This is a genomic window from Mesorhizobium sp. BH1-1-4, from assembly GCF_020165665.1.
Classification (GTDB): domain Bacteria; phylum Pseudomonadota; class Alphaproteobacteria; order Rhizobiales; family Rhizobiaceae; genus Mesorhizobium.
Window position 1 is genome coordinate 112,442 of sequence record NZ_JAIUIN010000002.1, and the last position, 450,060, is coordinate 562,501.

The window sequence follows — 450,060 nt, forward strand, 5'->3', positions numbered from 1 at the left end:
ACGGCACCGACTTCAACGCCACGGTCAATGCATTCGATTCCGGTGAGATCGACCTCAACTTTGAGAGCCCCGCCGACTTCATCGACATTCTCGACAAGATGGGGCTGCAGAAATCGGAAGTCGCGACCGCAACCACGCTGGTTGCCCGCACCAACATCACCCACAAGCCTTATGACGACCAGCGCGTTCGCAATGCCTTGCAAATGGCCGTCGACAACAATGCCGTCTTGCAGCTCGGTTACAATGGGCGCGGCACCGTCGGTGAGAACCACCATGTCAGCCCGATCCATCCTGAATATTATCCGTTGCCCAAGAAGGAGCGCGATGCCGCCGGCGCCAAGAAGCTGATGGCGGACGCCGGCCAGGCCGACTTCGAGCACGAGCTGATCACCATCGAGGACGACTGGCAGAAGAACACTGGCGACGCGATCGCCGGCCAGTTGCGTGACGCCGGCATCAAGGTCAAGCGCACGGTGCTGCCGGGCTCGACCTTCTGGAACGACTGGACGAAATATCCCTATTCGATGACCATCTGGTACATGCGCCCCCTCGGCGTCCAGGTGCTGGCGCTGGGCTACCGCACCGGCGAGGCCTGGAATGAATCGGCCTATTCCAATCCCGATTTCGACGCCAAGCTCAAGCAGGCGCTGTCGCTGATCGACGTCGCCGAGCGCAAGGAGGTGATGAAGGATGTCGAGCAGATCCTGCAGGACTCCGGCGTCATCATCCAGCCGTTCTGGCAAAAGCTCTACAGCCACACCAACAAGAAGGTGAAGAACTACGGCGTTCACCAGACCTTCGAAATGGATCTCCAGAACGTCTGGCTGGACGCCTGACACCCGAAGTCCAGCCACACAGCGCCGGCGCCCGTACGCCGGCGCAATGCCGCCGATGAGGGAGGGAATTCGCATGTCCGGCCGGGTCTTCAAGCGTCTGTTCGAACCGGCCACCTTGCGCGGCAAAACATTGCGCAACAGGATCGTGTTTGGAGCCCATACCGCCAATATGGCCGAGGACGGCCTGCCGACCGAACGCCATGTCGGCTACTACGCCGAACGCGCGATAGGCGGCGCGGCCATGGTCGTGGTCGAGCCGATGCCGGTGCATCAGGCCGCGGTACTGACGCGCGGCAACTTTCGGCCTTCCGACGACAGCGTCATCCCGCATTTTCGCAAGGTGACCGAGGCCATCCGCGGCAACGGCGCCGTCGCCATCCAGCAGCTCTACCATGTCGGCCAGCACGCCGACGCCGACAATTCGTTCCATGCCGGTTGGTCACCTTCCGGCCTGCCGAGCTACCACGACTCCGACGGTTCGCATCGGATGTCCGAGCGCCAGATCGAAGAAACGATCGAGGGCTTTGTCCAGGCGGCGCGCCGCTGCCGTGAGGCAGGCTTCGACGGCGTCGAGGTCTGGGCGGCCTACCATTCGATGCTGGACCAGTTCTGGACGCCCTGGTCGAACCGCCGGGACGACCGATGGGGCGGCAGCCTTGAAAACCGCACCCGGATGAGCCGCGAGGTGATGACCCGGATTCGCCGGGAATGCGGCGACGATTTCATCGTCGGTCTTGCGATCAACGACGAGCCGGAAGTCGAAGTGGCGCTCAAGCGCGAAGCACTGGCCGAGATAGTCGACCTCCACGACCGCGATGCCTTGATGGACTATGTCACCTGCGGAACGGGTTCCTACTTCGATTTCTACAAGATCATCCCGACCTTTGTTTATCCCGAGAAGCTCGGTGCCGACCTGGCGGCCGTCCTCAAATCCACCGTGCGTCACGCGTTGATCACTGCCGAAAGCCATATCCGCACCCCCGAGAACGCCGAGAGCGTGCTGAGCGAAGGCCGCGCCGATCTCGTTTCCATCGTGCGCGGCCAGATCGCCGATCCGCATTTGGCGGCAAAGGCCGCCGACGGGCGGCCGCAAGACATTCGCGGCTGTCTGTCCTGCAACCAGATGTGCTGGGGCCGGCGCAGCCGCGACTACTGGATCAGCTGCGTCATCAATCCCTCCGCGGGGCGGGAATGGGAGTGGGGCGGCGATCGCTTTGCTCCGGCCGCCCAGCCGAAGCGCGTGCTGGTCGTCGGTGGCGGCCCGGCCGGTCTCGAAGCGGCGCGCGCCGCGGCCGAGCGTGGACACCGCGTCACGCTGGCCGAGGCTTCCGACCGGCTCGGCGGGCAGTTCCGTCTCGCCGGCTTGCAGCCGCGCCGCGCCCAGATCCTGGATCTGATCGACTGGTACCAGCGTCAGCTCGGCCAGCTTCAGGTCGACATCCGCTACGGGCAGTATGTCGAAGCCGACGATGTCGAGCGCGAGGGCGTCGATCACGTCATCGTCGCGACCGGCTCGATGCCGCCAGACGGCGCTTTCCAACGGGCCTTGCCGCAGTGGGAAACGATTCCAGGCGGCGGCCCGGTTTTCTCCGCCGAAGCGGTGATGGCAAGGGAAGCGAGGCCGGGCAAACGTGTGCTTGTGCTGGATGACGGCGGCAATTGGAAAGGCTGCGGCACCGCCTGGAAACTCGCCGAGGACGGGCACAATGTGACGCTTGTGACCCCGGACGCCCTGGTTGGCAAAGAGTTGCAGCGAATGGCCGTCGACGCGCCGCTGCGTCGGGCGCTTGCCAAGCTCAAGGTGCGGTTCGTCACCGAGAGCGCCGTCGTTCATTGGGATGGCAGGGCGGCCAGGGTCGCTTCCCTGCTCGATGGAACCGAGCAGGAGATCGAAGCCGATACGCTGGTCTTCGCCACGACGAATATGGCTGCCGACATGCTTTCCATCGAACTCGAAAGGCGCGGCATCGCACACACTTCGATCGGTGATTGCACCGCTTCCAGACAGGCGGCTTTCGCCATCCACGACGGACGCAAGGCAGCCCTTGGTCTTTGATTGCGAGGCCTTTCCCGGGCGTCCCGTCGAGACGTCACGCATTAGCCGTGACGCGCTCGCGGGCTTCATGAACCGCAAAAAAGCCGATATGCAGGATGCGTGGTACTGGTTGCCTCAAGCCATGAAAAAGCCGGAGATTCTGCATGCGACTGACAGTGCTCCTTGCCGCCCTTTCGATAGCTTTGCCCGCGGCGGCCTGGGCCGGCCCGGCGTCCGATGCCGTGAAGTTTTTCTACGTTCCGCAGGTCAAGTTCGAGGCCGACGCGCAATACCGCGATCGCTTCACCGAGCCGGTGACGAAACTGTTCGACCTCAACGACCAGGCAACCAAGAAGAACCCGGACCAGGTCGCCTGTATCGACTTCGATCCTGGCCTCGACGCGCAGGATTTCGACCAGAAGACCATTTCCAAGACCTTGAAACTGTCCGAGACGGTGGATGGCGACACGGCGCAGGTAGTGGCGAATTTCAGTCTTTTTCCGGAAGGCGACGATGCGCAGCGCGAAATGCACTGGTCGCTGAAGAAGGTCGACGGCAAGTGGAAGATATCGGACATCGCCTCGAAGACCAGCGACTGGACGCTGAGCAAGCTCGAATGCGTGGCCGGCCAGGATCCGGAGTAAGGCGATGGCCGGCCGCGCGTTCCTGCTCTTGTCGGCCATCTGCCTGCTGGCCGCGGGCTTGAACGGCGCGGCCGCCCAGGGGCTGTTGGGTCCACCGCCGGCGAATGCTCCGGCCGAGGCAGCACCTGCCGAGAGCGGGACGCCGCCGGCAACAGCACCCGGCGGCGCCGCCGAACCGGCAACGCCACCTGTCGCATGGCCGCCAAGCGAACCAGCCGCCCCCATTCAGCCGGGATCGCCGACGGCGGTCGTGCGGCCGTTTTACGATCAGGTCAACCTGGAGATCGATCCGTCGCAACGCAGCCATTTCGTCGATCCGGCAAAAACCGTGCTCGACAAGAGCGATGCCTTGCGCAAGTCCGGGCAAGGCGAATGCCTGGACCCCAACATGGCGCTCGACAATGCGGACTACGACAAGGCCGAGATCGACAAGAGCCTGAAGACGCTCGAGGCGATCAATGGCGACCAGGCCAAGGTCATCGTCGCCTTCGTCGTCGCCGGCAACCCGCATCGCCTCGAATGGAAGTTCAAGAAGGTTGGCGGCGAGTGGAAGATATCGGACCTGTTGTCGGTGACCGGCGAATGGGCGCTCAGCCAGTACCAGTGCGAATGATCGTCGAGTTATCCCCGCCCGCGATAGGGAGCCACGCCGGTATCCGGCAGCCAGGCGCCTTCGGGCGGCGCGCCGGTCTGCCAGAAGACATCGATCGGAATGCCGCCGCGCGGATACCAATAGCCGCCGATACGCAACCAGAGCGGCTTGGTCGCGGCGACAATGCGACGGCCGATCATCACCGTGCAGTCTTCATGGAAAGCGCCATGGTTGCGAAACGAGGTCATGAACAGCTTGAGCGACTTCGATTCCACCAGGGCCGCATCGGGTGCGTAGTCGATGACGATATGGGCGAAATCCGGCTGTCCGGTCACCGGACAGAGCGAGGTGAATTCCGGAACGGTGAAACGCACGATCGCCGGCGATCCGTCACCGCGCTGAAACGGCACGGTTTCCAGGACCGCGACTTCGGGGCTCTGTGGCGTCTCGACGTGGGTGCCGAGCTGGGTAAGGTTTTTGGTATCGATCATGAGCGGTTTCCTTGGATTTGCCGCTCATTAGCACAAATTAAAACGGCAGGAAGACGATGACCAGCAACGACCCGCTTCTCCAACCCTACCAGCTCAAGCATCTGACGCTGAAGAACCGGGTCATGTCGACCAGCCACGAGCCGGCCTATTCGGAGGACGGCATGCCGAAGGAACGCTATCGGCTCTACCATGCAGAAAAGGCCAGGGGCGGTATGGCGCTGACCATGACCGCCGGCTCGGCCATCGTGTCGCGCGACAGCCCGGCCGCTTTCGGCAATCTCCATGTCTATGACGACCGCATCGTGCCGTGGCTGGCTGAACTGGCGGATTCCTGCCACGAACACGACTGCAAGGTGATGATCCAGATCACCCATCTCGGCCGCCGCACCGGCTGGAACAAGGCTGACTGGCTGCCGGTGCTTTCAGCCTCGCCGGTGCGCGAGCCGGCGCACCGTGCCTTCCCCAAGACCATCGAGGAGTGGGACATCGAGCGCATCGTCGCCGACTATGCTTCGGCCGCGCAGCGCTGCCAGGCGGCCGGGCTGGATGGCATCGAGTTCGAATCCTACGGCCATCTGATGGACGGCTTCTGGTCGCCCGCCACCAATCATCGCGACGACGAGTATGGCGGTTCGCTCGACAACCGGCTGCGTTTCACCAACATGGTGCTCGATGCGGTGCGGTCGGCGGTTGGCGAGAAATTCGTCGTCGGCATCCGCATGGTCGCCGACGAGGATTTCGACAAAGGCCTGTCGAAGGAGGAAGGCGTCGAGATCGCCAGGCGGCTCGCGTCGTCCGGCAAGGTCGATTTCCTCAACATCATCCGTGGTTCCATCGAAAGCGACGCGGCACTGACCAAGGTCATCCCGGTGGCCGGCATGCGCTCTTCGCCGCATCTCGATTTTGCCGGCGAGGTGAGGGCGGCAACAAAATTTCCGACCTTCCACGCGGCGCGCATTTCCGACGTCGCCACCGCGCGCCATGCGATCGCCACCGGCAAGCTCGACATGGTCGGCATGACGCGTGCTCACATCGCCGATCCGCACATCATCAAGAAGGTGATGGAGGGCCGCGAGCACGAGATCCGTCCCTGCGTCGGCGCCACCTATTGCCTCGACCGCATCTACGAAGGCGGCGAGGCGCTGTGCGTCCACAATGCGGCGACCGGCCGCGAGGCCGATATTCCGCATATCATCGTCAAGGCCGAAGGGCCCAAGCGGAAGGTCGTCATCGTCGGCGCCGGGGCAGGCGGACTGGAGGCTGCGCGGGTCGCTGCCGAGCGCGGCCATCAGGTGACGGTACTGGAGGCGTCGAGCCAGGCCGGGGGTCAGGTCCGGCTGGCGACCCAGAACCCGCGCCGCAAGGAATTGATCGGCATCATCGACTGGCGCCTGGCCGAACTCGACCGGCTCGGTGTCGAGATCCGCTACGACACCTGGGCGGAGCAGGAGGATGTTCTGGCCCTGGTGCCCGACGTGGTGGTCGTCGCAACCGGCGGCCTGCCGCGGAACCCGCCGCTGGTGTCCGGCGACAATCTCGTCACGTCGAGCTGGGACATCATGGCAGGCAGCGTCAAGCCGGCCGAGAATGTCCTGCTCTATGACGACAATGGCGGCCATCAGGGCATGGGGGCGGCCGAGTTGATCGCCAACAGCGGCTCGAGACTGGAACTGGTTTCGCCGGAGCGGTTCTTCGCTCCCGAAATGGGCGGCATGAACCACGTGCCCTATGTCAGGGCCTTCCATGAGAAGGGCGTGACCGTCACCATCAACACGCGCCTGCGCTCGGTGCGGCGCGAGGGCAATCAACTGGTCGCTGAACTCGCTTCGGATTTTGCCGATGGCTGGCGCGGCGAACGACGTGTCGACCAGGTGGTGGTCGAGCACGGCACGGCGCCGCTCGACGATCTTTATCTCTCGCTGAAACCCTTGTCGAAGAACGGTGGCGCGGTCGACTACGAACGTCTGGTCAAAGGGGGCGACATTTTCCCGGCGCGCAATCCCCAAGGATCTTTTGTGCTGTTGCGGATCGGCGATGCTGTCGCCTCGCGCAACATTCATGCCGCCATCTATGACGGGATAAGGTTCGGCCTGCGAATCTGAACCCATCAAGAAAATGGTGGCGCGCGGTCGGACCTGCCTACGAGAGCCCTTGTATGCCGGCCTGGCCGCGCGCCCGCACGTTTGGCTTGTCGCCTGACAACGTGCGATCTTGTGGGTTGGTGCTCAAACCATCCTGGCGACCGCCATGCACAGCACGGTGATCGCCAGCAGCCTTGCGGCAATGCGTTCGCCCATGGCCATCCTGGCGCGCAGTTGGGTTTCGATATCCGCACTGGCGCCGGCAAGCCGCCGGCTGGGCGCCCTGACCATGGCGCCGAGCACGCCGGCGGCGGCGAATGCGGTCAGGATGCCGAGCGCCAGCACCATTTCCATCGAGCCGAAATAGGCGCCGTGAAAGAAATACCACAGCAGCGCTCCGGTCAGGAAAACCATGCCGGCCGCGCCCAATTGCGGCCGGATGAAGCGTTCCGCCTTGATCTCGGGATCGCGGGCAAGCGTGACGGTGGTGCCGGCCCAGAACACTCCGGCCAGGACGTGAAGGCCGATCACGACGATGTAGACATACTGCATGCCGGCTATCCTCTCTCGCTCGTCATATGCAATAATTAGATATCTAATCATTAGATGTCAATGTACAAAGCGAAGCTTGTTCCATCCTGCGAAAACACCGTCTAGTGTCCGGCGATGACGCCTTTTGAACGCCCGCCGGTCGGCATGAATCTCGGCCGCACCGCAAAGCTTGTCGCTCAGGCTTTCGACGCCGCCTTGGTCGAGGCAGGCGGCACATTGCCGGTCTGGCTCACGCTGCTGTCGGTCAAGTCGAGCGAGCTTGCCAATCAACGCGAACTTGCCGGCATGATCGGCATCCAGGGTGCGACGCTGACCCATCATCTCAATGCGATGGAGGCGCAGGGCCTGCTGACGCGGCGGCGCGATCCCGTCAACCGCCGGGTTCACCTGGTCGAGTTGACGGAGGCTGGAGAAGCGCTGTTCGAGAGATTGCGGCAAGCGGCACTTGTCTTCGACAAGCGGCTTCGCACAGGACTGCCCGACGAGCGTCTGGCGGAGTTTGCGCAGGTGCTGGCCGTATTGCGGGAGAATGTGGAGAGCTAGGAATGCCGCCCTGATGGCTCAGTCATCATAGCTTGGGATTTTTCCAAAGGCGTAATGGCGCAGCTTCAGCGCGGTGATCAGCTTGGTCAGTTGCGTCTTGCCGTCGAAGCCGTCCTGGAACATCTCGTCGTGCATGAGCAGGATCAACTTGCCGGGTTTGGCGAAATGGCCATAGCCGAACAGATGATCGATCTCGCTGACCAGATGGTCGACGCTCTGCACCGGCTCACCGCTGTCCTTGTGCACCCATTCGTGATCCCAGCCGTAGAGGTAGAAGCCGGAAGCCGCGACGAACTCATAGTCGGGATCCTCACGCCCGGCTTGCGCCTGCCCAAGCGAATTGTCGTTTTTTGACATCGACGGCAGCCGGAACACATCGCGCCCCGGCAGGCGGGCATGCACTTCCGGCTTCAGGCCCAGTACGGAGTTGGCCCTGAGCATGTCGGCCACCACGCCTTCGGTATCGCCATAGAAATGCCGGTAGTGATTGTAGGCGTGACTGTAGCTGTGGTTGCCGATCGTCACCAACGGCATCGCCTTGGCGCGCCCCACCAGGTTTCCGTTGGACGCACTGGCCTGCGCATGCATGCCGACCATGAACAGCGTTGCGGGTACCTGCTCCGCCTCCAGCACGTCGAGGATATTGCTTGTGCCGTTCAGCGGTCCGTCGTCGAAGGTGAGATAGATGGTGCGATCCGCCCCGTAGGCTGGCAGCGCGGACATCAAAATGGCCGCCAGGGCAAATCGAAAGAATGTCATGGGCCGCACCCCCTGCGATCGGCCGCCATTTCCCCGGCTGCTTGTCAAGGCTGGTCCGGTTTACGCGAGGCTGCCCTGCAGGACTGTCAGCCTGGCCTTCTTCGGCATACGGGCCGTCAGCCATTCGAGCGCCTTGTCATGCGGCATCGGGAAGGCGATAGAATAGCCTTGCACCTGGTCGCAGCCGATCGCCATCAGCGAGTCGAGCTCCGCCTCGGTTTCGGCGCCCTCGGCGACGATGGAGATGCCCAACCCCCGGGCAAGCTCCGTGATGGCGCGCACGATCTTGGAGTTGTCGCCATTCTCATGAATGTTCTGGACGAAGCGGCGGTCGATCTTGAGCCGGTCGATCTCGTTCGGGTTGACGTGGCTCAGCGAAGCATAGCCGGTGCCGAAGTCGTCAAGCTCCAGATGGACGCCGGCTGCCCTGATCTGACGCAGCTTCGCCGCGATCCCTGTCTTCTCGTCGTCGAGAATGACGGATTCGACGATTTCGAGCGACAGTTTCTGCGGCGGCAGCCCGGCTTTCTCCAGCGTTCCGAACAGAAACGCATCGAAATCGTGCTCGCGCAACTCGGTGCCCGAGACATTGACGGCAAGCCGTCCGAAAGCAATCCCGGCACGGTTCCATTCGGCGGCCTCGTTGATCGCCTTGCTGATCACGATGCGGCCGATCTCAGGCATGAAACCGCATTTCTCGGCAACCGGGATGAATTCACCCGGCGAGATCATGCCGCGTTCGGGATGGTTCCAGCGCACCAGCGCCTCGATGCCGCTGATGGTGCCGTTGGTCAGCGAAACCTGCGGCTGGAAATAGACCTGGAACGCCTTTTCGGAAATGGCGACCTTGATGTCGTGTTCGAGCTGCTTGCGGTAGTCGAGTTCCCTGCGCAATTCCTCGGAGAAGAACGAGAAGTTGCCACCGCCCATCTTCTTGGCCGAGTAAAGCGCCAGATCGGCATGGACCAGCAGGTCCTGGGCATTGTCGGCGTCGATCGGATAGACCGCGATACCGCCGCTGGCGCCCGGAAGAATGGTGGTGCCCTGGAACACGATCGGCTCGTTGATATGCGCCAGGATCCGGCGTGCCAGCATGTTGATGTCCTCGGTGCTGCCGGCTCCGTTGAGGATCATCACGAATTCGTCGCCACCGAGCCGCGCGCAGAGATCCGACGCCCGGCAGGAATCGCGCATGCGCTGCGCCGTCACCACCAGCACATAGTCGCCGGCGGCATGGCCGAGCGTATCGTTGATCTGCTTGAACCGGTCGAGGTCGAGCTGCACGACGGCCAGGCGTTCGCGCCGCCGGTGCGCGCCCTTGATCAGCGTCTCGAAATGGTCGGTCAGGAAAGTGCGATTGTGCAGGCCCGTCAGTCCGTCATGAACGGCGATGAAGGCCATCGAATTGCGCGCCTCGACCAGTTCACGGGTCTTGCGCAGGATCGCGTTGGACATCGGCCTGAAGATGAACAGCGCCACCAGCAGGATAACGCCGAGGGTGGCGTAGAACAGCGTGCGGTGGAGGGTGAGCAGCTTTTCGGAACGCTCGTCGGCGTCGGCGCTGATGCGCTGGCCGAGCGCGGCATAGCCGGACAGTGTGGCATTGGCGACCGAGGCATCGAGGTTGACGCGTTCGGCGCCGCCCTTGTAGCCCCCATTGTCGCCAAGGTTGAGCTGCGATTCCAGCGCCGAGATCAGACGGTCGCCATTGGCGATCAGGCCGACCGAGAAATAGTCGAGATGGAAGGGTTTGGCGAAAAGCACGCTCTCGATCGACTTCGCATCGCGCTTGGCCGGCGATTCCGGATCCGCGCCTGTCTGCTTGAGCAGCAGATCGTAGTTCGTCTCGAACTCCGCCGTAGCTTGCTTCAGCGCGCTGACCAGCGCCGGCTGCTTGTCGCGCGAGGCGACGCCCGTTGCGCTGGCAAGGAAGACGATGCGCTGCGACAACGTCTTTTGCGTGCCGACGATGTCGAGCAAGGTGTGGTTGTGCTGCTGCGTGGCCATCGTCTGCTGCAGCAGGACGAAGGAGGCCGCCACCATGGCGGCAATGATCAGCAGCGCCAGCCAGTAGCCAGCCTTGATCAGCAGTATGAGCTTGCCTGAAACGGTTTGCACCGGCTGCTGAGACATGTTCGGGGGCGGCCCTCTAGCCAACGGATTTCTGTATGAGCACCATTGAACTGCAAACGTTAACAGGACCGGAAGTCGACGGCTGGCCGGCAAGGGGGAGGAGCGGAAAGATCGCGAAATGGTTATCGGGTTCTTTCGTGGCCGGCCCGCATTTGAGCATTCGTCAATCCATGCGCGCCGGGCGATCACTTGGGCAATGTCCATTGCGTCCTCGCTGATACTGCCCGGCCACCCCTTGCGGTCGCTTTTGCGATGGATTTTTTGCGCGGGCGGGACGACAGTCTGCCACGTCAAAACGAGGCCTGAATCATGACCGCCGCATTTCTCTCCCACATCGACAGCGAACTTGCAGGGCTGAAATCCGCCGGCCTCTACAAGTCCGAGCGGGTGATTTCCTCGACGCAGTCGGCCGAAATCGAGGTCGGCGGCGAGAAGGTGCTGAATTTCTGCGCCAACAACTATCTCGGCCTCGCCGACAGCGCGGACCTGCGCGCGGCGGCAACGCAGGCGCTCGACCGCTACGGCTACGGCATGGCCTCGGTGCGCTTCATCTGCGGGACGCAGGAGGAGCACAAGCAGCTCGAGGCGACGATTTCATCCTTCCTCGGCATGGACGACACCATCCTTTACGGCTCCTGCTTCGACGCCAATGGCGGCCTGTTCGAAACGCTGCTGGGCGAGGAGGACGCGATCATTTCCGACGCGCTCAACCACGCCTCGATCATCGATGGTGTCCGGCTGTCGAAGGCCAAACGCTTCCGCTACGCCAACAACGACATGGCCGATCTGGAAGCGCGGTTGAAGGAAGCCAGGGATTGCCGCTTCCGGCTGATCGCCACCGACGGCGTGTTTTCCATGGACGGCATCATCGCCAATTTGAAGGGCGTCTGCGATCTCGCCGAAAAGTACGATGCCATGGTCATGGTCGATGACAGCCATGCGGTCGGCTTCGTCGGCAAGAATGGTCGTGGGTCGGCGGAACATTGCGGCGTCGAGGGCAGGGTGGACATCATCACCGGCACGCTCGGCAAGGCGCTCGGCGGCGCCTCTGGAGGCTATACGTCCGGCAAGAAACAGGTGGTCGACTGGCTGCGCCAGCGCTCGCGGCCCTATCTCTTTTCCAACACGCTGATGCCGGCGATTGCCGGTGCCTCGATCAAGGTCTTCGACCTGATCCGCAATGGCGATGCCTTGCGCGAGCGCCTATATGCCAATGCGGCACGGTTCAGGTCCGAGATGGGCAAGCTCGGCTTCACGCTGGCAGGCGCGGATCATCCGATCATACCGGTGATGCTGGGCGATGCGACGCTGGCGCAGGAGATGGCGGCGCGCATGCTGAAGCGCGGCATCTATGTCATCGGCTTCTCGTTCCCGGTGGTACCAAAGGGCCAGGCGCGCATCCGCACCCAGATGTCGGCGGCGCATTCGACTGCCGACATTGACCGCGCGGTGGAGGCCTTCGGTGCGGTCGGCAGGGAATTGGGCGTGATTTCCTGAGCGTCGAAAAGCTGCTCCGGATCAAGAGATTCAAGGGACAAAAGAATGTCGAACATGATGAAGGCGCTGGTGAAGGCCAAGGCCGAGCCAGGCATCTGGATGGAAGACGTGCCGGTGCCGGAGATCGGCCCCAACGATGTGCTGATCAAGGTCAAAAAGACCGCGATCTGCGGCACCGACGTGCATATCTACAATTGGGACCAGTGGGCGCAGAAGACGGTGCCGGTGCCGATGGTCACCGGCCATGAATTCGTCGGCACCGTCGCCGATTTCGGCGCCGCGGTCACCGAATACAAGGTCGGCCAGCGCGTCTCGGGTGAAGGGCACATCGTCTGCGGCCATTGCCGCAACTGCCGTGCCGGGCGAGGGCATCTGTGCCGCAACACGCTCGGCGTCGGCGTTAACCGTCCCGGTGCCTTCGGCGAATACCTGGCCATTCCCCAGCACAATGTCGTGCCGATCCCCGACGACGTGCCGGATGAGATCGCGGCGATCTTCGATCCCCTTGGCAATGCCGTCCACACCGCCTTGTCCTTCGATCTGGTTGGCGAGGATGTGCTGGTCACCGGCGCCGGGCCGATCGGCATCATGGGCGCGCTGGTGGCGCAATGCGTCGGTGCGCGAAAGGTGGTCATCACCGACATCAACCCGGTGCGGCTGGCGCTGGCCAAAAAGCTCGGCGTCCAGCACGTCGTCGATGCCTCGCAGGAAAAGCTGCGCGATGTCATGCCGGCGCTTGGCATGACCGAGGGGTTCGACGTCGGCCTCGAAATGTCGGGCGCCGCGCCCGCCTTCCGCGACATGATCGACACGATGAACAACGGCGGCAAGATCGCCATCCTGGGCATCGCCCCGACCGGCTTCGAGATCGACTGGAACAAGGTCATCTTCAAGATGCTGCATCTGAAGGGCATCTATGGCCGCGAAATGTTCGAGACCTGGTACAAGATGATCGCCCTGGTGCAGGGGCCGCTGGATGTGAGCGGACTGATCACGCATCGGATTGGCATCGACGATTATCAGGCCGGGTTCGACGCGATGCGCAGCGGCAGTTCGGGCAAGGTAGTGATGGATTGGTGAGCGACTTATCTTTCCGACACCTGAACCTGGACTGGAACGCAGAACCTAACGCTCCCGACGTAGAGCTAACAGTTGAGGGCGACACGGTTCAGCTTATCTTTCTGTTGAATCCATGGGCTTATGACGCCGGCATGGGAGAGAAAGGGACTCTTCGTTTCGTCGGTTGCAGTCGCTGGCGATGGGATTCCACAAACGACCATGCTTGGTTCGCCGGGGAGGGCCTTTACAGCAAGCACGCTCCGGAATGGGGTGAGTTCTACGAGGTGATCGGCGACAGCCGTCCTGTCGGCGACGATGATTGGGAGGTTCTGTCGCCAGATGGACCTAAATCGCGACAATTCCTGTTCTATTTTCGGGACGACACGATCGAACTCTTTGCTGAAGACTGGGTGTTTAGTCGTTCGAGGGGGTAGTTTCGAATCCATTTCGGCTTATTCCGGTCGCCCCTCCAGGGCAGCCAAAGCGGTCTCTATTGCCACCTGTTCACCGTTGCTTAGTTTCGCCAGCAACTCTCTCTCAAACGCCTTTGCCAGCGGCACCATCTCGCGATAGGCGGCAAGCCCCGCTTTGGTCAGCGTCAAATGCTCGACGCGGCGGTCGTTCTCGTCAGGCGTCCGCAACAGCCAGCGCCGCCGTTCCAACTCGGACACGGCCCGGGACACCTTGGTCTTGTGCATGGCCGATTGCTCGCCGAGCGCCGTCGCGGTCATCGTGCCGCGCTGTCCAAGCCCGGAAAGCGTGCGCCATTCCGGCCGTGTCAGGCCGTAATGGTCCTTGTAGACTTTCGAGAATTCGCGGCTGACCGCGTCGGTCAGCCGGTAGAGCCGGTAGGGCAGGAAGCTTTCAAGTTCGAGGATGTCCATTGTCCGCATCCGGGAAAAACGGAAGATTGATAGTTACATTCTCGATGGTTACAAATGAAACCAATCTGGTCAATCCGGGAGGACGCGATGGCCTTTTCCTATATGCCGGGCTTCGGCAATGATTTTGAGACCGAGACATTGCCGGGTTCCTTGCCGCAGGGGCGCAACTCGCCGCAGCGGCCGGCCTACGGCCTCTATGCCGAGCAGCTTTCCGGTTCGCCCTTCACCGCGCCGCGTGGCACCAACGAGCGATCCTGGCTCTACCGCATCCGGCCGAGCGTAAAACACACTGGCCGCTTCAAGGCCGCGAACTATCCCTTGTGGAAAACCGCGCCGAATGTCGGCGACCACGAACTGGCGCTGGGCCAATACCGCTGGAACCCGGTGCCGATGCCGAAAGAGCCGACCGATTTTATCGCCGGCATGCGCACGATCACCACGGCCGGCGACGTGCTCGGGCAGAGCGGCATGGCTGCCCATGTCTATGTCGCCAACCGCTCCATGGTCGACGACCATTTTTTCAATGCCGACGGTGAACTGCTTGTTGTGCCGCAGGTGGGCAGCTTGCGCCTTGTCACCGAGATGGGGGTCATCGAGCTTCGCCCCGGCGAGATCGCCGTGCTGCCGCGCGGCCTCGTCTTCAAGGTCGAACTGGTCGACACCGAAGTGCGCGGCTATGTCTGCGAGAACTACGGCGCCAAGCTGACCTTGCCTGATCGCGGCCCCATCGGTGCCAATTGCCTGGCCAATCCGCGCGACTTCAAGACGCCCTGCGCCTGGTTCGAGGAGAAGGAAACGCCGTGCCGGCTGATCGTCAAATGGTGCGGCAATTTCCATGTCACCGAGATCGGCCATTCGCCACTCGACGTCGTCGCCTGGCACGGCAACTACGCCCCTTACAAATATGATCTGGCGACGTTTTCTCCGGTCGGCGCACTGCTGTTCGACCACCCCGATCCATCGATCTTCACGGTTCTCACCGCGCCGAGCGGCGAGGAAGGCACCGCCAATATCGACTTCGTCATCTTCCCGCCGCGCTGGCTGGTTGCGGAAGATACGTTCCGGCCGCCCTGGTATCACCGCAACATCATGAGCGAGTTCATGGGTCTGATCCACGGCCAGTACGACGCCAAGGAGGAAGGTTTTGTTCCCGGCGGCATCAGCCTGCACAATCTGATGCTGGCCCATGGCCCGGATGCGCCTGGCTTCGAAAAGGCCTCGCGCGCGGAGCTGAAACCGGTCAAGCTCGACAACACCATGGCGTTCATGTTCGAGACGCGTTTTCCGCAGATGCTGACCCGCTACGGCGCCGAACTCGAAACCCGGCAGGACAACTACATCGATTGCTGGGCCGACCTGAAGAAGCGCTTCAATGGCACGCCCGAGGGCGACTGGTCTTGAGCGGCAAGCCAATGCCGGAGCGGCTGGTGCTGCTGGGTTCGAAAGGCGGCCCCGCGCTGCGGCCGGTCGGGCCGTGGCCGAGTTCGTCGCTGCTCGAGATCGGCGGACGAACCATCGTCGTCGATTGCGGGCTTGGCGTAACGCGCGGTCTGGTCGATGCCGGTGTCAACCTGAAGGCGCTCGATCTGATCTTCATCACCCACCTGCATTCCGACCATGTGCTGGAACTCGGACCGCTGATCCACACCGCCTGGACGGCAGGTCTGGCAACGCCTGTCGGCGTGTTTGGTCCGCCCGGCACGGGCCATTACTGGCGGCGCTTTTGCCAGGCGATGGAATTCGACATCGAAATCCGCATCGTCGACGAGGGCCGGCCCGACATTCGCGAGTTGGTTTCTGTCGAAGAATTCGGCGAAGGCCATGTGGTCGAGCAGCGCGGCCTGAAGGTCACGGCGCTGCGCGTCGACCATCCGCCGGTGACCGACTGTTTTGCCCTGCGCTTCGAGCATGGCGCAAAAAGCGTGGTGTTCTCGGCCGATACAGCCTTCTTTCCGCCGCTGGCCGATTTCGCCGAAGGCGCTGATGTCCTCGTCCATGAAGCCATGCTGGAAGAAGGCATCGAGCGGCTGGTTGCCAGGACCGGCAATGGCGCGCGGCTCAAGGAGCATCTGCTTGCAAGCCACAGCTTTGCCGAGGAGGCTGGGCGCATCGCCGACACAGCCGGCGTGAAGCGGCTGGTGCTCAATCACCTCATTCCGGCCGACGACTCCCAGATTTGCGAGACAGAGTGGACTGCCGCCGTCAGGAAAACATGGGCCGGCGACTTGACGATCGCGCGCGACGGCCTTGTTGTGGAGCTAAGCAGCGGGAAAGCTGCAAAAGGAGAGGGAACAGCATGAAGCTTGCCACGCTGAAGGATGGGACGCGCGACGGGAAACTCGTCGTCGTTTCGCGCGACCTGACACAATACACCGACGCCTCGTTTCTGGCGCGCACGCTGCAGGCGGCACTCGACGACTGGCGCAGGATCTCGCCGCATCTGGCGACAATCGCCGAATCGCTGGAGAACAATGCGATGCCGGCAGCTCGCTTCCACGAGCACGACGCGCATTCGCCGCTGCCGCGCGCCTATCAATGGGCTGACGGATCCGCTTATGTGAACCATGTCGAACTGGTGCGCAAAGCGCGCGGCGTCGAGATGCCGGCAAGCTTCTGGACCGACCCGCTGATCTACCAGGGCGGCTCGGACTCCTTCGTGGCACCACGCGATCCGATCCAGACAGTCGACGAGGCCTTCGGCATCGATATGGAAGCCGAGGTCGCGGTCATCGTTGACGATGTGCCGATGGGCGCCAGCCTCGATGAGGCGCGCGCCGCCATCCGGCTGGTCATGCTGGTCAACGATGTCACGTTGCGCGCACTCACCGGGCCGGAACTGGCCAAGGGGTTCGGCTTCTTTCAGTCGAAACCGTCCTCGGCCTTCTCGCCCGTGGCGGTGACGCCGGACGAACTGGGCGATGCCTGGGACGGCGGCAAGGTCAGCCTGCCGCTGCTCGCCGACATCAACGGCAAGCCGTTCGGCCGCGCCAATGCCGGCGTCGACATGACCTTCGATTTCCCGGCACTGATCGCTCACGCCGCCCGGACAAGGCCGCTGGTCTCAGGCACCATCATCGGCTCGGGTACGGTCTCCAACAAGCTCGACGGCGGCCCGGGCAAGCCGGTCGCGGCGGGCGGCGCCGGCTATTCCTGCATCGCCGAACTGCGCATGATCGAGACGATCGAGTCAGGTGAACCAAAGACGCCGTTCCTGCGCATCGGCGACACGGTGCGCATAGAGATGAAGGACAAGGCAGGCCATTCGATCTTCGGCGCCATCGAGCAGAAGGTTGAGAAATACGAGGGATAGAGGCTAGGGCAGATTTTCAGCGATGAATCTTCTGGATCATTTGCGCCGCATGGCTGGGAATAATATCTGGTCGAACGACCGGCTCTATCGCGCTGTTCTGCAGCTCAAGCCCGGAGAATTCGAAGCCGAACGCACCAGCTTTTTCCCGTCGATCAAGGCGACGCTCAACCACGTCCTTGCCGTCGATTATCTCTATCTCGATTTTCTCGAAGAGGGCGGCGTCGGCGCCGCCGCCCATGATGATTTCGTGCCTTTCGAGGAAAGTGAGCCGCTCTTTGCCGCACAGCGAGTGGCCGACCGACGGCTGATCGCCTTCTGCGATGGCCTGTCGGAGGTCGATCTCGATCGCCGCGTCATGACCGACCGGCGCGAGGACGGCATGATCCCGGAAAAGATCGGCGATATCCTGGCGCACGTCTTCCTGCACGACATCCACCACCGCGGCCAGGTCCACGCCATGCTGTCGGGCACGTCAGTCGCGCCGCCGCAACTGGATGAGTTTTTGCTCGACTATGATTTGAAGCTGAGGAAGGAAGAGGTCGAGTGGCTGGGGTTGGGTCGTCAGACCAGCGCGACGTCGTAAGTCGAAAATTCGGGACCGAGTTCGTCAAAATCGTCCGCTATCCGGATCTGGCCCTTTAAGGCTCCGAGCAGGCCTTTGCTTCCGCCTGGCCGAGCGGGAGCGTTCAAGGTTGCAACAACCTCGCCGTGCCGCGTCAGATTGATTTCTTCGCCAGCTTGGGCACGCTTTACCAACTCCGACAGCTGAGCCTTCGCCTTAGCCATTGGAATGTTCATGGACAACCTCCTGTGACCAAAATTTAGGTCATAAGAAGTTGTCCTGCAAGTAAGCTAAGCCGCCTTGCCGTCCACCTTGATCACGCCGCGCTTGATCTGGTCCTGCTCGATCGATTCGAACAAAGCGCGGAAATTGCCCTCGCCAAAGCCTTCGTCGCCCTTGCGCTGGATGAACTCGAAGAAGATCGGCCCGATCACGGTCTTCGAAAAAATCTGCAGCAGGATCTTGGTCATGCCGCCATCGACCACCCCTTCGCCGTCGATCAGGATACCATGCTTCTTCATCCGCTCGATCGGCTCGTCATGGCCGTTCACGCGGTCATACGACATGTCGTAATAGGTCTCCGGCGGGCCGGGCATGAACTTCAGCCCGTTGTCGGCGAGCTTGTCGGTGGCCGCGTAGATCTCATCGGTACCGACCGCGATGTGCTGGATGCCTTCGCCATTGTACTTCTTCAGGTATTCGGCGATCTGGCTGGTCTCGTCCTTGGATTCGTTGAGCGGAATGCGGATCTTGCCGCAGGGCGAGGTGATGGCGCGGCTGACCAGACCGGTGATCTTGCCGTCGATGTCGAAGAAATGGATCTGCTTGAAGCCGAACAGATTGCGATAAAAGTCCCACCACTTGTCCATCTGTCCGCGATAGACATTGTGGGTCAGGTGGTCGAGGAAATAGAAACCGACGCCTTGCGGCCGGGGGTCGCGCGCGCCAAGCCACTCGAATTCGGCGTCATAGGCCGAGCCCTTCTTGCCGTAGCTGTCGATGAAATAAAGCAACGAGCCGCCGATGCCGACAATCGCCGGCACATCGAGCGCCTTGTCGTCGCCTTCATAGGGGATGGCTCCCTTCGAGACGGCGTGGTCGAAAGCGTGGTTGGCATCGACCACGCGCCAGGCCATCGAAGCGGCGCAAGGGCCGTGCTTGTCGACGAACTTCATCGCATGAGAGCCGGGCTCGGCATTGACGACATAGTTGATGTCGCCCTGGCGCCAGACGGTGATGTTCTTGCTGCGATGCCTGGCCACCGCCACATAGCCCATGCGGGTGAACAGTTCGGCCAGCTTCGTCGGTTCGGGATGCGCGAACTCGACGAACTCGAACCCGTCGGTACCGGCGGGGTTGTCCTTGCTGATCGTGGCGGGCGGGGCGTCGTGCGGGAAGGGACCCATGGCATTCCTCCGAAATGTCGTTTGGCCGAAAATGACCATTCGACGCATGATAACGCGGAGCCGGCGCATAGTGCTTGCATTCAAGCGCTTGAAATGATGATGTCATGCGTGAAACATGCATGAAGAGAGAAAAAACCGTGGATGAGGCGCGCATTGATCAATTTGACCGCAAGATAATGGCGCTCCTGCAAGGTGACGCGCGGCTCACCAACAACGATCTGTCAGAGCGGGTGAACCTGTCGGCATCGCAATGCTCGCGCCGCCGCCAGCGTCTGGAGGAGGATGGTTTTATCAAAGGCTACCGGGCGGTGCTCGACCGTGATCGTCTCGGCTTCTCGCTGGTCAACGTCATCTCGGTAACCTTGGCCACCCACAACCGTGACAATGCCCGGCGCTTCGGCGAATTGGTGGCGCGGCTGCCCGAGGTGCAGGAAGCCCACGCGCTGACCGGCGAGATGGATTATATCCTGAAAGTCGTGACGCCCGATCTCAAATCACTGTCGGAGTTCGTCAACGGCGTGCTCCTGCCGCACGAATCGGTGCAGCATGTGAAGACGGCGATCGTGCTGGAGACACTGAAAGAGACCGGCGCGCTGCCGATTTAAGCCTTCGACTGCTGGATCAGCCCATACAGATTGGTGCAGCGGGCGCCGGAGCGGCAATAGGCGAAGACCGGCCCTTCGAGCTCGTCGAGTGCTTCGGCCTGGTCGTCGACATTATCCTGCGTGATCTGGCCGCTGATGACCGGGATATAGCGGAAGGCGAGACCAGCGGCTTCGACTGCTGTCTTGAGCGTTTCCGCCGAAGGCTGGCCGGGCTGTTCGTCGTCCGGCCGGTTGCAGATCACGCTCTTGAAGCCGGCTTCTTTGATGGCGGCGACGTCTTCGGGCTGGATCTGGCCTGAAACCGAATAGTCTTCGCTGATCTGGCGGTATTCCATTGTGTCGTCCTCGCGATCTCGTTGACGGCAGTCTTGCCACTCCCGGAGGGGGGCGGCAATCCGCATCGAAGGAATTCTCTGCCAAATAGACATCGCAGGCCAGAAAATCCAACCGGGCCGATAGGGCCCGGCTGGGTGCGGATCAATTTCAGCTGCCGAGAATGGCGCCTTTGATCTGACGGATGTTGTTGTGCATCATGTCGATATAGGTCGAGCCCGGGCCATCGGGCTGCGACAGCGCATCGGAGTAGAGCGTGCCGCCGACCTTGATGCCGGTCTCGCTGGCGATCTGCTCGATCAGGCGCGGGTTGGTGATGTTCTCGACGAAGATGGCCGCGGCCTTGTCCTGCTTGACCTGCTCGACCAGCTTGGCGACATCGGCGGCCGACGGTTCGGAATCGGTCGAGATGCCTTGCGGGGCGAGGAAAGTCAGGCCGTATTCGTGCTCGAAATAGCCGAAGGCGTCATGCGAGGTGATGACGACGCGCTTTGCCTCGGGGATCGACTGGATCGCCGCCTTCACTTCGCCTTCCAGCGCATCGAGCTTCTTGGTATAGGCGGCGGCATTGGTCTGGTAGCTGACGCAGCCTTCGCTATCGGCCGCGCAGAACGCTTCGGCGATGTTCTTCACATAGATCCTGGCATTGGCGATCGACTGGAACGCGTGCGGATCGGTCACCGTCTTGCCGCCGCCGGTGCCGGCACCCTCCGCTGCGTCGGCGTCGGCGAATTCAGGCTTGAAGTCGATCGGCGTCACGCCTTTGGTCAAGGTGATGATCGAGGCCTTGGTGGCGCTGGCATCGACCAGCCGCTGCAGGAAGCCCTCGAAATGCAGGCCGTTGACCAGCACGATATCGGCCTTGGCCATGGCCACCGCGTCGGCGGGGCTCGGCTCATAGACATGGGCATCGCCGTCCGGCCCGACAATGGTGGTGATCGCGACCCGGTCGCCGCCGACGTTTTTGGCGAAGTCCGCGATGACGGTGAAGCTGGCGACCACTTTCAGCGGCGCGGCGAATGCCGACGATGCTCCAAAGACGGTTAATGTTATAACGCTCATCGCCAGAGCGGCACGGATCGATTTCAGCATAAGCGGGGTCTCCTTTTAGGGGCGGGGATCAGGCCGTTCTGTGACGGTGATGGATGATGCGCGCGCGCAGAATGCCGCGCGTGCCAAACAGGATCGAGGCGAAATAGACGACGCCGGCCGACAGGATGATGGCCGGGCCGGACGGCAGCGAGGCATGATAGGAGAGGAGCAGTCCGGCAATGCAGGAGGCAAAGCCGATCAGCACGGCCAGCACGCACATAGGCTCGACGCGCGCCGTCCAGAACCGAGCGGCAGCCGCCGGCAGCATCATCAATCCAACGGACAGCAAGGTACCGAGCGCCTGGAAGCCGCCGACGAGGTTAAGCACGACGAGGCCGAGGAAGATGAAATGCACCGGGCTGCCCATGCGGCTGACCGAACGCAGGAACAGCGGGTCGAGGCATTCGGCGACCAGCGCCCGCCAGAAGATGGCGAGACAGACCAGCGTCACCGCGACGATGCCGCCGATCAGCGTCAAGGCCTCGTTGTTGAGCGCCAGAACCGTGCCGAACAGCACATGCATGAGATCGACGCTGGAGCCGCGGATCGACACCATCAGCACGCCGATGGCGAGCGAAATCAGGTAGAAAGCTGCCATCGAGGCGTCCTCACGCTGGATGGTGAAGCGCGAAACGGCGCCGGCGCCGAGCGCCACGATGACGCCGGCGATCAGGCCGCCAATGGTCATCGGCAGGATTTCAAGGCCATAGAACAGGAAGCCGGCGGCCGCCCCCGGCAGGATGGCATGCGCCATCGCGTCACCCGACAGGCTCATGCGCCGCAGCATCAGGAAGACGCCGATCGGGCAGGCGCCGAGCGACAGCATCAGCGAGCCGATCAGCGCCCGCTGCATGAAGCCGAAATCGGCGAAGGGCGCGATGAAAAGACCGTAGAGCGCGTCCATCAGGCAGCCCTCGGTCCGGCGCCATGGTGATGGTCGTGATCGTGGCCATGATGATCGTGATCATGGCCGTGAGCGTGCTCGTCAGGCTCGCACCAGGGCGCGTTGTCTTCCCAGGCTTCGTGAAAGCGGCGCGCCCGCAACAGGTTCTCCGGCTTCAGCGTTTCCCGGGTTTCGCCCCAGGCAACCGGCTGGCGGGCAAGCAGCAGTGTTTCGGGAAAATTCTGGCGCACCAGATCGAGATCATGCACCACCACCATGACGGTGCGCTCCTCCCCGTGCCAGCGTTTGATCAGCGCAATCAGGTCGCCGACCGTCTTGGCGTCGACTGCGTTGAAGGGCTCGTCGAGCAGGATCAGGTCGGCATCCTGCAACAGCACCCGGGCAAACAGCGTCCGCTGCAATTGACCACCCGACAGCGTGTCGATCGGCCGCTTCTCGAAGCCGCCGAGACCGACGGCCATCAAAGCCTTGCTGACGGATTCGCGATCTTCCTTGGTGTAGCGGCCAAGCATGCCGCGCTTCGGCCACAGGCCCAGTGAAACCAGATCGACGACACGGGCGGGAAAAGAGCGATCGAGTTCCGATTGCTGCGGCAGATAGGCCGCCCGCACACCGGGCGCGCGGACAACTTCGCCGGCCATTGGCTTCAGCACCCCGACGATACCCTTCATCAGCGTCGACTTGCCGGAGCCGTTGGCACCGACTACCGCCGTCAACGAACCCTTGCGGATCGCGCCATCGAGATGATGGATCGCTGGATGGCTGTTATAACCAAGCGTCAGGTCACGGAATGTCAGGCAGGTCTGGGTCATATCGCTCCGTCGCCAAACGCGGCCGCAGGCAGGGGTTGTTGGATATGTGATGTTATTACATTAGTCAACAAGTCCATCCGGCGGAATTGCGACGCCATGGTCAACTCCCCGTGTGCGCGGCTGGCCTTAAGTGGCGCAATTGGCTCAAACGGTTTCGGTCAGGCGGCCTTGCCCGAAGCGGACGGCGACTCTAAAGAGGCCCGACCACAACGGAAGGAACCTCTCGAATGAGCATTCGTCGCATCGATGTCGGCCCGCGCATGAGCCAGATCGTCATCCACGGCAACACCGTCTATCTGGCCGGCCAGGTCGGCGATCCCGGCGGCAACGTCGCCTCGCAGACCCGCGATGTTCTGGCGGCCATCGACGAATTGCTGGCCAAGGCCGGCACCGACAAGACCAAGATCGTCCAGGCGATCATCTGGCTGGCCGACATGAGCACCTTCGCCGAAATGAATTCCGAATGGGACAAGTGGGTGCCGCAGGGCCACACGCCCGCCCGCGCCACTGGCGAAGCCAAGCTCGCCGGCCCGGAATATCTGGTCGAGATTATTGTGACGGCCGCGCTGTAAAGCGCGACGTGGAAGCTGTCGATCTCCCCCCTCGTGGGGGAGATGCCCGGCAGGGCGGAGGGGGGCGCTGTCCCGCAGGGAGATCAGCTACCCCTGCGACGGCGTGAACCTTGCCACCAGCGTGTGGCTTTCCGCCGGATAGATGAAGCGTACATGGGTGACCGGGTGCTCGGCGCTCCAGGTGCGGCGTTCGACCACCAGGCAGGGCGCGCCGGGATCGATGTCGAGCGCATCGGCGATAGTCCCGTCGGCAGCCATGGCGCGGATGCGGTGCTCGGCTTCGCTCCAGGGCACGCGGCCTATCAGCCACGGGCCTGCCGCGATTTCGAGGAAGGCCTCGTCTCCTGCCTCGGCCACGGCCGACAGATTGATCAGTCTCTGCTCGAAGGCGAACGGCCGTTCGCCAGCAAAATGCAAGCCTTCAAGTCGCAAGACCGAGCCCGCCGTGGAGAGTCCGAGCAGCGCCCGGTCGCCGGCATTGCTGCGCCGCTGCAGGCGTTCCAGCCGCTCATAGCGATAGGGCAGGGCGAGTGCCTCGACCTCGATCCTGATATCGTGCAGTTCAAGCACCGCCGCTTGCGATTGCGGCCGGCGGACAAAGCTGCCCGAACGCCGTCGCCGCTCGATCAATCCGGCCTTGGCGAGCTGCGACAGCGCCTTGTTCACGGTCATGCGCGAGCATTTGTATTCCGCCGTCAGCTCATGTTCGAACGGAATACGGTGGCCAGGCGCCCAAGTGCCGGACAGGATCTTTTCGCGGATATCGGAAAGGATGCGCTGATGCAGCGAAACGGTCTCGCTGTCCTCCATGTCAGTTGGTTCGACCATGCTCATCCAGGATCAGCTTTCGGAAAGCGCGGTCATTACCTCGCGAAACCGCTCGGCAATCTCCTCGCGTCTCGCATGCCTGCCGCCGCTGACCTGCTTTTGCCCGTGCACCCAGACACAATCGACCTTGCTGCCATTGGCGAAGATCCAGGCATCAAGGATCGCATCGCCCATCTTGCCCGCCAGCGAGGGATTGCCGGCGTCGAGCGAGACGAGATCAGCGGCAGCGCCGACGGCTATCCGCGCGGCGCCGGCGCCGAGCGCGACGCTGCCGCCGTCAAGTGCGGCGTCGAACAGCGCACCCCCGGTCGAGCCGCCTGCCACCGCAAGCACATTGCGGGCGCGGTGCGCGAGGCGCTGCGAATATTCGAGCTGGCGCAATTCGTCGGGCAGGCCGATCAGCACGTTGGAATCGGAGCCGACACCGAAGCGGCCGCCATGCTCTCTGAACAAGGGTGCGGCAAAAGTGCCGTCGCCGAGATTGGCCTCGGTAATCGGGCAGAGGCCGGCGATGGCGCCGCTCTTCGCCATGTCGATGGTCTCGGTTTCCGTCATGTGGGTGGCATGGATCAGGCACCAGCGCTGGTCGACAGCGGCATGGCCAAGCAGAAACTCGACCGGACGCGCGCCGGACCAGGCAAGGCAGTCCTCGACCTCCTTCACCTGCTCGGCGACGTGGATATGGATCGGCCCGTCCGGCGCGATCGCCGCAACCGCCCTGAGTTCCTCCGGCGTCGCGGCCCGTAAACTGTGCGGGGCGACGCCGACAATTGCTTGATTCAAAGAGCGAACAGATTCGCGGGACTTCTCAACAAGCCGGGCGAACCCGCCAACATCGTTGATGAATCGCCTCTGGCCGTCGTTTGGCGCGGCACCACCGAAAGAGGAGTGCGCGTAAAACACCGGCAGCAGCGTCAGGCCGATACCGGTTTCGCCGGCCGCCGCGGCGATGCGCTCGGCCATTTCGGCAGGGTTGGCGTAAGGGTTTCCGTCGCGGTCATGATGGAGATAGTGAAATTCGCCGACGCGCGAAAAGCCGGCCTCCAGCATTTCGACATAGAGCTGCGCCGCCACCGCCTCGACCTGATCGGGAGTCATCGACAGCGCGAAACGGTACATCGCCTCGCGCCAACTCCAGAAACTGTCGGCGGAGGGGCCTCGCAACTCGGCAAGCCCGGCCATGCCGCGCTGGAAAGCGTGGCTGTGCAGATTGGGCATGCCGGGCAGCAGGATGGCATGGCGTTCGTCGCCTGGTCGCGGGGAGGTCCCGGCCTCGATCGCCGAGATTCGCCCTTGGTCGATGGCGATCCGCACATTGCCTTGCCAACCATCCGGCAGGAGCGCCTGTTCCGCAAAGATCGCCGTCACGTCCGTCTCCGAATCCTGCCCTGGGGATGACAATAGCACTTGCAGTGCGTTTCAATATGTATATACATAATCGCCATCCTTTCAATTGGAAAAGATGATGGCTGGAGAGAGCAAGAGCCAAGCGGGGGGGCTTCGCCTTTGGCGCAATGCGCATCTGGCGACCATGGCCGAAAATTCCGCCGGACTTGGCATCGTCGAACACGGCGCGGTCGCGGTGCGCGACGGCCGCATTGTCTATGCCGGTTCCGAATCCGAGATGCCCTCGGCGTTTGCCCTGGGCGAGACCGTCGATTGCGAAGGCCGCTGGATCACGCCCGGCCTGATCGACTGCCACACCCACCTGATCCACGCCGGCAACCGCGCCAACGAGTTCGAGATGCGGTTGGCCGGCGCCACCTATGAAGAGGTCGCCAGGGCCGGCGGCGGCATTGTCTCTTCGGTCAAGGCGCTGCGCGTCGCCAGCGAGAGCGACCTGGTCGCCCAGACGCTGCCGCGCCTTGACGCGCTGATGGCGGAAGGCGTCACCACGGTCGAGATCAAGTCCGGTTATGGCCTCGATCTCGACAATGAAAAGAAGTCGCTGCGCGCCGCGCGACAGCTGGGGAATGAACGCCCGGTAACGGTCCGCACCACATGCCTGGCAGCCCATGCGCTGCCTCCCGAAGCCAAGGGCGACAAGGACGCCTTCGTCGATCTCGTCGCCAACACAATCCTTCCCGGCGTCGCCGCCGAAGGCTTGGCCGATGCCGTCGACGGGTTCTGTGAAGGCATCGCATTTTCGCCCGAGCAGATGGCGCGCGTGTTCGACAAGGCCAGGGCGCTCGGCTTGCCCGTAAAACTCCACGCCGACCAGCTATCCAACCTGCACGGCGCCGAACTTGCCGCCCGCTATGGCGCGTTGTCGGCGGATCATCTCGAATACACCGATGAAGCAGGCGCCGTGGCGATGGCCAGGGCGGGGACCGTCGCGACGATTCTGCCTGGCGCCTACTACTTCATCCGCGAGACTAAGAAGCCGCCGATCGGCCTGTTTCGCCAGCATGGCGTGAAAATGGCTGTCGCCACCGACAACAATCCCGGCACATCGCCGCTGACCTCGCTGCTTCTGACCATGAACATGGCGGCGACGCTGTTCGGCATGACGGTCGACGAGTGTCTTGCCGGCGTCACCCGCGAGGCCGCGCGTGCGCTGGGCCTGCTCGGCGAGATCGGGACGCTGGTATCAGGCAAATCCGCCGACCTGGCGATCTGGGAGATCGAGCGTCCCGCCGAACTCGTCTACCGCATGGGCTTCAACCCGCTGCATGCCCGCATCTGGAGAGGACAATGACCGAACTGACCCTGAAGCCTGGCAACGCCACGCTGGCCGATTGGCGCGCCATTTATCGGGGCGCCGTGCCGAAACTGGATGATGGCTGCCGCCCAAAAATCAAGGCAAGCGCCGAGGCTGTCGCGCGCATCGTTGCCAAGGGCGAGCCGGTCTATGGCATCAACACCGGCTTCGGCAAGCTGGCCAGCGTGCGCATCCCGGCCGAAGATCTGGAGACCCTGCAGCGCAACATCGTTCTGTCGCATGCCGCCGGCGTTGGCGAGCCGATGCCCGTCGCCATTACCCGGCTGATGATGGCGCTGAAGCTTGCGAGCCTGGCGCAGGGCGCCTCCGGCGTGCGCTCGCACACCATCGAATTGCTGGAAGCGATGCTCGCCAACGACGTCATCCCGGTGGTGCCGGCGCAAGGTTCGGTCGGCGCCTCCGGAGACCTTGCCCCGCTGTCGCACATGACGGCGGTGATGATCGGCGTCGGCGAATGCTTCACCCCGCATGGCCGCTTTCCGGCCAAGGTCGCGTTCGTCTCGCACGGGCTGGAGCCGGTGACATTGGGCGCCAAGGAAGGTCTGGCGCTGCTCAACGGCACGCAGTTTTCGACGGCCTACGCACTGGCCGCGCTGTTCGAGGCAGAAGTGCTCTACCAATCGGCGCTGGTCGCCGGCGCACTCTCGACCGACGCCGCCAAGGGGTCGGACGCGCCCTTCGACCCGCGCATCCATCTGTTGAGAAAACATCGGGGCCAGATCGAGACGGCGGACGCGCTGCGCAATCTGATGGCCGGCAGCGCTATCCGTGAATCGCATCGTGTCGGCGACGAGCGTGTCCAGGATCCCTATTGCCTGCGTTGCCAGCCACAGGTGATGGGCGCGGCCCTCGATGTGTTGCGCAAGGCGGCCGATACGCTCGGCACCGAGGCCAATGGCGTCACCGACAATCCGCTGATCTTCGCCGAGGACGACACCGCGCTCTCCGGTGGCAATTTCCACGCCGAGCCGGTGGCTTTCGCCGCCGACATGATCGCGCTGGCCGTCTGCGAGATCGGTTCGCTCTCGGAGCGCCGCATCGCCATGCTGGTCGACCCGGCCCTGTCGGGCATGCCCGCCTTCCTGACGCCCAAGCCCGGCCTCAACTCCGGCTTCATGATCCCGCAGGTGACGGCGGCGGCACTCGTTTCGGAAAACAAGCAGAAGGCCTATCCGGCATCGGTCGATTCCATCCCGACCTCGGCCAACCAGGAGGATCACGTCTCGATGGCCGCGCATGGCGCACGCCGCCTGATCGGCATGGTCGAGAATGCGACGGCGGTGATCGGCATCGAATTGCTGGCCGCCGCGCAAGGCTGCGATTTCCATCAGCCGCTCGCCTCCAGCGCCGCGCTCGAAGCCGTGCGCAAGCTCGTCCGGGCCGAAGTGCCGCATCTCGACAACGACCGCCATTTCCACCCCGACATGGAAAAGGCCATCGCCATGGTGCGCGGTGGCGCGACAGTGAAGGCGGCAAGCGCGGTGACGCTGCCGGGGATTGCCTGATGACACCTGCTTGGCTCACCATTACTCAGGGCACGGCACCGCTGCTGGTGTCGATCCCGCACACCGGCATCGACCTTGCCGGCCTCGAAAGCCGGCTGGTGTCGCCATGGCTGGGTCGGCGCGATTGCGACTGGTGGATCGACAATCTCTATGATTTCGCCACTGACCTTGGCGCGACCGTCGTGCACACGGCGATCTCGCGCACCGTCATCGACGTCAACCGCGATCCATCCGGTGCCTCGCTCTATCCAGGCCAGGCGACCACCGGCCTGTGCCCCACCGAAACCTTCGATGGCGATCCGATCTACCGCCAGGGCGAAGAGCCGGGCCCGTCCGAGATCGACGAGCGCCGCGAGAAGTTCTTCACACCCTACCACGCCGCCTTGCAGGCCGAGATCGACAGGCTGCGCAGCCTGCACGGCAAGATTGTCCTCTACGACTGCCATTCGATCCGCTCGGTGCTGCCACGCCTGTTCGAAGGCACGCTGCCGGTATTCAATCTCGGCACGAACGACGGCAAAAGCGCTGATCCGACGCTGCAGGCCACGGTCAACCAGATCATGGCTGAAACCGGTGAAACCTTTGTCGTCAACGGACGCTTCAAGGGCGGGTGGATCACGCGCCATTTCGGCCTGCCGCTTCAGGGCGTGCATGCGCTGCAGATGGAACTCTCCAATCGCGGCTATATGCGCGAACCCGAAGGGAAGGGCACGCCGGACAATTGGCCGGTGCCCTACGATGCCGCCTTCGCCGCGCCGATCCGCGCCACGCTGAGAAAGATTCTCCAAACCGCCATTGACTGGGCCGGCCGCTGACGCGCCGCCTCATCCGAAAGGGACAATGATGACCGACCCTCGCCACAACATCCGCGAAGTGCGCGCGCCCCGCGGCGACAAGCTCAACGCCCGCTATTGGACGACCGAAGCGCCGCTGCGCATGCTGATGAACAACCTCGACCCCGAGGTCGCCGAGAACCCCAACGAGCTGGTCGTCTATGGCGGCATCGGCAGGGCGGCCCGCACATGGAACGATTTCGACCGCATCGTCGCCTCGCTGAAGACCCTTGGCGAGGACGAGACGCTGCTGGTGCAGTCCGGCAAGCCGGTCGGCGTGTTCCGCACCCACCCGGACGCGCCGCGCGTCCTGATCGCCAATTCCAACCTGGTGCCGCACTGGGCGACCTGGGAGAAATTCAACGAACTCGATAAGAAGGGCCTGATGATGTACGGCCAGATGACGGCCGGCTCCTGGATCTATATCGGCACGCAAGGCATCGTGCAGGGCACCTACGAAACCTTCGTCGAGGCCGGCCGCCAGCACTATGGCGGCAATCTGAAGGGAAGATGGATCCTGACCGGTGGTCTCGGCGGCATGGGCGGCGCCCAGCCATTGGCCGCGGTCATGGCCGGCGCCTGCTGTCTGGCGATCGAATGCAATCCCGATTCGATCGATTTCCGCCTGCGCACCCGGTATGTCGACGAGAAGGCCGAGACGCTGGACGAGGCCATGGAGATGATCGAGCGCTGGACCAAGGCCGGCGAGGCGAAGTCCGTGGGCCTGCTCGGCAATGCGGCCGAGATCGTGCCCGAAATGTTCAGGCGCGGCATCCGCCCCGATATGGTCACCGACCAGACCTCGGCGCATGATCCCATCAATGGCTATCTGCCGAAGGGCTGGACGATGGCCGAGTGGCGCGAAAAGCGTGTCAGCGACCCCAAGGCGGTCGAGAAGGCGGCCCGCGCCTCCATGCGCGAGCATGTCGAGGCGATGGTGGCGTTCTGGAACGCTGGCGTGCCGACGCTCGACTACGGCAACAACATCCGTCAGGTCGCCAAGGACGAAGGCTTTGAAAATGCCTTCGCCTTCCCGGGCTTCGTGCCGGCTTATATCAGGCCGCTGTTCTGCCGAGGTATCGGCCCGTTCCGTTGGGCCGCACTCTCCGGCGATCCGGAGGATATCTACAAGACCGACGCCAAGGTGCGCGAACTCACCCCCGGCAACACCCATCTGCACAACTGGCTCGACATGGCGCGCGAGCGCATCTCGTTCCAGGGCCTGCCGGCGCGCATCTGCTGGGTCGGTCTCGGCGATCGGCACAGGCTTGGTCTCGCCTTCAACGAGATGGTGGCCAAGGGCGAGCTCAAGGCGCCGGTGGTCATCGGCCGCGATCACCTCGATTCCGGCTCGGTCGCTTCGCCGAACCGCGAGACGGAAGCGATGAAGGACGGCACCGACGCGGTCTCCGACTGGCCGTTGCTCAACGCGCTGCTCAACACAGCGTCGGGCGCCACCTGGGTGTCGCTGCACCATGGCGGCGGCGTCGGCATGGGCTTTTCCCAGCATGCCGGCATGGTCATCGTCGCCGACGGCACGCCGGATGCTGCAAGGCGCCTGGAACGGGTGTTGTGGAACGATCCGGCGACCGGCGTGATGCGCCACGCCGACGCCGGCTACGACATCGCCATCGAATGCGCCAAGGAGCACCAGCTCAACCTGCCCGGCATTCTCGGGTAACGGCTGACGCCATGCGCATCCTTCGTGCCGCCGATTACCGCGTCATGCCGTGGAAGAACGGCGGCGGCACGACGACCGAGATCGCCGTCTCGCCCGATGGCGCCGGGCTCGACGATTTCGACTGGCGCGTCTCGATGGCCCGGGTCGAGACGAGCGGGCCATTCTCCAGCTTTTCCGGCGTCGACCGCACGCTGTCGGTGCTGGAAGGCGAGGGGATCGTGCTTGACGTCGCGGGCCGACCGCCGGAGCGGATGACGGCGGCCTCCCGGCCATTTTCCTTTCCGGCCGACCAGCCGACGAGCGCCGCGCTGATCGCCGGCCCGATCACCGATCTCAACGTCATGACGCGTCGCGGCCGCATGTTGCATCAGGTCGAGCGTCTGGCGATTTCAACGCCTGTGGAAATCCGGACCGACGCAGGTTCCACTTTCATCCTTTGTCATGCAGGCCATGCCATTTTCCCCGGCACCGCGCCCATTCGTCTCGGGCCGCTCGACACCTTGCTGCTCGGACCTGATGCCGCTGTCTTGCGGGTTCAGCCCGAGCCGGATGCGATCCTCTTCGTGATCCGGATAATCGGTGCCGCCTGACGCGTTTGTTGCCAACGGTTACCGCCTGTTTCCAAACATGATCGCGATGCCGGCGAAATATAGCGTAAGCTGGCGTCGGCATCACGAAAAAGCCCGAATCCTCTCCGTCGATCGGTCTTGACGGGAGCGAGGGGCGCTCGTCTTTGGGTTGGTCGAAAGATGACGCCCTGTCGTGGTGCGGAAACAAACTTTCGGCATAGGGGTTGATGCAACCAATTGCATTTGAACCGGTTTTAGGGCCATTGCCGTAGCGGTGACGCCGCTGAGTGCCCGCTTACGGAATTTTCAATGAATATTCAGACAAATCCAGCCCAGATCGAGAAGACAAGCGCGAGCTTTCCTGCCATCACGGAAGAGCCGATAAGATCGACATTCCTGCCGGAAGAACGGCTCCGGCTGCTCGGCGAAAGTCTGGCCAAGGGCGATCTGGCGGATCTGTTCGGCCTGATCCCGTTCGACTTCCAGGCTCGGATCCGCGACAGCGCCAAGAAGATCCTCGAAGTCTACCGGTCGACCAATGCCGCGCAGGCGAGGGGCGAAACCATCACGCCCGCCGCGCAATGGCTGCTCGACAACAACTATCTGATCGAGGAAACCATTTTCCAGGTCAAACGCGACCTGCCGCGCCGCTTCTACCGGCAATTGCCGACGCTGAAACTGCCCGATGGCGGCACCGTGCCGCGCGCATTGGCGCTGGCCTGGACCTATGTCGCCCATTCCGACAGTTCCGTCTCGGCGACCATGTTCAAGTCCATCGTCCAGGGCTTTCAGTCGGTCGAACCGCTGAAGATCGGCGAACTCTGGGCGCTGCCATCCCTTCTGCGCTTCGTGCTGATCGAGAACCTCCGCCGCCTGGCGGTCAGGGTCAACCGCACCCGCCAGATGCGCCAGATCGCCAACGACGTGGCCGACAAGGTGCTGGCGACCGACGACAATCCGGACCGGCAGGCGATCCTCGCCAATTTCAGCGCGCACGCGCAGGACACCACCTTCGCCACTCAGCTTCTCTATCGCCTGCGTGACGGGTCGCAGAACGCCGGCAAGGCGCTGGAGTGGCTGGAAGGCGAGCTCGAAAAAACCGGCTCGGACGCCGAGGAAATCATCATTTCCGAGCACCAGACGCTGTCCAGCGGCAATGTCACCACCGGCAACATCGTGCGTGGTCTGCGCCTCATCAACGACGTCGACTGGACGGTGTGGTTCGAAGGCGTCAGCCGTATCGATACCGTGTTGCGCGAGCGCACCGATTTCGCCGCGCTCGACTTCTTCTCGCGCGATCAATATCGCACCGCGATCGAGGAACTGGCACGCCGCTCGAACCTGTCGGAGTACCGTGTCGCCGAAAAAGCCATCGAGTTGGCCGGCCACGCCGCCGGCGGAACGGTCCCGCAGGGGGCTGAAGAGGTTGATACCCAGGCTGGATCCGGCCATACCGATGTCGGTTTCTATCTCGTCGGCCCGCGCCGGCTGGAGCTGGAAAAGGCGATCGGTTACCGGCCCACGATCAGCCAGACGGTCAAGCGGACCTTTGCCAAGACCGGCTGGCTCGGCATCGTGCTCCCCGTCTTCGCGCTGACGGTCTTGCTGCTTGTCCTGACAGGCAATGCGTTGGGCAATCTTGGCCTGTCGGTGCCGTCGATCGTGCTGATGCTGGCGCTGTTTGCCGTGCCGGCCAGCGAAGGCGCGCTCGCCTTCTTCAACACCGTGGTTTCGCTGTTCCTCAAGCCAACGCGCCTGATTGGCTACGACTACAGGCATGGGGTGCCGCCCGAGGCGCGCACCCTGGTGGTCGTGCCGTCGCTGATCGGCTCGCGCGACGATGTCGAGGAGAACATCCGCAACATCGAAGTGCACTACCTCGCCAATCTGGCGGACGAGATCCATTTCGCCCTGCTGTCGGATTGGCCCGACAGCAAGATCGAGGTCGATGCGGCGGACACCGAGATCCTGGATTTCGCCCGTGCCGAAATCGCCCGTCTCAACGCGCGCTATCCCTCGCAAGGCGCACCGCGCTTCTACATCCTGCACCGCCGCCGGCTCTACAATGCCGCGCAAGGGTGCTGGATGGGCTGGGAGCGCAAGCGCGGCAAGCTGCACGAGCTCGATCTCTTGCTGCGCGGCGACAGCGATACCACCTTCCTGCCGCTCGAGGTGCCGCTGCCGGAAAAGGTCGTCCATGTGATGACGCTCGATGCCGATACCCGCACCACCCGCGATGCGGTATCGAGCCTTGTCGGCAAGCTTTGCCATCCGCTCAACCGGCCGCATTTCGACGCCACCAGGCGCGTCGTAACCGCCGGTTACACCATCCTGCAGCCGCGCATCACCGCTTCGCTGACCAGCGGCGACGAAGCCTCGTTCTTCCAGCGCGTGTTCTCGGCCAATCGCGGCCTCGACCCTTATGTCTTCGCTGTTTCGGACCTCTATCAGGACGTCTTCAGCGACGGCTCCTTCACCGGCAAGGGCCTCTATCATGTCGATGCCTTCGAGGCCGCCTTGCAGGGCCGCATCGAGGAAAACACCATCCTCAGCCACGATCTGCTCGAAGGCGCGCTGGCGCGCGCCGCACTGGTCACCGACGTCGAACTGGTCGAAGATTACCCGACCCGCTACTCGGTCGACGCCTCGCGCCACCATCGCTGGGCGCGCGGCGACTGGCAGCTCTTGGGCTACATCTTCAACCCGCGCTCCGGCGTCCCAGCCCTGTCGCGCTGGAAGATGGTCGACAATCTGCGCCGCTCGCTGACGCCGATCTTCTGGGTCTTGGCGGCCATCGCCGGCTGGACCCTGCTGCCCTTCACGCAGGCCGCGCAGTGGCAGGCCTTGCTGATCCTCAGCCTGTTCATGGCGCCGACCTTCGACGTCGTCAACGCCATCCTGCCCAAGAGCGGCGACCAGACGCCGCGCGGCCATTTCTCGGCGCTGGCGCGCGACGTCGCCTTCGGCACCGCCATGGTGGCGCTGAAGATCGTGCTGATGGCGCACAATGCCTGGATGATGGGCGACGCCATCGTGCGCACGCTCTACCGGCTGTTCGTCAGCCGGCAGAACCTTCTGGAATGGCGCACCGCCTCGCAGGCGCACAAGGCCGGCGACAATGATGTCGGCTCCTATTACGGCATGATGTATGGCGCCGTGATCATCGGCTTTGTCGGCCTAGCCATTCCGGTGCTGGCCGATTCCACCGGTGCCTTCGTCGCCTTCTTCTTTGCCGTGTTCTGGATCGGCTCGCCGGCGATCGCGAGCTGGATCAGCCGCTCCGCCGAAACCGAGGACCGGCTGCGCATATCCCAGGCCGACATCCACACGCTGCGCACCGTGGCGCGCCGCACCTGGCACTATTTCGAAAGCTTCGTGACGGCGGAGCATCACAATCTGCCGCCGGACAATTTCCAGGAGAGCCCGGCGCCCGTGGTGGCGCCGCGTACCTCGCCGACCAATATCGGCGTCTATCTGCTCTCGGTCGTCTCGGCGCGCGATTTCGGCTGGATCAGCCTGTCCGATGCCATCACCCGCATCGACGCCACCATGACCACCATCGAGAGCATGCCGCGTCATCGTGGCCATCTCTTCAACTGGTACGACACCACGACGCTGAAGCCGCTCTACCCGCTCTATATCTCGGCGGTGGACAGCGGCAATCTCGCCGGTCACCTGGTGGCGGTGGCGGCGGCCTGCGCGGAATGGGCGGAAGCGCCTTCCGTCCACCTGCAGGGCGATTTCGAGGGTATTCTCGATACCGTCACCATTCTCAGCGAAAGCCTCGATGAACTGCCTGACGACCGCCGTCAGTTGCGGCCACTGCGCCAACGCCTCGTCGATCGCCTCGACGGCATGCGGCGTGCCGTCGAGACGATCAAGGCGCAGCCGGAAATGGCCTCGATCCGCACCATCAACCTTGCGGTCCTGGCTGGCGAAATCCGCAAGCTCGCCACCGCCATTCACACCGAGGCCGCATCGCCGCAGAGCGACGTCATCGTCGACTGGGCGGCAAGGCTCGAGGCCACCTGCGAGGCGCACGTCCACGACGCCCACAGCGACGAAAACGCTGTCGAGGCCCTGCGTGCCAAGCTGCTCACCTTGCGCGAGCGCACCCGCCGTTTCGCCTTCGAGATGGAATTCGCCTTCCTGATGCGCCCGGAGCGCAAGCTCTTGTCGATCGGCTACCGGGTCGAGGAACATCAGCTCGACGAAAGCTGCTACGACCTTATGGCCTCCGAGGCGCGGCTGACCAGCCTGTTCGCCATCGCCAAGGGCGACCTGCCGACCGAACACTGGTTCAGGCTTGGCCGCCCGATCGTCGAGATCGGTTTCCAGGGCGCGCTGATGTCCTGGTCCGGCTCGATGTTCGAGTATCTGATGCCGCCACTGGTGATGAAGGAGCCGCAAGGCTCCATCCTCAACCAGACCAGCAAGCTGATCATCAAGCGCCAGATCCAATACGGCCGCCAGAAGAACGTGCCGTGGGGTATCTCGGAAGCGGCCTACAACGCTCGCGATCGGGAACTGACCTATCAGTATACTAATTTCGGCGTGCCGGGGCTTGGGCTGAAGCGTGGCCTCGGCCAGAACACGGTGATCGCGCCTTACGCGACTATCCTGGCGGCCCAGTTCAACCCGCGCGAAGCCGTGCAGAACCTGGCCCGGCTGCGCGAGATCGGCGCGCTTGGCCCTCATGGCTATTATGATGCGGTCGACTTCACGCCGCAGCGCGTGCCGGAAGGCACCAACCATGCGGTCGTGCTGAATTACTATGCCCACCATTCGGGCATGTCGATCGCCGCTGTCGCCGACGCCATCTTCGAAGGTCGCCTTCGCGATCGCTTCCACAGTGATCCGGTGATCGAATCGGCCGAACTGTTGTTGCAGGAGAGGGCGCCGCGCGACATTCCGACCGCCACCGTCCGCACCGAGGCCGACGAGCGCTCCAAGGACGAAACCGAGACCGAGAGCCCCGATACCCGCATCGTGCTCGATCCCTTGCGGGCGCTGCGTTCGACCAATGTGATGTCGAACGGCCGCTATTCGGTGATGGTGACCGCGACCGGCTCCGGTTACAGCCGCTGGGGCGATCTTTCCGTCACCCGCTGGCAGCCCGATCCGGTCGAGGATCGGCTTGGCTCCTATATCTTCCTGCGCGATGCCGCCACTGGCGACTGGTGGTCGGCGACTTCGGAGCCCAAGCACGCGGCCGAGGAAAAGACGCAAACCCTGTTTTCCGATGACAAGGCGAGCTTCGTGAAATCGGTCGGCACGCTGCGCTCCGAGGTCGAATGCATCGTCATTTCCGAAGGCAATGGCGAGGGCCGCCGGATCACGCTCTACAATGAAAGCACATCCGACCGTCACATCGAAGTGACGTCCTTTGCCGAACTGGTGCTGGGTTCGGAGGCTTCCGACAACGCGCATCCGGCTTTCTCGAAGATGTTCGTGGAAACCGAGATCGCTCCCAACAATGGCGCGATCTTCGCCACGCGCCGCAAGCGCGAAACCAGCGAACCCGATGTCACGCTGGTGCATTTCGTCACCGATCCGTCGGGACCCTCTCGTGATGCCGAGGCCGAGACCGACCGGCGCGCCTTCATCGGCCGTGGCCGCGCCATCGGCGATGCCGCGGCCTTCGATCCAGGCGCCCGGCTTCGTGGCCATTCCGGCTTCACCCTCGATCCCATCGCCTCGCTGCGCCGTCAGGTGCGCGTGCCGGCCAACAAGAAGATATCGCTGACCTTCTGGACCGTCGTCGGGGCCAACCGCGCCGAGTTGGAAGAGGCCATCAACCGGCTCGACCACCAGGAGAGCTTTGCCCGCCAGGCCATGCTCGCCTGGACGCGCAGCCAGGTGCAGACCCGTCATTTGGGCCTCAGCCTGACCGATGCCGCCAATGTGCAGAAACTGGCGCGCTATCTGATCTATCCCGACCCGTTCCTGCGGCTGCCCGCAGAGTCCATCGCTTCCGGCCTGGGCAAGCAATCGAGCCTGTGGCCGACCAGCATTTCGGGCGATTACCCGATCTTCCTGGTCAGGATCGGCGATGTCGCCGATCTGGAAATCGTTGCCCAGGCGTTGCGCTTCCAGGAATATATGCGCACCCGCGGCATGATGATCGACTTCGTCGTCGTCAATGAGCAGGCCTCCTCCTATGTTCAGGATCTGCAGCGCGCGGTCGAGACGTTGTGCGAAAACAGCCGCTTGCGCGGCAAGGAACTTGGACCCCGCCAGCACATTTTCGCGGTGCGCCGCGACCTGATGGAGGAGACGACCTACAAGACGCTGCTCGCCGTCGCCCGCGTCGTGCTGCATACGCGCAACGGCACCATCTTCGACCAGATCGAACGGGCCGAGGCGGCTGCCCTGCAGGCGCGCGATGGCCTGCAGCCGGCTGGATTGCCGGCCTCGCGCGAAATTCCGGCGCCCGCACCGCAGATGCATGCATTTGCCTCGGCGGTGGCCGATGTCAGCGCAGATGGCTCCGGCCTCAGCCAGTGGAACGGTTTCGGCGGCTTCGACGGCGACGGGCGGCACTATGTGGTGCGCCTGACTGGCCGGCGCACCACGCCGCAGCCCTGGATCAACGTCGTCTCCAACGCCTCGTTCGGCTTCCACACCTCGGCCGAGGGGGCTGCCTTCACCTGGAGCCGCAACAGCCGTGACTATCAGATAACGCCGTGGTCGAACGATCCGGTTTCGAACCGGCCGGGCGAGGGCATCTATATTTACGACCAGGCCAGCGGCAGGGCGTTCTCCCCGATCGCCGCGGTGGTGCGCGATCCCTCGATGACCTACGAGGCCTGGCATGGCCAGGGCTTCTCGACCTTCCGCTCGAAGCGGGGGCCTTTGTCGATGGACCTGACCCATGTCGTCGATCCCGTCGATCCGGTGAAGATTACGCGGCTGCGCATCCAGAATTCCGGCTCGGTGCCGGCGCGGTTGCGCGTATATGCCTACGCCGAGTGGGTGCTTGGCGGGCACCGGTCGCGCACGGCGGCAACCATAGTGCCGTCCCGTGATGGCGCCACCGGCGCGTTGCTGGCGCAAAACCCCTATGGGCTGGATTTCAGCGAGCGCGTGGCCTTCCTCGCCGCCGACACCGGCATCCACTCGGTGACGACGGACCGGGCCGAGTTCCTCGGCCGGCACGGGTCCAGCGAGTTGCCGCAGGCGGTGCTGAGCGGTTCGGCCCTGTCTGGCCGCGTCGAGGCCGGAGACGATCCGTGCGCGGCGATCGCTCGTGACATCGAGATTCCGGCTGGCGGCGACGTCACGCTGATCTGGCTGCTCGGCGATGCCGAGTCCTCGGCGCAGGCGAGCGCGCTGGTGCAGAAGCACCGGGGCGGGGACTTCGACCAGCGCCTGGCCGACAACGAGCGCGAATGGCGTGCCTTCCTCGACACCATCCAGGTCGAGACGCCGGACAAGGGCCTCGATGCCATGGTCAATCACTGGCTGCCCTATCAGAGCCTTGCCTGCCGCATCCGCGCCCGCTCGGCTTTCTATCAGGCAAGCGGCGCCTTCGGGTTCCGCGACCAGCTGCAGGACACACTGGCCTTGCTGGCGCATGATCCGACGCTGGCGCGCGACCAGATCCTCAACGCCGCGCGGCGGCAGTTCCCGGAGGGCGACGTGCAGCATTGGTGGCTGCCGCGTACCGGCGCCGGCGTGCGCACGCTGATCTCCGACGACGTGGTGTGGCTCGCTCACGCCACGGCGCGCTATCTCACGGTGACCGGCGACGCCACCATCCTGAAGGAGCAACTGCCGTTCCTCGACGGCCAGGTGCTAGGCGAAGGCGAGCATGACGCCTTCTTCACCCCGGAAATCTCGAAGAAGACAGTGTCGCTCTACGATCACTGCGCGCGTGCGCTGGACCTTGCCATCAAGCGCAGCAGTCCAGCCGGACTGCCGCTGATCCTTGGCGGCGACTGGAACGACGGCATGAACCGTGTCGGCGAGCACGGCAAGGGCGAGAGCGTGTGGCTGGGCTGGTTCCTCTTGAAGACGCTTGGCGACTTCGCCGCGGTCGCCAGGAGCGAGGGCGACACCAAGCGCGCACAAGCCTGGGCAAAGCATGCCGAAGCGCTGAAGCGGGCGCTCGAAAGCACGGCATGGGACGGCGAATGGTACCGGCGCGGCAGTTTCGATGACGGCACGCCTTTGGGGTCGCGTTCATCGCAGGAGTGCAAGATCGACTCCATCGCCCAGTCCTGGAGCGTGCTTTCGGGCGAGGGCGACCCGGCGCGGTCGACGACGGCGATGCAGCAGGCGACGAAGTTGCTCGTCGACGATCACCTCAAGATCGTGAAGCTTTTCACGCCCCCCTTCTCGAAGACGGACAAGGATCCCGGCTACATCAAGAGCTATCCGCCTGGCGTGCGCGAGAATGGCGGCCAGTACACCCATGCGGCGACGTGGTTCGTCATCGCGCTGGCGGAGATGGGGCAGACCGACGAGGCCTACCGCTGCTTCTCGATGCTGAACCCGGTCAATCACGCGTTCGACGAGGCCTCGACCGAGCACTACCGCGTCGAGCCCTATGTGGTGGCGGCCGATATCTATGCCGGGGACGACAAGGGCGGACGCGGCGGCTGGACCTGGTACACCGGCTCCGCGGGCTGGCTATACCGGGCCGCGGTCGAAGGCATCCTGGGTATCGAACGGCGCGGCAAGCAGATCACGTTCCGGCCGAAGCTGCCCAGTCATTGGGACGGCTATCAGGCGTCCCTTAAGATGCTGGGCGCCGAGATCAAGGTGCAGGTCATTCGCGACAAAAAGACCAAGACGATCTCGCTCGAAGTCGATGGTTCGAAGACAAAATCGGCGTCCTTCGAGCCAAAGGCCGGTGGTCAGACCGAAGTCGTGGTCAAGATACCGGCGTAAAATCAACAGGTTGGGTCACCGGATAGCGCGTCTTTCGGGACGCGCGAAGCTGCGTCCCGTTACTTGCGCGGGATCCAGGGCGGCGTCGGCCGCGCGCCTTGGAACCGACCTCTCCAGCTTGCGGTGATTAAAAATGTGGCAACGCTAGGCCGCTGCCATGATTTTGCCGCAACGCTGGCATTTCACCTTTTATCTCAATCCGTTAGGTGATCACGCCAGATTTCGTATCGTCGTCATGTTTTGTTCGCTAAATGGGAACGGAAGCGATAGACGGGCATTGTTTTGCGACGCATCAACCGTTACGTGTCAGGAATGGTGCAGTGCACAATATTGGTATTGGGCACAATAGAATGTTGGCGGAGTAGCTGAAGTGTCACTTCTGCAGATCTATTGGAGAGCGCTGGGGTATCTGGCTGCCGACAAGAAGCGCGTCGCGCTGATCTGTGCGGCCAACGTCGCTCTCGCAGCCATCGCGATCCTCGAGCCGATCATGTTTGGCCGGGTCATCGACGCAATTTCCACCAAGGGTTCGGTCTTCTCCACGCTTGCGGTCTGGGCCGGCATCGGCGCCTTCAATGTTCTCGCTTTCGTGCTGGTGGCGCGCGGTGCCGACCGGTTCGCGCACGCCCGGCGCAGCGAAGTGCTGTGCCAGTCCTTCGAGCGCGTCATCACCATGCCGCTCGCCTGGCATCACCAGCGCGGCACCTCCAACGCCCTCCATACGCTGTTGCGCGCCGTCGAGACGCTGTTCAGCCTTTGGCTCGAATTCATGCGCCAGCATTTGTCCACGGCTGTTGCACTCGTCCTGCTGGTTCCGACCGCGCTCAGCATGGATGTGCGTATGTCGATGGTCCTGCTCGTCCTCGGCGTTCTCTATGTCGGCATCGGCCGCCTGGTGATGAAGCGCACCAAGGAAGGCCAGGCCGCCGTCGAGCGCCACTATCACAAGGTGTTCGCGCATGTGACGGACTCGGTGAGCAACGTCGCCGTGCTGCAGAGCTACAACCGTCTCGGTCATGAGGCGGAGACGCTGCGCGGCTACGTCAAGAACCTGCTCGACGCGCAGAACCCGGTGCTCGACTGGTGGGCTATCGCCAATGCGCTCAATCGCCTGTCGTCGACGATCTCGATGATGGTGGTGCTTCTGATCGGCGCCTATCTGGTCACCCACGGCCAGCTGCGCATCGGCGACGTCATCGCCTTCACCGGCTTCGCCACGCTGCTGATCTCGCGGCTCGACCAGATGTCGGCTTTCGCGAACCAGATTTCGGAAGCTCGCGCCAAGCTCGAGGATTTCTACAAGCTTGAGGATTCTGCCGCCGATACCGCCGAGCCGGACGGCCTGCGCGATCTTGCCAATGTCACCGGCCATGTCCGTTTCGAGGATATCAGCTTCGAGTTCGCCAATTCGGGGCAGGGCGTCAGCGATGTCTCCTTCGAGGTCCAGGCTGGCCAGACCGTCGCCATCGTCGGGCCGACGGGTGCGGGCAAGACCACGCTCATCAACTTGCTGCAGCGCGTCTTCTCGCCCTCCAGCGGCCGTATCCTGATCGACGGCATCGATACCCGCACCGTGACCCGCAAGTCGCTGCGCAATTCGATCGCCACCGTGTTCCAGGATGCCGGATTGCTGAACCGCTCGATCGAGGACAATATCCGTGTCGGCCGCGCCGATGCGACCAATGACGAGATCCATGCCGCCGCCACCGCGGCCGCGGCGCAGGATTTCATCCTGTCCAAGAGCAATGGCTATGACACGGTGGTCGGCGAACGTGGCGGCCAGCTGTCGGGCGGCGAGCGCCAGCGCATCGCCATTGCCCGTGCCGTGCTGAAGGATGCTCCGATCCTGGTGCTCGACGAGGCGACCAGCGCGCTCGACGTCGAGACCGAGGATCGCGTCAAGGAAGCCATCGACGAATTGCGCCGCGACCGCACCACCTTCATCATTGCCCACCGCCTGACCACCGTCCGCGACGCCGATCTGGTCGTGTTCATGGACAAGGGCAGGGTGATCGAGATGGGTGGCTTCGCCGAACTGTCGCTGCGCAACGGCCGTTTCGCCAGCCTGCTGCGCGCCGGCGGCCTGCTCAACGACGAGGAAGTCCGCCGCCTCAGCCGCTCCGTACACGAGGCGGCCTGAGCGATGACAGTTCTCCCTTCTCCCCTTTGTGAGAGAAGGTAAGAGCTGCCGCGACACCACCGCTCGATTGCTCCAATCGCATCGGCGGTCTATGTAAAGTCGCATGAGTGACACGACTTCACGCCTGAGCGGCTGGACCGATCTTGCCAATCCGACCCGGTTCGTTGGGCTGGCGGACAGGCTTGTGCCGTGGCTGGCGGCGTTCGCCGCGCTCGTTCTCGCCGCTGGCCTCTATATGAGCTTCACCGCGCCCGAGGATTTCCAGCAAGGCATCACGGTGCGCATCATGTACATCCACGTGCCTTTCGCCTGGCTCGCCATGATGTGCTACACGCTGATGGCCGTCTCCGCGCTTGGCACGCTGGTCTGGCGGCATCCGCTGGCCGACGTCGCGCTCAAATCGGCGGCCCCCATCGGTGCGGTCTTCACCGCGCTGGCGCTGATCACCGGTTCGATCTGGGGCAAGCCGATGTGGGGCACCTGGTGGGTCTGGGACGCCCGCCTGACCTCGGTCTTCGTGCTGTTCCTGATGTATCTCGGCATCATCGCGCTGACCCGCGCGCTTGATGACGCCAGCCGCGCCGCCTGGGCCGCCGCCATCATCACGCTGGTCGGCTTCATCAACATCCCGATCATCAAATTTTCCGTCGACTGGTGGAACACGCTGCACCAGCCGGCCTCGGTGTTCCGGCTCGGCGGCCCGACCATCGATCCCAGCCTGCTCTGGCCGCTGCTGGTGATGGCCGTCGGCTTCACGGTGCTGTTCTTCACGCTGCACCTGATGGCCATGCGCACGGAGATCCGCCGTCGCCGGGTCATCGCGATGCGGCGTGTGGCGGCACGGCAGGCGGAGCGGACTTAAGCTTCTCTCACAAGGGAAGCTACGGAATTTCCAAGCAGCTGGTCTTCGGCCATGGCGTGCATGGCAGCTTGGCGAATTCATTTTCTTATGCCGCCTTGGTCGACCCCCACTCCGTCGAGCTTCGCTCGACACCTCTCCCCCGATCGACGGGGTAGAGGAAAGGCACCAGGCTTTTTGCCGTCAACGCTCGTCCAGAAAAGAAAGCTCCCTTCCTTTCCCTCCGGAGGGGGGGAAGGTGGCGCTGCGAAGCAGCGACGGATTGGGGGAACCACGTGGCAATCAAGCCCCGCGCCGATCAGTCACGCCAGTCACATAAGATCTGTGGCTAGCTTAGCAGGTGGAAAAGGAAGGCCGCTCACCCCATCAGTCCGCGCGCTGCCACCGGCAGCGTTTCCAGCACCTTTTCACCGTCGATCAGGTTGACGTCGTTGAACAGATTGGTGACGACGCAGCAATGGTCGGGCACCACGCGAACCCGCTCGCCAATGCGCAGCTTGCCGTCGCCCGAAAGCGTGACCGTGCCGTGCTCCTCGCTCAGGCCCGTCACCAGCGCCCCCGGCACGCCCATCAACTCTCCAAAATCCTTTAGCCCAAGCGTATCGCTGGACAGCGCCTTGCTGCCGCTATCGAGAATGGCGCGCGTTGCTGTCGGATGGCTGACCACGGTCGCGAGCACTGTCAGCGCGCAGTCGTCGAGGCTGCCGACACCTTTGGCGACCTGGTAGCGGTCGAGATAGATGTAGGTGCCGGGCCGGTATTCGGTGACGACCGAGGCATCGGCGGAGCGCCACATATCAGGCGTGCCGCCGCTGGAGATGCGCTCACAGGCGAGCCCTGAAGTGGACAGCGCCTGTTTGGCTTCGGCAAGCCAGGCTTCGGCTTCAGCCGCGCGGCCGGCGGCCGGATAGGTCATCAGCCCGCCAAAGGCGAGACCGCCACCCTGGTCGATCACCCTCGCCAGCGCAACCGCCTCATCGGCCGTCTGCACGCCGCAGCGCCCCATGCCGGTGTCGCATTCGACCAGGACCCATAGCGGATGCCGGGTATCGGTGAAGGTGGCGGCGAGCCCCTCCAGCGTCTGCACGCTGTCGGCCGTCACCGACAGCGTGACGCGGCCGTGCAGCGCCTGCAGCCGTTCGAGCTTGGCGCGGCCAAGGATGTTGTAGGGGAGAAAGATATCCGTCAGCCCGGCATCGGCCATCACCTCGGCCTCGCCGATCTTCTGGCAAGTGATGCCGACGGCACCCGCCGCCACTTGCTTCTTTGCCCAATAAGGCAGCTTGTGCGTCTTGATGTGCGGCCTGAGCTTCAGTCCGTTCTTGTCGGCATGGGCCTGTGCGCGCGCTATGTTGGCTTCGGCGCGCGCGACGTCGACGAGGATCGACGGCGTATCGAGATCATGGATGGTCGGCATCGGCTATATCCCGTGGAGTCCGCAGGCGTTATGGGCCTGAAAGCCGGCGATGTCACGCGGCCAGCAGGCTGGATCGGTGGGCCATGCGCGGGACGCGCAAGGCTCGAATGGGCAAGGCTCGAACAGGCAAGATGGATCGACACCGCAGCGGCGTTCGGCTATGCGATTGACGGAAAAATCGACACGAAGGGTCACGATCATGAAACGCTCCGCCATCAACGAAATCATCCGCGAAGCCGACGCTTTCATCCGCTCGTTCGGCTACGTCATGCCGCCCTTCGCCTACTGGTCGCCGGAAGAAATGAAGGCGCGCCAGGTCGACTCCTCGGCCATCCACACCTCGCGGATGGGCTGGGATATCACCGATTACGGCCAGGAGAAGTTCCACGAACTCGGCCTGTTCCTGTTCACCACCCGCAATGGCCGCTACGAGGACATGAAGAAGGGCATGGGCATGCTCTACGCCGAGAAGATCATGATCTCGCGCAAGGACCAGCTGTCGCCGATGCACCGCCACAACGTCAAGGCCGAGGACATCATCAACCGTGGTGGCGGCAAGCTGGTGCTGGAACTGTTCATGCATGACCGCGACGGCGGCATCGACCCCAGGGCCGAGGTTTCGGTGCCTGTCGACGGCACCATCCACAGGCTGCCGGCGGGCGGGCTCCTGAAGCTCGATCCGGGTCAGAGCGTCACGCTGATGCCTGGCGTCTGGCATGCCTTCTGGGCCGAGGGCAAGGACGTGCTGATCGGCGAGGTCTCGACCGTCAACGACGATCTCACCGACAATGTCTTCCGCGAGCCCATCGGCCGCTTCTCCAACATCGAAGAGGACGTCGCTCCCCTCCACCTTCTGGTGGCCGACTATGAGAAGTGGCTGGCCTGATTCCGACGCTGGTAGAGGCGCCGACCCTGCCAATGGTGGGTCGGTGCCCTCAATGACAGCAGCTTGCCCCTGATTGCACGCTCGTCCGGCACAGGCAGGACGAAGTGATCGGCACATCGGCCCTAGCCAGCGCCGTGGCAAGCCTTGACTGCATCGCCGGCAATTCTTCAGCCTCGCCGCGCCGGCTCAAACATTCTACCAGCCCGTGCAGCGCCCAGACATTGTCCGGGTGCTGGGCGCAGCGCTGCACCTTGCCGCTCAGACCCAGATCGTCGCGATAGACCTGCTCGGCTTCCGCTGCATGACCCTGGTCGAGAAGCAGTGCCGCCAGCGCATGGCGCGGCGGGTGCATCCAGGCCCACGGCTCGGTGTAGGACAGATTGTCGTCCAGCTCGACCGCGCGCCTGAGATGGCCATAGGCCTCCTCGTGCCGGCCCTGATGATAGGCATGCTCACCGTCGAGCAAGGCGGCACCGACGGCAAGCGAGGCGCGGGCCGGGTTGCTGAGAAAACGGCGCTCGGCTGGGATGCCTTCGAGATGCAGGTGGAACCGTTCTCGCTCCCGCTCGGCTTCGGCGAACTGTCTCAGCGTCGCATGCGCGACGCCCTTGGCGTAGTGCTGCATGGCAGCGGTCAGCACATAGAGACCCGGCTCCGCTGCCATCGGCTCGTCGATGATCTCCCGCCAGCGGCCGAAGCGCACCTCAACATGCGATTTCATCGCGTGATAGCCTTCGACCGTCTGGGTGAGCTTTGGCCGGTCGGGCATGCTGACCACATCGCGCGTCACCAGGCGGCGCACCTCGTTCGCGGCCCACCGTGCCGGGCGGTATTGGCCTGACAACATGGAGGTGAACATCATCAGGTGCAGATCGTGGCAGCAGCCGAGCAGGTAGTAGGTCGGCTCATCCGCATAGGCGAGATAAAGGTCGTTGGCGCGCACCGCCTTCTCGCTGGCAAGCCTGGCCTTCTCATAATCTCCGCACAGCACATAGATATGCCCCGGCATGTGGTTCATGTGCCCGGCATCGGGGCACATCTCGCCGAGCAGGTCGGCCGAGCGGATACCGCGTTCGGGCATAGTGGACATTTCCAGGTGATGGATGTGCAAATGGACGATCGCCGGATGCTGGGCGATGCCGGCCTCGTCGGCGAGCCGGATCGAGCACTCGCAGACGTCCAGCGCCTCGACGACATCGGAATTAGGCGCCGGTTCACCGGTCTTGAGGTCCCACAGGCGCCGCACGGTCCGCATCATCATCGCCTCGACGAAAAGCGCCATCACGTCATGATCGTCGGGAAAGTTCTGATAGACCCGCCGCATCGCGGCGGCATAGGCATCATCCCACAGCTCGAATTCCCGCGGGCTCACCCGGTGCGGCTTCTGGAAGCGGCAAGCCAGCGCTTCGATCAGTTGCCTTTCGACGTCGCCAGCGGCGGCCACGCTGGCACGCGCCAACTGGACGTGCTCGAAGCAGCGCCTGGTCGCACTCTCGGCCTCGGCTTCGCCATGCTCCTTCCAGGTGAGATTGTAGAAAGGCCCGGCCGCGTAGGAGATGCCCCAGTGGACCATCGGGCAATCCGGATCGGTCTCCAGCGCCTTCTCAAAGCACTTGATGCCTTCCTCGTGGTTGAAGCCGTAGCACCAGTTGAGCCCGATATCGAACCAGCGCTGGGTCTCGGCGGAGCGGGTGGAGATCGAGCGTCGGTAGGTGCCAAGGTCAAAGCGGTCCATGAATTCTCGTTCCAACTGTTGTCGATTGCAATCCAGACCAGATTCCTTTCTGGCCCGCCGCCCTTATTTTGTCCCTCCGGGCGCCGGTTCGTTTCGCCAGCCAGCCAGGTTCGGCAGGTCGTCAAGCCAGCTTTTCTCGGTCATCACTTCATCGCCGGGCTGCGGAGCAGCCTCCGCCGCGTTTTGAATCAGCCAGTCCATCCACTTCCGATAGGCAGCCGCGTCCAACCGCGGCGGCAGCACCTTGGCCTTGAGCAGCATCCTCTTGCGGAAACTGGTTTGCCGGCGGAGTTTGGTCGTCGTGAACTTGATTGCCTTGCCTTGGTAGTCAACAGTCCAGCGGTCGCCGCCATGGCTGACAAGCCCGTCTACGGCGAAACCGGCATCGACCGGCCTATCCCGCCAGGGAAGTTCGACGGCATTCTTTCGCAGGTCGATAGCCCATCGCCTGTAGCTGGCCCCGGCACGCTGCGGCGGCAGGACACCGGCCTGTTCGAGCACCTTCCTTCGGAAGGTAGGTTGCTTCTTGAGCTGGCCGGTCGTGAACTCAATGCGATGCCCACGAAACTCGACGTGCCACCGCACCCTCCCGTTGCCGACATATTTCACCAGCCTGTCGATGGAGAACTCGTCATCGGCAAGCATCACGCAGCCCTGGCTGATGCTTTCGCGGATGAACTCGGTGTCAGTGACCATCGGGCGGGCTCGTGCGGGAATCTTCAAGAAGCTTAGCCGTGAACGCGCGAGCCGCCATCACATATACCGAGGATCGGAGTGATGAGTGCTATCGAATTTTGGCTGGGGTTCCTGGAAGCTTTTCGAACTTTCTGCGTCGCGCCTCAGCCCGAAATGCGGTTGCTTATGGACAAAGTGGGATACTAGATTCGGTTTTTGAATAGCTTTGAAGGCATCGACTTCTGGCAAGTGCGCCATGGCGCGTCAGCACGACTCCAAGTGTGCTACGTTTTGAACGGAAGCTTTGCGCCTCACATATTCGTTCAGGGCAGCAAAGCACTGATCCCAAAACCGGTCATCGATGAGCGAGCGCGAACTGCAACGCATTGAGTGTTGTCGAGGGTTATAGAGCTACGGATGACCGCGTTACAACCGTTTCGTGCGACCCGATTCTTCTCTGTAACCATCATGCAGCAGCGCGGCTGAAGCGGTTGATCATGAAATCGTCGAGCGGCGTTTCGCAACGGTCGGTCGCGATGAGCTCGGCCATGGCGTCGCCCACGCCCGGACCAAGCTGGAAGCCATGTCCGCTGAAGCCGAAGGCGTGGAACAGGCCTGGCGTCGTTGCCGAGCGGCCCATGACCGGCAGCATGTCCCTGATATAGCCCTCGCAGCCGGACCATGTACGGATGACCGCGACCCGCGCGATTGCCGGCAACAACCGCGCGACGGCGCGCAATTGCAGGGGAAGGCGCATGGGATCGGCGGCCGCATGGCCGGGATCGAGGTTCACCGACACCCTTTCGGCGGCGCCGCCGAAAACGATGTTGCCCCGCTCGACCTGACGCAAATAGGCGCCATGGTCCTTGTCGCGCGTCCAGATGCCGACCACCGGCAGAATCCGATGCGGCAGCGGCTCGGTCACACCCATCTGCGGACCGCGGGCGTCGAGCGGGACCTCTTCGCCAAACTGTGCGGCAATGCGCGCGCCCCAGGCTCCGGCGGTGTTGAGCAGGCACTCGGCGGCGAATGCACCCTTCGAACTGGTGACAAGGAAACCAGAACCCGTGTGGGTGATCTTCTCGACCTCAGCTCCCTCGATGATTTGCGCCCCCAGTTTGCGGGCCGCCTCGGCAAAGGCGGGTGCGATCAGCCGTGGATTGCCGCTGCCATCTTGCGGAGAGAACGACGCTCCGATCGAGTCAGGGCCGAGGCCGGGAAACCGGGAACGGATCTCACGCGGGCCGAGTTCTTCCAGCTCAAGCCCCCACGGCCGCGCGGCTTGGGCATAGGCCCGCATATCGGCAAGGCTTCCTTCATCGAAGATCAGCCGGATATGGCCGGTGGCGCGGAACTCGACGTCGCGGCCAAGCATCTTTTCAGCCTCGCCCCACAGCCTGAGCGAGCGGTGGGCCAGCGGAAGCTGGGACAGATGGCGCCCCGTGCGCCGGATGTTGCCGAAGGAGGCGACGGTCGCCCCGGTGCCGATCCGCTTGCGCTCGACCAGCGTCACGCGCGCGCCGCGCCTCGCGAGGAAATAGGCCGAAGCCGTCCCCATCAGTCCACCGCCCAGCACGATCACGTCCATGGTTATTCCTTGTGCGGAGCGGATACTCCCTGAAGACGCCGATCTTGTCGGCACCGCTTCATTGCGTCAAAGATGAGTTTGGACAACAGCCATAAGCCGAACCTATGGAGTGGCAATGCGGGCCCGTCAGCTCGAAGTGTTCATCGCCGTCATGCGCGCGGGCACCGTGACCGCCGCGGCGCGGATGCTGAACATTTCCCAACCCGCTTTGAGCCAGATCGTGATCCACACCGAGGACGAACTCGGCTTCACGCTGTTCGAGCGCGTCAAGGGCCGGCTGCGGCCGACCCCGGAGGCGCTGGAGATCTTCGCCGATGCCGAGCGGCTGTCGGCGGGGCTGGAGGGCTTGCGCCGCAAGACCACCGACCTTCGGCTGGGCCGGACGGGGCTGGTGCGGGTCGCGGCCTCGCCGCCGCCGTCCATGGCGATCTTGCCGCGCGCCTTCACCAGCTTCCGGGCGCAGCATCCCGACATTTTGCTACGGTCCCACATGGCGCCGATCGCCGCGATCATCGACATGCTGCGCGCCGGCGATGCCAGCCTCGGCGTCGCCATGGACGACCGCCTGCCTCCCGATATCGACGCGGAAGTGATCGGCAGCGTCGGCTTCTCATGCCTGCTGCCCACGGGGCATGCGTTGGCCGGGAAGACCGAGCTGACGCTCGCCGATCTCGCCGGCGAAGAGTTGATATCCTATCGCGCAAACACCCGTCCCGCCGACGAACTGGCCCACGCTGCCCGCGCGCAGGGTGTGGTGCTTTCGCCGTCGCTCGAGATCGACGTCTCCATCTCGGCCGTCGGCTTCGTCCAGGCCGGCCTGGGTGTCGCGCTCGTCGACTCGCTGCTGCCATGGCACCAGTTTGCCGGGCTTGCCGTCAGGCCGCTCGCGGCGGGGCCGGAATTTCCGATCGCGCTGCTGACCTCGCGCACCCGGGCGCTTTCGCGGGCCGATGAGATGATGCGCGAGCAAGTCCGCGCGGCCTGTTCCGCCGTGCTGGGCGGTGACAGAGCAAGGGCATAAGCAAGACTTATAGTCCCGCTCGTCATACGTCTTGGACCCTGGCCATCCTGTCGTGTCAGCTTTGGTTGGCAGACAGGAAGGGACGCATCATGGATGGTGCCATCGTGGCGGACGAGGCGAGCAACGAAGCCGACTGGAAGGTCGGCGTCGATATCGGTGGCACATTCATCGATTTCTGCGCGCTCGAAGCAAATTCGGGGCGCGTCGCCTCGCTGAAAGTGCTGACGACGCCGGAAGATCCGGGTGCCGAACTGATGACGGGCCTCACGCTTCTGGCCGAGCGTGAAGGCTTTGATCCTGCCCGCATGACGCGCTTCGTGCACGGTACGACCGTTGGCATCAACACCATCATCCAGCGCAAGGGCGCACCGCTGGCGCTGTTCACCAATGCCGGCTTCGAGGACGTCATCGAACTGGCGCGGCTGCGCATGCCGGACATGTATTCGCTGTTCTGCTCGCGGCCGGACCCGCTGATATCGCGCGACATGGTTTTCGGCATTCCGGCCCGCATGCGTGCCGATGGCAGCGAGTCCCGGGCGCCGGACATGGCGGCGGTGGAAAGGGCGGTGGCGGTGGCGAAAGCGAACGGAGCGCAAGGCATCATCGTGTCCTTCCTCCATTCCTGGCGCAATGCCGCTCAGGAAGCTTCGGTGAAGGCGAGGATCACGCGTCTTGCGCCCGACCTGTTCGTCTTCTCCTCGGCCGAGGTCTGGCCGGTCATCCGTGAATATGAGCGCAGCTCGACCGCCATCCTCAACGGCTATGTCCATCCGCGCGTCTCCGGCTATCTGACGGCGTTGGAAGAGCGGCTGAAGGACCACGGTGTACCCGCCCGCCCCATGCTGACCAAATCGAATGGCGGGCTGATGAACGCTGCCGAAGGCAAGCGCGCCTGCGTGAACATGCTTTTGTCGGGGACAGCCTCCGGTGTCATGGGCGCCTCGTGGCTGGCGCGCCAGGCCGGAGAGGACAGGATCCTGACCCTCGACATTGGCGGGACCTCGGCCGATTTCGCGCTCATTATCGATGGCGAGCCGCAATTCGGCACCGGCGAACTGATCGGCGAATTTCCGCTCCATATCCCCTCCGTGTCGGTAAGCTCGATCGGTGTCGGCGGCGGCTCGATCGCCAGTGTCGATGCACAAGGGGTGCTGCGGGTCGGACCGGAATCGGCCGGTTCGACGCCAGGACCGGCGTGCTATGGTCGTGGCGGCGAGAGGCCGACGGTGACGGACGCCATGGTGGTGTGCGGATGGCTCGGTCACAGCGAGATGGCCTATGGCCAGTTGCGGATCGACACCGGCCTGGCGCATCGCGCGGTCGGCGAGCTTGCCGCCCGGCTCGACCGCCCCATCGAGCAGACCGCGCAGGCGATCCTCGACATCGCGGTGTCGGAGATGTTCGTCGAGGTCGAGAAGCTTGCCTCGCGCGCCGGCGTGGACTTGCGCGATTTCACGCTGATGCCCTTCGGCGGCGGCGGGCCGATGCTGGGCGCATTCCTTGCCCGCGAACTCGGCATGAAGCGCGTCATGGCGCCCCGCCGGCCCGGTGTGGTGTCGGCGCTGGGCGGACTGGTGGCGGATTTGCGCGGGGACTTCATTCGCACCATCTTCAGCCCGCTGTCTGGCGTGGCGCTTGCCGGAATTCGCGAAGCCTTCGAGGCGTTGGCGCGCGAGGGCCGCGACTGGCTCGCGGCGCAGGGGCACGATGCGGCGGCGGAGCTCAGTCTCACCTGCGACATGCGCTATGTCGGGCAGAGTTATGAGATCGAGGTCGTCATTCAGCCGGAATGGCTGGCGGAGGGCAATGTGGCCGCCATCGCGCAGGCCTTCCACCTCACCCATGAGCGGCTCTACGATTTCCACGACCCGGAGGGCGGGATCGAACTTGTGAATGTCCGGCTATCGGCCATAGGCGCAGGGCCGAAACTCTCCTTCCCGGAAATCGACGAGGTCGATGCTCCGGCCATTCCGGCGCGCCGGCTCTCCGTCTACACGGGAGCGAGCGTCGAGACTGTCGACCTCCACGACCGGCAAGCCCTCGTGCCGGGCAGCATGTTTCACGGGCCTGCCGTGGTCGTTCAGGAAGACACCACCTTTGCCATTCCCGCGGGAGCGCAGGCAAGGGTCGACCGCCATCTCAACCTTTTGCTGACCTTCCCGGAGTGATGCCTTGTTTGACCGGACAAACCTTCAGGTTCTGGCGAACCATGCCCGCGCGGCCGCAGAGAACATGGCGCACACGCTGCACCGCACCGCGCACTCCGCCTTCGTCAAGGAGACGCAGGACTTTACCGTGATGCTGATGGACCGTTCAGGCGCGACCTTCGCCGTGCCGATGGAGCTCGGCGCCACCTGGTATCCGGGGCTTTCGTATCACCGCGCGATCGCGATGGTCGATGACTACCGGCCGGGAGATATTGCCTTCACCAACGATCCCTATTCCGGACACGTCGCCACGCACGCGCCCGACACGCATCTTTGGAAGCCGGTCTTCGTCGATGGCGAGATCGTCGCCTGGACCGGCGGGCATATCCACAACACCGATATGGGTGGCGCCGTGCCGGCTTCGCTCAGCCGGGCGCTGACCGAAATCCATCAGGAAGGCATCCGCTTTCCCCCGATGAAGCTGGTGAGAGAGGGCGTCTTCGACGAGACGATCCTGCGGATCATGAGCACCAATGTGCGCAAGCCCGACCTCAACATCGGCGACATCAAGGCGCTGGTCGGCGCGCTCAACACCGGCGAGCGCAAGATCCAGGCAATGGTGAGGAAGTTCGGCAAGGCAGGCTTCATCGAAGGCGTTTCCGCTCTTCTCGACCAGGCGGAAGCGCAGGCGCGCGACGTGCTGCGCTCCATGCCCGACGGCACATGGGATTTCTGCGACTATGCCGATGAGGATTCCGTCGAGGCCAATCCGTGCCGGCTGAAGCTGACGCTGACGATCAAGGGCGACGAGGCGGTGCTCGACTTCACCGGCTCCGATCCGCAGCTCGGCTCCTCGCTCAACGTGCCTTCGGGCGGTGACCCGCGACACACCATGCTGCTGGTTGGCGTCTACTACGTGCTCTACACGCTCAACCCGAAGATCCTGCTCAACACCGGCCTTACCCGGCCGTTTACCTGCATCACGCCCCGGGGCTCCGTGCTGAACCCGGTACACCCCGCCGCCGTGGGCATGCGCTCGCTCACCTGCGCCCGGCTGCGGTCGGTCATCTTCGGCGCCTTCTCGCAAACGGTGCCGGAGCGCCTGCCAGCAGCTCCGGCCGGCAACAACTGCATCGTCAATGTCATGACCACGGACGAGCGCACTTACCGGACCGTCATCACGGCGGTGAATCCCGTGGTCGGCGGCGGCGGGGCGATGCCGCATCGCGACGGAACCAATGGATCGGGCGCGGATGCCGCCTATCTCAAGAACACGCCGATCGAGATCACCGAGACCGAGACCCCGGTCGAATTCGTGAAATACGGGCTCGCCAGGGATAGCGGCGGGGCGGGGCGTTGGCGCGGCGGGTTGGCGACCGAAATGGCCTTCCGTGTCTTTGCCCCCGATTCCAGGATCACGGCGCGCAACCGCGACCGCAGCTTCTTTCGTCCCTGGGGCGTGCTGGGCGGCAAGGCGGCCGGCCTGTCGGACATGATCGTCAATCCAGGGACCGAGCATGAGCGGCGGCTGGGCAACATCGACACCACTGTGCTGCAGCCCGGCGACGTGCTTGAGATACGCTCCGCCGGAGGCGGCGGGCGCGGCGATCCGCATCAACGCGAACCCTGGCGGGTCGCGCAGGATGTGCGGCGCGGCTATGTCTCGCCGGCTGCGGCCGAGCACGGCTATGGCGTCGTCATCCGCGGCGGCGAGATCGACGAGCAGGCAACGGGGCAATTGCGCGCGCGGCCGGCGCCGGCCGCCGGCCATTTCCATTTCGGTCCGGAGCGCGACGGCTACGAAGCGCAGTGGACGCCGGCCGCCTATGACCGGCTCACGGCCATACTGGGAGATTTGCCGATCCACTGGCGGTTCTTCACCAAGACGGAGATCTTCCGCCGCATGAAGGGGCGTTCGGGGCCGGAAGGCGTCCAGCAGGCGTTCGACGCTGTTTGCGAACGGTTCCCGGAACTGCCTCGTCCTGGCCCGGTGCGAGAGGCGGCGGAATGATCACCGCCGGCCGCATCGTCCGGCTGGCCGAATTCGGGCGGGCGCAGCTGCATTTCTTTCTCGACGGACAGATGTGTAGCGCATTGGCGGGCGACACCGTGCTGACCGCGATGCTGGCATCAGGACACGCGCTGCGAAAATCCGAGCTCGGACCCGAGTGGCGCGCCGGGTTCTGCCTGATGGGAGCCTGCCAGGATTGCTGGATATGGCAGGACGAGGGACCGCGCATCCGCGCGTGCTCGGCCCCGATCACCGAAGGCATGCGGTTGCGCACAACGGAGCCGGAGAGCTGGCCGTGAGCGAGACCTCGCCGCGGATCGTGATCGTCGGCGCCGGTCCCGCCGGCATAAGGGCCGCGGCCATGCTGGTCGAGGCCGGGCTCCACCCGGTGGTGATCGATGAAGGGCAGCGCGCGGGCGGGCAGATCTACCGCCGCCCACCTGCCGGGTTCGTCCGCACGCCGGAGCAGCTCTACGGGTCGGAGGCGGCGAAAGCGGTCGCATTGCATGCCCTCTTCGACCGGCTAGCCGAAGAGGGGCACCTCACCCATTGCGCGGCAAGCTCGGTCATCGCCTTGCAGGAGGGGCGGCTGCACGTGTTGGGGGAGGGCGGCGTACAGCTGGTCAGCTATGACCGCCTGATCCTTGCGACGGGCGCATCCGACCGTGTCGCTCCGGTCCCGGGCTGGCAGAGTGCCGGCGTCTACAGCCTTGGCGCGGCGCAGATCGCGCTCAAGGCGCAGGGCGTGGCGCTGGGGCAGCGCATCGTCCTGATCGGATCGGGGCCTTTGCTGACGCTGGTTGGCGCCCAACTCGTCAAGGCTGGAGCGGATGTGGTGGCGGTGCTCGACACCTCTTCCCGGCGCCAGCAGATGCGGGGACTCTGGGACCTTGCCGCCCGGCCGCTGGTCGCGCTGCGCGGTCTCGCCCTGCGGGCGAGGCTCGGCGGCCGCTATCATGCCGGCGTGACGCTCGAACGGATCGAGGCCGACGGCAAAGGTGTCACCGCGATCCGCTGGCACGACGCCGGCGGCAGGGAACATCTCACGCTATGCGACACGATAGGCATGGGCTGGCACTTGCGGGCCGAGACGCATCTCGCCGACCTGGCGGGATGTGCCTTCATTTATCACGAGCAGTGGCGGCAATGGCTGCCAAAGACCGATGAGATGGGCCGCGCCGGCAACGGAGTCTATCTTGCGGGCGATGGAGTTCGTCTTCTGGGAGCAGACGGCGCGGAGATCGCGGGGCGTCTTGCCGCGGTGGCGTGCCTTGCCGATCTCGGATTTCCAGCGCCCTCCACCGCGTCCGATTTGCGCAAACTCGCACGGCTCGAACGCTTTGCCCGCGGCCTGGCTCGCGCCTTTCCCTGGTCGACGGCGATGGCGCGGGCACTCCCCGACGACGCGGTCGTCTGCCGCTGCGAGAACGTGACCGCCGCGGCCCTACGCCAGAGCACTGATTTCGGCGGTAGCGAAGCCAACAGGGTGAAATCGCTGTCGCGCGTCGGCATGGGGCGATGCCAGGGGCGCTATTGTCAGCTGGCCGCCGTCGAACTCATCGCGGCGCAGACCGGCTGCACGCCTGGCGCTGTTGGTCGGTTCCGCGGGCAAGCGCCTGTCCGCCCGGCGCCTATCGGCGCCTTTCTGCGGGACGGCTGATGCGATTCTGGGCCGACCTGGTATGTCTGCCTGTATCACGTCTAGAAGTCGGCGACCTTCCCCCAAGACGAAGCGTCGAAGCGCCTGGGATCATAGGATTGCGGATCGACAATCGGTTTGGAGCCGGTCATCAGATCGGCGACGAGATGCCCGGCGCCGGGTCCGATGCCGAAGCCATGCCCCGAGAACCCGGCAGCCAAAAAGAAACCCGGAACGATATGGATCTCGCCAATGGCAGGCACACCGTCGGGCGTGCTGTCGATGTAGCCGGCCCAGGTCGCGCTGATCCTGGTCTGGCGCAGTGCCGGCAGCAGCTCGAGCGCCCGGGCGTGGGCCAGGCGGATGGTCGCCTGGTCCGGAACCGGGTCGAGGATGCGCATCCGCTCCATCGGTGTCGGCTGGTCGAGCCGCCAGTGTCGGAGCGTTTCGTGACCCGAGCGCATGCCCTGCAGGCCGCCAGGCGCGAGGCTGCGCCACCGCTTCAGGAACATCGGCAGGAACTGCGAGGAGAAGCGCAACTGCTGCGGCGTAACGTCCACGCGCCCGCGTCCGCTTATGGCGAGCGTGTAGCCGCCGTCGCCGCGACGCGTGACCGAGATCCCTTTCGTGTGCAGCGCATCCGGCAGACCTTCCGCGCCTGGCGAGACGGACAGAATGGACGAGCGGATCGACGCCTGCGGAAAACGGAAACCGAACTGCCGGCAAAAGGAGGAGGCCCAGGCACCGCCGGCCAGCACAGCCATCTTGGTCCGGATCGTTCCGCTTTCGGTGACCACGCCGCTCAGGCGGCCGCCTTCGGTCTCGATACCGCGCGCGGCGCAATTCTGGTGCACGGAGCCGCCAAGCTTGAGGATGGCGCGGGCGACCGCGGGTGCTGCCCGCGACGGATCGGCGGTGCCGTCGGTGGGCGAGAAGACGCCGCCCTTCCATGTCCGGCCGGTGGCGCGGCCCCGCTCGCAGGCCTCGGCGCCGTCGAGCATATGCGTCGTGACGCCAGCCGTTTTGGCGAAGTCACGCCAGCGCACCCAGCCGGCCAGTTCCGCATCGTCGTTGCTGAGATAGAGCAGGCCGCAGCGGCGAAAGCCGGTTTCTTCGCCAGTCTCTGCCGCAAGGCTGCCCCACAGGTCGATGCTTCTTGTCGCCATCGGCAACTCGCGCGCGTCGCGGTTCTGCTGGCGGCACCATCCCCAGTTCCTGGAAGACTGCTCGGCGCCGATGCGTCCCTTTTCGACGAGCGCCACCTTCATGCCGCGCCGTGCCAGGTAGTAGGCCGCGAAGATACCGACGATGCCGCCGCCGATCACCACCGCGTCCGCGATCCGTGGCAGGTCTCCGGATGTCTCGATTTTCTGTAGGGGTGCGCGCATGGTCTCTCTGCCTTGACGCGCCAATTTAACGCGTTGCGCAGGCAGCCGCTGCCGCAGTTGCGGCCGAAGCAGAATTTTATTCCGGCAACGCAGTCAAAATCGGGAGCCGCTGCGTTTCAAAGCGCTCTCCGCTTGGATGGACAGGCCAACGGGCCGTGGTAGTGTCAATGTCTATGAGCAAGGCAGCATTTTGTGCTGCGGCATGTTCTGCGGAGACGACAGTGAAACTGGATCGGATCGATATCAAGATTCTGTACGAGTTGCAGAAGAATGGCCGCATCACCAACGTGGAACTGGCTGATCTGGTGCACCTGTCGCCAAGCCCGTGCCTGATGCGGGTCAAGAGACTGCAATCGGAGGGCTACATCGAGGGCTATTCCGCGCAGATCAATATCGGCAAGCTCGGCCAGACGCTGACCGTGTTTACCGAAATCACCTTGAAGAACCATCGCCAGGTGGATTTCGCCCGCTTTCTCGCCGTGGTTGAGAAGATCGACCAGGTCATCGAATGCCACCTCGTGTCGGGTGGCTACGACTATCTGATGAAGTTCGTGACCGCCGGCATCGCCGAGTACCAGACCATCATGGAGCGGCTGACCGACATGGATATCGGCATCGACAAGTATTTCAGCTTCGTGGTGCTGAAGTCGCCGATCGTCAAGGCGCACATGCCGCTGCCCAGCCTGTTTCCGAGGTAGTCCGCGGCGACCGCGCCGCGCTTGTCGCCTGCGGCCCGCTACAAGGCGTCCGGCCGCAATATCGGGTGCAGTGCCTTCAATTCGGCTTGCATCTCGGCGATCATCCAGGCGCGGATATCGGAGACGACAGGCCGTACCGGCCTTGAGCGCGGCGCTATCAGCTGATGGATCCGACCCGTCTTGATCTGCCTGTCCGAGGCCGGGACAAGGGTTCCCTGAAGCAATGCCCTTGAAACGTTGCTGAGCCAGCCGAGCGCCACGCCTTCCCCGTTCATCGCGGCTTGAAGCACGACCGCGTAGTCCGAGAATTCGAGCCACTTTGCCCTGCTGGTCTTGCGGTCCGCCACACTGCCCCAGGCGTCCAGCCACTGCTCCTTGGCGTCGGTCAGGTGAAGCAAGGCATGACCTTCCCCGGTTCCGGCATGGATCAGCCGGCCGTGGGCCGACAAATAGGATGGGCTGCACACCGGAACGATGATCTCCGGCGAGAATGCCCAATGGTGATAGTGGGTGTCGTCATCAGCCAGGATTCTCGTGGCAAGGTCGACAGTCTCGGCGGGTCCTCGCAGAACGCCCGCGATCAGTTCGAACCTCAGGTCGACGTCAGGAAACCTGGTGTTGAATGCCCCTAACCTCGGAACGAACCAATAGGTTGCCAGAGAACTCGAAAGGGAAAGAGTCACCACCGGCTTTGCAGCGCTGTTCTGCTTGATCCTGCGGATCGCCTCCGCAATGCCGTCAAATCCCTCCCGCACCGCCGAATAGAGGGCACGTCCGTCCGGGGTCGGGGTCAACCCCGCAGGACCCCGCGTGAAAAGAGCAACACCAAAATCGGCCTCGAGCTGGGCAATGCTGCGGCTGATCGATGGTTGCGTGACGTTGAACTCGCGCGCCGCTGCCGTGAAGCTACCCGACCGGACAGCAGCTTCGAAGACGAGCAGTCCGCGCGCGGAAGGAACGAGTTTTGCGAAACCAGCCATACGCCCAGCGTATAGCCACCCCAACAATTTACAAGCTTTCTACGATCTCGGAAATGGCGAAGTATAACCCTGATGAATGGGGGAGCAGGACGTGAAGGCAGCGGCATCTCAAGCGGGCAGCACATCCAGCGATCCTCTGCTTCAGCCGTTTCGGCTCAAGGGTCTGACGCTGCGCAACCGCGTCGTCAGCACCAGCCATGCCTCGATGCTGGACGATGGCGGCCTGCCGCTCGAGCGCTACCAACGCTACCACGAGGAGAAAGCGCGCGGCGGCCTGGCGATGACCATGGTGGGCGGCTCGGCCATGACGTCGCCCGACTCGAGCTGGGGCGGCGGTCAGCTGGACCTCTCGACCGACCGCATCGTGCCTCATCTCCAGTCGCTGTCGCAGCGGGTGCATCGCCATGGCGCTGCCATCATGTGCCAGGTCTCACACCTTGGCCGGCGCGCTACCGCCTATGCCGGAAACTGGCTGCCGCCGGTGGCGCCGTCACGCGTTCGCGAGACGCGGAACCGGAATTTTCCAAAGGAGATGGACGCCGCCGACATCGACAGGATCATCAAGGATTACGCCAGTGCCGCTAGGCGCTGCGTGGACGGCGGTCTGGACGGCGTCGAAACCGTCACCGGCGGCCATCTGATCGGGCAATTCCTCTCGCTCAGAACCAACAGGCGCACGGATGGCTTCGGCGGCTCGCTGGAAAACCGCGCACGCTTCGGCCTGATGGTTCACGAGGCGATCCGCCGCGCGGTGGGCGACGACTTCGCTGTCGGCATCCGGTTCGTGATCGACGAGGCGGTCGAGGATGGCTCGGATTTCGAGGAATGCCTTGCCTTCGCCAGGCTGTTCGAGCGGGAAGGCCATATCGACTTCTTCAACTGCATCTTTGGCCGCATGGACACCGATCTGTCGCTGGCTGAGCAGAACATGCCCGGCATGTTCAGCCAGAGCGCGCCGTTCTTGCCGCTGGTCGGACAGTTCAAACGGGAAACCAGGCTGCCCGTGATCCATGCCGCAGGCATTCGGGACATAGCGACGGCCCGCCATGCCATCCGCGAGAACCTTGTCGACCTGGTCGGCATGACCCGAGCGCATATTGCCGACCCCCATATCGTCAACAAGGTGATGCGCGGCGAAGAAGAACGCATTCGCCCGTGTGTCGGCGCGTCCTACTGCCTCTACAAGAAGGTGCAGTGCATTCACAACCCGGCCAGCGGCCATGAAACGATCATCAGCCATACCATCATGCGGGCTGAAACGCCGAAACGGGTGGTCGTGATCGGCGGTGGCCCGAGCGGGATGGAAGCGGCAAGGGTCGCCGCCGAGCGCGGCCACAGAGTGAGCCTGCTCGAAGCTGGGGCGCGGCTTGGTGGGCAAGTGCTCATCGCGGCCTCGGCGTCCGATCGCAAGGATCTCATCGGCATAGTCGACTGGCGCGTAGACGAACTCGCGCGGCTTGGAGTGGAAGTCCGTCTCAACACCTATGCGGAGGCAGAAATCGTCATTGCTGCGGAACCGGACGCGGTCATCGTCGCCACCGGCGGCGTTCCGGATATGGAACGGCTGGAGGGTGCTGAACATTGCGACAGCGTATGGGACGTCCTGACCGGGGTCGTGCCGGCGAAGGACGATGTGCTGATCTACGACGAGACCGGACGCCAGGCCGCAATTTCCTGCGCCCTGCATCTCGCCCAACACGGGCGCGTGGTCAGCCTGGCCATAGCGGACGACACGCTGGCGATCGAGACGCCCTATCCGGACCGGGTGAGTTTCCGCAAACGCGCCTCGGAACGCGGCATCCGCGTCGTCAGCGATATGCGTCTGGTCAAGGCAGCGCGCCAGGGCAACGGCATCGCCGCCACGTTCCGGCATGAACTCACCGGTGCGGAAACAGAAATGACCGCGGCCCAACTCATTGTCGAGCGCGGCACCGTGCCCATGGAGGATACCTACCAGGAACTGCGTGCGCGCTCCGCCAACAACGGCGTCACCGACATAGCGCTGATGACGGGAACGGCAACGAAGCGGGACAATGGTCCGCAAGCTGCCGGATCGTTCGTCTTGCACCGCATTGGAGACGCAGTGGCCAGCCGGGACATCTACTCGTCGATCTACGAGGCCTACCGGCTCTGCTCGCAATTGTAGATGGGGCCATGAAACTCGATCGGATCGACATCAAGATTCTGTACGAGCTGCAGAAGAACGGCCGCATCACAAATGTGGAGTTGGCCGAACGGGTCAATCTCTCTCCCAGCCCCTGCCTGATGCGGGTAAAGAAGCTGCATGCCGAAGGCTATATCGTGCGCTATTCGGCGCAGATCGACATCGCAAAGCTGGGGCGGACGCTCACCGTCTTCACGGAAATCACGCTCAAGAACCATCGACAGATCGACTTCGCGCGTTTCCTTGCCGCCGTCGACAAGGTTGATGCGGCCGTCGAATGCCACCGCGTTTCCGCCCGCTACGACTATTTGATGAAATTCGTGGCCGCCGGCATCGGCGAGTATCAGGAGATCATGGAGCGGCTGAGCGACATGGATATCGGCATCGACAAGTATTTCAGCTTCGTGGTGCTGAAATCTCCCATCGTCAAGGCGCACATGCCGTTGCCCAGCCTGTTCCCGATGTAGTCAGAGCGGCTCACCGTTTCCGTAAAATGCTGAGCGGCTCTAGCGATGGCCGTATTGGCTGACGAGCTCGGGATCGCGGACGAGGCCATCGAGCCACGTCGGATCGAGCTTCGGCACGGAGGAGAACAGAAGCTTGGAATAGGGGTGGGTGGGCGCCTGCAACTTGTCGGGCGTGATCTGCTCCACCCGCTGCCCATTATACATGACCATGATTTCGTCGCAGATCGCTTCGACGACGGAGAGGTCGTGGCTGATGAAAATATAGGAAAGGCCCAACTCGCGCTGCAACTCCTTGAGCAGTTGGATCACGGCGGCCGCGACCACCGTGTCGAGCGCCGAGGTGATTTCGTCGCAGATGATGAGCTTGGGGTCGGCCGCCAGAGCGCGCGCGAAGTTCACGCGTTGCTTCTGGCCGCCCGAGAGCTCCGACGGACGGCGATAGCGCAGGCCCCTCGGCAGGCGAACCATGTCGAGCAGTTCGTCGACGCGCTTCGAGCGCGCCTGTCTGTCGAGCCCGTGATAGAAGGCCAGCGGGCGGGAGATGATGTCCTCCACCGGCTTGGCTGGATTGAGCGCGGTGTCGGCATACTGGAACACGATCTGCATCTCGCGCAGCTGGTCCTGGCTGCGTTTCCCCGCAGTGCGCTCCAATTCCTTGCCGTCGAAGACGATGTCGCCGGCCGCCGCCGGATGGATGCCGGCGATGACGCGCGCCAGCGTCGATTTTCCGCAGCCGGATTCGCCGATGACGCCGAGATTGCGTCCCTTCTCGACGACTAGGGTGACGGAATCGACCGCGCGGATAATCGGCAGTCCGTCACCCCGCACCGCGCCGTAGCCGGCGGTCACATTGTCGATACGCAGCAGCTCTTTCGTCCCGGCATCCGCGTCCGCATGCGCTTGCCGCGGTTTCGGCTCGAAGGCAGCCAGCAGTTCGCGCGTATAGGGGTGCTGGGCAGCCGAAAGTATCTGAGCCGTGGTGCCTGTCTCCTGCACTTCGCCGCCCTTCAGCACGACGATGTGGTCGGCGATCTGGGCGACGACGGCGAGGTCGTGGGAAACGTAGACCCCCGCTATTCCGCCCGCCCGAATGACCGACTTGAATGCCTTCAGCACGTCGATCTGCGTCGTCACGTCGAGTGCCGTCGTCGGCTCGTCGAAGATCATCAGCTTGGGATCGCCGATGAGCGCCATGGCCGCCGACAGCCGCTGCAATTGCCCGCCCGAAACCTGGTGCGGGTAGCGCGCGCCGATCCCTTCCGGATCCGGCAACGACAAGGCCCGGAACAGCTCGACCGCGCGCTTGCGCGCCTGCTCGGGCGACATCAGCCCGTGGATGCGCGTAACCTCGATCACCTGCTCCATGATGGTGGACGAGGGGTTGAAGGAGGCGGCGGCACTTTGCGGAACATAGGCAATGTCGGTGCCGCGCAACCTGGCGCGCTGCTTTTCGGAAAGTGCCGCCATGTTCTTGCCGTTGACATTGATTTCGCCGCCGGTAATCCGGCAGCCAGGCCGCGCATAGCCCATCAGCGAGAGCGCGATCGTCGTCTTGCCGGAACCGCTCTCACCGATCAGGGCGACGATCTCGCCATCGGCGATGTCGAGGCTGACGCCCTTGATGATTTCGACGACACGACCGGCGTCGGTCGTCGCCTCGATCCTTAGGTTCCTGACCTCGACGAGATTGGTCATGCGTCCCTGTCCCTGATCTTCTGCGGCAGGTTGTCGATCAGCAGGTTGACGCTGATGGTGAGGCTGGCGATCGCCAGCGACGGAATGATGACCGCGGGCGCCGCGAAGGGCAGGCCGCCGATGTTCTCGCGCACCAGCGCGCCCCAGTCGGCGAGCGGCGGCTGCAGGCCGAGCCCGAGGAAGGACAGGCCTGAGAGCAAGAGCACGATGAAGACGAAGCGCAGGCCGAAGTCGGCCAGAACCGGGCGCATGATATTGGGTAGGATCTCGGACCCGATGAGATAGGCGGTGCTTTCGCCGCGGACGCGAGCGACGGTCATGAAGTCCATGCTGTTGATGTTGACCGCGAGCGCCCGCGCGAAACGGTAGGCGCCGGGAATATAGATGACGGCGAGCGTCAGGATCAGCGCCGGGATCGACGAGCCGACAGCGGCGACGACCACAAGGCCGAACAGCTTGCTGGGGATGGAGTTCATGGCATCGAGGAAGCGGCTAAGGCAGCTGTCGAGCCAGCCGCCGGTGACGGCAGCGATCATCCCCAGCACGACGCCCGAGAAGCAGGCGATGGCGACGGCTGCGAGCGATATGCCGACGGTGTAGCGCGCGCCCATCAGCACCCGCGAGAGCATGTCGCGGCCCAGATAGTCCGAGCCGAGCCATAGGCCCTGACGCATCGGGCCGAAATAATCGTCGTCGACGATATCGCCGATCGAATGGGGAATGATGTAAGGCGCGAAGATGGCGATCAGCGTCCACGCCAGGATGACCAGCGCGGCCACGACGCCCACGAGATTGTAGCTGTGGCCAAGGAATGACCGTCGGGAAGCTGCCACGCGCGCCATCGTCACCTGAGCCTCGGGTTGGACATGATGGCGATGATGTCGGCGACGGTGATGAGCAAGAGATAGCCAAGGCAAAAGATCATCGCGCAGCTCTGGATCAGCGGCAGGTCGCGGGTCGCGACGGCATCGACCATCAGCTTGGCGATGCCGGGATAGTTGAAGATCGTCTCCACGATGATGACGCCGCCGACCAGATAGGACAGCGACAGCGCAACCGCGTTGACGATTGGCCCGAGCGCATTGGGGAGTGCGTGCTTGAGCACCATGCGGCCGCGTGAGGCGCCTTTGAGAAGCGCCATCTCGACATAAGGCGTGGAGAGCGTTTCGATCACCGCGGCGCGGGTCATGCGGATCATCTGGGCGGAGATGACGAAGGTGAGCGTGATCACCGGCATTGCATAGATGCGCACGAGGTCGGTCAGCGTATGCGCCTCATTGACCGAGGAAAGCGCTGGCAGCCATTTGAGATAAACGGCGAAAAGCAGGACCGCCAGCGTGGCGACCATGAATTCCGGCACCGAGATGACGCCGATCGAAAGAATGGTGACGGTGCGGTCGTAGAGCGAGCCGCGCAGCATGGCGGCGGTGATGCCCAGCGTCAGCGCCAGGGGGACCGAGAGCAGCGTGGTGATGCCGGCGAGCTCCATGGTGTTGATGAAGCGCCCGCCGATCAGTGCCGCGACCGGCATCTCATTGGCATAGGAGGTGCCGAGATCGCCGTGGAGCAGGCCGAGAAGCCAGCGCAGGAAGCGCAGGATTGCCGGATCGTTGAGATGCATGGCCTCGCGCAGGCCGGCGACGGCTTCGGGTGTCGCCGCCTGGCCGAGCAGGATCGACGCGGTGTCGCCGGGCAGCATGCTGGTGGCGAAAAAAACGGCGAACAGGACGATCAGAAGCGTGATGACCGCGATTGCCAGCCGCTTCAACACGAGGTTTAGAACCCCAGACGTCATGGAAGCGCTCCTGCGGTTGCGTTCGGCCAAGCCATGTTGCGCAATAAGTGCCAGGGACCGGCTGTCCGGTCCCTGGCAGGCGCCTCTCAGGCTTCGAGCCAGAGATATTCCGCCATTGCGTAGCCCATCATGCCACCGAGCGGGTTCGCCTCCAAACCCTTCACCTTGCTGGAGAGGGCATCGACGTTGGAAATGTAGGCTGGGATGATGGTGCCGGCCTCCTCGGAGACCATGGTCTGCATCTGGCCGTAGATTTCCTTGCGCTTGGCCTGGTCGAGCGAGCCGCGCGCCTCGATCATCAGCTTGTCGAACTTCTCCGACTTGTACTGGCTTTCGTTCCAGGGCGCGTTGGAGGCGTAGAGCAGCGAGAACAGGATGTCCGGCGTCGGGCGTGGATTGATGTTGCCGAAATGGACCGGCGCCTTGAGCCAGTAATTGTCCCAGTAGCCGTCGGACGGGACGCGCTGGACATCGAGCTTCATGCCGATATCGGCACCGGCGGCTTGGATGATCACCGCCATGTCGATCGACGAGGTCGCGGCATCGGAGGCGACCACGGGGATGGACTGACCGAGCAGGCCCGACTTCTGGAAGTGGAATTTGGCCTTGTCCGGGTCGAAGGCCTTCGGCTTGAGGTCGGCATTGTGGAAGATGTTCGCCGGTGAGACGGGCTGGTCGTTGCCGACTTCGCCAAGGCCGCGCAATGCCGATTTGACGATCTGCTCGCGGTTGACGAGGTATTTCATGCCGGTCACGAAGTCGGCCTTGTTGCCGGGATCCATGTCGAGCCGAATGTTGAGGTCGGTGTAGTTGCCCGAGGTCGTCTTCGACAATTCGAAGCCCTGCTGGCCGCCGATGAGCTTCATCGCGCGCGGATTGATCGAGGCGGCGAAGTTGATGTCACCGGAAAGCAGGGCGTTCACGCGGGCGCTGTCATCGCTGATGGCGATGAATTCGAACGAGTCGAGGTAGGGCTTGCCGGATTTCCAGTAGTTCTTGTTCTTGGTGACGACCGACCGCACGCCTGGTTCGAACGTTTGCAGCACAAAGGCGCCGGTGCCGTTGCCTTTGGAGAAGTCGGTGGTGCCATCGGCGATGATCATGAAGTGATGCAGCGCCAGGATGGTCGGAAGGTCGGCATTCGGATCGGCGAGCGTGATTTCGACCGTGGACTTGTCGACGGCCTTGAAACCGGTCATCTGCGCGGCGATCTTGGCGACCTTGGAACCGATCGCCGGATCGAGATGGCGCTTCATCGAGAAGACGACGTCGTCGGCGGTGAGGGCCTTGCCGTCGTGGAAGGTGACGCCCTTACGCAGCTTCACCGTCCAGGTCTTGGCGTCCTTGCTGTCGAAGCTTTCGGCCAACTCCATCTGCGTGACGCCATCCTTGTCGAGGAAAGTCAGGCGGTTGTAGAGCGAGCAGCAGCGGACATAGTCGGTCGACAGCGACGCCTTTGCCGGATCGAGCGTGTCGGCGGTCGAGGACGACCAGCCGGCGGCCTTGAAGCTGCCGCCGGAAACCGGCGTGGCGGCGACGGCATTGGTGGCGCGGCCAAGCACCATGCTGCCCGCGGCAACCGCGGCGCCGCCGGCCAACAGCATCTTGAGGAGTTCGCGGCGGCTCGCGCCCCGCCGAATGGCATTTTCGACCATGGCATCGTCTGCGCTGGTCCAGTTCGTGATCTTGTCGGTCATATCATTCCCCTTTCTGTTTGTTTTCCGGCTTGCTCGTCTTGACGCGGCTTTCCGGGCTTGGGCTCAGGTTCGTTGCTTCAGGCTTTCCCGTACGGCCGACGCCAACGCGGCCATTGAGGTGAAGTGGTAGTCCGGCACGGTGAAGCGCTCGGGCTCGATCGTGCCGCCATAGCCCTTCTGGGCATGCCGGCGCTCGATCCAGCAGTTGGTCAAGCCAAGTGCCCGGGATATGCCGATATCGTGATACTGGCTTTGCGCGACGTGCAGGATGTCATCCTTGCTGTCGCCCCTTGAGGCGACGAAATTGAAGACCTTCTGGAAAAAGGCCGGGTCCGGTTTTTCCGTGCCGGTATCGTCGGCCGTGAAGGTGGCGAAGAAGGGCGATCCGAGTTGCTTCTCGAAATGATCGAGCGCCCAGCGCCGGGCATTGGTCATGGCGATCAGCCTGTGCGATTTCGCAAGCTCGGCCAATGCCGCCGCGCTGTCAGGAAAGCCTTGCCAGACGCTGGCGGAGTCCCGCAGGCGGATGCCGTATTTCTCCTCGGCCGGCAGGCCGAGCCGTGGCGCGATGACCATGTAGACACGTAGGAGATCGTCGGGAAACAGGCTCGCATCGGGCATGTAGCGGGCCTGCCGGTAAAGGCTCAGCGCTTCCTCACCATCGAGCGAAACGCCGGCCTCGGCGGCGATTCCGGCCAGGCAGGTCGTTATCCCGCCTTCGAAGTCGATCAGCGTGCCGACGACATCGAAGGTCATGTATTTGAATTCGCTAAAGCCCCTGGCCAAGACTGGGTCTCCTCTGCGTACGGCCGAATTGCATGTGTTGAACAGAACAAAATTCCGTGCTGTCCGGGGCGTCGGCCTTTTTCGAAGGCCCGGAAATCCAAGCTTTCTGGCCTTGTCTTATAAGCAGTCTGGCACTTCCCCCGCGCTGGATTCGCCGAAAAGGCGCGAGGGGGCGGCACAAAATTGCGAAATCGTCTGCCCCGGCGCTATTTCGAAACACGGGGTATTGGTCTGCCGTCATGCCAGGGCCTGGCGGATGTCGGGATCGTCCAGTGTCTGGTCGAGCGTCCGGCGCGTGCGCTCGATGATCGCATCGATGTCGCCGTCGGTGCAGCAGAGCGGCGGTGCATAGCCGATAACCCCATGCGCAAAGGCACGGATGATCAGGCCATTGTCCCATGCCCTGTCGAAGACGCGCCGCGCCGGCATGGCCGACGCCGGAAGCGGTGTCTTCTTCTGCTTGTCGACCACCAGTTCGATCGCGGCAAGCATGCCGCGGCCGCGCACATCGCCGACGAGCGGGTGGTCCCTCAGGCCCTCCAAGCCCGCCATCAGGCGAGCGCCGGCCTTGATGCCATTCTCCAGAAGGCCGTCTTCATAGAGCTTCAACACTTCGAGCGCGACGGCGGCGCTGACGGGATGAGCGGAATAGGTGTAGCCGTGACCGACCGCCGAGGAGCCCGCGCCATCGGCGATGACGTCGTAGACATGATCGGCCATGAACACGGCGCCCATGGGAACATAGCCCGAGGTCAGCCCCTTCGCGGTCGTCATGAAATCGGGAACGATGTCCTCATCGGTACAGGCGAACAAGGGTCCCGTGCGGCCGAAGCCGGTGATCACCTCGTCGGCGATGAACAGGATGCCGTACTCCCGGCAGAGCTCGCGCATCGCCTTGATCCAGCCTTTCGGTGGAACAATGACGCCGCCTGAGCCCTGGATCGGCTCGGCATAGAAGGCAGCGACCCGCTCCGGCCCGATCTCCTCGATCTTGGCCTTCAGCGCGGCGAGTGATGCGGCGATGATCGCGTTCCCGTCCTCGCCCACCGGGTTGCGATAGGGATAGGGGGAAGGGATCTTGTGCTGCCATTCGAAGGGAATGCCGAAACCGGCGTGAAAGGCGGGCAGGGCGGTCAGGCCCGCGCCGACCACCGACGAGCCGTGATAGCCCTGCTCGATGGAAATGAACTGGTCGCGCTTTGGCTCGCCCCTGGCATTCCAGTAGTAGCGGACGAAACGGATCGTGCTATCGACCGCGTCCGACCCGCCAAGTGTGAAGAAGACGTGATTGAGATCTCCGGGCGCGCGCTCGGCCAGTTCCGAAGCGAGCCGGATGGCCGGCTCAGAGCCGAGGTCGAAATAGGCGGTGGCGTAGGGAAGCTCGCGCATCTGCCGGGCAGCCGCCTCGACGATGCTGTCGTGGCCGTAGCCGGCATTGACGCACCACAGTCCCGCGAAACCGTCGAGAAGTTGCCGGCCGGACGCATCGGTCACGGTCGCCCCCTTCGCCGATTTCAAGACGCGCACGCCTTGCGCCTCATGACCACGGTATGAAGAGACCGGGTGGATGAGATGGGCGCGGTCGAGTTCGATCAGGGAATTGGCGAGCATTCTATCCTCCGGACTAGCCCAGCGCCTGGTTGGCGAGGGCGTAAACTCTTGGCCATGCCTGTTCCATGTTCGTCTTGGGTGGACGGTCCATGGCCACGCCACCGCCGACATGGGCGAGGCCGATGTCCTCCAGCCAGCCGGCGATGCCGGTCCCGCTGCCGGTATCGACGCGCAGGAAGGCGCCGGGACGTGGCGCGGCAAAGAAGCCGATCAGGGCCTTAGCCTCGTCGGTGCTTCCCGCGATGACCGGACCGATCACCTCGCCGCGTCCGAACGGGCGGATGGCGGCATAGGCCTCGATGGCGCCGTTGCGGCGGATGACGGCGAATTGGCCGCGCTCCGCCAGCGCATCGATGAGAGCTTCACGGTCGGCGCCGTAGGCGTCGCGGTCCAGCGCCTTGATTTCCGGGAGATCGGCGGTGTCCGCAGCTTCCACGCCGTCGGGCGCACCAAGCTTGGCAACGCTGCCCTGATGTTGCCGGATCGTACCGGACGGCACGAAGCCGAGCTTTTCATAGAGAGGAATGCCGTCCGCTGTCGCGACGAGCCGCAACGGACGGTCGCCGGCAAGGGCGAAGGCCTGATCCATCAGCCGGCGACCAAGCCCCTTGCCCCGCACAGTCCTGTCGACGATCACCATGTTGATCATGGCGCAATCCATGCCATAGGGCGTTACCAGGATGGTTCCGGTGACGCGGCCCTGGTCGTCGAGCGCGACCGCACCGTTCGAGAGCTGCAGCGCCATCTGCCAGTCCTGCGGGCGATGCGGCCAATTCTCCTGGCGAGAAAGCGCTACGGCGCCCTCGATATGGTCCGGCCCGAAGGTCTGGAGTTCGATCTCGCCCTGCTGCATGAGGCATCCTTCCGTTTAGTGCCCAAGTCTCGGCCATCGGCGCGCCGCAGATCATCTGAAGGCATCGGCTTCGGCGGTATCTTTCGCCGTAGCGCAAGCGGTGCACCGCATCTTGTGCTGGCACTGGCCGCGGCGGATGCGTTTCACGCCGATCGCGGCGCCGCGATCGGCACGCCAGATGCTACAGCGTGCCAAACCAGCGGGTGGATACGGAACTTTCTGCTTTCGGGAGGGCGATTTCGGTCAGGTGGGTCGCCACCGGCGGCCCTATGATGAAATACATCCCAGCGCGGATGTGCTTCCACCGGAGATCGACGGACATGGCTTCCTTCAGGCCCAAATACATCACCTTCGACTGCTACGGCACGTTGACCTTTTTCCAGATGGCGGAAGCGGCGCGCGATCTCTATGGCAGCCGGCTCGATGAGCCGCGCATGCAGGAGTTCATCAAGAATTTCGCGGCGTATCGGCTCGACGAGATCATGGGCGACTGGAAGCCCTATGCCGATGTCGTCCACAATGCGCTCGAGCGCGCCTGCAAGCGCAACGGCGTTGCCTTCAGCGCCGACGATGCCAGAGTGATCTATGAGCGCGTCCCGACCTGGGGGCCGCACGCCGACGTTCCGGCCGGCCTGGCGAAGGTCGCCAAGGAAATTCCGTTGGTCATCCTGTCCAACGCCATGAACGCGCAGATCATGTCCAATGTCGAAAAGCTTGGTGCGCCGTTCCATGCCGTCTACACGGCTGAGGAGGCGCAGGCCTACAAGCCTCGTTTTCAAGCCTTCGAGTATATGTTCGACAGGCTGGGCTGCGGCCCCGAGGACGTTCTTCACTGCTCGTCCTCTTTCCGCTACGACCTGATGTCGGCACACGACCTCGGCATCAAGAACAAGGTCTGGGTCAATCGCGGCCACGAACCAGCCAACCCGTATTACGGCTATGTCGAAATATCGGACATTTCGGGTCTTGCAGGCGTGGTCGGTCTCTGAAACAGGCGGATTCCCGATGAAGTTCGTATCCTACTGGCACGACACCGCCCCTGCCTTTTCCGGAGGGGCGCAAGGCCCGGTCGAGGGGCACTACGATGCCGCCGTCATCGGCGGTGGCTTCACCAGTCTCGCCGCCGCGCGCCAATTGGCGAAGGCCGGCGCCAAGGTGGTCGTGCTGGAGGCGGAGCGGGTGGGCTGGGGCGCATCGGGCCGCAATGGCGGGCACCTCAACAACGGCCTTGCCCACGGCTATCTCTCCGCCAAGGCGGAGCTCGGCAAGGACCGCGCAATCGCGCTCTACCGGGCGCTGGACGACTCCGTCGACACCATAGAGGCGCTAGTCGCGGAGGAAGGCATCGACTGCAATTTCCGCCGCGCCGGCAAGCTGAAGCTCGCCTCCAAGCCGCAGCATTTTGCATTAATCGCCCGCAATTTCGAAGCCCTTCACGCCGAGGTGGATCCGGACACGGCGCTGCTGTCGGCGGCGGATCTCAAGTCCGAGATCGGTTCACCCTTCCACGGCGCGATGCTGTCGAAGAAGAGCGCCATGATGCATATGGGCCGCTATGTCGCGGGTCTCGCCACTTCAGCCGCCCGCCACGGCGCCGTGATCCACGAGAACGCGGCGGTGACGGGCCGCAAGCAGGCCGGCGGCAGGCATGAGCTGACCACCTCGCGTGGCCGGATCAGCGCCGACAATGTGCTGGTGGCGACCGGCGCCTACACGACGCCTGATTTCGGCTATTTCCGCCGCCGGATCATCTCCGTCGGCAGCTTCATCATCGCCACGCGGCCGTTGAGCGACGCCGAGATCGCCGCCACCATGCCCGGCAACCGGACATGCGTGACCTCGATGAACATCGGCAACTACTTCCGGCTTTCGCCCGACAGGCGCCTGATCTTCGGCGGCCGCGCGCGCTTTTCGGCGACATCGGACCAGCGCTCCGACGCCAGGAGCGGAGAGATCTTGCGGGCAGGCCTCGCGGCGATCTTTCCGCAGCTGGCCAAGGTCGAGATCGATTATTGCTGGGGCGGGCTGGTCGACATGACCAAGGACCGCTTCCCGCGCGCCGGCTACCATGACGGTGTCTGGTTCGCGATGGGCTATTCCGGCCACGGTGCGCAGCTTTCCACCCATCTCGGCATGATCCTGGCCGATGCCATGCTCGGCCGCGAGGACCGCAATCCGATGAAGGGGCTCGAATGGCCGTCCATTCCCGGTTACTCCGGCAAGCCCTGGTTCCTGCCGATGGTCGGCCTCTACTACAAGGCGCTCGACCGGATTCAGTGATCGCCGGTCTGGCCCGGCTTGGGCAAAAAATTGCCTCAGCTGAGCCCGCCGATGTGAAAGCTCTTCATCTCGAGATACTCCTCGATGCCGGCCTGCGCGCCCTCTCGCCCGAGGCCGGACAGCTTGACGCCGCCGAAAGGGGCGACCTCGATCGAAACCGAGCCGGTGTTCAACCCCACCATGCCGAACTCCAACGCCTCGCCGACGCGCCAGGCGCGTTTCAGGTTTTCGGTGTAGAAGTAGGAAGCAAGCCCGTAGGGCGTGCCGTTGGCCAGCGCGATCGCCTCCTCTTCCGTCTCGAACCGGAAAAGCGGCGCGACCGGGCCGAACGTTTCCTCACCGGCAAGCTGCATCTCTTTCGTGGCGCCGGTCAGCACCAGCGGCGCGACATATTGAGGACCGTCGGGCAATGCCGGCTTCTCGGTGATGATCGCAGCACCCTTGGCGAGCGCGTCCTCGACGTGGCGGTTTATCTTCTCGACCGCTGCCATGTTGATCATCGGCCCGATGGCGACGCCGGGCTGCGTGCCCGGTCCGACCGTCATGGCGTTGACGCGGGCGGATAGCTTGGCGGCGAAGGCTTCATAGACGCCGGACTGGACGAGGATGCGGTTGGCGCAGACGCAGGTTTGGCCGCCGTTTCTGAACTTCGAGACGAGTGCACCCTCGATCGCGAGATCGAGATCGGCGTCGTCGAAGACGATGAAGGGCGCGTTGCCGCCGAGTTCGAGGCTGAGCCGCTTCACGCTGTCGGCGGCCCCGCGCATCAGCAGCGAGCCGACCCGCGTCGAGCCGGTGAAGGAGATCTTGCGGACGGCCTCGTTCGCCATGATTTCGTTGCCGATCTCCGTGGGCATGCCGGTGACGATGTTGATGACGCCGGCGGGGATGCCGGCGCGTTCGGCAAGCACGCCGAGCGCCAGCGCCGAATAGGGCGTGAACTCGGATGGCTTGATCACCACCGTGCAGCCGGCGGCCAGTGCCGGCGCGACCTTGCGGGTGATCATCGCATTGGGGAAGTTCCACGGCGTAATGATGCCGCAAACGCCAACCGGTTCTTTCAGCACGATGATGCGGCGGTCGGAGGTGGGTGAGGGGATGGTGTGGCCATTGATGCGGCGCGCTTCCTCCGCGAACCATTTGACGAAGGCCGCACCGTAACGGATCTCGCCTTTGGCTTCGTCCAGCGGTTTGCCCTGTTCCGTCGTCAGGATCAGCGCGAGATCGTCCAGATGCGCAAGCATCAGGCCATGCCATGCCTCCAGCAGCGTAGCACGCTCGGCGTTGGTTTTCTTCTTCCAGTCCCCATAGGCGGCAGCCGCGGCCTCTATGGCCGCACGCGTTTCCGGACCGGCCATGTCGGGCACCGTGCCGATCGCCACCTGGGTTGCCGGATCGATGACGTCGACCGTCCTGCCGGAGCCGGCAGCAACCCATTCGCCGCCGATCAGGCCGGCTTCGCGGAAGAGGCTTTTGTCTCTGAGGTTTTTCATCGGATACGACCTTGCAATCACGTGAGCGCGGCGACGACGGCGGCCGTGATGGCCTCCGTCCGGTCCTTGCCGGGAATGGTGCCTATGCCTCTGGCGGTTGCAGCCTCGACCCCCTTGATGACGCGGTCGGCCGCTGCCTTTTCACCGAGATGATCGAGCATCATGGCGCCGGACCAGATGGCGGCGATCGGATTGGCGATGCCGAGATGGGCAATGTCGGGCGCCGAGCCGTGCACCGGCTCGAACATGGATGGTGCCGAGCGGCCGGGATTGATGTTGGCGGAGGCGGCATAGCCGAGCCCGCCCTGGATTGCCGCGCCGATGTCGGTGAGGATATCGCCGAACAGGTTGGAGGCAACGACCACGTCGAGACTCTCCGGCGCCATGATCATGCGCGCGGCAAGCGCGTCGACATGATAGCTGGTGACTTCGATATCAGGATAGTCCGCGGCCAGCTTTCGCGTGATCTCGTCCCAGAACACCATCGAGTATTTCTGCGCGTTGGACTTGGTGACGGAGGCAAGTTTGCCTCGCCTTGCCCGCGCCTGCTCGAAGCCGAAGCGCAGAATGCGCTCGACGCCGGCGCGGGTGAAGATCGAGGTCTCCACGGCGACCTCGTCCAGCGTGCCTTGATGCACGCGCCCGCCGGCACCAGAATATTCACCTTCGGTATTCTCGCGGATGCACAATATGTCGAAGTTCTCCGCCCGCAGCGGTCCCGTGACGCCCGGCAGCAGGCGATGCGGCCGGATGTTGGCGTACTGCACGAACGCCTTGCGGATCGGCAGCAGCAGGCCGTGTAGCGAGACGGAATCCGGCACTTCCGCCGGCCAGCCGACCGCGCCGAGCAGGATGGCGTCGAAGCCGCGCAAGGTCTCGATGCCGTCCTGCGGCATCATGCGGCCGGTATCCTTGAAGAATTTGCAGGACCAGGGGAACTCGGTTCCGGTCAGCGCAAAGCCGAAGTTTCCGGCCACCGTTTCCAGCACCGTCCAGGCGGCGGCGGTCACATCGCTGCCGATGCCGTCACCGGGGATCAGGGCAATCGAATAGGACTTCATCGGCATCTCTCTAGAGGCTGATCAGGACGCTCTTGGTCCTGCGGTTGGCGAGATAGGCCTCGCGGCCGAGATCCTTGCCGATGCCGGAGCGCTTGTAGCCTCCGGTCGGCAGGATATGGTCGCGCGAGCGGCTGTAGCGATTGACCCAGACGGTGCCCGCCTCAAGCTTGCGCGCGAAGCGGATGGTGCGGGACAGGTCGGAAGTGAACAGGCCGGAAGCCAGCCCGTAGGTTGGATGGCTGGACAGCGCCAGCGCCTCTTCCTCGGTCTCGAAGGTCTGAATGGTCAGGACCGGGCCGAAGATTTCCTCGACAATCGCCGGATTGGCCTGGTCGACATCGGCGATCAGCGTCGGCTGGTAGAAATAGCCGGGGCTGTCCATGACGCCGCCACCGGTCAGGCATTCGCCGCCGGCGTCGATCGCGGCCCGCACGATGCAGTCGACACGCGCCCGCTGCCGCTCCGAGATAACAGGCGAATATTGCGTTGCCTCGTCCCAGGTCGGGCCGGGGCGCACAGCCTTCATCCTCTCCAGGATCGCGGCCGTCAGCCTGTCGGCCACGCTCCTCTCGACGATCAGGCGTGTGCCGGCGACGCAGGCCTGGCCGGCATTGAAAGTGACGCTGCCGGCGACGGCCGTTGCCGCCTTGTCCAGATCGGCATCGGCAAAGACGATCTGCGGGCTCTTGCCGCCGAGTTCCAGCGTCATCGGCTTGACGCCGGTGCGGGCCACGTTCTCCATGATTGCCGATCCGGCGCGGGTCGAGCCGGTGAAGCTGATCTTGGCGATATCGAGATGGCCGGTCAGCGCCGTGCCGGTCGTCGGACCGTCTCCCAGCACCACGTTTATGAGCCCTGCCGGCAGGCCCGCTTTGACGGCGAGTTGCGCCATGTAGACTGCCGAAAAGGGCGTCATTTCCGATGGCTTCAGCACGACCGCATTGCCCGCGGCCAATGCCGGACCGAGCTTCCATCCGGCCATCGAGATGGGAAAATTCCAGGGCGTGATCGCGCCGACCACGCCATAGGGCTCGCTCATGATCATGCCGAGAGTGGCGTCGTCGGTCGGCACGAGCTCGCTGCCTTCCTTGTCGGCGAATTCGGCAAAGAAACGGATCTGCTCGGCGGTTATCGCGATGTCGCCGGCAACGAGCTGGCCGACAGGCCGGGTGGAGCACAGCGCCTCGATCCTGGCCAGCGTTTCGGCTTCCGCTTCGATCAGGTCGGCCCAGGCCTGGAGTGCCTTCGTCCGTTCGCGCGGCCGAACGCCGCCCCAGTTGCTGGACTTCAGCGCCGCGTTGGCGCTTTCAACGGCACGGTCGACCATGTCGACGCCGGCCACCGGGCAAGCGGCATATGCCTTGCCGTCCGACGGTCGGTGCATCTCGATCGCACCCTCGGCCGCGATCAACTCGCCGCCAATGAAATGGCCGACGGGAAGGGAGACGGTATCCGGGTCGAAGCTCAGGCCCATGGCACCCACTCTGGAATATTCTGCAGGAGCCTAGCGCGGGCTCTGGCGCAGCATGCACCGTTCGACGATCGGTCGCGGATGATTGTTGTGTGCCGGCGATGACAGACGGCAAAATCTGTTGCGGAGGCCGGCGCCTTCGCGCTCCCGCTACCCCACGGTTACGTAGATCTTGCGGACCGTTTCGATGGTCTTCCAAATCCCGGTGAAGCCAGGTTTCATCACGAAGCTGTCGCCGGCGCGGTAGGTCACCGTTTTGCCGCCGTTGGGCGTGATTTCGATCACGCCGGAGAGGATGTGGCAGAACTCGAAAGTCTCGCCCTTGATCGAGCGCGTTTCGCCAGGCGTCGCCTCCCAGACGCCGGTATGGACGAGGTCGCCCTTGGCGACATCCTGAGCCCAGGTCTTGAAGGCGGGGTTGCCGGAAATCAGCCGTTCGGGCAGCGCCCCGGATTCGCGCGGCTGGAAGGCAGGGCTGGTATCGACGGTCTTGAGCAGGGACAAGGGATAGCCTTTCATGTTGAAATTCAATAGCCGCGCGACCGGTCGACGAGCCCGATGGGGTCAAGACCGGCGCGGTAACGCTTGATGTTTTCGACAACGGCCTGTGCGGCGCTGGCGGGCTGGGTGACGCTGGCGACATGCGGGGTCAGAATGATCTTCGGATGCGACCAGAACGGATGGCCCGCCGGCAGCGGTTCGGGATCGGTGACGTCGATCATCGCCGCCGAAATGTGGCCGCTGTCGAGTGCGGCGACAAGGGCTTCCTGGTCGAGCTGCGGCCCCCGGCCGGTGTGGACGAGCGCCGCGCCCTCGGGCAGTTTCGCAAACAGGCCGGCATCGAGGAAACCCCGCGTCTCCTCGGTCAGCGGCAGCAGGCAGATCAAAATGTCGCTGGCCGCAAGCATCTCGTTCAATCCGGGCTCGCCATGATGACAGGTCACGCCCTCGATCCGCCGCGGCGAGCGGCTCCATCCTGCAAGCGGGAAGCCGAAGGGCTTCAGGCGATCGAGGACGGCTTGGCCAAGCTGCCCGAGGCCGAGCACGCCAACCCGACGCGACCCGGCCTGCGGCTGCGCGATATCGGCCCATTCGCGGGCGCGCTGCTGCGCCAGATATCCAGGCAGGTTGCGGTGGAGCCCGAGCACGGCAAGCGTCACATATTCCTGCATCATGCGCACGATGCCTTGCTCGATCATGCGCACGATCTTCACCTTCGCAGGCACCGCATCGAGGCGAAACTGGTCGACGCCGGCGCCGATGGAGAACAGGATTTCCAGGTTCCTGTAGCGGGCGAGATTATCCGGCACGGTCCAACTGATCAGGTAACGCACGGTGTCGGGATTGACCGTTGCGGCATTCATCGTCAAGGGGACGTCCGGCAGGTCTCTCGCGAAGGCATCGGCGAAGACCGCCCCGCGGCGCGCATCGGAATTGAACAGGAATGTCATTCCAGTTCCCTTTCAAGCCGCGCAGCGGGCGCCCAGCGCTTCGATCAATCGCTGGCAGGCGGCAAGTTCGCTGGCAAGGATGTATTCGTCCGGCTTGTGGGCGCGGTCGATGTCGCCGGGGCCGCAGATGATCGCATCGAGCCCGGCGGCCTGGTAAAGTCCGGCCTCCGTACCGTAGCTGACGGCGGCAAGCGGCACCTCGCCGGTCAAGGCGTGCAGCAGTCCAGCGAGTGGCGCGTCCGGCGGCAGCGACATCGCCGGATAGGCGCTCATCGGACTCCACTCGATGCGAAAGCCATCCGCCGCGAGAGCCTCTGCGCGTGCCCTCACAGGCGCCAGCAGGCTCGCCGGGTCGACGCCAGGTATGGCGCGTGCCTCCAGGTCCAGCGTGCAGGTGTCGGGGATGATGTTGACCTGATGTCCGCCCGCGACGACGCCAGCTTGCAGCGAGGAGTAGGATGGCTCGAAGGCAGGGTCGACTGGACCGTGCGTCAGCCGTTCGGCCTCGTTCACGGCCGCGCCCAGCACAGCGGCCATGGCATGGATGGCGTTGAGGCCGAGATCGGGTCTTGAGGAATGCCCCGCACGTCCCTTGATGGATACGCGGGCGGCTGCCTTGCCCTTGTGGCCGCGCACGGCGCGCATGCCGCTCGGCTCGCCGACGATGACGCCGAGCGGCTTGGCGCAAAGTTCGGGAAGGCGGGCGATCAAATGCGGCACGCCGCGACATCCCACTTCCTCGTCATAGGAGAAGGCGAGGTGGATGGGCCTGGCAAGGCGCAGTCCCGCAAGCCTGGGAGCGGCCGCGAGTGCTGCGGCAAGAAACCCCTTCATGTCCGTGGTGCCTCGTCCGTAGAGCCGTTCGCCCTCCTTGCGCAGCGCGAAAGGGCTCGAGCTCCATTGCGGCTCGCTGGCGGGAACAACGTCCATATGGCCGGACAGTATGTAGCCCGGGCCATCGGCAGGGCCGATCGTCGCGAAAAGATTGGAACGATCGCCTTCCGGCCCTGGAAGCACGGTGACCTGGATTCCCTGTTCCGCGAGATAGGCCTCGATCCAGCCGGCGACGTCGCCGTTCGGCCTGCCGGCGACCGATGGAAAGGCGACGAGACGATCGAGGATGTCGAAGACGTCCATTCCAGCCCTCAAAGCGTTTCGGATTGGCCGGGATCGGTGCCGTCGACCATATGCTGCCAGATTTCCAAAGAGGATGCCTGCGTTCTTTCGCGATTGCGTGCCGAAAGCTGAAATGTTTCAGTTGAATCTTGCGTTGCTGCGCGGCTTTCGAGCAAATCGTATCGGTCTGCTCGTTTAGCGTTGGCGGCAGAGGGTGGCCATCGGTGCGTGGCGCTCTGGTTGCGGAAATCTTGCAGGGGCATGGAATTGAAGCCGTCCGGAAGCTTGAAAATCGATACCTTCTCGATGCGGATTGGCGACATCGAAGACGTCGAACTGGACCGTTTGCACGCGCTCTCGCTCTCCGTGGGATGGCCGCATCGCGCCGAGGATTGGCAATTCGTGCGTGAATCGGGGCAGGGGTTGGTGGCGCTCGATGAGATCGGCCGGGTTCTCGGCTCGGCCATGTGGTTCGCGCATGGTACCGATTTCGCCACCGTGGGCATGGTCATCACCTCACCGCGACTCCAGACGCTGGGGGCGGGGCAATGGTTGATGAAGCGGGTCTTCGACAAGGTCGTCGGCCGCGACTTGCGCCTCAACGCAACGCGCGCGGCAAGGCGGCTCTATCTCTCGCTCGACTTCCAGCCGGAGAAGACCGTTTATCAATGCCAGGGCATCGTCCGTGCGCAGACGACAGTTGGGCAGGAAAATACCCGCGGCGAAGTCCGGAGTTTAGTCGAAAATGATATTCCCGCCGTGATCGCGCTCGACGCGGCAGGGTTTGGCGTGAGGCGGGCGGCGCTCATCGAGAAGCTTTTGGCACACTCGGCCGGCTATGGTCTTTTCAAGGGCGATAAGCTGAACGCATTCGCGCTCTGCCGGCCGTTCGGACGAGGCCATGTCGTGGGGCCGGTCGTGGCGGAAAGCGACGCCGACGCCGTGGCGATCGTCCGGCCGCACGTGGCCGACCGTGCGGGGTCTTTCCTGCGTATCGACACCCACATGGACAATGGCGAGTTCGCTGCCTTTCTGTCGCACAGCGGAATGCCAGTTTTCGACACGGTGCTCACCATGTCGCTGGGCAAACACCTCTCCGATTTTGGCATCGACGGCGCAGTTGCACCGGTGACCTATGCCCTCGCCAGTCAAACTCTTGGGTAATTCAGTCTCCCCCGAACCGTGCACTTAGGGACTCGTGTCCAGCGAACGGCGAGTGCTACAGGGAGCCACTCATCGCATAAACCGAGCCAAAGGCGAGCGGTCACTGACGAGTTTGGAAAGGGCGGGCAGGAGCTAATGCACCAAGCCGGTTGATACCGCCGGATCAGGAAAACCGACTGGGGCCGTGCACCTCGAGTGCGAGCTTACGATTGGGCCTGAGCCGCGCGAACGGCATTGTGGCAGCGACACATGAATGGCCGCACCTACAGGTCGGATATATGGCCGCACGAATCAGGAACTGCAAAAGCCGAACGAACCCCTAGCCAACGGAGAGCCGTACGTCAGACGGTTCTACAATTGGCCATCGACTGGGGTGCCTAGAAGCTTTTCGAACTTTCTGTCTTGCGGCTGCCGTCGAGATGCGCGCGCTTCTGAAGGAGGTCGGGGTGTCTGGATCCGCTGTGGTGCAACCTTGATCCAAGCATCTATGGGGGTTCGAGTCGGTAGGGCGTTACCGTCTTTCCCCCCATCCTGGAACACTGCGATCTTTCTACGATGTTGGGCATGATGGACCTGTCTTGGTGCTGGGAAGAGCGCTGGAGAAAGGAAACTTGACCCGAAGCCTGACTTACGTCTGCCGCGACGTGAATGGCTGCTCTGCGCCAATGTCGGACCCCAAACTTGCTACTTCCCGTTAGCCGACATTCCATGCGACCCCGTTATACTCGTGGTTGAGCCGATGGGACATCGAATGCTGAGGGTTTAGCTTCGGGCGACATACGTCTGAGGGCGCCGGGCGGAGGGCGATACCCATCTGGTAGAGGAAAGCGTCGATGTGCGGAGAGCAACCCTGCCGTTGCTGCATTAAAGACGACGACGTCGGCGTCAGGCGCTCAAAAATCTGACAAGAGGCGGACGAGCCGTCCAGGCGCGACGTGCCGTATTGCTGCGCCAGTGGTGAGCACTTGGATTTCCATTGCGAAGAAGACTATTCCGGCCGCCAAGTGCGCCACGCCTGCCGATGTCGCCTCAATCAACCGGATCGGATTGATTGCGACTTCCTGGCCGTCGAAGACATGAAAGTGGGTGGTCTCGATGGTCAGGATGGCAATCATAGTGTCGCCACGCAGACGAGGATATGGGCCCTCAATCCGGTCGGTCGGTCCCGCCACTCGCGCGCAATGCCGACGACCAAGCCTTGGGAACCGGCGTCTGCCGGCCCCGGCTACCCGCCAAGCTCTACCTGATCAGACTGAGAAGGATGGGACTGCACCTAATCCAGAAAATACGGAAGTGGTGTTGCCGCTAACGGACCAAAAGCCAAAAAAGGCCTGCCCAGAAGGCAGCATTCGACGCGATCAAGAACGTCCAGGCTTGGGCGCGGTGTGTCATCATATGACGATGAAACGAATTCATTAATTTATGGTGAACCGCTGTCCAACATGGCGAAGGGCACTCGGGTACGACTATTTCACGGCAGGACTACACCCTACGGTGTAGATACGTCGTGTGGGCGCACATGCTAGTGTGCGAGTACGAAATTTGGGTACCGCCCCGCCGAGGTTGAGGAGTAGCAAGATGGACTGCAGGGCCGTGATTTGTGCTGGTGCGATTGTGCTGTGCACCTCTGCCCCTAGCTTTGCTCTGGCATCATGGTTTCCAGAGAAGGGGGGAAATGACGGAGGCTCCCCAGTCACGCACTCCGCGCCGGGTCCGGTGATCGGCCTCGGACTGCCGGCGTTGGTTTTGGGGGGGTATGTCTGGTACCGCCGCAAGCAGAAGCAAAATAAGCGCTAGCTTCTGCGGTCTCGATTATGTCCGAGCGAGCTCATGCGTCGAAATTATATCGCGTGACTCTGGGACAGCCAATGCGACCTATCTCAAAACCGGCGGATCGGACCGACGCTGGCATACTCCAAAGGCATGTCTGGCCATGTCGGGCGCTGAGTTTCGAGATGCCCGCCAGCATCTACACCTCCAGAACCCTTGTCTACGGCGGCCTGGCGATCGTCGGTTTCTCGAACGGCGCCAGTGAACGCATTGCCGCGGAGCTAGACCAGAAGGGAGTGCTGGCAGCTTTTTACAACACCTTCGGCGTCAGCACTGTCGTATGGGCTGCTCTTTTGGTCGGTGTGTGTTTTTTGTTGCGCAGCAATCCGCAACCAATGCGTCGGATTGATATTGCAATTGCCACGTCGGCTGCGGTCGCCTTCCTGTTGCCGCTCCCGGCCTTGAGTTGGCTCGCGATTAGTCTGATCGCAGCGCACCTGGCATTTTCATCTCGATCCACGGATTTGGAGCGCAGGGCCGCGGCCGTCCTTGGTGCCGCGACCGTTCCCATGCTCTGGGCAAGGGTTCTTTTTGCCAGTATGAGCAACTCGATCCTCGTCGTTGATGCCAAGCTGGTCGGATGGCTGGTTGGAACGAACAGCCACGGAAACGTGATTCCGTTCGCCGACGGTTCTGGCATGCTGTTCCTAGAACCGGCATGTTCGTCATTGACCAACGTATCCCTCGCGTATCTATGCGGCATCTTGTTTCTGAAAATATACGATCAATATTGGTCGCTTTCGGCGATTAGGACTATTGTGGTAGCATGCATTTCGACAATCTCTCTTAATGTAATCCGCATAAGTGCAATCTGCCTCTTGCCAAGATATTACGACGAAATTCATGGGCCTATTGGCGCGACATTGGCTGGTTGGGCAACAATGGGCACTGTCTTGGCAATTTACATTCGAGGTATCAAGCCCAATGCGACCGCTGATGCTTAGCGCTGCTTTCGCCACATTGCTGGCGACAAGCTTGGCAGTGAAGACTGTTTTTGGTGCCGCAGCCAGCCAGGGCGTATCCTATCCGAGCGACGACGACATCGTAGCCCTTATGGCAAAGCATCGGTTCAAGATCGAGCGCGCGGCCCCAAACACCGATCCGACCTGGATTTATGGAACTCGAGACCAGTGCCAGATCCAGATCGCCAACGTTTCAGTCCAAGGCTGGCATCGAGCCATAGTTGAATGGCAAGGGGTGGGGAAAACATTGATTTTTTCTGCCGAGGGACGACTCTATCAGCACCAGCCCATTCTGCAGCCGCTCGTCGTCCACTATGTGCGTCGATTGGAAAGACAGGTTGGGATAGCGGCACCTCCGGTGGTTGTACGAGCAATCGTCATTTCACCTGCCTGTCCATCCGGCCTTTTAGATCTGGCCGATCTTGCCGCCCTATCGTAGCGTCTTGCGTGGTCTAGCGGGCGGTGATGGCGACCGCTCGCCGGCGGGCCGGCGCCATTCGTCGCTCACGCATTCGCCGCTGATCAGTGCAACGTGGCTCAGGTGCGCGCAATGCGCGCAGCGAGTCGACATTCCGGGGCCATGCACGTGGTGGGCTGGATCTGGTTGTCAATGAGGTTCGGCGCCCCGCAGCTGTTTAAATGGCGCTCTCCTCAGGATAAATGCCGGGATTTCGGTGCGCCCCTTGATCTGAGCGCCTAGTCGGCTCAACCGGACGGCCCCAAGCGACGGCAGTCTATCGGATAAATGGAACCGTGGATATTGCCGCTGGTCTGGGCCTGCGCAAAGCCGCCACGTCATCTCTCAAAGACGAGCTGACCCACGGGATCATGGTTCTTGCCTCTGTCGAACCGTCACGGTCGCCCGAGCTTTGCCCGGCCGAGGAAGCTTCAACTGGTTTCGAAGAGAATGCCGGCCTCTCTGGCGGCACGCACAAAGGCCTTTCGAGCTATCTTTGAGGGGATGGCACCTTCGTTTGCCAGGACGCAGGCATGCCGGGCATGCCGATACATTGTGCCATCTCGTGTCGGCCACCGGCCTTGCAAGCGTTCCAGCGCCTGGGAGGATGACGTTACCGCCACCGGACTCTCGCAGCTATCTGAGACGACCTGCACAGGTGCATCAAATGCACCTCGGATATTCTGTTGTGACATCTTCCACCCCCCTGTTGCCGGGCGTCAGAACGTCGATGGGCTAATTCCACGCACGCCCCCCTCAATCGCCGACACCCGTCCCCAAAATGAGACTGATGTAAATTGTAATATAATGCAACCTGAGAAATTCATCAGAACCAAATAATTGGATTTAATATTAAAATGTGGACACGTATAACAGTTAAAATTTGATCGAATTAATATCAATCCCTGGGAATAGGCGCAGATTATTGGTCTATTCTCCCACAACGTAATCTGCCTGCGGAGAGTTTCAAATCTCCTGTTCGGCCGCGTTGGCAACCCCTTCGCCTGGCACAGTCCAATTTGGTTTTAGCGTCATATGATGTGATGGCGCCGCCTCTCGCTCAAGGAAACGGGCGGCCGCATCTGTTCGATTACGCGCCCCCAATTTCGTGATAATATTGTGCATATGAACCTTGACCGTATGCTCCGAGAGATTGAATTCCGCGGCGATGGCCTTGTTTTGCAGGCCACGTGAGACTCTTTCCAGGATCTGTATTTCGCGAGCCGTCAGGTCAGTCAGCCTAGAACCGGCGGCCGCCGCCAGGGATGGTCCCAAACGGGGCGTCACGGCTTCGAAATTGTCGCGCATTCTTTGCTTGTAGGAATGGAACATGCCGGCAGGGAAATATTCGCCTCCCCGCAACATGAGACGTATGACGGACAGCCAGACATCCAGCTTCAAATTCATCGGAAGCACGCCTCGGACCAGGCGAGAGCCCAACATTTCGGGAAAGGAGCAGGTCGGATTGTGATCGTCGAACTCGATGGCTGCGGTAAATGCTTGTGGGTGATTGAGCAAAATATCGGCTGAAACGGCCTCGGCAGCCTTCAACAGGGCCGCGTCGATCAGTATCAGCCCAAGCGGAAGTTCAAACTTGCCGCAGGCAGCATTCGCATTTTCTGCTTGTTCGATAATCGCCCAAGGGAACTCGCGCTCGAGGGCGTAGATCAAATTGTCCGAAATGGCGCCGCGGGTGGCAATTAAGAGAATGATCCGACGCGGCTCGAACCAACCATCGATCCGCCCGGCGCTGCTATCGGGTGCATTCCTGGAGTGCATGCTACCAATTCGATCCGTTTCCAACGCAATCTGTCGCCTGATCCTGCCGCCCAATCGATTGCCAAGATACGATAGAGTGATCACGCGGTCGCCGCGACCGCGCAAAAGGGCTGATTGGAAGGCCTTCCGTCGGAGTGAGTTACCCGCCTTGGCAGTTGCCATCATCCAAATGGACTAGGCCGATCCCATGGTGCTGATCGATTTACCAAGAACACAAGCTTTAAGGAAACTGATATCAGAAATTGAAAATCGCAGGGCCAATGGGAGTTTCAATGAGCGTTTCCCGCCAAGTTTCAAGAGGCGCAACAGGCTGGATGCTGCTCATGTGTTTGGCAGCACTTATTACCTGCGGATTCCCGGCCTTAGCGCAGGCAGCCGGGGCCAATTTGGTACCCCAGACCAAATTGCGCGTGACCGTTGTGCAGTGGGTGCCGGTAAAGGGCGAGTTCGAGCAGTGGTCCGCGCTGGGCGGCGATTTTGTGGTGTCGGAAACTGGGACGCTGGTTCTGCCGGTCATTGGGGCTGTGTCATTAGGAGAGATGGACAGCACGGCTCTAGCGGGCGAAATCGCCAAGCGACTTCAAACGCAGATGGGTTTGGTCAAACGGCCGGACACGACGGTCGAAATTATCGATTATCCGCCCGTCTACGTCGTCGGCGCCGTGACCACACCGGGTGAATACAAATATCGCGTGGGAATGACCGTTCTGCAGGCGCTAGCCTTGAGTGGCGGCGAAGCTCGGTCTAATGCGTCCGATGCTTCCAAGCTCGAGATCCAGCTTGTCGGCGATGCTCAGGTTTTTGATGCTCAGATCTTGTTGTCCAAGGCAAGGATCGCACGATTGCAGGCAGAAATGTCTGGCGAGAGCGAAATACGGTTTCCCACACCTGTGGCGGGAGGGCTCGACACTGCCGCGGCCAACGAAATCTTTGGCCAGGAAAGTATTATTTTCTCCGCGCGGGCGGATGAACTCGATCGGCAAACGAAATCGCTCACCGAGCTGTGCGCGCTGTTGGATTCAGAGATCGGATCGCTCAACGAGAAGATCAAGATGTCCGATGCGAGCATAAAATCTGCTGAAATCGATTTGGCAAATGTCACGATGCTGGTCGAAAAGGGCATAGCAATCGCTTCGCGCAAATCGGAACTAGAGCGTGTCGTTTCGTCGTACAAGGCCGATCGTCTTGATCAAGTGACGGCCGTCATGCGAGCACAACAGGCCAAAGCGGCGGCCACGCGCGAACGAAACGGTTTGCGCGACAAATTCCATACTGAGACCGCCATCGAGCTGCAAACAGAGCAGGCCAACCTCATGCAGCTTGCGGTGAAAGATCAGGTCGCTCAACAGCTCCTTGTCAATACACTAGCCTCCGCCTCCAAGAACAGGAGCAATGGCACAGACCAGCCGCTCAACTTCACGATCCTGAGAAAAGTGAACGGAGAAGTAAGTGAGATCCCAGCGGTTGATTCCACCACCCTGGTTCCCGGAGACGTGATCAAGGTGGCTTTCCCGGCGAGTCCGGTTTCTGAAACCGTCGGCGCGATGACGCTTCCTCCAGCTAGTGGAAAAACTGCAATGACCGTTGAGGCCGGCCAGTGAGCGTGTCGCAAGAGGCGATCGGCCCGATTGCCTCCAGCCCTGGCCATTCATACAGGGAGATCTTGAAGTCCACTGCCATGATTGGCGGGTCGTCGATCGTCAACATTGCCTTCGCAATAATCCGCAACAAGGCAATGGCATTACTGCTTGGCCCGCAAGGCGTCGGACTTATGGGCCTTTATAGCTCCATAGCCGATCTCGCACAAAACCTGGCTGGGCTCGGTGTTCAAGCCAGCGGTGTGCGGCAGATTGCGGAAGCCGTCGGGTCTGGCGATGAGCACAAGATTGCGATGACGGCGATCGTCCTGCGACGCATTTCGGCCGTCCTCGGGATCGTGGCCGCACTCTTGCTGTGCGTGTTCGCACTGCCGATTGCCAGCTTCACCTTCGCCGATCAGACCCACGCTGCCAGCGTGGCACTTCTTGCGGTCGCCGTGTTTTTTCGCCTGATCTCGGGCGGGCAAACCGCTTTGGTTCAAGGCACACGGCGCATTTCCGATCTCGCTCGCCTCAATATGCTTGGAGCGTTGTTCAGCACGCTCATCGGCATCCCTTTGATTTTTCTCTTCGGCGAAAAAGGAATCGTGCCGGCACTGGTGGCGATGGCCGCTGTTTCGGTCCTCACGTCTTGGTCGTACAGCCGCAGGATAAAGATCGCATCGCTTTCGCCGTCAGCAAAGCAAGTGCGACAGGAGTCGGCTGAACTTTTGAAACTTGGCGTGGTGTTTATGGCTTCGGGGTTCCTGACCGTAGGAGCTGCCTATGCGGTTCGCATCATCGTATTGAGAGAAAGCGGTGTCGAAGCGGCGGGGCTGTATCAAGCAGCCTGGGCGTTAGGCGGGCTCTATGCGAGCTTCATCCTACAGGCAATGGGCACCGACTTCTACCCACGCTTGACCGCCATCGCACGCGACGATGACCAGTGCAACCGCCTCGTTAATGACCAGATCCAAATCAGCGTATTGCTCGCCGGACCCGGGCTGCTTGCGACGTTGACGCTCGCACCGTTGGTGATCAACCTGTTTTACTCGTCGGAATTCCACGCCGCGATCAATCTGCTACGCTGGATTTGTCTCGGCGTGATGCTGCAAATTGTCTCGTGGCCCATGGGGTTCATCATACTTGCCAAGGCAGCGCGCAAGGTCTTCTTCTGGACGGAAGTCACTGCAACCCTGTTTCACGTCGGCCTTGCCTGGCTGCTGGTCAACAGGTTCGGCCTCATAGGCTCGGGGGCGGCATTCCTTGGCCTTTATGTCTGGCACACCGCTTTCGTCTACGTTCTTGTGCGAAGGCTAAGCGGTTTCCGCTGGTCCGTTTTCAATGTCAGGCTGGTGTCATTCTTCCTGGCTGCCACGATATTGGCCTTCGTACTATTGTGGGCGTTGCCGTTCTGGCCAGCAACGCTGGCGTGCGCCTTCATCACCTGCGCAAGCGGATTGTTTTCTTTGCGGATGCTTTTCCAGCTGTTGCCGGAGGAGTGGTTTCCCGCGAGGATCCGTCCATGGTTGCCAAACGCCGCGACCCGGTCTTGACGGGTCATAAACGGATGCGAGCCAGGCCTCAGGCCTGCGCCCGTTGCGCTGGCTGACCCACTACGTCTGCCAGTGTGTCGACGACAAGCGACACCTCGGCCGCCGTCATCTGGGCGAACAGCGGCAGGATGATCGTGCCGCTTTGCGCGCTCGTGCTGAGTTGCAAATCCCCCGACAGGCGGCAGCTGCCTGGGGCTGAGTATGCCTTCTCCAGGTGACTGTTCATGATGCCGCGGCGGGTGGAAATTCCTCGGTCGAGTAGTGCTTGCATCGTAGCGCGTTGATCTGCCCACGGCGGCAGTTGCACGCCGTAACTTTGCCAGTTGCTGCGCGCCCACTGCGGCTCGACAGGGAGCGTGATACCGTCAACATACTGCAATTGTTCACCATACTGATCGGCGATCCGCCGCCGCGATGCGATAATATCGGGCAGCCGGCGCAGCTGCTCTCGCCCGATCGCTGCTTGCAGGTCGGTCAACCGATAATTGTAGCCGATCAGATCGTAGTTTTCGTAGATGACCGACTTGGAGCCATGCCTGACGGCATCGGTGACGCTCATGCCATGCTGGCGCCAAAGACGAAACTGGCGATCATGGTCGGCGTTGACAGTCGTGAGCATGCCGCCATCGCCGGTGGTGATGACCTTGCGTGGATGAAAGGAAAAACAGGCGATGTCACCGCGCGGTGCGCCAATTTTTTCCCACTGCCCGTTCCACAATATCTCACTGCCAATGGCGCAGGCCGCGTCCTCTATGACCGGTATGGAACGCTGCTTGCCAATCTCGACGATCCGACTGAGGTCGCACGGCATCCCGAGTTGATGAACGCACACTATAGCTTTTGTGCGTGGTGTAATCGCAGCCTCGATCAGGTTCGGATCGATATTGAACCCCTGAGGCTCGATATCGATGAAAACCGGAGTTGCGCCGCAATACCGTATCGCATTGGCGGTTGCGATGAACGAATGGCTGACGGTGGTCACTTCGTCGCCCTGACCGACACCGACAGCCATCAGCGCAAGATGCAGGGCGGTCGTGCAGTTTGATACTGCGCATGCAAACGGAGCGCCAACAAGCTCGGCGAATTCGCGTTCAAAAGCCGCTACTTCGGGTCCCTGCGTCACCCATCCAGACAAGACGACCCGCTGTGCCGCCAAAGCCTCCTTCTCATCGAGGACCGGTCTGGCTACGGGTATTTGATGAAACGCTCGGGTCATTCGGCAGCGATCGCTGCGGCGGCGCAACGTTCCTGGCGCCACCAGGCCACGAGGTCGCGAAGCCCTTCGTCGAGGGTAAGCTTAGCCTCAAAGCCCAGGATCTGCTTGGCTCTTTGCGTGTCGGCCAGCCTGCGCGAGACCGCATTGACCTTGCGCGCCGGCGCATGTTGCGGCGCGATCGAGGAACCCATGATGCGCGACAAGGCTTGCGCAAGGTCGAGAAGGCTCGTTTCCGTCCCACTGGCGACATTGAACACGTCGTCCTCCACCGCGGATTTTGCCGCGAGTATATTGGCCCGTGCAATGTCGTGGACGTGTACGAAATCCATCGTCTGAGAGCCGTCGCCGTGGATTAGCGGCGGCTGCCCGACCGCGAGACGCTCCATCCAGCGGATCAGAACCTCCGTATAGGCTCCATGAACGTCCATGCGCGGCCCATAGACGTTGAAGTAGCGCAGTGCGACGTAACGCAGGCCATACATATCGTTGAAAGACCGCAAGAGCCCTTCATTGAACGCCTTCGCCGCGCCATAGATCGTCCGGTTATTGTAAGAATGATGCGCTTCAGTGGTTGGAAAGCTTTGGGCAAGTCCAAGCACCGAGGCCGACGATGCGGCAACAACCTTCGACACGCCGGCGCTAACAGCGGCTTCAAGGACATCAAAAGTGCCACCCGCCAGCACATCGAAAGCCAGGCGTGGTTCTTCGGCACACTGGGTTATGCGGATGGCCGCTTGATGAAAGACGATATCAATGCCCTCGAAGAGCTCGGCCAATAGCGCGCGGTCCCGAATATCACCTTCGACAATCGTCAGGTTCGATTGGGCGGCTGCGCCTTGAAGGTTTTCGCGCCGCCCGCGGACGAAATTGTCAAGGATTACAATTTCGCGAGGGTGCTCCAGCGCGACAAGATCAGTGATGTGAGAGCCGATCAGGCCAGCACCACCGGTAATGAGAATGCGCTTGTCTTTCACTGCATTGTTCCGTTCTTTTGTTCGGCGGCGCGGACGAGCTCGGAATCTGTGCGCCAGCGCAGGAATTTCGCCGGCACACCCGCGACAATGGAGAAGGGTTCGACGTTCTGTGTCACCACGGCGCCGGCGCCAACGATCGCTCCCTTGCCGACAGTCACGCCCGGCAGGATGGTCGCGTTGGTTCCGATATCAGCCCAGGCTTCGATCACAACCGGCTCGATGACGAGGTCCGTGCGCACGATCGGCACATCGGCTGGAACGCCGCTATGTGTCGATCCAAGAATTTTCGCGCCTGGGCCCCAGCCGACGAAGTCGCCCATGACTAGATTTCTTGCGTCGAGGAAGGCTTGCGGGCCTATCCAGACTTTTTCGCCGAGGATGCACATGCCGTCGTGCCGGCCCTGGATGCAGGCCTGCGCGCCGATGAACACGCCATCGCCGAACTCGAACGTCTCCGGATGCCTGAAAACGGCGCCATTTCCGACCTGCAAGCCGGCCCCGCATCGACGCGCGAGGCTGCGCCAGATTAACCGGCGCATCATAGTATCTATCGGACCGTCGCCGGCCGAAAACCGGCCGTAGAGTTCAATCAGCCCCGTACGGCCGTAGTGAGCCAAAACAGCATCGGCGAGCCCTTTTTCGAATTCCGGATCGGAGACGTCTTGGCGTCCGTGGACCGAGGCAACAATCCGGGCCGCTCCCTTGATGTCAATCGACATGAGCCATCTGCTCCACAGCGGCAGCGACATGTTCGATCTGGTCCGATGTCATTTCCGGATAGATCGGCAGCGACAGAACCTCGCGCGCGGCACGTTCCGACACCGGAAAATCACCGATCGTGTAGCCCAGATCGGCATGTGCTTTTTGCAGATGTACTGGGATGGGATAGTGTAGACCGGATTGCACCCCTTCCTGCTGCAAATCCTGCTGCAGGCGATCGCGATCGGCCGTCCTGACGGCGTAGATGTGGTAGACATGGCGACGTCCAGCCGCTTCCACCGGCGTCTCTACTCGCCGCGACCCTGAAAGAAGCTTTGTGTATTGGCGCGCGCGGCTTCTGCGCGCGGCCGTCCATGCGTCGAGGTATCGAAGTTTGACGCGCAAGATAGCGCCCTGGATGCCATCCATGCGATAGTTGAAACCCTTGAGGGCGTGATGATATCGCCGGTCTTGGCCCCAGTCGCGCAGCATGCGGATGGTCTTCATGTGTTCGTCGTCGTTGGTGACGACGATTCCACCCTCGCCACAGGCGCCAAGATTTTTGCCTGGATAGAAGCTGAAGCATCCCGAAACGCCGATGCTCCCCGCCCGGCGCTCGTGGTACTCGGCGCCGTGCGCCTGGCATGCATCCTCGAGTACGGCGATGCCATGACGATTGGCTATTTGCATGATGGACGTCATGTCGGCCATCTGGCCATAAAGATGAACGGGAATGATCGCCTTGGTTTTTGGCGTAATCGCGGCCTCGAGCTTGGCAGGGTCCATGGTCAGCGTCGTTGGCACGACGTCCACGAGCACCGGCAGCGCGCCAGCGTAGCAGATGGCCGAAACCGTTGCGACGAAGGTGAATGGAACGGTTATAACTTCGTCGCCCGGCCCCACGCCGGCAGCCAGCAAGGCCAAGTGGAGACCACTCGTGCCGGTATTGACCGCTACCGCGTGTTTGGTGCCGCAAAACGCTGCGAACTCTTGCTCGAACTTCGCGACCTCGTCTCCCAGAACATACTGCGTCGATGCGAGTACGCCCAGAACGGCTGCGTCGATCTCATTCTTGATGCTTGCGTACTGAGCCTTCAAGTCCAGAAACGGAATCATGCCACGCGTCTCATCTGTTCGAGGTCGACCACGCGGCCGCGCTGTGCCAAGGACTGGGTTGCGGCCTCCAGAATGCGAACCACCCGGACGCCGGCGTGTCCGTCCGCAAGCGGTGTGCCGTTGTTTTCGACGCAGGAAACGAATTCGCGAAGCTCGATGCCGAGGGCTTCGGTCATGTCGATCTGCGGGGCCCACATATCGCCGGTGCGATAGCCAACCAGCGCCTGATATCGGGTCTCACCCTTGGCGTTGGGGTTGCCGTTCACCGTGATGCCTTTGTCGTAGACCTTGATCTTCTCGCTCGGTTCCAGATCGTCGTAGACGATCATCTTGCGGCTTCCGCCGATCAGAGTCCGCCGCACCTTCACCGGCGCCAGCCAATTGACATGGATATGGGCGATCAGATTGCTTTCGAAGAACAGGTTGAGATAGGCGATATTTTCCGGCTCGCCGGGAACATGGCTAATTCCGGTGGCCGAGACCGCGACTGGCCGTTCGGGCAGGACGTAGTCGAGGATGGACAGGTCATGGACCGCGAGATCCCAGATCACGCTCACATCATGCTGGAAAAGTCCCAGATTCACCCGCACGGAGTCGTAGTAATACATTTCGCCCAAGCCCGTCTGGACGAGTTCGTGCATCTTTCGGACCGCTCCGGTGTGAATGAATGTGTGGTCGACCGCCAGCACCAGCCGACGGCGCGCCGCTTCATCGACAAGCCGTTGCGCCTCTTCGGCGGTTGATGCGATGGGCTTTTCAACGAACACGTGTTTGCCAGCCATCAAGGCGCTCAGCGCCAGGCGGAAATGTGATGAAACCGGCGTCGCTATGGCAACGGCATCGACCCGAGGATCGCGCAGTACGGCCTCGAAATCGTCGGTAAGTGAAACGGTCGGATATCGGCTGTGCAGTGGTGCGAGCCGCTCCTTCCTGAGATCGCAAACTGCAATCAGATTTACTCCCGGCGTTTCGGCCAGATTTCGGACGAGATTTGGCCCCCAATAGCCGTAACCCACCACAGCAACGCCGATCATTTGACTCTCCGGACGGCTGCAGTGGGCTCACATTTTGGTGGCGCGTCCTTTGTCCTGCCGATGATTTTAGCCGGCACACCGGCCACGATGGCGAAGTCAGGGACGTCGTGCGTGACCACGGCACCGGCGCCGACCATCGCGCCTTCTCCAATAGTGATGCCTGCCAGGATCGTTGCGTTGCTGCCGATCGATGCGTTGCGGCGCACAAGGGTCGGAACGACGCTCCAGTCACTGTCGGTTTGCAATTCCCCGTCATGGGTCAGTGCGCGCGGGTGCGGATCGTTGGTGAACATCACGCCGTGACCGACGAAGACGCCATCGTCAAGCGTGACGCCTTCGCACACGAAGCTGTGGCTGGAGATCTTGCAGTTCCTGCCCACGACCGCGTTCTTCTGGATTTCTACGAATGTGCCAATGCGCGATCCGGCTCCGATGGTGCAGCCGTAGAGATTGACCAATTGAGGATGGTGAATGACCACGCCCTCGTCCAACACAACACTTGAGGAAATCATTACGCGTGCCCCAATCTATCAACCATTTAGCGTCCCCACTCTTCGTCACCGCAACAGCGACCGTCTCGTTCACGTCTTGGGAAAATCGAAAACGCAAAGGCCATCTCGTCATCTCTGCCAAAGTCGAACACGGGAGCCGAAGCCTTCCCGATAGAGATGGCTTTTGCGGTCGAACGTAAACGTGAGAAAACGGGGTACGCACCTGCCGTAAAGTGGTAGCAGCGTAATCAGATTGGCAGTCGGTGCCGGCTGGCATTTCAATACAAAAGGCACCGCAAAGCCGGTGACTTGCGTCGGAACGTTCATCTCAAGACGAAGCGCAGATCGAGCCGCTGGCTACGATACTGGTGATCCCGCTTCAACTGAAAGATCGGGCATTCGACGTCGCTTCACAGCCTCTGCCGATCACCAAAGGCCGTAAAAGGCCTCAGCTGCGGCCAAGACGCTGATGACTGCTTGTCGGATGAGCGTCCAGGATAGCAGAAATATAGCCGCGGAGCGCGAGGGCACCGACCATGCCGGCAACAAACCCAAGGCAGAAGATCACGATCGTAGCCACATAGGCAATCCATCTTCACCGCATCCAAGAACTTGTCAACGAAACGCGCCAGGCGTGGGATGCAAAAAGGGATGCCTCAATGTGGTGAAGTATGCATGGTTGGCGTCCATAGGGTCGTGAATACTTCTATCGGACGATACCCCCCTTTTTTGGAGGATAACAATCGGGTGCTATCAGCACTTGGCGGAGTACCACTTTGGGGGATCAACGACGCAGGTCGTCTCGAAGCCTGAAGGCCTGCAATGCACTCAGCGACCATGAACGAGCTTTGCCTATGCAGCCCTGCGTCGAGCAGCCGTCCGCGCTGTATCGTCCTTGGCAATCGGTGGCTCGCGAGCTTGCGACGGTCCAGCCGGGTCGCCTTTGGCCTACCGTCACTTGTCGTTCCGAATGCAGGCCGGCGCCATCTGGACGCCTCGTCGGCAAGATGCATGGGCCAGACATCCTGGTCTGGACAAGAATCCAAACTGTCGCGCCCCGAGCGGATGGTCCGCACGGGGCGCTATCTGCTCATGAAATGACGAATGACGATGCCGTAAGCGGAAGATGCGCGGAAAGGGTCGCGAACTGGATCTGATGCGCGCCGCCGCTTCCATCACTGTCAAAATAGAGGGCGCCGGTCGAACTGTTGTAGATGATGCGGTCGGTGCTGTCATGCGCGCTTGCACCGGCATAGAAAGCCTGGCCCGACAGAGCGCCTGGCTGAAGGCCCGCAAACACGTTGTGATCGAGGAGAATCTTATCTTGCGAGACCGAGAAGTCGGTGATCTTGTCAACATTTCCAGCCCCAAGAGCGGCCTTGAAAACGAAGACGTCCTTGCCGCCGTTTCCAGTCAAGACATCAGCGCCGCCGCCGCCATTTATGACATTGGCGCCGGCATTGCCTTTAATGGTCTGGGAAAATTCATTACCGGCCAGATTGATCGCTCCACGACCAGACTGGTTTGTGGTGGCCAGATGTTCGATCTCCGAGCCAGCCGACAGCGCGTAGCTCACCGAGGCGCGCACCGAGTCCTCGCCGCCACCCACCTTCTCGATCACCTTGTCGCCGATGTTGTCGACGATATAGGTATCGTTACCACCATAACCGGTCATCGTATCGGCGCCGCCGCGCCCGTCGATGGTGTTGGCGCCGGCGTTGCCGTCAATGGTTTGGGCGAACTCATTGCCGGTCAGGTTGATCGCCGTTGTGCCGGCCGCGTTCGTGGTGGCGAGATGCTCGACCTCCGAGCCAGCCGAAAGCGCGAAGCTTACCGACGCGCGTACTGAGTCCTCGCCGCCACCAACCTTTTCGATCACCTTGTCGCCGACGTTGTCCACGATATAGGTATCGTTGCCGCCATAACCGGTCATCGTGTCGGCGCCGCCGCGTCCGTCGATTGTGTTGGCACCGGCGTTGCCGTCAATCGTCTGGGCGAACTCATTGCCTGTCAGGTCGATCGGCGTTGTGCCGGCCGGGTTCGTCGTGGCGAGATGCTCGACCTGTGAGCCAGCCGAAAGCGCATAGCTCACGGAAGCGAGGACCGTGTCATTGCCACCGTTCTTTGCCTCCACGACCTTGTCGCCGGCATTGTCGGCATAATAGGTGTCGTTACCGAGCCCGCCGGTCATCGTATCGATCCCGGTGGTCCCATGGAATACGTCATTGCCCGAAGTGCCAAAGAAGGTGTGTTTCTCCGGCGGTGGAGTTGGCACTGGGGCTGGATCGGGGTCCGGAGTTGGAGTTGGTGTCGCTCCTGGCAAAACCTCGGTGTTACCTGAAATCGCAGGCGAGGCTTCGGAAGTCGAGTAATAGCCGTAAAAGCCCTTTACAATATAATTGTTTGTAATGGACACGCCCGTCGTCGGTCCAGTATCGAAGCGGCCCTCTACGTAAATATTATACCCAACATCGCCGGCTAGGTAGTTGTGATTTATCGTGACGTTGGTGATTGGTCCAAAGGTGTTCTGCAAGAAGATATCGGAGGTGTCCTTACCGATAACTGTATTATCTTCAATCAAAACATTGTTTTGCCCGCCTTTGAGCGAAATGCCGCCGATGTGCGGATCGGCCAAGGCGCTGCCGCCATCGTGAAGGTAATTCCCTTTCACCACGCTGGCGCCGTCGGTCAAGACGATGCCGTGCTCTCCTCCGGAAATGTTATTGCCTATGAAATTTCCGCTTCCCAGGATAACGCCGGTGCTTGTGCCCTGATTGCCTGGACCGGTGATGGTGCTGTTTTGAACGGTGACGTTCTTTGCACCGTCTGCGTCCACGCCCCACCAATCGTTATAGGTGATGACACAGTTTTTGATGACCACGTTCGAGGCTGTGATCCGAAGCGACCCATCAATGATCTTGCCGTCGATCACTGTCCCGTCGGTCGTAATCGTCATGGGGCCTGTGTAGGCTGTTAACGTTGTCCCTGCCGGGACACCAGTGTTGGTGGAATCGGGGAATCCTGAGGGGATAGTACTTGCCACGGCTCGTCGCCTTTCATGCCCCCGGCCCGCACCGGTTCGATTGATGCAACTCTGGTAAGTCCGAATCGTATAAGCATTAGCTTAAAAAGAGGTAACCGCCGTTAACCATAAGCTGCAAGTCACAAGACGTAACGAATTGCTACATAAACCCACCGCTGACAGCTCGAAGCGCTTCATGCCCATGCGAGAAGAAAACAGCCGCTGCCCCTCATTCTTGTAGTCCGCCAGGTTGCGAATGGAGCGAGCGCTCGTTAGGTTCGTTATTTATGGCCTCGTGCCGACCGATCCATCGGCCGGCCCGCCTCAGGGCAAGGCGCGAACCGGGCCACGCAAGGCTGCTTAGTACTGAGACATATCCCGGTTATCCCCCGAATTTGGTAGGTGCAATCCCCGGTTTCTCATGGCTGCGTCACGATTTTGCTATATTTTCATTAACCAAAAGTACATGCGTTAGCGCAACCTAAAGTTCGCAAACCAGGTGACGGATAGGACCGGGCTGATCATGAAGCTGAGGGAAGGCGGCGCCTTGGATTTGCGGTCGGCTATGGTCGGCTGTACGCCTGCCCTGATTGGCGTTGGTCTGTTTTCAGCAGTCATCAACGTTCTGGGCCTGACCGGCTCGGTCTACATGCTGCAAGTCTACGATCGCGTGCTGCCTTCGCAGAGCGTACCGACGCTTGTGGGATTTACGATTGGGATGTTGGGCCTGTATGCGGTCTACGGTCTTCTCGATTTCGTTCGGCTGAGGGTGCTCGTGCGTATAGGCAACCGCCTCCACAGAAATCTCCAACAAAAAGTGTTTTCGCTATCGCTCTCCCTGCCACTCGTTGCCGGCGCCGAGGCGGTTCGAATGCAGCCGCTTCGAGATTTGGACCAGTTGCGCGGTTTTCTTTCTGGCCCAGGTCCCACTGTCGTCTTTGATGCTCCGTGGATACCGTTCTATCTAATTGTCATTTATCTGCTGCACCCCGCGCTGGGTGTGCTTGCGACAGTTGGTGCGACCGGCGTCGTTCTGTTGACGGTGGTGGCAGAATTCCTTGCACGCCTGCCGGCGGCGCGTGCATCGGATGCTCTGTTAGAGCAGCGCACCATTGCTGAATCTGGGCGCCGCAATGCAGAGGTTGTTCATGCAATGGGCCTTTCCGTGCGAATAGGTCAGCGCTGGAACGAGATCATCCACACATATCTCATCCACCAGGAACGGCTTTCTGACATCGTAGGTGCCGCAGGTTCGTTGTCGAAGGCACTTCGGATGGCCTTGCAGTCTTCTGTCCTAGGGCTCGGTGCATATCTGGTGATCGGAGGCGAAGCCTCTCCCGGGGTGATCATCGCGTCTTCCATACTGCTTGGACGCTCGCTGGCGCCGGTTGATGCGGCGATCGCTAACTGGAGAGGATTTCTGGCGACCCGGCAGAGCTATTCGCAACTGTCAGCAGCACTGCGTACTTATGGTGGCAAGGACAAACTCATGGAATTGCCGCCGCCCCACGCGGTGCTTGCGGTTGAGGAGTTGACGGTTGCCCCGCCGGGCGACATGCAAAAACCAACGGTCCTAAATGTCAGCTTCCAGCTGTCGAGAGGCGCTGGAATGGCCATTCTCGGCCCGAGCGGGTCCGGGAAAACGACGCTCGTCAGGGCGCTGGTCGGGGTCTGGCAGCCGCTTCGTGGAACCGTTCGGTTAGATGGAGCATCGCTCGATCAATGGGATTCGGAGCAGCTCGGCATACATATCGGCTACCTGCCACAGGACGTCGAACTGTTCGATGGCACGGTTGCCGACAACATCTCGAGGTTTGGTGGCAGGGATGACCCCAAAGGCGTTCTGGCAGCGGCCCGAGCTGCTGGCATTGACAAAATGATCATGCGTATGCCGAGAGGTTTCCAAACGCGCGTGGGTGAAGGAGGAATGGCTCTGGCGGGCGGGCAGAGGCAGCTTATCGGGCTAGCGAGGGCACTCTATGGCGATCCGTTTCTCGTTGTCCTGGATGAGCCAAACTCAAATCTGGACGTGGACGGCGATGTGGCCCTGGCGGGAGCCATATTGGCGGTACGTCAGCGTGGAGGCATCGTCATCATTGTTGCCCATCGTCCTTCGGCCTTGACCAATATCGACCAGGTGCTGGTCATGTCGAAAGGAGCGCTGCATTCCTTTGGCTCGCGCGAAGACGTTCTCGCCAACGTGGTTCGGCCGTTCCCGCCTGCCGCGGAACGGCCGGCTTCAGTCGTGCCGCTGCAGAAGGCCGTAAGCGCGCGTGAGGTTCATAACTAACGTGATCATGTCCACATATGTGCCTGCCGATAGTGGAGGCAGATTGGCCCGAATGGACCCATTCGAAATGGCGGATGGCATCCACGCCAATCTGGTCCTGGGCATGGCTACCTGCTTCCTGCTTGTCGCTGGTGGGGGGCTCTGGCTCGGATTGACCAAGATCTCGGGCGCGGTGATTGCGCCGGCAACCGTGGTGGTGGAGAGCAACACAAAGAAAATTCAACATCAGACCGGCGGCACAGTAGGAGGCATATTCGTCCAGGACGGGGACCATGTCAGAGCAGGGGATGTTCTTGTCAGGCTTGACGATACTTTGACGCGGGCAAATCTGCGCATCGTCAGCCAGGATCTCGATCGCGCCACCGTTCGGCTGGCGCGACTTGAGGCGGAGCGACAAGGTCTCCCGGAAATGCAGCTCCCACCGAACGTTCGGGCTCGGATAGGGGATTTGCAGGTGACGGCACTTGTCAATGGCGAGCGTGCGGTGTTCAAAAGCCGTGCCGCAGCGCTCGCGGGCCAGAAGGCACAGCTGGAAAGCCGCTCAAAGCAGCTCGAGCGCCAGGTCGAAGGCCTTCAGGCCCAGCAGACGGCCATAGATGAGTCGGTGGTACTGCTCGACCGCGATCTCGATGATGTCGAGAAGCTCTACGCGAAGAGATTGGTCTCCAAGGAACGCCTGAGCGGAGTCCGGTTGGAGGCGACCCGGAACCACGGCGAATCGGGGCGCCTCGCAGCCGCTGTCGCCGAAGCGCAGGCTCGTATCAGCGAAACCGCGCTCCAGATACTCCAGCTTGACGAGCAACAGAGCAGCGAGGTCGCCGGGGACCTTCGCGACACGGAAGCAAAGCAGACCGAACTCAGCGAGCGCATGGTCGTGGCGGAAGACGAGCTTGCAAGGACGGATATCCGCGCGCCGCAGTCGGGCATGATACAGGAATCCTCCGTCCACACAGTCGGTGGCGTCATCGGCCCAGGGGAAGTGCTCATGATGATCATACCAGATACCGACAATCTGGTGGTGGATGCGCTCATTCCCCCATCGCGCATTGACGACGTGCGGCCCGGGCAGCGAGTTTCAATTCGTTTCCCGGCTTTCGACGCAGGCACAACGCCGGTTTGCCAAGGCTCGGTTCAACGGATCTCCGCAGATCTGATCAAAGATCAGCAACGTCAACTCTCCTACTTCTCGGCACGTGTCAAAGTTGAAAACAGTTCGATTTGCCTCACAGACGCCAAGGTCCTCAAACCGGGTATGCCTGCCGAGATTCACATACGCACGGACGAACGGAGCGTCTGGTCCTATCTGCTGAAGCCCCTTACCGATCAGATGTCGAGAGCTTTTCGCTAGCACCGCCATCGGTGACAGAGTGGAGGCTCTCATGTGAAGCGCCGGCAACGCCCAAGAATGTCGTCAGGACTTCTGGAATTTCACGCGGCACGACTGCGCACGTCACTTGTCCGTCGACACATGGACGCTGGTCAATATCCAGCGCAATGCCAACGCCGACGCCGCCAAGCATCACGCAATCCTCTAGCAACACGTTCGAGAAAGAAAACCGGATGGCGTGCAGCCGGTCCCGGACCAATCGCGGCCCGTCTGTCCAGCCCGCGCCAGCCCGGAATTTTTTCAACGTCGGGGACCAATTCACGCGCAAAGTTTCGCAAGGCCGCCACCAGTTCGCGATCCACCTCGACATGGTCATAGAGGCGCTTGGCCACTTCTATCGAATGAGAAGCCAGCGCTCTTGTCGCTGCAGAACGCAGATCGGTTGCTTCCGAAAGTGCGCCCGCTGGTCCAACGAAAAGCGTTTCAAAGGCCGCGCGCCGCTCAAGAAGATCGCGAAAACCATCGACTTCGCGAGCCGACAAGCTTTGGCTATGTTCCCTATGCCAGGCTTGATCGGCACCGTTGACGTAAGCAACATCCGAGAAGGCTGACATACGAAGCCACATTTCCATGTCGTGTGTATGGGCAAGTGGCATTTGCCCTCCGACCTGGTCAACAACGCAGCGCCTCATCAACACCTCAGGCGACGTGATTACATTGAACCCAGTCTTGCAGCGATCCGCCAGCCATTTGCGGCCTGGCCAGACTGTCCATGCTGTCGGTCTGCCGCGATGGGCAGGCAAATCTTCACCACTGAAATGCAAAGGATGCCCATATACCAAACCTACGGAAGGGAATTGCCGCATGACCGCCACCGAACGTTCAAGTGAGGCGGGCGTGAGCAAGTCATCGGCATCGAGGCGCACAAGAAACTCGCCCCGTGCAATTCGAAGGCCGTCATTAAAGGTCTCTACCGGACCGGCGTTTCGCACATGCGACACAATGGTGATCCGCGCGTCACCGGCCGCTAGCTGGCGAGCGGTCTCAAGACTATTGTCTGTCGAAGCGTCGTCAACTATCACTACGTCGACAATCACCCCGGGTTGCGAAAGCGCACTGCCGACAGCATCGGGCAAGTAGCGCGCGTAATTGTAGCAGGGAATGACAACGGTAACCGTGGCGGGGGCGCCGCGATCGATCGTCGGCTTCAACAGGGTTCTGCGGCTAATCGGTTTCATTTGTTGCTTACGGCCAGTCCGGAGATATGTATGGCTTGCGTCCAGGTGATCATTCCTTGCTACAACTACGGAAGGTACCTGCACCTATGTGCCCTTAGCGCACTATCGCAAACAGGCGTGGACGTTAAAGTCCTCATTATTGATGATAAGTCATCCGACAACACGCCCGAAATCTGCGATAAGCTGTCATCTGAGGATGCAAGGGTATCCGTCATACGGCATGAGGTTAACAGGGGTCATATTGCAACTTACAATGAAGGTATAGGCCTGACCACAAGCGATTATCTTGTTCTTCTATCGGCCGACGACCTGCTGATTCCGGGCGCACTCGCGCGAGCAGCCGCGCTTATGAACCATAACCCGTCAGTCGGCCTCGTATATGGGAATCCTATATCTCTCTACGGTTCGCTCCTCCCCCGTCCAAGGCAAGACGACACCGGCTGGACGATTTGGAGCGGCAGGGACTGGGTTGAACGTATGTGCCTGACCGGCAAAAACTTCATTGTCAATCCGGAAGTCATGATGAGAACCAGTGTCCAGCACCGGCTGAAGGGCTACAAATCGTCCTTGCCGCATTCCGCCGACATGGAGCTTTGGCTACGCGCAGCAGCAATATCGGATGTTGGGCATCTGAACGGAGCCGACCAGGCCTATTACCGTATCCATGAAGCGAGCATGCAGCGAACCGTACATGCCGGCTATCTTTATGATCTCAAGGCCAGGCGTGACGCATTCCGATCTGCCCTCGAAGATCCAGTCTGTGAATTGAGCAATATCGAGACGCTTCTTGAAAATGCAAATCGCGCGCTCGCGCTAACCGCGCTTCGCCACGTGTTCAGTATCTTGGATGCTGGCCGCGCCGAGAGCGAACCTGTAGGCGAACTCCTCGACTTCGCTCTGGATCTGTATCCTGAGATTAAAGCCACGCGACTTTGGCATCGCGTTCAGTCCGCATTGCGAGCCAAGTCCGGACCAATTCCTCTGTCTCTCGCAAAGCTCCGCACAGTGATGCGCAAGCTGGACGATCGCAAGCAATGGCGGCATTGGTACCGGACGGGCGTCTACTGACCGACATTCACCGATTGCGCTGTCGACGCGACAACGCGCTCGGGGCTCACGTCCAGTTCACGGCATCTATCAGTTTATTCGGCTGCTTGCCTTGCCGGGAGCACTGAAGCCAGGAATTCACGGTAAAACGTCGCGACGTCATCACGCTCCCTTTGGGGCGAATACGTTTCAAGAATGAAAGCTGAGGCTGCTTGACCTCGGTCACGACACCATCCGACATTGCTCTCGTCGTTATAAATTGCCTCTTCAGCCGCCCGTACCAGCGCCATGATGTCGCCGGGTTCTACGACTGCGCTAAATTCGGGGAGGAAAAACTCCTTGCCACCAAACCCGTGATTGCCGATCACATAGTTTCCGCACGCCATCGCCTCTGCCGCCGGCAGTCCGAAGCCCTCCTGATAAGTGAGGGCCAGAAAGATGCGCGTCGTACGCAATTTGTCCGCCACCTCTGAATGAGCCAGGCCATCCAGTGCGACGACCTCCCAGCCCTCAAGAACGCCGCGTGCGCGGAGCATTTCGACTATTTGTTGGGCGTCGTCACGACCCCGCCTCGGCATATATGCAATGCGCCGGGGCCGTGCGCCCGATCCGGGGTGAAACAACGTCGGATCGATACTTAGATGCACACGCTCTATTGGACTTGCGGGGAATGCGTAACGGAGCATCTCCCGATTGTGGTCGGATACTGTCACCACCCCTGTCAGATCGGGATTGGCGCCATACAGCCTGGCGGCAAGCGCGCCGCCACGTCTCCACGTGAGATGGCTATTCTGATTGAAGATGAGGTACTTGATGCCAGAGGGGATCCGCGACAGAAGGTCGATGTCGAGTTCTGAGACAACCAAGATGTCGCTCCGTGTCACCTTGGCTTTCTGAACATCTGTGACCTCCGTCTGATTGTGGAACCAATTGCACCGGAAACCCGGACGCTGATGGAGGACAAAGGCCTGAACTCCAATAGAATTCAGAATGTCGACATGACGATAGATCACCCGAATGCCACCGGATGCGCCGTGGTGATCCGGTGTCAAAAAATAGATAGTCGGTGTAGCCCCGTGATCGCCGCTGGTTGGAACCATCAACCGCTTGCGCTGCCTCACATGCGAAACATCGGCGAGCTTTTGATAAAGCAGCCGCACAAGATCGCCCACTTTTTGCTCAACGATTGCCATCAACCTTACCTTGCGCCAGCATACACAATTTGAGACACTTTTCTGATCGCGCGACGTGGGTTCGAAAAGACATCGCGGACGAATTTGAGCTTATCGCGCATGTCTCCATATCTATTTATCGGTATTGCAAGAACGTCTGGCCACTTGATTCCGATTTCTTTTAGCAATATCTCCCTTTCTCGCCTCATCCTCGAAGGAACGGAAAGCATATTCACGTAATTTGCCCGCGATATCATCGGGTTGATTTCTTTTTGCTTGGGTTTCACGTAAGAATCGGCGAAACCCCAGGCGCTCATGCGCAATTCTAGATAGGCCAGGTCCAGTATAAAGAGGCTGTCGTAATTCAAAAGCGGGAACAGCCACGCATCAACCGCTTCCAGCACAGCGGGATGCTGGGGAAGTTTAAGGCGAGCTACAATGTTGGCAGCATCGATGGCCGTGTCACTTTCAGCCTTCAACCAGAGAAAGCCACGTCCAATTTCTCCACCGAGCCCGCCAACGAAATACTTGCCTTCCAGAGGCGAAACGCTTGGATGCATTTTCATATTGGCCCCGCCGACGCAGTGCCCAGCCCGAAACTGCCATCGCTCCTGCTCCACAGCGCTCGCCAGCCGAAAGGGCAGCACCTTATGGCGCAATCCAAATCTGGTGGCCAAGTTTCTTGCACATGCGACGTCAAGTTCGGCTCCGGGCGCGTCCACAGTAACGAATGAAACGTCGTTCACGAGATCGCGGCAGCACGCCAGGAGGAATCTGGAATCATTGCCTGCGGTCAGTGCGACGCAGGCATTGCCTGACTTGGCCAGCGCGCGGATGGCGCGAGTCACCTGATCGCTGATTTGTCTGTACGCCATCGACGCATCCGGTCCATCGGCTATCTGTTGCCTTGGCCAGTGGCGAACCGCTACCCACGTTTCCAAATCAAGGTAGTGGTTGCAAAGCAGCCGATGGAGACCGCGATGGGCGGTCAGGCCGGCGGTGAACCAGCCGGCATTGTCGACATCGAGCGCATTGTAAAGATCCGTTCGAAAGCGACCCCGATAGGTTTCGGCATCAAACAATGGGGCCGCGCTCGAGCCGGCGATTTCAGCCTCAGGATCATAGACCAGCGACATGGTCGCGTCGGCATCGAGATAGATGCGACGCATCCCCCTGACATCAAGAACAAAGAGGAAACTGCCCGCAAGCCTGTAGATGTTTTTCTCGAGGAAGGGTTCGACGTCTTGGCTGGTCGAGAGCGTGCCTTCCAGGCGCAGCTGGCCCGTGACGATCGATTCATTGTCGAGGTCGATTGCCGTGCCCAGCAAAGCACCAATGGTGCGACCTCCGCCGTCAATGACGGGGATCAGATCAACACCCGGAAATATATCGACCGCCAACGATGCCAGCTTATGGCGGTGCGAACCCCCTGCAGGGCTCACCCCGCCCAGGCTAACAACAAACTGGCCTTCAAGGTCGTCCGAATTCATCGACATGGTGGCAGTCACGCTTCCCCCAGCTCTACAACGGCATAGTTCAAGCCTGACCTGGAATCATCACATTGCGTGCCGGTATGAAAAGCCCACAATTCGGATAGTGGCTACCTACCAAAAATCTTATGTCGTGCCTGCCTTTCCGCGGGCCCGCCAATCCCGGGAATTCAAGCTGCAACGCTCCACCCTACCAAGCTAAAAGGTGTACGTGACTTCTCCCATCGATTTATGACGCCTGGGGTCTTTGCCGTGTATGGTTTCGAGGGCGCCGAAAGCATGCGATCTCCCGCGAAAGCTTACTCTGTGCCGAAGACGAATTGCGAAGAGCGGTGAATGACTTCGAGCGTCAATTCTGATGCATTGACGACCGCGCAACGATACTCCCCACGTCGTGCGCGCGCATCGGCGAACAGAGGAACCGATTTTCGTGAGGCAAACGCGAAGTTGCCTTTGCCGGTATCTTTGTTCCTTGTCAGCCTCATCATCCCATGGATGATCCCCCTGGGGCCGGTCATCATGCCTATTTATCGGTTGGTCCTGTCGATCGTGCTGCTGCCTTGCGCGTTTATGTGGCTTAACGGCAAAGCGGGTCGGATCAGGGCTCCTGACATGGGTCTGGGCCTGTTTTGCCTTTGGGCTGCCCTCAGCCTCGTCTCCGCCCATGGTGTGGCGGGGGCGATACAGCCGGCCGGCGTTCTCCTCGTCGAAACTCTCGGCGCCTATCTGCTGGCACGTTGCTATATTCGCGACGCGGCCAGCTTTCAAAGCCTGATCCGGCTCATGGCCAAACTTGTCGTCTTGATGGCGCCATTTGCGGTCTACGAATGGATGACAGGCAGCAAGCCTATCCTGGCCGCGTTCAGCATGGTTTTCCCCACGGTGGACGTCACGCGGATGGTTCCACGTCTGGGGTTTTGGCGCGTGCAAGGCCCGTTCAGCCATTCGATCCTGTTTGGTGTGTTTTGCGGCAGTATCGTTGCGATGACGCACCTTGTGCTGGGCTATGGCAAAAGCTCGTTCTCGCGCTGGCTGTTGACGACTACGATCGCCGGCATTGCATTTCTGTCCATGTCATCAGCACCTATCGCCGGCATCATGGTCCAGATCGCTCTGACCGGTTGGGCGTTGGTGCTCAAGGCCTATCCACGCAAATGGGCCGTTCTGGCTAGCTTGGCCGTCGCTGCGTTTCTTGTCGTCGAATTCGGGTCGAACCAGACGCCGATCCAGTTCTACATCTCCCACTTCACCTTCGATCAACAGACAGGGTGGTATCGAATCTGGATCTGGAATTATGGGTCGGCCTCGGTGCTAAATCATCCGTGGTTGGGAATCGGGTTCGCAGACTGGGTTCGCCCATCCTGGATGGGCTCCGATAGCATCGACAATTTCTGGCTGATCACCGCCATGCGGCACGGCTTGCCTGCCTTCATACTCACCTTGGCGTCATGTCTGTGGATAGTCGCGACCATCGGCTTGAAAAAGGGTCTAAGCCAGGTGGTGTCCATTTACCGCACGGCCTATCTCATCAGCGTGGTCGCGTATTTCATAGTGGGCACGACGGTTCACTTCTGGGGGCCGACATATGCCTGGTTCACTTTCCTCCTGGGCAGCGGCACCTGGATCCTGGACATCAAGTCCGATGAACAAGAGACGGCCACGCAGCCCAACGCGACCGATCGAGCAACTAGGCGCCACTCGCCGCAGCCATCAGGCTCCAATGGCAATAGACGAGTTCGCACAAACCGAAAAACAGTGATCTGACCATCGACGATCACGCACTGAGGCCGATGCTGCCGTGCGTTGGCAGATCACCGAACGGGCACACGCCCTACCGTCGAGCCGGTCACATCAAATCCATCGCTTCACCGCCATAGCGGCATTGCGGCGCAACAGTTGCGTGGGCTGCAATTGGCCCGAAAGGATGTTATCCAACGCTGTGTCCGACATATCCTGTCGAATTGAGGTTCGCGGCCTCGGGTAGGAGAGCGTATCCACACAACCCCCGTCGCTGGAGTAGACGGCATCGTAACCAGCCCGGCGCAGTGCCCTGAGAACGGCACTATTGTAGCGTCCGAAAGGAATAGCGGCCGAGTGGATGGGGACACCGCATATCTCCTCAAGCCGGGCCTTTGACGCGACCAGTTCGGCGTCCAACTGCTTCGACGTCAATTTAGTCCAGTCGCTGTGGGCATAGCCATGATTGCCGATCCTCATTCCCAGCCGAAGCAAGTGGGCGATGTCGTCAACCGATAATGATCCGCGTTGGCCGAGCCGGCCGGTGAGGACGAATATTTCGGCATCGAGACCGCGACCCACGAGCTCGGGCGCAGCAGTTGCGAGGTCAGATATATTGCCATCGTCGAAGGTGATCGACACCAGTGCGCGGTCAGGATGGCACACGATGCGATCAAGTATATCGCGAAAGCGATGCAAGCTGACCCAGTAACTGGCCTCGCCTGGCTCGAGTTCCCGTGCGGGAACGCCAATTCCGTGAAAATTGACGATCCGCGGATTTCGCCTAGCGAATGTCAGCATCGCCGCGGTTGTTCCACTCGAAAATCAAAAGCCGGCCGCACCGGCGTGAGAACACTGCAAAGGGCGGCCCTGTGTGTGGCGCCGCGCCAAAACCGGAGCGCCTCTCCAATGGCAATACCCAACCTGAACATGCAGGTGGCAACAGTGCCGTGGTAGCGGCGGTAGTAGCGTACTCGATTCATAGTCAAAAGAGCGAACAGCCTGGTGTTGGAACGGTAGTCGCCGCCGGCATGGACAGCCAGCGATTGAGGCACATAGGAGACGCACAGCCCGGCGGCCCGGACCCGCCTCTGGTAGTCTACCTCTTCGCTGTAGAGAAAGTACGACTCATCCCAAATGCCGACAATACGTCGTGCTCGCGCTGCGACCAGCAGCACCGAGCCCGTTGCCCATTCCACTGGCCCATCGCGATCATAGCGTGCTATTTGGCAGACAATTTCGCCGAGCCCCAGCCGGCCGGCAAGCTTCCCGCCGAGAAGCGAGTCGGCCCATGCGGTCGTGATCGACGGCTCGTGACGCAGCGTCGGGTCAGTCGTGCCGTCTTCCCTCAAGTTGCGTGGCACAGCGATCCCGACGGACGCGTCTTTGGCACGCTCGACAAGCCGCCGCACCGCACCGGGGCAAAGTCGCAGATCGGGATTGAGAATCAAAAGGTCCGCGTCCGGGTGCACGGTCGCCGCTGCCTTGTTGATGGCGGCGGCATAGCCGGCATTGCTTCCGGTTTTTACCACCCGGGCTCCGATAGGATGGGCGAGCGCGACTTCGACCGAATCATCACGAGAATCGTTGTCGACAACGATGACTTCGAAACTCTCGACGCCCTCAAGGCCGGGAGCCAGAGAGTCGAGCAGGCCAGGCAGGGGAACCGCACTGTTGTAGGTGACGACAATGACCGCCAGGGCCGGCGATTCATGATTTGTGTTGTTCCTCATTAGCATGCTTAAGCCCCTTGTCCGTGCTGACGACGCTTGACATACCTTGGCCGCAGAACCGGCCGAGGGCCTATGACACGGCCTCGATCTGCCGGTGCGAGCATTTTTGATCGACGAAATCAGCAAGTGAGCCGAGCGTTTCAAAAACATCGGCCGAAAACTCACTGTCATCGATCTGGAATGCAAAACGGGTCTCCAATGCCATTGCCAATGTCAGCACCCCGTAGGAGTCGAGTTCCGGCAAGCTACCGAACAAAGCAGTCTGCGCATCGAGAAGCCGCCGCTTGTCCTGAATGCCCAGTGTATCAACGACGACGTCCCTGACGGCTTCCAGCGTTTCCAAATTCGTGCTCATAGTGTCCCATCCAAGGTTCGTTGTAGATTTACACCAACATTTCCACTGGCATCGGATGCCCGAGAAACGCCGTCGGGCTGGCTGTCAGCCCATAAGCTCCCGCGTGAAAGAAAACGATTGTGTCTCCGACATCGGCGCGGGGAAGGCTGACATTGTCTGCGAGCGTATCTAGCGGTGTGCAGAGGCAACCGACGACCGTTACAGGCTCAAGGTCCGTGTCAGTCATCTTGTTGGCGACAGCCACAGGATAGTTGCGGCGAATGACCTGGCCAAAATTACCTGAGGCTGCCAATTGATGGTGCAGCCCACCATCCACCACGAGGTAGGTTCGTCCGCGAGAGACCTTGCGGTCAACAACCCGTGTGGCATAGATTCCGGCTTCTCCGACGAGATATCGGCCAAACTCCATAACCACGCGACTGTGCGGCAAACGGGGGCGGATCACCGTGTCGATCAGCCTGGCAATGTTCTCGCCCAACGGCGCGAGATCGAGGGAGCGATCCTTGTCGAAATACGGAATTCCGAACCCGCCTCCGAGATTGAGATAGCTTACCGGCAATGGCGAGCGCTCCGCCAGCTCAAGCATGAGTTCGACAGTCTTGTTTTGGGCCTCGCACAAAATATCGGCGTGCAGGTTTTGCGAGCCCGCGAAAATATGGAAACCCTGGAAGTCCAAGTCAGCCGCCACGAGCTGCTTCAGAACAGCTGGTACCTCTTCGGCGTCGACACCGAATTGCTGAGAACCGCCGCCCATGCGCATCCCGGAGCCCTTGACCTGAAAATCGGGATTGACGCGCAAGGCCACCCGCGGCCGCAGGCCGAGCCTGTTGCCGATCTCGGCAACGCGTCGGGCTTCGCTTCCCGATTCCATCTCGATCGTCACGCCAGCGGCGATCGCTTGCGCTAGCTCACCGCGGGTTTTTCCAGGGCCTGCGAAACTTACCCGCTCGGCAGGTGTCGGAGTATCGAGCACGACCTTCATTTCTATCGCCGACGCCACGTCACAGCCGTCCACAAGGCGTGCCATGTGGTCGACTACGGCCGGCATGGGATTGGCCTTGATCGCGTAATGCAAATGGACTTCGGTGGGCAGGGCGGAACGAAGATAGCCGACACGATCGGTCATCAACTGTCTGTCATAGGCAAAGAAGGGTGTCGAGCCCGCCCTCTCAGCGAGCCGATCGATCGGCACCCCGCCCACGACGAGGCTGTTTCTTTCCGTTGCGAAGGCCGCAATGGTCGGATGAACGCTCATGAGGACAATCTCGCCCGCAATGAAACGCGGTCGAATTTGCCGTTAGGCGTCGTTGGGATGGCTGACATCTCAAAGACCGACGCCGGCACCATATATTGCGGCAATTGCTGCCTGATCGCAGACAAAAGGCCTGTCTGATCGAGCGGAAGGTCTCCAGCTGGGCTGGCGATCAGGACTATTCGTTGCCCAAGGGTTGGATCCTCGACGCCGAGAGCGACGGCATCGCGGACCAGTCCGGTGCCATAGGCTACCTCTTCGACCTCGGTGGGACTGACCCGGTAGCCGGATGTCTTGATCATCTCGTCTCTGCGCCCGACGAAGAAAAGGAACCCCTCTTCGTCCGCCACGACCGTATCGCCGGAAAACACGGCGAGTTCGGGCGCTCGCCAGCCCGCTTCCTGTGCGAACACGGGCCGGAAGCGTTCCGCGGTGCGCTTCGGATCGTTCCAGTAGCCCAACGCGACCAGCGGGCCGCGATGGACGAGTTCACCCTCTTCGCCCGGCGCGCAGCGCGAACCGTCCGGACGCAAGACCAGGATTTCGGCGTTGGGGATGGCCTTGCCGATCGAATCGGGGCGACGATCGATTTGAGCGGGATCAAGATAGGTCGAGCGAAATGCTTCGGTCAGGCCGTACATCAGATAGGGCAGGGCCTTGGGGAAGCGCTGGCGTAATTTGTCGAGCGTCGCCTTCGGCATGCGCCCCCCGGTGTTGGCGAAGTAACGCAGCCTGGCCGCCGTTTCGGCGGGCCAAGTCTGGTCCGCCAACTGGATCCAGAGCGGCGGCACGCCCGTTATGCCGGTTATCGAGTGCCTAGTGCACAATCGCACGACGTCAGCCGGAAGGAGATAGTTCACCAAAACGACGTGGGCGCCAACATTAAATGCGGTCGTCAGCTGGCTGAGCCCAGCGTCAAAACTCAAGGGCAGCACGGACAGGATAGTGTCACTTGAGGTATTTTCCAGATATTGGCTCACGCTTTCGCCACCGACGATGAGATTACGGTGACTTAACACGACGCCCTTAGGCTTGCCGGTGCTTCCCGATGTATAAAGGATTGCCGCCATGTCCATGTCGATAGTGGCCGGCAGCGGTGCGACGTCGGACGCTGGCAACGACGCCCAGTCGTGTGTGGCAAAGCTGTTGGCGACAGCTTCATTGGCCTCGGCTGGTTCGGCGCCGACCAGGATGACGTGAGCAACGCCGGCGCAGGCATCCGGGTGCTTGGCCAGTTCAGCCAACCGTTCAGGCGTCGTCACCAGGACGCTGACGTTGCAATCGGCCAGAATATAGGCGACCTGCTGGGGCCTGAGCAGCGTGTTGATGGGCACGAAAACGCCACCCGCAGCCGCGGTGCCGAAGATCGCCACGACGGTCTCGATACGTTTTTCCAGCAGTATTGCCACCCGCTCGTCACGCGCCAGACCGATGGCCGCCAAGCCAGATGCGAAACTGCAAACGCGAAGGAAAAGCTCGTCATAGCCGCAGGTCGTGTTCTTGTATGTCAGCGCTGCCGCGCTGCCGCGCATGTGCGCAGCCTGTTCGAGCAGGTGGCACAGGTTTGATCTCATCAATCGTTTCATGTCCGTCCTGCTTCCATCACCACGGCACACAAACAAGCTCGCTATACAGGTAGTCAATTTCCTCTGGCCGCAATCGATCGCTCCGATACATTTTTGGACGCGGCGAACGAAGCATGAAGGACAGGCTTGGGTGGTGTCGAACGATACGGGTCTCGGCGAGCGTAGCCAGGATCCCGAAACGGGTGAGGAGATGGCTGTAGACATTGCGGGCGGCAACCCGAAACAGATCGTGGTTGCTGACGTGGAGGATCGAGGCGAAGAACGGGAGGCCCTTTCGCCGGTCCCGTCGAAACATCACGTAGCAAAGCTGATCGCCTCTGACGACGACGAGGTGACCTGCAGCCGCCACTTGGGCATGATCCCTGTAGATTTCGAGGTCGCGCCCTTGAAGGACGGCCTCGATCGACGCTCGAGCCGATACAATTCGAATGCCCGACCATCTCGGCCACGGCAGGTTCGCAATCAGCGCCGTGCCTGTATCCAAAAACTGAAACTTCAAGCGCGCATTCAGTTGAACCACGTTCCCACTCGGTGAGAGGTCGGTGAAGGTGTAGCCTTCCTGCCCCAGCATGGCTCTTACCAATCGCAGGGCATGCGACCTGAACTCTTCAAGAACGCACCAAGCGGCCATGTTGCATATTTTTTCGATCCGCCCCGCGATGCACGACTGGGAATAGAACGCCAGGTACACGCCAACGATCTGCCCATCACCCACGAGCATGAACCCGTGATTTGGAGAAGCCGTCTGCCAAGTGGGAATTATGGCTGACGCCCATGCCGCTGGCGTAATCCGGTTGTTCAAGTTCTCATGGAGGAATTTCGCGACGGGTCCGACGTCGACGCGCGCGATGGGACGCAGATCGACACCCTTGTCAGTCTTTATGACACCTGCCTGAGACACTCACAGCCTTGCTGCACAAGAATTCACTCGCCCACACAATTGGCCAAGGTTCTACGGCAAAGATACCTGAACAAAAGGCGCAAGCGCCTTACCCCGTTTGCTGACTGGCTGCCCGGCTGACTAAAAGTATCTACTACCGCCTGTCGCAACGTCTGAGCAGACAATCTCAAGCGACCACGTGACGGAGTGAGTGGATCTGGCCGGGACCGACCTGCCTCACCCCAAATCTTCGGAAGTGACCGGAAATAATGCGGGAGTTTGCCATGTCAAACGGCCATCACATTCTCATCCTCGTTGAAAATCTTCCTGTGCCCTTCGATCGCAGGGTCTGGCAAGAAGCGCTGGCCCTTAAGGAAGCCGGATACGCGGTTTCGATCATTTGTCCCAAGGGTAAGGGCTACGACAAGTCATACGAGGTCATTGCCGACGTCAACATCTACCGTCACCCCTTGCGCGAAGCACGTTCGACCAAAGGCTTTCTGAGGGAATATTGCGTTGCACTGTCCTACCAGCTTTATCTTTCATTCCGCATCCGGCGCCAGCGCCGCATACATGTCATCCAGGCCTGCAATCCCCCTGACCTGATGTTCCTCGTGGCGCTTGTCCACAAATGGCTGTTCAGCACCCGGTTTGTGTTCGATCACCACGATCTAAGTCCCGAACTCTACGTGGCGAAATTCGGCCGAAAAGACCTCTTCTACAAAGCGTTGAGCCTGTGCGAGCGGCTTACCTTTCGGGCCGCCGATGCCAGCATTGCCACCAATGAGGTATTCCGCGACATCGCGGTGGCGCGTGGCGGAATGCACCCCGAAAATGTGACAGTCGTCAAAAGCTACCCGGAACGAACCAAGTTCCAGCGAACAAGCGCCGATCCGACGCTGATGTCCCTCAAGAAGAATCTCATTGGATATATCGGCATCATGGGGGCGCAAGACGGAGTAGAGACCCTGGTCAGGGCCATGGCTGAAATTCGACACGTTCAAAAGCGCCACGATGTTGCCTGTGTCATTATCGGCGACGGTCCTGAGCTCTCTCGGTTGAAGGACTTGGCCGTGGCGCTCGATGTTGACCAGTCAGTGCATTTTACGGGCTATTTGACCGGTCCATCGCTCATGGCTCATCTGTCGGCAATCGAGGTCGGTGTAATCCCGGACCCGCCGAACGATTTCAACGACAAACTGTCGATGAACAAAGTGTTCGAGTACATGATGTTGGGTTTACCCTTCGTTCAGTTCAACCTTGGGCAGGCGGCACGGGAAGCAGGAGAAGCAGCGTTGGTGCTGCCCGAACACTCGCCAGAAGCGCTTGCGGAAGGTGTACTGGCATTGGTGGATGACCCTGAGCGGCGCAGACGAATGGGACAGGCCGGGCGCGCGATTGCCGATCGTGAATTTCATTGGCAGGTCGAAGCACGTCAGTATCTCGCCGTTTACCGAAATCTCCTGAGCGAAGGACGAGACTTCAATGATCAGCGTGATTATTCCGCACCTCGACCAGCCGCAAGCCCTGAGCAGGTGCCTGGAATCGCTTTGTACCCAAGAAAGACCAGCTCAGCAAAACCTCGCCGAGCCGGTTGAATTCATCGTTGTCGACAACGGTTCAAAAGTCATGCCGGTCGATGTCTGCGCTGGCTTTTCCGGCGTTACCCTGTTGCGTCAACACACGCCTGGGCCGGGGCCTGCGCGCAACCTCGGGGTCCTGCACGCGACCGGCGATATCCTGGCTTTCATAGATGCCGATTGCATTGCCGACCAAGGTTGGCTTTCGCACATCGAGCAGCTTTTTCGACGCCGCGCCGACGTTGCCATACTCGGTGGTGATGTGCGCATCGCGTGCGACGTTCCCGCCCGGCCGACCCTGCTGGAGGCCTATGAGAGCGTATTTGCCTATCGAATGAAAGAATACATTGCCAAGCAAGGGTTTACGGGCACCGGCAACCTTGCGGTCAGAGCCCAAACCTTTGCCTTAATCGGGCCTTTTGGCGGCATTGAAATCGCCGAAGACCGCGATTGGGGACAGCGCGCGCTGCGCAAGGGCTACACCACGCACTACAGCCCTGACATGATCGTCTATCATCCGGCACGTAGAAATTTTGACGAGCTTGCACGGAAATGGGAGCGGCATGTCGCGCATGATTTTGCGCAGGCGCGAACAAAGCCAGGCTGGTGGCCGCGCTGGATGCTGCGCAGTGTGGCAGTCGCTCTTTCGCCCGTCGCAGAGGTTGTGCGAATTGGTTCATCCAGCCGGATCCAGGGATGGCGTGCCCGATGGCTTGCCCTGATGGGGGTCATCATGATCCGCCTCTGCAGATCGGCGATCATGCTAAGGGTCGGGTTCGGCGCCAACGCCTCCCTGCTGTCCGGGCGCTGGAATCGCGCCTGATTAAAAAGCCTCTGCTGCGTCAGCGGCCGCGCGTGTGCCGATCAGGTGACAGATGTAAGCGCCGCATTCACGGGCTGGATTTTCTGATCGGTGACGACTATGCGAACCAACTCATCGTCGACTGTCGTGCGCTGCTCGGCGAAGGCGTAGACCAGTGCGTAGTCGCAGATCTGGTTGATGATGCGTGGCAGGCCGCGGCTTGCGATGAAGATCTGATCGCAGGCCGATGGAGTGAAAATTTGCCGATCGGTACCAGCCACCATCAGTCGGTGGGTAATGTATTTCGCGATTGCATCCGCCGGCATCCCACCCAGATGAAAATGGGCGGACACACGCTGGGCGAACTGCAGCATCTCTGGACGCCCGATAATGCCCCTGAGCTCCGGCTGTCCGACCAGGATTATCTGCAGCAGCTCTTCCACCTCGCAATTCAAGTTGGAAAAACACCTGAGCTCCTCAAGCATTTTCGCGGACAGATTTTGCGCCTCGTCGAGAATAACGACGGTGTGACGTCCTGCGGCGTGCTCCTGGCGCAGGAACGCTTCGAACTGAGCGAAGCGTTTCACGTAAGAAACACGCTCTTCGATGTCCTGTCCAAGCGATGACAGAACCCAGTGCAACAGCTGCCCGCGCGAACCATGGGCATTGGAGATAAGGCCAATGCGCAGATTAGGCGCCGCTCCACGCAACAGATGGCGGATAAGCGTCGTCTTGCCTGCGCCTACCTCGCCTGTAATGACGGTGATAGGGGCAAAAGTCGCAAGCCCGTACTCGAGCATCGCGTAGGCGCGGCTGTGGTTATCGGACCAAAACAGAAAATTCGGATCTGGGATGAGGCTGAAGGGCCGTTCGCGCAGTCCGAAGGTCTGCGAGTAAATCAGGAATCTGCTCGATGGCAGGCGAACGCCACCATCTTCAGTTTTCGCGCAGCCAAATGCCTCCGTCTGTTCGAGGGCCGCGCTGGTCAGATTGGACAACTTCCGCCTCCGTCAGTAGCCGTATTTTTCAGGGCTGTAGCGGCACTTGTTCAAAACCACGCCGAGCACCTTTGATTTTTGAGAGAGCTCCAGTTCGCACAAGTCGATTTCGGAGCGCGTGGTCGCTTCAGCCGCGGCAACCAGGATCACGCAATCCACACTCGGCAAGACAGCCATGACGTCGTCGGTTGACAACATGGGCGGCAGATCGAGAATGATAATGTCGGGCTCGAGCTTCTGCTTCAGCCCCTTCAGGGCCTTGGCGGCTTCCGCACTCTGCAGGAGCTCGGCCGCCAGGCGAACGCTCAAACTGTTTGGCGCGATGGCGACATTTTCACCATGGCGCAGGAAAACGTCCTCAATCTCGCTCTGGCCCTTGAGGAAATTCTCCAGTCGCGGCGGATTGTGAATGCCCAGCGTCTTGGCTATCTGAGGTTTTCGCAAATCGAGATCGACGAGCAGCGTGCGACAGTCTCGTTGATTGGCCAGACTGAAGGTCAAGTTCAACGAAACCGTGGTTTTCCCGCATCCGGCGGTTGGCGACGTAATTGCCACCGTCGTCCAGTTGTTGGCGCGCATCAGTTGTAGGACCCTCGTGCGCATCATGTCGAATGCAACATGGGAATTGTCCGAACGACTGAGCGATACCAGCCTGCCTCTTTCGAGGGCATCGGCGTTGGAACGCAGCAACGACAGCCTGTCCCAAAGTGCGGGTTTCACCACCTCGAGGCGCGGCTTTGGCTGCTCCACCACCGGCGCCAAGCCTTGTTGCTGTTTTGCCATCTGCAAGGCAATCTGAATGTGTTCCATAGTCTTTCTCTGCCGCTTCAGCCAATTCGAGTTTTTCGAAGCCCGCCAACGTCAGCCCAGCAGCCTTCCAGGATTAAGCAAAGCGAGCGTCTTGCCGGCGGCCGCAAGCAGTCCGTGAGCGGGCATCCACATTGCGCACAACGCCGCTGCCGATTGAGCAAATCCAACGCGCCTCGACCGCTTTTCTGAGGCCAGTGCAATGTAGGGAATGGTCGCGAGCGGCTGAATGTCCAAGATCTCAACCAGCTCCGACGGCCGACGTATGGTCTTGTTCATCAACTCAAGCAGTACGACGAAACCAATACCGAGACCGATTCCGGCCACGAGGCCCAGGGCAGCGATGCGCAGCCGATTGGGGCTGACGGGTTTTTCGGGCGCTACGGCGGGCTCAACGAGCGAGAACCGTCCACCACCTTTCGACGCCGATTCGATCTGCTCGCCGGTCGAGGCCTGGGCCAGCATTGCGGTTGCATTGTTATACTGGGCTTGAATGTTGGTCCGGTTTCGCTCCAGTGAGTTCAATGCACTTTCGTTGGCGGGCGTGGCATCTATCGATTTTGCCAGATCCACCAGATTCTTGGCGATCGACTGCCGTTCTTGCGTGATGAAGGACAGCCGCTCGTCGATGTCCGACATTTGCAACTCGTATTCCGAAGGGGCCGCTTTGCCACTGCTGTCGGTTGGCTTATTGTCCTGTATTCTGCGCTGGACCGAAGAAATTTGCGCCCGCAGTGCCAGAACAGTTGGACTTGTCTCGGAAAAGGTTGCGAGTTGCTCAACCAAGGCGCGGTTGAGGTCCTGGAGCATCTGCTGATCAGGTGTCAGCGGCCCGGTATTCGCGGCCTGACCCGTCGTCGAATAGATTTGGACAAGATTGTTGCGCCGGCTGCGCAGCCCGGCTTCTTCCCGCTCGATTTGCGCCAGTCGCTCCTGCTGAGCGTTTTGCTGGTTGCGCCTGAAGTCGAGGCTGTCGGGAAGCGCCTCCTGGTTGTTGTTCTTGAACTTTAGAATTTCTGCATCCAGCGTGGTCAGCTCCGAGCCCAGTCGCGCAACCTCCTTTTCAAAGAATTGCAGCGTGTCGCCGGCTCGGTCCGTACGCAATCGCCGGTTCTTGCCGAGGATGTAGGTAACCAGATCGTTGACGACGTCGGCGGCCAGCTGCGGCTTTCTCGCATCGAAGGAGACGCGAAAAACCGTGGCTCCCGAACCTGGAGATGCTCCATCCAGCTCCACTTGCTCGAGACGAATGCGCGAACGCATGTCATCGGCGATTTCAGCGCTTGATAGCCGTACTTCGCTGTCTGCATACACGTTCAGCCGCGCGGCAAGCTGCGTGAGATAGTCCTGCGTCGTAACCTCTTGCCCGATGATCTGGAATTGCGCGAATGCGATCGTAGGAACGGTCGAGCGGGCCATCTCAGTTGGAATCTGTGGATCCTCGACGAGAATCTTTGCATCCGCGCGATAGAGCGGGGGCAAGATGTAGGCCAGCGCGATGCCGGCCAGGGTCGCTGTGATGGAAATGGCCAGAATGTATGGCAATCGCCGCAGCAGAAGCGAAAGGTAAAAGCGGATGTCAATGTCGTTCATCAGATCGGCGCCAACCCCATATGTCTCCGGCAATACGCCAGGTTCGTCATTTTCGGGCTTCGCGGCTCCTGATGATAGTCCGCACATTGAAGTGTCGTGCCTGTCGGGGCCGTCGCCTCGGTCATCACAAGAGGTATGGCTATTCACCCTCCGACTTAGGTCGTTTGATGTAGGTTACTGCCGGACAAGCGCTTGCGGCCACGTTAAAACACGGAGCAAATCGTGGCTTTCGTAAACGTCGAGTTCCTTTTCCTTGGGCTCTCGATGAAGATCGGTTGATGCTTCGACATCGCACTCCGCTACGCATCGCCTGGCCCCGAAAACGTCCGCCCATTTTTCGCTGCTCCTCCAAGGCCATTTTACCTGCCTCGTGCGTTGGTGAAGTCGTTTTGAACTCGCGCTACAGCCACGCTAGCGCCCCGGCGATGCGCAACCGGCACCGGGTCAGCGCAGTATTTGATCATCGACGGTTCGAGCGTTCGAGGAAAGGACTTCTTGCCCGATCCCTTCCGCTTTGGGATGCGGCCAGCGTCCGAAACGAGGAGGCATATGCTTCTGCGCCTTCGAACTAATCCCTTCGTACCGCCACCCATCTCCCAATGACGTAGCATATTGTCTCCGGACCCCGGGCGGGCGCATTTCATTGCGCTATCGCCGGGTATCTCAGTCGGGTTGAATGCATCCGAAAGGACGCATTGGGTGACCACCTTCTCTTACAACCAGGGGGGTGGCATCCAATTAACACCGCCTCCGGCCCGGAGCGCAAAAGTCTACATCATTTAAGCTAGATCAAATCGGGTATTTTCAGACGATCGCGACTAAGGATAACTGAGACTAGTTCACGGCAAATTGGGCCGTAATTCTCTTTCCTGATGAGGGGGAAAGTCTCTCGGCAATCGCGATATCTTCGCGATTGTTCCCGATCAAAAAAATAATATTTCACAGTTTCAAATTTGTGGAGAGTCGCATGCTGGACGTCGCTTCCGGAGTGCTGGGCAATGACCTACTCTTGCCTCATCAGTCGAAAGAAGATCTCAAGAAGGCGGCGCGGGCGTACCCCCGCTTCAAGCGCTGCTTCGACATCCTCGCGACGCTGGCGTTGGCGCCCATGGCAATGGCCATCGTTGGCGTCCTGGTCATTCTTGTGCGGCGCGACGGCGGGCCTGCGTTCTACTGTCAGCCACGCGTCGGGAGGAACGGAAAAGTCTTCAGGCTGTGGAAGCTGAGGACGATGGTCATAGATGCCGATAAAGTCTTGCGGTTGCATCTGGACCAAGACCCCTGTGCGCGCGCCGAATGGGACATATCCCAGAAGCTGCGCATCGATCCACGCATCACGTCGATGGGTCGTTACCTGCGCAAATATTCCGCCGACGAGCTGCCGCAGCTCTGGAATGTCTTTGCCGGCCAGATGAGTTTGGTTGGTCCACGTCCAATGTGCCCCGAACAGCAGGCACAGTACCCGGGGATCGCCTATTTTCAGATGAGGCCCGGCCTCACGGGACTATGGCAAGTCAGCGCGCGTAATGCGTGTTCGTTCGCCGAGCGCGCCAGCTACGATACCGAGTACGCCGATGTCATGTCGTTCAGCAAGGACTTCCGTATCTTGTTGCAGACACCTTTCGTGGTCCTTCGCGGCACGGGCTTGTGAGTAGAGGTCAGCTCAAACTGTTGCTGTGCTAGGGTCGAACGCCAGCGCGCGCCCGCTTGCGGACGGAATTACCGCAAGGGAAGCGCGCGCCTCGTCAGAGCCTATGGTTGTCAGCAGGTCACCGTCCGGCGCCAGCCCCGTATTCTGGCTTACCGCGGCCGGCGGGGAACAGATCGTTTATCTTGAACGCCACTTCTGTCCTGTTGGTCGCCTTGAGCTTCTTCATGATGTTTCGAATGTGCACCTTGACCGTGCTTTCGCGGAGGCGAAGCTCGAACGCGATTATCTTGTTCGCCTTGCCACGTCGAAGGGCCTCGACCACTTCGGCCTGCCGCGCAGTGAACATTCCATCCATGGGCCGGGCCACCGCGGCTCCTGACTCAAGCATTTGGTGCATGGCAAATACGCTGCTGGCTGGCACAAATACACCACCTGCGAGCGCCAGGCCGATTGCTTCGATGCAGACCTCGATGCCTACCGACGAAGGAATGTACCCCTTGGCGCCGCATTCCAGCGCTGCCAATATCTCATTGAGGTCATCCGAATCTGCCAGCACGATCACAGGTGCGTCGAACTCTCCCGATAACTGCCGGATATTGTCCGCCACGGCTGTATCCGCAATCGTCTTGCCCCCGACGTTGAGCAAGATCGCCGAAAGCGGCGCATATTTGTCCTGCTTCTTCTTCCATTCCTCGACCGATCCGAGAGCCAGAATGTCCATTCCGATCTCACGAGCCTTCATGCTCTGCGCAAAACACTCCCTGTCGAGCGCCCTTGTGTCGACGATCAACAGCAAACGGCCGTGGCCGTCGTATTTCTCCGTGTTGTCCAAGCCATTCAAGTTCTGTGGAGGAACCAGGCTTATTGGCACATAGCTCCCGTTTGTACTAGCGATTGAACCCATAACGAAATCCCCAACGTTGAACTAACCCTGCCTATAGGGAGAAGCCGGTGTGTCCCGAAACCAGCCTCGCCCCAACACTCGTGATGAATGCTAGTTTGTGCTTCCAACCCGGATGGCACGACGCCATCTCCGCGCCTCAACCACCTGTTGCACAGCAACCAAAATACACGAGATTTTTGCCGAAAAGATGATCTAGGTTAAGAACCTGTTACGTGTTGCTTAAAAAAGCGATCTCGTCTAAAGTAAATTTTGTTTAATCGAAGTTGAGTATTATTAGAACGGCGTCAAATATATTTAAATAAATGACGATGTTTTTGATCATTTCAATCAAATTAGCTGTGTCTAATGTAATATAGGCGAAAATTAGTACTTTAGCGAAATTGCATGAAGGGTCCTTGGGCTAGGCGAAGATTGCAAGGCGAGTGCCAAAAATTGCACAGATAAGTCAGTCATGCCAGTTGCTTAGGCGAAGTTGCTTTCCGCGACGCCCGACGCTTTCGACCTGGCGAATGGAGGATTTAATCAAAGATTTTGCAACCACATCGTTTGGGCTAGCCGGGAGGTGCAAGACCAATGTCCCGTGAGGCGCAAGACCAACGTCCCGTGAGACGCAAGGCCAACGTCGTCACCATTGCGCATTGGCTAAAGCTGCATACGACACGGTCCGTTACAGTGTAGGCCAAGACGGACCCATCCTCCTAGCCCTTGCCGCGGTGCTGCTAATCTCCCGATCTCGATCAGCCTTTATGCGCATTATGGCTGCATCTAACGGTATTCCCCAGGACGTCGACCTTCCCCGAGGCCTGCCCACTGGGAAGTGCGTCAGGTCAAATTCTTGCATTCAGTCCACTCTCTTTCGGCCCGCGCCAGTAATCGATGAAACCGTTCGGCCTACTCGCGCGTTTGTCATCTTAACTTTGCCGTTTCGTTGTCACGTTTTTGGGATTGGTCAGCCAAATATTCATTCTTGGATGGCATGCTCCGTGAAAGCCGGAGCTCATCCGGCTGGGCGAAAGTAATGCATGACTTCAGATAGCGATGCCCTTGCCCGCAGACTCTCTGGTTTTTTTGCCCTGAGTGCGGAGGAGTCAATGGTGCTGCAGCGGCTGCAAGGGCCCCGCATTTTTGTCGAAAGTGGCAAGGAATTGGTGCATGAGGGCCAGCATCAACATTCGGCATATGTCCTGTGCAGCGGATGGGCTTATTCGTACAAAGGATTGCGCGACGGCCAGCGCCAGATCATCGATATTCAGATGGCTGGGGATCTGCTTGGAATTCGCAGCCTCCTCCTAACAACCTCGGATCAAAGCATCGTCCCCCTAACGGACGTGGAAGTAAGGAAAATCAATACCGAGCGCTTGTCTGAGGTCTTTCGATCAGCCCCGCGTGTTGCACTGGCGCTTCTATGGGCGATATCAAGGGACGAAGCGATGATGGTCGAGCATCTGGTCAGTCTCGGCAAACGTGACGCTGCAACGGGCACCGTTCATATGCTGCTTGAGCTCGGCGCACGAGCAGAACTTGTTGGCTTGGGAACGCAAGAAGGTTTTGGTTGCCCGATTTCTCAAAATATCCTCGCAGATTCACTGGGTATAACGCCAATCCATTTGAACCGCGTCCTGAGGCAACTGCGCGAGTCGAAACTCCTTGTGTTTAAAGACGGTCTTGTAACGTTCTTAGATCGGAAGAGATTGATCGAATTCTTCGAGATGGATTTTGCCTATCTCAATCAGGATATAGCCGTAAAGCGCCGTTGACTGCAGAAGCACGCACCCGAGCCTAACGGGAGGCGCCAGCATTGCGCTCGGCGGCCGTATCAAAGATCGTAATGGCGCAATCGATTTTTGCTTCCATCACCGGTTGATGGTTCTCGTCACTAATCTGCACCGCCAAGTGATTTGCCCCGCCGTCAGGCCATTCATCACGGGCAATCGCCACCAGCATTCGAATGGCGTCGACCTGCGCTTCATGGACACCGGTGTACTCCGTGCCCTCGGTGTCCGAGGAGTGAGAGCGACCATCCTTGATATTGAAATAATACAGCGGCATCGAGACATCCAAGGGCCGGAAATGCCGGTGCGATGAGGGCAGTCATCAGCAGCGCAATTCGTTACACAGACTCAGCACCCGGCGGAGGGACAATACCGACGCCGGCTCGAACCACAAGCAAGCGAGAGGACGGACCTGTGCACAACTCGGTCCTCCCGGTCACAACGTGTAAATTAATGTTAATGGCCCGTTACTCAGCAAGCCTCACGCGGTCTCCTGGCTGCAGTCCGTCAAATATCCCAGCCTTTCGCCGGCATAGCGCTGTTCGCGGATCGGCCCCCACCACCATTTGTTGTCGAGGAACCAGTCGACGGTCCTGGCAAGGCCGCTGTCGAAATTCTCCCGGGGCGTCCAGCCGAGTTCGCGGCCTATCTTGGAAGCATCGATAGCGTAGCGGCGGTCGTGGCCGGGACGGTCGGTGACGAAGGAGATCAGCTCGCGATAGCGCCTGCCGCCGGCGCGCGGACGCCTGGTGTCGAGCAGGTCGCAGATCGTCTCGACGACGGCAAGGTTGGTGCGTTCCGAATTGCCGCCGACATTATAACTCTCACCCGGATGCCCCTTGGTGGCGACCAGTTCCAGGGCGCGCGCGTGATCCTCCACGAACAGCCAGTCGCGCACATTGGCGCCGGCGCCATAGACCGGCAGCGGCTTTTCGTCGAGCGCGTTGAGGATGACGAGCGGGATCAGCTTTTCGGGGAAATGATAGGGGCCGTAATTGTTCGAACAGTTGGAGAGCACGACCGGCAGGCCGTAGGTTTCGTGCCAGGCGCGCACCAGATGGTCCGAGGCCGCCTTCGAGGCGGAATAGGGCGAGGACGGCGCGTAGGGTGTCTCCTCGACGAACATGCCGCCGTCGAAAGGCAGGTCCCCGAACACCTCGTCGGTGGAGACGTGATGGAAGCGGAAGCGGCTCTTCCTGTCATCGGACAGGCCGCGCCAGTATTCCAGCGCGGCATTGAGCATCTTGTAGGTGCCGACGATGTTGGTCTCGATGAAGGCGCCCGGTCCATCGATCGAACGGTCGACATGGCTCTCGGCGGCAAGGTTCATGACGATGTCGATGTCGTGGCGGCGCAGGATATCGAGCACCGCCCTGTCGTCGCAGATATCGGCCTGGGCGAAGCTGTAATTATGGGCATTCTCGATCGGCCGCAGCGAGGCCAGGTTGCCCGCATAGGTCAGCTTGTCCAGATTGGTCACCCGGTAGGCCGGATTGGCGCACAGATGCCGGCACACCGCCGAGCCGATGAAGCCGGCACCGCCTGTCACCAGAAAATTCATGCCCCTGCCCCCATCAGGCAAACACCTCGGCGTCGGCAAGCATCGGCGCCTTGAGGCCCCTTGTCCGAAAGCTGGAATCCGCCAGCGATGGCGACTTAACATCCGACCATAGCTATTGTCCCGGGCACTCTTCGTCGTGGCGGATCATACCTATGGTTTAAGGCAGGGCAGGGGTGTCGAACCTCCGGCAGCTCCGCCCATGCGAACGAGGTACGCGCTAGCTGAAATTGGCCACCGTTTCTATCCATAAAAATTTCGACAAATGGCAAAGCCATTTGCCTGGCCGGTCGCTGTCGCTTCACACAGGAGAGCTGCGACAAAGGCATCAGCGGGGTGATGGCTGCCTGAACCGACGTATTGGCATTGCCAGACCTGAAATTTTTGAGTGTGCAACAAACAGCTACCGAAAGTGACCACGACGACGCTGAAAAAATTCCGCCCGCCTCGATCGTGAGGGTAAGCTGAAATGGCTCTGCCGATCAGCTTTGCTGTCGCGGTTACGGGAAACTAAACGGCTTGCCTGTTTATGCAGATGTCGTCGCGAGCACCGATGCTAATCTTGATCGTTCTTGCCTGCCCGCCCCGATTGCAAGAGACCAAACACGATAGGTACAATCAGGCGGCTGGTTGCGATCTGCCAGAAACCGCCCCCAACATGCTCCTTGACAAAGGCCATCTGCGTGAGACGTTTTGGCAAGAGGTGGCCGGCACCAGAAGTGGGGTAATGGGCGGGTTGGCGCCGGCCGGGCGGGTTGGGGGCCGCCAGGCACCAAAATAAGGGGCATTGTTGACGGTGCGTATGGTGTGATCGCGCAGTTGCTAAAGTTCTCGATGTCTAAATTAAGGCTCCTCTCATATTTCTAAAGCGCATATTTGTGCGGCTTACTTCTAGAGTGTCCTCTCAAGTCTTACCCACCTTGCCAGCTTTGTCGCCGGCCACCTTCGCGTGTCTGAATTGTGGCATTTTCCTCGGTCGCAAGCTTCGGCGACCACACTTTCATCGCGCGCAAGGCTCAGCCGAGAAACTCGAAGGGAATCTCAGCGAGCCGGTTGCCCGGCATGAGGGACAAACAAAGCGGCTGCTTCTATACGATCCCGATACCCACAAAGTTGCCTTTGACTGCAATTCAGGTGGGATCGTAATTCCGCCTTCGAATGCGGCGTCCCCCGTGCGGCTGAGGAAAGGCATCTTAGGTGCAGCTATTAAGCGAGCGGCCGCCAGCCCCTAAGCATATTCGCTGAGGCTTAAAGCAAAACGTATGCGACGCTGCCGATTGCATCCAAATGAGCGCGCGCTCATTCTCACGTCAGCCAGCCATGACCAAACCCAACTGGTCAGGCCCAGCGGCGGCCGCTGCTAGTCCCAACGACCCAAGCCGCTGGGCCGCCGATGGCGACGGCGGCGGTTCGCGCAGAAAGATCTGACCCTGCCAGGGCGGCCTCCATTGATCCACCATAGTACCCGCTGGCCGCCAGTTACTTTATTCATCAGCGGCGCGCTGGTTTCTAATTCGTCCGGCCAGATGCAGGCGCGCCACGATCGATGGAGCCATACGAACCTACTCCAGAACCTACGCCGAACAGTATGCAGGAGACCCTTTTGGCGAAGTGTTTTTATGCAGTCCCCGGTGATTATCATTCACACACCCGGACGGGTTCCCCAGCCTCAGCCGGTCAGGCCCGACAGTGCCCCCCCAGTACTGTCGGGCCGCCCTGCCTATAATGCTGCGCTTGATGATACAGAAAATGATCTGCGTCCGCTTTGGTGCACTCGGCAAAAGCCGGACCTGCATCTGCACGAGACCTTGTCTGTGACTCTATCCGAGTTGAGCGATGAGTGAGAGTATACGAAACCTGAAGGCGGCAGCATCATTGGTTAACTCGAAGATTGATTTATTCGGCACCCACAATGGAAGTAAGTCAACGTCAAAATTCACCATGCCGGCTGGCTGACCTTCCGCCTAAGATTGTGATGTTTCAACGACATGTTTAAAGACGTCAATTTATCGACCATTGCTGCATGCGTCGGCGATCAATGGTCACCTCAGATTGGTGACCCGACTGTCGCTGGCTGGGTGACGGTCGTGGCATATGGCGTTTGCGTGGTGCTAAGTTTTTTGACCTTGATGCGCGTACAGGACAGCCGCGAACGGATTTTCTGGGGATTGGTGGTGCTCGCAATGCTGTTCCTTGGGGTGAACAAGCAGCTCGATCTGCAATCCATGCTGACCGCAGCCGGACGCTGCTTGTCCCAAATTCAGGGCTGGTATGAAAAACGCCGGGTGTTCCAACTGGATTTCATCATCGGATTGCTGGTCTTGGCTGTCTTGCTCTTCACGCTGGCTGTCTGGCTGATGCGTGGGAGCCTGCGGCGGAACGGTGTGGCGGTGCTCGGTCTGGCATTCGTCGCCGCCTTTGTATCCGTTAGGGCTGTTGGATTTCATCATGTCGATATCCTAATCGGCAGTCGATTTCTCGACATCCGCTACAATGTTCTGTTTGAGCTTTCCGGCCTTGTTCTCATCGGCGCCAACGCAATCACGTTGGTTGCGGTTGCTTGATCTCTCGAAAGAGAGTCCTCTCTCATTTGAAGACGGGTCACCTTGCGAGAGTGCAGCGATCTTGCCTCCACCAAGCGTTAGGTGTGCAAGGCTACCTACGCCGCGCGGCCATGACGCCCAAGGCAGGCATTCGGATCCCGGGCTTCGATGATCCAGCCCAGGCCCGAGGAACGTTCGGGGTGTGAGGCCCGGCCGCTTGTGCTCCAGCGTGGAAAACAGGACGATCGCCTGCGTCTGAAGGCGTGCCCCGCGTTGATCATAGGCCGCTTCAAGGTTGGATCTGCGCGCCCGATCGTTGACCAGGGGTTTGAGGCTCCGCAAGCAGCGCAATTACGCAACTGCATTGCCGTGCTGGAGGAGAACCGGGACAAAAGTTGCAAGTTCAGCCAACATACCCATGGCGTTGCAAATGGCCAAGGAATTGAGGTGGCCCGTTTCAACTAACCCTCCTCGAGGGAATGCGTCGCCGATCCTTCGACCGATCGGTGACCTCCTCCCTCCCAGGCGTTCCAGGCGAGAATCGCCATCGACCGACGATAAGGAACGCTATCGTCCTTCCCACGGTCATCAATACAGGTCGGTCTAACGCGGACGAAGCCCCAAGACTTCGCGCAGGTGAAGCGGGAGGTGCTTTGAGACCTGCAACTCAGCGCAGCTCTGCGTCCATCGTTGAAAGTATTCACCAAGCGGGATTCCGCTGCGGCCAGGCCAGCGGTTCAGCGCGCCAAGCGCCTCAACACAATCTGGAACCCGATCGTATTCCGCGAGTATTGTCAGGCTCATTGCCCGCGCGTAGGGATTGAGGCCGGGACATTCGATCTCGCTGCGGTGGTCAGCGAACCAAGCACTTGGGTCGCGGGTGAGGCCCTGGCTATCTGCCAGGGCCGAATAGCCGCCAACAATGTTCTGGCAATATTGGGCGATGGCGTCACCGAAGGCGTTATCGCCGACGAACGGCGGATTGTCTTTCCAGTCAGTGGCCAGGCGTCCAAGTCCGCGCAGCGAGAATGCTTCGACCATCGCTTCTTCAAGCCATTGGCAAGGTACTGCAGGCTTGGCGTCGGCTTTCCAGCTGTTGGCAAACACATGGCCGAGTTCGTGGCCGAACTGATAGGCGAGCTTTGACCAGTCCCGCTCGCCTATGTCCACAATGATCCATGCCATGCTGCTTCCGTCCGGGTGCAGCCAGATGGCGGGCTGCCCCGTGCTATGCTCGTCGACGCGTAGGCGCGTTGGCTGGCGGTCGGAGACAAGACGGACGCCGTGGAGGCTGGCAACCCGCATGCGCTCGACTACAAGCTCGACCGACCGGGGAAGCATGTGGCCCCAGTCGCCGGCGAGTTCGACCGGAGCAGAGAGGAGGTTAATCGGTAACGCGCGATTTGTTGATGGTTTTGGCATGATGGTCTGACTCCCGTCGAGACCAACCCAACGCGCAGGACCGGCAAAGGTTGGGGCTGCGGCAGTCAGGAACAAAAGATTCGCTATAAACTCTCGTCGCTCCACGTCGATCCCTGCTGCCAAGGCCACAAGCTCGCGATGGTGTCGTCTACATCAGAAACCACGAATCCGGCGGCCGGGCGATTTCAGTCATCTGCTCGTTGCCTCCATCGCATTCCGCAAATCCCGCAGTATCGGCACCCTCTTCTGCACACGACTCTTTTGGAACGGCGTCAGCACGGGTGATCAAGCAGGATCTGTTCGTCGCGTGGAGCGCCCCCAGCCACACTGTCGGTCAAACTTTCGATGAGCCGTGTCCACTCCTTGGCGCGCACATTCCAGTCGAAAAACAGGTCGCAGTAGTTCTGCTGTTTTGAAGACATTTCCGGAGTGCCTAGCCATGGACTCTCGACCTCACTGGCGATGGCTGAGGCAAACAATGCGGCGTGCTCGAGGGTATCGTCGCTCCACGGATAGACGTGAGCGAATCCGGAAGTCGTCTCAGGCAAGGCCCCGAGGGCAGGCACTATCACACGACATCCCGCAGCCATTGCGTCAACGACCGCAAGACAGGACGTTTCTTCGAACGTACTGGGATAGGCGAGGAAATGGATGTCACGAAGTGCGGATTTCAGTTCCGAGTTGGGAGCAATTCCATGATAGATGACACCCTTCAGTGCTTGAGCACGAGCGTACAGTGGTTGATATTTCATATCGTCTTGATGGTAGAGCCTCATCGACGACCAGATATGGAGCTCAGCGTCGCGTAGGTTCAGTTGCTCCCACGCGTCAAGCAGGACGGAAAGTCCTCGAAACGGCGTACTGGTATATGCAAACCGCAAGGGATCCGTTTTCGTCCAGATCCGCTGCTGCTTCGTGACTGCCGTTGCGTTGCGCAGAACCACGCATTTACTGGGTAAAATGCCAAACTCGGACTGGTACCGCTCACGCTGCCAGTGTGACACAAACACGAAACATCGTACGCGGTCGACAAGCTCGCGGTTTCTGCACCATTGGACCGCGTTCTGATTTACATCGTGATGCATCCACATCACCAGCGGCTGGATCCTGGATGGGTTGTCAGGGAACATGTTAACCTGAAGCTGAATTCGTGCGAGCGAATCCGGGACGCGATCCTCCAGACCCTGGATCATCAACTCGGTGCCCGCTGCGGCGCCGGAAGGTGTCCATGAGGACAATGGCTGCACAGCTGTTGCCTTCGACACGCTATCGTGCTCGTTCCGGCCGCCCGTTGCAACGTCCTGGGCCGCCACCCTGAATTGCTCGAGCGGTTTCTGGGAGCCAGGTTCTGCCAATGTCGTTGGCTGTTGGGCGTGCAGCTTGTCTGCCGCGAAACGCGCGTTGGTTTGCACTCGCTTCAGTATGTCTTCGGGCAATTTGGTGGCGAGCAATTTGGTGCAGGCGTCGAGGGACTCCTGGTATGCGCCTGTCCAATAGGCGTTGACCGAAAACTCGTCGAGCAGTCCGTAGTCATAGACCCAGGGCTGAATGAAAAGCCCCGTAGGCTTGTCGATGCCCAGACTGCGAAGCGCATACTCCTGCCCTTTCTGGAAGCGGCCGCGCTCGCGGCAATACCGGCTCGCCGCATGTAGGGCCTCCGCGCGCGCGGGCACTGATCGGGTGGCGCGTTCCCAGACGGCTAGGACCTCCTCGAAAGGACGCTCCAGCGCGGCCATCAGGTTCCCGGCCTGAAATAGTGCTACATAAACCTCTTCGATCCAGTACCCCTGTTCGGCACGCTTCAGATAGTGGTGCAGCGCTTTTTCACGCTCGCCGCAGTCCTTGTAGCTCTGGGCGAGATAGAACGTGTAACGCGATACCAGGAACGGATCGGTTTCGGTCGCCAGCGCATTCTCCAGCACTGCTGCATCGTTGTGGTACTTTCGCGGATTTTGACTGCGCGCTCCTTCGCGTCCTGATGCTATATGGAAACCCCGCGCAGTCTGGCGTGCGATGGAGGCGGAAGGGAACTCAAGGTATTCATGCAGGATACCTTTGTAGCGGAAAGGCAGTGAGTTCCGGCAAAGTTGCGGGCAGTAATAGGAAATGCCACCGTTTGTGAGCTCAATGTCATATAGATCTTGATCTATCTGCAGCTTGAACGCGGCTGTATCGAACTCATGGTTTTGGATCAGGACGTCGTCGGCGTCGATCATCATCGCATAGTCGACCCACCCCCTCTCGCGCAGCCGCTCCAGCGCAAAGGTGCGGTTATATGCAAAATTCAGCCATGGCTCGTCGATGACCTCACCCTTGAGGTTGTGATCGGCAAGGAAGCCACGAATGAGATCCTGCGTGCCGTCGTCAGAACCGGTGTCGACGACAAGCACATAATCGGCAAGGGAAGATGCGCTAGCCAGGCATCTCAGGATGACCTTCGCCTCGTTCTTAACGATCATGCACAGGCCGATTGTGCTCATACTGATCCCTTGTCGCAGCGGCGTTCATTGTGAGCATGTCCAGGCTTGCGGTAGGCCCGCCGGTGCGGCTCGTGCAGTACTGCGCGCACTCCGGGACAGGATCGGGCAAAGTTCCGGCCGCCGTCGATCGAGTCGGCATCGCCAGTGACCTGGCTCTTGAATTGAGTAGCCACCGAACCGTGACATCCTTCGAGATCGGCCATCTCATTCCTGACGATCATATCGAGGCAGTCCCCTTCCACGAAGTGTCCGTTATCCCCCAGCTGGACCAAGGACTGCAGCTGTCGAATGCGCACAGCGATCGGTCCAAGGATACGGACGGACTTGGCATTATGCACCAAACAAGACCGGGCGCCTCACCATCATTGCATGCACGGCCCACCGGGTGTTCAGGGGTGGGATACTCCCTTTGGAGGAACCTGCCATCACCTGCTGGCGCGCGGCTTCTGACATGACGTCGCTTGCGAGGTCAGAACGCGAGTTGTCTAAACCACAGATATCCATTGGCTTTTTCTGAGGGATGCACCCCTTCAGCAACTGGTCGAGGGGCCAATCATCAGCCGCAATTTACAATCTCGCACTTCATAAATCGGAAGGACTAATCCATTTACAGTTTGATTGCTTTCCAATTTACATAATTGCGGAGGGTATATCTGGGTTTTGCGAAGTTCGCCGAATCTGGAGATCTGCAAGAGCGGAGAGTACTGGGAGCAAAAATGGTCGCTCTGTGCTTCGAAAGCGCGGACGGTCAATAGTATTTTGTTTGCCTGATATTTCCTAGAAAGCAGTCAAAGCCCTCGCTAAAGCGTCGTCGAAATGATCGAGGGACGTGTGACGGGGGTTGTCAGGGTGATAGCACACAGGAAACAAAGCGGCAGCGATATCGGCCTGCGCTTCGGCGCCATCGAGCATCATGCGCACCGGTTCGACAGGACGGATTGCCGGCCGGTTGATTTGCAAGGGTCCATCGCCACGTTCCGCGGACGACCGGGTGTTTCCTGGCGCATCGAGAATTCATGTCGCGACGACGACCACGGCAGCGCTCGGCAGGGCAGCCGCAGAGTAATGCTGTCTGGCCTCACTTTACGGTTTCGTCGTGTTCCGCGTAACCGACCGGCCCGCCACAAATGTCCACCCAGTGCCGCCGCCCCGCACCTTCAGTTTGAACCCAACTAGAACCAACAGGATCTCGCCATGAACAGCCCATCCGGACTGCACTTTGCCCCTTCATCAGCATCCAACGCGGGCTTGTTGGCCTGCAACCACATCATCGTTTCATGGCTGCCATACGCCAGACCTAACAAGTATCAGATTGTCGCCAACGTCGGCGGCACCCAGAAAACGATCGGCGAGTTTGTTGTTCCCAATAGTCCGTATGCAGGCCGGCTCCCTGTTGTGGTCACGGCGTCGGGACCATTCACCGTCGCTGGCAGCAGTGCGGCGATGACGAGACCCGGAAGTATTTCACTTTTCTCCACCCGCGCGGGCGCGGCTGCGGCTTACGACGCCGAGACCATGGAAATGTTGGGCGCCGCCGGCACCACCGTGTCGGTCGAGGCAGAGTTCGGCGCGGGAGCATGATCATGGCCGCGAAGCACACGACGTCAGTTCCATCCATCCATGTCCTGGAGGACACTCTCATGGCAGCGACAAGGGAAATCGTCTTCATCGATCCCGCGGTCTCCGATATTCCCGTGCTCGTCGCCGGCCTGCGGCCTGGTGTACAGCCAGTTCTCCTCGTCGGCACCATGCCCGCTGCGCAAGAGATCGCGCACGCCTTGCTCGGCCGCGAGGGCCTTGATGCGATCCATATCGTCGTTCACGGTTGCCCGGGCGAACTCGGCTTCAGCGCCGGCTCGCTGTCGCTGGCAAATCTCGACAAGCACGAGGGCGATCTCGCGGCGATCGGAAATTCACTGGTACCTGGCGGCGATCTCCTGCTGTGGAGCTGCCAGACGGGTGAAGGCGCCCGTGGGCGCGCCTTTGTGGAGGGGCTGTCGCGCACGACGGGCGCGCCGGTCGCAGCGGCAACGGGCCTGGTCGGTGCCGCGGCGAAAGGCGGACGCTGGGAGTTGGAGAACGTCTCCGGCTCGCGCGGCACGCATGCACCGCTGACGCCGGTTGGAGTCGCCGGCTATCCGGCGACATTGCCTTATATCAACGTTGATTGGTCTGTAGCCGAAAATCCGACTGACGACCGCACTTATTATATCGTCCAGAATACGGGAACGACTGCCGCGCCTGTCCTGGTGATTGTCGGTTCTTTTCAGATTCCTGACGGAGGAGCGTCCAATAATTTCGCGGGCTCGCTGCAGGTCCTGGTCAGCATTTCTGGAACGTTCACCGTTGATGGGGACGGGAATGGAATTCTAAACGGCGGGCAAATCCTGCTCTTCAGCGCGGACGATAGCAATGGGAGCATAACACTCGCTTCGTCTACCAATTCATCGATACTGCTTGGTAGTTCCATCACCACAAATAGTAGTGTTGGTGCCACGGGTGCGACCGGTGCAACCGGCGCCACGGGAGCGACTGGTGCGACAGGAGCAACTGGCTCTGCTGGCGCAACGGGTGCGACCGGCGCAAGTGGTGCGGCGGGTGCAACTGGCGCCACGGGTGCGACTGGGTCAACGGGTGCGACTGGCGCCACGGGAGCCACCGGGGCAAGTGGTGCGACGGGTGCAGCTGGCGGCACGGGTGCGACTGGGTCAACGGGTGCGACTGGCGCCACGGGTGCGACCGGCGCCACGGGGGCAAGTGGGGCCACGGGCGCCATGGGTGAAACTGGAGCGACCGGCGCCACTGGCGAAACCGGCGCAACGGGTGCGACTGGCGAGACCGGTGCCACCGGCGAAACCGGCGCAACCGGAGCGACGGGTGACACCGGTGCAACTGGCGAAACGGGCGCAACAGGTGCGACTGGTGACACCGGAGCGACCGGCGCCACTGGCGAAACCGGAGCGACCGGCGCCACTGGCGAAACCGGGGCGACCGGCGCCACTGGCGAAACCGGCGCAACCGGAGCGACGGGTGACACCGGTGCTACGGGTGCCACTGGCGAACCCGGCGCAACCGGAGCGACGGGTGACACCGGAGCGACCGGAGCCACTGGCGAAACCGGAGCGACCGGCGCCACTGGCGAGACCGGAGCAACGGGTGCGACTGGCGAGACCGGCGCCACTGGCGAAACCGGCGCAACCGGGGCGACTGGTGACACCGGAGCGACCGGCGCCACTGGCGAGACCGGCGCAACAGGTGCGACTGGTGAAACCGGAGCGACCGGCGCCACTGGCGAGACCGGCGCAACCGGAGCGACCGGCGCCACTGGCGAGACCGGCGCAACCGGAGCGACGGGTGACACCGGAGCTACCGGCGCCACTGGCGAAACCGGCGCAACAGGGGCCACTGGTGACACCGGAGCGACCGGCGCCACTGGCGAAACCGGCGCAACAGGTGCGACTGGTGAAACCGGGGCGAGCGGTGCAACGGGAGCGACGGGTGACACAGGTGCGACTGGAGCGACAGGTACGACTGGAGCCACAGGTGCAACTGGCGCCACGGGTGCCACAGGTGCAACTGGCCAAACGGGTGCAACCGGAGCGACTGGTGCAACCGGGCACACAGGCGCCACCGGGCCTACCGGAGCTACCGGGCACACTGGTCCGACTGGGGCTACTGGCGATGGTAACCATGACCATGACCACAACGGCAACCACCATCACGACGATCACCATGGTCACAATGGCAATCACAACCACGATCGCCACGATGGCAATGGGAACCACAATGACCGTGACCGCGGCGGCGACAATGGCCGCGGCAACCATGGCAATGATCGTGGCGGGCATGGCAACAATGACAACGCGTCGACCAGCAGCCAGGCCGGCAGCATCTCGACCGATACGCTTGGACTGAAAGACATCAAGCAGTTCATTCAGTCAGGCGGCCTCACTGACAGCCCAGACTTGTTCAGGCAGCTCATCAGCCTCGTTGTTGTTTCGATTGCGGCTGACCTCCTGCACATGCTCGCTTCGGTAACAGGCTTTGGCCAAGCTCAGAACAACCCGTCCGGTTCGACCATTGAACTCACGTCTGACAAGCAGAGCACTGGGTATGCTCAGACCGACGACTCGTTGAAGAAGGCTCTCAACAATATCCTGAAGCCGCATGACTGAGCGTCGGTTTAAAACAACGCGCGCGGACCTGGCTGAAAAGCCGGGCCCGCGCGCACGGGTTTCTCGCAGCGGCAGCGGGCTCCCGCCGCAGTCCTCTTCGGTCCGTGGCCGGCATTGCCGGAAATCCCGGTTGCAACAACGTGCAGGGGTCTACCTCGGACGCCCGCCCATGGTTCGCAGGAGCTATGCCAGGTGACCGCACATTCCAGCTCAGGGCCAAAGCCGGACCCAAACCATACCGATACTCCCGGCAAGCCTGCGACTGAGGATAAAGTGCGACAGGTTCCGGCGGATCCCGACGAAACGGGTCGGGTCGTCGCTACGCGACTCCGTGCTATGATCAAGGTCGCCCGTTATCACGGTGTCGAACTCGACCCCAACGAATTCAGGGCCGCGAACCCAGGTAGCATCCCAACTGCGGCCGATCTCTCTCAATGGGCAAAAAACAGCGGGATGTGGTCGCGCGCGGTTCGCGTCCGGTGGTCGCACCTGCTGCGCCTGGAGCAAAACGGACCCGTGGTATTGCTGTTCAGCGACGGTCGCGCTGGCCTGCTAACCGGCGCCAGCGCCGAACGCAATCTCGTGTTGCTGAAGAGCGTCGATGCGCCCGATGACGCCGCGGCGATTGCGATCGACGAATTGAGGCTGTCGCGGGTCTGGTCGGGTGAGGTGGTGTTGCTGCGTCCTGAGCGATCCTTCATCGCCGCCGACGCGCCTTTCACATTCCGCTGGCTCGTAGATCTTGTGCGGCTCGAGAGCAGGCCGCTACGCGATATTGGCATTGCTTCGTTCACTCTCAGCATCCTGACCATTCTGCCACCTCTCATCGTCATGACGGTGGTCAACAAGGTGCTGCAGTACAACAGCATCTCGACGTTGGCTTTGCTGAGTGCAGTGATTGTCGTGGTATTCGCGTATGAAACGCTGCTGGGTCACGCGCGACGGCTGATCATCAATGTGGTCGGCACCCGCCTCGACACCAAGCTGAACCTGCACGTCTTCAGCCGGCTCCTGCGTCTGCCTCTTGACTACTTCGAGCGTCATCCAGCTGGCGAGACATTGTACCACCTGGCACAGGTCTATCGTATCCGCGAGTTTCTCACCGGTAAGCTTCTCAGCACATTTCTGGATCTGATCACGCTTTGCGTGCTGGTTCCCGTAATGTTCTACATAAATCCGACGCTCGCCTGGATGGTGCTTGGTTGCGCGGTTATGATCATGTTGATCATCTTTGCATTCCTTGCGCCGCTAAGGCGCAGATACCAGCACGTGGTTGACGCCGAGACCTGGAAGTCGGCGGCGCTTGGCGAAACCGTCGTCGGCATAAAGACGGTAAAGGCGCTTGGTCTGGAACCACAACGCAAGGCGCTGTGGGACGAGCGAGTGGCGGACGCAGGCAAGGCACGCCTCGCATTCGGACAACTCGCGAACTGGCCACAGACTCTCGTCACGCCTGTCGAGCGGACGATGGTGCTCGGCACAATGCTGATCGGGGCTTATCTCGCCATGAACGACACCACCGGCTACATGGTCGGCAGCCTGTTCGCCTTCATGATGATCGCCCAGCGCGTGGCGCAACCGCTTGTAGGCCTCGCAAAGCTGGTCGAGGATTACGAAGAGGTCGGCGCCGCCATAGGCGAGGCGGCTTCAGTGCTCAACCGCCCATTGGAGAGCAGTTCCAACTCCACCGGCCTGAGACCAAAACTTGTCGGCGAAATCAAGTTCAGCGAGTTGACCTTCAGTTACATCGGCACAAAGACGCCGGCGCTTGACCGGGTCAGCTTCGATATCGCCGCTGGCAGCATGTTCGGCATAGTCGGGCGCAGCGGCTCGGGAAAATCGACCATTGCACGGCTGTTGCAGGGCATTAACCGGGACTACAGCGGATTTCTCAAGCTCGATGGGGTCGACCTCAAGGAAATCAACTTGCGTCACCTTCGTCAGGGCCTGGGCGTCGTGCTTCAAGACAACTTCCTTTTCCGCGGCTCCATAAGGGACAATATCATTGCTGGACGCCAGGGATTGACGCTGTCCGATGCCATGCGCGCTGCCCACCTTGCCGGTGCCGCCGAGTTCATCGAACGCATGCCGAATGGCTACGATACATATATCGAGGAAGGCTCGCCTAACCTGTCGGGCGGACAGAAGCAGCGTCTGGCGATTGCCCGCGCGCTCATTCACGACCCGACCATCCTTATACTGGATGAAGCGACGAGCGCCCTCGATCCGGAAAGTGAAGCGGTGGTCAGCGCTAACCTCATGCGCATCGCAAGCGGTCGCACGATGATCATTGTTTCGCACCGGCTGGCATCACTTACAGAATGCGACCAGATTCTCGTTGTGGATCAGGGCAAGGTTCTCGATGTCGCGCCACATTCGGTCCTGCTGGAACGATGCGGGGTTTATCGCCAGCTTTGGTCGCAGCAGAATCGCCATCTTGAGGGCCGATATGGCCGGCTGGCGGCTGTGCCGCCCGGACTTACGTGAGCTGCCGACCATGAGCGTCACCGCCCATTCCCCCATGGTTACCCGTCGGCGCCGAGAGGAGCGCAGTGATCCGACCGCGCCTGCCATTCTCGAGTTCCAGTTGCCGTCGACGACGGTCGCCAACGCACCCATTCCGCGAGTGGCGCGTAGCATCATCTGGATCATATCAAGCCTGGTCGTTGCGTTGATAACACTGGCTGCGGTCATTCCGGTTGACCAGGTCGTCATAACCAGAGGCATGGTGGTCTCGCAATCACCCAACATCGTTGTTCAGCCGCTGGAGACAGCCATTGTTCGTTCGATCGAGGTGCGAGAAGGACAGCTTGTAAAAGCCGGCCAGTTGCTGGCTCGTCTCGACTCTACCTTCGCGTCTGCCGATCAGACCGCGTTGACCGCTCAAGTCTCGACCCTCGAGGCCCAGATGGCCCGACTACAGGCGGAGGCCGATGGAAAGCCATTCAATTATAACGGGCTTGACCCGAGCTGGACTTTGCAGGGCTCGATCTATGATCGTCGCAAAGCCGTCTACGATGCCAAGATGAACAGCTTCGATCAACAGAATGACGAACTCAGCTCCGTCATCTTGCGCTCCCAGTCCGACGCCGCCGGCTATAGTCAACGTTTGGCTGTTGCTGCATCCGTCGAGAAAATGCGCAAGCAGCTCGAAGCAAGACAAGTCGGGAGCCGCCTCAACACGCTACTTGCTGAGGACAACACGGCGGAGATGCAGCGCGCTCTCGCCAATGCCGAACAGACATCCGAAGCTGCCAAGCGCCAGCAGGCGGGCGTTGCGGCAGAGCGTGACGGTTACATTCAGACCTGGCATGCGGATATCTCGCAGAGCTTGTCGGACACCAGCTCGCGCATATCCGACGCCCGTGAGCTCCTGAACAAGGCTATGCTGCGCAAAAAGTTGGTGGAACTCAGAAGCGAGGCCGACGCTACCGTTCAATCCATCGCCAAAGTCTCCGTGGGCTCGGTCCTGCAGTCTGGAGAGCGGCTGTTCACGCTCGTCCCTGCCGATGCGGTGCTCGAAGTCGAGACAAATATTGTCGGCCGCAGCAGCGGCTTCGTCCACACGGGCGACCCCGTGGCCATCAAATTCGATACCTTTCCCTATTCGCAATACGGCCTAGCTCATGGCACCGTTCGGCGGGTGAGTCCGGACTCGTTTTCGGCCAGGGACCAAGCGCGCGATCCAAACAGCTCTTTGGCAATCCTGCCCTCGGACGCGGACCTGTTCTACCGTACGCAGATTTCAATCGACGACGTCGCTCTCCACGGCGTGCCCGCCGGCTTCTCGATAGTACCTGGCATGCCGGTCACTGCGGACGTCAAAGTCGGCCGTCGTACGGTTCTCAAATACATTCTCGGCACGGTGTTGCCGATCGGCCAAGAAGCGATGCGGGAGCCGTGAAATGGCGATGATGGACCGGTTGGCCGGGCGCATCCACCCGCCGTTGGCGCTGCGTAGAGCAATTCGACTGGCTGAAGCTGGAAAGCCTGCCGAAGCCTTTCGTCTGATGGCGACCGCCGCGCGTGCCGGCATTCCAGAGGCACAGTACCGCGTCGCGCGATGTTATCTCGAGGGCTCGGGTGTGCCCCCCAGCAGATTGGAAGGTGCACGTTGGCTGCGCCGCGCTGCGGACGGCGGGAACGCCGATGCGCAGGCGCTCCTTGCGGCGCTTTACACGACCGGCCTGGCTGAAAACGAGGACACCGCGGCCCCCGTCAGCTCGGAAAGCATGTTCAATTCGCAACCGTCACAAAAGCCCGATTTCGAGACCGCGCTTCCGCTCGCTCAAAAGGCCGCGGAGGCAGGGTCGGCAACTGGTCAGGCCATACTCGGCTACATTCTGAGCAAAGGCCCAAAGACCATACGCGACCTCGATACCGCGCATTTCTGGTATGAGAAATCCGCAGCCGCCGGCTGTCCGGAAGGGTGCCTTGGTCTGGCTGTCTCACTTATCCGCCGCAAGCAGCCTGAACACAGGACAAGAATTGCCGAGGCGCTTCGGCGCGCGGCCGACGCCGGGCTACCGACGGCGATCTATCTTCTTGCCGCCCTGACCGAACGCGGAATGGGCGTACCCGTCGATCTTGAGTCAGCTGCCGAACTGTATCAGCTTGCCGCTGAAAAGGGTCTTGCCTCCGCCCAATTCAGGCTGGGCCTTTCCCTTATTGAGGGGACCTTGTCTCGCCAGGATCCCGCAGCTGGCGAAGCGTGGTTGCGCCGCGCCGCGTTGGCCGGAAATCGCGACGCCTGCTATCAGCTAGCCGAATTGTACATGAAGCGTCCCCAGCCGGACTATGTGGAATCCGCAGCCTGGTATCGACGTGCCGCGGAAGCGGGCCATCAGGTCGCTGCACGTTCGCTGGCTTCTCTTTATCTTTCCGGCAATGGCGTGGCCCTGGACGTCGATGAGGGCAAGCGCTGGCTGCGCGTTGCCGCAAATGGCGGCAATCGCGAATCCCAGGTTGACCTTGCAAATCTTGTCCTGGAAGGCGGCGGCGATCGCACAGATGATGTGGATGCCGCAGAGTGGTTCGGTGCAAATGCATCGTCAGGAGACGCCATCGCAGCCTTCAATCTTGGACTGTGCTTTTCTGAGGGGATTGGCGTTCGCAAGGACCAGGAACAGGCGGCGATGTGGATGAGGCGCGCAGCCGAAGGCATGGCTCAGGCGCAGTATATGTATGCGCGCATGCTTCAGGATGGGCGCGGCATGGTCGCTGATCAGAAGCAGGCCCGGGTCTGGTTTGAGCGCGCGGCCAAAACTGGCATGGCGGACGCGCAGGTGGCTCTTGGCGAGATGCTCTACAACGGGCGTGGCGGAGAATGCTCGCCCGTTGCCGCGGCTCGCCTGTTCAAGCAGGCCGCCGCGGCAGGACATGTTGGCGCGATGTATGCAATCGGAGCGCTATACGAGAGCGGGCAGGGCCTGTCTCTCGATCGCAAGGCCGCACAGAAATGGTTCGCAGCCGCCGCCGAACGAGGGCATGGACACGCCCAACTCATGCTTGGTCGCTATCTCTGCAAAGGTATTGCCGGCGAGCACGATCCAGTTGCCGGCCGTATGTGGCTCAAGCGAGCCGCTGCTCAGGGTCTTGATGAAGCCGCCAATGAAGTTGGAGATTTCGAGCGAGGTTGAAAAAGGGAATACGGTCTCCATCCTCCGATCGCGGCGCGGCGCGACGCGTTTCGCATTTGCAGAAGCACCGAGCGTCGAGAGGTGCGGTTGCGGCAACGATCCATTGAATATCGCCCTCAGGCTCCGCTATCGGGCTTTCTTTCGCCTGGTATCGGCGATCTGTTAGGGAAGCGTTTGGGACAGTTCGCGCTTCAAGTCATCGGCGCTGAGGGCGCCAGTCTCAAACAGATGCATTACCCTTCGGCCGAGCTGTTCTCTGCCGGGGTCGCCGTTCGCCGGGCCCAACTCACGTCATCGATCGTCAAGACCTCTGGCTAGCGCGGCTAGATATTCAGGAGACTGCATCTCCCCAAAGCAAGCGAAAGTATCTCGGCGCCTTTCGTTGATCAACATATCTAGTGCCCCTGTTTTCCGTGGCCAACGTTCGAAACGTACCAAGAAAGCAAGTCATGAACGCATCGAGATTTCTGCGAGACTCATGCTCTCGGCTCAGAGCATGATGAGGGGAAGGAGAAGCTTGATGCGCAAACTGCCCAAGAGCATTGATGCAGACGTAGTCATCGAAATCAGCAGGTACCTTGAGGATCTGCGGCCTAGCATGAGCTTGCATATTTAAGGGATCTCTAATACGTTTTTCCCGAATGGGGGAACGATGACCAACGAAGTCGAACTTCGCGCAACGGCGCTTGCAGAACTAACCGCTGATGTTGTCGCTGCGTATGTCAGCAACAATCCCGTGCCAGTCGGCGAGTTACCTGGCTTGATTGCGTCAATTCATCAGTCAATGTCGGGTCTCAGCCAGCCCATGGCCGCGCCAGCAGCGGAGCTTGTGCCTGCGGTAAATCCGAAGCGGTCCGTACAGCCTGACTTCATTGTCTGCCTCGAAGACGGCAAGAAGTTCAAATCGCTGAAACGACACCTCGCTCAGCTCGGAATGACGCCAGATCAGTATCGCATCAAGTGGAATCTGGCTGGCGACTACCCAATGGTGGCGCCAAACTATGCCGCCCGGCGCTCTGCTTTGGCTAAGTCGATCGGGCTAGGGCGGAGAGCTGCGCCAGTCGCCCCAGCCGAGAAGGAGCCCGCTAAGCGCAAGGCCAAAGCATAGTCCTTGACCGCATGACGTGAAAGCAAGACTCAGCTATGTTCGGAGAGCGGCGGACCTAATGGACCGTCTGGCCGGCGTCATTAGGCAATCTCCCAGCGAGGGCGCCGGCCTTTCTACCAATGCGTCTTCAGCTTCCACGTGAACTTCTCTACCCGCACCTTAGCTCCATCCTGCCACCATCGCCTGCTCGAGCGCCAAGGCGTCGCTCTTGTCCTCCTGTCGTCACAATGGTGCGCCAGTGGTGCATAAGTTGTCGAGCTCACCGAGCCGTTTCTCACAAAACGATCCCGATCCTAACTAGGGCGCCGGGCCGTCGCAGAGTTAGTCAACTCGCCAGGCGAAGACCCCAACCACCTCAAACCCGGCGCGCCTACTACCTGATCAGCTACGCGATCAGGGCCGGAACTTACCCGGTACCCATCCGATGCAAGAGCGATGCCAGCACCCCCTTCCCGAAATGGCATAATACGGGGGAAAACGGGACCGGCTGGGTGTTGTTGCAGGTTTTCTAATATTACGATCACGCTAGCCGTCTTGCCCGAGTCGGCTAGGCCCGGCGGTCAGCCAGACCCCAACGACGGACTGTCGGGCCGCTTCGTCAATTCCCTGTGACCTGAGAACCTGAAGCTCCTCCATTTGACCTGAGACCCTTTGTTCCCATTGAGGTGCACCCCGATTTTGGACCGCCCGGCTGGAGGATTTTCCGGGCTTAGGCTCGCGGCGGATGGGATGCGCCGGAGCCGTCCACGAGCGATATCGGCACCTTGTTGCCGATGGCGCTGTGAGGACGAACCTCGTTGTAGTCTCGACGCCAATGCTCCATCTTCCGACGGGCGTCGTCAAGCGTCAGGAACCAGTGGGCGTTCAGGCATTCCGCCCGGAACTTGCCGTTGAACGACTCGATGAACGAGTTGTCGGTCGGCTTGCCTGGCCGGGAGAAGTCGAGCACGGCCTCCTTCTGGTAAGCCCACAGGTCGAGGTCGCGGGAGACGAACTCCGAGCCCTGGTCCACGCGGATCGATTGCGGGTATCCATGCTCGCGGCATACCCGTTCGAGCGTGGCGAGGGCGTTCACATCGATGCCCTTGGCGGTCATTTGTTAATCAGGAGGCGCCCCAGCCCCATCACTGGAACCAAATCCGCACCTCAATGGCTTGACTAGGCGTTGGCCCCGAAAGGCTGCGACAACACGTCTTTGATTCAAAGTCGATAAATTCTTCGGCGTCTTAACAACTGAATATTCGCTGTTCTGATGTATCGCCCATCGGCATGCATGGCGGAGAATGTGATGGTGAACTGGCTTAGATCCGATCCCTTTTTGAAGGGGGCGCTGCTGATGATAGCGCTGGCGCTTTGGTCTATGTGGATGGCCATCGCCTCGCTTGATCCGAACTGGCACGTTTACTCATGGCCAGCGCGTCTGGTGGCGCTAATGCCGCCAACGGAAAGATTTGCTCTTCACGCAACGCTGGCCTTTTTCTGTGGACTTGTTGGAATTGGGCTCGGCCGGATTAGGCTTAATATCGACCACGTCGAAATCAGAATGGACGGGATTCGCGCGAAGAGCGTGCTAGGTTGGCAAGAGGCACGTTGGGCTGACATTGACCAAATCCTCTATCGCGCAACGAACGCGTTTCCGGGAATCGCGGTAGTGCGAAAGAACCCTACGGTGATGGACCGTTTATTGCTGAGGAGCAGATTCGGGGTGTTACTTAGCCCAGATGTTTACGACCACATCGTGCGGCAAGTCCCTCCGCAATATAAGAAGTTGCTGCGCGCATACTGGTGACATAGATGGCTGGGCCCGATGGCCGCTGTTACCGTGGCGCTGCGTAGAGATATGCCTGCCTAATCCGCCATTGAAATCGTGAGCGCGTAGCCCGTGATTTGGCGTCTGGCCCTGATACGACCACTGCCGCGGGCGAGACCATCGGGTGGCAGCGGATGGGTAGTTGTTTAGGCTTTTGCCGCGGTTGAGGTCAGCGTCGACCGCCGCACAACCCCGTTCGAGAGCGGCAAGGTGCGGTTGCGCGCGATCGAGGCAGGCGGCGCTACGCAGCCTTGCAATCAATGGGATCCATGTCGTATCCGTCGTGCTGCCACGGTCCGCGTTGCGAATGACATTGCCAAGCTGCAAGCGATCAAGACATCACCCTTGTTGAGGCGACAGACAGCCGCGTGCAATCTTCTCTCGGCAACACATTCACCAGTTCAGTCAACGGGTCACAGCCGATTTTTCCCGGCCTCTCGGTGGAACTCGCGAGCCTTCTTGGTGGCTAGTTGCCGAAACTGGAGGCGCTGCCCGGCCGCGTAGTTGCTCGCGAGGATCTCGGTGTCGAAATTCCGTGACTTTATTTGCCCGTTTTCCAGAACTTGAACGACCCAGACGTCCTGTACTTTCCGGATTGCAATGGGGTTTGCCGCTGACGTCATCCAGTTGGCTTTCGCTATCCATCAGCAATGCTTATAGAGCTGTTTCTAAAACGTCAGATTGCTCAAATCTGTAAAACTCGACCTTTCAAAGCGCCCTTTGCCCCGGCTTCAGCGCTCACCTTGCTACGCGCTCGAAACGCTTTTGCTCGATCCGGAGAGGAACCCAGGGGTAAGGCCGCGACTTTGGACCGGGGGAAGTAAAGCGCTGATTCATTCGCTCGCCCACTCGGTACGCCACTTCAGGTCGACACCTTGGACTAAAACTTCGGCATCGAAGCCATTGGACGCTGCACCGCTTGCGGCCTTAACCGCAGCCGTCACAGCATCGACTTTGGATTCATAAGGGTATTCTTTCCCGTCATATCGGACTTTCCATCGATCGATCTCGTTGAAGACGTAGTATTTCGCAGTCGCCATATTTGGCGGCCCTCCCCAGTGCCTAACCCAAATGGAGAATGAGCAATGTCTACAAGATGCGCAACCTTCATCCCAAATGATGACGGCCAGGAGGTCGACACGAACATTGCCCAGATCGAGCGCGTTGCGAGGGCGGCTCCGGGTGTTCAACACCCATCTCGACCGGTTCGAGGGATTCTCCGCCTGTAGCCTCGCGTGCAGCACTCAAGAGATGGCAGAGCAGCCCGCTGCCGCACGAGCGGTGGCTGCTGTGCTGGCATCAACCAGAATTAGCAATCCGACATCGAGATCCGGATAAACACCGAAAAGCGACGATGACCGCTTCCTCCTCGACCGACAGCACTGTCGACCTCGGTTCTCTGGGGCCGGTCGGAAGATCGGCGGACGACGTCCGGTTCCTCCACTTCCTGATCGTCTTCTGATTGATGCTGAAGCGCTTCGCCAGCGCCCTCAGGCTCTCTTGACTATGCTGTATCGCTCGACGGACCGCCTCTGTCGTCGTGGCGCTCCCATGAAGAATCTGGCCCATAGCGCATCCTTTGATTCGGACGACATAATGTGCCATCAAAGCCTGGGATCAAACCGCTAGTCCCTTTGCGCCGGCCAAAAGGGCGGGCCAATCCGGAAGCAAACAACTCCGACGAAGCCCAGTACGAAAGTGTGGGTCCTGATGCTTTCGAGCAATTTTAGTGTGGCCCGTATTGGATCACATTTCGCTGGCACGGAAATTGCGTCCTCAGCGACGTTGAGGGGGGTGAGATCCGCCACTTGATAGCGAAGCAACTGTGGTGGAGTAGAAAATGCGAATGCAGGTTGGCCCAGCCAGGCGTGAAGGAAGTTCTCGAACAATATTTCATCGGCCGTTGATCCCTGGAGATATTGAATCCAGAGCAAGCGGTACGGCGACTTTGTCGATCGATGCAGAAGGTATCTATGCCGATGGTTCGACATATCGATACTCAATCGAGTTCACGCTTGACGAACTGGAGGCACTGATCGCTTTTCATGCCGATGATCGACCTTCGCGGTCGGACTAACCGTCAGCCAAAACATCGGACCGCATATTATAGGCTGTCATCCACTCGTCTGCCGCGCGTGCAATCGCGAGCTCGATTGCGTCCGGCGCGAGAATTCCGTGGGCCAGGGCAAAGGCTTCAAAGGCAATGCGAGCCGCCTCAACGTCTTCCTTGCGCGCAAGTGCGGACTTGCAAAGCGCAACTGTCGCCATGTATTTCGAGCTGTGCCGACCCGTCCATTCATCAAGGACTTGACGGGCTTCCTGCACAGACGACACCGCATGGGGAAAGCCAAGTCCCACGAACACGTGAACAGGGCTGCTGAAGCGGTGAGCGGACATGGTTAGCGGCTCCGTTGGGTGGCCCGACTGCCAAGTCTAGCCGTTTCCAGCGCGCATCTTGGCAGTCGGACCGGGACCATTGCTGGCACTCGAATAGTCTCGTGCTCTCACCAACAAGGCAAGTAAGTCTTACGGGCAACACCCACCCTCCGAATGTAGAATAGCCGCGACGATCGGCGCGCCAGGCGCTGTTCGTAAGCTCACCAACGTTGCGGCGGGTTCGGCGGACACCGACGGTGTCAACGTCTCGCAGCTTCGCGGCCTGGAGCAAAACGTCGTCAGCCAGATTGAGGGAACCTCGGTGGTCAATGCTGACGGTTCGATCACCGGTCCGACGTACAATATCCAGGGCAGCAACTACACGACCATCTATGACAGCTTCGAGGCGGTGGACAACGCGCTGACCAACATCAACAACGGCGGCGGCATCAAATATTTCCATGCCAATTCGACCCTCGCCGACTCCGTCGCAGGCGGGACCAACAGCGTCGCGATGGGCCCAGAAAGTGTGGCCAGCGGAACCGACAGCGTGGCTGCCGGCCACGGTGCCATGGCTGGTGCTCAAGGCGCGGTTGCGCTCGGGCAGGGTGCCCAGGCAAACAACGCCAATGACGTGGCGCTCGGTTCCGGCTCGGTGACGCAGGCTGCCGTCGGCACGTCCAGCACTACGATAAATGGCAACACCTATAATTTCGCAGGCACCGCCCCGGTCGGTACTGTCAGCGTGGGCGATGCCGGCGCCGAAAGGACGTTGACCAACGTAGCGGCCGGACGCGTCTCTGCCGATAGCACTGATGCGGTGAACGGATCGCAGCTCCACGCCACCAACACGGCGATCGAGGATCTGACAGATCAGATCGGCGACATCGGGGATATTGCCGATAACGCGGTGCAGTACGACACCGTCACCAACCCTGACGGAACCAAGACCAGGCTCAACAAGATTACCTTGACGGGCGGCGACATGTACTCTCCTGTCGTGATCTCCCATGTAGGCGCCGGTATTGCCGATGATGATGCGGCCAACGTGGGCCAACTCCATCAGACGCTGACTGAGAGCAAATCCTATACGGATAACAGGGTGTCCTACGCGATCGACACATCCAAGTCATATACGGACAGCGTGGCGACGACGACATTGCAGCAAGCCAACAACTACACCGACCAGAAACTTGGCCAGCTCAACCAGGACGTCGCCGGAATTAGGGACGAAGCGAGGCAAGCGGCGGCCATTGGACTTGCCGCAGGCTCTCTTCGATATGACGACCGGCCTGGCAAGCTGAGCGTCGCTGCCGGTGGCGGCTTCTGGCGCGATGCAGGCGCCTTCGCGTTCGGCGCCGGTTACACTAGCGAAGACGGTAACATCCGCGCGAATGTGTCCGGCACGGCCGCCGGTGGAAGTGTCGGCGTTGGTGCCGGCCTGAGCTTCACGTTGAACTGATGTCGAGGATGCGCGGTCTTGCCACCACAGCACTGGCTTGCCTGCTCCTGCCCGGATCCCTCTTGGCGGCAGTCGGGCAGGAGCAGGCTCATTCGTCTCGGATCAGGCCGCCGGAAATCCCTTTGCCTCCCGATGCAACCCTGGGTGACTTCCAGCGCATCATCCGCCCCTTCGAGAACTGGACCTTGATCTGCGACCAGACCATCAGGGCCCACAAGAAAGTCTGCAACGTCCTCCAGATCGTCGATGATGCGTCGGGCAAAATGGCCTTCAGCTGGTCGCTCGCGGGCACCGAGGACGGCAAGCCCTACATGATTTTGCGCACGGCTCCGAACGCAAAGGCCGACGGTCTAATATCGTTCAAGTTTCAAGGGCGGGACCAGCCGGTCGACGTTCACCTCGACGGCTGCAACGAAGCCGTCTGTGTCGGGATGATGCCTGTCGGGCCGCTCATGCGCCGGCAAATATCGCAGAGCGCCAGCCTCACGGTTTCTTATCCAACCAGGGATGGGAAAACAACCGCAGTCACCGCAACGCTCAAAGGGTTGTCAGCAGCCTTTTCGTCAATCAATTGATCGGGATAAGAAATGAGCCAGCAAGACCAGTTTGTATCGGCGCCTCGCCGCGGTCCGAGCATCGAGGCACAACCGCCACGGTTCGTCGCGCCGAGGCGCAGGTGGCGGCGCGTCCTCGAGGTCGCATTCGTTGCGGTTGTTATGATGAGCGTTGGGTACGCGGCAGCGAACTACGCCGCGATTACCGGTATGTTCGCCGGCCCCACGGCGGCTCAGGCTGAGACGGCGGCGGTGCCGGCGCTTCCGGACTCGCCGTTTGTCCAGCATGTCAAGCAAGCAGGCGCGCAAGCCTGTTCCACCGTCTTTCCGGTGCTCGGGCAGGTTTTGACCACCGGCACGAAATACGCCGTCAAATCTTCGTGGAGCGACAAGGATGCGGACAAGCATACACTCGAAGCCTTGGTCGGCATGGATTATGCAACGCAGGAGTATAGTGGCCCGGCCGCCGGTGTGGTCCTTGCATCGCCTACCGGTTCTGGCTGTGAGGGGGCAATGGTCCGTGTAGCACCGTTCGCGAGCTCCTGCGCAAATATGCCGTCCATTCTTCCGAAAGGCAGCAAAATCACGGACCATCTCGGGCAGGTCGAGGTTTACGAATTACCTGGAAATGGCGGCCAGGCTCTTCTGCTGCCGGCGGGCAATAGCTGCGTGGTGATCTCCGTTGCATCGGCCGCCAAAGGAACATGAGCTGCTGAGATCGCCGGGAGGATTGCGGATGATGAGAGCTAGAACTGCGGCTGCGGCTTTAGGCATTCTGTTGCTCTTGGGAAGACAGGTCAGCTCGGCCGACCTATCGGCCGGGCCGTCCGAGTCGCCAGCACCACCGCCGAAGGATGAAAAAGGCATCTGGGCGGCGATCGCCTATTCCAGCGCCGACGCCAAACACGGCTTCTTCTGGGGGGCCGACGAGCGGCAAGAGGCTATGGATATCGCGGTCAAGCATTGTCAGAATGCTGGCGGCCACGCCTGCACCGTCGTAACCGTATCCCGCAATCATCGCCATCGGGATGACGACGACCAGACCGGCTTCCCCTACAACCACTGTGGGGCCCTTGCGGTAGCCAAGAGGGCGCATGACCGGCTCACCCGGTGGGGTGCAAAATCGGCCGAAACCCGGAGCGAGGCGGAAGACCTTGCCCTCCAGGCCTGCGAAGCGGCCGGCGAAAAATGCACGATCCGTGAATGGGTCTGTACGTAGCCGACTTGGCTAGAGCCTAGAACGTATTGCGAGCACCGTGCGGCGAAACTCGAATACCATTAGCTCGTCTCGGTTATTCGGGTGACGAAATTCGATCACCTTCGCCTGGGCCTCTGGCTCCAGCGGCTCGTGACCAGACACTTCGTGCCAGAACGTTTGACGAAAATAGCGTTGATCGACCGGCTGGCAGTATTCGGGACAACTGTGGAAATGGTCCTGCTGATTTGCAACTTCAGGTCCATGCACCTTGCCAGGGATCGGCGGACCGAAATCAGTGAGTTCATTCCAGTCCAAGATGTCTTGGCGCTCGTCAAGTCCGATCAGGCTATCGTGGCTTCTGCGACGCCGAACGCCTGCGCAAGCTCTACCGGAAGAACAGCTAACGTTCCTTCCAGACTTCACGGATGACGTGCCCGAAATGCGGGCGATTGATGTCCTCAACAGCGATGACGATGAGGACGTGGCCTAGTCGGAATTTTTCCATCGCGCGGACGCGAGGCGAGCGGTGAAAATATCAGAGGATGAGGAGGCGGCCGACGCAGGGCCTGAGTCTCCCGCGCCGGCCAGTGCGGCACGCAGGTCCGCGCGCCGATAAGACAGAACGGCGGTTACACGGTCAACATGCGCGGAACCTAACATCCCCAAGCAACTTGTGTCGGCACCAAACGCTCCGCCGTTGCAGCCAACGGCACTGATCGCAACGACCGCCTCCTATTTCTGGACCCGCAATCCAAACGCAGGTGATTACCCGCGAGGAGCACTATTTCGAAGCGAAGTTCGACGACGACTACCATCGCTACAAGGCCGAGGTTTCTACGCTGGCTTAGATTTAGGGGTAGCTTTTGAATTGGCCTACCGCGCTTTGGTCAATGTGGGAGGAAAAACACCGCTTACTTATAAGTCACGCACGCGCGAGTACGTCATGCTTCGTCCTCATTCACGGCGTGGCGTCTACGACACGCCGTTGCTCAGGAAGTGGTTTGATCTACAGCCCAGCCCGTTGGCTTGTGCTCGCCTGTATCTGGCACGGCCTGTTCTTCTGTTGCCTTCAGTTGGGCCGAATTGTCCAACTCGTCGGGCACTCCAGTCCAAGCCGCTCCTACGGCAATCGGCTAAGTGAGATCATATTGAAGTTCACCGCCAGCATGACTGCGAACGATGGACTGGCTGGAGCTTGGCTCATAACAACGGAGAATCAACATGTCTTTCAAGCAACAGATCGCTCTTGCAGCGGCCGCTTGGCTTGCCGCAACAAGTCTTCCGGCGAACGCCGCTCTGACCTCGAATGCGCTGACGTCGAACGCGTTGACCTCAAATTCCCTCACATCCAATGCGTTGACCTCCAACGCACTGACTTCGAACGGCCAGCAGGGGAATTCGCTGACCTCCGCCAAGAACCCAGGGGCCGACAAGTCCGCAATCGGCACCCTAAATGGCGTGTTGATCGAGGGCGTGAAACTCCATTGAACACATCGCACCTGAAGTCACAGTTTTCCGTAGCAAAAGGATTATTGCTCGTCGTTGCGCTCCTCGCCACCACCCTGACTGCATATTCTCAACCATCGATCCGCAGTGTCAGTGTCGATGGAACGCAGTTTCGAGTGATGACGAGTGACAGCAAAATCCTGCCGCAGGGTACCTTGCCCGGAACGGTCATATCGTTCGGCGATGGGCAGGGCCATCGGCGCAGCCTCCGGATCGATGCGGTCGAGCGCGACGCTCGCGATCGGTCCGGAGAAACTATTCTCTACACCTTCTCCGAACAGGACGCGGCTGGCGCGGGATGGCACAACATCTGCGATGCCGATCCCGATGGTCGGCGCCTGGGTTTCCCCTTGGGCGGCAGTTTTTCTTCCGATATGCGCTATACGGCGTCTGCGGATCGTGTCGCGATCGTCTGCACCGCCGGCGCCGAGGGCAAGTGCATCCGGTTCGGCTACAAGCCATGGGCGCGCGCGCCAGACGGTTCTTCACTCGCACCCTACTATCAGACCTGCTTGCGCCTTGTTCGCGCCGACTATCTGGGAAATGGGGTTGGCCACACGCAAAACGGCGTGCCCATCGATATCTTCGATCGGATTGGCGTGCAGAAGGATGAAGTCGCTCCCGGCATGACACTTGAGGCGGCTTGGGGGCCGGATGGCGCCCTTTGCGTCAGGCATACGCGCCTAGCGAACGATCCTCCGCTCGAAGATCTGGCGCGCCAATCCTCTCATCTTTTCGATCTGGTCGGTCGGGCATGCGACGACGCACACGCAGGACTGCTCTTCGACCGCTCATTCGAACCATGAGCGGCCTTGGGGCATTCGGCCATTGGCTTGTTCAATACGGACCAGACGGCACTGCCGATTGGCCCCTGCGGTATAGAGCGCCCAATGGCTCTGATCTACAGTCACGGACGACGTTGGGATTCCGCCAAGCGGGGAAAGGGCTTCTGTGAACTTGTCGGCGGATGAATTCACGCCTGTGCGATTCTCCACTGAGGGAATTGCCGGGCCCAGAACATTGGCCTCATGGCGCGAGATTTTCGGGCACGAGGTGATGAAACTGGACATGGAACCTTTGGGCGATATGCCATTTCATTGCTCCGCCAGCTTGCGCACGCTTCCCGGCCTTATCATTGCCTCGATCGCAGGCTCACCCAATCGCCTGATGCCGGCTCGAACAAAGGAAGACAGCGAAAATTTTCTAGTCGTGGTCCCGACTAGCGGTACCACCACGGTCTCGGCGCACGGCCGCGACGTGAGCCTGGGGCCCGGCGACGCAACCGTCATCTCGACCGCCGATCTGGATTTGATTGTCACGCCGTCACCGGCAAGTTTCCTGGCGCTGGCCATCCCGGCAATGATACTCGGCCCGGTGATCGCCAATCTGGGTGAGGTGCTGACCACCCTCATCCCCTCTTCAACGGATGCTCTTCAACTTCTTCTGGGCTACGTCGCTGCACTGCACGACGACATGACACTCGCGGCACCGGGCACCCGCCATCAAGTCGTCACCCACATCCATGATCTGGTGGCGATGGCTCTTGGCGCCGGGAGCGCTGTTACCGCCATGGCGCAGGGGCACGGGTTGCGGGCAGCGAGGCTGCGGGCGATCAAGTCGGATATCATGGGGAGACTGGACCAGCATGATCTCTCGGTCGAGGTGCTGGCGGCGCGGCACCGCGTCTCCGCGAGGTACATCAGCAGGCTGTTTAAAAGCGAAGGGAGGACATTCACCGATTTCGTGCTGACCCAACGCCTGAAGCGCGCGCATGACATGCTGCAAGATGGGCGTTTTGCCGATCGCTCTGTCGGCACCATCGCGTTCGATACCGGCTTTAGCGACCTGTCGTATTTCAATCGGACTTTCCGGCGCGCCCACGGCACCACGCCGTCGGATGTTCGCAAGGCCCAAGAACAGTCCGTCGACCGGATCGAGCGAGCGTAACAGCAAGGTGAGTGACGACAATCATTCCCGAGCGGCGAAGACACAAGACAGTCGCACTACCAGCGGATTCTTCGCTCGTTTCAGGACCGAAGACCTTCCTGAACAAGAACGCGTTGCGGCCGTGCGCAATGTCTTGCTGCACAAGCCTGTTGCATTCGACGTCGGCGCCTTGCGGGATGGCTCCTTCCGTGCCGACATGCAAGTCCGCGAGCTTCCGGGACTGGAAATTACGGTTGGACACATCACGTCGCACACGACGCGGACCAAACCGATCATGGGCGATGGCAGCGATGATCTCCTGTTGTCGATCTGCGTCGAAGGCCGGCTCGAGATCGAACATCGCGGCAAGCTGATAAATGTTCCACCGGGCAACGCGCATCTGGGATCGTGCGCCGATCCGATCGCGTATCACACCGACGTCCAGCGCGGCATCTCTCTGCGGGTTCCGCGACATGCGGTTTCCGCCTTCGTGCCCGATATCGACGGCCGGATCGGGATGCCCGTTCCGCACGTCGCCGAGAGCTTGCGGCTGATAGACGTCTATGTGCGTGCGCTGGAGCGCGACACGTTTTACGCAACCCCCGGCATGAGCCGCATGGCGGTGAACCATGTCCAGGATCTTGTCGCGCTGGCGCTTGAAAGCACCGGCGATGCCGGCGTCTACCTGGCCGATCGCGGACTTCGGGCGGCCCGGTTGATAGCCGTCAAGAAGGATATCGTTGACACGCTCGGGCAAGACGATGTTAGCGCCGAAAGCCTCGCTATGCGCCACGGCATCTCATCCCGCTACATCCGCAAGCTGTTCGAGTTCGAAGGCGCGACATTGTCGGCTTTCGTGCTGGAGGAAAGACTTCGCAGAGCCGACAGGCTGTTGTCCTCGCCGCTGCATCACCACCGCCAGATCGGCAGCATTGCCTATGACGTGGGTTTTCGTGACCTGTCCTATTTCAACCGGACGTTCCGTCGCAGGTTCGGCATGAGCCCATCAGAGGCTCGCCACAGGGACCGATAGCTGCGCAAAAGCTCAAGCCTGAGGTCCTTAAGGCGTGCTGGTTCCATCCAGGCATGGTCATGGGTCCGCTTTCTCCAAGCCAGGCCCCCGCCACGGCTGATAACGTCTTGTCGGGCGCGCTTGCGCGGGAGCGCTATGCGGTGACGATCCCGATGATCGAACCGCGAGAGCAGTGGACAACGCAGGATTGGCGAGCGAGACTTCCTGCCGTCCGGAATTTGTCATAGCACTTGCGCCGCCCGTCCAACTCGCCCTGATGGGAGTGATGCCCCTTGAACCCGACGCCGCCGCGCGGCTCACCCATTCGATTCTCGACGGATGATTTTCCGCAGCGAGATCGTGTCGAGGCATGGCGCGAAACCTATGGCCGCGCAGTGCTTAGGGTTGATGTCCAGCCGCGTTCGGGCGAGCCATACCGCAGTGAAATGAATATGCGAGGGCTGCCTAACCTCGGCGTTGGCCTGGGCTTCAGCACCGCCGCGACCTATAGGCGAACGCATGCCTTCACCGATGGCGACGAATGCCTGTTTCTCGTGCATCTGAACGGCAACGGGGCGGCCGGGCAACGCAACCGCGAAGTGTTGCTCGCGGATGGCGATGCGACCCTGCTTTCCGGTGCGGAAACCGGCGCGACGGTGTTTCCTGTGCCTACGCGTTGGCTGTCCATTGTCATGCCGTACGAGCTTGTGGCTCCCGTGGTTCCAGATCTCAGCGCTGTGCTGGCCCGGCGCATCCCAGCCGACACGGAGGCGTTGCGCCTGCTAGTAGGATATCTCAAGACGGTCCTGCTGGCCGATACGGCGCTCTCGCCGCAAGTCGGCGAACTGGTTTCCACCCATGTCTATGACCTGGTGGCCATGGCTCTCGGCGCCACGCACGACGCCCATGAGACAGCGAGGCGTCGCGGTGTGCGGGCGGCCCGGCTCCGCTCCATCAAGGACGACATCGCTGCCAACCTCGCTTCTCGCGACCTCAGCGTCGACATGCTTGCCGTGCGTCATCAGATATCGCAGCGCTACATCCGCGCCTTGTTCGAAAGCGAAGGCACCAACTTCACCGACTTTGTCCTGGCGGCGCGTCTGGCGCGTGCGCATCGCCTGCTGGTGGCGGATCGTTTCGCCTTGCGCGCGATCGGCGCCATCGCCTTCGAGGCCGGCTTCGCCGACCTGTCGCATTTCAACCACAGTTTTCGCCGCCGCTATGGCGCGACGCCGTCCGACGTCAGGGCAATGCAGCTTGGGCGAAAACGAACAGGCTGACTGACCGGGTTTCAAAGCGAAGCCAAGCTGGACCGATGACCAATCTGGCCGCATGCGTAAGAGCAAGGATCAAGGGCGCTTAGGTGGCTGCCTCAGGCGCGAAGCGAACTTTTTTATCACACCTCCAGAGAAAATCGGCCTGTTCCGTTTCAGCCAAGCCGTTGTCCGCAGAGGCCAAGTTTCCGCGAAAGCCATCCGCTAGCGTGAATCCAAGCCGCCAGTCGCGGCGCCGGTTGATTCCGAGGGGCATGTCGATGGCAAACAATCCTAGCACTGAGCAATCAGTGGATCCGGCGTCAGCCTGACCTCACGCTCCTGACCGAACGCGTCTCATAGTGGCTCCTTGCCCCGGCGCGCCACCTCATCATAATCACTGAAAGCGCTCCTGATGTTCGCTACGACACCTGACGCCAACGCGTCCAAGAAGATATACTCCGCGTCACGCTTTCTCGTTGTGATGCTCGGTTCAACGGCGCTGGTCGGCGTTGGCCTGTCCGCTCCCGCCGTGGCAGGATCGCCGGCATGGACCGGGTCGGCTTCCACCGATTGGTTCAACGACGGCAACTGGACGCCGGGCAGCGCGCCGACGACCGGCGACATGGTGACGATCGACGCCGTTTCTCCAAACCCCACGGTCGTGGATGGCGGCTCGACCGCCGATCTTGGCGGATTGGATGTGGGCGGCGCGGCAACAGGCGCGCTGCGCGTACAACTGGGTGGTGTGGTCAACGTTTCGGGCAACGCGCGCGTCGGTGTTGCAGTGGGCAGCAACGGAAACATGACGATCAACGGCATCACCGCGCGCATGACGGTCGGGGACTTCACGTTGGGCGTCAGCGGTGTGGGAACACTGAACATATTCAATGGTGGCCTGTTGACCTCCAGCGATGCCATGCTGGGCGCGTTCGACGGGGGAGCGGCGAACGTCGCCACGGTCTTCGGTGCCGGTTCGAAGTGGAATCTCGGCGCACACAATCTGGTTGTGGGCAACGATGGCGTTGCCGAGGTGGATGCATTGCAGGGCGGCGCCGTGGTAGTCGGCAGCGTCTCCATCGGCGAAGCCGCGGCCGGTTCCGGCACCGCCAAGGTCGATGGCGGCGCCTCGGCGATATCCAGCAGCGGCACGCTGTCAATCGGGGATTACGGCAAAGGCTTGCTCGTCCTCTCGAATGACGGCTCCGCGACGGCGGCGCAAGGGACGTATATCGCCGCATTCGCCGGCTCTACTGGCACGCTCAATATTGGTGGAGATGCCGCCAGCGCGGCTGCCGCGCCGGGCGCCCTGGAAACGCCAACCGTCACATTCGGCGCGGGAACCGGCACCATCAACTTCAATCATACGAGTTCCGACTATACATTCGCCGCCGGCATGACGGGCTACGGCAAGCTCAATCAATATGCCGGCACAACACATTTGATGGGCGATTCCAGCGGCTTCACCGGTCCGACCAACATCTATGGCGGCACACTGCTGATCGACGGCACGTTCGGAAGCAACGTCAGCACGTTACCAAATGGCGGGCTTGGCGGCAAAGGTGTGATCGCGGGCGCAGTGACGATCGCCAATGCCGGAGCATTGATCGGTGTTCAGGGCCAGACCTTGACGATGGACTCCCTGTCTCTGAGCGGAAACTCGATCATCAGCGCCACGCTGGGGGCTCCAGACAGCGACCCTTTGTTTTCCGTTGCCCATGACCTTACGCTCGATGGCAGGCTCTTCATCGAAGCGGCCCCAGGGTTCGGGAATGGCGTCTACCGGCTTGCCAATTATGGCGGCATGCTGACCGATAACGGCGTCACGATCGTCGCCACCCCGTCCGGCACCACGGCCGCGGATTTCGCGATACAGACGGCTGTATCGGGCCAGGTCAATCTGATCAACGACAATGTTCCAGCCGGCTCGTTCAGTTTCTGGGATGGCGCGGGCCACGCCAACAACAGCGCCATTGACGGCGGCGACGGGATATGGAGCGCGACGGTACCCAACTGGACCGATGCAACGGGCGCCACCGACAGCGCCATGCTGCCACAGCCGGGTCTTGCCATTTTCGAAGCCGCGCCGGGGACCGTCACCGTTGACGATGGCGCCGGCAACGTCACCGTCACCGGTATGCAATTCGCGAGCGACGGCTATCATGTCGTCGGCGGCGCAATCACACTTGCAGATCCCGACACGGCAGTTCGTGTTGGCGACGGGACGCTGGCCGGAGCCGCCTATGTCGCGACGATCGATGCGCCGCTGGCCGGTACCGGCGGCCTCGAAAAGACTGACCTCGGTAAGGCAGTTCTGGGTGGCATCAACACCTATACGGGCGCAACGACGATCACCAACGGCACGCTGGCCCTCTCGGGCGATGGCAGCATAGCGGCCTCGAGCGGGGTGAAGGACAACGCCACATTCGACATTTCGGCGACCAGTGCCGGCACCTCAATCAGGTCGTTGTCGGGAGACGGCTCGGTCCAGCTCGGCTCGAGGACTCTGACACTGACCGCCGCCCAAGACAATTTCGGTGGCGTCATTTCCGGCATTGGTGGTTTGGCGGTCACCGGAGGTTTCGAAATCCTGAACGGCGCAAATATCTACACCGGCGGCACGACGATCAGCACCAATGCCGGCGTGATCATCGGCAATACCTCCACCACCCAAGGCTCGATCAAAGGCGACGTGGCGGATAATGGGGTGTTGGGCTTTGACCAATCGGACGCTTTGACTTTCGGCGGCGTCATTTCCGGCTCGGGTGCGGTGGAGGAGAATGGCAGCGGGTCCGTCACACTGAGCGCGGTGAACACCTATATCGGAGGCACGTATATAGGTTCCGGCACGATGATCGGCTCGGCGTCGAGTTTCGGCTCCGGCGCAATCACCGCCAATGGCGCGCTGGTTATTGATCAGACCTCAAGTGCCATACTCGCCAACGTCATCAACGGGACTGGAACCTTCGCCAAACGCGGCACGGGTTCGCTCGATTTGAGCGGCACCGGTAGCTTCAGCGGCATTACCACGATCGAAGCCGGTGAACTGGCCGTCAACGGCTCGTTCGTCAACTCCGCGGTCGTGGCGGAAAGTGGCACGAGGCTGAGCGGCACCGGCACGGTCGGCGCCTTGGTCGCTCAGACGGGATCGATCGTTGCGCCCGGCAACAATTCGATCGGCACGTTGAATGACCACGCCTATGCGAGTTTCGATCATGGTTCGGTCTATCAGGTCGAGGTCAATGCCGCGGGCCAGTCCGACAAGATCATTGCCGGCGCCGCGTTCATCGCCGGCGGCACCATCCAGGTGCTGGCCGGAACCGGCAATTATGCGCCCTCGACCCAGTACACAATCCTGACAGCCACCTACAGCGGGGTTTCCGGGGTCTTCGACGACGTCACCAGCAACCTCGCTTTCCTGTCGCCTGAACTGTCCTACGATGCCGACAACGTCTACCTGAAGTTGACCCGCAACGGCATGACGTTCCAGAATGTCGGCCAGACGCGCAACCAGATCGCCGCGGGCGGCGGCGTCGAATCACTTGGCGACGCCAGCCCGATTTACGACGCCGTGCTGCAGCTCGACGCGCCATCCTCGCGCGCGGCCTTCGATGGCTTGTCCGGAGAAATCCACGCTTCAGTCAAGACGCCGATGATCGAGGACAGCCATTTCGTTCGCGATGCCGCCACCAACCGCATCCGCGCAGCGTTTGGCGGGGTCGGCGCCCAAACCAACCTCGACAACCAGTCCATCGTGGCCAGCATCCCGGGCGATACGCGGGCGCGAACCATCAACCCGGACCGCGGCGCATTGTGGAGCCAAGCTTTCGGATCTTGGGGGTTGACCGACAGTGACGGCAACGCCGCCAACCTCAACCGCTCGATCGGTGGCGTCTTCGTCGGCGGCGACGTGCCTGTCTTCGACGATTGGCGCATCGGCGCCATCGCCGGTTACAGCCATTCGAGCTTCGACGCCAAGGGGCGCGGCAGCGCCGGCTCCAGCGATAATTACGATTTCGGCCTTTATGGCGGCACGCAGTGGGGTGCGTTCGGCTTGCGGGTCGGCGCCGCCTATACGTGGCACGCCGTCGACACCGGCCGGTCTGTCGCGTTTCCGGGCTTTGCCGACAGCCTGTCCGGCAAGTACGATGCCGGCACCGCGCAGGTGTTCGGCGATCTCGGCTACCGCATCGACGCCGGCAGCTTTTCCTTCGAGCCCTTCGCCGGACTTGCCTATGTCAATTTGCGGACCGATGACTTCAGCGAAGAGGGTGGTGCCGCCGCGCTTAGCGCCGGAAACCAAAGCACGGCCGTCACCTTTTCCACGCTAGGCCTTCGCGCTTCGGAGAAGATCGATCTCGGTGGCGTGACGCTGACGGCGCGCGGCACGCTTGGCTGGCGCCACGCCGGCCAGGCCACGCCGGTCTCAACCCTGACCATGGCCGGCGGCAACCCCTTCACCGTCGCGGGCGTGCCGATCGCGCGCGACTGCCTGCTCATCGACGCCGGCCTCGACATGGCCTTGTCGCGGACCATCACTCTTGGCCTTTCATACTCCGGCCAGATCGCTTCCCATGCTCGTGATCATGGCTTCAACGCAAACTTGAACTGGAAGTTCTGATGAAATGTGCCGGTGCGGTTTGGTCGGGATCACTACGACGGTCCACGTGGGATATTCTTGGTTTTTTTTTGAGAGTTCGGTTTCCAATCGTCGTGGCCTCTCTCTTCATTGCATCGGCGTCGGTGGCCGCCGATGCTCTTCAACCACTGGCAGACGAGCCGGTTGCACAGCACATTTCGGGCTACGGCGAGATCTACGTCGGTGGCCTTCGGATTGAAGAGGGCGCGCCCGATGGGACAACTGATACCGGCGCCGCCGCTGCTCGCGTAAACATTCCCTTTGCGAACCTCTGGAACCTGCAAGGCGATCTGAGTTACGAACGCATTTGGCAAGACAGCTATAATTTTAACGGCAGAGGCGCAGCTCTGCACGCCTATTATCGTGATGCCACGTTCGCCGCCGGTGCCTTTGCCATCTACAAGAGCACTGCCTACGACGGCGAGAACGAGGGCCACCAGTATCTGATCGGCCCCGAGGCTCAAGTCTATCTTGGCAACCTGACGCTTTATGGTCAGGCTTGGTTCGGGCGGTTTGAAAACGATTTTGCTCACGAAAAGCAATGGGGTGGTCGAGCGGTGGCAAGATACTTTATTCAGAAGAATTTGCGCGTTGATGGTGAATTCAGCTTTGAAGCCACTGATATTGGGGTTCCTTACGATGTCCTCGCGGCCTCGGTTGAAGCAATGTACTGTTTTGAAGACACACCGTGGTCGATATTTGGACGTTACCAGTTCGAACATTACAAGATCGATTCTTTCGATGCCGGAAACGGCAGCAAATTCGTTGTCGGTCTGCACGCAAGTTTTGGCAGCAACTCTCTGTTTGACGAGGATCGTGCCGGCGCGACGATGGATACGCACCAGGCAAATTCGATCCTGAGTTTCACAGCCGTCCAGTAAAACCTCCCGGTCGGTCGGTAATCTGGTGCGAGATGCGAGGGCGACGCTTGTTGCAACGTGTGCGCGTGTGCCGAGACGCCAGTTTTGGCTTCGGTCGCCGCACACTCACCCGGCTTCGACATTCGGGGGCCGGGCTCCTTCATGGGTTTTGGACCCACTGAGCAAGCTTGCCGCGCGGGAGGAGACCATGCTGTGGCAGCGAAAAAGCCGAATGTTCTCGCCGCAAGCCGCAACGACCCGGAATTGCATTCGGCCGCCATAGGCGATCCCGCGCTTCTGCTGATGAGCGATTGGCAAATAGCTCGGTAAATCTCCATGCTGTTATGCCGCGTGCAGCAGCGCTCGGAGAGCCGAATGCTGGTCAATCCGGGAATTCAGGTATAGGCCGCAGATTCACCGAAGCGAGTTCAAATCAAACGGCGCGCAGTCTCGGTGGTGCACAGGAGTATGCGGTTGCGCGGGAGGCCGAGGTCTTTGCGATGACCGAGGCTCTTAAGATTCAAGATTCGATCCCCGAAGTCGCGGCTACATCACTCATCGGCGTCATCTCCAAGTTAGAAATGATCGTCGGCGCTGATCGAGACATTGGTGATCCTACCGACTTCCCGCTGGCCGCAAATTGCGTCTGTACTGCATGACTTAAAGGCGATCGCGGGAGATTTGCCGGTTGATCGCCGGAGCCGGGAAAAGACGCGGAGCGATGTCGCCAGGCATTGGGAGTCCGCAGTCAAGCTGGTCGCGGCGCTGAAAGAGGAAGGCGCGGCCGAATACCGTGGCGATGTAACTGTCTTTGACACGCCCGCTTCACCAATTGTCGCCTGCAGCCGGCATTGACGAGTGAGACGAAACCGCAGGGCGCCAGTCATTGCACGCTGTGGCGCTATGACATGAACTTCGTACTTCCCTTCGCCGTACGGAACCACTGATGGCGGGTCGATCCACCATTGGGAGACCGCTGGCTCCCGGCCGGCGGGTTTTTTGGTTGGAACCGATGTGCATCGCCGAAGTTCTCAATGTGCTCGGATGTCCCCTCAACCGGGTAGACAAGCAAGCCCGTCACTGCTTCCTCAGCGGCGGGCTTTTTTTTCCAACGTTATGTCAGTACGGCAAGTCGGCGTACTCAAAGGCGAACACTCTCCCGCTAGTCTCGTTTGTCACCTCAAGGAAGTGGTATCCCCACCGGTGAAGTATCACAGGTCGCTTGGTTGCCCGCTCGGCGGCCTGATGGGATGTGGATGCGTCAGCGCGGTATTCAGCGATTACTCGCCCCGCCAAAAACTCCTTGATATGATAAGCCACTGCCGGCCCCCACCGTCTCGAATCATCCGTCAGGCAAACTAACTCCACGACTGTGCCCGCTGCCGAAAGGTGGCGGGCTCTTTTAGCATCTGCTTGACTACTGAAGCCGTCGCAGTGATTCTGCGCGCGGTTTCGGATTCGCCGGTAGAAGCTTGTGACTTACGTTAAGAAACGACTGACGGAAATTCGAGCAAACCCCGCCCTAGGGCGGCGCCCTAAACGAGCCAGCTTCCGAAAACGGGTCTCCCTCGCGGCACAATTTCTCACCGCCTTGGGGAACGATAAACGCCTGTTGACCGTCATGCATGTAATCCACGGCGAGCGAACGGTTTCCGACCTGCTTTCCATAGCGGGCGGAAGTCAGCACTCCCTTTCGCAGCATCTGGCGCTCCTTGTGGAACGCGGGATTTTGGAGTCCCGCGCCGAAGGGACCTGGCGGTACTATTCCTGCAAGTCGGAAGACGCCAGAGCCATCATTCGGCTGCTTGACGAACTGGCGAGAAACCAAATTATTCCTACGCGGATTGATGTGCCACCGAGGCCGTGAGGCCCATCCGGACGGTCGTTGGCTTTTTCATACCTGAAGCACTGAAAAAGCTGGCGACCGACGCAGTTTTAGGGGGCTTGGGTTTTCTGCGTCGGTCGTCAGTGTAGCCGGCATCCGGAGGGGGCGGTTGAGTTCATGGTGGAGACAAATGACCGCCGCCGCGTGCGCGAGTGTAAGGGGCGCCAGTGCGGGTGGCTTTTCCTCGATACCTCGCGTGGCGGGCGGCGGCGCTGGTGTTCGGACGAGACTTGTGGCACGCGAAGCCGTGTGACGCGCTTCAGGGCAAAGTTGGAGACTGCAGGCGGCGGACGTCCGTGAGCTTTGACTCCAAAGACCTACGGGTGCTGTCGAAAACGGTCTTTGAGCGCGGCGAGCCTTGCTTACCGCCGAGGTGAGCTCACCGAATGCACACCCAAGTCTCCGGCAGTGTCGACGATCAACCACCACAGCGCTGAATCTGATTTGCGAGCAATTGGATTACAGCGCGCGAGGTGGGATTTGATCCGCCCGCTCGATCAATTATTCATGAAACTCTCCGGAAGCAGATCCGCCTCCATGGCGGCGGCTATGAAGGCGATGCGCACTTCTGTGTCGCTACAACGTCCGATTCGAGCCTCAACCAACGCGGCCAATGCCGCAAGAAATTCAGGCCCGTCCGACGGCCACGAGCCATTCGTCAGAACGTCCGCCATCTCGGTTTGCGTACGAACTAGCCGGATCCCGTGTCCGCACTTGATCGGCACTTCCAGACGACGCTGGCTCATGCTTATCAACCACTTGAGAAACAGCAGGTTCCACTGCCCTTCAAAAGTATTGGAGCACGAGCAGTGAGTCTGACAAGCAAGGCAGTAAGCAAAGGCTGGCCAAGCTCTTCGATGAGCAGCCATTTCGTGAGAGGGGGCCAATGACCAGGCATCGCGTCTAACGACAGCAGAGCGACTGCAGACAAGCCAAGAGATCGCGATTCCCAAGTTCAGCCTTGCCTGCTAATCACAGCGATGTTCCTCATCTTATTGTCGGTTGCGCTGGTCGGCGTGAGTGCAGGGGGCGAGTTCTACGAACGCCATCTGAATATCATGCTGTTCGTGGCCATTACCGCGATCATCATCTTCGGCATCCCTCTGGCGTGGTCCGTGGCTATTGCCGCTTTGGCGCTCGCCCTTTATCTCGGCTTTCAATTGCGCAACCCCGCCATCGACCTTGGGAGCACGACGGCTGCAACGCTGTTTTTCGCGAGCGGGATCTTCGCAACAGTTGCTGCAGGCGGATCATGACAATTCTCGCTCAGAAGACTTTCCTATTTGAGCTTCGCGACAAGCGCAGAGTCGCCGAATTGGCGAAAGCCAACGACCGGCTTAAACTCTTAGCGAGTACCGATCCGCTCACCGGCATCGCAAACAGGCGCTGGATGACGGAAACCCTCAACAAACTATGGGCACCGACAGCCGCTGCCGAAATGGTGCAGCGATCCTCATGTGCGACATCGACTATTTCAAGAAGATAAACGACCACCTCGGCCATGCAGAGGGCGACCGCTGCCTAGTGGAGGTCGCGAAAATCATCCAAGAAAATATCACGCGCGATTGCGACCACGTGGCCCGATATGGCGGCGAAGAGTTCCTCGTGCTTTTGCCGGGCGTGAACGAGAAGGAGGCCCTCTCTGTAGGGGAGCGTATCCGTAGGAGCGTCGAAGGTGCCGCTTTCACAATCCGGGATCGCGAGTGTCGCGCAGCGTCACGATCAGCGTCGGAGTTGCTGTTCAGACCCCGGACCAAGCCATTTCACAAGAGCAGCTACAGCGTCATGCTGATGACGCACTTTACGTTGCCAAGCAGACTGGGCGCAATCGCGTCCTGCTCCACACACCGCAACCTGAGAAGCGTAGGCCTTTGCTATCAACACGTTGAGGCATGACGAGCGATGTGGGAAGCGCTCACTCGGCGCAATCAAAAATTGCGCACATTGCCGCCGTCCTTGATAACGCTGCGAGTAGGATAGTCTGCGTCAGACTTTGGCTTTCCGATTTGCGGCGGTTTTCTTCGACGATGTCTTCGCGCCCGGTTTACGGCCAAGCCCAATCGTTTTTGCGAGAGCTGACCGCTGCGCCGCATAGCTCGGCGCAACCATCGGATAATCCTTTGGCAGGTCCCATTTTGCCCGGTACTGGTCGGGTGTCATGCCGAGCAGACCGAGATAACGTTTCATGGATTTGAACTTGCGTCCGTCCTCGAGGCTGATGATGTAGTCGGGGAACACAGACTTCTTGGGATTTACAGCTGGCGTCAGCGGAGCCAAGGGTGCCTCAACCGGCTGCAGAAGGTTCGACAGCGCGGAATTCACGCTGGCTATGAGGTCAGGTAGACCGGCCACGGGCGTTGCGTTGTTCTGTACATAGGCAGCGACGATGTCGGCCGTCAGACCCAACAGGTCGGATTTCGTCTGCTCGCTTACATCGTCCATATCTTTATCTCCGGTTTCGCTCTGTCCCCTATGCGGAAAGACTGACGAGCGCAATTACTTTGCCGGATTAACGGCGCGGACCTACCTAATTCGAAGAGCTGCATACGCGTTGCTTAAGCACCTTCGTACGTGCCGGCGAGCGTCGGCGAGTCGTGGTACACATCGGGTCCGAAGGCAAAGAACATCCGGTTAGGGCGCACGCCGAGGGGGCTCGCGGCGGAACGCAGCTAGGCCAACCTTGTCTAGATCGACGTGACATGCGCTCCGAGAAGCTCTCTGGTTGTCATTTGCTGCTGCTGGAGGACGTCCTGTCAACGCATTCCGATGATGCTTTATCAGCGGAGAACTTAGTCGTTAAGTTGCAGGGCAGTGCACTTTCCCGCGATCTCCTGGAACACGTTCGGCAGCTTGCTCGGATCACTCACTGCGTAATAGTTGCTCGGATCAGTTGCGCATTTGCCGTAAAGGACCCGGTTGGCCGCCGTGTCAGATTGCAGGGTAATCGTATAGATCTGGACCTGCTGAGCCTTCAACTTCTGACACACGTCGAGAGTCCAACGATCGACCTGGCGCGCTGCATCGGTCTGGTTGCTTGTTCCAAAGCGTCCCGACGACAGAAAGCCGTAGGAAGTGTAATCTGACTTCTCCGGTTCCCCGCTGGCTCCAAAGACAACATTCTCGCCGTCCGTCAACAGCACGACAATCTTGCTCGTGTTGGGGGCTCTCCACGAGGCTCCACCGGTGTAGGGAGGATCAGGCGAGAGAACCCGCATACCCCAGGAAAGCCCCTCGGAGACATTCGTGCCAGAGCCATTCCACTCTTGCATTTGCGCGGCGGCGGTTCGCAATTTGTCGACGTCTGTGGTCAAAGGGACCACCGGAGTTGGGCAGGCACGATTAGGACCCACTGTCAGCGGCCCTTTTTTGTCATTTATCTTTTTAGCCTTGGGGGTTTTGTATTTGGCAACCTTCTTGTCTTTCCCTTTTTTGTCGGTGCCGTCCGCCACGTCATCGGACAGATAGGAGTTGTTATAGATCTTGGTATCGTTGCCGTAGCTTGCGGATGGATCTGTGGCGTCTTCCGGATCATCTGGCGCGAAATATGGCACGAACAAACTGTCGGCATTAGCCTGGCCCGGCGCCACATCGGAAATGCCGGCACTTCCTGGGCGAGCCTCGACACAGCCCTTCCAGCCTGTGCCCTTCCATCCGGTCCCCTCTGCCAGATCCTTGAACAGATCCATGTGGTTGACGCGCTTGCCATCGGGCAGAAGGGGGAAGTTGACCCCGTTGTTGGGCGACTTGCCGTCCATGTCGATCCAGGCTGGATCAAACTCGTCGCCATTAACGTTGACGGCGGTGACGAAGGGGACAAGCGCGGCGGTGATCTTGCGGTTCGGCGACTTGGCGCCATCCAAATTGTTGAGCAACGCTTTCGTCGCCTCTCGAAGGGCTTGGATTTTGGCGCCGGCCATTGAACCGGTGTTGTCCAAGACCATAACGACTTCAAGATTGTTCGTGGCCTCTACCGCGCCCGCATCAACCACTATGTGCTGATTTTCACCAAAGAGGAAGGCGAAGTTGAGGGCTGCGTCCGCAGAAGCAACGGCTTTAGTTTTAATGTAGTTCAAGCCCTCGTCGATGGATAAGGTTACGTTTGCGTTCGAGAGTTCGCTATGATTGGCGACGTTGACCTGGAAAAAGCGCTCAAAGGCCTGCCTGCGGTCCGCTTCATTGTCCGACAGGTGCGATGAGGCGAGCGTTGCGGCGTCCAGCGAGGCTTGAAGGTTGACCTTTGCTCGCATAATGGTGGTGACATCCGTTGCGAAGCCCACGGCCGCCAGGATGGCAGGTATGCCAACCCCAACATCAGCGCGAAATTGCCGCTCTTCGAACGGCAGAAATCTCTGGGCAGCACGACAACCTCCCTGTCGTTGGACATCCTTCTTTGAACAGAGCATGGTTGATAGGTTGTTGAGATAAGCTGGTCATGCGGGCAAGGCCGACCGGTTGGTTAAAAGGCTCTTACGGCCTGATCCATTAGACCCCGCAGGGCGAGCAGCACCCCAACAGGGTGATGGCCCATTTGTCAAAACGGCTTCCAAAACTGACCCCGAATTGGAGGGCGGATTCAACCGGTCGTCGCATCACGTCGATCATCTTCTGTTTGAGGATGCGGTCGAGTGCCTCCGCAGGTGTTCGCCAGCCGAGCGTCTTGCGTGGTCTCGTATTCAGGGCATGGGCAGCGGCGTCAGCTCCTCGGCGCCATGTTGGCTGAGATCGGTGCCTTTCGGAAAGTACTGTCGCAGCAGGCCACTTGTGTTTTCGTTGCTGCCGCGCTGCCAGGGCTCTGAGGGTCGCAGAAGTAGACCTCACGACCAATGTCGATCCGAAGCTGGGTGTGCTGCGCCATCTCGGCGCGGGATCGTCCCAGATGTGTCGGCAGGGTCATGATGTTCCCTGATATGGCATCGCGGACGGCTTGGTACCATGACCGGCAAGACCCGGACCGTTCTTGATCGACTGATCCTTTCCATGGCCTTCGATGCGCGGCAAATACGGGAGCATTGTGAAGCGCGTGGTGCGCTCGACCAAAGTGCCGATCGCCGAGCTTCTCAGTCCGAGAATTAGGTCGCCCTCCCGTGGCCCGGCACCGCCTTGTCGTCGATCTGGGCGGTCGCTGATCAGCAGTGCGTCCGCGATAAAGGACTTACCTCGGTTCCGCGCACGTTCCCAGGATAAAACGCAATGCTCGGCCAGAGCGCAGGCAGGCCGAGAGCTCCCGCCTCAGAGCGCCCCTGGATGTAGAGTGCCTGGTAGATTGTTTCTTGGCTGATGCGCAGGGTCAGATCCTGGGGGAAGTCGACCATCAGGCGTTGCGCGATCTGCTCTGGGCTCCAGGCCAAAGACCAGCGTCGGCTCTGCCGATGAACGGCTCGCCGCTTGTTCCATACCACAATAGGTCTATCGAAAGCGGCGCCCTCCGGTGTGGCGACCAGGCCGGCGAGCCTGTTCTGCACGTAGTCGCAGGGGAGGATTGCCTGCCAGCTTGCTGGCTTTCGGGCGCAGTGCCGCACAGTGTGCATGCCACTGCGCGGTGAGCCCGGTAATCTGAGCACGGCAATAGTCCGCATGATGAGGTTCGGTTCGGGGCCCGAGAAGGCATGTCGACAAGGCGACCAGATGCCTGCCCACCGGCCGTCTGTACGCCGCTGCAGCCAGGCGGTGGACCGATCCCAGATAAGCTGCCCGCAAATGAACGCTCGCCGCCACTCGCATTCTTGATGTGGGACAAGAATGTACGCAATTTACCAAGGGGGCCGGCCCAGGAGAGGAACCTTTTTGCAGAAATTAACTGGATGATCCCTGGCGCGCCTCTCACTCGGATCTCCCGTCGCCCTCCCGTGGCGGCCTACGAGGATCCTCTTAGCTCTGCCCGGAATAATGTTCTGGCAGGGTCGGGCGGCCCGTGTCGACGCGCGCCTCGATCCCTCGGCGCGGCTGGGGGCGAGGCGGAGGCGGCGTTCGGCTGACACGGCCTATTCGTACCTGCCGCCGAACAGGTCGCCGACCGCGCGGCGCTTCTTGTAGGTGAGGTCGCGCTGGCGGAGGTGCTCCGGCTTGCCGTGCAGCATGTGGCAGCGCTGGCAGATCGCCCGCAGGTTATTCGACGCGTTCGCTGCAAGTCCAGGTTCTGGTCGAGGGTTGAAACGCGCGCGTAGCCGATGAGCATGTCCGGATAGGTCTCGCGGCGACGTTATCCGCACAGTAGAATCCTTACATAGTTTCCGTACACAATGGCGATGGAAAACCGTAGTCGACGACGTCGCTCGCATGTGTCCGGAAAACGGTCGTATTCCGTACATCAACGTTGCGTTCATTTTTTGTTCACTGGTCAACAGGTACGTGTTAGCCTACATACGCACTACGGAAATGAATCGGAGGAACTCCGAATGAAAGACATCATCATCATTTAACTCTGCGCTAAAGCGCGGTAAAACGCCCCAGGGAAACTTGGGGCGTTTTGCTATGGGCGAATTGCTTGGGCACTTAATTGGTTTGGCGCCGGGTAAATCAATCGTTGACATACCCGAGGGCTATGCCGTCCTTATCACGGGCATCCTTGTCATATTTGGATGGTACATCTCGGCACGCCAGTCGACCAATGCGTTTAGACGCGAGAAGGCCAACAAATATCTTCTCGCCGACAGTCACCCGGTCTACCCGATCCTGAAGAAGCTCACGAACCCGTACTTCATGAGCCGGGTCCAGTTTCCGAGGTATGGGGACCTCGCCAATGACCCCCAGCTCAACAAAGATATCCGAGAGGCTTTAGTCTACTTCGAGTTCGCGGCCGTCGACATCCGGCACGGGCTGGTCTCCGAGCATTACATATATGTGTCACAACGCAGCCTGACCATGAATGTGTTCCAGCAGTCACGGAGGTATATTCTGAGCGTCCGGGAATTGCATAATCAGCCTTCCGCGTTCCGGTCATTCGAAACGCATTATATTCGCTTGGCTCATAGACACTTGAGCCTGCTGCTGGACCTAATCGAGTTCGTCCTGCACCGCCCATGGTTTGCAGCTACACGTTTCATATTCCGGTGTCAGTACAGGATGGGTTCACTCGGCCGCCAGTTTGATCGAGAACCTCTTGCTGCGACCCCGGCTGAGGTCGCTGAGGCTATGAGGCGCGCTACCCAGCTCATCAACCTGATGCGGATTCTGATTGTTGCGGTCTTGGCTTGGGCATTGTGGCCCTGAGACGGCCGGTTAATTGGTATGCTTTTCGACTTCCACAGCTATTTCGCATCGTAGGCCGTATAGTCCATCGTGACCGTCGAACCACGCTCCTCAGTCACTGACCCCAGTCGGTCTCCAGCGGCTGCCAACACAGCGTCGCCGGGGTGCTTTTTACTGGCCGTGCGGACATGCGCGGCGAGGATGGAGAACTGACATTGGCGCCGAATCTCACCGATCTAAACGCGTTTCTGGCCGTCACACAATCCCGCAGTTTTCGAGACGCCGCGCGCAAGCTTGGCGTCAGCCCCACCACGCTCAGCACAACCGTGCAACGGCTCGAAACGAGCCTCGGCGTCCGGCTGCTTCACGGCGCACGCAGCGACGCTCTGACACGCGCACCCAGGAAATCACCCAGTAAGGCCCACATACGAATTCTGTCGGTGTGGAATTAACGGGGTTTGGCTGGGTCGACGCCGCGCCAACGGGAAGCGGCAGCCTCAGGACTGGCGTTGCGAATGCATTAAATCTCGCTGAGGCTTTGATCTTCTTGTCGCCGATTGGGGGAATGCAGCGCTGAGATGCAGCGCTCCAGGCGCTCCAACCGGGACTTGTGAGACCGCAGTTGAATGCCGATCTCATGGAGCTTTGCGCGTTTATCGGCGCGTGTCGCAATCAGCTCTTGCTCAAGCCGCGCAATGTTTTTCCTGACAGCTTCTGCGTCGGCAACCCGCTGTTGCCTGATCCAGCCACGCCCTTTCATGAATGCCGTCCGTGAACTCAATTATTCAAAGGATCGGACGCATTGGCGTGGCATATAAAACTGGCAGAATGGTCGCAAAACTCAGCATTCCTGTACACAGCCGCGCTGCCATGCCATTCGGACGATGCGGCAAGCCAAACCCGTACCGCAGTATGGCACCCGAGGTTGTCGAAGCAACCCTAATTCGGCATTTCTGATCGTCCCACGGCGCCAAGCCAACCTTCATTTATATTAGCGAGTTGAAATATTACGGGCGAAACATTTCGTTTGAAGGCGTCGCCGCCAGCCGGCCACCGGAGCTTTAGTTGGTCCTGCAGTCAGAGCCTGAATTAGCTAAAGCGATACTGTGGCGTTATGGATACGCTTACTAAACACGTCGCCTGCCAGCATTTTTTTCATTGATATTTAGTTCCCTTACGGTAACCCTGTCTTCAGGGTTGAATCGGGGGGCACATGCGACAGGGCGAATCCGCCGTTGCAAGTGGGACAAGCGTCCCGCAGCACCTCCTGTTCTATCATCCATCGCTCAACCCTTGCCTCACTCGGACAGAATGCCGTCCCGGTGGTGGCGAGGCAGCAAACGTCATTCTCGAATGGAGCCCGTTCGGACCGTGAGGCCGTCGGAGCGATTGACCATGCAGCAGACGACCCGGCACGAGGCAAGCGGAACCCAGCGCCAGTCGAAGGAAAGTGTAGGTGAAGGCAAGGCGTCACGCTGTCGGCCGGCGGCCGCTTTCTCGCATTTCCTGCGCGGCGGCCGCATGACCAAATGGAAGGGCCAAACGGCGAGCTTCGCGCCAAATCTGGTGCACCTGGTCTCTGCCGCAATGCTCTCGTCTACGGTGTTTCTGGGGGTGGCTCCAGGTCAAGCGTCGGCCGCCGACCTCTATTGGGACTTCAACAATACCGGCGTCGGCCTCGGCGGGCCCGGAACGTGGGACACGACCTCGTCCTCGTGGAACACGACCGGCAATGACGTGGCCGGGCCATTCACGATCTGGAACAACGCGGCACTAGACGATGCCATCTTCCAGGGAACAGTTGGCACGGTGACACTCGGTGCGCCGATCACCGTGCACAACCTCACCTTTAATACCGCCACCTACACCATTGCTGGAACAGGCGGTAACACGCTCACCCTGGCCGGTGCGTCTCCCACCATCACCGGCGCTGCCACGATCAGCGCGGTCATCGCCGGCACGGCGGGCCTCACCAAGGCTGGTGGAGGCGCATTGACCCTGTCCGGGAGCAACACCTTCACTGGCAACGTTAATATCAATTCTGGATCGCTGTCCGTCAACGCGAATGCGGCGCTGGGCAACACGAGCAACATCGTCAATCTGGCCAACGGAGCCTCTCTGAGTTCTAGCGGATCGCTGGCCGGACGCACGGTCAATCTCACTGGCGGTCAAGGAACTGTGAGCGTTGCCGGCACGGGCTCCGCCCACTTCACGGGAAGCGGCGGCCTCATCGTTGGCGCCGTGGGCAGCACGGGCTCGATCAATCTGAGCGACAACACCAATAACTTTACCGGTGCTGTAAGCTTTGCGGTAAACAATGCAGCGGCGGCCTCATTCACGTCGATCGGCAACATCGGAGTAGCCAGCGCGCTGGGTGCCGGGGATACGATCGGTCTCCAGGCCAATACGGGTGTATCGGCCCTCAATTACACCGGAACCGGCGATACATCCAACCGGAACTGGCAGATCACCACAGGTGTCGGATCGCCGACTGCCTTGCTCCAGAACCTCGGTAGCGGGACTTTGACGCTGACCGGCAATATGGCCGCGACGGGTGGTGCTTCTGTCGCATTGTCGGCCGTCAGCGCTGATTTGCAGGCGCTGGGTGTCCTCAGCAGTTCGACGGCCAACACGTTCAGGTTCATCGCCAGCAGCAACGGCACGATAACGCTCGGTAATGCTAACAGCTTCACCGGTGCTGCTTCGATCGAAGGCGGCACCGTCAAGGTCGGCACTTTGGCCGCTGGAGGGGTAAACAGTTCCCTTGGCGCAGGTACCAGCATTGCGTTCTCGAACGGAACCCTCAGCTATACCGGTACGGGCGCAACCAGCAATCGCACTTTGTCGATCAGCGGCACGACAAGCGCGATCCGCAACGACGGCTCCGGAGCACTGACGTTCAGCGGGGCTGCGTCCCTCGCGGGCACCCTGACGCTCGGTGGCAGCTATACCGGTGCAGACAACACGATCTCCGGAATTGTATCCGGCAGCGGCACCTTGGTCAGCAGCGGTAATGCTACGTGGGTGCTGACCGGCGCGAACACGCGCAGCGGCGCCATCACCGTGAATGGCGGCACGCTGCGCGCTGGCAGTGCTTCGGCTTTCGGCACAGTGACTAACGTCACGGTCAACGGCGGCACTTTGGATCTCAACGGGAACAACCTGGCGCCCGTCTCACTCAGCGGCACCGGCGGCACGGTGGCGATGGGGAACGCCAATCTCACCCTCAATCTGGGCTCGGGAGTCAACAACAGCTACGGCGGCAGCATCGCTGGCACCGGCGGCAGCCTGACCAAACTGGGCGCCGGCACGCTAACCCTGACCGGATCCAGCACCTATACGGGCGCGACGACAGTCGGCGGTGGCACGCTGGCTCTCGACTTCTCACCGGCGGCAGGGCCGACCAGCAACATCATCTCGGCTTCTTCAGCCCTGGTCATGAACGGCGGAACTGTCAAGATCACAGGCGCTGCGGGCGAAAACAACGTCCAGAGTTTCAATGGCCTCACGGTTACGACGGGCAACAACACGGTGAGCGCCACTTCCGGAATCGGCGGCAGCATGACCGTCAATCTCGGCCCCATCACCCGCACGGGCGGCCTTGCCAATTTCGTGCTGCCCACCGCCGGTGCGATCACCGCGGCCGGACCGGATCGGGCGCTCGGCGGCTGGGCGACCGTCAACGGGTCGGATTACGCCAAGGTGGTCGGCGGCAACATCGTCGCGTTCACGGCCGGCGACTATGTCAATCAGGATGATGCGAGCCAATGGCAGGCCAATCAGATCCTGAGCGACGCCGGCGGCGGTGTAAACACGCCCTTCTTCAACACCGTAGGGTCCAGCATCCAAATCGGCGGCCTGCAGTATACGGCAGCCGCCAATTCCACGGTCACCGTAGCGGCCGGCCAGACCCTTGGGGTAGACGGCACGATCATTGTCGCCCCTTCTGTAACCGGGGGAAGCCAGACGATCACCGGCGGATCGATGACAGGTACGCTCGGCGGCGGCGTGCTGGGTATCCAGCAGAACGGTGGCGGCACCTTCACCATCGCCTCGACCATTGTCGACAACACGGGTGCTGTCGGCTTCAGCAAGGCTGGCACCGGCAAAGTGGTGCTCAGCGGCAGCAACACCTATACCGGCGCCACCACCGTTAGTCAGGGCATTCTCTCGATTAATTCTGTTGCCAATGCCGGATCCGCCAGCGCGATCGGCGCTGCCTCGGCCAATTCGTCCAACCTGGTAATCCAGGGCGCGACGCTGGAATATACCGGCGGGACGGCCTCCACCGACCGCGGCTTCACTATCGCCCGATCGGGCGCTGCTACCTCGGGCACGATCTCGGTCACCAACGCTGCCAGCAACTTGACCTTCTCCGGACAGGTGGTGAGCCCCGACGGCGCCAACTTCGTCAAGGACGGCGCGGGCACACTGACGCTTGCTGGAACTAACAGCAGCTATACCGGCACCACTACGGTCAACGGTGGCACACTTGGCGTCACCTCGCTCGCCAACGGCGGCGTCAACAGCTCCATCGGCGCCTCCACCAGTGCCTCCGCGAACCTTGTCCTGCAGAACGGCGGCAAGCTGGATTACCTCGGTGCGACAGCGACAAGCAATCGAGGCTTCACGCTGGCTTCTGCGGGGGGGATCGGGGTAAGCAATGCCTCCACCGCGCTGACGCTGGGGGGCGCGGCTACAGGTCCCGGCCGTCTCACGAAGACGGGTGCAGGCACGCTGATCCTTGCAGGCACCAACGACTACACCGGCGGCAACTCCGTTACCGCTGGCATCCTGCGGGCGGGCTCGACCAGTGCTTTCGGCTCCGGCCCTGTGGACGTGGCCACCGGCGCAACGCTCGACCTCAATAACTTCGGCAACACCGTCGGCGCGCTCGGTGGTACGGGCAATGTGACGTTGGGCACGGCGCGGCTTACGATCATCGGCAACGGCGCCACGTTTAGCGGTATAATCAGCGGCGCCTCTGCAGGCGGCGTGACGTTGACCGCGGGGACGCAGACGTTCAGCGGATGCAACAACACCTACAGTGGATCCACAGTCCTGCAAGGCAGCAGCGTATTGAACGTCGGTTGCCTGGCCAATGGCGGGCAGCCAAGCGACATCGGCACCTCAAACAACGCCTCCACCAACCTTGTCTTTAACACCGGCGCACTGAACTATACTGGCGGCACAGTGACGACCGATCGCGGATTCCAGCTTTTGGGCGGTACCGGGGCCGTCGGCGTGGCGAATGCGGCGACGACGTTGACGTTTGGCGGCCAGGTCGTCGGGGGCGGCGTCCTGCGCAAGGATGGTGCGGGAACGTTGATTCTGTCCGGCAACAATATCTATACCGGTGGAACAATCGTGACCGCGGGCGCCCTGCGCGCCGGCTCGACCAGCGCATTTGGCTCGGGCGGCATGACTGTTAACGCCGGCGCAACTCTGGATCTTAATGACCAGAGCAATACCGTTGGCGGCCTCGCGGGTGCCGGCAGCGTGGCTCTTGGGTCTGGCACGCTCACCCTTAGCAATGGCTTGAGCTTCAGCGGCTCGATCGCTGGCGGTGGCGGCCTGGTCAAGAGCGGGCTTGGCACGCAGACGTTGTCGGGCTGTAGCAGCAGCTATGACGGCAGTACAACGATCACCGGCGGCGTGCTTGCGGTCACCTGCCTGAACAATGGCGGCGTCGCGAGCTCAATCGGTGATTCAAGCGCTGCCGCAACCAACTTGGTGCTCGACGGCGGCACCCTGCAATATATCGGGGCGGTCGGCAGCACGAACCGGCAGTTCACGCTGGGCAGCGGCGGTGGCAGCCTTGACGCTTCGGGCAGCGGCGCGATCAATTTCACCAGCACGGCGGCCGTCACCCTCTCGGGCGCTGGCAATCGCACGCTGACGCTGACCGGCACCAATACGGCCAACAATACGCTTGCGGCCCGCATCGACAACCCGGCCGGCGCAGCCACTGCGCTGACCAAGAGCGGCACCGGCACCTGGGTCCTGCAGAACGCGGGGAGCACTTATACCGGCGTTACGACGATCAGTGGCGGCGTGCTCGCCGTCGACAAGCTCGCCGATGGCACCCATGCGAGTTCGATCGGCCAATCGACGAACTTGGCCTCCAACCTCGTGATCGGCAGCGGCTCGACGCTGCGCTATACCGGCGCCGGCGACACGACCGACCGTCTCTTCACCTTGCAGACCGGCGTCAGCTTCATCGAATCGTCCGGCACCGGCGCGGTCGTTTTCAGCAATACGGGGTCGGCCGCCTACACCGGAGTTGGCAGCCGAACGCTCGCGCTGGGCGGCACCAACACCGGCCTCAATACGATGGGCGGTGCCATCATCGATGGTCCCGGCGGTACGACTACGCTCGCCAAGAATGACACCGGGACCTGGGTGCTGACCGGCAACAACAGCTTCACCGGCAACACCGTCGTCAACGACGGCAACCTGATCATCGGCAATGGCGGCACGTCGGGCAATGCCGGCGCCGGCAATGTCATTATCGCCAACGCGACCTCGACATTGTCGTTCAACCGCAGCGACACGTTCGCTTTTGCGGGCAATCTGAGCGGCGCGGGCAACATTGCCCAGATCGGCACCGGCACGACAAGGCTGACCTCGGCGATCGACAGCACCATCGGCGGCACGACCCGGGTCGATGCCGGTATGCTAGAGCTTGCCAGCAATCTCACGAGCGGGGCGACGACCGTGAACGCCGGCACGCTGCAGGTCGACGCTGGCAAGACGCTGACGACGCCGGCGATGGCGATGAACGCCGGCTCGACATTGACCGTCAGCGGCACCGTGCAGAAGAGCGGGGCCACGCAGGCGGCGATCACCGGGGACGCGGGCGCGAGCACAATCAACGTCAACAGCGGCGGAACACTTCTGGCCAACGGCGACCTCGGCGGCGGCAGCGACGTCGTCAATCTGACCGGGACGTTGAACACAGGCGCCGGCGCGCTCAACCTGGGTGCCGGCAACGACACGCTGACGCTCAATGACGGCGGTGCGATCTCCGGAATGGTCAACGCTGGCACCGGCGGTGAGACAGGGGCCGGCGATACGCTGCAGGTGGTCAACAATCTGCCCCGTACACTGGATGGGGCGAACGTCACTGGCTTCGAGAGCCTCAACAAACAGGGCACCAACACATTATTCCTGACCGGCAATCACAGCTACAGCGCCGGCGTGACGACCGGCACGGGCACGCTGGAGGTCGGCAACGGCGCTACGGATGGCACTCTGACGACGCCGACGGTGGTGGACGATGGCGCGCTAGCGTTCAACCTGAACAGCGACTACACATTCGGCGCGACAATCTCTGGTGCCGGCCGACTGATCAAGCTTGGCACCGACGTCGTGACGCTCACCGGCGCCAACAGCTACGCCGGACCCACCAGCATCCTTGGTGGCACCTTGCTCATCAATGGTGACCAGTCGGGGGCCACCGGACAGACCACCGCTGGCAATGGCACGACGCTCGGCGGCACCGGCACCATCGGCGGCAACGTTACCGTGGCTAACGGCGGTACCTTGAGCCCCGGCGGCGCTGGCAACGCGCCGGGGACGCTCACCATCAACGGCAATCTTGCTCTCGGCGCCACTTCGGCGATCAACGTCAATTTCGGCGAGGCGAACGTGCCGGGCGGCGCGTTCAACGACCTCATCAATGTCGGCGGCAACCTGACGCTCGACGGCACGCTGAATATCACGCAGACGGCGACTGGCACCTTTGGCCCGGGCGTCTACCGCGTCATGAACTATAATGGCGCGCTGACTGACAACGGGCTCAATGTCACCGACCCGAACTACTTCGTGCAGACCTCGGTCGCCCACCAAGTCAATCTGGTCAATTCGGCAGGCCTGACCCTGAGCTACTGGGACGGTAATGCCGGCCCGCATTCCAACGGCATTGTGAACGGCGGCAACGGCACCTGGCGCGCCGCCGGCGACCAGAACTGGACGGACGCAACCGGTCTCTTCGCGGCACCCTTCGCCAATGCCAGCTTCGCCATCTTCCAGGGTGCCGCGGGCACCGTGACTGTGGACAACACCAATGGCGCGGTGCAGGCCGCGGGCATGCAGTTCGCCACCGATGGCTACCTGGTCCAGGGTGCGGATATCGCGCTGGTCGGCCCGCAGTCAATCATCCGCGTCGGGGACGGCACGCTGGCCGGCGCTGCCTATGTCGCGACCATTGCGTCCAACCTGACGGGCGCCAGCCAGTTGCTGAAGACCGATGCCGGCACCCTGGTGCTGTCGGGGACCAACAGCTACAGCGGTGGGACCGCGATCAACGGCGGCACGGTTCAGATTTCGGCGGACGGCAATCTCGGCAACGCTTCCGGCGGCGTGTCGCTCGATGGCGGCACGCTCCATACCACGGCTGATATTGTTTCGGCGCGTGCCGTGGCGCTCAATGCCGGTGGCGGCACTTTCGACACGGACGCCGCGACCAGCCTTTCGCTGAACGGCATCGTTTCAGGGGCAGGGGCTCTTACCAAGGAAGGCGGCGGCACGCTCATTCTTGCCGGTGCCAACGCTTACCAGGGCGGCACTGTCATCAACGACGGCACGATCGAGGTCAGCAGCGATGCCAATCTCGGCAATGCAGCCGGCAAGGTCACGTTCGACAACGGCACGCTGCATGTCTCCGGGTTCGGATTCACTTCCGGACGAGACGCAACGCTCGACGCCGGTGGCGGTGCCATCAACGTCGACAATTTTGTGGAATTGGCCGGCACGATTGACGGGACCGGCGGGCTCACCGCGGGCGGCCCCGGATTTCTGGCTCTCAGCGGCGACAGCACCTACACCGGCGGCACGACCATCGCGAGCGGGGTTCTGCAGCTTGGCTCCGGGGGCACTACGGGCTCGATCCTGGGCGATGTTGTCGACAACGGCAATCTCGGCTTCGATCGCTCTGACATCTATAGCTTTGATGGCCTGATCTCCGGCAGCGGCCAGATCACACAGGTTGGCTCCGGCACCACCGTGCTTACCGCCGACAACAGCTATACCGGCTCGACGTCGGTATTGGGCGGTTCTCTGTACATCAACGGCGACCAGAGCGCCGCAACCGGCCCGACCTCCGTCAACGCCGGCACGCTGGGCGGCAATGGTATAATAGGCGGCGACGTCGCCTTGGCGCCAGACACTACGCTGGCCCCCGGCGGCCTCGGCGCGACACCCGGGACGCTGACCATCAATGGCAGTCTTCAACTGGCTGGTGGCTCCAACCTTGATTACTCCTTCGGTCAGGCCGGCGTGGTCGGCGGCGCCTATAACGACCTGACCGTGGTCCATGGCAATCTGGTGCTCAACGGCGCCATCAATGTCACCCAGTCCCCCGGCGGCAATTTTGGCCCCGGCATCTATCGTGTGATCAGCTACGACGGGACGCTGACCGACAACGGACTGGACAGCAACTCGCCCACTCACGTCGTTCAGACCTCGATAGCCGGCCAGGTCAACCTCGTCGATATCAGCGCCATGACGCTCAACTTCTGGGACGGCGACGCCGGCCCGAAGAGCAACAACGCTGTCAATGGTGGCAACGGCACCTGGCGGGCGGCTGGCGACGACAACTGGACTGGGCCGGCCGGCGACCTCAACGCCGCGTTCACCAACGGCAGTTTCGCAATCTTCGCCGGCTCTGCCGGTACGGTCAGCGTCGACAACACCAATGGCCAGGTCCAGGCCGCCGGCATGCAGTTCGCTACCGACGGCTATGTCATCCAGGGCCAGAACATCGAACTGCTCGGGCCGCAATCGACGATCCGGGTCGGCGACGGAACCCTCCCTGGAGCCGACTACACGGCGACTATCGCCTCCGTGCTTCAGGGCAGCTCGCAGCTCGTCAAGACCGACCTAGGAACCCTCGTGCTTGCCGGCACCAACACCTACACCGGTGGCACCGCAATCGAAGGCGGCACACTGCAGGTTTCGGGCGACGCCAATCTCGGCGATGCGGCGGGCGCGTTGTCTCTCGACAATGGCGCCACACTGCAAAACACCGCAGCCTTCAGCTCGGCCCGTGACGTCACGCTCAATGCGGGTAACGGCACGTTCCAGACCGATGCCGATCTCACGCTTTCTGGTCTGATCGCCGGCGCCGGCGGCTTTGATAAAACAGGCATCGCGGTGCTGACGCTGACCGGGACTAACAGCTATGCCGGACCCACCACGGTTGCGGCAGGCGGCCTCTATGTCGACGGCGACCAGAGCACGGCGACGGGACTGACCTCGGTGCAGCTCGGCGCCACGCTCGGCGGCAAAGGAACGATCGGCGGCAACGTCACGGTCGCCGATGGTGCCACGCTGTCGCCGGGATCCGCCGACGGGACGCCAGGAACGCTGGCGATTGCCGGCGATCTGTCGCTCTCCGGCGGCTCGATCCTCAACTACTCCTTCGGCGAGGCCAATGTCGCCGGCGGCGCCTACAACGACCTGACCACGGTCGGTGGCAATCTCGTTCTCGACGGCACGCTCAATGTGTCCGTGTCGGCCGGCGGCAGCTTTGGCCCTGGCATCTACCGCGTCTTCGACTACAGCGGCACGTTGACCAACAACGGGCTTTCGGTCGGATCCATCCCGTCATCGGATTACTTCGTCCAGACCTCCGTCGACCACCAGGTCAACCTGGTCAACACGGCTGGGCTCAACCTGAACTATTGGGATGGTGACGCCGGTCCGAAGTTCGATGGCACCATTAATGGCGGCAACGGCACTTGGCAGAGTTCCTCTGGCAACGACAACTGGACCGAGCAGACGGGCCTGATCAACGCCGCTTATTCGGACGGCGCCTTGGCCATCTTCGCAGGCAGCGCCGGCACGGTGACCGTGGACAACGGGCTCGGCCAGGTGACGGCCGCCGGCATGCAGTTCGCCACCGATGGCTATGTCATCGAGGGCGGCGACATCGGGCTCATCGGGCCACAGTCGACGATCCGGGTGGGCGACGGCACCAGTGCCGGCGCCGGCTACACGGCCACCATCGCCTCGGCGCTGACCGGCGACACCCAGCTCGTGAAGACGGATGCCGGAACGCTGGTGCTGACCGGCACCAACAGCTACACGGGCGGCACGGCGGTCAATGGCGGCACGCTGCGGGTCTCGGCCGATGCCAATCTCGGCGATGCGGCGGGCGGGCTCTCCTTCAACGGCGGCACGCTCAACACCACGGCAAGCTTTTCCAGCGGCCGGGACGTTAACATCCTCGGCCAGGGCACGCTTGCGACCGATGCCGGCGCCACGCTGACCCTCGACGGGGTGCTCTCCGGCGCCGGTGCATTGACCAAGAGCGGCGGCGGCACACTGGCGCTGACGGCCGACTCGTCCGGCTTCACCGGCACCACCGCGATCGGCGGCGGCACCGTCAACGTCTCGGGCAGCCTGTGCGGCGACGTCAATGTGCTTTCCGGCGGGCGCCTCGAAGGCACCGGCACCGTGTGCAACACGACCACTGCCGCAGGCGGCGTCATCGCCGCCGGCAATCCGGGTGTGCCGGGCACGCTCACCATTGCCGGCAACTATACCGGCAATGGCGGAACGCTGGAGATCGAGACCGTGCTCGGCGACGATACCTCCGCCACCGACCGGTTGGTGGTCACCGGCAACACCGCTGGCACAACCACGCTCAAAGTCGCCAATCTCGGCGGCGGCGGCGGGCAGACGGTGGAAGGCATCAAGATCATCGATGTCGGCGGCACGTCGGCCGGCACCTTCTCCCTTGCCGGAGACTATGTCTTCCAGGGCGACCAGGCGGTGGTCGGCGGCGCCTATGCCTACCGGCTCTACAAGAATGGCGTGAGCAGCCCCGATGACGGTGACTGGTATCTTCGCTCGGCACTGATCAACGGATCGCCGCAGCCACTCTACTCGCCGGCCGTGCCCATTTACGAGGCCTATCCCGGCGTGCTGCAGAGCCTGAACGAGCTCGGTACTCTGCAGCAACGCGTTGGCAACCGTTCCTGGACCGGCGCAAGCCAGGGCGCCGACGAGATCGGTAGCGTGCCCACCCAGAGTGCGATCTGGGCCCGCATCGAGGGGGCGCACACCAAGCAGAGCCCGGAGAGCGCGACCACGGTCTCGGACTATGACGTGACCACCTGGAAGCTGCAGTCTGGCTTCGACGGCCTTCTCTATGAAGATGCCACAGGCATTCTTCTGGGCGGCCTCACCTTCCACTATGGCACCGCTTCGTCCGACATCTCCTCGATCTACGGTGTCGGCTCGATCCAGGCCACCGGCTACGGCTTTGGCGGCACGTTGACCTGGTACGGCGACAATGGCTTTTATACCGACGCCCAGGGCGAGGTGACCTGGTATGACAGCGACCTCAAGTCTGCCACGCTCGGGAACGATCTCGCCAAGGGCAACAACGGGTTCGGCTATGCGCTGAGCATCGAGGCCGGACAGAAGGTCGCGCTGCAGGGCAAGTGGACGCTGACGCCGCAGGCCCAACTCGCCTATTCCTCGGTGCGCTTCAGCAGCTTCACCGATCCGTTCGACGCTGCGGTGTCGCTGAGCGGCAGCGATATGCTGACCGGCCGCGCCGGCCTGTCGCTGGATTACGAGGATGCCTGGACCGGCACGCAAGGCAAGGTCAGCCGCTCGCATCTCTACGGCATCGCCAACCTCTATTACGATTTCCTCGACGGCAATGATGTCGACGTATCGGGAGTTGGCTTCCACGAGCACGACCAGCCGTTATGGGGTGGAGTGGGTATCGGCGGTTCGCTCTCCTGGGCCGACGACCGCTACTCGGTCTTCGGCGAAGCCTTCGCCAAGTCGAGCCTGAAGGATTTCGGCGACAGCCGGTCGATCGGCGCGAAGCTCGGCTTCAACGTGAAATGGTAGACGCGAGCCGCGCTGCAGAGCGGAGATATCGACCATCCGGGAGCAATGCGCGCTTCCGGATGGATGCATGAGAGAACGGACAAAATCATGAAGCGGAAGAATTGGGGCAGAAGCGTCCTGCTGGTGGCCACCGCGCTGCTGGTCTTGGGCTTTGCCATCTCGGCCTTTGCGCAGGAGGCCGGCCTGCCGGGAGGCGCAACCTCGCTGAGGGAAGGGCACGGCGACTGGACGGTGTCCTGCAACATCACGACGCAGAACGGCGCCCCCAGCAAAGCGTGCGCACTTTCCCAGGAGCAGTCCGACGCGCAGTCGCGCCAGCGGGTGCTGGCCATTGAACTGCGCCCCAGTGGCCAGGCCGTCCAGGGAACACTGGTGCTGCCATTCGGCTTGGCGCTGGACCAAGGCGTGACGCTTCAGATCGACGACGGTGTCGTGCTTCCGGCGCTACGCTTCCGCACCTGTCTTCCTGGCGGTTGCCTGGTCAATCTAAGCTTCGAGGACGACACCTTGTCGGCCTTGCGCAATGGATCCAGCCTTAAGGTGAAGGTCGTCGCCGACGGTGGCAAGGAGACGAATCTGGCTCTTTCGCTGAAGGGTTTTGCGGGAGCGCTCGACAGGACAGCCGCGCTGCTGCAGGAGCCATGACTGGCGAGTGAACCATCTTGAAATGTCAGGGCGGCAGCGGGTAGCTGTCGGGCTAAACGAAAGCTTGCCCTCCGGATCTACCGCAAGGACCATCGCGAAATGTACAAGCGAGACCGCACCAGCAACGCGCGGGAGATAGTACGGGAGTTTATCGCCTGTTTTTGGCCGAGCATAGTCCTCACCCTCCTGTTGATCCCGCTTGCGTGGTGGTTTTCATGAACGAAGATTGGCGCCGCCCGACAACGGCACAGGCAGAGACGGCCGTCAGGCATGCGTTTAGGTGCCTCAATGATGCCCGCAAGGTGATGACGCGTGCGGAGTTCACAACCTACGTGCGAGAGCACGTCAATCAGCTTGGCGGTCGAGGCTTCGCGCTCGACATTGGCGATCTTATCGTTGAGGCGGCTACCGTTGACTAGATCTGCCGCCGATCGGCACCCGGATGAGGGGCCCTATCTTTCGGCCCTCGATCACAACGCCTGCCAGCACTTCATACGGCGAATTTCCGCGATCCCTGGTGTCTTTGGTGTGGCGACCCGCAAAGGAGCCGACGCCGTGGCAGGCAGATCCTGGAATTCAAACAAGGAGACCCGCCGCAACAGCAGCGGGCCTTCTTTTATCAGAGGCTAACCCTCACCACGACATGCGGAAGCCCACAGTGCCGTAAAGCACATGGCTATTGCCGAAGTTCTCCAGGCCGGTCTTGGCCAGCGCCTCCCCATAGAGCGAATACTTGTCGTCCGCCCAGCTGTAGGTGCCGCCGATGCCGACACCACCCCATAGAGCCTGGTTCTGGCTGACCAGCTTCACACCTGAGACATCGACATCGGTACCGTCGAGGAAGTCGTTGTAAAGGTTGGCGATGCCATAGAGGTGCGTCCGGCTGACCTGGCCCGCGGCATCCGCCCACTGGTCCTCGTAGTCCGCCGACAGGCCGAGCCGCCCGACCAAGCTGTCACCGCTGCCGGGTGACACCCTGGTGCCGAACTTGTCGGTGAATGTGTCGAAGCGGACATCCGAGTAAGCAAGCTGTGCCTGCGGGGTCAGCGACCACTTGCTGGACAGCGCGATCTTCTGGCCGCTCTCGATGCTCAGCGCATAGCCGAAGCCGTTGTTGCCATCGGCAAGCGTGGTGCCGAGCGTGGCCGAGCGGATGTCGCTGTCGTACCATGTCGCCTGAGCCTGGGTGTCGACATAGAAGCCGCTGTTGCCGTACCAGGTCAGCGTGCCACCGACGCCGTAGCCGGTGGCTGCGATCGAGCCCACCCCATAGATCGACGAGATGTCCGCCGAAGCCGTGCCGTAGTGGGCCGTGATCCCGCCGATCAGCACGCCGGCCTCGTTTTCATGCAGCAGGCCGTCAACACCGGCCTGGAGCCTCCAGGTCGTCACGTCGTAGTCGGTGCCGGTGGTCGAGGTCTTCGGATCGAGCTTGGCATGTGCCGCCTCGATCCGCGCCCAGATCGCCCCACCGTCGACCGGACCCTGGCCGGGGACATCAGCCCCTTCCGGCGTCGCACCTTCGCCCCATGAGCGGTTGCCGACGCGCTGCTGCAAGGTGCCCAGTTCGTTGAAGGTCTGCAGCACGCCTTCATAGGCCTCGTAAAGGGGCGCACTCGGCGCGTAGAGCGGGCCTGGCGGGTTGCCGGGCGTGGTAAGCGCGGAACGAAGGTACCAATCACCGTCATTTGGCGTGCTCACGCCATTCTGGTAAAGCCGGTAGGCATAGGCGCCGCCGATCACGGCCTGGTCGCCTTGGAAGACGTAGTCGCCGAGCAGATGGAAGCTGCCCGAGGAGTCCGCGCCATCGACATTGACGATCTTGATGCCTTCCTGAGTTTGCGCACCGATGCCGCCGAGGTTGGTCACCATTACCGAAGTGTTGCCGGTGCTGTTGCCGTCGATCTGCAGGAGATCGGTGTCGGAGCCATCACCGCCCAGCACTGTCTGTAGGTGCAGCACACCATTGGAGCCCACGTAATTGCCCCCGATCGTAAAGGTGTCGCCGGCGCCAGTTCCGCCATTGGTAAGGTCGACTAGGCCGGCATTGCTGAATGTACCGTGCTGGCCCTGGGTGAATGGCACCACGCCAAAGTTACCGCCTCCGGCCAAAAGGGCCGAGCTGGAGTCGATGGTGAAGTCGCCGGTGCCCGTTCCTGTGTCGCCCAGGACGAAATTACCGTTCAGCGTGAGTTCTGAGCCATTGATGAGCTGGGCCGTCTCCCAATTCTGGTACTGTGCCCCCCCTACTGCCTTTGTGGCATCAAAAGTGAGGGCATCGGTGCCCAGTCCGCCATTCATAACGGTGGTCCCGATCGTGGCTTGTGTGAGACCGCGCAGGATCGCGCTGTCGTCGTCAGCCCCGAAGTCGGTGGCGAATATCGTGCCACCGGTCCACAGCATCCCATCGGCGCCGGCACCGAATCTGGTCGTCCCGGTCATCGTGCCGCCACTGAGGTTCAATTGATCATCGCTCGAGACGCCATTCGAAAGCGAATTATCACCAACAATCGATCCAGCCCTTTGATTGATAGTGGTATCTTTATCGGAGATAATTCCCCAATTGCCACTGATAAGCCCATCATTTGTGATGGTGTGTGCAACGGCACTAGCGCCCGCTAGAATGATGCCCTGGTCGCTCACAATTCGTCCGGAGGCTTCGTTAATTATGCCACCGCTAACATCGGCATTGAGGAAATATACGCCTGTTGCGCCCGCCGTGATGTTACCACTGTTGACGATTGCTCCGGAAACTGTCGTGCCAGCGGCAAAAATACCGCTGTTTCCCTCAATAGTGCCGCTATTAGTGATGTTGCCGGAGAACGCGGTCATGCTTTGAATTTCAATCGCGTAGACGGCGCCGCCGGTTATAGTTCCGGTATTGGTTATGCCACCGGCAAGGGTTGAAGCGCCCATTGCGATGCCGGATCCGGTGGAGGTAATGATTCCCGCATTGCGAATGCCGCCGTTCGCTGTCGCTCCAGTATCTAATGAAATTCCCGCGAAGCTACCGTTCAGACTCCCTTCGTTGGCGATCTCACCATTCACGACAGAGCCGGCTCCGGTAATATGGGCGCCGATGTAGCCGACGACCGAGGCTCCCTCGGTGTTGGTGATGCCGTTCTGCACCGTCGCGCCCGAATAAACGCCCATCCCGACACCGGCGACAGTTATCGTCCCCCCATTGGAGAGGCTTCCGACAGTCGCGCCCTCGATGGCACGCATTCCGTGCGCGTTCGACGTGATGGTGCCGCTGTTGTCGACCGCCCCCGTCACCGTTCCGCCCTGCACGAGAATGCCTTCCCCGGTAACGTTGAGCGTTCCCGCGTTCGAGATGCCGGCTCCTACAGTGCTGCCGGCGCCTGAAACGTGTACGCCGATGGCATCGGCTATGGTGCCGCCTTGCGCGTTGGTGATGGCGCCAAGCACGTCCGCACCGGAGTAGACGCCGATGCCCGCGCCGCCAACGCCGGTAATGGTGCCGCTATTGGTGAAGCTTCCCACAGTCGCGTCCTCGATGGCGCGCATTCCGTGAAACGTTGTAGTGATGGTACCGCTGTTAGTGACCGCGCCAGCCACCGTCGAACCCTGGACGAGCACGCCTTCGCTGCTAACATTGAGTGCGCCGGCGTTGGCAATGCTACCAGCCGAGGCGCCATTAACCAGGCGGATGCCGTTGGCACCGGCAGTAACGGTTGCGCCTGCTTCGTTGTTGATGGCGCCGATGACAGTCGAGCCGTCGATGAGGATGCCTTCGACATTGCCACTGAGGCTGCTGGCATTCGTTATGCTGCCGGCTAAGGCTCCGTTGAACAGGCGGATGCCGTAAAAGCCACCACTAAGCGTGCCGCTATTGCTGATGGCACCCTGAACAGTGGCGCCACCAATAAAAATGCCCTCGACGCCGGTTGCTGTCCCTTGGTTCTGGACATTGCCCGAAATGATGGTGGTCAGCACCGGATCGTTGTCCACGATGCTGATGGCCTGCCCGGGCGAGGTCAGCACACCCGTTGGCGTATTCGTGACATCGCCGCTGACGTCACTGTTCTCGACATTGATGCAGTCGGCCGCTCCGGAATTGCTCACCGGGCCTGTATCGGTATTGACCACATTCGGGCCCGTGGCGCACGCGGCCAGGGCCTCTCCATGACCAATGATAAGCGCGCCTGCCGCTGCCGCCGTCAGAAGCCCGAGCTTGCGCCGCCGGATCACACGATGGGAATCCGGAGTGTCCTCGTTAAATGCGTTCATTCTCTTTTGCCCTGATCAGTGCGCCCGACCACGCGAATCAACATCGGGCGTGCCCCATTTAAGTGCAGCCTCAGCCTTTGCTGTGAAACCGCACGCCACAATCCATGATCGTATAGTCGATCTCCTAAACAGCAATAAACCGGCCCGACAAACCGCTGATATACTTAATCATTTATGGACTGTTGCCATGGGCAACTTATATTAGCCAGACGACATGAAGCCAAGATGCTCGGATTTCTTTCCTGGTTCTGGCCAAACATCGAGTTCACACCTACACCTGCCCAGGTGGAGAAGGCCGTCGGGCATGCGTTTAGGTATCTGTGTGACGCCCGCACGGTGATGACGCGTGCGGAGTTCACAGCCTACGTGCGGAGAACGTGGAGCAGCTTGGCGGTCGAGCCTTCACCCTCGACATTGGAATCTTATCGTTGAGGCGGCTACCGTTGACTAGATCCGCCCCCGATCGGCACGCCCCAAGAGTCGCCGCTTGGCGGCCCCACAACGCCCAGGTAGAGACGCGCTGGAGTGGCGGCGGGCCTTTTCGGCACTGGCAATCACCGCCCGCATTTAACATAATGGATATTATGAGAAGCTAAGTAATTGAGATGAATATATAAATTGGTTCCATAACTAAAATTCTGCCGCTTTTGGCGTGTCGACTGGGGTTAGCTTTTCGAACTTTCTGCGTTGAGCCTGCAGCTGAGTTTTGCGCGCGGATAAAAAATGGGCGGTTTGGATCCGCAGTGTTGCGACTTTGATCGAAGCTCATATCTGGGCGTTCGAGGCGGAATGCCGCTACATCGCAATACCCACTATTGAACGGGCATTCTTTTCCTATCGCCGGCATGCCGTGTGATGGCAATTGAGACCGAGCCCCACAAGGTGAAAATCTCAATTGGTGGAATAATTGGCGGGGTAGATCGAAGCAATTACGGGGTGCCGTGCGCAAACAAGCACAAGACGGTATTATTGTTGCGGCGTCGAACGCCAGAAAAGTTCATATGCGTCAGCCCGCAAGGCATCATCCACAATGCCTTTCTTGTCCATGAACGCAATGACGAGATCGACCTGCTCCTTTGAGTTTCGGGGCAGTTTGTACACTTCATCAAGCTGCGGTTGCGTCAGGTATTTCGGCAAGTGGTCATGGGGATCTGGCGGCACTTTCCAGTTGCGCAGCCAGTTGCCGGTCATCGCTTTCCAAAACATGCGCTGGTCCGCAACAACCTTCCGCTCGTTAAGGGCATCGTAGTCGCGCAAGGCAATCAGTGTGTCGGCTTCAAGTTCCCTCTTCATCCATCCATTGAACGCTGCCATGCGAGCTCTGTAGTCGAGGAACACCTCGCGCAGATCGATATGTTCGGATGCAGCCTCGATATAGCTTTTGATGGCGGGAAGGTTGGCGCTGAAGCCATCGGCGTAGGCTTCTACGATGCGTTCCACTTCGTCCTTATTTAAGGTGAAAGTCGCATTGATATTGCCCTCAATAAGCCATCCGGGTGCTAGCGCGTGGAGGTGGTAAAGGATCACGCGAAGGCCAATCACGAACTCATGCAAGCCGTCCGATCCAAAAGACTCCGCACGTTTGGAATTGTAGTCCGGAAGCGGGTGTAGCTTATGAACCCGGCGCCCATGATCGACCAGTGAAGCCGCCGCGTTTGCGGTCGCAAACAATTCCTTCTGAATCCGGCGCTCGGTCCTGCCCGATTCATCCTCCCCGCCGGGCCGGAAATAACTCGACTCCTTCGACAGGGCGGCATTTTCGAAAACGTCGATGGCGACCAATAAATCCTGGAGAGATTGTTCCATGATGGCGAGGCTTACAAGGTAAGAGTTTCGCCGCTCTGCAAGCGGATACCCGGCATGGTCCCGCAGAATGACACTCATATGCCGGCTGTTCATTTCGATAAGGGCTTGTGCCAGTTCTTCCGGCAGCGGCACGTCGCTCGCAGCCACAGCTTGCCGAATACGCTCGCGGTGCTGCGCTTCACGCTCTTCCTGCTTTTGCAGAAGTGCAAACACTTGCTCGCGCGAGAGCTGCAGTCGACCTGTTGTTGTCATTTGATCTAACTCCCGAAGAGGGACCGCAGTGACGAGAATGTCTTCCCAGGGCAAGGCGCCAAACCCGCCTCTGCCTAACTTTTCCCGGCAGTTGCCGATTTCTGACGGTTCCCTGAAAGCCGGATTCCAAGCGCATTTAGGCGAATTTCGCGCCTTTGCATTATGCTGACAAAATCTGTCACTGCCTTGATCTATATACTGGTCATCAACACCCGAAGTGTCCGATTGTGATTTTGCCCGGTATATGCGCGCTGTCACGCGCTTTTGGGAGTTTGCCGACAAGGAGCCAGGCGCTGTGGTCGACGTGCCGTATTGAAGGCGGCGTTAGAGGTTAGCTGGCTGCCGCTTGGGCAAAATAGGCTGTGAGCTGGCCGGGTATCGCGTCATAGCTTCCGGTCTTTTCGATATGACGGTCGAGGGCGGCAAATGGCTCCGATTTCTGCCGGGCAATCCTGAAAGCTTCATGGGTTCGCTTGTCGACGTAAGTCACATCGGCATAGGCTGCGAGGCCGGCTAGATAGCGGTCAGTCAGTTCGCCGCCATCCCATTCGCGTGTGTCGGGATGAAAGCGCCGCATGGCATTATAGATAATGCCCGAGGGCAATCGGTCCTCCCTTACTCCCGCAACCAGTTCCGGCCATGGCAGGTTTAATTGCGCGTTCAGCACTTCCAGTTTCTTCCGAAAAACCGCCATATCGCCAAGGTCGGCGAGAGTTGTGTCAGGGCCGATATCCGATAGCCCAAATCCCCAGGCTTGCAGAATCCGAAGTCCCGGGTTGTCGGGGCGGACAATTTCCGCGCCGATGCGTATGACGTCTTCCATGAAAGCGCGCGTTGTAAGGTCTGCGTCGGGAATGCGCTTGTCGCCGCGTTGCCTGATATCTGCGGCGAGGCCGCGATGCAGGCGCTGAAGCTGCCGCAGCATATCGTCCGGTGCGTGCATCCGATCGTTGAGGAGGTCAACGTCTTTGCACTGGCGTTGCCGGCGAAGTCGGATTTCGAAATTGCCACCACCTCACCGGTGCGCTTTTCGCTGTGCATAAAGCTCTCGCGCAGGAGCGTCCAGCTTTCGAGAAACGGCCTGACAAGCTCCGCGCCGCTGGTGAGGCGAAACATGTTTTTCGCCGCTTCTTCGCGCACGGCGGCCGCGTTTGCCGCCGGGTTTTGGAATGCGGCCGCAATTTCGAAGGATTGCACGCTGGCGGCCGAGCCGACAACATCTTCATTCTCAAACGAGGCGATGGAGGCGACCAAGGGTATTGATCGAAGACACGAGACACGTTGCGCGGCCATGGGCTCGTCACTCGAACCGACTGCTTTCCGCCCGGTCTTCTTGCAACTCCCTGCGTCGCTCGGTTTCTGCCGCGGCGGCCAGTTTCGTGCGCGCTTCTTGGTGGGCGGCGAGGAGGGTCGGCTGGGTGCCGATGTCCAGGCGGTCAAGCAGGTGAAACCGCATCTCGTATTCGGTAGCCAATGATCCTTCGAAGCTTGTGGGCCAAAGGTTCTCAATGATTGTTTTGAGGACCGCAACCGGATCGGGTGCGCGTTCCAGCAGCGCTTTGGCGATCGGCCGCCACGCAAGCGACGATTTATCGCCGGGCTGTTCAAAAAGGAGCGCTACGGCAGCTGCAAACGGATAGCGCAAGTCAGGATCGGCAGCACACCACGCCAGAATCACATCATCCGGAACAGCGCTGACAGGGTTAGGATGGTGGTGCATGGTATCGTGAATAACGCCGATGCTCTTGTTGCGGTCCCGTTCGGTGCCTGCGACCATCTCATCCAATGTTGTTGTCGGTTGTGTCATAAAGAGGGCTTGAAGAAGGTCGTCCTGCTCCCAGGAATAAACCTCGTATTTCTCGATAGCTGTCTTTAGATCGCGCCAGATTTTCCGGGCGATGGGCACGCCCTCTGGTCCCCTCAAAGAATTTCTGGCGACGACCCCTAGCGTGTAATCCTTGCGGTCCGCCTGTTCGGAGCGTCGCTCAAAAATGTGCCGGCCAAGAAGTACGCGCCCGGCTTCGAGTGTTTCGGGCAATGGCGCCCGTCTCTCGTTGCCGTCCGAATGCAGCCGCATCAAAAGGATTTCGAGGGCAATAGCATCACCCCCAGGTCTGGCGCCAATGGCGAGCAGCAGGTCGCGGAATGCCGGGCCGGGTATGGGATCACATACGCGCCCGCCAACCAACCCGAAGAAATCGTGGACGGTGGCCTTGCCAAGCTCCAGCGCGCGGCGAAGGCGACCGGCGCCGGCCTCGTCTATCGGGACGCTGGTCTGAAGATCCACCAACCATCTGCCGAGCGTTGCATCGTCGACAGCCTCATCAAGAAGATCCTGTATTTCTTTGGGGTTCTTCGTCTGAAGTCCATTCAGGAAGCCGCGAAGAAGTTGCAGGTTCGGCTTTTCGGTTGCTGCTACCTGCGCTGCCAAAGCCTTCCACATGACCAGCGGTTCATCCGCACCCAGGGCGAGTCCTCGGCCAAACTCAAAAAGCCGCCCATGCCCCGCAATGAGTTCGGGGAGGAGGACCTTAAATGTGTTCTGTTCGGCGGCGACCTCTTTTCCAAATTCGACAATAGCAACGTCGACACGCCTCAACCGCTCGACAATGTCTACTTCCTCATCATCGTCCAGGTCCTCAAGGGTGCCACCCCTGTCACCGAGGACGATCCCCCGCACATTATCCATCACGTTCTTCGGCTTAAGAAATTCCTCCAGCTCAACAAGGCGGCGCAGGGACTCAGGCGGCAGTGCTTTTCCTGCATATTGCCGTGTATGCCGGACCGCGATCCATCCGTCGCGCCAGAAACCACTGCCGGCTATTGCTTTGAAAATGCGCTCCAACGCATCGAGCCGGCCGCCACGCACCCAGAGTCCCCGGAACCGCTGGGCGATGGCCTCTCGAATGCGCGCCGTAACCGGAGTGTTTCCTGTAGCCCAAGGTTCCGCGGCGTTCAGCACGTCCTCAAACCAGGCGCCAACGCTCGCTCCGTTTTTAGGGTGGTAGCCATAGTCCCGCGAGCGCGCGCCAAACTCAAAGGTGGAATAGGGGCTAAGGTGCTCCGCCGCCATCATCGCTTTGAGTGCCTTGATGCCAATATGCTGCTCGGCAGGCTTACCCGACTTCAGGAGGCCATCCACCACTTTGAGCCGCATTGCCAGAGGCGCGTGCGTTCCGGAATAGGCGACATAGAAGAGCGGCGCGGTGGCTTTGGCAGCCTCTCCGTCTTTCTCTTCATCGATGCTTGCGAACCTGTACAGCAGCGCAACGGCGCGCTCGAACAACGCGGCATCGTAGGCGAGCGCGTTCAGCACGCGTATAAAATGCGTGGCTCCCAGCAATGTATCATCGTCAGCCTCTAAGAATGCGTTCTCAAGTGCGGCGAGAGTCACCTCGGGCTGGATCGGCGCGATATTGTCAAATAGCGCCCGGCCGGATGGGCTCAGCTTCGACACGTCTGAAAGAAACCCTCCTGGCCCCAACCAACCGCGCGCGATGGCTTGCGCTTCCTTGCTGCCGTTGAGATAGCCAAGACGCCGGGAAAAGGACCGCAACAGGCGTTCCGATGGCCCATGCACGATATCGGTTTCGATCATGGAATAGGGGATATTCTGGAGCGCGAGGGCCGCCAGCCGATTGGCGATAGCATGCGGCAAGATTGCTCGCCACTCCGCACGCGCTTGTAGAAGGTCGCGCCGTTTCAATTCGGCAGCGGCGTGAAATACATCCCGCGCGGTTTTTCCCACGAGCGCGCCGAGTACCGGCAATTCTGCGTTGTCGCCTGTCAGGGCTTCACCCTCGAACGAATAAACCAGCGCGCAGGCTTCGGCGATCTGTTGCAGCCCCGCGTCATGCCCGTGGCGTTGCTGGAAAAGCCGCTTGAACAGGTCCGTATCCGTAAGGCCGGCAAGCGTTTCGCTTTTCCCTACGGTGCCGGCCAGCGCCAATGCTATTCGCGCGTTGCCACCGGAAAACTCGGCAATCCTGCGTGCATCGATTTGCGATAGCCCTGGCACCCGCCGCAATACCAAATTTTCAATCAAGGGCAGTGAAGACGTTTCCAGCGCGAAGACATCGGTGCCTTCCGGCTGATCGTCCCGGATGTCGTATTCAATGGTAATGGCGCTGACCGTTGACCCCGAAGCACGCACCACATCCGACAAATGCTTGTGCGTTTCCGGCGGGCAATTATCGATTATCAGGATTGCCGGCGTTCCGGCCGCGATGAGGTCGGAAGCAAGGCCCCTGGGCTGGGGGGCAGGCCCATCCGCTATATCCGCGTAAACGGCGAGCGAAGGGTCCAGTGCACCCGTGCCTACTGTGTTGTCAAACAAGGCTTCGACCAGCCGCGTTTTGCCAACGCCCGAAAGGCCAACGAGGCGCACCACCTGCCCGGGGTTCCGAAGGGCATCGCGGATGCGGTTGATGCCGTCAACGGCGGACAACCCGTCACCATCTTCGCTCTGGCCCGTCTTGATGCGTGCCTTGTCGTCAAGAAGATAGCTGTTCTCGGCATCGGGAGGTGCGAAAGACCAGTCGCCGTAAGATCTCCAACCAGCAATGGATTTTCCGATCCGATGGCGAACCCAAGGGATCAAACCGGGGTGGTCGCGCACCCAGGTTGCTATACGGTTGCGGTCGTAGAAGTCGAGATGCAGTTTTGAAGCGTTTTTAATGTCCTTGACGGTCTCGGCCATCGCCTTTCGGCGATTGGTCAAGGCAAAATCGGCCGTCGAACCACTTGAACTGATGATGATGTAGGATCCGTCTTCGGCGGCCAAATCCTCTATGACCGGCCGCAGGACGCCTTTGGGCTTCATCTCTTTCGGAATTTCCCCGGCAGGCATATCCGGCTTTTTTACCTGAAAGCCGGTTGCTGCCCTCGGAATAAAGCCCTCTATTTTGGTTCCCGCAGGCAGCGCGACACGCACATCAAGCCCGCCATCCTTGGCGGTTTGATCACCGCCCCAGGTTGCGGCGGAAACAGGAAGACCTGCGCGCCGCAAAGTTGCCTCGCAAAGAAGCCCAATCAGGCTCCGCAAGTCCCTATCGTTTAATGCCGCTATGTCGTCACTGGTGATTTCAAACATCAAATGAAGTTAGAGCTGGACTTGTTTCCACGTCAAATGACGGCGGCAAATCCAATAGAACTGTCCACAACTGGCTGTGCCAACGCTGAACTACGCCCCCAATTCTCCATTGTGGATGTATTGCGGATCAAAGTCTGCCAGGGCGGCAAGCGGGTCGATTGGATTACCCCAGATTTTTTGTCGTTCATCCGGTGGCAGGCCCCAGAAAGTGGTCAAGCCGGCGCGATTTGCGAAATGGGGCCAAAGGGCTTCGTTCGACAGGATGCGATTCAACGCCATTCGCGCGATGTACTCAATGATCGCTTCCTTTCGAAGCAACTCAAGCCGCTTTTCCCGCTCGAACGGCTCGAGAAGCCGGTCCTCGTGGAGGTGTTCAACCTCGCTGCGGGTTTCGTAGATTTCTCCCATCAGAGTGTGATGGCGAGGCCCGATGAACAGTTCAGTCCGGCTCTTGAATTGCTTTGCGCCGTTTCCGGGGCTCGACAAAATCAATCCGTCGACACACCGGGCATACTGATGAAGGCGGTGAAGCAAATCCTGTTCGGGCCGGGTGGAAACATAGAGATGTGAGACCCGAAAGAGGCGCCAGTGGCTGGCACCACTGGCGATCCCGCCAAGCTTGTCGAGCTGTATTGCAAGGCTTGCGGCATGGCGAAGTTCGGTTTGCGAGACCTCCGGGTAACCCCGAAAATTGCAGGCCGTGGGTGACTCCAAATCCTGCGCTTGCCGCACGTCAATTTCATTGTCCTCACGTGATCCCGTGAGGATTACCGGTTTGTGCGCCGTTGCAAACCGACTAGTGAGCAGAAGGCTGTTATAAAAACGGCCGACTTTCGCCTGAAGCGCCTGGTTCTCTCCATCAAGCACGCCAGGCTGCTTTGATTTGAGCTTGCTGAGAATAAAGAGGTCGCAATCTTCGACTTCCTCCGCACGGATGCTGCCCAGCCATTCGCGCCAATGCACCGGCATCTTGAAGGCGGTTCGCGTGACGACAGCAAGCCCTGGTGAAATTTGCTCATCGGCAAACCCTGCTTCGTCGCCTTTGATGTTGAGGCCAAGCAGAGCGTATTTTTCGTCGGCGTCGATCCAGTTCGGGGTGTTCTTTTCGGTCATGGATAAGGTCGGTCATGGATGAGGAATGTGTTTTGATCCCTCGAAGGAATAGCACAAAGAGTGAACAAATCCAGCCTTCTTAGCGTAGCGCAACATACCCAGCTTATGGCGTTGGCTGTACCGTGAGGTCGTCATGAAGCTCCATTGAGAAGTTGCGTCGGTTGCAGTGGCCAGGTCGTCATGGCCGCGTGCGCGGCGGCCGCGTGGGCGAAGAGCCGAGGGTTCGCGATGAATTGCGTCACGCCAGCAAATTCGCCCGGCGTGTAGTTGCGTTCACGCACGAAGCCGAGAAGATGCACCCGCTCGCGCATCTCGGCAGCGCCACGCAGATTTGTAGCTGTGTTGAATACACCCGAGATAGGCCGGTTCTCCCAGAACATACGGTAAGGTGCCGTCACAGATTCAGCTCCCAGACCGATATGGAGCCGGTCGGCCGCGTCGCCGCCATTCATGAACGTCCGGAAATCGACCAGCAGAACATTATAGGTGCCATCTGGAATAGGAAATTTATGCGGACGGCCATCCGCGTCAGCCTTTTGACAAATCCGCTCGACAGCCTTGAGTGTCTCACCTTCGACGGATTGTTTGGGGTCGTCAGCGTCACTGTGCAGAATGCGACTGCTCGAAGGTACGCCATCAGTCCCAACACGTGATCCTGTCGCCTCCTTGACGGCTTTTGTCTCCCCGAGCCGCAACAGTTCCACACGCCAGCCTTGCCCGCCTGAATGGAAGCCGAAGTCGACGGTGGACCGTGCCTCGCCCGGAACCTCGTATCTCGGCGCTATACCCGCCTGATGCAAGGCATAGGCAAACCGCAGTTCGAAGAGCCGATCCTTGTTGGCGTGCACAATACCGCCATTCTCGCGGATGCCCGCGATCAAGGGCGCGGCCCAGGCTATTCCGTTCAGCTCACCAATGACGCGCTGCGCAGATTCCGCCTCGTCTTGCGATAGAATGTCCCAGAAGTTGTCCGTTGCAGTTTGCATGCTCAACTATACCATGAAGGGAAAGCAGATACGCAAAGACCAAATGGGCAGTAGCTTTTGAACGCATGATGTTGAGACGGCTATGTCGTATGGGCCAACCAGGATTCCCACGAAGGGAGCATGCATCTATTGCGGCAAAACGGGAGAAGCGCTCACCGATGAGCACTTCCTTCCATTGGCCTTGGGCGGCCAACATATCCTTGAGGATGCAAGCTGCCTTGCTTGCGCGGACATAACGAAGAAATTCGAGCAGGACGTTGCCCGTGACATGTGGGGCGACGCCCGTATCAGCTACGACGCCCCAAGCCGAAGAAAGAAGGCGCGCCCCACGCATATCAGGCTGCGCGATCCCGACAATCCGAACCGGCAGGTGAGGGTCGCGTATCGGGACTATCCGGCGCCGCTCATTTTTTACAAGATGAACAGGGCCGGATTTTTAGAAGGCCTACCTGAGACCACCGACATTTCCGGTGCGTGGCAGTTCTCCGCAGTGATGGACGATAAGAAAGCGGATGACTTTGAACGGAAGTTTGACATCAAGCTCACCGCGAAGTTCAGGCACGTTCCTGACAGCTTCGGGCGACTGCTGGCGAAGATCGGCTATGGGCAGATTTTATGCAACCTGAACCCTGATGATTTTCGCCCCATCTGTCTGCCGTACATTTTGGGCCTCAAGAAGAACCTCTCTTATATCGTCGGTGGAAGTTTCGACATTCCTCCACCAAACGAGGGGCAGGGATACATTCTTCGTACACTCGCTTTCGGTGACCTGAACAGGACGATTTTGCTGGCAGAGATACGCTTGTACGCGAATAATCACACGCCAATTTATCACGTCATGGTTGGAGATGCGGTTGGTGAGGCCGCGACTTCCGCAATTTGGGAGAAGCTCGGTGATGTCCCAGCATCTCCAATGTCGTTGCTCCATTCAACACCTGACGACAGATCCAAGCCGCCCCACTGGATACCTCACGCCTGGCCGCTGCCGGGTCAGACCATAGGGCGATATTTTTAGTTAGAGCGGTCATCCTGCTGCGCAGGACCGGGCACTAGACGCAAGCGCTTGAAGCCGCTTCGCGTCTCCGCCCTTCGGTGACGATCCCTTGTCCAAGGCGGGGGTGACAGGGCTCCGCCCTCGCACCCCATTCTGACCTCCCTCGGCTTCGGCTCGCTCGCTGCGAACGGGGCGGTTCCCCCTGACGATTTTCTTGTTGCTCCCCCTAAGAGGCCGCGGCGTAGCGCAACCGCCGCTAAGTTCGCTGATCCTTTCCCTCTTCATGCCGTTCCGCATCGAAAGCCTGCTTTCCCTTCGCGGCCCATAGATCCCTCGCATGCTGGCCTTCATGGCTCTGGAGCTTGGCGGCCATCCAGAGCAGTGCGCCGTAGATGATGGCGCGATCGTCATTGGTCAGTTCAACGATACTCGCCTTGACGACGAGACCGCCGAGTTCGATCAGATGTCGGGTGCGCTTGCGGCGCTCGACCTGCCACGTGCGCATGTCATTGCGAGCCAGAGCCGCTCGCCGGCGATTGTGTGCTGCCTGGTTGCGTTGGAGCGCCGCGAAGGTTGCCGTGAGATGCCGGAGCAGTTCGCCGGGGCCGGCTCGCGAAAAACGTCACCCCACGCTTGGCCCATGCCTCACGCTTTGCGCTGTCTTTCGTTTCAGCGATGGCGACCAGCGCCCCGGCCAGTTCGTCGGTGCTGAGTTGATCGGCGCCGGTAGCGATCACCAGTTCACCGAGTTGCTGTACCTTTCGTGTTTTGAGCTCTCGCGTCTTTTCTTCCAGCGCGCTGAGTTCGGCATCAAAGTCACGTGGTTTGCGCATGACTGTCTCCATCGATTGTCGATGCGCCGATGATAGGCGAGCGTCCGCCGGACGGCTTCAGGGTTGCCGAGACAGCCCGGGACGGGCTGGTCCATCCCGAGATTTTTTCGAGGGAGGGCGCGCTTATACGTCGTGCCGACGTGGGCTTTGACGTGCAAATGATCCTGTCGCGATGGCGATCTATCATCTTCACGTCAAGGTCATTGGCCGCAAGGCAGGCTCAAGCGCTGTCGCGTCCGCCGCCTACCGCTCGGCTTCGCGGTTGCGCGACGAGCGCATTGATCGTGTGCAGGACTTTTCTAGCAAACGCGGCGTCGTCCATTCCGAGGTGATGCTGCCGGAGGATGCACCGGAGGCTTGGCGCGACCGCGAAAGGCTGTGGAACGATGTCGAGGCGTTCGAGGTGCGCAAGGATGCGCAACTGGCCCGCGAGGTCGAGTTTGCACTCCCGCGTGAACTCAGCCAGGCGCAAGGCATCGAGTTGTCGCGCGACTTCGTGCAAGCCGAGTTTGTCAGCAAGGGCATGGTCGCCGACCTCAATGTGCATTGGGACAGGGCAGAGGATGGCAGTCCAAAGCCTCATGCCCATGTCATGCTCACCATGCGGTCAGTGGACGAGCACGGTTTCGGGGCGAAGGTTCGCGACTGGAACCAAACCGAGCTGGTCGAGCGCTGGCGCGAGCGCTGGGCGGAGCTCGCCAATGAGCGGCTTGCCGAACTCGACATCGACGCGCGCATCGATCATCGCAGTCTGGAAGCGCAGGGCATTTCACTGGAGCCGCAGACCCAGATTGGCGCGCCGGCAAAACGCATTGAGGACGGTGGCCTCGACGCTGCCGGCATCGAAGCCGATCGCACCGAGCTGCACCGCGAGATCGCGCGCAACAATGGAGCGCGTATCATTGCCGATCCATCCGTGGCGCTGGATGCCATGACGCATCAGCAATCGACCTTCACCAGAAAAGACCTTGCGAAGTTCTCGCATCGGCACAGCGACGGAATCGAGCAGTTCAATAAGGTCATAGGTGCGATCGGCAACGCACCCGATCTGGTCGAACTCGGCAAGGACGGACGCGGCGAAGACCGGTTCACCACGCGGCAGATGATCGAGACCGAACAGCGCCTGCATCGCGCGGCGGAACGCATGGGTGGGACGGAGCGTCATGCGGTGAGTGACGTGGTTCGCGTGGCAGCTCTGGCGCGGGCTGCGCAACGCGGGCTTGTCCTGTCAGGCGAGCAGACCGATGCGCTCGCGCATATTACCGATGGTCGCGGTCTTGGTGTCGTTGTCGGGTTTGCCGGCACTGGCAAGAGCGCCATGCTGGGTGTTGCGCGCCAGGCATGGGCAGCCGCGGGCTACGAGGTTCGAGGCGCCGCACTCTCCGGTATTGCGGCCGAGAATCTTGAAAGCGGATCAGGAATTGTCACACGCACCATTGCCAGCTTGGAACATGGTTGGGGGCAGGGCCGCGATCTTCTCACCGCGCGTGATGTCCTGGTGATCGATGAAGCCGGCATGATCGGCACGCGCCAGTTGGAGCGCGTGCTCTCCCATGCGGTGGACGTCGGCGCAAAGGTTGTGCTGGTCGGCGATCCGCAGCAGCTGCAGGCGATTGAAGCCGGCGCTGCATTCCGCTCGATTCACGAGCGTAATGGTGGCGTCGAGATCGGCCAGGTACGCCGCCAGCGCGAGGACTGGCAACGCGATGCCACGCGCGATCTGGCAACCGGCAAGATCGGCGCCGCGATCAGCGCCTACGACGCGCAAGGCATGGTGCATCCGGCCGCGACACGCGACGAAGCGCGAGCTGAACTCGTCCAGCGCTGGGATCGCGACAGGCAGGCGCATCCACAGGCAAGCCAGATCATCCTCACCCACACGAACGACGAGGTGCGCGCGCTCAACCAGGTCGCGCGCGAGCGCATGCGCGTAGCCGGCGATCTCGGCCAAGATGTTCAGGTGGATGTGGAACGCGGTGCGAGAAACTTCGCCAGCGGCGACCGTGTCATGTTCCTGCGCAACGAGCGCGGCCTTGGCGTCAAAAACGGCACGCTCGGTGTGATCGAAGAGGTCAGCTCACAAAGTATGGCCGTTCGCACCGATGACGGCCGATCGGTGCGCTTCGATCTGAAAGACTATGCCCACATCGACCACGGCTATGCGGCGACCATTCACAAGGCGCAGGGTATGACGGTTGACCGGACCCATGTCCTGGCGACGCCCGGCATGGACGCACATGGCAGCTACGTTGCCCTGTCGCGACATCGAGACGGGATGGACCTGCATTACGGCGGCGACGACTTTGCGACACGAGATCGGCTCGTTCGCACGCTGTCGCGCGACCGCGCGAAAGATATGGCGTCGGACTACGAGCAGATCGACCCGGCGCAGAGCTATGCCGAGCGGCGCGGCATCAGCTTCCGCGAGCGTGTGGTCGAGATCGTGCGCCGGATCGTTCCGGAGAAGCTTCGCGACAGGATCGGCGGGCTACTCGACGGATTGCGCTTGCCCGCCGACGCCGAGCCCGGTCAGGAGCGTGGGCGCCGTCCGGGAAGGGAGAATGTTGGCGCGCAGATCGGAGATGGCGGTCCCTCGCCTGGAAGAGATGCTTCGGTCAGGGGAGCGCAGCGCGAAACGAATGTGCAGGTTGACCCGGAAGCGGCGTTGCGACGCGCTCGCACGCAGGCGCTTGTGCGTCACGCCCGTGCGATCGATGCGATCCACAGCGCTGGACATCGTGACGGCCAGGGCAGTCCCGAGCAGATGCGCGAATTGAGGGATGCCCGCAGCGCGTTCGAGAAGGTTCGGCCGCATGGCTGGCGCGATGCCGAAGCAGCCTACTTCAAGAACCCCGAGCTTGTCCGTGAAGCGGGTGCGGGCCGCGTCAACCGCGTCGTGCTTGCTCTCCAGCTTGAAACCGAAATCCGCACGGGACTAGACAACGATCCGGTCCGCCGGGCAGATCGTTTCGTGGAACGCTGGCAAAAACTCGATCGAACGAGCCAGGGCCAATACCAAGCCGGCGACATGTCCGGCTACAGGTCAACACGCTCGGCTATGTCCGACATGGCTAAGAGCCTCGAGCGCGACCCGCAGCTGGAATCGCTACTCGCCAATCACAAGAAGGCGCTTGGCATCCAGGTCGAGTCCGGCCGTCGCCTCGCTGCGGAACTCGCATTCAGCCATGGCATCGGCAGAGGGCGGGGAATCGGTATCTGAACCCTCCGATTTGCCGCCGTTTCCACGCCACAGTCGGGTCGAGTGAAAAGTCTGGTTGCGTCCAGCATTGGTGAGCCCTGTTGTCCCAGCAGATACCGGCAACGACCAGTGAGAAGCAGGCGAGCTATGTCCGAGCCAGATCGTATCATACGCCTCAGAACCGTCCTTGACCGGACCGGCTTGTCCCGCTCAACCCTCTATCGCAAGATCGCCGAAGGCACGTTCCCGGCTCAGCTGAAAATCAGCGTCAACGGGGCTGGCTGGCGTGAAACCGATATCAATCGATGGATCGCCGATCCTGTGTCTTGGCACGCCGGAGCGGCACGAAAAAACGGCGACTAATGGTGGGCGAATGGCACGTTGCTGCCACCTATGGGGCAAGGTTAATGACTCCTCAAGGTTTGCGTCAACAAGATCCACGCGCCCAAGCTCGGCAAAAAAAGCAAATAGAGGAACCGCGGGGCGCAAGCGCCAAGAACCCTCCGACGAGTAGCTATTTCGCCTTACGTCTGTCGGCCCGCGTTACCTCGATTGCTACGGGTCGGATTGAGCGGTTTCCCTTAACCTTCCCTTTGTCTTCGGCCCTTTGCTTCCCTTCGATAGGGAAAAGCATCTCCGTCTGACCTTCTATACGCTTTCGCCCACGCTTGCCCGGCCCCGGCGCTGGCATTGAGATAGCCTCAGGCGGGTCAAGCATACCGGGAAGATGCACCGGAACCGGCCGGAAGAGTTCTTCGACAGTGACAATTTGGATTTTCGGCACGCGCTTGGTCGGCGGCCCAAATTCGCCCTCCGAAGCGGCTTCGCGAAGCATAGGGCCGGTTGGCGGGTTGACGCAAACGAGGATGCCGATTTCCGCCTCTTCCCGCTTCACTACCGATTTGAGTTTGTGGATTGCATCGACGCCAACATTCAGTCCGCCTTTGACCGAGACTATGGCGCGACTGGCCCTCTCCATACCTATCCGATGATATCGGATAACGCCGTCAATGCCGCCATCAGCGCCGGGCCGGTCTTTGGGCAATCCGCCTAGTGTAAACACGGCCCACTTCTGGAATTCGAGCCAGTCGCGCGCGGCGAGCGCCTTCGCGTCTTCGGCGTCTTCGGGGCGGCCATACAGGGTATAGGCTTCCTTGATCTTGGGCCCGAAGGTCTTTTGGAGCCGTTCCTCGATGACGTGAATAGCGAGGTATGTGATGTCGATACCTATCCATCTGCGGCCAAGCTTTTCTGACGCTTCGATAGCCGTCCCACATCCGCAGAAAGGGTCAAGCACAATGTCACCGGGATTGGATGAAGCCGCTATTATCCTCTCAAGGAGAGCCAGCGGCTTTTGCGTAGGGTAGCCTAGGCGTTCCTTTGCGACATTGTTAAGCGGCGCGATATCCGTAATTACATCCAAAGCTGGTATGCCGGGGCTTTCATCAAGATGACCGCTTGAACATCGGGATTCCGTTGGCTTTTTTTGGCCAATACAGCCGACCTTGCTGGTCGAGTATTTCAAGCGCCTCTTGCGCAGGGATGGCGGCTAAGCCGACATACCCTGGAATCGCCCAATGTCGGCCCTTAGAAGTTGGGTCTATTCCACGCCATGGCAAGCCCGAAGACCCATTCCTCTGGCCAGCGGCGGTAAGGTCGGCGCGGTTGAATCGCCTCCCGGTCCCGGGTTCAATATTGTTATACCATGCGTCAATAGTTTCCTGAGGAATGGGCTGGAACGCTGGATTCCACGTAAATTTCTCGGACTTTGAGTAGAAATGAATCGTATCGTGCACAGGCGAATATCGCTTGGACGAACTGTGAGCGCTCGAACGTTTCCAGATTACTTCACTCCTGAAATTATTAGTACCGAATATGGCATCAAGAAATATCGTGAGGTAATGACTGGCAGTTGGGTCACAATGCAGATAGAGCGCTCCAGTTGATTTCAAAATGCGCTGCATCTCGATTAATCGTACCGTCATCATGGACAAGTAAGCCATCATGGTGCTGCCGGCGAACACCTTCTGGAACGCATCGAGCAGCGCGCCAGCTTCGAGATGCCGTTCGGCGGTCTCGTTCAAAGCGCGCTGTGCATCCAGTCCCCAGGTCCATGTATCCTCAAAAGCGTGAGATTGAGCTTTAGACGCGCCACCGCCCTTCGTGCCATACAGCACGTTATAATTGGCGTTCGAATTGAATGGGGGGTCGAGGTAGATTAGGTCAACAGATTGCGAGGGCATCGCCCGCAATACGTCAAGGTTATCGCCAAAATGAAGTTCATTCATAGCCTGACTCCCCGGCAACAGAGTTGCAGGCTGTGGTTAAATATTGGTGGAAGTTGAATTTATTAACGGAATCCTACTTCGGCAGGCATTGGATCGCACCGAAGGGCGTGACAGAAATGTAGCGTGATTCACGCTTCGTCTACTATATGAACGCTGCCCAACATATAAGGTCGTGGATAGAACGCTTTCTGCTGCTCGGGCGAGGCGTGAACCCTTCTTCGGCACTCATGGCGACTACCTAGGAATGGACGACCATATTGGCATTCTCGAAATACCCGCTGTAGTATTGGCGTGGGGGAAATGCGACTCTTGACGCCGCCGTCGCGGCTCTGCCCTCAAATTTATCGTTGAGGGCGTAAATATGGATGACAAGAAAAACCGACGCGGCTCGATCTGGCATCGCTGGGACCCCCATATCCACACGCCAGGCACCATTCTTGCCAACAATTTCGGCCACAATGCTTGGGAGCCATATCTGCAAGCGATCGAGCAGTCAGCGCCACGCATTCGTGCCCTCGGTGTCACGGACTACTACAGCTTCACGCTCTACGAGCGGGTGGTCGCTCACAAGAAGGCTGGGCGTCTGCAGGGTGTTGAGCTGATTTTTCCCAATGTCGAGATGCGCTTCGAGATGGGCACATCCTCTGACGGCGTCATCAACTTTCATCTCCTGGTTTGCCCCGACGAACCCGACCATCTAGAGAAACTGCAGAGCTTTATGCGGAAGATGACTTTCGAGGCGCACGGCGAAACCTACGCCTGCGACCGCGATGAACTAATCCGATTGGGCCGCGCCCATAAGCGAGATCCGAACCTAGCCCCGGAGGCCGCGCTGAGGGAGGGCGCCAATCAGTTCAAAGTCAGCCGTTCGAAACTCCGGGACGCGTTCGATAAGTCGGAGTGGGCTCAACGCAACATCTTAGTTGCGGTGGCGGCTGGCGAAGGCGACGGGACTGCGGGCTTGCAGGGCGACGCGTCGCTGGTGACGATGCGGAAGGAGATCGAGAAAGCGGCTCACTTCATTTTCGGTTCATCGCAAAAACTACGCGACTTCTGGCTCGGGCTTGGTGCTGCGACCCTTGAGCAGCTGATTCTGGGCTGGGGTGGCCGCAAACCGTGCTTGCACGGAAGCGATGCTCACGACTTGGGCAAGGTGGGTAAGCCGGACAACGACCTTTATACCTGGATTAAGGGCGATGTGACCTTTGAGAGCCTCCGGCAGGTCGTCCTCGAGCCCAACGCGCGTGTCTTTATCGGTCCGACGCATCCCATCGGGGCGCTATCGTCCGAAGTGATCGAGCGCGTCACCGTGACTAATGCGTCATGGTTTTCGAATGGGGCGATAGACCTCAACGCCGGGCTGGTTGCGATCATCGGCGCACGCGGATCGGGTAAGACAGCGCTCGCTGAGATCATCGCCGCGGGAGCCTATGCCGCCCGCCAATCCAAGGATGACGAGGCAAAGAAGTCATTCCTATACCGAGCCGCCAAGCTCCTCGGGTCCGAACGCGCCACGCTGAAATGGGCCCTTGGCGACGAGACCTACAACGACCTTCGGACCGTTGAGATGGAGGACGTTCTCGATGATTCCCGAGTACGCTATCTCTCCCAGCAATTCGTGGACCGGCTTTGCTCCGCTGAGGGTGTCACTGACGAACTGCTTACTGAGATCGAACGAGTCGTTTTCCATGCTCATCCCGAGGAAGACCGCATGGAGGCAGCCAACTTTGGCGAGCTGCTTTCGCTACGAGCCGAACGCTGGCGCGCCGAACGTCAACGCCAAGAATTAGTGATTGTCCAGACGTCCAACGAGATGAATGTTGAGCGTCAGCGCAAAGACGCGCTCGAAGGCTTGAAGAAGCAGCGCGACACAGGCCAAGCAACGTTGGAGAAGGACAAGAAGGACCGTCAAGCACTCGTAAGCAGTGGAAATGCGAGCACTAAGGCCGCATCCGAAACCCTCGCTGGGGTCGATGAGGCGGCGGTCGCCCGCAGGAACTTGATTCAAGCACAGCAGCGTCGCCGCCAGACCTTGCTTGCACTGCTTGATGCCGTCCGTTCCTGGAAGGAAAGCATCCTCCCCGGCATGTTACGCGACCTCAGGGATACCCACATTGAAGCTGGCTTGCCGGAAGCGGATTGGAAAACCTTCGAAGTCGACTTCAAGGGCGATCCCGCTGGTACGGTCAACGCAGCAATCAAGAAGCTCGAGACGACTACGGCTCAACTTCGCGGTCAGGCTCTTCCGCCACTTAACCCGGGTGCTGATCTGACGATGTCCCGGCTGGCCGAGGGTGTTGCCCTTGACCAGCAAACGCTCGGCCACCTCGACGCGGAGGTTGCCCGGCTGACTCAAGTCGTTGGTATCGCGACGGAGAACGCCCGAACCTACAGCAGGCTTACGGAGAAGATTACCCAAGGCGAAGCCAACCTCAACAAGCTCCGCCGTTCGATAGAACTGGCCGAGGCGGCTGATGACAGGATCAAGATCCTCGCGACGCAGCGCACGGAAAACTACAAGAAGGCAGTCGCAGCGATCATTGGTGAGGCCAACGAACTCGCAAGCCTATACGAACCGCTTGGTCAACAGATCGCTGGCCAACCCGGCGCCCTTGGCAAGCTGACTTTCAATGTTCGCCGTACCGTAGACGTGGAGGGGTGGGCGGCGCGCGGCGAGAAGCTGCTCGACGCCCGCAAGACCGGCCCATTTCAAGGCAAGGGTTCCCTGTTAAAGGCCGTCCAGACCAAGTTGCTGGCGATTTGGGAATCTGGCAGCGCCAACGACATCGCATCGGCGCTCGCAAAGTTCAGAACCGACCATGACCGTGATTTCGTTGCCGAAGCTTTGGAGGACCGCTCCAATCTGGAGCGATACCGCGCATGGGCGTCAGAGCTCTCCGCTTGGCTCTACAGCCTCGACCACATCCGCATTCGCTATAGCGTTCAATACGACGGCGTGGAGATCGAACAGCTTTCACCTGGTACTCGCGGCATTGTCCTGCTTCTGCTGTATCTGTCCATTGATCGGAACGATGATCGACCGCTCGTGATCGATCAGCCGGAGGAGAATCTTGATCCGAAGTCGGTGTACGACGAACTCGTCGAGCGCTTCCGCGAGACGAAGCTTCGCCGCCAGATTATAGTGGTGACGCACAATGCAAATCTCGTCGTGAACACCGACGCGGATCAGGTGATTGTTGCAAAGGCCGGGTACCACCAGCCGGGTGCCTTACCGGCGATGACCTACGTCGCGGGCGGTCTCGAAAACCCTGAAATTCGGAAAGAAGTATGCGAAATCCTCGAGGGTGGAGAACTCGCTTTCCTTGACCGGGCCAAACGGCTTCGTCTCCGCCTATAGAGGACTTAACTTCGTTTGACCCAAACTTACCTTCCCCCGCCTCGTTCCCGCCGATCGTCCGCTTTCAGGCGAGGGTGATGGTTGCCTGAATGTCTTCGGTGAGGCGCGTTGCTGACATTGTTGGCAAACAGATAATCCCTAACGGCGCCCGCAAGTGCCGTCGTCAGCTAAGTGTTCGCGGTACCGCGTGACAAGCGCACGCCATGGCCACCACCATTCTCTGGAATGAATTCGATTCCGGCTGCTTCGAGAGATAGCTTCAGAGCTTGCAGGATCGATTCAGATGCAGGTTTCGAACCACGTTCGAACTGCACGATTGTCCTCAAACTTACCTTGGAAAGATCCGCCAGTTCCTGTTGAGAAATGTCGAGAAGCCCACGGGCCGCGCGAACTTGGGCCGCACTTACCTTCATTGTTCAAATGCCCTGTTGCACAAAAAGTGCAAATATGCTTGTTTTACGAAACGACCGTTGGAAGTGGTTCCCCGCTTCCGGCAAGTCTAACCACGCCCACGCTTTGCGGAGCTCGGATCATGGCTGATTCCGACCATAGCACGACTATGCCTCTCGTCACGATCGGCGGAAGAGGCGAGGGGGCTATAAAAAGACCTGCTCGTTCCGACGAAGAAGACGCTGCGGTTGCGCTGCTACGAGAATGGTTGCGGGCGCAGCGTGTCTCGCTGGTTCTCTGCCGACTTCAACAACGGCTGGAAACGCGTGTTCTCAGCGCCACCTGTCCGGCGTCGATCGATGCGAAGGTTGGCTATTCGATCGCCTACCAGGCGGAAGTCGAGGCCGCGACGGCGGCTTTGAAGATTCAGGATAGACTCCCGCGTACGCCCGCACAGTCACTTCCCGGCGTCGTCGCCAAGCTCGAAATAATCGTCGGCTCAGATCGCGAAATCGACGACCCGACAGATTTTCCTTGGCCACATATCGAATCGATCCTGCGTGACTTGAAGGAAATCGTCGGGGGCGTGCCGCTGGAGCGGCCTAACCGATCCGTCGTTCAGGCGGATTGTAAGCGATATCAAGCAAGGGCCGCCGATCTGGTCGGTCTCGAAAAGCAAGCCGCTAATCGCCCGCTTGGTCAGTAAGCGGTCATCGGTGTCGATACGGAGTAGAAAAGGATACGTAGGCGCAGATAACGGCCATTCGGCGCTGAGGCGATTTCGGCCATCCTTGTCCCGATGCAGATATGCTCGGGTCAGAAGCGGTGAAGGCGCGACGGCGCGGCACAGAACGCGGCGTTAGACGCGATGCCGAGGCCGATCTGTTTTCGCGCCGGCGCGTCGTTGACGAGGCGTTCCTGGAACGGACGTCTCGCTTGTTTGAGGCTCGTACCGGGCGGCCCCTGTCAACCGAAGATGCCCGGCAAATCGTCGATAATCTCGGTGGCTTCTTTTGCATTCTCGCCGAATGGGACCGAATTGACCGGGGCGAGTAGCCAGTGCTTCATGTTCGCCAGATTGCAGGCTCAGTCCGTCGCAAAAGCGACTAAGGAGGGAAGGACGCATCCAGGATGAATCAGCGAATTGCGAAGGTCGCAAGGCCCACAGGCCTTGTGAAGGCGCTGCTATACGCGCGCGTCTCCTCCAAGGAGCAGGATAAAGAAGGCTTCTCCATCCCAGCGCAATGCAAGCTGCTGCGTGACTACGCCCTGCAACAGCGGTTCGACATCGTTCAGGAGTTCATCGACGTCGAGACAGCCAAGACAACCGGCCGGACCAACTTCACCGAAATGGTCAAGTACCTGCGAAAGCATCCCGGCATTCGAAGCGTCCTGGTCGAGAAGACCGACCGACTCTATCGCAACCTGAAGGACTGGGTGACGCTCGATGAACTGGATGTGGAAATCCACCTTGCGAAGGAAGGTGTGACGCTGTCGCGGGACTCGCGCTCATCTGAAAAGTTCATGCACGGCATCAAGGTCTTGATGGCCAAGAATTATATCGACAACCTGTCGGAAGAAGCCCGCAAGGGACAGATGGAGAAGGCGGAGCAGGGCATCTGGCCGACAAAGGCTCCACTGGGCTATGTCAACACCACGGGGAAGGATGGCAGAAAGGTTATCGAGCCGCATCCTGAATTGGCTCCAGTCGTCACACAACTGTTCGAGCGCTACGCAACCGGCCAGTATTCGCTCAAGGCCTTGGCTAAGGCAGCTCATGGCGATGGACTGATCTATCCTAAGAGCGGCAATCCGGTTCCGGTCAGCACCGTGCATATGATCCTGCGCAACCGCCTCTATACGGGGCTGTTCCAGTGGAGTGGCAAACTGCATCAGGGAAAGCACGAACCCCTCGTATCGATGGAACTGTGGGAGCGGGTCCAGGGCGTCCTGACGGGGCGCAATGCAGTGCCGACTCACCCGATAGGAAACGAGTTTGCCTTCACCGGCCTGATGACCTGCACCGAATGCGGCTGCGCCGTTGTCGCTGAGATCAAGAAGGGCAAATACGTCTACTATCACTGCACGGGGCATACCAACAAAGGCCGGGGTGGGTACGGTGATTGCCGCCGCAAATATGTCCGCGAGGAAGTGCTCGATCAGGCATTCGCCAACCTGCTCGACCGGTTGCATTTCGACGAAGAGATACTGGAATGGGTCAAGGCAGCCCTCATGGCCAGCCATGCCGACGAGCGCCGCGAGCATGAACAGGCGATCCATCGATGCCAAGTCGAATACAAGCGGCTCGAGGACCGGCTGCACGCCATGTACCTCGATAAGCTCGATGGCCGCATCGACAACGCCTTCTACGACCGGATGTCGGCACAGTGGCGAACCGAGCAGACGCGGCTGCTGCGCGAGATTGAGCGCCATGGTAGCGCTGAAGAATCATACATGGAGGATGGTATTCGGCTGTTGGAACTAGCACGCAACGCCAGTCGACTGTTTGCGAAACAGCCGGTGCACGAGAAAAAGCGGCTCTTGAATCTCGTGCTGTCGAACTGTCATTGGGACCAAGGCAAGGTGCACGCCATCTTTAGACAACCCTTTGATCTACTTGCGGAAACGGTCGCATCGGGAACAGCGACGGGCACACAACGGACCGCTTTATCGACAGGGAGTCCAGTTTGGCTGGGGAACCTGGATTCGAACCAGGACTAACGGAGTCAGAGTCCGTGGGTCTACCGTTAACCTATTCCCCAGCAGGCGTGATTTTCACGATAAACGTGAAACCGCGCGGGCCGAGCGGGCTAGCCGCTGTGAGCGCTGCCTTGTAGCCGCCAGCGGAAAATAGTCAAGCCTGCTCTGCGCTTCAATTGCCAGCTTTTGTCGCTGGCTCCGAAAGCCGGCGTTTTCCACTGGCGTGCGATCCGCGTCTCAGCTCTCCCTGCGGCTGAATTGCGAGCGTTCGAAGAACAGCACGATGCCCAGGCCCAGAATCAGCGGGATGATGAGATAAAACAGCCGGAACACCAGCAGCGCGGCCAGCACGCCGACAGGGTCCATGTCGGAAAGCCCGGCGAGAAACACCACCTCGAACACACCGAGGCCGCCCGGCGCGTGCGAGATCTGGGCCACCGAGAAGGAGACGAGGAAGACGCCGAGCACGACGAAATAGCCGGGATTGTGCACCCCCGGCAGGGCGAAGAAGATGATCGCGGCTGCCGCCAGGAGTTCGATCGGGCCGATCAGCAGCTGCCTGATGACAATCGGCAGCGCCGGATAGTGAAGCTGGAAGCTGGCGATTTTCAGCGGACGCAGATGCAGCCAGCTGCCGAATATATAGGCGGCGATGAGGATCAGCATGGCGATGCCAGCCGCCTTCGACAGTCCGTGATGGGCGATGCCGGAAAAGCGGTCGATAATCTGCGGCTCGAACACCAGCACGAGGCCGGCGGCGAGAATCGTCGACAACACGAAGGTTATCCAGCAGATCGCCACCAGCACGCCGACTTCCTGGCCCGTCAGGCCCCTGGTGCCGTAGGCGCGGTAGCGGATGACGGCGCCGGAAAACACCGAGCCGCCTATGTTGTGCGACAGCGCATAGGTGGTGAAGGAGCAGAGCGTCACGAACAGCCACGACACCTTCTTGCCAATATGCAGCAGCGCAATGTGATCATAGCCGGCGAGCGCGGCATAGGCGACGACCGAACTCAAGCCAGCCAGCATCCAGCCGCGGGCCGGAATGGCCGCCAGCCCGTCCCAGACGTCGTCGAGCGAGACGCCGCGCAATTCATGCCAGAGCAGCAGCAGCGAGAAGATCACCGCGCCGATGCCGACGACCGGCCAGAAATAGCGTTTCCAGTTCATTGCCCGACTGCCATGCGTTTCCTGTCCGCGTCCTTTTCTGTCGAGAGGCCAGCGCCCCGAATTCCCCATTAATTTCAGAAATGCCTCATTGAAGCCGGCTATTCAACCGCGAACACTTATCGCGGCTGATGCTGTCCCGATTTGCCGCGCCCCGCGACGGTGTTGCGCTACCAGCCACGCCTTGCCGGTACATTGCGCCAGCGCGAAAAGCAGGCCCGCGCAGCCAGCCGGCAAAATTCGGCAGGCGGCTCTTGGTGATCGGGCGCGGCACTGTTAGTCTGACGGCAACTTGAAACATGCCAAAGCGCCTGCTGCGTCCGTCACCGGTTCGCGCGGCGCCGGAAGGAACGACAGTGGAAGACCGCGACACCGGCGCAGGCGCGCCGGAGGTGGGCGCGTCCAGCGCTTCCCCGGGGTCATCAGGCCCGGGGACAGCCGGTTGGCAGCAACGCCGCCCGACGGAGCCTCGCTCCGTGAATGGGCAGGCGGGCGACGCGACCCAGAAAGGCAAGCCCAAGAAGCGGCGCAAGCGAAGGCGTGGGCGCAAGGTTTTCGCGCGCGACGAGGCACGCCCCGACGAGAATCGGTTGCCGGTGCAAGGCAAGGCCGCCGTCGCCGCATTGGACTTGAAACCGGTGGCGGTCCAGGCGATCGCGCCCGCCGTTCCGTTGCCACGCCCCGAGCAAGGCAACCGCCGGCCGCCGCTGCACGAGCTTCCCGTTTTCGCGGCACTCGACCTCGGTACCAACAATTGCCGGCTCCTGGTCGCCGTTCCCACCCGCCATGGCCAGTTCCGCGTCATCGATGCCTTTTCGCGCATCGTCAGGCTGGGCGAGGGGCTCACCGCCAATGGCCGGCTCGGCCAGCCGGCGATGGACCGCGCCGTCGAGGCGCTCAAGGTCTGCGGCGACAAATTGCGCGGCCGCAAGATCAGGAAGGCAAGGCTGATCGCCACGGAAGCCTGCCGCTCGGCCGAGAATGGCGTCGAATTCCTCGAACGCGTCGAACGCGAGGCCGGCTTGAAGCTCGAGATCATCGACCGCCAGACCGAAGCCCGCCTTGCGGTTTCCGGCTGCGGCTCGCTGGTCGAGCGCGACACGCAGGGCGTCGTGCTGTTCGACATCGGCGGCGGCTCTTCCGAGATCGCGCTGATCGATCTCACCGGCCGCCGTTCGCCGCGGCTGGCCAACCACATCGTGTCGTGGACATCGCTGCCGGTCGGCGTCGTCTCCTTGGCCGAACGCTTTGGCGGCCGCACCGTGACGCGTGAGATCTTCACCGCCATGGTCGACGACGTCGCAGGCCGGCTTGCCGCCTTCGACGGCCGCGACCGGCTGAGCCACCTCAAGGCCAGCCCGAATTTCCACCTGCTCGGCACTTCTGGCACGGTGACGACACTGGCCGGCGTTCATCTCGATCTCGAACGCTACGACCGCCGCCGGGTCGACGGCCTGTGGATGGATCGCGACAGCGTCGACCGCATGGTCGAAAGGCTGGTTGGCTGGGATTTTCAGCAGCGTTGCGCCAACCCTTGCATCGGCGCCGACCGCGCCGATCTTGTACTGGCCGGCTGTGCTATCCTCGAAGCGATCCGCGCCGTCTGGCCGTCGGAACGGCTGCGCGTCGCCGATCGGGGCCTGCGCGAAGGCATATTGAGCGAGCTGATGGCCGATGACGGCGTCTGGCGCAATGATGGGCGTGGCCGTTAAATGACCAAGAAACCGGAAAAACCAGGTTCGGCCAGCATCCGCGTGCTGAAGACGCGGATCAAGAAGAAAAGCGGCCTGAAGGAATCGTCGCGCCGCTGGCTGCAGCGTCACATCAACGATCCCTATGTACAGCGCTCCAAGGCCGACGGTTATCGCTCGCGGGCGGCCTACAAGCTGATCGAGATCGACGACAAGCACCATCTCTTGAAACCCGGCATGAAGGTCATCGATCTGGGTGCCGCCCCCGGCGGCTGGTGTCAGGTCGCGGCCGCGCGCACGAAATCGACGGCCGAAAACCCGCATGTCATCGGCATCGATTATCTGGAAATGGACGCCGTGCCCGGTGCGCCGGTGCTGCTGATGGATTTTCTCGATCCGCAGGCTCCGCAAAAACTGGCCGAAGCGCTGGGCGGAGACCCGGACGTCGTCCTGTCCGACATGGCGGCGCCGACCACCGGCCACAAGCGGACCGACCATATCCGCACCATGCATCTGTGCGAGGTGGCGGCCGATTTCGCTCTGTCGGTCCTGAAGCCCGGCGGCCATTTCCTGGCCAAGACCTTCCAGGGCGGCGCCGAGAACGAACTTCTCTCGATGCTCAAGAAGAATTTCCGCTCCGTCCACCACGTCAAGCCGCCGGCATCGCGCGACGAGTCGGTCGAGCTTTATCTCTTGGCGAAAGACTTCAAAGGGCGAGAGACCGCTCCGCCGTCAGGCGGATCGGAACATCCAGTGGACGTTCCGAAGGACTCGAGCGCCCGGAGCCATAGCGAAGGGCCGGGGGACGCTGAGGCCTGACTGGCCCACCAACTACCGCTCCGCCGTCAGGCGGATCGGAACATCCAGTGGACGTTCCGAAGGACTCGAGCGCCCGCAGCCATAGCGAAGGCCGGGGGACATCGAAGGCTGAATTGGCCACCTCACTCTCCCGGCGATCTCACCGGTTCCAGCGTCTTCGGCGTCGTCAGCCGGCCATGGCCTGACACGGCATTGCCGGCGTCGGGCGCCAGCCGCATGAACGACAGCGATGCCGCCGCCGATACCGCCGCCACGATGAAGAAGGCGATGTGGAAATCGCCCAGCGTCAGCGGGCCGCCATGGATCGAGGTCGAGACTTCCAGAACACCGCCTGCAAGCGCCACGCCGAGCGCGATCGAGAGCTGCTGGAACACCGCCGTGATCGGCGTCGCCTTGCTGGTGTCCTCGGCCGACACCTCGGCATAGGAGAGCGCGTTGACGCCGGTGAAGAACATCGAGCGGATGAAGCCGCCGACCAGCAATATGGCCAGCATCAGCGCGTAAGGCGTTTCGGGGGTGAAGAGGCCGTATATGGCGATCGATGCGGCGGCGACCAGCGAGCCGACGATCAGCACGCGCCGGAAGCCGGCAACGCGGAAGATCAGCGCGGTGACGAATTTCATGCCTATGGCGCCGATCGCCGAGACGAAGGTGATCATGCCGGACTGGAACGGTGTCAGCCCGAAACCGATCTGGAACATCAGCGGCAACAGAAATGGCACGGCACCGATGCCGATCCGGAACAGGCTGCCGCCGAGCACCGAGGAGCGGAACACCTGGTTGCGGAACAGCTCGAGCGCCAGCAGCGGATTTTTGGCGCGGCGCGCATGCATCAGGTAGAGCGCGCCCGACACCAGTCCGACGGCCACGGTGATGAAGCCGGTCGCCGGCGGCAGATAGGGCAGGCTGACCACCGACAGGCCGAACACGACACCGGATGCCGCCAGCCCGCTCAGCACGAAGCCGATGAAATCGAGCGGCGGCGTCTCGGTGGCTTCGGTTTCCGGCAGGAAGCGTGTCGCCAGCCAGATGCCGATCAGGCCGATCGGAACATTGATCAGGAAAATCCAGTGCCAGGTAAAATAGGTGGTGATGAAGCCGCCGATCGGCGGACCGACCAGCGGGCCGACCAGTGCTGGAACGGTCAGCCAGGACATGGCGGCGACCAAATCGCTCTTGGGCGTGGCGCGCACCAGAACCAGGCGCCCGACCGGCGTCATCATGGCGCCGCCAATGCCTTGCAGGAAACGCGCAACCACGAAGGCCGGCAGCGAACCCGACAGCGCGCAGGCGACCGAACCGGCAATGAACACGGCGATCGCGGCACGAAAGATGTTCTTGGCGCCGAAGCGGTCGGCCATCCAGCCGCTGATTGGAATGAAGATCGCCAGGGACACAAGATAGGCCGTCAGCGCAAGCTTGAGCGCGATCGGGCTGGTATGGATGTCGATGGCGATCGCCGGCAGCGATGTCGCGATGACGGTCGAATCCATGTTCTCCATGAAAAGAGCGACCGCCAGGATGAGCGGGATTGTGCGGTTCAAGGAACGCGTCCGAATTGGCCAAAACTGCGTTGCCGACTGGGGCAAGCCGATACGAAAGGGCGGTTATCACGCCTTTGGCCTGATGTCGCATTAATTTGCTGTCACGTTTGTGCGACCGCAAGGAGGTTGGCAGTCTCTTGGACGACCCTTATCTCGGATGCCGCAGGATCGGCCAGCTACGGAACGGCTTGCGAAAGGTGACGGCTCTCATTATTGTAGTGAATATAACTACCATGGAGGCTTTATCGTGGAAGAAGCCGTCTCGGCAGCCGATGCCAACCGCAGGTTTTCTCTTATCCTGCGTGGCGTGCGCGAGGGCCAGAGCTATGTCGTGACCAGTCACGGCCGCCCCGTCGCGCGGATCGTGCCCGCGGATCAGCAGCAGGGTGTGGCTTCCCGCTCACGCACGGCGCTGTTGTCCCGACTCGAACGGCAACCTGTCGTGAATACCGAACGTTGGACCCGTGACGAACTCTATGAGGACGAGCGGTGAAGTTTGCGCTTGACACCAACATCCTTGCCTACGCGGAAGGGATCAACGGTGCCGAGAAGCGTGATATCGCTCTCGATCTGCTGCGCAACCTCCCGCAGGAGTCTGCAGTTGTTCCCGCTCAGGTCCTTGGTGAATTGTACAATGTTCTGGTCCACGAGGCTGGACGAACGCCCGGGGCTGCCCGTGACGCCCTTCTGAGCTGGCGTGACGCGTTTCCAGTTGCCGCGACCACTCAAGACATAATGATGATGGCCGCTGATCTGGCCAATGATCATCGTCTGGGCATTTGGGACGCGGTCATTCTCTCCGTTGCCTCGCAGGCCGGCTGCAGGCTGCTGCTGTCGGAAGACATGCAAGATGGCTTCACATGGGGTGGGGTCACCGTCGTCAGTCCTTTCGCCTCGCCGCGCCATGCCTTGCTGGATGCTTTCCTCGGCAAGCCATCCGAATAGAAGGCGCAATCATCGTCTTTCCAACGTCATCGCGACGTGTTACCAGCCAGCGCCAATCCTGAAAGGGAATAACGAGTCGGCGCTGTCCATTCCGGTCCAGCGCTTTTTCGCATTCAAAGGGCTGGCCATGGCAAAAATCATCGAAACGTCCACCGGCGCACTGGCGCTGACTTTTGACGACGTGCTTTTGCAGCCCGGTCATTCCGAAGTCATGCCCGGCCAGACCGATATCCGCACCCGCATCGCTGGCGACATCGACCTCAACGTGCCTATCCTGTCGGCGGCGATGGATACGGTCACCGAGGCAAGGCTTGCCATCGCCATGGCGCAGGCAGGCGGCATCGGCGTCATCCATCGCAATTTCTCGCCGGCCGAACAGGCCGAGCAGGTACGACAGGTGAAGAAATTCGAATCCGGCATGGTGGTCAATCCGGTCACCATCGGACCCGACGCCACGCTCGCCGACGCGCTGTCGCTGATGCGCACCTATTCGATCTCGGGCATTCCGGTGGTCGAGAATGGCGGCGCCGGCGGCCACAAGACCGGCCGGTTGGTCGGCATCCTGACCAATCGCGACGTGCGCTTCGCTTCCGATCCGGCGCAGAAGGTCTATGAATTGATGACCCGTGAGAACCTGATCACGGTCAAGGAGAATGTCGACCAGGACGAGGCCAAGCGGCTGCTGCACCAGCACCGCATCGAGAAGCTGGTCGTCGTCGACAAAAAGGGCAATTGCGTCGGGCTGATCACCGTCAAGGACATCGAGAAGTCGCAGCTCAACCCGCACGCCACCAAGGACGCGCAGGGACGCCTGCGCGCCGCGGCCGCCACCAGCGTCGGCGATGACGGCTTCGAACGCGCCGAGCGTCTCATCGAGGCCGGCGTCGACCTTTTGGTGATCGACACCGCGCATGGCCACTCGCAGCGCGTGCTGGACGCGGTGACGCGGGCGAAGAAGCTTTCCAACTCCGTGCGCATCCTGGCCGGCAATGTCGCCACCGCGGAAGGCACGCGGGCGCTGATCGATGCCGGCGCCGACGCAGTCAAGGTCGGCATCGGTCCGGGCTCCATCTGCACCACCCGCATCGTGGCCGGGGTCGGCGTTCCCCAGCTTTCGGCCATCATGTCGGCGGTCGAGACGGCGCACAAATCCGGCGCCTCGGTGATCGCCGATGGCGGCATCAAATATTCCGGCGATCTGGCCAAGGCACTCGCCGCCGGCGCCAGTGCCGCCATGATCGGCTCGTTGCTTGCCGGGACCGACGAGAGCCCGGGCGAGGTCTATCTGCACCAGGGCCGCTCCTTCAAGGCCTATCGCGGCATGGGCTCGGTCGGCGCCATGGCGCGGGGCTCCGCCGATCGCTACTTCCAGGCCGAGGTGCGCGACACGCTGAAACTGGTGCCGGAAGGCATTGAAGGACAGGTTCCCTACAAAGGACCTGTGTCTGGCGTGCTGCATCAGCTTGCAGGCGGGCTGAAAGCCGCTATGGGTTATGTCGGTGGCCGCGACCTTGCCGATTTCCGCGAACGCGCCACCTTTGTGCGCATATCCAACGCCGGACTTCGTGAAAGCCACGCCCATGACGTCACGATTACCCGCGAAAGCCCCAACTATCCCGGCGGAGCCTGATTCTTCCGGGCTTTGGCGCAACTTGACCGCCATGGTGCTGCGCCTGTCGCGCCATGTCGGCGCGCTCTGCTTTCTCTCGGCGGCGGTTTTCATCGCCATGACGGGGATGGAGTTCTTCTATTTCCGTCAATTGAGCGGGGGCCTGTCCTCGCTCGACATGCGTTATTTCGGATTCACACCCGATGAGGGCATGGCCTGGCTGACGGCGCTTGGCCGACGCGGCAGCGAGATCATCCTGGTCTGGCATTACCTGACCTTCGCTCTTTTGTTTCCGGCGCTGTTGTCGCTGACGCTGGTCAGCCTGATCCTGGCGACAGCCCGGCGCCTGAAGAATTTCCGCGTGCTGCCGGGGCAGGTGCAGTCGATCTTCGCGCTGGTCCTGGTGCTGCCGTATACGCTCGCCGACTATGCCCAGAATATCGCCGTGGCGCGCCTTCTGTCCGATTTCCTCTATGCCAACCCGGACTCGCTGTCTTTTGCCTCGGCGCTGATCGTCACCAAATTCGCGCTTCTTGCCGTCCCGCTCATCGTCATTGCCGCTTTCTGGCTGGCGGGCCAAAGACGTCAGGATTGATGCCGTAAAGGGCAGGAGCCATTCAATGAACCAGACGACGATCTTCTGGCCGGTGCTGGCTCACGTGCTGCTGATCTACATCGTCTATGTCGTCATCGGCCGGCGCCGCTATATCGCTGTCAAGTCGGGTGAAGCCAAGGTCGGCCAGTACAAGGTTCGTTCGACCGAGCCGGCCTCTACTGTCACCGTCGCGAACAATTTGATCAACCAGTTCGAACTGCCGGTGCTTTTCTACGTGCTGTGCCTGACACTGCACATGACCAACGGCGTCAACTACACGACCCTCGCACTGATGTGGATTTTTGTCGCGTCACGCTATTTTCACGCCTGGTTTCACCTGACCAGCAACAACCTGCTGCTGCGCAACCGCTCCTTCGTGCTGGGCGCGGTGGTGCTGGCGCTGGGCTGGATTTGGTTGGCCCTGCACTTGCTCGCAATCGTATGAACTGCGCCAAATCCCCTTCTCCAAAAGGAAGAGGGAAAAGGCCGGCCCTTACAGATCGAACACCGCGATCTTGCGCTTGTCGAACTTGATGCCGATCTCGCCGCGCACAAGCTTCAGCGCCTGTTCGCCGAAGACGGCCCGGCGCCAGCCTTGCAGCGCCGGCACATCGGCATCCTCGCCCTCGGCGGCGATGCGGTCGATGTCGTCGCTGGAGGCGAGCACCTTCGAGGCGACGCCCTGCTTTTCGGCGACGATCCTGAGCAGCACTTTCAAGAGTTCCGAAGCGGCATTCGAGCCCTCGGGGGGCTGGAAGTTTTTCGGCAGTTTCGGCATCTGCTCCTTTGGCAGGGCAAGCGCGGTGTTGACCGCGCCGAGCAGCGCCGTCGCCGTCGAGGAGCGTTCCCAGCCCTTGGGCGTCGTGCGCAGCTTGGCAAGGCCTGCCGCATCGCGCGGCCCTTGCTGCGCGATCTCGTAGATCGCGTCGTCCTTGAGCACGCGGCCACGCGGCACGTCGCGCTCGCGCGCCTCACGTTCGCGCCATGCGGCCACGGCCTGCACGATCGCCAGCTCCTGCGGTTTGCGAAGCCGCATCTTGAGCCGCTTCCAGGCGTCCTCGGGGTGCGGATCGTAGGTCTCGCGCGAGGTCAGGACATCCATTTCCTCATTCAGCCAATGGGCGCGGTTTTCCCGCGCCAGCTCGGCGTTGAGGTGCTGATAGACCTCGATCAGATGGGTGACGTCGGCCAGCGCGTAGTCGAGCTGCTTGTCGGATAGCGGCCGATGGCGCCAATCGGTGAAGCGCGACGACTTGTCGAGTCGGGCGCCGGTGATGCGCTGCACGAGCTGGTCGTAGGAAACACTGTCGCCGAAGCCGCAGACCATCGCCGCAACCTGGGTGTCGAATACCGGGTGCGGAACGAGATCGCCGAGATGGACGATGATTTCGATGTCTTGCCTGGCGGCATGGAAGACTTTGACCACCGCCTCGTTGGCCATCAGCCTGAAGAAGGGAGCGAGGTCGATGTCGGGTGACAAAGGATCGATCAGCGCCGTCACGCCGGGCGCCGCCATCTGGATCAGGCACAGGATTGGCCAGAAGGTCGTCTCGCGGATGAATTCGGTGTCGACGGTGACGAATTCCGACTTTTCGAAAGCGGCGAGAACGGTCTCGAGTTCTTTCTGGGTGGTGATGACGTGCATCAAATCGCTTTTGGCAGGAGTAGGGTCTTCCTAGATTTCAGCCGGAAAGGCTTTCGTCAAGCTGTGGTGCCAGCGTCATGGCCCTTCCGGACTGTCTGGATCACTATTTCTCCTGGCCAGCCGCGCGAAAATGGTCGAGGTGCGCAACAGGGCGGTGAAGCGGCTGCGCTTGCCGGCCGGCACGCCGGACCGGGCGCGCATGCGGTAGAGGATGACGGCGATGAACACCGCGTAGACCACGGCGCTGAAGGCAAACAGCGCGCTTGGCCCGAAATACTGCATCGCTGTCGAGGCCGCGAAAGGGCCGCCAATGGCGCCGAAGGAATAGAACAGCATCAGGGCGGCGTTGATCAGCACGAACTCGCCGGCATCCGCGCGGTCGTTGGAATGCGCGGCCGACAGCGAATAGAGCGGCATGGCGAAACAGCCGAAGAGGAAGATGATGATGAAGTTGAGCAGCGGATTGCTGCCGGCCACGAACACCAGCGCCAGGGCCGAAAGCATTGCGCAGCAGGTCGTCAGCAACAGCACCCGGCGCCGGTCCCAGCGGTCGGAGAGGTAGCCGAGCGGATATTGGATGATGGCGCCGCCGAATATGCCGACGCTGACGAAAGTAACGACATCGGCGACCGACATGCCGATCTGCTCGGCATAGACCGGCGACAAGGTGCGAAAGGCGCTGTTGGTGACGCCGACGGCGATGCAGCCGAAGCAGCCAAGCGGCGAAATCCGCCAGACGCGCGCCAGGTCGAGCTTGACCTCCTCCGGCGGCGTCGGGTTGGAGCGGTCGCCAAGCGAGACCGGCACCAGCGACAGCGTGATCATGATCGACATGATGGCGAAGATGGTGAAGCCGCCGGCGCCGAAGACGGGAATCAGGAACTGAGCGCCGGTCACGGAACCCGTATCGACCATCCGGTAGATCGCCAGCACGCGGGCGCGGTCATGGTTGCTGACGCCGGAATTCAGCCAGCTCTCGACGATGGTGAACAGCCCCGCGAAACAGAAGCCGCCGGCAAAACGCACCGCGCACCACATCACGGGATCGAGCACCAGCACGAGCAGCAAGGTGCCGACCGAGGCGATCGCGGCCAGTGCCGAAAACGCCCTGATATGGCCGACCGCCTTCATGACGCGGGTGATGGCCAGGCAGCCAAGCAGGAAGCCGGCGAAATAGAAAGTGCCCATCAATCCGATATCCGATGCCGAAAACCCTTCCTGCGCGCCGCGTAGCGCGATCAGCGTGCTCTGCAGCCCATTGCCGCCGAGCAGGATGCCTGCGGCGAGAAGGAGCGGGATCAGCGGGCGGATTGAGGACATGAAGAGGCGATCACGTATCGGTGATGCCTTTTTGAACCATTGCTCTGGTCAATGCCAGCGGCAAATCCTTGGCACGACCTTGCCGCCAGCCTCCTTGCCTTGACAAACCCGGCCTCCCATGCGCTTTTCGCGCAAATTTTCAGGCTGGGCCTTAATGCTTCGGCCTGCCACCTAGCACCCCGGACTTTTGACCATGACAATGCATCGTTACCGCAGCCATACCTGTGCCCAGTTGAGAAAGAGCGACGTCGGCAACTCCGTCCGCCTGTCGGGCTGGGTGCATCGCGTGCGCGACCATGGCGGCCTGCTGTTCATAGACTTGCGCGATCACTATGGCCTGACCCAGATCGTCGCCGATCCGGATTCGCCCGCGTTCAAGGTCGCCGAGACCGTGCGCGGCGAATGGGTGATCCGCGTCGACGGCGAGGTCAAGGCGCGCTTGCCCGAGAGCACCAACGCCAATTTGCCGACCGGCGAGATCGAGATTTTCGCCCGCGAGATCGAGGTGCTGTCGGCGGCCAAGGAATTGCCGCTGCCGGTGTTCGGCGAGCCGGACTATCCCGAGGACATCAGGCTGAAGTACCGCTTCCTCGACCTGCGCCGCGAGACGCTGCACAAGAACATCGTGGCGCGTACGAAAATCATCGCGGAGATGCGCAAGCGCATGGGCGAGGTCGGCTTCACCGAATTCTCGACACCGATCCTGACCGCCTCGTCGCCGGAAGGCGCGCGCGACTTCCTGGTGCCGTCGCGCATCCACCCCGGCACTTTCTACGCGCTGCCGCAGGCGCCGCAGCAATACAAGCAGCTGATCATGGTGTCGGGCTTCGACCGCTACTTCCAGATCGCGCCCTGTTTCCGCGACGAGGATCCGCGCGCCGATCGTCTGCCTGGCGAATTCTATCAGCTCGACCTCGAAATGAGCTTCGTCGAGCAGGACGACGTGCTGTCGACCATGGAACCGGTGATGCGCGGCGTCTTCGAGACCTTCGCCAACGGCAAGCCGGTGACGCAGAAATTCCAGCGCATCCCCTATGATGTCGCCATGCGCAAATACGGCTCCGACAAGCCGGACCTGCGCAACCCGATCGAGATGCAGGCCGTCTCTGACCATTTTCGCGATTCCGGCTTCAAGGTATTCGCCAACATCCTGGCCAACGACCCGAAGGCCGAGGTGTGGGCTATCCCTGCCAAGACCGGCGGCAGCCGCGCCTTCTGCGACCGCATGAACAGCTGGGCGCAAGGCGAAGGCCAGCCGGGGCTTGGCTACATCTTCTGGCGCAAGCCGGAAAACCCGCTTGCAATCACAAACGAAGAATTCAACAGCTTCGAAAGTAACGATGAATTTGCTGTGGCTAGGCGGCAGGAAGAACTCGCTGCCAAGAGTTTGCCTCAATTCGAAGGTGCCGGCCCGCTCGCAAAGAATATTGGTCCTGAGAGAACCGAGGCGATCCGCCAGCAGCTCGGCCTTGCCGACGGTGACGCTGCCTTCTTCGTCGCCGGTGACCCGAAGAAATTCGTTTCTTTCGCGGGCGCCGCGCGCACGCGCGCCGGCGAGGAACTGAACCTTGTCGACCGCGAACGCTTCGAACTGTGCTGGATCGTCGACTTCCCGTTCTTCGAATGGAACGAGGAGGAGAAGAAGATCGACTTCGCCCACAATCCCTTCTCGATGCCGCAAGGTGGCATCGATGCGCTGAACGGCGAGGATCTGCTCGGCATCAAGGCGTTCCAGTACGACATGGTCTGCAACGGTTTCGAGATCGCCTCGGGCGGTATCCGCAACCACCTGCCCGAAACCATGGTCAAGGCGTTCGAGACGGTCGGGCTCGACCGCGCCACGGTCGAGGAGCGCTTTGGCGGCCTCTACCGCGCCTTCCAGTATGGCGCGCCGCCGCATGGCGGCATGGCCGCCGGCGTCGACCGCGTCGTCATGCTGCTGGTCGGCGCCAAGAACCTGCGTGAGATCACCATGTTCCCGATGAACCAGCAGGCCTACGATCTGTTGATGAACGCTCCCTCGGAAGCTTCGCCGCAGCAGCTTCGCGAACTGGCGCTGCGGGTCGCGCCGACCAGGAAGGACGCCTGAGCGGAGCTTCGGGCTTCACTTCAGGAACTTGCTCGAACCGGTTCTTTCGATTCGGCGATCCATCAAAAAGCCCGGCATCGCTGCCGGGCTTTTTTCGTGTCCTGAGATCGTTTCGATCAGTCCTCGTTCGCCTTGACGGTTACGCCGAGCGTCTTCGGCAGGTCGAGCGGGTTGGACATGGCGCCGGCCATGATCAGCGCGAAGGGCACCGATGCCGGCGGCTCGGCCGAGATTTCGAGGCTCTTCGGATCGTCGAGATACTTGCTGACCGCCGCGGTCACCTGGGCCGTCAGTTCCGGATTGTTGAGCTGCGCCATGCCGAACGGCACGATCGCCTTGGCCTGGTTGGCGATGTCCTTGGCCGACATGCCCTGCTGCTTGCCGACATAGTCCAGCACCTTGCCGGTCAGCGAATCGTCGTCGAAGCGGATCGACGCGCTGTTGAACGACAGCTGCTGCAGCAGGCCGAGCATGGCCATGCCTTGCGCCGAATTGTCGGCGCCTTCCGGCTGCGCGGCCATCTTCTTCTGCATTTCCTGCAGCGACTTGATGAAGTCGATCGTGTAGCCGCCGAGGTCGAAGGTCATGCCGAGCGTGCCGGCATTCTCAACGGAGATGTCGTATTTCGACAGTTCCATCTTGCCGTCCGATGGCTGCCAGGTGCCCGCCATTTCGAGATTGCCGGAGATGTTCTGGTAGCCGAGCGCGTTGATGACTTCCTTGGACTTGGGATCGTCGACCAGCGAGAGATCGGCCGTGAACTTCTCCGTATTGGCGGTGAAGTCCATCGCCTTGCCGTCGGCCGGCGGCGTGATCTGGATGGCAAGGCCGTCCATGGAGAAGGCGGTCTTGTCGGCGACCTTGACCGTCATGTTCGACAGTTCGGCGGATTTGTACATCATCAGCGAGCCAAGCGGGCTGGTGGAGCCCTCGGCCGGCACCGTCATGTCATGGATGACGAAGGGGCTGAGATCGAGGGTGACGCCGTCCTTGCTGTGTTCGAAGGCCGAGGTCGACACTGTGCCGATATCATAGCCGCCATTGGCTTCGGTGATGTTCTCGAGCTTGACGTCGCCGATCGCCAGCGCTTCCTTTTCCGCGGCCGGTTTCACCGACACACCCTGCAGCACCATGCTGGTGTTGTCGCCTGTCACGCCGGTCCAGGAGATGTCGACGCCCTGTGCGGAGAGCGCCGCCTTGAGCCGGTCGGCGACCGCTGCATCCTGGGCAAGGGCCGCGTTCAGCGGCAGCGTGAGCAAGAAAGTCGAAAAAGCCAGTTTCTGGAGAGTGGAGCGTTTGATTGTCATCGCGAGGTCCCTGAGTGTGTCCTGAAAATTGTTTTTCAATTCTTTGCGCTGTCACCATTCCGTGACGAACTGGACGGGAAAAAGGCGCATCCCGCCACATTGGTCAAAAATCCAGGCGAAAGGCAAACCCGAACCGACGCCATTGTCCATACCGGTAAATTCGCCATGAAGATCGGGCCGTCCCGCACTGTCGCGCTTGGCAATAGAGACGGCATGTAACAGATTGATGTTGGCCGGCAAGCTTCCTCTTCCGCTTGGATGTTGCAGAACCATGGGATCGAAACGATCGCCAGGCACGCGCCTCTTGCCGCGAATCACCCGCTCGGCTAGGTCCAGCCCATGGGAAAAAGGCTTTTGCCGCCTGACGATGGCGGCGGCGATCATATCGAACCGGTCGATCTGAAGAAGGCGCTGGAAGAGCGCTATCTCGCCTATGCGCTGTCGACCATCATGCACCGGGCGCTGCCGGACGTGCGTGACGGGCTGAAGCCGGTCCATCGTCGCATCATGCACGCCATGCGCCTGCTGCGCCTCAATCCCGACCAGGGTTTCGCCAAATGCGCCCGTATCGTCGGCGAGGTGATGGGCAAGTTCCACCCGCATGGCGACCAGTCGATCTATGATGCGCTGGTGCGGCTGGCGCAGGATTTTTCGATGCGCTACCCCCTGGTCGACGGCCAAGGCAATTTCGGCAACATCGACGGCGATAACGCCGCTGCCATGCGCTACACCGAAGCGCGCATGACCGACGTGGCGACCGACTTGCTTGCCGGCATCACCGAGGACGCCGTCGACTATCGGCCGACCTACAATGAAGAGGACGAGGAGCCGGTTGTGCTCCCCGGTGCCTTCCCCAATCTCCTGGCCAACGGCTCGTCCGGCATCGCCGTCGGCATGGCGACATCCATCCCGCCGCACAATGCGGCCGAACTCTGCGACGCCGCGCTTCACCTGATCGAGCATCGCGACGCGCCGGTGGCCAAGCTGATGGATTTCGTCCAGGGCCCGGATTTCCCGACCGGCGGCATCATCGTCGACAGCCGCGCCTCCATCCTGGAAGCCTACGAGACCGGTCGCGGCGGCTTTCGCGTGCGCTCGAAATGGAGCCAGGAAGACCAGGGCAGGGGCACCTGGAGCATCGTCGTCACCGAGATCCCCTATGGGGTGCAGAAGGCGCGGCTGATCGAGAAGATCGCCGAGCTGTTGATGGCCCGCAAGCTGCCGCTGCTCGAGGATATCAGGGACGAAAGCGCCGAGGACATTCGCGTCGTGCTGGTGCCCAAGAGCCGTTCCGTCGACCCGGGCATCCTGATGGAATCGCTGTTCAAGCTCACCGAACTCGAAAGTCGTTTCCCGCTTAACATGAACGTGCTCTCGCGCGGCAAGGTGCCCAACGTGCTCTCGCTGAAAGGCGTGCTGCAGGAATGGCTGGATCACCGCCGCGACGTCCTCATCCGCCGCTCGAAACATCGCCTCGGCGAGATCGAGAGGCGGCTGGAAATCCTCGCCGGCTACCTGATCGCCTATCTCAACATCGACGAGGTGATCAAGATCATCCGCGAGGAGGATGAGCCCAAGCAGGTCATGATGGTCCGCTGGTCGCTCACCGACACGCAGGCCGAAGCCATCCTCAACATGCGCCTGCGCGCTTTGCGCAAGCTGGAGGAATTCGAGATCCGCAAGGAATTCGATGGCCTGACCGCCGAGAAGACGCAGATCGAGGCGCTGCTGGCGTCCGATGCCAAGCAGTGGGCGACGATCCAGTGGGAAGTCACCCAGGTTCGCGACAAGTTCGGCCCTGAGACCGAACTCGGCAAGCGCCGCACCCAGTTCGCCGATGCGCCCGAGCACGACCTGACCGATATCGCGCACGCCATGATCGAGCGCGAGCCGGTGACCGTCGTTGTTTCGGAAAAGGGCTGGCTCAGGGCAATGAAGGGGCATCTGGCCGATCTTTCGACACTGACCTTCAAGGAGGGCGACAGCCTCAAGCTCGCCTTCCATGCCCAGACGACCGACAAGGTGCTGGTCTTTACCACCGGCGGCAAGTTCTACACGATCGGCGCCGACCGGTTGCCGGGCGGCCGCGGCCATGGCGAGCCGATCCGCATCATCGTCGACATGGACAATGACCAGGACATCGTCACCGCCTTCGTCCACGATCCCAAACGCAAGCTGCTGCTCGCCTCGTTCGACGCCAATGGCTTCATCGTTCCGGAGGAAGAGGTGGTCGCCAACACCCGCAAGGGCAAGCAGGTGATGAACGTCAAGGCACCCGACGAAGCCAAGCGCTGCGTGCCGCTCACCGGCGACCATCTGGCCATCGTCGGCGAGAATCGCAAGATGCTGGTGTTCGCGCTCTCCGAGATTCCGGAGATGGGTCGCGGCAAGGGCGTGCGGCTGCAGAAATACAAGGATGGCGGACTGCTCGATCTCAAGCCGTTCACATTGGAGACCGGCCTGTCCTGGCAGGATTCGGCCGACCGCACCTTCACGAGGTCGCGCGAGGAATTGGCCGAATGGATCGGCGCGCGGGCCTCGGCGGGACGCATGGTGCCGAAAGGGTTCCCGAGAACTGGGAAGTTTGGGTAACTTGGCCCTCTTCCTTCTCCCCTTGTGGGAGAAGGTGGCCTCGCGAAGCGAGGTCGGATGAGGGGTGTTCCAGGGAAGGCCAACGTCTCACTCCGCTGGAACACCCCTCAACCGTCTCGGCGCTGCGCGCCAATCCACCGGCTTGGGCGAGCCACGGGCCTCGCCCGCCCTTCGGGCCCCACAAGGGGAGAAGGAAGAGGCGTTGCCATCACCATTTGGACTATCGTCACGATTGCTGCACTATATCAGTGCATAACTGACCGGATGGGCCGGGGAGAACAGGGCGTTTGAAGGAATCACGAATCCAGAAACCGGAACGGCAGCAGCGCCTGTTCGGGCTGTCGACGCCGCTTCGGTCGGCTGTCATTCCGCCGCTGTCGGCGGCGCGCTGGCTGCTGGTGCTGATCGTTGCCGCCGGCGTCTATTTCTTCCACGGTTTCCTGTTCCCGGTGCTGGCCGCCCTCGTCATCGCCTTCGCCAGCTGGCCGCTCTACCAGCGGATGCTTGCAGGCGTTGGCGGCAACCGCACCATCGCCGCCACCTTGGCCATCCTGTTCATCCTCGCCTTCCTGGTGATTCCGATCGCGCTTGCGGGCACCTATGCCATCAACGAGGTGCGCGAATGGGTCGGCTGGGCGATCGAGACCAACCGGCACGGCGCCACGACACCGCACTGGATCGCGACCCTGCCCGTCGTGGGCGATTGGCTGAACGAGCAGTGGACGACCAATCTCGGTCATCCCGGCGGCATCGGCGAGCTGATCCAGCTGATCAGCGGCGCCAATATCGGCAGCATCTATCGCGGCGCGCTTGCCGCCGGCGGCAGTGCCTTTAGCCTTTTTCTGACCCTGCTGTTCATGATGATCGCCCTGTTTTTCGCCTATCGCGACGGCGAGAATTTCGCCGGCCAGATCGACCGTCTCGGCGAACGCATCCTGCCCACCCGTTGGGAGCGGATCTCGCGCGTCGTGCCGGCGACCATTTCCTCGACGGTGACCGGCATGACCGTGATCGCCATCGGCGAGGGGCTGGTGCTGGGCATCGCCTACTGGCTGGCCGGAGTGCCGTCACCGGTGACGCTGGGCGCGCTCACCGGCGTAATGGCGCTCATCCCCGGCGGCGCGCCATTGTCCTTCACGCTGGTCTCGATCTACCTCGCCGCCAGCGGCTCGCCGATACCGGGGCTGGCGCTGTTCATATGGGGCACGGTCGAGCTGTTCATCGTCGACAAGACCTTGCGGCCGAAGCTTGTCGGCGGGCCGATAAAACTGCCCTTCCTGCCGACCTTTTTCGGCTTGATCGGCGGCGTCAAGACAATGGGTTTTCTCGGCCTGTTCATCGGCCCGGTGCTGATGGCGCTGCTGGTCGCGATCTGGCGCGAGTGGCTGCGCGAGGTGGAACTGGCCGACGAGACGGCCGCCACGTCGGCGGCCGAGATCGAAACCGGCCGGCAGATCGATGTCTTGCCGGAACCTGGTGCCGCGAAGAAGGCCAGCGCCTGATACCGACCTCTACGCCGGATGGTGTACCGCGAGGTCGCTGCGGCGCTTGCGTCCATCATGCAGCTGCCAGAGCGAATGGACGACCAGCGTGACGATCAGGATGCCGCCGCCGATCAGGCTGTTGCGGGTCGGCGTCTCGGCGAAGATCATCCACACCCAGATCGGCGCCAGCACCGTTTCGAGCAGGTAGAACATCGCCACTTCCGGTCCTGATATGTACTTCGGCCCGGCGGCGAGGCAGAAGAACGAGATCGGCATGATGACGGCGCCGTTGAAGACGATCCACCATGGCGCGTTCACGTGAAAGCCTTCGCCGGTCACCATGAAGGCGGCCAGCCCAAGCGGCAGAAGGACGCCGATGAGCGAGGTGAAGCCCATATCCTTGCCGCTGGCGCGCGAAAGGGTGATGGCGACCGCGATGAAGAAGGCCGAGCACAGCGCCATGAAGTCGCCGAACAGCTTGCCGGTGCCGAACGAGCCGCCGACGATGACCAGCACGCCGAGGATCATCACCAGCATCGCCACCATGGTCACCAACTGCGGCCTCTCCTTCAGGAATATCCACGACAGCAGCGCCGCGAACACGGTGTTGAAGGCCAGGATGAACACAAGGTCGGCGGTCGAGGTGTGGAAGACCGCGGTGACGAAGGTGATCGAGGTCAGCCCATAGCATATCGCCACGATCAGCCCGTCCCAGCCGGGGATGAGCGGCGGGGCATTGCGGCTCAGCGCGCGCCAGACCGACCAGATGATCATCGCGGCGATGAAAGTGGTTCCGGTGCGCAGCAAAAGGATCGTCCACGCGCCGCCATCCGCAAGGCGGATCAATGGTATGTCGACAGTCAGTATCAGTCCGCCGAGGGCGGTTATCAAAAGGCCCTTTTGGTGATCGTGGTGAGAGGACATGCAGGAACTTTCGCAATTGAATTGCAGGCGGCGGCCGATCGGCGCAAGCGCGCACTCTCTCCAGCCGAGCGGCTGAAAGACCAGCATCCCCTGTCTTGAAACAGTTTAAGCGTGGATCGAGGGAAAACTCGGCGTCAGACCGCTTCGTTCGTGTAGCGCTCCCAGCCTTTTGGGCCGAGATGCTCCTGCGGCATGAAGCGCATCTTATAATTCATCTTGCGCGAACCATTGACCCAGTAGCCGAGGTAGACATGGGGCAGCCCCATCGCCCTGGCGCGCGCGATATGGTCGAGAATCATGAACGTGCCGAGCGAGCGGCTTTCGAAATCGGGATTGAAATAGGAATAGACCATCGACAGGCCGTCGGCCATCTTATCGGTGAGCGCCACCGCGATGAGTTCACCCTGGCCCTTGCCGGTGATGAAGGTGTCGGGCCCGCGCCGCCGGTATTCGATCACCTTGGTGTCGACATGAGTATCCTCGACCATCATGGCGTAGTCGAGCACCGTCATGTCGGACATGCCGCCACGGCGGTGGCGGGCGTCGAGATAGCCGCGAAACAGCGAATATTGCTCGGTCGAGGGCTCGGCATTGTGCATGGCGCCGACCAGGTCGGAATTGTGCTGCAACACGCGCTTCATGTTGCGGCTGGCGGTGAACTCCTGGGCCAGGATGCGCACCGATACACAGGCGCGGCAGGTCTCGCAGGCGGGCCTGTAGGCGATGTTCTGCGAGCGCCGGAAGCCGCCTTGCGTGAGCAGGTCGTTCATCTCCGAGGCCTTTTCGCCGACCAGATGCGTGAACACCTTGCGCTCGAACTGGCCGTCGAGGTAGGGGCACGGCGACGGCGCGGTCAGGAAGAACTGCGGCGACTGGGTCGGATGCTGCGTCATCGAGCCTTGGAAACACTCCTTCGAATCGCTCTACCTTTGGCTCGGGCGGCGAAAAATTCAACAGGATTGTGAGGGTGAGGTCGACTCAACACCTTCACATTTGCGCTCAAGGGGCTGCGACTTCTCTTGAGGGCCGGTTTTAGCGGTCAGTACGGCTGACGACCGTGCCAAGCAAAAGATCGTGCAGTGTGCGCTTGCGGTCGGAAAACAGGGTGACCAGCAGGACCAGCGGCGACAAGATGACGTTGCCCGCCCAGAACAGCACGGAATGGACCACAGCGGTGAGGCCGTCGATCGGTCGGCCGTCGAGACGGTCGAGGCGGATGCCCATCATCTTCATGCCAGTAGTGGCCTGGTCGGTGCTGCCCAGCGTGTTCCAGATGTAGAGGATGGCGACTGCCGGCACCAGGACGCCGAACAGCATCCAGCCGAGGCCGAGCGTCAAAAGCCCGAGGAAGAACACCAGGATGGCAACCGGAATGCTCAACAGGCCTACGATGAGGTAGTCCAGCAGGAAGGCCAGGATGCGCCTCGTGCGCACGCCTTCGAAAGCCCTGACATCGTCGAGCCGGGTGTTGATGATTTCGCCGTCGAGAACGCGAGCGTTCATGTCATTTCCTCGTAACAGGGTCCGACATAGGGTGCGGACCGCTCGATGATGAAATGGTGAAGGCTCGCGGCGGAATCAAGATCGGGCCTTCGCCGGCTCGCACGGCGGGGCCAGACGGCCGACAGCCCAAGCCTGTTGAATTCGCGGCGCGGATGGCGTTAGCTTGCTGCGGCGCAACAAAATGGGCGCCTAGGGGCAGGGACGGGGACATATGGATTACGACATGCTGGTCATCGGCAGCGGCCCTTCGGGCCGCCGCGCGGCGGTGCAATCGGCCAAACTCGGCAAATCGGTGCTGGTGGTCGACCGGGGCCGGCGTCTTGGCGGCGTCTCGGTACACACCGGCACCATTCCCTCGAAAACGCTGCGCGAAACGGTGCTCAACCTTTCGGGCTGGCGCGAGCGCGGCTTTTATGGACGCGGCTATCGGGTCAAGCAGGATATTTCCGTCGGCGACCTGATCGAGCGCCTGCACAAGACGCTCGATCACGAGGTCGAGGTGCTGCAGCACCAGTTCATGCGCAACACGGTCAAGAGCGCGCGTGCGGCGGTCAAATTTCTCGGCCCCAACAAGGTCAGCCTGACATCGGATAATGGCGACTACAGCGAAGTCGGCTTCGCCAATGCGCTGATCGCCGTCGGCACCCGGCCGCATCGGCCGCGCGACGTGCCCTTCGACAAGGCCCGTGTCTTCGACAGCGACGAGATGCTTGAACTCGACCGCCTGCCGCGCACGCTGACGGTGATCGGCGCCGGCGTCATCGGCGTCGAATACGCCACGATCTTTTCCGCGCTCGACGTACCGGTGACGCTGGTCGAGCCGCGCAACTCGATCCTCGATTTCGTCGACCGCGAGATCGTCGACGATTTCATCCACCAGATGCGGGATCGCGGCATGACGATCAGGCTGGGCAGCGCGGTCAAGGAAATCCGCTCCAAGCCGGAGGCCGCCGAGGTGGAACTGGCCGATGGCCGCACCATCCGCTCCGAAGTCGTGCTCTACGCCGCCGGCCGCACCGGCAATGTCGGCAGCCTCGGCTTAGACGTGGTCGGCATCGAGGCCGACTCCAGGGGCCGCATCAAGGTAGATCCGCAGACCTTTCAGACCAGCGTGCCCAACATTTATGCCGCCGGCGACGTCATCGGCTTTCCGAGCCTCGCCTCCACCTCGATGGAGCAGGGCAGGGTGGCCGCCTGCCATGCCTTTGGCGTGACCTTGCCACCGCCGCCGGAAACATTCCCCTATGGCATCTATGCCGTGCCGGAGATCTCGACGGTCGGCCAGTCCGAGGAGCAGGTGCGCCAAAGCGGCGGCGCCTACGAGGTCGGCGTGGCGCGTTTCCGCGAGACATCGCGCGGCCACATCATGGGCGTCGACACCGGCTTCCTGAAGCTGTTGTTCTCGATCGACACGCGGCGCCTGCTCGGCGCGCACATCGTCGGCGAGGGCGCCACCGAACTCATTCACATCGGCCAGGCGGTCATCAATCTCGGCGGCACTGTCGACTTCTTCGTCAACAACACCTTCAACTATCCGACCCTGGCGGAGGCCTACAAGATCGCCGGGCTGGACGCCTGGAACCGGATGGGGCGGGGGTAAGGTTACCCCTCCATCTGGGCGAGCAACGCCAGCATGACATCGGCCGACGGCATCGGCAGCACCGCCTCGATTTCCGCCGGCCGCACGCCGGCGATGGCGTCGGCATCACCTGCCACGGTGCCGAGCGGCCCGCGGAACCCGTGTTTCGACCAGGCCAGTTCCTGCAGCTTCGGGCTTGTCAGCGCCTCCAGCAACCTGTCGACCGCCGGATCGATGACGATCAGCGGATGCGCCGAGTAGACAGTCGGCCTGGGGTAGAGGATTTCGGGCTTGGCGCCGGCGCCGGCCTGCACCCTTTGCCAGCGTGCGGGATCGGCGAGCGCCCACTCGACCAACTGGTTTTCGTAGCCCACCACCATCGGCTCGGCGCCAAGACCGCCGGCGATATACTGGTCGAACAGCTTTCCCGAGGATGACGACTTCAGGCCCATGCCGCGGAAGATCGCCTTGGCCTGGTCGCCATGCTGGGCAAGCAGTTCTTGGGTCGCCACGTCGCCGCTCATCAGGCTCAGCACCAGTCCCGCGAACATGAAGCCGGAGTTGGAGCGATTGGGATCGGTCGAGACGATGCGGGCACGGCCATAAAGCTCGTCGATGCCGAGATCGGACCAGTTCTTGCCGGCCAGTATGGCGTCGAGCAGAGCCTTGAGATCGAGCTGGTTGTAGCCGCCCTTGGCGGCGACCGTGACCAGGCCGCTCTTCTTCAACCCTTCTACCACCGGCCCCCAGGTGTAGACGACGATCGGCGAGTTGAGCACCACCTGGTCGTTGCGAATAGAGACGCCGTTCTTGCGCGCAAGGTCGACCATGATCGATGAGGAGGGCCACAGGAATTGCGGCTTTTGACCAAGCAGGGCCGGCTCGCGCACCATCTCCACCGAACCGGCGACACGTGCGTCAAGCTCCAGCCCGTAGCCTCCAAGCGCATGAACGACATCGGGATCGGCCAGAAATGCCTGCTTCTCGCCACCGATGAAACCGAACAGATGCGCCTTGTTGCCGAGATAGCCGCGGAACTCGGGACGATCCTTCAGCGTCAGATAGCCGCCGGTGCCGGCAGCGGCGGCACCCAGCAGACCCAGTCCGAAAGCGCGGCGCGAAATGGCCATCAGCGTCCGATATCCTCTTTCAGCGACTCCTGAATGAGTCGCAGGTCGACGTCGAGCGTGCCGAGTTCGCTATCGGCCAGGCTGTCGGCGTAATGCACGAAAGCATCCTGCAGTTTGGTGATCACCGCGCCGACATTGGCAAGCCTGGCCTGGCTCGGTGCGCGCCGGTTGGCCAGCGTCGCGTATCCTTCCGCCACTTCCGCCGCCTGGGGCACGTAGTAGGTAAGGAAACGCCGCACCGAGGGCGCGGTTTCCGGCTTCGTCTCGACCTTGGCAATCACATCGGCGGCGATGTCGGACAGGTTCTTCACCTTGGCCTTCATGTCCTTGTCGCCGATCGACCCGGCCGCTGCCGACAGCCGGTCCGCGGCTGGCTGCGCCTGCGCCAGCAGTTCGCGGGCGAAGGCCACCTTGCTGCCGCTGAGCGTGGTGAGGTCGAGCCCCTCGAAAAGCTGGCGCGGCGCCAGCACGAACACCAGCCCGGCAAAGACGAGCGCTGCGACGACGGCCGACACCAGAAACGGGAAATGGGTGTAGAAGCTCAGCCCCAGGAGAAGTGCGGCCGAGACGGCGCCTGCCACGATCCAGTTCCAGTCATTGCCGAAGCCGCGCATCCCGGCAGGCTCTAATTGTAGCCGCGCGCGGCGCGGAAGGCGCCGGCCAGATCGCCGCTGCCGTCGAAGACGCGCGCCGACGTTGCCTTGGCGAGGCTGTCGAGCTGGCTCTTGTCGGCGTCGCCGAAGGTGACGCCGAAGACCGGCACGCGCACAGGGGCGCTGCGCCAGTGAGTGAGAAACAGGTCCGCACCTCCGTCCGTGCGGCCATCGGTCATGATGACGATGGCCGGCAGGTATTTCGAAAGGTCCGCCGTGGCCACGATCTTCCGCAGCGCCTGGTCGGCGCAGGCGTACATGTCGGTGCCGCCGCCGGCGCGCTGCTGGGCAACGTCCGCCAGCAGTTCGCTCTGGCCCGCCGCGTCGCCGCTCGCCTCGAACGTGTCGCGCACGACGGCGTCGAAAGGCAACACGAAGATGCGGTCGGACGGCGTCCACTGCACCAGAACCTCGCTCGCCTTCTCCGGCGTGAACAGGAATTGCGCGGCCGCCTGCAACTGTTTCTCGCCCTGGTCTTCCATCGAGCCGGAAAAATCGAAGCACAGCGCCGTCAGCGAAGGCTTGCGCAAGGCCTCCTGGTAAAGATCGAGCGCCTTGCGGATCACGGCCGGCTCCGGCATGCGGATCGACGTCACCAGCTTGCCGGGATCGAAGTTCCAATCCGGCTCGGCGGCGGCCTGGGTGGCCGCGCCGCCGAGCGGCAGCCGCCGGCCGGTGTCGGCGATGCGTTTGCGCACTGCGTCCGATTGCAGGTAGGCGAGCAGATCGGTGAAGAATTTCTCGATATCGGCTCCGCGCCCGTGGTCGATGAAACCGAGCGGCGAGTCGCCGACAGCGACGCCGTCGGCCGGATAGATGGCATAGAGCGGCTCCTTGCCCATCTGCTTCAGTTTGTCGTTGGTCTCCTTCAGCGTCGCCTCGTAGTTCCACATCGCATCGTAGACGGTGCCCTTGCCGGCGCTGTCGACATAGAGGTCGGCGAGCCAGCCCGACGAACCGGACGAACGCTCGACGCCCTGCAGCAGGGCACTGACGGTATCGTGCACGGCGGAATTGTCGAGGTCGCCCGGCTCGATCACCTCCTTGCCGCCAAGCGCGCTCGACAGCATTGCGAGGTAGGCGCTGGCGCCGGAATTGGACTGCGTCGCCGACGTCATCAGGAATTTGAGCTTGCCGTCCTTCACGGCGGCCAGGATGTCCTTCATGAACACCGGCTTGCCGACCCAGCCCAGTTCGGCGGCCCTGGATTTGCGCACGCCCAGAATGACCGGCATCTGCGCGATCGAGGTCAGGTTGCGCACCTTGCGGCCGCTGTCGAACAGATCGACCCAGACGCTGGAGGCCGGCCAAACCGCGTCCTGGTCGAGGCCGCCAGGTTTCTGCAGGCCAAGCCCGATATCGAGCGAGCCTTGATAGGAAATGGTGCAGGTCGCCCCTTGCTTGGCGCAGAATTCCTGCACGATCGGCTCCAGCACCGTGTTTTCCGAACCGGAGACGATCGAGAATTTGACATGGCTCGCATTGCAGGCCGCCAGCAGCACCGCGACGGCGAGCAGGAGAACGGACGTCAGCGTCTTCGGCATGGCGGTTCCGATCAGGCCTGGGTCAGCGCTTTCTTCAAGTCGATCGTCATCTGGTCCATCTGCTTTTCGGCGTCGGCCCGCTTCTGGCGGCCCTCCTGCTGGACCTTCAGCACGCCTTGCACCGTGTCGATGAGGTCGCGATTGGCCTGTGCCAGCGTTTCGACGTCGACGATGCCGCGCTGCGCCTGTTCCTCGACCGAGATGGCCTGATCCTTCATCATTTTCGACGTCTGGCGGATCATCTCGTTGGTGGCGTCGGTCACCGTCTTTTGCAATTCGAGCGCCGACTTCTGGTTGGTCAGGCCAAGCAGGATGACCATCTTCTGCTTCCAGGCGGGCACGGTCAGCGCCGATGTCGCCTGCAGGTTCTCGATCAGCGTCTCGTCGCCGGACTGCACGATGCGGATCTGCGGCAATTGCTGGATGCCGAGCTGACGCGCCTGCACCAGGTAGAAGATGCGTTTTTCCAGCCGGTCGAGCGCCTGCACGGCGTCCTGATAGGTTTGTGCCTCCAGCGTGCCTCCGGTGTCGCCGCTAGCCGAATCCGCCGCGGCCTTCAGCTTCGGCAACTCGTTGGCGCGGTAGTCGTCGACGAATTTCTTGCCGGCCTGCACATAGGCGTCGAGCTTGAGGATGGACCCCTTGGTCTGCTCATGCAGGTCGTCGAGCACGGCTATGTCGCGCCGCAGCGTGTCCTTGTGACGGTCGAGTTCGAGGCCGATGCGGTCGATCTGTCCCGCCACGTCCTCGTACTTCTCCTTGAAGCGCTCGAGCCGTGCCTTGAACGAGGAAAACAGGCCGCTGAGAAAACCCTGGTCCTTCAGCGAGGCCGGATCGAGATTCTTGGCCTTCATGATGATGTCGGTCAGGAGATCGCCGGTGTCGCCGAGGTCGCGGTTGCGCAACTGGGACAATATCTTGTCGGCATAGTCGCTGACCGCCTGCTGGGCCCGGTCGCCGAAGACCGAGATGGCGGCGCGGTCGCGCACGTCGATCGTGTCTTCAATTCGGGCGATTTCGGCGGGACTGGCCACGATTGCAGGCAATTGCGACGTATCGTCGAGCAGAGTGACGCTGTTCTTGTCGGTCATGCGGACCTCCCCTCAGTGAACAGCATCTCGATAGCCAGTATGTAACAGAGGTATGTCGCCGCTGTGGACAATGGAAGATGGGGGCCGCCAGGGCGGTAAATAAATGCTATTTTTCAGGCCGTGGGTTCCACGGGCCCTTTCTCGGCCGCGGATCCGCCCAGCCATTGCCCGACGATCGCCGCGTCCGGGTCTCCGATTTCATGGCCCGATGGAACGATGCGGGCGTCGATCTCGCTACCGTGCCGGCTGAGCAGCGTCACCAGCGCCGGCGCGAAAGGCCCATAGGTCTCGTCGGCGGCTCCAGCAATGATGAGCGTCCGTGTTCCCGCAAGGTCCGTCGAAGGCACTTGGTCGAGCACCGGCATGGGCCTCAGCAGCACCGCCCTGCGGACGATGCCGGGATGGAGCAGCATCAGGCTCGAAACCAGATTGGCGCCGTTCGAATAGCCAAGGAATGTCGCGCGATCGAGATCAAGCCCATGGCGCGCGGCGGCATCCCTTGCGAATGCCGCGAAGGCGGCGGTTTCGGCACGGATGCTGTCTTGATCGAAACGCGTCGGCGTGATTCGCTCGAACCAGCGAAAACCCTCCTCCTGGGGTACACGACCACGCACCGCGACCAGCAACGCGTCGCGTGCCATGCGCCTCGCCAGCTCCATCATGCTTGTCTCGTCGACGCCCGATCCATGCAGCACGAACAGGCAATCCCGGCTCTTTTCGCCGGTGCCGAGGACACGATAGGGAAAGGCCAGATCCAGCGTCAGCGCGCCGTTTTCGGCATTGTCGCCAATCATCTCGGATCCCTTTGATTATATGAGGTTTCGCTGAATTTGCCGGCTTCAAAACGCAATATTTTCTTGCTCCGCGAAAGTTGATTGAACCAGGCGCATTCCAGCCCGTTTCTGCGCCGATATACTCCCTGTGGGAGGAATCGAAGCGGTGCGTCGGGGGTCGCATTGCTGGACATGAACAACCAGCTTTGAGGCCTTTTGTCGATGACCACCCCTGTTTTGCCGGATCGCAATTTGCGTGTCCCCGAACGCGACACGCGTATCGATGTACTGCGCGCCTTGGCGCTGCTCACCATCTTCATCGACCATGTGCCGGGCACGGCTTTCGAGACGCTGACCTACAAGAATTTCGGCTTCTCGGACGCGGCCGAGGCCTTCGTGCTGATATCCGGCATCTCGGTCGCGCTCGCCTACGGCACCAAGTTCAGACCGGGTGGCCGGCTTCTGGCGACCCTGAAGATGTGGCGGCGGGCCGGTGTGCTCTACGTTGCCCATATCGTCACGACGATGGTGGTGATGGCGCTGTTCTGCGCCGTGGCGGTGTTTGCCAGGCGGTCGGAACTGCTGACGCTGATCAACATCGAACCGCTGATGAAGAACACGCCGCAGGTGCTGGTCGGCATCGTCACGCTCGGCCACCAGCTCGGCTACAACAACATCCTGCCGGTCTATGCGGCGCTGCTTTTGATGGCGCCGGCCTTCGTCCTGTTCGTCAGCTACAGGCCTGTCGCGGCGCTTGTCGCGTCCGGTGCGTTGTGGCTCGTCGCCGGCATCTGGCAGATCGCGCCGCCCAATTATCCCGAGCCCGGCTTCTGGTTCCTCAACCCGCTGTCCTGGCAGTTCCTGTTCAACATCGGCCTTGCCGCCATGCTGCATGTCAGGCGCGGCGGTGTCATTCCCGTCAACCGCTGGCTGGTCGGCGCGGCCGCGGCCTATGTGCTGGCGGCGCTGGTATGGGTGCATAGCCCGCTCTGGGGCCAGATAACCTGGTTCAACCTGCCGGTGGTGATCGGCGGCTTCGACAAGACTTTCCTGTCGCTGCCGCGGCTGTTGCACATCCTGGCGGTCAGCTATCTCGTCGTCGCCCTGCCGGCGCTCTCCGGCCTGTTCCGCACCAGCCCCGACCATCCGCTGGCGATACTGGGCAAACGATCGCTGCCGGTGTTCATCGCCGGCACGGTGATCGCCATGGTCGCGCAGGTGATGAGGCTGATCAATCCGGGCGGGTTCGTCTATGACAGCCTGCTGATATCGGCCGGCATCGCCATGCAGTTCGCGCTCGCCTTTTATCTCGAATGGCTGTCGACCATCGGCGGCTCGGGCAAGGCCCACACGACGCAAAAGGATCCGGCACCGGTTCGTGCGCCTTTCAGCCTCTCCGCGGTGGCAAGAGCCAATCGATAGCGGTTCGGGGCCGTGCGGTTCAGCGGCGGGGAGGGGCCGACGAGGCCCGCACGATCAGTTCGACCGGCAGTTGGTGCCGACTGACCGGCCCGTCGCTCTCCAGGATCGCCTTGACTGCGAGGCGGCCCATCTCGGCGATCGGCTGGGCGATCGTGGTCAAAGGCGGCTCGGACACCGCTGCTTCGGGAACACCGTCGAACCCGACCACCGAAACATCGTTGGGCACGTTGAGCCCGCGTGCGTTCAGCCATTCGAGCGCCACCAGGGCCATCCTGTCCGACATGGCCAGGATGGCGGTCGGCGGCGCGTCGGCGGCGAAGATGGTTTCGAGCCCAGCCTTCGTGCTGGCGACGTCGTTGGCGGTTTCATAGACGGGCACTTTGGATGCCTCCACGCCTACCCTGGAAAGCTCCTGGAGATAGCCGGTGAGGCGGTCGCGGGTTCCCGCATAGGCCGCGACCCGAATCTGCTCGGCTGACACGAGACCTGTTCTGCCGTCTGCGAAAGGCAGGGCCAGAACAGCGAATCGACGATGTCCTAGATCGGTGAGATGGCGCGCCGCCCTGCCGGCGCCGGCGATGTTGTCGACGCCGATCGCCGCGACCGAGCCGTCCTCGGAGTCGAGGTCGAGCGCGACAAAGGGCAGTCTGCGCTCCCGTGCCAACTCCACCAGGCGCGAGCCGCCTTCGATGCAGAAGACGATGAAGCCGTCGACCAGCGCGCTTTGGATGTTCCAGGCAAGCTGCTCGTTGTTGGCGGCCGAGACCAGGGAGATCCCGGCTCCCGTCGCATCGCAGGCCCGCGAGATGCCCGCCATCATGACGCGCGCGAACGGATCCTCGAAGAAATAGGAGAGGGGCTCGGCGGTGGCAACGCCGATGGCGTTGACCTTGCCGGCCCGCAGCAGCCGGCCCTTTGGATCGGGCCCGCCATAACCCATGGCCTCGGCGGCCGCGCGAACCCGTTCGCGGACTTCCTCGCGCACGATCTCCGGGCGGCTGAAGACATTGGAGGCCGTGCCGTGCGAAACACCGGCGGCCTTGGCGATGTCGGCCAGCCGGACGGGTCGTCGATTGCCTGCGGTGAGTGACGCCATTTGCGCGTGCCTCCTGACATGCATGTAGCACGTTCCCGGGCCGCATCTAGCACTTTCGTTGGATCGATTCAAATTTTGCTTGACCGGCGATGGTACTAGCTTTATGTTTGAATCGATCCAATTCGTGTTTGTGCTGCTGATTGATCAAAAGGAGGAGCCGCCATGCATCCCGTCAACTATCTGTTCGATGACATCTATCGCAACGTCTGGAACATCGGGCCGTTCGCCAACAAAGCGAGAGGGCGTGGTGAGGCGGGTCCATGGATTCGCGACCTCCGCTTTCTGGTGGAGCGCAAGCGGAGCTGATCAGTCGGCTCTTTTCGCGCGTTTTATTGAATCGATTCAAGAGAAGGAGCATGAGTCATGCATCCCATCAACCATCTGTTCGAGGACATCTATCGCAACTATTGGGGCATCGCGCCGGCCACCGAGCGGCCGGAGGCGCGGCGCCGGACAAAACCCGCCGCACGCAGCCGCGTCCTTTGGGTCCGTTCGGAACGCCGCCAGGATTGAGCCTTCCGGGCGTTTAGGCGCGTGGATGCGCAATAGCGGAGATTGCTATCGCCAGCCAGCCTGCGATGAGCAGGGTGCCGCCGATTGGCGCCGACATCGGAAACAGTCGTGATCCCCAGAAATCGCGGGCGAGGAGATCGCCCGCGAAGAGCAGCAGCCCGGCGAGCAGAATCAGGCTTGCGATGCGCAGCCAGCGGTTTGCACCGGCAAGGCCAATGGCGAGAAACACCGGTGCATGCATCAGGAGGAACGACGCGGCCGTGCCGGTGAAAGCGCCGCCGCGATGCGCGGCCGCCGCAGAAAGCGCCACGCCCGCCGCGCCGACGAGACCGCCGGCAAGCACGAGGAGGCGGCTGCCGTTTGTATCAGCGAGGTTCATGATAGGCATGTTCCTTCCTTGGTAGGTCAGTCAAGCCTCAAGGCTTGCCCGCTTCCAGCGCCATATGCCGTGTCCGCCGCGACTGGACAATCCAGTTGTAGACGGCACCGCCCGCCATCAGCACCGACGTGCCGAGAAACACCGCCGGCATGCCGAAATGGCCGCCGACAAAACCGCCGGACAGCGGCCCCGCGACCTGCCCGACATACTGCGCCGAGATCGCCAGGCCAAGCACGTTGCCGCCGGCGCCGTCGGGGATGTTGTGCCTGATGACGCTGGTGATGCAAGGCAGCAGGCCGCCCAAGGCAAGGCCCATCAGGAAACGCAGGCCGATAAGCTGCCAGCTATTGGTCACAAAAGCCTGGGGGATGAGCAGCAGTGCCGAGGCGGCCAAGGCTCCCACGACAACATTCCAGTGCCCGACCCGGTCCGCGAGCTTGCCGAGCCAGGACGCCGACAGGATGGTGCCCAGCGCGGCCGCCGACATCACCACGCCGGCGACGAGCGTCACCCGGCTCTGGTCCTCGATCAGCTGCTGCACATAGACGGTGATGATCGGCTCGATCGACATTGTGGCGAAGGCGAGCAGCATCCCCGTCACCAGCATGGCCACGACAGGGCGCTTGTCGGGAATTTGCGACCAGCCGCTCTTCGGCTTCGCTGTTGAGGCCGTCCTGGCTGCGTGCGGGCGCGGGTTCTCCTTGATGAGGAAGGTCGTCGCCAGGAAGGCGAGGAAGATCACCCCGCCCGACAACAGAAAGGTGGCGCGAATACCGATCACCGGGGGCAGCGCGCCGCCGAGCAGGGGACCGACCAGCGAGCCCGCCGTAATGCCTGCGGACAGGACGCCGAGCGCCCAGCCGGAGCGCTCCTTCGGCGTCTGCATGGCCACCAGTATGGTCGAGCCGGAGGAATAGCCGCCGGCAAAGCCGATCAGCAGCCGCAGCAGCACCAACTGCCAGACGGTCTCGACCATGCCCGTCAGCGACATGCAGATCGCCATGCCGAAGGAAGCGCGCACCAGCATCACCTTGCGCCCGTAGCGGTCGCCCAGGCGTCCCCACAGCGGCGCGACCATTGCGGCGGCGAAGAAGGTAGCGCCATAAGCGATGCCGGACCACTGCACGATGGCCGCATGACCCTGTGCGCCGAGCTGTTCGACATAGAGCGGCAGGAAGGGCAGGAGCAGGGTCATGGCGATGAGCGTGCTGAACGAACCCGCGAAACAGACGGCGAGATTGCGACGCCAATGGATGTTGTAGCCGCCTTGCCCTGTGTCTTCCTGTGCCATGTCCTGCCTGCCCGGTATCGGTGCTTGTTGCGGATACCATTTTGGGATACCAAACTGGTATCCGTCATGAACTTCAAGCCGGCCGCTGTCAATGCGGCTTCGAAAAGGATGTGCGATGTCGCAGATGCAGAATGTCGAACGGCAGCTTCGCGAGATGATCCTGGGGCTCGAGATCGGTCCAGGCGAAAAACTGACCGAACGCTGGATCGAAGGCCAGTTCGGCGCCTCACGCACGCCGGTCAGGGCGGCATTGCTGCGGCTGGAGACCGAGGGGCTTGTCGGCAGGGACGGGCGCGGCTGGACGGTGTCGCCCATCAACCTCGCCGAACTCGAGCAGATCGCCGTCTATCGCGAAGCGGTCGAAGTCGCGGCGCTGCGGCTGACATGCAAGCAAGCCGAGAAGGGTGCCATCGATGTCATCGAGGCGATGCTCGATGCCTGCGACGAAAACACCGCGCGGGAGGAATGGCATCGTGTCGGCATGGATTTTCACATCGAGTTGGCGCGCCTCTCCGGCAATGAATTCCTGTTCCGGGCGGTTCGTGATGCCATGACTCGCCTATCGCGCGCGCGCTGGCTGGAGGTGCGTGACGAAACGGCCCTTGGCCGTGCCTGGCTGGAACATCGCGCCATCCTTGCCGCCACGCGCCTTGGTGAGGGTGATGAAGCCGCGCGGCTGCTGTCGGCCCATATCGTCGGCAACCGCGACCGATTGGTGACGTCGCTCGCCAACGACCGACGTGGCCTTCGCGCCAGGGGATTTGCCGTCGTCGCCGCCTAGCGTGGCGGGGCGCTGGTTGGAAAAACAGGCGGCGTCTGAGGCGAGGCGCACTTTGGGCCTCGCTTCAAGCAAGCCGATGGCGTAAGAGCGGCGATGGAAAACAACCGGTTTGAAACACCCGTGACCGTCAAATCCGTCACGGCGGGAAGCACTCAGCTCTTGCGTACGGCAAGGGAGGCTTCCGACTACCTCCTCAACAACTGGCCCGGCAAGCGCAGCGCCAAGCATCGCGCGGCGCTGCAGGCTTGCCACGACGCGCTTGCCGGCGACAAGCCGGCGATGAATGCCCGACGCGCTTTCATCGCCGCGGCGAGGGAGGTGGATGTTTTCATCAGCGACAAGGCGCCAGCCTGACATAAGCCGGGCAATTTGGGGCTGGCCAATTTGGATTCGCGGTACGGCCCGCATTCGCGGGCCGTATGCCGTTACTCCTCGGTTTCGGTCTCGGTTTCGGCCTCGGGCTTCGTACGTTCGCGCGCGGCAACCTTGGCGGCCAGCTTTTCAGCCTTCTTGGCCGCTTTCTGGCGGTCGCGCTCCTTGCGTTCCTGATCGTAGTTTGGTGCTCGCGCCATATCGGCTCCTTTTGTCACTGCCTTGCGGCCCTGAGACCTGCCTAGGAGCATTAGCCGTCAAACACAACAGCCGAAGCGACAATGCGTGGGTGCCGGCCGTCGAAGAGATGCGGGGCTTGCCAGATGGGCGCCACAATGATGTAGGACAGGCGGGGCGGCAATGAATTGAGATCTGCTTTTTGTTTTTGTTCAAGTGACCGATGGCCACCATTTCGCGGACCGCAGCAAGAGTTTTCTACTATGCGAGAAACGTCGCGCGCGATATCGCCCCGCAAGTTCTGTTTCGCGCCAGGCTGGCTGGCCGTCTCGAAAGCGCCAGGCTTTCCGGCGAGGCGGCGCGTCGCAGGCTGAATTACTACAACAAGCTGCAAGACGGCTTCGCGCCTAGCGCCAATGCCAAGCGCATCAGCAAGCTGCCTTTCACGCCGACCATGTACTATTACGACCTGAAGGAATTCGCCCGCTACTTCGATCCCGGATTGCTCATCGACCTGGAATTCGGCGACGTCGCGAACGTGCCGAAGGTGCCCACGATCGTCAAGGACAGGCCAATCCGCGAGGGCGACCAGAACGCGGTCATCATGAAGCTCGACAAGTTTCGTCACTTCCAGATGCCGGCTGATGCCCTCTCGTTCGCCGACAAGCTGCCGACCGTGGTCTGGCGCGGCGATCTCAACAATCCGATCAGGACAAGATTCCTCGAGGCCGTGCGCGACCTGCCGTTCTGTGACGCAGGCTCGCACAAGCCGAACGCCCCGGCGGAATACGCCAAGCCTTTTCTCAGCATCCGCCAGCACCAGCGCTACCGTTACATCGTCTCGCTCGAGGGCAATGACGTGGCGACCAATCTCAAATGGATCATGAATTCGAAGTCGCTTTGCATGATGCCGCCGCCGACTTACGAGACCTGGTTCGCGGAACGGCAGCTCGAAGCCAATGTCCACTATGTGCCGCTCGAAGCGAATTTCTCGGACATCGCGGACCATGTGGCCTATTTCGAGCGGAATCCAGGGAGTGCGGAGCGCATCATCGCGGCCGCGAACGCCTATTGCCGGACGTTCGACGACGAGCGGACCGAACAGGCGATCTCCCTGCTGGTGCTGTATAAATACTTCGTGCTCTCGGGCCAGATCAAACCTGATCCCGAGGTGTGGCGCTATATAACGGGCTAGGTGCGGGGCGCGCCGTTCGGACACTGCCGGAATGCGTGGCCCAATGGCGCGCAACCATGCCGCGGGAACCATCCCGCTGTTGTCTGTTCAGCGGCGCTTGTTTTGGGCAGGAGAACGATGGCCACCATACAACGAACGACGGCAAGGGTTTTCTACTATGCGCGCAACGTCATGCGCGACATGGCACCCCAGGCGATCTTCCGACGGCGGTTGGCGGGTCGCCTCGAACAGGCCAGGCTCTCGGATGAGGCCGTGCGCCGTCGCCTGAATGACTACAACAAGCTGCGGGACGCTTTTACGCCGGGGCCTGATGCGGTGCGCATCGACAAGATACCGTTTGAACCGACCATGTACTATTACGACCTGAAGGAATTTGCCCGCTACTTCGATCCGTCATTGCTCGTCGACCTGAAGTTCGGCGACGTCAAAGGCGTGCCCAAGCTGCCGACGCTCGTCAAGGATCGGCCGATCCACGCCGACAACGGCAACGCCGTCATCATGAAATTCAACAAGTTCCGCCACTTCCACATGCCGGTCGACGCTGTCGCCTTCGCCGACAAACGCCCGGCGGTGGTCTGGCGCGGCGACCTCAACAATCCCATCAGGACACGGTTCCTGGATGCCACGCGCGACTTGCCGTTCTGCGACGTCGGCTCGCACAAGCGCAGTGCACCGGCCAAGTACAGCAAGCCCTTCCTCAGCATCAGCCAGCATCTGCGCTATCGCTACATCGTCTCGTTGGAGGGCAATGACGTGGCGACCAACCTCAAATGGATCATGAACTCCAACTCGCTCTGTCTGATGCCGCCGCCGACCTACGAGACATGGTTTGGCGAGAGCCAGCTCGAGGCCGGCGTCCACTATGTGGCGCTCGACCCCGATTTTGCCGATCTCGGCGAAAAAGTGCGATATTTCGAAGCGCACCCGGCCGCGGCCGAGCGCATCATCGCGGCGGCCAATGCTTATTGCCGCAAATTCTTCAACGAACGGGACGAGCAGGCGATCTCCCTACTCGTCCTCTACAAATATTTCGTGCTCGGCGGCCAGATCGAACCCGATCTCGAGGTCTGGCGGTTCATCGAGAACTAGCTCTCGCTTCGGCCTGACGCTGGTCAGATATCGCTGCGGTCGAGAACAAGGTCGGCGAGGCCGAAGCGGTCCTTTGCCGTCAGTTGCTGGTGCCAGTAGGGGTAGAGCAGGGGTGGCCGGCTGACGGCGTCGAGACGCTGGCGTTCCTCGGTTCCGAGCTCCAGGGCGGCCGCCGCGAGATTGTCCTTGAGCTGGACGTCGTTGCGAGCGCCGATCACCAGCGAGGAGACGGCGGGCCGGCCGAGCAGCCAGGCAAGCGCCACTTGCGCCGCCGATACGCCTCGGTCCTTGCCGATCTCGACCAGCACATCGACGATCCGCCACAGCCGGTCCTCGTCGCGGATCGGCGGCTCGGACCAGCCGGCAAGCTGGCGGGCGGTTGGACTGTCGCTGCGGTATTTGCCGGAAAGCAGGCCGCCGGCGAGTGGACTCCAGACCAGCACGCCCAGCCCCTGGTCAACCGAGATCGGCAGCAGTTCGTACTCGGCCTCGCGCGCTTCCAGCGTATAATGGATCTGCTGGGTGACGAAGCGTTGCTGGTGGCGGCTGTCGCTGATGGAAAGCGCCTTCATCACCTGCCAGCCGGAATAGTTGGAGCAGCCGATATAGCGCACCTTGCCCTGGCTGACCAAAGTGTCGAGCGCGGCAGCGGTTTCCTCGAGCGGGGTGAGGCCGTCCCACTGGTGGACGAAATAGATGTCGATGACATCGGTCTTCAGCCGCTTCAGGCTTCTCTCGCACTCGCGGATGATATGGTAACGCGACAGGCCCTCGTCGTTCGGACCCTTGCCGATGCGCATCCGCGCCTTGGACGCGATCAGCACATCGTTCTTGCGCTTGCCGCCGAGCGCCTCGCCGATGATCTCCTCGGACAGGCCGTTCGAATAGACGTTCGCGGTGTCGATGAGGTTGATGCCGGCGTCGATGCACATGTCGATCATCCGCTTCGCTTCGGCCAGATCGCTGTTGCCGACCGCGGCGAACGGTCCGGTGCCGCCGAAGGTCATGGTACCAAGCGTCAGTGTCGAAACCTTCAGGCCGGAACGGCCAAGGGTGCGGTATTCCATGTCAGTCCTCGCGATTGTGTTGAGTTGGGGCGCCGCGAAAGGGCGGCCCGCAATGTGACCGTGCATTTGTAGGACAATTCAGTCGGCTTGTCGCCAGGCATCGACGGTGGATCGATCATACATCGCGGAATCAGCAACGGCGGCAATAGCGCGTGGGCTGCAATAAAACCGTCACCGCCGGTCTATATTGAAGTCGGCTCAGGTGTTCCATTCCAGCCGCCGGCGGGCAATTTGGGGACGCCACAGGGAAACGACAGGCTTGCAAGCGGAGCAGTTGATATGACCGAGCTAAGACAGAATTCCCCTGCCAAGGACTGGCTTGAAGCCGAACTCGCCGACACGCTCGACGAAGATTATGAACTCGAAATGTCGGAACCGGCGCTGTCGCTGGAGATCGCCAAGATCTACAAGAACTCGCATCCGCCTTCGATCGATCGCATGCAATATTTTCGTGATCTGATCTCCTTGCAGTCCGAATTGATCAAGCTGCAATCCTGGGTCGCCTATCACAAGAAGAAACTGGTGGTGATTTTCGAGGGCCGCGATTCCGCCGGCAAGGGCGGTGTCATCAAGCGCATCACCCAGCGGCTCAATCCGCGTATCTGCCGCGTCGTCGCGTTGCCGGCACCGACCGAACGTGAGAAGTCGCAATGGTATTTCCAGCGCTACGTTCCGCATCTGCCGGCGGGCGGCGAGATCGTGCTGTTCGATCGCTCCTGGTATAACCGCTCCGGCGTCGAGCGGGTGATGGGCTTTGCCAGCCCCGATCAGGTCGAGGAGTTCTTCCACGACGTGCCGGAGTTCGAGCGCATGCTGGTGCGCTCCGGCGTCACCGTGGTCAAATACTGGTTCTCGATCACCGACGAGGAACAGCAGATGCGCTTCCTGATGCGCATCCACGACCCGATGAAGCAATGGAAACTGTCGCCCATGGACCTGCAGTCGCGCGTGCGTTGGGAACAGTACACCAAGGCCAAGGAAGAGACCTTCGCCCGCACCAACATCCCGGAGGCGCCCTGGTACATCGTCGAAGGCAACGACAAGAAACGGGCGCGGCTGAACTGCATCGATCATCTGCTCAAGCAGATGCCGTATGAAGAGGTGCCGCATGAGGAGATCACGCTGCCCGAGCGCGTCTTCAACCCGGAATATGAGCGCCAGGTCCTGCCCCGCGAACTCTACGTGCCGGAGAAATATTGAGAGGTTCCCTTCTCCCGTCACTATACGGAGAGAAGGTGCCGGCAGGCGGATGAGGGGCAGCGCTGACCTTCTACATTTGAACTCGGCCTGCGTGAAAACGTATTCTGGGCCATTTTTGTTATCGGTGGGGTGGTCGGGAAAGGCAATCTTCGACCGGCAGCGCCGCCCCTCATTGTCCTGCCGGACATTTCTCCCCGTATAGTGACGGGAGAAAGGGCTGTAATTAAGCCCGCTTGATAACCACGTGCGTGGCCAGCGCCGTTGCCACTTGCTCGGTGCACGCGTAGCCAAGCTTCAACATGTCGAGCCCGGCAAAAAGGTTCTCACCTTTGCCAAGCAGCACCGGGGAGATCGCCAGATGCATCTCGTCGATCAGCCTCTCCCGCAGGTACTGGCGGATGGTGTCGACACCGCCGCCCACCCGCACGTCCTTGTCGCCGGCCGCCGACCTTGCCTGCTCGAGCGCCGAATGGATGCCGTCGGTGACGAAATGAAAGGTGGTGCCGCCTTCCATGGTGATCGGCTCCCGCTTGTAGTGCGTCAGCACGAAAACCGGCACATGGTAGGGCGGGTTGTCGCCCCACCAGCCCTTCCACTTGTCGTCAGGCCATTCGCCCCGGATCGGCCCGAACATGTTGCGGCCCAGTATCCAGGCGCCGACATTCTCGAAGCTGCGCGCCGCGAAGTCTTCGTCGACGCCTGTGCCACCGCCATCCTCGCCGAACATCTTGCGGAAGGTGCGGGTGCCGAAAGCCCATTTGTGCAGGGCTTTTCCACCGACGCCGAGCGGATTCTCCAGGTCCTGATCGGGACCGGCGCCATAGCCGTCGAGAGACAGGCTGAAAGCGTTGACGCGAAGTTTGGACATGAGACCTCCTCCTAGAACCAGTTGTATTTTGCAAGTGGTTTCTTCTAGGCAAACTGATTTTGAATTGCAAGCGGTTTTTTGCCGAAAGGGTGTCCGAACCTCGCCGTCCGGTCAGGGCATCGCATGTCCGTTCCTCAGGTCACGGCGAAGTCCGCGTCCTGCATCAGCGGAGGCTTCGCCCGACGGTGAAACGGATCGGGTAATTATCCCACTGGAGGCATTGGCCAACCCTTTTGGGCGGGCGTTGGCTGCTGGCCGCCTTTGACTGCGCTTCAATCCTGCCGCAACAGCCGGTTTTTGTCAGCGGGAATTCGAAGGAGCCGGCGGCCGCTCGAAAGAGTGGTGACATCTCCTGAAAGGCAGTGCCCGGGAAGTCGGGGCTAGCCTTTCAGCATCACAGCCACTTCGGGCGCGAAATAGGTCAGGATGCCGTCGCAGCCGGCGCGCTTGAAGGCGAGCAACGATTCCAGCATCGCCTTCTCGCCATCGATCCAGCCATTGGCGCCGGCCGCCTTGATCATCGAATATTCGCCCGACACCTGGTAGGCGAAGGTCGGCATCTGGAATTCGTCCTTAAGCCGGCGGATGATGTCGAGATAGGGCAGGCCGGGCTTGACCATGAGCATGTCGGCGCCCTCGGCGATGTCCTGTTCGGCCTCGCGCACCGCCTCGTCCGAATTGGCGTGGTCGATATAATAGGTCTTCTTGTCACCCTTGAGCAGACCGGCCGTGCCGACCGCCTCGCGGTAGGGGCCGTAGAAGGCCGAAGCGAATTTGGTGGCGTAGGACATGATCGCCACGTCCTGAAAACCGTTGGCGTCGAGCGCGTCGCGGATGGCACCGATACGGCCGTCCATCATGTCCGAAGGCGCGATGATGTCGGCACCGGCCGCCGCCTGGATGACGGCAGCCGCGGCGACCTGCTCCACGGTTTCGTCATTGACGATGATGCCGTCACGCAGGATGCCGTCATGGCCATGGCTGGTGAACGGATCGAGCGCGGCATCGGTGATGATGCCGATCTCGGGCACCGCGTCCTTGATGGCGCGGGTGGCGCGGTTGATGATGTTTTGCGGGTCGAGGATGTGCGAGCCGGTCTGGTCGCGCAAGCCGAGTTCCACATTGGGAAAGGTGGCAAGGGCCGGAATGCCGAGCTTGGCCGCGCGTTCGGCCTCCTTGACGGCCAGGTCGACCGACAGGCGAAAGACGCCGGGCATTGCGGCGATCGGCTCGCGCACATCCTTGCCCTCGACGACGAAGATCGGCCAGATCAGGTCGTCGACCGAAAGCCTGTTCTCCTGCACCAGCCGGCGCGACCAGTCGGCCTTGCGCATGCGCCTGAGCCGCCGGCTGCCGGTAACGTCGTCGACGCTGCGCGCGCCGGCTGGCTTTGTCGGGGTGAATTTGTTCATGGCCAAAACTCCGGATCGGTGGCTTTTACCACGCGGACGCGTCGCGGACCAATGCGACACGATTGTGCCAGCGTTCGAAGCTGCCCGATCCCAACCGCAAAATCTCGGTCAGGGTTGGCCATTACCCGAAAGAATCCGTGCCGCGCCTGCGATGGCCACACGGAATGCCTCGTCGAAGCTGACACCGCGGACCTGCCAGCGATAGGTGGTTCCACGGTCGGCCAAACGCCAATCGGCGATCCAGCCAAGCTCTTTGTCGCTCCATATGATGCTGCCGGCAATCGCTCGGTCTCCGCCAGCCTGGCTGGCCAGCTGATCGAGTTTTGCCATGTCGGCGGCGCGCAGCGCTTCTTCGTTCAAGCCGGCAAGCTGCGCGATCCCGGGAAACACGAGACGCATCAGCGTTGGACCGGCGGCATTGTCGAAGGATTCGCGCATCGTTTCGCCACGGTTCTCCTCGGCGCTCAATACGAAATGCCGGGTTCCTTGTTCGGCGGTGAGAAAGACGGTGAGCGTCGGCCGCTCGCCAAGCCACGGCTTGCTGCCGAGCGACGCCAGCACCTTGTCGATCACATCAGGCTTGTAGAAACAGGTGAGATCATGCGGCCGGTCATGCGTGCCTTGCTCGTCATGGATCGGAATGCCCTCCAGCCGATCGTGATAGCGGAACGAGTCGACGAAGCTGCCGGCCTTGTCGCGAAGCGCGTCCATATCGCGTCTGGCAAGCAGCCGCTGATCGCCCGAAACACGAACGAGAACCTTGTCGAGGCAAATCCTGAAGCCGAGCTGGCGGTTTTCTTCACCCTGGCCGGTGACGATGGTCTGCGACTGGTAAAGGTCGCCAAGGTCGGTCGCCCCTGCGGGGACACTGGTTGCCCACAACGCAGACAGGCAACACAGAACAAGGACAACGCGCAAAAACTGCGGCATGGGCTCACTATCCGGCTCTTGCCTGTCGTAATGGCCGCCAACGTAGCATCGGCTGCCGCTTGCCGCCAAGACCGCGGCCGACAGGCTGCTGCCATTGACGCACCCTTGCGCCGCCTTTAGCACTTCAGTCCCGCAGGCGCGGGGGAGGGATTCTCTGGCGATGGATTTTGGCGGCGGCGATGAGATCCGCTTCGAGCGGCTGGGCCGGGCCGGCGTCGTCACGCTGACGCGGCCGAAGGCGCTCAATGCCATCACGCACAACATGGTCAAGGCGCTCGGCAAGGCGCTCGATGCCTGGGAGCAGGATGCGAGCATCAACGTCGTCGTCGTCAAGGCCGAGGGCAGGGCGTTTTCCGCTGGCGGCGATATCCTGCAGGTCTACGAGGCCGGCCGTGCCGGCAAGCCGCCGGTCGATTTCTTCGCCGATGAATACAGGCTCAACGCCCGCATCGCCCGCTTCAGGAAACCCTATGTCGCGCTCATCGACGGCATCGTCATGGGCGGCGGCGTCGGCATCTCCTTCCATGGCTCGCACCGCATAATGACCGAGAATGCGCAGTTCGCCATGCCGGAAGTCGGCATCGGCTTCTTTCCCGATGTCGGCGCCAGCCACCTGCTTCCGGATCTCGGCGGCAGCTTCGGCATGTATCTCGGGCTGACGGGAGCGCGTATCCGTTATGGCGATGCGCTGTGGTCCGGCCTTGCCACGCACACGATCAAGGCCGCCGACCAGGCAGGACTGCTCGACGAATTGGCAAGCAGCAATGACCCGAACGCCGAGTTGCGCGATTTCTTCGTCCCGGCCAAACGCGAGACGGAACGGCAGGACCTCGATTCGATCGCCCGCCACTTTTCGCAAGGCACGCTTGCCGCCGTCATTGCCAGTCTTGAAGGCGCCGCCGGCGGCGATGCCTTTGCCGAGAAGACGCTGGCCATGATGAGAAGCCGCTCGCCGACCAGCCTTCACGTTGCCTGGCGCGAGATCGGCGCCGGGCTGACCTTGTCGATGGACGACTGCATGAGGATGGAGTTCCGCATCCTCAACCGCATGCTGGCCGGCCACGATTTCTACGAAGGCATCCGCGCCGCCATCATCGACAAGGGCTCGAAGCCGCAATGGCGGCCGGCAAGTCTCGATGCCATCAGCGAGGCGGATATCGATTCTTATTTCGCCCCGCTCGGCGATCGGGAGCTTGGGCTGTGAGCGAGGTGACGTCGAGACGTGTCGTTCTGCAACCCTCGACGGTCGAGGTGATCTTCGCCTGGTTCCAGCGCGTCATCGCGGGCTACTGCCTGCTGTTCGGCATCCTGTACTGGATCAAGCTGATCGGCTTCTATCCGGGCTCGCTGTGGCGCTTCGACCTCATGCCGGTGCATTGGCAGGTGGCGGCGGTGATGCTCGCCGTGTTCTTTCCCTTCGCCGCGGCCGGGTTGTGGATGCTGGCATCCTGGGGGCCGGTGATCTGGTTCATCTGCGCGGTCACCGAGACGGTCATGTATGCCGGTTTTCCCGAGCTTTTCGGCCATCGTCTGCTGATCATCGTCTCGCATGCCTGCGTGGCGCTGCTTTACATCGTCTTTCGCGTCGTCATCTACCTGCAGAAACGACCGGTACGGCACTAAGCCCTTGCGGACGTTGACCCTCGGCGATCGCCGCTGCCCGGTCCCGCGATCATTGCCTAAATCTTTAGGTTAATCATCCTTGCTCGGGTGACCGTTCGTTAAGCGTCTTGCGAAACCTCTTACCGGTAAGCTCTTGTTAGCCCTAGCGTTTAAGTCGAATTTTATGAGTATTCGATAGTGTCGCGATCAAGGTGAAAAACAAAAAATCACCAGGGCGACAAACGAGAGGCAAAGACAATGATCAATTCGCGTCCGGCGGCAAAGACCGCCAACGTTTCCGACGATCGCCGCGAGGCTATCCGTTCCCTGTACATGGAATCGCTGCAGCTGGTCGAGCGCCTGCACCGCCGTCTGCTCGACGTCATCAAGGACGAATTCGACCGCAATGGCCGTTCCGACATCAACGCCATCCAGGCGCTGCTGCTCTTCAACATCGGCAATTCGGAGCTGACCGCCGGCGAGTTGCGCTCGCGTGGCTACTATCTCGGCTCGAATGTCTCCTACAATCTGAAGAAGCTGGTCGATCTCGGCTTCATCAACCACCAGCGCTCGCGCATCGACCGCCGTTCGGTGCGCGTCTCGCTGACGCCGAAGGGCAACGAGGTGGCTGATGTTGTCGCCGGTCTCTATGAGCGCCATGTCGGCTCGATCGAACAGGTCGGTGGCATCAACACCGACGAGTTCAAGCAGATGAACCGCGCTTTGCAGCGCCTTGACCGCTTCTGGAACGATACCATCGCCTACCGGATGTAAGTCACGGCCGAAATCAGAGCCGCGCCGCAGAAGCGTGGCCAAACACGACCTCCAGTCAGGGCCGGTGCGGAAAAGCATCGGTCTTTTCTTTTCGTGTCTCCGGCCAAAGCAAATTACGGGCCAAGGCCACGTTGCCGCCATATTCCAATGGAACCGAGAGTGGTAGTGATGCTGTGGTGAAGACCATGCGTCCGCCCGCAACCCGTCTCGCTTTCGTGCGTTCTCTCGCCAATGTGACACGGACCATGGTTGGCTAATTGTTAAGATTGCCAATTTTAGAGTGCGGGCGAGATCGTACGATGATCGACGCAGCAAGTGATCGAACCGCTACAAGAATGTCTGGAACGTCCATGAGAACCAGCCGCCGCTTTTTCCTTTCCGGGGCTTCCGCGCTCGCCGCCGCCGTGGTGGCCGGACGCGCGAATGCGCAGGATGTGATCGGGGATATCCTGAAATCCTCCGCCCGCGGCAATTGGGATGACCAGTTCGACGCCCGTGCCAGCGAAGGCGGCAAGGTGGCCTCGACGCTGCCGATCTTCAGCCCGCAGACGGTTGCCTTCACCGAACAGGCGGTGGCGCAGTACCAGAACATCGTCTCGCAGGGTGGCTGGACGGATGTTCCCGCGACCAAGAAGCTTCAGCTCGGCGTCGACGACCCGGACGTGGTGCCGTTGCGCAAGCGCCTGATGGTTGCGGGCGACCTGTCGCAGAGCGCCGGCATTTCGACGGCCTTCGATTCCTATGTCGACTCGGCGGTCAAGCGTTTCCAGTTGCGCCATGGCCTGCCGGCCGACGGCTCGATGGGCAAATACACCTACGCGGCGATGAACGTGTCGGCGCAGATCAGGCTTGGCCAGTTGCAGACCAATCTGCAGCGGCTGAAGGAGAAGGCCGGCACGCTGGGCAGTCGCTATGTGCTGGTCGACATTCCGGCCGCGCAGGTCGAAGCGGTCGAGAATGACCGTGTCGTGCTTCGCCACACCGCGATCGTCGGCAAGATCGACCGCCAGACGCCGATCGTCAATTCCAAGATCAACGAGATCATCGTCAACCCGTACTGGAACGCACCGGTCTCGATCGTGCGCAAGGACATCATTCCGCTCATGCGGAAGGATCCCGATTATCTCAAGAACAGCCATATCCGCCTGTTCGCGCCCGATGGCAGCGAAGTCGATCCGATGAATGTCGACTGGTCGACCGACGATGCCGCCAAGTACCGTTTCCGTCAGGATCCCGGTTCGGAAAACGCCATGGCATCGGTCAAGATCAATTTCCCGAGCCCGGACGGCGTCTACATGCACGACACGCCGCAGCAGAGCCTGTTCGGCAAGATGATGCGCTTCGATTCCTCGGGCTGCGTGCGCGTCCAGAACGTGCGCGATCTCGTCACCTGGATCCTGCGCGACACGCCCGGCTGGGATCGCCAGCATTTCGAGGCCGCCATCAAGACCGGCCAGAACACGCCGATCCAGGTCACCAACCCGGTGCCAGTGCATTTCCTCTATCTGTCGGCCTGGTCGACCGGACCGGGCGTGGTCCAGTTCCGCGACGACGTCTACGCGCTCGACGGCGCCAGCGAGCTGCAGATCACGTCTTCGCTCTAACGCTCTGATATTTTTGAAAAAAAGCCGCTCTCAGGGCGGCTTTTTTGTTGCGGGCCTGCCGCCATTTCCAGCCGTCCGACCCGGCTGGACGTAGCTCCGGCGATTGCGCATGGTCGGTCAAACAGCCGGAATCGCGCCATGGACGTCGCCATCTTCATTCTCGTCGTGCTTGTCTTCGTGGCGTTGTCGGGCGCGCTCGTCCGGCTGGTTCGGGTGCCGCTGCCGGTGCTGCAGATCGCCATTGGCGCGGCCCTTGCCTGGCCCGCTAAGGGCCTGCATGTCGAGATCGATCCGGAACTTTTCCTGCTGGTATTCATCCCGCCGCTTCTGTTCGGTGACGCCTTCGCGGCGCCCAAACGTGAGCTCATCGGTTTGCGCGGGCCGATCCTCGATCTCGCCATCGGGCTCGTCTTCTTCACCATTGTCGGCTTCGGCTATGCCTTGCACTGGCTGGTGCCGAGCATTCCGCTGGTCGTCGCTTTCGCGCTGGCCGCCGTGCTGTCGCCGACCGACGCCGTGGCGGTGTCCTCGATCGTCGACAGGAATGTGGTTCCGTCCCGGCTGATGCACATATTGGAGGGCGAGTCGCTGCTCAACGACGCGTCGGGCCTGGTCATGTTCCGCTTCGCGGTGGCGGCGGCATTGACCGGCAGCTTCTCGCTCGCCGGAGCCTCGCTCGGTTTCCTCTACGCCGTCGCCGCCGGTATCCTGGCCGGTGTCGTGGCCTTGTTCATTGCCGCCAAGGCGTTGCAGCTGCTCAACCGCATCGGCGGCGTGCCGGCCGAGGCGCAGGTCCTGGTCATGATCCTGCTGCCTTTCGTTGCCTATCTCGGCGCCGAGCATGTCGGTGCCTCCGGCATCCTGGCGGCGGTCACCGCCGGCCTGCTGACCGGGGCTTCCGGCATGTACCGCTACCTCGGCGTGTCGGCGCGTATGCAGACCCTGTCATTGTGGGCGACACTCACTTTCGTCTTCAACGGCGCCCTGTTCATTCTGCTCGGCCTCCAGCTTCCCGACATCATCCGCAAGGTCCCGCCGGAACTGTCCAGCCGGCATTGGCTGATCGAGCCGGTGGCGACGGTGCTGATCCTGACGCTCTGCCTGATCGGACTGCGCTTCTTCTGGATCTGGATCGGCGACATCGCCCAGGCGATCGCGGCGCGCCTGGGCAAGCGCGAGGTCGAGCCTTTCGGATTTCGCGTACGGCTCGCCGGCTCCGTGGCCGGCGTGCGCGGCGCCATCACATTGGCGGGCATCCTGTCCTTGCCGCCGGCTTTGCAGGACGGCTCACCCTTTCCGGCACGCGACGTGGTGATCTTCCTCGCCGCCGGCGTCATCATCTGCTCGCTCGTCATCGCCAGCTTTGCCTTGCCCAGGATCGTGCGAGGCCTCGTTCAGCCGGGCGAGGATCCGGCCGCCGCGGAGGAGCGTCGCGCGCGCGTCGGCGCCGCCAATGCGGCGATTGCCAGGATCGAAAGCATCGCCAACGAGGCAGGCGAGGGCGAGGCGGTCGAGGCCCGGCTGGCCGTCGCCGACAGCATCGTGGCCGGCTACCGGCGGCGCATCGCGGCCTCCGACGAAGCCGACGAGGCCCGTGCCGAGGCCCGCGAAGCCGGCAGGCTGGAGCTGGAGCTCAGGGCGGCGGGCATCGAAGCCGAGCGCTCCGCATTGCGCGCGATGTTCCGCAGCCAGGAGATCAACGATCACACGATGCGTGCGCTGTTTTCCGAAATCACCTTGACCGAGGCCTTGCTGAAGCAGCGCCGGGACAGGAAATAGCGATCCGCCGCGATCCGTTGGCGCAAACCGGCCAGCAAATTTCGCGCCGTAAACGTGGCGAGGCCAAAACAACTGTGTTAATGGCGCGCCAGTGCATGTCGCCCCAAAAGTGAGCAGCGCTTTTTGGGGCAGCGATATGTGTGCATAGTGATCCCAAAACCGGAGGATTTTCAGGCCATGGCAACTGCAGCGGCGGCGTCGAACAAATTCGAATCCTTCTTCGAAACAACGCTGGAAGATGCCGATCCGGAGATTTTCGGCGCCATCCGCAACGAGCTCGGTCGCCAGCGGCACGAGATCGAACTGATCGCCTCGGAAAACATCGTCTCGCGCGCCGTGCTCGAGGCGCAGGGCTCGATCATGACCAACAAATATGCCGAGGGTTATCCTGGCAAGCGCTATTATGGCGGCTGCCAGTTCGTCGACGTGGCCGAGGAACTGGCCATCGAGCGTGCCAAGAAGTTGTTCGGCTGCAACTTCGCCAACGTCCAGCCGAATTCGGGCAGCCAGATGAACCAGGCGGTGTTCCTGGCGCTGCTGCAGCCCGGCGACACCTTCATGGGCCTCGACCTCAATTCCGGCGGCCATCTCACTCACGGCTCGCCCGTCAACATGAGCGGCAAGTGGTTCAAGGTCGTCTCCTACGGCGTACGCAAGGAAGACCACCTGCTCGACATGGACGCCATCGAAAAGGCCGCGCACGAGACCAAGCCGAAGCTGATCCTGGCCGGCGGCACCGCCTATTCGCGCATTTGGGACTGGAAGCGTTTTCGCGAGATCGCCGACGCGGTCGGCGCCTACCTGATGGTCGACATGGCCCACATTGCCGGCCTCGTCGCCGGCGGCGTGCATCCCTCGCCGCTGCCGCATGCCCATGTGGTGACGACCACCACGCACAAGTCGCTGCGCGGCCCGCGCGGCGGCATGATCCTGTGCAATGACGAGGATATCGCCAAGAAGATGAATTCGGCGGTGTTCCCCGGTCTGCAGGGCGGCCCGCTGATGCATGTCATCGCGGCCAAGGCAGTGGCCTTGGGCGAAGCGTTGAAGCCGAGCTTCAAGATCTATGCCGAAAGCGTCGCCGCCAATGCCAAGGCGCTTGCCTCCAGCCTCAAGGAGACGGGCCTCGACATCGTCTCGGGCGGCACCGACAACCATCTGATGCTGGTCGACCTCAGGCCCAAGAACGCCACCGGCAAGCGCGCTGAAGCGGCCCTTGGCCGCGCCAACATCACCTGCAACAAGAACGGCATCCCCTTCGACCCGGAAAAGCCCTTCGTCACGTCGGGCGTACGGCTGGGCACGCCCGCTGGCACCACGCGCGGCTTTGGCCAGGCCGAATTCCGTGAGATCGGCAAGCTGATCGCCGAAGTGCTGGATGGTCTCAAGGTCGCCAATTCCGACGAAGGCAATGCCGCTGTCGAGGCCGCGGTCAAGGCCAAGGTCGTTGCATTGACCGACCGCTTCCCGCTCTATCCCTATCTCGGTTGACCATCCTCATCTCGGTTGACCAGGCGCGAAGCGTCATCTTTTATCCACGGCAGTGCGTCACCCCTGATCGGGCGACGCATGGAACTGGAGACTTGATGATGCGCGGTTTTTGTCTTGCTTCACTTGGCGCTATCGGTTGGCTTGCCGTTTGCGGGTGCGCCTTGGCGCAGACCGAGCCCGCTCCGGACATGCCTGCCACCAGCACTTTCGGCCGATGGACAACCATGGTCGATACGCTCGACACCGGCCAGGACGCGCACAAGACCTGCGCGGCTTCCACGGCGTTCTTCGATGCGGGCGGCAATTCGGGCACGCTGACATTGTCGATTTCGACCGGCGATGCGCTGCCGCCCGATGCTTATCCGGCGATCCTGATCACCATCGACAACAAGAGCCTGGTAACCGGCAAAAAGATCGCCGCGACCTTTGGTGATCCCGGCGTCAAGGTTTCGACGACGGTCTATTCCAACGACGCCGTCAACGGCCGTCCGAGCTGGACGATCGACAACCAGGCCAAGACAAGTCTCGCGCTGCTGCGGGCCATGCGCCAGGTTACCTCGCTCGATGTGGCTTTCGGCAAGCAGGCCGTCGCCAGCATACCGATGGACGGTTTCACGAAGGCCTATCGCAACCTCGGCGCATCTTGCGGCTTCCCGACCAAGGACGTTGCGCCTTAACGGCCTGGCCGGAGCAACTGCTTGCCGCGCTGGCAATCTTGCTCGCGCCTCGCTATCTCTGAGGCGCGGCAGGCCCCGGACAATACGGAACTGCTTCAAACCGCACCGGAAAGGCTCTAAGCCTTTTCGCCTCACCAGATTCGCGAACCCAAGGCTTTCCATGCGCTGTCCCTATTGCCAGTCCGAAGATACGCAGGTGAAGGATTCGCGCCCCGCCGAGGACGGCGCGGCCATCCGCCGGCGGCGTGTCTGCCCCGATTGCGGTGGCCGTTTCACGACCTTCGAGCGGGTGCAGTTGCGCGACCTCGTCGTGGTCAAGAAATCGGGACGAAAAGTGCCGTTCGACCGCGACAAGCTGTTGCGCTCGGTCGAGATCGCCGTGCGCAAGCGCAATGTCGATCCCGAGCGCATCGACCGTGCCGTGACCGGCATCGTGCGTCAGCTGGAAAGCTCCGGCGAAACGGAAGTGGCCTCGGGGGAGGTCGGCCGGCTGGTCATGGATGCGTTGAAATCGCTCGACGATGTCGCCTATGTGCGGTTCGCCTCGGTCTATCGCAATTTCCGTGAGGCCAAGGATTTCCACGAGCTGCTCGGCGAGTTGAAGGGCGATGAAGACAAGAGTGAAGAGGACGCCGGCTGAGCATGGCAGCACCGCAACGCAGCGAGGCCGAACAAGCGGCCCTTGATCGCCGTTTCATGGCCGCGGCCCTGCGGCTGTCGCGCAGGAATGCCGGCCGAACCTCGACCAACCCTTCCGTCGGCACGGTCATCGTGCGTGACGACGGCTCGGGGCCGATGATCGTCGGTACGGGCGTGACCGCGATTGGTGGCCGTCCGCATGCCGAGACCGAGGCGCTTGCCGAGGCCGGGCAACGCGCGCGGGGCGCCACCGCTTACGTCACGCTGGAACCCTGCGCGCATCACGGCCGCACGCCGCCTTGCGCCAATGCGCTGGTCAACGCCGGCATCGCCCGTGTCGTGGGTGCGGCCAGCGATCCCGATCCGCGGGTCTCCGGCCGGGGCTATGCCATCCTGCGCGACGCCGGTGTCGAGGTGGTTGAAAAGGTCATGGCCGCCGAAGCCGCCGAGCAGATGGCGGGCTATTTAATTCGCTCTCTGAAAAAACGCCCGGAAGTGATTCTGAAGCTTGCGCTTTCCAGTGACGGCAAGATCGGCCGGGAAGGCGCCGGCCAGGTCGCGATAACAGGCGACATGGCGCGCCGCGAAGTCTACCTGATGCGGGCCGAGGCCGACGCCATTCTGGTCGGTATCGGCACGGCTCTTGAAGATGACCCGGCGCTGACGGTGCGTTTGCCCGGGCTGGAGAACCGTTCGCCTGCCCGCATCGTGCTCGACCGCCAGATCAGGCTGCCGGAGGGCTCGAAGCTGGTGTCGGGCGTCGATCGCGTACCGCTTTATGTCGCGGCTTGCCTGGAGGCCGATCCGCAGCGCCGGGCGGCACTTGAACGCGCCGGCGTGCGCTTCATCGGCACGGAGACGCACGAGGGCGGCGTGGCATTGCCGGAACTGCTCGAGGATCTGGCGGCGCTCGGCATGGCAAGTGTGCTGGTCGAGGGCGGCGCCAAGGTGGCGAGCGCCTTCCTGGCCGACGGCCTGGTCGACCGCATCGTGCTGTTCCAGGGACCGGAAGCGATCGGCGGTGACGGCATTGCATCGCCTGTCGACGCCGACCATATCCCGGCAGGGTTTCGCAAGCTGCGCGAGATGCGGTTTGGCGAAGACGGCTACGCCGAATGGATCAGGGATTTTCAGGGATAGCGATCGATGTTTACCGGGATTGTCACCGATATTGGCACCGTGGCCGCTATCAAGCCGCTGCGGGAAGGGGTGGGACTGCGCATCGACACCGCTTATGACCCGCGGACCATCGCCATTGGCGCCTCGATTTCCTGCGGCGGCGTCTGCCTGACGGTCACTGCTTTGCCCGACAGCGGCTCGAACGCGCGCTGGTTCGAGGTCGAGGCCTGGGAGGAGGCGCTCAGGCTGACGACGGCGGCGGGCTGGAAATCGGGCACCAGGATCAATCTGGAGCGGGCGCTGAAGATCGGCGACGAGCTTGGTGGCCACATCGTTTCGGGCCATGTCGACGGAACCGCCGAGATCGTCGAGCGCAGGGATGAAGGCGATGCCGTGCGCTTCACGCTGGAAGCGCCGCGCGATCTGGCGAAATTCATCGCGCCGAAAGGCTCCGTCGCGCTCGACGGCACCTCGCTCACCGTCAACAGGGTCGCGGGCACCCGCTTCGACGTGCTGTTGATCCATCATTCGCTGACCGTCACCACCTGGGGCGAACGCAAGGCCGGCGACCGCGTCAACCTGGAGATCGACACCATGGCCCGGTACGCGGCGCGGTTGGCTGAGGCGGCGAAAGAGGGGCTGTGAGCCCTTGAAGTTGCCGGCTAATGGCCGTACATTGTCTTCAGGAGTAAAGACAATGACAGCACATGCTCGCCCTAGTCGCAGCCGTATCCGTGGCGAACGTCTGGAGGCACGCATCACCGCCGATCAGAAGAGCCTTATTGAACATGCCGCTGCCCTGCAGGGCCGGACGGTGACCGATTTTGTGCTGAGCAGCGTCCAGGAAGCAGCCCGCCGAGCCATTGAGGAGCATCAGCGCCTCGATCTTTCCGTCCGCGATAGTCGCGCCTTCGTGGATGCTTTGATCAATCCTCAACCCGTGAATGATCGTCTGCGAGAGACAGTACGCCGCTATCGTCAAGCCACCGGTACCTGAAGGTGATCGGTTCGGTCGAGGGTGCTCTTCGGGTCGAGGTGCTTGGTCCGCGGCACGACAGGGCGTCTTTCGAGAGCGGCGCGGAGGCGCTTGATCGATATTTCAGAATGCAGGCCGGACAAGATGCGCGCAAGAACGTCGCGGCACCATTTGTTCTTGTTTTGCCGGACGGAACTGTGGCCGGATATTACACGCTGTCCGCAACCGCCGTGGCTATCGGCGATTGGCCGGCCCAAACCGTTCGCAAGCTTCCCCGCTACCCACTCATTCCGGCCACGTTGCTGGGGCGTCTCGCCGTTGATCGACGGTATCGGGGGCAGGGCTACGGCCGTTACCTACTGGCTGATGCTCTGTCCCGTTGCGTCAGGAGCGAGATTGCTTCGTTCGCCGTTCTGGTTGATGCCAAGGATGAAGATGCGCAGGGCTTCTATCAACGCGAGAGCTTTCTGCCGTTCCCGGACCAGCCGATGAAGCTCTTCAGGCCGATGACCGATATCGCTGAGCTGTTCAAATGAGGAAGCGACCGTGATGGAAAGCAGGAATTCCGACGAGGAAGAGCGGCTCACGCGGGATGCATTGGCCGATGTAGATGCCGGCCATGTGGTGGATCACGAAGCCGTTCTTGCCTGGGCTGAAAGCCTTGGTAAGGACTGCCCGGTCTCGGCGCCTTGCCCAAAGAGGGAATAGGCCCGACTCGCCTCCGGCAATCTTCCGCTTGCGATCAATCCGGCTTCGGCCTAAGTCACCGGCAACCCCCGGAGACTTCTATGGCTGGCACATCCCAACACGGCAAAGCCTTCATTCGCCCGAAGGCGAAAGCGCATTTGCTTATCATCGAGGCGCGCTTTCATGACGACCTTGCCGACGCGCTGCTCGACGGCGCGACAACCGCGCTCGACGAAGCTGGCGCGACTTATGACGTCGTCACCGTTCCCGGGTCGCTCGAAATTCCCGCGGTCATCACCTTCGCGCTCGACGGCATGGCTGAGGGCGGGACGGAGTATGACGGTTTCGTCGCGCTCGGCACCGTCGTGCGCGGCGACACCTATCATTTCGACATCGTCGCCAATGAATCCAGCCGCGCGCTTATGGACCTCTCCGTGCAGGACTCGCTTTGCATCGGCAACGGCATCCTGACCACCGAGAACGATGCGCAGGCATGGACGCGGGCCAAGCGCTCGGAAGGCGACAAGGGCGGCTTTGCCGCGCGTGCGGCGCTGACCATGATCGCGCTGAAGGAGAAACTGGGAGCGCAATCGTGAGCGAACCCGCTTCGCCAGGGCAGCCCGCGGTGCGCCACGCCAACAAGCGCGGCGCCGCTCGTCTGGCCGCCGTGCAGGCGCTCTACCAGATGGATGTCGCCGGCAGCGGCGTGTTCGAGATCACCGCCGAATACGAGGCGTTCCGTCTCGGCAAGGAAGTCGACGGTGCGCTCTATCGCGAAGCGGACGCGCAGTGGTTTCGCGCCATCCTGGCGGGCGTCGTCGACAACCAGAAGACCATTGATCCGATCATCCGCCAGGCACTGACCGACGACTGGCCGCTGTCGCGCCTCGATTCCACGCTGCGTGCCATTCTGCGCGCCGGCGTCTATGAGTTGATGAAGCGCGAGGATGTGCCCGTCGCGGTCATCGTCACCGAATATGTCGATATCGCCAAGGCCTTCTACGGGGAAGACGAGCCGAAGCTGGTCAACGCCGTGCTCGACCGTGTGTCACGCCGGGTGCGTGGCGAGGGCCGGGGCAAGGACGCTTCGTGACGGTCATCGCCGTCGAGGCGGGCAGGGAGGCGCGGCGCACCGCGCTGATCCTCGCCGCCTCGCAGGCGATTATCGGCTCGGCGGCGCCCATCGCCATCTCCATGGGCGCGCTGGCCGGGCAATATCTGCTGGCCGCGGACAAGTCGTTGGCAACCGCGCCGGTCACCGGCTACAACCTTGGCGTGGCGCTGGGCGCCCTGCCGGCGGCGGCCATCATCCGCAAGCTGGGTCAGCGCGGCGGCTTCATGACCGGCACCGTGGTCACCGCTATCGGCGGTTTGGTCGCCACCCTTGCGCTTTTCCATGCAAGTTTCTGGCTGTTCGCGTTCGCACTGCTCGTGCTTGGTGTCGGTGGCGCATTCGTGCAGCAGTTCCGTTTTGCCGCCGCCGACAACGCACCGCCTGAATTCAAGGCGCGCGCCATATCCTTCGTTCTGGCCGGAGGCATCATCACCGCCATTTTGGGGCCGCAGATCGTCATTTTCACCCGCGAGCTGTTCGCGCCGGTGATGTTTGCCGGGTCGTTCGCGTCGATCCTGGTGTTGGCCGCGGCGGGCGCCATCATCTTGTCGTTCCTGCGTTTGCCGGCCAAGGCCATTGGCAAGGTCGACAGTGTCGGCGGCGATACCAGGCCCTTGGCCGAAATCGTCACCAGGCCGCGCTTCGTGGCCGCACTGTTCTGCGCCGTCGGCAGCTATGCCCTGATGAGTTTCGTCATGACCGGCGCGCCGCTTGCCATGGTCGGCTGCGGCCTGTCCGAGGACGATGCGACGCTGGGCATCTCCTGGCACGTCATGGCCATGTTCGGGCCAAGCTTCTTCACCGGCTCGCTGATCCATCGCTTCGGCGCCGAGCGCATTGTCGCCATCGGTCTCCTGCTGCTGATCGGCTGTGCCATCGTTGCCTTGTCGGGCCTGGCGCTGTGGCAATTCTGGACGGCGCTGATCCTGCTCGGCCTTGGATGGAATTTCGCCTTCATCGGCGCCACCGCCATGGTGGCCGCCAGCTACCACCCTTCCGAAAAGGGCAAGGTCCAGGGCTTCCACGATTTCGTGCTGTTCGGCTCCGTCGCCTGCGCATCACTGCTGTCGGGCATCGTCTACAACGCCTGGGGCTGGACGATGCTCAACTGGATGATCTTTCCGGTCGCCGCGCTTTGCTTCGTGGCACTCGGCGCGCTGAAGATGACGAGCTTGCGGCCGGCCTGACGCCTATCCGACAGCTATGCGTCCGGCGGCAGAACCTGAAGCACCCGCGCTATGAACATGTGGAACTCAGACATGTAGTTGCGCAGGAAGTCCTCGGTGGATTCAACCGTCACTTCGCCATTGTCGGTGATCAGCCCCGGCGTGAACTGGATATAGGCTTCGGGCGCATTCATCTGGGGTGAGTTGCAGAAACTCAGCACGCTGCGCAGGCTTTGCTGGGCGACAGCGGTCGCGATGGCGCCGGGCGATGTTCCGATGACCGCCGACGGTTTGCGCGCGAATGAATTCTTGCCATAAGGCCGACTGGCCCAGTCGATTGCATTCTTCAGTCCGCCAGGGATCGAGCGGTTATACTCCGGGGTGACGAACAGCACGGCCTGGACGGAGGCGATCGCCTTTTTGAAAGCCTGGGCGGCCGGTGGGAAATTGGCATCATAGTCGTAACTGTAGAGCGGCAGATCCTTGAACGGGATTTCCGTCATTTCGAGTTCCGGCGGGGCAAGTTGAACCAGCGCCTTCGCCAGCTTGCGGTTGATGGATTCCCGGGCAAGGCTGCCGATGAGATAACCGACTTTGTGTATGGCCATGACACGTTCTCCGTGTTTGCCGCCCGCATCCCCGGCTGCACTATCCGCCGAATGTCGGCGGATCGCCAGCCTGCTGTCGCTGTCGGGCCGAATCCGCGCGTCCGGAACAAAAATATTGCGCTGATCCCCCTTCTTATGAAACCGTGTGCCCCGACTGGCCGTTGAAGCCATGCTCATATGCGGCCACCGCATTCCGGTTCACAGCAAGGGGTTTTCACAATGTTTTCAGTCAAGGTTCTGGCCAGCGCGGCAATGGCGCTCGCCATCACGGCGGCGTCCGCGAGCGCCCAGGTGGTTGTCTCCTCGAAGATCGACACCGAGGGCGGCGTGCTCGGCAACATTATCCAGCTCGTTCTCAACGCCAACAACATCAAGACCACGGATCGCATCCAACTCGGCGGCACGCCGGTGGTGCGCAAGGCGATCACCGCCGGCGAGATCGACATCTATCCCGAATACACCGGCAACGCCGCCTTCTTCTTCGAGAAGGCCGACGATCCCGTGTGGAAGGATGCGGCCAAGGCCTATGAGACGGCCAAGAAGCTCGATTACGACGCCAACAAGATCGTCTGGCTGTCGCCGGCGCCGGCCAACAACACCTGGGCGATCGCCCTGCGCAAGGAAGTGACGGACGAGAACAAACTGGTCACGCTGTCGGACTTCGGCAAATATGTCGCCGGCGGCGGCAAGGTGGTGCTCGCGGCTTCCGCGGAGTTTGTCAATTCGGCGGCGGCCCTGCCGGCCTTCCAGACCACCTATGGCTTCACCTTGAAGCCCGACCAGCTGATCACGCTCTCGGGTGGCGACACCGCCGCGACCATCGCGGCGGCCGCCAACCAGACCAGCGGTGCCAATGCCGCCATGGTCTACGGCACCGATGGCGGCATCGCCCCGTCAGGCCTCGTCGTGCTGACCGACGACAAGGGCGTGCAACCGGTCTATCAGCCGGCGCCGATCATCCGCGAATCCGTGCTGAAGGAGCATCCGGAGATCGAAACGCTGCTGAAGCCGGTCTTCGCCAAGCTCGACCTGGTCACGCTGCAGGAGCTCAACGGCCGCGTCCAGGTCGGCGGCGAGCCGGTCAAGGGCGTCGCCGAGGACTTTTTGAAGAAGAACGGGTTTTTGAAGTAGCTGCGCGTCGAACGTGACGTCGGTGCGAGGCGCCCCCCTCTGTCCTGCCGGACATCTCCCCCTCGAGGGGGGAGATTGGCAGTTTGTGCGCCTCGTTTCTTTTTACAGCGCCGAAGATTGGCGAAGGCCGTCACGACATCCGATCTCTCCCCATGAGGGGGAGATGTCCGGCAGGACAGAGGGGGGCGCCTCGCGCAAACGCGCCTTATGAGCCCTCGATTCGACAAGCTCGGCGTGGTCATCGCCGTGATTGCTGCCTATGCGGCTTTCGCGGCCCCCTTCGCCACTTTCCGCGCCAACCGCATCGTTCCCGGCCAGGCGCGCTCGATTCTTGAAGCTCTGCCGGCGACGACTGGTCCGCTGCTTTTGGCGATCCTCGTTCTGGCCGCCCTTGTCGCCCTGTTCAGGACGCCGCTGATTTTGCGCCTTGCAGCCAGCGTCGTGGCGCTTGTCGCGCTGGCGCTGCTCATCGGCGTCGCCGGCACATTCCTCACTCCGGCCGGCAACACCTTTGCCAGGGTCTCGCCGGCCTCCGGCTTCTGGATTCTCATCTTCGCTTTCACGCTTTTGCTCGCCGACGTGCTGACCCGGCTCAACCTGTCGCCCTCGGCGCGCGTCGGCGTGCTTGTCGTCGCGGCGCTGGCCATCGGCTTGCTGCTGGTTTCAGGGCGCTGGGACAGCCTCTCCATTCTCAAGGAATATTCCAACCGTGCCGACAGCTTCTGGGCCGAAGGCTCCAAGCATGTGACCCTGGCGCTCGGCTCGCTGCTTGCCGCGGTGATCGTCGGCCTGCCGCTCGGCATCCTGTGCCACCGCGTCGAAAGCCTGCGGGCCGGCGTCCTCAACGTCTTGAACATCATCCAGACTATTCCTTCGATCGCGCTGTTCGGCCTGCTGATCGCGCCGCTTGGCTGGGTCGCCATCCATGTGCCTGGGGCCGCCGCGCTCGGTATCAGGGGCATCGGCACGGCACCCGCCTTCGTCGCGCTGTTTCTCTATTCGCTGCTGCCGGTGGTGGCCAACACCGTGGTCGGCCTCGCCGGCGTGCCGCGTGCCGCCAATGACGCGGCGCGCGGCATGGGGATGACAGACCGCCAGCGCCTGTTCGGTGTCGAGTTTCCGCTGGCCTTTCCGGTCATCCTGACCGGCATCCGCATTGTCCTGGTGCAGAACATCGGCCTTGCCACCATCGCCGCGCTGATCGGCGGCGGCGGTTTTGGCGTGTTCGTGTTCCAGGGCGTCGGCCAGACGGCGATGGACCTGGTGCTGCTCGGCGCGGTGCCCACCGTGGCGCTGGCCTTTGCCGCCGCCATCATCCTCGACGCGGTGATCGAAATGACCGCCACCAAGCGCAGGGTAGAAACGGCATGATCGAGATCGAAGGCATCACCAAGCGCTATGACGCGACGACGGTCGTCGACAACGTCTCGATGCTCATCGAACCGCGCACCATCGCCGTCATTGTCGGCACTTCGGGTTCCGGCAAGACGACGCTGTTGCGCATGATCAACCGGCTGGTCGAGCCGACGTCGGGCATTATCAAGCTCGACGGCGCCGACAACAGGTCGGTGCCCGGTTACGAACTGCGCCGCAGCATCGGCTATGCCATCCAGGGCCACGGCCTGTTTCCACATCGCACCGTGGCGCAGAACATCGCCACCGTGCCGGTCCTGCTTGGCTGGGACAAGGCGCGCATCAACGCCCGCGTCGATGAACTGATGACGCTCTACCAGCTAGACCCCCGGGAATTCGGGCCGCGCTATCCGCACGAACTGTCCGGCGGCCAGCAGCAGCGCGTCGGCGTTGCCCGCGCGCTCGCCGCCGAGCCCAACGTGCTTTTGATGGACGAGCCGTTCGGCGCGCTCGACCCGATCATCCGCACCAAGGCGCAGGAAGACCTGCTGGCGATCCAGAAGCGCTTCGGCACCACCATCATCCTCGTCACCCATGACATGGAGGAGGCCGTGCATATGGGCGACAAGATCGCCGTCATGGATGCCGGCAAGCTCGTGCAATATGCAAGGCCCGCCGAGATCCTGGCGAAGCCGGCCAACGCCTTCGTCGAGACGTTGGTCGGCGCCAGCGAAAGGCCATTCAGGCTGCTGTCGCTGGGGCAGGTGCGCGATGCGGTGGAGCAGGGCGGGGCCGAGGGCGAGGCGATATCAGGCGACGCCAGCCAGCGTGACGCGCTTGCGGAGCTTCTCTGGTCCGGCAGGCCGGCGCTGCCGGTGAAGGGCGCCGACGGCAAGCCGATCGGCCGCGTCACGGTGGATGGCCTGGTCAAGCGCGCGGCGAGGCCGGCATGAAGGCCTGGCTGCCTTTGCTGCTCAGGCTTGCGCTGGTGGTGTTGCTCGTTGCCTTCATCACCAGTCCGGGTTTGTTCGAGCCGTTGCTGAAGCCGCTGACCGAAAACAACGCGCCCGCGATCTACAACCAGGGCAGCCTGCTGACACTGACGCTGCTGCATCTGCGCACCGTGCTGATCGCGACTGTCGCCGCCACCATCGTCGCGGTGGCGCTCGCCATCCTCGTCACCCGGCCTGCAGGCGCCGAATTCCTGCCGCTGTCGCGCAGCCTGGTCAATATCGGCCAGACCTTTCCGCCGGTGGCGGTGCTGGCGCTCGCCGTGCCGGCGGTCGGCTTCGGCGAGAAGCCGACACTGATCGCGCTGTTTCTCTATGGCCTGCTGCCGATCTTCGAGAACGCGCTCACGGGGCTGACGACGCTGCCGGCCAATGTCGTCGAGGCGGCGCGCGGCGCCGGCATGACCGGCTGGCAAAGGCTCACCAAGGTCGAACTGCCGCTCAGCGCGCCGATCATCCTTGGCGGCATCAGACTGTCGGTGGTGATCAGTCTGGCCACCGCCACCATCGGCTCGACCGTGGCGGCCAGAACGCTGGGCGAGGTGATCATCGCCGGGCTGCTGTCAAACAATCTGGCCTTCATCCTGCAGGGCGGCCTGATCGTCGCGGCGCTGGCAGTCCTGATCTATGACGGCCTCTCGGCAATCGAGCGCTACGCGGCGCGCCGGATGGGGAGAGAGGCGAACTGACCCGTGCCCAACGGTTGGGATCGATTTCAATCGATCTAAACCGCCGGTGATCGCGGCGCACACTCACCAGTTCGGACCTTTTGGCTGAAAGGCGGGCAAAAACCGAACAATATCTTGACGTTCGCAGCCCTGTTTCGCATACACCGATGCGAAGAGGGGGATTCCATGCGCGGGATTCCGTCTTTGTCTCAACGGCCCAGGGAGGGGTTCTTTTGGGCCAACAATCGAGGAAAATCCGGCAATGACCATTATTTCCGCTGTCATCGCCTGCGGCTTGCTTTCTGTCCTTTACGCCATATGGGCGACACGTTCGGTCCTTGCGGCCGATCAGGGCAACGCACGCATGCAGGAAATTTCCGCCGCCATTCGCGAAGGCGCGCAGGCCTATCTGGCGCGCCAGTACACCACCATCGCCATCGTCGGCGTGGTCGTGCTCCTGCTCGCCTGGTGGCTGCTGTCGATCACCGCCGCCGTCGGCTTCCTGATCGGCGCCGTTCTGTCGGGCGCTGCCGGTTTCATCGGCATGCATGTTTCGGTGCGGGCCAATGTGCGCACCGCGCAAGCGGCCTCCAACAGCCTTGCCGCCGGCCTCGACATAGCCTTCAAATCGGGCGCCATCACCGGCATGCTGGTGGCTGGCCTGGCCCTGCTTGGCGTTTCCATCTACTACCTTATCCTGACCCATTTCCTCGGCCTGCAGCCCAACGACCGCATCGTCATCGACTCGCTGGTCTCGCTCGGCTTCGGCGCCTCGCTGATCTCGATCTTCGCCCGTCTCGGCGGCGGCATCTTCACCAAGGGCGCCGATGTCGGCGGCGATCTGGTGGGCAAGGTCGAAGCCGGTATTCCCGAGGATGATCCGCGCAACCCGGCCACCATCGCCGACAATGTCGGCGACAATGTCGGCGATTGCGCCGGCATGGCCGCCGACCTGTTCGAAACCTATGCCGTGACCGTGGTCGCCACCATGGTGCTGGGCGCCATCTTCTTCGGCGGCACCGCGATCCTCGGTGCCGCGATGCTCTATCCGCTTGCCATTTGCGGCGCCTGCATCCTGACCTCGATCGTCGGCACCTTCTTCGTCAAGCTCGGTTCCAACGGCTCGATCATGGGCGCCCTCTACAAGGGCCTGATCGTGACTGGCCTGCTGTCTATCGTGGGCCTCGGCGTCGCCACCTCCGCCACCCTCGGCTGGGGCGAGGTCGGCACAGTCGCCGGCATGACCATCACCGGCAAGAACCTGTTCATCTGCGGCCTGATCGGCCTGGTGGTGACCGGCCTCATCGTGGTGATCACCGAATACTACACCGGCACCAACAAACGTCCGGTCAACTCGATTGCCCAAGCATCGGTGACCGGCCATGGTACGAACGTCATCCAGGGCCTCGCGGTTTCGTTGGAATCGACGGCGCTGCCGGCCATCGTCATCGTCGGCGGCATCATCGCCACCTACCAGCTCGGCGGCCTCTACGGCACGGCGATCGCCGTCACCACCATGCTCGGCCTCGCCGGCATGATCGTGGCGCTCGATGCCTTCGGTCCGGTCACCGACAATGCCGGCGGCATTGCCGAAATGGCCGGCCTGCCCAAGGAAGTGCGCCACTCCACCGACGCGCTCGACGCTGTCGGCAACACCACCAAGGCGGTGACCAAGGGCTATGCCATCGGTTCGGCCGGCCTCGGCGCGCTGGTGTTGTTCGCGGCCTATTCCAACGACCTGAAGTTCTTTGCCGCCAATGGCGACAAATACCCTTACTTCCAGGGCATGGGCGAAATCTCCTTCGATCTCTCCAACCCTTACGTCGTCGCCGGCCTGATCTTCGGCGGCCTGATCCCCTACCTGTTCGGCGGCATCGCCATGACGGCGGTCGGCCGCGCGGCGGGCGCCATCGTTGAGGAAGTGCGCAAGCAGTTCCGCGAGGATCCGGGCATCATGGCCGGCACCTCGAAGCCGAACTATGCGCGCGCCGTCGATCTTCTGACCAAGGCGGCGATCCGCGAGATGATCATCCCGTCGCTGCTCCCCGTGCTGGCGCCGCTCGTCGTCTATTTCGGCGTGCTGCTGATCTCGGGCTCGAAGGCGTCCGCCTTCGCGGCCCTTGGCGCCTCACTGCTCGGCGTCATCGTCAATGGCCTGTTCGTCGCCATCTCGATGACCTCGGGCGGTGGCGCCTGGGACAATGCCAAGAAATCGTTCGAGGACGGTTTCGTCGACAAGGACGGTGTCAAGCATCTGAAGGGCTCCGAGGCGCACAAGGCATCGGTGACCGGCGATACGGTCGGCGATCCCTACAAGGACACCGCCGGCCCGGCCGTCAACCCGGCGATCAAGATCACCAACATCGTCGCCTTGCTGCTGCTGGCCGTGCTCGCACACGGCTGAGGCAAGACCCAAGGCCTGAAAATCAAGAACCCGCGAGGAGCGATCCTCGCGGGTTCTTGTTGGCTTGGATCAGGCCCCGTGCTTCAGCCGCTGTCCGGCTTGGCTCCATCGCTCTGCGCATGCTTGCGGTAACGGGCCAACATTTCGTGCACCCCCGGCTCGCGCTTGAGTCTGACGCCGTCGATCGACGGGGGGATCGATGGCAAGCCAGTCTGATGTCACGGGCTACTGGTCGGTATCCCCGTGGTCATCCAGCCGTCCGCTACCACACGGTCGTGACGGCTCACGTCCAGGCCCCAAGCTTGACCGGTTGATATTGATTTGCCCTATTCGCTGACAAGCCGACCTCTCATTGATCAAACAAAAACCCGTGAGATCGCTCCCACGGGTTTTCGGTCGCCTGAGACATTTCTGTTCCCCAGGTCGGGGAAGCAGGATTCTAGGTAAGCAGGTATCCAGAGATCAGGGGGTGCCGCCGCCGGGGATGCCGGGCGCCAGCTTGCTGGCGCCGTTGATGATCTGGCTGAGGAAGTTCTGGTCCTTGCCGCCCGTCGGCGTGGTGCGCGAAATGAAGTCGAAGATCTTGCCGTCCTTCAAGCCGTAATTGGCGATCTGGGTGACACGGCTGTCCGGGCCAAAATAGACCGCCAGCACCTTCTGGTCGATCAGCCTCGGCTTGTCGAAGGCGACGTAGCGCTTGCGCGTCTGCGAGATATAGTAAAACGCCTCATTGTCGAAAGTCGCGGTGGTCGACGGCGTGCCGAGCGCCAGGAGCACCTGTTCGCGGCTGGAGCCAACCGGCACCGAATCGATCGCCTGCTGGTCGAGGACATAACCTTGCGTGAAGGTCTCGCTCGGGCTGAGGTCGCCGATCATCTTGTTGGTGTGGCATCCCGACAGCGCGGCTATGACAGCCAGCAACGAGATCGCGCCGGCAGGTCTGGAAGTGAAACTCGACTTGAAATTCAGCGCGCGCAACAACAATTCTCCATTCGATCGCCGCAACTTGCGCTGGGCCGCAAAACCGGTAAACCAGCTTGCTTGCCGATGCAACAAGGCCAATTCAACAAACGGTCCCCGGAGACCATCCCCATGTTCCAGCGCCTTTTTGGCCGCGAACGCCACGCCAACCGCGCCATCACCGAGGCGCTTTACGCACAAATCGTGGCGGCGGCGCGGCAGACTGTTTTTTATTCCCACTGGAATGTGCCGGACACGCCGCTCGGCCGTTTCGAGATGCTTTCGCTGCACATGTTCCTGGTCCAGCACCGCCTGCGCGGTGAGGAAGGCGCGGCGCAGGAAGTTGCGCAGGTGCTGATCGACGAGTTCTTCCTCGATGTCGATCATTCGCTGCGGGAACTGGGTATTGGCGACGTCGGCGTGCCAAAACGCATGAAGAAACTGGCGAAGATGTTTTATGGCCGCACCGCCGCCTATGATGATGCGCTGGAAAGAAGCGATCATGACGGTCTGACCGCGGCTCTTGCCCGCAATGTGCGACCCGACGCCGGCGCCTGGCCGGAAGCGTCGCGCTTGGCCTTCTATGTCGCCGATGTTTGCCGGCAATTGAGTGCCCAGCCGATCGAATCGATTGTCGCCGGCACTGTGGCGTTTCCAGTGGCCAACGGAGGCTGATCGATGAAACACGCGGATATGCAAAGCCCGGTGTCCTTTTTCGCCAACGTGGCGCGTCTGCCGCATAAGGGGCTGCCGGTCGTGATCGAGGCCGACGCCGCACAGCGCGCGGCAATCGCCGAGGCGCACGGGCTGCTCTCAGTAGAGGCCTATCGCGCCGAACTGCTGGTCGCGTCGTGGAAGCGCAACGGCGTGAAGGTCACCGGTCGTGTCGAAGCCGACATCACCCAGGCCTGCATCGTCACGCTCGACCCCGTCCAGGCACATATCGACGAGCCGGTCGAGGCGTTGCTCTTGCCCGAGGACTCCAAGCTCGGACGGCAGGGATTCGACGGCGGCGGCGAGATCCTGCTCGACGCGGATGGGCCAGATAGTCCCGAGACATTTTCCGGCGACACCATCGATGTCGGGGCGCTTGCCGAACAGTTCTTCGGATTGGCGATCGATCCCTATCCGCGCAAGGCCGGCGCGTCGCTCGGTACCGGTGACGACCCCGGATCGGCCGAGAATGAATTTCAGGAAAAACTGCGATCCTTGCTGGGAAAATCCTGAAAACCTCGCCCGCGACGGAAAAGTCGGTTGTGCGACAGCCCAAAACCGCTATTTTCGCCGAACCTTCGCGATCACCAAAGCGACTTGCCGCCTAACCGTGAGATGAATACCGCGTGATCAGGATTTCCATCGATGCCATGGGCGGCGATCACGGACCAGCCGTGGTCATTCCGGCGCTCATGACGGTCGCGACCCGCCGTCCCGACATCCGCTTCGTCATTTACGGGCGTGAGGAACTGGTGCGCCCGGAACTCGCCAAGTTTCCCAAATTGGCCGAGGTCAGCGAGTTCTTTCACTGCGAGATCGCGGTCAGGATGGACGACAAGCCGAGCCAGGCGTTGCGCCATGGCCGCTGGAAGTCGTCGATGTGGAAGGCGGTCGAGGCGGTCAAGTCGGGCGCCGCGGACGCATGCATCTCCGCCGGCAACACCGGCGCGCTGATGGCGATGTCGAAATTCTGCCTGCGCACCATGGCCACCATCGACCGCCCGGCGATCGCGGCCTTGTGGCCGACATTGCGCGGCGAAAGCGTGGTTCTGGACGTTGGCGCCACCATCGGCGCCGACGCGCACCAGCTCATTGATTTTGCCATCCTCGGCACCGGCATGGCGCGTTCGGTATTCGGCATCGCCCGGCCCACGGTCGGTCTGCTCAATGTCGGCGTCGAAGAGATCAAGGGCCAGGAAGAGGTCAAGGAAGCCGGACGCATGTTGCGCGAGGCCAACATGGCATCGATGAACTACCATGGCTTTGTCGAAGGCGACGATATCGGCAAGGGGACCGTCGACGTCGTGGTGACGGAAGGCTTCGCCGGCAACATCGCGCTGAAGACAGCGGAAGGCACCGCGCGCCAGATAGGTGGTTATCTGCGCGCCGCCATGAGTCGCACGCTGATGGCCAAGATCGGCTATGTCTTCGCCAAGGGCGCCTTCGATCGCCTGCGCGAGAAGATGGATGTCGGCCGCTCCAATGGCGGTGTGTTCCTGGGACTGAACGGCATTGTCGTCAAAAGCCATGGCGGCGCCGATTCGGACGGTTTCGCCGCCGCGATCGAACTCGGCTACGACATGGTGCGCAACAATCTGCTTGACCGCATCGAGGCCGACCTCGATCTGTTTCATGCGCGCAACCCGCATGCCCTGACATCCCGGAAATCCGACGTCGCTGCCGACGCAAAGGAATAGGAAAGAATTTTGATCAGATCAGTTGTGCGCGGCACGGGCGCCGCGCTGCCCCGCCGCATCATGAAGAATGCCGACTTTGAAGGCATGGTCGAGACGTCGGATGAATGGATCGCCCAGCGCACCGGCATCCGCCAGCGCCATATAGCGGCTGATGACGAGACGACGGCTTCCCTGGGCGAGGCCGCGGCGCGTGCCGCCCTTGCCAATGCCGGTCTGACCCCGGACGATATCGATCTGATCGTGCTGGCGACCTCGACGCCCAACAACACATTCCCGGCGACCGCGGTCGAGATCCAGAACCGGCTCGGCATGCAGCACGGCTTTGCCTTCGACATGCAGGCGGTGTGCTCGGGCTTCGTCTATGCGGTGACGACAGCCGATCTCTATATCCGCGGCGGTCTGGCAAAGCGCGTGCTGGTGATCGGCTCGGAAACCTTCTCACGCATCCTCGACTGGAGCGATCGCTCGACCTGCGTGCTGTTTGGCGACGGCGCCGGCGCAATCGTTCTGGAAGCAGGCGAGGGGGACGGCACGATCGCCGACCGGGGTGTCCTGGCGGCCAGCCTGCGATCCGACGGCACGCACAAGGAGAAGCTTTTCGTCGACGGCGGGCCTTCGACGACGGGAACGGTCGGCCATCTTCGCATGGAGGGCCGCGAGGTCTTCAAGCACGCGGTCGGCATGATCACCGACGTTATCGAGGCAACCTTCTCGGCCGCTGGCATCACCGCCGACGACCTCGACTGGTTCGTGCCGCACCAGGCCAATAAACGCATTATTGACGCTTCGGCCAAAAAGCTCGGGATAGCGGAGCAAAAGGTGGTGGTGACCGTCGATTTGCACGGTAACACCTCGGCTGCTTCCGTGCCGCTGGCGCTGTCGGTGGCCGTTGCCGACGGCCGCATCAAGAAGGGTGACCTGGTGCTCCTGGAGGCGATGGGCGGCGGCTTCACCTGGGGCGCGGTCCTGGTTCGTTGGTAAGTGCAGAACGGTCCGGTTTCGGTCCTTGACCTTGCCGGATCAATTACTTAGGCTCTGCCGTTGTTGTGCCGATTTTATGTTTGAGCTGATGGGACGGTCGCATGGGGGGAAAGACACTTACGCGCGCCGACCTTGCCGAGGCCGTCTACCGAAAGGTCGGTCTGTCGCGCACTGAATCCGCCGAACTCGTCGAGGCCGTGCTAGACGAAATCTGTGAAGCCATCGTGCGTGGCGAAACGGTGAAGCTGTCGTCCTTCGCGACATTTCATGTCCGCTCCAAGAACGAGCGTATCGGGCGCAATCCCAAGACCGGGGAGGAAGTGCCGATCCTGCCGCGCCGGGTGATGACCTTCAAATCATCCAACGTGTTGAAGAACCGCATCTTGCGTTCTCACCAGAACAGCAAGGCCAAGGGCGGCAGATAGCCTCCATTGTACGGTTGAAAACCGGCCTCGCGATGACGCCGGGCTTGAATATTGCTTCACAAACCGCTGAAATAAGGTCCGATTCGGCAGCATGGCCGGATTGGTGTTCTGGCGTATGATCCATTCCGCGCTAGCGGAACAAGCTCTTCTCCTGGTTGAGCGTGATCTCGTCCGAAGACCGTTCCGGGCCGCGCTCCAGCGTGAGGATTTCGCCCATGGACAAGAGCCCTGACGCCTTCCGCACCATCAGCGAGGTCGCCGAGGATCTCGACCTGCCACAACACGTGCTGCGTTTCTGGGAAACGCGCTTCAACCAGATCAAGCCGATGAAACGTGGCGGCGGCCGCCGCTACTACCGGCCGCAGGATGTCGAACTGATCAAGGGCATCCGACACATGCTCTATGACCAGGGCTACACCATCAAGGGCGTGCAAAAGCTGCTGCGCGAAAACGGCAATCATTTCCTGGTCGCTATCGGCAATGGCGACATGGCCGCCGTCGAGGCGATTTCGCAACGCAAACAGGCCGACCAGGTGCCGCTGACGCCGGCCGCGCAGCCGCGCGGCGGCGATGACGAACTGGTTGGCCAGCCGAGGGTCAAGCCCAGCCGCCGCTTTTTCGGCCTTGGCAAGAGCGACGAGGAAGGCCCGGTCGCGCCGGACGCGTCGAAACTCTCCCGTGACAATCGCGCGCTGCTGCAGGAGGCGCTGTTCGACCTGCTGGAATGCAAGCGCCTGCTTGACCAGGTGCGCTAAACCTCCGGGGTAACTTCGCCCCTAAACCGGAACCGGCGGTCGGGTGAGGCGTTACGTTTCCTTCTGCAAGACAAGGAAACGCATGATGGCATCATTTTCGACCCTTTCGGACATCGACCTCGAAAAGCAGGTCGCGGTTCTCTCGAGGGAACTCGCGGCGTTGCGCAAGGCAGTGTCAAAGCGGGGTGGCGCTTATTATGAAGACGGCCGTGATGCCGCGCTCGATACATATTCGGATCTTGCCGGGCGTCTGCGTGATGCGATGCCGGCGATCCGCAAGCAGGGCAGGGTGATCGAGAAATCGGCACGCGACCATCCGACGGCCGCCGCCGCGGTCGGCCTTGTGGTGCTCGGCCTGGTCGCCAGCCTGCTGTTCAGCCGGCGCTGACTGCCCCAAGGAACGCAGAGAAATGGCGGCTCGCCTTTCCAGGCCTGCCGCCATTTTCATTCATATCAGCGATTTGTCGTGCCGCTCCGGCACCTGGCACGAAGCGCGTCGGCATAGAGGCGTACGGCCCCTTTGTGTTTCCGACGCAAGAATGCCGACTGATCGAGCCGCCACAGCCGTTCGATTTCCATTGCGATCGCCGGGTTCGTCCATGTGCCATAACCGGCGGCCGAATAGACGGTGATCTCGCCGGCATAGAGCCGGTCGTCTTTGACCAGAAAATCGATGCGGATATAATCGAGGTCGCCGGCTATGCCTGGCGCCATCGAGATCGCCTTGCGGACATGGGCGATGAGCTCCGCGGTCGCCGGCAAGGCCTGGTCCTCACCGGGATAGTCGGGGTCGCGCCCGGGCAGCGGAGTGGCATTGCGGTCGAAGAGCAGTGAACGCCTGGCGTGCTTATCCTCGGCCCAGATATGCGAGACCACGCCGCCGCAGACATGGACCTTGATGTCGGTGGCGATCGTCCCGCCGCTGAGCACCAGCCGCTCCTCCACGAAAACGGTCGGCACGACAGGCCAATAGGCCCACTCGCCATGGCGCCGGCCGTAGCGTTTCCCAAGCCAGCGGCTGGCCTTGCGCATGATGGCGGCCCTATCCGGTTCGCCGTTGGAAACGAAGATGTTCATCGCACAGCCATGGTTTGTCTTGACCACGACGTTGCCGGTCAGCAGGCCGGGTGGAATATCGGCAGGGTCGCGCCCGGACCACAGCGTTTCCGGCATGGCGATCTCGGGGCAGGCACTCCCTATATAGGCCTTGGCCGCGAGCTTGTCGGTCAGCACCACGAACAGCGGATTGCGATCGAGGATTTTTCGCCAGAGCAAAAGCTCATTGTAACGCGCGGGCGCGGCCGGATTGGGCAGATAGCCCAGTTTCTTGACGAAGCGCATGACAAGGACCGGGTGGCGCAGCGTCAGCCACACCCGTGCGACCGACAGGACGATGCGGTCCGTCCAGGAAAGATCGGCCTTGGCCGTCATCGGGGATACCTGGCCTTGTCTTCGAAGCCTGATCCGGCCAGCCGTGCCGGTCGGAAATATCCCTTGCCGTATCGCGATTTGGCCTCGCGTTAAAGCTCTCGGTTGTTGTCGTCATGGCTGGATAGGCGCGGCTATCGACAGTTCGATCAGCCCGGGCCATCCGGGTCCGGCATCGCCAGAGAAGACCAGCCTGGCACAAGAAGCCCAGGCCGGTCTTCTCGTTGGCAGTCTGAAATGCTCAGGCCTTGTTGCCCATCTTCTTCATGTGGTGGTGATGATGATGGTGGTGCTTGTGCCAGTGATGGTGGCGATGATGATGGTGGTGACGATGGTGATGATGCTTTGCCATCGGGGCCGCGTCCGCGCTCGTCGCGCCGACCACAGGCACCGTGAAGGCGATTGCAGCTGCAAGCCCGAGTGCCGAGAGGAGTGACTTCTTCATGGGATCGTTTCCTTTTTTTCGCAGGCAGATCTAAATCGGGCCGATATCCCGACCGCCGCGAATGGAATTACGCTCCTGAATTTTTTCGTCAGTATTTCCCGATTGTAGAATTTTGTTTCTGAACTGTTTCCGGCGAACCTGGGGCCTGCGCCTTTGCCAGGGCGCAGGCCGAAGCCGTGTCGCTGCCGCCTGTTTGGCCTACATCGGCGGGATCACACCATTGTTACCCACCACGACGCGGCTCGAGCTCAGCGTGCCGTCGGCCTCGCGCTGAGCGGTCACGAACACCGTCGCGCTTGGCTTGAGGTCGGCCGGCGTGGCCGGCGCGAAGGTCACGACAGGCGTGCCGTCGGGTATCGAGATCTTCTTGGTCTGCCCATTGTCATAGGTCAGCGTCACGGCTCGCCCGCTTATGTCGGTGACGTCGGCGACGGTGCCGTTGGTCATGCGGCTGTTCGGCTCCAGGTCCCAGGGACGGTCCCCCTCGCCAGTGCCTTTCAGGGCCGCCGGAAAGATCACCACTTCCAGCGCGCCGCTGCCGCCGTCCGCCTTGGAGACAGAAGCGATGCCGAGGAAATCGCCCTGCCTGATATCTTTCACCGATGCGTTCGCGACGCCTGAAACCTTCCAGCCGTCTTTCAGTCTGACCGTGGAAGTATCGCCCTGACGGGTTTTCACGGTCAGCAGCGATGGCTCGAAACTGACCACCGTGCCGCGCACGCGCAATGTGTCGGCCGCCTGCGCGCTGGCCATGCCGACGCCGGAAAGCAGGGAAATCGTGCCGAGCACGAGGAGGGATGTCTTGAGGTTCATTGGGGTATCCTTTTGGGAAAGGCTGGCTGGAACGGGATGGTTTCACGCCAGCGACGTCGAGATAACGAACGGGCAGGGCGAAACTGCCGGGCAAAAGGTGCCGGGGCGTTCAAAACAACTTGATCGGCAAAGGGCGGGGCGGCCGCATCGGCAGGGGGTTCACGATGCCGTGACGGCCAGTTTGGCGCTTGGCAAATCGCCGGCGAGAGGGCATCTTCCTGCTCGTCTCAGGCAACACCCCATTTTTGATCAAACGCTTTCAGCCAACGGAGTTGCCAATGCCCAGCAATGCAAAAAGCCACGCCCTCTCCGAACCATTAGCCAATGAGATCGGGCCAGATTACAGCACGCTAAGGGCAATGCGGGAAACGCGCGGATACAGCCTCGAAGCGCTATCCCTGACCTGCGGCCTCTCGGTCGACGAGATCGAGGACATCGAGAACGGCCGGGCGGCCGACCCGGCGCAGCTGCGTCGTATTGCGTCCGCGCTTCGTCTTCCCCAGGACGCCCCCATAGCTTCCGCCGCGCCGACCCTGGCCGCGCATGGCGGCCGACCCCAGGCATAGAATCGGCGACAGGCACGCCCAGGAAACCCGCCAAGGCCCCTTCGCGGGTTTCTTGTTGATGCCATGGCGTTTTCTGGCAGGCCGGGCTTGCCGATCTGCGGATCGCACCTGTTTATACGTGCGGCAGCCAGGGCCAAATCGGTCGCGCCTGCCACACCGAGGTCGAACCGTGGTTTTTTCAACATGAGCCTGGACTCTGTTCGCGCCTTCTTCGTCGCTCACGCGCCTGATATCGACGTCATCGTCACGGATGCGAGTTCGGCGACGGTAGCGCTGGCGGCCGAGGCACATGGGGTGTTGCCGGCGCAGATCGCCAAGACGATCTGCCTGCGCGTCGGCGAGCGCACCATGCTGGTCGTGACCAGCGGCATCGCCAGGCTGGACAACCGCAAGTGCAAGGACCAGTTCGGCGGCAAGCCGCGCATGCTGGACTCGGAAGAGGTGGTCGCCGCCACGAGCCATCCGGTGGGCGGTGTCTGTCCGTTCGGCCTGCCGGCACCGCTACCGGTCTACTGCGACGTCTCGCTGCGCGCATTCGACGAGGTGGTGCCGGCTGCCGGCGCCACCAACGCGGCCGTGCGGATTACGCCGCAGAGGATGGTTGAGCTTACCGGCGCCGTGTGGGTGGATGTGTGCCAAGCCTTGGTGCCTGATCCAATCAGGAACTGAGCTGGGCAAAGCGGGCAATTCGAGAATTAGGTGATGCGGCAGAGGCGGACTTTTGGGGGCAAGTCCTGCATAAAATGGTCGGAGTGGCCGGATTCGAACCGACGACCCCTTGACCCCCAGTCAAGTGCGCTACCGGGCTGCGCTACACTCCGGACCGGTCGCGATGTATCGTGATAACCCCGCTCGGGTCAACCGATTTCCGCGATAATTATCTTGCCGCGATCGCGGGTCTGAATGAGGCCGGCAATGCCGGACGCAGCAGCCACTGGTGGCGGTATTCCAGGGCGATGGCGCCCCAGATCAGGCCGAGCAGCAGATACATATGGCGCCAGTGGTCAATGTCGATGAAGGTGCCGAGCCCGATATTGCCGATGAAGGCGACGTAGGCGCACAACAGGTAGGGCTGCCACGGCCGGTCGCGCAAAAGGATGCGGAACCCGGCCGATATCGTCCAGACGACCAGCGTCAGGAACGAGACGAAGCCGAGCCAGCCATAATCCATCAGCATCTTCAGCCAGATGTCGTGGGTGTCCTCGCCATAGATCGTGCCGAAGACCAGCGGCCCGATGCCGAACGGATGCTCCATGGCCATCTGGAAGCCGATCGCATAACGCGCGAAGCGGCCGAGGCGGGCGGTGTCGTAGCTCTGTTCGAGATGGGCGCGGCTGGAGAACATCTCCGCCACGCCCGGCAACTGCAGTATGACGATGACGGTTATGGCCAGCAGCGACAGGGCGGCGATCGTCATGATCACCACGCGCAGCCGGAACATGCCGCTCGCGCTCTGCAGGAACAGCAATCCGGTAAGCAGGACGGCCGAGACCGCGAACATGCCCCAGGCGCCGCGCGAGAACGAGAAGAAGATGCCGGCGCTGATGATCAGCAGCGGCACGGCCAGCAGCGGCATGCGCGCGACCGAACCGGTCAGCATGAGATAGAGCAGATAGATGCCGGGCAGCACCAGGAACGGACCGAACACGTTCGGATCCTGGAAGGCGCCGGCGGCGCGGTCGTATTTGGTGAAAATTTCGGCGCCGGGGAAGGCGTGGAAATAGCCCGCTATGCCAAGCAGCGACGTCGCCACCGCCGAGACGACATAGGCATTGAAGATCAGCCGGTAGAGGTTCGGCCGCGTTGCGGTGACCGATGCGAAGAACACCGCGCTGAAGGCGAGAAACAGCGACACGGCAAGATAGAGCGGCGTGTTGGCGAGGTCCGCCATCTGCGTCATGGAAATCATGCCGCCGATGTTCATCGTCACCAGCAGCACCAGAAGCGGTAGGGCCGCGCGCGATACCCTCAGGCCGAAGAGAGCCCAGATCGCGATCAGCCCGGCCATGTAGATTTCATAAGGCGCCGGCTCGCTGATGACGAAGCCCGACAAAAGAATGCCGAGCACGACCGCGCCCGAGGAGATCAACGTGATCAGCTTGGCGTTGACCGCCGAGCGCGGCAGATCAGGGCTGATCGCGCTCAATAGGCGTTTTCCGTGTTGAGCAGCCGGATCGGTGTCAGGAACAGGATCCGCAGGTCGAACAGCAGCGACCAGTTTTCGATGTAATAGAGATCGTACTCGGTCCGCATGCGGATCTTTTCATTGGTGTCCATCTCGCCGCGCCAGCCATTGATCTGCGCCCAGCCGGTGACGCCGGGCTTGACCTTGTGGCGCGCGAAATAGCCATCGACCACTTCGTTGTAGAGCAGATTGTGCGATTGCGCGGCTATGGCGTGCGGACGCGGCCCGATCAGCGACAGCGAGCCGAGCAGCGAGTTGAAGAACTGCGGCAGTTCGTCGATGGAGGTCTTGCGGATGATGCGGCCGACACGCGTGACGCGCGGATCGTTCTTGGTCACGGTCTGCTTTGCGGTCGGATCCGACCTGTCGGTGTACATGGAGCGGAATTTGTAGACTTCGATGATCTCGTTGTTGAAGCCGTGCCGCTTCTGCTTGAACAGCACCGGGCCCTTGCTGTCGAGCTTGATGGCGATGGCGGTGGCCAGCATCACCGGCGAGAACACGACGATGCCGAACAGGCTGAAGATGATGTCGAAAGCGCGTTTGGCGACCGAATCCCAGTCGTTGATCGGCTTGTCGAAGATATCGAGCATCGGCACCGAGCCGATGTAGGAATAGGCGCGCGGGCGGAACTGCAGTGCATTGGAATGCGCCGACAGCCGGATGTCGACCGGCAGCACCCACAGTTTCTTTAGCAATTGCAGCACGCGCGATTCCGCGGTCAGCGGCAACGACACGATCAACATGTCGATGCGGGCGATGCGGGCGAATTCGATCAGTTCCGAAATGGTGCCGAGCTTGGGATAGCCGGCGACAAGGGCTGGCGAACGCTTGTCGTTGCGATCATCGAAGATGCCGCAGATACGGATGTCGTTGTAAGGCTGCTTTTCCACCGAGCGGATGAGCACTTCCGCCGCCTTGCCGCCGCCGACGATGACGGCGCGCCGTTCCATGCTGCCATCGCGTGCCCAGCGCCGGATCAGCTTCGACATCACCAGCCTGAGACCGAAGAGACACACGAAAGCAACGACGAACCAGGTGCCGAACAGCAGGCGCGAATAGTCTTGCGACATCTTCATGGCGAACGCGGTCAACGCCATCAGCGCGAAGGTCCCGGCCCAGACCAGCAGGATGCGCCCGAAATTGGCGATCGGCCGCATCAGGGACACGACCTGGTAGCAATCCGTGACATCGAGCAGCACCACGGCGAGGAACGACGCGGCGGCGATCGTCAGCGGATATTGCCAGGCGAGGTAATTGAAGAATCCGACATAATAGAAATAGACGCAGAGTCCCGAGACCAGCAGCACCGCGAATTCGACCATGCGCAGTACGCCGCTGACCATGATCGGCGACATCGTATCGCGCCGGTATTGCGATGCGACCTGTCGGGCAACGTCATTCATGCCGCCGGGCGTGTCGCCATCGGCAGCGCTGTCGAATTTACGCACCGCTTCTGATGAAAAGCGATGCGCGGGGTCGATCTCGTTCATGCAACCGTCCGCAGCTTCCCCTGGGTGATTAGCAAAAGAGAGCTAAGAAACCCTTGAAACAACGTGCGGCTTTGGACGGGCTTGGGCCTACCTTTCGAGCGCGGCGAAGTAGGCCTTCTCGATTTCGGCGGCCATGACGTCGGCGCCGAAGCGCGCCCTGAGAGTGGATTTTTCGGGCATCAATTCGCGATAGGCGGCAAGGTCGCCCAGCGCCCGGCTCATTTTCTCGGCGAGCTCGACCGGATCGGGCCGGATCAGGGCAGGGGAGTCCGGACCGAAAATCTCCGGTATGCCGCCGACGGAGGTCGCGATGACAGGTCTTGCCGCGGCAAGTGCCTCCAGCACGATATAGGGCATGGCTTCGGCGCGCGAGGGAACGACGACGAGCGCCGCCAGCAGGAAGGCTTCCCGGGCCGGCATCGGCGGCAGGAAGCGGACATTGCCTTCAAGCCCGAGGCGCTTCACCTGCGCGTGGTAGCGTGGCAGGTCGTCGCCGTCGCCGACCATCACCGCATTCGGCGCGCGGCCAAGCCGGGGCGCCGCGGCGGCCAGGGCATCGATGAAGATGTCGGGTCCCTTGAGGTCCCGCATCATGCCGATATAGAGCACATCGGCCGCATCGGCCCTGGCCGTTACCGGCTCGAATTCGGCGGCGCGAAGTCCATTATAGGCCAGCGTGTTCGGGATCGGCGGCTCGCCCACCTTCCTGCGATAAGTCCGCCGCTCGTAGTCGGAGACGAACAGCAGGTAGTCGGTGAAGCGCGCCATGAGGTGCTCGAGCGCGAAGAACAGCTTTCCGGTGGCGGTGCTCTCGTCATAGTGGAGAGAGCCGCCATGCGGCGAATAGAGGCGGGCTACGCGAGACCTTGATACCCGCAACAACGAGCCGAACAGACGGGCGTAGGCGCCACCCTTGGCGCCGTGCCCGTGCAGCACGTCCGGCCGCAATTCCTTGATGATCCCATAGGTGCGCCGGGCCGAGGCGAGGTCGCCCGGGCCGACATGGCGCTGCATTGGCGTGCGATGGATGCCAAGCGCCAGCATGCCCTTCATCTGCTCGAACAGACGCTCCTCGAATTCGCCGCCGGTGGTCGAGTCGCAGACGATGCCGACCATGTGGCCGGCGGCGACCTGCGCTTCCGTCAGGTCGCGCACGTGCCGAAAAATTCCTCCCACGGGTGAGCGAAAGCAGTGGACGATCCTGAGCTTGTCCGCCACGAGGTGTCTGTCAGAACAGGCGTTCGCGGACGTAGACGGTATCTCCGGGCAGCAGCGGGTCCGAGGTGACCACACGGCCGGTCATCACCTTGCCGTTGATGTCGCGGGTGATGTCGACGCTTTCCTGGTTGGCGCGCGGCGAGAAGCCGCCGGCGATGGCGATGGCTTTCTGCACGGTCAGGCCGGGGACATAGGAATACTGGCCGGCGGCGCCCACTTCGCCCATGACGAAGATCGGCCGGTAACGATCGATCTCGACCGAGACGTCGGGGTCGCGCAGATAGCCCTGCCGCAATTTGTCGGCGATCTCCTTTTCCATCTGCTGCGCGGTGTGGCCGCGTGCCGGTAGGGCGCCGACGAGCGGGAAGGAGATATAACCGGACTGGTCGACGCTGTAGGTATTGGTCAGGCCGTCCTGCTCGAACACGGTGACGCGGACACGGTCGCCGGCGCCGAGGCGATAGGGCTGGTCGAGCACCTCGTGGAAGGCGGCCGGCGTCGGCCGGTAGCTGGAGCAGCCGGCGAGCATCGAAACGGCAAGCAGTGCGCGAAACAGGGAAGCAGTGCTTTTCATGACCGGATACGTACCTTCGACTGGCCGCCGCGGCGTCGCAGCAGGCATCTGGGATCGGGTCCGTTATCATCCTGTTAGGGTTAATGGCCGGTAAAGGACCCCGGCAATAGCGCTCGCGCAGGCAAGGTTTTACGATTTTATCGATTTTTTTGCTGCCCGCCTGTAAACCCTAATGAAAGCTTACCGTGATCTTAACGGCTGAGTTACCATAGTTGTTTACGGTGCATCCTGACCCAGTTCCGGAGTAGGGATGCATGTCCGTTCAATCCGCGGCCGCAGACGTCGACGTTGATCTCAGGCAGCTCTTCGCCAGCCTTGGCCGGAACTGGCTGCGAATTCTGGTCTTCGTTCTCGTGGTGACGGGGCTTGCCTTCGCTGCGGCGTCGTTCGCGACCCGCCACTACAAGGCCGAGACGCAGGTGGAGATCGCCCCGCGGGAATCGGTCTACACGCGGCCCGCCAGCACCAATCCGGACAGCGACAAGCCGATCCTCGACGAGCAGGGCGTAGCCACCCAGGTCCAGATAATTTCGTCCAACGAGATCCTCAAGCAGGTGGCGCAGAAGCTCGACCTGTCGCGGTTGCACGAATTCGACGAGACAGTTGACATGTCGGCACTGAACCGGCTGTTGGTGCTGGTCGGGTTGAAGAATGATCCGATGGACGTTCCGGTCGAGGAACGCGTGCTTAAGAAGATGCGCGAGAAGCTCAACGTCTTCGGCGTTGAAAAGACCCGCATCATTGCCATCGAGTTCTCTTCAGAGGATCCCAAGCTCGCCGCCGCCATCCCCGATGCCATTGCGGCCGCTTATATTGCAGGCCAAGGCGCGGCCAAGAGCGAATCGAACACCGCCGCCGCGGACTTCCTGGCGCCCGAGATCGCCGACCTGTCCAAGCAGGTCAGGGACGCCGAAGCCAAGGTCGCGGCTTACCGTGCCCAGTCGGACCTCCTGATGGGCGGTAACAATTCCACCCTGGCCACCCAGCAATTGGCCGAGCTGTCGACCGAGTTGTCGCGGGTGCGCGCCAACCGCGCCGCGGCCGAAGGCACGGCCGAAAGCGTGCGCAAGGCGCTGCAGAATGGCGGGTCGCTGGATTCGCTGCCGGAAGTTCTGTCTTCCGACCTGATCCAGCGTTTGCGCGAGCGGCAGGTCGAATTGCGCGCCAACATCGCCGACCTGTCGACGACGCTGCTCGACAATCATCCGCGTATTCGCGCCGCCAAATCGCAGCTGGCTGACCTCGACGCACAGATCCGCAGCGAAGCCCAGAAGATCATGAAGGGCCTGGCGATGCAGGCCGATGCCGCCAAGGCGCGCGAAAGCCAGCTCGTCGCCGACGTCAACACGCTCAAGGCCGCCTCGGCGCAGGCCGGCGAGCAGCAGGTCGGTCTCGACGCGCTGCAGCGCGATGCCGCCGCCAAGCGCCAGCAGCTCGAACTTTACCTGACCAACTATCGCGAGGCGGCGTCGCGTCAGGATCGCAACTATGTTCCGGTCGACGCGCGCATCGCCTCGCCGGCTTCGGTCCCCTCCGAGCCATACTTCCCCAAGATCGGGCCGATCGTCGGCGCCGCCGCCGCGGCTTCCCTGCTGCTGGCGGCGGTGTTCACGCTGCTACGCGAACTCTTCTCGGGTCGCGCCATGCGCCCGGCCAGGGGAGCAAGGTTTGAGCCGATCGACGAGGTGGCGATGCCGCCGGCCGCTTATCAGGAGCCGTCCACCCGCCTGGAGCCGGCAGTCGCCAACGCGTTCGCCAATCGTAGCGCGGGTACATCATGGCCCGAAACGGTCGCGGATACGGAAACAAGGCCGAGGGCGTGGCCCGAGGCCGATGTCGAGCCTGTCGCCGAACCTGAGCCCTTGGCCAAGTCTGAACCCCTCGCCAAGTCTGAACCCCTCGCCAAGTCTGAACCCCTGGCCAAGCCTGATCCCGACATGGCCGAGCCAGAACCCGTCGTGGAGGTTCGGCGGCCGCCCTCCGTGTTGGGCGAGATCGACGTCGACAAGGCCGCCGAGAAGCTGATCGCCAGCGGCGCCGCGCGTGCCATATTCGTTTCCCCCGAGGGCGACGAGGCGGCGGCATCGGCGATCCTGGTGGCGCGCGAGGTTTCCGACGCCGGCCTGCGCGTCCTGCTGCTCGACCTCACCGCCTCGGGTGCGGCCTCGCGGCCGATGCTGGACAGCGGACTTTTCCCCGGCATCACCAATCTCTTGGCGTCGCAGGCGCAGTTCAGCGACGTGATCCATGCCGATCTCTATTCCGACTGCCACGTCATTCCTGTCGGTACCGCCGATCCGGTTCGTGCCATGCGCGCCGCCGATCGGCTGCCGATCATCATGCAGTCGCTGACAACAGCCTATGACCTTGTGGTGGTGGAATGCGGACCGGCCGATGCCCAAGGCATCAGTCGTCTGGGCGATGAGGCCACCGAGGTGTTCCTGTCCATGTTGGAGGCCGACGACGAGGTGACGCAGGCCGCGGTCAAGCTCATCGAGAGCGGCTACCCCGATTTGACGCTGGTAACCCCGCTTGGCCACGAGCCGCCGGGCAACCCGGTGCCGGGTCGTCGCTCCGCGGCTTGAAAGAGCCATTTCCGAGAAGTGCCTGGCTATCCCAGTTCCAGGGTCGTCACGCCGAATATCCTGTCGGCGTCGAGCTGCGGCGGCGGACCCTTGTACATGCGCGTGGTGGTGAAGGTCGCTGAGAAGCCTGCCGCTTCGAGCGTTGCGATGAACTCGGCCCTGGTGGCGGGAACGTCGATGTTCAGGTCGCCTCCTTCGCAGGCGTACGAATAATAAGCTTCGTGGTGATCACGTCGCGGCGGTGTTGGTCGACGGGGATTTCAGCAGGGATGAGAGATCCTGACCAGTGGCTTGCGCTGACGCGGCTATTTCGAGGCCGCGTTGACGCATTTTAGCTAAGCGTCGTCCTCGCCGGCCGTCGGCTGTGCCTGCCCGGCCGCCTTGCGGCGCAGCATCTTGGTCAGCCTCCAGATCATCGGGCTGTTCTTGACGAAAGCCTTCAGCCGCGCGCCCTGGCGAAGCGCCAGTCCCAGCGCCCGGCCCTTGAGCGTCAGCGGCACCAGAACCTCGAAATGCCGGGTTTCGATATCGCACCATAGCCGCTTGTAGGGCTCGTCTCCGACGGAGAAATCATAAACCGCGAAACCGCTCCGGCACGCCTCCTGGATGTTGTCGAAGAACAGGAAATCGCCCGGGCTGGTGTTGGCAAGGTCGTCCTCGGCAATTGCGCCGAACTCGCAGATCAGGCGCCTGCCCGAGCGGCTCGACCCGGTGACGGCGCGCAGTTTGCCGGCGACCTCCAGCCCATGCAGCACGAAGCAAGGTTTGTCCTCGGCAAGCGCTTGCGTGAACAGCCCCCGGAAGAAGGCGCGTGTCCGGTCGTCACCAAAGACGTTGGCAATGCCCATCTTGCGGAAGCGCTGTTCCTTCATCTCGAAAAACGCATCGAGCAGCCTCTCCACCTCGTCGGCGCTGCTCGCCTCGATGCGCCGGTGGCTGCCGACGGCCTCGAACTTGCGCGTCTGCGAACGATGCTTCTTGCGTTTGCGCTTGCCGCTGGCACGCAGCAGCAGCGCATCGAACCCACCGCTGAGGTCGACGGCCAGCGACAGGTTCGGGCTGGCGAAATGATCGAGCGATGCCAGCGGATTGGCGATGCCGTCGAGATCGGGCAGCAATCTTTCCAGCGCGATGAGGTCGATATCGGGCCGGGACCTGGCGATCGCCGTTAGCATCGAGCGGACGGCCGTGATGTCGGGGTTGATCAGCCATTGCGGGTCGGCGGCGCAGAAATTGCCATTGGCGTGGCGGCCGCCCAAGAACTGGGCGACCCGTAGCGGGCCTCGCTTGACCACCTCCAGCGCCAGTGCGAAGGCCGGCTTGCCCTCCAGCTCGAGCGTGGCGATGAGCAGATCGGGCTTGACCTCGGCGGCCCAGTTCAAGACCCATGCCGCACTTTGCGCCGGCGCACAGAGCGCCGAACGACAGAACGCAGCATACGCGGCCAGCCCTTCGGCGGCGGTAACGGAAACCGACAGCCCCGCGGCATCCCCGCGCAGTGCGCGTGACGAGGCCTGGATCGCCGCGAGCCGCTTGCCATCAAGTGATGCGGTTGCGTCAACCATACCTCAATCCTTAAGGCGTATTGATCCCGATTTGGGGGGCGCTCGGGCGTATTCCGTGCTTGGATAGCCTAGGCGCAAAAGGTGAATGAATGATCGACGGTGGGGAGGCAATCCGGAAACTGGCGCTCAACGTCGCCCGCTATACCGGCCTCGCACCGCTGGCCAGGCCCTTCGTCGGCGGCATCGGAGCCATCCTGATGCTGCACCGCGTGACGGCGACACCCGAAAAGCCCGACAGTGTCAACCGACACCTCAACATCGCGCCCAGTTTCCTCGACGCCGTGATCGCCGACATGAAAGCGGGCGGCTATGCCTTCGTTTCGATGGACGAAGCCGTCGAGCGCATCAAGGCGGGCGGCAAGGGCGGCCGGTTCGCCACCATTACCGCCGACGATGCCTATCGCGACAACATGACCGAGGCCCTGCCGGTGCTGGACAAGCATCGCGCGCCGCTCACCATCTATGTCGCGCCCGGGCTGATCGATGGCTCCGCCCACCTTTGGTGGGATGTGGTGGAGGACATCGTCAGTGCCTGCGACCGCCTGACCCTGGCGACATCGAATGGCCCGCTGGTGATCGATTGCGCGACCCCCGCCAGGAAACATCAGGCCATAGCCCGCCTGCATGCCTATTTCACCACCGAGGTTCGCGAGGAGGACCTGCGGACCGTGCTGCATGATCTGGCCGCTTCGAACGGCGTCGACGCGGACGCCCCGCGCCTGCGCACGCTGATGAACTGGGATGAGATCGGCACCGTCGCCGCGCATCCGCTGGTGACGATAGGCGCCCATACGATCAACCACAGCAATCTGAAGCGACTTTCCGAGGCCGATGCGCGGCGCGAGATCGGCGCCGTCAAGGACAAGCTGCTGACCGAGCTTGGCGCGGAGCCACGCCATTTCGCCTATCCCTACGGCTACGCCAGCGCCGTCGGCTGCCGTGAAGTGGGCTTTGCGCGCGACGCCGGCTATGCCTCCGCGGTAACCACCCGCCACGGCGTCCTACGCGCCGAACATGCCGGTTTCCTGCATGCCTTGCCGCGCATTTCGGTCAATGGCCGCTACCAGAGCCTGCACCATATCCGCACCATGCTGTCGGGCGTGACGACGCCGCTCGCCAACGCCGGCAAGATGGTTGTCACGATCTGACGGATTGCCCGGTTCGATCAGGGCTCAGCGCTTGGCCCGTGGCTCCAGCATCAGCCATTTGATGATGCCCATCGCCGGCAGCACCCAGAGCAGGCCGCTGAAGAGGAAGAACAGGAATTGCACCAGCGCGCCCGATTCCGACAGCCGGGCGACCGCGAAGATCGAGGCGACCAGCGCATAGACGATGACCAGCGCCAACAGCAGGAACATTCCGATCAGCTTTTTCAGGCGAATGGGCATGGTAAGGTCTCGTTGATGGCTACCGCTTAGGCCGAACGCGGGGCGCGTGCAACCCACGACATCGGGCGCGACGGCGTGCCGCGCTGCCCGGTCTTGCCAGCAGGGGTGCGATGGTTCACCAATCCGCGACATTTCAACCTGCCGGGAAATATCCATGGCCGCCATCACTGCCGCCGCGCCTTACCAGGCCCGCGACCGCGACCTGCATAACCGGGCACTGGTGCGCGGCTGGCTCTACGTCGTGATCCTGGTGCTCTTCGCGCTGGTGCTGGTCGGCGGCGCCACGCGTTTGACCGAATCCGGCCTGTCGATCACCGAATGGCAGCCGATCCATGGTGTCATCCCGCCGCTCAACGACGCCGAGTGGCAGGAAGAATTCCTGCGCTATCAGCAGATCCCGCAATACACCGAGCTCAACAAGGGCATGAGCGTCGAGGCGTTCAAATCGATCTTCTGGTGGGAATGGGCGCATCGTCTGCTGGCGCGCAGCGTAGGCCTGGTCTTTGCCTTGCCGCTGCTGGTCTTCTGGGCCACGCGCCGCATCGAGCGCGGGCTGGGGCCGAAACTGGTCGGCATTCTGCTTCTCGGCGGCCTGCAGGGGGCGATCGGCTGGTGGATGGTGGCCTCCGGCCTGGTCGACCGCGTGTCGGTAAGCCAGTACAGGCTGGCGACGCATCTGACGCTGGCGGCGCTGATCTTCACCGCGACCATGGTGGTCGCGCGAGGTCTCGCTCCTCACTCCGAACCCGCCGCCGATCGCTCGACGCAACGCCTCGCCGGTTTCATCGTGCTTCTGGCGCTGATCCAGATCTATCTTGGCGGTCTGGTCGCCGGTCTCAACGCCGGCATGAGCTACAACACCTGGCCGCTGATGGACGGCAAGATTATCCCCGGCGATCTGCTGATCCTCGAGCCGGCATGGCGCAATTTCTTCGAGAGCCCGAAGACGGTGCAGTTCATCCACCGGCTTGGTGCGTATACGGTCTTCGCCGTCGCGCTCTGGCATATGATCGCGACGCGCAGGCGGTTGCCCGGCTCGACGCATGCGCGCCGCGCCACACTGTTGTTCGTTCTGGTGCTGGTGCAGGCCTCGATCGGCATCGGTACGCTGCTGATGCAGGTGCCCCTGCATATGGCGCTGACCCATCAGGGTTTTGCGTTGATCGTGCTGGGCTTTGCAGCGGCGCACTGGCGCGGCACCAAGGGCGCCTATCCCTTGTCCAACGGGGTTGCCGTCGGACGTTGAGTCCGGCCGTTCACATCCAGAATTCGTTCGCTTGCCTCGTCGTCCTGTCGCCGTCGAATTCAGCCTGACGCAACGCTGCCGCCGAAGATGCGGACTGAGTCTGATCCGCCTTGGCCGCTTGATCCTGATTTGCCTTGGCGACCTTGTCGGCAGCCTTGAGCGCATCGAGCCTTGCCTGGGCCGTAGCGATATCCTGCTGCACCTGGGCTGCCTGAACCTGATCCTTGATCGCCTTGGCCTGGTCTTCCAGATCCTGAATTTGCTTTTCGAGAGCGGCCTCCTCGGCTGCATTGCTCGAGGAGTTGGACGAGGAGTACTGGGCCGCGGAGGAGGAGCCCGAGATCGCGCTGACCATGACAAATCCTTGGGTAGGAGCCAGGACTAAGGTCTGTAGCCGATCATGGTGAACAAGCGATTACTTCAGCTCTCCGCCCGGTCAGAAGCGCGCGCGCACCGTCCGGATCGCCTTGGCGATCGACAGTTCGCGGTTCTCCTCGACCGCATTGTCGTCCTCATGGTGCCAGGCGGCGGACAGGCAGCCATAGGCGATGGCATGGTCGAGTATCACCGCCGGTGATTGCCCCAGCGTCCGGGCAAAGATCTCGGCCATATCCGCGATCCGTGGGGGATCGAGGCAAAGGGCATCCCGGTCGAGCGGGTTGTAGAACATGTTAGCGGCATCGAAGCCGGGATCGCCAAGCACGCCCTTTGGGTCGATCACCAGCCAGCCGCGCGGGCCGTGCAGGATGTTTTCGTGGTGGAGGTCGCCGTGCAGCGGCCTGATATCGTGCGGGTCGGACAGCAGTCGCTCGGCGATCGTTGCGGCCTCGACATAGAGGCTGTCATCACCGGCAGCGCGATCGGTCGCGGCTTTCTTGAACAGGCTGGCGTACCGCTCCCTGAGCGGCTGAAGCTCGGGCGGGTAGGGGTGATCGGATGGCGAAAGCAGCTTCTCCATAACCTCGGCCGCGATCGCGGTCGCTGCATTGTCGCCCTGTTCATCTAGAACCCGCGTAAGCAGCGTTTCGCCGGCATATTCGAGCAGCATGCTGTGGCCGTCGCGGCCAAGCAGGCGCACCGCGCCTTCGCCGCGCCGCCAGGCGAGATAATGTTCGCCGCGCAACTCGTCGGCAACGTCGTCGAACGGCTTCAGCGCCTTGACGATAGCCGGTGAGCCGTCCTCGCGCCGCACCTTCCAGATGCGGCTCGAAAAGGTTTCGGCAATGAGTTCGGGTTCGCTGACTCGCCAGCGCGCTGGAAACGCCGACGCGTCCATCACAGGCCGAGCATCAGGTCCATGTTCTGGACGGCGGCGCCCGAGGCGCCCTTGCCGAGATTGTCGTAGACCGCCAGCAGCAAGGCCTGGGCTCTGCTGTCGTTGGCAAAGACATAGACCTTCATGCGGTTGGTGCCGTTGTAGATCTCCGGATCGATGTCCGGCACGCGCTCGAGATGCGCATAGGGCGCCACCTCGACCACACCGCCCTTGATCGCGGCGAAGTGGTCCGAAATGGCGGCGTGAAGCTCGGCACCTGTCGGAACGCGGTCGAGGCCACCGAGCTGCAACGGCACCACCGTGATCATGCCTTGCGCGAAATTGCCCACCGCCGGCTGCATGATCGGATCGTGCGACAGCTTCGCATAGGCCTTCAATTCCGGCACGTGCTTGTGCTGCAGGGTCAGGCCATAGGGCAGGAATTCCGAGGCGTCCTCGCCCTTGGCGACATAGTCCTCGATCATCGGCCGTCCGCCGCCCGAATAACCCGTAATGCCATTGACCGCGATCGGAAAATTGGCCGGCAGCAGGCCCGCGGTGACCAGGGGCCTGAGCGTCGCGATCGGCCCCTGCGGCCAGCAGCCGGGATTGGCGACGCGCTTGGCCGTGGCGATCTTCCTCGCCTGCTCCTTGTCCAGCTCGGCGAAGCCATATTCCCAACCTTCGGCGACGCGATGCGCGGTCGACGCATCGATCACCTTGGTGGTGTCGTTGGCGATCAGCGAGACGCTTTCCTTGGCGGCGTCGTCGGGCAGGCACAGGATCGCGATATCGGCGGCGTTGAGGAATTCGGCGCGCGCGGCCGTTTCCTTGCGGCGCTCGACCGGAATGGAAATGATCTCCAGATCGCCGCGCTCGGCAAGCAGCGCCCGGATCTGAAGACCGGTGGTGCCATGCTCGCCGTCGATGAAGATTTTCGGTTTCATTGCCTGATCAAATTCCCTGATATCTCAGAATTATATGCCGTTGCCGTGATTGACCGCGGCACCATTGTGATTGCCGTTGTTCAACTCTTCCTGTCGCGCCTTGCGCTCCGCCAGGAGGCCGAGATACTGCATGGCGACCATCGAGCCGGCGATCGCCGTTATATCGGCGTGATCATAGGCCGGCGCAACCTCCACGACGTCGGCGCCGACAATATCGACCTGGTTGAGCTGACGCAGCGTCGACAGGATCTTCGCCGAGGACGGCCCGCCGGCAACCGGCGTGCCGGTTCCCGGCGCATAGGCCGGATCCAGGCAGTCGATGTCGAAGGTCAGATAGGTCTTCTTGCCGCCGGTGCGGTCGACGATGGCGTAGGCGATGTCGGAAGCCCGCATCTCCTCGATTTCATGGCCGTGCAAGATCTTGATGCCGAACGTGTCGGGGGCATGGGTGCGGATGCCGATCTGGATCGAACGGTCGGGATCGATCATGCCTTCAGCGACCGCGCGGCCGACGAAGGACCCATGGTCGATGCGCTTGCCGTCATCGGGCCATGTATCCTGGTGGGCGTCGAACTGCACCAGGGCGAGCGGCCCGTGGATGGCGGCGTGCGCCTTGAGCAGCGGCCAGGTGACGAAATGGTCGCCGCCGAGCGTCAGCAGGAAGGCGCCCGATTTCAGGATCTTGGCCGCTTCGCGTTCGATCGTGCCTGGCGTCTTCTGATGATTGCCCGAATCGAGCAGGCAATCGCCGTAGTCGACCACGGCGAGGTGCTCGAACAGGTCGCGCGAAAACGGGTATTGCGGGTCGTTGTCGAGGATCGCCGAGGCGCGGCGAATTGCCTGTGGCCCAAAGCGGGCGCCTGGCCGGTTGGTGACGGCGGCGTCGAAGGGAATGCCCCACACCACCGCATCCGCACCCTTCACGTCCTTGGTGTATTTGCGCCGCATGAAAGACAGCGCGCCGGAATAGGTCGGCTCGTACGCGGCGCCCGTTTTGGAACGGGCGGTGAAGGCGTTGTCGATGTTCTTGGTCGCCATTACTGGTCCTCGGTTTTCATCGGGGTGCAACAACTACAGAACCGGCATGGAAGATGCCAGTCACAGCTTGGCGAGACGAAACCGCGCCGCCCGGGTGCCACGGCAAGACAGGATTTGTATCATCATGACGCAGACCGCGTTTCTTAATCCGTCGGACGCCGTGGTGTCGACCCACACCGGGACGATCGCCGGCGATCGCTTCCAGGTGCTCGATTCGTGGCGCGGCATCTGCGCGCTGCTGGTGGCGCTGTTTCATTTCCCGACCGCCTCGGCGATCTCGCAGAGCAGCTTTATCGGTTCGTCCTATCTTTTCGTCGACTTCTTCTTCGTCCTTTCCGGCTTCGTCATCGCCTCCAGCTATGCCAATCGGCTGAGCCGGTCGGGAGAGGTCGCCCGCTTCGCGCTGATCCGTTTCGGCCGCATCTATCCGCTGCATCTGGTCATGCTTGCCGCCTTTGCCGGCTTCGAACTGTTGCGGCTGGTGCTGCCGCAACTGCATGGAACGGGGGCTGCTCCCTTCACCGGCGGCTTCGACATCAAGAGCCTGGCTGCGAATCTCTTCTTGCTGCAAGGCATCGGCTTCGAGGATCGTTTGACGTGGAACGCGCCAAGCTGGAGCATCTCGGCCGAGTTCTTTGCCTATCTCCTGTTTGCCGGCGTGGTCTTCGTCGCCGGCGCGCGCGCCTGGATATGGTTCGTCGCCGCCGCCGTCACGGCGCCGCTGTTCCTGCTCGCCTTCTCCACGCATCATATGGACGTATCCTACGATTTCGGCTTCATCCGCTGCCTCTACGGCTTCTCGCTTGGCGCCCTGCTCGCCTGGTTTCAGCATGATTCCATTGCAGGGGCGCGACAGATCCTGGCCAGAAGCGGCCCACGGATGAACTGGACCCTTGCCGAAATCGTCATGGTGGCCGTCATCGTTCTCTTCGTCTCGCTGGCGGGCGACAACGACGCCGGCATTGCCGCGCCCCTGGTGTTCGCGCTGGCGCTGTTTCTCTTCGCCCATGAAGGCGGCTGGATCAGCGCGTTGCTCAGGACGCCCTTCATGCTGACCCTCGGCGCGCTGTCATATTCGATCTACATGGTCCACATCTTTGTCCAGGCGCGCCTGATCAATGTCGCCGGGCTCGTCGAGCGCAAGCTCGGCCTCGGCTTGATTGGCGACATCGTGCTGCGTGGCGAGTTCGCGACAGGCTTTGGCGCCGGCTGGACGGGAACTGTGGCGATCGTCGTCATGCTCGCCGCCACCATCGCCGCGTCGTGGATCACCTGGCGCCTGGTCGAAATGCCCGCAATGGCCTGGTTCCGTCGGCTGTCGAAGCGCATCTGACCCGGCATGGCCGACCAACCGCTAGCCGGCTTCGTTCACCTGGATGTCACTGAGGTCGCCTATCCCCGGCTCGATCCGGCAAGGAGCGATTCTCGATGCGGACGATCTGTCTGAGCCTTCTGCTTTCCACCACGCTGGCGGCCGCCTCCGGTCAGGCCCTGGCTGCCGAAACCCGCGCCAGGCAGATACTCGACCGCTTCGAACATGCCAACCAGTGGCGCGACCATGTCATGGTCGCCGCGCATAGGGCCGGCAGCATGCAGGCCGGCAAGACGCTCTATGCGGAAAATTCACTTGCCGCCGTCGAAGGCTCGATAGCGATCGGCGCTGAAATCGTCGAGGTCGACATCAGGCGCTCGAAGGACGGCGAGCTGATTGTCATGCATGACAGCTGGCTTGATCGGACGACGACCTGCAAGGGCGAAGTCATCAACTACACTCTCGCCGAATTGAAGAGATGCCGGCTGGTGATCGAGGGCACCCATGCCGTCACCAACGAGACCGTCTCGACGTTGCGCGAAATGCTGATGGCGACCAGGGACAGGATTCTCATCAATCTCGACAACAAGCTCGAAGTGGGCGATCTCCCGGGCATGATCGCGGTGGCACGCGATCTCGGCATGGCCGACCAGGTCATCGTCAAGGAAAACTTGTGGAACCAGACCAGGATCACCACGGTGAAATCAGCCATGGCTGCCATTGGCGGCGGTGTCCAGTTCATGCCCATCCTCGCCGATGATGCCGTGCATGATGCCGGTTTCGCCGAGACGGTGGACCATGCTTTCGCGCCGCGCGCGATCGAGCTGATCAACTGGCGGGCTGGCGCCGAGACGCTGACCCAGACCGGCGGGCCGCTGTTCAGCACCCGCATGCGCGCCGAGGCGGTGAGGGGCGACTGGCATATCTGGGCCGACACCTATGCCATCGTCAACAAGCCGGGCGGCTTCCTCGCCGGCGGCCGTGGCGACGAACTGGCGGTCCAGGCAAGCCTGCCGCGCGAAGCCTGGGGCTTCTGGGCCGATCGCGGCGCCACCATCATCCAGACCGACGAGCCGAAGGCGGCGATCACCTGGCTGGCCGCGAATGGCTATCGCGTGCCTTACGCGGTATCGGGCGAGCGCATCGAAGCCGCCAACACCGCCAGCATCAATTGATCTCCTGCATCTAATGCTGTCACCCGGAAGTGACCTCGGTTCCGGGACAACGACATGCATATTGTCAGAAGCTTGCGGTAGGTCGGGCGCATCCGGTTCGCCGCGACAGGCTGTAAAGCAAAAAGGCCGCCCGGAGGCGGCCTTTTCGATATGGACAGATCGAAACGCTTAGCGCTTCGAGAACTGGAAGGAGCGACGGGCCTTGGCCTTGCCGTACTTCTTGCGCTCGACGACGCGGCTGTCGCGGGTCAGGAAGCCACCCTTCTTAAGCACGGCGCGCAGCGCCGGCTCGTAGTAGGTCAGCGCCTTGGAGATGCCGTGACGCACCGCGCCGGCCTGGCCGGAGAGGCCGCCGCCGACGACGGTGGCGACGATGTCGTACTGGCCCGAACGGTTCGAGGCGATGATCGGCTGGTTGAGGATCATCTGCAGGACCGGACGCGCGAAATAGGTCGCGAATTCCTTGTCGTTGACGACGATCTTGCCGGAACCCGGCTTCACCCAGACGCGCGCAATGGCGTTCTTGCGCTTGCCGGTGGCATAGGCGCGGCCCGACTTGTCGAGCTTCTGGACGTGGACGGGGGCCGCGGCCTGCGTGTTGGTGTTGCCGGTAGCGGCGCCCAGTTCTGCGAGCGAGGAAAGCTCAGCCATCTTATGCGACCTTCTTGTTCTTGGAATTCAGCTTGGCCACGTCGAGAGTCTCGGGCTGCTGGGCGACATGCGGATGCTCCGCGCCTGCATAGACGCGCAGGTTCTTCATCTGGCGACGGCCGAGCGGGCCACGCGGGACCATGCGCTCAACGGCCTTTTCGACGACACGCTCGGGGAAACGGCCCTCGAGCAGCTGGCGCGCGGTGCGCTCCTTGATGCCGCCGGGGTGGCCGGTATGCCAGTAATAGACCTTGTCGGTGAACTTCTTGCCGGTGAACACCACCTTGTCGGCATTGATGACGATGACGTTGTCGCCGTCGTCGACATGCGGGGTGAAGGTCGGCTTGTGCTTGCCGCGAAGATGGTTGGCGATGACAGTGGCCAGACGACCGACGACGAGACCTTCGGCGTCGATCAGGATCCACTTCTTCACCACATCCGCAGGCTTCTGCGAAAAGGTTGTCATGTTTTCTGCTCTCGGTTTGGACCTTCCCCAATCCACAAATGGTAAGGAAGGCGTTTCTTGTTGCTTGGATTGGTGACAAGGCACGTGCCCCGCCGCCAATAACAAAACGGCGGCCTTTGCGGGCCGCTGCTTCGTGAGGGCTTATAGGCGAGGGGGAACTGCACGTCAAGCAGATCAAAAAGCTCTACGGCGAAGAAATAATAGCAAAAACAACGACCTAGTTAAAAGGTATTATTTTACCACACGTGCCTAGTTGCCGCGTCGCGGCAAATTCAGTGTTTTGCCTCGATCTCCTTGCGAGCCGCACTGGAAAGGAATGCCGATCGGGTGATCCCGCGTTGGCGCGCGGCGGCGTCAATGGCCCGTAAAACGCCACGCTCGAACGTCACGTTGGCTCTAACGACCGCACTGTCATTGTCGATAAGGGGAACGGAAATCAGGTAGCCGCCCTCGGCTAGAGCATCACGTATATCGGGGAGGGCGACAATCTCTTCGTGGTGTGATGGTTCCGGGACTGGCATATCCTCGGCCCACAATTGCAAAGCCTCAACCGCTTTGGGCACGATATCTTCGGCAGCGTCCGCGGCTGAAAAACAGCCGGGAATGTCCGGAAAGCGAATGCCGAAGGCGCTGTCGGGTTCCTTTTCGACCAAAGCGAAATAGCTCTTCATCGTGGGTTTCCAGTGCAAGGCGGGTTATCTGATCCAGCCAGCTTGGCGATTGCGCGGGCAGTGCCGGTTGGCAGGTCCTTTTCGGGATGTGGGACAATCAGCACGATCTCGCCCTTCCGGAGTTTGTGGTGTGAGCCCCGTATCGAAATCAGCTCAAATCCATCCTCCTTGAGGCGCTTCAATATCTTACGGCTGTCACGCTCAAGCAAAAGTCACCTATGCGCATATATATACACATCATGTAGCAGATTCAACCATTACGACCGCTTCGGCGGGATCGAATAGGTGCCCGTGGCATGCGCGATCGTGTGTCCATCCGGGCCGGCGACGATGTCGATGTCGAATACCATCAGGCTCTTGCCGAGCTTCAGGATGCGGCAGTGGCCGTCGATCGGGCCGGCCTCGGCCTTGCGCACGAAGTTGATGTTGAGATTGGTGGTGACCGAGAGCGCGTCCGGCCCGGCATGGCTGAGCACGCAGACATAACCGCCAATGTCGGCCAGCGTGAACAAGGCAGGGCCGGACACCGTGCCGCCGGGGCGCAGATGTCGTTCCCCGGCGTTGAGCCGGACAATGCAGCCACCGGGAAAGACCTCGATCGCTTCGTAGGCGGCGGAATTCTCATTGAGTTGAGGAAAGACGCTTTCCATCAACACGTTGATCTGCGCTGCGGTCAGCACCGGCTCGAGGTTGGTCTGGGCGGGCATGTCGGTCTCTCGTTCTGTGTCATGCCTGTATGGGCGCGGCCGGGCGTTTCTGGCAACATGTACATCGTCCTGGCGCAAGCGATGGTGTTGGACGAAACCCGATCCGTCATTAGATACTGTGCCAGCCCGACCGGAATCGCGGAGACCTTTAGCCATGGCCGAAATCCTTGCCATCAAGCCTGCCGCCGCCGACGAGGGCCCGGTCACGACAAGGCTGGACAAGGGCGTGCTGCGCCTGACGCTTACCAATCCCCCCGCCAACGCGCTGTCGCTCGCCGTGATGGCAGCGCTGACGGCGGAACTCGACCGCGCCAAGGCCGACAGGGCCGTCCGCGTCATCGTGCTGTCGGCGGCCGGCAAGGTGTTCTGCGCCGGCCACGACCTCAAGGAGATGACCGCGCGCCGTGCCGATGCCGATCGCGGCAAGGCCTTCTTCGAAGAGACGTTTGCCGCCTGCGCCGCGCTGATGCAGGCGATTGTGCGCCATCCCTTGCCTGTCATCGCCGAGGTCGACGGCCTGGCGACAGCCGCCGGCCTGCAGCTGGTAGCCAGCAGCGACCTGGCGATCGCCTCGCATGAAGCGACCTTCTGCACGCCGGGCGTCAACATCGGCCTGTTCTGCTCGACACCGATGGTGGCGCTGTCGCGCAACGTCTCGCGCAAACAGGCGATGGAGATGCTTCTGACCGGCGAGACGATCGATGCCGCCACCGCCAAGGAGTTCGGCCTGATCAACCGCGTCGTGCCACGCGAATACCTGAATCAGATCGTCACCAAATACGCGCAAACCATTGCTTCCAAATCGTCCTTGGTGGTCAAGACGGGTAAGGAAGCCTTCTATGCTCAGGCCGAGATGGGCTTGGCGGACGCCTATGCCTATACCGGCCGCGTCATGGTCGAGAACATGCTGGCGCGGGACGCGGAAGAAGGCATCGGCGCCTTCATCGGCAAGCGCAAGCCGGAATGGACGGACGAGTAGCTGGGGAGTTTGGTCATGGAACCGCGCATTTCCATCATCACCATCGCCACTGACGATCTGGATCGCGCCGTACGTTTCTACGAGGCGATGGGCCTTACCCGCCATGCCGGCATCACCGACGGTGTCGCCTTCTTCCAGATGGGCGGCGCTATCCTCGGTCTGTTTCCGCGCGAAAGCGCCGAGGAGGATGCGGGGCTCGCTTTCGCCAAGGCGCCTTCCGCCGTCTATCTCGCCTACAACACTCGCTCCGACGCCGAAGTCGACGAAGTGCTCGCCATGGCCGCAAAGGCCGGCGGCAGGATCGTAAAGCCGGCGGGCCGCGCCTTCTGGGGCGGCTGGTACGGCTATTTCGCCGATGCCGACGGACATATCTGGGAAGTGGCGCACAATCCAGCCTTTCCGATCGCCGAAGACGGCACGATCTCGCTGCCCGTTTGATGGCCTACCGCAAGCAACTGACACGGCTCAAGGCACCGTATCTCAAGCGCATCCTTCTCGATCCCGAGCGTGTGGCCGATTGGGAAAAATATCCCTGGAACCTGCCGCTGTTCCGCGGCCACGCATTCGAGCTCGAATTCACGGCGCCGATCACCATCATCGTCGGCGAAAACGGCACCGGCAAATCCACGCTGCTCGAGGCGATCGGCGCACTTGCCGGCTACGATGAGGCCGGTGGCGGCAAAGGCTATCGCCCGGTCGACCATTCCGGCGCCATCGACAAGAGTGGTGCGGCCCTGGCCGATACATTCCGAGCCCACTGGCTGCCAAAAGTCACCGCGGGCTGGTTCTTCCGCGCCGAATCCTTCTACTCGGTGGCCCGCTACCTCGACCAGGCGGCGTTGGATTCTGGCGGTGCGCCGCCGGATTTCCTGTCCTGGTCGCATGGTGAAGGCTTCATCCGCTTTTTCGAGGAGCGCTGCCGCCGGCAAGGCATCTATATTCTCGATGAGCCAGAGAGCGCGCTGTCGCCTTCGCGTCAGATCGAACTGCTCAAGATGCTGCGGCGCATGAACCAGTCGGGCACGGCGCAAGTGATCATGGCCACCCATTCGCCGTTACTGATGGCCTGTCCGGGCGCGCGGCTGTTTCGCATCAGCCGCTTCGGGCTCGAGCCCTCCGACTTTCGTGACACGGACCACTTCCGCATGCTGCGTGATTTCACCAATGACCCGGATGGTTTTCTCGCTGAGGCGTTGTATGAGGACGAGCCATGAACCACGATAGCTACGACAACGCCTATATCGGCGGCATCCTCAATTCGGTGAAGACCATCGCCATGGTCGGGGCGTCGGCCAATGATGTCAGGCCGAGCTATTTCGTGCTGAAATACCTGCTGGCCAAGGGGTTTTCGGTGTTCCCGATCAATCCCGGCCAGGCCGGCAAGGAAATACTCGGCCGGATGACCTATGCTCGTCTGGCAGACATTCCCGAACCCATCGACATGGTCGACATTTTCCGCAATGCCGCGGCGGTTCCCGGCATTGTCGACGAGGTCTTGCAACTCGATCCCTTGCCGAAAGTCATCTGGATGCAGCTTGGCGTGCGTCATGACGAGGCGGCCGCGCGCGCCGAGGCGGCCGGCATCAAGGTGGTGATGAATCGCTGCCCCAAGATCGAATATGGCAAGCTCTCCGGCGAGATCGGCTGGACCGGCGTCAACTCCGGCGTGCTGTCGTCGAAGAAGCCGCTGATGCGCCAGGGTTTTCAGAGTTTTGGCGTGCGTCAGAAATAGGCATTACGCAGAGGCGCAAAATTATTCCGCACAATGCCGCATTATCCTGCGGTGCGATCGAAGGATCGGCGCCGAAAGGTATTTTCTCCTTTGCATTCGAGGCCGCGCTTCGCCAAGAATGCCCAGCGAATTTTGAAGGTTATCGAGGGAGGTTTCAGTGACCCATACGCCCGGTTTCAACACACTCGCCGTCCATGCCGGCGCCAAGCCCGATCCGGCCACCGGCGCGCGCGCCACGCCGATCTACCAGACGACCTCCTTCGTCTTCGATGACGCAGATCATGCCGCCTCGCTGTTCGGGCTGAAGGCGTTCGGCAACATCTACACCCGCATCATGAACCCGACCCAGGCCGTGCTCGAAGAGCGCGTCGCCGCACTCGAGGGCGGCACGGCTGCGTTGGCGGTTGCCTCCGGCCATGCCGCGCAGGTCATCGTCTTCCACAATCTGATGCAGCCCGGCGACAATTTCGTTGCCGCCACCAGGCTCTATGGCGGGTCGATCAACCAGTTCGGCCATGCCTTCAAGAATTATGGGTGGGAGGTGCGCTGGGCCGACACCAATGACATCTCGACCTTCGAGAGCCAGATCGACGACAGGACCAAGGCGATCTTCATCGAGAGCCTGGCCAATCCGGGCGGCACCTTCGTCGATATCGAGAAGATCGGCGATATCGCGCGCAAGCACGGCCTGCCGCTGATCGTCGACAATACCCTGGCCTCGCCTTACTTGATCCGGCCGATCGAGCATGGCGCCGACATCGTCGTCCATTCGCTGACCAAGTTCATCGGCGGCCACGGCAATTCGATCGGCGGCGTCATTGTCGACGGCGGCACCTTCGACTGGTCGAAGTCGGGCAAATACCCGATGCTGTCGGAACCGCGCCCCGAATATGGCGGCCTCGTCCTGCACGAAACCTTCGGCAATTTCGCTTTCGCCATCGCCGCGCGCGTGCTCGGCCTGCGCGACCTCGGCCCGGCGATCTCGCCGTTCAACGCCTTCCTCATCCTGACCGGCCTCGAGACCTTGCCGCTGCGCATGCAGCGCCATTGCGACAATGCGATCACGGTTGCCGGCTGGCTATCCAATCACCCCAAGGTCGCCTGGGTGAATTATCCCGGCCTGCCCGGCGACAAGAACAATGCCTTGCAGAAGAAATACTCGCCGCTGGGCGCCGGCGCCGTGTTCACCTTCGGCCTCAAGGGCGGCTACGAGGCCGGCGTCAAATTCGTCGAGGCGCTCGAACTCTTCTCGCATCTGGCCAATGTCGGCGACACCAAGTCGCTGGTCATCCATCCAGCCTCGACCACGCACCGCCAACTGTCCGACGAGCAGAAGGTCAAGGCCGGCGCCGGCCCGGACACGGTTCGGCTGTCCATTGGCATCGAGGATGTCACCGACATCGTCGCCGATCTCGAACAGGCACTCGCCAAGGTCTGATTGCCATGGCTGAGCCCAAATTCCTTGCCGTCGGCGTCGACACTGTCGACGCCGAACATGGCGCGCCCGCGCCGGATCGCCTGATCTCGGGCGATCCGAAATTCCGCACCTGGAACGTCGAGGAGCGCGACGGCGGCCTTTATGCCGGCATCTGGGAAGCGACCCCCGGCAAATGGCGCATCGTCTATGACGAATGGGAATTCTGCCACATTCTCTCGGGCGTCTCGGTGATTGCCGAAGATGGCGGCGAAGCCCGCACCGTGCGGGCCGGCGACAGTTTCGTGCTGCGGCCGGGCTTCAAGGGAAGCTGGGAAGTGCTTGAAACGACTCGCAAGGAGTACGTGATCAAGCTCTGATCATTTCGCCGCGCAGCCCAGGCCCGCTATCGTTCAGAAACCGACGGCGAGCGTTTCCAGCCCATGGAAGTGGTAAGTGTCGCGGAAGCGCGGCTGTTCGGCAAGATGCAGCTTCGGGTGCCGCTCGAACAAGGTCTTCAGCGAAACCTGCAGTTCAAGCCGCGCGAGCGGCGCGCCAATGCAGAAATGGATGCCGGCGCCGAACGACACATTCTTCTGGTCGGCCCGCTCCGGCCGGAAGGCCCGCGGCTCGGCAAAGACGCGCGGATCATGATTGGCCATGCCAAGCAGAAGTCCGATCGTCTGGCCGGGCTGGACGACGATGCCGGGCGCGATTTCGGTTTCCTGATAGGCGTAGCGCATGAACATGTGCAGCGGCGCGTCGAAGCGCAAGCATTCCTCGACCGTCGCCGCTGTCGCCTCCGCCGAGGTGAAGAAGCGGCGCGAGTCGCCGCCTTGCGTCAGGATCGAGCGCACCGCATTGCCAGTCTGGTGCACGGTCGCTTCATGGCCGGCATTGAGCAGCAGGATGGCCGAGGAAACCAGTTCGTCCTCGGACAGTTTCTGGCCGTTTTCCTGGGCTGAGATCAGCAGCGACAGCAGGTCATCGCCCGGGTTCTTGCGGCGCTCCGCGACGTAGCCGCGCAGAAAGTCGGAAAATTCCCCCGCCGCGCGGTTGGCCGTCTCCTCGGTTTCGCGTGTACGGCCATGGATGTACATGGCGACCATGCGATGCGACCAGTCGAGCAGTTGCGGACCCATCTCGACCGGCACGCCGAGCATTTCGGCGATGATGGTGATCGGCAAGGGGGAGGCGAAGGCCGGCAGCAGGTCAACGGCCTTGCCTGGTTCGAAACGGTCGATCAGTTCGTTTGCGAGCGCTTCGACGCGCGGCCGCAACCGTTCAACCTGACGCGAAACGAAGGCACGGTTGACCAGCGTTCTCAGGCGCGTGTGCACCGGCGGCTCCAGTTCCAGCATCGAATTGGCCTCGATGCCGTCGAATGCCTTGAGATGGCTTCGGTCCTGCCCGATGCCGCGGCTGTCGGGAACACCAGCCGGGTTCTGGCGGCCGAAGCGGCGGTCGCGCAGCAGCCGGTTGACATCGTCGAAGCCGCCAAAGCACCAGAAGCCGAACTCTTCCCAGAAAAACGCATTCGACGCCTCATGCAGGGCGCCGTAGGCCTCGTAAGGGTTCAGGAAGAAAGCCGGTTCACGCGGATCGAGCCTGAGGCGGAGAGTGGCTGGATCAAAGGCCAGGTAGGAGAGCGTCGATTTGGTCATGCCAGACCCATAGCGCGGCTTGCCAGCCTCATTCCAGACCGTATGTTGGCGCCCGGCTGCCTGATGGTTGAGCCAGCCGATGCGGCTGCAAAAGGTCTGAACGGATGAATGTGATCGTTGTTGGCGCGGGGATCGCCGGTCTCTCCACGGCGTGGTCGCTGGTCAAGGCGGGCCACGCCGTGTCGATAGTCGAGCAGGGGCCGATCCCCAATCCGCTAGCGGCCTCGGGCGACCATCACCGCATCATCCGCCGCGCCTACCGTGCGGGAACCGGCTATGGGCGGCTGATCACCGAAGCCTATCAGGCCTGGGATGAGATGTGGGCCGATCTCGGTGAGAACCACCTCGATCCCAGGGGATTCGTCTGCGTTTCGCGCGAACCCGGCGACGAGGCCGAGGAATACCGCGAGGGTCTGGAAGAGGGGAATTTCCCTTTCGAATTGCTGGAACCGGACGCGGCCGTCGAACGCTGGCCGTTCCTTGAGGCCGGCTCGTTCCGCTACGCCTATTTTTCGCCGGAAGGTGGCGCACTGCATTGCCGCAGAATAGCGGCAGGGCTGGCCAACTGGCTGCGCGCCAACGGCGCCAATGTCTACGAGCACAGCAAGGTGACGGAAATCGACGCCGAGGCCGGCCATATCGTGCTGGAAAGTGGCGAGACGATGCAGGCCGACCGCATCGTCGTCGCCGCCGGCGCCTGGGTGCTGAAGCTTTTTCCGGAATTGGGCGGCGACCTGAAGACCTACCGTACGGCACTCGCTTATGTCGAACCGCCGGCCGACCTCAAGGCGGCCTGGGAGACCGCGCCCATCATCCTGGATGTCGGCGGCAAGACCGACGGCTACATGATCCCGCTCAGCCGTGGCGCCGGCATGAAGTTTGGCTCGGGCCTCCACAAGGTGCCGACCAGCGATGCCGACTGGAACCGCGAGCCGGTGCCCGGCGAGGGCGAGGCGATCCGCAACCTGTTTTCGCCTCCGATCGCCCGCATCGAGCAGTACAAGGTCACCGAAGTGGTCACCTGCGCCTACACTTTTACCGATGACGAGAAATTCCTGGCGCATGAGACTGGCAAGTGCCTGGTCGTCTCGGCCTGTTCTGGCCATGGCTACAAGTTCGGCGCGGCGGTCGGGCGTCGCGTTGCGAAAGCTGTCGGTGACGGCGACGTGACCGGCCTCAAAGCCTGGCTGCGGGCCGAAATGGCGTAAGCCTAATCCTGGCAGTGCCTTGGAATATGCACGCGCCGCCAGCTGGATGTGCCTTCGCGCACCAGCACGTGCCGTTGGACGGTCTGGTAGGAGGCGGGAACATCGATGATCCGCCTTTGCTCGGGCCGCACCAGCACCTCCTCGGCGATGCTGTCATATTGCGCCGGAATGACGACGCGTCGCGTGCGTTCCGGCTGGATCACCACTGTCTCGGCGACGCGTTCGTAGCGCGCCTTGTGCCAGACCTTGCACAGCACGCGGCGGCCATGGATAACGCGCCATTCCCAGGAATAGCCGCCGCCGTCGACCCTGACGGTGTGGTAGACGGTTCGCGTGATCGCCGGCACCACTTCATATCGAACCTGTGCCGGGACGGTCATCACAACGCGCTCGCGCGTGCCGTAGATCGGCGGGTCATAGTCGACGACCTGCTGGCCGGGTGGGCTGACCATGACGTCCTCGTAGACCGTGTCGTAGACATCGGGTGTGCGGACGGGCTCGTAGCATTCGACGGCGCGGCCACCGGCCGCCGTCTGCGAAATCGAGCCGAGCACGGCCAGCCCGGCAATGGTGAAGCGTGCGGTTTTCCCTGACATGGCACTCCCCGTGTTGAACGGTGCGATGACGGTTCAACGTTGGATTGTAGGAGAAGCTGCCCCGGGGGAAAGCGGTTTCCGCGTATTTCGTAAGTGACGCGGTTAAGAAATTGCTACGCAATGGTCCCCGGACATGCCGCTTCGGGAGGCGAAGGCATCGGCCGACGCGAATCCCTGGCCGTAAAGCTTGATTCGACTTACCCAGATGGCTAGGACGGGTCGGCCTTGCACAAGGATGAGCCGGCATCCTATTTACATCTTGACGATCCAGAACCGATTCTGCCCGAGCTGCCAGCCTGTCCGGCGCCGGACTCCCACCGCGAGACAAGAGATATCTGATGAAGAACCCCGTCGAAACCTACATGAACCTCGTTCCGATGGTGGTCGAACAGACCAATCGCGGCGAGCGGGCCTACGACATTTTCTCGCGCCTCCTCAAGGAGCGCATCATTTTCATCACCGGTCCGGTCGAGGACGGCATGGCGACGCTGGTCTGCGCGCAGCTTCTGTTCCTCGAAGCCGAGAATCCGAAGAAGGAAATCAACCTCTACATCAATTCGCCGGGTGGCGTCGTTACCTCGGGCATGGCCATCTACGACACCATGCAGTTCATCAAGCCGGCCGTGTCGACGCTGTGCATCGGTCAGGCGGCCTCGATGGGCTCGCTGCTTCTGACCGCCGGCCACAAGGATATGCGCTTCGCCACGCCGAACGCCCGCATCATGGTTCACCAGCCGTCCGGCGGCTTTCAGGGCCAGGCGTCCGACATCGAGCGCCACGCCATGGATATCGTCAAGCTGAAGCGCCGTCTCAACGAGGTCTACGTCAAGCACACGGGCAAGACCTACGAGGAGATTGAAAAGACGCTCGACCGCGACCATTTCATGACCGCCGACGAGGCCAAGGATTTCGGCCTGATCGACAAGGTCATTTCGTCGCGCGAGCCGGTCGAAGGGGCCGTGGCATAAGGGCTTGTTGGCAGTTGGATGGCACCATCACACGCTTTTGGCGCCTCTTGCGGCATTTCGGCCACAATTGGCTGTTCCCTCGGGGGTCAGGATTGCCTACGTTAAGGCTATGTTGATTTTCGACGGCTTAGCTTTGCGTGGGGAAGCTGCGAATCATTGCCACGTTTTCTGATTTGTGTTTCGTACGGAATACGTTGCGGGAGCCGGGATACTGGCGGCGGCGGATTCCCGCGATAAATAGAGTATGCGCCCTTTCAGCCAGACCATCGGCGGGCGGCCATGAAAGGACATGAAAATGAGCAAGGTCGGCAACAACAGCGGTGATTCCAAGAACACGCTTTATTGCTCGTTTTGCGGCAAGAGCCAGCACGAGGTGCGCAAGCTGATCGCCGGTCCGACGGTCTTCATCTGCGACGAGTGCGTCGAACTCTGCATGGACATCATCCGCGAGGAGAACAAGACCTCGATGGTGAAGTCGCGCGAGGGCGTGCCGACACCGCAGGAGATCCTCAAGGTTCTCGACGACTATGTCATCGGCCAGCCCTACGCCAAGCGCGTGCTGTCGGTGGCCGTCCACAACCACTACAAGCGCCTGGCGCATGCCGGCAAGAACAACGATGTCGAGTTGGCCAAGTCCAACATCCTGCTGATCGGCCCGACCGGCTGCGGCAAGACGCTGCTGGCGCAGACTCTGGCCCGCATCATCGACGTGCCCTTCACCATGGCCGATGCCACGACCCTGACCGAAGCCGGTTATGTCGGCGAGGACGTCGAGAACATCATCCTGAAGCTCCTGCAGTCGGCCGACTACAATGTCGAGCGCGCCCAGCGCGGCATCGTCTACATCGACGAGATCGACAAGATTTCGCGCAAGTCCGACAATCCGTCCATCACCCGCGACGTGTCGGGCGAGGGCGTGCAGCAGGCGCTGTTGAAGATCATGGAAGGCACCGTTGCCTCCGTGCCGCCGCAGGGCGGCCGCAAGCACCCGCAGCAGGAGTTCCTGCAGGTCGATACCGCCAACATCCTGTTCATCTGCGGCGGCGCTTTCGCCGGACTGGACAAGATCATCTCGGATCGCGGCAGGAAGACCTCGATCGGGTTTGGCGCCATCGTCGCGTCGCCGGAGGATCGCCGCACGGGTGACGTTTTCCGCCTGGTCGAGCCGGAGGATTTGCTGAAGTTCGGTCTCATTCCGGAGTTCGTCGGTCGTCTGCCGGTCCTGGCGACACTGGAGGACCTCGACGAGCCGGCACTGATCCAGATCCTGACCGAGCCGAAGAACGCGCTGGTCAAACAGTATCAGCGGCTGTTCGAGATGGAGAATGTCGATCTGACCTTCCACGAGAACGCGCTGTCGGCGATCGCCAAGCGCGCCATCGAGCGCAAGACTGGCGCGCGCGGCCTGCGTTCGATCATGGAAGCGATCCTGCTCGACACGATGTTCGAACTGCCCGCGCTCGAAGGCGTGCGCGAGGTGGTGATTTCGGAAGAAGTGGTGACCGGCAGCGCCCGGCCGCTCTACATCTATTCCGAACAGAAGGAAAAGAAGGGCAATGTCAGCGCCTGAGATGACACTTGGCCCTATATTTTTGTGGAACGGCGCCCTCGCGGCGCCGTTTTGCTGTGAGGAACCGGCACAGCTCGTGATGGAGTGGATTGCGGACCATGTTAACTCTTGATCTTTGGCCCGCCTGCATCCACCTAACACGAGAAGGCCGAGGTGCCCGATTTCGTGCTGTAAAACTCCCGTCACAAACGGTGGTAGGCGGAACGATCCCCGGTCGTTAATATGAGATTCGCGGTTGGCCTGATGGTGGCCGCGACATGAAAGGTTGGACAATGGCCAAAATATCCAAGGCTCCCAGCGACGGCGTCTTCGCGGTCCTCCCGCTGCGCGACATCGTGGTGTTCCCGCATATGATCGTTCCGCTCTTCGTCGGGCGTGAAAAGTCGATCAAGGCGCTGGAAGAGGTAATGGGGCAGGAAAAGCAGATCCTGCTTGCCACCCAGATGAATGCCGCCGATGACGATCCCGAGCCCGATGCGATCTTCGACATCGGCACGCTCGCCAATGTGCTGCAATTGCTGAAGCTGCCCGACGGCACCGTCAAGGTTCTGGTCGAGGGCGCCTCGCGTGCGAAAATCGTCTCCTTCACCGACCGTCCCGACTTCCACGAGGCCAAGGCCACGGCGCTGGTCGAGCCGGAAGAGGAAGAGGTCGAGGTCGAGGCTTTGGCCCGCTCGGTCGTCACCGACTTCGAGAACTACGTCAAGCTGAACAAGAAGATCTCGCCCGAAGTGGTGGGCGCCGCCAGCCAGATCGACGACTATTCCAAGCTCGCCGACACGGTTGCCTCGCACCTTGCCATCAAGATCCCCGAGAAGCAGGAGATGCTGGCCACCCTCTCCGTCAAGGAGCGGCTGGAAAAGGCGATGGGCTTCATGGAGGCCGAAATCTCCGTCCTGCAGGTGGAGAAGCGCATCCGCTCGCGCGTCAAGCGCCAGATGGAGAAGACGCAGCGCGAATACTACCTCAACGAGCAGATGAAGGCGATCCAGAAGGAACTCGGCGAGGGCGAGGACGGCCGCGACGAGGCCGCCGAGATCGAGGCGCGCATCAAGAAGACAAAGCTCTCCAAGGAAGCCCGCGAAAAGGCGGAAGCCGAGTTGAAGAAGCTCCGGACGATGTCGCCCATGTCGGCGGAATCGACCGTCGTGCGCAATTATCTCGATTGGCTGCTGTCGATCCCGTGGGGCAGGAACTCCAAGGTCAAGCAGGATCTCGCCTACGCGCAGAACGTCCTCGACACCGATCACTTCGGCCTCGACAAGGTCAAGGACCGCATCGTCGAGTACCTTGCCGTGCAAAGCCGCCAGAAGAAGCTGAAGGGGCCGATCCTGTGCCTCGTCGGCCCTCCCGGCGTCGGCAAGACCTCGCTCGGCAAGTCGATCGCCAAGGCAACCGGCCGCGAATTCATCCGCATGGCGCTCGGCGGCGTGCGTGACGAGGCCGAGATCCGTGGTCACCGGCGTACCTATATCGGCTCGATGCCCGGCAAGGTCATCCAGTCGATGAAGAAGGCCAAGAAGTCCAACCCGCTCTTCCTGCTCGACGAGATCGACAAGATGGGCCAGGACTTCCGTGGCGATCCGTCGTCGGCGCTGCTCGAGGTGCTCGACCCCGAACAGAACTCGACGTTCATGGACCATTACCTCGAGGTCGAATACGACCTGTCGAGCGTGATGTTCGTGACGACGGCGAACACGCTGAACATCCCTGCGCCCCTGATGGACCGCATGGAGATCATCCGTATCGCCGGCTACACCGAGGACGAGAAGATCGAAATCGCCAAGCGGCACCTGATGCCGAAGGTGATCCGCGATCACGCGCTGCAGCCGAAGGAGTTTTCCGTCGGCGAGGATGCGATCCGCGCCATCATCCAGACCTACACCCGTGAAGCGGGCGTCCGGAGCCTGGAGCGCGAGCTGATGAAGCTCGGCCGCAAGGCGGTGACCGAGATCCTGAAGACGAAGAAGAAGACGGTGAGCATCACGGCGGCGAACCTCGCCGATTACCTTGGTGTCCAGCGCTACCGCTTCGGCCAGGTCGAGGCTGACGATCAGGTCGGTGTCGTTACCGGTCTTGCCTGGACGGAAGTCGGCGGCGAGCTGCTGACGGTCGAAGGCGTCATGATGCCCGGCAAGGGCCGCATGACGGTGACCGGCAATCTGCGCGACGTGATGAAGGAATCGATCTCGGCGGCGGCCTCCTATGTGCGCTCGCGTGCCATCGATTTCGGCATCGAGCCGCCGTTGTTCGACAAGCGCGACATCCACGTCCACTTGCCGGAAGGCGCGACGCCGAAGGACGGTCCGTCCGCTGGTGCGGCCATGGCCACGGCCATCGTGTCGGTGCTGACGGGCATTCCGGTCCGGGCCGATGTGGCGATGACTGGCGAGATCACGCTTCGCGGCCGCATCTTGCCGATCGGCGGCCTCAAGGAGAAGCTGCTCGCCGCACTGCGCGGCGGCATCAAGAAGGTGCTGATCCCGGAAGACAACGCCAAGGATCTGGCGGAGATACCGGACAATGTGAAGAACGGCATGGAGATCATTCCGGTCTCGCGGGTCGGTGAGGTGTTGCGCCACGCGCTGGTGCGGATGCCGGAGCCGATCGAATGGGTCGAACCGGTCAATCCGCCGGCCGCGACGGACAGCTCGGATGACGCCGGAAAGTCGCTCGCACATTAGTTTTTACTAAAGTTGCAGCGCACAAACAGAAAGCCGGGCCTCGCGCCCGGCTTTTTCATGTGAAAAACCCCGGAATTCCGGGCTTTTTCCGCTTTTTTCCTGCCTTTTCGACTTGGTTGCGGGAACGCTTCTTTCTAAAGTCCGTTTCCTGCCGGATGAGTCGTGAGTTCCGGTGTTCTCATGGAAGGGAATTTTTATGAACAAGAACGAACTGGTGTCCGCTGTCGCCGACGCCGCGAGCATTTCGAAGGGTGACGCGCAGTCGGCGGTCGATGCAGTGTTTTCTGTCATCTCCGGCGAACTGAAGAAGGGCGGCGATGTCCGGCTTGTCGGCTTTGGCAATTTCACCGTGTCAAAGCGTGCGGCCTCGACCGGCCGCAACCCCCAGACCGGCGCTGAAGTGAAGATCCCGGCACGCACCGTGCCGAAATTCTCGGCCGGCAAGGGCCTCAAGGACGCCGTCAACTAAGCGCGTTTTTTCATTTTCAAAAGACCAGGAAAGCCGGGCATGCCCGGCTTTTCTTTTGTCCAGGCGAGCCCCCGGTCGCCGGTCATGCCGTCGGCGCCTCGGCGCGCATCAGGCCTTCCTTTTTGAGATCGGCCCAAAGTGCCGCCGGCAGTTTCGCGTCGAGCAGCGACCGGTTGCTTTCGACTTCTTCAGGCCGCTGGCCGCCGGGGATCACTGAAACGACCGAGGGATGCAGCAGCGGGAATTGCAACGCCGCCTCGATCAGCCTGACCCCATGGCGCTTGCAGACGCTCTCGATGCCGGCGACCCGGTCGAGAATATCCTTGGGCGCTTCGGAATAATTGTAGTAGGCGCCAGGCTTCGGTCCCGTCGCCAGGATGCCGGAATTGTAGGGCCCGCCCAGAACGATGCCGATGCCGCGCCTCTGGCAGAGCGGCAGGAAGGATGTCAGCGCCTCCTGTTCCAGCAGCGTGTAGCGCCCCGCAAGCAGGAACAGGTCGAAATCGCCTCGCTCGGCCAGCGTCTGGGCGACCGGCCATTCATTGATGCCGCCGCCGAACGCCTTGATGACGCCCTGGTCGCGCAAGGCGAGCAGGCCGTAATAGCCCGAGCGCATGAACTCCTCGATGCGCTGATCGGACGCCTCCTTGCTGCCATGGGTGAAGATGTCGACATCGTGCACGAAAAGGATGTCGATGCGATCGACGCCGAGCCGCTCGAGCGAGGCCTCGAACGAGCGCATGACGCCGTCATAGCTGTAGTCGTAGACTTCCTTGCGCGACGGCGTGTCGAAGAACTTGCCGATGCCGGTGCGCTCTTCCGGCGGGCAGGCGCGCATAATGCGGCCGACCTTGCTCGACAGCACGTAATCGTCGCGCTTCTTGCCGCGCAGGAACGGGTTGAGGCGCGTTTCAGACAGGCCGAGCCCATAGAGCGGTGCCGTGTCGTAGTAGCGGCAGCCGGTCGCCCAGGCGGTCTCCAGCGTCGCATTGGCGTCCTCGTCGGAGACGGCGCGGTAAAGATTGCCGAGCGGCGCCGTGCCGAAACCCAGCTCCGTGAAAGTGATGCCGCCATTGCCGATGCGGTCGAAGTGCCGTGTCTTCATGTCGTGCCCGTCTGCCTTGCTGATTTGTCTGACATGACACTATCATGCCCGTGGCTTGGCAAAAGCACCGCCGAGCGTTGGACACGCTTTTTCGCGGTTGTTAGCATGAACGAAATCAAGCTGTTCCGGGGGAAAGCGTGATCGGGAATTGCCAATCATGTTCGATTGCCGGCTCGCGGGCGGGGCTGCGGTGAGCGACTCCAGTTCACGGATGTTCACGACCGCTCTCGACGAGCTTGGCGCGGTGTTGGCGCCTATCGACGGCGACCGGATCGACGCCGCCTGCGGGATGCTGGTGGGAGCCAGGCAGATCGTCGCCTATGGCTGCGGCCGCGAGGCCTTGCAGGTGAAGGGCTTCGCCATGCGGCTCTACCATCTGGGCCTGCCGGTTTCGGTCGTCGGCGACATGACCACCCCGCCCGTGGGGCAGGGCGATGTCTTCCTTGTCAGTTCCGGACCCGGCGAAACCTCGACCGTGCTCACCTTGATGCGCATCGCGCGCGAGGCGGGCGCAACCGTCCTGCTCCTGACCGCCCAGCCAGGCGGCAGCGCCGCAAGCCTGGCTGATTTGACGTTGCTGGTCCCGGCGCAGACCATGGCCGACGACCAAGGGCCGCAAAAGACGTCGGTGCTGCCGATGGGCTCGGTTTTCGAGGGAGCATTGTTCCTGCTGTTCGAGATCATGGTGCTGAAACTCAGGGACATGACCGCGGCGTCGCCGGAAGCCATGCGCGCCCGCCACACCAACATGGAATAGATGATGCGCTATGAACTGATGCTGCCGCACCAGATCCGCAAGGCGATCGCCGAGCATTGGCCGGTCGTCCTGCCGCTCGGCGTGCTGGAATACCATGGCGAGCACATGGCCGTCGGCATGGACACGCTGGCCGTCATCAAGACGCTGGAGCTGTTCGAAAAGGAGAGCGACATTGTCATCCTGCCGCCCTTCTACTATGGCGCGGCGAGCTATGCGGTGGCGCCACCCGAAGGCAGCGGCTCGGTGCAGGTCGGCGGCAATCAGCTGGCGCCGTTCGGCGAGGCGCTGTTCTACGGCCTGCTGCGCATCGGCTTTCGCAACATCCACGCCATCATCCATCACCAGACCGAGAATTTCGCCGCCGGCATGCCGACCGATCTCGCCTTCAAGACCGCCGGCCGTCAGGCGATCTTCCGTTTCCTCGAGGAGCAGCGCGGCGAGGGCTGGTGGGGTTCCCAGACCATGGCCGACTACTATGCCGGACATGCGGCAGGCGAAAATTTCTTCAACTGGGTGCAGGTGCATCCGCTGATGCCGGCGACGATGAACGGCAGGTACCCGTTCGACCACGCCGGCATTGGCGAGACATCGCTGATGCTGGCGCTATGCCCGGAAGCAGTCGATCCAACGCATTTCGCTGACAACACTGGCTGGTATACGGCCGGTGCCAAGGATGCATCGGCGAGTTTGGGCAATAAGGGTGTCGCCATGATCATGGATCACCTGCGGGAAATCCTAAAGGCCTAACCCCGGCTTTTAGGCCGCTCCGCCCGGTAGTCGGCGATGGATTTGTCAGGATCGCTTTTGGGTAACCGCTGTTCTCAGCCACGGCCTTAAGTGGGAAGAGATGTGGATCACCTGCTCCCGACCCACTGCCGGATCTCGTCAGCCAATTGCTCGAGAACGCCTGTCGTCTCGGCAGGGAGCGGGTCTGGAAACCGTTGCTCGGGATACGCGAGCGTTCCCCCCAGATGGACCGGCTGGACGCAGGGCATCTCGTGCTGTTCGAAAACTTGATCATGTTGTCCGCGCATTGGTGAACACTCGGATCGTCCGCGGGATCGGTGGCGCCGTTGACGATGACCGCTCCGAGTTTTCCTTTGAGCTGTTGTCCGTCGCGCCACAGGGGATCCAATCTGTCGAGCAAGACGACGCCCAGGGCCGGCGGCATTCCGAAGCAGGTGGGAGTGGCCATCAGGATCACGTCCGACTCTTTCATGAGTGACAGAACACGATCGATCCCGTCGCCGTGGTATCCGAGCGTTTGATAACACTGCTCGCACCCGAGGCAGTCGATACGCTCATCGGCCAGACGCACCTGTTCCACGACCTTCACCCGCCAATCTCTCTCGAGTGAGCGAAGAACCTCGCCGAGCATGCGCCCTGAATTACTGGACGCGCGTGGGCTGCAATCTATTCCAATGATGGTTGTCGCTTTGTCCATGTGGAGGATCCCTAAGTAAGGCGTGACAGCTCGATACTGAATGGCACGGGTTTGAGTATCCCCAATCATGGCTTCAAAGTCGACGATACTCGCTCTTTACCTTGGATTCCCGGATCACTCCGATGCGTGACACCAAAGCCACCTCCGAATAGACGCAGGGCAGCATGTCGTCGAACTGGCTTTGCGGATGGCCACGGCCCAGATGAAGGTAACGGTGCCGGTTATTCCCAGATGACATAGAGGGCTATTCCGAGTGCAAGGTGGTTGGCGGAAAACCCACCAGGGCCATGAGCAGGCCGCCGCAAAGCATTGCCAGCACAAAGCCGGCAATGACGGCGCGTCCCGTGCTACGCTATCTGCATGGCGCCCTTGCCGTAGCGGTCGCGGCCGACACAACCGACACGGATGTCGCGTGCGAACCAATCTGAGCCCGCCATGGCTACTTCACCGCACCCGCCGTCATGCCCATGATGAGATAGCGCTCCAGTGCAATCCCGATGACGGCAAGCGGCGCGATCGCCGCGGTGGCAAGGGCGGCCATCGACCACCAGTTGATGCCTTGCGAGCCGGTCTGGCTGGCCACCATGACGGGAATTGTCTTGGCGTCGGTCGAGGTCAAAAGGGCGGCGAAGAAATACTCGTTCCAGCACAGCACCATCGCCAGGATAAAGGCCGCGACCATGCCTGGCAGGGCGATCGGCATGACGATGCGGAAAAAGGCGCCCCAGATCGACAGGCCGTCGACAAGGGCTGCTTCCTCGAGTTCGACGGGGATGGAATTGAACTGGTCGCGCATGATCCAGATGACGATCGGCAGCACCATCAGCGTGTAGAGCAGGATCAGCCCGACGCGCGTATCGAGCAGGCCGACCTCGCGGTAGAGCACCAGGAAGGGCAGGGCCAGCACTACCGGCGGCAGAATCAGCTGCGACAGGAAGAAGAACGAGATGTCCTCGTTCTTGAACCAGGCGAAATGGTAGCGATAGCGGGTCAGGCCATAGGCGGCGAGGCTGCCGATGACGATCGCTAGGCTCGACGCCCCAACCGAGGTGATGACCGAGTTCATGAAGCGCTTGAGGAACTCGTCGCGCACCGTCGAGGTCTGGAAGATCGAGTCCGGCGACAAGCCAAGCGATCGCCAGCCTTTCCAATCCGGCTGGAAGTCGACGAACGGGATCAAGTGGCCCTGGGTGACGTCCACCGCCGTCTTGAACGACGTGGTGATGGTCCAGTAGATCGGAAACAGGCAGATGAAGGCCCAGAAGGCAAGCGCGCCATAGATGAAGACGCGGCTGGCGACGAAGCTCGCCGGCGAGCGGATCTCGGATGCGACGTAGTCGGTGGTCTGGACGCTCATCTCAACCTAATTCACATTGCGCACGAAACGGCTGGCGAACTTCAACAGCCAGGTCACGAATACCACGATGATGACGAGATAGGCCATCGCCAGCATGGTGCCGTAGCCGACATTCGAACGGTCGCGGTATTCGCGGTAGATGAAGCTCGACACCGAATCGGTGGCGCCGCCCGGACCGCCCGAGGTGACCGTGATGATGATGTCGGCAAGCTTCAGCTTGAAGATGATGCGCAGGATCACCGCCGTCACCGACACCGGCAGCATCAGCGGGAACGTGACCTGCCAGAAGGTCTGCCAGGCCGTGGCGCCATCGACACGCGCCGCCTCCAGCACCTCGCGCGACATCGCCTGCAGCCCCGCCAGCAGCATGATCATCATGAACGGAATGAAGGTCCAGGCGTCCAGCAGCATGATCGAGATGCGGGCGGTGATCGGGTTCGAGAAGAACGCCGGGTCTTCCCAGCCGAGATGCCGCGCCAGCGTCGCCGCCGGTCCAAAGCGGTATTCCATCAACGATTTGCCGATCATCCACGACACCGCGACCGGGGACAGCATCAGCGGCATCAGGAACACCACCCTGAAGAATTTGCGGGCGCGGATCTGCGCGTTGAGCAGCAGCGCCAGGCCAAAAGCGATGACATATTCGACCAGCACCGCCAGCACGTAGAGCACCATGTTGAACAGCGCGTTGTGGTAGTAGGGATCGGCGAGCATCTGCCAGAAATTGTCGAGCCCGTTGAACCTGCGCCCGCTGAAGGAGGAGAGGTTCCAGTCGGTGAGCGCGATGTAGAAGCCGAACAGCGTCGGGAAGATCACCATCGCGATGGTGAACAAAAGGGCGGGCAGCAGGAACAGCGCGCGCTGGCCGTCCTCGCCGCGGGTCAGGACCTGGCCGATGCCGATCGCCACGCCCCACAGCACATAGGCATAGACCACGGGCCGCCACGTCTCGAAGCCGATCGTGTCGACCTCGGTCTTGTAGAGGATCTGCAGCACGATCGTTGCCAACAGGCCAAGCGTGGCAAGCGCCATCAGCGCCCAGCCCAAACGCCGGCGGCGTGGCGGGATCAGATCATAGGGGGCGGCGTCTGCAGGCCACCGGGTCGCGGTCGAAGTCTGGTCAGCCACAAATCTCGCCCGTTTTGCAAAGGTCCGGGATCACCGGAACCGGTCGGATATGGTCCGGCGGGCAAGCCGCCGGACCATGGTCGATGGATCAGGCCAAGCCCAGCGAGGCCTTGTAGAGCTTGATCTGCTTGTCACGGCCGATCTGGTCGGTCAGCTTCTCCCAGGCGGCTGCGATGGCGTCGGCGCCTTCCTGCGCCTTCATCTTGCCGGCGAAAGTGTTGGCCAGGATATCCTCGGCGGCACTGTAATACTGGAAGATGCCGGGGATGCGCGGCTCGATCGCCGCGTTGGGATGGTTGTAGCTGTCGCCTTCCGACTTCAGGTACGAGGTGATGAACGCCTCGTCGTAGCCGGCCGCCACCCACTCGGGAATGTCGAAATGGGAATTGCGGTAAGGCTGGAAGCCCGACGGATACATCGCCGTCCAGATCGACAGGTCCTTGCCGCCGAGGTGGGCGGCGGCCGACCATGCCGCTTTCTTCTTCTTCTCGTCGCTATCGACGCGGGCCATGACATAGACGCCCCAGCCGAGATAGGCGCAGTTCGGCGAATAGTTCGGGCCGCTGGCGAGCTTGTCCCACTTGCCGGTCTTGGAGTTGTAGACATCGTCGGAGCCCGGCAGGATCGAGAAGCCGGTGACGTCGCCGATGACCGAGGAATCATTGGTTTTGACGTTCGAGCCGACGTCGCCCCACCAGGGGATCATCGAGCCGGTGCCGGCCAGGAATTGCTGGAAGGCGGTGGTGTTCGGGTCGGCATTGATCTGGTCGGCGGGTTCCGACGGCAGCGCGTCGATGACGTCCTGGATGGCGCGTACCCAGGCCGGATTGTTGACGCGCGGCTTCATCGTGTCGGCGTCGAACAGCCAGGCCTTGTCGTCGGGATGCTTGGCATAGGCGGTGGCGCGGCTGCCCAGGAAGTAGAAGCCGAAACCGCCCCACGGCTTGGGCGCGTCGAGATAGCCGTAGACGTCCTGGCCCTTGAACTTCTTGCCCTTCAGGAACTTGGTCACGGCCTGCACCTGCTGCCAGGTCTTCGGCACGCCCCACTCGCCCTCACCGCCGCCGTCCTTCCACTGCTTGGCGAGGTCGGCATCGGCGAACACGTCGGTGCGGTAGTTGAAGTTGTGCGTGTCGCCGTCGATGGTAACGCGGTACTGCTTGCCGTCCCAGGTGCCGACGGGCGGCTTGAGGTAGTTGACGAGATCGTCGAAGTCGATCTGTTTCTTGACCCAGTCGGGCATCTCCGACGTCAGGCCCTTGCCGCAGACGTCGCCCTCGAACGGCGCGCCCATCTCGATGATGTCGAAATCGACGGTGCCGGTGGCGATCGACTGCTGCAGGCGGGCGTTGTAGTCGGCCTGCGCCAGGTCGATCCAGCTGATCTTGGCGCCGGTATAGGTCTCCCACGGCTTCAGGAAGCCACGGAACAGCACATTGTGCAGGTTCTGGTTGTTCAGGCCCATGAAGGTGAGCTCGACGCCGGCGAATTCGCCTTCCTTGACGTTGGCCTTTGTCGCCTCGAGGCAAAGCTCGCCGACCTTCTGGAAGTCGGCGTCGGTCGGCTGGCCTTTGCCAACGCCGGGGATCTGCAGGATTTTCGAGCGCAGTTCGCTCGCGGCGGAAGCCGGGCGCGTCAGGGCGCCAAGTCCGGCACCGGAAGCGGCCGCTATCGCGGCCATCGAGGCCGCGCCCTTCAATATGTCGCGCCTTGTCGCGCCGGCACGGACCAGTTTGTCGTAAAGACCTACTCGCATGGACTATTCCTCCCAGAAAATTAGTCGTGAACCGAAGTGCCAATCGTGCCGGGCGCTGGCCTTGTCCGGAAGCGAAACCAGGACCCCAACCTGCGTCGCTTCGCGTTCCGTTTTTTCGGGTAGAGTACCGGCGTTCGGATTGGCGCTCGTCACTATTCTCACAACCAAACGCCGTGTCAACGAGGACGGGTTTTTATCTATAAGAGACCGACTTGCCCTGACCCGTCGCGTTGGTTAGCTTCTGCGCCTACGGCCAGTGGGGCTGATGGGGGAACGATGGCTCAAGTCGCGATCAGCAATGTGGCCAAGGCGTTTGGAACCGTCAAGGTTCTGCACGAAGTCAGCGTCGACATTGCCGATGGCCAGTTCGTCGTGCTTGTCGGCCCGTCCGGTTGCGGCAAGTCCACGCTGCTCCGGATGGTGGCGGGGCTGGAGACCGTCTCCGGCGGTACGATCGCCATCGGCGACCGCGTCGTCAATCATTTGCCGCCGGCGAAACGCGACATCGCCATGGTGTTCCAGAACTATGCGCTCTATCCGCACAAGACGGTCGAGCAGAACATGGCTTTTGCCCTCAAGCTGCGCAAGACGGATCCGGCCGTGGTCGCCGAGCGGGTCAAGCGCGCCGCCGACATCCTCGACCTCAGCCCCTATCTGAAGCGCTATCCGCGCCAGCTTTCCGGCGGCCAGCGTCAGCGCGTCGCCATGGGGCGCGCCATCGTGCGCAATCCGCAGGTTTTCCTGTTCGACGAGCCGCTTTCGAACCTCGACGCCAAGCTACGCGTGCAGATGCGCACCGAGATCAAGGAACTGCACCAGCGGCTGAAGACCACCACCATCTATGTCACCCACGACCAGATCGAAGCCATGACGATGGCCGACAAGATCGTCGTCATGCGCGACGGGCGCATCGAACAGGTCGGCGCGCCGCTGGAGCTTTTCGACCGGCCGGCGAACCTTTTCGTTGCCGGCTTCATCGGCTCGCCGTCGATGAACCTGCTCAAGGGCACCGCGCGCAAGGGCGGCGTCGACATTGCCGGAGCGCTGTTCCCGGCTGCTCCTGGCAACGCCGTCGAGGAGGGCCGCGCGGTGGTCTATGGCGTGCGCCCCGAACATCTCGAAATCCATCCCGATGGCGTGCCGGCGAAGATTTCGGTGGTCGAGCCGACCGGCTCGGAAACCCTGGTCTTCCTGCGGTTTGGCGACGGCGAGATGGTGGCGCTGTTTCGCGAGCGCCATGACTTCAAGCCTGGCGACACGCTGACGCTTCGCCCAAGGCTTGACCATATCCATCTGTTCGACGCCGAGACCGGCCAGCGTCTCTGATCTCCAACGCACTTCACGAGGACCATCATGCTCAAAGGGATCGATCCGTTGCTCAATGCCGACGTGCTCCAGGCATTGCGGGCGATGGGACATGGCGACGACCTGATCATCGCCGACACCAACTTCCCCTCCGATTCGGTGGCGCGCCGGACCGCGCTCGGCCGGGTGCTGCGCATCGATGCCTCGGCGGCGCAAGTGGTGAAGGCGGTGCTGTCGCTTTACCCGCTGGACACGTTCGTCGACGATTCGGCCGCGCGCATGGAGATCGTCGGCAAGCCGGACGAGATCCCGGCCGTGCAAAAGGAAGTGCAGAAGGAGATCGACGCCGCCGAGGGCAAGTCCTGGCCGATGGTGCCGGTCGAGCGTTACGCCTTCTACGAGCGCGCCAAGCAGGCCTATTGCGTCATCCAGACCGGCGAACGGCGCTTCTATGGCTGCTTCGCCTTCCGCAAGGGCGTCGTGCCGCCGGACGCGGAGTAGAGACATGGGTTCGGGCAAGCCGATCGTCATGAAGCCTGTCGTGATATTGGGTGTATTTGTTGCCGATACCGCCTACAGGGCGCAGCGCCAGCCGCGCATGGGCGAAACCATCCTCGGCAATTCCTTCAAGCTGGGGCCGGGCGGCAAGGGGTCGAACCAGGCGGTGGCCGCCGGCAGGCTGGGAGCCGACGTCACGTTCCTCACCCGGCTCGGCGTCGATGCCTTCGCCGACATGGCCAAGCGGACCTGGACGGATGCCGGCGTGAAGAGCGCCGCCATCGACACGCCGGACAGCTATACGGGCGCCGCCTACATCTTCGTCGAGGAGGGAAGCGGCAACAACGCCATCATCGTCAGCCCCGGCGCGGCCATGCTGATCTCGCCTGGGGACATCGAGGCCAATGCCGGGCTGATCCGTGGTGCGGGCGTCTTCGTGACGCAGCTCGAACAGCCGATCGAGGCCGCGCTGCGGGCGCTGGAGATCGCGCGCGGGGCAGGGGTGACGACCATCCTCAACCCGGCGCCGGCGGCAAAGCTTCCCGACCGCATCTACACGCTCTGCGACTATCTCACGCCCAACGAGACGGAGACTGAGGAATTGACCGGGCTAAGGGTCTCCTCGGTCGACGAAGCGCGCACCGCTGCCGGCAAACTGCTCGAAAAGGGTGTAGGTACGGTCATCGTCACGCTCGGCGACAAGGGCGCGCTCCTGCACACGAAGCATCGCTCCGAGCATGTCCCAGCGATCAGCGCCGGGCCCGTGGTCGAGACCACGGGGGCAGGCGATGCATTCAATGGCGGGTTCTCAGCGGCACTTTCGCGAGGCGTGGAGCCGCTGCAGGCGGTGCGCTTTGCCTGTGCCGTGGCCGGCATTTCGGTGACGCGGCCGGGGACGGCGCCGTCGATGCCGACCTTGGAAGAAGTCGAGACGCTGCTGGCGAGGGGTTGAAAAATTTTGAAGGGTTAAGGACGTAGAGACTGATCAAGATGCAAAGCATTGACCGAAGAGATTAGGTCATATTCTTGGATTTGCGGTTATCAGAACGCCAGAAGTGCTAAGATCGATGGTCAATTCCGGCAAGTGAATCTACGTTCGCGTTTATTAATTTGAGTGATATGGCCTCTGAAGGGCTAAGAAAATGAAATTCATCTTCCGTCTGTTGCATCGCAAGTAGAAAAATCCTCTGGTCCAATTCCATCTCAGAAATGTGTCTAGCTAGGTCAGCTGTGCCCTCTTTAAAGAAGGACAAGTATTCAAGAACATCGCTTCGTGTGAAGCTCCGCTTGTCCTTGACCAAAGGATAAACTTGATGGAGGCCGATATTGGAAAAAATGTGGGAGAAGCGCTGTTTGCCACCCATCAAGATGAGGCTGCAGGCAGAATTGCATGATGAGGGATCAAGCGCGCCGTCGATCTCAACTGTTACAGACGGGCGTGCGGCAACCGTTATCGCGCCGTAAATTCTGGCTTGTCTTGACACTGAATAGGCTGGACTGGCCAGCCCGCCAAGAGAATCAAGAAGTAGGATAAAATGTGGCCCTAGGCCCTTTCTGGCATTGTTTCGCGACCAGTTTGTGGACTTCTCGAGATGATCGAGCGTCGTCTGAAAGCGGTCAATGGTGGTGTCAGAAATCTCGCCGTTGGCGAACACGACAACGCAGTTCTCGCAGTGGGGATTGTCGATGATCCTAAAAGTCATCGGTTCTTGGTGTATAGACGTCGGCTTGCCGGCGACGGCGAATTGGACCGCGACGTACATAGTCACGGTTGAGGCGACTAACAAAAAGAAAGCATGTGAAATTCGCATCAAATGCCCCGCGTAAACGTGATCCAAGCGAAGCCTAATTCGTAACTCCGAATATAGGGTGCGCCAATCTTAGGGACCTCGATTGTTCGTGACGATCGCTAAGATGTATCTGGCGCCAATCGAAAAAGCGATCCAAATTGCGCCGAAGACTTGATCAAGGCAGGCGAGATAGTCCTTTAAGGCGCAAGCCTCCTTGCGGCAAAGTTGTTGCTATTTCGTAGCTGGTCGCTTGGCTTTGAAAGCATTTGGCGCAAAAGCTTGCGAATTTTGAATCGACGTGGTGGGCGATGACGGGCTCGAACCGCCGACATCTTCGGTGTAAACGAAGCGCTCTACCAACTGAGCTAATCGCCCTCTCCGGGCCGGACCTTTAAGCGGTCGGGCTCGGCTTCGCAAGGCCAAATGATCAGCCGGCGGCCTGTTCGACGGCCGCATCTGCGACCAAATCGCCGGCTGTCAAAAAACCTTCTCGACTTTGCGTTTATGCTGTCTTCCCGCGCTTGACACCCGGTACCGAACCCCTTATCCACCGCCCCAACGACGAACGCGGACACGCGCTCGTCAAATGCGCGGGTGTAGCTCAGTTGGTTAGAGTGCCGGCCTGTCACGCCGGAGGTCGCGGGTTCGAGCCCCGTCACTCGCGCCATTTCTCTCAAGGGTTTCAAGCCCTTGTCTCCAGAGAAATGTAGACGTCGATTATCACAAGTTTTCAGCAGATAGCCCGGATATTTCCGTATCCGGCTTGCTTGTGTTCATCACGGCGGCACCATCTTGAAATCCTTGCCCTCCGGCAGCAACTGTCCGCCATCGACGACAATGGTCGTTCCCGTGATGTAGCTGGCGTCGTCCGAGGCCAGGAACAGGAAGGCGTTGGCGACATCGCGTGGGCTGCCGAGGCGACCGAGCGGGATCGAATCTTCCATGTTCTTGATGTAGGCGTCGCCGCGATGCTCGCGGATGGCTTCGGTGAGGATATTGCCGGGTTCGACGCCGTTGACGGTGATGCCATAGCCGCAGAATTCCAGCGCCGCAGCGCGGATGAAGCCGTTGATGCCCGCTTTCGTCGCCGAATAATGGCCGTGCCCAGGGCTGGTGACATGCGGGCCGGTGATCGAGGAGGTGTAGAGCATGCGGCCAGAGCGCTGCGCCTTCATTGGCACCAGGGCCGCGCGGCTGGCATTGAAGGTGCCGCCCAGGTTGACGGCCATGACGCGGTCCCAGTCGTCGGCGCTGGTGTTTTCGATCAGTTGCCAGGGGTAGATGCCGGCATTCTGGACGATGATGTCGAGCCTGCCATGGTGTTTCAGCGCAAGCGCCACCGCGGCCTCGGCGTCGCGCATTTGCGAGATGTCGGTGCGGATGAAGGGGACGCCCAGTTCATCCGCGCTTGCTTGCCCGGCCTCGCTTTCTGAGTCCGCCAGGACCAGCCTTGCGCCTTCCTCGGCGAAGCGCAGCGCGATGCCCTTGCCGATGCCGCGCGCGGCACCGATGACCAACGCCACCTTGCCTTCCAGTCGTCCTGTCATGCCAAATCCTCGCCTTACGCCAATCTTTGGCGAATGGTTTGCTTGAATGCGTCGAGCAGCACGGCCGCCAGCACCAGCAGGCCATGGATGACCTGGGTGAAATTGGCGGGCAGGCCCATCAGGTTGATCGCCGTGTTGATGGCCGAGAGCAGGAGCACGCCGGCGTACACGCCGGGCAAGGTGCCGACGCCACCCTTCAGGCTGACGCCGCCGATAACCACGGCCGCGAAGGCGTTGAACAAAAGACCGACGCCGAGATTGGCGGTAGCGCCCGAGGTGCGGATCGCCAGCAGCCAGCCGGCAAGTCCTGCGATGGCGCCGGCAAGCACGAAGGCAACGATCAGATTGCGGTTCACCCGGATGCCGGCGCGGAAGGTCGCTGTCTCGTTACCACCGATCATCACGAGATGCCTGCCGAACGGCGTCCTGGCCATGATCAGCGAGAAAATGACGAAGCAGGCGATTGCGATCCAGGCTGTGAGCGGCAGGCCGATCAGCCGCTGGATGCCGAACCAGCGGATGGCTGGCGCCAGGTCCTGCGCGGAGCGGCCGCCCGAAACGACCAGCACCAGGCCGCGCACCCAGATGTAGGACGCGAGCGTGATGATGAAGGCGCTCATCTTGACCTTGACCACGAGATAGCCGTTGAAGGCGCCGATGAGGCCGCCGACGGCAAGCGCCAGCAGCAGCGACACCGGAACCATAAGCCACTCCGGATGCAACTGGACGCCCATGCCGATACCCGAGGAGCAGAACAGGATGCCGACCGCCATGGCGCTGAGCGCCGCGACGGATTCGACGGACAAATCCATGTGGCCGGCGATGATGACCAGCGCCAGGCCGATCGACATCACGCCGAGCACGCTGGAGGCCTCGATGATGTTGGCGAAGATGCCGAGCTGGAAATAGTTCGGGATGAAGATGGAAAAGACCACCAGCACGAACAGCAGCATGAACCAGACGAGGTTGTCGAGAACGAACTCCAGGGCATGGCGGGTGCGGGGGTTCATGAGCTGATCCGGCTGGCGCATGATCCGGAGAACGATTCTCGCGGGGTGATGCGCGGATTGGAATTGCGGGGAAGCGGCTCCGGACCGAGCTGGCCCGGAGCGTTTCAGGCGACATGTCTATTCGACTGATTTGACCGTATCGGTCGGTGGCTTCTGGTTGCCCCAGAAGGCCGGATTGTCGACGTTTTCCTTGGTGATTGCTGCACCCGGGATCTTGATGTTGGGACCCCAGGCTTCCTTGGTGACGGTCGATTTCAGACCGAGCACGTCATATTCGCCAGGCTTGATTTCTTCCTTCTTGACGACCTTGTCCATGAACATGGCGACGGCCGCCGCCTGTGCGTAAAGCGGCTGCTCGACCTCGACGTTGAGCCAGCCCTTGCGGATCAGGTCGAGGCCGACCGGCGCGCCGTTCGAGCTCATCAGCATGACGTCGCCCGGCTTCTTGCCGGCGGCCTCGAGCGAGGCGACGGCGGCGACCGACAGGTGCGCGGCATGGCTGAAGATCAGGTCGATGTCAGGGTTGGCCAGCATCTGGTCGGCGACGATGGTGCCGGCGTTGCTGGCCTCCCACTGCATGGCCGGAAGCGAGATGATCTTGACGTCCGGGAACGCCTTCATCTTCTCCTCGAAGCCTTTCTGGATGTCGAGCGTATAGGGATCGCCGGGATCGCCCAGCACCTGCAGCACCTTGCCCTTCACCGCGCCATTCTTGGCTTTGAGAAGCTTTTCGGCCTGGTCGGCGGCGACGTAGCCGATTTCGACGGTACCCGCGACCGATGTGAAGTCGGACGGCGTCGACGTGATCTGGCGGTCGAACTCGACCACCGGGATGCCGGCCGCGCGGGCTGCCTCGATCGACGGCTTCAGCGCATTGAAATCGACCGCCGCCAGGATGATCGCCGCCGGCTTCAGCGCGATGACGTCGTTCATCTGCGATTGCTGCGCGTCGGTCTTGTTGTCGGCGTTCAGCGTCTTCATCTCGTAGCCGGTCTGTTTCAGGAACAGCTCCAGCGCGCTCACCGAGCCGGTCTGGAACTCGTCGAGCAGTGTCGGCACCATGTAATAGACGACACCCTTGGACTGCGCGAATGCCAGCGTGAGCGTGGCAAAGGCCAGTGCCAGGATACCGAAGACAGCAAGAAGTATTCGCTTCATGTCGTTGGCTCCCTGTTAAGCCGGACCCCTCTTTGTCCCTCAGCTCGCCGGTCCGGCACCGGCAAGCGTCTCCCCGGTAATCATGTTGATCACCGCATCGGGACTTGTCTTGTTGCGGGCGACGTCGCCCGCCACGACACCTTGCCGGATAACCACAATCCGGTCGGCGACCTGAAAAGCCTGCTGCATGATATGGGTGATGATGACGACGCCGATGCCCTGGCTCGCCACCTGGCGGATCATGTCGAGGCCGCGCCGCGTCTGTTCGACGCCAAGCGCGGCGAACGGTTCGTCGAGCAGCACCAGCTTGCCGCCCCAGTGCACGAAGCGGTTGAGCTCGATGGCCTGCCGCTGGCCGCCCGAGAGATGCTCGACATTGGTGCGCAATGACGGAATGCGGGTGCCGGCGCTGGCCAGGGCCTTGCCGACGACGGCCTCCATCGCGCGTTCGTCGAGCACCGGAATGCCAAGCACCTTCTTGGTGATCTCGCGGCCCATGAAGAAATTGGCGACCACGTCGACATTAGTGCAGAGCGACAGGTCCTGGTAGACGGTTTCGATCCCCGCGGCCTTGGCCTCCGCCGGCGACCGCGCCAGAAACTCCTTGCCTTCGAACAGCATGCGGCCGGAGGTCGGTTCCAATCCGCCGGCAATGATCTTGACAAGCGTCGACTTGCCGGCGCCATTGTCGCCGAGCAGCGCCACCACTTCGCCCTTGCCGATGGAAAAGCTGATGCCCTTCAGCGCTTCGATCGCACCATAGTTCTTGGTGACGTTGTCGAGCACCAGCAGCGGTTCACTCATGCGGCAATCTCCCTGGCCGCCAGGGGATCGCGGCCGCGCTCGCGCTCGGCGGTGAACATCTGGCCGAAGCGCGGCGACAACACCCCTGAGACGGCGAGTGCGGCGGCACCCCGCAGCACGGCGTGCTGGCCGCCGCTGGCGACGATGACGCGCGGCGTCTTGCGGTCGGCGCGGGCCGAAACCGAATTGTGCAGAGGTTCGGCCGCGTCCGCCAGGCGTTCGAGCAATTCCGATGCCGCCAGGCCGCCGAGCACGACCGTCTCCGGGTCGAAGAGGTTTTCGATGATGGCGATCGCGTTGCGGAAGATCGGGCCGACCCGCGCCACCCAATCGGCGTCGCTACCGGCCCGGCGGCCCCGTGCTTCGAGCGACAAATAGCGCTCGAGGCAGCCGCGATTGCCGCAGGGGCAAAGCTCGCCGTCAGGGACCATGGGAATGTGGCCGATCTCGCCGGCATTGCCCCAGGCGCCGCGCAGAACGCTGCCGTCATGCATCATGGCGCCGCCGAGCCCAACGCCGAAATAGAGGTAGTAATAGTCGGAATGGCGGGCGCCGATGCCATAGAGCCGTTCGCCCATCGCGGCGGCGGCCATGTCGCTCTCGAAAAACGCCGGCAATCCCGTCGCGGCCGTCAGTCGCTCAAGCAGCGGCACATGCTTCCAGCCGGTCATCGTGGTCGGGCCGACAAAGCTCATGGAATCGACGTCGAACGGGCCGGGAAGCGCCATGCCGACGCCGATGACGCGGCCGCCTGGCCGCTTGCCCGTCAGGTCGCGGACCATGGCGCCAATCTGCTCGAACGCATGGTCGGGCGCCGCGTTGGGCGCTTCGCGACGTGAACTCTCGACGACGTCGCCGCTGAGATTGATCAGTGCGGCGTCTACTCCAAGCGGCGTCAGGTGAATGCCGACGGCATAGCCGCCTTCCGGGTTGATACGCAGCGTCGCCGGTGGCAGGCCGCGCCCCTTCGGCTCTTCGCGCACGGACAGGATGTAGCCCTGTTCCTCCAGTTCGCGCACGATGGTCGACACGGTCTGGACGGTGAGCCCGACATGCCTGGCGATGTCGCCACGTGCAATCGGGCCGTGACGGCGGATGGACTCCAGCACGATGCGCCGGTTGTAAGGCCGCCCGAATTCCTGATTGGTCCCCCGCAATGCCATGCCTTGTGCCCCCGGTTGACGTAAGGTTCGCATCAAAGATTTATTCAGTCAAATGGAATTCAAAAATAATCCGAGACATGCACAGAGCCGCCGATCCCGCGGCGCCTCACCTCCGGTGGATCAGGGATGAGACTAAGCAGCGACGGTTTGCGCCCTGCCGTTACAATGGCGGATGACCACCAGCGGTTTAATGGGGCGCGGGAGACTGCCTGGCGAGGGAGAAGGCGTCGCTCGGCCGGTGGCGCCGGATTCAGCCGCCGGCAAGCGGTTGCCCTTGCTAGAGATACTGCGCGACTTTCCTGCCGACGGTCAGGAAGCGCAGCGGATCGATCGCCTCGCCATTGTGCCGTACTTCATAGTGCAGATGCGGGCCGGTCGAGCGTCCGCTGCTGCCGGTCTTGCCGATGATGGCGCCGGCGTCGACTTTCTCGCCCACCGTGACGTCGATCTCGCTGAGATGTCCGTAGCGCGTGGCAAAACCATTGCCATGGTCGATCTCGACCATGCGGCCATAGCCGCCGTTCCAGCCGGCCTTGGTGACGACGCCGGGCGCTGTCACCCGCGCCGCCATGCCGATCGGTGCCCTGAAATCCATTCCCGAATGCAGCGCGGCCGTGCCCAGAATGGGATCGGTGCGCACGCCGAACGGGCTGGTGACGGAGTGGCCGGGGGCGGGATTGGCAAGCGGCAGCCGGCGCGCTTCCTTCTTCAACTGATCGAGCGTATCCAGCGCCTCGTCCAACTCCTTGACCTTACTGTCGAAGATCATCGAGGAGTCGAGCGGGATCAGCGGTCCGCCGACATCGCTTTCGTTCTTGCCGAAATCGCTGTCGACCGGCAGTCCGGCCGCCTGCAGCGCCTGCTGAATAGCATCGGCGCTCTTATAGGCATTGTCCGCGAGCGTGCTGATGCGGCTGAGCTGGTCATTCTCGATTGATTTCAGCGACTGGTTGATCGAGACGAACAGCCTGTCGGCACGATCGGCGGCGGAATCGCTGGGCAGTGGATCGGTGCGGGTCGACCACAAGGAGAAGGACCGGGTGTCGGCCGTGCCAAGATCGGCGCTCAGGCTGGCAACGGCGTAGTTCTGCGCTGGCACGTTGATGCTGCCTGTCACCTCGGCGCGCTTGTCCGGCTTGGCGGCGGCCGGATCTTCGGCAGGCACCGTTCCGACGTCGTTTTCAGCGCGTTCGAGCAGCGGGCCGAGGCGGCCGTGGCGCTGGCTGAGCTGTGTCTGTCGCGCGAGCAGTTCGCTGACCTTGGTTTCCATTAATTGCTGGTCGAGCAACTGCCTGCTGGTGATGCGGTCGACCTGGGCGCGAAGTGCCGAAATGCGGTCCTCGTAAGCCTGCTGCATGCGCGCCTGGCGCGCGGTGGTGGCGCCGATCAGATCGTCGCGCAGCACGAGATAGGATGTGGCCAGGAGGTAGCCGATGGCAATGGCGGCGAGTGCCGAGCCGATGAATGCCGCGAGCCAGGGCCGGACCGTGAAATGCCTGATCTCGTTGCCCCGCGCGATGATGACGGTGTGCGGTTCCTTGCGCCTGCCAAAGACTGCGGACTGACCGGTTGCGTTCACGGGACCAAGCTTTCGTTTACGACACCTCGACAGCCTGATTACACATTATTAGGGTTAACAAAGACTTGTCGTGCCGCCGGCGCGGCGCTGAATGCACGCGGCGCGGGCAATGGGTTGCATGAAATCACCGGGGGCCGGCCACCACGTCGCGAAATCGTTGGCGAGGAGCACCCATGTTTCGCCGACGGCGGCCAGTCACGCGCTGAGCAAGGTCAGGTTTCTTAACTGTATTCGATTGCATTTAATTGACTCTTTTCGAGTAAAGGCCTGCTGGTACTTCGGATACACCGTGGCGGTAGGAATGCTGGACGACCTGGTTGGCAAGATCCTCGACAAGATTTCGGGCACCAGCCTGCTGGCGACCGGGCTCTTGCTGCTGACCGCCCTTGTCAGCGCACTCGTGGCTTATTGGCGCACAGTCGAGGAGAAGAGCTGGAAGGAATTCTTCGAGTTCGCCATTCCCCATGAGGTCATCACCCATCCCTCGGCGAAGGCCGACCTTTTGTTCTGGGTGACGAAGAAGGCCCTGATGCCCCTCCTGATGCTGCCGGCGGGAATTGTCTTCGTCACCGCGGTCGGCTACGGGACCAACTGGCTGTTTTCGACGCTATTCCAGTTCCAGCCGCCGCTGATCGAGGGGCCGGCGGGGCCCGTGACGGTGCTCATCTTTACCATCACCATGCTGCTCGCATACGACATTTCCTACTATCTCTATCACGTCGCCCAGCATCGCTATCCGCTGCTTTGGGAACTGCACAAGGTGCATCACTCGGCCGAGGTGATGGTCGGGATCACCAAGGACCGCGTCCATCCGCTGGACGAGTTGATGAATAGAGCCTGGGACGGCCTCATCGTGGGGTTCTGTTTCGGCATCTGGTCGCTGGTTTCGCTGAACCTTGTCGAGCTTACCGTCTTTGGCGTCAACGTCTATGTCATGCGCAACATTCTGATGATGGATTTCGTCAGGCACACGCATTTCAAGATCTCGTTCGGCCCGCTCAACAATTTGATCCTGTGTCCTCATTGGCACCAACTGCATCACAGCACCGATCCGCGTCACTACGACAAGAATTTCGGGCTGCTCTTTTCCTTCTGGGATCGGCTCTTTGGAACATTGTGCGTGCCGAGGCCCGACGAGGACTTCAAGTTCGGACTGGTCGACCGCGATGTGCGAGACTACCAGTCGCTCGCAGGCCTCTATGTCATGCCGCTGAAGCGGATGTGGGGGCATATTGCCAAGCGTTTCAGGGCCCGGCGACTGCGCCCGGCAAAACCACGGACCTCGCAATCGTCGGAAGGGACACGGCCATGAATGCCCCCTTTGTGCTTGCCGTACCGCGCACACGCACCTTCGAGGTCGTGACGTCGGCCCAGCGCCTGGCCGAGATCGCACCGGCCTGGAGCGAACTCTGGCAGCGGGCTGGCGGGCTTGTCTTCCAGCACCCGGACTGGATCGCGGCCTGGTGGCGCACGACCCCGCATCAGGAGCGGCGCGCGCTCAGGATTGGGCTCGCCTGGAACGGCGACCGGCTCGACGGCGTGATAGCGCTCGCCACCTTCAGGCGCTCCGGCATCCGCATGCTCGAATGGGCTGCGAAGGACCATAGCGACTATGGCGACGCGCTGGTTGCGCCCGACAGCGACCCGCAGGCGATCTCCCGCCTTTGGCAGTATGTTTTTGATCAGGGCGGCTTCGACCTGATCTACCTCAACCGCCTGCTGCCGGATGCCGGTGTTCATGCCCTGCTGCGCCCGGCCCAAGGCAAAGCGCTTCGGCCCAATCACCGTGGTGAAATCAGCTATCGCGTCACGGGTCCCTGGCAGAGTGGGGCGGAATGGTTCGAGACGCTGTCGAAAAAGGGCAGGCAGAACTATCGTCGCGGCCGCAAGTTCATGGAAGAGAGCGGCGCATTGCGTTTCCGCCTCCTGGATGCGGATGATCCGCGCGAGCCGGTGCTCGAGCGAGTCGCGACGCTGAAGCGGCTCTGGCTCGTTCGGCATGGTCGCGCCTCGGATCTGTTCGATGAGGGCTCGCCGGTTCTCGCCGCGCTTATTTCCGTGCTGGCCGACCTCGGGCTGTTGCGCATCTTCGTGCTGGAGCTTGACGGCACGGTCATCGCCGTCTCGATCAATTTCGAGCAGCACGGCACGATGATGGCCTTCGTCACCACCTATGATCCCGAATATGAGCGCGGCTCGCCGGGTATGGTGCTGATGATGGATTATATCCAGTGGTCGCTCGACCGTGGCCTTGCCACGATCGATTTTCTCTGCGGCGGCGAGGATTTCAAGCGCCGCTTCGCCACGCAGTCAGTCGCGCTGTCGTCGATGATGGGCGCGCGCGGCTTGCGCGGTCATGTCGCCGCGCTGGCCGATCAGGTGAGCCATGTCTCGAAGTCCTGGAGGGCGCGGCGGCAGCCGAAAGCCGACGCGCCGCCCGACGAATAACGCCACGATCGTCGTTTGCCCTCATGGGCTCTGGCCTCACAGCGCGCGAACAGCTTCCAGCACGGCCTGGGCATGTCCCTTGACCCGGACCTTGCGCCAAATCCTGGCGATCCGTCCGTCACGGCCGATCAGGAACGTCGCGCGCTCGACGCCCATGTATTTGCGGCCATACATCGATTTCTCGACCCATAGATAATAGGCTTCGATCACCTTGCGCTCCTCGTCGGCGGCGAGATCGATGGTGAGATCGTATTTCGACTTGAACTTGTCGTGCTTCTTGGCGCTGTCGGGCGACAGGCCGATGACGACGGCGCCGGCCTTCTCGAATTCCGGCCTCAGCCGTGAGAAGCTGATCGCCTCTTGCGTGCAGCTTGTCGTGTCGTCCTGCGGATAGAAATAGAGCACCACCGGCTTGCCGGCGGATGCGGCCAGGCTGAGCGATCCACCGCCGTCCCGCGGCAGGTCGAATTGCGGCGCAAGATCGCCCACGTCGAGGTCAGCCATATCGATGCCCTTGTTTGAGGTTACGCGCGAAGCCACAGCGATATAGTGTCGAGCGAGGATTCGTCCACGAGCGAATTCGGACAACGGAAGATTGCGTGGATCAGGAGCAACCGCAGCACGAGAAGATCAGGTTCAGGCGGGACGAGATCACCGACCTGGGGACCTTGCCGTCCGCGTGCCGTGTCCCGCCCCTCGGCCAGGCTGCCATCGGCCGCGGCTTTCGCATGCTTTCGCGCGTGTTTGCCGGCTTGGTCGCTTTCATGCTGCTGGCCGCGATGGCGGTCTATCTCATCGGTCTTTCCGGCATCGGCTCGGACAGGCTGCGCGTCGAGGCCGAGAGCGCTATCGAGAGGCTTGCGGGCGTCGACATCAAAGTGGCCGTCGGGCCCGCCCGCATCACGCTCGACAGTTCGAGCTTCGTTGCCCTGCAGGTCAGCGATGTCAGCCTGAAGACATCGGACGGCAAACCTATGGCCGATGCGGGGCGTGTGCGCTTCGGCGTGCGCCTGGTGCCGCTTCTGTGGGGTGAGGTGCGGCTGACCAGCGCCAGGATATCCGATGCCCGCATCGTCATGGCGGCGATGCCGTCCGGCGGCGACTGGACCGCGGCGCTGCGCAACGATGACGGCCTTGTCGATCCGGAAAAATTGTTGGACGCGGTGTTCGGCAACATCCATCACGTGCTCGACGCCGTGCGCGAGGATTCGATGCGCCGGATCGATCTCAGCAATGTCGAGTTTGTGCTGCCCGACGCCGGATCGATCAAACTGGTCAAGATCGCCGACGCCACCGTCGCTCAGTCAGGACCGGGCGGCATGGCGTTTACCGCCGATGCCGATGTCGACGGCAGGACGGTTACCGTTGCCGCCTCGGCCACCCGCGATATCGCCGCGCATCGGGTGACTGCCCTGGATGCCAGCATCAATCTGGCGGATGCCAGCGCTACCGCTGCCGGCTCCGGCAAGCTTGGGGCCGTCGCGTTGAAGCTGACAGGTGCGGAAGGCTCGGGTGCCACCGCGTCACGCTTGGCGGCCGCCCTTTCGTCGACCGGATCGGTGCTGGATCTTGGCACGCGCGGCCTGCTGCCGGCGGATGCCGATGTCAATGCGACGCTTGTCTACGGCTCCAACAAGATCCAGGTGGACAGGTTGCTGCTCAAGACCGGCCGCTCGACTTTCGATTTTGCCGGCTCCGTCGGGCCCAAGCCCTCGAGCGGCGCCGCTGGCGAGGAGCCTGCCTACCGCTATGACCTGACCAGCGACGGCTCGACCCTGGCACCGTCGGAATCGCCGGAACCCGCGCTGACCTTCCTCTCGCGCGTCGCCGGCGTCTATCAGACCAAGAGCCATAAACTGGTGGCCGAGCAGATCGCGGTTCGCTCCTCCGCTTCCAGCGAGGTGCTTGGCACCGCAACCGTGGAATTCGTCGACGGCAAGGCCCCCGGGATCAATGTGGCGCTCAACGTCCATGACATGCCTGTCTCGCACGTCAAACAGCTGTGGCCGTGGTTTTCGGCGCGCAATGCGCGGCTCTGGGTGCTGAACAATCTGTTCGGCGGCCGCGTGGTCGACGCCAGTCTCCAGTTCCAGGTGGTGCCGGATCGCCTCGGCAATGGCGTACCGCTTTCGGCCGAGGAGGTCTTCGGCCGCTTCCAGATAGACGGGGCGCGTTTCGACACGGCCGGCCGCATTCCGCCGATCCGCGATGCGGTGGGCGTCGTCGCGTTCCATGGCAACGATGTCGACGTTTCGTTGTCGTCGGGCACCGTCTTCATGCCCAGTGGCCGCACGGTGGCGGCCAGCAACGGCACGCTGACGGTCAAGGCCGCCAACCGTCCGCCGGTCATCGGCGCGCTCGACATCGATGTCGAGGGAGAGGCACCGGCTGTCGCCGAACTTGCCTCCTACGAACCGATCAACGCCATGCGCCATGTCGGCATCCTGCCGGAGGATCTGTCCGGCAGCGTCACCGGCCATGTCAGGGCGGACATTCCGCTGCAGTCGGGTGTCGACACCGCGAAGCTCGATTGGCTGGTGTCGCTCGACTATACCGGCCTATCCCTGGCCAAGCCGTTCGAGGGACAGGCCGTGACCGGTGCCGATGGTTCGATAACGGTCGACCCGGAAAAGGCGGTCATTTCAGCCAAGGCATCGCTCAACGGCATTCCGGCCGAACTCGATCTCGTCGAGCCGCTCAGGGATGACGGGCCGGCGCGCAGCCGCAAGGTCGCCCTGGTGCTCGACGACAAGATCCGCGCCGCCGCCATGCCTGGCCTGACGCCGCTGCTTGGCGGAACGGTGAAGGTCGCGATCGACAAGAGCGGCAACGGCAACCAGAACGTTTCGGTCGACCTGACCAATGCCAGGCTGGACATCCCCTGGGCTGGCTGGAGCAAGGGGGCGGGGGTTCCCGCCAGCGCCAACTTCGTCATGACCAAGTCCGGCGACACCACGACGCTGTCCGACTTCGACCTCGGTGGCAAGACATTCTCCATCGATGGCGGCATCGTGCTGGTCAACGGCGCGCTGTCGTCGGCCAAGTTCAGCAGGGTCACCCTGAACCGGGGCGATGATGTTTCCGTGTCGGTGAAGCGATCGGGCAAGGGCTATGCGGTCGGCATCAATGGCAATGCGCTTGATGCTCGTTCGCTCATCAAGCAGTTCACGTCCGATGTGGACACCGCGACCAAGACGACAGGAACAGACAATATTTCGGTCAGTGCGGACGTCAATCAGCTCACCGGTTTCCACGACGAGCAACTCTCCAACCTGAAGCTCGACTACAGTGCGGCCGGTTCGCGGGTGAACGGACTGAAGGTCAGCGCGACGGCGAGTTCGGGCGCCGCCATCGCCATCAGCAACACCACCGGCGACGGCAGGCGTTCGCTCAATGTGCAGTCGGCGGACGCCGGCGCCATATTGAGGTTCCTGAACGTCTACGAGCACATGGAAGGCGGCGCGATCACCCTGGCCCTGTCGGGAGCCAGCGACGGACCGATGAAGGGCAAGGTCGACACCAGCAACTTCTTCATCGTCAACGAGCCCAAGCTCGCCTCCATCGTCTCGACCACGCCGGCCGGCGACAGCCGCAGCCTCAATCAGGCGGTGAAGGGCAAGCTCGACACGTCGCGGGTCAAGTTCGAGCGCGGCTACGCCGAAATCGACAAGGGCAGCGGCTACCTGAAGCTGACCAACGGCGTGCTGCGCGGTCCGCGCATCGGCACGACCTTCCAGGGCATCCTCTACGACCAGAACAACAATATGGACATGACCGGCACCTTCATGCCGGTCTACGGCCTCAACCGCATCTTTGGCGAATTGCCCATCGTCGGCGCGCTTCTCGGCAACGGCCGCGACCGCGGCCTGATCGGCGTCACCTACCGGCTCAGGGGCAATGCCAACAAGCCGGTACTGGACGTCAATCCACTGTCGGTGATCGCGCCGGGGATATTCAGGTCGATCTTCGAGTACCGGTGAGGGTCCTCAGGCTGGCCGCACCAGGATGTGCTTTTTCCTGCCCAATGAAAGCTTTACGACGTTTTCCGGACTCAAATCCTGAACCGTGACCAGCCGACGGTCGTCACTTACCGACTGGTCGTTGAGGCGTACGGCGCCGCCCTGGATGTGCCGCCGTGCCTCGCCGTTGGACGACGCCAGTTCAGCCGTGACCAGCAGCGACAGGATGCCGACGCCGGCTTGCAGCTTCGCCGCTTCGATCTCGACGGTCGGCAGCGTGTCGGCGAGCGCGCCTTCCTCGAAGGTCTTGCGCGCCGTCTCGCTGGCCTGTTCGGCGGCCGCGCGGCCATGCAGATGGGCCGTGATCTCGGTGGCGAGGATCTTCTTGGCCTCGTTGATCTCGGAGCCGCCCAGCCGCTCGAGCCGCGCCACCTCGTTCAGCGGCAGCGTGGTGTAGAGTTTCAGGAACCGGCCGACATCGGCATCCTCGGTGTTGCGCCAATATTGCCAGAACTCGTAAGGGCTCAGCATCTGCGCATCGAGCCAGACCGCGCCCGAGGCCGACTTGCCCATCTTGGCGCCGGACGAGGTGGTGAGCAGCGGCGTGGTCAGGGCATAAAGTTGCGCATCCTCCATGCGGCGGCCGAGATCGATGCCGTTGATGATGTTGCCCCACTGGTCGGAGCCGCCCATCTGCAGGCGGCAGCCGAGGCGCTTGTACAGTTCGACGAAATCATAGGCCTGCAGGATCATGTAGTTGAATTCGAGGAACGACAGCGATTGCTCGCGATCGAGCCGCAGCTTGACGGAATCGAACGCAAGCATGCGGTTGACGGAAAAGTGCCGGCCGACATCGCGCAGGAAATTGACGTAGTTGATCTCCATCAGCCAGTCGGCATTGTTGACCATGACGGCGTCGTTCGGACCGCTGCCGAATTTCAGGTAGGGCATGAAGTTGCGGCGGATGCCGGCGAGATTGTCGTCGATATCCGCGGGCGTCAGCAGCTTGCGCGCCTCGTCCTTGAACGAGGGGTCGCCGATCATCGACGTGCCGCCGCCCATCAGCGCGATCGGCCGGTGGCCAGTTTGCTGCAGCCAGTGCAGCATCATGATCTGGATCAGCGATCCGGCATGCAGGCTCTTGGCGGTTGCGTCGAAGCCGATATAGGCCGTCACCGTCTCCTTGGCGAAGATTTGATCGAGGCCGACATCATCCGAGGTCTGGTGGATGAAGCCGCGCTCGCTCATCGTGCGCAGGAAGTCGGATTTGAAGGCAGGCATTTTTTGTTTCCCGAAAGCGTACGCCCGGTCCGGCCCGGACATATGTGAACGCGCGCGTTTAGCACCCAAGCGCGATCAGCAAAAGTGGATTCCGGTTTTGCGTCGGATCGCGCGCCTCTCGCGAGCGTCGGGCCAGTTCTTGCCTCATTCATGCCGCTGGCGTAATGAGGCGCCGCGCAAGGGCAGCGCCCGCACGCCGCGACGGGGCCGTCCCGCAGATCAGATCCGGAAAGCTCCCGCGATGAACAGAAACTACGTCTTCCTCTTTCTGTTCAGCTTGCTGATGAGTTTCAGCGGCTTGGCGAGCCTTCCGCCGATCGACCGCGACGAGTCCCGTTTTGTCCAGGCGACCAAGCAGATGGTCGAAACTGGGGATTATATCGACATTCGCTTCCAGGATGTCTCGCGCTACAAGAAGCCGATCGGCATCTACTGGCTGCAATCGGCCGCTGTCGCATTGAGCGGCGAGGGCGCTGCCGCGCCGATCTGGGTGTATCGCCTTGTCTCGATGCTCGGAATCGCCCTCGCTGTTCTGGGCATCGCCTGGACGGGCACGAAACTTTTCGGTGCCAATGCCGGCCTTGCCGCGGGCCTGATGATGGCGGCGATCTTCGCCACCGCCTTCGAGGGCCGCGACGCCAAGACCGACGCCATGCTTCTGGCTTGCTGCGTGGCCGCGCAGGGCGCGCTGGCGCAAATCTATCTGGCGGCGCGCCGCAACGAGCCGGTGGCGGGCCATCTGCCTTGGATATTCTGGTTGGCGCAAGGCGTTGGGATCCTCATCAAGGGACCCGTGGCCCCGCTGCTGTCGCTGCTGACGGCGGCCGCCCTGTTTGCTTTCGAACGCGACTGGCGCTGGCTTTTGAAGCTGAAGCTGGTGCGCGGCATCGCGCTCGTGTTGCTCATCGTGCTGCCCTGGGTCGCTTTTATCGGCTGGAAGAGCGGCGGCGCCTTTTTCCAGGAAGCCGTCGGCAAGGATATGCTGAACAAGGTCGCGTCGGGCGAGGAATCGCACGGCCTGCCGCCGGGTTTCTACATGCTGACCTATTCGCTGTTCATGTGGCCGTTCGGCCTCATCGCGGTCGGCGCCGGCCTGCAGGCCCTCAATCGGGTGCGCGACGATTTCAGGCTGCGCTTTTGCCTGGCATGGTACATTCCCTTCTGGCTCGTGTTCGAACTTATCCCGACCAAGCTGCCGCATTACGTCTTGCCGGCCTATCCCGGCATGGCGCTGCTGATCGGCTGGCTGTTGACCCTGCAGCAGCAGGACGCCAATGCGCCGCTCAAGCGCTGGCAGCAGTGGTTGTGGTGGTCGACCGCTTTCGGTCTGGTGGTGGTCAGCCTCGGCCTGGCGGCGGTCTGCATCGGGGCACCGATCTACCTTACCCACAGCCTCTCGTGGTGGAGCATCCCGGCGGCGGCGTCGGCGCTGGGCGCCGGCTATCTGGCCTTCTCGCGTCAGTTGCAGGTGCCGCTGCCTCGCATCGGAGCCACCGCCGCCTGCGCGGGCATCACCTATGCCTTGCTGTTCGGTATCATCGCGCCGTCGCTGAAGCCCATGTGGTTGAGTCCGGCGATCAAGCAAGCCGTGCTTGCCAACCAGGCATGCGACACAATGGTGCTGGCCTCGGCGCGGTATCAGGAGCCGAGCCTGGTGTTTCTGGTCGGCACGAAAACGGTGCTGACCGATATCGGAGGCGTGGCGGAGCACCTGCTCGCCGATCCTGCCTGTGCACTGGGACTGGCGCCGATCGGGGATGAGCAGAAGCTGAATGGCATGCTGTCGGTGCAAGGAAAATCGGTGAATCGTCTAGCCGAAATCGATGGCCTCAACTATTCGTCGGGAGACAAACTGTCGCTCGGCCTTTATCGTGTGGCCAAATGACGGCTGGGTCGATGACAGAGTCCAGTTTCCAATGCTCGTGAAATCGCGCCCTCCGGTGTCCAGCTCGCTCCTCGGAATAGGACGCCGATCCCTCGGAAATTTTCGCGACACAATGCAGATCGCGAGACGGCGCCTCGCCGTTCGTCCTGCTCGCTACCCCAACATCTCATGGTGGGCGTGGGGGCTGGTCTGGGGCTTTCTGACGGCAGCGGCCTTTGTTCGGCTGGATACGCCGGCGGGCATGGCGCATGACCGCTGGTCGCCTGCCGTGGGCAGGCTCGCCGAGTTCTTCACGCAGTTCGGACTGGGCGGCTGGTATCTCATTCCGTCCGCGCTTCTGCTTGTCGCGGCCAATCTGACGGATTGGCGAAGCCTTTCGCGGCGCGCGCTGATGCTGGTCTACAGCTGGACCTGTCTGTCCTTTCTGGTGCTGAGCGCCGTCGGCCTCTCCGGTCTCGCCGTCAATGTCCTGAAATATGCCATTGGCAGGGCCCGCCCGCTCTACTTCCAGGATTTCGGCGTCCTTGCACTGCACCCCTTTGCTTTCGATGCGCGCTTTGCAGGCTTTCCCTCCGGCCACGCCACGACGATGGGCGCCGTGTTCGGCGTGCTTCTGCTCCTGTTTCCGCGCCGCTGGTACATCGCCCTGGTGCTCACGGCCTGCATCGCCTCGACCAGGATCTTCGTCGGCGCGCACTATCCCAGCGATACCGTTGCCGGCTTCGGCCTCGGCTGCGCCTTCGCGCTGGCCTGCGGATTGGTCTTTGCCCGGCTGGGCTTCATCTTCCGGCCAGCACCGTCGGGATTGCCGGTCCGCAAGCCATCGTTCCGCTTGATTGCCCCCGAAAAATAGATCAGGGCCGGATCATCGCCAAATGTCGAGCGGGGGGACGTCGCCCGCCCGCCCGTACGCTTTGCTTGGCGGTTTAGCGCAGCCGCTTCGGCCGCGGATCGGACAATTCACCGGCCAGCCGGCGATCGAGATAGTCGGCGCATTCCTCGATCAGCAGATCCGCGTCGTTGGCGAAGAAATGGTTGGCGCCGGGCAAGGTCTTCTGCGTGATGGTGATGCCCTTTTGCGTGTGCAGCTTGTCGACCAGGCCTTGCACATCCTTCGGCGGGGCCACCTTGTCGGCATCGCCATGGATGATCAGGCCCGAGGACGGGCAGGGCGCCAGGAACGAGAAATCATAGGTGTTGGGCTGCGGCGCGATCGAGATGAAGCCTTCGATCTCGGGCCGGCGCATCAGGAGCTGCATGCCGATCCACGAACCGAAAGAATAGCCGGCGACCCAGCAGCTCTTCGAATCCGGATGCAATGACTGCACCCAGTCGAGCGCGGCCGCCGCGTCCGACAATTCGCCCGTGCCGTGGTCGAATTCGCCTTGGCTGCGGCCGATGCCGCGGAAATTGAAGCGCAGCGTGGTGAAATCACGCTTCTGGAACATGTAGAAGAGGTCGTAGACGATCTTGTTGTTCATCGTGCCGCCGAACTGCGGGTGCGGATGCAACACGATGGCAATCGGCGCGCTCTTTTCCTTCGAGGGCTGGTAGCGTCCCTCCAGGCGACCGGCCGGACCGGTGAAAATGACCTCAGGCATGAAATACTCCACTTGGGTAAAACGAGCGCGCGGCGCCCGGAACGCTCTTCCTACGGCGCCCGCTTCCACAGACCTTGACGCAGGGCGAGCGCCTTCATAGAAGCTAGTTTAGAATTATTCAAAACTGGGTGGCCGAAACGCAATCGCCCGGTCGCCCTCGCCGCAAGCCGCGTAAATAGGACGGCTTGCCTTGGAATTTCAAGGAAATAACGCCATACGTCGGCGGAATGGCTACTGACGGGATGAACTGGACGAAAATGGCCGCGACACGCGCCTATCTCGACTATAACGCCAGTGCGCCGCTGCTTCCAGCGGCGCGCGAGGCCATGGTCGCGGCGCTCGATGTGGCAGCCAACCCGTCGTCGGTCCATGCCGAGGGACGCGTCGCCCGCCGCCTGGTCGAAACCGCCAGGCGCGATGTGGCCGCACTGATCAACGGCAAGCCGGAACATGTCGTCTTCACCTCGGGCGCAACGGAAGCCGCCGCGACGCTGCTGACGCCGGACTGGCGGATGGGGCGCGGCGCCATTCGCATGAGCCGGCTCTACGTGTGCGAGGCCGACCATCCGTGCCTGCTGAATGGCGGACGCTTCCCGGCGAGCCAGGTGACGCGGATCGGTGTCGACGCTGATGGCATTGTCAGGCTCGACGCCTTGACGGCGGCGCTTGCCGGTCACGACAAGGCTGACGGCTTGCCGCTGGTGGCGATCCATGCCGCCAACAACGAAACCGGCGTGATCCAGCCCATCGACCGCATTGCCGAAACCGTCAAGGCGGCGGGCGGCGTCCTCGTTGTTGACGCGGTGCAGGCGGCAGGCCGACTTTCCATAGACATGTCAGCGGGTTACGCCGACTATTTGATTCTGTCGTCGCACAAGCTCGGCGGCCCCAAGGGTGTCGGCGCCATCGTCGCCGCCTCGGATCTGATGATGCCGAAGCCACTGATCAATGGCGGTGGCCAGGAAAAGGGCCATCGCGGCGGCACCGAAAACCTGCCCGGCATTGCCGGATTTGGCGCCGCGGTCAGGCAGGCTCTCGCCGGGTTGCAGACCATCGATCCCGTGCGTCGGCGTCGCGACGAGGTCGAAACCATTCTCAAAACGCTGGCGCCGGACATAGAAATCTTCGGAACCGGCGCGCCGAGGCTTGCCAACACGACATTCTTCGCTATTCCCGGCATCAAGGCCGAAACAGCCCAGATCGCCTTCGATCTTGCCGGCGTGGCGCTGTCGGCTGGCTCGGCCTGTTCGTCGGGCAAGGTCGGTCCGAGCCATGTGCTGAAGGCCATGGGCCATGGCGACAGTCTTGGCGCCTTGCGCGTGTCGATCGGTGCGGCGACGGGTGACGAGGACATCGAACTGTTCCGCGCCGCGCTTGCTGGGCTAGCCGCTCGCCGGGCGGACAAGGAGAGAGCCGCCTAGCGGTTGGACGATTTTGGGCCTCTCGGCCTGGTAGAGCCGTGCGTTTCATGCTGGCCGGGTGAATTTCCGGTCGAGGCGCACTATATGCAACTTACGCTGCCGCGAGCGTCTTCGGCGTTTCATTTGGCGGTGCCATAGTTTGAAAACTGTCGGGCCTTGACCCCGGCGTGGATGGAGAACGCATATGCCTGCTGTGCAGGACACGATCGATCGGGTCCGAAAGATCGACGTCGACCAATACAAATACGGATTCCAGACCGAGATCGCCGTCGACAAGGCTCCCAAAGGCCTGAGCGAAGACATCATCCGTTTCATTTCGGCCAAGAAGGACGAACCGTCCTGGATGCTGGAATGGCGCCTGGAAGCCTATCGTCGCTGGCTGACGCTAGAAGAGCCGACCTGGGCGCGCGTCAACTATCCCAAGATCGATTTCCAGGACATTTACTATTACGCGGCGCCCAAGAGCACGCCCGGACCGACTTCGCTCAGCGACGTCGATCCCGAGATCTTGAAGGTCTACGAGAAGCTCGGCATTCCGTTGAAGGAGCAGGAGATCCTCGCCGGCGTGCAGAAGACCGACGCCTCGGAGTTCGAGGAAGCCAGCGACAACGTCTACAAATCAGGCCGCGTCGCCGTCGACGCGGTATTCGATTCCGTCTCTGTCGTCACGACCTTCAAGAAGGAACTGGCGCAGGCCGGCGTGATCTTCTGCTCGATCTCGGAAGCGATCCGCGAGCATCCGGAACTGGTGCAGAAATATCTTGGTTCGGTCGTGCCGACCTCGGACAATTTCTACGCCACGCTGAATTCGGCCGTGTTCACCGACGGCTCCTTCGTCTTCGTGCCCAAGGGCGTTCGCTGCCCGATGGAACTGTCGACCTATTTCCGCATGAACGAGAAGAACACCGGCCAGTTCGAGCGCACGCTGATCATCGCCGAGGAGGGGGCTTACGTCTCCTATCTCGAAGGCTGCACGGCGCCGCAGCGCGACGAGAACCAGCTCCATGCCGCGGTGGTCGAACTGGTGGCGCTCGACGATGCGGAGATCAAATATTCGACGGTGCAGAACTGGTACCCCGGCGACGCCGAGGGCAAGGGCGGCATCTACAATTTCGTCACCAAGCGCGGCGATTGCCGTGGCGACCGTTCGAAGATTTCGTGGACGCAGGTCGAGACCGGCTCCGCCATCACCTGGAAATATCCGAGCTGCATCCTGCGCGGCGACGATTCCCAAGGCGAATTCTATTCAATTGCCGTGTCGAACGGCTATCAGCAGGTCGACAGCGGCACCAAGATGATCCATCTCGGCAAGAACACGTCGAGCCGCATCATTTCCAAGGGCATCGCCGCCGGCTTCTCGCAGAACACCTATCGCGGCCAGGTCTCGGCGCACCGCAAGGCGACCAACGCCCGCAACTTCACCAATTGCGATAGTCTGCTGATCGGCGACCAGTGCGGCGCGCATACCGTGCCCTACATGGAAGCCAAGAATTCGACGGCGCAGTTCGAGCACGAGGCGACAACCTCGAAAATATCCGAGGACCAGAAATTCTACGTCATGCAGCGTGGCATCCCCGAGGAGGAGGCGATCGCGCTGATCGTCAACGGCTTCGTCAAGGACGTCATCCAGCAACTGCCGATGGAATTTGCGGTCGAGGCGCAGAAGCTGATCGGGATTTCGCTCGAGGGCTCGGTCGGCTGACCCGACAGATATTTCAGGAAACAAAAGAATGCTTGAGATCAAGAACCTGCATGCCCGCATCGTCGATGACGGCACCGAAATCATCCGCGGCCTGAACCTGACGGTGAAAGCCGGCGAGGTCGCCGCCATCATGGGCCCGAATGGGTCGGGCAAGTCGACCCTGTCCTACATCCTCGCCGGTCGCGAGGATTACGAGGTGACCGAAGGCGACATCCTCTACAACGGCCAGTCGATCCTCGAAATGGATCCAGCCGAACGCGCCACGTCAGGCATCTTCCTCGCCTTCCAGTATCCGATGGAGATACCGGGCGTGGCGACCATGGAATTCCTGAAGGTCGCCATGAACGAGCAGCGCAAGGCGCGCGGCGAGGAGCCGCTGAAAATCCCGGAATTTTTGAAGCGTGTGAAGGAAGCCGCCGCCTCGCTCAGCATGGACATGGCGATGTTGAAGCGGCCGCTCAATGTCGGTTTCTCCGGCGGCGAGAAGAAGCGCGCCGAGATTCTGCAGATGAAGCTCCTGGAGCCGAAACTCTGCGTGCTCGACGAGACCGATTCCGGCCTCGACATCGATGCGCTGAAGATCGTCTCGGACGGCGTCAACGCACTGCGCGCGCCGGACCGGGCATTCCTCGTCATCACCCATTACCAGCGCCTGCTCGAGCACATCGTGCCCGACAGCGTGCACGTGCTCTACAAGGGCCAGGTCATCAAGTCGGGCGACAAGTCGCTGGCGCTGGATCTGGAAGCCAATGGCTATGCCGGCGTGATCGGCGAAGCCGCGTGAGATGCCAGAGGGCAAGGTCAAACTGATGAATATGCACACTCAGCCCCAGAGGACACCGGCCGAAACAGCGTTGATCGACGCGTTCGGCGACCGGCTGTCGCTGCTGCCGGGCGATGGCGCGGTGATGCTGAAGCGTGACGACGCCATCGAGGCGATCAAGCACGGCCTGCCGACGCGGCGCGTCGAGTCCTGGCACTACACCGACCTGCGCCGTCTCTTGAGCGCGGTGCCGGAGTTCGACCCGGCCGCAGCTGCAAAAGCCATTGCGCCAATCGTCGAAGGTTCGACGGTTCTGAGCCTGTTGAACGGCGTATCGAGTGCCAAGGCGCCGGTTGTCGAGGGCGTCAGCATCCAGCGCCTGTCGGAAAAGCTGATTGACGGCAGCATCGCGCCGGGCCTGGATCCCTACGGCAATGACGATGCCATCGGTGCGCTGAACACGGCTTTCGTCGCCGACGGTTACTTCATCGACATCGCCGATGGCGCCGAACTGGAAAAGCCGGTCGAGTTGCAGAACCTGCAGGCCGGCGGCCAGACCCATGTGCGCCTGCCGGTGCGCGTCGGCGCCGGCGCCAAGGCGGTCATCGTCGAGCGTCAGGCGGGTGACGGCGCGGCGCTGACCAGCTCGGTCAGCCAGCTCGTGCTCGGCGAAGGCGCCGAGGTGACCTGGCTGATCGTCCAGGAACAGCCCGAGACGGCGACGCATCTGGCGCAGTTCAAGGCCCATATCGGCAAGAATGCAAAGCTGACGTTGTTCGTCATGAACGCTGGCGGCAAGCTCGTGCGCCAGGAGATCATGGTCAGGACGACGGGCGAGGGCGCCGACTTCAAGCTGCGCGGCATCAATCTGCTCGCCGGCGACACCCATACCGACGTCACCATGGTGCTCGACCACGCCGTGCCGCACACGACTTCGACCGAGGTCATCCGCAATGTGGTCACGGGTAAGGCGCGCGGCGTGTTCCAGGGTCGCATCAACGTCCATCAATACGCGCAGAAGACCAACGCCAAGATGGCCTGCAACACGCTGCTTTTGTCGGACGATGGCGAGTTCTCGACCAAGCCGGAACTCGAAATCTTCGCCGACGACGTCGTCTGCGGCCACGGCGCCACGGTCACCGAGATCGACCACGACCATCTGTTCTACCTGATGGCGCGCGGCGTCGACGAAAAGAGCGCGCGCGGGTTGCTCGTGAAGGCGTTCGTGGCGGAAGTCATCGAGGAATTGGACGATGAGGCGATCATCGAGGCGCTGGAAGCGCGGCTCGACGAGTGGTTTGTGACGCACGGGTAGCGCCTCTCCTTCTCCCCTTGCGGGAGAAGGTGGATCGGTGCGCAGCGCCGAGACGGATGAGGGGTGCGTGACGGAGTGAGGCGATGCCTCGAGAGAGCTTGTGATGGACCAGAAGATCGAAACCACCCCCTACGACGTCGAAGCGATCCGCCGCGATTTCCCGATCTTGTCGCGCGAAGTCTATGGCAAGCCGCTGGTCTACCTCGACAACGGCGCCTCGGCACAGAAGCCGCGGGTGGTGCTCGACACCATCCAGCATGCCTATTCCCAGGAATACGCCAACGTCCATCGCGGCCTGCATTTCCTCTCCAATGCCGCCACCGACGCCTATGAAAAGGCGCGTGAGACGGTGCGCCGTTTCCTCAACGCGCCAAGCACCGACAACATCGTCTTCACCTCGAACACGACCTCGGCGATCAACACGGTTGCTTACGGTTATGGCATGCCCAATATCGGCGAGGGCGACGAGATCGTGCTGTCGATCATGGAGCACCACTCCAACATCGTGCCGTGGCATTTCATCCGCGAACGGCAGGGTGCAAAACTGGTCTGGGTGCCGGTCGATGATCTCGGCGTGTTCCACATCGAGGAGTTCGAGAAGCGCCTGAGCGACCGCACCAAGCTGGTCGCCATCACGCAGATGTCGAACGCGCTGGGCACTGTGACGCCGATCAAGGAGATTGTCCGGATCGCGCACACGCGGGGCATTCCCGTACTCGTCGACGGCAGCCAGAGCGCGGTGCATATGCCCATCGACGTGCAGGATCTCGATTGCGATTTCTTCGTCTTCACCGGCCACAAGGTCTATGGTCCCTCGGGCATCGGCGTGCTCTACGGCAAGAAGGATAGTCTCGCCGGCATGCGGCCCTTCATGGGCGGCGGCGAGATGATCGAGGAGGTGACGGAAGACATCGTCACCTACAACGACCCGCCGCACCGTTTCGAGGCGGGCACGCCGCCGATCGTCCAGGCAATCGGGCTGGGTGCGGCGCTCGACTACATGGACTCCGTCGGTCGCGAGCGTATCGCGGCGCATGAGGAAGATCTCAAGACCTATGCCCACGAACGCCTGCGCGCCATCAACTCGCTGCGCATCTTCGGCGATGCGCCCGGCAAGGGCGCCATCATCTCCTTCGAACTGCAGGGAATTCATGCCCATGACGTGTCGATGGTGATAGACAGGCAGGGTGTCGCGGTCCGTGCCGGCACCCATTGCGCCCAGCCGCTGTTGAAACGCTTTGGCGTAACCTCCACATGCAGGGCATCGTTCGGCATGTATAATACCAGGGCCGAAGTCGACGCTTTGGCCGAGGCGCTTGAAAAAGCGCGCAAGTTTTTCGGGTGACGACCATGGATGATGTGAGCACCACCGCAGAGACCGTATCGGCCGGCAACGGCGTGGTTTCCGCCTCGACGATCCCCGCCGACGAGCTGGCGCGGCTGACCGACGACATCGTCTCGGCGCTGAAGACCGTCTACGACCCGGAAATCCCGGCTGACATCTATGAGCTCGGCCTCGTCTACAAGATCGACATCGAGGACGACCGCTCGGTCAAGATCGACATGACGCTGACCGCGCCCGGCTGCCCGGTGGCCGGCGAAATGCCCGGCTGGGTCGAGAACGCGGTGGGCGCTGTCGAGGGCGTGTCCGGCGTCGAGGTCAACATGACCTTCGACCCGCCCTGGACGCCCGACCGCATGTCGGAAGAGGCACAGGTCGCGGTGGGTTGGTACTAGCGCCAAGCCTGGCACACTTGCGCCAGGGGTAAAACTTCACCATTTTAGGTGAGGAATCATTCGGCGGGCCTTGAACCCGCATGGAATGGAGATGGAAGAACATGGGACGCTTTGCCGTCATCACGATGACCGAAAAGGCCGCCGACCGGGTGCGCGAGATCGTCGCCACGCGCGACAACGCGCATGGCATCCGCCTCGGTATCAAGAAGGGCGGCTGCGCCGGCATGGAATATACGGTCGACCTGGTGACCGAGCCCAACACCAAGGACGACCACATCGAGCGCGACGGCGCCCATGTCTATGTCGCGCCGGAAGCCGCCCTTTTCCTGTTCGGCACCGAAATGGATTTCGAGCAGACGACGCTGCGCACCGGCTTCACCTTCCACAACCCGAACCAGAGTTCAGCCTGTGGCTGCGGCGAATCCGTCGAACTGAAGCCGGCTGATCTGAAGGCGCTGGCCGAGGCACGCGCCTCGGCCTGAGGCCTCTTCCTTCTCCCCGTCACTATACGGGGAGAAGGTGTCACGAAGTGACGGATGAGGGGCAGCGCCAGCCTCTCCAAAGTTTGCGCCGCCCCTCATCTGCCTGCCGGCATCTTCTCCCGTATAGTGACGGGGAGAAGAATCCTAATCGACCCACATGCCAGTCCGCTTGTGCCAATCAGCGATCGATTCCTCGGGATAGACGTCGAACGTCTTGTCGCCCTTGCCGATCTGGGGCTCGACCCAGTTCGCCTTGTATTTCAGCATCAGATGCACCTTTTCGGGCGGTTTCGGCAGCTCGCTGTCGATAGCCGAGGCGAAGGGATGCACCAGTTCCGGCCATGTCGGATCGTAGAGCCACAGCGCCGATCCGCATTTCTTGCAGAAATTGCGCTCGGCGGTCGAGACCTCGCAATGGGGATGCTCGTCGTCCTCGATCTCGGCCCGGTAGACGCCAAGGCTTCTCTTGCCCCTGACGTTCAGTGTCTCATAGTCAGCGCCGAGATTGATGGCGAATCCGCCGCCGCCTTGCTGCTTGCGGCAGATCGAGCAGTAGCACAGCATGAACGGCACCGGTGTGTGGCTTTCCACCTCGAAGCGCAGGGCGTTGCAGCGGCAGGAGCCTTTGAGCAGGACAGGCATGGCGGGAAACTCCGATGTTTTTCTCTCAACCTGTCAGCAACGCTTTGGTTGCGGCGATGACAAGTCCGCGGAGCGGTGACATGATCGCGGCATGGACAATGAACGCATCGCAGAACTGTTCGAGGGCCTCGGCCGGGTCTCGATCCGCAAACTCTTCGGCGGCAAGGGCATCTATTTCGACGGCGTCATCGTCGCCATCGTGTTGCGCGGCGAATTGCTGCTGAAGGCGGACGAGCAAAGCGTGCCGGACTTCGAAGCCGCCGGCTGCCGGCAATGGACATACACCGGCACGCGCCACCGCAAGCTGGTCGCCATGCCCTATTGGAGCATTCCCGACAGCGCCTTTGACGATCCTGACGAGATGACGGTGTGGGCGCGACGCGCCTATGAGGCGGGGCGACGGGCTGGGAAGTAGCGGCGCCTACAAAGCCTTGGCGATGTCGGCCGCCAGCCTTGCATTGTTCTCGACCAGCGCGATGTTGGTTTTCAGGCTGCGCCCGCCCGTGAGCTCCAGGATTTTTCCCAGCAGGAACGGTGTCACCGCCTTGCCGGTGACGTTGAGGGCTTCGGCGGCCTTCTGCGCGGCTTCGATGTAGCCGGCCATTTCTTCAGCGGGGATTTCGTGGTTTTCCGGCACCGGATTGGCGACCAGCAAGCCGCCGCTAAGTCCCAGAGCCAGGCGCGTCTGGTAGAAATGCGCGATGTCTTCCGGCTTGTGCAAGGTCAGCGGCGCGCGAAATGGCGACTGCCGCGACCAGAAGGCCGGCATCGTCTCGCAGCCATGGCCGACGACGGGCACGCCACGCGTCTCAAGCACTTCCAGCGTCTTTTCGATGTCGAGGATGGCCTTGGCGCCGGCCGAGACGACGATGACCGGTGTCCGCGCCAGTTCGTCGAGGTCGGCCGAGATATCGAAGCTCTTTTCGGCGCCCTTGTGCACGCCGCCGATGCCACCGGTGGCGAATACCTTTATCCCGACCATGTCAGCCGCGATCATGGTGGCGGCGACCGTGGTGCCACCCGTGCGCCCTTGCGCGACGGCGAAGCCGAGATCGGCGCGCGACAGCTTCATGGCGTCACCCGTCATCGCCAGCGATTCGCGCTCGCCGTCGGAAAGCCCGATCTTGATGCGGCCGTTGACCACGGCGATGGTTGCCGGCACCGCGCCGCCGTCAGCGATGATCTTTTCGACATTGGCCGCCATGGCGCCATTGTGGGGGTAGGGCATGCCATGGGTGATGATGGTGCTTTCGAGCGCCACCACCGGGCGCCCGGCGGCGAGCGCCTGTGCCACCGGTGCGTGGATATCGATGAAAGGGCTGGCGGTCTCTGGCGTCATCTCTGATCTCCAATCCGAAGGGCGGCGCATCCATCAGGAAAGCGCAAACGTCACGGCGGCACTATGAATTCGCCGGTCTCATGCCACTTCCCTGGCATCCGGCACAAGGGCCAGCGCTTCCGCGAAGCTCGCCGCGGAGAATTCGGGCACCGCATTGGCGCTTTCGATGGCCAGCGTCGCCGCCGCTACGCCTTCGCGCAGGGCCTGGCGCAGCGGCAGGCCGTGCAACAGCGCCGCCACCGTCGCGCCCGCCAGTGCGTCGCCGGCGCCGGTAACGTCGGCGACTCTTCTCGGAGCTGGCGGCAGGATCGAAAAAGCGCCTGTGTCATCGAAACCCAGCACGGGCGCGCTGCCCGCCGTGACCACGCCGCTGGCAAGGCCGCTGCACCGCAGCCCGTCGATCATTTCCCGCTCGGCGGCACCTGCATCGACGCCGGCCAGGACAACGGCCTCCCGCCGGTTCATGAAGAGCAGAGCCAGTCCGCCGAGCACCGGTATCAGCCGCGTCACCTTGGCCGGCGAAATCGCGATGGCGAAAACCGGCTTGCCGGCGGCAAGCGCAACCAACCGCTCCAGCGCCGACGTCGGCAGATTGGCGTCGCACAAAATGGCGTCGGCGGCGGCGATCGCTTCCCGGACCTTGGAGCGTCGCATCTGCTTGGGAAATGCCAGCTCGTAAAGCGCCATGTCGGCAAAGCCGACGATCAGCTCGCCTTCGCGATCGATCAGCGCCGTATAGCTCGGCGTCGTGCGGTCGAGGAACACGGCCGACAGGTCGGCAATACCAGCCTCGGCGATAGCGCGGGAAACCGTATCCGCTCCCGCATCGCCGCCGCGCATCGACATCAGCGACGCCGATACGCCGCGCCGCACCATGCCGCGCAGCGCGTTGAAGACGCCGCCGCCCACATCCTCGCGCATCGTGCCGGGATTGGAGGCTGCCGGAACATAGGCGCCGGACACCTGGCCACGCCGGTCGATATGGGCGCCGCCCACGGCCAGTATCTCTGGGGATTTCACCATGGCGGCGATATGACCTTTGTTGTTGCGGCCGCACAAGCGCTAGAGTGCGCGACAGAGCTTCGCATGCAAGACCGCGATTCGGCTGAACGGGACGCGGGGGCCGGCTGGCCCAATGCCGGGCTTGTTCCTGCCTGGCGTTTCGAGACAAAAAAAGAACAAATCAGGATATTACTTGTTTTTCAATTGGTTGTTGCCTCTTGCCAAATGAGAACAAAAAAGGTACAAAATGCCAGGGATTACGGATTGTCCGGCCTTCATTGACGACCAAGGGGTGATGTATCATGGCTCAGAATTCTTTGCGGCTGGTAGAGGATAAGGCAGTGGACAAATCAAAGGCTCTGGATGCGGCGCTGTCGCAAATCGAGCGGGCTTTCGGCAAGGGCTCGATCATGCGGCTCGGCGCCAACGAGCAGGTCGTCGAAATCGAAACGGTGCCGACCGGTTCGCTCGGCCTCGACATCGCGCTCGGCGTCGGTGGCCTGCCGCGCGGCCGCATCATCGAGATCTACGGACCGGAAAGCTCGGGCAAGACGACACTGGCACTGCATACGGTCGCGGAAGCCCAGAAGAAGGGCGGCATCTGCGCCTTCGTCGATGCCGAGCATGCGCTCGATCCGGTCTACGCCCGCAAGCTCGGCGTCGATCTCGAGAACCTGCTGATCTCGCAGCCCGACACCGGCGAGCAGGCGCTGGAGATCTGCGACACGCTGGTGCGCTCCGGCGCCATCGATGTTCTGGTGGTCGATTCGGTGGCGGCGCTGACGCCACGCGCCGAAATCGAGGGCGAGATGGGCGATTCGCTGCCCGGTCTTCAAGCTCGTTTGATGAGCCAGGCGCTGCGCAAGCTGACCGCATCGATCTCGCGCTCCAACACCATGGTCATCTTCATCAACCAGATCCGCATGAAGATCGGCGTCATGTTCGGTTCGCCCGAAACCACGACCGGCGGCAACGCGCTGAAATTCTATGCCTCGGTGCGCCTCGATATCCGCCGCATCGGCTCGGTCAAGGACCGCGACGAGGTGGTCGGCAACCAGACCCGCGTCAAGGTGGTCAAGAACAAGTTGGCGCCGCCCTTCAAGGTGGTCGAATTCGACATCATGTATGGCGAGGGCGTCTCCAAGACCGGCGAACTGGTCGATCTCGGCGTCAAGGCCGGCGTGGTCGAGAAGTCGGGCGCCTGGTTCTCCTACAATTCGCAGCGTCTCGGCCAAGGCCGCGAGAATGCGAAACTGTTCCTGCGCGACAATCCCGACACCGCGCGCGAGATCGAGCTGGCGCTCAGGCAGAATGCCGGATTGATCGCCGAGAAATTCCTCGAGAATGGCGGCTCCGAGGGCAATGGCGACGACGGTTTTGAGGACGAAGCCGGCGCGATGTAGGGCAACGCCAGAGTTTGGCCATAAATCCAGCCTATTATCCGATGCTTAAGTAACAGAGTTCTTTAGTACCGCGTTCAAAACCGCCGGCCTTCGCGCCGGCGGTTTTCGTTTTTGGGGCAGGGCGGAGCCGGCCTGGCGAGCTTATTTGGCCCCATTCCGTGTTTCTGGACAGGGTGGGGCGTGCCCGCTAAAAGGCCATGTCTGCCTTCTGAAAGGCAGAGCCAGTTTCCGCCGGCCGTGCCGGCGGTTTTCGCGAAAAGGCAGAGTCATGAGTGGCGTGAACGAGATCCGGTCGACATTCCTCGACTATTTCCGCAAGGAGGGCCATGAGGTCGTGGCCTCGAGCCCGCTCGTGCCGCGCAACGATCCGACCTTGATGTTCACCAATGCCGGCATGGTGCAGTTCAAGAACGTCTTCACCGGTTTGGAGAAGCGGTCCTATTCGCGTGCCACAACCGCCCAGAAAAGCGTTCGCGCCGGCGGCAAGCACAACGATCTCGACAATGTCGGCTACACCGCGCGCCACCTGACCTTCTTCGAGATGCTCGGCAATTTCTCGTTCGGCGATTATTTCAAGGAGCGCGCCATCGAGCTTGCCTGGAACCTGATCACCAAGGAATTCGGGCTGAAGAAGGACAAGCTGCTGGTCACCGTCTACCACACGGACGACGAGGCGGCCGGCTTCTGGAAGAAAATCGCCGGTCTCTCGGACGATCGCATCATCCGCATCGCGACCTCGGACAATTTCTGGGCGATGGGTGACACCGGGCCCTGCGGCCCGTGCTCGGAAATCTTCATCGATCGTGGCGAGCATATCTGGGGCGGCCCTCCCGGCAGTCCGGAGGAGGATGGCGACCGCTTCCTCGAATTCTGGAACCTGGTGTTCATGCAGTATGAGCAGGTGACGAAGGAGGAGCGCGTCGACCTGCCGCGCCCGTCGATCGACACCGGCATGGGCCTGGAGCGCATGGCGTCCATCCTGCAGGGGGTGGAAAGCGTCTTCGAGACCGACCTCTTCCGTCATCTGATCGATGCGGCGTCCTCCGCGCTGGGCCGCGCGCCCGATGCCGAGACGGTGGCGTCCTATCGCGTCATTGCCGATCACCTGCGCTCATCCTCCTTCCTGGTCGCCGACGGCGTGTTGCCGTCGAGCGAAGGCCGCGGCTACGTGCTGCGCCGCATCATGCGCCGCGCCATGCGCCACGCGCAGCTGCTCGGTGCGAACTCGCCGCTGATGTGGAAGCTGGTGCCGGCGCTGGTGCGCGAGATGGGACAGGCCTATCCGGAACTGGTGCGCGGCGAACAGCTGATCACCGAGACGCTGAAGCTCGAGGAGACACGGTTCCGCAAGACGCTGGTGCGCGGCCTCGGCCTGCTCTCGGAGGCGACGGAAACGCTTGGTGCCGGCGACATGCTTGATGGCGAAACGGCGTTCAAGCTCTACGACACCTACGGTTTTCCGCTCGATCTGACGCAGGACGCACTGCGCGAGCGCAACATCTCGGTCGATCTTGCCGGCTTCACCAATGCGATGGAGCAGCAGAGGGCGGAGGCGCGCAAGCACTGGGCGGGATCCGGCGAGGCGGCCACCGAAACGGTGTGGTTCTCGGTCCGTGAAAAGACCGGCGCCACCGAATTCCTCGGCTACGAGACTGAAGCTGCCGAAGGCCTCATCCAGGCCCTGGTCAAGGACGGCAAGACCGTCGACAGCGCCGGCAAGGGTGATGCGGTTGCCGTGGTCGTCAACCAGACGCCGTTCTATGGCGAATCCGGCGGCCAGATGGGCGACACCGGCCTGATATCGGGCGAGGGGTTCTCGATCGAGATTTCCGACACGCAGAAGAAGGCCGACGGCCTGTTCGTGCATCTGGGCAAGGTGGCCAGCGGTACGGTCAAGACGGGCGTCGCGGTCGAACTCAAGGTCGACCACGCCAGGCGTTCCAGGCTGCGCGCCAACCACTCCGCGACGCATCTGATCCATGAGGCGCTGCGCGAGGTGCTGGGCACCCATGTCGCGCAAAAAGGCTCGCTGGTCGCGCCCGAGCGGCTGCGCTTCGACATCTCGCACAACAAGCCGATCTCGCCGGAGGAACTCGAGGAGGTCGAGCGCATGGCGAACGAGATCGTCGTGCAAAACAGCCCGGTGACTACGCGCCTGATGTCGGTCGACGACGCCATCGCCGAGGGCGCCATGGCGCTGTTCGGCGAGAAATATGGCGATGAGGTGCGCGTCGTCTCGATGGGTACCGGCCTGCATGGCGCCAAGGCCAACCGGCCCTATTCGGTCGAGCTTTGCGGCGGCACGCATGTCCGGTCAACCGGCGATATCGGCCTGGTGCGCATCGTTTCGGATGGCGCGGTGGCGGCAGGCGTACGCCGCATCGAAGCTTTGACCGGCGAAGCCGCGCGCAAACATCTCGACGAGCAGGACCGGCGCCTGAAAGCGACCGCCGCCACGCTGAAGATCTCTCCGGCGGACGTGCCGGCGCGTGTCGAAGCGCTGCTCGAGGAGCGCAAGAAGCTCGAAAAGGATCTGACCGAAGCACGCAAGAAGCTGGCGCTGGGGGGCGGCGCGGGAGCTGGTGCGCCCGCCGAAAACGAAGTGGTCGCGGGCGTCGGCTTCCTCGGCAAGTCGGTTTCCGGTGTCTCGCCGAAGGATTTGAAGCCGCTGGCCGACGCAGGCAAGACGTCGTTGGGCTCCGGCGTCGTCGTGTTCGTCGGCGCTGGTGAGGACAACAGGGCCAGCGTCGTGGTCGCCGTCACCGACGACCTCGTCGACCGCTTCAGCGCCGTCGACCTTGTGCGCGTCGCCTCCGCCGCCTTGGGCGGGCAGGGCGGCGGCGGCCGCCCCGACATGGCCCAGGCCGGTGGTCCAGACGCCTCGAAGGCCAATGACGCTATCGCGGCGGTGAAGGCGGCGCTGGAGGCGGCTTGAAGCTCCGATGAAGGTCCTTGTTCTTGGCGGCTACGGACTGATCGGAGAAGCCGTCCTTGAACGCCTCGTCGATGACGGCCACGACCTTCTCGGGCTCGGCCGCGATGTACGCGCGGCGCGGCGGCGCTGGCCCGGCGTCCAATGGATCGCGGCGGACATGTCGCGCCTGCTGGCAGCGACGGACTGGATCCCCTTGCTTGCCGGCATGGACGTGGTGGTGAATGCCGCCGGCGCCCTGCAGGACGGCCCGCGCGATCAACTGGATGCCATCCACCGGGGAGCGGTGACGGCGCTCGTTACCGCCTGCGAGCAGGCGGGCGCGCCTGGGCTGGTGCAGATTTCAGCCATCGGCGCCGACCTTGCTTCCGAGAGTGCCTTCTTCCGCACCAAAGCCGAAGGCGACGCCGTGATTATGGTCTCGTCCCTGGACTGGACGATCCTGCGGCCTGGCCTTGTCATCGCGCCCGCCGCCTATGGTGGAACAGCACTGCTGCGCGCCCTTGCGGCGGTGCCGGGATTCATTCCGGTGGTGTTCGCGGACCGGCCGATCCAGACTGTATCGGTGGCGGATGTCGCCGAGGCGGTGTCGCGCGCGGTTGCCGGGCGGCTGGAGCGCGGGCAGGTCATCGACCTGGTCGAGGAAAAGCCCAGACCGCTTTCCGCGGTGCTGCTTGCGTTTCGCGCCTGGCTCGGCCTGCCCGAAAGGCCTGTCGTGGCGATGCCGGCGATCTTTGGCAGGGCTGCCGGCCTGGTGGCGGATGGGCTCGGTCTGCTCGGTTGGCGCTCTCCCTTGCGCGGTGCCGCGCTTGCCGCGCTGGAGCGGGGTGTCACGGGCGATGCGACGGCCTGGACTTCGAGTGCCGGTCGCCCGCCACGGCCGCTCGAGGCGACGCTGGCGGCTATGCCGGCGCATGTCCAGGAGCGGTGGTTTGCGCGCCTGTGGCTGCTGAAACCGCTTGTGCTAGGCGTTCTGTCGGTGTTCTGGCTCGCATCCGGCCTTGTCGGCTTTGTCAGATGGGACGCGGCGGCCGACATTCTCGTCTCGCACGGCCTGTCGCCAGCCCTGGCGCGTGCGGCGGTTCTCGCCGGAAGCGCCGCCGACACGCTGGTTGGCGCAGCGGTTCTGTTGCGGCCGCTGGCGGCGAGGGCGCTGAAGGCGATGATGGCCATCACCTTCTTCTACCTCGTGGCGGCGACCGTGTTTGCTGCCGATCTCTGGCTCGATCCCCTTGGGCCGCTGGTCAAGGCCGTACCCGCGCTTTGTCTCGCTCTGCTGGCGCTGGCGACATTGGACGAGCGATGAGCGACTGGGCCGACATTCTGCGCTGGCTGCATGTGATCGGCGCCGCCGTTCTGTTCGGCACCGGCGCCGGCATCGCCTTCTTCATGCTGATGGCGCAACGCACCGGTCGCGCCGAACTCGTTGCCCATGTCGCTGGCACCGTCGTGATCGCCGACACGATCTTCACGGCAACGGCGATCATCGTCCAGCCGATCACCGGTGTGCTGTTGGCGCAGGCGGTGGGTTGGCCGCTCTCCGAAGGCTGGATCGTGCTGTCCTTGCTGCTCTATGTCGTGGCCGGCCTGTTCTGGCTGCCGGTGGTCTGGATTCAAATCCGGATACGAAATCTGGCGCGGCAGGCGGTTCTCGAAAACGCGGCGCTGCCCACGGAGGAAAAGCGCCTGTTTCGCATCTGGTTTGCCTGCGGTTTTCCAGCCTTTGGCGCGGTGCTTGCGATCCTCTGGCTGATGGTAACCCGGCCGCAAATCGGTTTCTAATACGCCTGCCGCCTGGATGTTTCGAAGGCCGGTCCTGAGAAAGATATGCCGACACTGACCATGTATCAGGCCGATGCTTTTGCCGACCGTGTCTTTCAGGGCAACCTTGCGGCAGTCCTCATCCCTGAAGGACTGGCTGCCGGACGAGGTCATGCAGGCGGCGGCCAGACATGGCGCATGCGCGTCAAGAGCGCCTTGCAGCCTTTAGCGCGCGCGTCATTCTGGTGGAGTCGCCCCAGGTGGACAGCCAGATCAGGATGTCGGTGGCGATTGAGATCATCGCCCGTAGAAGCTTCAGCAATGGGCCGGGCGATTTCAGCTGCGCTTCGGCGTGATGAAGATGCGCAAGCTCTTCCTCGCGGATTTCCAGGATGATGCCGTGCAACTCACGATCGCGACCGGCGAGGAAAAACAGCTGATCGTCGAGATGGCGATGCACCGCCGCTTCGACCGCTGCGGTGCAGGCCCAGATGCCTTGCGGACCGAGCACGGCGGTTACGAAACCCAGCAGCCAGCCGCCCCAGCTCCAGAACTGCATCACCCGGCACGGCCGCGAACGTCGCGATGGCATTGCTGCACGGAAGGCCGCGCAATGAGTGCGCTCGTGCCCAAGCATCTCCGACAAAGACGGCACGCAATCCGGCCAGAAGTACTCAGCGACAAGAATCTGCGCTGAATAGATCCGGATCGCGCCGAACTCACCGGCATGATTGACCCTGACTATTCTGGCCACTGTGAGTGCGTCCTGGTGAGTAAGGTCAGCCATGGCCGCCCACGCCTATGTCAGCCGGTCGGCAAAGCCCGGCCGCTTTGCGATGTGGTTCCACCAAGTCTGGATATCTGGGAATTCGGCGAGCAGGTTTTGCCCCTCGGCGACCTTGAGTAAATAGGCGATGATGGTCACTGCATGCAGGTCGGCCAGCGTCAGCCGGTCTCCCATCAGCCACGGCCCTGGAGCCTTCAATGACGTCAACACCCGCAGCACTGTGGCCGCTTGCCGAAGTCCGTTGGCAATCAGCGCATCATCGGGCGTCGCCTTCTCCAGCCGCTCGACGGCGACATCCCAGACCATGGCCCGATAGGCATAGGCGTCGAGCATGCCGACGATCTGGTTCATCGTTGCGCGACTGCGTGGCTTCTCGGGCTGCAACGGCGGGCCGTCAAAAGCCTCGTCGACATAGCGGGCAATCGCGCTGGTCTCGAACAGGCGAAACCCATCATGCTCGAAGGCCGGGATGCGGCCGAACGGGTGATACTCGACATACCAGCCGGGAATGCCCTCGGCGGCAAAGACATCGACCGGCACAAGTTCGTAGTCGATGCCCTTTTCCGCCAGCACGAGGCGGACGATGCGCACATAGACGCTGTAGTCCGCCCCGTAAAGGATGGGCTTGGCCACGGCGATCCCCTCCCGGGTTTCGGCTGCTTACGCCATCGCTTTCTGCAGATTCTCGTCGATCTTGTCGAGGAAGCCGGTGGTCGACAGCCAAGGCTGGTCAGGGCCGATCAACAGCGACAGGTCCTTGGTCATGAAGCCGCTCTCGACGGTCTGGATGCAGACTTTTTCCAGCGTCTCGGCGAAGCGCCTCAGTTCGGCATTGTCGTCGAGCTTGGCGCGGTGGGCGAGGCCGCGCGTCCAGGCGAAGATCGAGGCGATCGAATTGGTCGAGGTTTCTTCGCCCTTCTGGTGCTGGCGATAGTGGCGGGTGACCGTGCCGTGCGCGGCTTCGGCTTCCACCGTCTTGCCGTCCGGCGTCATCAGCACCGAGGTCATCAGGCCGAGCGAGCCAAAGCCTTGCGCCACCGTGTCGGACTGGACGTCGCCGTCATAGTTCTTGCAGGCCCAGACATAGCCGCCCGACCATTTCAGGCTCGACGCCACCATGTCGTCGATCAGGCGGTGTTCGTACCACAGCTTCTTCGACTTGAACTCGGCCTCGAATTCAGCCTCGTAGACCTCCTGAAAGATATCCTTGAAGCGGCCGTCATAGGCCTTGAGGATGGTGTTCTTGGTCGACAGGTAGACGGGATAGTTGCGCAGCAGGCCGTAGTTCAGCGACGCGCGGGCGAACTCGCGGATCGACTCGTCGAGATTGTACATGGCCATGGCGACGCCTGAGCCGGGCGCGTCGAACACGTCGTGCTCGATCACCTGGCCGTCCTCGCCGACGAACTTGATCGTCAGCTTGCCCTTGCCGGGGAAGCGGAAATCGGTGGCGCGGTACTGGTCGCCGAAGGCGTGACGGCCGACGATGATCGGCTTGGTCCAGCCGGGCACCAGGCGCGGCACGTTCTTCATGATGATCGGCTCGCGGAAGATGGTGCCGCCCAAAATGTTGCGGATGGTGCCGTTGGGCGACTTCCACATCTTCTTCAGCTTGAATTCCTCGACGCGCTGCTCGTCGGGGGTGATCGTCGCGCATTTCACGCCGACGCCGTATTTCTTGATGGCGTTGGCCGAATCGATCGTCACCTGGTCGTTGGTGGCGTCACGATGCTCGATGCCGAGGTCGTAATATTCGAGCTTGAGGTCGAGATAAGGGTGGATCAGCTTGTCCTTGATGAACTGCCAGATGATGCGGGTCATCTCGTCGCCGTCGAGTTCGACGACCGGGTTCGCCACCTTGATCTTCGCCATGGAAAGAATGCCTCGTTGCTGGGATTGGGACGGCCTTGCCCGTGTGGCGTTCGGCCGGGGGATGCCGCCCGTATATCAAAGCGCTTTTGGCCACGCAAACGGCGATCGGTCACGAATGTGAGGCCATGGCCGCGTCATTTGCGAATGCTTCATTTTCGCGGCCGAATATGGCAGGGGACGCTGAAATGCCGCAAACAGCAGTTCATTGACAATCATGCCAGCCACCGAAGATACCACCATCCTCTCAGCCGCCGGCCCGGCGATCATCCTCGTCGAGCCGCAGCTCGGCGAGAATATCGGCATGGTCGCCCGTGCCATGGCCAATTTCGGACTGGCCGAACTGCGCCTGGTCAATCCGCGTGACGGCTGGCCGAGCGAGAAAGCGCGCGCCGCGGCCAGCCGCGCCGACCATGTCATCGACGCGGTGAAGGTGTTCGACGATCTGGCCTCGGCGCTTGCCGATTTGAATTTCGTTTTCGCCACCACCGCCAGGCAGCGCGACGGCTTCAAATCCGTGCGCGGCCCGGTGGAGGCGGGCAGGATGCTGCGCGCCCGTCATGGAATAGGACAACGCACCGGCATCCTGTTCGGCCGTGAGCGCTTCGGTCTCTACAATGACGAGGTTGGCCTTGCCGACGAGATCGTCACTTTTCCGGTCGATCCGGATTTCTCGTCGCTCAACATCGCCCAGGCGGCCTTGCTGATGTCCTATGAGTGGATGAAGTCGGGCCTGGAGGACGAGACCAGGACGAATTTTACCGGCCCGGACATGAAGCCGGCCAGCAAGGAAGAATTGCACGGCCTGTTCGCCTATCTGGAAGGCGCATTGGAAGCGCGCGGCTATTTCCGTCCAGCGCCGAAGAAGCCGAAAATGGTCGACAATCTGCGCGCGGTGCTGACGCGTGCCGGCTTTGCCGAACCGGAGCTGAAGGTGTTGCGCGGCATCATCTCGTCGCTCGACCGGTTTTCGCCGGCGATGCCGCGCGGTGATGGGTCCCCGGGAGATGATCCGAGGCGTTTGCCCGCGGCCGCCGCGCGCGCCCGCAAGGCGGAGGCGGCTGGCCAGATACCGGACGCAAACGGCGACGACACGGAACCGCCGCCGGTGGGCGGCAAGGGAACCGACAATGACTGAGCAGCCGATCCTGATGTTCGATTCCGGCGTCGGCGGGCTCACCGTGTTGCGCGAGGCGCGCGTCCTGATGCCCGACCGTCGCTTCATCTATGTCGCCGACGATGCCGCATTTCCCTTTGGCGCCTGGGAAGAGCCGGCGCTGCGGACCCACATACTCGAACTGTTCGCCAGGCTGCTTGACAGGTTCAGCCCGGTCATTTCAGTCATCGCCTGCAACACCGCCTCGACGCTGGTGATCGACGCGTTGCGCGACAGATTTCCCGGCCATCCGTTCGTCGGCACCGTACCAGCGGTCAAGCCGGCCGCCGAGCGCACCCGCTCCGGCCTGGTTTCGGTGCTGGCGACGCCGGGCACGGTGAAGCGCCAGTATACGCGCGACCTGATCAGCAAATGGGCGCGGAAATGCCATGTCCGCCTGGTCGGCAGCGACAGGCTGGCAGGCCTTTCCGAAGCCTATATGCGCGAGGGCTTCGTCGACGAGGAGGCCGTGCGCGCCGAGATCGCGCCATGCTTCATCGAGCGCGATGGCATGCGTACCGACATCGTCGTGCTGGCTTGCACGCATTATCCCTTCCTGGTCAATCGCATGCGCAAAACCGCGCCCTGGCCGGTCGACTGGATCGATCCGGCCGAGGCGATCGCACGGCGAGCGCTTTCGCTGCTGCCACCCATCGATGGCGCGTTGCCGCAAGGCGAACCCGATATCGCCGTTTTCACTTCGGGCAAGGCGGATTTCGCCGTCAGCCGGCTGATGCAGGGGTTCGGGCTGACCGTACACTTGGACGGTGGCAAAACCGCCCGCCACTCAAGCAGGCTCGAAGACGATGCTGCGTCGGCCCGGATCGGCCAGGACCAGCTTTAGCATCAGACCCTCGCCCTGTCGGAGCCCCGAGGCCTTTACGGTGGCAACGACAGGCATGTCGGCAAGCTGAACGCGCACGCCATGGTCGACGATGTCGGTGACGACTGCCTTGAACGTATCACCCTCACGGCCTCTGAGCATCACCGCTTCGGCAAGGTCGATGGCGGCATGGTTGATCTGCGAAGCCCGGCTATCGGCACGTCCCATCGCCTTCGGCAACCTGGCGAAGGCGTCGGTGACAGGCCGGGGCATGGGCTGGCCGTTGGCGATAGCCAGCGCGCAGCGCACGACGTAGCGATCGGCCAGTCGCCTGAGTGGCGCGGTTGAATGGGCATAGGTCGCCGCCATCGCCTCATGCCAGGGGACTATGCCGTCCTGATAGGGTTGATAGGACGCGCCGGGGCTTGCATGGCGGATTTCCAACATCAGCGTCGCTTGTCGCGAATCGGTCGGATCAAGGGTTCGCTGGTAGTCTTGCAAGCTGGTGGAAGTCGGCCAGGACAGTCCGAGAGCCTGTGCCGCGTTGCGCAGTCTTTGAACCTTGAAACCGTCCGGCCCCGACATCACCCGAAACAAACCGGTCTGGTGCGCCAACATGGCATCGGCAATCGCCATGTTGGCGGCCAGCGAGAGTGCGGCGTTATCCTGCTCGGATTGCAGCAGCGGCCTGAATGAAAGCCGGTATGTGCCATCGGCAAGCCTTTCCACCTCCTGCTCGGGCGGGTCGACGCGGGAAGCGCCTCGGCGTTCTTCGTTTGCGGCCATGCGCCGCGCCATTTCGGCGAAGCCGGCCGGAACGTCCGAGGCTTTCACGCTGTCATAGGCGAGCTTCGCGCGGCTTTGAATGATTGCCCGCTCCGCGCCGTCCAGCTTCACCGCACCATCCTGCGCAACCCGGACCGTGAAGATGACAGCTGGACGCGGTCCGTCAGGCAACAGGCTAGCTGCACCCTCGGAAATCACCGGCGGGTAGAGCCCGGCCTTGCCGTCCGGCAAGTAGAACGTCTCGCCCCGCGTCCAGGCTTCGCGGTCTATCGGGTCGCCGTCCTCGACGAACCAGCCGACGTCGGCAATGGCATAGTGCAGCAGAAGATCACTGCCGCTCGCCTCGATCGAAAACGCTTGATCGAGATCGGTGGAGGCAGCCGGATCGAGCGTGACGAAGGGCATATCGGTTCGATCGGCGTGCTGGTTGGGTACGCGTTTGGCTGCCGCCTCCGCCGCGGCCATCACCTCGGCCGGAAACCCATCCGGCACGTGGAATTCGGTGCGGATTTTCGCCAGGCCGGTCGAGAGAGCCTGTGAGGGATCGGTCAGGGATTTCATTCAACCGTCCTACACTGGGGCCCCGGACACGGGAAGGCCGTCGGCGCTGGAACTGCCGCGCAGGCGCTGCGTTTCTCCTGACAGCGAAGGAGAACCCGTCATGCCAGCCACCTCGAAAGCCCAGCAGAAAGCCGCCGGCGCCGCACTCTCCGCCAAACGCGGCGAGACCAAGAAAAGCGAACTCAAAGGCGCGTCCAAGGGCATGTATGAATCGATGAATGAAAAGCAGCTCGAGGAATTCGCCGAGACCAAGCGGAAGGGATTGCCGGAGAAAAAATCCTAGCGCCGAACGCATCGAACCAGGGCTATCGCTTACAAACCCTGGAATGAAAATGGGCCAGCGACGTTCGCTGGCCCGGGGATTGTGGCTTCGAACAGCCTTACCAGCGGCAGCGCCGTACTCTCTCGACAATCACCCTGCGATGGCCATGCCGCCACACCACTCGCTTCTTCACGATGATGCGGCAGACCTGCTTGTGGCCGTGCCAATGGCGCGCCATGGCCGGCTCCGGGGCCACCGCCATCGATCCTGCAAGCACTGCGGCGCCTGCCAGGGTAAGGAAAAACTTCTTCATGTAGTTTGGCTCCTCTAAGGTCCAGTCCCTTCCTGGTGCCGCTGGCGCTAACCTCCCGCCACATCCGGCATCGCATAACGCCCCGGACGCTATACGGTTGCGTTGCGCGGCGCCACTCGCAAGCTTGACAGCGGTTAAATCTGGGTTTAACCACCCCGCCAATGCCGGGCAGCGATGTCCGGTGTTTCTTTTGTATACGCAAGATTTGGTCGGCCTGGTCTTTCCGATCTTGTTTGAACTGACGTGTCCCGTGGGTTTTCCGCCGCGTTGCGTGGGAAAACCCTGTCAGGTCTCGAAAACGGAGGCCAGAGGAGGGCGCGTTTCCTTCACCCGGACCATGAGGTGCCGGGTGTGTTGTTTTTGAAAAGGGAATGCGATGAGCAAGCGCGAATCCGCGAAATACAAGATCGACCGCCGTCTCGGCGAAAACATCTGGGGCCGCCCGAAGTCCCCAGTCAACAAGCGTGAATACGGCCCCGGCCAGCACGGCCAGCGCCGCAAGGGCAAGCTTTCCGACTTTGGCCTGCAGTTGCGCGCCAAGCAGAAGCTCAAGGGTCACTATGGCGACGTTTCGGAAAAGCAGTTCCGCAAGGTCTATGAAGAGGCCGACCGCCGCAAGGGCGACACCTCGGAGAACCTGATCGGTCTGCTCGAGTCGCGTCTGGACGCGGTCGTCTACCGCGCCAAGTTCGTGCCGACCATCTTCGCCGCCCGTCAGTTCGTCAACCACGGCCACGTCAACGTCAACGGCAAGCGCGTCAACATCGGCTCGTACCGCTGCAAGCCGGGCGATGTCGTCGAAGTGCGCGAAAAGTCGAAGCAGCTGGTCATCGTCCTGGAATCGGTCGGCCTCGCCGAGCGCGACGTGCCGGACTACATCGAAGCCGATCACAACAAGATGGTCGCGACCTTCTCGCGCATCCCCGGCCTGGCGGACGTCCCGTTCGCCGTGCAGATGGAGCCTAACCTGGTCGTCGAATTCTATTCGCGCTAAGCGAACGCTTTTCTGCGATATCGGAAAGGCCGCCTTCGGGGCGGCCTTTTTGTTTTCCGGCATCCGCTTTGCCGTATCGATTTTCCGGCCGATGCGCTAATCCGGGCGGACGTCACATTCAGGGGCCGCCGCGCCATGAACATGCTGCCAGACATCGAAACGCTTGAACCGGCCGCCGAGGGCGGCTCCCACCCGCTTTTCGCCGATGTCCCGTCCTCGGTCGAGTTCAACAAACTGCGCAAGCGGCTGCTGCGGTTGACCCGCCAGGCGATCGAGGACTTCGCGATGGCGAAGCCCGGCGAGCGCTGGCTGGTCGCGCTGTCGGGTGGCAAGGACTCTTACGGCCTGCTCGCCTTGCTGCTGGACATGAAATGGCGCGGGCTGCTGCCTGTCGACTTGCTGGCCTGCAATCTCGACCAGGGTCAGCCGAATTTTCCAAAAAATATCCTGCCCGACTATCTCGATGCGAACGGCATCGCGCACCGCATCGAGTACCAGGACACCTATTCGGTGGTCACCGACAAGTTGCCGCAAGGCAGCACCTATTGCTCGCTCTGCTCTCGGCTGCGGCGCGGCCATCTCTACCGGATCGCGCGCGAGGAGGGCTGTTCGGCCCTGGTGCTAGGCCACCACCGCGAGGACATACTCGAAACCTTCTTCATGAACCTTTTCCATGGCGGCCGCCTCGCCGCCATGCCGCCAAAACTGCTCAACGACGAAGGCGACGTCATGGTGTTGCGGCCGCTGAGCTACTGCGCCGAGGTCGATCTGGAGAAGTTCGCCACCGCGATGCGGTTCCCGATCATCCCCTGCGACCTCTGCGGCAGCCAGGAAGGCCTGCAACGCAACGCCATGAAGGCGATGCTCGATGAGCTGGAAAAGCGCATGCCCGGCCGCAAGGACACGATGCTTCGTGCCCTGTCCAACACCAGGCCGTCGCATTTGCTCGACCGAAAGCTGTTCGATTTCGCCGCCCTCAATGAAACCCTCGCGATCAGGCAAGGCATTTCCAATGACATTTGACGATACCGCGATCGACTGGCTGGCCGGGATTTTGGCCGAGGCAGCCCAGGCTGAAATCATGCCGCGCTTTCGCCGATTGAGCGACGGCGACGTCAGGCGGAAGACTTCCGCCGCCGACCTCGTGACGGAGGCCGATGTCAACGCCGAGCGGCTGATCACCGCCAGGCTGCGCGAGCGCTATCCCTCGGCCATGGTGGTGGGCGAGGAGGCTTGCTCCGACAATCCGGCGCTGCTCGATGGCTTGGGCGATGCCGAACTGGCGTTCACCGTGGACCCGGTGGACGGCACCTTCAATTTCGCATCCGGCGTGCCGCTGTTCGGCGTCATGCTGGCGGTCGTGGTCAGGGGCGAGACGGTCGCGGGCATCATCCATGATCCGGTGGGCAAGGATTCGCTGATCGCCGCCAAGGGCGCCGGCAGCCATATCAGGCATGCTCACGGCAGCCTGGAGAAAGTCCATGTGGCTGCACCCGTGCCGATCTCGCAAATGACCGGCGCGGTCTCCTGGCAATATCTCGAGGAGCCGGAGCGCTCACGCCTCGCGCGCAACCAGACCAAGGCGCTGTCGCAATTCGCCTATCGCTGCGCCGCCCACGAATATCGCTTGCTGGCGAGCGGACATGCGCATTTTGTCGTCTACAACAAGCTGATGCCCTGGGATCATCTGCCAGGCGTGCTGATCCATCAGGAAGCCGGCGGTCATGCCGCGCGCATCGACGGCAGCGCCTATCTGCCCTCGCATGTCGATGGCGGCCTGCTTGTGGCGCCCGACTGGGACAGCTGGCAGGACCTGCGCCGCGAGCTCTGGGCGGAATAGGTTGTACCGGTAGGCCCCGGCCGGCAGCAGATCAGTGCAGGTTGGTGACGTGCCCTGAAACAGGAGCGTTCTGCGGCTGGAACATCTTGCCGCGCTCGGCAATCAGGATCATCAGCAGTGCCGCGACCGAGACACTGCAGAAACCGGCGGCCAGCGGCGTCACCGTGCCGTTGAAGGCCTGGCCGATCAGCGTGCCGAGAATGCCACCGAGAAACGTCTGCATGAAACCCAGGATGGATGACGCCGTTCCGGCCAGTTGGCCAAGCGGCTCCATGGCCAAGGCGTTGAAATTGGCGCCAAGGCAGCCGAACGGCAGCATGGCGCTGGCAAAGAAGGTGATGAACAGCCAGAGCGGCATCTTCATTTCCAGGGAAATCACCAGCCAGGCCAGGCTGATCACCAGAAACAGCAGCAGCGCGCCCTGCGACAGGCGGCGCATGCCGATGCGGCCGACAAGGCGCGAGTTCAGATAGTTGGAGAAAGCGAGCACGCCGGCGACACCGGCGAAGATGACGGGAAACATCTCGCCGACATTGAAGATGTTGACGTAGATCTGCTGGGCCGAGGCGATGAACCCGAACATGGCGCCGAAGATGAAAGTGCTGGCGAAGGCATAGCAGAGCGCGATGCGGTTGGTGAGCACGATGCGGAAGCCGCCGACAATGGAGGACACCGTCAGCGGCCGCCGATATTCGGGATGCAGCGTCTCTGGCAGGCGCAGCAGCGACCATGCCGACACGACCAGGGCGCCGACGGCCATGGTGACGAAGATCCAGTGCCAGGTCGCGAACAGCATGATGAACTGGCCGATGCCTGGTGCCACGACCGGAATGGCCATGAACACCATGAAGATCAGCGACATGACTTCGGCCATGCGCCGGCCGTCGAATGTATCGCGCACGATCGAGACCGCGATCACGCGCGTGGCGGCCGCGCCAATGCCTTGCACGGCGCGGCATATCAGAAGTGTCTCGAAACTCGGCGCGATCGCGGCCGCGGCGGCCGCCGCCACGTAGATGATCAGGCCGGCCACGAGTGGCGCGCGCCGTCCGTAGCGGTCCGAGATCGGCCCGAAGAACAGTTGCCCGCCGCCGAAACCCAGTATGTAGGCGGTGACCACATATTGCCGGTGGTTTTCATTCTCGACGCCAAGCGTGGCGCCGATTTGTTGCAGCGCCGGCAGCATGATGTCGATGGCCAGCGAATTGAGCGCCATCAGCGCCGCGCAGAGCGCGATGAACTCCCAGCGCGGAATGGGCAACTGGCTTGCCCAGGGCAAGGTGCTTGCCCCTTGCGGCGCTGATTTCTGCTGGTCCACGGCAAGTCCGATCTCTCAAACGAAAACGCGCCGGCGGGCCGGCGCATTGGCTCGTGCTGATCCCGGGATCCGGGACATAAATATTGCCGAGGTGGCTGAGCCCCGGTGCCCAGGCATGTCGACGACATGCCTTAACTTGAAATCAGGCGGCGCCTTTGACGCTCACGCCCTTTTCGACCAGGAACGTCTGCAACTCGCCGGCCTGGAACATCTCGCGGATGATGTCGCAGCCGCCGACGAATTCGCCCTTGACATAGAGCTGCGGGATCGTCGGCCAGTTGGAATAGTCCTTGATGCCCTGGCGCAATTCGGCGGAGTCCAGCACATTCACGCCTTTGTAGTCGGCGCCGATATAGTCGAGAATCTGGACGACCTGGCCGGAAAACCCGCATTGCGGAAAGCCGGGCGTGCCCTTCATGAAGAGGACGACGTCGTTGCCCTTCACTTCATTGTCGATGTAGTCGTTGATACCGCTCATGGAATATCCTTTCACGCCCGTGGGAGTCAGGCTCGAAGCATGTCTTTCAAATAAACCCATAGGGTGCCCGAAACAAGACTTTAGCCATGCCATCACTCGAATGGCGCAAAGAATGGGCTGTTTTGGGCCAAGCGTGTCGGCTGGAAATGCCTCAGTCGGGAACGCTGGTCTGCAGGGCCAGCGCGTGCAGCACTCCGCCCATATTGCCCTTTAGCGCGTCATAGACCATCTGGTGCTGCTGGACGCGGCTTTTCCCCCGAAAGCTCTCGGCCACGACTTCGGCCGCGTAGTGGTCGCCATCGCCGGCGAGGTCGCGGATGGTCACTCTCGCGTCGGGGATGCCGTCCTTGATCAGTTTTTCGATATCGCGGGCGTCCATTGCCATTGCAGAAATTCCTGTTTTCGGGAGGGCGGCGGCGTGGCGGCCCGTGCGATGAGAGTCGCGCGAGCCTAAAGCCTTTCCAATCCTTATTGAAGCGGTTCCGTCCAGTGTCCGGTCGGTAGGTGTTCAGGAGATGGTTTCGCTGGGCTCCTGCGCCGGCTCGTCCTCACGCGTCGAAAAGGCGCGGCCGAGGCTGAAGACCAGCACGTAGAGGGGAAGGTTGACCACTATGTCAGCGATCGGCAGATAACTGGTCATCCGCCACGCAGGCGAGAAGAAGGGTTGGCCGTAGCCATCGCAGACCAGCGAAGACCCGTACTCCCACAAAGCTCCCAAGACCGCCGAGACGACGAAAAGCTTGATGCAGGTAACGATGTGCCTTGCCCGCGTCGGATCCGGCAGGAGCCAGCTCCAGAGCACCAGGCAGCCGATCGGAATCGCATAGATCAGGTTCTGCAGAACAAGCATCGGCAGCGTGCCATTTGCCGAAGTCAGGAACTGCTCACGCCTTTCCAACAGCGGACAAACCTCGCTGGAGGTCGTCGACAGCAGGAAGAAGACGAACGGCCCGAGGCACCAGAAGAAGAACAGCGACGGCCAGAAAACGACTGCAAGCAGGGCCCGAGCGGTCAGTGCCTTGTTGTTGGGCATGATCTTTTCCGAAAACCGGTTCCACTTTTCGGGATCATGCCCTGGTCAACTGGACTGGTCCATGAAGCGGGGGAACCAGCCTTCATGGGCGGCGGTCAGGTCGCTGACCGGGATAGCCGTGGCATCGCCGAGCTTCAGCGTGTCGCCGCCGGTCGAGCCGATCCACGGCGCGAAGACGCCAAGTTCGCCCTGCTGCTTGCGGATCGCGTCCCATTCCTCGCCATGTGGATCGATCGACAGCGTCAGGAGATAGCGGCCCTGGTCCTCGCCGAACCAGACCGGGATCGGATCGGTGCCGACAAGCCCGGGAATGGTCGCGCCGATGCCTGACGCCATCGCCATTTCGGCCAGCGCCACCGCGATGCCGCCGTCTGAAACGTCATGCGCCGCCGTGACGATGCCGGACGCGATCAGCGAGCGCACATGGTCGCCGACGCGCTTCTCGTGATCGAGGTCGACCGGTGGCGGCGGGCCATCGCTGCGGCCGTGGATATCCCTGAGATAGACGGATTGGCCGAGATGCGTGCCCCAGGAAGCCGGAGCGCCGATCAGCAGGATCATCTGGCCTTCGGCCGCGAAACCGATCCGCGCCATCTTCGACCAGTCCGATATCAGGCCGACGCCGCCGATGGTCGGTGTCGGCAGGATGCCCTGGCCGTTGGTCTCGTTGTAGAGGGAGACATTGCCCGACACGATCGGGAAACCGAGCGCCCGGCAGGCGTCACCGATGCCTTTCACCGCGCCGACCAGCTGACCCATGATCTCGGGCCGTTCGGGATTGCCGAAATTGAGATTGTCGGTGGCCGCCAGCGGCAGCGCACCGGTCGCGGTCAGGTTGCGCCAGCATTCGGCCACCGCCTGCTTGCCGCCCTCATAGGGGTCTGCCTCGCAATAGCGCGGCGTCACGTCGGAGGAGAAGGCCAACGCCTTGGTCGGATGGCCCTCGACCCGCACTACGCCGGCATCCCCGCCCGGGAGCTGCAGTGAATTGCCCTGGATCAGCGTGTCGTACTGTTCCCACACCCAGCGGCGCGAAGACAGGTCCGGCCCGCCAAGCAGCTTCAGCAGCGCATCGGCAAGGTCGGCTCGCGGGATGTCGTTGACGGCAAGCGATGCCGGCTTCTTGGGTTCGATCCAGGGGCGATCATATTCGGGCGCCTTGTCGCCGAGATCCTTGATCGGCAGGTCGGCGACCTGGTCGCCCTGATGCAGCACCCGGAAGCGCAGATCGTCGGTGGTCTTGCCGACGATGGCGAAGTCGAGGCCCCATTTGTGGAAGATCGCCTCGGCTTCCCTTTCCTTTTCGGGGCGCAGCACCATCAGCATGCGCTCCTGGCTTTCCGACAGCATCATCTCATAGGCGCTCATGCGCTCTTCGCGCACCGGCACCTTGTCGAGGTCGAGTTCGATGCCGAGGTCGCCCTTTGCGCCCATCTCGACCGCCGAACAGGTGAGGCCGGCCGCGCCCATATCCTGGATGGCGATGACGGCGCCCGAGGCCATCAATTCGAGGCAGGCTTCCAGCAGGCATTTTTCGGTGAAGGGGTCGCCGACCTGCACGGTCGGGCGCTTCTCGTCGATCTTGTCGTCGAATTCGGCCGAGGCCATGGTGGCGCCGCCGACGCCGTCGCGGCCGGTCTTGGCGCCGAGATAGACGACCGGTAGGCCGACGCCTTTGGCTTCCGACAGGAAGATCGCATCGGTCTTGGCAAGGCCGGCGGCGAAGGCGTTGACCAGGATGTTGCCATTATAGCGGGCGTCGAAATTGACCTCGCCGCCGACCGTCGGCACGCCGAACGCATTGCCGTAGCCGCCGACGCCGGAAACGACGCCCGAGACGAGGTGCCTTGTCTTGGGGTGGTCCGGCGCGCCGAAGCGCAGCGCGTTCATCGCCGCGATCGGCCGCGCGCCCATTGTGAAGACGTCGCGCAAGATGCCGCCGACGCCGGTCGCGGCTCCCTGGTAGGGTTCGATGAAGGAGGGGTGGTTGTGGCTTTCCATCTTGAAGACGACGCAGTCGCCGTCACCGATATCGACCACGCCGGCATTCTCGCCCGGTCCCTGGATAACCTGAGGACCAGTGGTCGGCAGCGTGCGCAGCCACTTCTTCGAGGACTTGTACGAACAATGCTCGTTCCACATCGCCGAGAAGATGCCGAGTTCGGTGAAGCTCGGTTCGCGACCGACCAGGTCGAGTATGCGCTGATATTCATCGGGCTTCAGCCCATGCGCGGCGATGAGTTCCGATGTGATCGGCACGGAATTGGAAATGGTCATGGGCGGTGATTTATGTCCATGGAACAGGGATTTTGAGTCTCCTCTTATCGCAAGCTTTGCGGCCGATACACCCGTTGGCGGAGGAAAAAGGCAGAAAGCAACAGGGCGATGATCGCGATGGACCGCGCCAGCCGCTTCCGCGGGCAACGAAAGGCGCCGGCCATCTATTGCAACCCCGCACAGCCAAATGGGGAACGCCATGATGTCCCAGCCGTTAGGGTCCTATCACTCAGGAGACAGCATGATGGCTACCAAGCAAGGCAAGAACGACAATCGCCTCTCGGACAAGGAGGCTCTCCATATCGCGGAAACCACCGACGTTTCGCCCCGGCAGGCCAAGGAATTGGCTGAGAAGCACGGCAAGGACAAGGCGCGGAAGGAAGCCAAGAACTTCAAGGCCGAAGGGTGATCCCGAGTCCGGCTCCGACGCGTCCCGTAGGGCGGCGTCTCGAAGGCAATCGGGGCGGGGGGCCGCGAAGGGTTCAGGAAAAACTGTCGTAGCCCGCGCGGCCCTCGTCCAGCAACCGCCTGATCACCGCGACGCCGCCAGCGATATCCTCGCGCCGCCTCGGTTGCGAGACGCCGAAGCGCACGCCGTGGAAAACCCGCTCCGAACGCCCCGCCTTGAACTCATCCTCATCGTCGATCAGCACGCCGTGCTCAAGGCAGGCATTCTTGAACGTGCCGGACAGCCAGGGATCGGGCAGGGTGAGCCAGACGAACGGCACTTTGTCGTGCGATTTGAAGGAGAAGCCCGCCAGACTTTCGCGCACAATGGACATGCGGGCGCTGATCTCGGCGATGCTGCGCCTGCGGATTTCGCTGGCCTGGCCGGAAAGCACCAGCCGAGAATTCACCTCCGCCAACAGGAAGGGCATGCCGCCCGTCATCATCTTGTGGGCGACCCGAATGCGGTGGCGATAGGCGGGCGGGCAGGAGAGCCAGCCGCCACGCAGACCGGCGGCGACCGATTTCGACAGGCCGCCGGCAATGATGGTGCGTTCGGGCGCGAATTCGGCAAGCAGCGGTGTCGGGTCGTCGGTCAGATGGCCGTAGAGGTCATCCTCGATCAGGATGACGTTGTATTCACGGGCAACACGCGCGATCGCCTCGCGGCGCGCCGGCGACAAGGTCACCAAGGTCGGATTCTGCGCCGTCGGTATCAGGAAGATCATCTTGGGGTGCTTTTGCGCGCAGACCCGCTCGAAATCCGCCGGATCAAGGCCTTCATCATCCGACGCCACCAGCGCGGTGCGCCGGCCGATCAAGCCGGCGCTGCGGGAAATCTGCGAGTAGGTGAGGTGCTCGAAGGCGACATAGTCGCCGGGCGTCGTCAGGGCCGCGATCGCGGCCATCACCGCGGCGTGGGTGCCGAGAGTGGGGACGATTGTATCTGCCGTCGGCCGGAAAGAGTTGCGTGACAGCCATCGGGCGCCGGCTTCGTACCAGCGATCAGGAAAGTCGCGCGTATAGCTCGAAATCTCATGCGGATGATCCTGTGCGGCGCGCGACAGCACATCGGCGACAATGGCGCCCTGGCCGATATCGGGGGCGGCCGTGCTGTCGAAACGCAGCTTGTCCTTCGGAACATCGACATAACGCGTGCCTTCCACGCTGACGTCGGGAGCTTCCGGCTTTGTAACGCCTTTGTTTTCGCCGAGCACATAGGTCCCGCGTCCCACTTCGCCGCTGACCAGACCACGCTCGCGCAGCAATTGATAGGCGCGCCCGACCGTGCCGACGGTGGCGCCAATGTCGTAGGCGAGGTCGCGCTGCGGCGGCAGCTTTGCCCCGGCGCGGATCACCCCCCGGTCGATATCCGCCTCGATGGCATCCGCGAGGCGCTGATACAGCGGTCCTGAACCGGTGAGATCGGGAATCCAATTTGTCATGGTGACAATTTTCTATATTGCACCGTTTCGGGAGTCAATACATATCACCAGGGCACTAAAAAAGGTGCAATGGATAATTTTGGCAGAAAGACAATGGATACAATAGGAACATTCCGTCACTCGGCGACCGAATTGCTCGGCCAGCCAGCTCGCCCGTCCGGACAGCGCGGCTTCGCCGGCCGGCTTGTGCAACTGGTCAGGTCGCTGGCGAAATGGATCGACCATCTGCTCGAGCGCCGGCGCGGCCGGCTGGCATTGCTGGAGATGACCGACGATCAGCTCAAGGACATCGGCATTTCGCGCTGCGACGCCCACCGCGAGGGCATCAAGCCGCTCTGGGAATAGCACCGGTCTATCGGGCGCTTTTGCTCCTGAGGCGGCCGATACCGTGATCGACGAAAACGGCGACGACGCAGATCACCAGGAACAGCGCGGTGATGGCGAGCGCCGAGACAGTGACGCTGCCGACGCCGTTCTTGGCGATATCGAGGAAGGGGTAGGGCACCTCGCCCGCCAGCGGCGCCCGTGCCAGCGCATAGGCGAGATAGGCGATGGGATAGACAACCCACCAGGAGATGTCGCTCCATCGCGTTTTGCCGTCGGCGCCCGATATCAGCCACCACAGCACGAACAGCACCGGCGTCACGTAGTGCAGCAGGACGTCGCAGAGCAGGAACAGGCCCTGCGGCTGCCAGAGCCGCGCCAGCACGGTAGCATAGACGATGAAGACCAGGGTGATCGAAACCGCGACTCCCGCGCGCATCCGTGGTCCGGCAAAGGCCGGCAACCAGGCATAGAAGCTGGATGACAGCAGCGAAGTGTAGACCAGCACGGCCGCGATATTGGTCAGGATGGTGAAGAAGCTGAAGTAGAAGACGATCGAGCCGAGCAGGCCGCGGCCCGCTTCCATCGACGCCGGAATGGTGATCGAGAACTGCAGGACAAGCGCGATCAGGCCGACAACCAATCCCGCGATCCGCAGGAGCCAACCCATGGCTGGCTCAGGCCGTGGCCGCGCAGGCCGGATTACCCGCCTGCCAGCGCGCGATATCAGAGCTGATGCGCGCGCCGAGCGGGTCGTTCATCAGCGGTCCGAAGACGTCGACGCGGCTTGAATTGCCCTGCGCCTGCACGACCAGCAACGGCTTGCCGCCATAATGCTTGGCCGGCACCAAGAGGAAACGCGGCGTGCCGCTGAACGAGTTCAGCTCATTGGCCATCTGATATTGCTTGAAGGCCGGGTCCTTGCTGGCGATCCAGCATTTGTGGGCTGCGATCGCCACCTGTTCCATGGCCAGCAGCGCCGCACTTTTGCCCGACGGCACGGGCGTGCTCTTGGGGCTCGACTGGCACGATGCCAAGGCCAGGCCCGACATGGCGATCAGGGCGATCGTCCTGTTCTTGATCAAGCGGCACCCATTTCGAGTTCGGACAGAAAGATCTTCAGGCCGTCGTTCATCTCGCCCCATACCCGCGACAAGGCAGGATGCTGCGAGGCGATCTGCTGATAGGCATCGAATTTGGGATAGGCCTCGATGAGGTCGTGGCGACCTGTCATGGCGCGGAAATTGTTGAAGATGAACCGCGTCGGCGTCAGCCAGGCATCGGCGAAGCTGATGTCGCTGCCGAGTGCGAAGGGGCCTTGCGCCATGCGTGCCTCGATGGCCGCCAGCCCATGGTGGAGACGGGTGAATTGGGCGTCGATCTCGGCAGTGTTGCGCTTCGGCACGAAATGCAGCTCGAAAAGCTTCATCGTCGGTGTCAGCACATCGAGATCGACGATGCGGGCAAACATGCGCACCAGCGCGCGGTCCTTGGAGTCGGGCGGCAGCAGCGCGGGTTCGGGAAACCGCTCCTCGAGATATTCGGCGATGACCACCGATTCGACGATCGTCTCGCCCGAGCCGGTGATCAGAACCGGAATCCGGTTCAGCGGCGAGATGGCGCGAAACTCCTCGGGGATCGGAAAACCCGGCGGCGGCGCGATGATCTTGAGCGGCACGTCCTTGACATAGGCCAGTGCCCGCACGATCGACGAGTAGGGCGACAGCGGCCGCGAATAGAGTTTCATGACCGTGTCTCCCTCACGTTATGATTTTGAACTGCCGCAATTCTTAAGGTTGCGGTTGCAAACTTCAAGCGGCAATGCCCAGGGCACCTTCGAACAACGCCCTGCCGTCGCTGCCGCCATGGGCTGCTTCGATCAGGTTCTCGGGATGCGGCATCAGGCCGAGCACATTGCCCTGTTCGTTGATGATGCCGGCAATGTCGTTGATCGAGCCGTTCGGGTTGGTGCCTTCGGCATAGCGGAACACCACCTGGCCTTCGCCTTCGAGGCGGGCAAGCGTGTCGGGGTCGGCGAAATAATTACCGTCATGATGCGCCACCGGCGAGCGGATGATCTGGCCAGGCTGGTAGCGGCGGGTGAACATGGTGTTGGCGTTGGCGATCTCGAGCTTGACCTGCCGGCAGACGAATTTCAGCGAGGTGTTGCGCATCAAGGCGCCGGGCAGCAGTCCTGCCTCGACCAGGATCTGGAAGCCGTTGCAGACGCCGATGACCATGACGCCCTTGGCCGCCTTTTCGGCCACTGCCCGCATCACCGGCATGCGCGCCGCGATCGCGCCGCAACGCAGATAGTCGCCAAAGGAAAAGCCGCCGGGAATGGCGATCAGGTCGACATCGGGGATTTCTGTGTCGGTCTGCCAGACGGTTGCCGGCGCCTGTCCGGAAATCTTGGTCAGCGCCGCGATCATGTCGCGGTCGCGATTGAGGCCGGGGAGAAGGACGACGGCTGTTTTCATTTTGGTTCGTAAGGCCTTTGTGCTTCGGCAAGCTCGCGCAGGTCGAGACGGCGTTCTATGCGTTCGAGTCGATCATCCTGGCGGGCGAGAATGCCATAAATGTTGTGGATGTCGCTTTGCGTTGCCACCATGTGACCCCGCATTACATTCAATTCCCGTTTCGTTTCGGAAACATCCTGACGAAGCTCACCAATTTCGTGATGCACGCGCTTCAGCAACTCGAACATCAACTCATTCGTGACTTCCGACATAGTGCCTCCGACACAACCTCAGGTAAGCGTTACACTATAATTCTCAATCACCGTGTTTGCCAGCAGCTTGTCGCACATGGCCTTGAGATCGGCCTCGGCCTTGGTCTTGTCGCTTTCCGAAAGCTCGACGTCGAACACCTTGCCCTGCCGCACCTGCCCGACGCCATCGAAGCCCAGCCCCGACAGCGCGTGTTCGATTGCCTTGCCTTGCGGGTCGAGCACGCCATTCTTGAGGGTGACGGTAATGCGGGCCTTGATCACGCTGGACATGCTCCTGTTCCGGATATTGGGGCGCAAGCCGCTATCAGTGCGGCTTGCCTTTGAGGCCGTCGGTCGAGGCGACAAGCACCGGGCCAGTAGGGCGCGGCGGCTCGTTCTCGTTCATGATGCCGAGGCGGCGGGCGACTTCCTGGTACGCCTCGACGAGGCCGCCCATGTCACGGCGGAAACGGTCCTTGTCGAGCTTGTCCTGCGTCGCCACGTCCCACAGGCGGCAGGAGTCCGGCGAAATCTCGTCCGCCACGACGATGCGCATCATGTCGCCCTCGAACAGGCGGCCGCACTCGATCTTGAAGTCGACGAGTTGGATGCCGACGCCCATGAACAGGCCGGAGAGGAAATCGTTGACGCGGATGGCCAGCGCCATGACGTCGTCGATCTCCTGCGGGCTCGCCCAGCCGAACGCCGTGATGTGCTCTTCCGACACCATCGGGTCGTCGAGCGCGTCGGCCTTGTAGTAGAATTCGATGATCGAGCGCGGCAGGACGGTGCCTTCCTCGATGCCGAGGCGCTTGGACAGCGAACCGGCGGCGACATTGCGCACCACCACTTCGAGCGGAATGATCTCGACTTCCTTGATCAGCTGCTCGCGCATGTTGAGCCGGCGGATGAAGTGGGTCGGAATGCCCATGCGGTTCAAATGATTGAATATGTACTCTGAAATACGGTTGTTGAGCACACCCTTGCCGTCGATGACCTCGTGCTTCTTCTTGTTGAACGCGGTCGCGTCGTCCTTGAAGAACTGGATCAGCGTGCCGGGTTCCGGTCCCTCATAGAGGATCTTGGCCTTGCCTTCATAAATGCGGCGGCGATTTTTCATCTGAATTTTTCTCTGGATTTGCGGGCAGGCGGTAAGCGACCACTTCCTGTCCGTCCGCCTGAATTAGTGCGGCGACGGTGACGTTCAATGCCGGGTCTATCCCAATCACATCGTTTGCTCAATCGGCAAATCCTTCCAATCAACCGCTTTCGGGACTGAAATGCCGCAGCGCAGCATATGACGAAGCATATTGACCGGCCCGCGACCATTTGGTTTGTGCTTCGGCAACACACATATTCACCTGCCAACGAATCGGATTTGACCCGGAGGGACGCCATGAGCAGCATGAAAGACCGCGAAGAGGGCTTCGAGCGCAAATTCGCATTCGACGAGGAGCTTCGGTTCAAGGCCTCGGCGCGGCGCAACAAGGCGCTTGGCCTGTGGGCAGCCGAAAAGCTCGGAAAGTCCGGTGCCGACGCCGACGCCTACGCCAAGGAAGTCGTTGTTTCCGACATCGAGGAAGCCGGCGACCATGACGTGTTCCGCAAGATCCGTAGGGATTTCGATGCCGCCGGCGTCGAACAGTCCGATCACCAGATCCGCCGCACCATGGACGAACTGATGGCGCAGGCGATCGAGCAGATCAAGAACACCTGATCCGGCCTCCTCCTGGACCAATCGACCGCCCGGCCAAGCCGGGCGGTTTTTCTTTGCCTTTGCGGCGGTTTCCGGCTGAAACTGCCGACGTCAACAAGGAAAGAGATTAGATGTCCCTGAAGTCCCGTCTTGCCGCGGATGAAACGCTGGTCACCGCCTGGTCGGGCGTGCCGGACGCGCTGACCGTCGAGATCCTCGCCAAACAGGGCTTTGACGCGGTCACCCTCGATATGCAGCACGGCGGCCATCATGAGGACAGCGTGCTGCGCGGTCTCGTGCCCGTGCTCGCCGCAAACAAGCCGGCGCTGGTGCGCATTCCCGTCGGCCGTTTCGACATGGCCAGCCGGGCTCTCGATTTCGGCGCCGAAGCGGTCATCGCGCCGATGGTCAACTCGGTGGCCGATGCAAAGCTGTTCGCCGCCGCCATGAAATATCCGCCGCTCGGCGAGCGCTCGTGGGGACCGACCTATGCCTTCCCCCGCCATGGCAAGGGCGACCATGCCGAATGGCTGCGCGACACCAATCAACGCACCATGGCTTTTGCGATGGTCGAGACACGCGCCGCGCTCGATGCGCTCGACGGCATCCTCGACACGCCTGGCATCGACGGCATCTTCCTCGGGCCGTCCGATTTCTCGATCGCCTGGTCGAACGGCGCGACAGTCAATTCGACGCTCGAAAGCATGATGGAGACGGTGGCCTCGGTTGCTGAGCGCACCCGCAAGGCCGGCAAGCATGCGGCCATCTATGTCGTCGAACCGGCTATATCAGGCCGTGTCGTGTCGATGGGCTACCGCCTGCTCGCCACGGGCTCTGAGCATGCGCTGATTTCACTGGGGGCAAAGACCCTGCTCAAGGGCATCAAGGATTCGATCGACGCCTGACGCGGCGCGACCACCTCCCTAAGCCTTCAGGTCGGTCAGGAACTTGGCGAAGGTCATGGACCCCTCGGGCCACGGCCCGAAGCCTGAATCCTCGCTGAGATGGCCGGTCTCGCCGGCATCGATGAACAGCGACCCCCAGGCTCCGGCAATGTCTTCGGCGACGTCGAAAGGGCAGAACGGGTCGTTGCGGCTGGCGATCACGATCGATGGAAACGGCAGCGGCTTGCGCGGATAGGGGCCGAAGGTCATCAGATGCTTCGGCTTGATCTTGGGATTGGCGACGTCGGGCGGCGCCACGAAGAAGGCGCCGGCGACCGGCTTCCGGAACCGCGGAATGGCCTGTACGGCCGCGGCCACTCCCAGTGAGTGAGCAACGATGACAACCGGCTTCTCGGCCTCGTTGACCGCCTTGGCGACGCTCGCCGTCCAGTCCTCGCGCACGGGCTTCGACCATTCGGCCTGCTCGACGCGCCGCGCCGTCGACAGTTTCGATTGCCAGCGCGTCTGCCAATGCTCAGGCCCGGAATTGGTGTAGCCGGGAACGATCAGGATATCTGCGTCTTTGACCTTCATGGCGCTGAGATAGCGAGCTCGATTGCCTCATGCAACCGTTGATGGACAAGCTCCCGTTCGTAACGGTGAACACCATGTTCGCCTTTCGCCGTCTTGTGTGAACGATGAAGATCGACGATCTCTGTCAGGAAAGAAACAGCCGTGGAGGACCGGTATTTTGGCGCTGACACGACGTACGATGATCGGCGCCACGGGACTCCTGGCTTTGGGAGCGTCGCGAAACGTCGCCGCAACGGAGACAATGATGAGCGAACTGCCATTTGCCGCCACCACGCCGGTGAGCGTTGCCAAGGTCGGGCTGAAGGCGCGTGATGCCGAGAGCCTCGCGGCCTATTACCGCCGGGTTGTCGGCCTGCAGGAACTGAGCCGCGCCGATGGCGCGATCACGCTCGGCGCCGCCAACCGTCCGCTGCTGGTTCTCGAACCGGATACTTCGGCCAAGCCGGACGATCCGCGCGGCGCCGGCCTCTTCCACACGGCCTTCCTGCTGCCCAGCCGTGCCGATCTCGGCCGCTGGATCAACCATGCCATTTCAGACAAGATCGCCATCGAGGGGGCTTCCGACCATCTGGTCAGCGAAGCGCTCTATTTGACCGATCCCGAGGGTAACGGCATCGAGATCTATGCCGACCGCCGCCCGCAGGACTGGAAATGGAACGGCGACAAGATCGCCATGGCGACCGAGCGGATGAACATTCCTTCCGTCGTCGCCGAAGTGCCCGCCGGCGATGCGGGTTGGCAGGGTGCGCCGGAAAACAGCATTGTCGGCCATGTCCATTTGCGCGTCGGCAGGCCGGAAGAGGCGGAGGCCTGGTGGAACCAGGAATTCGGCTTCGATACCGTGGCCAAATATGGCGGCCAGGCGGTGTTCCTGTCGTCAGGCCATTACCACCACCACATCGGCGCCAATGCCTGGCAGAGCGCCGGCGCCGGCCGCCGCGATCCGAGCCGGTCCGGTCTCGCCTGGGTCGAGATGCGTTCGGACAATGTGGCCAGCGAAATCATCCGCGAGGACCCCTGGGGCACGGTGATCAGGACCGTGCCTGGCAAGGCGTGATTGTACGTCACCACAGCTTCTTTCTCCCCGTCACTATACGGGGAGAAATGCCCGGCAGGGCAATGAGGGGCGGCGCCGAGCGTGCAAGGTTATCGTGTCTGACACAATACCATGGGTAACTTTAGCGCCGAAGTTGGCGCTGCCCCTCATCCGCCTGCCGGCACCTTCTCCCCGTATAGTGACGGGGAGAAGAGGGCTAAATTTCTCCGAACACCCGGTTGAAGATCGTGTCGACGTGCTTGGTGTGATAGCCAAGGTCGAATTTCTCGCGGATCTCGGCTTCGGGTAGCGCTGCGGTCACTTCCTTGTCGGCCAGAAGTTCCTCAAGAAAATCAGCGCCTTGTTCCCATACTTTCATGGCGTTGCGCTGCACCAGCCGGTAGGAGTCCTCGCGCGACAGGCCGGCCTGCGTCAGGGCCAGCATCACGCGCTGCGAATGCACCAGGCCGCGAAACTTGTTCATGTTGTTCAGCATGTTCTCGGGATAGACGACCAGCTTGTCGACGACGCTGGTCAGGCGCGACAGCGCGAAATCGAGCGTCACGGTGGCGTCCGGCCCGATCATGCGCTCGACCGAGGAGTGCGAGATGTCGCGCTCGTGCCAGAGCGCCACATTCTCCATCGCCGGCAGCGCCATGGAGCGCACCATGCGGGCAAGGCCGGTGAGGTTCTCGGTCAACACCGGGTTGCGCTTGTGCGGCATCGCCGACGAGCCCTTCTGGCCTGGCGAGAAAAACTCTTCCGCTTCCAGCACTTCGGTGCGCTGCAAATGCCGGACCTCGATCGCCAGCCGCTCGATCGACGAGGCGATGACGCCGAGCGTGGCGAAGAACATGGCGTGGCGGTCGCGCGGAATGACCTGCGTCGATACGGGTTCAGGCTTCAGACCAAGCTTCGCCGCCACATGCTCCTCGACATAAGGTTCGATGTTGGCGAAGGTGCCGACCGCCCCTGAAATCGCACATGTGGCAATGTCTTCGCGTGCGTGCACCAGCCGCTCGCGGCAGCGCGAGAATTCGGCATAGGCCTGCGCCAGCTTGATGCCGAAGGTGGTCGGCTCGGCATGGATGCCGTGGCTGCGGCCGATGGTGACGGTATCCTTGTGTTCGAAGGCGCGGCGCTTGAGCGCGGCAAGCAAGGTATCGATGTCGGCGAGCAGGATGTCGCTGGCGCGGGTAAGTTGCACCGCAAAGCAGGTGTCGAGCACGTCAGACGACGTCATGCCCTGGTGGATGAAGCGCGCATCCGGCCCGACGAATTCGGCAAGATGGGTCAGGAAGGCGATGACGTCATGCTTGGTGACACGCTCGATCGCATCGATCTTCTCGACGTCGAATTCCGCCGCGCGTCCCTTTTCCCAGATGGTTTTGGCCGCTTCCTTGGGGATGACCCCCAGTTCGGCCAGCGCGTCACAGGCGTGGGCCTCGATTTCGAACCAGATCCGAAACCGGGTTTCGGGCGACCAGATGGCGACCATTTCCGGCCGGGAATAACGAGGGATCATCGGTCAGTCCTGATGTGTCGGAGGGATTTGTCCGCGTCCTAACAGAGGCGGACCGAATGCTCAACGCTGATGCCGCGCAAACCAGAGGCCGGCAGCGAACAAGGCGACAAAACCAAGCGGAAAATAGAGCCGGATGCCCAGTACCACGAACTGGTAGGACGCCACCGCCATCGTGAAGGCGAGCTGAAAACCCCAGGTGAGGGTGAACGCGGGCGCATGCCATTCGGCATAATAGGACCGGTATTGCAGGGCATACAGCCCGGCGGTCAGGCCGATCGTTGCGCCAGCAAGGCACACCAACGCCGCGGCGAAGGCGACCTCGGCGCCTCTTCCGAGCGAGACCAGCCGCGCCGCGAACAGGCCAGCCGGAAAGGCCAGGGCGCCGCCGGCGGCGAACAGCAGCGACACGGTGCGGATCTTGCCCGGCGTCACCCAATTGTCCAGCAACAGGTTGACGAGTGCGCTGGAGGCCATCGTGGCCGCCCACAGCAGGGCGCCGAGAAGTGCCGTGCGCAATGTCGGCATCGCGTCGCGAAGGCGGCCCAGGGCGCGATTGCGCCTCACGGGTTGGACAAGCTCTGTCACAGCCGGCCGGTCACGGCGATCCAGCGAAAGTCCGGCCCCTCGAAGCCATATTGGCGCACCGCTATCAGAACCGCGTAGGCGCTGAGGCTGTCCATCGAGAAGGTCTGTACCGCGCCGATGCGGTAGCCGTTCGGGCAGCCCCGGCTCTTGGGGATCGCTTTGTCCTCATGCAGCAATTTGGTGGTGCCGCCATCCTGCGCCTCGATACGCAGCAGCCGGAAGCCGTTGATCTCGCCCTGGCTGTCGCAGCCTTGCGTGTTGTTCATGCCGATCTCGTCGAGCCGGAACTCGAGCGGCTGGTCGACCGGGGAGAAGATCGGGCGCGGGTTGACCGCGATGCGATGCGGATCGGCCGAAAGCTCGGTCACCGGGTTGAAACCGGCGGTGATGCCCCGGTTGGCGCTGAGCTCGGCCTGACTGACAACAGCCTCGCCCTTCTGGCGGGCCTGGAGGCGGGCGGCGTCCAGCGTTGCGTTCTCATCGTTGAGCCGGACCCTGATCGGCGTCCCCTTGAGAAAGCTGTCATTGCCCGTGTCGATGTAATAGCGGTTGGCGTAGGGAAAGCCCGACCCGTCCTGAACGCCGTATTCCTCGAAGGCGAACACCCCGCCGTCCTTGGTGAAGCCAAGGATTTCGAGCTCGGCGACATCGCCTGCCTGCGCGCCGACCGACGCCGCGAACTGCACGGCCAGTGAAACGGCAAACAGGAAAAGCATTCGCATCGGTTTTCACTCCGGCAGCCCTGATCGGTCCAATCCCTAGCACGATGAAATCAAAACGTCGTGCGGGCCAAAGCCGATGCATCCAATCGGCTCGTCATTTGTTATTGTCGGCACTCCCAGTGGAAAACCACCCCAATGGAGAACCTGACATGACCGACACCAGCAAGATTCGTGAGCATATGGAAGTCGTTGGCGCCGACGGCGTGCATATTGGCACCGTCGACAAGGTCGATGGCCAGCGCATCAAGCTGACCAAGGCCGACAGCGGCGAGGGCTCTCACAAGGGCCACCACCACTATATTTCCCTGGCCCTGGTTGCCGAGGTCGATGGCAAGAAGGTGTGGTTGTCCGCGAATTCGGACGTCGCGGTGACGTTCGAGGAAGAAAAATCCGATCCTGTCTGAGAAGGGCTCCGGCTAGCGGCGCGACGACCAGACCGGGAACAGATCATTATCGGCTGGCGTCGCGGCGAACACGCCGCGGCTGATGGCGCGCGCCATGGTGGCCCCGGCCGCGGCATAGAGGTCGATCGCCGCGTCGGCGGTGAGTTCGATCCCGCTCCTGCCAGTCGCCAGCGCGAACACCAGGTCGCCGTCGGCCGGCGTGTGCGTCGGCCAGATGGCGCGCACGAAGCCGTCATGCGCCGAAATCGCCAGTCGTTTTGCCGCGGCCTTGGTGAGGACCGCATCCGTGGCGATGACGGCGATGGTCGTATTGCCGCCAGTGGTCATTTGCATGTCCGGTTCCTTGTCACGGTATTTCAGCAAGATCCGCTTGGCGTCTTCGGGCATGGGTGAGGGATAACCGAGCCCGCCGAATTCAGCGCCGATTTCGAAGGGCGCCGCCCAGAAATGGCGGCTGCGGCCGACGGTCACCGAGCCGGTCGGGTTGACGGCGGCCAACGCGCCGATGGTGACGCCACTGTCCAGCGGCGTCGAGGCGGATCCCAGGCCTCCCTTCAGGCCCGAAGTTAGTGCACCGGTACCGGCGCCGGCAGTGCCGAGCTGGAAATCGACGGCGGCGGCCTGCACCGATTCGTAGCCGAGATCGCGATAGGGCGGATAGCGGCCCCAGCCCTTGTCGCCGCCATTGCGCAGGTCGAACAAGATCGCCGCCGGCACGATCGGTACGCGAAAGCCGCCCACCTCCAAGCCGATGCCGCGCTCGCGCAGCGCGGCTTGCACGCCGGATGCGGCATCGAGGCCGAAAGCCGAACCGCCCGACAGCACCACGGCGTGGACCGCCTCGACCGAATTGTGCGGTTCCAGCAGATCCGTCTCGCGGGTCCCGGGTGCGCCGCCCAGGATCTGTACACCCGCCACCGCCGGCTCGTCGCAAAGCACGGTCGTCACGCCGGACTTCAGCCTGGCATCGGAAGCATTGCCCACGCGCAAGCCGGCAACGTCCGATATCAGATTGCGCGGGCCGGTTCGGAACATCAATTGCTTTCCAGGGGCACGAAGCTTGTGCCGTTGAAGCGGAAAACGCGGTAGGGGCTCTGGCTGAGGTCGCCCTTGGCGTCGAAGCGGACCGGCCCGATCGCCGTGGTGAAATCATGCCCGGTGAGCGCGTCGGTCAGCGGTTTGCCGGAGCCTGTAGCGTCCACCGCCGCCGCCTTGGCGATCTCGACCGCCGCATAGGCCGGCAAAGTATAGCCGTCCGGCACGACCTTTCGCGCGGAGAAGCTTTCCAGTACTTTTGGGTCCGCGACATCGGCCCATTCCGGCGGCGCGATCATCAGCGTGCCCGTCGCGTAAGGCACATCGCCGGGCGGCGTGCGCAGGTTTTCGCCGCCGGCAAGGACGATACCCGCCTGGAGTTGGGCGGCATCGCGCCCCATGATGGCGATGTCGTCGCCATCGCCGCCGGCAAAGACATGCGTGGCACCGGCCTTTTTCAGCCGGCCGACCAGGCCGATCTGGTTGTCGAGCTGCGGCCGGAACGTGTCGACGAAAACAGGTTTGAGTGCTGACTGCTCGGCAGCGGCGCGAAATGTCTCCGCCATTTCTCGGCCATAGATTGTGCCGTCGTCGATGATGGCGAACAGCTCATTCTGCCACAGCCGGGTGAGGGTGGAGGCGACGGCGTTACGCTCGTCATCGCCGCGCGGCCCCAGGCGAAAGACCGGCCAGCCGGTCTTGGCGCGGCGGTCGGTCAGGCTTTCGGTTCGCACGCCGACGGTGATGACCGGGATGTTGGCGTCCTTCAGGACAGGCATGGCCGCTTCGATCGCTTCCGTGCAGAGGAAGCCGATCACGACATCGACCTTGGCTGCGGCGAACGCCTTGGCCGCCGCGGCGCCGCCATCGCCTGTGCAGGCGTCATCCACGGTCTTGAGTTCGACGCCAGTTGCTTCCGCTGCCAGCCCGGCGCCGGCTTCGATCTGCTTGCCAAGGATGGCCGATGGTCCCGACAGGGGCGCGGCGACGCCGATCGTGAGCGTCTGGGCGCCGGCGGCGCCGTTCAGCAACAGCCAGGCCACTGCCGTGGATATCGTTGCCCCCGATCGCATCCTGCCGAACCGTCCCTCCAAGCCCGCTGCAACCGCGCGAGCGCCAATTCCCGCCAAGACCTAAAGGCTGCCCGGCCTTGGTGCAACACGCGAATTCCGGATATGGGCCAAGCACTTCGCTTGTGGCCTGTCATGTCTGGCCATATATGTCATGCGAACAATGGCCATGGAAAACTTCCAGTGCTGAAGAAGAACGATATCGGACCGCAGGCCTATCGCGACGCGATGGCCCATTTTGCCGGTCACGTCCATGTGGTTACCACCGATGGCCCCGCCGGCAAACGTGGCACGACGGTGATCGCGGCCTGTTCGGTATCGGACACGCCGCCGACCATTCTGGTCTGCCTCAATCGTGAAAATGCCAAGAATGAGCTGTTCGTGAAGAACGGTAGATTTGCCCTGAACACGCTGGCTTCGCACCAGGAGCCGCTGTCGATTGGATTCTCCGGCATGACCGGCCTGCCGGTCGAAGAGCGCTTCGCGCTCGGCGAATGGGACGTGATTTCCACCGGCGCGCCGACCCTGAAGGGCGCGCTCGCCGTGTTCGACTGCGAACTGATCGACACCAAGGACCTGGCCACCCATCGTGTGCTTTTTGGCAAGGTGACAGGCTTGCGCATGGGCGATAATTTGCGGCCGCTGATCTATCACGCGCGCGGCTACCACGTCCTGGAAAGTGGGGCAGCCGCACCCACGGAGAAGGAATGAGCGACTTGAAACCGCGCGCCGTGCCGCGGACGATCGACGAGACCCTCGATCTCCTGACCGGCGCGGACTATGTCGCGGACCGGTCTCTGGCAACGGTGCTTTTCCTGTCGTTGCGCATGCAACGGCCGCTTTTCCTCGAGGGTGAGGCAGGCGTCGGCAAGACCGAGATCGCCAAGGTGTTGGCGCATGCGCTTGGCCGCCGGCTGATCCGCCTGCAGTGCTATGAAGGGCTCGATGTCTCTTCGGCCGTCTATGAGTGGAATTACGCCGCGCAGATGATCGAAATCCGCATGGAGGAGGCCGCCGGCAAGGTCGACCGGTCCGCCATGGAGCGCAATGTGTTCTCCGAAAAGTACTTGATCCGCCGGCCGGTGCTCGATGCGCTGACCGGCAAGGCGGGTGCGGCCCCGGTTTTCCTGATCGACGAGCTCGACCGCACCGACGAAGCCTTCGAGGCCTTCCTGCTCGAAATCCTCTCCGACTTCCAGGTGACGGTGCCTGAACTCGGCACCATCAAGGCGGAAGAATCGCCGATCGTCATCATCACCACCAACCGCACGCGCGAGATCCACGACGCGCTGAAGCGGCGCTGCCTCTATCACTGGGTCGACTATCCCAATGCGCAACGCGAGCTGGAGATCGTGCGCCGCAAGGTGCCTCGGGCCAACCAGCGGCTTTCGGCCGAGGTGGTCTCCTTCATCCAGAAGCTGCGCCAGATCGAGCTGTTCAAGGTACCGGGCGTCGCCGAGACCATCGACTGGGCCGGCGCGCTGACCGAACTCGACAAGGTGGCGCTCGATCCGGAGACCGTGTCCGACACGATCGGCGTATTGCTGAAATACCAGGACGACATTGCCCGCATCGGCACGGGCGAGGGCCGGCGCATCCTCGATGAGGTCAAGGCCGAGCTCGCGGCGGCGGAGTAGCCCGAATGAAAGCGCCGCGTCCCGACCCCAGAGAGGCGACGGCGGACGGCCGGATCGCCGACAACATCGTCTATTTCGCCCGCACCTTGCGCAAGGCCGGTATGCGGGTCGGGCCGGCGTCGGTCAAGGATGCGATCGAGGCGGTGCTCGTCGCCGGCATCGGCTCGCGCGACGATTTCTACTGGACCCTGCACGCCGTGCTGGTTTCGCGGCAGGAGGATCATGCCGTCTTCGACGAAGCTTTCAGGCTGTTCTGGAAATCGCGCGAACTAATCGAGAAACTGCTGGCGATGTTCTCGCCGGTGGCGCCCGACACCAGGGAAAAACAGAAGCCGCGCGCGGCTGAGAACCGCGTCGGCCAGGCGATGTTCGAAGGTCATCAGAAAAACCGGCCGACGCAGGAAATCCCGGAGATCGAGGTCGACGCCCGCTTCACTTTCTCCGGCAACGAACTGTTGCGGGGCAAGGATTTCGCGCAGATGAACGCAGCCGAAATGGCCGATGCCAGGAAGGCGATCGCGGCGTTGCGGCTGCCTGTGGACATGGTGCGGACCAGGCGCTTCAAGGCCGATGCGCATGGCCGCCGCATCGATCCGCGCGCCATGATGCGCGCGGCGGCGCGTACCGGCGGCGAATTGATCCTGCCGAAATTCCGCTCGGTCCGCGAAGTCCACCCGCCATTGGTGGTGCTGGCCGACATTTCCGGTTCGATGAGCCAGTACACGCGCATCTTCCTGCATTTCCTGCATGCCCTGACGGAAAAGCGCCGGCGCGTGCATACCTTCGTCTTCGGCACGCGGCTGACCAACCTGACCCGGCAGATGCGCCACCGTGATCCCGATGCAGCGCTTGCCGATTGCTCGGCGGCGGTCAAGGATTGGTCGGGCGGCACGCGCATCGGCGATGCGTTGGCCGAGTTCAACCTTGTCTGGTCGCGGCGCGTGCTGGGGCAGGGCGCGGTGGCGCTTCTGATCACCGACGGGCTTGAGCGCGACGATGTTGTGGGCTTGTCGGAGGAGATGGAGCGGCTGCACAAATCCTGCCGACGGCTGATCTGGCTGAACCCATTGCTGCGTTTCGACGGTTTTCAGGCGCGCGCCCGGGGCGTCAAGGCGATGCTGCCGCATGTCGACGAATTCCGTTCGGTGCACAATCTCGACGCGCTCGCCGATCTCTGCGCCTCGCTGGACAAGAAATCGGCGCTTTCGGTCGATCCGCGCCGGTGGATGGATGCTGGCGCGAGGCGCGCCGCATAGCCATATGTTTTCCCGGCGCCCTGGATAAACAGACCCTGAGAGAAGCAACGATGAGCGACAGTCTTTATCTCGATGAGGCCCGCGATCCTCTGATCATCGCGGAAGCCTGGATGAAGGAGGGCAAGGATGTCGCTATCGCGACCGTGGTCGAGACCTGGGGTTCGGCGCCGCGCCCGGTTGGCAGCCATCTCGTGATCGATGCCGATGGCAATTTCCACGGTTCGGTTTCGGGTGGCTGCGTCGAGGGCGCTGTCGTGACCGAGGCGGTCGACGTCATCGGCTCCGGCGAGGCGAGGATGCTGGAGTTCGGTGTAGCCGACGAGACCGCTTGGCAGGTCGGCCTGTCCTGTGGCGGCCGCATCAAGGTGTATGTGGAAAGATTAGGCTGATTTTCCAATGGATCCCTATGCGCTGAAAACCCTCAACGCCGAACGACGCGCCCGCCGCGCGGCGATCCTCGTCACCGATCTTGGTGACGGTCGCGATCGCATCGTGCGCGAGGGCGATCAGGTCGCCGGCGATCTTGGAGCGGCGATCGCCAAGGCGTTTCGCTCCGGCAATTCCGGTTCCGTCGAGGCAGAAGGGCGGACTTTCTTTCTCAACGCGCATCTGCCGCGGCCGCGCCTGGTGGTGATCGGCGCCGTCCACATCAGCCAGGCTCTGGCGCCGATGGCCCGGATATCAGGCTATCCCCTGGAGATCATCGATCCGCGCACCGCCTTTGCCACATCGGACCGTTTCCCGGATGTCGCCTTGCATGCCGAATGGCCGGAAGACGTATTGAACCGCCAGCCGCTCGACGCTTACACCGCGCTCGCCGCCGTCACCCACGATCCGAAGATCGATGATTTCGCGCTGAAGGCGGCACTCGACGCCAATTGCTTCTATGTCGGGGCGCTTGGCAGCCGCAAGACGCATGCCAAGCGCGTCGAGCGCCTGCTGGCGCTGGGCGCGAGCGCCGACCGGATCGCGCGTATCCATGCGCCGATCGGGCTCGATATCGGGGCGGCAAGCCCGGCCGAGATCGCCGTCGCCATTCTCGCGCAGACCATCCTTGCCTTCCGCTCGCGCGGTCTGGATGCGAAGGGCGCGGCGGCGTGAAATTCGGTCCGATCCCGATAGAGGCGGCCGAGGGGGCGGTGCTTGCCCATGCCACCATCGCCGGCGAAAAGCGGTTCCGTAAGGCGCACAGGTTGAGCGCCGAAGACGTTTCCATGCTCAAGAAGGCGGGGATCACCCAGGTTGTCGCCGCCGTGCTGGCCCCAAACGATCTCGGCGAGGACGCAGCGGCGCAAAGAATTGCGCAGAGCATGATTTTTGGCGGCATCGAAGCGAGGCCCGCCGCCACCGGTCGGGTCAATCTCCACGCCAAGGCGGCCGGCATCTTCACGGTCAATGCCGCTGTCATCGACGCCATCAATGCCGTCGATCCCGCTATCACCGTTGCGACTCTGGCCCAGCATGCGCCGGCCGAAAAGGGTCAGATGGTGGCGACGGTGAAGATCATCCCTTTCGCGGTCGCCTCGTCGCTGGTCGACGCCGTGATGAAGATCTGCGCCGGCGGCGAGGTCTTTGCCGTCAACCCCTATCGGCCGCTGCGTGTCGGCGTCATCCAGACGGTGCTGCCGGGTACCAAACCAACCGTGCTCGACAAGACGCTACGCGTCACCGAAGCCCGGCTGGCGCGCTCGGGCGGCAGGCTGACGGCGGAGCGCCGCACGCCGCATGAGATCGCCCCTGTCGCCGAGGCGGCCATCGCACTCGCGCACGACAACGACATGGTGGTGATCTTCGGCGCTTCAGCCATGAGCGATTTCGCCGATGTCGTTCCGGCGGCGATCGAGCGGGCCGGGGGGATCGTTGTCCGCGCCGGCATGCCGGTCGATCCCGGCAATCTGCTGGTGCTGGGCACGCTCGGCGGCAAGCGCGTCATCGGCGCGCCTGGCTGCGCCCGCAGCCCCAAGGAGAACGGCTTCGACTGGGTGCTCGACCGGCTGGTTGCCGGCCTCGACGTCACGGCGGGCGACATCGCCGGCATGGGTGTCGGCGGCCTGCTGATGGAAATTCCGACACGGCCGCAGCCGCGTGAGCCGCTGCCTGTCAAAAATCGGCTCAAGGTCGCCATCGTGCTTCTGGCCGCAGGCCGGTCGAGCCGCATGGGTGGGCCGAACAAGCTGATGGCGCTGTTCGACGGCCAGCCGCTGGTGCGCCGCACCGCCGAACGGACGCTCGCTTCGAAGGCCTCGGGCACGATCGTCGTCACCGGCCATCAGCGCGAGCGGGTGCGCGCGGCATTGTCTGGCCTCGAAGTCACCTTCGCCGACAATCCCGACTTTGCCGACGGCCTGTCCACGTCGCTCAAGGCCGGTATTGCCTGTCTGCCCCAAGACGTCGCCGGTGCAATGATCGTCCTTGGCGACATGCCGGGCGTGGCGCCCGGCGACCTCGACCGGCTGATCGATGCGTTCCGCGCGGCCGGCGGCAATTGCGTCGTTCGCGCCTCGCATGAAGGCAGGCGCGGCAATCCGGTGCTCCTGCCGCGTTCGTTGTTTTCGGCCGTCGCCCATCTCGAAGGCGATACCGGCGCGCGCCATCTGGTCGAGGCCGAGGGGCTCGACGTCGTCGATGTCGAGATCGGCGAGGGCGCCTCCGTCGACGTCGACACCCGCGAAGCGCTCGAAGACGCCGGCGGCGTGCTGCAGGATTGACAAAGCCGGCCTGCATTCCGCATGGCTCGGGAATGGCTTTTCGTGCTCTTTCCGCTTCTCATGCCTTTCTGGTTGCGACGTTTGCTCTTAGCGTTGCCGTCCATGCCAATGCGCTCGAACTAAAATCCTTCAAGGATGATCTTTTCGCCTATCCGGCGACGCTCTCGTCCGACAGCAACGGCGCCTACACCGTCCTCGACTACCGGGAGATGCGCGACATCAACCAGCGTGACGAGGTGCCGGAAAAGCGCGTGCGCGCCCAGTACACCGACACCGGCGTGCGCAAGGTGCAGCAGGATCTGATGCTGAAGACGGATGCCGGCGATGTCAGGCATGTCGCGGTCGGCAAGACGCAAGGCGCCGCCGTCATCGTGCTCTATCTGCACGGTCAGGGCGGCAGCCGCAAGCAAGGCGTCGACGACTTCACCTTCGGTGGCAATTTCAACCGGCTCAAGAACCTGATGGCCGGCAATGGCGGGCTCTATATCTCTCCGGATTTTCCGGATTTCGGCGACAAGGGTGCCGCACAGGTCGCGGCACTGATCGATCACTATGGGCAACAGTCCCCGGGCGCGAAAATCTTCGTCGCCTGCGGCTCGATGGGTGGGGCGCTGTGCTGGAAGCTTGCCGCACTCAACGACACGGGTCGGCGCATCAACGGGTTGCTGCTGCTTGGATCGCTATGGGACGAAAGCTTTCTTGCCAGTCCCGCCTTCAAGCGTCGCGTGCCGGTGTTTTTCGGCCAAGGCAGCCATGACGTGGTCTTTCCCGTGGCCAACCAGGAAGCGTTCTTCCGCTCCATCCTTGCCAAATCAAAGACCTATCCGACCCGCTTCGTCCGCTTCGAAACCGGCACCCACGGCACGCCGATCCGCATGGTCGACTGGCGCGGCACGCTCAACTGGATGCTGTCGAAAGCGCCTTAAAAGCCGACATGTGAACGCTCTATGGCGCGGTGTTGTAGTCGACAATCGTCTGCGGATTTTCCTCGCCGTCATAAGACGCGTCGACATCGTACTGGACCAGCGAAAAATCGCCGTTGCGGAAGAGATATGTCCCGGAGTCCGAGGCATCGCCGATACCGCGCCATTTGTTGAACGTGGTGATGGTGTGGGCGTTGGGGTCATAGTCTGAATTGGTGGCCCAACCCGTGGTCTGGAAGCCGATCACCGTCACGCTCAACAGCTTGCCGTTGCTGTCGTTGTTCTCGTATCGTATGTCTGTCTCCGGCTCGGCGAACTGCAATTGCCTGACACCGTCCACCTCATCGGTCATATAGTAGACCGAGCTTTCATTGTAGGCGGCGGCCGAGCAGGCGAAATGGAACAGGCGGGTTTCCCTGTCCGGATCGCCTGGCTGGGCATTTTTATCCTTGTATTTGATCGAAAAGACCTCCGGCTCATTGGCCAGACGGTCCTTGTCGCACTGGTCGCCATAGGTCGCCAGAAAAACCTTCTTGGCCTGCTCCAGCGCGGTATCCTTCTTCGGCGGCGGCGGACCGTCGCCGCAGCTTGGCGGCAACGCCTCGTCGAAATCCGCGGTGGAAGGTTTCAGCGCGCCTTTTTCGATGTGGATCGGATCGAAAGGCGGCGCTGCCTGGTTCTGCGCATTCACCTGGCGCAGCGTGTAGCAGCCGGCGAAAACCTTCGCCTCGCCTTGCTTGTCGGTTGCCTGGATGGCGACCGGGACGTTGTAATAGATGCTGCCCGCCGCGCCATCGTCCGAGACAGCGCCGGTCTTGACCTCCACCCTATCGGTTCCGTCATAGCCTTTGACGAACGCATCGAAATCCTTTGCCGGCTTTGTATCTCCGTAGTAGCCCCAGGCGCGGGCGAATTCGTGCCGGTTGATGGCGCTGTAGAGCGATCGCACGACCGCCTCGGCGCTAGAGCGATCATCGACATAGGGCGCTTCGGGCGTATCGGCGGCCAATGCCGCTCGGCTGGCCAGGGAGAGAAGGGCAGTCGCTGCGAGAAGGGCGCGTCTCATCGGGTATCTCCGCTCGATAACGAAGATTCTACCACGGCGATTGCGGCGACGTGGTGACGCGGCGTCGGTGACGCTTGAAGAATCGTGTTTGAAGGCACACCTCCTGTCCGCCGGCGTTCGGCCGGACAGGAGATTTGACGTGACAATATCGATGTATGAGGCATCCGTGCCCGTTTTTTCAGCCAGGTTGAAAGCACTTTCCAGTGTGCTTGCGGCAGCAGAACAGAATGCCCTTGACCGCAAGATCGACCCGCAGGTGTTTTTGACGGCGCGGCTTGCGCCCGACATGTTCGCCTTGACCCGGCAAGTGCAGATCGCGACCGACCATGCCAAGGGCGCGCCCTCTCGGCTGGCCGGCCGCGAAGTGCCGAAATACGAGGACAATGAGGCAAGCTTTGCCGACCTCGAAGCGAGGATCGCCAAGACCGTCGCCCTTCTGGCGACTTTTTCGGTCGCCGATATGGATGGGTCGGACGACAGGATGATCGAGTTGAAGCTGGGAGGCCGGGAAACCACATTGGGCGGCATGCAGTACCTGCTGCATGTGGCCATGCCCAACTTCTATTTCCACCTCACCACCGCCTACGACATCCTTCGCCACAATGGCGTGCCGCTGGGCAAGGCGACCTTCCTGGGATCGCGTTGAGGCATGAGTTCGAGATGTCCCGGATCGATCCGGGGCATCTCGTGTAATGCATCTTAGCGGATGGACATTTCGCGGGCGATACGCGGGAAATCGGCGGGCTTGATGCCGATGTCGGCGCGCTCGGCATTGCTCATCGAATGAAGCAGCGCAAGGGCGGCGCGGTATTTCTGATGTTCCTGCGGGCGGGGCCGGGCGAACATTTCCGTGAAGAAACCCATGATTCAGGCTCCTGGTTGATCCTCCACGTCGGACAATATAGGCGAGTCGTGACAATTGTGCAGTGCAGCATTTGCATGCCTGCCATGCTCGTATGATTTTCATAGAATTTTTTTGCGGCCCCGTGAAACTCTTGCGCCGCGCCAATCGTAGGCTTCGATGCTGGCTCATGGCCAGTTTTTCCTCGCCACTCCTGGCGAATTTCCGGACTGCATGAAAATGCAGTCCGGCTTTTGCCCGCGGCTCGGCCAGCGACACTCTGCAACGGGCAAATTCTCAAGACCGGTGGCATTTATTTTTAACGAGCCGGTTCTATGTTCAGGCCTTGGACAGTCCGAGCACGGGGAGGCTGATATCGTTACCGGCGCCAAGCGGGATTTCGCCTCGCTGCTCGACGACCTTTTCGTCGCCTCCGACAAGGGCGACGGCATTGAGGGCGAAGAGACCGGCGCGCGCCCATCCATTCCGTTCGATTATCTCTCGGTCGCCGACGAACTCCATTCGGGCCGCATCAAGGTGTCCGCCGCCGATTATCGCGAAGCAGGCTCCGATCTGGCGGCCGAGTTCGCCGCCTTGCTCGACCATGCAAAGCTGGCCCTGGCCGGCGAAGAGCCGAAGCCGGAAGAAAAATTGCCGCCGATCGATCCTGAATCGATCGCGGTCGAACTGGGGCTGGATCCCTCCAAGAGCGTTGCAGATTTCGGTCGCATGCGGCGCAGCTTTGCTTTCACCAACCATCCAGACCGCGTTGCCCCGCATCTGCGCCAGCGCGCGATGATCCGCATGCAGGTTGCCAACATGCTGATCGACGAGGCCAAGCGCCGGGCCGTGGCCGCCGCACGCCGCTAATCGCGTCGGCTCACGCAAAAGTCGGCCAGGCGAGGCTTGGAGAGCGTCCCCGCTTTTCCTATAAGATGCCATTTCCTCCCCGCGCAGCCGCGCATGCTTTCCTCCGGAGCAGAATTCCATGCACAAACGCCGTCTCGGTCGGACCGATCTCCTTGTCACCCAGATTTGCCTTGGTTCGATGACCTGGGGCCAGCAGAACACCGAGGCCGAGGGTCATGTCCAGATGGACCTGGCCTTCTCGCGTGGCGTCAATTTCATCGACACCGCCGAACTCTATCCGATCCCGCCCAAGGAGGAGACGCAGGGGCGAACCGAAAAGATCATCGGCAGCTGGATGAAGGCCAATGGCAATCGCGACAAGGTCATCCTTGCCTCCAAGGTCGTCGGCCGCACCGCCAACCGCTGGTTTCGCGGCGACCGGCCCTCGCAATTGGTGCGGGCCGATATCCTTGACGCCATCGACAAGTCGCTGGCCAAGCTCGGCACCGACTATCTCGACCTTTATCAAATTCATTGGCCGGAGCGGGACATCCCCTGGGGCGCCAACCCGACGCGCGTCGGGGCGGTAGCGCGTCGTGCCGATTCTGTCGGCGCTCCGGCGGCCGAGACGCCGATCGCCGAGACGCTTGCGGTATTCGATGAATTGGTGAAGGCGGGAAAGATCCGCCATTTCGGTCTCTCCAACGAGAGTTCCTGGGGCACGATGCGTTACCTCGCCGAAGCGGACAAGGGCATCGGTCCCCGCGTTGCGTCGATCCAGAACGCCTACAATCTCGTCAACCGCACCTTCGAGGTGAACCTGGCCGAGGTTTGCGAGCGCGAAGGGGTATCGCTGCTTGCCTATTCTCCGCTGGCGCAGGGTTATCTGACCGGCAAGTACGATCACGGCGCCCGCCCGCAGGGCTCGCGCTCGCAGTTGTTCAACCGCGGTCAGCGTTATGAGACGCCCAATGCCGCCGAAGTGCTGCGCGAATACAATGAGCTGGCGCGCTCTTTCGGCCTGGAGCCGGCGCTGTTTGCCAATGCCTATGTCTCGAGCCGGCCCTTCGTGACCTCCAACATCGTCGGCGCGACAACCGTGTCGCAGCTGGAAATGGCGCTGTCCTCGGTGGATGTCGTCTGGACCGAAGAGATGCAAAAGGCAGTGGATGCCATTCACCAGAGGGTCGGCAATCCCTGCCCGTGACCGGGCCGGGAAGCGGAATTGTCGAACAGCAGCAAAGGGGTGGAGACAATGGTGGATTTTTCGATCGAGGCCGTGCGTGGAAAATTCCCCGCTCTCTCGCTGACCGACAAAGGACGCCGGCGTATCTATCTCGACAACCCCGCCGGCACGCAGGTGCCGCAGGCCGTGGCCGATGCCGTGTCGCGCTGCCTTCTGACGACCAACGCCAATCTCGGCGGCTATTTTGAAACGACGATCGCAGCGCAAGCTGTCGTCGACGAGGCGCACCAGGCGATGGCCGATTTCCTCGGCGCGGCAAGCCCCCAGGAAATCATCATCGGCGCCAACATGACGACGCTGACCTATCACATGTCGCGCACGCTCGGCCGCACGCTGAAGCCGGGCGACGAGATCATCCTCACCCGCATGGATCATGAGGGCAATGTGTCGCCCTGGCTGCAACTGGCCGAGGATCTCGGCCTCGTCGTGCGCTGGCTGCCATTCGACGAAAAGAGCTGGCAGGTCGAGGAGGTGACCCTGGCGGGTCTGTTGTCCAGCAAGACACGGCTGGTGGCGCTGAACTACGCCAGCAATCTCACCGGCTCGATCAATCGGGTCAAGTCGTTGACTCACCTGGCAAAAAAGGCCGGCGCGCTGGTCTATGTCGATGCCGTGCAATTCGCGCCGCATGGCCTGATCGACGTGCAGGAGCTCGGCTGCGATTTCCTGATCTGCTCGGCCTACAAATTCTTCGGTCCGCATATGGGCATTTTGTGGGGGCGCGGCGATGTCATTGAGGTTCTGAAAGCCTATAAATGCCGCTGTTCCTCGAACGGCCTGCCTGAGCGGTTCGAACTCGGCACGCCGCAGATCGAGTTGATGGCCGGGCTCACGGCGGCGGTCGGCTATTTTGCCGACATCGGTGCCTCGGCCGGCGAGGGCGGGCCGAGACGGCGCAGGATCGCCAAGGCGTTCGAAGTCTCCATCGCCTACGAAAACCCGCTGGCGCAAAGGCTGATCGATGGCCTCTCCGACATTTCAGGCCTGACGATCCATGGCATTACCGATCCGAAACGGCTCGGCGATCGTGTGCCGACGGTCTCCTTCACCGTGGACGGCATCGTGCCGGAGACGATCGTGCGGCAGATGAACGCCGAAAACATCTTCCTGTGGTCGGGCCACAACTATGCCTGGGAGATCGTCCACCAGCTCGGCATTCCGGCCGAGCAAGGCGTCGTGCGCATCGGTATCGCGCATTACAACACGGCGGCCGAGATCGACGAGACGCTGGAAAGCGTGCACCGGGCGATCGCCATGCTCAGGCAGCAACGATCCTGACGCGGGCTTGAACGCTCACCGTGCCTTGCCGCCAAAACCGGTGAGGAAGGCGGTGAGATTGTCGCCGAGTTCGTCGCAGAGATAGCCGCCTTCCTGGACGATGACCGTCGGCAGGCCGAGCCCGGCAATAGCTTCGCCGATGCGCGAGAAACCCGGCGTCGTCACCGAAAGCCCGCCGAACGGATCGCCTTCGAAAGCGTCGAGGCCGAGCGCCACGACCAGCGCATCGGGCGAGAAGGCGCGGATGCGCTGGAACGCCACGCCAAGCGCTTCCAGAAACGCCGCGTCGGCGGATTTGCGCGGCAGTGGCAGGTTGAAATTGTAGCCAAGGCCGGGGCCTTCGCCACGCTCGTCGGCATGGCCCCAGAAGAACGGATAGAAGCGAACCGGATCGGCATGCAGCGAGACGGTCAGCACATCGGATCGGGCGTAGAAAATGCCTTGCGTGCCGTTGCCGTGATGCAGGTCGACATCGAGGATCGCCACGCGCGCCGCCTGTTTACGCAGCACTTGCGTCGCGACGGCCGAATTGTTGATGAAGCAGAAGCCGCCGGCGACGTCGGCGAAGGCGTGGTGGCCGGGCGGGCGGCACAGCGCATAGGCGGCGGAAGCGCCCGCCATCACCGTCTCCGCTGCCTCGACGGCGCTCCAGGCGCTCCACAGCGCGCTTTGCCATGTTTCGCCGGAGATCGGGCACGCCGTATCGGCCATGTGGTAGCCGGCCTGACCGACAGCCGAGGCCGGATAGGAACCGCCGCGCGCGATCGGGTGGATGTTGGGGATGACCTCGGCGGAAGCGCCATCGATGCGCTGCCAGCGCTCGAAAATGTGTTCGAGGAAGTCGAGATATTCGGGCGTGTGCACGGCGGCAACTGGGCCAAGTCCATGATTTTGGGGCTTTTCGACGACGCAACCGGCAGATATTGCGCCGGCTAACAATCGCTCGACGCGTTCCGGTTTTTCAGGATTGGGTTGCGCGGCGCCGCTGGACAGAAACGCCTTGGGATCGTGGCGCTTCTGCTCCTGCGCATAAAAGGCTTTCATTGCGGCTCCCCATTTTCCGGTGCATCGGCGAAGGCGAAAAAGGCCTCGCCGATGATTTTCTGCGTCTGCTCGTAGCTCGACCAGGCAATGCCCAACCTCTCGTAAAAAGCCTTGGCGCCCTCATTGTCGGTGTCGACGGACAGCCTCAGATACACGCCGCCATCCCTGCGGCACTCCGCGGCCACGCGCCGCAACAGGCGTTCGCCGATCTTGCGGCCGCGAAACCGGTCTTCGACATACAGATCCTGCACATAGACGCCGGGCCGCCCCATCCAGGTCGAGAAGATCGGGAAATGCAGGCAAAGTCCGGCGAATTCGCCACCGACTTCGGCGACCAGGGTCGAGAAGGCGGGCTTTTCGCCAAAGCCGTAGCGGCGGAGATCGTCCGCCGTCGAGATGATCTCCTCGGGCGCGCCGATATGGCTGCCCAGCTTCAGGATCGCGGCGTGGATGGTTTCGACGTCATCGATGGTGCCGGGGCGGAGGAGGACATCATTGGAGGCTGGATTGGTCACGGTCTTGCCTCAGAAAGCCACCCGGTCGCCACCCTTGAGCGCCAGCATGTCGCGCGCTTCCGCCGGTGTGGCAACCTCCAGCGACAGCCCGTCGAGAATGCCACGGATGCGGCGCACCTGATCGGCGTTGGATTTCGCCAATTGGCGGCCATCGTAGAGGCTGTCCTCCAGCCCGACACGGACATTGCCGCCCATCGCGGCGGCGATCGAGATCAGCGGCATCTGGTTGCGCCCGGCGGCGAGCACCGAGAACTGATAGCTGTCGCCGAACAATTTGTCGGCGATGCGCTTCATGTGGATGAGATTGTCCGGGTCGGCGCCGATGCCGCCCAGGATACCCAGCACGAACTGGATGAACAGGGGGCCTGACACCAGCCCCCGGTCGCGGAAATGCGCCAGCGAATAGAGGTGGCCGACATCGTAGCATTCGAATTCGAAGCGCGTGCCGCAACCCTTGCCCAGCCGCTCGATCACGCCTTCCATGTCGGCGAAGGTGTTCTTGAAGATGGTGTCGCGCGTGGCTTCGAGCAGCTTCGGTTCCCATTCGTGTTGCCATTCCCTAGGCTTGTCGAGCATTGGGAAGAGCGCGAAATTCATCGAGCCCATGTTGAGCGAGCACATTTCCGGCTCCGCCCTGAGTGGTGCCGCCAGCCGCTGGTTGAGCGTCATCAAAGAGGAGCCGCCGGTGGTGATGTTGATCACCGCGTCGGTTGCCTGCTTGATGCGCGGCAGGAATTGCATGAACACTTCGGGATCGGCGGTCGGGCGGCCATCCCTGGGGTCGCGTGCATGAAGATGCAGGATCGAGGCGCCGGCTTCGGCCGCCGCGATCGCGTCGGCCGCGATCTGGTCCGGCGTCACCGGCAGATAGGACGACATGGATGGCGTGTGCACCGAACCAGTGACGGCGCAGGTGATGATGACTTTTCGCGGCGCCATTTTTTACCCCCGGCCTTCGATCGGCAGGTCTAATTCGCCGGCCAGGACTTCGAGCGAGTCGCCGATGATGGAGATGATCTCGCCGACCTGCTCGCTGGTGACGATCATCGGCGGCGCCACCATGAAATTGTCGCCGTCGACGCCGCCCTTGACCCTGCGGCCATAGATGATGAGCCCGCGCTCATAGGCGAGGTCGAGCAGGCGTTGCGTCGCTTTCTTGGGCTGGTCAATGGGCTTTAGCGTATCCGGATCGGCAACCATCTCGGCGCCGGTGAGCAAACCCTTGCCGCGCACGTCGGCGATGAACGGAAACCGTTTCGCAAGTGCCTTCAGCCCGTCCATCAGCACGTCGCCCATGGCGGCCGCATTGGCGATCAGGTCGAGCCGGTCCATTTCGCCGAGCACCGCCAGGCCGGCGGCGCAGGCAAGCGGATTGCCGGCATAGGTGTGGCCATGCTGGAAGCCGCCGGAAGCAAGCAGCGGCTCGACCAGCCGCATCGGTGCTGCCAGCGCGCCAAGCGGCGCGTAGCCCGATCCCAGCCCTTTCGACAGCGCGACGATGTCCGGCTTGCAGTTCCAGTGGTCGCCACCGAGGAATTTTCCGGTGCGGCCGGCGCCGCTCATCACTTCGTCATGGATCAAAAGGATGCCGTAGCGGTCGCAGATCTCGCGGATGCGCGCGTAATAGCTGTCGGGCGCCACCAGCGCGGCGGTTGCCGCGCCGCCGATCGGCTCCATGATGAAGGCGACGACGCTTTCGGGACCTTCGGCGAGGATCTTTTCCTCCAGCATGTCGGCATAACGGACGCCGCGCTGCTCCATCGAGAGATTGTCGCGGTCGCGCCAGGCGGTCGGTGCCGGCACGGTCGGCATCACCCGCATCATCGGCGTGAAACTCTCGGCGAGCGCATCGTCGCCGGTGATCGAAAGCGAACCCAGCGTGCCGCCATGATAGGAGGGAAAGCGGGTGATGACCTTCCAACGGCTGGCCTGGCCGGTGGCGACGGCCCATTGCCGGGCCAGCTTGATGCAGGATTCCGTCGCCTCCGAGCCGCCGGAGACGAAGAAGATGCGGTCCATGCCTTCCGGCAGCTTGCCGGCAAGTTCTCGCGCCAGTTCTTCCGCCGGTTCGTTCTCGAAATGCAGCCGGTAGGCGAAGGTGGCGCGGTCCATCTGCCGTTTCATGGCGTCGAGCACATTGCGGTTGGAATGGCCGATATTGGCGACCATCGGGCCGCTCGACCCGTCGATGAAACGGCGGCCGTCCTGTGTCCACATGTAGATGCCTTCGGCGCGATCGATCAGCGGCCGGCGCAGGCTTGAGAGGTAGAAAAGATGCGATTGGCGCCGGCTGTCGGCGTCATGAGGGGCGGTCTGGACTTTCGGCATGTCAGAACTTTCCGAGATAGCGATCGAGGACATTCTGGGTAACCCGTTCGACCATCGGGTCTTGTCTTAGCAGGCCGGCGACCCATTCGCAGCTTCCGGCGTGGAACACCTCGCCTTTGCCGCGCGGGAAATTGACGATCATGCCATTGCCGCGCTTGACCTTTTCGAGATTGGCGTCGCTTGCGTCGCCGAACAGCGTCTCGGCGGTGAAGCGGCCATCCTCGTCGGTGAGGAACTGGTCCTCGATCGGGATGTCGGCGCTTTCCTCGACCTGGGAGGCCATGCCGACGGCGAGAACTTGCAGCCCGTCGGGCGCGCCGCTGCCAGACGTAGGGTAGGGCAGGCCGCCACGGATCTCGAAATCGAGCCCATCGACCTCGTAACCGTAGATATGGCTGTCGGCGCCGAGCAGGTCGCCATAGTAGATGCCGGTTCCGGCAAAAGCCCAGTGCTCGGGCCGATAGACCGGAAAGCCGCGCACGCCGCGCGGCGCGCAGCCGCCCCAGCCTGCATAGACGCCGCGTGTGGCGTTGAGCCCGAAGGTGGCCGACCCCGGCCGGCCGATCTCCGGCGCTTCCCAGGAATTGGTGGCGCGCCTCACGTCGCCCGCCCGATAGACCGGGTCTTCGGCGCGGGCACGATATTTGTAGCAGACCTGCCGGCGGCCCTCGTCCTCCAACCGCGTCTGCCACATGAAATTGCCGGCGAAGCGCGCCGCGTGGCCGCCGCGCTCGACATAGTCGTCGACGGCGTCGCGCATTTCCCAGGTCCAGTATTCGTCATGGCCGACGAAGACCGCGCAGTCGTAGCCGTCGAGAATCTCAGGCGAGAAATGCAGGTCGTGCTGGCTGGCGAGGTCGACTTCGTAGCCGGCGCGTTCGGCAAAGCGGAAGAAGTGGCTGTCGTAGCTCGCCCAGCCCGACGAGGCGTATTTTTTCGAATGGCCGGTGGCGAGCGCCCATTCCATGTGCGGATAGCGCGGCACCGTCTTCGGCGGCACCGCGACCTCCAACGGCACGCGCGGCGCATCGCCGGGCAACACGACGAAGCCACGGCACCAGGGGCGCTGTGTCGATACGATGGGCGAGTACTGGTCGCGGTCTGGCCCGGTAATGCCCTGATAATGGTTGGAGCCGCCCCAGGTGTTGTAGGCAAGCCAGGTGCCCGTCGCCGCCACCTGAAGCAAACGGCCGGGCTTCCTGCCCGGCTCGGGCGAAACGATGAAAATATGGTGACTTTGGATCGGCTCACCGTCGCATCCGTCGGCGGTCAGCGTTATCCGATAGGCGCCGGACGTCCAGTCGCTTCCCACGCGGAACTCGAACGAGGCTCCCCAGCCGCAGCCTTCGGCCGAGCACTGGTCCGGACTGTCCTGCCAGCGCGATGCGATATCAGATTTCTCGAACACTTTCGTCGAGGTGCCGCCGTCGCGGACGATCGTCATGCCGAAGGACGGAGCGGTCGAACTGACATGCAGCGTCACCGTCTCGCCGGCGCGATATGAAAACCGGTCGCTGTAGCACCAGATCTCGCCGCGCTCCCCATCCATGCCTGGCCATTCGTAATAGTGGCCGCGCACGGCATGGCGGCGCTGCTCCGCCGTCAGTCCGAAATCGGGAAATTCGCTCGGAAGATTGATCATGCAGCCCTGGCCCATCGGAGGCGCCATTTCGACGATCCGCCCGCCAAGCGTCAAATGGAAACGATCATGCCAGCATTCGTTAGCCGAGCCCTTGGCCCTGCTGCACAAACCGACTATCTCAGAGGACGGCGGCGGTTCCGCCACGAGGATCGGCATGCTCAGGGTGCAAAAGGTCAAGGTCGACGACATCTACGTGCCCACCGCGCGCAAGAAGACACTGCACCCCGAGACCGTTCGGCATCTGGCCGAGGACATATTGGAGAACGGGTTGAAGACGCCGATCCAGGTCCGTCACGATGGCAAGCGCCATATCCTCGTTGAAGGCCTGCATCGGCTCGAAGCCGCAAAGTGGCTCGGCGAGACCGAGATCGACGCCTATCTGGTGCAAGCCAAGCGCCACTGACGCAGGCCCCGTTCGCGGTTTCTCCCAGCTTCCGTTTCCAGAATTTTTCGCGGGCGGTGTCGGTTTGCGTTGCGTGGGCTCGTCCTTGGGGCGGAAGCCAGATCAAACCAAGGAGACCGCCGTGGCCACCAAGCTCGACATCGCCCCCGCCGACGACCGCGAACTGGTTCTCGCACGCATCATCGATGCGCCGCGCGAGAGCGTCTATCGCTGCTGGACCGACCAGAACCTGATCACGCAATGGTTCTCGCCAAAGCCGTGGACGACACCGCGTGCCCAGATGGATGTGCGTACCGGCGGATCGACCCTTGTCGTCATGGCCGATCCGGACGGCAACGAGTACCCCAACCCCGGCATTTTCCTGGAAGTCATTCCCGGCGAGAAGATTGTCCTTACCGATGCCTATACAAAGGCGTGGGTGCCATCGGAAAAACCGTTCATGACAGTCGTACTGACCTTCGAGGACGAAGGCGAGGGCAGGACCCGTTACGTCGCGCGTGTCCAGCACTGGAGCGTCGCCGATCGGGAACAGCACGAGGCGATGGGTTTTGACGCGGGTTGGGGGCAGTGCACCGACCAGCTCGAAGATCTCGCCAAGACCCTCTGACATCGGCTGGCCAGGAGGAGATCGACATGTCCAAAACCCTGTTTTTCGCCATTCTTGCTTCGGTCGCGGCGTTTCTCGCTTGCCCGGGCACCATCAATGCAGAGGAGACAAACCACGCCATGACGACCGAAACGAAAACGCTGCCGAAGCCGCAAAAGTCCGGCCTGCTGCCGATCAACGGCGTGAATTACTATTACGCCGTCTATGGCAAGGGTGAGCCGTTGCTTCTGCTGCATGGCGGCCTCGGCTCCATCGATATGTTCGCGCCGATCCTGCCCAAGCTTACCGAAAACCGCACCGTCATCGGCATCGACCTGCAGGGGCATGGCCGCACCGCGCTGGGTGAGCGGCCATTCAGCCTGGAGGCGATCGGCGACGACATGGCTGGTATCGTCAAGGCGCTCGGCTACGACAAGGTCGACGTCATGGGCTATTCGCTGGGCGGCGGCGTTGCTTTCCGCATGGCGGTCCAGCATCCCGAGGCGGTGCGCCGGCTGGTCCTGGTCTCGACCGGCTATGCCGCCGACGGCTTCTATGACGAGATGCGCCCGCAGCAGGCTCAGGTGAGTGCCGCCGCCGCTCCGTTCATGAAAGACACGCCGATGTACAAATCCTACGTCGCGGTCGCGCCCCATCCCGACGAGTTCCCGAAACTGCTCGACGCGCTCGGCAATTTCATGCGCCAGGATTACGATTTCTCCGCCGATGTTCCCAAGCTGAAGATGCCGGTCATGCTCGCCTATGGCGACAGCGACATGTACAAGCCCGAGCACGAGATCAAGTTCTACCAGATGCTCGGCGGCGGGCTGAAAGATGCCGGCTGGATGCGCGAGAACCTGTCGCAGAACCGCCTGGCCATCCTGCCCAACCGCACCCACTACGACGTCTTCTTCGCTCCGGAACTGACGGCCGCCGCCCTGCCGTTCCTCGACGGCCAGACCAGGGTGAAAAGCTGGGACGAGGTGGTCGGCGAAGCCGAATGACCCCTGCCATCGCCGCCGGCGTCTCCGAGACGGCCAGCGTCTTGTCGAGGAAGCTCTTCCTTACGAAGCGATGGCGCGGCGTGGTTGTCTCAAATGCTTGATGCCGCTCATCTCGACGAAGTTCGTCGCCGACTCCCAGAGATAGTCGCCATAGAGAAACGGCTCGAAGGGTTCGGCGCCGCCTAATGGCAGGGGCGAGATCTCCGCGTCGACGCGCGGCTCGTAGAAGAACGGTATCGAGAATCGCACCGTTTTCGGCGCAATCACCCGGTGCCGCGTCGCCCGTACACGGCCGCAGGTCCACCGCTCAAGCAGCTGGCCGAAATTGACCGCCAGCGTGCCATTGGCTGGCGGCACGTCGATCCATTGGCCGGCAAGGGTCTTTGCCTGCAAGCCCTCGACGCCGTCTTGCGCCAGCAAGGTGACGAAGCCTGAATCGGCATGTTCGCGGCCGATGATGGTGCGCGTCTCGCCCTTGTGGATCACCGAAAACTCCGGCCCGCTTGTGTCGACCCCGGCATTGGCGTCGCGCAAGGGATAGCGGATCAGGCGCAGCGTCGAGATGCCACCAGCGAAATAGGCATCGAAGATTGTTTCAGGCAGGCCAAGCCCGCGTGCGATCGACCGCATCAGCATGGTGCCGACCGTCTCCATCGCGCGATAGTAGTCGGCCGCGGCGTTGCGCCAGCCGGGCAGGGCATTTTCGGCGGGCAATGGTGTCGGCTCGCACAAGGGATCGTCGGAAGCCGAGACTCGCGCCGCATCGGCAATGTCCGGCCCCATGTCGATGCCTTCCTTGTAGGAAACGGCTTGCGGCTGCAGCGGAAACCAGCCGCGGTAGAAATTCTTCTTCGTGTGATCGAAATTCCAGCGCAGCAATTCCTGCTTGCCGGCATCGGGAAGCTCGAAGATGCGCAGCAATCGCGCGCGCTTGTCCGGCGTCAGCCAGTCATCGCCGGGAAAATCCCGGACCGCCATGAAGCCGATGCCGGCGGCGGCGGCCATGACCCCAGCGTCGGCGCGGTCGCGGGCGGGAGAGGGCGGACCGAACAGGTCCGCAATGCCGATCGTTTCGATGTCCGATGTCATGACGGTCCTGCCACATCACGATAATCGATGACCTTGTATCAAAGCTTTTCAATTGACCCAATCGGCCTCGCCGCTACCCTTGCCGCCAATTCACTCCACCAACGGGTCAGGCGATGGCAAAATACGAGGGCGGATGCCTGTGCAAGGCGGTGCGCTACCGCACCGACGCCGATCCCATCAACGAGCGCATCTGTCACTGCCGGCTCTGCCAGAAGGCAATCGGCGCGGCCTTCAATGCGCGCGTTCTGTTCCGCATCGACGATGTGACGATCGAGGGCCCGTTGGCCACGGTCAACACCTCGCCCGATCTCAAGCGCGGGTTTTGCCCAAGTTGCGGGACGACGATGTTTTCGCGGCGCGATTCCGCCGGCATCATCGGCGTGACCACCGGTTCGCTGGACGACCCGTCGTTCTTCAGGCCACAGATGCATATGTGGACCGTCTCGAAACAGCCCTGGGTGATGCTTGACGACGGCCTACCGCAATATGAAGGCGCTCCGCCAGCCTAGCTCTCTCCTTCCCTTCAATGGGGAGGACGTGCCGCAGAATGACCAAAAATTAATCCAAAGAGACACGCGATAGCCGGCAAAGCGTCATTGGCGGGCCATCTTTGTCTCCCTATCTAAGCGTCGCGGGCCCGGCATTCGAGGAGACGACGGATGAACGACAGCATCAGCACCCTGGACGAGCTTTTGAGCGATCCGATGGTCCTGCTTGTGATGGAGCGCGACCGTGTGCGCCCGGAACAAGTGCGCATGCTGCTCGAGCGCGCCCGCCGGCCTTCCCTCGAGGAGCCGGTCGTCCCGCCGGCGCATGTCATCGCCAGAACCTGCCAAAAGCTGTGGCTGTGCCCCTGAAATAGCCTTGCGGTTTTTCCATGAAAACCACCAGCCGGCCTTTGGCCGGTTTGGGTGCGAGCGGGTGTCACGCGCATAGGCAGGGGGATTTGTCGCCGCTTGGGGCGGAACGATGTCCTTCGGGCGACCAGCTTACAAATCCGTAAATTGATTCTCGGCTGCATGGCGGTATGGCTTGCCCGGCACTGATCGCCTCCGATCATGCCTTCGCAAGTCCGATCTCTCCCGCATGGAACCCGACATGGCTGATATCTGCACGCAAGGCGTCGACACGGGCTTTGTCGGCCTTGGATTTGCCAAGGTCGCATTCCTCGGCCTCGTGCAAGGCATCACCGAGCTGCTGCCGATCTCCTCGACCGCCCATATGCGCATCGTGCCGGCCGTGCTCGGCTGGCAGGATCCGGGCTCCGCCTTCTCCGCCGCCATGCAGTTGGCGGCCCTTGCCGCCGTGGTCAGCTATTTCTGGGGCGATGTCAGGGATCTCCTGTTTGGATCGCTCGATGCCCTCACGCGGCGCGATTTTGCCGACCGGCATTTCCGTCTGGCTTACTGGATCGTGCTGGCGACAATTCCGATCGTCATTGCCGGCGTGGCGTTGTCGGGCGTCCTCAACGCCTGCAATTCGCCGCTGCGCAGCCTGAGCGTGATTGGCTGGGCCTGCATCGCCATGGCGGTTCTGCTGGCGCTGGCCGAGATTTTCGCCCGCCACAAGCGCACGATAGGCGAAGCGTCGCTCGCCGATGCGCTTCTTGTCGGTGTTGCCCAGGTCGGCGCACTGATCCCTGGCGTCTCACGCTCGGGCTCGACCTTGACGGCTGCCCTGGGGCTCGGCTTCAAGCGGGCCGAGGCTGCACGCTTCTCGTTCCTGCTCGGGCTGCCGGCCATTGCGCTCGCCGGCCTCAAGGAATTGTGGGAACTGCACAAGGTGCATCTCGGTGCCCATGGCTGGTCGGTTCTCGGCCTGGGGCTGCTCGTGGCCTCCATATCGGCCTTCTTCGCCATCTGGGGCCTGATGCGCGTGCTCGAACGTTTCTCCGCCTGGCCTTTCGTCATCTATCGTGGCGTGCTCGGGGTCGTCCTGCTGCTCGGCGTGGCAATGGGATGGCTTGCCTAAGCTGATCGGCCCGCTGGCGGGTGTTGCACGACGGCCACCGCGGAAGGGCATCACCTCGTGCCCGAAGATGTGATCGTACGCCTTCATTGACTTCCGCCAATGTCCGCCCTTAACGTTCTGTTAACAAAAACAGATGGCGGAGCCGCATGGCATCCTCGTTGGGTTTGCGCCGGAAGGCGAAGGGGCTGGGGCTGGCGATTGCCCTGATTGCTGTCTGTTCGGCGGTCAATTCCGCCTACGCGGCCCCCGCTTCCATGGTTGTCGGCGGCTCGACGTCCCAGCCGATCGGCCACTATGATTTTTGCAAGATCCACCTTGCAGAATGTTCGATCCGTTCGCCCGACAGCGTGCCTGAACGTCTGACCAGCAAACTGCTACACGAGATCTCCGCCGTGAATCTCTCGGTCAACACGCGCGTCAAGCCGATGAGCGACATGGACAATTACGGCAAGGAGGAATGGTGGGCCTATCCGGACAATGGCTTCGGCGACTGTGAGGATTACGCGCTGGAAAAGCGGCGCGAGCTCAACAGTCTGGGCATTGCCCTCGCCAATCTCCTGATGACGGTGGTTCGCAAGCCGGACGGCGAGGGCCATGCCGTGCTGACGGTGCGCACCGACAAGGGCGACTTCATCCTCGACAATCTTGTCGACAAGGTTCGTCTCTGGAACCAGACGCCGTATCGCTACCTGAAAAGACAGGCCAGCGACAACACCGGGCACTGGGTTTCCATTCTTGCCGGCGAGGAGAAGCTGGTCAGCGCCGTCAAATAGCCCTGGCCGGACGTCCGGACTGGTAATCCGCGCTTCCCCCGAGCAAATCCTTCATGGTGCCGGCAAGCGGTGCTATCCACGACAATTCGTTGGAACCGACGATCCGGAACGCGCATGGATTTCTTGACACTCCTGCATTCGGCGCCCTTGTTGCTGACTTTGCTCAAGGCCGCATTGCCGCACGCGGTCGCCACGACGTTGGCATTCGGCCAGTGGTTCGCTTCGGTCCCGCCGTGCCGTGATGTCGCCTTCGAAGCCGCCAGCTTTCTCGTCTGCGAGGTCGATCCGAAACTGTATTCGATCGAACTGTTCTGGAAAGACCAAGGCGGGAAGCCGTTTCAATCGCTGCACAATCTCGACAACGCTCAGCGCGCGGCCGGCCGTACCATGCTGTTTGCCATCAATGCGGGCATGTACCACCCCGACCTCAGGCCAGTCGGCCTCTATGTCGAACGCGGCCAGGAAATGGCTGGTGTCAAGACGGGTTCGGGCAGCGGCAATTTTTCGCTGCAGCCTAACGGCATTTTCTATATTGGCGGCGGCAAGGCCGCGGTCCGGGCGACCAGGGACTTCGTCAGGCAGCGGCCAGCCACCGACTATGCAACGCAATCGGGGCCGATGCTGGTGATCGACGGCGAGCTTCATCCGAAATTCCAGGCCGACGGCACCTCGCGCAAGAGCCGCGACGGCGTCGGGGTGCGCAAGGATGGCGTCGCGGTCTTTGCCATCTCGAACGGCACGGTGACATTCCACGCCTTCGCTCGCCTGTTTCGCGACGCGCTCGGCTGCGACAACGCACTCTTTCTCGACGGCACGATATCGAGCCTGCTCGCTCCGGCCATCGGCCGCAACGACGATTACTGGAATTTGGGGCCGATGATCGGCGTCTTCAGGAAGCGCGGCTAGACCAGGCCGTTCCGCCTGGTCCCGCGCAGTCTGACGAAAATCACGGCGACGATGATCGCCGCCACTATGGCCGCGATCACCGCCAGGCCGAACAGGCTGGTCGCGTCGAGTTCGGGCAGGCTGTCGGCCCCTTTCGCCACCAGCCATCCAGGCGACAGCACCACCGGCGCCCAGATGATCGCCGACAGGATGTTGGCGATCTGGAAGCGCCGCCGGTGCATGCCCATCATGCCGGCGACCAGCGGGATGGTGGCGCGCACGGGACCGAAGAAGCGGCCGACGAAAACCGCGGCGAAACCATAGCGATGGAAGAACAGGCGCGCTCGCGCCACCTCGCGCCGGTAGCGGTTGAGCGGCCATTTGTGCACGACACCGCGCCCGAGCCATCTGCCGAGAAAATACGAGATGGTGTCGCCCAGTGCCGCGCCGACCATCGCGGCGAGAAGAACGGGCAGGGGCTGGATGATGCCGGCGCCCACCAGGCCGCCGACGATGATCAGCACCGTGGTGCCGGGCAACAGGATGCCGACCAGCACCAGCGACTCGCCGAAGGCGAGCAATCCGACCACAAGGCCAGCCCAGGCCTGATGGTTCTCGATGAAACAAACGCTCTGGTCGATGAACGACTGCACGTAAGCCCCTTTTGAAAGTGTTCCTCAGCTGCCGCTGTCGAGCAGGCTCTTGAGATCGTCGAGCTTGTCGTTGACGAGCCAACCGTAATAATTCTCGACCGGCAGCTTGCGGCCCTTGGCGCTGGCAAGGGCGGCGGCCCGCTGACGCGGCTGGCCGACATTGTAGAGCGTCGCCGTGATGCCGGGATTGCCCGAGATGTCGAAGCCTTGTTCCTTGTAGGCGTCGATGGCGTCGCGCACGATCGCCGCGATGTAGACGATGCTGCGGTCCGGATCCATGACATCGCGGTAGATCGCCTGCGGATGATCCGGGGTCAGCCTGTCGTAGCCGCTCACTCTGTTGACGAGGTCGGTGACCTCGAGCGCGGTCAAGGGGCTGATCTGGCCGAGGCCGAATGTCTGGCCGGCGAAGAAAGGCTGGAAGAACGCCTGCTGGAAGGTCATCGCGTCATAGGTGACGCCGTCGACCGTCTTGCCGCGGAAATGCTCGACCCAGACCCTGTCGCGGCAACTCCACAGGGTCGCACTGTCCCCAGCCTGGCCGCAAGCCGCGAATTCCGGACGCTGGACAAAGGTCTGCACCGGCACGCCCTTGTAGCGGAAAGCGAAGTCGAGGCCGGAATAGGACAGCGCCTTGACATAATAGGTCTGTACCGAGCCGACGGCGGTGACGTTGTAAGTATGCTCGCCGACCAGCGCGCCGACGATGTGGATGGGATCGATGTCGTAGGCCGCCGCCACCTGCTTGATGTGCGCCACGAGCTTCTTCTCGCGCTTCAGCAGCGCGACGACCTTTTCGTATTTCTCGTCATAGGTGGTCTTGAAGGCGCGCGTTCGCGTGGCCGATGCTTCCGGAATGGCCGGCTGTGTCGCGGAACGGTTTCCGGGCGGAACGACGACCAGGCCGCTCGCATGCGCTGCCAGCATCGAAAAAGCTTCACCGCCCGAAGCGACGAGCAGGAGGACCAGGAGAAGTCGCTGCAACGCGGTCATCGGGCGCCTTTCTAGGAGTTTCGGGAACACCGGCGCGAGGCGCCGCAAACCCGTCTCAACAGCCACATCATGGCGCTGTCAAGGCTTGGCCGGACCTACGATGGCGGCTGTCGGAAAGGGGGCAACAGCTATGGTAAAAAACTTGATTCAAACTTTATTGGTAATTTCTCGTTCATAACTGATCTGGTTGTCCGTCGGCCGTCGCCTTCGGTCTGTTGTGTTTCGAGTACAGGTCCAGATGCGGTTACCAGGCGTCATCAGTTTCGTGATCGCATCGCTATGCCTCGCCGGCTGTTCGTCGACATCGGGCATGGATGCGATCGACCTGCAGAAGCCGTCCAACGAAACGACCAGCTCGGTGGTGCGGCCAAGCGCGCCGATCGCGTCCGTTGCCATGGCCAAGGCAAGCAATACGCGCAAGCCGGTCGAGATTGCTCCCGAGGACGACACCGTCCGGCCCTTCGGCTTGGCCGAGGAAGAGACGGTGGCGTTTCCTGCGCCCGAATTGCCCGACGCCGTCGAACCGCCGGTTCAGGAGGCCGCTTTGGTGTCGCCGCCCAGGCTGTTGTCGCGGGCGGCACCGCCCATGCTGGCTGGCCCGGTCACGCGCTACGGCTTCCGCGATGCCAAACCGATCGATTTCGGCCGCTCGTCGCCCCGTCACCTTGCCGTGCACGGTGTCGACGTGTCGCGCTGGCAAGGCAACGTCGACTGGGAGAAGCTGCGCGCCCAGGGCGCTAACTTCGCCTACATCAAGGCGACGGACGGCGGTGACCACCTCGATCCGCTGTTCATGAAAAATTGGCGCAATGCCGACGCGGCTGGCTTGAAGCGCGGCGCTTACCATTTCTTCTACTGGTGCCGTGTCGCCAGCGAGCAGGCCGACTGGTTCATCCGCAACGTGCCGAAGGTCGACGGCGCGCTGCCGCCGGTGATCGACGTCGAGTGGAACGGCGATTCCTCCTGCAAGCGGCGCCCGTCGCGCGAAAAGGTGCTGGAGAAGATGCAGGTGTTCATGGACAAGCTGGAGCGCCATTACGGCCAGCGGCCCATCATCTACACGGCGCCCGATTTCTACCGCGACAATTTGCAGGGCGCCTTCCCGGATTACCCGTTCTGGCTGCGCGCCGTGGCCAGGCACCCGTCGAAAGTATATCCGGGCCGCAAGTGGCTGTTCTGGCAGTATTCCGGCTCCGGCCTGTCGCATGGCGTGACCGGCCGCATCGATCTCAACGTCTTCCATGGCGACGAGCGGCAGTGGCGGGCCTGGGCCGGCGGGGGGCAGATGGTGGCGGACGCGGATTAGGTCCGTCCAGTGATCCCAGGCGCTCATGGCTGGCGCGCTGCGCCACGCCACGATCTCACCGCCGGCGGTCGAGCCGGCCTCCCTTAAAAGTCCGGCAGGACGAAGACAATTCGATATGCGCTCAACTCGCTGGCGCCGCGGAACGATCCGGCGCTGCATTGGTTGATCGACCAGGGACGTCTGGCGGCTATAGGCGGACGTTCTCCGAAAAATCAGGCGAATGACCAAACCGCACGTACTGTCCATCCGGAAGGAAGAGGACCTCGCTGCGGCGAAGCCAGTCTCCGAGCGATCAAGGCGACTAAACCTATGGGCACATACGACCATGCCGCTTGAGTGCAAAGGACTTTCCCGTCAGGCAGCGCTGGCCGCAGCACTCAGGAGCCTGCAATGACCAATCCAGACCCGAACAATCCCGAACCGATGCCGGGCGATCCCAATCCCGAGCCTGCCCGGCCCCCAACTCCGCCAGAAAACCCGCCCGGAGAACCACCGGGCGTTCCTCCGCCTTCACCTGATCCCATCCCGGGACCAGGAAGGGGACCTCCTGATATTCCGTCGGACGTGCCGCCTGAGATCCCGCCGGAGCAGCCGACATTTCCCAGCCCGACGGCAGCAGAGCTCCGCGTGTGGCGGAGGCATTAGCTGCTTCCTTCGATCATGCGGACGACTTGCTCGATGTCCAGCGGCTCGATGCCGAGTTCCGGTGGCCGCGAAGCGGTCGAATGAGGGGTGTTCCAGAAAACACCGGCGCCTCAATCCTTCCAGCACCCCTCATTCGGCTCGGCGCGTCGCGCCGATCCACCTCCCAAAGGGGAGGAGAGGGCGCACGTCACACCTCGTTGATCATCGCCTCGATGTTGTAGCCGTCGGGGTCGAGCACGAAGCTGGCGTAGTAATTCTGCGCATAATCCGGACGCGGACCCGGCGCGCCATTGTCCGCCGCACCCGCATCGAGCGCCGCTTGATAGAACGCATCGACCTCCGCCTGGCTGCTCACTCGGAAGGCAACGTGCAGACGGGTGAGCGGCGGCTTCTCGCCCGTGTGCTGGATTTCGAACAGGCAGCCCTTGCCGACATCGCAGGCCCAGAACACGCCCTCCTTGCCGAAGGAGAGGCCATAGCCCAACGGCGCAAAAGCCTTCTCGTAGAAGAGCTTGCTCCTCTCAAGGTCGCTCACTTCGATGGTGATGTGGTCGATCATAGAGACTTTGAGCATCAGTTACCGAGCAGCCCGGATTCTGGTCACCAGTTCCGTCACCATCTTCTTCAAATCCAACGGCCATTCATCCGACTTTATAGCGACGGCTTTCCGCGCAAAATCTGCCTTATTCACCTTTTCTGGATTCAAGATCTGCTCCCGCTTGTCTTCTTGAACGGTCACCCCCATAACATCCGCAGCGACTGATTCAATTACTTGACGCGGGAGGTAGTTCTCAATTTCTCTGCCTTCGGTTATCCAACACAATCCGCCCTCCCGCTCGACCTCAAGTTTCACGCGGGACTTTGTGGCGTTCAAGTTAGGGCGGTCTGGCTTTCGATCACTGTCGATGACCACTGCAAAAGATCGCGAAACGGTAACCGCCTTAACCAGGTCAGATTCGATGTCTTCGAAAGAGTGGTGGCTTAATATCTTTCCGCCATAAAATAGTATTGTGTAATCTATTCCCTCGGTGAGGCTATCATCTACTCGCTTTATCCAGTTGTTTAAGTATATCCTATCGGATGGGCCTTCTACCCATATGGCAAATTTTGTTTGCAGAAGCTCACTTGGAGAGTGCCCCAAATCGCGTACAGCGCGGAATTTTTGTGCGTTGGTCTGTATGGTTCGGCCTTCGGTTTTTCCTTGGTCCTGAGAAATCTGCACAATGTCAGCGTCAACTGAATCAAGGATAGCGGCAGAATGAGTGGCTATTACGAATTGAGCGTCTACGCTTTCATTTAGATACTTCATAATCCTTTTTTGAGCCAATGGGTGCAGGTGCAGTTCTGGCTCGTCGATCAGAACGGTCTTGTTCGGAAAGCCGATCGAGACAAGGCCGATCATCAGAAGCTGTTCGATTCCAGTACCGAGACTTTCGAGAGGTCTTGTCTCTCCGTTTATTTTGACGAACAAGGTGCTATTGTCTCTAGGAACGCTCACCTCTACCGAGGGCTTGTCGATCACAAATGAAATAAAGTCGCAAATGTGTTTGAGCTGGCCGCTGTATGTTTCCAGGTTCTCATATGCAGGCCGATCCAGTTCGGCGAATCTATTTATAACCGTGCCGAACGCTACTGTTTCGCCGGGAAAAGAAGATTTGACAAACTGCGGCGGCTCTTGGCCAGCTTGCGTTATGAACCGCAGATTCGGCAGGTAAGTTGTTCCTAAAAGCTTGTCATATATCGACAGCTTAGTCAGAAAGGTAGATTTGTTTGACTCAATAGATGAGGCTGATCCAAAATCATGCAAAAAATACCCTGAGAAGTATTCATCGGTAAATATCTTAAACAATTCATCGTTGTTATCGATTTCAGGGGAAAACCTGCCTTTTGATATCTTGTATTTCATTTTGACCTTTTTGAGGTCGTCAAACGATAAATATCTGCTGGCGTTCACTAATCCGGATAATTTTTGCCGGATGTATTTCCCGTCTACAGTAACGGATAATGAGATATCTTTGTCGTTATAGGGAAAGTCGTAGGTGTCATCTAGGGATGCTTCGGCGCGATTAAACAGAACCGCGAGAAAACGAAGTACGTTCGATTTTCCAACGTTGTTCGGCCCTACTACGAACGTAATTTTCTTAGAAAAAGGAATTTCGATCGCAGCGGCGATCGATCTGAAGTTCGAAAATGTTATCGGATACGGAAATATCATGTTTACAAACGAATAGGGCATCTTCGATGCCCTATTCGCCTATCCTATCAATCTGATTGATGCTCTCAGCTGCACCCGCTCGTCGAACCACATGTGTCGCACTTCTCGCAGGTGCCGTTCCGCACCATGGTGAAGTTGTGGCATTCCGAGCATTCGTTGCCGGTGTAGCCCTGCATCAGCGATTGCTGGCGCCGGGTGGCGGCGAGCGCCTTCGCTTCTGCGGCCTCGTGCGCCGCGGCGTCGGAGAACAGCCCTTCGGCGCCCAAAGCCTCGGCTTCCTCCTCGGCGATGTCCTCGACCAGTTCCCTGGCGCGCTCCTCATAGTCGCGCTTATAGGCGATGGCCTCGTCGCTCGCCGGCTTCAGCGCCAGCACGTTGGAGCCGGAGAAAGCCGTCGGCGCCACGCGGGCAGGGGCCGTGGCCGGGCCAGAACCGCCGAATCCCTTGGGCTCGGCGCCCGACACCAGCTTGACTGGCGAGGCACCGCGATAAAGCCCCTTGGAGAACGGCGTGGCCTTGCCTTCGGTGATGCCGCGGCCGAGTGCCGTCTTGTCGAAATCCGACTGGTCGACATGGGCGAGGTCGTGGCGGTTGAGATAAGAGACCGCAAGTTCGCGGAACACGTAGTCAAGGATCGACGTCGCGTTCTTGATCGCGTCATTGCCCTGTACCATGCCGGCCGGCTCGAACTTGGTGAAGGTGAAGGCTTCGACAAATTCCTCCAGCGGCACGCCATATTGCAGGCCGAGCGAGATGGCGATGGCAAAATTGTTCATCATCGCCCGGAAGGCCGCGCCTTCCTTGTGCATATCGATGAAGATCTCGCCGAGACGCCCGTCGTCGAACTCGCCGGTGCGCAGGTAGACCTTGTGGCCGCCGACGACTGCCTTCTGCGTATACCCCTTGCGGCGGTTCGGCAGTTTTTCGCGGTCGCGGTAGAGACGCTCGACGACGCGCTCGACGATCTTTTCGGTGACCTGCACCGCACGCTGCGCGGCGGGTGCGGCGATCAGCTGCTCGACCGCGTCGTCCTCGTCCTCCTCGCCATCGGCGAGCAGCGAGGCATTGAGCGGCTGCGACAGCTTCGAGCCGTCGCGGTAGAGCGCGTTGGCCTTCAGCGCCAGCTTCCACGACAGCATGTAGGCGCTCTTGGCGTCCTCCACCGTCGCGTCGTTGGGCATATTGATGGTCTTGGAGATGGCGCCGGAGATGAAGGGCTGTGCCGCCGCCATCATCTGGATATGGCTGTTGATCGAAAGCGAGCGCTTGCCGATCTTGCCGCACGGGCTGGCGCAGTCGAACACCGCCAGATGTTCGGCCTTGAGGAAGGGCGCGCCTTCCAGCGTCATCGCACCGCAGACATGGATGTTGGCGGCCTCGATGTCCTTCTTCGAAAAGCCCAGCGCCGGCAGCATTTCGAACGAGAAGTCGTTGAGCTGCTCGTCGGTGAAGCCAAAGGTCTCCTTCACCCAGTCGGCGCCGAGCGTCCACTGGTTGAAGACGAACTTGATGTCGAAGGCCGACTTCAGCGCCGCGTTGAGTGCGGCGATCTTGTCGTCGGTAAAACCCTTGGCCTTGAGCGAGCCGGGGTTGACGGCCGGCGCCTGGTTGAGATTGCCGTGGCCGACGGCATAGGCCTCGATCTCGGCGATCTGGCTCTCGGAATAGCCGAGCGTGCGCAGCGCTTCCGGCACGGCGCGATTGATGATCTTGAAGTAGCCGCCGCCGGCTAGCTTCTTGAACTTCACCAGGGCGAAATCGGGCTCGATGCCAGTGGTGTCGCAATCCATGACCAGGCCGATCGTGCCGGTCGGCGCGATCACGGTTGCCTGCGCGTTGCGGTAGCCATGCTCCTCGCCGAGTTCGATGGCGCGGTCCCAGGCGGCCTTGGCGTGGGCGGCCAGATCCTGCTGCTTCAGGTCCGACGCCACGAGCGGCACCGGATTGACCGCGAGTTTCTCGTACCCGTCCTTGTCGCCATAGGCGGCGCGGCGATGGTTGCGCATGACGCGCAGCATGTTCTGTGCATTGCGGTCATAGTCGGGGAAGGCGCCGAGTTCGGATGCCATTTCCGCCGAGGTCGAATAGGCGACGCCGGTCATGATCGCGGTCAGCGCGGCGCAGATCGCGCGGCCCTCATCGGAGTCGTAGGGAATGCCCGAGGTCATCAGCAGGCCGCCAATATTGGCGTAGCCGAGGCCCAGCGTACGGTAGTCGTAGGAGAGCTTGGCGATCTCCTTCGACGGGAACTGCGCCATCATCACCGAGATTTCGAGAACCATGGTCCACAGCCGCACGGTGTGCTCGTAGGCGGCGATATCGATCGTGCCGTCGGCGTTGCGGTAGGGCAAGAGATTGATCGAGGCGAGATTGCAGGCCGTGTCGTCGAGGAACATGTATTCCGAGCACGGATTGGAGGCCCGGATCGCACCGGCCGAAGCGCAGGTGTGCCAGTCGTTCATCGTCGTGTTGAAGTGCAGGCCGGGATCCGCCGACGCCCAGGCGGCGTAGCCGATCTTTTCCCAGAGGTCGCGCGCCTTCAGCGTCTTCAGGACCTTGCCGTCCTTGCGGGCGGTCAGGTGCCAGTCGGCGTCGGTCTCGACGGCGCGCAGGAAATTGTCCTTCAGCGACACCGAATTGTTGGAGTTCTGGCCGGAAACCGTGAGATAGGCATCCGAATCCCAGTCGGTGTCGTAGGTCTTGAACGACATCGAAGTGTAGCCCTGCTTGGCGAACTGGATGACGCGGTAGATGTAGTTTTCCGGCACCGCCGACTTCTTGGCCGCCTTGATCTCGCGCTTCAGCGCCGTGTTGATCGCCGGATCGAAGCAGTCGTCGTCATGGCCTTCGCAGTTGACGCAGGCCTTCATGATCGCTTCGAGATGCTTCTTGACGATCTTGGAGCCGGTCACCAGCGAGGCGACCTTCTGCTCTTCATTGACCTTCCAGTCGATGAATTCCTCGATGTCGGGATGGTCGGCGTCGACGATGACCATTTTCGCCGCACGGCGCGTCGTGCCGCCCGACTTGATGGCGCCCGCGGCGCGGTCGCCGATCTTGAGGAAGCTCATCAGGCCGGAAGAGCGGCCGCCGCCTGACAGTTTTTCGCCTTCGCCGCGCAGCAGCGAGAAGTTCGAACCGGTGCCCGAGCCATATTTGAACAGGCGCGCTTCACGCACCCACAGATCCATGATGCCGCCCTCGTTGACGAGGTCGTCCTGCACGCCCTGGATGAAGCAGGCATGCGGCTGCGGATGCTCGTAGGAGGATTTCGACTTGGTCAGCTTGCCGGTGAAGGGATCGACATAGAAGTGGCCCTGACTCGGACCGTCAATGCCATAGGCCCAGTGCAGGCCGGTGTTGAACCATTGCGGCGAATTCGGCGCGACGCGCTGCGTGGCCAGCATATAGGCAAGCTCGTCACGGAAAGCGCGCGCGTCTTCCTCCGACGCCTTGAAGTAGCCGCCCTTCCAGCCCCAATAGGTCCAGGTGCCGGCCAGCCGGTCGAAGACCTGGCGGGCGTCGATCTCGGAACCATAGCGCTCCGCTTCCGGCAGCTTGGCGAGCTCTGCCTCGTCGGCGACGGAGCGCCACAGGAAGGAGGGGACGTCGTTCTCCTCGACCTTCTTCAGGCGCGCGGGGACGCCGGCCTTGCGGAAATATTTCTGGGCCAGGATGTCGGCGGCGACCTGGGAGAATTGCGCCGGCACATCGATGTTGTCCAAGCGAAACACCACCGAGCCATCCGGATTCTTGATCTCGGAAAGCGCCTTGCGGAATTCGATCTCCGCATAAGCTGATTGCCCTGGCTTGGTGAAACGACGCTCGATGCGCATTGGTCCGGTCCCTTTTGTCTATATATAGCGCTTTCATCAGGGGATTTCTGCCCCCAAGAGACGAAACGCGCGGTCCGCCGTTTGCCGGCATGCGAACAATGCCGGCATCTCCATTTCGCAGGCGCGGCCATACACACGACAAAACGCCTTGCCGGGCGTTTGCCGAGGCTGCCAACCGACCCTACGGGTCCCTCAAAACTGATTTTTTCGATTCCCTCACCTGAGGGAAATTCACACTATCTAGCGTCGAACTTAGCTGCAAACACTAAATATAGTATTAACAGACAATTTATTCCAGTCCGACAATTCTCCCTTTCGTCGCCCCACCACCCACGATCCCAACGCCTCCGCCGGCCTCGTAAACAGGCGGAAATGCGGGCAAAACACACATAGTCCGGGAAAAAGACCGGGCTCAGAACTTTCCGGTCGCGCTCTCAACAGGAGCGCATGGCCTATAAAAGGCGACTCGTTTCGAGCCGTCAAGGATTCGTTTGCGTAGCTTTTGTGACCCCAACATCTTGTGTGTCACACATGTGGATAACGGGGATAGAATTGACCGCCGTGGCGACCATTTTCCGGTGGCGAACATGCGCTACCGCGAGGCATGGCCGCCCGGCGGTCAGCCGTAGTGCAATTTCGGCTTTGGCTCGGTGCCGGTGAACTGGACGCCGATCCTGTCGTTGCGGCGCCAGCGGGCCTCGCAGCGATAGGCAACGCCATCGAGCGGAACATAGAGAAGGAAGCGATCGGGAACCCGGGACTCAAGCGGTATTTTCAGTTCGGCGCCGCCCGCATGCTGGTTGCGCACCGTGCAAGCCACCTCGGAGTTCTGGATGCCGGTGATGATCGTTCCGCCCTTGAGCACGCGCGGACGATGCTCGCGCTGGGGCTCGCCGGGATCTTGCTGCAGTGGGTCTGCGGGATTCGCCATCGATCAAACGCCAGGACTGAACGATCCTAACCAAGAAAAATTAGCAAACCATTGCGGCGCAGGATTGTGCGTCCGCCGCGATATTTGCCGATCAGGAAAACCTGCGCGGGTCGGCGCAGAAATAGGCGATGATCTGGCAAAGGTCGGGCTCGTTGACCATGCGCACGGCTTCGCTCGAATTGACCCATTTGCGGGTGCGGGAGTGTTTTTCCTTCCAGCGGTCGGCGACCTTGTCGACTTGCAGCGGAAAGACCAGCACCTCGCAGGGCACTTCCTCGCCTGAGGCCAGCACCTTGGCATAGAAATAGCGGCCGGCTTCGAGATGGGAGATGTTTCCGCGCAAGCCGGCTTCCTCGGCGGCCTCGCGCGCGGCCGCCTCGCACAGCGGCTCCCGGGCTTCCGGCCAGCCCTTTGGCAGCACCCAGCGGCCCGTATCACGGCTGGTGATCAGCATGACCTCGATGCCGTTCCCGGCATCGCGCCAGGGCAAGGCGGCAACCTGCAGACGGCATGGCGCGGTGCCGAAGAGTCGCCGGACCCTTTCAGCCAGATGGTTGTGCGTCGTTGGCCGTGTCAACATCGGAGAAGCTAGCCCCAGCCTCCAGAATCGTTTGCCGCCTCACGAATCTTACGGCTAATTGTGACCAATAAAAGTAAAAACTTTGGTCAGGCTGGCCGAATCCCGTCAACAAAGGTCGATTTCACAGGATAACTTGCCCGTGGCGCGCGCCGCACAAGCAAATATTGTCGCCCGCAGCGGGCTTAGCTGGAAGAAACGCCTTTCAGCGAATCAGCCGGCGTGGTCGTCGGCGATCGGTTTCTGGTAGGTGAAACCCATGTCCCACGGGAAATAGATCCAGGTGTCCTGGCTGACCTCGGTGACGAAAGTATCGACCAGCGGCCTGCCCTTGGGCTTGGCGTAGACAGTCGCGAAATGGGCCTTGGGCATCATGGCCCGCACGATGCCGGCGGTCTTGCCGGTGTCGGTCAGGTCGTCGATGATCAGCACGCCGGCGCCATCGTCGGCCAGCAAGCTCGGCGTGATCTCCTTCAGCACCTGCAATTGTCCCTGGCTGGTGTAGTCGTGATAGGAGGCGACGCAAACCGTCTCGATGATGCGGATGCCCAGTTCGCGCGAAATGATCGCCGCCGGCACCAGCCCGCCGCGCGTGATGCAGACGATCGCCTTCCACTGACCCTTGTTGGCGCCGGCAAGCCGCCAGGCAAGCGCGCGGGCGTCACGATGAAACTGGTCCCAGGAGACCGGGAAGGCTTTTTCGGGTAGGGACATTTCTCGCGCACTCCACGGCACGCGACGACCGCGTGCACAAAAACAGGGGAATGCGCGCGGAATTAACTGGAAAGCCTTGGGTTTGGCAAGGGTGGGCGGCAGCGATCGCTGTGGACTTATCGCGACAGGAAGGCCGCTACCTGTGATGTGCGCAGCACCGTGCGCGTCACCCCGCCGAACAGGAGCTGGCGCAGCCAGGAATGGCTGTAGGCACCAAGAACGAGGAGATCGGCGCCGCTCTCGGCGACCCTGTTCTGGATCATGTCGTCGACCGAGGTGCCGTCCGATTTCTGCACCGAAACACTGACGGTGGCGCCGTGGCGCGACAGCGCCGACGCGATCTCGGCGCCGGCGGCCTCCGGGCTTTCGTCGAGCGTATCGGGTGGGTTGATGACCAGTATGTCGGTTTTCTCCGCCTCGATGATGAAGGGCAGGGCGTCGAACGCGGCGCGCGCGGCCTCCTTGCTGCCGTTCCAGGCAAGCAGCACGCGTTTGAATGTGGTGACGAGCGGACCAGCGCTTGGCACCACCAGTACCGGCCGGCCGGCATCATAGACCAGCGTATCGACGTCGGCGCTCGGATCGCCGCCGGTCTCGCGCTGGGCGGCGATGATGAGATCGGCGGCGCGCACGGTCGAAATGCCGGTCAGCGCGCTGTCGCCGGAGAAGCTCTCCAGGCTGCGCCATTCGAAGGAAAGGCCGGAATCCTCGATGCGCCTGAGGAATACGGCCTGGAGCTTGTCGGCCCGTTCCCGGTTCATGTCGGCCGAGACCTGCAGGAATTCCGTATCGGGAAAGCCGGTCGCCGACGTGTAGGGCACCGGCAGCGCCTCGGCATGGATGCCGATCAAATGGCTCTGGAAGCGGCCGGCAAGCGGGATGGCGCAGTCGAGCACGCGCTCGGCGTCCTGCTCGTTCTGCAGAATGGCGACGATGGTCTTGAAACGCATGGTGATCCCTCAATCTTGCGAGTGCCCTCAATCTCGCGAGTGATGGGCCTCGCGGCAGGAAAACGTTGCAGCGTCGTTCTTGGTTCCGGCCCGACCGGGTCAGCGCGCCTGGCTGGCGAAGCCGGCCACCATGGCCTCGACGTCGGCGCGCGCGGCTTCGAGCGCATCCTCGCTGCGGGCGCGGACCACCAATTCGGTCCAGAACTTGCCGTCGCCATATTTGGGATAGGAGCCGATGATCGTATCGGGATGGGCTTTCTGGATCTCGCCCAACGGCCCGCCGACAAGGCCCTCGCCGAACGGGCAGTGCACCGTGGCCGACAGCATTTTTGTGCCGGCTTTCAGCGTCGGCACGACATTGTCGAGCATGGCCTGGAAGATCGAGGGCACGCCGGCCATGACATGGACGTTGCCGATGCGAAAACCCGGCGCCACCGACACCGGGTTGTCGATATGGTCCGCGCCGCGCGGCATGCGCGCCATGCGCTTTCGCGCTTCCGTGTACTCGATGCCGCGCGCGGCATAGCTCGCCTCCAGCAGGGCATAGGCCTTGGCGTCGTATTCGCAAGGCACGCCGAACGCCTTGGCGATCGAATCGGCCGTGATGTCGTCATGCGTGGGGCCGATGCCGCCGGTGGTGAACACATAGGTGTAGCGTGCGCGCACCGCATTCACCGCGGCCACGATCTCGTCTTCCTCGTCGGGCACGATGCGCACCTCCTTCAGGTCGATGCCGATCGCCGTCATGATATCGGCGAGGTGGCCGATATTCTTGTCCTTGGTACGGCCGGACAAAATCTCATCGCCGATGACAAGCATGGCGGCAGTGACGATTTCAGGCATGGGAAGGGCTCCGGCGGACGGGCCGTCTGCATAGCGCGGCGCACGGGCGTCGGCAATGCCGCCCAGATGGCGAACGGTCCGACAGACACGGATATCAGCTGGATTGCAGGGACTGGTCTCTTCCCGATTGTCCTTGGTCCCGCAGGGCGGCAACGGCTGCCTCGCGAGGTCGGCCCGTCCTGTCGGTCCTTGCGGCGGTATCGCAGCCGGGTAAGCTGCGGCTCGGATCCGGGTGACGAATGCTGATATCGATTCTGCTCTGGCTGCTTGGCGCCGCCATTCTGGCGGCGGTCCTCTTGCTCGTTTGTCTGTTGTTGGCGACGCTTTGGATCGCGGCGAAAGCGGAGAGATTGGTGCCGCCGGTCGGAAAATTCGTCGAGATCGACGGCAACCGCATCCACTATGTCGATGTCGGGCAGGGGCGGCCGATCGTCTTCCTGCATGGGCTTGGCGCCCAATTGCATCATTTCCGGCACACCGTGTTTGGCCGTTTCGGTCCCGGCTACCGGCTGATCGCGCTCGACCGTCCGGGCTCCGGCTATTCGACGCGGGCAAGCGGAGCGACGGGCCGCTTGCCCGAGCAGGCCGAGATCATCAAACGCTTCATGGAAACACTGGGGCTGGAGAGGCCGCTTGTGGTAGGTCATTCCCTCGGCGGTGCCATCACACTGACCCTGGCCGTCGACCATCCCGAGGCGATTTCAGGCATCGCCTTGCTGGCGCCCCTGACGCATCTGGAGACAAGGACGCGGCAAGGATTTGACCTGCTCTACATTCCCTCGCGCCCGTTGCGGTGGATCATGGCCTGCACGGTGGCGATACCGGCGAGCCTTAGATATGCCCGGCCGACGATGGACTTCATCTTCGCGCCGCAGGCCGTCGCGGCGGACTACATGATCGGAGGCGGCGGATGGCTCGGCCTGAGGCCCGCCCACTACCACGCGACGTCGACCGATGTCGTGGCGGTCGAGAAGGATCTCGGCGACATCGAGCGCCGCTATGGCGAGATCGCCATGCCGGCTGGCATCCTGTTCGGCGGCGCCGATCGCGTCATCGGCGTGGCTGTCCATGGCGAGCCGATGCGGGAAAAGGTCGAAGGACTTGATTTCGAGCCCGTCGATGGTCTCGGCCATATGCCGCAATTCGTCGAGCCGGAACGGGTCGTTGCCTTCATCAAGCGCATCGCGGCGCGAGCTTTTTCAGACACGGCATCACCAAGGGTTCACGACAATTTCAATGAACCATCCGGCTGATTGCCGGGTTTACCCCGTGTCGCATCCCAAGGCGGCCAAGATACGGAGTAATTCAATGTACAGGAAACTTTTCGCTGCATCCGTCCTGACGATCGGTCTCGCCACATCGGCGATGGCCCAATCGTCCGACGCAACCTATTCCAACCATCACAATTGGTGGCTGTTCGGCAACGGGGATTCTTCCGCCGTCGACCAGAGCACCACCGGCAGCATCAACGCGGACGGGTCCGGATTGAACACCCTTGGCAATCCCGGCCCGGCCGGGCCTTGTGCCTCGAACACGGCAGGCCCCGACGCGAATGCCCAAGGCAACGTCAACGATCAGTACTGCGGCAAATAGCGAGCCGCGGGCCTGCCCCGGACGCCATCTCTCTTGGCATCCGGGGCTGGCACATGACTGTCAATCCGAAATTTCAGTCTGGGGCCGATCACGGCCGTCAGCCAGTTCCTCGTGCCATTTTCCGTCGGCGTCCTCATACTGGATGCCGTCGGTAGCGCCGGCCACCTGTTGTTCCGCCGAAGCGATTTCGGCGGCGCGCAACGCATCCTGATGGGTGGGAAATGTCTCCGAGAAGGTCGCGCCGACCTTGTAAGCCCATCCACCGTCATGCTCGACGATCTTGTAAGTCAGCTTCGCCATTCAAAACCTCCGGTTAAGGGTCCGCCTGTTCAATGCAGTCGGTCGTCGGGCAGACGGTCGTCTGCCAGCCGGTCGTCGGGCACCAGCACTTCCGATTCCCTGGCGGCCTCGATCAGTGCCCTGCGCGCTTCCGCTGTCGAACGATAACCTTCCAGCACTTTGAGGCAAGTGTCGAGGGCATCACGGTGACGAGGCCCGCGATTGAGCGGCCACACCGTCATCAGGCACTCCGCCGCCTCCTGGGTCGAGCGGATATGGCGATATTTGCCGACATGGCCAAGTTCGACCACGACGGGCGTTTCAAAAGGCTTGTTGTCCATCATGGCCGCAACGCAAAGCAGCCAATTTGGTTGCAAAAATGGCCCTCGGCCTGCGCCCAAAGGTCGCGTCGCGTTTATCACGGCGCTGCGTGGGCATAGGGTCGGCCAACCGGATCCGGCCTCGGATCAAGCCGCGAGCATGGTTTGGGCGGCATGCATCGACGGCCTCAGTAGCCGCAGTCATTGCGCAGCCAGCGCGCATTCGCCCAGCCGGTCCCGCCGCCGATTTCGACTTGGTACCAGTTGCCGCGCCGGTCGAAGATCTCGACATGGTCGCCGTTGAACAGCTGTCCGATCATCCGGGACGACGAGTTGGGCCGTGTGCGCACGGCCAGAAAACCGCTGCCCGTCGCCAGATTGTAGCGGCCTGACAGGCCGTGCACCGTACCCTCGCAATAGTGCGCAACACCTGGCGTGGACGCGCCAAGCCATGACCCGGCCACGACCATAACGACTGCGGCCGGCAAAAATGCCCTGAACGACATGATGCCCCCTTCCAAATCAGGCCGCGCCGAAGGCGGCCTTACCCACCGGAACAAGTGACGGAGCGATTAAAGCGGAGCCATCGCAAGCTGTCCAGCCGCATTGGCAAAGGCAACGTCAGCCGGCGGCCTTCATCCAATGTTGCATCGTCGTCACCGAGCGGGCGAGCTGCGGCGCCGGATGGATTTTTTCGCTGAATGTGGCGGCCGCACGCCATCCCCAGCGCGGATCGGCGAGGAAGGCGCGTGCCAGCGCCACCATGTCGGCGCGGCCCTCGGCGATAACGGCCTCGGCCTGTTTCGGGTCGTCGATCAGGCCGACCGCACGGGTCGGAATTCCGGCGCCCTTGCGCACGGCTTCCGCCAGATGCACCTGGTAGCCGGGGCCGGTGGGCAATTTCTGCAACGGCGAATTGCCGCCGCTCGAACAGCAGAGATAGGCGACGCCTTCGGCCTTCAGCGCTTTCGCCACCTCGACCGCGTCGGCGACGTCGAAGCCGCCATCGACCCAGTCCGTCACCGACAGCCTGGCGCCGAGCATCAGCTTCGGCACCGCTTTCTTCACCGCCTTGGCGATCTCGACGACAAGGCGCATCCGGTTTTCCAGCGAGCCGCCCCAGCGGTCCGTGCGCTGGTTGGACAGAGGCGACAGGAACTGGAAGATCAGATAGCCGTGCGCTGCGTGCAGCTCGATGAAGTCGAAGCCGGCACGTTCGGCTCGCTTTGCGGCCTCGGCGAAGCGTTCGATGAGCTGCAGGATTTCTTCGTCCTCCAGCGCGTGCGGCACGTTCCAGCCCGTATCGTAGGCGATCGCCGAGGCCGAGACGGTCTGCCAGGGGTCTTCATTCGGCTGCAGCGGGCCGCCGCCTTCCCATGGCTTGCGGTTCGAGGCCTTGCGGCCGGCATGCGCCAGCTGTGTCCCGAACTTCGTGCCGGGCGCCGCCACGCGCCGGGCCGCGTCCAGCGCGCGGCGCGCGGCCGCCTCATTGTCTTCGGAATAGAGGCCCAGGCAGCCATGGCTGATGCGCCCGCGCCGCTCGACATCGGTCATCTCGACCGTGACCATGCCGGCGCCGGACATGGCGAGGTTCATCCAGTGATAGAGATGCCAGTCGCTGGCCGAGCCGTCATCGGCGGAATACTGGCACATCGGCGCCACCGCGATGCGGTTGGGAAAGGTGAGCCCATCGAGCGTGATGGGCTGGAATAGCGATGTCGTCATGAAACCAACTCCGGAGGGAAACCCGCTATTTAGGCAACGGATCTCTTCCGTACCACACACGAGACGGTGAAACGCGTGCTGGACCAATCGCTGCCCCGGTTGCGGAGAGGCCGGTTGGCGGCTACGCCTGCGCCCGACAGCAAGCATCGAGGTAGCCATGGAAGACCGCATTCGTATACGCTCGGAAGAGGTCCTCTCCGACGACTGGGCGATCCTGAAGAAGACGGTGCTCGACTACCGCCGGCGCGATGGCCAATGGGAGACGCAAATCCGCCAGACATATGATCGCGGCGACGGCGCGGTGATCCTACCCTATGACCCCCAGCGCTCGACCGTGCTCCTGGTGCGCCAGTTCCGCTATCCCGCCTATGTCACCGGCCACCGCGAACCGCTGATCGAGGCCTGCGCCGGACTGCTCGACGAAAACGACCCGGAGACCGCCATCCGCAAGGAAGCCGAGGAAGAGCTGGGCTACCGGCTGAACAAGATCGAGCGGCTGTTTTCGCCTTACATGAGCCCCGGCAGCGTCACCGAGCGCCTCTGGTTCTTCATCGCCCGCTACTCACCCGCCGACCGCATCTCGGCCGGCGGCGGCGCCCCGGAGGAGGGCGAGGACATCGAGATCCTGGAAATGCCGCTCGACGAAGCGCTGGCGAGTATTGCCGATGGCCGGATTATCGATGCCAAGACGATTATCTTGATTCAGCATTTGAAGCTTAACCCGATGAAGGATTGAGCCTGGTGGCCCGCCACCCGAAGCTCGAAGCGAAGGCTGGTGCGGACGACGGGAATCGAACCCGTACGATCAGAGATCGAGGGATTTTAAGTCCCTTGCGTCTACCAATTCCGCCACGTCCGCGAGGCCAGCCCTTTTCAGACGCCAGACACAGCCCGTCAAGTCGTGTTCTGAGGCACCCGAGCGCTCAACCCAGAGGAGGAGGCGGGATGATACTGGCGCGATCGCGGAATTTATCCGCACTGCTGGCATCGGTAGATATCTGCGCGGCGGATCGATCCGCCATGGCCGGCGCCTCTCAGGCCCAACCCATTCCCCCCGCCCACTGGGGAGCGTCGGCCGCCCCCGCATCCCGCGAGACTGGTCCGCTACTTGCTCGGCAACGGTGAGGGTGGCGACGCTCGGAACTCGTAGCTGAGATTGACGCGGACCGTGTTCAGTTTCGATCCGATCGTGGTCGTTGAAGGGGCAGGCGCCTCGCGGTTCTCAGTGTCCTTCCGATTGCCGCGGCGCGCGCCTTGTGCGAAACAGGCGCCGCCCATGGGAGGATACTTTTTGCGCATCCCGTTCCGCTTTATCACGACCGTCACGGCGGTGCTGGTGGTCGCACAGATAGCGGTGGCCGACCCGCTGACGCTCATCATTGCCAAGGCCGTGGCCGTTCCCGATCCTGCTTCGGGACAGGACATGCTCAGCCTCAAACTCACTCCCGACAGCGGCAAGGCCTTTGCCACCTTCACGGGGGCAAATGTCGGCAAGATCGTCGAACTCAGCATCGACGGCGCCATAGTGACGTCGCCACGCGTCGTGGAACCGATACTGGGCGGAGAAATCATGATCAGTGGCGCGTTCAAACCGGGCGAAGCCGAGCGCGTCGCGGAGCGAATTTCAGCCGGCGGTTCCAGGGTCGAAGTGGACGTGAAGCCCGAATAGCCAGGCCATCCCAAGGCAAATCCACGCTTCCTCGCTGGCCAAAGCGCCGTAGGCTTGGCACAGTCGGGCAAACAGGAGTCTTCGATGGCCAGAAAGCCGCCCGCCAGCGCAACGAAACCCAAACCCTGGACCGGAATGGCGACCGATCTGGTCGACGTCGCCATGGGCCGCAAACCCGCCGATCTCGTCATCCGCAACGGGCGCTGGGTCAACGTCCATTCGGGCGAGATCATCGCCGGTACCGACGTCGCCATATCAGGCGGACGCTTCGCCTATTGCGGGCCGAATGCCGGCCACACGATCGGACAGGGCACCAAGGTGGTCGACGCGGGCGGGCGCTATCTCGTGCCCGGTCTCTGCGACGCGCACATGCATGTCGAGAGCGGCATGGTGACGGTGACCGAATTCTGCCGCGCCGTCATCCCGCACGGCACCACCTCGATGTTCATCGACCCGCACGAGATCGCCAATGTGCTGGGTTTGCCGGGTGTTCGCCTGATGCACGACGAGGCGGTGGCCATGCCTATCAACGTGCATGTGCAGATGCCGTCCTGCGTGCCTTCGGCGCCTGGGCTTGAACATGCCGGCGCCGAACTGACGGTCGCCGATGTCGCGGAGGCGATGAGCTGGGAAAACATCATCGGGCTCGGCGAAGTGATGAATTTCCCAGGCGTCGCCGCCAACGATCCGGTGATGTCGGGCGAGATCGCCGCCACTGTGAAGGCAGGCAAGACGGTGGGCGGCCACTATGCCTCGCGCGATCTCGGCCTGCCGTTCCACGGCTATGTCGCCGGCGGACCCGAGGACGACCATGAAGGCACACGCGCCGAGGATGCGATTGCCCGCGTGCGCCAGGGCATGAAGGCCATGCTGCGGCTGGGCTCCGCCTGGTACGACGTTGCCTCGCAGATCAAGGCGGTGACCGAAGGCGGCATCGATCCGCGCAACTTCATCCTGTGCACCGACGACAGCCATTCCGGCACCCTTGTCCATGAAGGCCACATGGACCGGGTGGTGCGCCACGCCATCAGCCAGGGGCTGAAGCCGGTGACGGCGATCCAGATGGCGACGATCAATACCGCCCAGCATTTCAGGCTGGAACGCGAGATCGGTTCGATCGCACCGGGGCGCCTGGGCGACCTGCTGATCGTCTCCGATCTCGCCGCAATGACCATCGACGAGGTCTATGCGCGCGGCGTCAGGCTAGCCAAGGGGGGCAAGCTCGACATCGACATTCCGGCCTATGACTATCCGGAGACGGCGAAGAACACCGTCAAGCTGGGCAAGAAACTCAAGGCGGCGGATTTCGACATCGTGGCCCCCAAGGGCGCCAACGAGGTGCGGGTGCGGGTGATCGGCGTCATCGAGAACCAGGCGCCGACGCGGGCGCTGGAGGCGGATCTTCCAGTCGAGGATGGGCTGGTTGCCATGGACCGCCGCAACGATGTCTGCCAGATCGCGCTGGTCGAGCGCCACAGGGGCACCGGCGGCGTCACCAACGCCTTCGTCTCCGGCTTCGGCTATATGGGTGATTGCGCCATGGCCTCGAGCGTGGCGCATGACGCGCACCACATCATCTGCGTCGGCACCAACAAGCAGGACATGGCGCTGGCGGTCAACCGGCTGGGTGAAGTCGGCGGCGGCGTCGTGCTGTTCTCCAAGGGCAAGGAACTGGCGCTGGTCGAAATGCCGATCGCCGGGCTGATGTCGGACGAACGCGCCGAGATCGTCGCCGCCAAGGCCGAAAAGCTGACCGAGGCGATGCGCAAGATGGGTTGTTCCCTGAACAACGCCTACATGCAGCACTCGCTGCTGGCGTTGGTGGTCATTCCGGAGCTGAGGATTTCAGACGTCGGCCTGATCGACGTGACGACGTTCCAGAAGGTCGATCTGTTCGTATAGACTTTGTCGGAATATGCGAGCCGGTTACAGCTCAGTATGGATTTGCATACGGAATCAGAAGAAGTAATTTTCAAAAAAAGACGCAATAATCCCAGCTATAATAGTTCCGAAAAGAGCAATATAGGCGTACATATCGCTTCTGTTCTCTATTTTTCGCCACCGGTGCGTATTCTTATCCATAAGGTTGAAATAAACCAGAATGCCGAGACCGATTCCACCAAATACCAAAATTGAGTACGACATAGGCTGAACCTCTCACCCACCGGTGACGATAGTCAGCACCTTGAATGGCGTGGTGATGACGACCTCGGCGACCGAACCAACGGCCTTGCCGAGGCCCTGGCCTATATTGTTGAGCTGTGCCGGATCGGGTTCGTCCGAGGCGAGGCCAGCTGGTGTGCGCAGGCGGTCGCCGAGCAATTGCACCAGGAACGGGTTGTCGGCGAATTTTGCGTGGTTGAGGCCGCCGTCGCCGCCTTTCGTCTTGGTCAGATCGACCACCGACACGCCATAGGAGGCGAGATCGGCGGCGTTGCCATAGTCGCCGACGCGCGGTTTGTCGCCGGAGATGAACGAGGACAATTTGAGCGCCCGGTCATCGCCCGAAAGCAGCACGGCGAACGGCTTGTCGGGTTTGCCATAACGGATCATCTGCTTCTTGAACACGTCGACGTCGATATCAGGCGAGGCAAGGATGACATAGCCCAGCTTGCCGCCGAGATCGCGGTCGCCGGTGATGGCGAGCTGGCGCAGCGCCTCCATGGTCAGCCAGGTCCCCATCGAATGGGCGATGATGTCGATGCTCTTGACCCGCGTCTTGGCGAGCATCCGAAGCGTCGCCTCGAGATCGTCGCGGGCGGCTGTGGAACTGTCCTTGTCGTAGATATAGCCGGTCGTCTTGGCGCTCGATGCCCAGGAGAACAGCACGGGCGTGCCCGGATATTTGGTGTCGTGGGCGATCTGCGTCAGCCGGTAGATGCCGTCATCGAAACCATTGTTGAAGCCATGCACGAAAACCAGCGCACGGTCGCCGCGCATGGCGATGTCGGCGCCGACCGCCTTGGCGAATTGCGGCGCGCTTTCGTAATAGGTGACATCCTTGGCCGTGAAATCCTTGGCTGGATTGCTGTTGGCCGAACCCTTGGCGCGCTCGATGTTGCCGACCTGATGGCTCTTGGGAACCGTGACGTCGACCCGCGCGAAGCTGGTGGTGAGCGAACGGTCGCCGTCGAAGACCTGCCTTGGGTCCTTTGTCGCCTTCTGGCGGGTGGTGGCGACAAATATTTCATGGGTGGCAGCGATATCGGATGCCGGCACGCTGACCGTCGTCTTGTTGAGCAGGTCATGCGTATTTCCAGCGCAGCCGGCGAACAGCAACGCGAAGGCGACGACACCGAAACTCTTCAAGCGCAAGGCCACGCGTCGGCTCCCGTAACGGGGGACGTCAAACGCATGACGTCGCTCGATACTCCGATAAGGCCAGAGACGGGCGCGGTCCAGTTCAAAGTGCGCCGACAGCGTGGTAAGGGCGAACGGCACGGCCAAACCCGTGGCGCGGCATCTACTGCCCGAGCAGGCTGATGCGATCGGTCACGTCCCGGTCACTGGCGAAACCATCATCCTCGCGCAGCCGCTGGCCGATCATCTTCACCAGGGCCGGATTGTCGGCGAATTTGGTGTGATTGAAACTGTCGCTTCCCTTGACCTTGGAGAGATCGACGACCGTCACGCCGTAAGAGGCAAGGTCGGCGGCATCCTTGTAATCGCCGACACGCGGCCGCGAGCCGGCGATCAGGCCTGATAACCGCAACGCGCGATCGTCATCCGACAACAAGAGGATGAACGGCTTGTCGGGCTTGCCATAACGGCGCATCTGGCTCTTGAACACATCGACGTCGATGTCGGGAGAGGCCAGCACCACGTCGCCGAGCTTGCCGCCAAGGTCCCGATCGCCGCTGATGGCCATCTGGCGCAGCGTTTCCATTGTCACCCAGGTTCCCATCGAATGGGCGACAATGTCGATGCGCCGCGCGCCGGACTGCTGCAGCATTCGCAAGGTCACTTCGAGCTGGTCACGGGCGGCACTGGCACTTTCCTTGTCATAGACATAGTCGGTGGTCTTCGCGCCCGAGGCCCAGGAGAACAGCACCGGCGTCCCGGGATAGCCGGAATCATGCACGAGCTGGGTCAAGCGGTAGACGGCGTCGTCGAAGCCGGTGTTGTAGCCATGGACAAACACCATCACGCGGCCGCCGCGCGCCGCTATGTCGGCGTTGAGAGCGCTGGAGAATTTTGGTTGGGTATCGTAGCCGACGACCTCGGAAGCCATGAAGTATTTGGCCGGATCATTCGACTTGCCGCGCGATCGCCGTTCGATCTGGCCGGTCGTGTGGATCCCCGGAACGGTGACGTTGACGCGAGCGTAGTTCAGCGTGGCCGAGCGTTCGCCGTCGAAAACCTTGTTGGGATCGTCGGATTTCTTGCGCGTCGTGGCGATGAAGATCGAATGGTTGCCCGCGATTTCCGTAACCGGCGCGGACATGACCGCGCTGCCGAGCAGTTCCTCGGTTTTACGGCCGCCACAGCCCGCCACCAGCAAGGCAAGCGCTAGAATGCAAATCGTCTTCAAATGCACGTCAAAAATTCCACTCAAGCCCAGTAAGGGCTCGTCCACCCTCCGCGATACCTCCCCAGCAGGCGAAGTGCGGCGGAAGTAAGTCATCTCCGGGCAAAATCTGGTCGGCTTCCGCCGATGGCTATCCACTGTTGCGCGAAAGCCAAAGCCTTGGCGGCAAGGCCGCCACATCGCGGAAAGCGTTCACGAAAGTGTCCGCCGGCCCGATGCGGGAAGCATGAACAAACGGCCCCAAGCGCCTGCAAACATTTCGCGAAGGCGTCGCCGCGAGCGCTGACCCAGCCGGGCAATGGTCTTTGCGGGGCCGGATGTGTAATAGGCGGATGTGTAATAGGGTTGTCTTCTAACGCGCCCGCGGGCGATCCGGGATGAATTTGCCATGACCAGCTTTTCCTCGCGCGTCGCCACCGCCGCCGCCGCGATCCGTCAGATCTTTCCCGAAACCCCGCTGCAGGAAAATGACTATCTGTCCAGAAAGACCGGCGCGCGGGTGCTGTTGAAGCGCGAGGATTTGAGCCCGGTGCGATCCTACAAGATCCGCGGCGCCTTCAACTTCTTCCGAAAGGCGCTTGGCGAAGGCAACCAGGCCGAGCTCTTTGTGTGTGCCTCCGCCGGCAACCATGCGCAGGGTTTCGCCTTCGTCTGCCGCCATTTCGGCAAACGAGGCGTGGTGTTCATGCCGGTGACGACGCCGCAGCAGAAGATCGACAAGACCAGGCTGTTTGGCGGCGACTTCGTCGAGATCAAGCTGGTCGGCGATTTCTTCGACGACTGCTATCGCGCCGCCTTCGAATTCACCGAAAGCTCTGGCGCCCACATGGTGCCGCCCTTCGACCACAAGGACATCATCGAGGGGCAGGCGACGGTCGCCTATGAGATCGCGGAACAGATGCCGGGCGCGCGCATGCCCGACATCGTCATGCTGCCGGTGGGTGGCGGCGGTCTGGCTGCGGGGGTGACGCACTATTTCGCCGACCAGGGCCGCGAGGCGCGGTTCGTCTTCTGCGAACCGGCCGGCGCGCCGAGCCTGCGCGACAGCCTCGCGGCGGGAAAGCGGCTGAAGCTCGCCAAGGTCGACAATTTCGTCGACGGCGCCGCGGTTGCCGAGATCGGCCGCGAACCCTTGCGCTATCTCAGGGAGTTTGCCGCCGACAGCGTGCGGCTGGTCCCGGAAAACCGGCTCTGCGCGACGATGATCGAAATGCTCAACATCGAAGGCGTGGTGCTCGAGCCGGCCGGCGCGTTGGCGATCGATGCGCTGAAGGATTTTTCCAGGAAGGAAATCAGGGGCAAGACCATCGTTGCCGTGGTCTCGGGCGGCAATTTCGATTTCGAGCGCCTGCCGGACGTCAAGGAACGGGCGCTGCGCTTCGAGGGCCTGAAGAAGTACTTCATCATCCGCTTTCCGCAGCGGCCGGGCGCGTTGCGCGACTTCCTCGAAATGCTGGGTCCTGACGACGACATCGCGCGCTTCGAATATCTGAAGAAGTCGGCGCGCAATTTCGGCTCGGTGCTGATCGGCATCGAAACCAAGGATCGCCGCAATTTCGATCTGCTCAAGGCGAATTTCGAGGCCGAGGGCGTCCAGTATCAGGACATCACCGACAACGAAACATTGGCCGGGTTCATCATATGAGCGGAAGGGTCTTCATCGCCCTGTTCTCCGGCATCAATGTCGGCGGCAACCGCATCGTCAAGAGGCGGAGTTGCGGACCTTCTTCGAGGGGCTCGGCTTTTGCGATGTCGCCACCTACGTGCAGAGCGGCAATGCCGTGTTCCGGGCCGACAAGGGCGACGCGGCCGCGCTGACGAAAAGGATCGAGGCGGCCTTCGAGGCGAAATGGGGCTTTCATTCGCGCATCATGGTGCGCGACCTCTCATGGTTCGAACGGCTGGTGCGCGAAAATCCCTATCCCGAAGTCGCCGCCGACCACACAAAGCTCCACGCCTACGCGCTGGAGCGTGAGCCGACCGCCGACGAGGCGGCGCGGCTGGCCGAGAAGTGCACAGGTCCCGAGCGTTTCGAGATCAAGGGCGACGTGCTTTACCTCAGCGCACCGGACGGGCTCGGCAAATCGGTGTTCGCCAACCTCATCCCGCGTGTTCTGAAGGTGCCGGGCACCGCGCGCAACTGGCGCTCGGTGCTGGCGCTGCTGGAGATGGCTCGTCAAGCCGGCAAGAGCTAGAGCAATTCCAAGAAAAGTGTGTAACGGTTTTCCCGGGAGAAGCGCGTAGCGCTTCCCCTTGGGAATTGCGTAAAAACAAAGAGTTAGAGCGGGTCGGCGATTCTATCAAATGCTGAACCGCTCTAGGCCTGTCAAGCCGCCGGAGCGGGCTTCCAATCGAAGGACAGTTCCTCGCGGAAGGCAAAGCGCTTGATGTGGTCGGCGACGACGCTTTCCAGGCGCTCGAGCGATCCTGCTTCGTCTGTCGACACCGTGATGTGCAGCGCCGCCGCATCGGCGTCCATGACCGTGCGGCCAAGCGAGAGATCGATGGCGCCATGGTTCGGGTCGAACTCGACCGGGAATTTGTGCGCCCAATGCTTGCACAATTGCTGCAGGTAGCGGCTGGCATGTTCGGTGGCGACGTCGGCGTGGCTGGAAGGCATGATTGAATTCTCCATGGGCGCGAACCCATTCGCATGACAATGCGCCGGTGCTACGGCGCCGGCGCGACTTCAGGCAGATAGGCATTGCCCGGCCGAACGCCAAAGCCGACCGGGCGCTTCCGCCCGGTCCCGGGGCAGAACCTTACCAGCTTCCGGTGTTCGCCATCGATGCCCAGGGCTCGGCCTTGGCCTTGGCCGGGCCCTTCTGCAGGAGCTCGATGGAAATACCGTCGGGCGACCGGATGAAGGCCATGTTGCCGTCGCGCGGCGGCCGGTTGATGGTGACGCCGTTGTCCATCAGATGCTGGCAAGTGGCGTAGATGTCGTCGACCTCATAGGCGAGGTGACCGAAATTGCGCCCGCCCTTGTAGTCTTCCGGATCCCAATTGTAGGTGAGTTCGACCAGCGGCGCCTTGTCGGCGATGCCGCTCTGCTCGTCTTCGGACGCCGCCAGGAAGATCAGCGTGAAGCGGCCTTGTTCGTTTTCATAGCGGCGAACTTCCTTGAGCCCGAGCTTGTTGCAGTAGAAATCGAGCGAGGCATCGACATCGGCGACGCGGACCATGGTGTGCAGATAGCGCATGTGTTTTCCTCGATCTGTTGGGTTGCGGCGCAACATAGGGTCGGCCCGGTCAAAGGGCAATCGTGAGGCGGCAAGCGGTGCCGGCAAAGAACAAATCCGGTATTCCCGCAATGAACCGTGAAAAAAGGCACGTCAGGTCTTGCACACACCGGAAGCCGCGGTGTTAATCTGGTGTCAAGAATCAGTTGCGGTGTTTCTTGAAAAAAGGGGGCATTCTTATGGGGGAAAAGGCCTCTTTGACCGGACGGGCCGGGACCCTTGCCGACGCCTTGACGCGCGACGAAGGCGGCGATGCCGACCTGGCCGAGATTGCCGGCGCCATCAAGTGGTTCGATGTGGCCAAGGGCTATGGCTTCATCCTTCCCGACGACGGTGTTTCGGGCGATATCCTCCTCCATGTGACTTGCCTTCGACGGGACGGCTTCCAGACTGCCTTGGAAGGCGCGCGCGTGGTCTGCCTTGTGAAGCAGGGCGAGCGCGGGCTGCAGGCTTTCCGCGTTCTCTCCATGGATGTCACCACAGCGGTCCATCCCGCGGAAATGCAGGAACAGCGCACCCATGTCTCGGTGACGCCGGAGAGCGGGCTCGAACGCGCTTTGGTCAAATGGTTCAACCGCACCAAGGGGTTTGGCTTCCTGACGCGCGGCGAGGGCACCGAGGACATTTTCGTCCATATGGAGACCTTGCGCCGCTACGGCATTACCGAGCTTCGGCCGGGGCAGGTCGTGCTTGTCCGTTTCGGCCGCGGTGACAAAGGCCTTATGGCCGCCGAAATTCACCCCGATATGGGCACCTTGCCGGTCTCGCACTAGGGCGAGCCCGGCCGAGGATTTCTTATGACACACAGGAACGTGCTGACAGCGGGCGTGATGTGCGCTGTGGCCGCCGTTATGGTCGCCGCGGCCGCATTCTTCTATTTCCAGGTACCCAGCGTGGCCGATGGCCGGGCGATGATCCTTCCCGTCGACGCTGCGCCGCTCATCGCGGTCACGAAAGGCGGCGAGCGCTCCTTCTCCATCGAAGTCGCCGATACCGAGGCGGAGCGTGAAGCAGGCCTGATGTTTCGCGAGGAGATGGCCGCCGATCATGGCATGCTGTTCGTCTTCGACGAGACGCGCGATGTCAGTTTCTGGATGAAGAACACGCCGATGCCGCTCGACCTGATCTTTGTCGGCCAGGATGGCAGGATCCGCGCCATCAAACAGGGCGAGCCGCAGTCCGAGGCGATCGTCTCGCCCGGCGAGCCGGTCCGCTTCGTGCTCGAACTCAAGGCCGGCACCGCCGCCAGGGAGGGCATAGCGGATGGCGATCTGCTGCGTCATCCGGCGATCGGGACGGCGTCGGGTCCTGGCACGCCGCCGGCCGACAAGGGCGATTCTCCGAACGTCGGTTCCGATTAAGCGCGGGGATCGCCTTCCAATGCAGTTTTTTCCCCATGACGGGTTCGATCTCGCCTTTCTCGACCGCCAGCCGGCGTCGGGCGAGGGCGACCCGGTGCTCATGATCCACGGCTTCGCCTCGAGCCACTACGTCAACTGGGTGTCGCCTGGCTGGTTCAAGACGCTCAACGATGCCGGTTATCGGGCCATCGCCTTTGACAATCGCGGCCACGGCGCGTCATCCAAGAGCTATGACGAGGCCGACTATACGCCCGCGAAGATGGCTTCGGACGCGGCAGCCCTGCTCGATCACCTCGGCATCGAGCGGGCCCATGTCATGGGCTATTCGATGGGCGCGCGCATCGCCGCGTTCCTGGCGCTGTCCGACCCGGACAAGGTGGCGACGCTGGTCTTCGGCGGCCTCGGCATCGGCATGATCGATGGCGTCGGCGATTGGGATCCGATCGCCGCCGCTCTGCTTTCCGACGACCCGGCCGCGACCACCCATGCGCGCGGCCGCTCTTTCCGCGCCTTCGCCGACCAGACCCGCAGCGATCGCCAGGCGCTGGCCGCCTGCATCGCCACGTCGCGCGAATTGCTCAGCGAGGACGACGTCGCGCGCATCGCCCAGCCGACGCTGATCGCGGTCGGCACCACCGACGACATCGGCGGCTCGCCCGACGAGCTCGCGGCCTTGATGCCTAATGCCAGGGCCTTTCATATCGAAGGCCGCGATCATATGCTTGCCGTCGGGGACAAGACCTTCAAGCAGCGGGTTCTGGAGTTTTATACCGAAAACCCGCTCTGAGCGGGCGGCAAGGATAGGTTCGGTATTCTGATGGCCATGGCGTCGACCATCGGCGCCTTTACCTGATTATCCTCTATCCACGGTGAGCGCCTCCAGCGACCGTGCAATGTTCAGCCTTGCCTGCGGCTCGAAGCGCTGGCGGAATTCTGGCGTGTGGAAGAGATGCGGTCGCGCAAGGAAGGTCTTCAGCACCGCGCCGCGGCCGGCTCGCCACATCGGTTCCTCCACCCAGTCATATTCGCGGCGAACCGCGCGTTCATAAGCGTCGAACGCGTCCGGCGCGGCGCCCAGGATCGAAAGATCCATGTCGAGGAACAGACTGGCGTCGCGCGCCGCCGCGGCGTCATCGAACGGCGGCAACTGGTGCGCGGCGGTGGCGAGGATCATCGCGCCGATGCGCTTGAGCCGCTCGGCATCGACGCGGCCCTCGAGCTTCTCTTCGGCAAGGTCGGCACTTCGCGCCTCATTGTCCTTGGCGCGGCTGTCATAGATGGCGTCGTGGAACCAGATCGCCGCCTCGACGGCCCCGGGGTCGCCGAGTTCCCCCCGATAGTCGCTGGCAAGCGCCAGCATTGCCTCGATATGCGCAAGGCCGTGATAGTGGCGGTCCCCGGCGGCATAGAGTGCCGAAAGCTCGGTTTTCAGGGCGTCGTCGATCAAGGGTTCGTTTTCCATGGCTGCTTGAATTCCCGCGAACCAAATCCATTTGACACAGCACTAAGGAAAATTGAGTTCAATCATGCTATGATCTGGCCTATATGTGCGGCCGCACAACAGGCAGACTAGCAGGACGCAGGACGAGACGTCGATGAACAGCATCAGCATTTCCCGCCATAGCGCGTTGCAGCCGGTCGATCCGATCTGGCGTTCGATCCGCGACGAAGCGATGGAAGCGGTCAACCGCGATCCCCTGCTGGCCGCCTTCCTCTATTCGACGATCCTCAACCAGGAGAGCCTGGAAGAGGCGGTCATCCACCGGATCGCGGAGCGGCTGGCGCACCAGGATATCGGTTCCGATCTCATCCGCCAGACCTTCAAGTCGATGTTGGCCGACGACAAGGATTGGCCGACCACGGTACGCGTCGACATCCAGGCCTATTATGACCGCGACCCGGCCTGCGACCGGTTCATCATGCCGGTGCTCTATTTCAAGGGCTTTCACGCCATCCAGACCCATAGGCTGGCGCATTGGCTGTGGAACCACGGCCGCAAGGATTTCGCTCTGTACCTGCAGAGCCGCTCGTCCTCGGTCTTCCAGACCGACATCAACCCGGCCGCGCGCATCGGCAAGGGAATCTTCATCGATCATGCCACCGGCCTCGTCGTCGGCGAGACGGCGGTCATCGAGGACGACGTGTCGATCCTGCACGGCGTGACGCTGGGCGGCACCGGCAAGGCCGGCGGCGACCGCCACCCCAAGATCCGCCGTGGCGTGCTGATCGGCGCCGGCGCCAAGATTCTCGGCAACATCGAGATCGGCCATTGCTCCAAGGTTGCCGCGGGATCGGTGGTTCTGTCGCCCGTGCCGCACAACAAGACGGTTGCCGGTGTGCCGGCCCGCGTGGTCGGCGAGACCGGCTGCGACCAGCCTTCGCGCCAGATGGACCAGCTTCTGCCGTCGCAGACGATGGACCAGGTGATCAGTTTCGATATCTGATTTGCAATCGCACGGCATGATCGCGATTTGCCGGGCGGCACCGCCGCTTCCGGTGCAATAAGGCCGGCTTGCCTTTACATCGCCATTGTCGACGTGCCAGAAGCGCCGTTCAAACGAGCAAGCCCGATGATCGGAGAAGACTGTTGAAGCCGGACGAAATCAGAAAGCTGGACGCCTATTTCAAGCGCGTCTTCCAGAACCCGAAGCTTGAGGTCAAGGCACGGCCGCGCAAGGAAGATTCGGCCGAAGTCTATGTCGGCGACGAGTTCCTCGGCATCGTCTTCAAGGACGAGGACGACGGCGACTACAACTTCTCGATGGCGATCCTCGACATCGATCTGGCCTGAGCCACGGTCTCAAAGGCAGGCCGCGTCGAGCGGCCTGTCAATGTCCTGTCTTGAGGATACGCCCCGCCTCGGCCGTGATGGCGGCGTCGAGCGTCTGCCAGTCGCCAAGGAATTCCCTTGGGAAGCGATAGGTAAGGCTGAGATCATTCCCGACATGGATGTCCCGCTCGCAAGGAGCCAGCGATTCGTCGGCGCTCGGCCCGCTGAGGCAGCGGGCCACGAAAGGGTCCTTGCCCGCGCGTTTGCCGACGACCAGCACCTCGTTCAGGTAGCCTGATTTCTCATTGAACGCGTAGACCGTCGTGCCGCCGGGGCCGGGATTGCCGGGCTGGACGATCAGTGCGCTGTAGATCGGCCCGAACCGGCCGCTCATGTCGCGCGACATCATCTGCTGCTCGAAGGACAGGAAGATGATGTTCCTGTTGGCCCCGGCGTGATTGAAATCGTCGCGCGACGCCTCGCTGTAGCCGTCCATCTGGGGATAGCGCAGATAAAGGTCGAGACGCGAGGCGATGCCGTCGCGCCGGGCCTGCTCGAAGCGAATGAAATTGGCCGGCACGGTGACGACGTTTTTGCCGATCACCACCGCGCGTGTGGTCGCGTCGTCGGTATATCCGGCCATGGCAATGGAACGGCCGAACCATTTGCCGCCAAGGCTGATCGCTATCGACAGCAAGGCAAGTGCGGCGAACGCGTAGAACACCCGCTTCATCAACTTGGAATCGACCACGGTCAGTTCCGGGCCGTCGGCGGTCGCTGCCTGCTTCATCTCGGTCCTCGTCCCACCGTCCGCTGTCCCTCGGCGGCACACCTCGCACGGCACGGCTCTTGCAGCCTTCCTGAAACGACAGTGCGATTTCATGGTAAATGGAGGGTTAATATGGCCCAGATGGAACTCTTGTTGTTCGCCTTTGTCGTCGGCCTGACGGTTTGCGGCCTGGCGGGCTCGACAATGGAGTTGGTATCGGGCCGCAAGGTCGCCTTCGCCGAGCCCTATGTGTCGCCCTCGCATCTGTTGCGCTCGCTGGCCGTCACGGCCGGCGCCGGGCCGTTCATGCTGGTCAACGAAGCCCTTGACGCCCGGCGCCAGCACCGCATCTCGACAGCGGCGCTCCTGTCGTGCGGCTGCACCGCCATTGCTTGGTCCCTTGCGCTGGGCGTCGTCGTGCTCGCCATTGCTTCATGGGCGGTCCGTCTCCTAGGGTTTCCAGCCTGAGACGATTCGGAGACCGACAATGCCGCTCTATGCGATCGATGGAACGGAGCCCAGCTTCGCCGATGCCGACACGAACTGGATCGCGCCCGATGCCACGCTGATCGGCGACATCAGGATCGGCCGCAATGCCGGCTTCTGGTTCGGCGTCGTTATCAGGGGCGACAATGAGCCGATCGTCATCGGCGCCGACACCAACGTCCAGGAACACACGGTCATGCACACCGATCCCGGTTTTCCCTTGACCATCGGGCAGGGCTGCACGATCGGCCACCGCGCCATGCTGCATGGCTGCACGATCGGCGACAACAGCCTGATCGGCATGGGCGCCATCGTGTTGAACGGCGCCAGGATCGGCAGGAATTCACTCGTCGGCGCCGGCGCACTGGTCACCGAAGGCAAGAAATTCCCGGACAATTCGCTGATCGTCGGCTCGCCGGCCAAGGCGATCAGGGTGCTGGACGACGCGGCGGTCGAGCGGCTGCGTGGCTCGGCCGCGCATTACGTCGCCAACGGCAAGCGCTTCAAAGCGGGGCTGACGAAGGTCTGAGCTCCCGGCCGGCGCATGGCTTCGGGCACCGTCTATCGATCCCGGCTGCCGGTTGCGCGCTCGGCAATGGCTGCCCGCAGCAGCGACGCGGCAACCTCGAACCCTGCGATGTCTGCTTCTTCAAGCGCAGTCGTGTAGTGGTCGATACGGGTCCTCAAGGTGGGATCCGCGCCGGCGGCGAGGAGCAGGCGGATCGCCTCGGCGTCGCGCATCGCCACGCCGTAGTGAAGCGGCGTCCAATCGTTGACGCCGCGCATGTCAGCATCGGCGCCGTGATCGATGAGGATGCGGATGATGTCGAGCTTGTCCGCCCGCTCGGTGGACAGCGCCGCGATGATCGATGGAAATCCGGCATGATCGTCATAGTTCTGGCTCGATCCGGCCTCGAGCAGCATTGCGATGAAGGCGGGTGGGCTCCAGTAGATCGCGTATTCCAGCGGATGGCCAAGACCGAGTTCGAACGGCATGCGCTCGTCGAACCAGCGGGGCGAACCGCCCAGGGCGGTGCCGAGGGCCTCGAAGTCACCAGCCTTGAAGGCATCATCGATCGCCTTGAACAGACGATGGCGTTCGCATCGATCTTCCGGGATTTCCAACATGGCAGTGGTCCAGAAGGCGGAGTTGCCGACTGATAATGTCTCGATCTTCGACCTATGGAAATGTATATCACGGCGGACTAATATTTTCTTGGGCCAATCTCCGGAGCGATCAGCAGATAGTCGTGTTGCAAATCGCTGATGATTTTCGTGACGTGAACATGGGACTGAAAGAACGCTAAGTCCCTGAGGTAGGTTGGTTCCATGCCATCCGAGTTTGTCGAGCTAATTGGGATAGCTGTTCTGCTGATCGTTGCTCTCCTCGCCGGCGTCCTTGCTGGTATGGCCTTGGAGCGTTTCCTATCGAAGAAGCGACGGCGAGCATGGATGAGAAAGAACCGCTGGGCCCGAGAGCGCAGTGGGGATGACATCCTTAGCGGCCTGTGGGTCACGCCGAAGCCCGTTCCCCCGCCACCGAAACCCACTGATCCCGCAGACCAGTTGCGGATCGTTATGGGTGCGCACTTTACGGTTCAGCCGCTCCTCAACAGGAGTGAAGTGCGGGTCTTCAAGGAACTCGATCGCATGGTGGTCGGCTGTAATCCGGGATGGCAGGTGATGGCGCAAGTTTCGTTGGGCGAAATTCTGCGCAGTACAGATGCAGACGCCTACAGTTGCATCAACTCGAAACGCGTCGATCTGCTGCTCGTGGATGACAACTGCATGCCTCGGCATGCGCTCGAATACCAGGGCCATGCCCACCATCAGGGCTCAGCAGCTGCGCGTGACGCGGTTAAAAAAGAAGCCCTGCGTCGGGCAGGCATCAGCTATCACGAGATCGTCGGCGGTCATACGACGCCTTCCGAACTTAGACGGCTGGTCGAGAAGCTTGTGGTGAGGCCACCATCGGACCAATAGCAATTTTCGCGGCTTTATAGTGATCTCAGGAGTACCCCCCCCGGAAATGGCGGAGCCGGCCCGGGGACGGGGCCGGCTCCTTTGACCCCGGGGTGGGGGGCGGGGGGGGGGGGG

Annotated in this window: 410 protein-coding genes, 5 tRNA genes and 7 pseudogenes (1 of these 422 running past the window's edge); 218 read left to right on the forward strand and 204 right to left on the reverse strand. The window is 62.0% G+C overall.

The features are described from left to right. The 4 genes from LB569_RS04230 to LB569_RS04245 all read left to right on the forward strand — a co-directional run. Nucleotides 1-836, forward strand: the 3' portion of a protein-coding gene (locus LB569_RS04230) for an ABC transporter substrate-binding protein (protein WP_224691232.1). The gene continues 814 nt to the left of window position 1, outside the view; 836 of the gene's 1,650 nt are visible here — the last part of the coding sequence; the start codon falls outside the window, past its left edge; it ends in the stop codon at nucleotides 834-836. A 73-nt stretch (nucleotides 837-909) separates the two neighbouring features. After that, nucleotides 910-2,892 (forward strand): FAD-dependent oxidoreductase, encoded by a 1,983-nt coding sequence (locus LB569_RS04235; protein ID WP_224691233.1) that lies wholly within the window; start codon nucleotides 910-912, stop codon nucleotides 2,890-2,892. Nucleotides 2,893-3,035: 143 nt separating this feature from the next. After that, nucleotides 3,036-3,515: a DUF3828 domain-containing protein gene (locus LB569_RS04240; RefSeq protein ID WP_224541242.1), complete on the forward strand. Its 480-nt coding sequence runs from the start codon at nucleotides 3,036-3,038 to the stop codon at nucleotides 3,513-3,515. Nucleotides 3,516-3,519: 4 nt separating this feature from the next. Next, entirely contained in the window at nucleotides 3,520-4,128 is a 609-nt protein-coding gene (locus LB569_RS04245) for a hypothetical protein (RefSeq protein ID WP_224541244.1), read from the forward strand. Between the two features lie 8 nt (nucleotides 4,129-4,136). Here the strand turns inward: LB569_RS04245 and queF are convergent, their stop codons facing one another. Continuing rightward, a complete protein-coding gene (gene queF / locus LB569_RS04250) occupies nucleotides 4,137-4,598 on the reverse strand; it encodes a preQ(1) synthase (protein ID WP_224541246.1) in 462 nt (153 codons plus the stop codon). Between the two features lie 56 nt (nucleotides 4,599-4,654). Between queF and LB569_RS04255 the strand changes: the two genes are divergently transcribed. Next, complete coding sequence (locus LB569_RS04255) at nucleotides 4,655-6,700, forward strand: FAD-dependent oxidoreductase (protein ID WP_140707057.1); 2,046 nt, start codon at nucleotides 4,655-4,657, stop codon at nucleotides 6,698-6,700. A gap of 123 nt (nucleotides 6,701-6,823) precedes the next feature. Here LB569_RS04255 and LB569_RS04260 read toward each other — a convergent pair whose 3' ends face one another. Further along, nucleotides 6,824-7,231, reverse strand: a complete 408-nt coding sequence (locus LB569_RS04260; protein ID WP_224691234.1) for a hypothetical protein — start codon at nucleotides 7,229-7,231, stop codon at nucleotides 6,824-6,826. A gap of 114 nt (nucleotides 7,232-7,345) precedes the next feature. Between LB569_RS04260 and LB569_RS04265 the strand changes: the two genes are divergently transcribed. Next, entirely contained in the window at nucleotides 7,346-7,774 is a 429-nt protein-coding gene (locus tag LB569_RS04265) for a MarR family winged helix-turn-helix transcriptional regulator (RefSeq protein WP_140707053.1), read from the forward strand. A gap of 18 nt (nucleotides 7,775-7,792) precedes the next feature. On the opposite strand, the gene LB569_RS04270 is transcribed toward LB569_RS04265, so the two are convergent. Both LB569_RS04270 and LB569_RS04275 read right to left on the reverse strand, forming a co-directional pair. Continuing rightward, nucleotides 7,793-8,497, reverse strand: a complete 705-nt coding sequence (locus tag LB569_RS04270) for a polysaccharide deacetylase family protein (RefSeq protein ID WP_224691235.1) — start codon at nucleotides 8,495-8,497, stop codon at nucleotides 7,793-7,795. Between the two features lie 96 nt (nucleotides 8,498-8,593). Then, a complete protein-coding gene (locus tag LB569_RS04275) occupies nucleotides 8,594-10,666 on the reverse strand; it encodes a putative bifunctional diguanylate cyclase/phosphodiesterase (protein ID WP_224691236.1) in 2,073 nt (690 codons plus the stop codon). 309 nt (nucleotides 10,667-10,975) lie between these two features. Between LB569_RS04275 and LB569_RS04280 the strand changes: the two genes are divergently transcribed. From LB569_RS04280 to LB569_RS04290, 3 genes are read left to right on the forward strand one after another with little or no spacing between them, the layout of a single operon-like run. After that, complete coding sequence (locus LB569_RS04280; RefSeq protein ID WP_224691237.1) at nucleotides 10,976-12,163, forward strand: glycine C-acetyltransferase; 1,188 nt, start codon at nucleotides 10,976-10,978, stop codon at nucleotides 12,161-12,163. A gap of 45 nt (nucleotides 12,164-12,208) precedes the next feature. Continuing rightward, entirely contained in the window at nucleotides 12,209-13,243 is a 1,035-nt protein-coding gene (gene tdh, locus LB569_RS04285) for an L-threonine 3-dehydrogenase (RefSeq protein ID WP_224691238.1), read from the forward strand. Further along, on the forward strand, nucleotides 13,240-13,656 hold the full coding sequence (locus LB569_RS04290) for a hypothetical protein (RefSeq protein WP_224691239.1): 417 nt from the start codon (nucleotides 13,240-13,242) through the stop codon (nucleotides 13,654-13,656). Before tdh ends, LB569_RS04290 begins: the two co-directional genes overlap by 4 nt. 18 nt (nucleotides 13,657-13,674) lie before the next feature. Here the strand turns inward: LB569_RS04290 and LB569_RS04295 are convergent, their stop codons facing one another. Further along, nucleotides 13,675-14,106, reverse strand: coding sequence for a MarR family winged helix-turn-helix transcriptional regulator (locus LB569_RS04295; RefSeq protein WP_224691240.1), 432 nt, complete (start codon nucleotides 14,104-14,106; stop codon nucleotides 13,675-13,677). Nucleotides 14,107-14,193: 87 nt separating this feature from the next. On the opposite strand from LB569_RS04295, the gene hmgA reads away from it, so the two are divergent. Genes hmgA through LB569_RS04315 form a run of 4 tightly spaced genes read left to right on the forward strand, consistent with a single transcriptional unit; the run spans nucleotide 14,194 to nucleotide 17,999 of the window. Beyond that, nucleotides 14,194-15,507, forward strand: coding sequence for a homogentisate 1,2-dioxygenase (gene hmgA, locus LB569_RS04300; protein WP_224541262.1), 1,314 nt, complete (start codon nucleotides 14,194-14,196; stop codon nucleotides 15,505-15,507). Between the two features lie 11 nt (nucleotides 15,508-15,518). Then, nucleotides 15,519-16,406, forward strand: coding sequence for an MBL fold metallo-hydrolase (locus LB569_RS04305; protein ID WP_224691502.1), 888 nt, complete (start codon nucleotides 15,519-15,521; stop codon nucleotides 16,404-16,406). Further along, the gene (locus LB569_RS04310) at nucleotides 16,403-17,416 is read left to right on the forward strand and encodes a fumarylacetoacetate hydrolase family protein (protein ID WP_224691241.1); all 1,014 of its coding nucleotides are present in this window, start codon (nucleotides 16,403-16,405) and stop codon (nucleotides 17,414-17,416) included. Before LB569_RS04305 ends, LB569_RS04310 begins: the two co-directional genes overlap by 4 nt. A 22-nt stretch (nucleotides 17,417-17,438) precedes the next feature. Further along, nucleotides 17,439-17,999, forward strand: coding sequence for a DinB family protein (locus LB569_RS04315; protein ID WP_224691242.1), 561 nt, complete (start codon nucleotides 17,439-17,441; stop codon nucleotides 17,997-17,999). Here the strand turns inward: LB569_RS04315 and LB569_RS04320 are convergent. Together LB569_RS04320 and hppD are read right to left on the reverse strand one after the other, a co-directional pair. Next, nucleotides 17,978-18,214: a type II toxin-antitoxin system Phd/YefM family antitoxin gene (locus LB569_RS04320; protein ID WP_140707034.1), complete on the reverse strand. Its 237-nt coding sequence runs from the start codon at nucleotides 18,212-18,214 to the stop codon at nucleotides 17,978-17,980. The genes LB569_RS04315 and LB569_RS04320 overlap by 22 nt on opposite strands. A gap of 54 nt (nucleotides 18,215-18,268) precedes the next feature. Beyond that, nucleotides 18,269-19,384, reverse strand: coding sequence for a 4-hydroxyphenylpyruvate dioxygenase (hppD, locus tag LB569_RS04325; protein WP_224691243.1), 1,116 nt, complete (start codon nucleotides 19,382-19,384; stop codon nucleotides 18,269-18,271). A gap of 137 nt (nucleotides 19,385-19,521) precedes the next feature. Here hppD and LB569_RS04330 point away from each other — a divergent pair, with 137 nt between their 5' ends. Continuing rightward, nucleotides 19,522-19,989, forward strand: a complete 468-nt coding sequence (locus tag LB569_RS04330; protein ID WP_140707314.1) for an Lrp/AsnC family transcriptional regulator — start codon at nucleotides 19,522-19,524, stop codon at nucleotides 19,987-19,989. Here the strand turns inward: LB569_RS04330 and LB569_RS04335 are convergent. The 4 genes from LB569_RS04335 to aztA all read right to left on the reverse strand — a co-directional run bounded on the left by LB569_RS04335 (nucleotide 19,986) and on the right by aztA (nucleotide 23,130). Continuing rightward, nucleotides 19,986-20,324, reverse strand: a complete 339-nt coding sequence (locus LB569_RS04335; protein ID WP_140707030.1) for a TIGR01244 family sulfur transferase — start codon at nucleotides 20,322-20,324, stop codon at nucleotides 19,986-19,988. The genes LB569_RS04330 and LB569_RS04335 overlap by 4 nt on opposite strands. 148 nt (nucleotides 20,325-20,472) lie before the next feature. Continuing rightward, complete coding sequence (gene aztC, locus LB569_RS04340; protein ID WP_224541268.1) at nucleotides 20,473-21,414, reverse strand: zinc ABC transporter substrate-binding protein AztC; 942 nt, start codon at nucleotides 21,412-21,414, stop codon at nucleotides 20,473-20,475. Nucleotides 21,415-21,442: 28 nt separating this feature from the next. Beyond that, entirely contained in the window at nucleotides 21,443-22,318 is an 876-nt protein-coding gene (gene aztB, locus LB569_RS04345) for a zinc ABC transporter permease AztB (protein WP_140707026.1), read from the reverse strand. Then, nucleotides 22,318-23,130, reverse strand: a complete 813-nt coding sequence (gene aztA, locus LB569_RS04350) for a zinc ABC transporter ATP-binding protein AztA (protein ID WP_224691244.1) — start codon at nucleotides 23,128-23,130, stop codon at nucleotides 22,318-22,320. The genes aztB and aztA overlap by 1 nt, the downstream gene beginning before the upstream one ends. A gap of 227 nt (nucleotides 23,131-23,357) precedes the next feature. Here aztA and LB569_RS04355 point away from each other — a divergent pair, with 227 nt between their 5' ends. Then, the gene (locus LB569_RS04355; RefSeq protein ID WP_224691245.1) at nucleotides 23,358-23,702 is read left to right on the forward strand and encodes a RidA family protein; all 345 of its coding nucleotides are present in this window, start codon (nucleotides 23,358-23,360) and stop codon (nucleotides 23,700-23,702) included. An 87-nt stretch (nucleotides 23,703-23,789) separates the two neighbouring features. Here the strand turns inward: LB569_RS04355 and hutC are convergent, their stop codons facing one another. Together hutC and LB569_RS04365 are read right to left on the reverse strand one after the other, a co-directional pair. Continuing rightward, on the reverse strand, nucleotides 23,790-24,536 hold the full coding sequence (hutC, locus tag LB569_RS04360) for a histidine utilization repressor (RefSeq protein ID WP_224691246.1): 747 nt from the start codon (nucleotides 24,534-24,536) through the stop codon (nucleotides 23,790-23,792). Between the two features lie 6 nt (nucleotides 24,537-24,542). Continuing rightward, a complete protein-coding gene (locus tag LB569_RS04365; RefSeq protein WP_224691247.1) occupies nucleotides 24,543-25,898 on the reverse strand; it encodes a formimidoylglutamate deiminase in 1,356 nt (451 codons plus the stop codon). Nucleotides 25,899-25,995: 97 nt separating this feature from the next. On the opposite strand from LB569_RS04365, the gene hutI reads away from it, so the two are divergent. The 8 genes from hutI (at nucleotide 25,996) to LB569_RS04405 (ending at nucleotide 43,737) form a co-directional block, all read left to right on the forward strand. Beyond that, nucleotides 25,996-27,228: an imidazolonepropionase gene (gene hutI / locus LB569_RS04370; RefSeq protein WP_224691248.1), complete on the forward strand. Its 1,233-nt coding sequence runs from the start codon at nucleotides 25,996-25,998 to the stop codon at nucleotides 27,226-27,228. Then, nucleotides 27,225-28,757 carry a histidine ammonia-lyase gene (gene hutH / locus LB569_RS04375; RefSeq protein ID WP_224691249.1) on the forward strand — a complete coding sequence of 511 codons (1,533 nt, stop codon included), beginning with the start codon at nucleotides 27,225-27,227 and terminating at the stop codon, nucleotides 28,755-28,757. The genes hutI and hutH overlap by 4 nt, the downstream gene beginning before the upstream one ends. Beyond that, nucleotides 28,757-29,572: an N-formylglutamate deformylase gene (hutG, locus tag LB569_RS04380; RefSeq protein WP_224691250.1), complete on the forward strand. Its 816-nt coding sequence runs from the start codon at nucleotides 28,757-28,759 to the stop codon at nucleotides 29,570-29,572. The genes hutH and hutG overlap by 1 nt, the downstream gene beginning before the upstream one ends. 25 nt (nucleotides 29,573-29,597) lie before the next feature. Further along, nucleotides 29,598-31,271 carry a urocanate hydratase gene (gene hutU / locus LB569_RS04385; RefSeq protein WP_224691251.1) on the forward strand — a complete coding sequence of 558 codons (1,674 nt, stop codon included), beginning with the start codon at nucleotides 29,598-29,600 and terminating at the stop codon, nucleotides 31,269-31,271. Nucleotides 31,272-31,282: 11 nt separating this feature from the next. Continuing rightward, nucleotides 31,283-31,861 (forward strand): HutD family protein, encoded by a 579-nt coding sequence (locus LB569_RS04390; RefSeq protein ID WP_224691252.1) that lies wholly within the window; start codon nucleotides 31,283-31,285, stop codon nucleotides 31,859-31,861. Nucleotides 31,862-32,149: 288 nt separating this feature from the next. Further along, nucleotides 32,150-40,735: a GH36-type glycosyl hydrolase domain-containing protein gene (locus tag LB569_RS04395; protein WP_224691253.1), complete on the forward strand. Its 8,586-nt coding sequence runs from the start codon at nucleotides 32,150-32,152 to the stop codon at nucleotides 40,733-40,735. A gap of 370 nt (nucleotides 40,736-41,105) precedes the next feature. Then, complete coding sequence (locus LB569_RS04400; RefSeq protein ID WP_224691254.1) at nucleotides 41,106-42,875, forward strand: glucan ABC transporter ATP-binding protein/ permease; 1,770 nt, start codon at nucleotides 41,106-41,108, stop codon at nucleotides 42,873-42,875. A 103-nt stretch (nucleotides 42,876-42,978) separates the two neighbouring features. Then, nucleotides 42,979-43,737 (forward strand): heme ABC transporter permease, encoded by a 759-nt coding sequence (locus tag LB569_RS04405; RefSeq protein ID WP_224691255.1) that lies wholly within the window; start codon nucleotides 42,979-42,981, stop codon nucleotides 43,735-43,737. Between the two features lie 355 nt (nucleotides 43,738-44,092). Here LB569_RS04405 and LB569_RS04410 read toward each other — a convergent pair whose 3' ends face one another. Continuing rightward, complete coding sequence (locus LB569_RS04410) at nucleotides 44,093-45,151, reverse strand: D-TA family PLP-dependent enzyme (protein WP_224691256.1); 1,059 nt, start codon at nucleotides 45,149-45,151, stop codon at nucleotides 44,093-44,095. A 199-nt stretch (nucleotides 45,152-45,350) separates the two neighbouring features. Between LB569_RS04410 and LB569_RS04415 the strand changes: the two genes are divergently transcribed. Next, on the forward strand, nucleotides 45,351-46,037 hold the full coding sequence (locus LB569_RS04415; RefSeq protein ID WP_140707003.1) for a D-lyxose/D-mannose family sugar isomerase: 687 nt from the start codon (nucleotides 45,351-45,353) through the stop codon (nucleotides 46,035-46,037). A gap of 49 nt (nucleotides 46,038-46,086) precedes the next feature. Here the strand turns inward: LB569_RS04415 and LB569_RS04420 are convergent, their stop codons facing one another. The 3 genes from LB569_RS04420 to LB569_RS04430 form a co-directional block, all read right to left on the reverse strand. Continuing rightward, complete coding sequence (locus LB569_RS04420; protein WP_224691257.1) at nucleotides 46,087-47,772, reverse strand: hypothetical protein; 1,686 nt, start codon at nucleotides 47,770-47,772, stop codon at nucleotides 46,087-46,089. A gap of 63 nt (nucleotides 47,773-47,835) precedes the next feature. Further along, the gene (locus LB569_RS04425; RefSeq protein ID WP_224691258.1) at nucleotides 47,836-48,468 is read right to left on the reverse strand and encodes a hypothetical protein; all 633 of its coding nucleotides are present in this window, start codon (nucleotides 48,466-48,468) and stop codon (nucleotides 47,836-47,838) included. Nucleotides 48,469-48,913: 445 nt separating this feature from the next. Beyond that, on the reverse strand, nucleotides 48,914-50,035 hold the full coding sequence (locus LB569_RS04430) for an NAD(P)/FAD-dependent oxidoreductase (RefSeq protein ID WP_224691259.1): 1,122 nt from the start codon (nucleotides 50,033-50,035) through the stop codon (nucleotides 48,914-48,916). Nucleotides 50,036-50,150: 115 nt separating this feature from the next. Here LB569_RS04430 and LB569_RS04435 point away from each other — a divergent pair, with 115 nt between their 5' ends. The 5 genes from LB569_RS04435 (at nucleotide 50,151) to LB569_RS04455 (ending at nucleotide 56,874) form a co-directional block, all read left to right on the forward strand. Then, nucleotides 50,151-51,056 (forward strand): LysR family transcriptional regulator, encoded by a 906-nt coding sequence (locus tag LB569_RS04435; protein WP_224691260.1) that lies wholly within the window; start codon nucleotides 50,151-50,153, stop codon nucleotides 51,054-51,056. Between the two features lie 89 nt (nucleotides 51,057-51,145). Continuing rightward, complete coding sequence (locus LB569_RS04440) at nucleotides 51,146-53,224, forward strand: hydantoinase/oxoprolinase family protein (RefSeq protein WP_224691261.1); 2,079 nt, start codon at nucleotides 51,146-51,148, stop codon at nucleotides 53,222-53,224. 4 nt (nucleotides 53,225-53,228) lie between these two features. After that, the gene (locus tag LB569_RS04445) at nucleotides 53,229-55,214 is read left to right on the forward strand and encodes a hydantoinase B/oxoprolinase family protein (RefSeq protein WP_224691262.1); all 1,986 of its coding nucleotides are present in this window, start codon (nucleotides 53,229-53,231) and stop codon (nucleotides 55,212-55,214) included. After that, nucleotides 55,211-55,513: a (2Fe-2S)-binding protein gene (locus tag LB569_RS04450; protein ID WP_140809122.1), complete on the forward strand. Its 303-nt coding sequence runs from the start codon at nucleotides 55,211-55,213 to the stop codon at nucleotides 55,511-55,513. Before LB569_RS04445 ends, LB569_RS04450 begins: the two co-directional genes overlap by 4 nt. Further along, complete coding sequence (locus LB569_RS04455; protein ID WP_224691263.1) at nucleotides 55,510-56,874, forward strand: FAD-dependent oxidoreductase; 1,365 nt, start codon at nucleotides 55,510-55,512, stop codon at nucleotides 56,872-56,874. The genes LB569_RS04450 and LB569_RS04455 overlap by 4 nt, the downstream gene beginning before the upstream one ends. Before the next feature lie 41 nt (nucleotides 56,875-56,915). On the opposite strand, the gene LB569_RS04460 is transcribed toward LB569_RS04455, so the two are convergent. After that, on the reverse strand, nucleotides 56,916-58,241 hold the full coding sequence (locus LB569_RS04460) for an NAD(P)/FAD-dependent oxidoreductase (RefSeq protein WP_224691264.1): 1,326 nt from the start codon (nucleotides 58,239-58,241) through the stop codon (nucleotides 56,916-56,918). Nucleotides 58,242-58,462: 221 nt separating this feature from the next. Here LB569_RS04460 and LB569_RS04465 point away from each other — a divergent pair, with 221 nt between their 5' ends. Continuing rightward, on the forward strand, nucleotides 58,463-58,939 hold the full coding sequence (locus tag LB569_RS04465; RefSeq protein WP_127327820.1) for an Lrp/AsnC family transcriptional regulator: 477 nt from the start codon (nucleotides 58,463-58,465) through the stop codon (nucleotides 58,937-58,939). A gap of 38 nt (nucleotides 58,940-58,977) precedes the next feature. Here LB569_RS04465 and LB569_RS04470 read toward each other — a convergent pair whose 3' ends face one another. Beyond that, a complete protein-coding gene (locus LB569_RS04470; RefSeq protein WP_224691265.1) occupies nucleotides 58,978-59,919 on the reverse strand; it encodes a LysR substrate-binding domain-containing protein in 942 nt (313 codons plus the stop codon). 76 nt (nucleotides 59,920-59,995) lie between these two features. Here LB569_RS04470 and LB569_RS04475 point away from each other — a divergent pair, with 76 nt between their 5' ends. Continuing rightward, complete coding sequence (locus tag LB569_RS04475; protein WP_224691266.1) at nucleotides 59,996-62,065, forward strand: NADH:flavin oxidoreductase; 2,070 nt, start codon at nucleotides 59,996-59,998, stop codon at nucleotides 62,063-62,065. Between the two features lie 8 nt (nucleotides 62,066-62,073). After that, complete coding sequence (locus LB569_RS04480) at nucleotides 62,074-62,550, forward strand: Lrp/AsnC family transcriptional regulator (RefSeq protein WP_128308402.1); 477 nt, start codon at nucleotides 62,074-62,076, stop codon at nucleotides 62,548-62,550. Nucleotides 62,551-62,589: 39 nt separating this feature from the next. Here the strand turns inward: LB569_RS04480 and LB569_RS04485 are convergent, their stop codons facing one another. From LB569_RS04485 to LB569_RS04520, 8 genes are all read right to left on the reverse strand, one after another. Further along, nucleotides 62,590-64,245, reverse strand: coding sequence for an ABC transporter ATP-binding protein (locus LB569_RS04485; RefSeq protein ID WP_224691267.1), 1,656 nt, complete (start codon nucleotides 64,243-64,245; stop codon nucleotides 62,590-62,592). After that, nucleotides 64,242-65,087 (reverse strand): ABC transporter permease, encoded by an 846-nt coding sequence (locus LB569_RS04490; RefSeq protein ID WP_140806886.1) that lies wholly within the window; start codon nucleotides 65,085-65,087, stop codon nucleotides 64,242-64,244. The genes LB569_RS04485 and LB569_RS04490 overlap by 4 nt, the downstream gene beginning before the upstream one ends. Nucleotides 65,088-65,089: 2 nt before the next feature. After that, entirely contained in the window at nucleotides 65,090-66,040 is a 951-nt protein-coding gene (locus LB569_RS04495; RefSeq protein WP_140663708.1) for an ABC transporter permease, read from the reverse strand. An 86-nt stretch (nucleotides 66,041-66,126) separates the two neighbouring features. Then, the gene (locus tag LB569_RS04500) at nucleotides 66,127-67,737 is read right to left on the reverse strand and encodes an ABC transporter substrate-binding protein (RefSeq protein WP_140663706.1); all 1,611 of its coding nucleotides are present in this window, start codon (nucleotides 67,735-67,737) and stop codon (nucleotides 66,127-66,129) included. Between the two features lie 63 nt (nucleotides 67,738-67,800). Then, nucleotides 67,801-68,493, reverse strand: coding sequence for an HAD-IA family hydrolase (locus LB569_RS04505; RefSeq protein WP_411970191.1), 693 nt, complete (start codon nucleotides 68,491-68,493; stop codon nucleotides 67,801-67,803). A gap of 267 nt (nucleotides 68,494-68,760) precedes the next feature. Further along, on the reverse strand, nucleotides 68,761-70,134 hold the full coding sequence (locus tag LB569_RS04510) for an aspartate aminotransferase family protein (protein WP_140806878.1): 1,374 nt from the start codon (nucleotides 70,132-70,134) through the stop codon (nucleotides 68,761-68,763). A gap of 13 nt (nucleotides 70,135-70,147) precedes the next feature. Further along, the gene (locus tag LB569_RS04515; protein ID WP_224691268.1) at nucleotides 70,148-70,987 is read right to left on the reverse strand and encodes a GNAT family N-acetyltransferase; all 840 of its coding nucleotides are present in this window, start codon (nucleotides 70,985-70,987) and stop codon (nucleotides 70,148-70,150) included. 181 nt (nucleotides 70,988-71,168) lie between these two features. Further along, nucleotides 71,169-71,309 carry a hypothetical protein gene (locus tag LB569_RS04520; RefSeq protein WP_181173042.1) on the reverse strand — a complete coding sequence of 47 codons (141 nt, stop codon included), beginning with the start codon at nucleotides 71,307-71,309 and terminating at the stop codon, nucleotides 71,169-71,171. Here LB569_RS04520 and LB569_RS04525 point away from each other — a divergent pair. Together LB569_RS04525 and LB569_RS04530 are read left to right on the forward strand one after the other, a co-directional pair. Continuing rightward, nucleotides 71,308-71,976: a haloacid dehalogenase type II gene (locus LB569_RS04525; RefSeq protein ID WP_140663699.1), complete on the forward strand. Its 669-nt coding sequence runs from the start codon at nucleotides 71,308-71,310 to the stop codon at nucleotides 71,974-71,976. The genes LB569_RS04520 and LB569_RS04525 overlap by 2 nt on opposite strands. 16 nt (nucleotides 71,977-71,992) lie before the next feature. Next, entirely contained in the window at nucleotides 71,993-73,267 is a 1,275-nt protein-coding gene (locus LB569_RS04530) for an NAD(P)/FAD-dependent oxidoreductase (protein WP_224691269.1), read from the forward strand. Nucleotides 73,268-73,302: 35 nt separating this feature from the next. Here the strand turns inward: LB569_RS04530 and LB569_RS04535 are convergent, their stop codons facing one another. The 6 genes from LB569_RS04535 to argE form a co-directional block, all read right to left on the reverse strand. Beyond that, nucleotides 73,303-74,760, reverse strand: a complete 1,458-nt coding sequence (locus LB569_RS04535) for an NAD-dependent succinate-semialdehyde dehydrogenase (RefSeq protein WP_140707584.1) — start codon at nucleotides 74,758-74,760, stop codon at nucleotides 73,303-73,305. 17 nt (nucleotides 74,761-74,777) lie between these two features. Continuing rightward, a complete protein-coding gene (locus LB569_RS04540; protein WP_140806874.1) occupies nucleotides 74,778-75,821 on the reverse strand; it encodes a tartrate dehydrogenase in 1,044 nt (347 codons plus the stop codon). Nucleotides 75,822-75,831: 10 nt separating this feature from the next. Beyond that, nucleotides 75,832-77,295 carry an aldehyde dehydrogenase family protein gene (locus LB569_RS04545; RefSeq protein ID WP_224691270.1) on the reverse strand — a complete coding sequence of 488 codons (1,464 nt, stop codon included), beginning with the start codon at nucleotides 77,293-77,295 and terminating at the stop codon, nucleotides 75,832-75,834. A 147-nt stretch (nucleotides 77,296-77,442) separates the two neighbouring features. Continuing rightward, complete coding sequence (locus tag LB569_RS04550) at nucleotides 77,443-77,796, reverse strand: cupin domain-containing protein (protein ID WP_140806885.1); 354 nt, start codon at nucleotides 77,794-77,796, stop codon at nucleotides 77,443-77,445. Nucleotides 77,797-77,819: 23 nt separating this feature from the next. After that, nucleotides 77,820-78,743: a 2-hydroxyacid dehydrogenase gene (locus LB569_RS04555; protein ID WP_140716977.1), complete on the reverse strand. Its 924-nt coding sequence runs from the start codon at nucleotides 78,741-78,743 to the stop codon at nucleotides 77,820-77,822. Nucleotides 78,744-78,755: 12 nt separating this feature from the next. After that, nucleotides 78,756-79,880, reverse strand: coding sequence for an acetylornithine deacetylase (gene argE / locus LB569_RS04560; RefSeq protein ID WP_140806871.1), 1,125 nt, complete (start codon nucleotides 79,878-79,880; stop codon nucleotides 78,756-78,758). Between the two features lie 240 nt (nucleotides 79,881-80,120). On the opposite strand from argE, the gene LB569_RS04565 reads away from it, so the two are divergent. Continuing rightward, nucleotides 80,121-81,023 carry a GNAT family N-acetyltransferase gene (locus LB569_RS04565; protein ID WP_224691271.1) on the forward strand — a complete coding sequence of 301 codons (903 nt, stop codon included), beginning with the start codon at nucleotides 80,121-80,123 and terminating at the stop codon, nucleotides 81,021-81,023. 893 nt (nucleotides 81,024-81,916) lie between these two features. Here LB569_RS04565 and LB569_RS04570 read toward each other — a convergent pair. Together LB569_RS04570 and LB569_RS31990 are read right to left on the reverse strand one after the other, a co-directional pair. Next, on the reverse strand, nucleotides 81,917-82,138 hold the full coding sequence (locus tag LB569_RS04570) for a hypothetical protein (RefSeq protein WP_224691272.1): 222 nt from the start codon (nucleotides 82,136-82,138) through the stop codon (nucleotides 81,917-81,919). Beyond that, a complete protein-coding gene (locus LB569_RS31990; RefSeq protein ID WP_224691503.1) occupies nucleotides 82,135-82,218 on the reverse strand; it encodes an MgtC/SapB family protein in 84 nt (27 codons plus the stop codon). Before LB569_RS31990 ends, LB569_RS04570 begins: the two co-directional genes overlap by 4 nt. A gap of 760 nt (nucleotides 82,219-82,978) precedes the next feature. On the opposite strand from LB569_RS31990, the gene LB569_RS04580 reads away from it, so the two are divergent. From LB569_RS04580 to LB569_RS04590, 3 genes are all read left to right on the forward strand, one after another. Further along, a complete protein-coding gene (locus LB569_RS04580; RefSeq protein ID WP_224691273.1) occupies nucleotides 82,979-83,797 on the forward strand; it encodes a hypothetical protein in 819 nt (272 codons plus the stop codon). Beyond that, nucleotides 83,778-84,254 carry a hypothetical protein gene (locus LB569_RS04585; RefSeq protein WP_224691274.1) on the forward strand — a complete coding sequence of 159 codons (477 nt, stop codon included), beginning with the start codon at nucleotides 83,778-83,780 and terminating at the stop codon, nucleotides 84,252-84,254. Before LB569_RS04580 ends, LB569_RS04585 begins: the two co-directional genes overlap by 20 nt. 314 nt (nucleotides 84,255-84,568) lie before the next feature. Continuing rightward, nucleotides 84,569-84,772: a hypothetical protein gene (locus tag LB569_RS04590; protein ID WP_224691522.1), complete on the forward strand. Its 204-nt coding sequence runs from the start codon at nucleotides 84,569-84,571 to the stop codon at nucleotides 84,770-84,772. Here the strand turns inward: LB569_RS04590 and LB569_RS31995 are convergent. Both LB569_RS31995 and LB569_RS04600 read right to left on the reverse strand, forming a co-directional pair. Further along, complete coding sequence (locus tag LB569_RS31995; protein ID WP_224691275.1) at nucleotides 84,704-84,967, reverse strand: DUF982 domain-containing protein; 264 nt, start codon at nucleotides 84,965-84,967, stop codon at nucleotides 84,704-84,706. The genes LB569_RS04590 and LB569_RS31995 overlap by 69 nt on opposite strands. Before the next feature lie 271 nt (nucleotides 84,968-85,238). Then, nucleotides 85,239-86,135 carry a helix-turn-helix transcriptional regulator gene (locus LB569_RS04600; protein WP_224691276.1) on the reverse strand — a complete coding sequence of 299 codons (897 nt, stop codon included), beginning with the start codon at nucleotides 86,133-86,135 and terminating at the stop codon, nucleotides 85,239-85,241. Nucleotides 86,136-86,323: 188 nt separating this feature from the next. Here LB569_RS04600 and LB569_RS04605 point away from each other — a divergent pair, with 188 nt between their 5' ends. Continuing rightward, nucleotides 86,324-87,652, forward strand: coding sequence for a polysaccharide biosynthesis/export family protein (locus LB569_RS04605; protein WP_224691277.1), 1,329 nt, complete (start codon nucleotides 86,324-86,326; stop codon nucleotides 87,650-87,652). Nucleotides 87,653-87,669: 17 nt separating this feature from the next. Then, nucleotides 87,670-89,184, forward strand: coding sequence for an O-antigen translocase (locus tag LB569_RS04610; RefSeq protein ID WP_318013100.1), 1,515 nt, complete (start codon nucleotides 87,670-87,672; stop codon nucleotides 89,182-89,184). A 28-nt stretch (nucleotides 89,185-89,212) separates the two neighbouring features. Here LB569_RS04610 and LB569_RS04615 read toward each other — a convergent pair whose 3' ends face one another. The 7 genes from LB569_RS04615 to LB569_RS04645 form a co-directional block, all read right to left on the reverse strand. Further along, nucleotides 89,213-90,400 (reverse strand): DegT/DnrJ/EryC1/StrS family aminotransferase, encoded by a 1,188-nt coding sequence (locus tag LB569_RS04615; RefSeq protein WP_224691278.1) that lies wholly within the window; start codon nucleotides 90,398-90,400, stop codon nucleotides 89,213-89,215. Then, entirely contained in the window at nucleotides 90,397-91,374 is a 978-nt protein-coding gene (locus LB569_RS04620; protein ID WP_224691279.1) for an NAD-dependent epimerase/dehydratase family protein, read from the reverse strand. The genes LB569_RS04615 and LB569_RS04620 overlap by 4 nt, the downstream gene beginning before the upstream one ends. Continuing rightward, nucleotides 91,371-92,093, reverse strand: coding sequence for an acyltransferase (locus LB569_RS04625; protein WP_224691280.1), 723 nt, complete (start codon nucleotides 92,091-92,093; stop codon nucleotides 91,371-91,373). Before LB569_RS04625 ends, LB569_RS04620 begins: the two co-directional genes overlap by 4 nt. Continuing rightward, complete coding sequence (locus tag LB569_RS04630) at nucleotides 92,083-93,189, reverse strand: DegT/DnrJ/EryC1/StrS family aminotransferase (RefSeq protein WP_224691281.1); 1,107 nt, start codon at nucleotides 93,187-93,189, stop codon at nucleotides 92,083-92,085. The genes LB569_RS04625 and LB569_RS04630 overlap by 11 nt, the downstream gene beginning before the upstream one ends. Then, nucleotides 93,186-94,223 carry a Gfo/Idh/MocA family protein gene (locus LB569_RS04635; RefSeq protein ID WP_224691282.1) on the reverse strand — a complete coding sequence of 346 codons (1,038 nt, stop codon included), beginning with the start codon at nucleotides 94,221-94,223 and terminating at the stop codon, nucleotides 93,186-93,188. Before LB569_RS04635 ends, LB569_RS04630 begins: the two co-directional genes overlap by 4 nt. Beyond that, nucleotides 94,220-94,735: an acyltransferase gene (locus tag LB569_RS04640; protein ID WP_224691283.1), complete on the reverse strand. Its 516-nt coding sequence runs from the start codon at nucleotides 94,733-94,735 to the stop codon at nucleotides 94,220-94,222. Before LB569_RS04640 ends, LB569_RS04635 begins: the two co-directional genes overlap by 4 nt. A gap of 1,069 nt (nucleotides 94,736-95,804) precedes the next feature. Then, nucleotides 95,805-97,670, reverse strand: coding sequence for a right-handed parallel beta-helix repeat-containing protein (locus tag LB569_RS04645; RefSeq protein WP_224691284.1), 1,866 nt, complete (start codon nucleotides 97,668-97,670; stop codon nucleotides 95,805-95,807). Nucleotides 97,671-98,259: 589 nt separating this feature from the next. On the opposite strand from LB569_RS04645, the gene LB569_RS04650 reads away from it, so the two are divergent. Then, nucleotides 98,260-100,026, forward strand: a complete 1,767-nt coding sequence (locus LB569_RS04650; RefSeq protein WP_224691285.1) for a type I secretion system permease/ATPase — start codon at nucleotides 98,260-98,262, stop codon at nucleotides 100,024-100,026. 52 nt (nucleotides 100,027-100,078) lie between these two features. Beyond that, the gene (locus LB569_RS04655) at nucleotides 100,079-101,374 is read left to right on the forward strand and encodes an HlyD family type I secretion periplasmic adaptor subunit (protein ID WP_224691286.1); all 1,296 of its coding nucleotides are present in this window, start codon (nucleotides 100,079-100,081) and stop codon (nucleotides 101,372-101,374) included. Between the two features lie 131 nt (nucleotides 101,375-101,505). Here the strand turns inward: LB569_RS04655 and LB569_RS04660 are convergent, their stop codons facing one another. Next, complete coding sequence (locus LB569_RS04660) at nucleotides 101,506-102,564, reverse strand: glycosyltransferase family 2 protein (RefSeq protein WP_224691287.1); 1,059 nt, start codon at nucleotides 102,562-102,564, stop codon at nucleotides 101,506-101,508. A 57-nt stretch (nucleotides 102,565-102,621) separates the two neighbouring features. Between LB569_RS04660 and LB569_RS04665 the strand changes: the two genes are divergently transcribed. Beyond that, nucleotides 102,622-103,659, forward strand: coding sequence for a glycosyltransferase family 2 protein (locus LB569_RS04665; protein ID WP_224691288.1), 1,038 nt, complete (start codon nucleotides 102,622-102,624; stop codon nucleotides 103,657-103,659). A 74-nt stretch (nucleotides 103,660-103,733) separates the two neighbouring features. On the opposite strand, the gene LB569_RS04670 is transcribed toward LB569_RS04665, so the two are convergent. Then, nucleotides 103,734-104,831, reverse strand: a complete 1,098-nt coding sequence (locus LB569_RS04670) for a glycosyltransferase (protein ID WP_224691289.1) — start codon at nucleotides 104,829-104,831, stop codon at nucleotides 103,734-103,736. A 5-nt stretch (nucleotides 104,832-104,836) separates the two neighbouring features. After that, complete coding sequence (locus LB569_RS04675) at nucleotides 104,837-106,306, reverse strand: hypothetical protein (RefSeq protein WP_224691290.1); 1,470 nt, start codon at nucleotides 106,304-106,306, stop codon at nucleotides 104,837-104,839. A 330-nt stretch (nucleotides 106,307-106,636) separates the two neighbouring features. On the opposite strand from LB569_RS04675, the gene LB569_RS04680 reads away from it, so the two are divergent. Continuing rightward, the gene (locus LB569_RS04680) at nucleotides 106,637-108,064 is read left to right on the forward strand and encodes an O-antigen ligase family protein (RefSeq protein ID WP_224691291.1); all 1,428 of its coding nucleotides are present in this window, start codon (nucleotides 106,637-106,639) and stop codon (nucleotides 108,062-108,064) included. Between the two features lie 87 nt (nucleotides 108,065-108,151). Here the strand turns inward: LB569_RS04680 and LB569_RS04685 are convergent, their stop codons facing one another. From LB569_RS04685 to LB569_RS04710, 6 genes are all read right to left on the reverse strand, one after another. After that, entirely contained in the window at nucleotides 108,152-108,838 is a 687-nt protein-coding gene (locus tag LB569_RS04685) for a polysaccharide deacetylase family protein (RefSeq protein WP_224691292.1), read from the reverse strand. After that, on the reverse strand, nucleotides 108,832-109,776 hold the full coding sequence (locus LB569_RS04690; RefSeq protein WP_224691293.1) for a glycosyltransferase: 945 nt from the start codon (nucleotides 109,774-109,776) through the stop codon (nucleotides 108,832-108,834). The genes LB569_RS04685 and LB569_RS04690 overlap by 7 nt, the downstream gene beginning before the upstream one ends. Nucleotides 109,777-109,840: 64 nt before the next feature. Beyond that, on the reverse strand, nucleotides 109,841-110,125 hold the full coding sequence (locus LB569_RS04695; protein WP_224691294.1) for an acyl carrier protein: 285 nt from the start codon (nucleotides 110,123-110,125) through the stop codon (nucleotides 109,841-109,843). Between the two features lie 28 nt (nucleotides 110,126-110,153). Beyond that, nucleotides 110,154-111,380, reverse strand: a complete 1,227-nt coding sequence (locus LB569_RS04700) for a pyridoxal-dependent decarboxylase, exosortase A system-associated (protein ID WP_224691295.1) — start codon at nucleotides 111,378-111,380, stop codon at nucleotides 110,154-110,156. After that, the gene (locus LB569_RS04705; protein ID WP_224691505.1) at nucleotides 111,377-112,963 is read right to left on the reverse strand and encodes an acyl-CoA ligase (AMP-forming), exosortase A system-associated; all 1,587 of its coding nucleotides are present in this window, start codon (nucleotides 112,961-112,963) and stop codon (nucleotides 111,377-111,379) included. Before LB569_RS04705 ends, LB569_RS04700 begins: the two co-directional genes overlap by 4 nt. 16 nt (nucleotides 112,964-112,979) lie before the next feature. Further along, entirely contained in the window at nucleotides 112,980-113,864 is an 885-nt protein-coding gene (locus LB569_RS04710; protein ID WP_224691296.1) for a hypothetical protein, read from the reverse strand. Nucleotides 113,865-114,127: 263 nt separating this feature from the next. Between LB569_RS04710 and LB569_RS04715 the strand changes: the two genes are divergently transcribed. Together LB569_RS04715 and LB569_RS04720 are read left to right on the forward strand one after the other, a co-directional pair. Beyond that, nucleotides 114,128-115,441, forward strand: a complete 1,314-nt coding sequence (locus LB569_RS04715) for a glycosyltransferase family 4 protein (RefSeq protein WP_224691297.1) — start codon at nucleotides 114,128-114,130, stop codon at nucleotides 115,439-115,441. Beyond that, complete coding sequence (locus LB569_RS04720; protein ID WP_224691298.1) at nucleotides 115,329-116,246, forward strand: glycosyltransferase family 2 protein; 918 nt, start codon at nucleotides 115,329-115,331, stop codon at nucleotides 116,244-116,246. The genes LB569_RS04715 and LB569_RS04720 overlap by 113 nt, the downstream gene beginning before the upstream one ends. 41 nt (nucleotides 116,247-116,287) lie before the next feature. On the opposite strand, the gene LB569_RS04725 is transcribed toward LB569_RS04720, so the two are convergent. From LB569_RS04725 to LB569_RS04735, 3 genes are read right to left on the reverse strand one after another with little or no spacing between them, the layout of a single operon-like run. Then, nucleotides 116,288-117,223: an ExeA family protein gene (locus LB569_RS04725; RefSeq protein WP_224691299.1), complete on the reverse strand. Its 936-nt coding sequence runs from the start codon at nucleotides 117,221-117,223 to the stop codon at nucleotides 116,288-116,290. A 12-nt stretch (nucleotides 117,224-117,235) separates the two neighbouring features. Further along, nucleotides 117,236-118,033, reverse strand: coding sequence for a CpsD/CapB family tyrosine-protein kinase (locus tag LB569_RS04730; RefSeq protein ID WP_224691300.1), 798 nt, complete (start codon nucleotides 118,031-118,033; stop codon nucleotides 117,236-117,238). Between the two features lie 51 nt (nucleotides 118,034-118,084). Then, on the reverse strand, nucleotides 118,085-119,623 hold the full coding sequence (locus LB569_RS04735; RefSeq protein ID WP_224691301.1) for a GumC family protein: 1,539 nt from the start codon (nucleotides 119,621-119,623) through the stop codon (nucleotides 118,085-118,087). Between the two features lie 967 nt (nucleotides 119,624-120,590). Here LB569_RS04735 and LB569_RS04740 point away from each other — a divergent pair. Beyond that, complete coding sequence (locus tag LB569_RS04740; protein WP_224691302.1) at nucleotides 120,591-121,274, forward strand: sugar transferase; 684 nt, start codon at nucleotides 120,591-120,593, stop codon at nucleotides 121,272-121,274. Between the two features lie 118 nt (nucleotides 121,275-121,392). Here LB569_RS04740 and LB569_RS04745 read toward each other — a convergent pair whose 3' ends face one another. Next, on the reverse strand, nucleotides 121,393-122,178 hold the full coding sequence (locus LB569_RS04745; protein WP_411970188.1) for a LuxR C-terminal-related transcriptional regulator: 786 nt from the start codon (nucleotides 122,176-122,178) through the stop codon (nucleotides 121,393-121,395). A 1,022-nt stretch (nucleotides 122,179-123,200) separates the two neighbouring features. On the opposite strand from LB569_RS04745, the gene LB569_RS04750 reads away from it, so the two are divergent. Beyond that, a complete protein-coding gene (locus LB569_RS04750) occupies nucleotides 123,201-123,935 on the forward strand; it encodes a Crp/Fnr family transcriptional regulator (RefSeq protein WP_224691304.1) in 735 nt (244 codons plus the stop codon). Nucleotides 123,936-123,957: 22 nt separating this feature from the next. Here LB569_RS04750 and LB569_RS04755 read toward each other — a convergent pair whose 3' ends face one another. Further along, entirely contained in the window at nucleotides 123,958-124,227 is a 270-nt protein-coding gene (locus LB569_RS04755; RefSeq protein WP_224691305.1) for a DUF6894 family protein, read from the reverse strand. A 204-nt stretch (nucleotides 124,228-124,431) separates the two neighbouring features. Further along, the gene (rfbB, locus tag LB569_RS04760) at nucleotides 124,432-125,511 is read right to left on the reverse strand and encodes a dTDP-glucose 4,6-dehydratase (RefSeq protein WP_224691306.1); all 1,080 of its coding nucleotides are present in this window, start codon (nucleotides 125,509-125,511) and stop codon (nucleotides 124,432-124,434) included. A 1,985-nt stretch (nucleotides 125,512-127,496) separates the two neighbouring features. Here rfbB and LB569_RS04765 point away from each other — a divergent pair. After that, nucleotides 127,497-128,072 (forward strand): hypothetical protein, encoded by a 576-nt coding sequence (locus tag LB569_RS04765; protein ID WP_224691307.1) that lies wholly within the window; start codon nucleotides 127,497-127,499, stop codon nucleotides 128,070-128,072. 582 nt (nucleotides 128,073-128,654) lie between these two features. Here LB569_RS04765 and LB569_RS04770 read toward each other — a convergent pair. Both LB569_RS04770 and LB569_RS04775 read right to left on the reverse strand, forming a co-directional pair. Next, complete coding sequence (locus LB569_RS04770) at nucleotides 128,655-129,473, reverse strand: hypothetical protein (RefSeq protein ID WP_224691308.1); 819 nt, start codon at nucleotides 129,471-129,473, stop codon at nucleotides 128,655-128,657. A 272-nt stretch (nucleotides 129,474-129,745) separates the two neighbouring features. Continuing rightward, nucleotides 129,746-131,953, reverse strand: coding sequence for a glycosyltransferase (locus LB569_RS04775; RefSeq protein WP_224691309.1), 2,208 nt, complete (start codon nucleotides 131,951-131,953; stop codon nucleotides 129,746-129,748). 1,194 nt (nucleotides 131,954-133,147) lie between these two features. Between LB569_RS04775 and LB569_RS04780 the strand changes: the two genes are divergently transcribed. The 6 genes from LB569_RS04780 (at nucleotide 133,148) to LB569_RS04805 (ending at nucleotide 142,875) form a co-directional block, all read left to right on the forward strand. Beyond that, on the forward strand, nucleotides 133,148-133,534 hold the full coding sequence (locus LB569_RS04780) for a hypothetical protein (RefSeq protein WP_224691310.1): 387 nt from the start codon (nucleotides 133,148-133,150) through the stop codon (nucleotides 133,532-133,534). Nucleotides 133,535-133,593: 59 nt separating this feature from the next. Further along, the gene (locus LB569_RS04785; protein WP_224691311.1) at nucleotides 133,594-136,128 is read left to right on the forward strand and encodes a DUF4347 domain-containing protein; all 2,535 of its coding nucleotides are present in this window, start codon (nucleotides 133,594-133,596) and stop codon (nucleotides 136,126-136,128) included. 336 nt (nucleotides 136,129-136,464) lie between these two features. Further along, nucleotides 136,465-138,615 (forward strand): peptidase domain-containing ABC transporter, encoded by a 2,151-nt coding sequence (locus LB569_RS04790; RefSeq protein WP_224691312.1) that lies wholly within the window; start codon nucleotides 136,465-136,467, stop codon nucleotides 138,613-138,615. Between the two features lie 10 nt (nucleotides 138,616-138,625). Next, on the forward strand, nucleotides 138,626-140,032 hold the full coding sequence (locus LB569_RS04795) for an HlyD family type I secretion periplasmic adaptor subunit (protein ID WP_224691313.1): 1,407 nt from the start codon (nucleotides 138,626-138,628) through the stop codon (nucleotides 140,030-140,032). 1 nt (nucleotide 140,033) lies between these two features. Then, on the forward strand, nucleotides 140,034-141,767 hold the full coding sequence (locus LB569_RS04800) for a tetratricopeptide repeat protein (RefSeq protein WP_224691314.1): 1,734 nt from the start codon (nucleotides 140,034-140,036) through the stop codon (nucleotides 141,765-141,767). Nucleotides 141,768-142,419: 652 nt separating this feature from the next. Further along, a complete protein-coding gene (locus tag LB569_RS04805) occupies nucleotides 142,420-142,875 on the forward strand; it encodes a MucR family transcriptional regulator (RefSeq protein ID WP_224691315.1) in 456 nt (151 codons plus the stop codon). A 709-nt stretch (nucleotides 142,876-143,584) separates the two neighbouring features. Here LB569_RS04805 and LB569_RS04810 read toward each other — a convergent pair. After that, nucleotides 143,585-143,962, reverse strand: a pseudogene (locus LB569_RS04810) (integrase core domain-containing protein); the annotation flags it as partial. 201 nt (nucleotides 143,963-144,163) lie between these two features. Between LB569_RS04810 and LB569_RS04815 the strand changes: the two are divergent. Continuing rightward, complete coding sequence (locus tag LB569_RS04815; RefSeq protein WP_224691316.1) at nucleotides 144,164-144,664, forward strand: hypothetical protein; 501 nt, start codon at nucleotides 144,164-144,166, stop codon at nucleotides 144,662-144,664. An 854-nt stretch (nucleotides 144,665-145,518) separates the two neighbouring features. Here the strand turns inward: LB569_RS04815 and LB569_RS04820 are convergent. The 3 genes and pseudogenes from LB569_RS04820 to LB569_RS04830 form a co-directional block, all read right to left on the reverse strand. Next, complete coding sequence (locus LB569_RS04820; RefSeq protein WP_224691317.1) at nucleotides 145,519-145,725, reverse strand: hypothetical protein; 207 nt, start codon at nucleotides 145,723-145,725, stop codon at nucleotides 145,519-145,521. Nucleotides 145,726-146,026: 301 nt separating this feature from the next. Continuing rightward, nucleotides 146,027-146,254, reverse strand: a pseudogene (locus LB569_RS04825) (IS481 family transposase); the annotation flags it as partial. Nucleotides 146,255-146,758: 504 nt separating this feature from the next. After that, nucleotides 146,759-147,082, reverse strand: a complete 324-nt coding sequence (locus LB569_RS04830) for a DUF982 domain-containing protein (RefSeq protein WP_224691318.1) — start codon at nucleotides 147,080-147,082, stop codon at nucleotides 146,759-146,761. A gap of 169 nt (nucleotides 147,083-147,251) precedes the next feature. Between LB569_RS04830 and LB569_RS31915 the strand changes: the two are divergent. The 4 genes and pseudogenes from LB569_RS31915 to LB569_RS04860 all read left to right on the forward strand — a co-directional run. Then, nucleotides 147,252-148,523 (forward strand): annotated as a pseudogene (locus LB569_RS31915) (YadA-like family protein); the annotation flags it as partial. A gap of 8 nt (nucleotides 148,524-148,531) precedes the next feature. Further along, nucleotides 148,532-149,098: an invasion associated locus B family protein gene (locus tag LB569_RS04850; RefSeq protein ID WP_224691319.1), complete on the forward strand. Its 567-nt coding sequence runs from the start codon at nucleotides 148,532-148,534 to the stop codon at nucleotides 149,096-149,098. Nucleotides 149,099-149,110: 12 nt separating this feature from the next. Continuing rightward, nucleotides 149,111-149,785: a hypothetical protein gene (locus LB569_RS04855; protein ID WP_224691320.1), complete on the forward strand. Its 675-nt coding sequence runs from the start codon at nucleotides 149,111-149,113 to the stop codon at nucleotides 149,783-149,785. Between the two features lie 31 nt (nucleotides 149,786-149,816). Then, on the forward strand, nucleotides 149,817-150,296 hold the full coding sequence (locus tag LB569_RS04860; protein WP_224691507.1) for a DUF4189 domain-containing protein: 480 nt from the start codon (nucleotides 149,817-149,819) through the stop codon (nucleotides 150,294-150,296). A 9-nt stretch (nucleotides 150,297-150,305) separates the two neighbouring features. Here LB569_RS04860 and LB569_RS04865 read toward each other — a convergent pair whose 3' ends face one another. Continuing rightward, nucleotides 150,306-150,590, reverse strand: a complete 285-nt coding sequence (locus tag LB569_RS04865) for a hypothetical protein (RefSeq protein ID WP_224691321.1) — start codon at nucleotides 150,588-150,590, stop codon at nucleotides 150,306-150,308. A 906-nt stretch (nucleotides 150,591-151,496) separates the two neighbouring features. Here LB569_RS04865 and LB569_RS04875 point away from each other — a divergent pair. The 10 genes from LB569_RS04875 (at nucleotide 151,497) to LB569_RS04920 (ending at nucleotide 163,656) form a co-directional block, all read left to right on the forward strand. Beyond that, nucleotides 151,497-151,763 carry a hypothetical protein gene (locus LB569_RS04875; protein ID WP_224691322.1) on the forward strand — a complete coding sequence of 89 codons (267 nt, stop codon included), beginning with the start codon at nucleotides 151,497-151,499 and terminating at the stop codon, nucleotides 151,761-151,763. Then, nucleotides 151,760-152,587, forward strand: coding sequence for an ADYC domain-containing protein (locus LB569_RS04880; protein WP_224691323.1), 828 nt, complete (start codon nucleotides 151,760-151,762; stop codon nucleotides 152,585-152,587). The genes LB569_RS04875 and LB569_RS04880 overlap by 4 nt, the downstream gene beginning before the upstream one ends. Nucleotides 152,588-152,762: 175 nt before the next feature. After that, nucleotides 152,763-153,728 carry an AraC family transcriptional regulator gene (locus LB569_RS04885; RefSeq protein WP_224691508.1) on the forward strand — a complete coding sequence of 322 codons (966 nt, stop codon included), beginning with the start codon at nucleotides 152,763-152,765 and terminating at the stop codon, nucleotides 153,726-153,728. After that, nucleotides 153,679-154,740, forward strand: a complete 1,062-nt coding sequence (locus LB569_RS04890; protein ID WP_224691509.1) for a helix-turn-helix transcriptional regulator — start codon at nucleotides 153,679-153,681, stop codon at nucleotides 154,738-154,740. The genes LB569_RS04885 and LB569_RS04890 overlap by 50 nt, the downstream gene beginning before the upstream one ends. Nucleotides 154,741-155,012: 272 nt before the next feature. Then, entirely contained in the window at nucleotides 155,013-155,999 is a 987-nt protein-coding gene (locus LB569_RS04895) for an AraC family transcriptional regulator (protein ID WP_224691324.1), read from the forward strand. Nucleotides 156,000-156,387: 388 nt separating this feature from the next. Further along, the gene (locus LB569_RS04900) at nucleotides 156,388-160,593 is read left to right on the forward strand and encodes an autotransporter domain-containing protein (RefSeq protein ID WP_224691325.1); all 4,206 of its coding nucleotides are present in this window, start codon (nucleotides 156,388-156,390) and stop codon (nucleotides 160,591-160,593) included. Continuing rightward, the gene (locus LB569_RS04905) at nucleotides 160,593-161,492 is read left to right on the forward strand and encodes a hypothetical protein (RefSeq protein WP_224691326.1); all 900 of its coding nucleotides are present in this window, start codon (nucleotides 160,593-160,595) and stop codon (nucleotides 161,490-161,492) included. The genes LB569_RS04900 and LB569_RS04905 overlap by 1 nt, the downstream gene beginning before the upstream one ends. A gap of 290 nt (nucleotides 161,493-161,782) precedes the next feature. After that, on the forward strand, nucleotides 161,783-162,130 hold the full coding sequence (locus LB569_RS04910) for a hypothetical protein (protein ID WP_224691327.1): 348 nt from the start codon (nucleotides 161,783-161,785) through the stop codon (nucleotides 162,128-162,130). Nucleotides 162,131-162,945: 815 nt separating this feature from the next. Next, nucleotides 162,946-163,338 carry an ArsR/SmtB family transcription factor gene (locus LB569_RS04915; protein WP_224691328.1) on the forward strand — a complete coding sequence of 131 codons (393 nt, stop codon included), beginning with the start codon at nucleotides 162,946-162,948 and terminating at the stop codon, nucleotides 163,336-163,338. 135 nt (nucleotides 163,339-163,473) lie between these two features. Beyond that, nucleotides 163,474-163,656, forward strand: coding sequence for a CGNR zinc finger domain-containing protein (locus tag LB569_RS04920; RefSeq protein WP_224691329.1), 183 nt, complete (start codon nucleotides 163,474-163,476; stop codon nucleotides 163,654-163,656). Between the two features lie 197 nt (nucleotides 163,657-163,853). Here LB569_RS04920 and LB569_RS04925 read toward each other — a convergent pair whose 3' ends face one another. Continuing rightward, nucleotides 163,854-164,102: a DUF982 domain-containing protein gene (locus LB569_RS04925; protein ID WP_224691330.1), complete on the reverse strand. Its 249-nt coding sequence runs from the start codon at nucleotides 164,100-164,102 to the stop codon at nucleotides 163,854-163,856. A gap of 189 nt (nucleotides 164,103-164,291) precedes the next feature. Here LB569_RS04925 and LB569_RS04930 point away from each other — a divergent pair. Further along, a pseudogene (locus LB569_RS04930) lies at nucleotides 164,292-165,245 on the forward strand (GGDEF domain-containing protein); the annotation flags it as partial. A 97-nt stretch (nucleotides 165,246-165,342) separates the two neighbouring features. On the opposite strand, the gene LB569_RS04935 reads toward LB569_RS04930, so the two are convergent. From LB569_RS04935 to LB569_RS04945, 3 genes and pseudogenes are all read right to left on the reverse strand, one after another. After that, complete coding sequence (locus LB569_RS04935; RefSeq protein ID WP_224691331.1) at nucleotides 165,343-165,798, reverse strand: MucR family transcriptional regulator; 456 nt, start codon at nucleotides 165,796-165,798, stop codon at nucleotides 165,343-165,345. A gap of 347 nt (nucleotides 165,799-166,145) precedes the next feature. Then, complete coding sequence (locus LB569_RS04940) at nucleotides 166,146-167,759, reverse strand: Tad domain-containing protein (RefSeq protein ID WP_224691332.1); 1,614 nt, start codon at nucleotides 167,757-167,759, stop codon at nucleotides 166,146-166,148. Between the two features lie 208 nt (nucleotides 167,760-167,967). Further along, nucleotides 167,968-169,186 (reverse strand): annotated as a pseudogene (locus LB569_RS04945) (IS30 family transposase); the annotation flags it as partial. Between the two features lie 641 nt (nucleotides 169,187-169,827). Here LB569_RS04945 and LB569_RS04950 point away from each other — a divergent pair. Continuing rightward, the gene (locus LB569_RS04950; protein WP_224691333.1) at nucleotides 169,828-170,565 is read left to right on the forward strand and encodes a hypothetical protein; all 738 of its coding nucleotides are present in this window, start codon (nucleotides 169,828-169,830) and stop codon (nucleotides 170,563-170,565) included. A 167-nt stretch (nucleotides 170,566-170,732) separates the two neighbouring features. Continuing rightward, nucleotides 170,733-170,996, forward strand: coding sequence for a LysR family transcriptional regulator (locus tag LB569_RS04955; RefSeq protein WP_224691334.1), 264 nt, complete (start codon nucleotides 170,733-170,735; stop codon nucleotides 170,994-170,996). Nucleotides 170,997-171,064: 68 nt separating this feature from the next. On the opposite strand, the gene LB569_RS04960 is transcribed toward LB569_RS04955, so the two are convergent. Then, nucleotides 171,065-171,304 (reverse strand): hypothetical protein, encoded by a 240-nt coding sequence (locus tag LB569_RS04960; RefSeq protein ID WP_224691335.1) that lies wholly within the window; start codon nucleotides 171,302-171,304, stop codon nucleotides 171,065-171,067. A 635-nt stretch (nucleotides 171,305-171,939) separates the two neighbouring features. Here LB569_RS04960 and LB569_RS04965 point away from each other — a divergent pair. The 3 genes from LB569_RS04965 to LB569_RS04975 all read left to right on the forward strand — a co-directional run bounded on the left by LB569_RS04965 (nucleotide 171,940) and on the right by LB569_RS04975 (nucleotide 184,481). Continuing rightward, entirely contained in the window at nucleotides 171,940-183,417 is an 11,478-nt protein-coding gene (locus LB569_RS04965; protein ID WP_224691336.1) for an autotransporter-associated beta strand repeat-containing protein, read from the forward strand. Between the two features lie 87 nt (nucleotides 183,418-183,504). Then, nucleotides 183,505-184,062: an invasion associated locus B family protein gene (locus LB569_RS04970; protein WP_224691337.1), complete on the forward strand. Its 558-nt coding sequence runs from the start codon at nucleotides 183,505-183,507 to the stop codon at nucleotides 184,060-184,062. Between the two features lie 215 nt (nucleotides 184,063-184,277). Beyond that, nucleotides 184,278-184,481, forward strand: a complete 204-nt coding sequence (locus tag LB569_RS04975; RefSeq protein WP_224691338.1) for a hypothetical protein — start codon at nucleotides 184,278-184,280, stop codon at nucleotides 184,479-184,481. A gap of 214 nt (nucleotides 184,482-184,695) precedes the next feature. On the opposite strand, the gene LB569_RS04980 is transcribed toward LB569_RS04975, so the two are convergent. The 7 genes from LB569_RS04980 to LB569_RS05010 form a co-directional block, all read right to left on the reverse strand. Then, nucleotides 184,696-188,313, reverse strand: a complete 3,618-nt coding sequence (locus tag LB569_RS04980) for an autotransporter outer membrane beta-barrel domain-containing protein (protein WP_224691339.1) — start codon at nucleotides 188,311-188,313, stop codon at nucleotides 184,696-184,698. A 966-nt stretch (nucleotides 188,314-189,279) separates the two neighbouring features. Next, entirely contained in the window at nucleotides 189,280-190,371 is a 1,092-nt protein-coding gene (locus tag LB569_RS04985) for a hypothetical protein (RefSeq protein ID WP_224691340.1), read from the reverse strand. A 331-nt stretch (nucleotides 190,372-190,702) separates the two neighbouring features. Continuing rightward, on the reverse strand, nucleotides 190,703-191,038 hold the full coding sequence (locus LB569_RS04990) for a hypothetical protein (protein ID WP_224691341.1): 336 nt from the start codon (nucleotides 191,036-191,038) through the stop codon (nucleotides 190,703-190,705). Next, nucleotides 191,032-191,625, reverse strand: a complete 594-nt coding sequence (locus LB569_RS04995; RefSeq protein WP_224691342.1) for a hypothetical protein — start codon at nucleotides 191,623-191,625, stop codon at nucleotides 191,032-191,034. Before LB569_RS04995 ends, LB569_RS04990 begins: the two co-directional genes overlap by 7 nt. A gap of 46 nt (nucleotides 191,626-191,671) precedes the next feature. Then, on the reverse strand, nucleotides 191,672-195,463 hold the full coding sequence (locus tag LB569_RS05000; protein ID WP_224691343.1) for a hypothetical protein: 3,792 nt from the start codon (nucleotides 195,461-195,463) through the stop codon (nucleotides 191,672-191,674). Between the two features lie 90 nt (nucleotides 195,464-195,553). Next, nucleotides 195,554-196,576 carry a hypothetical protein gene (locus LB569_RS05005; RefSeq protein ID WP_224691344.1) on the reverse strand — a complete coding sequence of 341 codons (1,023 nt, stop codon included), beginning with the start codon at nucleotides 196,574-196,576 and terminating at the stop codon, nucleotides 195,554-195,556. Between the two features lie 131 nt (nucleotides 196,577-196,707). Further along, nucleotides 196,708-197,562, reverse strand: coding sequence for a hypothetical protein (locus LB569_RS05010; protein WP_224691345.1), 855 nt, complete (start codon nucleotides 197,560-197,562; stop codon nucleotides 196,708-196,710). 82 nt (nucleotides 197,563-197,644) lie between these two features. Here LB569_RS05010 and LB569_RS05015 point away from each other — a divergent pair, with 82 nt between their 5' ends. Further along, entirely contained in the window at nucleotides 197,645-198,577 is a 933-nt protein-coding gene (locus LB569_RS05015) for an HNH endonuclease (protein ID WP_224691346.1), read from the forward strand. Nucleotides 198,578-198,812: 235 nt separating this feature from the next. Here LB569_RS05015 and LB569_RS05020 read toward each other — a convergent pair whose 3' ends face one another. Further along, nucleotides 198,813-199,061, reverse strand: coding sequence for a conjugal transfer protein TraD (locus LB569_RS05020; protein WP_224691347.1), 249 nt, complete (start codon nucleotides 199,059-199,061; stop codon nucleotides 198,813-198,815). Between the two features lies 1 nt (nucleotide 199,062). Continuing rightward, nucleotides 199,063-199,389, reverse strand: a complete 327-nt coding sequence (locus tag LB569_RS05025) for a conjugal transfer protein TraD (RefSeq protein ID WP_224691348.1) — start codon at nucleotides 199,387-199,389, stop codon at nucleotides 199,063-199,065. Between the two features lie 172 nt (nucleotides 199,390-199,561). Here LB569_RS05025 and traA point away from each other — a divergent pair, with 172 nt between their 5' ends. Beyond that, on the forward strand, nucleotides 199,562-202,609 hold the full coding sequence (traA, locus tag LB569_RS05030) for a Ti-type conjugative transfer relaxase TraA (protein WP_224691349.1): 3,048 nt from the start codon (nucleotides 199,562-199,564) through the stop codon (nucleotides 202,607-202,609). A gap of 126 nt (nucleotides 202,610-202,735) precedes the next feature. Beyond that, nucleotides 202,736-202,951 carry a helix-turn-helix transcriptional regulator gene (locus LB569_RS05035; protein WP_224691350.1) on the forward strand — a complete coding sequence of 72 codons (216 nt, stop codon included), beginning with the start codon at nucleotides 202,736-202,738 and terminating at the stop codon, nucleotides 202,949-202,951. A gap of 151 nt (nucleotides 202,952-203,102) precedes the next feature. Here LB569_RS05035 and LB569_RS05040 read toward each other — a convergent pair whose 3' ends face one another. Further along, entirely contained in the window at nucleotides 203,103-204,113 is a 1,011-nt protein-coding gene (locus LB569_RS05040) for a DNA methyltransferase (protein WP_224691351.1), read from the reverse strand. Beyond that, nucleotides 204,034-204,876 (reverse strand): DNA methyltransferase, encoded by an 843-nt coding sequence (locus LB569_RS05045; RefSeq protein WP_224691352.1) that lies wholly within the window; start codon nucleotides 204,874-204,876, stop codon nucleotides 204,034-204,036. The genes LB569_RS05040 and LB569_RS05045 overlap by 80 nt, the downstream gene beginning before the upstream one ends. A 361-nt stretch (nucleotides 204,877-205,237) precedes the next feature. Between LB569_RS05045 and LB569_RS05050 the strand changes: the two genes are divergently transcribed. Then, the gene (locus tag LB569_RS05050) at nucleotides 205,238-208,234 is read left to right on the forward strand and encodes a TrlF family AAA-like ATPase (protein ID WP_224691353.1); all 2,997 of its coding nucleotides are present in this window, start codon (nucleotides 205,238-205,240) and stop codon (nucleotides 208,232-208,234) included. Between the two features lie 167 nt (nucleotides 208,235-208,401). Here LB569_RS05050 and LB569_RS05055 read toward each other — a convergent pair whose 3' ends face one another. After that, nucleotides 208,402-208,647 (reverse strand): helix-turn-helix domain-containing protein, encoded by a 246-nt coding sequence (locus LB569_RS05055; RefSeq protein WP_224691354.1) that lies wholly within the window; start codon nucleotides 208,645-208,647, stop codon nucleotides 208,402-208,404. Nucleotides 208,648-208,766: 119 nt separating this feature from the next. On the opposite strand from LB569_RS05055, the gene LB569_RS05060 reads away from it, so the two are divergent. Beyond that, complete coding sequence (locus LB569_RS05060) at nucleotides 208,767-209,330, forward strand: hypothetical protein (protein WP_224691355.1); 564 nt, start codon at nucleotides 208,767-208,769, stop codon at nucleotides 209,328-209,330. A gap of 425 nt (nucleotides 209,331-209,755) precedes the next feature. Beyond that, a complete protein-coding gene (locus LB569_RS05065; protein WP_224691356.1) occupies nucleotides 209,756-211,345 on the forward strand; it encodes a recombinase family protein in 1,590 nt (529 codons plus the stop codon). Here LB569_RS05065 and LB569_RS05070 read toward each other — a convergent pair. Both LB569_RS05070 and LB569_RS05075 read right to left on the reverse strand, forming a co-directional pair. Continuing rightward, a tRNA-Gln gene (locus LB569_RS05070) sits at nucleotides 211,313-211,386 on the reverse strand. The genes LB569_RS05065 and LB569_RS05070 overlap by 33 nt on opposite strands. Nucleotides 211,387-211,561: 175 nt before the next feature. Then, on the reverse strand, nucleotides 211,562-212,494 hold the full coding sequence (locus LB569_RS05075; protein WP_224542869.1) for a lysylphosphatidylglycerol synthase domain-containing protein: 933 nt from the start codon (nucleotides 212,492-212,494) through the stop codon (nucleotides 211,562-211,564). Nucleotides 212,495-212,847: 353 nt separating this feature from the next. On the opposite strand from LB569_RS05075, the gene LB569_RS05080 reads away from it, so the two are divergent. Continuing rightward, nucleotides 212,848-214,203 (forward strand): Ppx/GppA phosphatase family protein, encoded by a 1,356-nt coding sequence (locus LB569_RS05080; protein WP_224559683.1) that lies wholly within the window; start codon nucleotides 212,848-212,850, stop codon nucleotides 214,201-214,203. Beyond that, a complete protein-coding gene (locus tag LB569_RS05085) occupies nucleotides 214,204-215,001 on the forward strand; it encodes an RlmE family RNA methyltransferase (protein WP_224691357.1) in 798 nt (265 codons plus the stop codon). Nucleotides 215,002-215,123: 122 nt separating this feature from the next. Here LB569_RS05085 and LB569_RS05090 read toward each other — a convergent pair whose 3' ends face one another. After that, nucleotides 215,124-216,545: an MFS transporter gene (locus tag LB569_RS05090; RefSeq protein WP_224691358.1), complete on the reverse strand. Its 1,422-nt coding sequence runs from the start codon at nucleotides 216,543-216,545 to the stop codon at nucleotides 215,124-215,126. Nucleotides 216,546-216,792: 247 nt separating this feature from the next. Here LB569_RS05090 and LB569_RS05095 point away from each other — a divergent pair, with 247 nt between their 5' ends. The 5 genes from LB569_RS05095 (at nucleotide 216,793) to LB569_RS05115 (ending at nucleotide 220,139) form a co-directional block, all read left to right on the forward strand. Then, nucleotides 216,793-217,038: a type II toxin-antitoxin system Phd/YefM family antitoxin gene (locus tag LB569_RS05095; protein ID WP_140707306.1), complete on the forward strand. Its 246-nt coding sequence runs from the start codon at nucleotides 216,793-216,795 to the stop codon at nucleotides 217,036-217,038. Next, nucleotides 217,035-217,490: a PIN domain-containing protein gene (locus tag LB569_RS05100; RefSeq protein ID WP_224691359.1), complete on the forward strand. Its 456-nt coding sequence runs from the start codon at nucleotides 217,035-217,037 to the stop codon at nucleotides 217,488-217,490. Before LB569_RS05095 ends, LB569_RS05100 begins: the two co-directional genes overlap by 4 nt. A gap of 127 nt (nucleotides 217,491-217,617) precedes the next feature. Next, the gene (guaB, locus tag LB569_RS05105; protein WP_224691360.1) at nucleotides 217,618-219,120 is read left to right on the forward strand and encodes an IMP dehydrogenase; all 1,503 of its coding nucleotides are present in this window, start codon (nucleotides 217,618-217,620) and stop codon (nucleotides 219,118-219,120) included. A 31-nt stretch (nucleotides 219,121-219,151) separates the two neighbouring features. Continuing rightward, on the forward strand, nucleotides 219,152-219,694 hold the full coding sequence (locus LB569_RS05110) for a hypothetical protein (protein ID WP_224542876.1): 543 nt from the start codon (nucleotides 219,152-219,154) through the stop codon (nucleotides 219,692-219,694). A 25-nt stretch (nucleotides 219,695-219,719) separates the two neighbouring features. Beyond that, complete coding sequence (locus tag LB569_RS05115) at nucleotides 219,720-220,139, forward strand: MAPEG family protein (RefSeq protein ID WP_224542864.1); 420 nt, start codon at nucleotides 219,720-219,722, stop codon at nucleotides 220,137-220,139. Between the two features lie 48 nt (nucleotides 220,140-220,187). Here the strand turns inward: LB569_RS05115 and rnd are convergent, their stop codons facing one another. Continuing rightward, complete coding sequence (gene rnd, locus LB569_RS05120; protein ID WP_224542863.1) at nucleotides 220,188-221,339, reverse strand: ribonuclease D; 1,152 nt, start codon at nucleotides 221,337-221,339, stop codon at nucleotides 220,188-220,190. Between the two features lie 75 nt (nucleotides 221,340-221,414). Then, nucleotides 221,415-222,659: an MFS transporter gene (locus LB569_RS05125; RefSeq protein ID WP_224542862.1), complete on the reverse strand. Its 1,245-nt coding sequence runs from the start codon at nucleotides 222,657-222,659 to the stop codon at nucleotides 221,415-221,417. 199 nt (nucleotides 222,660-222,858) lie between these two features. On the opposite strand from LB569_RS05125, the gene aspS reads away from it, so the two are divergent. Next, a complete protein-coding gene (aspS, locus tag LB569_RS05130) occupies nucleotides 222,859-224,748 on the forward strand; it encodes an aspartate--tRNA ligase (RefSeq protein ID WP_224691510.1) in 1,890 nt (629 codons plus the stop codon). 116 nt (nucleotides 224,749-224,864) lie between these two features. On the opposite strand, the gene LB569_RS05135 is transcribed toward aspS, so the two are convergent. Beyond that, a complete protein-coding gene (locus LB569_RS05135) occupies nucleotides 224,865-226,055 on the reverse strand; it encodes a hypothetical protein (protein WP_140706978.1) in 1,191 nt (396 codons plus the stop codon). A 51-nt stretch (nucleotides 226,056-226,106) separates the two neighbouring features. Continuing rightward, nucleotides 226,107-226,439, reverse strand: a complete 333-nt coding sequence (locus tag LB569_RS05140) for a hypothetical protein (RefSeq protein WP_224691361.1) — start codon at nucleotides 226,437-226,439, stop codon at nucleotides 226,107-226,109. Between LB569_RS05140 and parC the strand changes: the two genes are divergently transcribed. Both parC and LB569_RS05150 read left to right on the forward strand, forming a co-directional pair. Next, nucleotides 226,395-228,647: a DNA topoisomerase IV subunit A gene (gene parC / locus LB569_RS05145; protein ID WP_224691362.1), complete on the forward strand. Its 2,253-nt coding sequence runs from the start codon at nucleotides 226,395-226,397 to the stop codon at nucleotides 228,645-228,647. The genes LB569_RS05140 and parC overlap by 45 nt on opposite strands. A 287-nt stretch (nucleotides 228,648-228,934) precedes the next feature. Then, nucleotides 228,935-230,149, forward strand: a complete 1,215-nt coding sequence (locus tag LB569_RS05150) for an AI-2E family transporter (protein ID WP_224691363.1) — start codon at nucleotides 228,935-228,937, stop codon at nucleotides 230,147-230,149. Nucleotides 230,150-230,158: 9 nt separating this feature from the next. Here LB569_RS05150 and LB569_RS05155 read toward each other — a convergent pair whose 3' ends face one another. The 3 genes from LB569_RS05155 to LB569_RS05165 all read right to left on the reverse strand — a co-directional run bounded on the left by LB569_RS05155 (nucleotide 230,159) and on the right by LB569_RS05165 (nucleotide 232,558). Beyond that, complete coding sequence (locus LB569_RS05155; protein ID WP_224691364.1) at nucleotides 230,159-231,055, reverse strand: DMT family transporter; 897 nt, start codon at nucleotides 231,053-231,055, stop codon at nucleotides 230,159-230,161. Between the two features lie 134 nt (nucleotides 231,056-231,189). Further along, on the reverse strand, nucleotides 231,190-231,948 hold the full coding sequence (locus LB569_RS05160; RefSeq protein ID WP_140706970.1) for an arginyltransferase: 759 nt from the start codon (nucleotides 231,946-231,948) through the stop codon (nucleotides 231,190-231,192). Nucleotides 231,949-232,087: 139 nt separating this feature from the next. Next, the gene (locus LB569_RS05165) at nucleotides 232,088-232,558 is read right to left on the reverse strand and encodes an RDD family protein (protein WP_224534211.1); all 471 of its coding nucleotides are present in this window, start codon (nucleotides 232,556-232,558) and stop codon (nucleotides 232,088-232,090) included. Between the two features lie 211 nt (nucleotides 232,559-232,769). On the opposite strand from LB569_RS05165, the gene sthA reads away from it, so the two are divergent. Beyond that, entirely contained in the window at nucleotides 232,770-234,158 is a 1,389-nt protein-coding gene (gene sthA, locus LB569_RS05170; protein ID WP_224534213.1) for a Si-specific NAD(P)(+) transhydrogenase, read from the forward strand. A gap of 2 nt (nucleotides 234,159-234,160) precedes the next feature. Here the strand turns inward: sthA and LB569_RS05175 are convergent, their stop codons facing one another. The 5 genes from LB569_RS05175 to LB569_RS05195 form a co-directional block, all read right to left on the reverse strand. Then, entirely contained in the window at nucleotides 234,161-235,267 is a 1,107-nt protein-coding gene (locus tag LB569_RS05175; RefSeq protein ID WP_224534215.1) for a substrate-binding domain-containing protein, read from the reverse strand. Further along, a complete protein-coding gene (locus tag LB569_RS05180) occupies nucleotides 235,267-235,881 on the reverse strand; it encodes a 5-bromo-4-chloroindolyl phosphate hydrolysis family protein (protein ID WP_140706962.1) in 615 nt (204 codons plus the stop codon). Before LB569_RS05180 ends, LB569_RS05175 begins: the two co-directional genes overlap by 1 nt. A gap of 11 nt (nucleotides 235,882-235,892) precedes the next feature. Further along, entirely contained in the window at nucleotides 235,893-237,464 is a 1,572-nt protein-coding gene (locus tag LB569_RS05185) for a substrate-binding domain-containing protein (protein ID WP_224691365.1), read from the reverse strand. An 11-nt stretch (nucleotides 237,465-237,475) separates the two neighbouring features. Further along, entirely contained in the window at nucleotides 237,476-238,555 is a 1,080-nt protein-coding gene (locus tag LB569_RS05190; protein ID WP_224691366.1) for a toxic anion resistance protein, read from the reverse strand. Between the two features lie 113 nt (nucleotides 238,556-238,668). Next, the gene (locus LB569_RS05195) at nucleotides 238,669-239,349 is read right to left on the reverse strand and encodes an alpha/beta hydrolase (RefSeq protein WP_224691367.1); all 681 of its coding nucleotides are present in this window, start codon (nucleotides 239,347-239,349) and stop codon (nucleotides 238,669-238,671) included. Between the two features lie 201 nt (nucleotides 239,350-239,550). On the opposite strand from LB569_RS05195, the gene LB569_RS05200 reads away from it, so the two are divergent. Further along, nucleotides 239,551-240,750, forward strand: a complete 1,200-nt coding sequence (locus tag LB569_RS05200) for an OpgC family protein (protein ID WP_224691368.1) — start codon at nucleotides 239,551-239,553, stop codon at nucleotides 240,748-240,750. A 19-nt stretch (nucleotides 240,751-240,769) separates the two neighbouring features. Here the strand turns inward: LB569_RS05200 and LB569_RS05205 are convergent, their stop codons facing one another. Further along, on the reverse strand, nucleotides 240,770-241,846 hold the full coding sequence (locus LB569_RS05205; RefSeq protein WP_224691369.1) for a substrate-binding domain-containing protein: 1,077 nt from the start codon (nucleotides 241,844-241,846) through the stop codon (nucleotides 240,770-240,772). A 162-nt stretch (nucleotides 241,847-242,008) separates the two neighbouring features. On the opposite strand from LB569_RS05205, the gene LB569_RS05210 reads away from it, so the two are divergent. Together LB569_RS05210 and LB569_RS05215 are read left to right on the forward strand one after the other, a co-directional pair. After that, a complete protein-coding gene (locus LB569_RS05210; RefSeq protein WP_181173713.1) occupies nucleotides 242,009-242,152 on the forward strand; it encodes a hypothetical protein in 144 nt (47 codons plus the stop codon). Nucleotides 242,153-242,209: 57 nt separating this feature from the next. After that, complete coding sequence (locus tag LB569_RS05215; protein ID WP_181173712.1) at nucleotides 242,210-242,359, forward strand: hypothetical protein; 150 nt, start codon at nucleotides 242,210-242,212, stop codon at nucleotides 242,357-242,359. Between the two features lie 13 nt (nucleotides 242,360-242,372). Here the strand turns inward: LB569_RS05215 and LB569_RS05220 are convergent, their stop codons facing one another. Both LB569_RS05220 and LB569_RS05225 read right to left on the reverse strand, forming a co-directional pair. Further along, entirely contained in the window at nucleotides 242,373-242,738 is a 366-nt protein-coding gene (locus LB569_RS05220) for a DUF423 domain-containing protein (RefSeq protein ID WP_181173727.1), read from the reverse strand. A 37-nt stretch (nucleotides 242,739-242,775) separates the two neighbouring features. After that, entirely contained in the window at nucleotides 242,776-244,029 is a 1,254-nt protein-coding gene (locus LB569_RS05225; RefSeq protein WP_224691370.1) for a multidrug efflux MFS transporter, read from the reverse strand. Between the two features lie 115 nt (nucleotides 244,030-244,144). Here LB569_RS05225 and LB569_RS05230 point away from each other — a divergent pair, with 115 nt between their 5' ends. Beyond that, nucleotides 244,145-244,810 (forward strand): GntR family transcriptional regulator, encoded by a 666-nt coding sequence (locus LB569_RS05230; RefSeq protein WP_224691371.1) that lies wholly within the window; start codon nucleotides 244,145-244,147, stop codon nucleotides 244,808-244,810. 120 nt (nucleotides 244,811-244,930) lie between these two features. Then, on the forward strand, nucleotides 244,931-245,164 hold the full coding sequence (locus LB569_RS05235; protein ID WP_246677546.1) for a DUF982 domain-containing protein: 234 nt from the start codon (nucleotides 244,931-244,933) through the stop codon (nucleotides 245,162-245,164). A gap of 71 nt (nucleotides 245,165-245,235) precedes the next feature. Here the strand turns inward: LB569_RS05235 and LB569_RS05240 are convergent, their stop codons facing one another. Then, nucleotides 245,236-245,382 carry a hypothetical protein gene (locus LB569_RS05240; RefSeq protein WP_140706943.1) on the reverse strand — a complete coding sequence of 49 codons (147 nt, stop codon included), beginning with the start codon at nucleotides 245,380-245,382 and terminating at the stop codon, nucleotides 245,236-245,238. Nucleotides 245,383-245,582: 200 nt separating this feature from the next. Between LB569_RS05240 and LB569_RS05245 the strand changes: the two genes are divergently transcribed. After that, nucleotides 245,583-246,554: a glycosyl transferase family 90 gene (locus LB569_RS05245; RefSeq protein ID WP_224691372.1), complete on the forward strand. Its 972-nt coding sequence runs from the start codon at nucleotides 245,583-245,585 to the stop codon at nucleotides 246,552-246,554. Between the two features lie 117 nt (nucleotides 246,555-246,671). Continuing rightward, nucleotides 246,672-247,643, forward strand: coding sequence for a glycosyl transferase family 90 (locus tag LB569_RS05250; RefSeq protein ID WP_224691373.1), 972 nt, complete (start codon nucleotides 246,672-246,674; stop codon nucleotides 247,641-247,643). Nucleotides 247,644-247,666: 23 nt separating this feature from the next. Here LB569_RS05250 and LB569_RS05255 read toward each other — a convergent pair whose 3' ends face one another. Further along, entirely contained in the window at nucleotides 247,667-248,710 is a 1,044-nt protein-coding gene (locus tag LB569_RS05255) for an aldo/keto reductase (protein ID WP_224691374.1), read from the reverse strand. 279 nt (nucleotides 248,711-248,989) lie between these two features. Between LB569_RS05255 and ppk2 the strand changes: the two genes are divergently transcribed. Next, entirely contained in the window at nucleotides 248,990-249,910 is a 921-nt protein-coding gene (gene ppk2 / locus LB569_RS05260; RefSeq protein ID WP_140706935.1) for a polyphosphate kinase 2, read from the forward strand. Nucleotides 249,911-250,133: 223 nt separating this feature from the next. Here the strand turns inward: ppk2 and LB569_RS05265 are convergent, their stop codons facing one another. The 3 genes from LB569_RS05265 to LB569_RS05275 form a co-directional block, all read right to left on the reverse strand. Then, entirely contained in the window at nucleotides 250,134-250,778 is a 645-nt protein-coding gene (locus LB569_RS05265) for a dihydrofolate reductase family protein (protein WP_224691375.1), read from the reverse strand. A 380-nt stretch (nucleotides 250,779-251,158) separates the two neighbouring features. Next, nucleotides 251,159-252,190, reverse strand: a complete 1,032-nt coding sequence (gene hemB, locus LB569_RS05270) for a porphobilinogen synthase (RefSeq protein ID WP_140706931.1) — start codon at nucleotides 252,188-252,190, stop codon at nucleotides 251,159-251,161. Nucleotides 252,191-252,298: 108 nt separating this feature from the next. Then, a complete protein-coding gene (locus LB569_RS05275; RefSeq protein ID WP_224691376.1) occupies nucleotides 252,299-253,120 on the reverse strand; it encodes a DUF2066 domain-containing protein in 822 nt (273 codons plus the stop codon). A 160-nt stretch (nucleotides 253,121-253,280) separates the two neighbouring features. On the opposite strand from LB569_RS05275, the gene LB569_RS05280 reads away from it, so the two are divergent. The 16 genes from LB569_RS05280 (at nucleotide 253,281) to LB569_RS05355 (ending at nucleotide 266,769) form a co-directional block, all read left to right on the forward strand. Continuing rightward, nucleotides 253,281-254,324: an enoyl-CoA hydratase/isomerase family protein gene (locus LB569_RS05280; protein ID WP_224691377.1), complete on the forward strand. Its 1,044-nt coding sequence runs from the start codon at nucleotides 253,281-253,283 to the stop codon at nucleotides 254,322-254,324. Continuing rightward, nucleotides 254,321-254,743: a DUF6163 family protein gene (locus LB569_RS05285; protein ID WP_140706925.1), complete on the forward strand. Its 423-nt coding sequence runs from the start codon at nucleotides 254,321-254,323 to the stop codon at nucleotides 254,741-254,743. The genes LB569_RS05280 and LB569_RS05285 overlap by 4 nt, the downstream gene beginning before the upstream one ends. A 237-nt stretch (nucleotides 254,744-254,980) precedes the next feature. Beyond that, nucleotides 254,981-255,496, forward strand: coding sequence for a transcriptional regulator LdtR (gene ldtR, locus LB569_RS05290; protein ID WP_013896002.1), 516 nt, complete (start codon nucleotides 254,981-254,983; stop codon nucleotides 255,494-255,496). Between the two features lie 350 nt (nucleotides 255,497-255,846). Beyond that, nucleotides 255,847-257,100, forward strand: a complete 1,254-nt coding sequence (locus LB569_RS05295) for a murein L,D-transpeptidase (RefSeq protein ID WP_140706923.1) — start codon at nucleotides 255,847-255,849, stop codon at nucleotides 257,098-257,100. A 138-nt stretch (nucleotides 257,101-257,238) separates the two neighbouring features. Next, nucleotides 257,239-258,879 (forward strand): Na+/H+ antiporter, encoded by a 1,641-nt coding sequence (locus LB569_RS05300; RefSeq protein WP_224691378.1) that lies wholly within the window; start codon nucleotides 257,239-257,241, stop codon nucleotides 258,877-258,879. 177 nt (nucleotides 258,880-259,056) lie between these two features. Next, on the forward strand, nucleotides 259,057-260,370 hold the full coding sequence (glyA, locus tag LB569_RS05305; protein ID WP_224691379.1) for a serine hydroxymethyltransferase: 1,314 nt from the start codon (nucleotides 259,057-259,059) through the stop codon (nucleotides 260,368-260,370). Between the two features lie 98 nt (nucleotides 260,371-260,468). Then, on the forward strand, nucleotides 260,469-261,047 hold the full coding sequence (locus LB569_RS05310) for a hypothetical protein (RefSeq protein WP_140707304.1): 579 nt from the start codon (nucleotides 260,469-260,471) through the stop codon (nucleotides 261,045-261,047). A gap of 160 nt (nucleotides 261,048-261,207) precedes the next feature. Further along, the gene (gene nrdR / locus LB569_RS05315) at nucleotides 261,208-261,687 is read left to right on the forward strand and encodes a transcriptional regulator NrdR (RefSeq protein WP_127281280.1); all 480 of its coding nucleotides are present in this window, start codon (nucleotides 261,208-261,210) and stop codon (nucleotides 261,685-261,687) included. Between the two features lie 2 nt (nucleotides 261,688-261,689). Next, entirely contained in the window at nucleotides 261,690-262,826 is a 1,137-nt protein-coding gene (gene ribD / locus LB569_RS05320; RefSeq protein ID WP_224691380.1) for a bifunctional diaminohydroxyphosphoribosylaminopyrimidine deaminase/5-amino-6-(5-phosphoribosylamino)uracil reductase RibD, read from the forward strand. Between the two features lie 6 nt (nucleotides 262,827-262,832). Then, a complete protein-coding gene (locus LB569_RS05325) occupies nucleotides 262,833-263,450 on the forward strand; it encodes a riboflavin synthase (protein WP_224691381.1) in 618 nt (205 codons plus the stop codon). A 52-nt stretch (nucleotides 263,451-263,502) separates the two neighbouring features. Beyond that, entirely contained in the window at nucleotides 263,503-263,802 is a 300-nt protein-coding gene (locus LB569_RS05330) for a DUF1778 domain-containing protein (protein ID WP_224691382.1), read from the forward strand. Nucleotides 263,803-263,804: 2 nt separating this feature from the next. Continuing rightward, nucleotides 263,805-264,317 (forward strand): GNAT family N-acetyltransferase, encoded by a 513-nt coding sequence (locus LB569_RS05335; RefSeq protein WP_140706911.1) that lies wholly within the window; start codon nucleotides 263,805-263,807, stop codon nucleotides 264,315-264,317. Nucleotides 264,318-264,330: 13 nt separating this feature from the next. Then, nucleotides 264,331-264,489, forward strand: coding sequence for a hypothetical protein (locus LB569_RS05340; protein WP_224691523.1), 159 nt, complete (start codon nucleotides 264,331-264,333; stop codon nucleotides 264,487-264,489). A gap of 80 nt (nucleotides 264,490-264,569) precedes the next feature. After that, on the forward strand, nucleotides 264,570-265,064 hold the full coding sequence (ribH, locus tag LB569_RS05345) for a 6,7-dimethyl-8-ribityllumazine synthase (protein ID WP_224534253.1): 495 nt from the start codon (nucleotides 264,570-264,572) through the stop codon (nucleotides 265,062-265,064). After that, nucleotides 265,061-265,561, forward strand: coding sequence for a transcription antitermination factor NusB (gene nusB, locus LB569_RS05350; RefSeq protein ID WP_224691383.1), 501 nt, complete (start codon nucleotides 265,061-265,063; stop codon nucleotides 265,559-265,561). Before ribH ends, nusB begins: the two co-directional genes overlap by 4 nt. Next, nucleotides 265,558-266,769 (forward strand): MFS transporter, encoded by a 1,212-nt coding sequence (locus LB569_RS05355; RefSeq protein WP_224691384.1) that lies wholly within the window; start codon nucleotides 265,558-265,560, stop codon nucleotides 266,767-266,769. The genes nusB and LB569_RS05355 overlap by 4 nt, the downstream gene beginning before the upstream one ends. A gap of 14 nt (nucleotides 266,770-266,783) precedes the next feature. On the opposite strand, the gene LB569_RS05360 is transcribed toward LB569_RS05355, so the two are convergent. Next, nucleotides 266,784-267,356, reverse strand: a complete 573-nt coding sequence (locus LB569_RS05360; RefSeq protein ID WP_224691511.1) for an NADPH-dependent FMN reductase — start codon at nucleotides 267,354-267,356, stop codon at nucleotides 266,784-266,786. A gap of 219 nt (nucleotides 267,357-267,575) precedes the next feature. Here LB569_RS05360 and LB569_RS05365 point away from each other — a divergent pair, with 219 nt between their 5' ends. The 5 genes from LB569_RS05365 (at nucleotide 267,576) to LB569_RS05385 (ending at nucleotide 273,922) form a co-directional block, all read left to right on the forward strand. Continuing rightward, on the forward strand, nucleotides 267,576-268,487 hold the full coding sequence (locus tag LB569_RS05365; RefSeq protein ID WP_140617053.1) for an ABC transporter substrate-binding protein: 912 nt from the start codon (nucleotides 267,576-267,578) through the stop codon (nucleotides 268,485-268,487). Nucleotides 268,488-268,694: 207 nt separating this feature from the next. Continuing rightward, nucleotides 268,695-269,858, forward strand: coding sequence for an ABC transporter permease (locus tag LB569_RS05370; protein ID WP_224534254.1), 1,164 nt, complete (start codon nucleotides 268,695-268,697; stop codon nucleotides 269,856-269,858). Continuing rightward, the gene (locus tag LB569_RS05375) at nucleotides 269,855-270,793 is read left to right on the forward strand and encodes an ABC transporter ATP-binding protein (RefSeq protein WP_224534257.1); all 939 of its coding nucleotides are present in this window, start codon (nucleotides 269,855-269,857) and stop codon (nucleotides 270,791-270,793) included. Before LB569_RS05370 ends, LB569_RS05375 begins: the two co-directional genes overlap by 4 nt. Next, a complete protein-coding gene (locus LB569_RS05380) occupies nucleotides 270,790-271,539 on the forward strand; it encodes an ABC transporter permease (RefSeq protein ID WP_140706896.1) in 750 nt (249 codons plus the stop codon). The genes LB569_RS05375 and LB569_RS05380 overlap by 4 nt, the downstream gene beginning before the upstream one ends. Before the next feature lie 241 nt (nucleotides 271,540-271,780). Next, nucleotides 271,781-273,922 carry a sodium-translocating pyrophosphatase gene (locus LB569_RS05385; RefSeq protein WP_224691385.1) on the forward strand — a complete coding sequence of 714 codons (2,142 nt, stop codon included), beginning with the start codon at nucleotides 271,781-271,783 and terminating at the stop codon, nucleotides 273,920-273,922. Nucleotides 273,923-274,384: 462 nt separating this feature from the next. Here the strand turns inward: LB569_RS05385 and LB569_RS05390 are convergent, their stop codons facing one another. Next, nucleotides 274,385-274,900 carry an outer membrane protein assembly factor BamE gene (locus LB569_RS05390; protein ID WP_140706892.1) on the reverse strand — a complete coding sequence of 172 codons (516 nt, stop codon included), beginning with the start codon at nucleotides 274,898-274,900 and terminating at the stop codon, nucleotides 274,385-274,387. A 114-nt stretch (nucleotides 274,901-275,014) separates the two neighbouring features. Here LB569_RS05390 and LB569_RS05395 point away from each other — a divergent pair, with 114 nt between their 5' ends. From LB569_RS05395 to LB569_RS05425, 7 genes are all read left to right on the forward strand, one after another. Further along, a complete protein-coding gene (locus tag LB569_RS05395; RefSeq protein ID WP_224691386.1) occupies nucleotides 275,015-275,557 on the forward strand; it encodes a ubiquinol-cytochrome C chaperone family protein in 543 nt (180 codons plus the stop codon). Between the two features lie 3 nt (nucleotides 275,558-275,560). Then, nucleotides 275,561-276,109 (forward strand): YceD family protein, encoded by a 549-nt coding sequence (locus LB569_RS05400; protein ID WP_224534263.1) that lies wholly within the window; start codon nucleotides 275,561-275,563, stop codon nucleotides 276,107-276,109. A gap of 113 nt (nucleotides 276,110-276,222) precedes the next feature. Then, nucleotides 276,223-277,293, forward strand: a complete 1,071-nt coding sequence (plsX, locus tag LB569_RS05405; protein ID WP_140706886.1) for a phosphate acyltransferase PlsX — start codon at nucleotides 276,223-276,225, stop codon at nucleotides 277,291-277,293. 9 nt (nucleotides 277,294-277,302) lie between these two features. Next, entirely contained in the window at nucleotides 277,303-278,274 is a 972-nt protein-coding gene (locus LB569_RS05410) for a beta-ketoacyl-ACP synthase III (protein WP_224691387.1), read from the forward strand. 101 nt (nucleotides 278,275-278,375) lie between these two features. Then, a complete protein-coding gene (locus tag LB569_RS05415) occupies nucleotides 278,376-278,699 on the forward strand; it encodes an integration host factor subunit alpha (RefSeq protein ID WP_224691388.1) in 324 nt (107 codons plus the stop codon). A gap of 215 nt (nucleotides 278,700-278,914) precedes the next feature. Further along, the gene (locus LB569_RS05420) at nucleotides 278,915-279,454 is read left to right on the forward strand and encodes a MerR family transcriptional regulator (protein WP_127280880.1); all 540 of its coding nucleotides are present in this window, start codon (nucleotides 278,915-278,917) and stop codon (nucleotides 279,452-279,454) included. Nucleotides 279,455-279,539: 85 nt separating this feature from the next. Beyond that, complete coding sequence (locus tag LB569_RS05425) at nucleotides 279,540-279,842, forward strand: hypothetical protein (RefSeq protein WP_140707302.1); 303 nt, start codon at nucleotides 279,540-279,542, stop codon at nucleotides 279,840-279,842. Nucleotides 279,843-279,907: 65 nt separating this feature from the next. Here LB569_RS05425 and LB569_RS05430 read toward each other — a convergent pair whose 3' ends face one another. The 3 genes from LB569_RS05430 to LB569_RS05440 form a co-directional block, all read right to left on the reverse strand. Further along, on the reverse strand, nucleotides 279,908-280,885 hold the full coding sequence (locus tag LB569_RS05430; protein WP_224691389.1) for an ATP-grasp fold amidoligase family protein: 978 nt from the start codon (nucleotides 280,883-280,885) through the stop codon (nucleotides 279,908-279,910). 238 nt (nucleotides 280,886-281,123) lie between these two features. Next, a complete protein-coding gene (locus LB569_RS05435) occupies nucleotides 281,124-281,327 on the reverse strand; it encodes a hypothetical protein (RefSeq protein ID WP_140706880.1) in 204 nt (67 codons plus the stop codon). Between the two features lie 198 nt (nucleotides 281,328-281,525). Further along, nucleotides 281,526-282,140, reverse strand: a complete 615-nt coding sequence (locus LB569_RS05440) for a hypothetical protein (protein ID WP_224691390.1) — start codon at nucleotides 282,138-282,140, stop codon at nucleotides 281,526-281,528. A 278-nt stretch (nucleotides 282,141-282,418) separates the two neighbouring features. Between LB569_RS05440 and LB569_RS05445 the strand changes: the two genes are divergently transcribed. Together LB569_RS05445 and LB569_RS05450 are read left to right on the forward strand one after the other, a co-directional pair. Then, nucleotides 282,419-282,706, forward strand: coding sequence for a helix-turn-helix domain-containing protein (locus LB569_RS05445; protein WP_224691391.1), 288 nt, complete (start codon nucleotides 282,419-282,421; stop codon nucleotides 282,704-282,706). Between the two features lie 183 nt (nucleotides 282,707-282,889). Next, nucleotides 282,890-283,375: a YbaK/EbsC family protein gene (locus tag LB569_RS05450; RefSeq protein WP_224691392.1), complete on the forward strand. Its 486-nt coding sequence runs from the start codon at nucleotides 282,890-282,892 to the stop codon at nucleotides 283,373-283,375. Nucleotides 283,376-283,450: 75 nt separating this feature from the next. Here LB569_RS05450 and LB569_RS05455 read toward each other — a convergent pair. The 5 genes from LB569_RS05455 to LB569_RS05475 form a co-directional block, all read right to left on the reverse strand. Then, a tRNA-Pro gene (locus tag LB569_RS05455) sits at nucleotides 283,451-283,527 on the reverse strand. A gap of 56 nt (nucleotides 283,528-283,583) precedes the next feature. Next, nucleotides 283,584-284,852, reverse strand: a complete 1,269-nt coding sequence (locus LB569_RS05460; protein ID WP_224691393.1) for an O-antigen ligase family protein — start codon at nucleotides 284,850-284,852, stop codon at nucleotides 283,584-283,586. Next, entirely contained in the window at nucleotides 284,849-286,384 is a 1,536-nt protein-coding gene (locus LB569_RS05465; RefSeq protein WP_224534280.1) for an undecaprenyl-phosphate glucose phosphotransferase, read from the reverse strand. The genes LB569_RS05460 and LB569_RS05465 overlap by 4 nt, the downstream gene beginning before the upstream one ends. Nucleotides 286,385-286,471: 87 nt before the next feature. Beyond that, nucleotides 286,472-287,602 carry a glycosyltransferase family 4 protein gene (locus LB569_RS05470; RefSeq protein ID WP_224691394.1) on the reverse strand — a complete coding sequence of 377 codons (1,131 nt, stop codon included), beginning with the start codon at nucleotides 287,600-287,602 and terminating at the stop codon, nucleotides 286,472-286,474. A gap of 10 nt (nucleotides 287,603-287,612) precedes the next feature. After that, nucleotides 287,613-288,176, reverse strand: coding sequence for a polysaccharide biosynthesis/export family protein (locus tag LB569_RS05475; protein ID WP_224534284.1), 564 nt, complete (start codon nucleotides 288,174-288,176; stop codon nucleotides 287,613-287,615). A 254-nt stretch (nucleotides 288,177-288,430) separates the two neighbouring features. Here LB569_RS05475 and LB569_RS05480 point away from each other — a divergent pair, with 254 nt between their 5' ends. Next, entirely contained in the window at nucleotides 288,431-290,761 is a 2,331-nt protein-coding gene (locus LB569_RS05480) for an exopolysaccharide transport family protein (RefSeq protein WP_224691395.1), read from the forward strand. A 26-nt stretch (nucleotides 290,762-290,787) separates the two neighbouring features. On the opposite strand, the pseudogene LB569_RS05485 reads toward LB569_RS05480, so the two are convergent. After that, a pseudogene (locus tag LB569_RS05485) lies at nucleotides 290,788-290,949 on the reverse strand (GNAT family N-acetyltransferase); the annotation flags it as partial. Nucleotides 290,950-291,096: 147 nt separating this feature from the next. Next, complete coding sequence (locus tag LB569_RS05490; RefSeq protein ID WP_224691396.1) at nucleotides 291,097-292,326, reverse strand: GNAT family N-acetyltransferase; 1,230 nt, start codon at nucleotides 292,324-292,326, stop codon at nucleotides 291,097-291,099. A gap of 89 nt (nucleotides 292,327-292,415) precedes the next feature. On the opposite strand from LB569_RS05490, the gene LB569_RS05495 reads away from it, so the two are divergent. Continuing rightward, nucleotides 292,416-293,474, forward strand: a complete 1,059-nt coding sequence (locus LB569_RS05495) for a polysaccharide deacetylase family protein (RefSeq protein WP_224691397.1) — start codon at nucleotides 292,416-292,418, stop codon at nucleotides 293,472-293,474. 24 nt (nucleotides 293,475-293,498) lie between these two features. Here the strand turns inward: LB569_RS05495 and LB569_RS05500 are convergent, their stop codons facing one another. Then, nucleotides 293,499-293,714: a DUF2842 domain-containing protein gene (locus tag LB569_RS05500; protein ID WP_224691398.1), complete on the reverse strand. Its 216-nt coding sequence runs from the start codon at nucleotides 293,712-293,714 to the stop codon at nucleotides 293,499-293,501. A gap of 154 nt (nucleotides 293,715-293,868) precedes the next feature. Between LB569_RS05500 and LB569_RS05505 the strand changes: the two genes are divergently transcribed. Beyond that, on the forward strand, nucleotides 293,869-294,960 hold the full coding sequence (locus LB569_RS05505) for a COX15/CtaA family protein (RefSeq protein ID WP_224691399.1): 1,092 nt from the start codon (nucleotides 293,869-293,871) through the stop codon (nucleotides 294,958-294,960). Nucleotides 294,961-294,970: 10 nt separating this feature from the next. On the opposite strand, the gene LB569_RS05510 is transcribed toward LB569_RS05505, so the two are convergent. The 4 genes from LB569_RS05510 to speB form a co-directional block, all read right to left on the reverse strand. After that, the gene (locus LB569_RS05510; protein ID WP_224691400.1) at nucleotides 294,971-295,315 is read right to left on the reverse strand and encodes a hypothetical protein; all 345 of its coding nucleotides are present in this window, start codon (nucleotides 295,313-295,315) and stop codon (nucleotides 294,971-294,973) included. Between the two features lie 81 nt (nucleotides 295,316-295,396). Further along, entirely contained in the window at nucleotides 295,397-296,236 is an 840-nt protein-coding gene (locus tag LB569_RS05515; RefSeq protein ID WP_224691514.1) for an aminoglycoside phosphotransferase family protein, read from the reverse strand. Further along, nucleotides 296,236-297,162: an N-acetyl-gamma-glutamyl-phosphate reductase gene (gene argC / locus LB569_RS05520; RefSeq protein ID WP_224691401.1), complete on the reverse strand. Its 927-nt coding sequence runs from the start codon at nucleotides 297,160-297,162 to the stop codon at nucleotides 296,236-296,238. Before argC ends, LB569_RS05515 begins: the two co-directional genes overlap by 1 nt. Nucleotides 297,163-297,192: 30 nt before the next feature. Then, the gene (gene speB / locus LB569_RS05525) at nucleotides 297,193-298,200 is read right to left on the reverse strand and encodes an agmatinase (RefSeq protein WP_224691402.1); all 1,008 of its coding nucleotides are present in this window, start codon (nucleotides 298,198-298,200) and stop codon (nucleotides 297,193-297,195) included. A gap of 124 nt (nucleotides 298,201-298,324) precedes the next feature. Here speB and LB569_RS05530 point away from each other — a divergent pair, with 124 nt between their 5' ends. Then, nucleotides 298,325-299,533, forward strand: a complete 1,209-nt coding sequence (locus tag LB569_RS05530) for an acyltransferase family protein (protein WP_224691403.1) — start codon at nucleotides 298,325-298,327, stop codon at nucleotides 299,531-299,533. A 95-nt stretch (nucleotides 299,534-299,628) separates the two neighbouring features. Next, nucleotides 299,629-300,687 (forward strand): glycerophosphodiester phosphodiesterase family protein, encoded by a 1,059-nt coding sequence (locus LB569_RS05535; protein ID WP_224691404.1) that lies wholly within the window; start codon nucleotides 299,629-299,631, stop codon nucleotides 300,685-300,687. Nucleotides 300,688-300,855: 168 nt separating this feature from the next. On the opposite strand, the gene rpsI is transcribed toward LB569_RS05535, so the two are convergent. From rpsI to LB569_RS05560, 5 genes are all read right to left on the reverse strand, one after another. Next, nucleotides 300,856-301,338 (reverse strand): 30S ribosomal protein S9, encoded by a 483-nt coding sequence (rpsI, locus tag LB569_RS05540; protein ID WP_010915637.1) that lies wholly within the window; start codon nucleotides 301,336-301,338, stop codon nucleotides 300,856-300,858. Nucleotide 301,339: 1 nt separating this feature from the next. Continuing rightward, nucleotides 301,340-301,804: a 50S ribosomal protein L13 gene (gene rplM, locus LB569_RS05545; protein ID WP_140706841.1), complete on the reverse strand. Its 465-nt coding sequence runs from the start codon at nucleotides 301,802-301,804 to the stop codon at nucleotides 301,340-301,342. Between the two features lie 272 nt (nucleotides 301,805-302,076). Beyond that, nucleotides 302,077-302,475, reverse strand: coding sequence for a type II toxin-antitoxin system HicB family antitoxin (locus LB569_RS05550; RefSeq protein WP_224691405.1), 399 nt, complete (start codon nucleotides 302,473-302,475; stop codon nucleotides 302,077-302,079). Beyond that, entirely contained in the window at nucleotides 302,472-302,684 is a 213-nt protein-coding gene (locus tag LB569_RS05555; protein WP_224691406.1) for a type II toxin-antitoxin system HicA family toxin, read from the reverse strand. The genes LB569_RS05550 and LB569_RS05555 overlap by 4 nt, the downstream gene beginning before the upstream one ends. A gap of 48 nt (nucleotides 302,685-302,732) precedes the next feature. Then, nucleotides 302,733-303,182, reverse strand: a complete 450-nt coding sequence (locus LB569_RS05560) for a PaaI family thioesterase (protein ID WP_224534303.1) — start codon at nucleotides 303,180-303,182, stop codon at nucleotides 302,733-302,735. 154 nt (nucleotides 303,183-303,336) lie between these two features. Here LB569_RS05560 and LB569_RS05565 point away from each other — a divergent pair, with 154 nt between their 5' ends. The 6 genes from LB569_RS05565 (at nucleotide 303,337) to LB569_RS05590 (ending at nucleotide 307,687) form a co-directional block, all read left to right on the forward strand. Beyond that, nucleotides 303,337-304,161 (forward strand): enoyl-CoA hydratase, encoded by an 825-nt coding sequence (locus tag LB569_RS05565; protein WP_224691407.1) that lies wholly within the window; start codon nucleotides 303,337-303,339, stop codon nucleotides 304,159-304,161. 15 nt (nucleotides 304,162-304,176) lie between these two features. Continuing rightward, nucleotides 304,177-304,599 carry a VOC family protein gene (locus LB569_RS05570; RefSeq protein ID WP_224691408.1) on the forward strand — a complete coding sequence of 141 codons (423 nt, stop codon included), beginning with the start codon at nucleotides 304,177-304,179 and terminating at the stop codon, nucleotides 304,597-304,599. After that, entirely contained in the window at nucleotides 304,599-305,375 is a 777-nt protein-coding gene (locus LB569_RS05575) for an AAA family ATPase (protein ID WP_224691409.1), read from the forward strand. The genes LB569_RS05570 and LB569_RS05575 overlap by 1 nt, the downstream gene beginning before the upstream one ends. Next, nucleotides 305,372-305,893: a CoA-binding protein gene (locus tag LB569_RS05580; RefSeq protein ID WP_140706829.1), complete on the forward strand. Its 522-nt coding sequence runs from the start codon at nucleotides 305,372-305,374 to the stop codon at nucleotides 305,891-305,893. Before LB569_RS05575 ends, LB569_RS05580 begins: the two co-directional genes overlap by 4 nt. 157 nt (nucleotides 305,894-306,050) lie before the next feature. Further along, on the forward strand, nucleotides 306,051-307,331 hold the full coding sequence (locus LB569_RS05585; RefSeq protein ID WP_224534313.1) for an O-acetylhomoserine aminocarboxypropyltransferase: 1,281 nt from the start codon (nucleotides 306,051-306,053) through the stop codon (nucleotides 307,329-307,331). 5 nt (nucleotides 307,332-307,336) lie between these two features. After that, on the forward strand, nucleotides 307,337-307,687 hold the full coding sequence (locus LB569_RS05590) for a cupin domain-containing protein (RefSeq protein WP_224534315.1): 351 nt from the start codon (nucleotides 307,337-307,339) through the stop codon (nucleotides 307,685-307,687). Between the two features lie 33 nt (nucleotides 307,688-307,720). On the opposite strand, the gene LB569_RS05595 is transcribed toward LB569_RS05590, so the two are convergent. Then, the gene (locus tag LB569_RS05595) at nucleotides 307,721-308,971 is read right to left on the reverse strand and encodes a cytochrome P450 (RefSeq protein ID WP_224691410.1); all 1,251 of its coding nucleotides are present in this window, start codon (nucleotides 308,969-308,971) and stop codon (nucleotides 307,721-307,723) included. Nucleotides 308,972-309,075: 104 nt separating this feature from the next. Here LB569_RS05595 and LB569_RS05600 point away from each other — a divergent pair, with 104 nt between their 5' ends. Further along, nucleotides 309,076-310,179, forward strand: coding sequence for an NAD(P)/FAD-dependent oxidoreductase (locus LB569_RS05600; RefSeq protein ID WP_224691411.1), 1,104 nt, complete (start codon nucleotides 309,076-309,078; stop codon nucleotides 310,177-310,179). Nucleotides 310,180-310,181: 2 nt separating this feature from the next. Here LB569_RS05600 and LB569_RS05605 read toward each other — a convergent pair whose 3' ends face one another. Beyond that, on the reverse strand, nucleotides 310,182-310,775 hold the full coding sequence (locus LB569_RS05605; protein ID WP_224691412.1) for a hypothetical protein: 594 nt from the start codon (nucleotides 310,773-310,775) through the stop codon (nucleotides 310,182-310,184). 338 nt (nucleotides 310,776-311,113) lie between these two features. On the opposite strand from LB569_RS05605, the gene LB569_RS05610 reads away from it, so the two are divergent. The 4 genes from LB569_RS05610 (at nucleotide 311,114) to LB569_RS05625 (ending at nucleotide 316,466) form a co-directional block, all read left to right on the forward strand. Continuing rightward, nucleotides 311,114-311,743 (forward strand): ATP-dependent Clp protease proteolytic subunit, encoded by a 630-nt coding sequence (locus LB569_RS05610; protein ID WP_140706817.1) that lies wholly within the window; start codon nucleotides 311,114-311,116, stop codon nucleotides 311,741-311,743. A 295-nt stretch (nucleotides 311,744-312,038) separates the two neighbouring features. Further along, a complete protein-coding gene (gene clpX / locus LB569_RS05615; protein ID WP_023759839.1) occupies nucleotides 312,039-313,313 on the forward strand; it encodes an ATP-dependent Clp protease ATP-binding subunit ClpX in 1,275 nt (424 codons plus the stop codon). Between the two features lie 272 nt (nucleotides 313,314-313,585). Beyond that, nucleotides 313,586-315,997: an endopeptidase La gene (gene lon, locus LB569_RS05620; RefSeq protein ID WP_140706815.1), complete on the forward strand. Its 2,412-nt coding sequence runs from the start codon at nucleotides 313,586-313,588 to the stop codon at nucleotides 315,995-315,997. Nucleotides 315,998-316,193: 196 nt separating this feature from the next. Then, nucleotides 316,194-316,466 carry an HU family DNA-binding protein gene (locus LB569_RS05625; protein WP_015318196.1) on the forward strand — a complete coding sequence of 91 codons (273 nt, stop codon included), beginning with the start codon at nucleotides 316,194-316,196 and terminating at the stop codon, nucleotides 316,464-316,466. A gap of 82 nt (nucleotides 316,467-316,548) precedes the next feature. On the opposite strand, the gene LB569_RS05630 is transcribed toward LB569_RS05625, so the two are convergent. Continuing rightward, the gene (locus tag LB569_RS05630) at nucleotides 316,549-317,571 is read right to left on the reverse strand and encodes an aldo/keto reductase (protein ID WP_224534324.1); all 1,023 of its coding nucleotides are present in this window, start codon (nucleotides 317,569-317,571) and stop codon (nucleotides 316,549-316,551) included. Between the two features lie 211 nt (nucleotides 317,572-317,782). Between LB569_RS05630 and LB569_RS05635 the strand changes: the two genes are divergently transcribed. Beyond that, nucleotides 317,783-318,328: an SIS domain-containing protein gene (locus LB569_RS05635; RefSeq protein ID WP_263494290.1), complete on the forward strand. Its 546-nt coding sequence runs from the start codon at nucleotides 317,783-317,785 to the stop codon at nucleotides 318,326-318,328. A gap of 3 nt (nucleotides 318,329-318,331) precedes the next feature. Further along, on the forward strand, nucleotides 318,332-319,075 hold the full coding sequence (locus tag LB569_RS05640; protein ID WP_224691515.1) for a creatininase family protein: 744 nt from the start codon (nucleotides 318,332-318,334) through the stop codon (nucleotides 319,073-319,075). On the opposite strand, the gene LB569_RS05645 is transcribed toward LB569_RS05640, so the two are convergent. The 4 genes from LB569_RS05645 to LB569_RS05660 form a co-directional block, all read right to left on the reverse strand. Further along, on the reverse strand, nucleotides 319,041-319,772 hold the full coding sequence (locus tag LB569_RS05645) for a flavodoxin family protein (protein WP_224691414.1): 732 nt from the start codon (nucleotides 319,770-319,772) through the stop codon (nucleotides 319,041-319,043). The two genes, LB569_RS05640 and LB569_RS05645, sit on opposite strands and share 35 nt — an antisense overlap. Before the next feature lie 439 nt (nucleotides 319,773-320,211). After that, complete coding sequence (locus LB569_RS05650; protein ID WP_140706807.1) at nucleotides 320,212-321,129, reverse strand: carbohydrate ABC transporter permease; 918 nt, start codon at nucleotides 321,127-321,129, stop codon at nucleotides 320,212-320,214. A gap of 6 nt (nucleotides 321,130-321,135) precedes the next feature. Continuing rightward, nucleotides 321,136-322,257 carry a carbohydrate ABC transporter permease gene (locus LB569_RS05655; protein ID WP_224691415.1) on the reverse strand — a complete coding sequence of 374 codons (1,122 nt, stop codon included), beginning with the start codon at nucleotides 322,255-322,257 and terminating at the stop codon, nucleotides 321,136-321,138. Nucleotides 322,258-322,345: 88 nt separating this feature from the next. Further along, nucleotides 322,346-324,013 (reverse strand): ABC transporter substrate-binding protein, encoded by a 1,668-nt coding sequence (locus LB569_RS05660; RefSeq protein ID WP_140706803.1) that lies wholly within the window; start codon nucleotides 324,011-324,013, stop codon nucleotides 322,346-322,348. A gap of 276 nt (nucleotides 324,014-324,289) precedes the next feature. On the opposite strand from LB569_RS05660, the gene LB569_RS05665 reads away from it, so the two are divergent. The 3 genes from LB569_RS05665 to rbsK are packed head-to-tail and all read left to right on the forward strand — an operon-like array spanning nucleotide 324,290 to nucleotide 326,768. Continuing rightward, the gene (locus tag LB569_RS05665; protein WP_140706801.1) at nucleotides 324,290-325,339 is read left to right on the forward strand and encodes an ABC transporter ATP-binding protein; all 1,050 of its coding nucleotides are present in this window, start codon (nucleotides 324,290-324,292) and stop codon (nucleotides 325,337-325,339) included. A gap of 27 nt (nucleotides 325,340-325,366) precedes the next feature. Next, on the forward strand, nucleotides 325,367-325,819 hold the full coding sequence (locus LB569_RS05670; protein ID WP_127278878.1) for an RbsD/FucU family protein: 453 nt from the start codon (nucleotides 325,367-325,369) through the stop codon (nucleotides 325,817-325,819). A gap of 4 nt (nucleotides 325,820-325,823) precedes the next feature. Continuing rightward, nucleotides 325,824-326,768: a ribokinase gene (rbsK, locus tag LB569_RS05675; protein ID WP_224691416.1), complete on the forward strand. Its 945-nt coding sequence runs from the start codon at nucleotides 325,824-325,826 to the stop codon at nucleotides 326,766-326,768. Between the two features lie 106 nt (nucleotides 326,769-326,874). Here the strand turns inward: rbsK and LB569_RS05680 are convergent, their stop codons facing one another. Together LB569_RS05680 and LB569_RS05685 are read right to left on the reverse strand one after the other, a co-directional pair. Then, nucleotides 326,875-327,654 carry a hypothetical protein gene (locus tag LB569_RS05680; RefSeq protein WP_224691417.1) on the reverse strand — a complete coding sequence of 260 codons (780 nt, stop codon included), beginning with the start codon at nucleotides 327,652-327,654 and terminating at the stop codon, nucleotides 326,875-326,877. 251 nt (nucleotides 327,655-327,905) lie between these two features. Next, a tRNA-Val gene (locus LB569_RS05685) sits at nucleotides 327,906-327,981 on the reverse strand. Nucleotides 327,982-328,196: 215 nt separating this feature from the next. Between LB569_RS05685 and LB569_RS05690 the strand changes: the two genes are divergently transcribed. Continuing rightward, nucleotides 328,197-328,273, forward strand: a tRNA-Asp gene (locus tag LB569_RS05690). 109 nt (nucleotides 328,274-328,382) lie between these two features. Here the strand turns inward: LB569_RS05690 and LB569_RS05695 are convergent. From LB569_RS05695 to LB569_RS05720, 6 genes are all read right to left on the reverse strand, one after another. Beyond that, nucleotides 328,383-329,153, reverse strand: coding sequence for an SDR family oxidoreductase (locus LB569_RS05695; RefSeq protein ID WP_224534332.1), 771 nt, complete (start codon nucleotides 329,151-329,153; stop codon nucleotides 328,383-328,385). A 14-nt stretch (nucleotides 329,154-329,167) separates the two neighbouring features. Beyond that, entirely contained in the window at nucleotides 329,168-330,163 is a 996-nt protein-coding gene (locus tag LB569_RS05700; RefSeq protein WP_224691418.1) for an ABC transporter permease, read from the reverse strand. A gap of 117 nt (nucleotides 330,164-330,280) precedes the next feature. Further along, on the reverse strand, nucleotides 330,281-331,321 hold the full coding sequence (locus LB569_RS05705; protein ID WP_224691419.1) for a sugar ABC transporter substrate-binding protein: 1,041 nt from the start codon (nucleotides 331,319-331,321) through the stop codon (nucleotides 330,281-330,283). A gap of 39 nt (nucleotides 331,322-331,360) precedes the next feature. Beyond that, nucleotides 331,361-332,125 carry an ATP-binding cassette domain-containing protein gene (locus LB569_RS05710; protein ID WP_224691420.1) on the reverse strand — a complete coding sequence of 255 codons (765 nt, stop codon included), beginning with the start codon at nucleotides 332,123-332,125 and terminating at the stop codon, nucleotides 331,361-331,363. Further along, nucleotides 332,122-333,288, reverse strand: a complete 1,167-nt coding sequence (locus LB569_RS05715) for an ROK family transcriptional regulator (RefSeq protein WP_224691421.1) — start codon at nucleotides 333,286-333,288, stop codon at nucleotides 332,122-332,124. The genes LB569_RS05710 and LB569_RS05715 overlap by 4 nt, the downstream gene beginning before the upstream one ends. Before the next feature lie 277 nt (nucleotides 333,289-333,565). Next, nucleotides 333,566-334,867: a M23 family metallopeptidase gene (locus LB569_RS05720; RefSeq protein ID WP_224691422.1), complete on the reverse strand. Its 1,302-nt coding sequence runs from the start codon at nucleotides 334,865-334,867 to the stop codon at nucleotides 333,566-333,568. Between the two features lie 301 nt (nucleotides 334,868-335,168). On the opposite strand from LB569_RS05720, the gene LB569_RS05725 reads away from it, so the two are divergent. Both LB569_RS05725 and LB569_RS05730 read left to right on the forward strand, forming a co-directional pair. After that, nucleotides 335,169-336,179 carry a sterol desaturase family protein gene (locus LB569_RS05725; protein WP_224691423.1) on the forward strand — a complete coding sequence of 337 codons (1,011 nt, stop codon included), beginning with the start codon at nucleotides 335,169-335,171 and terminating at the stop codon, nucleotides 336,177-336,179. Next, a complete protein-coding gene (locus LB569_RS05730) occupies nucleotides 336,176-337,315 on the forward strand; it encodes a GNAT family N-acetyltransferase (RefSeq protein ID WP_224691424.1) in 1,140 nt (379 codons plus the stop codon). The genes LB569_RS05725 and LB569_RS05730 overlap by 4 nt, the downstream gene beginning before the upstream one ends. Nucleotides 337,316-337,351: 36 nt before the next feature. Here LB569_RS05730 and LB569_RS05735 read toward each other — a convergent pair whose 3' ends face one another. Then, nucleotides 337,352-337,819, reverse strand: coding sequence for a peroxiredoxin (locus LB569_RS05735; protein ID WP_224691425.1), 468 nt, complete (start codon nucleotides 337,817-337,819; stop codon nucleotides 337,352-337,354). A 95-nt stretch (nucleotides 337,820-337,914) separates the two neighbouring features. Here LB569_RS05735 and LB569_RS05740 point away from each other — a divergent pair, with 95 nt between their 5' ends. Beyond that, complete coding sequence (locus LB569_RS05740; protein WP_224691426.1) at nucleotides 337,915-341,295, forward strand: DUF3971 domain-containing protein; 3,381 nt, start codon at nucleotides 337,915-337,917, stop codon at nucleotides 341,293-341,295. A gap of 6 nt (nucleotides 341,296-341,301) precedes the next feature. Here the strand turns inward: LB569_RS05740 and tyrS are convergent, their stop codons facing one another. Then, nucleotides 341,302-342,555 (reverse strand): tyrosine--tRNA ligase, encoded by a 1,254-nt coding sequence (tyrS, locus tag LB569_RS05745; RefSeq protein ID WP_224691427.1) that lies wholly within the window; start codon nucleotides 342,553-342,555, stop codon nucleotides 341,302-341,304. 241 nt (nucleotides 342,556-342,796) lie between these two features. Between tyrS and LB569_RS05750 the strand changes: the two genes are divergently transcribed. Next, nucleotides 342,797-344,440 (forward strand): ArnT family glycosyltransferase, encoded by a 1,644-nt coding sequence (locus LB569_RS05750; RefSeq protein ID WP_224691516.1) that lies wholly within the window; start codon nucleotides 342,797-342,799, stop codon nucleotides 344,438-344,440. Nucleotides 344,441-344,552: 112 nt separating this feature from the next. Continuing rightward, the gene (locus LB569_RS05755; RefSeq protein WP_224691428.1) at nucleotides 344,553-345,293 is read left to right on the forward strand and encodes a phosphatase PAP2 family protein; all 741 of its coding nucleotides are present in this window, start codon (nucleotides 344,553-344,555) and stop codon (nucleotides 345,291-345,293) included. Nucleotides 345,294-345,366: 73 nt separating this feature from the next. Here LB569_RS05755 and LB569_RS05760 read toward each other — a convergent pair whose 3' ends face one another. Further along, entirely contained in the window at nucleotides 345,367-346,041 is a 675-nt protein-coding gene (locus LB569_RS05760) for an alpha/beta hydrolase (RefSeq protein WP_027042409.1), read from the reverse strand. 257 nt (nucleotides 346,042-346,298) lie between these two features. Between LB569_RS05760 and LB569_RS05765 the strand changes: the two genes are divergently transcribed. The 3 genes from LB569_RS05765 to sufC all read left to right on the forward strand — a co-directional run bounded on the left by LB569_RS05765 (nucleotide 346,299) and on the right by sufC (nucleotide 349,948). Then, nucleotides 346,299-347,462, forward strand: coding sequence for a cysteine desulfurase family protein (locus tag LB569_RS05765; RefSeq protein WP_224691517.1), 1,164 nt, complete (start codon nucleotides 346,299-346,301; stop codon nucleotides 347,460-347,462). A 184-nt stretch (nucleotides 347,463-347,646) separates the two neighbouring features. Next, complete coding sequence (gene sufB / locus LB569_RS05770; protein ID WP_224691429.1) at nucleotides 347,647-349,164, forward strand: Fe-S cluster assembly protein SufB; 1,518 nt, start codon at nucleotides 347,647-347,649, stop codon at nucleotides 349,162-349,164. 28 nt (nucleotides 349,165-349,192) lie between these two features. Continuing rightward, a complete protein-coding gene (gene sufC, locus LB569_RS05775) occupies nucleotides 349,193-349,948 on the forward strand; it encodes a Fe-S cluster assembly ATPase SufC (RefSeq protein WP_015318168.1) in 756 nt (251 codons plus the stop codon). Between the two features lie 195 nt (nucleotides 349,949-350,143). On the opposite strand, the gene LB569_RS32000 is transcribed toward sufC, so the two are convergent. Then, complete coding sequence (locus LB569_RS32000; RefSeq protein WP_411970189.1) at nucleotides 350,144-350,335, reverse strand: PEP-CTERM sorting domain-containing protein; 192 nt, start codon at nucleotides 350,333-350,335, stop codon at nucleotides 350,144-350,146. Between LB569_RS32000 and sufD the strand changes: the two genes are divergently transcribed. From sufD to sufA, 4 genes are all read left to right on the forward strand, one after another. Continuing rightward, nucleotides 350,250-351,242, forward strand: a complete 993-nt coding sequence (gene sufD, locus LB569_RS05785) for a Fe-S cluster assembly protein SufD (RefSeq protein WP_224691431.1) — start codon at nucleotides 350,250-350,252, stop codon at nucleotides 351,240-351,242. The genes LB569_RS32000 and sufD overlap by 86 nt on opposite strands. Nucleotides 351,243-351,345: 103 nt before the next feature. Continuing rightward, entirely contained in the window at nucleotides 351,346-352,587 is a 1,242-nt protein-coding gene (locus LB569_RS05790) for a cysteine desulfurase (protein WP_224691432.1), read from the forward strand. Between the two features lie 5 nt (nucleotides 352,588-352,592). Beyond that, a complete protein-coding gene (locus LB569_RS05795; RefSeq protein WP_224691433.1) occupies nucleotides 352,593-352,979 on the forward strand; it encodes an SUF system Fe-S cluster assembly protein in 387 nt (128 codons plus the stop codon). Between the two features lie 101 nt (nucleotides 352,980-353,080). Continuing rightward, nucleotides 353,081-353,461 carry a Fe-S cluster assembly scaffold SufA gene (gene sufA, locus LB569_RS05800; protein ID WP_013532156.1) on the forward strand — a complete coding sequence of 127 codons (381 nt, stop codon included), beginning with the start codon at nucleotides 353,081-353,083 and terminating at the stop codon, nucleotides 353,459-353,461. Between the two features lie 144 nt (nucleotides 353,462-353,605). Here sufA and LB569_RS05805 read toward each other — a convergent pair whose 3' ends face one another. Beyond that, entirely contained in the window at nucleotides 353,606-354,103 is a 498-nt protein-coding gene (locus LB569_RS05805; protein ID WP_224691434.1) for a GFA family protein, read from the reverse strand. A 91-nt stretch (nucleotides 354,104-354,194) separates the two neighbouring features. Here LB569_RS05805 and LB569_RS05810 point away from each other — a divergent pair, with 91 nt between their 5' ends. Continuing rightward, complete coding sequence (locus tag LB569_RS05810) at nucleotides 354,195-354,518, forward strand: TfoX/Sxy family protein (protein WP_224691435.1); 324 nt, start codon at nucleotides 354,195-354,197, stop codon at nucleotides 354,516-354,518. Nucleotides 354,519-354,524: 6 nt separating this feature from the next. On the opposite strand, the gene LB569_RS05815 is transcribed toward LB569_RS05810, so the two are convergent. Together LB569_RS05815 and LB569_RS05820 are read right to left on the reverse strand one after the other, a co-directional pair. Continuing rightward, a complete protein-coding gene (locus LB569_RS05815; protein ID WP_224691436.1) occupies nucleotides 354,525-355,442 on the reverse strand; it encodes a pseudouridine-5'-phosphate glycosidase in 918 nt (305 codons plus the stop codon). 78 nt (nucleotides 355,443-355,520) lie between these two features. Continuing rightward, entirely contained in the window at nucleotides 355,521-356,465 is a 945-nt protein-coding gene (locus tag LB569_RS05820) for a carbohydrate kinase family protein (protein ID WP_224691437.1), read from the reverse strand. Between the two features lie 9 nt (nucleotides 356,466-356,474). Between LB569_RS05820 and LB569_RS05825 the strand changes: the two genes are divergently transcribed. The 5 genes from LB569_RS05825 (at nucleotide 356,475) to LB569_RS05845 (ending at nucleotide 362,561) form a co-directional block, all read left to right on the forward strand. After that, nucleotides 356,475-356,726: a hypothetical protein gene (locus LB569_RS05825; RefSeq protein WP_224534367.1), complete on the forward strand. Its 252-nt coding sequence runs from the start codon at nucleotides 356,475-356,477 to the stop codon at nucleotides 356,724-356,726. Between the two features lie 20 nt (nucleotides 356,727-356,746). After that, entirely contained in the window at nucleotides 356,747-357,847 is a 1,101-nt protein-coding gene (recA, locus tag LB569_RS05830) for a recombinase RecA (RefSeq protein WP_013895892.1), read from the forward strand. 268 nt (nucleotides 357,848-358,115) lie between these two features. Next, nucleotides 358,116-360,782 carry an alanine--tRNA ligase gene (gene alaS, locus LB569_RS05835; RefSeq protein WP_224691438.1) on the forward strand — a complete coding sequence of 889 codons (2,667 nt, stop codon included), beginning with the start codon at nucleotides 358,116-358,118 and terminating at the stop codon, nucleotides 360,780-360,782. Between the two features lie 7 nt (nucleotides 360,783-360,789). Next, nucleotides 360,790-362,085 carry an SDR family oxidoreductase gene (locus LB569_RS05840; RefSeq protein ID WP_224691439.1) on the forward strand — a complete coding sequence of 432 codons (1,296 nt, stop codon included), beginning with the start codon at nucleotides 360,790-360,792 and terminating at the stop codon, nucleotides 362,083-362,085. After that, entirely contained in the window at nucleotides 362,082-362,561 is a 480-nt protein-coding gene (locus tag LB569_RS05845; protein ID WP_224691440.1) for a DUF2269 family protein, read from the forward strand. The genes LB569_RS05840 and LB569_RS05845 overlap by 4 nt, the downstream gene beginning before the upstream one ends. A 184-nt stretch (nucleotides 362,562-362,745) precedes the next feature. Here LB569_RS05845 and LB569_RS05850 read toward each other — a convergent pair whose 3' ends face one another. Genes LB569_RS05850 through LB569_RS05860 form a run of 3 tightly spaced genes read right to left on the reverse strand, consistent with a single transcriptional unit; the run spans nucleotide 362,746 to nucleotide 365,199 of the window. Next, nucleotides 362,746-363,327 (reverse strand): demethoxyubiquinone hydroxylase family protein, encoded by a 582-nt coding sequence (locus tag LB569_RS05850; protein WP_224534375.1) that lies wholly within the window; start codon nucleotides 363,325-363,327, stop codon nucleotides 362,746-362,748. Nucleotides 363,328-363,339: 12 nt separating this feature from the next. Beyond that, nucleotides 363,340-363,960 (reverse strand): glutathione S-transferase family protein, encoded by a 621-nt coding sequence (locus LB569_RS05855; protein WP_224691441.1) that lies wholly within the window; start codon nucleotides 363,958-363,960, stop codon nucleotides 363,340-363,342. Nucleotides 363,961-363,987: 27 nt separating this feature from the next. Beyond that, the gene (locus tag LB569_RS05860; RefSeq protein WP_224691442.1) at nucleotides 363,988-365,199 is read right to left on the reverse strand and encodes an NADP-dependent isocitrate dehydrogenase; all 1,212 of its coding nucleotides are present in this window, start codon (nucleotides 365,197-365,199) and stop codon (nucleotides 363,988-363,990) included. A gap of 214 nt (nucleotides 365,200-365,413) precedes the next feature. Between LB569_RS05860 and LB569_RS05865 the strand changes: the two genes are divergently transcribed. Then, nucleotides 365,414-366,334, forward strand: coding sequence for an RNA methyltransferase (locus LB569_RS05865; protein ID WP_224691443.1), 921 nt, complete (start codon nucleotides 365,414-365,416; stop codon nucleotides 366,332-366,334). Then, nucleotides 366,327-367,196 carry a glutamate racemase gene (gene murI / locus LB569_RS05870; RefSeq protein ID WP_224691444.1) on the forward strand — a complete coding sequence of 290 codons (870 nt, stop codon included), beginning with the start codon at nucleotides 366,327-366,329 and terminating at the stop codon, nucleotides 367,194-367,196. The genes LB569_RS05865 and murI overlap by 8 nt, the downstream gene beginning before the upstream one ends. Here the strand turns inward: murI and LB569_RS05875 are convergent. Continuing rightward, nucleotides 367,140-368,522: an RNB domain-containing ribonuclease gene (locus tag LB569_RS05875; RefSeq protein ID WP_224691445.1), complete on the reverse strand. Its 1,383-nt coding sequence runs from the start codon at nucleotides 368,520-368,522 to the stop codon at nucleotides 367,140-367,142. The two genes, murI and LB569_RS05875, sit on opposite strands and share 57 nt — an antisense overlap. A 100-nt stretch (nucleotides 368,523-368,622) precedes the next feature. On the opposite strand from LB569_RS05875, the gene LB569_RS05880 reads away from it, so the two are divergent. After that, nucleotides 368,623-368,805, forward strand: coding sequence for a DUF3008 family protein (locus tag LB569_RS05880; protein WP_015318153.1), 183 nt, complete (start codon nucleotides 368,623-368,625; stop codon nucleotides 368,803-368,805). A gap of 97 nt (nucleotides 368,806-368,902) precedes the next feature. On the opposite strand, the gene LB569_RS05885 is transcribed toward LB569_RS05880, so the two are convergent. After that, a complete protein-coding gene (locus tag LB569_RS05885; RefSeq protein ID WP_140706743.1) occupies nucleotides 368,903-369,097 on the reverse strand; it encodes a hypothetical protein in 195 nt (64 codons plus the stop codon). A gap of 376 nt (nucleotides 369,098-369,473) precedes the next feature. Between LB569_RS05885 and rpsD the strand changes: the two genes are divergently transcribed. The 3 genes from rpsD (at nucleotide 369,474) to LB569_RS05900 (ending at nucleotide 371,931) form a co-directional block, all read left to right on the forward strand. Next, nucleotides 369,474-370,091 carry a 30S ribosomal protein S4 gene (gene rpsD / locus LB569_RS05890; RefSeq protein WP_013895883.1) on the forward strand — a complete coding sequence of 206 codons (618 nt, stop codon included), beginning with the start codon at nucleotides 369,474-369,476 and terminating at the stop codon, nucleotides 370,089-370,091. 135 nt (nucleotides 370,092-370,226) lie between these two features. Then, entirely contained in the window at nucleotides 370,227-371,114 is an 888-nt protein-coding gene (ttcA, locus tag LB569_RS05895) for a tRNA 2-thiocytidine(32) synthetase TtcA (RefSeq protein ID WP_224691446.1), read from the forward strand. Then, nucleotides 371,104-371,931, forward strand: coding sequence for an inositol monophosphatase family protein (locus LB569_RS05900; RefSeq protein ID WP_224691447.1), 828 nt, complete (start codon nucleotides 371,104-371,106; stop codon nucleotides 371,929-371,931). The genes ttcA and LB569_RS05900 overlap by 11 nt, the downstream gene beginning before the upstream one ends. A 31-nt stretch (nucleotides 371,932-371,962) precedes the next feature. Here the strand turns inward: LB569_RS05900 and LB569_RS05905 are convergent, their stop codons facing one another. The 5 genes from LB569_RS05905 to purL form a co-directional block, all read right to left on the reverse strand. Further along, on the reverse strand, nucleotides 371,963-373,249 hold the full coding sequence (locus LB569_RS05905) for a multidrug effflux MFS transporter (protein ID WP_411970190.1): 1,287 nt from the start codon (nucleotides 373,247-373,249) through the stop codon (nucleotides 371,963-371,965). A gap of 142 nt (nucleotides 373,250-373,391) precedes the next feature. Then, nucleotides 373,392-373,727, reverse strand: coding sequence for a Grx4 family monothiol glutaredoxin (gene grxD / locus LB569_RS05910; protein WP_013895877.1), 336 nt, complete (start codon nucleotides 373,725-373,727; stop codon nucleotides 373,392-373,394). A gap of 151 nt (nucleotides 373,728-373,878) precedes the next feature. After that, nucleotides 373,879-374,112, reverse strand: a complete 234-nt coding sequence (locus tag LB569_RS05915; protein ID WP_056562227.1) for a BolA/IbaG family iron-sulfur metabolism protein — start codon at nucleotides 374,110-374,112, stop codon at nucleotides 373,879-373,881. Between the two features lie 123 nt (nucleotides 374,113-374,235). Next, nucleotides 374,236-374,760: a hypothetical protein gene (locus LB569_RS05920; RefSeq protein ID WP_224691448.1), complete on the reverse strand. Its 525-nt coding sequence runs from the start codon at nucleotides 374,758-374,760 to the stop codon at nucleotides 374,236-374,238. A gap of 45 nt (nucleotides 374,761-374,805) precedes the next feature. Further along, the gene (purL, locus tag LB569_RS05925) at nucleotides 374,806-377,037 is read right to left on the reverse strand and encodes a phosphoribosylformylglycinamidine synthase subunit PurL (protein WP_224691449.1); all 2,232 of its coding nucleotides are present in this window, start codon (nucleotides 377,035-377,037) and stop codon (nucleotides 374,806-374,808) included. 241 nt (nucleotides 377,038-377,278) lie between these two features. On the opposite strand from purL, the gene LB569_RS05930 reads away from it, so the two are divergent. Continuing rightward, entirely contained in the window at nucleotides 377,279-377,446 is a 168-nt protein-coding gene (locus LB569_RS05930; RefSeq protein ID WP_224691524.1) for a hypothetical protein, read from the forward strand. A gap of 73 nt (nucleotides 377,447-377,519) precedes the next feature. Here LB569_RS05930 and LB569_RS05935 read toward each other — a convergent pair whose 3' ends face one another. Further along, nucleotides 377,520-378,929: a PLP-dependent aminotransferase family protein gene (locus tag LB569_RS05935; RefSeq protein WP_224691450.1), complete on the reverse strand. Its 1,410-nt coding sequence runs from the start codon at nucleotides 378,927-378,929 to the stop codon at nucleotides 377,520-377,522. A gap of 93 nt (nucleotides 378,930-379,022) precedes the next feature. On the opposite strand from LB569_RS05935, the gene LB569_RS05940 reads away from it, so the two are divergent. Continuing rightward, nucleotides 379,023-379,274 (forward strand): DUF1127 domain-containing protein, encoded by a 252-nt coding sequence (locus LB569_RS05940; RefSeq protein ID WP_224691451.1) that lies wholly within the window; start codon nucleotides 379,023-379,025, stop codon nucleotides 379,272-379,274. 7 nt (nucleotides 379,275-379,281) lie between these two features. Here the strand turns inward: LB569_RS05940 and LB569_RS05945 are convergent, their stop codons facing one another. The 7 genes from LB569_RS05945 to purC all read right to left on the reverse strand — a co-directional run bounded on the left by LB569_RS05945 (nucleotide 379,282) and on the right by purC (nucleotide 383,083). After that, nucleotides 379,282-379,923, reverse strand: a complete 642-nt coding sequence (locus LB569_RS05945; RefSeq protein WP_224691452.1) for a Pr6Pr family membrane protein — start codon at nucleotides 379,921-379,923, stop codon at nucleotides 379,282-379,284. Between the two features lie 7 nt (nucleotides 379,924-379,930). Beyond that, nucleotides 379,931-380,338: a hypothetical protein gene (locus LB569_RS05950; protein WP_140706727.1), complete on the reverse strand. Its 408-nt coding sequence runs from the start codon at nucleotides 380,336-380,338 to the stop codon at nucleotides 379,931-379,933. Further along, a complete protein-coding gene (locus tag LB569_RS05955) occupies nucleotides 380,335-381,000 on the reverse strand; it encodes a glutathione S-transferase family protein (RefSeq protein ID WP_140706725.1) in 666 nt (221 codons plus the stop codon). Before LB569_RS05955 ends, LB569_RS05950 begins: the two co-directional genes overlap by 4 nt. 64 nt (nucleotides 381,001-381,064) lie before the next feature. Then, nucleotides 381,065-381,733: a phosphoribosylformylglycinamidine synthase subunit PurQ gene (purQ, locus tag LB569_RS05960; RefSeq protein ID WP_140706723.1), complete on the reverse strand. Its 669-nt coding sequence runs from the start codon at nucleotides 381,731-381,733 to the stop codon at nucleotides 381,065-381,067. Then, entirely contained in the window at nucleotides 381,730-381,984 is a 255-nt protein-coding gene (locus LB569_RS05965; RefSeq protein ID WP_224534395.1) for a hypothetical protein, read from the reverse strand. Before LB569_RS05965 ends, purQ begins: the two co-directional genes overlap by 4 nt. Before the next feature lie 18 nt (nucleotides 381,985-382,002). Continuing rightward, entirely contained in the window at nucleotides 382,003-382,245 is a 243-nt protein-coding gene (gene purS / locus LB569_RS05970; RefSeq protein WP_224535378.1) for a phosphoribosylformylglycinamidine synthase subunit PurS, read from the reverse strand. Nucleotides 382,246-382,288: 43 nt separating this feature from the next. After that, complete coding sequence (purC, locus tag LB569_RS05975; protein WP_013532127.1) at nucleotides 382,289-383,083, reverse strand: phosphoribosylaminoimidazolesuccinocarboxamide synthase; 795 nt, start codon at nucleotides 383,081-383,083, stop codon at nucleotides 382,289-382,291. A 276-nt stretch (nucleotides 383,084-383,359) separates the two neighbouring features. On the opposite strand from purC, the gene LB569_RS05980 reads away from it, so the two are divergent. Both LB569_RS05980 and LB569_RS05985 read left to right on the forward strand, forming a co-directional pair. Continuing rightward, nucleotides 383,360-383,680 carry a DUF1476 domain-containing protein gene (locus tag LB569_RS05980; RefSeq protein WP_027028674.1) on the forward strand — a complete coding sequence of 107 codons (321 nt, stop codon included), beginning with the start codon at nucleotides 383,360-383,362 and terminating at the stop codon, nucleotides 383,678-383,680. 110 nt (nucleotides 383,681-383,790) lie between these two features. Further along, the gene (locus LB569_RS05985) at nucleotides 383,791-384,564 is read left to right on the forward strand and encodes an HpcH/HpaI aldolase family protein (RefSeq protein ID WP_224691453.1); all 774 of its coding nucleotides are present in this window, start codon (nucleotides 383,791-383,793) and stop codon (nucleotides 384,562-384,564) included. A gap of 18 nt (nucleotides 384,565-384,582) precedes the next feature. Here LB569_RS05985 and LB569_RS05990 read toward each other — a convergent pair whose 3' ends face one another. Further along, nucleotides 384,583-385,137, reverse strand: a complete 555-nt coding sequence (locus LB569_RS05990) for an RBBP9/YdeN family alpha/beta hydrolase (protein WP_224691454.1) — start codon at nucleotides 385,135-385,137, stop codon at nucleotides 384,583-384,585. 244 nt (nucleotides 385,138-385,381) lie between these two features. Between LB569_RS05990 and LB569_RS05995 the strand changes: the two genes are divergently transcribed. Further along, complete coding sequence (locus LB569_RS05995) at nucleotides 385,382-386,194, forward strand: VOC family protein (protein WP_224691455.1); 813 nt, start codon at nucleotides 385,382-385,384, stop codon at nucleotides 386,192-386,194. Nucleotides 386,195-386,390: 196 nt separating this feature from the next. On the opposite strand, the gene purB is transcribed toward LB569_RS05995, so the two are convergent. The 3 genes from purB to LB569_RS06010 are packed head-to-tail and all read right to left on the reverse strand — an operon-like array spanning nucleotide 386,391 to nucleotide 389,005. Further along, nucleotides 386,391-387,698: an adenylosuccinate lyase gene (purB, locus tag LB569_RS06000; RefSeq protein ID WP_224691456.1), complete on the reverse strand. Its 1,308-nt coding sequence runs from the start codon at nucleotides 387,696-387,698 to the stop codon at nucleotides 386,391-386,393. A gap of 60 nt (nucleotides 387,699-387,758) precedes the next feature. Continuing rightward, nucleotides 387,759-388,223, reverse strand: a complete 465-nt coding sequence (locus LB569_RS06005; RefSeq protein WP_224691457.1) for a hypothetical protein — start codon at nucleotides 388,221-388,223, stop codon at nucleotides 387,759-387,761. Between the two features lie 56 nt (nucleotides 388,224-388,279). Continuing rightward, entirely contained in the window at nucleotides 388,280-389,005 is a 726-nt protein-coding gene (locus LB569_RS06010; protein WP_224691458.1) for a DUF2259 domain-containing protein, read from the reverse strand. 149 nt (nucleotides 389,006-389,154) lie between these two features. On the opposite strand from LB569_RS06010, the gene LB569_RS06015 reads away from it, so the two are divergent. Continuing rightward, a complete protein-coding gene (locus LB569_RS06015; RefSeq protein WP_140706707.1) occupies nucleotides 389,155-389,409 on the forward strand; it encodes a DUF2171 domain-containing protein in 255 nt (84 codons plus the stop codon). A gap of 12 nt (nucleotides 389,410-389,421) precedes the next feature. Here the strand turns inward: LB569_RS06015 and LB569_RS06020 are convergent, their stop codons facing one another. Then, nucleotides 389,422-390,444: a P1 family peptidase gene (locus LB569_RS06020; protein ID WP_224691459.1), complete on the reverse strand. Its 1,023-nt coding sequence runs from the start codon at nucleotides 390,442-390,444 to the stop codon at nucleotides 389,422-389,424. Further along, on the reverse strand, nucleotides 390,444-391,517 hold the full coding sequence (locus LB569_RS06025; protein ID WP_224691460.1) for a branched-chain amino acid ABC transporter substrate-binding protein: 1,074 nt from the start codon (nucleotides 391,515-391,517) through the stop codon (nucleotides 390,444-390,446). The genes LB569_RS06020 and LB569_RS06025 overlap by 1 nt, the downstream gene beginning before the upstream one ends. Before the next feature lie 180 nt (nucleotides 391,518-391,697). Here LB569_RS06025 and LB569_RS06030 point away from each other — a divergent pair, with 180 nt between their 5' ends. Genes LB569_RS06030 through LB569_RS06060 form a run of 7 tightly spaced genes read left to right on the forward strand, consistent with a single transcriptional unit; the run spans nucleotide 391,698 to nucleotide 398,041 of the window. After that, the gene (locus LB569_RS06030) at nucleotides 391,698-392,225 is read left to right on the forward strand and encodes a flavin reductase (RefSeq protein ID WP_140706701.1); all 528 of its coding nucleotides are present in this window, start codon (nucleotides 391,698-391,700) and stop codon (nucleotides 392,223-392,225) included. Beyond that, nucleotides 392,222-393,151 carry an AAA family ATPase gene (locus tag LB569_RS06035; protein WP_224691461.1) on the forward strand — a complete coding sequence of 310 codons (930 nt, stop codon included), beginning with the start codon at nucleotides 392,222-392,224 and terminating at the stop codon, nucleotides 393,149-393,151. The genes LB569_RS06030 and LB569_RS06035 overlap by 4 nt, the downstream gene beginning before the upstream one ends. A 5-nt stretch (nucleotides 393,152-393,156) precedes the next feature. Further along, nucleotides 393,157-394,407: a vWA domain-containing protein gene (locus LB569_RS06040; protein WP_224691462.1), complete on the forward strand. Its 1,251-nt coding sequence runs from the start codon at nucleotides 393,157-393,159 to the stop codon at nucleotides 394,405-394,407. Between the two features lie 50 nt (nucleotides 394,408-394,457). Continuing rightward, nucleotides 394,458-394,796 carry an XdhC family protein gene (locus LB569_RS06045; RefSeq protein ID WP_140706695.1) on the forward strand — a complete coding sequence of 113 codons (339 nt, stop codon included), beginning with the start codon at nucleotides 394,458-394,460 and terminating at the stop codon, nucleotides 394,794-394,796. A gap of 7 nt (nucleotides 394,797-394,803) precedes the next feature. After that, nucleotides 394,804-395,508, forward strand: coding sequence for an XdhC family protein (locus tag LB569_RS06050; protein ID WP_140706693.1), 705 nt, complete (start codon nucleotides 394,804-394,806; stop codon nucleotides 395,506-395,508). Continuing rightward, nucleotides 395,505-397,115: an NTP transferase domain-containing protein gene (locus tag LB569_RS06055; protein WP_224691463.1), complete on the forward strand. Its 1,611-nt coding sequence runs from the start codon at nucleotides 395,505-395,507 to the stop codon at nucleotides 397,113-397,115. The genes LB569_RS06050 and LB569_RS06055 overlap by 4 nt, the downstream gene beginning before the upstream one ends. Nucleotides 397,116-397,147: 32 nt before the next feature. Further along, a complete protein-coding gene (locus tag LB569_RS06060) occupies nucleotides 397,148-398,041 on the forward strand; it encodes an alpha/beta hydrolase family protein (RefSeq protein WP_224691464.1) in 894 nt (297 codons plus the stop codon). A 19-nt stretch (nucleotides 398,042-398,060) separates the two neighbouring features. On the opposite strand, the gene LB569_RS06065 is transcribed toward LB569_RS06060, so the two are convergent. Further along, nucleotides 398,061-399,104 carry a DUF1176 domain-containing protein gene (locus LB569_RS06065; protein WP_224691465.1) on the reverse strand — a complete coding sequence of 348 codons (1,044 nt, stop codon included), beginning with the start codon at nucleotides 399,102-399,104 and terminating at the stop codon, nucleotides 398,061-398,063. Between the two features lie 139 nt (nucleotides 399,105-399,243). Between LB569_RS06065 and LB569_RS06070 the strand changes: the two genes are divergently transcribed. Then, the gene (locus LB569_RS06070) at nucleotides 399,244-399,750 is read left to right on the forward strand and encodes a DUF1993 family protein (protein WP_224691466.1); all 507 of its coding nucleotides are present in this window, start codon (nucleotides 399,244-399,246) and stop codon (nucleotides 399,748-399,750) included. A 53-nt stretch (nucleotides 399,751-399,803) separates the two neighbouring features. Here the strand turns inward: LB569_RS06070 and LB569_RS06075 are convergent, their stop codons facing one another. After that, nucleotides 399,804-399,968, reverse strand: coding sequence for a hypothetical protein (locus tag LB569_RS06075; protein WP_140706685.1), 165 nt, complete (start codon nucleotides 399,966-399,968; stop codon nucleotides 399,804-399,806). Nucleotides 399,969-400,353: 385 nt separating this feature from the next. On the opposite strand from LB569_RS06075, the gene LB569_RS06080 reads away from it, so the two are divergent. From LB569_RS06080 to LB569_RS06090, 3 genes are all read left to right on the forward strand, one after another. After that, nucleotides 400,354-400,815, forward strand: coding sequence for a hypothetical protein (locus LB569_RS06080; RefSeq protein ID WP_224691519.1), 462 nt, complete (start codon nucleotides 400,354-400,356; stop codon nucleotides 400,813-400,815). A gap of 118 nt (nucleotides 400,816-400,933) precedes the next feature. Continuing rightward, complete coding sequence (locus LB569_RS06085) at nucleotides 400,934-402,001, forward strand: aldo/keto reductase (protein WP_224691467.1); 1,068 nt, start codon at nucleotides 400,934-400,936, stop codon at nucleotides 401,999-402,001. Nucleotides 402,002-402,049: 48 nt separating this feature from the next. Next, nucleotides 402,050-403,318, forward strand: a complete 1,269-nt coding sequence (locus LB569_RS06090) for a cysteine desulfurase-like protein (RefSeq protein ID WP_224691468.1) — start codon at nucleotides 402,050-402,052, stop codon at nucleotides 403,316-403,318. Nucleotides 403,319-403,333: 15 nt separating this feature from the next. On the opposite strand, the gene LB569_RS06095 is transcribed toward LB569_RS06090, so the two are convergent. From LB569_RS06095 to LB569_RS06115, 5 genes are read right to left on the reverse strand one after another with little or no spacing between them, the layout of a single operon-like run. Then, complete coding sequence (locus LB569_RS06095) at nucleotides 403,334-404,362, reverse strand: histone deacetylase family protein (protein ID WP_224691469.1); 1,029 nt, start codon at nucleotides 404,360-404,362, stop codon at nucleotides 403,334-403,336. Then, nucleotides 404,359-404,877 carry a GNAT family N-acetyltransferase gene (locus tag LB569_RS06100; protein ID WP_224534426.1) on the reverse strand — a complete coding sequence of 173 codons (519 nt, stop codon included), beginning with the start codon at nucleotides 404,875-404,877 and terminating at the stop codon, nucleotides 404,359-404,361. The genes LB569_RS06095 and LB569_RS06100 overlap by 4 nt, the downstream gene beginning before the upstream one ends. Before the next feature lie 9 nt (nucleotides 404,878-404,886). After that, nucleotides 404,887-405,816: a 3-keto-5-aminohexanoate cleavage protein gene (locus LB569_RS06105; RefSeq protein ID WP_224691470.1), complete on the reverse strand. Its 930-nt coding sequence runs from the start codon at nucleotides 405,814-405,816 to the stop codon at nucleotides 404,887-404,889. 3 nt (nucleotides 405,817-405,819) lie between these two features. Next, nucleotides 405,820-407,205 carry an aspartate aminotransferase family protein gene (locus tag LB569_RS06110; RefSeq protein WP_224691471.1) on the reverse strand — a complete coding sequence of 462 codons (1,386 nt, stop codon included), beginning with the start codon at nucleotides 407,203-407,205 and terminating at the stop codon, nucleotides 405,820-405,822. 1 nt (nucleotide 407,206) lies between these two features. Beyond that, nucleotides 407,207-408,847: a N,N-dimethylformamidase beta subunit family domain-containing protein gene (locus LB569_RS06115; protein WP_224691520.1), complete on the reverse strand. Its 1,641-nt coding sequence runs from the start codon at nucleotides 408,845-408,847 to the stop codon at nucleotides 407,207-407,209. 154 nt (nucleotides 408,848-409,001) lie between these two features. On the opposite strand from LB569_RS06115, the gene LB569_RS06120 reads away from it, so the two are divergent. The 3 genes from LB569_RS06120 to LB569_RS06130 all read left to right on the forward strand — a co-directional run bounded on the left by LB569_RS06120 (nucleotide 409,002) and on the right by LB569_RS06130 (nucleotide 410,840). Then, complete coding sequence (locus LB569_RS06120; RefSeq protein WP_140706673.1) at nucleotides 409,002-409,250, forward strand: ParB N-terminal domain-containing protein; 249 nt, start codon at nucleotides 409,002-409,004, stop codon at nucleotides 409,248-409,250. A 121-nt stretch (nucleotides 409,251-409,371) separates the two neighbouring features. Then, a complete protein-coding gene (locus tag LB569_RS06125; protein ID WP_224691472.1) occupies nucleotides 409,372-409,857 on the forward strand; it encodes an SRPBCC family protein in 486 nt (161 codons plus the stop codon). Between the two features lie 26 nt (nucleotides 409,858-409,883). Continuing rightward, nucleotides 409,884-410,840, forward strand: coding sequence for an alpha/beta fold hydrolase (locus LB569_RS06130; RefSeq protein WP_224691473.1), 957 nt, complete (start codon nucleotides 409,884-409,886; stop codon nucleotides 410,838-410,840). Nucleotides 410,841-410,900: 60 nt separating this feature from the next. Here LB569_RS06130 and LB569_RS06135 read toward each other — a convergent pair whose 3' ends face one another. Then, nucleotides 410,901-411,929, reverse strand: coding sequence for an isopenicillin N synthase family dioxygenase (locus tag LB569_RS06135; RefSeq protein WP_224691474.1), 1,029 nt, complete (start codon nucleotides 411,927-411,929; stop codon nucleotides 410,901-410,903). Nucleotides 411,930-412,042: 113 nt separating this feature from the next. On the opposite strand from LB569_RS06135, the gene LB569_RS06140 reads away from it, so the two are divergent. The 5 genes from LB569_RS06140 (at nucleotide 412,043) to LB569_RS06160 (ending at nucleotide 415,579) form a co-directional block, all read left to right on the forward strand. Beyond that, on the forward strand, nucleotides 412,043-412,438 hold the full coding sequence (locus tag LB569_RS06140; protein ID WP_224691475.1) for a GFA family protein: 396 nt from the start codon (nucleotides 412,043-412,045) through the stop codon (nucleotides 412,436-412,438). Nucleotides 412,439-412,588: 150 nt separating this feature from the next. Beyond that, nucleotides 412,589-412,786, forward strand: a complete 198-nt coding sequence (locus LB569_RS06145) for a hypothetical protein (protein ID WP_140706665.1) — start codon at nucleotides 412,589-412,591, stop codon at nucleotides 412,784-412,786. Nucleotides 412,787-413,027: 241 nt separating this feature from the next. After that, nucleotides 413,028-413,900, forward strand: coding sequence for an undecaprenyl-diphosphate phosphatase (locus tag LB569_RS06150; protein ID WP_224691476.1), 873 nt, complete (start codon nucleotides 413,028-413,030; stop codon nucleotides 413,898-413,900). 146 nt (nucleotides 413,901-414,046) lie between these two features. Further along, nucleotides 414,047-414,673: a transglutaminase-like cysteine peptidase gene (locus LB569_RS06155; RefSeq protein ID WP_224691477.1), complete on the forward strand. Its 627-nt coding sequence runs from the start codon at nucleotides 414,047-414,049 to the stop codon at nucleotides 414,671-414,673. Nucleotides 414,674-414,787: 114 nt separating this feature from the next. Beyond that, on the forward strand, nucleotides 414,788-415,579 hold the full coding sequence (locus tag LB569_RS06160) for a phosphodiester glycosidase family protein (RefSeq protein ID WP_224691478.1): 792 nt from the start codon (nucleotides 414,788-414,790) through the stop codon (nucleotides 415,577-415,579). On the opposite strand, the gene LB569_RS06165 is transcribed toward LB569_RS06160, so the two are convergent. Beyond that, the gene (locus LB569_RS06165; protein WP_224691479.1) at nucleotides 415,576-416,211 is read right to left on the reverse strand and encodes a DedA family protein; all 636 of its coding nucleotides are present in this window, start codon (nucleotides 416,209-416,211) and stop codon (nucleotides 415,576-415,578) included. The two genes, LB569_RS06160 and LB569_RS06165, sit on opposite strands and share 4 nt — an antisense overlap. A 24-nt stretch (nucleotides 416,212-416,235) precedes the next feature. Next, nucleotides 416,236-417,195 carry a DUF1402 family protein gene (locus tag LB569_RS06170; protein WP_411910232.1) on the reverse strand — a complete coding sequence of 320 codons (960 nt, stop codon included), beginning with the start codon at nucleotides 417,193-417,195 and terminating at the stop codon, nucleotides 416,236-416,238. Between the two features lie 247 nt (nucleotides 417,196-417,442). On the opposite strand from LB569_RS06170, the gene LB569_RS06175 reads away from it, so the two are divergent. Continuing rightward, the gene (locus tag LB569_RS06175) at nucleotides 417,443-418,510 is read left to right on the forward strand and encodes a GH25 family lysozyme (RefSeq protein ID WP_224691480.1); all 1,068 of its coding nucleotides are present in this window, start codon (nucleotides 417,443-417,445) and stop codon (nucleotides 418,508-418,510) included. 832 nt (nucleotides 418,511-419,342) lie between these two features. Here LB569_RS06175 and LB569_RS06185 read toward each other — a convergent pair. The 8 genes from LB569_RS06185 to LB569_RS06220 form a co-directional block, all read right to left on the reverse strand. Then, entirely contained in the window at nucleotides 419,343-419,714 is a 372-nt protein-coding gene (locus tag LB569_RS06185) for a VOC family protein (protein WP_224691521.1), read from the reverse strand. A gap of 18 nt (nucleotides 419,715-419,732) precedes the next feature. After that, entirely contained in the window at nucleotides 419,733-421,391 is a 1,659-nt protein-coding gene (locus tag LB569_RS06190) for an ATP-dependent nuclease (protein WP_224691481.1), read from the reverse strand. A 44-nt stretch (nucleotides 421,392-421,435) separates the two neighbouring features. Further along, a complete protein-coding gene (locus tag LB569_RS06195; protein ID WP_224691482.1) occupies nucleotides 421,436-425,206 on the reverse strand; it encodes a vitamin B12-dependent ribonucleotide reductase in 3,771 nt (1,256 codons plus the stop codon). Nucleotides 425,207-425,825: 619 nt separating this feature from the next. Then, nucleotides 425,826-426,137 carry a PilZ domain-containing protein gene (locus LB569_RS06200; RefSeq protein ID WP_224691483.1) on the reverse strand — a complete coding sequence of 104 codons (312 nt, stop codon included), beginning with the start codon at nucleotides 426,135-426,137 and terminating at the stop codon, nucleotides 425,826-425,828. Nucleotides 426,138-426,228: 91 nt separating this feature from the next. Then, nucleotides 426,229-426,717: an NUDIX hydrolase gene (locus LB569_RS06205; protein ID WP_224691484.1), complete on the reverse strand. Its 489-nt coding sequence runs from the start codon at nucleotides 426,715-426,717 to the stop codon at nucleotides 426,229-426,231. 210 nt (nucleotides 426,718-426,927) lie between these two features. Beyond that, nucleotides 426,928-427,428 carry a xanthine phosphoribosyltransferase gene (gpt, locus tag LB569_RS06210; RefSeq protein WP_140706641.1) on the reverse strand — a complete coding sequence of 167 codons (501 nt, stop codon included), beginning with the start codon at nucleotides 427,426-427,428 and terminating at the stop codon, nucleotides 426,928-426,930. A 116-nt stretch (nucleotides 427,429-427,544) separates the two neighbouring features. Further along, nucleotides 427,545-428,378, reverse strand: a complete 834-nt coding sequence (locus tag LB569_RS06215) for a universal stress protein (protein ID WP_224691485.1) — start codon at nucleotides 428,376-428,378, stop codon at nucleotides 427,545-427,547. 99 nt (nucleotides 428,379-428,477) lie between these two features. Continuing rightward, a complete protein-coding gene (locus LB569_RS06220) occupies nucleotides 428,478-429,221 on the reverse strand; it encodes a competence/damage-inducible protein A (RefSeq protein ID WP_224691486.1) in 744 nt (247 codons plus the stop codon). A 239-nt stretch (nucleotides 429,222-429,460) separates the two neighbouring features. Between LB569_RS06220 and LB569_RS06225 the strand changes: the two genes are divergently transcribed. Together LB569_RS06225 and LB569_RS06230 are read left to right on the forward strand one after the other, a co-directional pair. Further along, the gene (locus tag LB569_RS06225; RefSeq protein ID WP_224691487.1) at nucleotides 429,461-430,474 is read left to right on the forward strand and encodes an alpha/beta fold hydrolase; all 1,014 of its coding nucleotides are present in this window, start codon (nucleotides 429,461-429,463) and stop codon (nucleotides 430,472-430,474) included. A gap of 55 nt (nucleotides 430,475-430,529) precedes the next feature. Further along, a complete protein-coding gene (locus tag LB569_RS06230; RefSeq protein WP_140706633.1) occupies nucleotides 430,530-430,814 on the forward strand; it encodes a hypothetical protein in 285 nt (94 codons plus the stop codon). 60 nt (nucleotides 430,815-430,874) lie between these two features. On the opposite strand, the gene LB569_RS06235 is transcribed toward LB569_RS06230, so the two are convergent. From LB569_RS06235 to LB569_RS06250, 4 genes are all read right to left on the reverse strand, one after another. Beyond that, a complete protein-coding gene (locus tag LB569_RS06235; RefSeq protein WP_136617408.1) occupies nucleotides 430,875-431,114 on the reverse strand; it encodes a DUF2188 domain-containing protein in 240 nt (79 codons plus the stop codon). Nucleotides 431,115-431,143: 29 nt separating this feature from the next. Continuing rightward, nucleotides 431,144-431,437 carry a DUF982 domain-containing protein gene (locus LB569_RS06240; RefSeq protein WP_140706631.1) on the reverse strand — a complete coding sequence of 98 codons (294 nt, stop codon included), beginning with the start codon at nucleotides 431,435-431,437 and terminating at the stop codon, nucleotides 431,144-431,146. A gap of 164 nt (nucleotides 431,438-431,601) precedes the next feature. After that, nucleotides 431,602-431,919: an SH3 domain-containing protein gene (locus LB569_RS06245; protein ID WP_224691488.1), complete on the reverse strand. Its 318-nt coding sequence runs from the start codon at nucleotides 431,917-431,919 to the stop codon at nucleotides 431,602-431,604. Nucleotides 431,920-432,034: 115 nt separating this feature from the next. Further along, a complete protein-coding gene (locus LB569_RS06250) occupies nucleotides 432,035-433,138 on the reverse strand; it encodes an NADH:flavin oxidoreductase/NADH oxidase (protein ID WP_224691489.1) in 1,104 nt (367 codons plus the stop codon). 157 nt (nucleotides 433,139-433,295) lie between these two features. Between LB569_RS06250 and LB569_RS06255 the strand changes: the two genes are divergently transcribed. Continuing rightward, a complete protein-coding gene (locus LB569_RS06255; RefSeq protein WP_224691490.1) occupies nucleotides 433,296-433,874 on the forward strand; it encodes an NUDIX domain-containing protein in 579 nt (192 codons plus the stop codon). 37 nt (nucleotides 433,875-433,911) lie between these two features. On the opposite strand, the gene LB569_RS06260 is transcribed toward LB569_RS06255, so the two are convergent. Then, nucleotides 433,912-433,997, reverse strand: a tRNA-Leu gene (locus LB569_RS06260). Between the two features lie 432 nt (nucleotides 433,998-434,429). Here LB569_RS06260 and LB569_RS06265 point away from each other — a divergent pair. Continuing rightward, complete coding sequence (locus LB569_RS06265) at nucleotides 434,430-434,807, forward strand: SecDF P1 head subdomain-containing protein (RefSeq protein WP_224691491.1); 378 nt, start codon at nucleotides 434,430-434,432, stop codon at nucleotides 434,805-434,807. Between the two features lie 84 nt (nucleotides 434,808-434,891). Further along, complete coding sequence (ade, locus tag LB569_RS06270; RefSeq protein WP_224691492.1) at nucleotides 434,892-436,709, forward strand: adenine deaminase; 1,818 nt, start codon at nucleotides 434,892-434,894, stop codon at nucleotides 436,707-436,709. Nucleotides 436,710-436,964: 255 nt separating this feature from the next. On the opposite strand, the gene LB569_RS06275 is transcribed toward ade, so the two are convergent. Beyond that, nucleotides 436,965-438,128, reverse strand: a complete 1,164-nt coding sequence (locus tag LB569_RS06275) for an alpha/beta hydrolase (protein WP_224691493.1) — start codon at nucleotides 438,126-438,128, stop codon at nucleotides 436,965-436,967. A gap of 142 nt (nucleotides 438,129-438,270) precedes the next feature. Further along, nucleotides 438,271-439,344: an alpha/beta hydrolase gene (locus tag LB569_RS06280; protein ID WP_140710901.1), complete on the reverse strand. Its 1,074-nt coding sequence runs from the start codon at nucleotides 439,342-439,344 to the stop codon at nucleotides 438,271-438,273. A gap of 379 nt (nucleotides 439,345-439,723) precedes the next feature. On the opposite strand from LB569_RS06280, the gene ilvA reads away from it, so the two are divergent. Then, nucleotides 439,724-440,980: a threonine ammonia-lyase IlvA gene (gene ilvA / locus LB569_RS06285; RefSeq protein WP_224691494.1), complete on the forward strand. Its 1,257-nt coding sequence runs from the start codon at nucleotides 439,724-439,726 to the stop codon at nucleotides 440,978-440,980. After that, nucleotides 440,977-441,530: pseudogene (locus LB569_RS06290) on the forward strand (DUF1697 domain-containing protein). Before ilvA ends, LB569_RS06290 begins: the two are co-directional and overlap by 4 nt. Before the next feature lie 131 nt (nucleotides 441,531-441,661). On the opposite strand, the gene LB569_RS06295 reads toward LB569_RS06290, so the two are convergent. Then, nucleotides 441,662-441,955 carry a DUF2218 domain-containing protein gene (locus LB569_RS06295; protein WP_224691495.1) on the reverse strand — a complete coding sequence of 98 codons (294 nt, stop codon included), beginning with the start codon at nucleotides 441,953-441,955 and terminating at the stop codon, nucleotides 441,662-441,664. Between the two features lie 142 nt (nucleotides 441,956-442,097). Further along, nucleotides 442,098-442,538 carry a VOC family protein gene (locus LB569_RS06300; RefSeq protein ID WP_140710909.1) on the reverse strand — a complete coding sequence of 147 codons (441 nt, stop codon included), beginning with the start codon at nucleotides 442,536-442,538 and terminating at the stop codon, nucleotides 442,098-442,100. A 218-nt stretch (nucleotides 442,539-442,756) separates the two neighbouring features. Here LB569_RS06300 and LB569_RS06305 point away from each other — a divergent pair, with 218 nt between their 5' ends. From LB569_RS06305 to LB569_RS06315, 3 genes are read left to right on the forward strand one after another with little or no spacing between them, the layout of a single operon-like run. After that, the gene (locus tag LB569_RS06305) at nucleotides 442,757-443,350 is read left to right on the forward strand and encodes a cold-shock protein (RefSeq protein WP_140710911.1); all 594 of its coding nucleotides are present in this window, start codon (nucleotides 442,757-442,759) and stop codon (nucleotides 443,348-443,350) included. 24 nt (nucleotides 443,351-443,374) lie between these two features. Continuing rightward, nucleotides 443,375-443,938 carry a DUF192 domain-containing protein gene (locus LB569_RS06310; protein ID WP_224534463.1) on the forward strand — a complete coding sequence of 188 codons (564 nt, stop codon included), beginning with the start codon at nucleotides 443,375-443,377 and terminating at the stop codon, nucleotides 443,936-443,938. Nucleotides 443,939-443,957: 19 nt separating this feature from the next. After that, nucleotides 443,958-444,725 (forward strand): alpha/beta fold hydrolase, encoded by a 768-nt coding sequence (locus tag LB569_RS06315; protein ID WP_224691496.1) that lies wholly within the window; start codon nucleotides 443,958-443,960, stop codon nucleotides 444,723-444,725. Between the two features lie 66 nt (nucleotides 444,726-444,791). On the opposite strand, the gene LB569_RS06320 is transcribed toward LB569_RS06315, so the two are convergent. Further along, nucleotides 444,792-445,400, reverse strand: a complete 609-nt coding sequence (locus tag LB569_RS06320) for a hypothetical protein (protein ID WP_224691497.1) — start codon at nucleotides 445,398-445,400, stop codon at nucleotides 444,792-444,794. A gap of 133 nt (nucleotides 445,401-445,533) precedes the next feature. Between LB569_RS06320 and cysE the strand changes: the two genes are divergently transcribed. Both cysE and LB569_RS06330 read left to right on the forward strand, forming a co-directional pair. Continuing rightward, nucleotides 445,534-446,382: a serine O-acetyltransferase gene (gene cysE, locus LB569_RS06325; protein ID WP_140710918.1), complete on the forward strand. Its 849-nt coding sequence runs from the start codon at nucleotides 445,534-445,536 to the stop codon at nucleotides 446,380-446,382. Nucleotides 446,383-446,525: 143 nt separating this feature from the next. After that, the gene (locus tag LB569_RS06330) at nucleotides 446,526-446,729 is read left to right on the forward strand and encodes a DUF3126 family protein (RefSeq protein ID WP_006200852.1); all 204 of its coding nucleotides are present in this window, start codon (nucleotides 446,526-446,528) and stop codon (nucleotides 446,727-446,729) included. 37 nt (nucleotides 446,730-446,766) lie between these two features. On the opposite strand, the gene LB569_RS06335 is transcribed toward LB569_RS06330, so the two are convergent. Next, nucleotides 446,767-447,498, reverse strand: a complete 732-nt coding sequence (locus LB569_RS06335; protein WP_224534466.1) for a hypothetical protein — start codon at nucleotides 447,496-447,498, stop codon at nucleotides 446,767-446,769. Nucleotides 447,499-447,609: 111 nt separating this feature from the next. Here LB569_RS06335 and LB569_RS06340 point away from each other — a divergent pair, with 111 nt between their 5' ends. Then, nucleotides 447,610-447,945, forward strand: coding sequence for a DUF6949 family protein (locus tag LB569_RS06340; RefSeq protein WP_224534467.1), 336 nt, complete (start codon nucleotides 447,610-447,612; stop codon nucleotides 447,943-447,945). Between the two features lie 19 nt (nucleotides 447,946-447,964). Beyond that, a complete protein-coding gene (locus LB569_RS06345) occupies nucleotides 447,965-448,492 on the forward strand; it encodes a gamma carbonic anhydrase family protein (protein WP_224534468.1) in 528 nt (175 codons plus the stop codon). Between the two features lie 32 nt (nucleotides 448,493-448,524). On the opposite strand, the gene LB569_RS06350 is transcribed toward LB569_RS06345, so the two are convergent. Continuing rightward, nucleotides 448,525-449,091, reverse strand: coding sequence for an ankyrin repeat domain-containing protein (locus LB569_RS06350; protein ID WP_224534469.1), 567 nt, complete (start codon nucleotides 449,089-449,091; stop codon nucleotides 448,525-448,527). Between the two features lie 201 nt (nucleotides 449,092-449,292). Between LB569_RS06350 and LB569_RS06355 the strand changes: the two genes are divergently transcribed. Continuing rightward, nucleotides 449,293-449,946 (forward strand): DUF2726 domain-containing protein, encoded by a 654-nt coding sequence (locus tag LB569_RS06355; protein ID WP_224534472.1) that lies wholly within the window; start codon nucleotides 449,293-449,295, stop codon nucleotides 449,944-449,946. Nucleotides 449,947-450,060: the final 114 nt, after the last annotated feature.

What these genes read in the sequence shown, in the direction of transcription:
- LB569_RS04235 (WP_224691233.1), top strand. Translation starts at nt 910, where the DNA reads ATGTCCGGCCGGGTCTTCAAGCGTCTGTTCGAACCGGCCACCTTGCGC.
- LB569_RS04240 (WP_224541242.1), top strand. Translation starts at nt 3,036, where the DNA reads ATGCGACTGACAGTGCTCCTTGCCGCCCTTTCGATAGCTTTGCCCGCG.
- LB569_RS04245 (WP_224541244.1), top strand. Translation starts at nt 3,520, where the DNA reads ATGGCCGGCCGCGCGTTCCTGCTCTTGTCGGCCATCTGCCTGCTGGCC.
- queF (WP_224541246.1), bottom strand. Translation starts at nt 4,598, where the DNA reads ATGATCGATACCAAAAACCTTACCCAGCTCGGCACCCACGTCGAGACG.
- LB569_RS04255 (WP_140707057.1), top strand. Translation starts at nt 4,655, where the DNA reads ATGACCAGCAACGACCCGCTTCTCCAACCCTACCAGCTCAAGCATCTG.
- LB569_RS04260 (WP_224691234.1), bottom strand. Translation starts at nt 7,231, where the DNA reads ATGCAGTATGTCTACATCGTCGTGATCGGCCTTCACGTCCTGGCCGGA.
- LB569_RS04265 (WP_140707053.1), top strand. Translation starts at nt 7,346, where the DNA reads ATGACGCCTTTTGAACGCCCGCCGGTCGGCATGAATCTCGGCCGCACC.
- LB569_RS04270 (WP_224691235.1), bottom strand. Translation starts at nt 8,497, where the DNA reads ATGTCCGCGCTGCCAGCCTACGGGGCGGATCGCACCATCTATCTCACC.
- LB569_RS04275 (WP_224691236.1), bottom strand. Translation starts at nt 10,666, where the DNA reads ATGTCTCAGCAGCCGGTGCAAACCGTTTCAGGCAAGCTCATACTGCTG.
- LB569_RS04280 (WP_224691237.1), top strand. Translation starts at nt 10,976, where the DNA reads ATGACCGCCGCATTTCTCTCCCACATCGACAGCGAACTTGCAGGGCTG.
- tdh (WP_224691238.1), top strand. Translation starts at nt 12,209, where the DNA reads ATGTCGAACATGATGAAGGCGCTGGTGAAGGCCAAGGCCGAGCCAGGC.
- LB569_RS04295 (WP_224691240.1), bottom strand. Translation starts at nt 14,106, where the DNA reads ATGGACATCCTCGAACTTGAAAGCTTCCTGCCCTACCGGCTCTACCGG.
- hmgA (WP_224541262.1), top strand. Translation starts at nt 14,194, where the DNA reads ATGGCCTTTTCCTATATGCCGGGCTTCGGCAATGATTTTGAGACCGAG.
- LB569_RS04305 (WP_224691502.1), top strand. Translation starts at nt 15,519, where the DNA reads ATGCCGGAGCGGCTGGTGCTGCTGGGTTCGAAAGGCGGCCCCGCGCTG.
- LB569_RS04310 (WP_224691241.1), top strand. Translation starts at nt 16,403, where the DNA reads ATGAAGCTTGCCACGCTGAAGGATGGGACGCGCGACGGGAAACTCGTC.
- LB569_RS04315 (WP_224691242.1), top strand. Translation starts at nt 17,439, where the DNA reads ATGAATCTTCTGGATCATTTGCGCCGCATGGCTGGGAATAATATCTGG.
- LB569_RS04320 (WP_140707034.1), bottom strand. Translation starts at nt 18,214, where the DNA reads ATGAACATTCCAATGGCTAAGGCGAAGGCTCAGCTGTCGGAGTTGGTA.
- hppD (WP_224691243.1), bottom strand. Translation starts at nt 19,384, where the DNA reads ATGGGTCCCTTCCCGCACGACGCCCCGCCCGCCACGATCAGCAAGGAC.
- LB569_RS04335 (WP_140707030.1), bottom strand. Translation starts at nt 20,324, where the DNA reads ATGGAATACCGCCAGATCAGCGAAGACTATTCGGTTTCAGGCCAGATC.
- aztC (WP_224541268.1), bottom strand. Translation starts at nt 21,414, where the DNA reads ATGCTGAAATCGATCCGTGCCGCTCTGGCGATGAGCGTTATAACATTA.
- aztB (WP_140707026.1), bottom strand. Translation starts at nt 22,318, where the DNA reads ATGGACGCGCTCTACGGTCTTTTCATCGCGCCCTTCGCCGATTTCGGC.
- aztA (WP_224691244.1), bottom strand. Translation starts at nt 23,130, where the DNA reads ATGACCCAGACCTGCCTGACATTCCGTGACCTGACGCTTGGTTATAAC.
- LB569_RS04355 (WP_224691245.1), top strand. Translation starts at nt 23,358, where the DNA reads ATGAGCATTCGTCGCATCGATGTCGGCCCGCGCATGAGCCAGATCGTC.
- hutC (WP_224691246.1), bottom strand. Translation starts at nt 24,536, where the DNA reads ATGAGCATGGTCGAACCAACTGACATGGAGGACAGCGAGACCGTTTCG.
- hutI (WP_224691248.1), top strand. Translation starts at nt 25,996, where the DNA reads ATGGCTGGAGAGAGCAAGAGCCAAGCGGGGGGGCTTCGCCTTTGGCGC.
- hutH (WP_224691249.1), top strand. Translation starts at nt 27,225, where the DNA reads ATGACCGAACTGACCCTGAAGCCTGGCAACGCCACGCTGGCCGATTGG.
- hutG (WP_224691250.1), top strand. Translation starts at nt 28,757, where the DNA reads ATGACACCTGCTTGGCTCACCATTACTCAGGGCACGGCACCGCTGCTG.
- hutU (WP_224691251.1), top strand. Translation starts at nt 29,598, where the DNA reads ATGATGACCGACCCTCGCCACAACATCCGCGAAGTGCGCGCGCCCCGC.
- LB569_RS04390 (WP_224691252.1), top strand. Translation starts at nt 31,283, where the DNA reads ATGCGCATCCTTCGTGCCGCCGATTACCGCGTCATGCCGTGGAAGAAC.
- LB569_RS04395 (WP_224691253.1), top strand. Translation starts at nt 32,150, where the DNA reads ATGAATATTCAGACAAATCCAGCCCAGATCGAGAAGACAAGCGCGAGC.
- LB569_RS04405 (WP_224691255.1), top strand. Translation starts at nt 42,979, where the DNA reads ATGAGTGACACGACTTCACGCCTGAGCGGCTGGACCGATCTTGCCAAT.
- LB569_RS04410 (WP_224691256.1), bottom strand. Translation starts at nt 45,151, where the DNA reads ATGCCGACCATCCATGATCTCGATACGCCGTCGATCCTCGTCGACGTC.
- LB569_RS04415 (WP_140707003.1), top strand. Translation starts at nt 45,351, where the DNA reads ATGAAACGCTCCGCCATCAACGAAATCATCCGCGAAGCCGACGCTTTC.
- LB569_RS04420 (WP_224691257.1), bottom strand. Translation starts at nt 47,772, where the DNA reads ATGGACCGCTTTGACCTTGGCACCTACCGACGCTCGATCTCCACCCGC.
- LB569_RS04425 (WP_224691258.1), bottom strand. Translation starts at nt 48,468, where the DNA reads ATGGTCACTGACACCGAGTTCATCCGCGAAAGCATCAGCCAGGGCTGC.
- LB569_RS04430 (WP_224691259.1), bottom strand. Translation starts at nt 50,035, where the DNA reads ATGGACGTGATCGTGCTGGGCGGTGGACTGATGGGGACGGCTTCGGCC.
- LB569_RS04435 (WP_224691260.1), top strand. Translation starts at nt 50,151, where the DNA reads ATGCGGGCCCGTCAGCTCGAAGTGTTCATCGCCGTCATGCGCGCGGGC.
- LB569_RS04440 (WP_224691261.1), top strand. Translation starts at nt 51,146, where the DNA reads ATGGATGGTGCCATCGTGGCGGACGAGGCGAGCAACGAAGCCGACTGG.
- LB569_RS04450 (WP_140809122.1), top strand. Translation starts at nt 55,211, where the DNA reads ATGATCACCGCCGGCCGCATCGTCCGGCTGGCCGAATTCGGGCGGGCG.
- LB569_RS04460 (WP_224691264.1), bottom strand. Translation starts at nt 58,241, where the DNA reads ATGCGCGCACCCCTACAGAAAATCGAGACATCCGGAGACCTGCCACGG.
- LB569_RS04470 (WP_224691265.1), bottom strand. Translation starts at nt 59,919, where the DNA reads ATGGCTGGTTTCGCAAAACTCGTTCCTTCCGCGCGCGGACTGCTCGTC.
- LB569_RS04475 (WP_224691266.1), top strand. Translation starts at nt 59,996, where the DNA reads ATGGGGGAGCAGGACGTGAAGGCAGCGGCATCTCAAGCGGGCAGCACA.
- LB569_RS04480 (WP_128308402.1), top strand. Translation starts at nt 62,074, where the DNA reads ATGAAACTCGATCGGATCGACATCAAGATTCTGTACGAGCTGCAGAAG.
- LB569_RS04485 (WP_224691267.1), bottom strand. Translation starts at nt 64,245, where the DNA reads ATGACCAATCTCGTCGAGGTCAGGAACCTAAGGATCGAGGCGACGACC.
- LB569_RS04490 (WP_140806886.1), bottom strand. Translation starts at nt 65,087, where the DNA reads ATGGCGCGCGTGGCAGCTTCCCGACGGTCATTCCTTGGCCACAGCTAC.
- LB569_RS04495 (WP_140663708.1), bottom strand. Translation starts at nt 66,040, where the DNA reads ATGACGTCTGGGGTTCTAAACCTCGTGTTGAAGCGGCTGGCAATCGCG.
- LB569_RS04500 (WP_140663706.1), bottom strand. Translation starts at nt 67,737, where the DNA reads ATGACCGACAAGATCACGAACTGGACCAGCGCAGACGATGCCATGGTC.
- LB569_RS04505 (WP_411970191.1), bottom strand. Translation starts at nt 68,493, where the DNA reads ATGACCTTCGATGTCGTCGGCACGCTGATCGACTTCGAAGGCGGGATA.
- LB569_RS04510 (WP_140806878.1), bottom strand. Translation starts at nt 70,134, where the DNA reads ATGCTCGCCAATTCCCTGATCGAACTCGACCGCGCCCATCTCATCCAC.
- LB569_RS04515 (WP_224691268.1), bottom strand. Translation starts at nt 70,987, where the DNA reads ATGCAGCAGGGCGAGATCGAACTCCAGACCTTCGGGCCGGACCATATC.
- LB569_RS04525 (WP_140663699.1), top strand. Translation starts at nt 71,308, where the DNA reads ATGGCTTCCTTCAGGCCCAAATACATCACCTTCGACTGCTACGGCACG.
- LB569_RS04520 (WP_181173042.1), bottom strand. Translation starts at nt 71,309, where the DNA reads ATGTCCGTCGATCTCCGGTGGAAGCACATCCGCGCTGGGATGTATTTC.
- LB569_RS04530 (WP_224691269.1), top strand. Translation starts at nt 71,993, where the DNA reads ATGAAGTTCGTATCCTACTGGCACGACACCGCCCCTGCCTTTTCCGGA.
- LB569_RS04535 (WP_140707584.1), bottom strand. Translation starts at nt 74,760, where the DNA reads ATGAAAAACCTCAGAGACAAAAGCCTCTTCCGCGAAGCCGGCCTGATC.
- LB569_RS04540 (WP_140806874.1), bottom strand. Translation starts at nt 75,821, where the DNA reads ATGAAGTCCTATTCGATTGCCCTGATCCCCGGTGACGGCATCGGCAGC.
- LB569_RS04545 (WP_224691270.1), bottom strand. Translation starts at nt 77,295, where the DNA reads ATGGGCCTGAGCTTCGACCCGGATACCGTCTCCCTTCCCGTCGGCCAT.
- LB569_RS04555 (WP_140716977.1), bottom strand. Translation starts at nt 78,743, where the DNA reads ATGACATTCCTGTTCAATTCCGATGCGCGCCGCGGGGCGGTCTTCGCC.
- argE (WP_140806871.1), bottom strand. Translation starts at nt 79,880, where the DNA reads ATGGACGTCTTCGACATCCTCGATCGTCTCGTCGCCTTTCCATCGGTC.
- LB569_RS04565 (WP_224691271.1), top strand. Translation starts at nt 80,121, where the DNA reads ATGGAATTGAAGCCGTCCGGAAGCTTGAAAATCGATACCTTCTCGATG.
- LB569_RS04570 (WP_224691272.1), bottom strand. Translation starts at nt 82,138, where the DNA reads ATGATTGCCATCCTGACCATCGAGACCACCCACTTTCATGTCTTCGAC.
- LB569_RS04580 (WP_224691273.1), top strand. Translation starts at nt 82,979, where the DNA reads ATGCCCGCCAGCATCTACACCTCCAGAACCCTTGTCTACGGCGGCCTG.
- LB569_RS04585 (WP_224691274.1), top strand. Translation starts at nt 83,778, where the DNA reads ATGCGACCGCTGATGCTTAGCGCTGCTTTCGCCACATTGCTGGCGACA.
- LB569_RS31995 (WP_224691275.1), bottom strand. Translation starts at nt 84,967, where the DNA reads ATGTCACAACAGAATATCCGAGGTGCATTTGATGCACCTGTGCAGGTC.
- LB569_RS04605 (WP_224691277.1), top strand. Translation starts at nt 86,324, where the DNA reads ATGAGCGTTTCCCGCCAAGTTTCAAGAGGCGCAACAGGCTGGATGCTG.
- LB569_RS04615 (WP_224691278.1), bottom strand. Translation starts at nt 90,400, where the DNA reads ATGACCCGAGCGTTTCATCAAATACCCGTAGCCAGACCGGTCCTCGAT.
- LB569_RS04625 (WP_224691280.1), bottom strand. Translation starts at nt 92,093, where the DNA reads ATGTCGATTGACATCAAGGGAGCGGCCCGGATTGTTGCCTCGGTCCAC.
- LB569_RS04630 (WP_224691281.1), bottom strand. Translation starts at nt 93,189, where the DNA reads ATGATTCCGTTTCTGGACTTGAAGGCTCAGTACGCAAGCATCAAGAAT.
- LB569_RS04635 (WP_224691282.1), bottom strand. Translation starts at nt 94,223, where the DNA reads ATGATCGGCGTTGCTGTGGTGGGTTACGGCTATTGGGGGCCAAATCTC.
- LB569_RS04640 (WP_224691283.1), bottom strand. Translation starts at nt 94,735, where the DNA reads ATGATTTCCTCAAGTGTTGTGTTGGACGAGGGCGTGGTCATTCACCAT.
- LB569_RS04645 (WP_224691284.1), bottom strand. Translation starts at nt 97,670, where the DNA reads ATGACGATTACGACCGACGGGACAGTGATCGACGGCAAGATCATTGAT.
- LB569_RS04650 (WP_224691285.1), top strand. Translation starts at nt 98,260, where the DNA reads ATGAAGCTGAGGGAAGGCGGCGCCTTGGATTTGCGGTCGGCTATGGTC.
- LB569_RS04655 (WP_224691286.1), top strand. Translation starts at nt 100,079, where the DNA reads ATGGACCCATTCGAAATGGCGGATGGCATCCACGCCAATCTGGTCCTG.
- LB569_RS04665 (WP_224691288.1), top strand. Translation starts at nt 102,622, where the DNA reads ATGGCTTGCGTCCAGGTGATCATTCCTTGCTACAACTACGGAAGGTAC.
- LB569_RS04670 (WP_224691289.1), bottom strand. Translation starts at nt 104,831, where the DNA reads ATGGCAATCGTTGAGCAAAAAGTGGGCGATCTTGTGCGGCTGCTTTAT.
- LB569_RS04675 (WP_224691290.1), bottom strand. Translation starts at nt 106,306, where the DNA reads ATGTCGATGAATTCGGACGACCTTGAAGGCCAGTTTGTTGTTAGCCTG.
- LB569_RS04680 (WP_224691291.1), top strand. Translation starts at nt 106,637, where the DNA reads ATGACTTCGAGCGTCAATTCTGATGCATTGACGACCGCGCAACGATAC.
- LB569_RS04685 (WP_224691292.1), bottom strand. Translation starts at nt 108,838, where the DNA reads ATGCTGACATTCGCTAGGCGAAATCCGCGGATCGTCAATTTTCACGGA.
- LB569_RS04690 (WP_224691293.1), bottom strand. Translation starts at nt 109,776, where the DNA reads ATGCTAATGAGGAACAACACAAATCATGAATCGCCGGCCCTGGCGGTC.
- LB569_RS04695 (WP_224691294.1), bottom strand. Translation starts at nt 110,125, where the DNA reads ATGAGCACGAATTTGGAAACGCTGGAAGCCGTCAGGGACGTCGTCGTT.
- LB569_RS04700 (WP_224691295.1), bottom strand. Translation starts at nt 111,380, where the DNA reads ATGAGCGTTCATCCGACCATTGCGGCCTTCGCAACGGAAAGAAACAGC.
- LB569_RS04705 (WP_224691505.1), bottom strand. Translation starts at nt 112,963, where the DNA reads ATGAAACGATTGATGAGATCAAACCTGTGCCACCTGCTCGAACAGGCT.
- LB569_RS04715 (WP_224691297.1), top strand. Translation starts at nt 114,128, where the DNA reads ATGTCAAACGGCCATCACATTCTCATCCTCGTTGAAAATCTTCCTGTG.
- LB569_RS04720 (WP_224691298.1), top strand. Translation starts at nt 115,329, where the DNA reads ATGATCAGCGTGATTATTCCGCACCTCGACCAGCCGCAAGCCCTGAGC.
- LB569_RS04730 (WP_224691300.1), bottom strand. Translation starts at nt 118,033, where the DNA reads ATGGAACACATTCAGATTGCCTTGCAGATGGCAAAACAGCAACAAGGC.
- LB569_RS04735 (WP_224691301.1), bottom strand. Translation starts at nt 119,623, where the DNA reads ATGAACGACATTGACATCCGCTTTTACCTTTCGCTTCTGCTGCGGCGA.
- LB569_RS04740 (WP_224691302.1), top strand. Translation starts at nt 120,591, where the DNA reads ATGCTGGACGTCGCTTCCGGAGTGCTGGGCAATGACCTACTCTTGCCT.
- LB569_RS04745 (WP_411970188.1), bottom strand. Translation starts at nt 122,178, where the DNA reads ATGGGTTCAATCGCTAGTACAAACGGGAGCTATGTGCCAATAAGCCTG.
- LB569_RS04750 (WP_224691304.1), top strand. Translation starts at nt 123,201, where the DNA reads ATGACTTCAGATAGCGATGCCCTTGCCCGCAGACTCTCTGGTTTTTTT.
- LB569_RS04755 (WP_224691305.1), bottom strand. Translation starts at nt 124,227, where the DNA reads ATGCCGCTGTATTATTTCAATATCAAGGATGGTCGCTCTCACTCCTCG.
- rfbB (WP_224691306.1), bottom strand. Translation starts at nt 125,511, where the DNA reads ATGAATTTTCTGGTGACAGGCGGTGCCGGCTTCATCGGCTCGGCGGTG.
- LB569_RS04765 (WP_224691307.1), top strand. Translation starts at nt 127,497, where the DNA reads ATGTTTAAAGACGTCAATTTATCGACCATTGCTGCATGCGTCGGCGAT.
- LB569_RS04770 (WP_224691308.1), bottom strand. Translation starts at nt 129,473, where the DNA reads ATGCCAAAACCATCAACAAATCGCGCGTTACCGATTAACCTCCTCTCT.
- LB569_RS04775 (WP_224691309.1), bottom strand. Translation starts at nt 131,953, where the DNA reads ATGAGCACAATCGGCCTGTGCATGATCGTTAAGAACGAGGCGAAGGTC.
- LB569_RS04780 (WP_224691310.1), top strand. Translation starts at nt 133,148, where the DNA reads ATGAACAGCCCATCCGGACTGCACTTTGCCCCTTCATCAGCATCCAAC.
- LB569_RS04785 (WP_224691311.1), top strand. Translation starts at nt 133,594, where the DNA reads ATGGCAGCGACAAGGGAAATCGTCTTCATCGATCCCGCGGTCTCCGAT.
- LB569_RS04790 (WP_224691312.1), top strand. Translation starts at nt 136,465, where the DNA reads ATGATCAAGGTCGCCCGTTATCACGGTGTCGAACTCGACCCCAACGAA.
- LB569_RS04795 (WP_224691313.1), top strand. Translation starts at nt 138,626, where the DNA reads ATGAGCGTCACCGCCCATTCCCCCATGGTTACCCGTCGGCGCCGAGAG.
- LB569_RS04800 (WP_224691314.1), top strand. Translation starts at nt 140,034, where the DNA reads ATGGCGATGATGGACCGGTTGGCCGGGCGCATCCACCCGCCGTTGGCG.
- LB569_RS04805 (WP_224691315.1), top strand. Translation starts at nt 142,420, where the DNA reads ATGACCAACGAAGTCGAACTTCGCGCAACGGCGCTTGCAGAACTAACC.
- LB569_RS04815 (WP_224691316.1), top strand. Translation starts at nt 144,164, where the DNA reads ATGGTGAACTGGCTTAGATCCGATCCCTTTTTGAAGGGGGCGCTGCTG.
- LB569_RS04820 (WP_224691317.1), bottom strand. Translation starts at nt 145,725, where the DNA reads ATGGCGACTGCGAAATACTACGTCTTCAACGAGATCGATCGATGGAAA.
- LB569_RS04830 (WP_224691318.1), bottom strand. Translation starts at nt 147,082, where the DNA reads ATGTCCGCTCACCGCTTCAGCAGCCCTGTTCACGTGTTCGTGGGACTT.
- LB569_RS04850 (WP_224691319.1), top strand. Translation starts at nt 148,532, where the DNA reads ATGCGCGGTCTTGCCACCACAGCACTGGCTTGCCTGCTCCTGCCCGGA.
- LB569_RS04855 (WP_224691320.1), top strand. Translation starts at nt 149,111, where the DNA reads ATGAGCCAGCAAGACCAGTTTGTATCGGCGCCTCGCCGCGGTCCGAGC.
- LB569_RS04860 (WP_224691507.1), top strand. Translation starts at nt 149,817, where the DNA reads ATGAGAGCTAGAACTGCGGCTGCGGCTTTAGGCATTCTGTTGCTCTTG.
- LB569_RS04875 (WP_224691322.1), top strand. Translation starts at nt 151,497, where the DNA reads ATGTCTTTCAAGCAACAGATCGCTCTTGCAGCGGCCGCTTGGCTTGCC.
- LB569_RS04890 (WP_224691509.1), top strand. Translation starts at nt 153,679, where the DNA reads ATGTTCGCAAGGCCCAAGAACAGTCCGTCGACCGGATCGAGCGAGCGT.
- LB569_RS04900 (WP_224691325.1), top strand. Translation starts at nt 156,388, where the DNA reads ATGTTCGCTACGACACCTGACGCCAACGCGTCCAAGAAGATATACTCC.
- LB569_RS04905 (WP_224691326.1), top strand. Translation starts at nt 160,593, where the DNA reads ATGAAATGTGCCGGTGCGGTTTGGTCGGGATCACTACGACGGTCCACG.
- LB569_RS04920 (WP_224691329.1), top strand. Translation starts at nt 163,474, where the DNA reads ATGGTGGAGACAAATGACCGCCGCCGCGTGCGCGAGTGTAAGGGGCGC.
- LB569_RS04925 (WP_224691330.1), bottom strand. Translation starts at nt 164,102, where the DNA reads ATGAGCCAGCGTCGTCTGGAAGTGCCGATCAAGTGCGGACACGGGATC.
- LB569_RS04935 (WP_224691331.1), bottom strand. Translation starts at nt 165,798, where the DNA reads ATGGACGATGTAAGCGAGCAGACGAAATCCGACCTGTTGGGTCTGACG.
- LB569_RS04940 (WP_224691332.1), bottom strand. Translation starts at nt 167,759, where the DNA reads ATGCTCTGTTCAAAGAAGGATGTCCAACGACAGGGAGGTTGTCGTGCT.
- LB569_RS04950 (WP_224691333.1), top strand. Translation starts at nt 169,828, where the DNA reads ATGGGCGAATTGCTTGGGCACTTAATTGGTTTGGCGCCGGGTAAATCA.
- LB569_RS04955 (WP_224691334.1), top strand. Translation starts at nt 170,733, where the DNA reads ATGCGCGGCGAGGATGGAGAACTGACATTGGCGCCGAATCTCACCGAT.
- LB569_RS04960 (WP_224691335.1), bottom strand. Translation starts at nt 171,304, where the DNA reads ATGAAAGGGCGTGGCTGGATCAGGCAACAGCGGGTTGCCGACGCAGAA.
- LB569_RS04965 (WP_224691336.1), top strand. Translation starts at nt 171,940, where the DNA reads ATGCAGCAGACGACCCGGCACGAGGCAAGCGGAACCCAGCGCCAGTCG.
- LB569_RS04970 (WP_224691337.1), top strand. Translation starts at nt 183,505, where the DNA reads ATGAAGCGGAAGAATTGGGGCAGAAGCGTCCTGCTGGTGGCCACCGCG.
- LB569_RS04975 (WP_224691338.1), top strand. Translation starts at nt 184,278, where the DNA reads ATGAACGAAGATTGGCGCCGCCCGACAACGGCACAGGCAGAGACGGCC.
- LB569_RS04980 (WP_224691339.1), bottom strand. Translation starts at nt 188,313, where the DNA reads ATGAACGCATTTAACGAGGACACTCCGGATTCCCATCGTGTGATCCGG.
- LB569_RS04985 (WP_224691340.1), bottom strand. Translation starts at nt 190,371, where the DNA reads ATGACAACAACAGGTCGACTGCAGCTCTCGCGCGAGCAAGTGTTTGCA.
- LB569_RS05000 (WP_224691343.1), bottom strand. Translation starts at nt 195,463, where the DNA reads ATGTTTGAAATCACCAGTGACGACATAGCGGCATTAAACGATAGGGAC.
- LB569_RS05005 (WP_224691344.1), bottom strand. Translation starts at nt 196,576, where the DNA reads ATGACCGAAAAGAACACCCCGAACTGGATCGACGCCGACGAAAAATAC.
- LB569_RS05010 (WP_224691345.1), bottom strand. Translation starts at nt 197,562, where the DNA reads ATGCAAACTGCAACGGACAACTTCTGGGACATTCTATCGCAAGACGAG.
- LB569_RS05015 (WP_224691346.1), top strand. Translation starts at nt 197,645, where the DNA reads ATGTCGTATGGGCCAACCAGGATTCCCACGAAGGGAGCATGCATCTAT.
- LB569_RS05020 (WP_224691347.1), bottom strand. Translation starts at nt 199,061, where the DNA reads ATGCGCACGTGGCAGGTCGAGCGCCGCAAGCGCACCCGACATCTGATC.
- LB569_RS05025 (WP_224691348.1), bottom strand. Translation starts at nt 199,389, where the DNA reads ATGCGCAAACCACGTGACTTTGATGCCGAACTCAGCGCGCTGGAAGAA.
- traA (WP_224691349.1), top strand. Translation starts at nt 199,562, where the DNA reads ATGGCGATCTATCATCTTCACGTCAAGGTCATTGGCCGCAAGGCAGGC.
- LB569_RS05035 (WP_224691350.1), top strand. Translation starts at nt 202,736, where the DNA reads ATGTCCGAGCCAGATCGTATCATACGCCTCAGAACCGTCCTTGACCGG.
- LB569_RS05045 (WP_224691352.1), bottom strand. Translation starts at nt 204,876, where the DNA reads ATGAATGAACTTCATTTTGGCGATAACCTTGACGTATTGCGGGCGATG.
- LB569_RS05050 (WP_224691353.1), top strand. Translation starts at nt 205,238, where the DNA reads ATGGATGACAAGAAAAACCGACGCGGCTCGATCTGGCATCGCTGGGAC.
- LB569_RS05055 (WP_224691354.1), bottom strand. Translation starts at nt 208,647, where the DNA reads ATGAAGGTAAGTGCGGCCCAAGTTCGCGCGGCCCGTGGGCTTCTCGAC.
- LB569_RS05060 (WP_224691355.1), top strand. Translation starts at nt 208,767, where the DNA reads ATGGCTGATTCCGACCATAGCACGACTATGCCTCTCGTCACGATCGGC.
- LB569_RS05065 (WP_224691356.1), top strand. Translation starts at nt 209,756, where the DNA reads ATGAATCAGCGAATTGCGAAGGTCGCAAGGCCCACAGGCCTTGTGAAG.
- LB569_RS05075 (WP_224542869.1), bottom strand. Translation starts at nt 212,494, where the DNA reads ATGAACTGGAAACGCTATTTCTGGCCGGTCGTCGGCATCGGCGCGGTG.
- LB569_RS05085 (WP_224691357.1), top strand. Translation starts at nt 214,204, where the DNA reads ATGACCAAGAAACCGGAAAAACCAGGTTCGGCCAGCATCCGCGTGCTG.
- guaB (WP_224691360.1), top strand. Translation starts at nt 217,618, where the DNA reads ATGGCAAAAATCATCGAAACGTCCACCGGCGCACTGGCGCTGACTTTT.
- LB569_RS05110 (WP_224542876.1), top strand. Translation starts at nt 219,152, where the DNA reads ATGGTGCTGCGCCTGTCGCGCCATGTCGGCGCGCTCTGCTTTCTCTCG.
- LB569_RS05115 (WP_224542864.1), top strand. Translation starts at nt 219,720, where the DNA reads ATGAACCAGACGACGATCTTCTGGCCGGTGCTGGCTCACGTGCTGCTG.
- rnd (WP_224542863.1), bottom strand. Translation starts at nt 221,339, where the DNA reads ATGCACGTCATCACCACCCAGAAAGAACTCGAGACCGTTCTCGCCGCT.
- LB569_RS05125 (WP_224542862.1), bottom strand. Translation starts at nt 222,659, where the DNA reads ATGTCCTCAATCCGCCCGCTGATCCCGCTCCTTCTCGCCGCAGGCATC.
- aspS (WP_224691510.1), top strand. Translation starts at nt 222,859, where the DNA reads ATGCATCGTTACCGCAGCCATACCTGTGCCCAGTTGAGAAAGAGCGAC.
- LB569_RS05135 (WP_140706978.1), bottom strand. Translation starts at nt 226,055, where the DNA reads ATGACAATCAAACGCTCCACTCTCCAGAAACTGGCTTTTTCGACTTTC.
- parC (WP_224691362.1), top strand. Translation starts at nt 226,395, where the DNA reads ATGGGAAAAAGGCTTTTGCCGCCTGACGATGGCGGCGGCGATCATATC.
- LB569_RS05140 (WP_224691361.1), bottom strand. Translation starts at nt 226,439, where the DNA reads ATGATCGCCGCCGCCATCGTCAGGCGGCAAAAGCCTTTTTCCCATGGG.
- LB569_RS05155 (WP_224691364.1), bottom strand. Translation starts at nt 231,055, where the DNA reads ATGTCCTCTCACCACGATCACCAAAAGGGCCTTTTGATAACCGCCCTC.
- LB569_RS05160 (WP_140706970.1), bottom strand. Translation starts at nt 231,948, where the DNA reads ATGACGCAGCATCCGACCCAGTCGCCGCAGTTCTTCCTGACCGCGCCG.
- LB569_RS05165 (WP_224534211.1), bottom strand. Translation starts at nt 232,558, where the DNA reads ATGAACGCTCGCGTTCTCGACGGCGAAATCATCAACACCCGGCTCGAC.
- sthA (WP_224534213.1), top strand. Translation starts at nt 232,770, where the DNA reads ATGGATTACGACATGCTGGTCATCGGCAGCGGCCCTTCGGGCCGCCGC.
- LB569_RS05175 (WP_224534215.1), bottom strand. Translation starts at nt 235,267, where the DNA reads ATGGCCATTTCGCGCCGCGCTTTCGGACTGGGTCTGCTGGGTGCCGCC.
- LB569_RS05180 (WP_140706962.1), bottom strand. Translation starts at nt 235,881, where the DNA reads ATGCGCGGCTTCGGCAATGACTGGAACTGGATCGTGGCAGGCGCCGTC.
- LB569_RS05185 (WP_224691365.1), bottom strand. Translation starts at nt 237,464, where the DNA reads ATGCCGAAGACGCTGACGTCCGTTCTCCTGCTCGCCGTCGCGGTGCTG.
- LB569_RS05190 (WP_224691366.1), bottom strand. Translation starts at nt 238,555, where the DNA reads ATGACCGACAAGAACAGCGTCACTCTGCTCGACGATACGTCGCAATTG.
- LB569_RS05195 (WP_224691367.1), bottom strand. Translation starts at nt 239,349, where the DNA reads ATGATTGGCGACAATGCCGAAAACGGCGCGCTGACGCTGGATCTGGCC.
- LB569_RS05200 (WP_224691368.1), top strand. Translation starts at nt 239,551, where the DNA reads ATGACCACCCCTGTTTTGCCGGATCGCAATTTGCGTGTCCCCGAACGC.
- LB569_RS05205 (WP_224691369.1), bottom strand. Translation starts at nt 241,846, where the DNA reads ATGGCGTCACTCACCGCAGGCAATCGACGACCCGTCCGGCTGGCCGAC.
- LB569_RS05210 (WP_181173713.1), top strand. Translation starts at nt 242,009, where the DNA reads ATGCATCCCGTCAACTATCTGTTCGATGACATCTATCGCAACGTCTGG.
- LB569_RS05215 (WP_181173712.1), top strand. Translation starts at nt 242,210, where the DNA reads ATGCATCCCATCAACCATCTGTTCGAGGACATCTATCGCAACTATTGG.
- LB569_RS05220 (WP_181173727.1), bottom strand. Translation starts at nt 242,738, where the DNA reads ATGAACCTCGCTGATACAAACGGCAGCCGCCTCCTCGTGCTTGCCGGC.
- LB569_RS05225 (WP_224691370.1), bottom strand. Translation starts at nt 244,029, where the DNA reads ATGGCACAGGAAGACACAGGGCAAGGCGGCTACAACATCCATTGGCGT.
- LB569_RS05230 (WP_224691371.1), top strand. Translation starts at nt 244,145, where the DNA reads ATGTCGCAGATGCAGAATGTCGAACGGCAGCTTCGCGAGATGATCCTG.
- LB569_RS05240 (WP_140706943.1), bottom strand. Translation starts at nt 245,382, where the DNA reads ATGGCGCGAGCACCAAACTACGATCAGGAACGCAAGGAGCGCGACCGC.
- LB569_RS05245 (WP_224691372.1), top strand. Translation starts at nt 245,583, where the DNA reads ATGGCCACCATTTCGCGGACCGCAGCAAGAGTTTTCTACTATGCGAGA.
- LB569_RS05250 (WP_224691373.1), top strand. Translation starts at nt 246,672, where the DNA reads ATGGCCACCATACAACGAACGACGGCAAGGGTTTTCTACTATGCGCGC.
- LB569_RS05255 (WP_224691374.1), bottom strand. Translation starts at nt 248,710, where the DNA reads ATGGAATACCGCACCCTTGGCCGTTCCGGCCTGAAGGTTTCGACACTG.
- ppk2 (WP_140706935.1), top strand. Translation starts at nt 248,990, where the DNA reads ATGACCGAGCTAAGACAGAATTCCCCTGCCAAGGACTGGCTTGAAGCC.
- LB569_RS05265 (WP_224691375.1), bottom strand. Translation starts at nt 250,778, where the DNA reads ATGTCCAAACTTCGCGTCAACGCTTTCAGCCTGTCTCTCGACGGCTAT.
- hemB (WP_140706931.1), bottom strand. Translation starts at nt 252,190, where the DNA reads ATGAACAAATTCACCCCGACAAAGCCAGCCGGCGCGCGCAGCGTCGAC.
- LB569_RS05275 (WP_224691376.1), bottom strand. Translation starts at nt 253,120, where the DNA reads ATGCCGCAGTTTTTGCGCGTTGTCCTTGTTCTGTGTTGCCTGTCTGCG.
- LB569_RS05280 (WP_224691377.1), top strand. Translation starts at nt 253,281, where the DNA reads ATGGATTTTGGCGGCGGCGATGAGATCCGCTTCGAGCGGCTGGGCCGG.
- ldtR (WP_013896002.1), top strand. Translation starts at nt 254,981, where the DNA reads ATGATCAATTCGCGTCCGGCGGCAAAGACCGCCAACGTTTCCGACGAT.
- LB569_RS05295 (WP_140706923.1), top strand. Translation starts at nt 255,847, where the DNA reads ATGAGAACCAGCCGCCGCTTTTTCCTTTCCGGGGCTTCCGCGCTCGCC.
- LB569_RS05300 (WP_224691378.1), top strand. Translation starts at nt 257,239, where the DNA reads ATGGACGTCGCCATCTTCATTCTCGTCGTGCTTGTCTTCGTGGCGTTG.
- glyA (WP_224691379.1), top strand. Translation starts at nt 259,057, where the DNA reads ATGGCAACTGCAGCGGCGGCGTCGAACAAATTCGAATCCTTCTTCGAA.
- LB569_RS05310 (WP_140707304.1), top strand. Translation starts at nt 260,469, where the DNA reads ATGCGCGGTTTTTGTCTTGCTTCACTTGGCGCTATCGGTTGGCTTGCC.
- nrdR (WP_127281280.1), top strand. Translation starts at nt 261,208, where the DNA reads ATGCGCTGTCCCTATTGCCAGTCCGAAGATACGCAGGTGAAGGATTCG.
- ribD (WP_224691380.1), top strand. Translation starts at nt 261,690, where the DNA reads ATGGCAGCACCGCAACGCAGCGAGGCCGAACAAGCGGCCCTTGATCGC.
- LB569_RS05325 (WP_224691381.1), top strand. Translation starts at nt 262,833, where the DNA reads ATGTTTACCGGGATTGTCACCGATATTGGCACCGTGGCCGCTATCAAG.
- LB569_RS05330 (WP_224691382.1), top strand. Translation starts at nt 263,503, where the DNA reads ATGACAGCACATGCTCGCCCTAGTCGCAGCCGTATCCGTGGCGAACGT.
- LB569_RS05340 (WP_224691523.1), top strand. Translation starts at nt 264,331, where the DNA reads ATGGAAAGCAGGAATTCCGACGAGGAAGAGCGGCTCACGCGGGATGCA.
- ribH (WP_224534253.1), top strand. Translation starts at nt 264,570, where the DNA reads ATGGCTGGCACATCCCAACACGGCAAAGCCTTCATTCGCCCGAAGGCG.
- LB569_RS05360 (WP_224691511.1), bottom strand. Translation starts at nt 267,356, where the DNA reads ATGGCCATACACAAAGTCGGTTATCTCATCGGCAGCCTTGCCCGGGAA.
- LB569_RS05365 (WP_140617053.1), top strand. Translation starts at nt 267,576, where the DNA reads ATGTTTTCAGTCAAGGTTCTGGCCAGCGCGGCAATGGCGCTCGCCATC.
- LB569_RS05370 (WP_224534254.1), top strand. Translation starts at nt 268,695, where the DNA reads ATGAGCCCTCGATTCGACAAGCTCGGCGTGGTCATCGCCGTGATTGCT.
- LB569_RS05375 (WP_224534257.1), top strand. Translation starts at nt 269,855, where the DNA reads ATGATCGAGATCGAAGGCATCACCAAGCGCTATGACGCGACGACGGTC.
- LB569_RS05380 (WP_140706896.1), top strand. Translation starts at nt 270,790, where the DNA reads ATGAAGGCCTGGCTGCCTTTGCTGCTCAGGCTTGCGCTGGTGGTGTTG.
- LB569_RS05385 (WP_224691385.1), top strand. Translation starts at nt 271,781, where the DNA reads ATGACCATTATTTCCGCTGTCATCGCCTGCGGCTTGCTTTCTGTCCTT.
- LB569_RS05395 (WP_224691386.1), top strand. Translation starts at nt 275,015, where the DNA reads ATGTTCCAGCGCCTTTTTGGCCGCGAACGCCACGCCAACCGCGCCATC.
- LB569_RS05400 (WP_224534263.1), top strand. Translation starts at nt 275,561, where the DNA reads ATGAAACACGCGGATATGCAAAGCCCGGTGTCCTTTTTCGCCAACGTG.
- LB569_RS05415 (WP_224691388.1), top strand. Translation starts at nt 278,376, where the DNA reads ATGGGGGGAAAGACACTTACGCGCGCCGACCTTGCCGAGGCCGTCTAC.
- LB569_RS05420 (WP_127280880.1), top strand. Translation starts at nt 278,915, where the DNA reads ATGGACAAGAGCCCTGACGCCTTCCGCACCATCAGCGAGGTCGCCGAG.
- LB569_RS05425 (WP_140707302.1), top strand. Translation starts at nt 279,540, where the DNA reads ATGGCATCATTTTCGACCCTTTCGGACATCGACCTCGAAAAGCAGGTC.
- LB569_RS05430 (WP_224691389.1), bottom strand. Translation starts at nt 280,885, where the DNA reads ATGACGGCCAAGGCCGATCTTTCCTGGACGGACCGCATCGTCCTGTCG.
- LB569_RS05435 (WP_140706880.1), bottom strand. Translation starts at nt 281,327, where the DNA reads ATGAAGAAGTCACTCCTCTCGGCACTCGGGCTTGCAGCTGCAATCGCC.
- LB569_RS05440 (WP_224691390.1), bottom strand. Translation starts at nt 282,140, where the DNA reads ATGAACCTCAAGACATCCCTCCTCGTGCTCGGCACGATTTCCCTGCTT.
- LB569_RS05445 (WP_224691391.1), top strand. Translation starts at nt 282,419, where the DNA reads ATGCCCAGCAATGCAAAAAGCCACGCCCTCTCCGAACCATTAGCCAAT.
- LB569_RS05450 (WP_224691392.1), top strand. Translation starts at nt 282,890, where the DNA reads ATGAGCCTGGACTCTGTTCGCGCCTTCTTCGTCGCTCACGCGCCTGAT.
- LB569_RS05465 (WP_224534280.1), bottom strand. Translation starts at nt 286,384, where the DNA reads ATGAACGAGATCGACCCCGCGCATCGCTTTTCATCAGAAGCGGTGCGT.
- LB569_RS05475 (WP_224534284.1), bottom strand. Translation starts at nt 288,176, where the DNA reads ATGAAAAGCACTGCTTCCCTGTTTCGCGCACTGCTTGCCGTTTCGATG.
- LB569_RS05480 (WP_224691395.1), top strand. Translation starts at nt 288,431, where the DNA reads ATGTCCGTTCAATCCGCGGCCGCAGACGTCGACGTTGATCTCAGGCAG.
- LB569_RS05490 (WP_224691396.1), bottom strand. Translation starts at nt 292,326, where the DNA reads ATGGTTGACGCAACCGCATCACTTGATGGCAAGCGGCTCGCGGCGATC.
- LB569_RS05495 (WP_224691397.1), top strand. Translation starts at nt 292,416, where the DNA reads ATGATCGACGGTGGGGAGGCAATCCGGAAACTGGCGCTCAACGTCGCC.
- LB569_RS05500 (WP_224691398.1), bottom strand. Translation starts at nt 293,714, where the DNA reads ATGCCCATTCGCCTGAAAAAGCTGATCGGAATGTTCCTGCTGTTGGCG.
- LB569_RS05505 (WP_224691399.1), top strand. Translation starts at nt 293,869, where the DNA reads ATGGCCGCCATCACTGCCGCCGCGCCTTACCAGGCCCGCGACCGCGAC.
- LB569_RS05510 (WP_224691400.1), bottom strand. Translation starts at nt 295,315, where the DNA reads ATGGTCAGCGCGATCTCGGGCTCCTCCTCCGCGGCCCAGTACTCCTCG.
- LB569_RS05515 (WP_224691514.1), bottom strand. Translation starts at nt 296,236, where the DNA reads ATGGACGCGTCGGCGTTTCCAGCGCGCTGGCGAGTCAGCGAACCCGAA.
- argC (WP_224691401.1), bottom strand. Translation starts at nt 297,162, where the DNA reads ATGAAACCGAAAATCTTCATCGACGGCGAGCATGGCACCACCGGTCTT.
- speB (WP_224691402.1), bottom strand. Translation starts at nt 298,200, where the DNA reads ATGGCGACCAAGAACATCGACAACGCCTTCACCGCCCGTTCCAAAACG.
- LB569_RS05530 (WP_224691403.1), top strand. Translation starts at nt 298,325, where the DNA reads ATGACGCAGACCGCGTTTCTTAATCCGTCGGACGCCGTGGTGTCGACC.
- LB569_RS05535 (WP_224691404.1), top strand. Translation starts at nt 299,629, where the DNA reads ATGCGGACGATCTGTCTGAGCCTTCTGCTTTCCACCACGCTGGCGGCC.
- rpsI (WP_010915637.1), bottom strand. Translation starts at nt 301,338, where the DNA reads ATGGCTGAGCTTTCCTCGCTCGCAGAACTGGGCGCCGCTACCGGCAAC.
- rplM (WP_140706841.1), bottom strand. Translation starts at nt 301,804, where the DNA reads ATGACAACCTTTTCGCAGAAGCCTGCGGATGTGGTGAAGAAGTGGATC.
- LB569_RS05550 (WP_224691405.1), bottom strand. Translation starts at nt 302,475, where the DNA reads ATGAAGAGCTATTTCGCTTTGGTCGAAAAGGAACCCGACAGCGCCTTC.
- LB569_RS05560 (WP_224534303.1), bottom strand. Translation starts at nt 303,182, where the DNA reads ATGCCCGCCCAGACCAACCTCGAGCCGGTGCTGACCGCAGCGCAGATC.
- LB569_RS05565 (WP_224691407.1), top strand. Translation starts at nt 303,337, where the DNA reads ATGGCCGAAATCCTTGCCATCAAGCCTGCCGCCGCCGACGAGGGCCCG.
- LB569_RS05570 (WP_224691408.1), top strand. Translation starts at nt 304,177, where the DNA reads ATGGAACCGCGCATTTCCATCATCACCATCGCCACTGACGATCTGGAT.
- LB569_RS05575 (WP_224691409.1), top strand. Translation starts at nt 304,599, where the DNA reads ATGGCCTACCGCAAGCAACTGACACGGCTCAAGGCACCGTATCTCAAG.
- LB569_RS05580 (WP_140706829.1), top strand. Translation starts at nt 305,372, where the DNA reads ATGAACCACGATAGCTACGACAACGCCTATATCGGCGGCATCCTCAAT.
- LB569_RS05590 (WP_224534315.1), top strand. Translation starts at nt 307,337, where the DNA reads ATGGCTGAGCCCAAATTCCTTGCCGTCGGCGTCGACACTGTCGACGCC.
- LB569_RS05595 (WP_224691410.1), bottom strand. Translation starts at nt 308,971, where the DNA reads ATGACCAAATCGACGCTCTCCTACCTGGCCTTTGATCCAGCCACTCTC.
- LB569_RS05600 (WP_224691411.1), top strand. Translation starts at nt 309,076, where the DNA reads ATGAATGTGATCGTTGTTGGCGCGGGGATCGCCGGTCTCTCCACGGCG.
- LB569_RS05605 (WP_224691412.1), bottom strand. Translation starts at nt 310,775, where the DNA reads ATGTCAGGGAAAACCGCACGCTTCACCATTGCCGGGCTGGCCGTGCTC.
- LB569_RS05610 (WP_140706817.1), top strand. Translation starts at nt 311,114, where the DNA reads ATGAAGAACCCCGTCGAAACCTACATGAACCTCGTTCCGATGGTGGTC.
- clpX (WP_023759839.1), top strand. Translation starts at nt 312,039, where the DNA reads ATGAGCAAGGTCGGCAACAACAGCGGTGATTCCAAGAACACGCTTTAT.
- lon (WP_140706815.1), top strand. Translation starts at nt 313,586, where the DNA reads ATGGCCAAAATATCCAAGGCTCCCAGCGACGGCGTCTTCGCGGTCCTC.
- LB569_RS05625 (WP_015318196.1), top strand. Translation starts at nt 316,194, where the DNA reads ATGAACAAGAACGAACTGGTGTCCGCTGTCGCCGACGCCGCGAGCATT.
- LB569_RS05630 (WP_224534324.1), bottom strand. Translation starts at nt 317,571, where the DNA reads ATGAAGACACGGCACTTCGACCGCATCGGCAATGGCGGCATCACTTTC.
- LB569_RS05635 (WP_263494290.1), top strand. Translation starts at nt 317,783, where the DNA reads ATGTTCACGACCGCTCTCGACGAGCTTGGCGCGGTGTTGGCGCCTATC.
- LB569_RS05640 (WP_224691515.1), top strand. Translation starts at nt 318,332, where the DNA reads ATGCGCTATGAACTGATGCTGCCGCACCAGATCCGCAAGGCGATCGCC.
- LB569_RS05645 (WP_224691414.1), bottom strand. Translation starts at nt 319,772, where the DNA reads ATGGACAAAGCGACAACCATCATTGGAATAGATTGCAGCCCACGCGCG.
- LB569_RS05650 (WP_140706807.1), bottom strand. Translation starts at nt 321,129, where the DNA reads ATGAGCGTCCAGACCACCGACTACGTCGCATCCGAGATCCGCTCGCCG.
- LB569_RS05660 (WP_140706803.1), bottom strand. Translation starts at nt 324,013, where the DNA reads ATGCGAGTAGGTCTTTACGACAAACTGGTCCGTGCCGGCGCGACAAGG.
- LB569_RS05665 (WP_140706801.1), top strand. Translation starts at nt 324,290, where the DNA reads ATGGCTCAAGTCGCGATCAGCAATGTGGCCAAGGCGTTTGGAACCGTC.
- LB569_RS05670 (WP_127278878.1), top strand. Translation starts at nt 325,367, where the DNA reads ATGCTCAAAGGGATCGATCCGTTGCTCAATGCCGACGTGCTCCAGGCA.
- rbsK (WP_224691416.1), top strand. Translation starts at nt 325,824, where the DNA reads ATGGGTTCGGGCAAGCCGATCGTCATGAAGCCTGTCGTGATATTGGGT.
- LB569_RS05695 (WP_224534332.1), bottom strand. Translation starts at nt 329,153, where the DNA reads ATGACAGGACGACTGGAAGGCAAGGTGGCGTTGGTCATCGGTGCCGCG.
- LB569_RS05700 (WP_224691418.1), bottom strand. Translation starts at nt 330,163, where the DNA reads ATGAACCCCCGCACCCGCCATGCCCTGGAGTTCGTTCTCGACAACCTC.
- LB569_RS05705 (WP_224691419.1), bottom strand. Translation starts at nt 331,321, where the DNA reads ATGAAGCGAATACTTCTTGCTGTCTTCGGTATCCTGGCACTGGCCTTT.
- LB569_RS05710 (WP_224691420.1), bottom strand. Translation starts at nt 332,125, where the DNA reads ATGAGTGAACCGCTGCTGGTGCTCGACAACGTCACCAAGAACTATGGT.
- LB569_RS05715 (WP_224691421.1), bottom strand. Translation starts at nt 333,288, where the DNA reads ATGGCATTGCGGGGGACCAATCAGGAATTCGGGCGGCCTTACAACCGG.
- LB569_RS05725 (WP_224691423.1), top strand. Translation starts at nt 335,169, where the DNA reads ATGCTGGACGACCTGGTTGGCAAGATCCTCGACAAGATTTCGGGCACC.
- LB569_RS05730 (WP_224691424.1), top strand. Translation starts at nt 336,176, where the DNA reads ATGAATGCCCCCTTTGTGCTTGCCGTACCGCGCACACGCACCTTCGAG.
- LB569_RS05735 (WP_224691425.1), bottom strand. Translation starts at nt 337,819, where the DNA reads ATGGCTGACCTCGACGTGGGCGATCTTGCGCCGCAATTCGACCTGCCG.
- tyrS (WP_224691427.1), bottom strand. Translation starts at nt 342,555, where the DNA reads ATGCCTGCCTTCAAATCCGACTTCCTGCGCACGATGAGCGAGCGCGGC.
- LB569_RS05750 (WP_224691516.1), top strand. Translation starts at nt 342,797, where the DNA reads ATGAACAGAAACTACGTCTTCCTCTTTCTGTTCAGCTTGCTGATGAGT.
- LB569_RS05755 (WP_224691428.1), top strand. Translation starts at nt 344,553, where the DNA reads ATGCAGATCGCGAGACGGCGCCTCGCCGTTCGTCCTGCTCGCTACCCC.
- LB569_RS05760 (WP_027042409.1), bottom strand. Translation starts at nt 346,041, where the DNA reads ATGCCTGAGGTCATTTTCACCGGTCCGGCCGGTCGCCTGGAGGGACGC.
- LB569_RS05765 (WP_224691517.1), top strand. Translation starts at nt 346,299, where the DNA reads ATGGCCGCGACACGCGCCTATCTCGACTATAACGCCAGTGCGCCGCTG.
- sufB (WP_224691429.1), top strand. Translation starts at nt 347,647, where the DNA reads ATGCCTGCTGTGCAGGACACGATCGATCGGGTCCGAAAGATCGACGTC.
- sufC (WP_015318168.1), top strand. Translation starts at nt 349,193, where the DNA reads ATGCTTGAGATCAAGAACCTGCATGCCCGCATCGTCGATGACGGCACC.
- LB569_RS32000 (WP_411970189.1), bottom strand. Translation starts at nt 350,335, where the DNA reads ATGCTGCCGTCAATCAGCTTTTCCGACAGGCGCTGGATGCTGACGCCC.
- LB569_RS05790 (WP_224691432.1), top strand. Translation starts at nt 351,346, where the DNA reads ATGGACCAGAAGATCGAAACCACCCCCTACGACGTCGAAGCGATCCGC.
- LB569_RS05795 (WP_224691433.1), top strand. Translation starts at nt 352,593, where the DNA reads ATGGATGATGTGAGCACCACCGCAGAGACCGTATCGGCCGGCAACGGC.
- sufA (WP_013532156.1), top strand. Translation starts at nt 353,081, where the DNA reads ATGGGACGCTTTGCCGTCATCACGATGACCGAAAAGGCCGCCGACCGG.
- LB569_RS05805 (WP_224691434.1), bottom strand. Translation starts at nt 354,103, where the DNA reads ATGCCTGTCCTGCTCAAAGGCTCCTGCCGCTGCAACGCCCTGCGCTTC.
- LB569_RS05810 (WP_224691435.1), top strand. Translation starts at nt 354,195, where the DNA reads ATGGACAATGAACGCATCGCAGAACTGTTCGAGGGCCTCGGCCGGGTC.
- LB569_RS05815 (WP_224691436.1), bottom strand. Translation starts at nt 355,442, where the DNA reads ATGACGCCAGAGACCGCCAGCCCTTTCATCGATATCCACGCACCGGTG.
- LB569_RS05820 (WP_224691437.1), bottom strand. Translation starts at nt 356,465, where the DNA reads ATGGTGAAATCCCCAGAGATACTGGCCGTGGGCGGCGCCCATATCGAC.
- LB569_RS05825 (WP_224534367.1), top strand. Translation starts at nt 356,475, where the DNA reads ATGACCTTTGTTGTTGCGGCCGCACAAGCGCTAGAGTGCGCGACAGAG.
- recA (WP_013895892.1), top strand. Translation starts at nt 356,747, where the DNA reads ATGGCTCAGAATTCTTTGCGGCTGGTAGAGGATAAGGCAGTGGACAAA.
- alaS (WP_224691438.1), top strand. Translation starts at nt 358,116, where the DNA reads ATGAGTGGCGTGAACGAGATCCGGTCGACATTCCTCGACTATTTCCGC.
- LB569_RS05840 (WP_224691439.1), top strand. Translation starts at nt 360,790, where the DNA reads ATGAAGGTCCTTGTTCTTGGCGGCTACGGACTGATCGGAGAAGCCGTC.
- LB569_RS05845 (WP_224691440.1), top strand. Translation starts at nt 362,082, where the DNA reads ATGAGCGACTGGGCCGACATTCTGCGCTGGCTGCATGTGATCGGCGCC.
- LB569_RS05850 (WP_224534375.1), bottom strand. Translation starts at nt 363,327, where the DNA reads ATGGCTGACCTTACTCACCAGGACGCACTCACAGTGGCCAGAATAGTC.
- LB569_RS05860 (WP_224691442.1), bottom strand. Translation starts at nt 365,199, where the DNA reads ATGGCGAAGATCAAGGTGGCGAACCCGGTCGTCGAACTCGACGGCGAC.
- LB569_RS05865 (WP_224691443.1), top strand. Translation starts at nt 365,414, where the DNA reads ATGCCAGCCACCGAAGATACCACCATCCTCTCAGCCGCCGGCCCGGCG.
- murI (WP_224691444.1), top strand. Translation starts at nt 366,327, where the DNA reads ATGACTGAGCAGCCGATCCTGATGTTCGATTCCGGCGTCGGCGGGCTC.
- LB569_RS05875 (WP_224691445.1), bottom strand. Translation starts at nt 368,522, where the DNA reads ATGAAATCCCTGACCGATCCCTCACAGGCTCTCTCGACCGGCCTGGCG.
- LB569_RS05880 (WP_015318153.1), top strand. Translation starts at nt 368,623, where the DNA reads ATGCCAGCCACCTCGAAAGCCCAGCAGAAAGCCGCCGGCGCCGCACTC.
- LB569_RS05885 (WP_140706743.1), bottom strand. Translation starts at nt 369,097, where the DNA reads ATGAAGAAGTTTTTCCTTACCCTGGCAGGCGCCGCAGTGCTTGCAGGA.
- rpsD (WP_013895883.1), top strand. Translation starts at nt 369,474, where the DNA reads ATGAGCAAGCGCGAATCCGCGAAATACAAGATCGACCGCCGTCTCGGC.
- ttcA (WP_224691446.1), top strand. Translation starts at nt 370,227, where the DNA reads ATGAACATGCTGCCAGACATCGAAACGCTTGAACCGGCCGCCGAGGGC.
- LB569_RS05900 (WP_224691447.1), top strand. Translation starts at nt 371,104, where the DNA reads ATGACATTTGACGATACCGCGATCGACTGGCTGGCCGGGATTTTGGCC.
- grxD (WP_013895877.1), bottom strand. Translation starts at nt 373,727, where the DNA reads ATGAGCGGTATCAACGACTACATCGACAATGAAGTGAAGGGCAACGAC.
- LB569_RS05915 (WP_056562227.1), bottom strand. Translation starts at nt 374,112, where the DNA reads ATGGCAATGGACGCCCGCGATATCGAAAAACTGATCAAGGACGGCATC.
- LB569_RS05920 (WP_224691448.1), bottom strand. Translation starts at nt 374,760, where the DNA reads ATGCCCAACAACAAGGCACTGACCGCTCGGGCCCTGCTTGCAGTCGTT.
- purL (WP_224691449.1), bottom strand. Translation starts at nt 377,037, where the DNA reads ATGACCATTTCCAATTCCGTGCCGATCACATCGGAACTCATCGCCGCG.
- LB569_RS05930 (WP_224691524.1), top strand. Translation starts at nt 377,279, where the DNA reads ATGATGGCTACCAAGCAAGGCAAGAACGACAATCGCCTCTCGGACAAG.
- LB569_RS05935 (WP_224691450.1), bottom strand. Translation starts at nt 378,929, where the DNA reads ATGACAAATTGGATTCCCGATCTCACCGGTTCAGGACCGCTGTATCAG.
- LB569_RS05940 (WP_224691451.1), top strand. Translation starts at nt 379,023, where the DNA reads ATGGATACAATAGGAACATTCCGTCACTCGGCGACCGAATTGCTCGGC.
- LB569_RS05945 (WP_224691452.1), bottom strand. Translation starts at nt 379,923, where the DNA reads ATGGGTTGGCTCCTGCGGATCGCGGGATTGGTTGTCGGCCTGATCGCG.
- LB569_RS05955 (WP_140706725.1), bottom strand. Translation starts at nt 381,000, where the DNA reads ATGAAACTCTATTCGCGGCCGCTGTCGCCCTACTCGTCGATCGTGCGG.
- purQ (WP_140706723.1), bottom strand. Translation starts at nt 381,733, where the DNA reads ATGAAAACAGCCGTCGTCCTTCTCCCCGGCCTCAATCGCGACCGCGAC.
- LB569_RS05965 (WP_224534395.1), bottom strand. Translation starts at nt 381,984, where the DNA reads ATGTCGGAAGTCACGAATGAGTTGATGTTCGAGTTGCTGAAGCGCGTG.
- purC (WP_013532127.1), bottom strand. Translation starts at nt 383,083, where the DNA reads ATGAAAAATCGCCGCCGCATTTATGAAGGCAAGGCCAAGATCCTCTAT.
- LB569_RS05980 (WP_027028674.1), top strand. Translation starts at nt 383,360, where the DNA reads ATGAGCAGCATGAAAGACCGCGAAGAGGGCTTCGAGCGCAAATTCGCA.
- LB569_RS05985 (WP_224691453.1), top strand. Translation starts at nt 383,791, where the DNA reads ATGTCCCTGAAGTCCCGTCTTGCCGCGGATGAAACGCTGGTCACCGCC.
- LB569_RS05990 (WP_224691454.1), bottom strand. Translation starts at nt 385,137, where the DNA reads ATGAAGGTCAAAGACGCAGATATCCTGATCGTTCCCGGCTACACCAAT.
- LB569_RS05995 (WP_224691455.1), top strand. Translation starts at nt 385,382, where the DNA reads ATGAGCGAACTGCCATTTGCCGCCACCACGCCGGTGAGCGTTGCCAAG.
- purB (WP_224691456.1), bottom strand. Translation starts at nt 387,698, where the DNA reads ATGATCCCTCGTTATTCCCGGCCGGAAATGGTCGCCATCTGGTCGCCC.
- LB569_RS06005 (WP_224691457.1), bottom strand. Translation starts at nt 388,223, where the DNA reads ATGCCGACATTGCGCACGGCACTTCTCGGCGCCCTGCTGTGGGCGGCC.
- LB569_RS06010 (WP_224691458.1), bottom strand. Translation starts at nt 389,005, where the DNA reads ATGCGAATGCTTTTCCTGTTTGCCGTTTCACTGGCCGTGCAGTTCGCG.
- LB569_RS06015 (WP_140706707.1), top strand. Translation starts at nt 389,155, where the DNA reads ATGACCGACACCAGCAAGATTCGTGAGCATATGGAAGTCGTTGGCGCC.
- LB569_RS06020 (WP_224691459.1), bottom strand. Translation starts at nt 390,444, where the DNA reads ATGTTCCGAACCGGCCCGCGCAATCTGATATCGGACGTTGCCGGCTTG.
- LB569_RS06025 (WP_224691460.1), bottom strand. Translation starts at nt 391,517, where the DNA reads ATGCGATCGGGGGCAACGATATCCACGGCAGTGGCCTGGCTGTTGCTG.
- LB569_RS06035 (WP_224691461.1), top strand. Translation starts at nt 392,222, where the DNA reads ATGAGCGACTTGAAACCGCGCGCCGTGCCGCGGACGATCGACGAGACC.
- LB569_RS06040 (WP_224691462.1), top strand. Translation starts at nt 393,157, where the DNA reads ATGAAAGCGCCGCGTCCCGACCCCAGAGAGGCGACGGCGGACGGCCGG.
- LB569_RS06045 (WP_140706695.1), top strand. Translation starts at nt 394,458, where the DNA reads ATGAGCGACAGTCTTTATCTCGATGAGGCCCGCGATCCTCTGATCATC.
- LB569_RS06050 (WP_140706693.1), top strand. Translation starts at nt 394,804, where the DNA reads ATGGATCCCTATGCGCTGAAAACCCTCAACGCCGAACGACGCGCCCGC.
- LB569_RS06060 (WP_224691464.1), top strand. Translation starts at nt 397,148, where the DNA reads ATGGCTTTTCGTGCTCTTTCCGCTTCTCATGCCTTTCTGGTTGCGACG.
- LB569_RS06065 (WP_224691465.1), bottom strand. Translation starts at nt 399,104, where the DNA reads ATGAGACGCGCCCTTCTCGCAGCGACTGCCCTTCTCTCCCTGGCCAGC.
- LB569_RS06075 (WP_140706685.1), bottom strand. Translation starts at nt 399,968, where the DNA reads ATGGGTTTCTTCACGGAAATGTTCGCCCGGCCCCGCCCGCAGGAACAT.
- LB569_RS06085 (WP_224691467.1), top strand. Translation starts at nt 400,934, where the DNA reads ATGCACAAACGCCGTCTCGGTCGGACCGATCTCCTTGTCACCCAGATT.
- LB569_RS06090 (WP_224691468.1), top strand. Translation starts at nt 402,050, where the DNA reads ATGGTGGATTTTTCGATCGAGGCCGTGCGTGGAAAATTCCCCGCTCTC.
- LB569_RS06095 (WP_224691469.1), bottom strand. Translation starts at nt 404,362, where the DNA reads ATGAAAGCCTTTTATGCGCAGGAGCAGAAGCGCCACGATCCCAAGGCG.
- LB569_RS06105 (WP_224691470.1), bottom strand. Translation starts at nt 405,816, where the DNA reads ATGGCGCCGCGAAAAGTCATCATCACCTGCGCCGTCACTGGTTCGGTG.
- LB569_RS06110 (WP_224691471.1), bottom strand. Translation starts at nt 407,205, where the DNA reads ATGCCGAAAGTCCAGACCGCCCCTCATGACGCCGACAGCCGGCGCCAA.
- LB569_RS06115 (WP_224691520.1), bottom strand. Translation starts at nt 408,847, where the DNA reads ATGATCAATCTTCCGAGCGAATTTCCCGATTTCGGACTGACGGCGGAG.
- LB569_RS06120 (WP_140706673.1), top strand. Translation starts at nt 409,002, where the DNA reads ATGCTCAGGGTGCAAAAGGTCAAGGTCGACGACATCTACGTGCCCACC.
- LB569_RS06130 (WP_224691473.1), top strand. Translation starts at nt 409,884, where the DNA reads ATGTCCAAAACCCTGTTTTTCGCCATTCTTGCTTCGGTCGCGGCGTTT.
- LB569_RS06135 (WP_224691474.1), bottom strand. Translation starts at nt 411,929, where the DNA reads ATGACATCGGACATCGAAACGATCGGCATTGCGGACCTGTTCGGTCCG.
- LB569_RS06140 (WP_224691475.1), top strand. Translation starts at nt 412,043, where the DNA reads ATGGCAAAATACGAGGGCGGATGCCTGTGCAAGGCGGTGCGCTACCGC.
- LB569_RS06145 (WP_140706665.1), top strand. Translation starts at nt 412,589, where the DNA reads ATGAACGACAGCATCAGCACCCTGGACGAGCTTTTGAGCGATCCGATG.
- LB569_RS06150 (WP_224691476.1), top strand. Translation starts at nt 413,028, where the DNA reads ATGGCTGATATCTGCACGCAAGGCGTCGACACGGGCTTTGTCGGCCTT.
- LB569_RS06155 (WP_224691477.1), top strand. Translation starts at nt 414,047, where the DNA reads ATGGCATCCTCGTTGGGTTTGCGCCGGAAGGCGAAGGGGCTGGGGCTG.
- LB569_RS06160 (WP_224691478.1), top strand. Translation starts at nt 414,788, where the DNA reads ATGGATTTCTTGACACTCCTGCATTCGGCGCCCTTGTTGCTGACTTTG.
- LB569_RS06175 (WP_224691480.1), top strand. Translation starts at nt 417,443, where the DNA reads ATGCGGTTACCAGGCGTCATCAGTTTCGTGATCGCATCGCTATGCCTC.
- LB569_RS06185 (WP_224691521.1), bottom strand. Translation starts at nt 419,714, where the DNA reads ATGATCGACCACATCACCATCGAAGTGAGCGACCTTGAGAGGAGCAAG.
- LB569_RS06190 (WP_224691481.1), bottom strand. Translation starts at nt 421,391, where the DNA reads ATGCCCTATTCGTTTGTAAACATGATATTTCCGTATCCGATAACATTT.
- LB569_RS06195 (WP_224691482.1), bottom strand. Translation starts at nt 425,206, where the DNA reads ATGCGCATCGAGCGTCGTTTCACCAAGCCAGGGCAATCAGCTTATGCG.
- LB569_RS06200 (WP_224691483.1), bottom strand. Translation starts at nt 426,137, where the DNA reads ATGGCGAATCCCGCAGACCCACTGCAGCAAGATCCCGGCGAGCCCCAG.
- LB569_RS06205 (WP_224691484.1), bottom strand. Translation starts at nt 426,717, where the DNA reads ATGTTGACACGGCCAACGACGCACAACCATCTGGCTGAAAGGGTCCGG.
- gpt (WP_140706641.1), bottom strand. Translation starts at nt 427,428, where the DNA reads ATGTCCCTACCCGAAAAAGCCTTCCCGGTCTCCTGGGACCAGTTTCAT.
- LB569_RS06215 (WP_224691485.1), bottom strand. Translation starts at nt 428,378, where the DNA reads ATGCGTTTCAAGACCATCGTCGCCATTCTGCAGAACGAGCAGGACGCC.
- LB569_RS06220 (WP_224691486.1), bottom strand. Translation starts at nt 429,221, where the DNA reads ATGCCTGAAATCGTCACTGCCGCCATGCTTGTCATCGGCGATGAGATT.
- LB569_RS06225 (WP_224691487.1), top strand. Translation starts at nt 429,461, where the DNA reads ATGCTGATATCGATTCTGCTCTGGCTGCTTGGCGCCGCCATTCTGGCG.
- LB569_RS06230 (WP_140706633.1), top strand. Translation starts at nt 430,530, where the DNA reads ATGTACAGGAAACTTTTCGCTGCATCCGTCCTGACGATCGGTCTCGCC.
- LB569_RS06235 (WP_136617408.1), bottom strand. Translation starts at nt 431,114, where the DNA reads ATGGCGAAGCTGACTTACAAGATCGTCGAGCATGACGGTGGATGGGCT.
- LB569_RS06240 (WP_140706631.1), bottom strand. Translation starts at nt 431,437, where the DNA reads ATGATGGACAACAAGCCTTTTGAAACGCCCGTCGTGGTCGAACTTGGC.
- LB569_RS06245 (WP_224691488.1), bottom strand. Translation starts at nt 431,919, where the DNA reads ATGTCGTTCAGGGCATTTTTGCCGGCCGCAGTCGTTATGGTCGTGGCC.
- LB569_RS06250 (WP_224691489.1), bottom strand. Translation starts at nt 433,138, where the DNA reads ATGACGACATCGCTATTCCAGCCCATCACGCTCGATGGGCTCACCTTT.
- LB569_RS06255 (WP_224691490.1), top strand. Translation starts at nt 433,296, where the DNA reads ATGGAAGACCGCATTCGTATACGCTCGGAAGAGGTCCTCTCCGACGAC.
- ade (WP_224691492.1), top strand. Translation starts at nt 434,892, where the DNA reads ATGGCCAGAAAGCCGCCCGCCAGCGCAACGAAACCCAAACCCTGGACC.
- ilvA (WP_224691494.1), top strand. Translation starts at nt 439,724, where the DNA reads ATGACCAGCTTTTCCTCGCGCGTCGCCACCGCCGCCGCCGCGATCCGT.
- LB569_RS06295 (WP_224691495.1), bottom strand. Translation starts at nt 441,955, where the DNA reads ATGCCTTCCAGCCACGCCGACGTCGCCACCGAACATGCCAGCCGCTAC.
- LB569_RS06300 (WP_140710909.1), bottom strand. Translation starts at nt 442,538, where the DNA reads ATGCGCTATCTGCACACCATGGTCCGCGTCGCCGATGTCGATGCCTCG.
- LB569_RS06305 (WP_140710911.1), top strand. Translation starts at nt 442,757, where the DNA reads ATGGGGGAAAAGGCCTCTTTGACCGGACGGGCCGGGACCCTTGCCGAC.
- LB569_RS06310 (WP_224534463.1), top strand. Translation starts at nt 443,375, where the DNA reads ATGACACACAGGAACGTGCTGACAGCGGGCGTGATGTGCGCTGTGGCC.
- LB569_RS06315 (WP_224691496.1), top strand. Translation starts at nt 443,958, where the DNA reads ATGCAGTTTTTTCCCCATGACGGGTTCGATCTCGCCTTTCTCGACCGC.
- LB569_RS06320 (WP_224691497.1), bottom strand. Translation starts at nt 445,400, where the DNA reads ATGGAAAACGAACCCTTGATCGACGACGCCCTGAAAACCGAGCTTTCG.
- cysE (WP_140710918.1), top strand. Translation starts at nt 445,534, where the DNA reads ATGAACAGCATCAGCATTTCCCGCCATAGCGCGTTGCAGCCGGTCGAT.
- LB569_RS06335 (WP_224534466.1), bottom strand. Translation starts at nt 447,498, where the DNA reads ATGAAGCAGGCAGCGACCGCCGACGGCCCGGAACTGACCGTGGTCGAT.
- LB569_RS06340 (WP_224534467.1), top strand. Translation starts at nt 447,610, where the DNA reads ATGGCCCAGATGGAACTCTTGTTGTTCGCCTTTGTCGTCGGCCTGACG.
- LB569_RS06345 (WP_224534468.1), top strand. Translation starts at nt 447,965, where the DNA reads ATGCCGCTCTATGCGATCGATGGAACGGAGCCCAGCTTCGCCGATGCC.
- LB569_RS06350 (WP_224534469.1), bottom strand. Translation starts at nt 449,091, where the DNA reads ATGTTGGAAATCCCGGAAGATCGATGCGAACGCCATCGTCTGTTCAAG.
- LB569_RS06355 (WP_224534472.1), top strand. Translation starts at nt 449,293, where the DNA reads ATGCCATCCGAGTTTGTCGAGCTAATTGGGATAGCTGTTCTGCTGATC.